Annotated in this window: 265 protein-coding genes, 2 tRNA genes, 1 pseudogene and 2 riboswitches; of the genes and pseudogenes, 180 read left to right on the forward strand and 88 right to left on the reverse strand. The window is 56.4% G+C overall.

Going from position 1 to position 346,216, the window contains the following annotated elements:
* Positions 1–83 precede the first annotated feature (83 nt).
* From NP603_RS01920 to NP603_RS01940, 5 genes are all read right to left on the reverse strand, one after another.
* Positions 84–2,177, reverse strand: a complete 2,094-nt coding sequence (locus NP603_RS01920) for a sulfatase (RefSeq protein WP_256609238.1) — start codon at positions 2,175–2,177, stop codon at positions 84–86.
* A 281-nt stretch (positions 2,178–2,458) separates the two neighbouring features.
* Positions 2,459–2,632, reverse strand: a complete 174-nt coding sequence (locus tag NP603_RS01925; protein WP_256609239.1) for a hypothetical protein — start codon at positions 2,630–2,632, stop codon at positions 2,459–2,461.
* A 256-nt stretch (positions 2,633–2,888) separates the two neighbouring features.
* Positions 2,889–4,172, reverse strand: a complete 1,284-nt coding sequence (locus NP603_RS01930; RefSeq protein ID WP_256609240.1) for a putative O-glycosylation ligase, exosortase A system-associated — start codon at positions 4,170–4,172, stop codon at positions 2,889–2,891.
* A gap of 21 nt (positions 4,173–4,193) precedes the next feature.
* A complete protein-coding gene (locus tag NP603_RS01935; RefSeq protein ID WP_256609241.1) occupies positions 4,194–5,168 on the reverse strand; it encodes a glycosyltransferase in 975 nt (324 codons plus the stop codon).
* A gap of 147 nt (positions 5,169–5,315) precedes the next feature.
* Positions 5,316–6,092, reverse strand: coding sequence for a polysaccharide deacetylase family protein (locus NP603_RS01940; RefSeq protein WP_256609242.1), 777 nt, complete (start codon positions 6,090–6,092; stop codon positions 5,316–5,318).
* 214 nt (positions 6,093–6,306) lie between these two features.
* Between NP603_RS01940 and NP603_RS01945 the strand changes: the two genes are divergently transcribed.
* The 5 genes from NP603_RS01945 (at position 6,307) to sufD (ending at position 11,586) form a co-directional block, all read left to right on the forward strand.
* Positions 6,307–6,756 carry an SUF system Fe-S cluster assembly regulator gene (locus NP603_RS01945; RefSeq protein ID WP_256609243.1) on the forward strand — a complete coding sequence of 150 codons (450 nt, stop codon included), beginning with the start codon at positions 6,307–6,309 and terminating at the stop codon, positions 6,754–6,756.
* 14 nt (positions 6,757–6,770) lie between these two features.
* Complete coding sequence (gene sufB / locus NP603_RS01950; protein ID WP_256609244.1) at positions 6,771–8,219, forward strand: Fe-S cluster assembly protein SufB; 1,449 nt, start codon at positions 6,771–6,773, stop codon at positions 8,217–8,219.
* A 663-nt stretch (positions 8,220–8,882) separates the two neighbouring features.
* Complete coding sequence (locus tag NP603_RS01955) at positions 8,883–9,134, forward strand: hypothetical protein (protein WP_256609245.1); 252 nt, start codon at positions 8,883–8,885, stop codon at positions 9,132–9,134.
* Between the two features lie 401 nt (positions 9,135–9,535).
* Positions 9,536–10,285: a Fe-S cluster assembly ATPase SufC gene (sufC, locus tag NP603_RS01960; protein ID WP_256609246.1), complete on the forward strand. Its 750-nt coding sequence runs from the start codon at positions 9,536–9,538 to the stop codon at positions 10,283–10,285.
* Positions 10,282–11,586: a Fe-S cluster assembly protein SufD gene (gene sufD / locus NP603_RS01965; RefSeq protein ID WP_256609247.1), complete on the forward strand. Its 1,305-nt coding sequence runs from the start codon at positions 10,282–10,284 to the stop codon at positions 11,584–11,586. Before sufC ends, sufD begins: the two co-directional genes overlap by 4 nt.
* A gap of 10 nt (positions 11,587–11,596) precedes the next feature.
* On the opposite strand, the gene NP603_RS01970 is transcribed toward sufD, so the two are convergent.
* Positions 11,597–12,157 (reverse strand): Uma2 family endonuclease, encoded by a 561-nt coding sequence (locus NP603_RS01970; RefSeq protein ID WP_256609248.1) that lies wholly within the window; start codon positions 12,155–12,157, stop codon positions 11,597–11,599.
* 80 nt (positions 12,158–12,237) lie between these two features.
* Here NP603_RS01970 and NP603_RS01975 point away from each other — a divergent pair, with 80 nt between their 5' ends.
* From NP603_RS01975 to NP603_RS01990, 4 genes are read left to right on the forward strand one after another with little or no spacing between them, the layout of a single operon-like run.
* Positions 12,238–13,461 carry a cysteine desulfurase gene (locus NP603_RS01975; RefSeq protein ID WP_256609249.1) on the forward strand — a complete coding sequence of 408 codons (1,224 nt, stop codon included), beginning with the start codon at positions 12,238–12,240 and terminating at the stop codon, positions 13,459–13,461.
* The gene (gene sufU, locus NP603_RS01980) at positions 13,461–13,916 is read left to right on the forward strand and encodes a Fe-S cluster assembly sulfur transfer protein SufU (protein WP_256609250.1); all 456 of its coding nucleotides are present in this window, start codon (positions 13,461–13,463) and stop codon (positions 13,914–13,916) included. Before NP603_RS01975 ends, sufU begins: the two co-directional genes overlap by 1 nt.
* Entirely contained in the window at positions 13,916–14,668 is a 753-nt protein-coding gene (locus NP603_RS01985) for a class I SAM-dependent methyltransferase (RefSeq protein WP_371928722.1), read from the forward strand. Before sufU ends, NP603_RS01985 begins: the two co-directional genes overlap by 1 nt.
* Before the next feature lie 34 nt (positions 14,669–14,702).
* Positions 14,703–15,017 (forward strand): non-heme iron oxygenase ferredoxin subunit, encoded by a 315-nt coding sequence (locus tag NP603_RS01990; RefSeq protein WP_256609251.1) that lies wholly within the window; start codon positions 14,703–14,705, stop codon positions 15,015–15,017.
* 24 nt (positions 15,018–15,041) lie between these two features.
* On the opposite strand, the gene NP603_RS01995 is transcribed toward NP603_RS01990, so the two are convergent.
* From NP603_RS01995 to ppc, 5 genes are read right to left on the reverse strand one after another with little or no spacing between them, the layout of a single operon-like run.
* Positions 15,042–15,482 carry a hypothetical protein gene (locus NP603_RS01995; RefSeq protein ID WP_256609252.1) on the reverse strand — a complete coding sequence of 147 codons (441 nt, stop codon included), beginning with the start codon at positions 15,480–15,482 and terminating at the stop codon, positions 15,042–15,044.
* A gap of 10 nt (positions 15,483–15,492) precedes the next feature.
* Complete coding sequence (locus tag NP603_RS02000) at positions 15,493–16,905, reverse strand: TolC family protein (RefSeq protein ID WP_256609253.1); 1,413 nt, start codon at positions 16,903–16,905, stop codon at positions 15,493–15,495.
* Positions 16,902–18,257, reverse strand: a complete 1,356-nt coding sequence (locus NP603_RS02005) for an HlyD family secretion protein (protein WP_256609254.1) — start codon at positions 18,255–18,257, stop codon at positions 16,902–16,904. The genes NP603_RS02000 and NP603_RS02005 overlap by 4 nt, the downstream gene beginning before the upstream one ends.
* Before the next feature lie 2 nt (positions 18,258–18,259).
* The gene (locus NP603_RS02010; RefSeq protein ID WP_256609255.1) at positions 18,260–19,918 is read right to left on the reverse strand and encodes an ATP-binding cassette domain-containing protein; all 1,659 of its coding nucleotides are present in this window, start codon (positions 19,916–19,918) and stop codon (positions 18,260–18,262) included.
* A gap of 21 nt (positions 19,919–19,939) precedes the next feature.
* Positions 19,940–22,738, reverse strand: coding sequence for a phosphoenolpyruvate carboxylase (gene ppc / locus NP603_RS02015; protein WP_256609256.1), 2,799 nt, complete (start codon positions 22,736–22,738; stop codon positions 19,940–19,942).
* A gap of 107 nt (positions 22,739–22,845) precedes the next feature.
* Here ppc and NP603_RS02020 point away from each other — a divergent pair, with 107 nt between their 5' ends.
* The 11 genes from NP603_RS02020 (at position 22,846) to NP603_RS02070 (ending at position 31,919) form a co-directional block, all read left to right on the forward strand.
* Positions 22,846–23,790 (forward strand): LysR family transcriptional regulator, encoded by a 945-nt coding sequence (locus NP603_RS02020; protein WP_256609257.1) that lies wholly within the window; start codon positions 22,846–22,848, stop codon positions 23,788–23,790.
* A 96-nt stretch (positions 23,791–23,886) separates the two neighbouring features.
* Positions 23,887–24,675, forward strand: a complete 789-nt coding sequence (gene lgt / locus NP603_RS02025) for a prolipoprotein diacylglyceryl transferase (protein WP_256609259.1) — start codon at positions 23,887–23,889, stop codon at positions 24,673–24,675.
* Positions 24,676–24,744: 69 nt separating this feature from the next.
* Positions 24,745–25,842: a peptide chain release factor 2 gene (prfB, locus tag NP603_RS02030; protein WP_256609260.1), complete on the forward strand. Its 1,098-nt coding sequence runs from the start codon at positions 24,745–24,747 to the stop codon at positions 25,840–25,842.
* Between the two features lie 29 nt (positions 25,843–25,871).
* On the forward strand, positions 25,872–26,102 hold the full coding sequence (locus NP603_RS02035; protein WP_256609261.1) for a DUF433 domain-containing protein: 231 nt from the start codon (positions 25,872–25,874) through the stop codon (positions 26,100–26,102).
* Positions 26,099–26,380: a DUF5615 family PIN-like protein gene (locus NP603_RS02040; protein ID WP_256609262.1), complete on the forward strand. Its 282-nt coding sequence runs from the start codon at positions 26,099–26,101 to the stop codon at positions 26,378–26,380. Before NP603_RS02035 ends, NP603_RS02040 begins: the two co-directional genes overlap by 4 nt.
* A 33-nt stretch (positions 26,381–26,413) precedes the next feature.
* Positions 26,414–27,910: a lysine--tRNA ligase gene (gene lysS, locus NP603_RS02045; protein WP_256609263.1), complete on the forward strand. Its 1,497-nt coding sequence runs from the start codon at positions 26,414–26,416 to the stop codon at positions 27,908–27,910.
* 104 nt (positions 27,911–28,014) lie between these two features.
* Positions 28,015–28,503 carry a flavin reductase family protein gene (locus NP603_RS02050; protein ID WP_256609264.1) on the forward strand — a complete coding sequence of 163 codons (489 nt, stop codon included), beginning with the start codon at positions 28,015–28,017 and terminating at the stop codon, positions 28,501–28,503.
* A gap of 136 nt (positions 28,504–28,639) precedes the next feature.
* Positions 28,640–28,924, forward strand: coding sequence for a Nif11-like leader peptide family natural product precursor (locus tag NP603_RS02055; RefSeq protein ID WP_256609265.1), 285 nt, complete (start codon positions 28,640–28,642; stop codon positions 28,922–28,924).
* A 122-nt stretch (positions 28,925–29,046) separates the two neighbouring features.
* Positions 29,047–29,865 carry a dihydropteroate synthase gene (gene folP, locus NP603_RS02060; protein WP_256609266.1) on the forward strand — a complete coding sequence of 273 codons (819 nt, stop codon included), beginning with the start codon at positions 29,047–29,049 and terminating at the stop codon, positions 29,863–29,865.
* On the forward strand, positions 29,862–30,785 hold the full coding sequence (locus NP603_RS02065) for a 1-aminocyclopropane-1-carboxylate deaminase/D-cysteine desulfhydrase (RefSeq protein WP_256609267.1): 924 nt from the start codon (positions 29,862–29,864) through the stop codon (positions 30,783–30,785). The genes folP and NP603_RS02065 overlap by 4 nt, the downstream gene beginning before the upstream one ends.
* An 84-nt stretch (positions 30,786–30,869) precedes the next feature.
* Complete coding sequence (locus NP603_RS02070) at positions 30,870–31,919, forward strand: hypothetical protein (RefSeq protein WP_504137603.1); 1,050 nt, start codon at positions 30,870–30,872, stop codon at positions 31,917–31,919.
* Between the two features lie 386 nt (positions 31,920–32,305).
* Here the strand turns inward: NP603_RS02070 and NP603_RS02075 are convergent, their stop codons facing one another.
* From NP603_RS02075 to lexA, 5 genes are all read right to left on the reverse strand, one after another.
* On the reverse strand, positions 32,306–33,061 hold the full coding sequence (locus NP603_RS02075; RefSeq protein ID WP_256609268.1) for a class I SAM-dependent methyltransferase: 756 nt from the start codon (positions 33,059–33,061) through the stop codon (positions 32,306–32,308).
* A 222-nt stretch (positions 33,062–33,283) separates the two neighbouring features.
* Positions 33,284–36,409: an error-prone DNA polymerase gene (locus tag NP603_RS02080; RefSeq protein WP_305891297.1), complete on the reverse strand. Its 3,126-nt coding sequence runs from the start codon at positions 36,407–36,409 to the stop codon at positions 33,284–33,286.
* Positions 36,393–37,883 (reverse strand): Y-family DNA polymerase, encoded by a 1,491-nt coding sequence (locus tag NP603_RS02085; protein WP_256609269.1) that lies wholly within the window; start codon positions 37,881–37,883, stop codon positions 36,393–36,395. The genes NP603_RS02080 and NP603_RS02085 overlap by 17 nt, the downstream gene beginning before the upstream one ends.
* Before the next feature lie 7 nt (positions 37,884–37,890).
* A complete protein-coding gene (imuA, locus tag NP603_RS02090; RefSeq protein WP_256609270.1) occupies positions 37,891–38,502 on the reverse strand; it encodes a translesion DNA synthesis-associated protein ImuA in 612 nt (203 codons plus the stop codon).
* Positions 38,499–39,107, reverse strand: coding sequence for a transcriptional repressor LexA (gene lexA, locus NP603_RS02095; protein WP_256609271.1), 609 nt, complete (start codon positions 39,105–39,107; stop codon positions 38,499–38,501). The genes imuA and lexA overlap by 4 nt, the downstream gene beginning before the upstream one ends.
* A gap of 240 nt (positions 39,108–39,347) precedes the next feature.
* Between lexA and NP603_RS02100 the strand changes: the two genes are divergently transcribed.
* From NP603_RS02100 to NP603_RS02110, 3 genes are read left to right on the forward strand one after another with little or no spacing between them, the layout of a single operon-like run.
* Positions 39,348–40,898: an MBOAT family O-acyltransferase gene (locus NP603_RS02100; RefSeq protein WP_256609272.1), complete on the forward strand. Its 1,551-nt coding sequence runs from the start codon at positions 39,348–39,350 to the stop codon at positions 40,896–40,898.
* Between the two features lie 3 nt (positions 40,899–40,901).
* The gene (locus tag NP603_RS02105) at positions 40,902–42,152 is read left to right on the forward strand and encodes a hypothetical protein (protein WP_256609273.1); all 1,251 of its coding nucleotides are present in this window, start codon (positions 40,902–40,904) and stop codon (positions 42,150–42,152) included.
* A gap of 5 nt (positions 42,153–42,157) precedes the next feature.
* A complete protein-coding gene (locus tag NP603_RS02110; RefSeq protein WP_256609274.1) occupies positions 42,158–43,147 on the forward strand; it encodes an alpha/beta hydrolase family protein in 990 nt (329 codons plus the stop codon).
* Positions 43,148–43,222: 75 nt separating this feature from the next.
* On the opposite strand, the gene NP603_RS02115 is transcribed toward NP603_RS02110, so the two are convergent.
* Positions 43,223–44,032, reverse strand: a complete 810-nt coding sequence (locus tag NP603_RS02115) for a response regulator (protein WP_256609275.1) — start codon at positions 44,030–44,032, stop codon at positions 43,223–43,225.
* Between the two features lie 139 nt (positions 44,033–44,171).
* Here NP603_RS02115 and NP603_RS02120 point away from each other — a divergent pair, with 139 nt between their 5' ends.
* Positions 44,172–44,735 carry a DUF447 domain-containing protein gene (locus NP603_RS02120; RefSeq protein WP_256609276.1) on the forward strand — a complete coding sequence of 188 codons (564 nt, stop codon included), beginning with the start codon at positions 44,172–44,174 and terminating at the stop codon, positions 44,733–44,735.
* On the forward strand, positions 44,732–45,427 hold the full coding sequence (locus tag NP603_RS02125; RefSeq protein ID WP_256609277.1) for a (5-formylfuran-3-yl)methyl phosphate synthase: 696 nt from the start codon (positions 44,732–44,734) through the stop codon (positions 45,425–45,427). The genes NP603_RS02120 and NP603_RS02125 overlap by 4 nt, the downstream gene beginning before the upstream one ends.
* Positions 45,428–45,435: 8 nt before the next feature.
* On the opposite strand, the gene NP603_RS02130 is transcribed toward NP603_RS02125, so the two are convergent.
* The 3 genes from NP603_RS02130 to NP603_RS02140 form a co-directional block, all read right to left on the reverse strand.
* Entirely contained in the window at positions 45,436–45,708 is a 273-nt protein-coding gene (locus NP603_RS02130; protein ID WP_256609278.1) for a hypothetical protein, read from the reverse strand.
* Positions 45,709–45,904: 196 nt separating this feature from the next.
* Positions 45,905–46,501: a chemotaxis protein CheD gene (locus NP603_RS02135; protein ID WP_256609279.1), complete on the reverse strand. Its 597-nt coding sequence runs from the start codon at positions 46,499–46,501 to the stop codon at positions 45,905–45,907.
* Complete coding sequence (locus NP603_RS02140) at positions 46,498–47,289, reverse strand: CheR family methyltransferase (protein ID WP_256609280.1); 792 nt, start codon at positions 47,287–47,289, stop codon at positions 46,498–46,500. Before NP603_RS02140 ends, NP603_RS02135 begins: the two co-directional genes overlap by 4 nt.
* Positions 47,290–47,851: 562 nt before the next feature.
* Between NP603_RS02140 and NP603_RS02145 the strand changes: the two genes are divergently transcribed.
* From NP603_RS02145 to NP603_RS02170, 6 genes are read left to right on the forward strand one after another with little or no spacing between them, the layout of a single operon-like run.
* Positions 47,852–48,676, forward strand: coding sequence for a methyl-accepting chemotaxis protein (locus NP603_RS02145; RefSeq protein ID WP_371928725.1), 825 nt, complete (start codon positions 47,852–47,854; stop codon positions 48,674–48,676).
* Between the two features lie 20 nt (positions 48,677–48,696).
* On the forward strand, positions 48,697–49,065 hold the full coding sequence (locus NP603_RS02150) for a response regulator (RefSeq protein ID WP_256609282.1): 369 nt from the start codon (positions 48,697–48,699) through the stop codon (positions 49,063–49,065).
* Positions 49,066–49,099: 34 nt separating this feature from the next.
* Positions 49,100–49,432 (forward strand): STAS domain-containing protein, encoded by a 333-nt coding sequence (locus NP603_RS02155; protein ID WP_256609283.1) that lies wholly within the window; start codon positions 49,100–49,102, stop codon positions 49,430–49,432.
* Positions 49,429–51,639: a chemotaxis protein CheA gene (locus NP603_RS02160; protein ID WP_256609284.1), complete on the forward strand. Its 2,211-nt coding sequence runs from the start codon at positions 49,429–49,431 to the stop codon at positions 51,637–51,639. The genes NP603_RS02155 and NP603_RS02160 overlap by 4 nt, the downstream gene beginning before the upstream one ends.
* Positions 51,640–51,680: 41 nt before the next feature.
* On the forward strand, positions 51,681–53,714 hold the full coding sequence (locus tag NP603_RS02165; RefSeq protein ID WP_256609285.1) for a methyl-accepting chemotaxis protein: 2,034 nt from the start codon (positions 51,681–51,683) through the stop codon (positions 53,712–53,714).
* A gap of 20 nt (positions 53,715–53,734) precedes the next feature.
* Positions 53,735–54,280, forward strand: coding sequence for a chemotaxis protein CheW (locus NP603_RS02170; protein WP_256609286.1), 546 nt, complete (start codon positions 53,735–53,737; stop codon positions 54,278–54,280).
* A gap of 403 nt (positions 54,281–54,683) precedes the next feature.
* Here NP603_RS02170 and NP603_RS02175 read toward each other — a convergent pair whose 3' ends face one another.
* The 5 genes from NP603_RS02175 to rpiA all read right to left on the reverse strand — a co-directional run bounded on the left by NP603_RS02175 (position 54,684) and on the right by rpiA (position 59,697).
* Positions 54,684–54,950 (reverse strand): bacteriohemerythrin, encoded by a 267-nt coding sequence (locus NP603_RS02175; protein WP_256609287.1) that lies wholly within the window; start codon positions 54,948–54,950, stop codon positions 54,684–54,686.
* Entirely contained in the window at positions 54,889–55,083 is a 195-nt protein-coding gene (locus NP603_RS02180; protein ID WP_256609288.1) for a hemerythrin domain-containing protein, read from the reverse strand. The genes NP603_RS02175 and NP603_RS02180 overlap by 62 nt, the downstream gene beginning before the upstream one ends.
* A gap of 27 nt (positions 55,084–55,110) precedes the next feature.
* The gene (locus NP603_RS02185; protein ID WP_256609289.1) at positions 55,111–56,985 is read right to left on the reverse strand and encodes a methyl-accepting chemotaxis protein; all 1,875 of its coding nucleotides are present in this window, start codon (positions 56,983–56,985) and stop codon (positions 55,111–55,113) included.
* 138 nt (positions 56,986–57,123) lie between these two features.
* Complete coding sequence (locus NP603_RS02190; protein ID WP_256609290.1) at positions 57,124–58,797, reverse strand: formate--tetrahydrofolate ligase; 1,674 nt, start codon at positions 58,795–58,797, stop codon at positions 57,124–57,126.
* 222 nt (positions 58,798–59,019) lie between these two features.
* Positions 59,020–59,697 (reverse strand): ribose-5-phosphate isomerase RpiA, encoded by a 678-nt coding sequence (gene rpiA, locus NP603_RS02195; protein WP_064021482.1) that lies wholly within the window; start codon positions 59,695–59,697, stop codon positions 59,020–59,022.
* A gap of 152 nt (positions 59,698–59,849) precedes the next feature.
* On the opposite strand from rpiA, the gene ilvA reads away from it, so the two are divergent.
* Positions 59,850–61,373: a threonine ammonia-lyase, biosynthetic gene (gene ilvA, locus NP603_RS02200; protein WP_256609291.1), complete on the forward strand. Its 1,524-nt coding sequence runs from the start codon at positions 59,850–59,852 to the stop codon at positions 61,371–61,373.
* A 71-nt stretch (positions 61,374–61,444) separates the two neighbouring features.
* Positions 61,445–62,227, forward strand: coding sequence for a polyphosphate kinase 2 (gene ppk2, locus NP603_RS02205; RefSeq protein ID WP_256609292.1), 783 nt, complete (start codon positions 61,445–61,447; stop codon positions 62,225–62,227).
* A 153-nt stretch (positions 62,228–62,380) separates the two neighbouring features.
* Here ppk2 and NP603_RS02210 read toward each other — a convergent pair whose 3' ends face one another.
* Together NP603_RS02210 and NP603_RS02215 are read right to left on the reverse strand one after the other, a co-directional pair.
* Positions 62,381–64,621, reverse strand: a complete 2,241-nt coding sequence (locus NP603_RS02210) for a hypothetical protein (RefSeq protein WP_256609293.1) — start codon at positions 64,619–64,621, stop codon at positions 62,381–62,383.
* A 54-nt stretch (positions 64,622–64,675) separates the two neighbouring features.
* Positions 64,676–65,806 (reverse strand): hypothetical protein, encoded by a 1,131-nt coding sequence (locus tag NP603_RS02215; RefSeq protein WP_256609294.1) that lies wholly within the window; start codon positions 65,804–65,806, stop codon positions 64,676–64,678.
* Between the two features lie 444 nt (positions 65,807–66,250).
* Positions 66,251–66,332, forward strand: a riboswitch (cyclic di-GMP riboswitch).
* Between the two features lie 37 nt (positions 66,333–66,369).
* Here NP603_RS02215 and NP603_RS02220 point away from each other — a divergent pair.
* The 10 genes from NP603_RS02220 to NP603_RS02265 all read left to right on the forward strand — a co-directional run bounded on the left by NP603_RS02220 (position 66,370) and on the right by NP603_RS02265 (position 89,900).
* Entirely contained in the window at positions 66,370–67,143 is a 774-nt protein-coding gene (locus NP603_RS02220) for a hypothetical protein (protein WP_256609295.1), read from the forward strand.
* Between the two features lie 66 nt (positions 67,144–67,209).
* On the forward strand, positions 67,210–68,814 hold the full coding sequence (locus NP603_RS02225) for a hypothetical protein (RefSeq protein ID WP_256609296.1): 1,605 nt from the start codon (positions 67,210–67,212) through the stop codon (positions 68,812–68,814).
* A gap of 220 nt (positions 68,815–69,034) precedes the next feature.
* Positions 69,035–70,687, forward strand: coding sequence for a ShlB/FhaC/HecB family hemolysin secretion/activation protein (locus NP603_RS02230; RefSeq protein ID WP_256609297.1), 1,653 nt, complete (start codon positions 69,035–69,037; stop codon positions 70,685–70,687).
* A 795-nt stretch (positions 70,688–71,482) separates the two neighbouring features.
* Positions 71,483–71,560: riboswitch (cyclic di-GMP riboswitch) on the forward strand.
* Positions 71,561–71,599: 39 nt separating this feature from the next.
* Positions 71,600–81,706: a filamentous hemagglutinin family protein gene (locus NP603_RS02235; RefSeq protein WP_256609298.1), complete on the forward strand. Its 10,107-nt coding sequence runs from the start codon at positions 71,600–71,602 to the stop codon at positions 81,704–81,706.
* A gap of 165 nt (positions 81,707–81,871) precedes the next feature.
* A complete protein-coding gene (locus NP603_RS02240) occupies positions 81,872–83,659 on the forward strand; it encodes a DUF2341 domain-containing protein (RefSeq protein ID WP_256609299.1) in 1,788 nt (595 codons plus the stop codon).
* A gap of 88 nt (positions 83,660–83,747) precedes the next feature.
* Positions 83,748–84,152 carry an ExbD/TolR family protein gene (locus NP603_RS02245; RefSeq protein WP_054760949.1) on the forward strand — a complete coding sequence of 135 codons (405 nt, stop codon included), beginning with the start codon at positions 83,748–83,750 and terminating at the stop codon, positions 84,150–84,152.
* Between the two features lie 10 nt (positions 84,153–84,162).
* On the forward strand, positions 84,163–84,825 hold the full coding sequence (locus NP603_RS02250; RefSeq protein WP_256609300.1) for an energy transducer TonB family protein: 663 nt from the start codon (positions 84,163–84,165) through the stop codon (positions 84,823–84,825).
* Between the two features lie 21 nt (positions 84,826–84,846).
* A complete protein-coding gene (locus tag NP603_RS02255) occupies positions 84,847–86,541 on the forward strand; it encodes a putative porin (protein WP_256609301.1) in 1,695 nt (564 codons plus the stop codon).
* A 13-nt stretch (positions 86,542–86,554) separates the two neighbouring features.
* On the forward strand, positions 86,555–87,226 hold the full coding sequence (locus tag NP603_RS02260; RefSeq protein ID WP_256609302.1) for a hypothetical protein: 672 nt from the start codon (positions 86,555–86,557) through the stop codon (positions 87,224–87,226).
* A 289-nt stretch (positions 87,227–87,515) separates the two neighbouring features.
* Positions 87,516–89,900 (forward strand): tetratricopeptide repeat protein, encoded by a 2,385-nt coding sequence (locus NP603_RS02265; RefSeq protein WP_256609303.1) that lies wholly within the window; start codon positions 87,516–87,518, stop codon positions 89,898–89,900.
* A gap of 303 nt (positions 89,901–90,203) precedes the next feature.
* Here the strand turns inward: NP603_RS02265 and NP603_RS02270 are convergent, their stop codons facing one another.
* Positions 90,204–91,013, reverse strand: coding sequence for a rhodanese-like domain-containing protein (locus tag NP603_RS02270; RefSeq protein ID WP_256609304.1), 810 nt, complete (start codon positions 91,011–91,013; stop codon positions 90,204–90,206).
* Between the two features lie 681 nt (positions 91,014–91,694).
* Between NP603_RS02270 and NP603_RS02275 the strand changes: the two genes are divergently transcribed.
* From NP603_RS02275 to NP603_RS02380, 22 genes are all read left to right on the forward strand, one after another.
* On the forward strand, positions 91,695–92,630 hold the full coding sequence (locus NP603_RS02275) for a hypothetical protein (protein WP_256609305.1): 936 nt from the start codon (positions 91,695–91,697) through the stop codon (positions 92,628–92,630).
* A 65-nt stretch (positions 92,631–92,695) separates the two neighbouring features.
* Positions 92,696–94,408 carry a hypothetical protein gene (locus NP603_RS02280; RefSeq protein ID WP_256609306.1) on the forward strand — a complete coding sequence of 571 codons (1,713 nt, stop codon included), beginning with the start codon at positions 92,696–92,698 and terminating at the stop codon, positions 94,406–94,408.
* A 397-nt stretch (positions 94,409–94,805) separates the two neighbouring features.
* Complete coding sequence (locus NP603_RS02285; protein ID WP_256609307.1) at positions 94,806–105,179, forward strand: filamentous hemagglutinin family protein; 10,374 nt, start codon at positions 94,806–94,808, stop codon at positions 105,177–105,179.
* A gap of 344 nt (positions 105,180–105,523) precedes the next feature.
* Complete coding sequence (locus NP603_RS02290) at positions 105,524–107,365, forward strand: DUF2341 domain-containing protein (protein ID WP_256609308.1); 1,842 nt, start codon at positions 105,524–105,526, stop codon at positions 107,363–107,365.
* A 3-nt stretch (positions 107,366–107,368) separates the two neighbouring features.
* Positions 107,369–107,773, forward strand: a complete 405-nt coding sequence (locus NP603_RS02295) for an ExbD/TolR family protein (protein WP_064021505.1) — start codon at positions 107,369–107,371, stop codon at positions 107,771–107,773.
* Between the two features lie 495 nt (positions 107,774–108,268).
* Positions 108,269–108,943, forward strand: coding sequence for a TonB C-terminal domain-containing protein (locus NP603_RS02300; protein WP_256609309.1), 675 nt, complete (start codon positions 108,269–108,271; stop codon positions 108,941–108,943).
* A gap of 77 nt (positions 108,944–109,020) precedes the next feature.
* Positions 109,021–109,218 (forward strand): hypothetical protein, encoded by a 198-nt coding sequence (locus tag NP603_RS02305; RefSeq protein WP_256609310.1) that lies wholly within the window; start codon positions 109,021–109,023, stop codon positions 109,216–109,218.
* A gap of 25 nt (positions 109,219–109,243) precedes the next feature.
* Entirely contained in the window at positions 109,244–111,115 is a 1,872-nt protein-coding gene (locus NP603_RS02310) for a putative porin (protein ID WP_256609312.1), read from the forward strand.
* A gap of 11 nt (positions 111,116–111,126) precedes the next feature.
* Entirely contained in the window at positions 111,127–111,933 is an 807-nt protein-coding gene (locus NP603_RS02315; protein WP_256609313.1) for a hypothetical protein, read from the forward strand.
* The gene (locus NP603_RS02320; protein WP_256609314.1) at positions 111,930–113,570 is read left to right on the forward strand and encodes a ShlB/FhaC/HecB family hemolysin secretion/activation protein; all 1,641 of its coding nucleotides are present in this window, start codon (positions 111,930–111,932) and stop codon (positions 113,568–113,570) included. Before NP603_RS02315 ends, NP603_RS02320 begins: the two co-directional genes overlap by 4 nt.
* A gap of 372 nt (positions 113,571–113,942) precedes the next feature.
* Positions 113,943–115,064 (forward strand): sigma-54 interaction domain-containing protein, encoded by a 1,122-nt coding sequence (locus tag NP603_RS02325; RefSeq protein ID WP_256609315.1) that lies wholly within the window; start codon positions 113,943–113,945, stop codon positions 115,062–115,064.
* 282 nt (positions 115,065–115,346) lie between these two features.
* Positions 115,347–115,532 (forward strand): YezD family protein, encoded by a 186-nt coding sequence (locus tag NP603_RS02330; protein WP_256609316.1) that lies wholly within the window; start codon positions 115,347–115,349, stop codon positions 115,530–115,532.
* Between the two features lie 119 nt (positions 115,533–115,651).
* Complete coding sequence (locus tag NP603_RS02335) at positions 115,652–117,157, forward strand: alginate export family protein (protein WP_256609317.1); 1,506 nt, start codon at positions 115,652–115,654, stop codon at positions 117,155–117,157.
* 203 nt (positions 117,158–117,360) lie between these two features.
* The gene (locus NP603_RS02340; RefSeq protein ID WP_256609318.1) at positions 117,361–118,365 is read left to right on the forward strand and encodes a sulfate ABC transporter substrate-binding protein; all 1,005 of its coding nucleotides are present in this window, start codon (positions 117,361–117,363) and stop codon (positions 118,363–118,365) included.
* Between the two features lie 126 nt (positions 118,366–118,491).
* Positions 118,492–119,319: a sulfate ABC transporter permease subunit CysT gene (gene cysT, locus NP603_RS02345; RefSeq protein WP_256609319.1), complete on the forward strand. Its 828-nt coding sequence runs from the start codon at positions 118,492–118,494 to the stop codon at positions 119,317–119,319.
* Positions 119,320–119,329: 10 nt separating this feature from the next.
* On the forward strand, positions 119,330–120,202 hold the full coding sequence (gene cysW, locus NP603_RS02350; protein ID WP_256609320.1) for a sulfate ABC transporter permease subunit CysW: 873 nt from the start codon (positions 119,330–119,332) through the stop codon (positions 120,200–120,202).
* 157 nt (positions 120,203–120,359) lie between these two features.
* A complete protein-coding gene (locus NP603_RS02355) occupies positions 120,360–121,403 on the forward strand; it encodes a sulfate/molybdate ABC transporter ATP-binding protein (RefSeq protein WP_256609321.1) in 1,044 nt (347 codons plus the stop codon).
* Positions 121,404–121,437: 34 nt separating this feature from the next.
* The gene (locus NP603_RS02360) at positions 121,438–122,340 is read left to right on the forward strand and encodes a LysR substrate-binding domain-containing protein (RefSeq protein WP_256609322.1); all 903 of its coding nucleotides are present in this window, start codon (positions 121,438–121,440) and stop codon (positions 122,338–122,340) included.
* Between the two features lie 79 nt (positions 122,341–122,419).
* A complete protein-coding gene (gene cysK / locus NP603_RS02365; RefSeq protein ID WP_256609323.1) occupies positions 122,420–123,397 on the forward strand; it encodes a cysteine synthase A in 978 nt (325 codons plus the stop codon).
* Positions 123,394–124,323 carry a serine O-acetyltransferase EpsC gene (epsC, locus tag NP603_RS02370; protein ID WP_256609324.1) on the forward strand — a complete coding sequence of 310 codons (930 nt, stop codon included), beginning with the start codon at positions 123,394–123,396 and terminating at the stop codon, positions 124,321–124,323. The genes cysK (NP603_RS02365) and epsC overlap by 4 nt, the downstream gene beginning before the upstream one ends.
* Before the next feature lie 425 nt (positions 124,324–124,748).
* Positions 124,749–125,666 (forward strand): family 2A encapsulin nanocompartment shell protein, encoded by a 918-nt coding sequence (locus tag NP603_RS02375; RefSeq protein WP_256609325.1) that lies wholly within the window; start codon positions 124,749–124,751, stop codon positions 125,664–125,666.
* Entirely contained in the window at positions 125,653–127,458 is a 1,806-nt protein-coding gene (locus tag NP603_RS02380) for a family 2A encapsulin nanocompartment cargo protein cysteine desulfurase (RefSeq protein WP_256609326.1), read from the forward strand. Before NP603_RS02375 ends, NP603_RS02380 begins: the two co-directional genes overlap by 14 nt.
* A 42-nt stretch (positions 127,459–127,500) precedes the next feature.
* Here the strand turns inward: NP603_RS02380 and NP603_RS02385 are convergent, their stop codons facing one another.
* Entirely contained in the window at positions 127,501–128,400 is a 900-nt protein-coding gene (locus NP603_RS02385) for a hypothetical protein (RefSeq protein ID WP_256609327.1), read from the reverse strand.
* A gap of 236 nt (positions 128,401–128,636) precedes the next feature.
* On the opposite strand from NP603_RS02385, the gene atpD reads away from it, so the two are divergent.
* Genes atpD through NP603_RS02425 form a run of 8 tightly spaced genes read left to right on the forward strand, consistent with a single transcriptional unit; the run spans position 128,637 to position 134,738 of the window.
* Complete coding sequence (atpD, locus tag NP603_RS02390; protein WP_256609328.1) at positions 128,637–130,070, forward strand: F0F1 ATP synthase subunit beta; 1,434 nt, start codon at positions 128,637–128,639, stop codon at positions 130,068–130,070.
* The gene (locus tag NP603_RS02395) at positions 130,067–130,477 is read left to right on the forward strand and encodes a FoF1 ATP synthase subunit delta/epsilon (protein WP_256609329.1); all 411 of its coding nucleotides are present in this window, start codon (positions 130,067–130,069) and stop codon (positions 130,475–130,477) included. The genes atpD and NP603_RS02395 overlap by 4 nt, the downstream gene beginning before the upstream one ends.
* Positions 130,478–130,479: 2 nt before the next feature.
* A complete protein-coding gene (locus NP603_RS02400; protein WP_256609330.1) occupies positions 130,480–130,758 on the forward strand; it encodes an AtpZ/AtpI family protein in 279 nt (92 codons plus the stop codon).
* On the forward strand, positions 130,755–131,441 hold the full coding sequence (locus NP603_RS02405; protein ID WP_256609331.1) for a F0F1 ATP synthase subunit A: 687 nt from the start codon (positions 130,755–130,757) through the stop codon (positions 131,439–131,441). Before NP603_RS02400 ends, NP603_RS02405 begins: the two co-directional genes overlap by 4 nt.
* Entirely contained in the window at positions 131,438–131,704 is a 267-nt protein-coding gene (gene atpE, locus NP603_RS02410) for an ATP synthase F0 subunit C (protein ID WP_054762023.1), read from the forward strand. The genes NP603_RS02405 and atpE overlap by 4 nt, the downstream gene beginning before the upstream one ends.
* A 46-nt stretch (positions 131,705–131,750) precedes the next feature.
* The gene (locus NP603_RS02415; RefSeq protein WP_256609332.1) at positions 131,751–132,506 is read left to right on the forward strand and encodes a F0F1 ATP synthase subunit delta; all 756 of its coding nucleotides are present in this window, start codon (positions 131,751–131,753) and stop codon (positions 132,504–132,506) included.
* A complete protein-coding gene (locus NP603_RS02420; protein WP_256609333.1) occupies positions 132,499–133,938 on the forward strand; it encodes a F0F1 ATP synthase subunit alpha in 1,440 nt (479 codons plus the stop codon). Before NP603_RS02415 ends, NP603_RS02420 begins: the two co-directional genes overlap by 8 nt.
* Positions 133,935–134,738 carry a F0F1 ATP synthase subunit gamma gene (locus NP603_RS02425; RefSeq protein WP_256609334.1) on the forward strand — a complete coding sequence of 268 codons (804 nt, stop codon included), beginning with the start codon at positions 133,935–133,937 and terminating at the stop codon, positions 134,736–134,738. Before NP603_RS02420 ends, NP603_RS02425 begins: the two co-directional genes overlap by 4 nt.
* 100 nt (positions 134,739–134,838) lie before the next feature.
* On the opposite strand, the gene NP603_RS02430 is transcribed toward NP603_RS02425, so the two are convergent.
* Both NP603_RS02430 and NP603_RS02435 read right to left on the reverse strand, forming a co-directional pair.
* The gene (locus tag NP603_RS02430; RefSeq protein WP_256609335.1) at positions 134,839–135,969 is read right to left on the reverse strand and encodes a hypothetical protein; all 1,131 of its coding nucleotides are present in this window, start codon (positions 135,967–135,969) and stop codon (positions 134,839–134,841) included.
* A 99-nt stretch (positions 135,970–136,068) separates the two neighbouring features.
* Complete coding sequence (locus NP603_RS02435; RefSeq protein WP_256609336.1) at positions 136,069–136,716, reverse strand: cytochrome b/b6 domain-containing protein; 648 nt, start codon at positions 136,714–136,716, stop codon at positions 136,069–136,071.
* Between the two features lie 134 nt (positions 136,717–136,850).
* Between NP603_RS02435 and NP603_RS02440 the strand changes: the two genes are divergently transcribed.
* From NP603_RS02440 to NP603_RS02520, 17 genes are all read left to right on the forward strand, one after another.
* Entirely contained in the window at positions 136,851–137,516 is a 666-nt protein-coding gene (locus NP603_RS02440) for a response regulator transcription factor (RefSeq protein WP_256609337.1), read from the forward strand.
* Positions 137,516–138,835 (forward strand): sensor histidine kinase, encoded by a 1,320-nt coding sequence (locus NP603_RS02445; RefSeq protein ID WP_256609338.1) that lies wholly within the window; start codon positions 137,516–137,518, stop codon positions 138,833–138,835. Before NP603_RS02440 ends, NP603_RS02445 begins: the two co-directional genes overlap by 1 nt.
* A 57-nt stretch (positions 138,836–138,892) precedes the next feature.
* Positions 138,893–140,284, forward strand: a complete 1,392-nt coding sequence (gene argH, locus NP603_RS02450; protein ID WP_256609339.1) for an argininosuccinate lyase — start codon at positions 138,893–138,895, stop codon at positions 140,282–140,284.
* 63 nt (positions 140,285–140,347) lie between these two features.
* Positions 140,348–141,052 (forward strand): type IV pilus assembly protein FimV, encoded by a 705-nt coding sequence (locus NP603_RS02455; RefSeq protein ID WP_256609340.1) that lies wholly within the window; start codon positions 140,348–140,350, stop codon positions 141,050–141,052.
* Positions 141,049–142,272: a hypothetical protein gene (locus NP603_RS02460; protein ID WP_256609341.1), complete on the forward strand. Its 1,224-nt coding sequence runs from the start codon at positions 141,049–141,051 to the stop codon at positions 142,270–142,272. The genes NP603_RS02455 and NP603_RS02460 overlap by 4 nt, the downstream gene beginning before the upstream one ends.
* 21 nt (positions 142,273–142,293) lie before the next feature.
* The gene (locus tag NP603_RS02465) at positions 142,294–142,830 is read left to right on the forward strand and encodes a GTP-binding protein (RefSeq protein ID WP_256609342.1); all 537 of its coding nucleotides are present in this window, start codon (positions 142,294–142,296) and stop codon (positions 142,828–142,830) included.
* 4 nt (positions 142,831–142,834) lie between these two features.
* On the forward strand, positions 142,835–143,479 hold the full coding sequence (locus NP603_RS02470; RefSeq protein ID WP_256609343.1) for a hypothetical protein: 645 nt from the start codon (positions 142,835–142,837) through the stop codon (positions 143,477–143,479).
* A 46-nt stretch (positions 143,480–143,525) separates the two neighbouring features.
* On the forward strand, positions 143,526–143,888 hold the full coding sequence (locus tag NP603_RS02475; protein ID WP_054762039.1) for a roadblock/LC7 domain-containing protein: 363 nt from the start codon (positions 143,526–143,528) through the stop codon (positions 143,886–143,888).
* Positions 143,889–143,915: 27 nt separating this feature from the next.
* Positions 143,916–144,392: a PAS domain-containing protein gene (locus NP603_RS02480; RefSeq protein WP_256609344.1), complete on the forward strand. Its 477-nt coding sequence runs from the start codon at positions 143,916–143,918 to the stop codon at positions 144,390–144,392.
* Positions 144,393–144,403: 11 nt separating this feature from the next.
* Complete coding sequence (locus tag NP603_RS02485; RefSeq protein ID WP_256609345.1) at positions 144,404–145,150, forward strand: phosphate/phosphite/phosphonate ABC transporter substrate-binding protein; 747 nt, start codon at positions 144,404–144,406, stop codon at positions 145,148–145,150.
* Positions 145,151–145,179: 29 nt separating this feature from the next.
* Positions 145,180–145,779: a histidine phosphatase family protein gene (locus NP603_RS02490; RefSeq protein WP_256609346.1), complete on the forward strand. Its 600-nt coding sequence runs from the start codon at positions 145,180–145,182 to the stop codon at positions 145,777–145,779.
* 43 nt (positions 145,780–145,822) lie between these two features.
* Entirely contained in the window at positions 145,823–148,621 is a 2,799-nt protein-coding gene (locus tag NP603_RS02495; RefSeq protein ID WP_256609347.1) for a class I adenylate cyclase domain-containing protein, read from the forward strand.
* Positions 148,622–148,678: 57 nt separating this feature from the next.
* Positions 148,679–149,758, forward strand: a complete 1,080-nt coding sequence (locus NP603_RS02500) for an SPM autocatalytic domain-containing protein (protein ID WP_256609348.1) — start codon at positions 148,679–148,681, stop codon at positions 149,756–149,758.
* 281 nt (positions 149,759–150,039) lie between these two features.
* Positions 150,040–152,025, forward strand: coding sequence for a TonB-dependent receptor plug domain-containing protein (locus NP603_RS02505; RefSeq protein WP_256609349.1), 1,986 nt, complete (start codon positions 150,040–150,042; stop codon positions 152,023–152,025).
* 93 nt (positions 152,026–152,118) lie between these two features.
* Positions 152,119–152,631, forward strand: coding sequence for a YfiR family protein (locus tag NP603_RS02510; RefSeq protein ID WP_256609350.1), 513 nt, complete (start codon positions 152,119–152,121; stop codon positions 152,629–152,631).
* 10 nt (positions 152,632–152,641) lie between these two features.
* Positions 152,642–157,735, forward strand: coding sequence for a response regulator (locus NP603_RS22145; protein ID WP_256609351.1), 5,094 nt, complete (start codon positions 152,642–152,644; stop codon positions 157,733–157,735).
* Positions 157,736–157,737: 2 nt separating this feature from the next.
* Positions 157,738–158,604, forward strand: coding sequence for an HDOD domain-containing protein (locus tag NP603_RS02520; RefSeq protein ID WP_256609352.1), 867 nt, complete (start codon positions 157,738–157,740; stop codon positions 158,602–158,604).
* 189 nt (positions 158,605–158,793) lie between these two features.
* Here NP603_RS02520 and asnB read toward each other — a convergent pair whose 3' ends face one another.
* The 12 genes from asnB to NP603_RS02580 all read right to left on the reverse strand — a co-directional run bounded on the left by asnB (position 158,794) and on the right by NP603_RS02580 (position 173,210).
* Positions 158,794–160,647, reverse strand: coding sequence for an asparagine synthase (glutamine-hydrolyzing) (gene asnB / locus NP603_RS02525; protein ID WP_256609353.1), 1,854 nt, complete (start codon positions 160,645–160,647; stop codon positions 158,794–158,796).
* A 2-nt stretch (positions 160,648–160,649) separates the two neighbouring features.
* Complete coding sequence (locus NP603_RS02530; RefSeq protein WP_256609354.1) at positions 160,650–161,840, reverse strand: glycosyltransferase family 4 protein; 1,191 nt, start codon at positions 161,838–161,840, stop codon at positions 160,650–160,652.
* A gap of 70 nt (positions 161,841–161,910) precedes the next feature.
* Complete coding sequence (locus NP603_RS02535; RefSeq protein WP_256609355.1) at positions 161,911–163,317, reverse strand: glycosyltransferase family 4 protein; 1,407 nt, start codon at positions 163,315–163,317, stop codon at positions 161,911–161,913.
* A 60-nt stretch (positions 163,318–163,377) separates the two neighbouring features.
* Positions 163,378–164,538 (reverse strand): glycosyltransferase family protein, encoded by a 1,161-nt coding sequence (locus NP603_RS02540; RefSeq protein WP_256609356.1) that lies wholly within the window; start codon positions 164,536–164,538, stop codon positions 163,378–163,380.
* Positions 164,539–164,636: 98 nt separating this feature from the next.
* Positions 164,637–165,773, reverse strand: a complete 1,137-nt coding sequence (locus tag NP603_RS02545) for a glycosyltransferase (RefSeq protein ID WP_256609357.1) — start codon at positions 165,771–165,773, stop codon at positions 164,637–164,639.
* Positions 165,760–166,794, reverse strand: coding sequence for a class I SAM-dependent methyltransferase (locus NP603_RS02550; protein ID WP_256609358.1), 1,035 nt, complete (start codon positions 166,792–166,794; stop codon positions 165,760–165,762). The genes NP603_RS02545 and NP603_RS02550 overlap by 14 nt, the downstream gene beginning before the upstream one ends.
* Positions 166,795–166,821: 27 nt before the next feature.
* Positions 166,822–168,054, reverse strand: coding sequence for an ABC transporter ATP-binding protein (locus tag NP603_RS02555; RefSeq protein WP_256609359.1), 1,233 nt, complete (start codon positions 168,052–168,054; stop codon positions 166,822–166,824).
* Positions 168,055–168,104: 50 nt separating this feature from the next.
* Positions 168,105–168,923 (reverse strand): ABC transporter permease, encoded by an 819-nt coding sequence (locus tag NP603_RS02560; RefSeq protein WP_256609360.1) that lies wholly within the window; start codon positions 168,921–168,923, stop codon positions 168,105–168,107.
* Between the two features lie 41 nt (positions 168,924–168,964).
* Positions 168,965–169,558: a tetratricopeptide repeat protein gene (locus tag NP603_RS02565; protein ID WP_256609361.1), complete on the reverse strand. Its 594-nt coding sequence runs from the start codon at positions 169,556–169,558 to the stop codon at positions 168,965–168,967.
* Positions 169,559–169,705: 147 nt separating this feature from the next.
* Positions 169,706–170,953, reverse strand: coding sequence for a glycosyltransferase family 4 protein (locus NP603_RS02570; RefSeq protein ID WP_256609362.1), 1,248 nt, complete (start codon positions 170,951–170,953; stop codon positions 169,706–169,708).
* 49 nt (positions 170,954–171,002) lie between these two features.
* Positions 171,003–171,950: a glycosyltransferase family 2 protein gene (locus tag NP603_RS02575; protein WP_256609363.1), complete on the reverse strand. Its 948-nt coding sequence runs from the start codon at positions 171,948–171,950 to the stop codon at positions 171,003–171,005.
* Positions 171,951–171,962: 12 nt separating this feature from the next.
* The gene (locus tag NP603_RS02580) at positions 171,963–173,210 is read right to left on the reverse strand and encodes a hypothetical protein (RefSeq protein WP_256609364.1); all 1,248 of its coding nucleotides are present in this window, start codon (positions 173,208–173,210) and stop codon (positions 171,963–171,965) included.
* Positions 173,211–173,430: 220 nt separating this feature from the next.
* Here NP603_RS02580 and xrtA point away from each other — a divergent pair, with 220 nt between their 5' ends.
* The 3 genes from xrtA to corA all read left to right on the forward strand — a co-directional run bounded on the left by xrtA (position 173,431) and on the right by corA (position 177,860).
* Positions 173,431–174,945, forward strand: coding sequence for an exosortase A (gene xrtA, locus NP603_RS02585; RefSeq protein ID WP_256609365.1), 1,515 nt, complete (start codon positions 173,431–173,433; stop codon positions 174,943–174,945).
* Positions 174,946–175,069: 124 nt separating this feature from the next.
* On the forward strand, positions 175,070–176,470 hold the full coding sequence (locus tag NP603_RS02590; protein ID WP_256609366.1) for a mannose-1-phosphate guanylyltransferase/mannose-6-phosphate isomerase: 1,401 nt from the start codon (positions 175,070–175,072) through the stop codon (positions 176,468–176,470).
* A 112-nt stretch (positions 176,471–176,582) separates the two neighbouring features.
* Positions 176,583–177,860, forward strand: coding sequence for a magnesium/cobalt transporter CorA (gene corA / locus NP603_RS02595; protein ID WP_256609367.1), 1,278 nt, complete (start codon positions 176,583–176,585; stop codon positions 177,858–177,860).
* Positions 177,861–178,059: 199 nt separating this feature from the next.
* On the opposite strand, the gene NP603_RS02600 is transcribed toward corA, so the two are convergent.
* Complete coding sequence (locus NP603_RS02600; protein ID WP_256609368.1) at positions 178,060–179,310, reverse strand: HlyC/CorC family transporter; 1,251 nt, start codon at positions 179,308–179,310, stop codon at positions 178,060–178,062.
* A 238-nt stretch (positions 179,311–179,548) separates the two neighbouring features.
* On the opposite strand from NP603_RS02600, the gene NP603_RS02605 reads away from it, so the two are divergent.
* From NP603_RS02605 to NP603_RS02615, 3 genes are all read left to right on the forward strand, one after another.
* Positions 179,549–180,961 (forward strand): sigma-54 dependent transcriptional regulator, encoded by a 1,413-nt coding sequence (locus tag NP603_RS02605; protein WP_256609369.1) that lies wholly within the window; start codon positions 179,549–179,551, stop codon positions 180,959–180,961.
* 98 nt (positions 180,962–181,059) lie between these two features.
* Positions 181,060–182,301 (forward strand): M20 aminoacylase family protein, encoded by a 1,242-nt coding sequence (locus NP603_RS02610; protein WP_256609370.1) that lies wholly within the window; start codon positions 181,060–181,062, stop codon positions 182,299–182,301.
* A gap of 177 nt (positions 182,302–182,478) precedes the next feature.
* Positions 182,479–182,688 carry a hypothetical protein gene (locus NP603_RS02615; protein WP_256609371.1) on the forward strand — a complete coding sequence of 70 codons (210 nt, stop codon included), beginning with the start codon at positions 182,479–182,481 and terminating at the stop codon, positions 182,686–182,688.
* A 68-nt stretch (positions 182,689–182,756) separates the two neighbouring features.
* Here NP603_RS02615 and NP603_RS02620 read toward each other — a convergent pair whose 3' ends face one another.
* Genes NP603_RS02620 through NP603_RS02670 form a run of 11 tightly spaced genes read right to left on the reverse strand, consistent with a single transcriptional unit; the run spans position 182,757 to position 192,351 of the window.
* Positions 182,757–183,518 carry an MgtC/SapB family protein gene (locus tag NP603_RS02620; protein ID WP_256609372.1) on the reverse strand — a complete coding sequence of 254 codons (762 nt, stop codon included), beginning with the start codon at positions 183,516–183,518 and terminating at the stop codon, positions 182,757–182,759.
* 11 nt (positions 183,519–183,529) lie between these two features.
* Positions 183,530–185,818, reverse strand: coding sequence for a type II secretion system secretin GspD (gene gspD, locus NP603_RS02625; protein WP_256609373.1), 2,289 nt, complete (start codon positions 185,816–185,818; stop codon positions 183,530–183,532).
* A complete protein-coding gene (locus NP603_RS02630) occupies positions 185,808–186,419 on the reverse strand; it encodes a hypothetical protein (protein WP_256609374.1) in 612 nt (203 codons plus the stop codon). The genes gspD and NP603_RS02630 overlap by 11 nt, the downstream gene beginning before the upstream one ends.
* Positions 186,416–186,994 (reverse strand): type II secretion system protein GspM, encoded by a 579-nt coding sequence (gene gspM / locus NP603_RS02635; RefSeq protein WP_256609375.1) that lies wholly within the window; start codon positions 186,992–186,994, stop codon positions 186,416–186,418. Before gspM ends, NP603_RS02630 begins: the two co-directional genes overlap by 4 nt.
* Positions 186,987–188,150 carry a PilN domain-containing protein gene (locus NP603_RS02640; RefSeq protein WP_256609376.1) on the reverse strand — a complete coding sequence of 388 codons (1,164 nt, stop codon included), beginning with the start codon at positions 188,148–188,150 and terminating at the stop codon, positions 186,987–186,989. Before NP603_RS02640 ends, gspM begins: the two co-directional genes overlap by 8 nt.
* On the reverse strand, positions 188,128–189,099 hold the full coding sequence (locus NP603_RS02645) for a type II secretion system minor pseudopilin (protein ID WP_256609377.1): 972 nt from the start codon (positions 189,097–189,099) through the stop codon (positions 188,128–188,130). Before NP603_RS02645 ends, NP603_RS02640 begins: the two co-directional genes overlap by 23 nt.
* Positions 189,089–189,784, reverse strand: a complete 696-nt coding sequence (locus NP603_RS02650; protein WP_256609378.1) for a prepilin-type N-terminal cleavage/methylation domain-containing protein — start codon at positions 189,782–189,784, stop codon at positions 189,089–189,091. The genes NP603_RS02645 and NP603_RS02650 overlap by 11 nt, the downstream gene beginning before the upstream one ends.
* Positions 189,784–190,197: a type IV pilus modification PilV family protein gene (locus tag NP603_RS02655; RefSeq protein WP_256609379.1), complete on the reverse strand. Its 414-nt coding sequence runs from the start codon at positions 190,195–190,197 to the stop codon at positions 189,784–189,786. The genes NP603_RS02650 and NP603_RS02655 overlap by 1 nt, the downstream gene beginning before the upstream one ends.
* Positions 190,184–190,687 carry a GspH/FimT family pseudopilin gene (locus tag NP603_RS02660; RefSeq protein ID WP_256609380.1) on the reverse strand — a complete coding sequence of 168 codons (504 nt, stop codon included), beginning with the start codon at positions 190,685–190,687 and terminating at the stop codon, positions 190,184–190,186. The genes NP603_RS02655 and NP603_RS02660 overlap by 14 nt, the downstream gene beginning before the upstream one ends.
* Positions 190,688–191,113: a type II secretion system major pseudopilin GspG gene (gene gspG, locus NP603_RS02665; protein WP_054758778.1), complete on the reverse strand. Its 426-nt coding sequence runs from the start codon at positions 191,111–191,113 to the stop codon at positions 190,688–190,690. It lies immediately after the preceding gene.
* Between the two features lie 20 nt (positions 191,114–191,133).
* Positions 191,134–192,351 carry a type II secretion system F family protein gene (locus tag NP603_RS02670; protein ID WP_256609381.1) on the reverse strand — a complete coding sequence of 406 codons (1,218 nt, stop codon included), beginning with the start codon at positions 192,349–192,351 and terminating at the stop codon, positions 191,134–191,136.
* A 511-nt stretch (positions 192,352–192,862) separates the two neighbouring features.
* Between NP603_RS02670 and NP603_RS21960 the strand changes: the two are divergent.
* The 7 genes and pseudogenes from NP603_RS21960 to NP603_RS02705 all read left to right on the forward strand — a co-directional run.
* Positions 192,863–194,279, forward strand: a pseudogene (locus NP603_RS21960) (MASE3 domain-containing protein); the annotation flags it as partial.
* Between the two features lie 12 nt (positions 194,280–194,291).
* Complete coding sequence (locus NP603_RS21965; protein ID WP_371928728.1) at positions 194,292–195,977, forward strand: putative bifunctional diguanylate cyclase/phosphodiesterase; 1,686 nt, start codon at positions 194,292–194,294, stop codon at positions 195,975–195,977.
* 92 nt (positions 195,978–196,069) lie between these two features.
* Positions 196,070–196,984 carry an AEC family transporter gene (locus NP603_RS02685; RefSeq protein ID WP_256609382.1) on the forward strand — a complete coding sequence of 305 codons (915 nt, stop codon included), beginning with the start codon at positions 196,070–196,072 and terminating at the stop codon, positions 196,982–196,984.
* Positions 196,981–198,186, forward strand: a complete 1,206-nt coding sequence (locus NP603_RS02690; RefSeq protein ID WP_256609383.1) for a competence/damage-inducible protein A — start codon at positions 196,981–196,983, stop codon at positions 198,184–198,186. The genes NP603_RS02685 and NP603_RS02690 overlap by 4 nt, the downstream gene beginning before the upstream one ends.
* Entirely contained in the window at positions 198,177–200,069 is a 1,893-nt protein-coding gene (locus NP603_RS02695) for an ATP-binding cassette domain-containing protein (protein ID WP_256609384.1), read from the forward strand. Before NP603_RS02690 ends, NP603_RS02695 begins: the two co-directional genes overlap by 10 nt.
* A gap of 271 nt (positions 200,070–200,340) precedes the next feature.
* A complete protein-coding gene (locus tag NP603_RS02700; protein ID WP_256609385.1) occupies positions 200,341–202,530 on the forward strand; it encodes a glycoside hydrolase family 3 N-terminal domain-containing protein in 2,190 nt (729 codons plus the stop codon).
* A 20-nt stretch (positions 202,531–202,550) separates the two neighbouring features.
* Complete coding sequence (locus tag NP603_RS02705) at positions 202,551–203,828, forward strand: sugar MFS transporter (protein WP_256609386.1); 1,278 nt, start codon at positions 202,551–202,553, stop codon at positions 203,826–203,828.
* A 315-nt stretch (positions 203,829–204,143) separates the two neighbouring features.
* Here NP603_RS02705 and NP603_RS02710 read toward each other — a convergent pair whose 3' ends face one another.
* Both NP603_RS02710 and NP603_RS02715 read right to left on the reverse strand, forming a co-directional pair.
* Complete coding sequence (locus NP603_RS02710) at positions 204,144–205,442, reverse strand: hypothetical protein (protein WP_256609387.1); 1,299 nt, start codon at positions 205,440–205,442, stop codon at positions 204,144–204,146.
* Positions 205,439–206,353, reverse strand: coding sequence for an ABC transporter ATP-binding protein (locus tag NP603_RS02715; protein ID WP_256609388.1), 915 nt, complete (start codon positions 206,351–206,353; stop codon positions 205,439–205,441). The genes NP603_RS02710 and NP603_RS02715 overlap by 4 nt, the downstream gene beginning before the upstream one ends.
* Positions 206,354–206,605: 252 nt before the next feature.
* Here NP603_RS02715 and NP603_RS02720 point away from each other — a divergent pair, with 252 nt between their 5' ends.
* From NP603_RS02720 to acnB, 3 genes are read left to right on the forward strand one after another with little or no spacing between them, the layout of a single operon-like run.
* The gene (locus NP603_RS02720; RefSeq protein WP_256609389.1) at positions 206,606–207,616 is read left to right on the forward strand and encodes an isocitrate/isopropylmalate dehydrogenase family protein; all 1,011 of its coding nucleotides are present in this window, start codon (positions 206,606–206,608) and stop codon (positions 207,614–207,616) included.
* A 22-nt stretch (positions 207,617–207,638) separates the two neighbouring features.
* Entirely contained in the window at positions 207,639–208,265 is a 627-nt protein-coding gene (locus NP603_RS02725; protein WP_256609390.1) for a Uma2 family endonuclease, read from the forward strand.
* A gap of 21 nt (positions 208,266–208,286) precedes the next feature.
* Positions 208,287–210,845, forward strand: coding sequence for a bifunctional aconitate hydratase 2/2-methylisocitrate dehydratase (gene acnB / locus NP603_RS02730; protein ID WP_256609391.1), 2,559 nt, complete (start codon positions 208,287–208,289; stop codon positions 210,843–210,845).
* Positions 210,846–210,940: 95 nt separating this feature from the next.
* Here acnB and NP603_RS02735 read toward each other — a convergent pair whose 3' ends face one another.
* The 4 genes from NP603_RS02735 to NP603_RS02750 are packed head-to-tail and all read right to left on the reverse strand — an operon-like array spanning position 210,941 to position 215,414.
* Entirely contained in the window at positions 210,941–211,711 is a 771-nt protein-coding gene (locus NP603_RS02735) for a CpsD/CapB family tyrosine-protein kinase (RefSeq protein WP_256609392.1), read from the reverse strand.
* Positions 211,712–211,730: 19 nt separating this feature from the next.
* Positions 211,731–213,470: a lipopolysaccharide biosynthesis protein gene (locus tag NP603_RS02740; protein WP_256609393.1), complete on the reverse strand. Its 1,740-nt coding sequence runs from the start codon at positions 213,468–213,470 to the stop codon at positions 211,731–211,733.
* A 1-nt stretch (position 213,471) separates the two neighbouring features.
* The gene (locus tag NP603_RS02745; protein WP_256609394.1) at positions 213,472–214,749 is read right to left on the reverse strand and encodes a porin family protein; all 1,278 of its coding nucleotides are present in this window, start codon (positions 214,747–214,749) and stop codon (positions 213,472–213,474) included.
* A 26-nt stretch (positions 214,750–214,775) separates the two neighbouring features.
* Positions 214,776–215,414, reverse strand: coding sequence for a polysaccharide biosynthesis/export family protein (locus tag NP603_RS02750; protein ID WP_256609395.1), 639 nt, complete (start codon positions 215,412–215,414; stop codon positions 214,776–214,778).
* Between the two features lie 220 nt (positions 215,415–215,634).
* On the opposite strand from NP603_RS02750, the gene NP603_RS02755 reads away from it, so the two are divergent.
* Genes NP603_RS02755 through NP603_RS02775 form a run of 5 tightly spaced genes read left to right on the forward strand, consistent with a single transcriptional unit; the run spans position 215,635 to position 218,445 of the window.
* Positions 215,635–215,997: a HopJ type III effector protein gene (locus NP603_RS02755; RefSeq protein WP_256609396.1), complete on the forward strand. Its 363-nt coding sequence runs from the start codon at positions 215,635–215,637 to the stop codon at positions 215,995–215,997.
* 3 nt (positions 215,998–216,000) lie between these two features.
* A complete protein-coding gene (locus tag NP603_RS02760; RefSeq protein WP_256609397.1) occupies positions 216,001–217,056 on the forward strand; it encodes an NAD(P)/FAD-dependent oxidoreductase in 1,056 nt (351 codons plus the stop codon).
* A complete protein-coding gene (gene mnmM / locus NP603_RS02765) occupies positions 217,034–217,618 on the forward strand; it encodes a tRNA 5-(aminomethyl)-2-thiouridylate-methyltransferase MnmM (protein ID WP_256609398.1) in 585 nt (194 codons plus the stop codon). The genes NP603_RS02760 and mnmM overlap by 23 nt, the downstream gene beginning before the upstream one ends.
* A gap of 34 nt (positions 217,619–217,652) precedes the next feature.
* The gene (ppnP, locus tag NP603_RS02770) at positions 217,653–217,967 is read left to right on the forward strand and encodes a pyrimidine/purine nucleoside phosphorylase (protein ID WP_256609399.1); all 315 of its coding nucleotides are present in this window, start codon (positions 217,653–217,655) and stop codon (positions 217,965–217,967) included.
* 4 nt (positions 217,968–217,971) lie between these two features.
* Positions 217,972–218,445, forward strand: a complete 474-nt coding sequence (locus NP603_RS02775) for a LabA-like NYN domain-containing protein (RefSeq protein ID WP_256609400.1) — start codon at positions 217,972–217,974, stop codon at positions 218,443–218,445.
* Positions 218,446–218,465: 20 nt separating this feature from the next.
* Here the strand turns inward: NP603_RS02775 and NP603_RS02780 are convergent, their stop codons facing one another.
* Complete coding sequence (locus NP603_RS02780; protein WP_256609401.1) at positions 218,466–219,008, reverse strand: outer membrane protein assembly factor BamE; 543 nt, start codon at positions 219,006–219,008, stop codon at positions 218,466–218,468.
* A 114-nt stretch (positions 219,009–219,122) separates the two neighbouring features.
* Between NP603_RS02780 and fur the strand changes: the two genes are divergently transcribed.
* From fur to NP603_RS02820, 8 genes are all read left to right on the forward strand, one after another.
* On the forward strand, positions 219,123–219,539 hold the full coding sequence (fur, locus tag NP603_RS02785) for a ferric iron uptake transcriptional regulator (RefSeq protein WP_443192641.1): 417 nt from the start codon (positions 219,123–219,125) through the stop codon (positions 219,537–219,539).
* A gap of 9 nt (positions 219,540–219,548) precedes the next feature.
* The gene (locus tag NP603_RS02790; RefSeq protein ID WP_256609403.1) at positions 219,549–220,796 is read left to right on the forward strand and encodes a lipoprotein-releasing ABC transporter permease subunit; all 1,248 of its coding nucleotides are present in this window, start codon (positions 219,549–219,551) and stop codon (positions 220,794–220,796) included.
* Complete coding sequence (gene lolD, locus NP603_RS02795; protein WP_256609404.1) at positions 220,789–221,487, forward strand: lipoprotein-releasing ABC transporter ATP-binding protein LolD; 699 nt, start codon at positions 220,789–220,791, stop codon at positions 221,485–221,487. The genes NP603_RS02790 and lolD overlap by 8 nt, the downstream gene beginning before the upstream one ends.
* A gap of 1,190 nt (positions 221,488–222,677) precedes the next feature.
* Complete coding sequence (locus tag NP603_RS02800) at positions 222,678–224,690, forward strand: TonB-dependent receptor plug domain-containing protein (RefSeq protein WP_256609405.1); 2,013 nt, start codon at positions 222,678–222,680, stop codon at positions 224,688–224,690.
* Between the two features lie 13 nt (positions 224,691–224,703).
* A complete protein-coding gene (locus NP603_RS02805) occupies positions 224,704–225,261 on the forward strand; it encodes a YfiR family protein (RefSeq protein WP_256609406.1) in 558 nt (185 codons plus the stop codon).
* Complete coding sequence (locus tag NP603_RS02810; RefSeq protein ID WP_256609407.1) at positions 225,245–228,055, forward strand: bifunctional diguanylate cyclase/phosphodiesterase; 2,811 nt, start codon at positions 225,245–225,247, stop codon at positions 228,053–228,055. The genes NP603_RS02805 and NP603_RS02810 overlap by 17 nt, the downstream gene beginning before the upstream one ends.
* Positions 228,056–228,405: 350 nt before the next feature.
* A tRNA-Asp gene (locus tag NP603_RS02815) sits at positions 228,406–228,482 on the forward strand.
* A 122-nt stretch (positions 228,483–228,604) separates the two neighbouring features.
* Complete coding sequence (locus NP603_RS02820; RefSeq protein WP_064041833.1) at positions 228,605–229,033, forward strand: Hsp20/alpha crystallin family protein; 429 nt, start codon at positions 228,605–228,607, stop codon at positions 229,031–229,033.
* On the opposite strand, the gene NP603_RS02825 is transcribed toward NP603_RS02820, so the two are convergent.
* A complete protein-coding gene (locus NP603_RS02825) occupies positions 229,030–229,545 on the reverse strand; it encodes an NUDIX hydrolase (protein WP_256609408.1) in 516 nt (171 codons plus the stop codon). The two genes, NP603_RS02820 and NP603_RS02825, sit on opposite strands and share 4 nt — an antisense overlap.
* A gap of 67 nt (positions 229,546–229,612) precedes the next feature.
* On the opposite strand from NP603_RS02825, the gene NP603_RS02830 reads away from it, so the two are divergent.
* Positions 229,613–230,236: a TetR/AcrR family transcriptional regulator gene (locus NP603_RS02830; protein ID WP_256609409.1), complete on the forward strand. Its 624-nt coding sequence runs from the start codon at positions 229,613–229,615 to the stop codon at positions 230,234–230,236.
* Here the strand turns inward: NP603_RS02830 and lplT are convergent.
* Together lplT and NP603_RS02840 are read right to left on the reverse strand one after the other, a co-directional pair.
* Positions 230,181–231,353 carry a lysophospholipid transporter LplT gene (lplT, locus tag NP603_RS02835; protein ID WP_256609410.1) on the reverse strand — a complete coding sequence of 391 codons (1,173 nt, stop codon included), beginning with the start codon at positions 231,351–231,353 and terminating at the stop codon, positions 230,181–230,183. The two genes, NP603_RS02830 and lplT, sit on opposite strands and share 56 nt — an antisense overlap.
* A gap of 36 nt (positions 231,354–231,389) precedes the next feature.
* A complete protein-coding gene (locus tag NP603_RS02840; RefSeq protein ID WP_256609411.1) occupies positions 231,390–233,561 on the reverse strand; it encodes an AMP-binding protein in 2,172 nt (723 codons plus the stop codon).
* 216 nt (positions 233,562–233,777) lie between these two features.
* On the opposite strand from NP603_RS02840, the gene NP603_RS02845 reads away from it, so the two are divergent.
* Positions 233,778–235,208, forward strand: coding sequence for a glycoside hydrolase family 30 protein (locus tag NP603_RS02845; RefSeq protein WP_256609412.1), 1,431 nt, complete (start codon positions 233,778–233,780; stop codon positions 235,206–235,208).
* A 54-nt stretch (positions 235,209–235,262) separates the two neighbouring features.
* Positions 235,263–236,516: a glutamate-5-semialdehyde dehydrogenase gene (locus tag NP603_RS02850; protein ID WP_256609413.1), complete on the forward strand. Its 1,254-nt coding sequence runs from the start codon at positions 235,263–235,265 to the stop codon at positions 236,514–236,516.
* Between the two features lie 305 nt (positions 236,517–236,821).
* Here NP603_RS02850 and NP603_RS02855 read toward each other — a convergent pair whose 3' ends face one another.
* The gene (locus NP603_RS02855; RefSeq protein ID WP_256609414.1) at positions 236,822–237,403 is read right to left on the reverse strand and encodes an ANTAR domain-containing response regulator; all 582 of its coding nucleotides are present in this window, start codon (positions 237,401–237,403) and stop codon (positions 236,822–236,824) included.
* 2 nt (positions 237,404–237,405) lie between these two features.
* Entirely contained in the window at positions 237,406–238,884 is a 1,479-nt protein-coding gene (locus tag NP603_RS02860; RefSeq protein ID WP_256609415.1) for an MFS transporter, read from the reverse strand.
* A gap of 427 nt (positions 238,885–239,311) precedes the next feature.
* Between NP603_RS02860 and nirB the strand changes: the two genes are divergently transcribed.
* Genes nirB through NP603_RS02875 form a run of 3 tightly spaced genes read left to right on the forward strand, consistent with a single transcriptional unit; the run spans position 239,312 to position 243,106 of the window.
* Positions 239,312–241,852 (forward strand): nitrite reductase large subunit NirB, encoded by a 2,541-nt coding sequence (gene nirB, locus NP603_RS02865; protein WP_256609416.1) that lies wholly within the window; start codon positions 239,312–239,314, stop codon positions 241,850–241,852.
* Positions 241,852–242,184, forward strand: a complete 333-nt coding sequence (nirD, locus tag NP603_RS02870; protein WP_256609417.1) for a nitrite reductase small subunit NirD — start codon at positions 241,852–241,854, stop codon at positions 242,182–242,184. Before nirB ends, nirD begins: the two co-directional genes overlap by 1 nt.
* Before the next feature lie 4 nt (positions 242,185–242,188).
* Complete coding sequence (locus tag NP603_RS02875; RefSeq protein WP_256609418.1) at positions 242,189–243,106, forward strand: PhzF family phenazine biosynthesis protein; 918 nt, start codon at positions 242,189–242,191, stop codon at positions 243,104–243,106.
* Between the two features lie 51 nt (positions 243,107–243,157).
* On the opposite strand, the gene NP603_RS02880 is transcribed toward NP603_RS02875, so the two are convergent.
* From NP603_RS02880 to ygfZ, 4 genes are all read right to left on the reverse strand, one after another.
* Positions 243,158–244,888: a DEAD/DEAH box helicase gene (locus NP603_RS02880; RefSeq protein WP_256609419.1), complete on the reverse strand. Its 1,731-nt coding sequence runs from the start codon at positions 244,886–244,888 to the stop codon at positions 243,158–243,160.
* A gap of 121 nt (positions 244,889–245,009) precedes the next feature.
* Positions 245,010–245,984 carry a COX15/CtaA family protein gene (locus NP603_RS02885; protein ID WP_256609420.1) on the reverse strand — a complete coding sequence of 325 codons (975 nt, stop codon included), beginning with the start codon at positions 245,982–245,984 and terminating at the stop codon, positions 245,010–245,012.
* Between the two features lie 11 nt (positions 245,985–245,995).
* A complete protein-coding gene (locus NP603_RS02890) occupies positions 245,996–246,838 on the reverse strand; it encodes an HDOD domain-containing protein (RefSeq protein WP_256609421.1) in 843 nt (280 codons plus the stop codon).
* A gap of 13 nt (positions 246,839–246,851) precedes the next feature.
* Entirely contained in the window at positions 246,852–247,778 is a 927-nt protein-coding gene (ygfZ, locus tag NP603_RS02895) for a CAF17-like 4Fe-4S cluster assembly/insertion protein YgfZ (RefSeq protein ID WP_256609422.1), read from the reverse strand.
* Between the two features lie 78 nt (positions 247,779–247,856).
* Between ygfZ and NP603_RS02900 the strand changes: the two genes are divergently transcribed.
* The 7 genes from NP603_RS02900 (at position 247,857) to NP603_RS02930 (ending at position 252,950) form a co-directional block, all read left to right on the forward strand.
* The gene (locus NP603_RS02900) at positions 247,857–248,291 is read left to right on the forward strand and encodes a protein YgfX (protein WP_256609423.1); all 435 of its coding nucleotides are present in this window, start codon (positions 247,857–247,859) and stop codon (positions 248,289–248,291) included.
* Complete coding sequence (locus NP603_RS02905; protein WP_256609424.1) at positions 248,288–249,157, forward strand: HDOD domain-containing protein; 870 nt, start codon at positions 248,288–248,290, stop codon at positions 249,155–249,157. Before NP603_RS02900 ends, NP603_RS02905 begins: the two co-directional genes overlap by 4 nt.
* Entirely contained in the window at positions 249,154–250,344 is a 1,191-nt protein-coding gene (locus NP603_RS02910; RefSeq protein WP_256609425.1) for a sensor domain-containing diguanylate cyclase, read from the forward strand. Before NP603_RS02905 ends, NP603_RS02910 begins: the two co-directional genes overlap by 4 nt.
* A 112-nt stretch (positions 250,345–250,456) precedes the next feature.
* Positions 250,457–250,774: a hypothetical protein gene (locus NP603_RS02915; protein WP_256609426.1), complete on the forward strand. Its 318-nt coding sequence runs from the start codon at positions 250,457–250,459 to the stop codon at positions 250,772–250,774.
* Between the two features lie 41 nt (positions 250,775–250,815).
* On the forward strand, positions 250,816–251,577 hold the full coding sequence (locus tag NP603_RS02920; RefSeq protein ID WP_256609427.1) for a complement resistance protein TraT: 762 nt from the start codon (positions 250,816–250,818) through the stop codon (positions 251,575–251,577).
* Between the two features lie 150 nt (positions 251,578–251,727).
* The gene (ychF, locus tag NP603_RS02925) at positions 251,728–252,819 is read left to right on the forward strand and encodes a redox-regulated ATPase YchF (RefSeq protein ID WP_256609428.1); all 1,092 of its coding nucleotides are present in this window, start codon (positions 251,728–251,730) and stop codon (positions 252,817–252,819) included.
* A 54-nt stretch (positions 252,820–252,873) separates the two neighbouring features.
* A tRNA-Met gene (locus tag NP603_RS02930) sits at positions 252,874–252,950 on the forward strand.
* 332 nt (positions 252,951–253,282) lie between these two features.
* Here the strand turns inward: NP603_RS02930 and nadB are convergent.
* Complete coding sequence (gene nadB / locus NP603_RS02935; protein WP_256609429.1) at positions 253,283–254,935, reverse strand: L-aspartate oxidase; 1,653 nt, start codon at positions 254,933–254,935, stop codon at positions 253,283–253,285.
* A gap of 129 nt (positions 254,936–255,064) precedes the next feature.
* Between nadB and rpoE the strand changes: the two genes are divergently transcribed.
* From rpoE to NP603_RS02980, 9 genes are read left to right on the forward strand one after another with little or no spacing between them, the layout of a single operon-like run.
* Positions 255,065–255,655 carry an RNA polymerase sigma factor RpoE gene (gene rpoE / locus NP603_RS02940; RefSeq protein ID WP_256609430.1) on the forward strand — a complete coding sequence of 197 codons (591 nt, stop codon included), beginning with the start codon at positions 255,065–255,067 and terminating at the stop codon, positions 255,653–255,655.
* Between the two features lie 10 nt (positions 255,656–255,665).
* On the forward strand, positions 255,666–256,172 hold the full coding sequence (locus tag NP603_RS02945) for a sigma-E factor negative regulatory protein (protein WP_256609431.1): 507 nt from the start codon (positions 255,666–255,668) through the stop codon (positions 256,170–256,172).
* A gap of 4 nt (positions 256,173–256,176) precedes the next feature.
* Positions 256,177–257,118 (forward strand): MucB/RseB C-terminal domain-containing protein, encoded by a 942-nt coding sequence (locus NP603_RS02950; protein ID WP_256609432.1) that lies wholly within the window; start codon positions 256,177–256,179, stop codon positions 257,116–257,118.
* 38 nt (positions 257,119–257,156) lie between these two features.
* Positions 257,157–258,560 (forward strand): DegQ family serine endoprotease, encoded by a 1,404-nt coding sequence (locus NP603_RS02955; RefSeq protein ID WP_256609433.1) that lies wholly within the window; start codon positions 257,157–257,159, stop codon positions 258,558–258,560.
* Between the two features lie 13 nt (positions 258,561–258,573).
* The gene (cysK, locus tag NP603_RS02960) at positions 258,574–259,482 is read left to right on the forward strand and encodes a cysteine synthase A (protein WP_256609434.1); all 909 of its coding nucleotides are present in this window, start codon (positions 258,574–258,576) and stop codon (positions 259,480–259,482) included.
* A gap of 40 nt (positions 259,483–259,522) precedes the next feature.
* Positions 259,523–260,770, forward strand: coding sequence for a hypothetical protein (locus NP603_RS02965; protein ID WP_256609435.1), 1,248 nt, complete (start codon positions 259,523–259,525; stop codon positions 260,768–260,770).
* Entirely contained in the window at positions 260,763–261,824 is a 1,062-nt protein-coding gene (locus tag NP603_RS02970; protein WP_256609436.1) for a coiled-coil domain-containing protein, read from the forward strand. The genes NP603_RS02965 and NP603_RS02970 overlap by 8 nt, the downstream gene beginning before the upstream one ends.
* The gene (locus NP603_RS02975) at positions 261,811–262,530 is read left to right on the forward strand and encodes a hypothetical protein (protein ID WP_256609438.1); all 720 of its coding nucleotides are present in this window, start codon (positions 261,811–261,813) and stop codon (positions 262,528–262,530) included. Before NP603_RS02970 ends, NP603_RS02975 begins: the two co-directional genes overlap by 14 nt.
* Positions 262,531–262,559: 29 nt before the next feature.
* A complete protein-coding gene (locus NP603_RS02980) occupies positions 262,560–263,102 on the forward strand; it encodes a hypothetical protein (RefSeq protein WP_256609440.1) in 543 nt (180 codons plus the stop codon).
* Here the strand turns inward: NP603_RS02980 and NP603_RS02985 are convergent.
* Positions 263,099–264,013 (reverse strand): carbohydrate kinase family protein, encoded by a 915-nt coding sequence (locus tag NP603_RS02985; protein ID WP_256609441.1) that lies wholly within the window; start codon positions 264,011–264,013, stop codon positions 263,099–263,101. The two genes, NP603_RS02980 and NP603_RS02985, sit on opposite strands and share 4 nt — an antisense overlap.
* A gap of 21 nt (positions 264,014–264,034) precedes the next feature.
* Positions 264,035–265,510, reverse strand: coding sequence for a RimK family ATP-grasp domain-containing protein (locus NP603_RS02990; RefSeq protein ID WP_256609442.1), 1,476 nt, complete (start codon positions 265,508–265,510; stop codon positions 264,035–264,037).
* A 107-nt stretch (positions 265,511–265,617) separates the two neighbouring features.
* Here NP603_RS02990 and NP603_RS02995 point away from each other — a divergent pair, with 107 nt between their 5' ends.
* From NP603_RS02995 to purL, 12 genes are all read left to right on the forward strand, one after another.
* Positions 265,618–266,709 (forward strand): DUF2817 domain-containing protein, encoded by a 1,092-nt coding sequence (locus tag NP603_RS02995; RefSeq protein WP_256609443.1) that lies wholly within the window; start codon positions 265,618–265,620, stop codon positions 266,707–266,709.
* Positions 266,706–267,806 carry a GNAT family N-acetyltransferase/peptidase C39 family protein gene (locus tag NP603_RS03000; RefSeq protein ID WP_256609444.1) on the forward strand — a complete coding sequence of 367 codons (1,101 nt, stop codon included), beginning with the start codon at positions 266,706–266,708 and terminating at the stop codon, positions 267,804–267,806. The genes NP603_RS02995 and NP603_RS03000 overlap by 4 nt, the downstream gene beginning before the upstream one ends.
* A gap of 99 nt (positions 267,807–267,905) precedes the next feature.
* Entirely contained in the window at positions 267,906–268,070 is a 165-nt protein-coding gene (locus NP603_RS03005; RefSeq protein WP_256609445.1) for a hypothetical protein, read from the forward strand.
* Between the two features lie 111 nt (positions 268,071–268,181).
* Positions 268,182–269,366 carry an alanine transaminase gene (gene alaC / locus NP603_RS03010; protein ID WP_256609446.1) on the forward strand — a complete coding sequence of 395 codons (1,185 nt, stop codon included), beginning with the start codon at positions 268,182–268,184 and terminating at the stop codon, positions 269,364–269,366.
* 36 nt (positions 269,367–269,402) lie between these two features.
* On the forward strand, positions 269,403–270,713 hold the full coding sequence (locus NP603_RS03015) for a homoserine dehydrogenase (protein WP_256609447.1): 1,311 nt from the start codon (positions 269,403–269,405) through the stop codon (positions 270,711–270,713).
* Positions 270,714–270,716: 3 nt separating this feature from the next.
* Positions 270,717–271,811, forward strand: a complete 1,095-nt coding sequence (gene thrC, locus NP603_RS03020; RefSeq protein ID WP_256609448.1) for a threonine synthase — start codon at positions 270,717–270,719, stop codon at positions 271,809–271,811.
* Positions 271,812–271,865: 54 nt separating this feature from the next.
* Positions 271,866–273,611, forward strand: a complete 1,746-nt coding sequence (gene recJ / locus NP603_RS03025; RefSeq protein WP_256609497.1) for a single-stranded-DNA-specific exonuclease RecJ — start codon at positions 271,866–271,868, stop codon at positions 273,609–273,611.
* The gene (locus NP603_RS03030) at positions 273,608–275,161 is read left to right on the forward strand and encodes an ArnT family glycosyltransferase (RefSeq protein ID WP_256609449.1); all 1,554 of its coding nucleotides are present in this window, start codon (positions 273,608–273,610) and stop codon (positions 275,159–275,161) included. Before recJ ends, NP603_RS03030 begins: the two co-directional genes overlap by 4 nt.
* Positions 275,142–275,840, forward strand: a complete 699-nt coding sequence (locus tag NP603_RS03035; RefSeq protein WP_256609450.1) for a phosphatase PAP2 family protein — start codon at positions 275,142–275,144, stop codon at positions 275,838–275,840. Before NP603_RS03030 ends, NP603_RS03035 begins: the two co-directional genes overlap by 20 nt.
* Positions 275,841–275,982: 142 nt before the next feature.
* On the forward strand, positions 275,983–276,864 hold the full coding sequence (gene dapA, locus NP603_RS03040) for a 4-hydroxy-tetrahydrodipicolinate synthase (RefSeq protein WP_256609451.1): 882 nt from the start codon (positions 275,983–275,985) through the stop codon (positions 276,862–276,864).
* Entirely contained in the window at positions 276,861–277,598 is a 738-nt protein-coding gene (bamC, locus tag NP603_RS03045) for an NlpB/DapX family lipoprotein (protein ID WP_256609452.1), read from the forward strand. Before dapA ends, bamC begins: the two co-directional genes overlap by 4 nt.
* An 82-nt stretch (positions 277,599–277,680) precedes the next feature.
* Positions 277,681–281,571 carry a phosphoribosylformylglycinamidine synthase gene (purL, locus tag NP603_RS03050; protein WP_256609453.1) on the forward strand — a complete coding sequence of 1,297 codons (3,891 nt, stop codon included), beginning with the start codon at positions 277,681–277,683 and terminating at the stop codon, positions 281,569–281,571.
* Between the two features lie 19 nt (positions 281,572–281,590).
* Here purL and NP603_RS03055 read toward each other — a convergent pair whose 3' ends face one another.
* Positions 281,591–282,022: a GNAT family acetyltransferase gene (locus tag NP603_RS03055; RefSeq protein ID WP_256609454.1), complete on the reverse strand. Its 432-nt coding sequence runs from the start codon at positions 282,020–282,022 to the stop codon at positions 281,591–281,593.
* Between the two features lie 147 nt (positions 282,023–282,169).
* On the opposite strand from NP603_RS03055, the gene NP603_RS03060 reads away from it, so the two are divergent.
* Together NP603_RS03060 and NP603_RS03065 are read left to right on the forward strand one after the other, a co-directional pair.
* Positions 282,170–283,480 carry a sensor histidine kinase gene (locus NP603_RS03060; RefSeq protein ID WP_256609455.1) on the forward strand — a complete coding sequence of 437 codons (1,311 nt, stop codon included), beginning with the start codon at positions 282,170–282,172 and terminating at the stop codon, positions 283,478–283,480.
* Positions 283,480–284,127, forward strand: coding sequence for a response regulator transcription factor (locus tag NP603_RS03065; protein ID WP_256609456.1), 648 nt, complete (start codon positions 283,480–283,482; stop codon positions 284,125–284,127). Before NP603_RS03060 ends, NP603_RS03065 begins: the two co-directional genes overlap by 1 nt.
* Positions 284,128–284,151: 24 nt before the next feature.
* Here NP603_RS03065 and NP603_RS03070 read toward each other — a convergent pair whose 3' ends face one another.
* Both NP603_RS03070 and NP603_RS03075 read right to left on the reverse strand, forming a co-directional pair.
* On the reverse strand, positions 284,152–284,982 hold the full coding sequence (locus NP603_RS03070) for an HDOD domain-containing protein (RefSeq protein WP_256609457.1): 831 nt from the start codon (positions 284,980–284,982) through the stop codon (positions 284,152–284,154).
* Positions 284,983–285,106: 124 nt separating this feature from the next.
* Positions 285,107–286,849: a methyl-accepting chemotaxis protein gene (locus NP603_RS03075; protein WP_256609458.1), complete on the reverse strand. Its 1,743-nt coding sequence runs from the start codon at positions 286,847–286,849 to the stop codon at positions 285,107–285,109.
* A gap of 137 nt (positions 286,850–286,986) precedes the next feature.
* On the opposite strand from NP603_RS03075, the gene NP603_RS03080 reads away from it, so the two are divergent.
* The 13 genes from NP603_RS03080 to NP603_RS03140 all read left to right on the forward strand — a co-directional run bounded on the left by NP603_RS03080 (position 286,987) and on the right by NP603_RS03140 (position 301,052).
* The gene (locus NP603_RS03080) at positions 286,987–287,469 is read left to right on the forward strand and encodes a low molecular weight protein-tyrosine-phosphatase (protein ID WP_256609459.1); all 483 of its coding nucleotides are present in this window, start codon (positions 286,987–286,989) and stop codon (positions 287,467–287,469) included.
* A 27-nt stretch (positions 287,470–287,496) separates the two neighbouring features.
* Complete coding sequence (locus NP603_RS03085; protein ID WP_256609460.1) at positions 287,497–288,216, forward strand: dienelactone hydrolase family protein; 720 nt, start codon at positions 287,497–287,499, stop codon at positions 288,214–288,216.
* 126 nt (positions 288,217–288,342) lie between these two features.
* A complete protein-coding gene (gyrA, locus tag NP603_RS03090; protein ID WP_256609461.1) occupies positions 288,343–290,943 on the forward strand; it encodes a DNA gyrase subunit A in 2,601 nt (866 codons plus the stop codon).
* Complete coding sequence (gene serC, locus NP603_RS03095; protein ID WP_256609462.1) at positions 290,943–292,022, forward strand: 3-phosphoserine/phosphohydroxythreonine transaminase; 1,080 nt, start codon at positions 290,943–290,945, stop codon at positions 292,020–292,022. The genes gyrA and serC overlap by 1 nt, the downstream gene beginning before the upstream one ends.
* Positions 292,023–292,028: 6 nt before the next feature.
* Positions 292,029–293,114, forward strand: a complete 1,086-nt coding sequence (pheA, locus tag NP603_RS03100; RefSeq protein ID WP_256609463.1) for a prephenate dehydratase — start codon at positions 292,029–292,031, stop codon at positions 293,112–293,114.
* Positions 293,115–293,126: 12 nt separating this feature from the next.
* Positions 293,127–294,230, forward strand: a complete 1,104-nt coding sequence (gene hisC, locus NP603_RS03105; protein ID WP_256609464.1) for a histidinol-phosphate transaminase — start codon at positions 293,127–293,129, stop codon at positions 294,228–294,230.
* Positions 294,223–295,104 carry a prephenate dehydrogenase gene (locus NP603_RS03110; protein WP_256609465.1) on the forward strand — a complete coding sequence of 294 codons (882 nt, stop codon included), beginning with the start codon at positions 294,223–294,225 and terminating at the stop codon, positions 295,102–295,104. Before hisC ends, NP603_RS03110 begins: the two co-directional genes overlap by 8 nt.
* A gap of 5 nt (positions 295,105–295,109) precedes the next feature.
* Positions 295,110–296,429 carry a 3-phosphoshikimate 1-carboxyvinyltransferase gene (aroA, locus tag NP603_RS03115; protein WP_256609466.1) on the forward strand — a complete coding sequence of 440 codons (1,320 nt, stop codon included), beginning with the start codon at positions 295,110–295,112 and terminating at the stop codon, positions 296,427–296,429.
* A gap of 3 nt (positions 296,430–296,432) precedes the next feature.
* Positions 296,433–297,089, forward strand: coding sequence for a (d)CMP kinase (gene cmk / locus NP603_RS03120; protein ID WP_256609467.1), 657 nt, complete (start codon positions 296,433–296,435; stop codon positions 297,087–297,089).
* Between the two features lie 97 nt (positions 297,090–297,186).
* Positions 297,187–298,848 carry a 30S ribosomal protein S1 gene (gene rpsA / locus NP603_RS03125; protein ID WP_256609468.1) on the forward strand — a complete coding sequence of 554 codons (1,662 nt, stop codon included), beginning with the start codon at positions 297,187–297,189 and terminating at the stop codon, positions 298,846–298,848.
* A 68-nt stretch (positions 298,849–298,916) separates the two neighbouring features.
* Positions 298,917–299,222 carry an integration host factor subunit beta gene (locus tag NP603_RS03130; protein ID WP_054759678.1) on the forward strand — a complete coding sequence of 102 codons (306 nt, stop codon included), beginning with the start codon at positions 298,917–298,919 and terminating at the stop codon, positions 299,220–299,222.
* Positions 299,223–299,360: 138 nt separating this feature from the next.
* Positions 299,361–300,320, forward strand: a complete 960-nt coding sequence (locus tag NP603_RS03135) for an acetylxylan esterase (RefSeq protein WP_256609469.1) — start codon at positions 299,361–299,363, stop codon at positions 300,318–300,320.
* 3 nt (positions 300,321–300,323) lie between these two features.
* Positions 300,324–301,052, forward strand: a complete 729-nt coding sequence (locus tag NP603_RS03140) for an esterase family protein (protein ID WP_256609470.1) — start codon at positions 300,324–300,326, stop codon at positions 301,050–301,052.
* 114 nt (positions 301,053–301,166) lie between these two features.
* Here NP603_RS03140 and NP603_RS03145 read toward each other — a convergent pair whose 3' ends face one another.
* Positions 301,167–302,261 carry a 5-(carboxyamino)imidazole ribonucleotide synthase gene (locus NP603_RS03145; protein WP_256609471.1) on the reverse strand — a complete coding sequence of 365 codons (1,095 nt, stop codon included), beginning with the start codon at positions 302,259–302,261 and terminating at the stop codon, positions 301,167–301,169.
* Entirely contained in the window at positions 302,258–302,755 is a 498-nt protein-coding gene (purE, locus tag NP603_RS03150) for a 5-(carboxyamino)imidazole ribonucleotide mutase (RefSeq protein WP_256609472.1), read from the reverse strand. The genes NP603_RS03145 and purE overlap by 4 nt, the downstream gene beginning before the upstream one ends.
* Before the next feature lie 153 nt (positions 302,756–302,908).
* Here purE and ccmA point away from each other — a divergent pair, with 153 nt between their 5' ends.
* Genes ccmA through hemN form a run of 10 tightly spaced genes read left to right on the forward strand, consistent with a single transcriptional unit; the run spans position 302,909 to position 311,080 of the window.
* Positions 302,909–303,541: a cytochrome c biogenesis heme-transporting ATPase CcmA gene (ccmA, locus tag NP603_RS03155; protein ID WP_256609473.1), complete on the forward strand. Its 633-nt coding sequence runs from the start codon at positions 302,909–302,911 to the stop codon at positions 303,539–303,541.
* Positions 303,532–304,206, forward strand: a complete 675-nt coding sequence (gene ccmB, locus NP603_RS03160; protein ID WP_256609474.1) for a heme exporter protein CcmB — start codon at positions 303,532–303,534, stop codon at positions 304,204–304,206. Before ccmA ends, ccmB begins: the two co-directional genes overlap by 10 nt.
* Positions 304,206–304,967, forward strand: a complete 762-nt coding sequence (locus NP603_RS03165; RefSeq protein ID WP_256609475.1) for a heme ABC transporter permease — start codon at positions 304,206–304,208, stop codon at positions 304,965–304,967. Before ccmB ends, NP603_RS03165 begins: the two co-directional genes overlap by 1 nt.
* A complete protein-coding gene (ccmD, locus tag NP603_RS03170; RefSeq protein ID WP_256609476.1) occupies positions 304,964–305,131 on the forward strand; it encodes a heme exporter protein CcmD in 168 nt (55 codons plus the stop codon). The genes NP603_RS03165 and ccmD overlap by 4 nt, the downstream gene beginning before the upstream one ends.
* Positions 305,128–305,562 (forward strand): cytochrome c maturation protein CcmE, encoded by a 435-nt coding sequence (gene ccmE, locus NP603_RS03175; RefSeq protein ID WP_256609477.1) that lies wholly within the window; start codon positions 305,128–305,130, stop codon positions 305,560–305,562. Before ccmD ends, ccmE begins: the two co-directional genes overlap by 4 nt.
* Entirely contained in the window at positions 305,559–307,505 is a 1,947-nt protein-coding gene (locus NP603_RS03180; RefSeq protein WP_256609478.1) for a heme lyase CcmF/NrfE family subunit, read from the forward strand. Before ccmE ends, NP603_RS03180 begins: the two co-directional genes overlap by 4 nt.
* Entirely contained in the window at positions 307,502–308,032 is a 531-nt protein-coding gene (locus NP603_RS03185) for a DsbE family thiol:disulfide interchange protein (RefSeq protein WP_256609479.1), read from the forward strand. Before NP603_RS03180 ends, NP603_RS03185 begins: the two co-directional genes overlap by 4 nt.
* Complete coding sequence (locus NP603_RS03190; RefSeq protein ID WP_256609480.1) at positions 308,029–308,487, forward strand: cytochrome c-type biogenesis protein; 459 nt, start codon at positions 308,029–308,031, stop codon at positions 308,485–308,487. Before NP603_RS03185 ends, NP603_RS03190 begins: the two co-directional genes overlap by 4 nt.
* Positions 308,484–309,701, forward strand: a complete 1,218-nt coding sequence (gene ccmI, locus NP603_RS03195) for a c-type cytochrome biogenesis protein CcmI (protein ID WP_256609481.1) — start codon at positions 308,484–308,486, stop codon at positions 309,699–309,701. The genes NP603_RS03190 and ccmI overlap by 4 nt, the downstream gene beginning before the upstream one ends.
* Positions 309,701–311,080 (forward strand): oxygen-independent coproporphyrinogen III oxidase, encoded by a 1,380-nt coding sequence (gene hemN / locus NP603_RS03200; protein WP_256609482.1) that lies wholly within the window; start codon positions 309,701–309,703, stop codon positions 311,078–311,080. The genes ccmI and hemN overlap by 1 nt, the downstream gene beginning before the upstream one ends.
* Before the next feature lie 23 nt (positions 311,081–311,103).
* Here the strand turns inward: hemN and NP603_RS03205 are convergent, their stop codons facing one another.
* The 8 genes from NP603_RS03205 to NP603_RS03240 all read right to left on the reverse strand — a co-directional run bounded on the left by NP603_RS03205 (position 311,104) and on the right by NP603_RS03240 (position 322,139).
* On the reverse strand, positions 311,104–311,679 hold the full coding sequence (locus NP603_RS03205) for a DUF4276 family protein (RefSeq protein ID WP_256609483.1): 576 nt from the start codon (positions 311,677–311,679) through the stop codon (positions 311,104–311,106).
* 35 nt (positions 311,680–311,714) lie between these two features.
* Entirely contained in the window at positions 311,715–312,863 is a 1,149-nt protein-coding gene (locus NP603_RS03210) for an AAA family ATPase (RefSeq protein ID WP_256609484.1), read from the reverse strand.
* A gap of 51 nt (positions 312,864–312,914) precedes the next feature.
* A complete protein-coding gene (locus NP603_RS03215) occupies positions 312,915–314,996 on the reverse strand; it encodes a carbon starvation CstA family protein (protein WP_256609485.1) in 2,082 nt (693 codons plus the stop codon).
* 196 nt (positions 314,997–315,192) lie between these two features.
* Positions 315,193–316,575, reverse strand: a complete 1,383-nt coding sequence (locus tag NP603_RS03220; RefSeq protein WP_256609486.1) for a DUF3526 domain-containing protein — start codon at positions 316,573–316,575, stop codon at positions 315,193–315,195.
* The gene (locus tag NP603_RS03225; protein ID WP_256609487.1) at positions 316,572–317,984 is read right to left on the reverse strand and encodes a DUF3526 domain-containing protein; all 1,413 of its coding nucleotides are present in this window, start codon (positions 317,982–317,984) and stop codon (positions 316,572–316,574) included. The genes NP603_RS03220 and NP603_RS03225 overlap by 4 nt, the downstream gene beginning before the upstream one ends.
* Positions 317,981–318,703: an ABC transporter ATP-binding protein gene (locus tag NP603_RS03230; RefSeq protein WP_256609488.1), complete on the reverse strand. Its 723-nt coding sequence runs from the start codon at positions 318,701–318,703 to the stop codon at positions 317,981–317,983. The genes NP603_RS03225 and NP603_RS03230 overlap by 4 nt, the downstream gene beginning before the upstream one ends.
* 16 nt (positions 318,704–318,719) lie before the next feature.
* On the reverse strand, positions 318,720–321,143 hold the full coding sequence (locus NP603_RS03235) for a TonB-dependent receptor (protein WP_256609489.1): 2,424 nt from the start codon (positions 321,141–321,143) through the stop codon (positions 318,720–318,722).
* 45 nt (positions 321,144–321,188) lie between these two features.
* On the reverse strand, positions 321,189–322,139 hold the full coding sequence (locus tag NP603_RS03240) for a HupE/UreJ family protein (RefSeq protein ID WP_256609490.1): 951 nt from the start codon (positions 322,137–322,139) through the stop codon (positions 321,189–321,191).
* Positions 322,140–322,517: 378 nt separating this feature from the next.
* On the opposite strand from NP603_RS03240, the gene NP603_RS03245 reads away from it, so the two are divergent.
* Complete coding sequence (locus tag NP603_RS03245) at positions 322,518–323,009, forward strand: cytochrome P460 family protein (RefSeq protein ID WP_256609491.1); 492 nt, start codon at positions 322,518–322,520, stop codon at positions 323,007–323,009.
* Between the two features lie 21 nt (positions 323,010–323,030).
* Here NP603_RS03245 and NP603_RS03250 read toward each other — a convergent pair whose 3' ends face one another.
* On the reverse strand, positions 323,031–323,978 hold the full coding sequence (locus NP603_RS03250; RefSeq protein WP_256609492.1) for a histone deacetylase family protein: 948 nt from the start codon (positions 323,976–323,978) through the stop codon (positions 323,031–323,033).
* Between the two features lie 1,322 nt (positions 323,979–325,300).
* Here NP603_RS03250 and NP603_RS03255 point away from each other — a divergent pair.
* Positions 325,301–346,216: right-handed parallel beta-helix repeat-containing protein (locus tag NP603_RS03255; protein WP_256609493.1), on the forward strand; the 20,916-nt coding region annotated here is incomplete at its 3' end.

Raw genomic sequence — 346,216 nt, forward strand, 5'->3', positions numbered from 1 at the left:
CTTTTCAACGCCCTTTTCCCCAGGACCCTGGAAAGTTTTGCACGCCGGTTAACAGTTGCACTTCACTTTTGAATCAGCCCAGTTTAATAATCGGGAGTCACGGAGTTCTGAGTAGTATGCTCTGAATCGTTCGCGATATGCGCGTCCAATAGCTCTTTCAACTCGGCGAATATGCTGGGAAAGTGATCGATAACGTTTTTATATGGATCGCTATCTAAATCATATAGCTGATAAATCGGTCCATCGTATGTCGGTATATATACCAGCTTCCATTTTTGATTTTGTATGGATCTGTTTTTGGCACGTATAACGGTCGGATAAAATTTTTCATTAACGACCAATGTTCCAGTGTCTTTATTTGGAATATCCAGTAATTCGACTATGTTGGGATAGCATATTTGGCGTGGATGTAAGCCGGGGATTTTTCCTAGCCATATTCCGGTTTCTTGATACGCGAATAGGTTTGGAGATGTCTGATTCTTAACATAAGGTACCAAACTGATGCCGTCGATATTGGTTGGTATTGGAATACCCAAAAGTTCCAGTAAGGTTGGCATTATGTCGATCGAGCGTGTGAGTGGTTCGAAATCGAGGTCTTTCGGGACCCCTGGTCCCTTTATTATCAGCGGAATCTTGCCGCTCGGGTCGTTCCCGACGAGAGTGTTTCCCTGTCCCCAACATCCGGTTTCGAAGAAATCCGCACCATGATCACTGTAAATAACTATAATCGTATTGTCGGATAAACCGGATTTATCTAGATAGTCCAAAATTTTTCCAACCTCGTCATCGAATTGCTTTACGCAGCTGTCGTAGAGATTAATAATTTGTGGAACATCGAAAAACTCAGTGCTTTTTTCTTGTTTGTTGATGATTTCTTCAGGGGATGCCAGTCGAGTCATTATAAATCGCGATTCCCCTTTGTAGTCTTTGGGTGTGAATAAATTATAATAAGGATATTCGGAATTGAATGGGACGTGTGTGGTGGATGTAAATAAATTTATAAAAAAAGGTTGTGAGCCTTGTGCGCAATGAGCTAAATATTTTCTGAGCTCGCGGCCCATCTGACTGGTTAATGTTGCTCCCGCTAAATAATAAAATTCGGGAAGAAAACGTTTTCCTAATGGATTTTTTGTGAACAGTGATAAAACATTTCTAATTAGGGAGGGGCCCTGCCGCAGTAAAAGTTTGATGTTCCATTGATCTTCAGCCACCGAAGCTTCCGTAAAATTGAAATTAAGTTTGGCAAAATCAGCTCCGCACCAATCTGATACTGCCGCTGTGAGATATCCATGCTGATTTAGTATGTCTATCAAGGACGCTTGAGGTAAATGGCAATCCGACTCGGATGGGTAATTGTCTCGAATTCGATGATTCTGCGGCCAAAGTCCGGTAAATAGCGACGCAATGCTGGGGGCGGTCCTCGCTAGCGGCGTAATGCAAGTTTTTAACCTGACGCCTTGGGATCTCAGTTTGTCTATATTTGGGGTTAGATCGCGCGGGTAACCGTTTCCGCCAATCCGATCGCAACGTAAAGTATCTGCTCCTATCATGACAACGTTGGTTTTTTCTTGTTTGGTTGACTGAATTAATGGTGGTTCTCGTTCGCTTGCTGCATAGTAGATATACAGGTAAAAAACGGCCGACGCCGATGCGTAAAACAGAAACAACTGGTTTGCTTCTCGTATGGAAAAATAAAGTGTAGCTACCCAGCACGAAGTAAAGAGCAATAACAGCAAAAATTTCACCAATTCGATTGAACTGGGAGATAGAAGTTTCCATAAGAAAAATAGTCTTGAAAATCTATATTGGAAAGAAAGTTGAATGCTTCCTGGAGTGTATAGTAGTTGGTGTATAAAAAAATAAAATGTAACAGCGACACAGGACAAAAAACAGCCCGCCATATTGCTGTATAAACTGAAGCTTATGTAAGAGGACAGTTTTGAAATGGTATAAACGGCTATGCTGCCCGGTAATGAGGCTAAAGAAAAGATAATAAATAACCAGAAACTCAATCTCGCCAAGGCAAATACGAGGTAGTAGCCAAATTTATTTTCAATTTCTTTTTGAATTGCGGGGCCGGTTCTTGAGTAGTTGCATACTGCAAGTATAATAACGGTAATTGATAAACAGAGTGCGGTAATAGAGCAACTGTAAATAGATGTTAATATCTTGTCCATCTCTGTTGAGTGGTTCGAGTAAATATTCCCTGGCAGAGCCGGTGGGGGCTTTAAGCGCCTAGCAAAAAATTCACATGTATCCCGTGTTGTCAAGCCCTATGAAGACGCGGCTTGGAAAAGATCGCGCACTTGTCGACTTGTTGCTAAGCGCTTATGTTGTTAACCGCTGAATGTGGTAAATAGGGACGCTAATGCAGCCCCGTAACATTAGCCGCTAGTAGGCGCGACTTTTTGTTCATTTCGTTGGCCTTCGTGCTGTCGATGCGGGATAAGTTCCTGAATCATCGTTTAATCCCGACCCCAGGTCGATAAAAAAAATAACCTCGTGCCCAAAAACTGCCCCAAAAAATACCGTTTCTTGTATCCACAATACGAGCCAAATGAATAGTAATCTTACCTTTGACGTAGTAGATGGCTCCCGACGCTGCAAATTTATGAGATACCAATATCAGCATATGTACATGCCCAGGCAAAAAATGACTTTTCAAATAGCTCGCAAGTCTTCGAACAATGTCATCCAAAACGCCGATTCATCAACTTATACAACGTCCGGCGATATATTAGTATTGCGTGAGTTTACAATCCCATTTTGAGTGACTTAAATTCTCGTTACCGTTCATCAGGTTCTCCCTTCTTGCGTTTGCATAGCGATTCACGCTTTAGGTGCACATATTGCCAAGCTTCGCTTGCCTACCTGTCAGAGTTGGGGGCTCATTTTTGCTTAAAGGCCTGGACATTGATTGGTTTTGCCTTAGATGGGAATTGTTCAGATCTAAGTTCTTCTCTTTCCGAGAATTCCTTTGCTGCAAATTGTTTAATTAATACCGATATGAATATCAAATGATAAATCAGATCCCAGTAGGATAAACCGAGAAATGCAGTGCCTATCATATAACAGATAATTGAGGCTCTAACCATAGAGCTATAGTGGATCACCCATTCCATGCCGTCAATCCGTTTGGCTTTTCTTTTCAATCCGGTCAAACTAAAAACACTGCCTACCAACAAGGATATCCAAAGTCCGAACGCGATGAAACCGTGTTCGGCTAGCATTTCAATGTATGAGCTGTGCCAATCCCGCATCGTGACATGTATCCACCCGTCGAATCCAGCACCAGTGAAAGGATGGCTTAGTGCATAATTCCAACCGTCTACCCATGCTTCGATTCGCGACATCGCCGATAGGTCTTCTTCGTAGGTCTCGAGAGTATGCATGCGTCCGAACCATTCCTCGGGCATGGCGGGAATTAAGATGAATGCTCCCGCAATGATAACGGGTATCATTAAATGCTTGCGCTTGCTGTCTGAAATTAGCATGAAAGTCAGTGCTATCATGGTTAGCAGCGCTCCGCGGGACCAAGATGACAACGAGGCTGCATATATAACTGGAATAGTTAACATTATGCCGGTTTTAAGCCATTTTTTGGTTAATTCTTTCTCCAAAACCAGTAAAAGTGGGATGGCCATGAGCATGGCTACTGCAAATAAGTTATTGTCTTCGAATTGGGTGTTAGGCGGGCCGTAAACGCGGTATCCGAAAGCGGTGATAATTGCGAAAACGCCGCCTTTGACGGCTACTATTCCAATTGAGGCGCCTATTGTTGAAATCAGATAGTAAAGCTTTTCTCTTGTATTAATAAGTACCCAGGTAAAGTAAAATGGCGCGAATATTTTGCAAATAAATATAAACTTGGCCCATGCGATTTCCTGTAATGGGGCCAAGGCGGTTGTGAAAATAAAATATATCCAAAGCGATATAAAAACAGGGATACGCCAATCCTTTGGAATTGGTTGTTTATCGTCTGTTGCAAATGTGCTGACTGCCAACACTAAAAATAGTACATAGTATGCCGGCAGAGATCTCACGAATCCCCATGCGTACGCGTGGGGATTTAAGTAGCTGAATACAGCTAGCGAAAGCACGCCCCACCATGGCTTTTTTGTCGCTGCGATAATGCAAGCCGTTAAAAATATAAGAACAACGATGTCGCGCACAAATACTTTTTTGGTATGATGTTAATTAGACTGAATATTGTTCGGATTTAATGTGCTGTTTTTGCGCCGCAAGAAGCAACCGATTATTTGGCCGACAGTGTGGCTGATGTTCATCGCTTGTCTTAAGCCGTATCCTGTCTGTAATAATTGGATTATCCACTTTTGGGTTTGATTTAAACCTTGTGTTATTAAAAACGGCGGTATGCCAAAAATGGTGCGTTTATATTCGGGGAAATCATTTAGCGCGCCACGAAATCCGGCCAGATAATGTATTTTTATAAAGTATGCTTTTTTAAGGCGCCATGCTTCTATCGCGTGAATAATAGCCATATCCGGTCTGTAACGGATTTTATGTTTCGATTTTAGCAGCTGGTGGAACATCATCACATCTTCACCGCCACCTATGGTTTTACCTTTTCGATCGAATCTTTTGTCGAATCTTAATTCAGGGGTGTTGCGGAATAGGTTCATATCGTAAGCGATATTCCCAGCCCAGACAGGGGTGCTAGTGTCTTCGATCCAAAAAGCTTTGTCTCCATGGTTCAGTGCGCCTAAAAAACCCAGTAGTTCGTCGCTTAGCCAATTCGGGCGCGCCAAGGTTCTAAAGTCGATTTCGATGCGTCCGCCCACGCATTGCGCACCTTCATTGATAATTGCATCTACCGCAGCTTGCAACAGTCCGGGTTGGGGGAGTTCGTCGTCATCGATAAAAACCAGAACATCCGAGTCGAGTGCTTCGGCAATAGCTCTATTACGCGCCGCAACGATACCTTGATTCGGCTCATGTACGTACCTGAGCTTGGGTCCCGGAAGTTTCGATATTCCGTCCAAAACACTACGCGTATCGTCGTCGCTGTTGTTATCGATGGCGAGTATTTCGAACGGAATTGGGCATGTTTGTAAGCGCATTGACGCCACTAAATCCGGCAATCGCTCTGCGCGGTTGAATGTGCAAAATGCAAAAGCAAGTTTCCGGGTCGAGCGGTTCTTATTCATTTAAATTAGATTGCGGTCGAGAATAATAGTGTATGTTCGGCGCGAATCGGGAGTGCTAACTTTGATAAATCGCTTGCCCGGCAACGGCTGCCGCAGACAAAAAGAGTTTCTTGTTCTCGTCTATCAAGCAATTCCCAGTCACTATTGTCAATCGATGCCAACCTTGGCGTGTAGTTTGTTCAGGACGCGGCCAGTATAGTAACTAACGATTTTTTTCCAAGAAACGTCATTATCGGCATAGGCCAGTTTTCGCGCCAATATGCCGGGGCTGTCGCCGGAAAATATTGCGATTCGGCGAACTAGAAAAGGGTTGTTTTCGCTTCCGAACCAGCCAGGGCGGGTTGTGCAGGCTAGCGAGTATCCAGCGTGTTCAGCAGCAGGTAACGAATTGGCGTTGAATCGGCCAAAGGGATAGGCCAGGCTTGTCACTGGTGCGGACAATAAATTCTCCAGGATTTTTTTGGCGCTGTTGAATTCGGCAAATTGTTGGTCATAGCTTAGGCGCGACAGGTCGGGATGCGAGCATGTATGAGAAGCGATTTCCATTCCTGCCGAATGCATTTCGAGCAGTTGCGTGGCGTCAAGCATTTGGCTTTGTTGGGAAATTTTACCTAGCCATTGCGCGTGGCCGCCGATACAGTCGGTAGTGATAAACCAAGATGCCTTCATGTTGTGCTCCAGTAAAGGTAAAAATGCACCTTGGAAGTTGTCCTTGTAACCGTCATCGAAGGTCAAAACAATGCTTTTTTCTGGCAACGAGTGCGGTGTGGCCAAGTCCTTGAACAGGATGGTAGTCCAGTCATTCTTTTGTAGGTATCTTAAATGCTGAGCGAATAAATTTGACTTGATCGAATACACCGATTCAGGTGTTTCGCTCGGGGTGCCGTGGTACATCAGAACAATCGGGCTGCGTATGTGGGACATGGTTTGGCTGCGCTTGATTTGTGTCGATTTGCGGTTGAGTCAAAGTGTATTGCAAAAAACCAAATGTTTCACTGAAAGTTGGATACGTGTTTTTGCGCACCGTTTTGGCCGGGCGAGGCTGGTCTCTCTATGAAGGTGTCAAAAAGTTAAAAACCAAGCGCTTTACTCGGTAATTAAATAAGACTAAAATAGTCCTAATTCTGGAGGGTGGCGAGTGTTGCGGCTAAGTAAACTGACTGATTATGCAACGGTAATTCTGAGCTATATGGCTCGAGAAACAGATCGTTTGCACGGTGCTTTCGAGCTCGCTGAAGTTACCGGGATTGCCCAGCCGACGGTTAGTAAGATTTTGAAAATTTTGACCAAGGCGCGTGTTGTTGTATCTGTGCGAGGGGCGAAAGGCGGATATGCATTGGCGCGCGATCCCGGCAGAATTACGGTGGCTACCGTCATTACCGCCCTCGAGGGGCCCATAGCCTTGACCGAGTGCAGTGCTTCGCACAAAGGCTGCGATCAGGCTAGTGGCTGCCGAATCCAGGGTAATTGGGATCTGATAAACCGGAAGATTGCGAATGCACTGGAGTCGATAACTTTGGCGGACATGGTCTCGCCGTTTAAACAGCCGGATGAGGTATACATTCCGGTCAACCAATTGTTTCGATAATTTAGTAAATGCTTATGTCCACATCCGCCCAAGAAATCGAAAACCTGATCAGCCAGGAATACAAGCAAGGTTTCGTTACCGAACTCGAAGCCGACACTTTTCCGCCTGGTCTGGATGAAGATGTGATTCGCAGGTTGTCGAAAGTTAAAAACGAACCGGAATTCATGCTCGAATACAGGCTCAAGGCGTTTCGTCATTGGCAGACCATGAACGAGCCGGATTGGGCCCAGTTGAAAATCGATCCCATCGACTACCAAGCCATTAGCTATTATTCGGCACCCAAGTCAAAAAAGGATAAACCTAAAAGCCTGGACGAAGTCGATCCGGAGTTGCTGGAAACTTACAAAAAGCTGGGCATACCTTTGGACGAGCAAGAGCGACTGGCCGGCATCGCCGTCGATGCGGTGTTCGACAGCGTATCGGTCGCCACCACCTTTAAAGGCAAGCTCAAAGAGGCAGGGGTGATTTTTTGTCCGATTTCCGAAGCGTTACAGGAACACCCTGAACTGGTCAAACAATACCTTGGTAGCGTCGTACCGGTTGGCGATAACTTTTTCGCCGCGTTGAACTCGGCAGTGTTTACCGACGGTTCCTTCGTTTACATCCCCAAAGGTGTGCGTTGCCCGATGGAGTTGTCCACCTATTTTAGAATCAACGCTGCCAACACAGGTCAGTTTGAACGGACCTTAATCATTGCCGACGAAGGCTCGCACGTGTCCTATCTGGAAGGCTGCACCGCGCCGATGCGCGACGAAAACCAGTTGCATGCGGCAGTCGTTGAATTGGTCGCTTTGGAAAACGCTCAGATCAAATACTCGACGGTACAGAACTGGTATCCCGGCGACAAAGACGGTGTCGGCGGGATCTACAACTTCGTCACCAAGCGCGCCGAATGCCGTGGCCGTAATTCCAAGGTTTCGTGGACGCAAGTCGAAACCGGTTCGGCGATCACCTGGAAATACCCCAGTTGCGTGTTGTTGGGCGACGACTCGGTCGGCGAGTTTTACTCGGTGGCCTTAACCAACAATTTGCAACAAGCCGACACCGGCACCAAGATGATCCACATCGGCAAAAATACCCGCAGCACCATCGTGTCGAAAGGTATTTCCGCCGGCAAAGCGCAGAACACTTATCGCGGCTTGGTCAAAGTCGCCAAATCCGCCGAGAACGCCCGCAACCATACTCAGTGCGATTCGCTATTGGTAGGCGATAAATGCGGCGCGCATACCTTTCCGTATGTCGAGGTGAAGCAACCGTCGGCGCAAGTCGAACATGAAGCCACCACATCGAAGATCAGCGAAGACCAATTGTTCTTCTGTCAGCAGCGGGGCTTGTCGGCCGAAGATGCGGTGTCGATGATTGTGAATGGGTTTTGTAAGGAAGTATTTAAGGAATTGCCGATGGAGTTTGCGGTGGAGGCGCAGGCGTTGTTGGGGATTAGTTTGGAAGGGGCGGTTGGCTAAATGGTGTTTTGTAGGTTGGGTTAGGCGATAGCCGTAACCCAACACAGCGGCTTTTGAATTGTTTGGTAGCTTTTGTTTTCGTTGCGTCGTTATCGCGACGGATGGTTTTAAAGTCGGGTCTCGGCCCGACAGCCGAGATACTTTCTTTTGCTTGGCCAAAAGAAAGTATCCAAAGAAAAGGCCACCCGGAATTCCGCCAATTTCCTGCGCTTCTCGCTTTTGGCGAGGGTTTTCGGAAGGGGCTTCCCAGCCCCTCCGAAAACGAGCGGCATCCCTGCCGCTCCCCTGCGGGCTGATCTAGCCAAAAGCTGCGATGCTCGGGGCGGAATAACGGGAAAAACCCCGTCGCGGGATTGGAACTTTTTGTCAGCTATTACTCGTAGGAAGAGTTTTAGGATGCAACTGACCAGATAAGGCGAAATTATTCGCGGCCTATACGATTTTTTATTTCAAGGCTTAATTTTAGTATAGATAAAACTCAACACTTGGATGTTTTAATATGTCAATAGATTGATTAATAAGTTTATTGCTTGGGATTCCCATAGGGCTAGTTAGTGGGTTATATACAGGTTTGATTGTTACAAGATACTCCAGGTTTTCTGATCTAAGAAATGAAGTATTAAGGATTGTTAGGGCTATTGACTATATGGGGAGCAAGGGTGCGTGAAAGTATCTAATAATGAAAAAGTCCCTTCATTAATTAATATTGCAAGTGATTTATATTTTCTGAAACATAGAGAAGCAGGTGATTCTGTTTCTAGTATTTTAAGTAATATTAATTCCTCAACTGACAGTGCGCAGAGAGGGCAAATTGATAATGCTGAGTTTGGTAAGCGACATGCTTTGTGGCAAAAAGAAGCCAGAGAATTAACACCTAGTAAAAAGGTTTTATGGGCCTTTTGGGGAAATATTTAAATCCCGCGTATGCCCCGTTATGTCGTAATAATCAGACTTGCCTTTTCTGGATTTATTTTGAAGTTGTGATGGTTTTCCTCCCGTTTGTCGCGCCGAGCACCGGAGCTTTTGAACGGATCAGCCCGAAGGGGGCGGCAGGGATGCCGCACGTTGCCGAAAGGGGCAGGAAGCCCCTTTCGGCAACCCCGTTCAAAAGCTTCGGAGCGCAGGGAACAAGCGGCATCCAGGTGTCTTTTCTTTTGGATACTTTTCTTTGGACAAGCAAAGAAAAGTGTCTCGCCTGTCGGTGCGAGAACCGACTTACAAAACACCGTCGCGTCAGCGACACAAATTAAAGATTTAATGCTGGGTTTCACTTCGTTCTACCCAGCCTACATTTTAAAAACTTAGGTAAAAAACGTATGCTCAGCATAAAAAATCTCCACGTAACCATCAACGACAAACCCATATTAAAGGGTCTAACCCTGGACATAAACCCAGGCGAAGTTCACGCCATCATGGGCCCTAACGGCGCCGGCAAGAGCACTTTGTCGCACGTGCTGTCCGGCAAACCCGGTTACACCGTCACTGAAGGCAGCGTGACTTACGACGGCAAGGATTTGCTGGAAATGGACCCGGAAGTCCGCGCCCGCGAAGGGGTGTTTCTGGCGTTTCAATATCCAGTCGAGATTCCGGGTGTCAGCAACATCTATTTGCTGAAAGCGGCCCTGAATGCGATGCGCAAGCACAAGGGCCTGCCGGAAGTCGATGCGATGGATTTTCTGACCATCGTCAAAAGCAAGGTCAAGTTGTTGCAGATGGACGAGAAATTTTTGTACCGCGCGGTCAACGAAGGTTTTTCCGGCGGCGAGAAGAAACGTAACGAGATTTTGCAGGCAGCGGTGCTGGAGCCGAAGTTGTGCATCCTCGACGAGACCGATTCCGGCCTGGACATTGACGCGTTGCGGATTGTGTCCGACGGCGTCAATTCGCTGCGTGCCGCCGAGCGCTCGTTCTTGATGATCACCCATTATCAACGCCTGCTGGATTACATCAAACCCGACGTAGTGCACGTGTTGGCGGACGGCAAAATCGTCAAGTCCGGCGGGCCGGAGCTGGCGTTGGAGCTGGAAGAAAAAGGTTACAGCTGGCTGGAAGGGCAAGCCGCATGATCGCCGCCGAACAATCAGCTTATTCATATCTGTCTGCCTACCAAGACTTGGCACCGTCGTTGCCGGGTGTCGATCAGCCATGGTTGCAGCAACTCCGTGCCGAAGGCTTGGCTGCCTTTGCCGAGCGCGGCTTTCCCAATATCCGCGAAGAAGAATGGCGTTACACCAATCTGTCGGCGTTGAACAAAACCGTGTTCGCGCCGGTTGCGGAACAGGGCATTGACGCGGCGTGGTTACAGTCATACCGCCTGGAAGACGCTTATAGCGTGGTGCTGGTTAACGGTCGCTATGTTGCCGGTTTGTCGGCTTTGTCCGGTTTGAACGACGGCGTCAGCGTGCGCAGTTTGGCCGAGGTACTGGCGCAAAATCCCGCAGCGCTTGCCGGTAAATTGGGCCAAGCGGTCGCCAGTAGCGAACACAATCTGGTTGCGTTCAACACTGCCTGGTTCGCCGATGGTGTCGTGATCGAGGTTGCCGCCAAGCAGCAATTGGATAAACCGTTGCAGATTCTGCACGTGGTGACCGAGGCCAACGCGCTGGTCGTCAGCCGCAATCTGTTCCTCGTCAACGACCAGGCCGAAGCGGAAATCATCGAGACTTACGTCGGCAGTGCCGACAGCTATTTCACGGTGTCGGTCAACGAATGTCTGTTGGGCCGCAACGCCGGTTTGACTTTCTACAAAGCGCAATTGGAAGCCGCCAAGGCGCAGCACTTTGGCGGTACTTACGTCAAGCAAGCGCCGGATAGCCGTTTTGCTCACCACAATTTTGCGCTCGGCAGTTTGCTTGCGCGTAGCGATATTCATAGCGATCTGGACAAAGCGTCGGCATGCACCCTGAACGGCTTGTTCGTCGCCAGCGGCCGCCAGCATCTGGACAATCACACCCGCATCAACCATTTGCAGCCTTACGCTATCAGCCGCGAGTTTTATAAAGGTGTGCTGGATAAAAAGGCGCGTGGCGTGTTTCAGGGCCGGGTGGTGGTCGCCGAGGGCGCGCAACATACCGATTCGGAAATGAACAACCGCAATTTGTTGCTATCGGCCGATGCCGAGGTCGATACCAAACCGCAGCTGGAAATTTATAACGACGACGTCAAATGCTCGCATGGCGTCACCGTCGGCCAGTTGGAAGAAAAGTCGGTGTTTTACCTGCAGTCGCGCGGTGTCGATGCGGAAACGGCACGAAACATTTTGACCTTCGCTTTTGCCAATGAAATGGCGGATAAGGTGGAGAATGCCGAGTTGAAGGGCTTGTTATTGCAGGAGTTATTGGCGCGGTTTCCGGCGATGAATTTGTAGGAGCCAACGTCTACAGGATGTCGGCGACTCGAACCTGAATCTCCGGCAGGGCAACCAGACTGACAGTGTCGGCCTTCGCTAACGTTGTTTGCTCCTGGTAATCGCCATCGTCGGGTTGCCGGTAGATTTCCAGGCAGTTGTCGATCAGATTGACGATCCAATACTCGGGGATTTGGTGGGTGGCATACAAACGGCGTTTTTGCTCGCGGTCGAAACGTAGCGTGCTGTCGGAAACTTCGATCAGCAATAGCACGTCGCCAGCCTTGGGGTGTCGGGTGGTGTAAAAATCGGGGTTGGGTTTTAGCAATAAAAAATCCGGTTCCGGTTCGGACAGGTCGCCAAGTTGAACGGGATTTTGCGAATTGACAATGGCTCGGCCTTGAACGCGCAGCGTTAAGGCATGAATGAGTCGGGCAACATGCCCGGCATGATTAAAGCCAATCGGTGCCATATGCAAAATTTCTCCTTCGATCAGTTCCAGGCGCGCTTCAGGCGGAAAAATCCCGGCCTCGCCCATGCGATGCCACTCGGCGATGTCGGTGAGGTGTTTTTGCGGGAAAACGGCGACCATAGTTTTATCCAATGAACGAATCGACTGAATCGATTCTAGTGTTTAGAAAAGACGAAATCAATTAAACCAAACAGTTAGCGATGAGCACATTTCCAATCGAACACATCCGCGCCGACTTCCCTATCCTCGGTGAAAAGATCCGCAATAAACCCTTGGTTTATTTGGACAACGCCGCCAGTTGCCAAAAGCCGCAAGCGGTGATCGATGCCATCGTGCGCACCTATAGCCACGAATATGCCAACATCCATCGCGGTGTGCATACGCTCAGCGTCAAGGCCACGGATCGCTTCGAGGCGGCGCGGGAAAAGGTCAGGGCGTTTATTAATGCCAGCAGCGAAAAAGAAATCATCTTCGTGCGCGGTGCCACCGAAGCGATCAACCTGGTTGCGCAGAGTTACGGCAAGTCGCAGTTTAAAGCCGGCGATGAAATTGTGATTAGTGCGATGGAGCATCACGCCAACATTGTGCCGTGGCAGATGCTGTGCCAGCAGATCGGTACAGTCTTAAGAGTCGCGCCGATTAATCAACAAGGCGAATTGCTGTTTGACGAGTTCGAAAAGCTACTAAACAGTAACACCAAATTGGTCGCCATCACCCACATGTCCAACGCGCTGGGTAGTATCAATCCGGTCGAGAAAATCATCGCAGCCGCCCACGCTAAAAATATCCCAGTGCTGCTGGACGGCGCTCAGGCGATTCCGCATATGCCGGTCGATGTCCAGGCGCTGGATTGCGATTTTTACGTATTTTCCGGCCATAAACTCTACGGCCCGTCCGGCACCGGCGTGTTGTACGGCAAGCAAGCCCTGCTGGAAGCAATGCCGCCGTATCAAGGCGGTGGCGACATGATTCGGCAAGTGACCTTCGAAAAAACCACCTACGCCGGTTTACCACATAAATTCGAGGCCGGTACCCCGGCGATTGCCGAGGTCATTGGGCTGGGTGCCGCGATTGATTACGTCAGTGCGATTGGCATGGATAACGTTGCCGCTTACGAAGCTGAATTGCTGGACTACGCCACCGACCAAGCGCAGCAAATCAAAGGCCTGAACATCATCGGCCAAGCCGAGCATAAGGGCGGCATCCTGTCGTTCACGCTGGACCATATCCACCCGCACGACATCGGCACCATGCTGGACAGCTTGGGTATCGCCGTGCGTGCCGGGCATCATTGCGCGATGCCGGTCATGGACTTTTACGGCGTACCGGCCACGGCGCGCGCGTCATTTGCCATGTACAATACCCGGCAAGAAATCGATATTTTGATGCAAGGCATCAAGTCCCTAATTGAGGTGTTTGGCTAATGTTTGACGAATTACGCGACCTATACCAAGAGGTCATCTTCGACCACAACCGCAACCCGCGCAATTTCCGCATCATGGATGACGCGAACAGGCGGGTGGATGGTTTTAATCCGCTGTGCGGCGACAAACTCACCTTGTTTTTGAAAATCGGCGGCGACCATGTGATTCAGGATGCCAGCTTTCAGGGTTCCGGCTGCGCGATTTCCACCGCCTCGGTGTCGCTGATGACCGAAATCATCAAGGGCATGACTGAAAACGACGCGGAAGCCTTATTCAAACAATTCCACGAAATGACCACCGGCAAGACCGAGGACATCAACCTGGAAGCGATCGGCAAACTGGCGGTACTGGCCGGAGTGCGCGAATATCCTGCGCGGGTCAAATGCGCGACCTTGGCTTGGCATACGCTGGATGCGGCGTTGAAGAATCAACAGGAAGCGGTTTCCACCGAATAGTGTCCGCGCACAAACTGGCCGTGCTGCGCGGCGGCGACTTTCGCGACGCCAGGCTAGCGCAGCATTTGGTTGCCGATCTGGTGGACTTGGAGCAAGCCTTAGTTGGCGACGGCGAGCTTTTTCTCGCCTACCGTGATGGTTGTCTGAAACTGTTGGACCGACAAAACCTGAAAAAGGGCGGTTTGGCGGTCGAAGTCGATCCGCGCCCCGGCGAACAGCATTCCTATCCGGCCCCGAAAAAAGATTTGCTGGCGCAGGCGGTGGGCAAGAAAACGTACTCTGTTGTTGACGCCACCTGCGGTTGGGCGCAAGACAGTCTGGCTTTGTTTCGGATGGGTTATCAAGTAACTTGCATCGAGCGCTCGCCGGTAATGGCGGCGTTGATTGCAGACGGTTTCGAACGTTTGGCGCAAAAAGACTGGGTTCAGCGGCGCGAACTCAAACCACCAACCTTACTGGTGGGTAACGCCATCGAGTTGTTGGCTAATTTGCCGGAGGCGCCGGACTGCATTTATCTCGATCCGATGTTTCCCGCCAAGCGCAAGCAATCGGCGGCGACCCGCAAGTCGATGGCCATCCTGCGCGATATTCTCGGCGACGATCTCGATCGGCAGCAATTGTTCGACGTCGCCTGGGCGGCAACCGGCAGGCGGGTGGTCGTCAAAAGCCCGGATTATGCCGAACCGCTGGGCGGCAAGCCCAGTGAGAGTTTGCAGGGCAAACTGCTCCGTTACGATGTGTATTTGAAATAGACGAAAGTCCTGTTACCAAACAAGCGAGAACAGCATGGCAGAGTGGATTGACGTAGTGGCTGCCTCGGCCTTGGCCGACGGCGAACATATAGTGGTGGATGTTGACGGCGACGACGTTGCCGTGTTCAACATCGGCGGTGAGTTTTACGCCATTGCCGATGTCTGCACCCACGACGGCGCCGAGATCGCCAGCGGCGAACTGGACGGCGACGAAATCGTCTGTCCGCGCCACGGCGCCCGGTTTTGCGTCAAGACTGGCCAAGTCAAATGCGCGCCCGCCTACGAAGATGTGGCCACTTTTCCGGTGAGGGTCGAAGCCGGCAGACTTCAGGTCGCTGCCCCGGCCTGAGGCAGGCCTGAAAGTGGCCGGTTATCAAACCAACATATAGCCAACGCTACCGGCCAAAAAGGCGAATTCGACCAACAACAACTGCATCTTCTGCAAGACCGGCAACATCTCCCAATAGCTTTGCCACCGTTCCCGCAAGCGGACACAGCTTTCGATGCAGTAGCGTTTCGCCCGCTGCAACCAGATCGGCAAGTGTCGGACGATCCGGTACAAAACGCCGGCACCGATGGCGCAACTGCTATAAAACACGATCATTTGCGCCTGGAACTTGCTGAAACCGAAAACGTGCGTCAATAACTCTTCCACGGCAAAGGCTACGCTTTCGTAGACCGTATGAACTGCCACGGCAATAAAGTGCAAAGTCTCGACAGGGAATTTTACGCAAACGATCAGCAAACCGACCAACACCAAAGTCTTGATTATCGTGGTTCGAGAAAATTGGCTTTTATCAAACTTTCTAATCATACTCATCACCTCATTGTGCGTAATCCAAAGGTGCGGCGACCGCGGCCTGAAAGTCGGCATGGGCCTTGAATAGGCTGGCCGCCGCATCAGCAGCTTGCAACGTCGCGTCGCCGCTGGCTATTTCGCGTAAGTTAACAAATAACAAAGTCGTTTCACCCCATTCGAAGCGAGTGCGTTCCCCTTCCTCCAACTGGCGGGCCGCCTGCTGCTGCTGTTCGCTTAGCCTCAGCCGCTGGCGGGCGGCGTTCAAGGCCGACAGCACATCCTTCACTTCAGCATTGATCCGGTCCTCCGTGCCGGTGCGCTCCCAGCGCAGACGCCTTAAATTGGCTGCCGCCGTTTGTGCACGACCGCCGGCGACCCGCTGTTGTAGCGGTATATCGACATTCAAACCAAGATAGAGTTCGTCGCGGTTCAACTTATCTTTGGCATAGCCGATGTCGCTGGCCCCCATCACCGAGAAATCAACGGCCGGGTTACGCTGGTTGTTTTGCAAAGCCAGTTCGGTCTCGGTCTGCTGGCTCTGCAATTCCAAACGCTTCAATTCCGGCCGTTGGCTGCGCGCCAGTTGAGCGGCGTTTTCGAAATCCGCTTCGATTTTGGGCTCACGTTCCGGAAAGCCGTTCGGCAATAATTCGTCGGTGGGCAATTGCGGTTGGCCGTCGGCGTCGCGCCAGTACAACGATAACTGAATCGCGCTTTGTTCCAGCATACGTTTGGCGGCGACCAGCCGTTCGCGGCGCTCGATGATCGCCCGCTGGTTGTCCAGCGCTTCGAAATCCGGAATGTCGCCGGCGGCGACCCGCTGCAGAATGCCGTCGTTACGTTGTTCGGCAATTTGCAGCAGTTGCGCCGCGGTGCGGGCGCGCAGGCCGGCCAAGACCCAGTCCCAATAGCGGTGGCTGGCTTGGCGCCGCACTTCCAACAAGACTTGATCGAACTCGTGGTTGGCGATCAATTTGCCGAGTTCGGCTTGTTGCAAACTGGCGCGGCGACGGTCGATCTCGCGGTTACGCCATAACGGGATGTTGACACCGATTCGCGCCTCACCATCGTCGGCAGTCTGGCTTTTGCCTTCATAGATCGGATATTGGCCGCTGCCGCGCCGCCACCCGCCGAAAAACGTCGCGCCCCACAGACTGGTCGGTTGTTCGACCACCACATCGTAATTGCGGTTTTCGTACATGCCGGCTACCGACCAGCGGTTTTGAGATTTCAATAGAGTATCGAAGCCGCCCTCCGCGGTTTGCAGCTCGCCTTCGGCGACTTGCTTACGCTGCTCCGCCGCCAGTAAACCCGGAAACGCCCGCAAGGCCGCATCCAACACTTCTGCCAAAGCCAGTGGCCGCGGCGCGGGCGCGGGTTCGGCCGAGGCCAGCAGCGGCAGCCAGGCTAAAATCAGAATCGCTGCCTTGGTTTTCATTCTTTTTTCTCGCCGCTGTCGGCTTTCTTGTCGTCGCCTTTACTGGCATCCTTGACTTCGGGCTCCGGCAAGACTAACGGCGGGAAGCCGTTGAAGATCCGCCACAATTCGTAGCCCAGCGTGACTTGGCCGAGCAGTACCCAACCGTTGACGCGGACGCCTTGGCGTAGAAAACGCACTTCCGGCCAGGGAATGTCGTCCGGATCGGGTTGCACCAGGATCCGAAAATGGCCCTTGCCGTCGTCGGTGGCATCGATCAGCACCACTCGGCCGCCGAACGAACCGATCGAAAATTCGGGCCAACCGCCGAACTGGATGGCGGGATAACCTTCGAATTGCAGGCGCACCTTGCTGCCGGAGACGATCAGCGGCAGGTCGTTGCCGTCGACCCATAGCTCCACCGCGCGCTGGTCGGTGTCCGGCACCAGCATCGCTAGAGGTTGGCCGGCCTTGACCATTTCCGCATTCGGATTGACCAACAAGCGCAATACCGTACCGTCGCGCGGCGCAGTGATGGTTTGGGTTTGCTGGCGGGCCAGACGGGTTTCGACCTTAAGCAAATCCGCACGCAAATAATTCTGGTCTTCGATGGCCTTGTTCAACTCGGCGCGGGCTTTTTCGACGCTGGCGGTGGTGTCAGCGGTCAATTTGCGCAGATCGGCGCCCACCGCGTCGACTTCGCTCCTGGCCGCCGCCAGTGCCGCGTGGGCGCGGTCGAGATCGGCGCTACGTTGCGCCATTTCCAGTTGCGCCAATTCCAGCGTGCGCCGCGAGGCCAAGCCTTTCTCTTGTAAGGTTTGTTGCCGGGTCAAATTCAAGGACGAGGTCAAGCGGGCGGCGCTGGCGGCTTCGGCGCCTTGCACGGCTTGGCGTTGGCGTTGGCGGGCCATCTCCAGCCGGGATTCGGCCGCGGCCAGCGCTTGCGGTCGGGCCTGTTCGGCCATGCGCAATTGTTCGCGGAAGGTTTCCACCCGGTTGTCGATCGCGGTTTGCCGGCCGAGCAAGGCTTGGCGTTCGCTTTCCAGCCGTTGCAGCAGCAGCGGGTCATTGTCGCGCAATTCGGCGATCACTTCGCCGGCCCTGACCCGGCTGCCTTCCTTGACCAGCCAGCGCGAGATGCGGCCTTCCACCGGCGCGCCGACGGTTTGTTGGCGGTCGCCGGGGATATAGGCCACGACGCGGCCGATACCGCGTACGTTCTGCTGCCATGGTGTCAATAACAACAAGAACAACAGCACTGTCAGCAGCAGCAGTAAAGAGCGGGCGATCTTACCCGCAATCGGGGCTGTGACCGCATCGCTTAACAGTCTCAGGTGGTTGCCCGGCAGCCAATCGTCGGTTTCGCTATGCATCGTTATGCTCCCTCAATCAACGTTTCCAGCAAACGGCCTTCCACCAACACGGCTTGGCGTCGGAACCGGGCCAGAACCAACGGCTCGTGGCTGATCACGAGCAAGGTCCATGGCGCATCGGCGGCGGTCAGGCATTCGAGTATACCGGGTAAGTAGCGGGCGTCGATCCGGTCCAGCGCCTTGTCGATCAACAATAGCTGGGGCTTGACGGCGATGGCCCGGGCCAAGGTCAAGCGCAGGGCTTGTTCTTCGCTGAGCGGTGCCCCGTGCGGGCACAAAGCGGTATTCAAGCCGTCGGGCAGGGCCGAAATGGCGTCGAGTAGTCCGACTTGAGCGAGTGCTTTGCGCATTTCGAACAGTGCCAAATCGCTGCCTAAGTTCAGGTTTTCGGCAACGGTTGCTTCCACCAATTCGGCATGGCGCACCAAACCTATGGTGTCGCGCAGACGGCCCAGACTCAAGTCGCGCAGATCCTGACCGTTTAGCAGAATTTGACCGGCACTTGGCGTGCGTAAACCGAAAATCGCATCGAGCAGCGTGCCGCGATCGGCACCGGTGCTGATGGCTATGCGTTCCCCTGGTTCCAGCGTTAAATCGAGCCGATTGGCCTGATCGGAGTAAGGCGTGCCCGGCAGGCAGAGTTGTTTGATTTCGACCCGGCAGCCGCGTTCGGCAGGCTCCGGTTGCCCGCCTTGGCCGGCTTCCTGCGGCAAATCCAGCAGGTAGCCGATTTTGTCGACGCTGGCGACCAGTTCGTAAAAATTATCCAGGGTTTTGCCGAGCCGGGTCAGGCCGTAGACCATGGCGTTGACCACCAGTTCGGCGGCGATCAACTGGCCCAGGCTGAGCTGGCGCTCGATCACCATCCAGCCGCCCATGCCCAACAGGGCTGTGTTGGCCAGGGTATGCAGTACCAATGCGCCGATGTTCTGCCGGGACAATATCCGGAAGTGGTTGACGCAAGCGGCGAGATAATGCTGAGCGATGCGTTCGGTTTGTAGGTTAACGAAATCCTCGCCGCGCCGGCTTTTGCCGAGCAAGGGATTGGCGGCGATGTTTTCCAGCCAAGCCGCCGCCGTATATTTGGCTCGGGATTGTTCGATCACGGTCGGGATGCCTTGTTTGCCCATCACAAACAGGATCAGGTACAGCGCAACCACCAGAAACAAGTCGAACGCCAGCAACAAGGGGTGGTAAAACGCCAGCAGCAACATGCCGATCAGGGTTTGTAGCAGATAGCCCAGCGTTTCCAGCAATAGCGATGCGGCGGTCTTTTGCAGCGACACCACGTCGAAGAAGCGGTTGGCCAGCTCCGGCAGGTACTGTTGGTCGCGTACCGTCATCGCCGCATTGCGCAGCCGTTCGGCGGCTTCGCCGAACAACCTGACGAACAACCGGCGTTGCAGCATTTCGACCACGTAGAACTGCAGCGCGACCAGACTGTTGCTGAACGACAGCAGCACTAGCAGGATCAGCGTCAACACGACCAGCGGTTGCAGCAACGCGCCGAAGGCGATGGTATTGACCAACGCCTGTACCGCGACCGGCGTCGCCAGCGACATTAGGCCGATACCGACGCCATAAGCCACTAACGAGCCGATATCTTCCCGTTCGATCAGGATCAGCCGTTTCAAGCGTTGTAACGGATCGTGCGATGCCATGCTCAGCTCCTTGTGAAGTTCCTAACCGGTGTTGCGCATCCCGGCCGCAATCGCATTGATCGTGCGTAGTAAGGGTTGCATTGCCGGGATTTCGCCATCGTTCTCTTCAGCCTGGCGTACCGCGCGCAGCAAGTCCGCCTGCAAAAAGTTCAGCGGGCCGAGATAGTCGTTGCGACGGTGCAGCGAAGCGGCCAGTTCCGGATTGTCGGCCAATAATTTTTCGCTTTCGGCGATTTCCAGAATCCAGTCTACACAGCGGCGATGCTCGGCGGCGATCAAACCGTGGATGCGTTTGCCGACTTCCGTGTCGGCGCACAAGGCGGCGTATTCGCGGGCGATGTCCATGTCGGACTTGCTCAATGCCATTTGCGCGTTGCTGAGCAGATTGCGGAAGAACGGCCAGGTGCAGTATAGCTCGCGTAGCGTTTTCAGTCGCTCCGGCTTGCCGGCGCACCAATTTTCCAGACTGGAGCCGATGCCATACCAAGCCGGGAAGGTCTGCCGCGATTGGGCCCAGGCGAAGACCCAGGCAATGGCCCGCACCGATTTTTTCGAACGATCCTGCTTTTTTCGGTGTGATGGCCGGGAGCCGATGTTGAGTTGGCCGATTTCAGTGACCGGAGTGGTTTCGTAAAAATAATCCAGAAAACCGGGCGTATGTTCGGTCAATTGCCGATAGCCGCGCTCGCCCAGGGCCGCCAATTCGCTCATGATCGCCAGCGATTCGGCACGATCCTCGGCGACCGGTTGCACCAGGCTGACGCTGGCTTTCATCAAGCCGGTGATGCCCATGGTCAATTCGTAGACCGCAGTCTCCATGTTGTTGTAGCGGTAGAACAGCACTTCGCCTTGCTCGGTGAATTTGATCTGGCCGCGCACTGTAGCCGGCGGTTGCGCCAGAATCGCTTGATGGGTCGGGCCGCCGCCGCGGCCGATGGTACCGCCACGGCCGTGGAACAAGCGGCAGGGGATGCTTTCGCTGTCGCTGATTTCCATGACCAGTTGTTGAGCCCGGTACAGGCCCCAGGCCGAGGCCAGAATGCCGCCGTCCTTGCAGGAATCGGAATAACCCAACATAACTTCCTGGCGTTGGCCGTAAGCCTGCTGCAAGGCGCGGTAGACCGGTTGCGCCAGCAAGGTACGCAAAACCGTGTCGATATGGCTTAAATCTTCGATGGTCTCGAATAACGGCGACACGCCGACATGGCAATACCAGCGGCCGCCGATGCGGCCGGCCAGGCCGGTTTGCGCGGCCAGTAGTAGCACCTCCATGATATGGCTGGCCGAGTGAGTCATCGAAATCACATAGCGGCTGAAGCAGTCGGCACCGATTTCCCGGCGCATGTCGGCCATGACTTGAAACACTTCCAGCGTTTCCTGCGTCGCGTCGCTCAACAGCTGGTTGTCGTAGCTCAAGCTGCCGGGGGCCGCGATCGCTTCGCCCAGTAACTGCAAACGTCCGGGTTCGTCGAGGCTGTGGTAGTCGATTTGCAGCGCGAGCGTAAAGATCTCTGCCACCGCGTCGCTGTGGCGGGTCGATTCCTGGCGCACGTCAAGCTGCATCAGATGAAAGCCAAAGGTCTCGACCAGCCGGATCAGGTCCAGCAGCTCCAGGTCCGCTACCGCTTGATCGCCGTGGCTGATCAACGACTCGCGGATCAGCCGCAAATCGGCCAAAAAATGCGGAGCGCCGGCGTAGGCATGAATGTCGCTGGCACCCGATGTTTGTTCGATACGCTGTTCGACCCGGTTCAACGCGGCTTCCAGCCGGTATTTCATCAGGCTCAATTTATGCCGGTAAGGCTCCTGGCGGCAGCTGCGCTCCAACGGGATGGCGACATCGCCCAGTAACTCGCGCTCATGTTGCAGGCTTTGCAAAAATGCAGCTGTGGGTTGGCACAAGCCGTACGAATAGGACAGTTGCTCGCGTAGCGCGGCGACGCGGGCAATGTAGGCTTGTAACACGGTGCGGGTCTGCATGCGCAAAGCCAGCGCGGTGGTTTCCGGTTTGACGTTAGGGTTGCCGTCGCGGTCGCCGCCGATCCAGGAACCGAAACTGAGGAAATTGGGGACTTTGACCGCGGCCGCGTCGGCGCCGTAAACATCATGCAGCGCGCGCTGGAAATTGCGGTAAACCCGGGCGGTAGCTTCGAACAACGACAACGGGAAGTAATACAAGCCGGCGTCGATCTCGTCGACTACGCCCATACCGCGGGCGCGCACCTCGTCGGTTTTCCAGAGCAATTGGATCTGGCCGTGCAGCCGCTCCAGCACTTCGGCCCGGAAATAGCCTTTTAGCCGTGGGTCGTCGAGTTTCTCGTGGCTCAGAAAAATGTTGCGCAATGCGCCGCGTACAGCCCGGCGCTTGGCTTCGGTCGGATGCGCGGTCATGACCGGCATGTAGCTCAGGTTATCGAGCAAACACTGTAATTGTCCGGCATCGACGCCAGCCTGGCGTAAGTTCAGCAGCGTATCGTGGAACGAACCCGGCCAAAAGTGCTTATCGTTTTCGGCTAGCCGCCTCCGCTGGTGCAAGTTGGCCGATTCCTCGGCGATGTTGAGCAGGCTGAAGAACATGCTGAAGGCGCGGATCACTTCGGTTTGCGCCTCGGGCGCCAGCTTGTTCAGCGTGTCGGACAACTGTCGGCGGCGGTTGGCGCTGTTGTCGCGCTGCAACGCGGCGAATTGGCGTTGCAGTTGCTCGACCATGCCCGAAACGTTCGGGCCGGCTTCGGTTTTGAGCACTTGCGCCAAGATTTGTTTTAGCAAGCGGAAGTTGCTGCGCAGGGCTTTGTCATCGTATGTCTGGGCGTTGGTCATGGCCGATCTCGGAAAATTTGTGTTGGCCAAAAGATATGTCTTGTTAGAAAAATAGTAAAATTGAATAAATAAATTTATTTCATAGAAAATTCCGATGTATTGAGGCCATGGATCGAATCAATTACCAGCATCTTTACTATTTTTGGGTCGTTGCCAAACATGGCAGCATCAGTGCCGCCTGCGAGGTATTGCATTTGGCCCAGCCCACCATCAGCGGCCAATTGGCGATATTCGAACAGGCCGTGGGCTGCCAATTGTTCGTTAAGCAGGGACGGAAATTGCTGCTGAGCGATACCGGTCGTGCGGTATTTCACTATGCGGAGGAAATATTCAGTCTGGGGCGCGAGTTGACGCACATGTTGAAGGGCGGCGGCGGCCGCGGCATGCGCCTGAATTTGGGTATCAGCGATGCATTGCCGAAATTATTGTCGTACCGTTTGGTCGAGCCGTTGCTGCGTATGGCGGAGCCGGTTCAGATCCATTGTTTGGAAGACAAGACCGAGCGCTTGCTGGCGGAACTGGCTCTGCACGGCGTGGATCTGGTGTTGTGCGACGTGCCGGCGACGCCGGCCAGCGGAGCCCGGGTGTTCAACCATTTTCTGGGCGAGTCGCAGGTCGCGATTTTTGCTGCTCCGGCACTGGCGGAGCGCTACCGAAGCGACTTTCCGCGTTGTCTGAACGGCGCGCCGTTTCTGTTGCCGACCGCGAATACCGCGTTGCGCCGCTCGTTGGACCAATGGTTCGATGTCAATCAAATCAGTCCGACGGTGCAGGTCGAGGTCGAAGACAGCGGGTTGCTGAAAACCTTCGGCGCCGGCGGCAGCGGCTTGTTTTTCTCGCCGCTGGCGGTGGCGGAGGCGATCGAGAGCCAGTACGGAGTATGTACGTTGGGCATCGCCGACGGCGTGGTCGAGCGGTTTTATGCGGTGACCGCGCAGCGGCGGTTAAAGCATCCATTGGTGAACACGATTCTGGAGCAGGCGCAAAAAGGCTTGTTCGGCTTGTTATCCAACGCGCCAGCTACGGAAGTGGTCGCGGTTGGCCAGGTTTAGTCTATCCGGCAAAGGGGCCGGGCTTGGGTTGGTGGATTTGCTCCGATTTTTGTAACCTAGTAACCTTTACCGATCTTAGCCTCGCTTGCCACTATCATGGAACACTTGATCTGGAACATCGATCCGATTCTGGTCGATTTCGGTTTTTTAAAAATTCGCTGGTACGGTTTGTTGTTTGCCTGCGGTTTCGTCGGCAGCTTTCTGACCATGCAATGGATTTACCAGCGCGAAGGCAAGAACGTCGAGGAACTGGATACCTTGCTCTGGTATATGGTGATCGCTACCATCCTCGGCGCCCGGCTCGGGCACACGCTGATTTACGATCCGGGTTATTACCTGTCGCACCCGCTGAAAATCCTGGCGGTATGGGAGGGCGGCTTGGCCAGTCACGGCGCCACCCTGGGCATCATTCTGGCGTTGTACCTATACCGGCGCAAATACGGCGATAGCTATTTCTGGTTGCTGGATCGGGTCAGCATTCCGACCGCATTGGCCGGCGCCTTGATTCGAATCGGCAATTTTTTCAATTCCGAAATCCTCGGAATCCCGACCGCGCAACCGTGGGGTGTGGTGTTTTCTCGTGTCGACCACTTGCCGCGCCATCCGGTGCAGCTTTACGAGGCGCTTTGCTATCTGCTGGTTTACGCCGTGTCGCTGCGGATTTATACCAAGCGCGGCGACCAGCCCGGCTTCGTATTCGGCAGCTTTATCGCCATGTTGTTCAGCGTCCGTTTCGTACTGGAATACTTCAAAACCGAGCAAGCCATGTACGACAACGGCCTGGCGATCACCACCGGCCAGTTATTGAGCGTGCCCTTTGTGTTGGCCGGAATCGGTTGTATCGTCTGGTCGTTCCGCACGCGGGAATCCAAACCGGCCGGCTAATCGTTTATAATCGCCGGTTTTTTATCTGCGCCGGGTTCTTTGCCCGGCGTTTTGTTTGAGCATAGGTTCATGCAAGAAATTAATCCGATTAAATACAAGATTGCCGATCTGCGCGAGCGTAGCGCCGGGTTGAAGAACTATCTCGATTTCGACAGCAAAAGCGAACGGCTGGTGGAAGTTTTGCGCGAACTGGAAGATCCGGCGATCTGGAACAAGCCGGAACAGGCGCAGGCGATGGGTAAGGAGCGGGCGATGCTGGAAGGTATTGTCAATACCATCAAGGATCTGGAGCAAGGCCTGAACGATGCCGAGGAATTGTTGGCGATGGCGGTGGAGGAAAACGACGCTGACACGGTCGACACCGTCGCCAGCGACCTGGAGGGTTACGAAAAGCAAGTCGCCAATCTGGAATTCCAGCGCATGTTCAGCGGCGAAATGGACGCCAACAATGCGTTTCTGGATATTCAGGCCGGTTCCGGCGGCACCGAGGCGCAGGATTGGGCATCGATGATAGAACGCATGTATTTGCGCTGGGGCGAGGCCAAGGGCTTCAAAACCGAACTGATCGAAGAATCGCCGGGCGACGTAGCCGGCATCAAAAGTGCGACGATCAAGTTCGAAGGCCCGTATGCTTTCGGTTGGTTGCGTACCGAAACCGGCGTGCACCGGCTGGTGCGCAAATCGCCGTTCGATTCCGGCAACCGCCGCCATACTTCGTTCGCGTCCGTTTTCGTCTCGCCGGAAATCGACGATGACATCGAAATCGACATCAATCCGGCCGATTTGCGCATAGATGTCTATCGCGCCAGCGGTGCCGGTGGCCAGCACGTCAATAGGACCGAATCGGCGGTGCGGATTACCCACGCGCCCAGCGGCATCGTCACCCAATGCCAAAGCGACCGTTCGCAGCATAAAAACAAAGACACGGCGATGAAACAACTCAAAGCCAAGCTGTACGAGATGGAAATGCTGAAACGTAGCGAAGGCTTGCAGGCGATTGAAGACTCCAAATCCGACATCGGCTGGGGTAGCCAGATTCGTTCATACGTGCTGGACCAATCGCGGATCAAGGACCTGCGCACCAATGTCGAAACCGGCAATACTCAGGCGGTATTGGACGGGGCGTTGGACCAGTTTATTGAGGCGAGTTTGAAGAGCGGGTTGTAAAACGAACCTTACCTGAACCGGAGGGCGTGATGAAAAATTTTCAACGGATTACTTTCGACCCGAATCTAATGGGAGGTAAACCTTGCATACGCAGCCTTAGGGTCACCGTTGGTACGGTGGTCGGTTTGGTTGCCAGCGGTTATTCGGTTCAGCAGATTCTCGATTTATACCCTTATTTGGAGGCTGACGATATCACCGAGGCGTTGCGCTTTGCGGCTTGGCGAGCAGAGGAAATCGAATTGCCTTTGCACGCGGCGTGAAACTATTGCTGGATATGAACTTGTCGCCGGGTTGGTTGCCGGTGTTGGTTGGCGCCGTGGTTTTTACCCATGATCTGGACTTCGGGACTTTGTTGACGCTGACGGGTGCTGAATCGCCCAGTGTGTTTCAAATTCGCACTCAAAACATCGCACCGCAAGCGTTGGGACCGCGGGCAATCGGGTTGTTGCGCCGTTTTCATACCGAACTCGAGAACGGCGCTCTGGTCGTTGCCGACGAGTTACGCGAATGGGTGCGCTTGCTGCCTCTGGACCGATAGTTAATTTTTATTTTTGCTTTAGTTTTTAAAAACATGTCAGAACTCGAACACGACGAACAGGAACAAATTAAACAACGCCGGGAAAAACTGAATGCCATCCGCGAGGAAGGCATTGCGTTTCCGACCGATTTTCGCCGCAACGTGGTGGCCGGTGAATTGCTCGCGGAATATGGCGACAAGTCCGAAGATGAATTGTTGGCCGAACCGGTACGGGTCAAAATTGCCGGGCGGATGATGACCCGCCGCATCATGGGCAAGGCCAGTTTTTGCCATTTGCAGGACATGTCCGGTCAAATTCAGGTCTACGTCGCGCGCGACAATCTGCCGGAAGGCATCTATAACGACCAGTTCAAGAAGTGGGACATCGGCGACATTCTTGGCGCCGAAGGCACGTTGTTCAAGACCAAGGTCGGCGAGCTCAGCGTCAAGGTCGACGACATTCGCCTGCTGACCAAAGCCCTGCGGCCGCTGCCGGAAAAATTCCACGGTATCGCCGACCAGGAGATCAAATACCGCCAGCGTTATCTGGATTTGATCATGAGCGACGATGCCCGCAAGACCTTCGTCATGCGCTCGAAAATCGTCAATTACATTCGCGACTTTCTGGTGGCCCGTGACTTCCTGGAAGTGGAAACGCCGATGATGCAGGTCATTCCGGGCGGCGCCACCGCGCGGCCGTTCACGACCTTTCACAATGCGCTGGACATGGAGTTGTATCTGCGCATCGCGCCTGAGCTGTATCTCAAACGCTTGGTAGTCGGCGGTTTCGAGCGCGTGTTCGAAATCAACCGCAACTTCCGCAACGAAGGCCTGTCGACCCGGCACAATCCGGAGTTCACGATGCTGGAGTTCTATCAGGCCTACGCCGAATACGGCGACTTGATGGACTTGACCGAAGCCATGCTGCGCGGCATTGCTGAAGATATCGTCGGTAACACTCAAATCGAATACCAGGGCGAAACTTACGACTTCGGTAAGCCGTTCGCGCGGATGACGGTGCTGGAGTCGATTCTGCATTTCAATCCGGAATTGACGCTGGCCGATTTGACCAGCCGCGAAGCGGCGGTCAAGGTTGCCGAAAATCTGAAAATCCCGGTCAAGGACAGTTACGGCTTGGGCAAGGTGCAGATCGAGATTTTCGAGAAAACCGTCGAACACCGTTTGATGAATCCGACGTTTATCACCGCCTATCCGGTAGAAGTGTCGCCGCTAGCGCGCCGTAACGACAACGATCCGCACGTCACCGACCGTTTTGAGTTTTTCGTCGGCGGCCGCGAGATTGCCAACGGCTTTACCGAGTTGAACGACGCCGAAGACCAGGCCGAGCGTTTCAGAAAACAGGTCGAGGAAAAAGAGGCCGGCGACAACGAAGCCATGCATTACGACGCCGATTACATTACCGCGCTGGAACACGGCATGCCGCCGACGGCGGGCGAGGGCATCGGCATCGACCGGCTGGTGATGTTGTTCACCAACTCGCCGAGCATTCGCGATGTTCTGTTGTTCCCACATATGCGGCCTAAACATTGATGGAATGATCGGCTTGACACCGGCAAATACGTTGCCGGTGTCTTTTTATGCTGTCGCCAATCGCGAAACTGCGTGAATCTTAATCTTACGGGAAGTGAATTATCATGGGTGTCGAAGCCAAACAATTCAAAAATGCTCTGAAATTATGGGCCAGCGGCGTAACGGTGGTAACCACCCAGGGCCGCGAAAACCAGCCCAAGGGCATGACCGCGACCGCTTTCAGCAGCGTTTCGCTGGAGCCGCCGCAAATTCTGGTGTGTCTGAACCAGGCGACCGATACCGGCGCTGCGCTGTTGGAGAGCCGCCGCTTTGCGGTCAATATCCTCGCCGAAAGCCAGGAAGACGTCTCCAACCAGTTTGCCGGCAGTACCACGCAGGAGCAGCGGTTCGCTGCCGTACCCTGGCAAGCCGGAGAGAACGGCGCGCCGGTCTTGAGCGAAGCGCTGGCGGCTCTGGAATGCCGGGTGGTGCAACAAATCCAGGCTGGCAGCCATTGGGTGGTGATCGGCGAAGTCGACCGCGTCGTTTGCCGCGATGGCGATCCGTTGCTTTACTACCATTCCGCGTATCGGCGCGTGGCCGCGGCCGACTAATTGGCTGGCGGTTTGCCGATTTGTCGCATTGTTGGGTTTGCGACAAATTTACTAATTTTTGTAAGGGAAAACGTTGATTCCGGTTAACAGGTCCCGTTGAATCGCCGCGAAAGCAGTGGTATTCCCGGGTTCGTAATTGGCAGAAATTTTGCTTGCGTGGAAATGGATTTTATCCATTTTCAGTGTTACCACGGAGTTAACAATGTCAGTAAAGGTTATCAAAGAATTTTCCGAAAAAGCCAAAGCCGATGAGGCTTTAAAAGAAAAGCTCAAAGCTTGCTTGAAAATCAAGGAGTTGATTTTATTGGGCAAGGAATACGGTTTTGAGATCGATGAGGTCTCGTTATATCCGCCAAATGAACCGCAATTCGTTGAGGAGCAACTGTCGGAAAAACTGGTTAAAGCCTTACTCAGGGCTTAAGCAAGCCCGGCCGCCTCTCGCCGTTTGGCGCGGGGCGGTTTCCCACCGGCTGTTGCGGCCGGTCACCCAAAAACGACTCCTAGGCGGTAAACTATCCGGCTGTCTTCGAGGAGTTTTTCTGCATGTTCAATCCCACCGCTAGGCCCCAGTTGATGGGGATTCTCAATGTGACTCCGGATAGTTTTTCCGACGGCGGCAAGTTTACCGGTCTGGCGGCAGCCTTGAGCCAAGCCGAGAAAATGATCGCCGAGGGCGCCGATATCATCGACGTCGGCGGCGAGTCGACCCGGCCCGGCTCCGATCCGGTTACCGCAGAAGAGCAAATTCGCCGGGTAGTACCGGCGATTAGCGCAATTCGCCAACTCGATCCGACGCTCAGAATCAGTATCGACACCATGTCCAGCCAAGTGGCTGCGGCCGCTCGCGATGCCGGCGCCGATATCATCAACGACGTATCGGCCGGGCGGGGCGACAGCAATATGTTGGCTTTCGCCGCCCGCAGCGGTATGCCCATCATTCTGATGCACATGCAAGGCGAGCCGAAAACCATGCAGGATCGTCCCAATTACGAGGATGTCGTGGAGGAGGTGGCGGCAGCGTTGCAGCAACGCATCGATGCGGCCTTGAATGCCGGGATTGCGGCGCGGAATATCGCCATCGATCCCGGTATCGGTTTCGGCAAGCGTAAGCAGGATAATTTGCAGCTATTGGCGCATCTGCAGCGGTTTGTTGCAATGGGGTATCCGGTGCTGTTGGGCGCCAGCCGCAAGCGCTTCATGGGCAATATCTGCAATGTCGAACAACCCGCCGAGCTAGTCACCGCCACGGCGGTAACCACGGCCCTGGGCGTGATGGCCGGCGTGCGGATGTTTAGAGTGCACGACGTCAAAGCCAATCGCCAAGCCATCGATGTGGCCTGGGCGATCAAAACGGCGCAGTGAGCGGTTTACATTCGCGGCTGCAAGCGTTTCAAACTCAATTGCAGCCGTCGCCGTTGACCCGGGTCGACGATCCGATCGTATCCGGGCGCGGTATCCAGCTTTGGCTGAAACGCGACGATCTGCTGCACCCCGTCGTGTCCGGCAATAAATGGCGCAAGCTTAAATACATCCTGAACGATGCCTTATATCGGGGCGCCGATACCGTACTCAGCATGGGCGGAGCCTATTCCAACCATTTGCATGCATTGGCCTTCGCCGGCCGTGCTTTGGGCTTAAACACGGTAGGCTACATTCGCGGCGAGCGGCCGCCGGAACTGAATCCAACGTTGCGGGATTTGGTCGCCTGGGGCATGGAGCTGCGTTTTCTGTCGCGCCAGCACTATCGGCAATTGCGCGCCTTTAGAGCGTCCGGCAGCCTGCCCGGCCTTAAACCGGGCGAATATTGGCTGCCGGAAGGCGGGGCAATGGCGACGGCGTTGCAGGGCGTCGCCGAATCGGTCGCCGAAATCGATATCGGCTTCGATACTCTGGCCGTTGCCTGCGGCACCGGTACCACGTTGGCAGGTTTGATCGGCGCTGCGCCGCCTGGCACCGAATTGATCGGCGTCGCCGCGCTGAAAGGCGGCGAATTCCTGATCGAAGATATCCAGTCGTTGTTGGATTCTAGTGGCGCTGCCAACGATGCCGCATGGCGGATTGTGACCGAATACCATTGCGGTGGCTTCGCCAAGACCACCCCGCACTTGCTCGATTTCATTGCAGATTTTCAACGCCGGCACGCTATCGAGCTGGAGCCGGTCTACACCGGTAAATTGCTGTATGCGCTATACGACTTGATCGCGCGCGGCCATTTTCCGGCCGGACATCGCATCGTCGCTGTGCACAGCGGCGGCTTGCAAGGCAAGCGCGGTAACGGTTAACCGTCGGAAAAATCAAGCGTATTGAGTCGCGGGGTAAAATGGCGATAATAGTGGCTGCCGAAAATAATAACGATAGGTGGCACCGTGGCGACAGTAAGCCTGACCAATTCTCAACCCGACATAGCCCGGCCGATGGCGGTGTCGTTTCGTTTTCTGCTGAGTTTATACGCCATCGTACCGTTGAGTTTGGTGCTGGTTTGGTTGGACAGCAACGGATTCGACCACGCCTTGCGCGAAGCCTTGCCGACCAGTCCCAGCCACTTCCTGTTGTTCCAGGTCTTGTTCGGCACGCCGCATATCGTCGCCAGCAATCTACTGCTGGCCAGCCACACCGATTATCTGGCGGCTTACAAAAGCAAATTGATCGGCATGACCGTATTTATCGCGCTGTTTTTCGGTGTCGGCAGCCTGTTTATTCCGTACCGGGTGTTGTATTTGATCAGCGCTTGCTGGACGGTTTACCACGTGTTGAAACAGCAGCACGGCGTCGCCAAGGCCGTGTGCCGTTTGCCGAACCGGGCGTTTTATCTGCAATTGTGGCTCAGCGTCAGCGCCGGGATCTTCACCTATATCGGCATCTTCATGCATAACAGCCTCGAGCCGGAACAAGCCGCCTGGGTGTTGCAGGCTGCAGTGTTGCTGACCGCGGCTTTGTGTATTTCCAGCTTGGTGTGCCAACGCTATGTGCAGAACCGGCTGGGCTGGTATTTTTTGTGGGCCAATACCTTGTTGGTGGTCGCCAGTTGTTACGTCTACAGCCAGCAGTATTATTTTTTGGCGATTTTGATGCCGCGCCTGGTGCACGACATCACCGCCTATAGTTTTTACGTGACTCACGACGTCAATCGCCATGGCAGTCGCCCGGAAAACGCACTGTTCCGGTTGGCCGCAAACTGTCGGATTCCGGCGGCGGTGGTATTGCCGCTGTTATCGTTTTTGTTGACTTACCTGTTGCAGGCCTACGGCGACGACTTGGTGAACTTATTGTTGCAAACGCTGTTCGCGACCCAGGTCTACAAGGCGGTTACCTTGGGGTTGATCGGTTATCTGGCCTTAATGCACTACTACACCGAAGCCTTCGTTTGGACTGCCGGTTCGCCGTTGCGGCGTTACATTCGTTTCAGCGGTGTCTAGCTCGTTGCCGAGAATCTGGCGGAACGGCGGCCAAACACCGATCGCCTTGAGATATTTAGCTTCATAGCGCGGGATGAACTGATCGAAGGCGCGCTAGGCGTTTGCTTTGTTGTAGACCTGCTGCATTCGTACAGCGACTGTTTCGTCGGGGGTGTTGTGTCCGCTTCATGCACCGGGTAATCGAAAACCCGATTCATCCTTCCGCCGGTCCGGAGGCGGATTTTTGAAATCCCAACTGTTTTAAGGGAGCCTCTAAAAATTATCCGTTCGTGCTTCGACAAACTCGGCACGAACGGATAATGCTCTGATTTATAAAGGCTGCCGTTCGCACTGAGTTAATCGAAGTGCAATTTTTAGAGGTTTCCTTAAGTGCAACCGTTAGCCTGCTAACGGTTAGCTTGATCGATTACCGGTTTGCGAAAGCGTAAGGTCATGCGGTCGCTTTCGCCGATGGCGGCGTATTTCGCCCGGTTTTTCGCGCCGAGGCTGAAGCTTGGCGGCAAATTCCAGACCCCACTTTCATGGTCTTTCGTATCTGCCGGATTGGCGTTGATTTCGCTGGCGGCTTCCAACATAAATCCGGCTTGTTCGGCCCAGGCAATCACTTGGCTTTGCGTGGTGTAACCGGCGCTGCCACCGTTGGCTGCACCGGCATTAGCCCGATGTTCGACGAGGCCCAGAACGCCGCCGGGCTTCAACACGTCGAAAAAGCCGCGAAACATCGGTTCTGAGGTGCCGTTTTCCCGCCAATTATGCACGTTGCGAAAGGTCAGCACTCTGTCGGCCGAGCCGGGCTGGCCGAATATGGGTTTGCCTTCGTCGAAGCGGCGGAGTTCCGGTCTGCCGTAAATTCGGGGTAAACGCGCCAGTTTGATTTTCAGAGTTTGGATTTGCCGCTGGTAATAGTGCCGTGAGCTTGGGTTGACGGCACTATCCGGTTCGATCACGGCGGCGATGTAATGGCCGTTGTCCCGTAGCAAAGGCGCCAGGATTTCGGTGTACCAACCGCTGCCGGGGATGATTTCAATCACGGTCTGGTTGGGACTCACCTCGAAAAAGCTTAAAGTCTGCGCCGGATGCCGCCAAATGTCGCGGGCGACATTGGCGGGCTCGCGCCAGTGGCCGGCAATGGCGGCTTCCAACGGGGATTTTGCCGGCGGGGGATTTTCGGTGGGCGGAGTGCATGTCACCAAAGCAGTGACAAAGAATAACGTATGAGCGATTCTAGCCATGGATTTCAAACGTTATTTCTGGGATGAAAAGGGCCGATGCGGCGGAAGCTTGACTAACTATAACCTGGTCGGCATCACCAGCAAAACAGGGAAAGCGATGGCCGGGCCGGAGTTTTAGAGTAATCGGCCGTGTCAATGAAAATCCCGCGACCGACTGGCCAAGTCGCCGATCCAATCGCTCCAGTCTTCCAACTTGCCGGCAATCAAATGTAATACGCCGTCTTCCTGCTGGATCGTGCCGGTCACCGACAGCAGGCGGGCTTTGAGTAAGGGTTTGCGCTGGGCCATTGCCGTCGCCGGCCAAACCACCAGATTGACTTGGCCGGTCTCGTCTTCCAGGGTTACGAACGTCACGCCGGACGCGGTCATCGGCCGTTGTCGGCAGATCACCAGGCCGGCGACCTGGGCGATGCTGCCGTTGCGGCGTTGCCATAGTGACGCCGCCGTCGTTACGCCCCGGCGGCGCAAGCGGGCCCGCAACAAGGCTAGCGGATGGCTGCGTAATGTCAGCCGGGTGCTGGCGTAATCGGCGGTGACGTCCTGGCCGAGGCTGGGCGGTTTCAATAGCGGCGTGGCTTCGGCAATGGCCGGTACGCCAAATACCGAGGTTGGCGGTTCGATGCCGCCGGCCGCCCAAAAGGCTTGGTGGCGGTTGCCGGCCAGGGCCTGCAAGGCATCGGCGGCAGCCAGAAATTCCAAATCCTGCCGCTTGAGGCCGGCGCGCGCCGCGAGATCGGCGACGTTGGCAAACCGGCCGTGCAGCCGGGCCTGGACGATGGCACTTGCTGCATCTGGCGCCAGGCCTTTGACCTGGTTAAAGCCCAGCCGCAAGGCCGGCGCCACATCGGGTGCAAATTCCAAGTTACATTCAAACACACTGGTCTGCACGTCTATCGGCCGTACCTCGACGCCGTGGCGCCGGGCGTCCTGCACCAGTTGCGACGGGCCGTAAAAGCCCATCGGCTGGCTGTTCAGTAGTGCGCAACAAAACGCCGCCGGATGGTGGCATTTCAACCAGGCCGAGACATAAGCCAGCAAGGCAAAGCTGGCGGAATGCGATTCCGGGAAGCCGTAGTCGCCGAAACCTTTGATTTGCTGGAATATGCGCTGGGCAAATTCGGCGCTGTAGCCGCGTGCGCGCATGCCTTCCAACAGTTTGCGCTCAAATGGCTCCAAGCCGCCCTTGCGTTTCCAGGCCGCCATCGCCCGCCGCAACTGGTCGGCTTCGTCGGCGCTAAAGCCGGCTGCCACCATGGATAGTTGCATCACTTGTTCCTGAAAAATCGGGATACCCAGGGTACGTTCCAGCACCGCTTTCACTTCCGGACTGGGATAAACGACCGGTTCCAGCCCCTGGCGGCGGGCCAGATAGGGATGCACCATTTCGCCCTGAATCGGCCCGGGCCGGACGATGGCGATTTCGATGACCAGATCGTAAAAATTCGCCGGTTGCAAACGCGGCAGCATCGTCATTTGCGCGCGCGACTCGATTTGGAATACGCCGATGCTGTCGGCTTGTTGCAGCATGCGGTAAACCGCCGGGTCTTCGGCCGGGATGTCGGCCAAGGTCCAGGCTGCGCCGGTTTGCGAACCGGGCGGACGACTATAGTGGTCCAGATAACTCAGGGCACGGCGGATCGCGCTGAGCATGCCCAGCGCCAGAATGTCGACTTTCAGCAGCCCCATCGCTTCCAGGTCGTCCTTTTCCCACTGAATCACGGTGCGGTCGGCCATGCTGGCGTTTTCCACCGGCACCAGCCGCGACAGGTCGTCGCGAGCGATGACGAAGCCGCCGACGTGTTGCGACAAATGCCGCGGAAAGCCTTTGATTTGTTCGACCAGGGCAACCAAACGTTGCACGGTCGGGCTGGTGGGATCGAAGCCGCATTCTTGCAACGCTTCCGGCATCAATTTATAGCCGTCCCAGCGGTCCACCGAGCCGGCCAGGCGTTCGATCTGCGCCACATTCAAACCCAGAGCCTTGCCGACGTCGCGCACCGCGCTACGGGAGCGGTAGGTGATCACCGTCGCTGCCAGCGCCGCGCGGTGGCGGCCGTATTTTTGGTAGATGTATTGAATGACTTGCTCGCGGCGCTCGTGTTCGAAATCGACGTCGATATCCGGCGGCTCGTTGCGCTCCCGCGACAGAAAGCGCTCGAATAACAGATTCATCCGGCTAGGGTCGACCTCGGTAATCCCCAGGCAAAAACATACCGCCGAATTGGCGGCCGAACCGCGGCCCTGGCAGAGGATGCCTTGCTCGCGGGCGAAGCGGACGATGTCGTGTACGGTCAGAAAATAGGGCTCGTAGGCCAAATCGGCGATCAACGCCAATTCGTGTTCGATTTGCTGGCGGACTTTGTAGGGTTCGCCAGTCGGCCAACGTTTGCGAATCCCTGTCTCGGTCAAATGTCGCAGCCAGGTTGTCGGCGTATAACCGTTAGGTACCAGTTCGCGCGGATATTCGTAGCGCAATTCGGCCAGCGAGAACTTGCAACGTGCGGCGATTGCCAGCGATTGTTGCAGCCATTCCTCCGGATAAAGTTGGGCCAGTCGCGGTAAAGAGCGCAGATGGCGTTCGCCGTTGGCGAACAAGGTGTAACCCAAGTCCGGCAGCGGCCGGCCGAGGCGGATCGCGGTCAAAGTGTCCTGTAACGCTTGCTGCGAGCGGCGATGCATATGCACGTCGTTGCAAGCCACGACCGGGATGCCGACGTTGTCCGCCAATTGCCGGCATTCGGCCAGCCAGACCTCATCGTTGCCGGTCAGGAAACGGCCGGCGCCCAGCCATAGGTCGCTGCCGAACAACTGTTTCAGCCAAGCGCCGTCGGCCGCCGGAGAACCGGTGCCGGGCAGCCAGATCGCCAGACAACCATGTGGTAAATGAGCAGCGAGATCGGCCCGGCTCAAGCGATAGCGGCCTTTGTCGGCCTGGCGCCGGGCCAGCGTAATTAAAGCCGACAGGTTGCCGTAGCTGTCACGGTCGGTGGCGAGCAGCAATAGCTTCAAGCCGTCGTCCAGACGGAATTCGCTGCCGACGATCAACTGGATGTTGTGTTTGAGTGCGGCCAGATGGGCGCGCACTACGCCGGCCAGCGAGCATTCGTCGGTCAGTGCCAATGCTTGGTAGCCCAGCGCGGCGGCGGTTGCGACCAGTTCTTCCGGATGCGAGGCGCCACGCAGAAAACTGAAATTAGATAAACAATGCAGTTCGGCGAAGCCGATGGCCGCCGCGTTGCCGTCAGCCGAACAAACCATGCAGATACCAGTCCCGGTTGCCGGAGAGTTCGCGGAACAGCCATAGTTTGCGGCCCAGACGGTCCTGGCCGATAAAGTAGTCGCGGCGTAGCGCTTGATTGTCCCACCAGCCGGATTCGATGCGTTCGGCCGCCGACAGTAGCGTGAAACTGTCGGCGGATAACGGTTCGGGCGCGTCAAGCAGCCAAAGCGGGCGGGGCGAGGCCACGGTCAGCATTGCCGCTTGGGTTGTATCGTGATGGTGCGCGCGTTCTGGCCGGTGGTCGGCGGCGACGCCGAAACGGCGCAAGGCGCGATGGCCGAGCCGGTTCTGCACTTGGTCCAGCATCGCTTGCCAGTCGCTGTTGGCTTCCGTGGTCGGCTCTTCAGCGAACAGCGAACTGATGGCCGGCTGAAATGGGGCGATTTCGCTACAGAGTAGCTCGACGCCGAGGACCGGCGCCGGTAGCGGGCTGCGTTCCAGTTTTTCCCGCAGCAAGGCCAGACAATGGCCGGCATCGCGGTTGCCGTGGCGAAAACGTAATTCCAGCCGGGTCGACGGCCGGCGGTGGTGGTGCAGGTCTAGCGCTACCGCCAGCGCCATCGCGTCGCGCTGCCTCAGGAAGTCCGCCCACGATTCGGCCAATTGTGCGACGGCCGGGAAAAAATGTTCCAGCCGGGTCAAACCGATCGGCAATTCCCGGCGAGCGGCAAAGGCCGGTGGGCTGTGAAAGGTGTTGAGAGCAGTGGGTTGCAGACCGAGCAAACTATCCAGGCGTTGCAATAAACCGTTGCCGTAACGCCGCGCCAGGCCGTCGCGCGGTAAGCGCCACAAGTCGACCAAGCGGCGGATGCCGACATTGCCCAGGCGGGCCAAGGTTTTGCCATCCAATGCCAAGGCTGCGATCGGTAACGGACCCAGAGCAGAACGCAGCTGGGCGGGCTCGGCGATTTGAGTTTCCAAACCCAGGCCGGCCAACAATTCCGCAGCGGCGGCGGTTGGAGCAATCGCTATGGCTGGGGTGTGGCCGGCAGCCAGACAAGCCTCGCGTAGTTGTTGCCTGAAACGGTCGGCGCCGCCGAACAAAGTTAGACAACTGCCGATTTCGAGTAGCAGGCAATCGGGCCGGTCCAGGCTGACCCATGGGCTGAAATGTAAGCCGATTTCGGCCAGTCGTTTGAGAGCCGCCTTTTCGGCCGCCGGGTCACGCGGCAGCAGAGTCAGTGCCGGACATAAGGCTTGGGCGGCGTTTTGGGTCATACCCGGTTCCACGCCGGTCTGGCGCGCTGCCGCCGAAACGGCGTAAAGGCCAGGCCGGCCGTTGAGGGTGGCAATGGCGGCGATCGCTTGCGTGGTATCGATTTTGAGTGCTTCCAAAGCCAATGCCGGAAAATGCGCGCACAGCCAGAGCTTGGCGGGCGTAGCCGGGGCTTTGGCAATAGATGTCGGCGGCGGTAGCGATTGCGGCGAGTGGGCGAGAGCGGTGGCGGCCATTGGCGGTTCAAAACCTTATGGTCAGCCTGCTGCGGCGCAAACTGCCGCGGGCCTTGATGATGTTTAAATTCAGACCGGGTTTGCTTGGGCATACGCCGATGCGCAAGGCTGCGCCGGGGTAGCTTTGGCCGGGCAGCACGAACAGGACGGCCAAGGCCGATCCGGTTTCCGCAGCCAATTGCAGCCGGCGGATTTGCCGGTTGTCGAGCCGGCGCGGCCACAGCAGCACCATGCCGCAGCCGCCGCTACGCAGCAGTTTTTCCGCACTCCATGGTATATCGTCCTCGGTATCGACGTTGACGGCCAGTAGTTGCGGCAAGGCCAAGCCAGCCTGGAGTAGTCCCGGTGCATAAGGTTGATAGGGCGGCGCAATCCAGACGATGTGGCGCCCGGCCCGACTCAAGTCGGCCATCGCCGGCAACAGCAGGCGCAATTCGCCGCAGCCCACGGCAGGGATGGCGATTTCCGCTAGCGTACCCAGCGGCCAACCGCCGCCGGGTAATACCGTATCCAGTTCCGGAAAACCGCTGCCGACCACGGGCCAGGCGGCGTGGTCGCTGTGCAGGCCGCGCCAGATCCCGGCCCGGCTACGCAGCAAATCTTCCAAGGCCTGATTCATAATGGTTCCCGGCGAATCACGCCGACTACGATACCCTCGATGGCTAATGCCTCCTGGCGTAAATCGATGCGGATGGTTTTGAAATCCGGATTGGCCGGTTCCAGATAAGCGATGTCGCCCTCCAGCCGCAGCCGTTTCACGGTAGCTTCGTCGCCGATCCGCGCCACCACCAGCTGCCCGCTGCGCGCGTCGGGCCGGCGTTGCACGGCCAGCAAATCGCCGTCCAGGATGCCGGCATCGCGCATGCTCAGGCCGTGTACGCGCAGTAAATAATCGGCCCGCTGCTGGAATAATTCGGGGCCGAGCTGGCAATAGCCTTCGATATGTTGTTCAGCCAGGATCGGCTGGCCGGCCGCGACCCGGCCGATCAGCGGTAAGCCTGGATCGGTGCCGGGTCTAAGCAAGCGAATGCCACGCGAGGCGCCCGGCGTCAGTTGAATCGCACCTTTCTTGGCCAGTGCTTGCAAGTGGCCGCGAATAGCGTTGCCGGAACCCATGCCGAAAGCCGCAGCAATTTCGGCGATGGTCGGCGGAAAGCCTTCCCGAACCAGGGTTTGCTCGATGAAGTCCAGAATTTGCTGCTGGCGATGGGTGAGGGATTTCATGCTGTTTTTATAAATACTGTTTTTATAAGCAGTATATTTAGATTGGGGGAAGGATTCAAGGAAAACCCAAGCCAGCATGGCGCGGCCGCCAAGTAGGTTCATTAGAGTGGATGATCTTTTAAATCAATCGCTTATAAATATGGCGCCGGTTGGGTGCTTGTATAGTTTGGCATTTAGTGTAGTTTTTAGGCGTCGATCATTTTATAAACCCGCGCTAACCCAGGACAAAAGCCCGAATTTATGCTTTTCAACTCCTACACCTTCATCCTGGCTTTTTTGCCAATAACATTAGGCCTGTTTTTTTTCTTGGGCCGTTATGCCGGCCGGAGAGTGGCGATTAGCTGGCTGGTTGCCGCCTCGCTGTTTTTTTATGGCTGGTGGAATCCGGCTTACCTGGGCCTGATTATCGCGTCGATCTTTTTCAATTATGCCATCGGCACGCTGCTGGGCGACGAACGTCGCGCTCTATCTACCCGGCAGCGAATCTTTGCCCTGGCCGTCTCGGCCAATCTGGGGGTACTGGGTTATTACAAATACGCCAATTTTTTTCTGGAAAACCTCAATGCGGCCCTGGGTACCGGCTACGCGCACGCCGAAATCATTTTGCCGCTGGGTATTTCATTTTTTACCTTCACGCAGATTGCCTTTTTGGTCGACGCCTATCGCGGTGAGGTGAGGGAATACAATTTTCTGCACTATGCGCTGTTCGTGACCTACTTCCCGCACCTGATTGCCGGCCCGGTCTTGCATCACCGGGAAATGATGCCCCAGTTTGGCAGACCCAGCATATTTCGCTTCGATTCGCTGAATTTTGCCGCCGGCCTGAGTTATTTTGTCCTGGGCTTATTCAAAAAGGTTGTGATCGCCGACAGTCTCGCCGGTTTGGGTGCGCCGATATTTGCCGCTGCGGCCAAAGGCCAGCAATTGATGCATTTAGATGCCTGGGGCGGGGCTTTGTCTTATACCTTTCAACTCTATTTCGATTTTTCGGGCTATTCGGATATGGCCATCGGCTTGGCGTTGATGATGGGGGTGCGGCTGCCGTTGAATTTCAATTCACCGTATAAAGCCGTCAATATCATCGAATTCTGGCGGCGTTGGCATATGACGCTGTCGCGCTTTTTACGCGACTATCTGTACATTGCGCTCGGCGGAAACAAAAAGGGTCCGCTTCGCCGCTACGCCAACCTGTTGATTACCATGTTACTTGGCGGATTGTGGCATGGCGCCGGCTGGACTTTTATCATCTGGGGGGCTCTGCACGGCTGCTACCTGATCGTCAATCACGGTTGGCACGCCGTGCGCCGTTCTCTGGGGCACGATCTGGCATCGTCAAGCCGATTGGGTCGGCTATCGGGCAATTTGCTGACATTTCTGGCTGTGGTCGTCGGCTGGGTGTATTTCCGCGCTAACGATGTCGATACCGCGCATCGGATTTTAGCCAGCATGCTAGCGTTGCCGCAGCTTCAGTTGTCGCCGTTTTACTCGGCCGTGGTGCAACAGTCGGCGTTGGGAGCCTGGGTGGCCGTTACCGGTGTTAGCGTCAGTGCGGAAGCCATTTTGCTGGCGGTATTATCGGTTGCTGTGAGCATTACTTTTCTCGCACCGAATACCCAGCAAATCATGGGGCGTTTTTATTTAGCGCCGCGCGGAGCCGAGGAGTCGGCTGTTTTAATCGATAACGGGATCTGGTCGCCAAACCTGTGCTGGGCCGGTCTGATCGGTTTGGCCGCGGTTTGGGCCTTACTGGGCCTGACCCAAATCAGCGAATTTTTGTATTTTCAGTTTTAACCGATGACTATCACGAAACAAGCGAACAAGTATCTGTTGTGCTGGGCGAGTTGCGTCTTGGGAACCCTGGCGCTGATTGCTTTGTTGAATGGGTTTGTTGATCCGTTCAGTATCTTCGGAGCGCCTTCAATTGCCGGCGTCAACGCCAATAAACCCAATTTTGTAGGTCATCTCCGGCTCACGCATGCCTACCGGGTCGAAAAACGGGAACCGGAATGCACGATTTTCGGTACTTCGCGCGCCGGACGGGGATTGTCGCCAGACCAACCTGCGCTGGCCGCTTTGGGCTGTTACAACATGGCAGTGCCGTCGATGAGCATGTATGAGATCAGGCGCTATTTTCAACATGTTCAAGCGATCAAGCCGCAGAAATTGGCGATTTTGTCTCTGGATTTAAGGGTATTTCACCCGGAGCCGGATACCAGTGGCGCTTTTTCCGAATCACGTTTAGCGGTAACAGCCGATGGCCAACGGCAATTCAATTTATTTTCGGCCAAACTACCCGATGTAGCGTCATCGCTGCTTTCGGTATCCGGGTTACAAGCCAGTTTGAGTACGGTTCGCAAGCAGTCCTGGGGCAAAGACACCTTGGCCGCCAATGGCTTCTGGCAACCGTTGACCGATGACTTCGACCATATCAAAACATTCCGTTATTACACCCGTAACTACGTTCAGCAATTTAAAGAAATGCGGCAGAACGAGGCGGGGTTCCGAAAAAGTCTCGACGATTTCCGTCGCCTGTTGCGAGACGCCTATGCCGCCGGCGTTGAGATGAAACTCTTGATTCATCCTGCACACGCCTGGTATTGGCAGACGCTTTGGTTGTCGGATTTATGGCCGCGTTTTGAGGTACTGCAACGAGAGATTGTGGCGATTAACGCCGATGAGGCCTTACGTGCCGGGCATCAGGCTTATCCGATTTGGGACTTCAGCGGCAGTTACGGGCCGACCTTGGAACAAGTGCCCACTCAGCAAGGCCAGCGCATGCATTGGTTTTGGGAGCCGGCGCATTACAAACAAACTTTGGGTTATTGGTTGCTGGATAGATTGCTGGGCTCGCAGCCAGGTACTGCCGGATTCAACGACTTCGGTGTCCGCTTGGATATCGTCGACATCGAAGCGTATCAAGCTAAATTACGCGGTTTGCAAGTATCTTACGCAGCCCATTATCCCGACGATGCAGCGCTGATCCAAGCCATCGTTAACGAAGCCATCGCGGACAGCAAGTCAGTGGCACTTACCCCTAATTTTTAACGGGCATGAAGCCAAGATCGATTTTACTGCTAGCCCTAGTTGTCGCCTGTTCCTATCTGACAGGTGCAAAAACCTATCCGCTGGTTTACCAATGGCTGCATGCATCCGGTACCGAGGCTCCGTTCAAATGGCCGGATGGCTTTGAGGTCCGAAACATCCAGAGTAGCGTTGATGGCAGCATGCAAAACGCTTACTTTTACGCGGTTCCACCGACAACTGGCAAGCGGCCATTGTTGGTCAGCCTGCATTTTTGGGCGGGCAACTACGCCACCCCCGATGCCTTGGCTGCCTTAGCCAAGCGGAATAACTGGAACTACATTCATCCCGACTTCCGCGGACCGGCGGTTGCTACCGACAATTGTCTGAGTGACAAGGTGATCGCCGATTTGGAAGATGCCATCAGTTTTGCGCAAGCCAATGGCAACGTCGATAATCACAACATCTTTGTAGTCGGTTTTTCGGGGGGCGCCTATACCGCCTTGGGGTGGTACGCCAAAACCCGCCATCCGGTCAAAGCCTGGTTGGCCTGGGCACCAATCAGCGATTTGGCGGCATGGCAACTGGAAACCTTGCGCAACGGCAAAGCCGACCTGAGTGAATACGTGTTGGGCTGTACCGGCAGTGGTGCTGAAATCAATACCGAGTCGGCCAGGGCGCGCTCGCCGTTATACTGGCCGCTACCCGACAGCCCTCGCGGGCGTCTCGAGCTGTATGCCGGGATTAAGGATGGCCATAAGGGGACAGTGCCCATTGCCCATTCGCTTGCCTACTTTAATCATCTGGTGGAAGGGTATGCTAAACCGGAGGCCAGTGTCGAATCGTCTGTAGCAATGCGTTTGTTGACGCAAGGCGAGCCGGCAACTGCAAATCGTATCGGCGACAGAGCCGTTTTTTTTCAGAGAGACGTCGGGTTTGCATCCTTGACCGTCTACGACGGCGGTCATGAATTACTGGCCGAATATTGTTTCGATCGGCTGCTGGATCTTTCAAAATGAAATATTTAGTGGCCAAAAATCTGCTGCAGAGAAGCCTTGGCATGCTCGAAAGACATGAAGCAGCAAGAGTTATTGCTAATCTTCCGGCTCCAATACTCGATACAACATTTCCTTGACGGTCTGTGGATTGAAGGGTTTGTCGCAGATGCCGGATACGCCGGCTTTATGGACGTTGGCGAGCCGGGTTTGGTTGTCTTCGCTGGTAACCATCAGGATCGGGATGATCGAGTTGCCCAAATCCTGGCGGATGGCACGGATCAATTGCTGGCCGTCCATGACTGGCATGTTGTAGTCCGTGACGATCAAATCGAAGCCGTTTTGGTCGAGGCTGAACAAATCCAACCCTTCCTTGCCGTCCTGGGCTTCGGTGATTTTCTCGATTCCCATGTTGTTCAGCACCCGGCCGATATGCTTGCGGGCCAGTTTGCTATCGTCCACCACCAGCACCCGTACGTTCTCGATATCGTAATGTTCCAGACTGATTTCTTGCGGATCGATGAATTCGATCGTCGAGCGTAACGCATGTTTCAAATCCTCGTGGGCGAAGGGCTTAGGCAGTATCGCCACAACGCCGGCCTGGCGGATGCTATCCAGCACTTCGAAGCTGGACTCGCTGGAAATGAGCATGAACGGGATGTGGCTAAGCACTTCGTCTTCTCTGAGTTGTTCGATCAATGCGGTCGCCATCATATCCGGCAGATACAGGCTGCTGATGATCAAATCCGGCCGGTGGCTGTGTAAACTCTCCAATGCCGCCGCACCGCTCGATACGCCTTCGATATTGGCGATGCCTTCGCCGCGAAGGTGTTGCAGGATGACTTTGAGTTGTGTCGGTGACGGTTCTATCAGCAGAATCGACAGGTCGGCAATATGGATGGCATGCATAGTATGTCGCTCAGTTTCATACCGGCGGTGGCGGCCGCGGGCAAAAAAATGACCCGATCGGTGCCGGCAATATTAAAATTATCTGTTGCTCCGCCTGATCTCAGGCGAAATTCACGACTCAGGATAGACCTAAACCCTCATGATTCAAGAAACCCTGATAACCACTGCCAATGCACAAGGCGAGGTTCACATCGCACCGATGGGCGTGCATGTTGACGGCGATTGGCGGATTATCCTGCCGTTTCGGCCGTCCGCGACGCTGGAAAACCTGTTGCTAAGCCGCACCGCAGTCGTCAATTTTTGCGATGACGTCCGGATTTTTGCCGGTTGCCTGACCGGGCGCCGGGACTGGCCGTTGCGGCCGGCCGAGCGAGTCGCCGGATTTTATCTGGCCGACACTTTGGCTCATGCCGAATTGCAGTTAGTGCGGATCGAGGAGGATGAACTGCGGCCCAAATTATTTTGTAAGGTGGTTCACACGGTCAACCACCGCCCGTTCCAAGGGTTCAACCGGGCTCAATTCTCGGTATTGGAAGCGGCGATTCTGGTCAGCCGGCTCGACATGTTGCCTGCGGAGAAAATTCAGGCCGAGTTGGATTATTTGCGGATCGGCATGGAAAAAACCGCAGGCGACAATGAACGGCAGGCCTGGGCCTGGCTGATGGATGCCATCGAACGCCATCGCTGCGGAGGCCTAGAATGACCGGGTTGTTGGCTAGCGTAAATAGTTTGACGGAGGCATTGCAGGTGCAACGTGCAGCGGTCGATATCATCGACTTGAAACAACCTGCGCAAGGCGCGTTGGGAGCCTTGCCCATCGCTAGCGTGGCCGAAATCGTTGCTGCATTACCCGACTCGGCCCGGATCAGTGCGACGGTTGGCGATCTGCCAATGTTGCCCGAACGGCTGTTGCCGGCGGTTCGGGATATGGCTGCCACTGGAGTCGATTATGTCAAGATCGGGTTTTTCCCGGGCGGCGATTGGCCGGCGTGTCTCGACGCGCTGCAAGCCGCTGCCGGCCAGGGTATTGCGCTTATTGCGGTATTGTTTGCCGATACTCGGCCCGATTTCGGTGTAATTGCCGAATTGCGTCGTGCCGGTTTTCGCGGAGTGATGCTGGATACGATGGACAAGAGCCGCGGTTCTCTGACCGAGTGGATGGAGGCGTCTGAATTACGCTCTTTCGTTCTGGCGGCACGCGGGCAGGGCATGTTGACCGGTCTGGCCGGTTCGTTGCGTTGCGAGGATGTTCCCGCTTTGCTGGCGTTGGCCCCCGATTATCTTGGCTTCAGAGGCGCGTTGTGCCGCGAGCATAACCGGACTGCGCAGTTGGATCTGGACCGCATCCGCCACATTCGCGCCCAGTGGCCGGCACAGGTCGGCGGCACTGTCTGAGATCCGTTTCAATCGGCCGCATACACCGCCGCCGGGTTGATCGGGATTGCTGCTGCGCTGCGGCGTTTGCAGGGAGTGTGGTCGATGCCGGGCTGCCTGTTGCAATCGTAGAGGCGGTAGCGGTAACAGATCGCGCAACGGTTCAGCCGGCGCTGGTAGCGGGCGTAAGCCGTAATCAGCATTTGGTCCAGCCGCCGGTTTGGTTGGATTTCGCTGTGGCGCTTGATCAGCAACCGGGCGTAGAGCCGGCGGGCCTGATCGATCAAAGTATCGTTGTCCATGATGTTCGCCTGCCGGATGGAAGGGAAGGAATTGTCCGGGGCCGGCATAGCCAAATTTCCGAATGAAGGTGGCCCTTATAAAGCCGGTGCGGAATTCATTGTCCACTGTCCGGATGCCCCGCGCAATCGGAGCTTTGTAATTGGGGGATGTGGTTTCGCCGCTTAAGTTCTGCCATGTCCTGCCCAAGCCGCCCCGTCACCAAAATTCGGCCGGGCGATGCTGGCGTTCGCGTTCTTCCAAGTTTTTGCGCCAATAGCGCTGTTCGGCGCGTTGTAGCCATTGCTGTTGCGCGGTATCGATTTTTTTGACGTACACAGAATAATCGTCGCCGACGAAATGCACGTTTCGGCCGATATTGCCGCCCAAACCGGAGCCGACCAGCGGAATATGTTCGTTTTGCAGAAATTGTTTGATGAAAAGCACGTTGACGTCGCCGACCGATTTTTGCTCCTGGTTGTTTTCGCGTAGCTGTAACACGTTACCGCCACCGAAACATTTCGCCTTGAGCTTGTGTCGCTCGGCGCCCAATTTCATCATTTGGTTGATCAGCAGTTCCATCGCGAAGATGCCGTAACGGCCTTCCTCGGATTGCAGCAGCGGCAGGTGTTCTGGGTTGCGCCGGTAAGCCAACAGGAAATGGTTCATGCCGAACACGCCGTTATCGGGATCGTACAGGCAGGCGGCGACGCAAGAACCGAGCAAGGTCGAAATAATCTCCGCTTGCCTAGAGGCATAATATTCGCCGGGGTCGAGAATGATACGGCGGGTATTTTTGTAGGGGAGGATTTTCACGGCTTGCGGTATATCGAAGGACTTATCTGCTGCAGCGGTCCGCTGATCCCGTGCAGGCTCTCGGAATGGCTGATGAAAAAATATCCACCCGGCTTCAACGCCGCAAGCAACCGCTCCACGACCTTTTTTTTGGTATCGTGGTCAAAATAGATCAATACGTTGCGTAAGAAAATCAGGTCGAATTTGCCTAGGCTGGTCGGCGGCGGTTTCATCAAATTGACTTGTTCGAAACTGACGCGGCCTCGTAATTTAGCGTCCACTCTAAAATAGCCCTGTTGGCTGCGTACGCCTTTCAGGCAGTATTTCCGCAACAGGCGGGCGTCCATCTGTTCCAGCCGGTCCATTGAATAAATCCCGTGGCGGGCGGTTTCCAATACCCGGCTGCTCAAATCGGAGCCGAGGACTTCCCAGGTCTGGGCGCCCAAGGTTTCGGCGCAAACCATCGCCAGCGAATACACTTCCTCGCCGCTTGAACAGGCCGCACTCCAGGCCCGAAAAGGGCTACCGCGCCACTGCCGTAGGATTCGCTCGCGGACGAAGTCGAAGTGCTTGGGTTCACGAAAGAAATAGGTTTCGTTGGTGGTCAGGATGTCGACCAAAGTTTGAAACTCGTGGGGATGCTCATCGCCCAACGCCAGATCGTAATAATCGCCGTAATTGTCCAGATTGTAATAATCCAGGCGTTTGGCCAAGCGGCTGGCAACCATGGTTTTCTTTTCCGGACTCAGGGAAATGCCGGCATGGTGGTAGATTAATGCGCGGAATCGTTCGAACTCCGCTGCACTCATGATGGATGTGCCGATAATTAAAGTCTCCGAGGCCAATTTTTACGCGCTTTCAGATATTTTTTCCGAAATGCAGGAAATTTAACAATACTGAAATTCCAAATGTGCTGCTAGGTTGAACGCTGCCCTAAAACTCTCTACTATCTCAACCCTAGATCAATAATTTAATGGAAATTTCATGTCTGGTACAACTGGCAGCCCAACTGTCAACACTATCGATACGCGCGCTTACTACGGGTTAACGGTAGGCTTGGGATTGGCTGGCGGCTTATTGGCATCGGTATTGGCCGGATTCAGTCTTTTCAGCGTGCTAGGCGCGCTGGTTTTGGTGCTGGCCGGAGCTTTGGCCGGTTCAGCCTTAGCCAATCGTCAGCAAGCAATTTTAAACGAAGTGAACCGGGCGTGGCGCGGTGACGAAGAGGTAAAACTAAAAGATCTCGAATCTTACGTGGTTGAATTGGAGCGTTTATTTTTGCAGGTGGTTCCGATTCTGCTGCGCCAAGTACAGACCTCGCGTACCCACACCGAGCAGGAAATCACTGTGCTGACCGACCGTTTCGCGGCGATGGTCAGCCAACTGGAGCGTTTGATTGCCGGTGGCAGCCGACACCGCCAAGACCGGGGTGTCGACGTGTTATTCAACGAAACCCGGGAAGCGCTGACTACGGTTTTGCGAGTGTTGAGCCAAATTCAAGACGTCGAGCACGCCGTGGTCGATGAGGTCAGGAAATTGTCGACCCATACCAAGCAACTGGATTCGATGGCCCAGGAGGTGCGCAAGGTCGCCGAACAGATCAACTTGCTGGCCTTGAACGCCGCGATCGAAGCCGCGCGCGCCGGCGAAAACGGCCGCGGATTTGCCGTAGTGGCCGATGAAGTGCGGAAATTGGCCGGCTTCTCGTCGGCAACCGGCGAAAAGATCAGCCGTGCGATCGAAGGTATCAATTTGGCGATGGCTTCCACGCTGAAAATGTCAGAGGCGTCCGGTACTTCCGACGACAAAGCCATTCGCGACGCCGAACAGGCGATTCGCACCGCGCTCGACGATCTGCACAAAGCGCTGGATATGTTCAAGGACGATGCCGACAATCTCCGTGGCAACAGCGCGCAGATTCGCGACGAGATTTACAGCGTGCTTACTGCTTTTCAGTTTCAGGATCGCGTCAGCCAGATGCTGTCCCACGTCGAACATAACTTGAACAGTTTACAGCGAACGGTGGATGGAATCAGAACCGCCGGAACCCGCCACGCCGATAGCCTGGATGTTAGTGAGACTTTGTCCAGAATGGAGCTGACCTACACGATGCCGGAGGAGTTATTGAACCACTCAGCTTCCGCGGCGGTTAACCACCAAAGTTCCTCGGGCAGCGAAGAGATAACCTTTTTCTAAGAACTGTTAAGGAAGAAACAATGGCCAAAACCATCATGATTGTTGACGATTCAGCGTCGATCCGCCAAGTGGTCGGTATAGCCCTGAAGGGAGCCGGCTACGATGTAATCGAGGCTTGCGACGGCAAAGACGCGTTGACTAAATTGACCGGACAAAAAATCAATCTGATTATTTCCGACGTCAACATGCCCAACATGGACGGCATTACCTTGGTCCAGGAAATCAAAAAATTGGCGGCCTACAAGTTCACCCCGATCATGATGCTGACCACGGAAGCGGCGGACGATAAGAAGCAAGCCGGTAAAGCCGCCGGTGCCAAGGCTTGGCTGACCAAGCCGTTTCAGGCGCCTACCTTGCTGGATGCGGTCTCCAAATTGGTGTTGCCTTAATCCGATTCTCGCCCGGCCCCAGGAGGCAACCACCATGGCGATCGAAGTCAAACAACAGCAACCGGATAGCGTCCACCTCGTTATCGACGGCGAGGTGTCTATCTACAACGTATCCGAATTGAAACAGGCGTTATCGAACTATCTGGATACGGTCAAGGAGATGCAGATCGATCTGGCCGGCGTCGCCGAAATTGACGGCGCCGGAGTACAGTTGTTAATGTTTTTAAAGCAGGAAGCCGCAGCAAAAAGGGTCGAGTTGAGTTTGGCCCGACACAGCGAAGCGGTCGTCGAGGTTTTGGAATTGCTCAATCTGAGCACGCATTTCGGCGATCCGATAGTCATCTCCGCCGATTGGAAGTCGTTATGAACGAACTGGATACCGCGCTAGCCATCTTCGCTCAGGAAGCCGAAGAATTATTGGCCGATATGGAAGATGCGCTGCTGAGTCTGGACCAGGATCCGGACAACAGCGAAACCGTCAATTCCCTGTTTCGGGCGATGCATACCATCAAAGGCTCTTCCGGACTGTTCGGTTTCGAGCCTATCGTCGCGTTCACCCACGAAGCCGAGACCCTGCTGGATAAGGTGCGCCAGGGCGAACGGGCTATCGATTCGAATTTGATCGCGGTGTTGCTGGAAAGCAAAGACCACGTCGCCAAATTGATCGAGCATTGCCTGAACGCCAACGGTCCGGCTTTGCCAGCAGAATTGGCTGCAACCGGATTGCGTCTGATCTCGCAATTGAACGGCGGGGTACAAACCGCGATTCAGCAAGGAACCGGCAGTGCTGACGAAAAGATATTCAGCGAGGGCGGCGGCGAGATTTCGGTCGACGAACATTGGCTGATATCGCTGGAATTCAAGCAAGATTCGTTTCGCGACGGTATCGACCCGTTATCGTTTTTACGCTACTTGAAAACCCTAGGCGATATCAAACAGATTTTGACCGCCGCCAACGGTATGCCGAGCGGCGAAGCAATGGACCCGGAAAGTTGTTATCTGCACTTCAAAATCGCCTTTCAGAGCGAGGCTACCAAGGAAACCATCGAACGAGTTTTCGAATTCGCCGCAGACGACTGCGAGATCAAGATTCTGCCGCCCAACGCCAAAATCGGCGAATATTTGGCTTTATTGGACGCTCAGGACGAAACCCAAGTGCGTCGGATAGGCGACATGCTGGTCCAGGTAGGAGCATTGACCGAGCATGATGTCGAGCACGCCCTTCAGGCGCAAACAGCGAGTGTCGAAAGCCAAACCGTAGATGGCGCAAAACCGAAACCGCTGGGCGAAATTCTGGTAGAACAGCATGTTGTGCAACAGCCGTTGATCGACCAAGCGCTAAAGAAGCAGGAACAAACCAAGCAAAAAATAGCCAGCGAGGCCAACTACATCCGGGTCGATGCGACCAAGTTAGGCCATCTGATCAATCTGGTCGGCGAATTGGTGATTTCCAGCGCAGCGATGAATTTGATCGTCGAAAAGCACGGCTTGTCCGACGCCAGCGATATTGCCGCCGGCATGAACGCATTGGTCAATAGTATTCGCGACACCGCCCTGGAATTGCGCATGGTGCAAATCGGCGATACTTTTTCGCGTTTCCGCCGGGTGGTACACGACGTCAGTAAGGAATTGAATAAGGATATCCAACTGTTGATCAGCGGCGGGGAAACCGAGTTGGATAAAACCGTAGTGGAGAAAATTCAGGATCCGTTGACCCATTTGATTCGCAATGCCTTGGATCACGGTATCGAACATCCCGAACAGCGGCTAGCGGCAGGAAAACCAGCTCAAGGCACCGTGCAGCTCAATGCTTACCACGAGTCCGGCCACATCGTGATTCAAATCGCCGACGACGGCGCCGGCTTGAACAGCGAAAAAATCCTGGAAAAAGCCCTGGCGAACGGCTTGGTCAAGAAAGACCACGGCTTGTCGCGGCGGGAGATTTACAACTTGATCTTTGCCGCCGGTCTCAGTACCAAAGACCAGGCTACCAGCCTCTCCGGGCGCGGCGTCGGCATGGATGTGGTCAAGAAAAACATCGAGGCTTTGCGTGGTTCGGTCGAAATCGACAGCGAGGAAGGCCAAGGCACCACTATTTCGATTCGCCTACCGCTGACCTTGGCGATCATCGACGGCTTCATGGTAGGGACTGCGTCCGAGCGCTACATCATTCCGTTGAGCATGGTCGACGAATGTATCGAAATGTCGGCCAACGAATGCGAGATCGACGAGATTCAACATTACATCAACCTGCGCGGCAGGGTACTGCCGTATTTGCGGCTGGGCGATTATTTCGGCAACACCACTGCCAACGCCAATCAGCGCGAGAGCGTGGTCGTCGTCAAATTCGGCCAGACCGAAGCGGGTTTGGTGGTCGACGAATTGCACGGCGAACACCAGACGGTCATCAAGCCGTTGGGCAAGGTCTTCGAACGCTTAAAAGGCATCACCGGCGCCACGGTCCTGGGTGACGGCACCGTCGCGTTGATACTGGACGTGCAAGGTCTGATCCAAGCCGCTATCGACCATAAACCCAAGGCGTTGGCCCATAAGCCGGCGCTACGCAGGGTCTGATTTTGGCGGAGCGCCAAAAAATAACAACAGGGGAAGAGCAGATGAACATCAACGATTTGAAAATAAAAACCAAGATCCTGACCGGTGCGATGTTGTTGGTGACTATCACCATCGCTTTCGGCGTGCTGTCGAAAATTTATATTGGTGACGTGGCGGGAGCCTTGTTCAATATCACTGACAATAACGGCAAATCGGTGGAATACGCCACCGGAGTGGAAAGGATGGCGTTGCAGACCATTATGGCGCAGCGGGCCTATCGGATTTCACAGAGCGACGAAGACGCGCAGAAAGTCGAAGACAACATGAAGACCTTGCTGGAGTATCTGGACAAGGTCGACCAAGTCGCCAAAAAATACAACAATACCGAGTTATTGGGCCAGTCCAAGGCGGCGCGCGAAGGAACCCTGAAATTCGGCCAGAAGTTCAAAGATGTAGTAACGGCGGTTCGCGACAACAAAGCGGCGGTGGATGCCATGGTCAACGAAGGTCAGGATGTGGCTAAGGCAGCAGACGATTTTCTTGATCGGCAAGTAAGGCTTTATCAGGAAGCGCAGAAGAAAGGGGCAACCGGTCAGGAGTTGGATGCCTACGTACAGCGCTATATTGGTGCTACCAACATCTACATCAAAGCCATGGAAATCATGCGCGCGGAAAAGGAGGAAGTGAATTACAAGAATCGGGTGGCCTGGAAAAAGATGCAGACCCTGTTGCCCGAGTTGATGAAATACTATGACGATTTGCAGAAGATAGTAAACAGCGAAGAGGCTCTGCGCCTGATCGAAACCGCGCGTAGCAGTACCCGCAGCTATCGGGAGGCTGCCGAAAAATGGATAGAGAATGATGACAAACTGAACGTAGTGCGTAAGGAAATGCTGGAAGCCGGCGATAATGTGATCAAACTGGCTCAAACTGCTGAAGAAGCCGGATACGCCCAATTGGAAGTAGCCCGCGAGCAGGCCGATGTTCTGGTCAGTGAAGCTAACAAAATCATCATCGGCACCATCGTAGTGGCATTGGTCCTGGGCATTATCATTGCCATGTTCCTGGCTAATTTGATCACGGTGCCGATCATCGTCGGCGTCCAATTTGCCAAATCGCTGGCCGAGGGCGATCTTACGGCAAAACTGGATGTGAACGGCAAGGACGAGATCGGCCAATTGGCGCAGGCCTTGCGCGATATGCGCGACCAGTTGAGTAGCGTGGTGAGCCAAGTGCGCGCGAATTCCGATACTTTGTCCAGCGCATCCGAGCAAGTCAGCGCCACCGCCCAAGCCATGAGTCAGATGGCGACCGAACAGGCGGCTAGTGTGGAAGAAACCACAACATCGATCGAACAGCTCAACGCGTCGGTGCAACAAAACACCGAAAATGCCCATGTCACCGAGCAAATGGCCACCAAATCCGCCAACGAAGCCCGCCAGGGCGGCGACGCGGTGACCGAAACCGTTAACGCGATGAAAAATATCGCCAAAAAAATCGGTTTGATCGAAGACATCGCTTACAAAACCAATTTGTTGTCGTTGAACGCGGCCATCGAGGCCGCTTCCGCCGGCGAACACGGCAAGGGGTTTGCCGTAGTTGCGGCCGAGGTACGCAAGCTGGCCGAAAGCAGCCGGATTACCGCCGAGGAAATCAACGAACTGGCCACTAACAGCGTCGCTATCGCCGAAAAAGCCGGTAATTTGATTACGGCGGTGGTACCCAACATCGTTAAAACCTCCGATTTGGTGCAGGAAATCAATGCCGCGTCGGTCGAACAATCCGGCGGCATCAACCAAATCAACGACGCCATGCGCCAATTGGATAAAGCCACTCAGCAGAACGCGGCTAGCGCCGAAGAGTTGGCGGCCACCGCCGAAGAGTTGAACGGTCAGGCCGCACAGTTGCAGCAAGTGGTTGCGTTTTTCAAACTGGACGGTAATGCCAAAAAAAGCCAGGGAGCCGGTCGCGGCAATAGCGCCGGCCGCTCACCCCGCTCGGTCGCCAAGCCGGCGCGTGCGCCGAAGCCCAACGTCTCGGCCGGTGGCGCCGAGAATTCATTGGACTTCAACGAAGCGGATTTCGAACGTTTCTAACGCTGCCGGAGCATCATGAGATGAGTAGTCTGATTCGGAAAGAAACCGCGACCGCGGTGGCAGCACAGGAGCAGGTTGGTCAGTACCTGACCTTTTTGGTCGGTGGCGAAACGTTTGCGGTCAGTATCCTCGACGTCAAGGAGATCATCGAAATTGCCAGCGTTACCCGCGTCCCGCTGACGCCGGACTATATCCACGGCGTGATCAATTTGCGCGGTAACGTCGTCGCCGTAATCGACCTGTCGGCACGATTGAGCCGTTCGCCGTCTCAAGTCAGCAAGCGCAGTTGCATCGTGCTGGTAGCGATGGAGATCAACGAAACTCTGCAGTTGGTCGGGATGCTGGTCGACGAAGTCCGGGAAATCCTGGAAATTCCGGCGGCGAATATTCAACCTGCACCCGATTTCGGAGCCGATATTCGTACCGATTTTATCGAAGCCATGGCACGGATAGACGACGTGTTTATCATCCTGCTGGCTTTGGATCGAGTGTTGTCTTTGGAGGAACTGTCCATGCTCGGCGAATTGACCGAGGCAGAAGCGCTACGTTCGGCGCCGGCAGAGTGAGGAGGGCTTGCCGCTAGGTCATTGTGGTGTGTGACGGGCATTGACCTAACGACCAAGACGCAAGGGAAGCTTTAAAAATTGAACTTAGATAAACTCAGTGCTAACGGTATCCCTATATATGTCGGAGCATTATCCCTTCGTGCTGAGCTTTTCGAAGCAAGAACGGATAAATTTTAGAGGCTCCTCCAACTGCGATTGCCCCCCACCGATTGAACTGTGCGGGGTAGAGGGCTCACTCGACTAAGCGCTGAAGTAAAGTGCGTGTCGATAGGCGCGACTAAGGCAATCCCAGACAAGCCAATCGCTTTTTATCGACAGCCGCCGCCGCATGTTGCGGCGTATCTTCGTTCAAAAAGGATCGTTTGCGCTCCTCCCCTGCTCAGCGCGAACGATTCTGATCCTATCAAGCTTCAAGTTCCTGGCCTTTATTGCGGAAATATTCGCCGATTGCCCTGTCTTCATTCTGAACGTGCTGAATCCATTCGCGCATAAAGGTCAAGGTATCGTTCTGGCGCCAATCTCCGTGCTGGATCTTCCGGCTGGCCTCGACCAGTTTGTCCAGCATCAGATTATGCGACGCGGTATGGGCTTGGGCGGACGGGTAGGCGTTATTCTTCATGAAGGATTCCTCGGCCTCGAAATGTTCCCGGCAATGCCGGTACAACCGCATTACATTCTCCTGAAGTTGGGCTTGGTTTTTCGGATTGGATCAAATCGTTGGCCAGCGCAAACAGTTGCCGGTGTTGCCCATCGATGGCTTCTTCGGCCACCAGATAATCGTCGCTCCATTCAAATTGCTTCATAGCGAATTCCACCTCGATTTTGGTTAATTAGCGGATCTTAAAAAATCCGATTTGTGCCACCAGGTTTTGGCTTTGCTCGTTGAGCGCTTCGGCCGTGGCTGCCAGTTGTTCTGAAGCGGCGGCATTGTGCTGGATAGCTGTATTTAGTTGTGCCATCGCTTGGTTAATTTGATGCACACCTACCGCCTGTTGTTCCGAGGCCGTTACGATTTCCTGTACTAAATTTGCGGTATTTGCGATGCTGGGCAGCATTTCCGCGAAAATGTCGCCGGCTTTTTGGGCGATTTGCAAACCGTACTGCGCCAATTCGCCGATTTCGGTGGCGGTGGACTGGCTACGGTTTGCCAATTTACGGACTTCTCCGGCCACTACCGAGAATCCGGCTCCATGCTGGCCAGCCTTGGCGGCGACGATGGATGCGTTCAACGACAATAGATTGGTTTGGTAGGCGATGCCTTCGATCAAACCGATTTTTTCGGCAATTTTTTGCATCGCCGCGACGGTTTGCCCTATTACCTTGGCGCCGTTTTGCGCCGATTCAGCCGCCGATTGCGCAATTTGCTCGGTCGAGCTGGCGTTTTGTTGGTTGTGTGCGACCGAGCCGCTCAACTGTTCCAGCGCGGCACTGGTTTGCTCGATGCCGGCCGCTTGTTGGCAACTGCTTTGGCTCAGGGTTTGCGCGGCGCGGCTGACTTCGTCGGCCGCCTGCGAGATTTGCTCCGAGCAATCGCGTAGCGCGGTCACCACATCGGTCAAGCGCTGCTGCATACTCAGCATCGCCGCCAAGATCCCGCTGTAGTTTGCCGCCTGCCGGTTGCTTTGCGCCGCGAGTTCCCCGGTAGCGACTTTAACCGCTAAGGCTTTGACTTGAGCCGGTTCGCCGCCCAATTGTTCGGTAATGTCTTGGCGCAGGAACCAGAATAATCCGAGCGACAGACCAAGTACCGTCATCACCAAAAGGCAGTTGAGCAGCAGTTGCCATTGGGCGTCCTGTTTGATCGCGTTCGATGTTGCGGTAATGTCGCCGGCGATGTAGTCCTCGATTTCTTTTAACAGGTTGATTTTGCCGGTTTGCATTGCAAACCAGTGTGCCGGATCGACGCCGAAACCTTGGCCGCCGTTATCGGCCAACGCTTTGCGCCGCATCGCCGCGGTTTCGTCGACGAATTGGCCGCGCAAGGTTTTATCGGAAAATTCCAGATAATTGTCCGGAGCCGTCGCCGCGAACAAGTCGAGGTAGGCGTTTTGTAGTGCAATCAGTGCGATCAGCTTCTGGTACATGCCAGGACCGAACGCGTTTTTGGCAAACGTGTTGGCCAGCACCGCGCGTTCGATCCCGGCCTGTTCCTTGCCTTTCAGAAAGTTGGCATACGCGGCTAACTGCTGGCTGAGCCGCGGGTCCGCACTGAATTTCGGCAATTGGGCCAGAATCGCCAGATAAGCCGCATTCAGTTCCGAATAGTAGTTTACGGTGGCTTCGCCACCGGCGTTCAAGCCGTCCACTCCCGAGCGGGTTTGGCTTAACTGGGCGATACGCCGCTCGGCGTCCGCCAAACCCTCGGAAAAATAATCGGCGGTGCGTGCAGCGAAACTCTGCAGAAAACCGTCCAGCTTTGCCAGTTTTGCGTCGGTTGCCCGCCGCTGCTGTTCCAATTCGGTTTTGAATTTCCGCCCGCCGCTGCCGAGAAAACCGACCGACAAGCCGCGCTCTTTCTGCAATTCGTGGACCAGATCGCTGGCCAGCACCGAGAACCCGGCCAATGCCGCGACATTGTCGGCCGCATGCATCTGGTGCAACTGGTTGCGAACCACAAAGGAAGCCATTAGCAGCAAGCCGGCTAACGGCAATAACGAAAGTGCGGCGATTTTATGGCTGAATTTCAGCGAGCGCAGGTCGAACATGGCATCACCTCGGTGGATTTCGGATCAAATATCGGCTTCGCCATTCAACTCAATAGCGGCAGACACGCGATTGCATAAGCATAGCGGGATAGTGCGGAGCCGGCCTGCCGCCAGCTCGCTCGGTCCGATAAGTAGCGGCTAGAACAAACCGCTGATCACGCCGTTGTCGTCGATATCTATCCGTTCCGCTGCCGGAGTTTTCGGTAGGCCCGGCATTGTCATCATGTCGCCGGCGATGGCGACGATAAAGCCGGCACCGTTGGCCAGCCGCACTTCGCTGATTTCCACAGTATGGCCACTCGGTGCGCCTTTGGCGTTGGCGTTGGTCGAGAACGACATCTGGGTTTTGGCCATGCAGATCGGGAAATGGCCGTAGTTGGCCTGCAAGGCTTTGATTTCGCCCATTACTTTCGGGCTGGCGCTGACCTTGCCGGCGCCGTATAACTTGGTGGCGATGGCTTCGATCTTGTTCCACAACGGTAGTTCGTCGTCGTAGACGTAGTTGAAACCCGGTTCGCGGTTATCGACGATGTTCAATATTTCTTTCGCCAAGTCCTCGGCGCCGGCGCCGCCATGCGCCCAGTGTTTGGCGATCACGCATTTGGCGCCCAGAGCTTCGCACTTGCGTTTCAGCAATTCGATTTCGGCGTCGGTATCGAAGGTGAAGTGGTTGATGCTGACTACGCAGGGTAGGCCGTAGTGGTCTTGAATATTGCTCAAATGTCGTTCCAGGTTGGCGAAGCCTTGCTCAAGGGCGGCCAGATTTTCCTGGTTCAGTTCGTCCTTGGCTACGCCGCCGTGGAATTTCAACGCCCTTACCGTGGCCACCAGCACCACTGCCGACGGCTTCAGGCCGGACATCCGGCATTTGATGTCCAGAAATTTTTCGGCCCCCAAGTCGGCACCGAAGCCGGCTTCGGTAACTGCGTAATCGGCCAGCTTCAATGCGGTTTTGGTGGCGGTGACGGTGTTGCAGCCGTGGGCGATGTTGGCGAACGGGCCGCCGTGGATGATGGCCAGATTGTTTTCCAGAGTTTGCACCAGATTCGGTTTGATCGCGTCTTTCAAAATCGCCGCCATCGCGCCGTGGGCTTTCAGGTCGCTGGCATAAACCGGCGTGACCTTGTCGGATTTGTAGCCGATGACGATACGGCCCAGGCGTTCTTTCAAATCGGCGCGGCTGGTGGCGAGACACAGAATTGCCATCACTTCCGAGGCAACCACGATGTCGAAGCCATCTTCGCGCAAATAGCCGTTGGCCGGACCGCCTTGGCCGATGGTGATTTTCCGCAAGGCGCGGTCGTTCATGTCGATCACCCGCTTCCATTGGATGCGGCGCGGGTCGATGTCCAACTTGTTGCCATGGTTGATGTGGTTGTCGATCAAGGCCGACAACAGATTGTGCGCCACGCCGATCGCATGAAAATCGCCGGTGAAATGCAAGTTGATGTCTTCCATCGGCACCACTTGGGCATAGCCGCCGCCGGCCGCGCCGCCCTTCACGCCGAAGCAGGGCCCCAACGAAGGTTCGCGCAGGCAGATGATGGTTTTCTTGCCGATCCGGTTCAATGCATCGCCCAAGCCGACCGTGGTCGTAGTCTTGCCTTCGCCGGCCGGAGTCGGCGAAATGGCGGTGACCAGAATCAGTTTGCCGTCGGGTTTATCGGCCAGACTGTTGACGTATTCCAACGATATTTTCGCTTTGTAATGGCCGTAAGGATCGAGATGTTCGGCCGGGATGGCGAATTTTTCGCCGGCCAAATCGATAATAGGGCGCATTTTTGCCTGTTGGGCAATTTCGATGTCTGACATGTTTTCCGGTTCCTGAAATACTTTGGAGGGTGCAATGGTTAAACGGGTTGGAACGGCCGAGCGCGCCTGCCGTCGCAAATGGCGGATATTTTAGGGTTTAACGGCGGAAGCCGCCAAAAATATTGAGGTTAATCGGTTTTGCGGAGGCGGTTGGCTGGACGGTGAAATGGGCAGCGAACTCGACGCGCCGATGCGGCGGCGAGTTCGCGCCGAATGAAGCGCTTAGTAACTGATGACTTCGCTACCTTTACCGACCAACACCACATCGGCGTCGCGCATCGCGAACAGGCCGTTGGTGATGACGCCGGGGATGTTGTTGATGGCTTGCTCGGTGCCGATCGGGTCGACAATGCTCATATTGTGCACGTCCAGAATCTCGCAGCCGTTGTCGGTGATGTAGGGTTGGCCGGTTTCCTTGTTCATGCGCAAGATCGGTTGGCCGCCCAGTTTGACCAATTGGCGGGCGACGAAGCTGCGTGACAGCGGCAATACTTCCACCGGCAACGGGAACTTGCCCATCACGTCGACGCACTTGGTTTCGTCGACGATGCAGACGAATTTCTTGCTGGCGCCGGCGATGATCTTCTCGCGGGTCAGCGCGCCGCCGCCGCCTTTCAACATTTTGCGGTGCGGAGTGACTTCGTCGGCGCCGTCGACGTAAATGTCCAGGTCGCCGCTGTCGTTCAATTCAATGACTTTAATGCCGATCGATCTGAGGTGCTCGGTGGTTTTGATCGAACTGGACACGGCGGCTTCGATATCGTTTTTGAAGTTGCAGTCGGCCAATTGGTTGATCAAATGCGTCACCGTCGAGCCGGTGCCCATGCCGATGATCGGTACGTTTTTCAGGTATTGCAATGCGGCGGCGGCGACTTGTTTTTTTAATTCGTCTTGAGTCATGTGTGATGGTCCTGATGGTTATGCTCTTATGAATCCTGACACGGCTTTCAACCCGTCATTGTATGGGATAATAACCGATTAACGCTGATCGCTCAGCAGTTTTTAAGGCCAGGAATGCGGGGCGCAACAGGATGCTCGCGCCGAGGATAGCGATGCTGAATTACATAGAAAAAATATTGCGGGCCCGGGTTTACGACGTCGCCGAGGAAACCCCGCTGGACTATGCGCCAACCTTGTCCGAACGCGTCAACAACCGGGTTTATCTTAAACGCGAAGATCTGCAGCCGGTGTTTTCCTTCAAGCTGCGCGGAGCGTATAACAAGATCGCGTCGTTGACCCCGGAACAGACAGCCAGCGGCGTGATCGCCGCTTCGGCCGGCAACCATGCCCAGGGCGTCGCGTTGGCGGCGAAACGGCTCGGCATCAAGGCCTTGATCGTGATGCCGAAAACCACGCCGGAAATCAAAGTCAAATCGGTCAAGGCGCGCGGCGCCAAAGCCGTGTTGCACGGCGACTCCTACGACGACGCTTATGCCCACGCCATGGAATTGGCCGCCGAGAAAGGCATGACCTTCATTCACCCTTACGACGACCCGGAGGTGATTGCCGGCCAGGGTACGGTGGCGATGGAAATCTTGCGCCAGCGCAACGGCGAGATTCACGCCATCTTCGTGCCGGTCGGCGGCGGCGGTTTGATTGCCGGCATCGCTGCCTATGTCAAATTCGTGCGGCCGGAGATCAAAGTCGTTGCCGTCGAGCCCGACGACGCTGATTGCCTGAACCAGGCGTTACGCGCCGGCGAGCGGGTGGTGTTGGAGCAGGTCGGTCTATTCGCCGACGGTGTCGCGGTCAAGCAAATCGGCGCGGAGCCGTTTCGGATTGCGCGGCAGTTCGTCGACGAAGTGGTCACGGTCGGTACCGACGAAATCTGCGCGGCGATCAAGGACATTTTCGACGATACCCGTTCGGTGGCCGAGCCGGCCGGCGCTTTGGCCGTGGCCGGCTTGAAGAAATACGCCGAACGCCATGGTCTGCAGCAGCAGACCTTGATCGCGATCGACAGCGGCGCCAACATCAATTTCGACCGCTTGCGCTATGTCGCCGAACGGACTCAGGTCGGCGAGCATCGCGAGATTTTGCTGGCGGTTGCCATTCCTGAATCGCCCGGCAGTTTCCTGAAGTTCTGCAGAGCGCTCGGCAAACGCAACATCACCGAGTTCAATTACCGTTATTTCGACCCGACCATGGCCCAAGTCTTCGTCGGCATCAGCAGCAGCGGCGCCGAGACCGACCGGCAACAATTGCTAGAGCATCTGGCCGCAGAAAGCTTTGCCGTGACCGATATGACCGGTAACGAGTTGGCCAAGGACCATATCCGTTACATGGTCGGCGGCCATGCGCCATACGACGTCAAAGAACGGGTTTACAGCCTGCAATTTCCGGAGCGCCCCGGCGCATTGTTGAAGTTCTTGATGGCGTTGGGCAGTCAATGGAACATCAGCCTGTTTCATTACCGCAACCACGGCGCCGCGTTCGGCAAGGTGTTGATCGGTTTGCAGCTCGGCGACGCGGAATCGGTGCATTTCGAACAATGCCTGAACGCGTTGCAACTGGTTTACCGTCGGGAAACCGATAACCCGGCCTACCGCTTGTTTGCCGGCGGCGCTTCGGCTTAGCTCGGTTTCGGCAAGAATTCCGGGAGCGTGCTATTTTCCACTGAACACTAAACCCGGAACAGGCGGCGGACATGAGCAAAAAACACCCGGAAAAAGCGGAAAAACCCGATTACAAGGACGTGCTGCAACAACTGCAGGTGGAACTGGTCAAGCTGCAAAATCACATCATCAAGCACGGCGACAAGATTCTGATTTTGTTCGAAGGCCGCGACGCCGGCGGCAAGGACGGCACGATCAAACGCATCATCCAGCATCTCAGTCCGCGCGAAATCCGGGTGGTCGCGCTGGGCAAACCGTCCGACCGCGACAACAGTACCTGGTATTTTCAACGCTATACCGCACATCTGCCGGCGGCGCAGGAGTTGGTGCTGTTCAACCGCAGTTGGTACAACCGGGCCGGGGTGGAGCGGGTCATGGGCTTTTGTTCGGACAACGAATACCACGAGTTCATCGAAACGGTTTCACATTACGAGCAACTGTTGGTGCGTTCCGGCATCAAGTTGCTGAAGTATTACCTGGACATCAGCAAGGGCGAGCAGAAAAAGCGCTTGGCCCAACGCCAGAAAGACCCGTTAAAGCAATGGAAAATCAGCCCGATCGACAAAGAAGCGCAAAAGCATTGGCAGGCCTATAGCGAGGCGCGCAACATCATGTTCGCCAGAACCCACCATTTGTCGGCGCCGTGGACTATCGTCAAAGCCGACGATAAAAAACTGGCCAGAATCAATTTGATCAAGGATTTGCTGTTTCGGCTCGATTACAAAGGCAAGAACGAAGCTCTGGTGTTGCCGGATGCCAATATCGTGTTCAGTTACGAAGAAAGCTATTTGCACAACGGCATGATTGCGCCGTGACCGGTCGCTCCGGTTAAGGCGAACTGGCCGATCGACTTTTTGGGTTTGCTCTGGTTTTCTCTGGTTCCCACGGTCCTCCGTGGGAACCCATAGCGCGTGTCGAAGTGGGCTGCGATTCTCCCGCCGGAGCGTGGGAACGAAGTAGTGTGCGCGCTATTTTTTCGCCTCGGCCGGTTTGGCGGGGGCTGGCGGCGCGGGTTCGGCGGTTGCCGGTTCGGCTTTAGCCGCGGTTTCCGGCGCCTCCGGCTGCGGGCCGATATAGCCTTTATGCCAGGCAAATGCCGCACCGGCCAGCAAAACCAGCAACAGTATCAGGCTGGGCCAAGGGCTTTTTTTCTCGCCGAAGGGATCGGCCAGCTGCCGTTCCGCGTCTTTCGGCAGCTTGGCGACATCGGTCAGCAAATGGCCGAACGGAATGTTGATGTAGGCCTTGGCATTGACCGCCCAGCCGCACGCGTCCAGTAACGGCGCCAAGTTGCGTTGGCGCAGCTTCAGCCAGGCGATGAACATCGACGGGCCGGAGATGGCCAGCAGCACGCCGACGATCGCCAGCGGCATTTGCCACCACAGCAGTGCCATGAAACCGCTGACCACGGCGGCCAGCGCGGTACCGATCGCGCCGATCGCCAGGCCGATTGCGGCGAAGATACCGGCGAATTTGGCGACATCGAACGGCGCCGGCGGCGCCTTGCCTTGTTCGGCCTGGGTTCCGGCCTCGGCTACGCCTTTGAATGCGCCTTCGTGCGCCGCTTTGTCGCGGGCCGAGGCCGATTTTTCCAGCTGTTCGCCGACCATCCGGCCGACCCGTTTGTATGGCGCCCAGAAAGCTTCGCGGATACTGATCGGGTTTTCGACGATTTTGACGATGGTGGCGTCCCAATCCAGGCCGTCGCGGTCGTAAAACACGCCGTTGCGGCCGACGCGCAGATTGTCGCTGTCGCCGTCGGTGAAGGCGGCGACGATGGTCATGCTCCGGTTGTCGCCGGCGCGGCGGCATTCGCAGTAGGCCAGAAAGATTTTGCTCAATTCGGCCAGTTTGCTGTGCTGGGCGATGTCGTCGACTTTTACGCACAATTGGCAGCTTCTGCCGTCCAGGTACAGCGTGCCGGCCTGGAAAATGGCGCGCGGTTGCGGGCAATAAAAATCGCGGAACGAGACGAAATTGTTCAGCAGCGTGTAAAGGTCGCGGTAGTAATGCTGCAAGCGTACCACCGAATCGATAGCCTCGGCTTCAGCCTTGACCGCCAGGTCCTGTTCGACCAGCGCGGTCAGCGTTGCTTGGGCGCCGCTTTCTAGTAAAAACTTGATCCGCTCCGGCCCCAAACTGTCGACGACCGTGGCCGGTTTTTGTTGCAGCCAGGTGCGGTAATCGGCAAACAGGCCGTTGACGTCCTGCCATTGCGCGTAGCTCAAACTGTCCAGTTCGCCGAGTAAGGGCTGCAATACCTGGGTTTTGAACTGGGCGACGGCGTCGCGCCAGGCCGGGTTCAGGCCCGCGTTGAGCGGCAATGCAGCGCCGGCGACGATGGCCGCCAAAGGCAATTGGGCCAGCTCAGCGTTGGCCGCCGACAGATCGGTGCCGGCCAGTTGTTCGTAGCGGCTATCGGCCGGATTCAACAACGCGGCCGCACCGGCGTCGAATTCGGCCAGCTGGCAGCGGGTGAAATAATCGTCGATTTTCGGTTTCAGCTTGTCCAGCAAAGCCGCCGCCGCCTCGGTGTCGGCGATTTGTTTACGGATTTGCAAGGCTTCGGCATCGCAGTGCTGCCACCACTCGTGGTAACTGGCGGCATCCTTGAAAAACAGTTCGATTTTTTCCAGATCGATACCCGGATCGCCGCAACGGTCGGCCACTTCGCCGCAGCAGGCCATGACCTGCTCGATCAATTCGCTGCCGGCGGCGTCGGCTGCAGCTTTGGCCGGGATCACGCCGTCGCCGTTGAAGCGGGTGTCGGCGAAAATTTTGGCCATGTCGGCCAGATCGTCCTCGCCGATTTCGCTGGCATCGGCTTTGCCCAGGTTTTTCAGGATTTCCTTGGCCGAGGCCAGCAACTGTTTGCCTTCCGGATCCTGATCGTTGATCGCCGCCAACGGTAGCACCGGCTTTTGTTGCACCAGGTCGGCCGGGTTTTTCAGCACCCGGCAGGCCCAACTGACCGCTGCCGACACCTCGTGCGCCCGGATCCTGCCGTCATGGTCGCTGTCGAGCAAATCCAGGGTTTTTTGGTCGAAGAACAGGCCGTGAGTCGGGCAACTCAGCGCCGCCCATAATTTCTGGTCCAGTTCCGGTAATGCCAGCAAGTCGCTGGTGCGCTTCAACTCGACTTGATCGAAACCACCCAGTTGGGCGAAACGCCATTTGTCGGCGGTGGGACGGCTGGATACTTGGGGCATACGCTTCTCCTGCACTCGTTATTTTTGTTATGGGGTTCACGATTCCAGCTAGTTTTACAGGCTTAATTCGCCCGATGCAACTTGCTTTACCGGAATGCAGGCCGGGCAGGAGACCTGCAGCAATTCGCCGCTATGGCGGTGGCGGATCGGCCGGGCCCGGCCGTCGCTTTGGTTCATGGCTTGGAACAGGCGGTTTTCCTCGACTATCACTTCGTGCTCGTGTTCGAAAGGGTACAGTCCCGGCGCCAGGCCGCCGCCGGCGATGAAATGCGCGCTGTCCAGCAGCATCAATTTGGCGTGCAGCAATTCGTGCAACAAGGCATCGGCCGGGGCGATGCTGCAGGCCGGGGTGGCGTCGCAACCGGGATCGCCGAGCAATTGCGCACCGAGGCGGGTGTCGAAATGGATGGTTACGCTGCTTATGCCGAATTGGTTACCAAAAGCCACGGTTTGCCAGGTGCCAGCCTGGTAATTCAACTCGATTTTTTGGCCGCGCAATTCGTCGATCAACGCGGCGGCCTGCGGATAACGCGAAAAATAGTCGGCGATGGTTTGCAGGTCGGCGCTTAGTGTGGCCGGGTCGCCTGATTTTTTTTGGTAGAGCGAAATGAGGAATTCGGCGATATCGGCGGCTACAGTGGCGTCGGTTGCTAGGGTGGGTTGTTTTTGGCTGTAGGCGGCAAGGACTTCCTCGGCCGAGGGCGGACGCCGGTGGCGCAAACGAATGACGCCGTCGCCGCGGTGGTCGGTTACGCCGGTTTGAACGGCGGCGGCCGGGCCGGGCAACTGCTGGCTGCCGGCGACCACGTTGACCGGCAGCAATTCGTCGGCGCCGACGCTGCGCGACACGGCGCTGAGGCCGATACAAAAACTCAATACCAAACCCAATCCGCGCCGGCGGTTGCCGCCGGTCCAGGCTTGCTCGCCGCGGCGGGCGTCTTCCTTCAGAAACAGCGCATAACGTTCGGCGATGGCTTGCAATTCGGCGAAAGCCGCCGGATCGATCCGGCTCAGGTCGGCCTGGCACACCAGGGCCGGGCGGCCGCCGATTTGGCAGGGATGCAGAAAATTGCAATGCGGATGTTGCTGATACCAGCGGTTCAGCGCCGCCGCCAGGCCGGACAAATCGCCGGCCGGCGGCTGAGCGCCTAGAAAGGCTTGCTGTAAGAGGTCAATTTCGGTCATGCGGCAACAGCCTGGTTTGGATTTGGCGGCGCGCGGCAAACCGGCGCCCAGTCGATTCGCCACTGTAACAGCGGCGCAACTTGGCCGGCAAGCCGCCACTGTCCGGCCGAGTCGGCTGTGGCGGGACTAACCGATGCAGCCGATTCGGCAAGCAATACAACGGCATAGCTAGTGCCGCCGCGGCCGATTCCGGTGGCCGTGTAATACGTTTGTATTACGTTTCATCAAACTGTAACGGACGCGTAACGAAAAACGCCGATTTGAACTGGAATAATTTGCCGCAACTGGAACAGCGCCGAAGGGTGCGGTGGTTCATCAAGTTTACGGATCGGCTAGGGATCAGGGACGGCACGCAGACGGAGCGGCGAGGGAAGAGGTTAGGGAGTAGGCGGCGGTGGCAAAAGGAGAGCGGCGCCATTTCGGTGCAAAAGTTGGACTTAGGAAGCGTGTAAAAGCCAAACCCGTCGCGAGGCGGGGACGGAAAGCCACGGATGTTGCCGCCAGGCAAGATGGCCGGGTTGTCACCTTGTGTATTTATGGTTTTTTAAAACATGAGGCTAAAAATGAACAAATTCTCAAAAACTTTGGTTGCGGCCGCGCTGTTGGCCGGCGCCGGTGCGGCTAACGCGAGTATCTCGGTATTGGGTTCGACCGATGCGACCCGCGAGTTGTATTTCCAAGCCTACGACAGCGTTTCCAAGCTGACTTACAGCCTGGACTTGGGCATCACCCTGGCTCAGTTGATCCCTGAAGTCTCCAACGAGTCTTATACCGTGTTCCGCGATTTGAGCAGCGATGCCAACTGGACCGCAATGACTTCGGTAGCGACTTACAATCCGACCAACGTGCAATACGTGTTGGCAGTGGGACGTTCTTCGAAATTGTTCATCACCCAAAAAGAAGGTAATGCTCTACCTGCATACGACGCTCCGCTGACAACTAGTGGTGTGGCAACCGTAATTACCAATCATGCCAAGGAGATCAACGTCGGTTTGGCTAATGACGCATCGCTGAATGTCAGTAAATTGGTATCAGATACTGATGCACCTGGTAGCGGCCAATGGGCAACCGGTTTAGGCAATTTGCCTGACGATATTTGGGGTACTACCGGAGGTTCCGCTGCCGCAGTCGCCTTCGGCCAAAAAGCCGATTTCTGGTATGCGCAAGGTACCAACGTGACCAAAGCCGCCGGCCAATGGCTGCTGTCCGGCAATACCCTGGAATACAAAGTATTCCCGGTCAGCCAAGTGCCGCTGCCGGGCGCAGTCTGGATGTTCGGCGCCGGCCTGATGGGCCTGCTGCGTGCGACCCGCCGCAAATGGGCGGTTGCAGCGTAAACCGTTTTACGGGCGGCGGTTAAGCCGCCGCCCGCTTTCCAGTTTTAATCCACACGAGACACGACCATGAAAAAATTAGTATTAGGCGCGGCTATCTCCGCGGCAATGTTCGGCGCAGCGGCGCAAGCGGCGATCCCGACTATCGATCCGGCGACGACCCGCGTGCTGTACATTTCCGGCGCTACTGCTGCCGCGACCTTTATCGACCGCCTGGTAACTTCAACCGCTGTCGATCCGGTCGATCGTATTTGCGACCCAAGCAGCCAGGTTTACCGTTTCAGAGATCCCGGCAACACCGAGCAATTCGCGCTTTACTGCAAAGCCAACAACACCGGCGCGGTCGGCGTAAAAAATCCCAACCTGCCAACTGGTCCGGCCAACGCCAACTTGTTGATCTATAAAGTCAACACCGGCGGTTCCGGCACTGGTGTGACTCCGGTGGCCCAAGCCACGCCGCTGGCCTTTTTAAACATCTCCAGCGGTTGCACCGAAATCAGCGCCGGCAATTTGAGCACGCCAGCCGATATTCAGTGCAGCAACATCAACAACAACCAAATCCCGGACATGGGCTTGTCGGATGTCGATCCGATCCAGTTCAGAGGCAACAACGCGATTAACGGTGTCGATATCAGCGCCAACGACGTTGCCAAATTGACCGTCAAAGCCGCCTCCGCATTGAACTTCGGCGCGCCGGTAACCTGGGACTTGTACAGAACCCTGCAAGCCGCGCAAAAATTCACCAACGACCTGCCGGCATCCTGCTTGATCGGCGACCGCAGCGAAGCTTGTATGCCTAGCCTGACTTCGGCGCAAATTGCTTCGATCCATGCCGGTAAATGGGATGAATGGAATGCGTTGAAAGTCGGTAACAGTGCCACTGCGCCCGGCTTGCACGATTGGGCCTTGACCCAAACCACGCCAGTATCGGCCTTCGGTGGCGGCTCGGTCACCATCGCTGACTTGGCGCCGGTGGATGCGCCGTTCCTGCACACTTGCCGTCGCGACGTCGGTTCAGGTACCCAAGCCCAATCCAACATCATCTTCCTGGGTGACGGTTGCTCGACCGCGGCATCCGCTTTAACTCCGGCCGAAGCCACAGATGGCGATTTCGCTGAAGGCGACGGCGTTGCAATCATTCACTCCAACACCAGTGCCGGCCGTGTGGATTCCTGCTTGCGCGACTTGCAGAACGGCAACGATGCCGCTTCCGGTTTCACCAACCAGTGGGGCAAGCGTTGGGCGATCGGTATTCTGTCCTTGGAAAGAGCCAACGCGGCTTACGAGTTCGTCAAAATCGACGGCGTAGCGCCAACTTTGGCAAATGCTGTCGAAGGCAAATATAAGGATTGGGCGGAAAACACCTTCCAATACCGTAACAACACTTCGTCTCTGCCGTTGACCGGCGACAAGAAAACTCTGGCCGATGCGATCATCAAATCTGCCGGTTCGCCTTCGGTCATGGCCGATTTGAACGCCGGCTTCGTGCATACCTTCGGTAACGGCGCTTACTTGGCCGTTCCTTCCAACTTCGCTCCATCGAACGGCCGTTTCGACGCCGCCAGACCGGTGATCCCTTACAGCCACGCCGTCAAAACCGGCGCTACCACCTTCGCTCCGGCCAACGCTTGCCGCGTGCCGACCATCTGGGGCGGCGGCGCAAGCCAACTGTAATCGGATAGTCGGTTAGCCGGGGCAATCCCGGCCGGAGCCAGGGACGGCTCCAAACCTGTAAAACCAGTCGTTTTCGGACGGCTGGTTTTGCCTTTTTCAGGAGCCGTTATCGCGGGTGGCCGGTAACGGCGCTGTCATAAAGTTTTAACCTGGCCGCAATAGAATTTAGGGCTATCGGTTTTCAGCGGGAAAACCGGGCTTTGGGACACGATATCAACTTATGCAGGACACCGGAACGATAGCGCGCAGGCCATGGCTCAGGCTGGTTTGCGCCGCAGCAACCCTGATGGCGGTTGCACAGGCGAATGGGGCGGCGGCACAGGCAGTGCCGGAGCAAGCCGCAGCGGCGCAGGGTGCGGCGGAACCGCAAGCGCCGGCAACCTTCGATTTGCTGGAATTGCGGGTCAAGGGCAACACCTTGCTCGATAAAAAACAACTGGAACGCACGGTCTACCGTTTCCTCGGCCCCAACAAGAGCATCGACAACGTCGAAGCCGCTCGCGCCGCCTTGGAAGACCTGTACCGCAGCAACGGCTACCAGACCGTCGCGGTCGATATTCCGGAACAGGACGTCAAGAACGGCGTGGTCTATCTGCAAGTGTTAGAAGGCAAGGTCTCGCGCTTGCGGGTTAAAGACAGCCGCTATTTCTCGCTGGGCAAAATCAAGGCCGGCGTACCGGAACTGGCGGAAGGCAACGTGCCCAACTTCAAGAACATGCAACAGCAATTGACGCAATTGGCCGGGCAAAGCCCGGACCGGCAAATCGTGCCGGTGCTGCGCGCCGGGGAAACCCCCGGCACGCTGGAAGTGGATTTGAACGTCAAGGACGAACTGCCGGTTCACGGCAAGGTGGAATTGAACGGCCGCAATACCTCAAGCACCTCGCGCTTGCGGTTGGTGTCGTCGCTGCGTTACGACAACCTGTGGCAGGAGCTGCATAGCGCGTCGCTGATGTACCAGGTCTCGCCGGAAAACACCGCGGAAGTCGACGTCTGGGCCGGTACTTACGCGATGCCGCTGTTCGACGGCGACAGCCGGCTGGCCTTGTATGCGGTCAGCTCGTCTTCCAACGCGCAGATCGCCAATGCCGGCGCCTTATCGGTGATCGGTATCGGTAACATTTACGGCGCCCGGCTGGTCAAGCCGTTGAAACCGTTGGCGGATTATTTCCATACCGCGACCTTGGGCATGGACTACAAGGACTTTCAGGAAGATTTGAATCTGCTCAGCGCCGATTCGATCAAGACGCCGATCAGCTATGTGCCGTTTCTGGCGCAATACAGCGGCAGCCTGCGCGGCGCCGAATCGTTTACCAGTTTCGATATAGGTGCACATTTCTCCTTCCGTGGTTTGGGCAATAACCAGAAGGAATTCGAGAACAAACGTTATTTGGCCAAAGCCAACTACATGTATTTGACCGGCGATCTGAAATTCCAGCACGACCTGCCGCTGGGTATGGAACTGTACAGCCACGTCGCGGCGCAGGTGGCCGATACGCCGCTGATCAGTAACGAGCAATTCTCGTTGGGCGGCGACGAAAGCGTGCGCGGCTATTTCGAGACCCAGGCGCTGGCCGACGATGCCGTGTTCGGTTCGCTGGAATTGCGCTCGCCGCATCTGGGGCCGAGCGACTGGGAGTTTCTGAACAAATTCAAGCTGCTGGGTTTTCTGGACGTCGGCCGCGGCTGGATCAAGAACGCGTTGCCGGGCAACGTCCGCAGCAATTTCCTCAGCGGCGGCGGCTTCGGCGTGCGCTTCCAGATGTGGCGCAAACTCAGCGGTGCGCTGGATATCGGCATTCCGTTCACGACCCTGGCGCCGGTGCAAAGCGGCGATCCGCGCGTGCATTTTAATATCGCAACCGAGTTTTAAAATAGTATCCGCCGAGTTATTGTAATATTTTCGTAATTAATTATTAATGGTCTTATTTGGGTTTGTTTTTGTAGGTTAAACCTTGGTGGCTGTCATAATGTTGACATAATTGTTATTTAATACCTTGGTACAGTTATTAAATCGTACTGAGTATTTAAACTATAGCGGCGTGATATTTTCGAGTTACCGTATTTGCTTAGACGGCTATTTATAGGGTTGGTAAGGTTGAATTTGGTTTTGGCGTTAACGGCGCCATTATTTGGAAAATAGGGTTTAGATCGGGTGTTGAATAAATCCGCCTGTGTCACCTTTTTTCAAAGTTGGAAGCTTTATCCGGCGGACGTTGCGGTACCGGCAATGGCGCTAAATTAAGCCGTTCGTGGTGAGCATGTCGAGCCCTGATCGGCTCTTGGGTATAACCATTCACCCTTCGATACGCTCAGGGCGAACGGTTAAGCCTTTACCTAACGACATTGGTGTGAGGGGGTGTTAATAAATTATCTCGATACGCCAAAGTTTAAATCGGGATACGCCGGATGGGAGTTTTAATGTTAGAAGTTTCCTGCAGACAATCCGAATTATCGGGTTGGTAGGATTCAGTTCGGGCTGGCTCGTAATATTGAGTTAATAAAACTTGGTTTGGGATGGCTAGTACGCCAAAACCAAGCTTTTGCGGAAAACATTTTGCCGGCCCGAAAAATCGGCGCTAGGCGCAACGCCGTTCGCGAATCCGGCGCCGGCACGACGTCGCAAACAAAACCGAACCAACAAGTTTCAGGCAGGTTTTTTAGATTTTATTGTAAATGCCAAACCCGTTGCGAAGCGGGGACGGAAAGCCGCGGGTCTCGTTGCCGAGACAGCCGGGTTGCCGCCAGTACGCTGGTGAACTTAACCGATCGAGGCATCCGAGACATGGCCAAATCCGCGGCATTTCCACGGCAGACATCCTGCGAACCGTTCCGACTCAATCCTTTGGTGGCCTGCGTCCGCCTGGCGCTGGCCGGCGGCATGCTGGTGGGCGGCGCCCAGCCGGTCCGGGCCGAATTGCCGATTCCGGCGGCGGCCTGGGTTACCAGCGGCGCGGCGACCAGCCAGGTGATCGGCAATACCCTGCGTATCGACCAGACCACCGACAAAGCGATTCTGAACTGGGACCAGTTCAACGTCGGCCGGGAGAACACTGTGCAGTTCGTGCAGCCCAACAGCCAATCGATTGCGCTGAATCGGATCAACCAGCACGACCCAAGCCGGATCTTCGGCCAGATCATTGCCAACGGCCAGATTTACCTGTACAACAAAAACGGTTTCGTGTTCGGTAAGGATGCGGTGATCAACACCAACACCGTGGTCGCGACCACGTTGAACATCAGCGATGAGATCTTCAACCGCGGCATCACCCGAGTATTCGACGAAAACAACAGTGCCGCGCTGGCGATCGAGCCGATGGCGCCGGGCGATACGCTCGACCCGAAAACCGCGAAAATTCTGATCGAGGCCGGCGCCAAGATTTCCACCGATAACAACGGCCGGATCATCATCGTCGCACCGGAAATCGAAAACCGCGGTACGTTGACCAGCGGCAAGCAGGGCCAAATCATCCTGGCCGCCAGCCAGGACAAAGTCTATCTGCAAACCGCGAACAAGGACGATCCGTTCGCCGGCCTGGTCGTGGAAGTGGATACTGGCGGCAAGGTCACCAACGCCACGACCGGTAATATCGGCGTGCGCCAGGGCAACGTGACGATGGCCGGCTTCGTCGTCAACCAGCAAGGCCGGGTCAGTGCCACCACTTCGGTCAACGTCAACGGTTCGATCCGCTTGCAAGCCGCCGAACAGAGCGGCGTACTGGGTTCGCGTCTGGTGGCAACCCGCACCGACCGCAGCAGCGATGCCGGCGACGGTTTGGGGACCAAGGCGACTGCGACGTTCGGCGCCAACAGCAGCACCGAAATTCTGGCTGACGCAGAAGGCGGCAGCGCCGCCGACGGCCAGGTGCAACCCGATTCCTATCTGGCCGCGACTGCCAATACCATCGTGGTCGAGGGCGGCGCCAACGTCAAAGTCCCCGGCGGCAAGGTTAACCTGACTGCGACCGACAATCTGGCCAAACCCAATCTCGGCACCAAGGGCAGCATCCGCATCGACAGCGGCGCGGCTATCGACGTTTCCGGCTATAAAAACGTCGCGGTGGCGATGGAGCGCAACGTCGGCGAGGTTTCGGTGCAAAGTTTCGATTTGCGCGATGCGCCGCTGCAGAAGTCCGGCGTGTTGAAAGGGCAAACCGTGTATGTCGATTTGCGCGGCGATAGCCAAATCATCGACACCGCCGGCGCCAAGGACCGCATCAGCCGCAGTATCCAGGAACGGCTGGCCGAAGGCGGCAGCATCACCCTGACCTCGGGCGGCGACATTGCCGTGAACGGTAACGCGACGTTCGATATTTCCGGCGGTTCGGTCAACTATGCCGACGGTTACGTCAACACCACCAAATTGATGAACCAGTACGGCCAGATCGTCGATATCGGCGACGCCGACCCGAACGACCATTACATCGCGGTATTGGGCGTGGTTAACCAGACCCACAAAAAATGGGGTATCGAAAAGACCTATAACTTGTTGGGAGCCGGCTCTTTCGCTCAGTTCGAACGCGGCTACAGCGAGGGCAAGAACGCCGGCAGCCTGAACCTGCAGACGGCGCAACTGGCCTGGAACGGCGATCTGACGGCCGGCTCGCAGGCCGGCATCTACCAGCGCGATTTGGCGAAACTGCCCGGCGCCGGCGAATTCAACATCGATTTGGCGCTGTTTTTGTCGGCGCAGGATGTCAAGTTCCAAACCGCTCCCGGTACCGTCCATATCGCGTCCGGCCAGGATTTTCCATTGAAAGGCGACGGCCGGCCGGCCGATTTGCTGATCTCCACCGCCAAACTGCAACAATCCGGCGTCGGCAAAGTTTCGGTAAAAACATTGGGCAGTGCCACGGTCGGTGCGGACGTCAGTATCGCGATGCGGCCCACCGGCAGCCTGAGTCTGGATGCCGGTACGGTTAATTTCGCCGGCGATTTCAAAGCGGCCGGCGGCAGTATTACCTTGGCGGCGGCCAACAATGCCAAATTGCCCGGTTCGGGCGGCTTATCGTTAGCCGGCAGCGCCGATCTGGACGTCTCCGGATTGTGGGTCAACGATTTGCAAAAAGGTTTCGATGCGGCGCCGACCGACGCGTTGGCACTGGACGGCGGCCAAGTCACGCTTAAGTCGGAAGGCGATCTGACGGTCGCGGCCGGTTCCCGGATTCGGGCCGACGGCGGCGCCTGGCTGGCGTTGAACGGCGAGCTCGAAGCCGGCAAGGGCGGCGATATTACCTTGGCCGCCACGGCCAGCGGCCTGAGCTATCCGGTATTGCGCGTAGCCGGCGAAGTTTCGGCCTACGGCTTGGAACGCAACGGCAGTCTGACACTGGAGAGCGGCAAAATCGTGGTCGGTACGCCCGCGGCCGGCGAAGCCAATCAAGCTTTTGTGGTCGGTGCAGGCGGTTTCGACGCCTCCCGTTTCGCCGCTTTCAATACCGTCAATCTGGTTGCCAACACGGCCGGTGTTACCGTCAAATCTTCGACCGATCTGAACTTGCGCGCCAGGAATCTGGTTTTGGCCGGCGATTACCTGAACCGTGCCACCGGTTCCGCATTGCGCGATTTCAGCCAAGTCGTCGAGTTACCGGAACATTTGCGCCAGCCGATGGCGGTCAAACTGCAAGGTTTCACCGAAGTGGCACTGGAAACCGGCAGCGCGATCCGCGCCGATAAAGGTTCGACCGTCAGTCTGGTCAGTTCTGCCGGCAGCATTTACGTCGACGGCACTGTGCAAAGCGAGGGCGGCAAAATCAATCTGACCGCGACCTCGGTCAACGACCAGGAATACGACGACAAACAGGTGATCTGGTTGGGCTCGCACGCCAAATTGCTGGCGCAAGGCACCACCCGCTTGAATCCGGCCGACGTATTCGGCCGCCGTACCGGTGTGGTATTGGACGGCGGCGAAGTCGTGTTCGACGCATTGCGCGGTGCGGTAGTTCTGGAAAACGGCTCTTTGATCGACGTTTCCGGCACCAGTGCCGAACTGGACATCCAGCAAAAAGGCAATCCCTTGGCGAATAATTTCGTCCGGCAGCGGATCGCATCGAATGCCGGCAAGGTCAAGGTTACCGCCGCCGAGGGGGCGGTACTGGAAGCCGATTTCCGCGCCAACGCTGGTTCGCCGTTGGCGCACGCCGGCAAGTTGGAGCTGGCGCTGGACCGGTTCCGCCGCAACCCGCCGTCGCAGCCGGAAATCCCGTTTCCGAGCAATCCGTTGGTCATCAACGTGACGCAGTCTTCCCGGCGCTGGTCGAATCAGGATCCTGTCTACGGCGAACGCTTCCCGCTGGAATTGAACGGCAAAATGTCGCTCAGCATCGACCGCTTCGCCGCCGGCGGTTTCAGCGATTTGAGCCTGACTGCGGACCAGGTCGTGTTCAGCGGCGCCGTCGATCTGCACGCCGGCGAGCGGATCAAAATCGACGCCGCCAAAATCAACGCGGCGGACATCGACGGCCAGGCCGCCGACGTCGAATTGCATACGGTATTCCTGCAAATCGGCTCGTCGCTGAACCGGACGCTGGCCGATAGCGCCGATAGCGGTAGCGGCCGGTTTAGCGGCAATGCGCAATGGATACAGCTCAACGGCGCCACGCAATGGAACGGCTTCGAACGGATTGCCTTGAACAGCCAACACGACTTGCGCGCGGTCGGCATCCGCGAATCCGGCGACCAGCGCGACTTCATCGGCGGCTTGGTGACGGCGGCGGATTTACATCTGCAAGCCAGCCAGATTTATCCGACCACATTGAGCAATTTCACCTTCGCGGTCAAAAACAATGCCGACGGCAAGATCGTCATCACCGGTAACAATACCGACACCGATAACACGCCATTGTCGGCAGCCGGCCAATTGACCTTCGATGCGCCGGTGATTCGCCAAGCCGGCGCGATCAAGGCGCCGATGGGCACGATAACCCTGAAAGCCGGCCGCGAATTGACGCTCGAGCAAACCAGCCTGACCTCGGTTTCGGCTCGCAACATGAAATTCGACCCGGCCAGCCAAACCTGGGTGGCCGGCGCCGATTTGACGATTCCGTTCGGCGTGACTCAGGGCGGCCTGGATTGGCTCTATCCGTTGGACGACGCCGGCCGCAAACTGGTGTTCGATACCGCGCCGGAAAAACGCTTGGTACTGTCGGCGCCGGACATCGATATCAAAACCGGTAGCACGGTCGACGTGGCCGGCGGCGGCGATTTGTTGTCCTACGAGTTCCAACCCGGAGCCGGCGGTTCTTACGATTATTTGCAACCGGGCAGCCCGTCTTACCAAGGGGGCTTCGCGGTATTACCCGGTCTGGGTTCCGAGCTGGCGCCGTTCGACCATTACGAAAGCCAGTATTTGCCCTACGCCTTCGGCAGCAAGATTTACCTGGACGGCGGCTCCGGCCTGGCGGCCGGCGAGTACGTGATTTTGCCGGCCCGCTATGCGTTGTTGCCTGGGGCTTATCTGATTACGCCGCAGGCCGGGACCCAGGATTTACCCGCCAGCCAGGCCACGATAGACGGCCGGGCCATCGTGCCGGGTTATCTGGTGCAGGCCGGTACCGGGATCCGCGACGCCCGCAGCAACGGTTACTTGATCGAAACCGGCGCCGACGTGCGGATGCGCTCCAGCTACGACATTCACACCGCCAACGATTTTTACCGGGAGCGGGCGCTCAAGAACGAACAGGCCGTGCCGCTGTTGCCCATGGACAGCGGCCAGATTTCGTTGGTCGCGCAGAACCAGTTGGTCATGGACGGCAAGTTTCTGGTCGAAGCGGCCAACGGCGGCAGAGGGGCGAAGATGGATATCGCCGCCAACCGCATCAGCGTGGTCGAGCAACTCAGCCAGGCGCCTGCGGCCGGCGTGCTGGAGATCCTGGATAGCGATCTGAGCGCTCTGAACGTGGACAGCCTGTTGCTGGGCGGTGCCCGCAGCCGTAACCAAAGCAAAGCCGGCGAAACCGATATCCAGGTTACCGCCAGCGAGGTGGTATTCAGCGAGAACGTGGCGTTGAGCGGACCGGAAATCATGGCCACCGCGACCGGGTTGATCGATGTGCGCGCCGGCGCCGTGCTGGCGGCCGACAGAGCTGCCAACAGCGGCGACAGCGTGTTGAACATTGCCGGCGACGGCGCGATTCTGCGCGTGTCCGGCGACAAGCAAGTAGTATTCAACCGCAGCGAAACCTCGGCCGACGCCGCCGGCGGCGAACTGCGGGTCGCGGCCGGCGCCACGCTGAAATCGGCCAAATCGATGTTGTTGGGCGCGACCCGCTCCACCCAATTGCTGGGCGAACTGGAAATGGACGGCGGTTCGTTGAATCTGACCGCCAACACCATCAACCTCGGCGAAGTCGATGGCTTGAGCGGCAGCAACGCGCTGAACTGGTCCAACCGCAAATTGTCGGCGTTGGCGGTCGACGAGTTGGTGCTGACCGCACGCGATAGCGTCGGCGTCTACGGCAACTTGCATCGGGTCAAGGTCGACGGCTCGGCCGAGCTCGATCAAAACGGCGCCACCCGCGCCATCCATTTCGGCAGTTTGACCTTGAACGCGGCCGGTATTTCCGGATACGGCGCCGGCGGCGACCTCGCCCAATTGTCTGCCGATAGTCTGACGCTGCAAAACAGCGCCGGCGCGCAAAGTTCGCGCAGCGGTAGCGGCAGCGGCGTTTTGGCTTTATCCGCCGACAGCCTGAAAGTCGGCGACGGTACCTTTGCCATCGACGGTTTTTCCCGCGTCGACGCCAACGCGGCCAAGGAATTCAGAGCGGCCGGTCAAGGCACGTTGCAAGTCGCTGCCGACTTGAATCTGGCTGTCGGCATGCTGGCCGCCGACGGCGGCAGCCGGACCAAGCTCGATGCGACCGGCCACGACGCGGTGTTCGCGGCCCTGGCTAGCGACGCTAAGGTCGCCAGCGGCCTGGGCGGCGCGATTAGTGCCGTCGCCGATAGCATAGATTTCAACGCCAAAGCGGTACTGGCGTCCGGGGCGCTGGAATTGCAGGCCTTGACCGGTGACGTGGTCATTGGCGCCGAAGCCGATATCGATCTGGCCGGCCGTAGCGTGCGTTTCGCGGATCAGAATAAATACACTGCCGGCGGTAGTTTCAAAGCTATTGCCGACCAGCAGCGGGTGGTCGTGCAACAGGGCGCGGTAATCGATGCCGACAGTGGCGGCGGCAACGCCCAGGGCGGCGACATCGTGTTACGAGCGCCGAACCAGTCCTTGGTATTGCAAGGCCAAATCCGCGCCAACGGCGGAACTACAACGATAGAAGTAGACCGTTTCGACGCCGGCGCCGATTTCGATACGCTGATGGCCATCGTCAACAACGCCGGTATCGACCGCTCGATTTATTTCCGGGTGCACAACGCCGATATCGAACAACGGGCCGGCAACGTGATCGCCGCGCGTAAGGTTACTCTGGCCAGCGATAACGGCAGTGTCAGCCTGGCCGGCGCCATCGATGCCGATGCGGCCGACAACGGCGGCGAGATCAATATTTACGCCGGTGACGGCATCACGCTGCAAGGCGGCGCTGCGCTGTCGGCGGTCGGTATGGGCGAGGGCGCCAAGGGCGGCAAGGTATTGTTGTCCGCGACCGATTCGGATAACGACGGTGCGGCCGGAATCGCTATCCGGTCCGGCGCGAACGTCGACGTCTCCGGCAACGGCGCGGCGGGCGGCAAAGTGGCGTTACGCGCCAGACGCACCGCCGACGGTATCGATATGCAACCGGTGGCCGGCACGGTGGCCGGATATACCAAGTTTTACGCCGAGGGCGTCCAGGTCTACGGCAATTCGCAGCTGGGCGACGACGGCGAAATCAACGCCGCCGACATCGAACAGATCAAGCAGGATACGGCGGACTACATGACGGCGCAGACCATGCAAAAGGTCGCGGCGTTGGCGCCCGGCCTGCAGTTGTTGGCCGGCGTCGAAATCGATTACGACGGCAATCTGGCTTTGCAGGACCAATGGGATTTGGCCGATTGGCGCTACGGTAACCTTACCGACGGTAACGTCTGGAACGACACGCCGGGCCGGTTGGTGATCAAGGCCAGCGGCGATTTCAGCGTTAACCAGTCGCTGAGCGACGGCTTCAAAACCGAACTGTTCCGTTACCCGGCCGCGACCGGGACCGGCACCAATACCGCGCGGATCGTCGATAAATTGCAGGGCGGCTCGTCCTGGTCCTACAACATCGTGGCCGGCGCGGCCGGCGGTAGCGCCGATTTCAATGCCGTCGCCGACAGCGCTAGTTTGCATATTGCCGAAAATACCGTGATTCGCACCGGCAGCGGCGACATGTGGATCGGCGCAGCCGGCGACATCAATTTCGCCGCCGGTTCGGCTTCGGTTTACAACGCCGGCCGACCGACCGAAGCCAGCCCGTTCGGCAACTTTAAAGACCGTTTCGTCGGCACCGCGTTTTATACCGAGTATCCGGTGGACGGCGGCGACCTGACCCTGACGGCCGGCGGTAACATCAACGGTGCGGTAACCGACAACAACTTCAATAACTGGCTGCTGCGGATCGGCAACTGGACCGCGGACGGCAGCCATGCCAAGGAAATTCCCACGGCCTGGGGCGTGGCCTTGGGCTACATCACGACCGGCGGCGGCAACAATCCGGCCAAGGCCAGTGCGCCGTTCTTCCAGCAAAACGTCGGCTCGTTCGGCGGCGGTAACGTTAATGTGGTTGCCGGCGGTTCGATCAGCAATCTGGACGTGATGATGCCGACCACCGGTAAGCAGGTCGGGACGCCGAACCCTACCGACAACACCAATCCGAACCGGTTCTATACCAATCAGGTTCAGGTCAACGGCGGCGGCACGCTGCAGGTCAATGCCGGCGCCGACATCGTCGGCGGTAACTATTACCTGGGCAAAGGCAGCGGCGCTATCGCCGCCGGCGGCAAAATCGGCGCGGCGGACTCTTCCGCCAGCGGTCCGAAATTGTTGGTCGGCGATACCCGGATCGATGTCAGCGCCCGCGCCGGCGTGGATTTGTCCGGCGTATCCGACCCGATGATTTTGCATAGCGGCGACGTCAACTTTTTCAGTTACGGCGCCGATAGCGGCGTCAACGTCGAGTCGCTGGCCGGCGATGTGGTATTGCATGCCGACGGCAACGTGTTCGGCCCGCCGGATTCCATCGTCAGCAGCGCCCAAGCCGAGCTGGCCCGAATCTACCCGGCAACCTTGACCGCCGTAGCGGTGACCGGTAGCGTGCGCATTGCCGACAAGATCGTGCTGTTCCCGGCGCCGGCCGCGCAACTGGCGCTGTTAGCCGGCGACAGCATCACGGCGGAGCAGGGAACGCAATTGTTCATGTCCGATTTCGACGTCAGCTTGTTGCCGACGGCGGTGTTGCCGGTGAAAAAGGACGAGGACGTGATGGCCACTATCGGCGCCAACATCGCCGAATCGCACGCCACCGAACCGGTGCACGCCGGCGACTCGCAACCGGTGCGTCTGGTATCCGGGCTCGGCAATATCGAGAACATCATTTTCACGTTGCCGAAACACGTGTTGCTGAGTTCCGGCAAGGACTTGGTGGACGTTTCGCTGGCGGCGCAGCACGTCGCTGCCGATAGCGTATCGTTGATCGAAGCGGCCCGCGATATCCGTTACAGTTCGTTGCGCAGCCCGAATACCGGCATCCTCACTCCCAACGAGAACAAGATCGAAGTGGCCGGCGGCGGCGATGTCTTGATCAAAGCCGGCCGTAACATCGATTTGGGTGCCTCGGTCGGGGTCTCGACCACCGGCAATCTGTTCAACACCAGTCTGGCCGATCGCGGCGCCAATTTGCATCTCCTGACCGGCGCCAACGGCGAACTGGACTATGCCGGTTTCATCGAAAAGATCATGCTGGACAATCCGCAGTACGCGGCCGAATTCGATAAAGCCAGCGGCGTGATTTTGGCCTTCATGCGCCAGCGTTTGCAGGACGATACGCTGGATCGCGCCGCCGCGTTGGCCGCCTTCGCCGAGTTGAACAGCCGCGATTTCGTCGAGATCCAACCGCAATTGAACGCTGCGCTGTTGCCGGTGCTGTTCGATGAAATCAAAGCGTCCGGCACGGCAGCGGCGGGTAGCAGCGACCTCGGCAACCAGCGCGGCTTCGCTGCGATCGACAGCTTGTTTGCCGGCAGCAGCTGGCAGGGCGATTTGAGCATGTTCTTCAGCAAAATCCATACGCTGGACAACGGCAATATCAACATTCTGGCTCCGGGCGGCCAAGTCAACGTCGGTCTGGCGGTGTCGTTTGCCGGGGAGAAAGACGAATCCGAGCTGGGTATCGTGGCCTGGCGCGAGGGCGATATCAACGTCATGGTCCGCGACGACTTTTCGGTCAATACCTCACGGGCTTTCGTATTGGATGGCGGCGATATTCTGGTCTGGTCGTCCGAAGGCAACATCGATGCCGGCCGCGGTGCCAAAACCGCGCTTTCGATTCCGCCGGTCGAGCCGACCTACGACAAGAACGGCAATTTGACCAGCGAGCCGCCGGCGATCATTTCCGGCAGCGGTATCCGTACCGCGGCCAACTCGGCCGGCCGGACACCGGGCGACGTGTTCCTGTTCGCGCCCAAGGGCGTGGTCGACGCCGGCGAAGCCGGTATCGGCGGCAAGAACGTGTTCATCGCCGCGACGGCGGTACTCGGTGCGCAAAACATTCAGGTCAGCGGCGTCGGCACCGGCGTCCCGGTCGCGGCCACCGGCAGCGTCGCCGCCGGTTTGACCGGAACCAGCAACCTGAACGCCGGCGTCAGCCAGATGGCGGAAAGCTCGGTCAACAACAGCGTCGGCAAGGACAACGGCAACTCCATCGCCAAGGCGATTTTGGGCATGCTCAGCGTCGAACTGTTGGGCTTCGGCGACTAGCCGAAGCCGGCGAAATTGGCTGGTTTGACTGGTTCGAGCGGTCCCCCGTGGCAACCAGGGGAGTCCGGGCCGCAATTGGATCTGTCGGTAAATTTCAGGAAAATGTCATAAAAATGTAAAGAAAAGTCGGGATAATTCGCTAAGTACCTTGTTTTGAGAGAGAAAATGAAGCGGATTGCCCTGTTAATGTTGGCCCTGTCGTTGATGCCCGGATTGGCGCAAGCCTGGTGGAACGACGACTGGGGTTATCGCAAGAAAATCACGATCGACGCGCAGCAGTTGCAGCAAAGCGGCGTCAAGCCGGTGGCCGAAGGCTTGGTGCCGGTGCGGCTGCATACCGGCAATTTCGGTTTCTTTGCCGATCTGGCCGAGAACGGCAAGGATTTGCGGTTTTTGGCGGCCGACGACAAGACGCCGTTGAAGTACTTCATCGAGAAAATCGATACACTCAACGAGATGGCCCTGATCTGGGTCAAGCTGCCCAAAGATATCGCCTCGGCCGACGAGGCGATGTTCTGGATGTATTACGGTAACCCGAAGGCGGTCGACGCCCAGGACGGCGCCGGCATTTTCGACGTGGCCCAGGCCGTGGCTTACCACTTCGACGCCGATGCGGTCAAAGACGCCACGGCTTACGCCAACCAGCCGGCCGCTGCGACCTCGACCCGAATCGAAGGCGGTGCCGTCGGTGACGCCGGTGCGTTTAACGGCAGCCAGGCGGTGAAGATCGCCGCGACCCCGGCCTTGCCAATGGCGGTCGAGTTCGGTTGGACCGTGTCGGCCTGGGTCAAGATCGACCAAGCTCAAACCGATGGCGTGATCTTTCAGCGCGACGGCCTGACGCTGTCCGTTAGAGGCCAGACGCCGGTATTGGACGTTAACCGTAAGGAATTGGTCAGCCCGAACGATCTGAATCTGGCGACCTGGCAATTCCTGGCGGTTAGCGCCAGCAAGGAAGGTTTTACTTTGTTCGTCGACGGCAAGCCGATGGGCGTGTTGCCGGCCAGCGTGCCAACTCTACTCGGCGACAGCAGCATCGGCGCGGCGGTGGACGGTTCCCGCGGCTTTGCCGGCGCGATCGACGAATTCGGTATCGCCAAGGTCACCCGCGACCAAAATTATTTGCAATTCGCCGCGCTGATGCAGGGCCAGTCTTCGGCGTTGTTGAACTACGGCGAGGACAGCACGCCGGACAGCGAAGAGGGCGGCGAATCTTATCTGATGGCGACGCTGGACAACGTCACGGTGGACGGTTGGGTCATCATCGGCATTCTGGCGGTGATGTTCGCCATCAGTACCCTGGTGATGGTCAGCAAGGCTATCGTACTGAATCGGACCCGGCGCGAGAACCGCAAATTCGAGGAAGCCTTCAGCCGCTTGGGCGTCAGCAATATCGCCAATCTGGACCATCAGGACGAAGAAGGTCAGGAGGATTACGACGAATCGCCGCTGTTGTTATCGCTGACCGGAAACCACGCCGAGTTCGCCGGTTCGTCGATCTACCGCATCTACCATATCGGCGTCCAGGAAATGAATAAACGTCTGGCCAAGGGCGTCGGCGCTGACGCCCACGACCAAGCCTTGTCTGCGCAAGCCTTGAATGCGGTGAAGGCGTCGATGGACGGCGTGTTGGTGCGGGAACTGCAAAAGTTGAATTCGCAAATGGTGCTATTGACCATCGCCATTTCCGGCGGACCTTTCCTCGGGCTGCTGGGTACCGTGGTCGGGGTCATGATCACCTTCGCCGCGATTGCCGCCAGCGGCGAGGTCAACGTCAACGCGATTGCGCCCGGTATCGCCGCGGCGTTGGCTGCTACCGTCGCCGGTCTCGGCGTCGCGATTCCGGCGCTGTTCGGCTACAACTACTTGGGCAGCCAAATCAAAATGGTCACCGCCGACATGCAGGTGTTCGTCGACGAATTCATCGCCAAACTCGCCGAACAGCATAGCTGATACCGCCAATTCGTAGCATACGCAGCGCCTACCTGGCGGACATCTGCCGGTAAGTGCCGCGCAAGCTACGCAATCACGAGAATATTCAATGAAAGTTCAAGAAGAAAACGCCGCATACGACGAAATCAACGTCACGCCGATGCTGGACCTGGCTTACGTGTTATTGGTGGTGTTCATCCTGATGACCACTGCCGCGGTGCAGGGCGTCCAGGTCAATCTGCCCAAGGCCAGCAACACGCCGAGTTTGTCCAAACCGCAAACCAAGGCCATCACCGTCACTGCCGACGGCACCATTTTTCTGGATACGTTTCCGGTGACGATGGAGCAGCTGGAATCGACCCTGCTGCAATACAAGGCGGCGAATCCGGAATTGCCGGTGGTGGTCAAGGGCGATGCCACGGTGCAATACCAGAGCGTGGTCGACATTCTGGCCTTGCTGGGCCGATTGGAAATCACCCAGGTCGGTTTGGTGACGCAAAATCTGGTCAAGTAAAGCAAGTGCCATGTCCAGACCCAAACATTTCCGGGTGTACATCCCGCGCATCGTCGGCGCGCTCTTGGCCGGTTTGGCGATTTTTTACATCGTCAAAATCATAATGGATTTTATCGATAAAAAGCCGACGAAAACCGAAAAGAAAATCCAGCCGATCACGTTGCTGAAACCGCCGCCGCCACCTCCGCCGCCGCCGAAAGTGGAGAAGCCGCCCGAGCCGGAAATCAAGGAAAAAATCAAGGAACCGGAGCCGGAACCCGAGCCTGAACCGGAACCCGAGCCGGAACAGGCGCCGCCGCGCGATTTGGGGCTGGACGCCGAAGGCGCGGCCGGTTCCGACGGTTTCGGCTTGGCGGCGCGCAAGGGCGGTACCGGCCTGTTCGGCGGCGGCAGCGGCAATCCTTACGCTTGGTATGGCGGCCTGATCAAGAATGGCATTGCCAATCTGCTGGGCAACCACGAGGAACTGCGGCGCAAGGGCTATACCGCCATCGTCAAGGTCTGGTTGAAGGCCGACGGCGCCGTGGAGCGGATCGAATTGGCCAAGGGCAGCAACGACGCCGAAATCGACGAACTGTTGAGCCGTTTGCTGAACAAGTTCGACCGGGTCGCGGAACCGCCGCCGCCCGGCATGCAGCAACCGGTCAAATTGAAGATTTCATCGAGAATTTAAAACCATAGGTAGAACAAAACAATGGCGAACAAAACACGGCTGATGGCCTTGGCGCTGTCGGGGGTGATCGGCAGCGTCCAGGCCGGCGAGAAGGAAGAATTGCTGAAGCTGCGCAACACCACCACCAATTTGATCAAGCAATTGGTGAAGCAGGGCATTTTGACCGACAAGGCGGCCAACGAAATGATCAAGCAGGCCGAAGTCGAGGCCGGCCAGCAGGCCGCCGCCGCCAAAGCCGCCGGCGAGAAGGAGACCGTGCCGGCCGATGAAGTGCGGGTGGCTTACGTGCCGGATTTCGTCAAGGACGAAATTCGCCAGCAAGTGCGCAGCGAACTGCGCGAAGAAGTGGTCGGCGACGTGATGCAAAAAGCCAAGAACGAACAATGGGGCTTGCCGAATGCGTTGCCGGAATGGACCCGCAAGTTCAAATTGTCCGGCGATTTGCGCTTGCGCTCGCAGCACGATTACCAGGCGCCGGACAATATTCCTAACTCCTATCTGGATTACCAGGCCATCAACAATGCCGGCGGCGTGACCAATGCCGGTCTGGATGCGTTTTACAACACCACAGAAGACCGCCAGCGTTTCCGGGAAAGGTTGCGGATCGGCATCGATGCCAACGTCACCGACAACTTGAAAGCCGGCGTCAGGCTGGCGACCGGCAACCAGCGCGATCCGGTATCGACCAACCAGGATCTGGCCAACTACGGCAACCGTTACGATTTCACGGTCGACCGCGCCTATCTGCAATACGATGCGATCGACGACAACAAATTCAAATGGCTGACGCTAAGCGGCGGCCGGATCAAGAGTCCATGGTATACCGGCGGCGGCGAATTCACCGGCGGTAGCGAGTTGCTGTGGGATGTCGATTTGTCGTTCGAGGGTTTCGCGGCGACATGGCGCCACCACTTGGGCGATTCCGGCAGATTGATGGATGCGGGAGACCAGAGCCACCAGGCTTATCTGACGGTCGGCGCGTTTCCGTTACAGGAAAGCAGTTTCAGCAGCGACAAGTGGCTGATCGGCGGCCAGGCCGGCATGGATTGGGCCTTCACCAATCAGGATAATTTGAAGTTGGGTGTGGCCTATTACGATTACGTCAACCTGCAGGCCAAGCAAAATACCACCGCATCCGGCACCTGCGAAACCAACAATCGGGCCAATACCGCCTCGCGGCCGGAATTCATGCAGGGCGGCAATACTTTGGCGACTATCTGCAAGGAAGGTACCCGGCTGGCGCCCGGCACGTTGCCGGCCATGGTCGGGTTGGCGTCGGATTTCAACATCGTCAATATCAATGCCTCGTACGATATGGCCTTGTTCGCTCCGTACCATCTGCGCTTCAGCGGCGATTACGCCAAGAACATCGGCTTCGACGCACAGGAAGTCAGCCGCTTGTACGGCTCCCCGGTTGAAGCCAAGACCACGGCCTGGCAGTTCCGCGCCGATTTCGGTTGGCCCAAAGCCGAAGTGGCCGGCCACTGGAACGTATTCGCCGCCTATAAATACGTCGGCCGCGACGCGGTGCTGGATGCGTTTACCGATTCCGACTTTCATTTGGGCGGCACCAACTTTAAAGGCTGGTTCATCGGCGGCAACTACGGTTTGATGAAAAACGTCTGGTTGACCGGACGCTGGCTGACGGCCGATATGATCAGCGGCCCGACCTGGGGCGTCGACGTTTTGCAAATGGATATCAACACCCAGTTCTAGGCGAGGAGGCGACATGAAACGGCACCACATTGCCGGACGTATACCGGCAGGATTGTTGCTGGCCCTGGCGGTTTCGGCGGCGGTTTCGGCGGCGGTTTCGGCGGCGCCGCGCGAGGCCGGCAAGGACAGCGGCGCGGTATTGAAGTTGCAGGGCATGGTGAAAAGTCTGACCGCCGAGCGCGACGCGGCCAAGGCCGAAACCGCCAAACTGAACGAGCAGCTCAAGCAGTTCGAACAACTGAAGAAAGACCATGCCGCCGCCGTCGCGGCCAAGGAACAACTCGGCAGCGAATTGTCGGCCCAGCGCAACGCCGCCGGCGAAGTGCGCGAACGTCTGGAAAAATCCAACGCCCGCTTGCAGGAAGCCTTCGAAAAAAACCGGGAGGCCAATCAGGCCAAAACCGATTTGGCCGGGCAACTGGCGGCGTTGAAAAGCAAACAGCAAGCCACCGAGCAACAGCTAAGCGTTTGCGGCGACCATAACCTGAAGCTGTATGAAGCCGGAAAGGACTTGCTGCAGCGCTACCAGAACAAGGGCGCGCTGTCCGGTTTGCTGGAGCAGGAAGCGCTGTTGCAGTTCAATAGCGTGGAAATGGAAAACCTCGTCCAGGAATACGAAGATAAATTGCGTGCCGGCAAGCTGGCGGAACAATCCGCCGCCGAAACCGGCAATCCCGTCCAATAGCCCTACGCGGCGCCGGGGGTGCGGCGACATGTCGCACCTGTTTGCCGGCCAAATTCCCGAAGCGGGTACCAGTTTGGCCGCGCAAATAAGTTAAAATCGGCCAGGCAGCGTTTTTAAAGCAGCTAAGGAATCGCTGATCGAATGTCCGCGTCGCCTGCAGCACTGCGACATTGTCGATGTAAGATCTTGATTTATAAGATCCCGCGCAGGATTGCCGCGGCAGGTCTGCAATCGCCAGCTTCGACCGGCGCGTCCGAAACAACCACACGCAAGAATCATCGAGATACTCATGACAACACATAAATTTTTAAAGAATCTGGGCATTGTTGTTTTGACGACCGGATTGGTAGCCTGTAACGGCGCCGAGGAACGGAAAGCGAAATACATGGAAGAGGGTAAGCAGTTGTTTCAAGCGGGCGATTACGAGAAAGCCCAATTGGCCTTTAAAAACGTTCTGCAAATCGATCCGAAAGACGCCGAGAGCCGGTTCCAAATGGCCGAAGCGTTGAGCAAGCAAGGCAAAATCGAAGCGGCCTTCAAGGAGTACAGTTCCGTCGTTGCCAGCAACGAAAACCACGTTATGGCGCGGGTGCGGGTCGGCCAGTTGCTGCTGCTGAACCGGATGGTCGACGATGCCGAGAAAATGGCCGGCGAAGCGTTGGCGAAGGAACCCGACAACGTCGAGGCGCTGGTGTTGCTGGCCGGCGTGCAATCGGCCAAGAACAATAACGACGGCGCCATCGCCTCGGTCGAGCGCGCGTTGAAACAAAGCCCGGACGACGTGCCGGCCACGTTGATGATGGCGTCGATCCAAACCCGGCTGGATAAAACCGACCAGGCCATTGCCATGTTGCAACAGGCCATCGCCAAAAAAGCCGACAATGTGCCGCTGCGCAGCATGTTGGCCGGCCTCTATGCCAAATCCAAACAAGCGGCCGAAGCGGAAAGTACCTTGGCCGAGATCGTCAAGATCGAACCGCAGCAACTGCAGCATTACCGCAGCCTGGCGCTGTTCCAAATCAGTACCCAGCAAGTCGACAAGGCCGAGGCGACCTTACGCAACGCCGTCGCACAAATGCCGGACAACGATACTGCAAAAACCTATCTGATCGATTTTCTGATGGAAAAACGCAGTCCGGAAGTGGCAATTGCCGAGCTGTTGCCGATGATCGAGCAAAAACCGGATGCCTACGAATTGAAATTCAAACTGGCCAACATCCATCTGGCCAAGAAAGAATTCGATAAGACCGAAGCCACTTTGAAAGAGATTGTCGACCGCGACAAGTTGGGTCCGAACGGTATCACCGCCCGCAATAAACTGGCGGCCCTGTATGCCTTGACCAAACGCGGCGACGAAGCCAAAGGCCTGATCAAGGAAGTGCTGGAGAACAATCCGCGCGATGCCGAGGCATTGACCATGCGCGGCCAGTTCGCGTTGGCGGAAAACCGGATTCCGGACGCAATCGCCGATTTCCGCGCGGTGCTGGTCGACCAGCCCAACAACACCGGCGTGTTGAAAATGCTGGCGGCGGCGCACCTGCGTAACAACGAAGACGAACTGGCGCGCGAAAACATGGAAAAAGTCGTGTCGCTGGCCCCGGCCGACGAAACCGCGCAACTGGATTTGGTCGGCCTGTTCTTGAAAAGCAACAAGCCCGAGCAAGCCAAACAGCAGTTGGAAACCTTGCTGAAAGCCAATCCGAAAAGCCTGAAGGGTCTGGAAGCCTTGTTCAAGCTGGAAGTGACGCAAAAACATTGGGACAAGGCCCAAGCCGCGGCCAAGCAGGTTCAGGAGTTGAACGACAAGGACGCTACCGGTTTTTACATGTCCGGTTTGGCCTACCAAGCGGAAAACAAGCTGGCGGAAAGCGTGGAAGCCTTCCAAAAGGCGCTGGAACGTAAACCCGATGCGGTGGAACCGTTGACCGAAATGGTAAAAAGCTACTTGGTGCTGAAGCAATCGGACAAGGCCCTGGCCAAGTTGCAACAGGTGGTCAAACAACAGCCGGACCATTTCGTCGCCTACAACCTGATCGGCGGCGCCTATCTGAACGAGCAAAAGTTCGCCGAAGCCAAAGCCGCTTACCAAAAGGCGCAATCGATCAAACCCGACTGGTACAGCCCGTACCGCAACCTGGCCTTGATCGAACTGGCGCAAAAGAACAAAGCCGGAGCGATCGATATTTATAAAAAAGGTATCGAGAAAACCGGCGGCGCGATGGAGCTGGTCGACGATCTGGCCCGTTTGTACCACCGCGAAGGCCAGAACCAGGAAGTGTTGGCCCTGTACGAAGCCTCTTATAAACAGCATCCGGATTCGGCCGTTGCCGTTAACAATCTCGCCAGCTACCTGTCGGATTTTGCTGCGACGCCGGAAAATCTGGAACGGGCGGCGAAACTGGCCGAACCGCTGCTGAAAACCAACAACCCGAACATGCTGGATACCGTGGCCTGGATCGCTTACAAGCAGGGCAATTACGACAAGGCCAAGGAAATCATGACCAAAGCGATCGAACGCGACGCGCAATCGCCGATCAGCAACTACCACATGGGCATGATTTATTACAAACAAAACGACCCGGTCAAAGCCCGCGAGTATCTGCAAAAAGCGGTGGACAAAAAAGTCGAGTTCGACGGCTTGGCCGAAGCCAAGGAAGTGCTCGGCAAGTTATAACCTGAACCGCTTGCCGGAGCCGAAAAGCGCCGTCCCATTGGGGCGGCGTTTTTTTTTGCCCGTTGAATAATTGCTGTTACGTCGGGTTTTGGAAACGTCGATGCAGAAGCGAGGTAATAGTTGGACGAGGTGTCGCGTGCGCCGATAGCGCAAAACGTGCTGCCGGCATGTTGCGGCATTGGTCGATTCGAAACAGATAACCAGGCGCCGCCGCCAAGGTTTTGCCCACTCGGGCCCGGAAAAAAGATTCCCGCAACAGCGGGAATCCGTAGGCATATCGAAAAAGCGCCCGGTCGGTTTGGTTTAGTCGTCGGCGTCGCGTTTGGATTTGTGGCCCGGTTTGGCCTTGACCGGGTATAGCGACAACAAGGGCCGGTACAGCTTGTTTTTTTGCAGCTTGGTTTCGGTAGGCAGGCCCTGATAGAACGCCCAGCCGTCGCGGTCGTCGCCGTTGACCACGCCGTCGTTGTTCAAATCCAGCGCAACCAACGGTTGGGTCGGTGTGGCACCGGTATAAGCGTATTTGGGCTGGCCGTTATAACCTTCCCAGATGTTTCTGACATTGGTGTAGTTGCCGTATTTGGCCAATGCGTTCGCCGCCTGCACGCTGCGGTGGCCGGTCGCGCATAGGATGTAAAGCGGCTGGTCCTTGTCCGGGAACAGCGATTCGACATAGTCGACGAAGTTTTGAATCGGCAAGGTGCCGTCCTTGGCGGACTGGTCGAGCAGGAAGCCCACTTCCGGATCGACCGAAATATCGTAGCCGATGTAGTCGGTTTGATCGTTAGCCTGGCTCGGGCTGCCGGTCACATGCGGAAACGGAATGCTGTAAGCGCCCACCGGGTGGCCCGCTACATATTCTTCGATCCGGCGCACGTCCAGAATGACCGGTTTTTTCCGGCTGTGCTCGCTGTCGCCTATATCGTCGTCATGTTGTTTCGCTTCTTCGTTCCAGCGGTTCTGGCTGACGTCCAGCCAGGCGCGGGCCGAACTGATCTCGGAATGGTATAGCACCGGATAGCCGTAACGGTTGCCGGTGGTTTCCGCAGTTGCTGTAGCTGCGTAGCCGGTACCCAGTACCGACAGGATGGCGATGGTTAAGCTCTGTTTCATGATGGATCTTCCTTTTCGTTGAAATTTTAGCGTTGGGTGTCGTTTACTCCCACCAGTGCATTTGCAATACCGGTGCCAAGCGCTGAGCCCGGTTGCGGATCGGCAGAAAAATTGCTTGGCATATAAGGTAGAGCGGCTATCGCTGCGGAGTCCGGGCCGAGTCGGAGCGGGAAAAATTCGCTTTGTCAATCGGAGCGAGGTGGTTCGCTCTGGTGGATTTTCAGCACACCGGCAACAGCTGTTGTTGAAAGCTCAGCAGGGACAGGGCAGAACCGATTTTCCGGCGCACGCCGGTTTTTTTCGGTCACGCCTAAAAAAACAGAGGGAATAAGTATGCATAAAGCCATTGTACTTAGGTACAGGTGCTTGGTTTTGTTACGAAAATGTTTCCAGCACGTTGGCCGCCAATTTCCGGATTGCCGGCAAAATCCCCCATCAATCCCGCGTAATTTCTATTGCTGAGCTGCTTGTATAGCAACAGCCGATCAGCAGTGGTTGCTGAAATATCAGCAGAATCCCGTCTTCGCTTTTGCCGAAAACTGTTAAGTATCACGCATTTATCGTGTTGGCACGGTTGCTGCTGGTTCAGGTTGGCGAGAAATCGCGCTTTCTAAATCTTCAGCTTTACGGTTTTTGCCAATGACTGGCGGGCCTGTTTCTAATCTGACTTGAGGTAATCACATGAAGACAACGTACAAACTTGCGGCGGCGATATCGTTCGCGCTGTTTGCCGGTAACGCGGCGGCAGCGATCGACACCGGCTTCGGTTTTGCAACCGGCGACGCCAAACCAGGTTCCTTGGTGTTCAGCGCGGTGGACGATGCCACCAAACAAACGTTTATCCTGAACCTGGGCTTGGCGACCACGACCGGCGTCAGCGGCTTGAATTACGCCGATTTTGCCGGCAACAAGCCTGGTGCGGCAGGATTTTCGACGCTACTGAGCGATGCGTTGGCGGCTAACGGCGGCAAGCTGGTTTGGAATCTGAGCAGCTACAGCCAATTCGGCAGCTTCATCAGCAACGTGGCCAATTTGCGCTGGTCGGTATTGGCCGGTTACGAGAAGGACAACGTTGCCGGTTCCAACTACGACAAGTTGGGAGTCGAGCCAGGCTTCGAAGGCTTGTATGCAGATGCCTATAGCACGCAATGGGGGGCATTAGTTACCGCGCCGGGTGTTGGTTCACTGAATCCGTCTGGGACTGCCGCACTTGAGCTGAATCCCAGTGAAACCGGTACCACCGGAGCTTATCTGGCGGCGGTAAATGCCAAGATTGCCGCGGAAGGCGAAGACGCTGACGTGGCCTCTCTCGACCCGGTTAACGGCGTCGCCTTTTACGATACAAAAGTAGATGGGTGGCAAGGCGCATTGTTGTCCGGCGTGCCGACCAAAAATGGCGCCGGCGAGTACGACTTCATCTGGGCGACCAATCCGTTCGCCGACGGTAAAAACCAGTTCACCTCGCTGGGTAAATTCATCTTGGGCACCGACAACACGCTGACCTTTAGTTCTCCTGTCGCCGCGGTGCCGGTGCCGGGTGCGGTCTGGCTGTTCGGTTCGGCGCTGGCCGGCCTATTGGGGGTAACTCGCCGTAAAACCGGCGCGCTAGCGGTTTAAGCGTTTGGGCGGCAAGCCTGGCCTTGCCGCCTCACAAGGAAATCAATTTTTTGAGGATTCATGTAATGACACAAGCACACACCATAAAAACGCTGGCCGCGGCCGTCTCGTTGTTGGCGGTAGCGCAAAGCGCAAACGCGCTGACGCCTTGGGATAACGGCCCGGCCGAAGTCAAAATCTTTACTTCCGGCGGCGCCGCGCAGGACCGCGCCATCGAAGAAGCCATCAAATTCGGTTTGGCGGCGCCGGGCACCTTGGACGTGTTCCAGGATCTGCAAGGCACCAACAAAGGTCGCCGCTTCCAGGGCTTTTACTTTACCGGCGCCGCCAGTTTGCCGGCCGGATTGGCCGGTAAACGGATTTACGTCGAAAAACGCTCCTTGGGCGCGGCCGGTTACGGCGTCGTGCCACTGGCCGGTAACATCGGTCTGGACCATCTGGATATTTTCCTGCCCAACAAAGGCGACGGTACCTTCGGTTCCAGTCAGTCGGGCGCATGGCAGGCCGACGGCGCCAAATTCTGGAAAGCCGAGATCACCAATACCGGCGGTACCTCCGGCCAATCGGCCTGGAACAACTATCTGGTGCAAAACCAATTGTCCGACGGCGGTTTTACCGGCGTCGACGCGCCGGCCTTGTTGGCGCCCGGTACCGACAATTATCCGGAAGTGGTCAAGGAGCCCAGCACCAACGCCAATGCCGCCGGCTGGAACACCAGCCTGACGCCGGCGGCGTTAACCGCCAACAATATCGCCCGGATACCGACCGGCGGTCTGGTCTACGGCATCGGCGTCCCGTTGGATTTTTATAAGGTGTTGCAAGTCGCGCAATACAAAAGCGGCCAATTGCCGGCCGATACCCTGGCCAATATCGGCAAATACGACGACGAGAGTTACATCCCGTCTTTGAGCCGGGATTTTCTGGCTAGCCTGTTGGCCGGCAGTATCAAAAATTGGAGCGACGTCAAAATCGTCGACCGTAGCGTGGCCGGCCAACCGGTATTGGCTTTGACCGACGCTACTATCGTTGGTGCGGCTGGCGTTGCGTTGCCGCCTTCGACTAAGGTCGCGATCGGCCGGCGTAACAAGGGAGCGGCAATCAGTGCGGTGCCTTATGCCAAAATCCTGGGTTATCCCTATGTGCAGGGCGCTACGGCACCCAAGGCAGCGACTTTGAATACCGCGGCAATCGATAACGGTGCGACCGCGCCGATCGCAAAAAATCCGGGTGGCGCCAACGCTACCGACGCCTTGCTGGTCGATTGGCAAAACGGTACCAACACCAGCGGTTTCAATCCGGCTTTGAAGAAATTCTGGGGTTTTGCCGTTCACGGCGGCGATCGCAACGCCAACGTCAGCCAGCCTTGGCGTTACGTCCGTGTCGACGGCGCGGCGCCAACCATCGCCAACGTGGCTAACGGCAGTTACCCATTGTGGGCGGAAGGCGAAGTCCTGATTCGGCCGGCCAGTGCGATCGGCGCCGATAAAGTTGCCGCGCTGGAAGCCTTCGCCAGCGCCCTGGCCAACGTCTCGGTACTGAAAACCGTCAATACCAATGCGGTGTTGCCGTTCGGCCAATCCGGCGTGTTTGCCACCACCAAAACCGACAGCACCGCTGCGATATCGGTGCCGTTCGATGCGGAAAACCCGGTCGTACCGTTATCTCACGTGACACCTAATGGCTTCACCAGCCTGGGCGTGGCGCCGGTGGCGTTCAACAACGGCGTTGCCAACCCGGATTTCGCCGGCACCACCAATAGCGTCATCGAGCTGAAGTAAGCAGCAACTTTAACCATATGGAGTAAGAACGGCCAGGGAAGGCCAACCAGCCAGGGACGATGTGGGCGATAAGGAGCCGCCCGAAACGGATTTTTTCAGGAACGGCCACAAGGAAACCGGGAGGGCCGACAGGATAGGGATAGCGTATTGGGCTGCGTCGGCTTTGGCTTTTACAAGTTGCGGGCGGCGCGGCTTAATTTTTGCCGGCTACCGCCGATTGTTCCGCCACCGGTATCGGTTCGGCCAGACGGACGGCGTAAGGCCATGGAGTCCGCACACATCGCTTATTCGCCGGAGCCCATTGTTCCGCTGCCGGATAAACGATTTTTGTGGTTTCCCGAGTTCGAATGCGGTCCGGATTTAGCGGGCCGCCAGCCATTTCAGAATCCGATTTGTTATGAGACATCAGCCCTTGTTGAGTTCCGACCTTCCCCTCAGTCAGCCCAAACCCTTGGCCGTGGCGATACGCAGTCTGATCGCCGGCGGTTTGGTGTTCGGCGCCGGTGCGGCGCCGGCCGCGGCGGACTCGCCGCTGCCGGAAGCGTTAAATCCGGCGGCTTTGGCCAGCAGCGGCCAGGCCAGCGCCTCGGTGACCGGCACCGCGATGACGATCAACCAGGCCACCAACAAGGCCGTGCTGGATTGGAAATCGTTCAACATCGATAAAGGCTACAGCGTCGAATTCAAACAACCCAGTTCCACCTCGATTGCGCTGAACAACATCCACCAGCAGGACGCCAGCAAAATCTTCGGCTCGTTGACCGCGAACGGCCAGGTCTACCTGATCAACCAAAACGGCTTTTTGTTCGGCAAGGATTCCCAAGTCAACGTCAATGCGTTGGTGGCCAGTACCTTGAAGATCAGCCAGGCCGATTTCGAAGCCGGCATCACCAAGGTATTCGATTTAAACAAGAACACCAATAACTTTGCCAACAGTGCCGCGGCGTTGAAGGGCAACGGCGAATTGTTTTTGAAGAACGCCAACGGCGAATACGTCAAAGACGCGGCCGGCAACAAGGTCAAAATCGAGATTTTCGTGCAACAGGGTGCCAGCATCAAAACCCGTGGCGAAGGCGGCCGGGTGATACTGGCTGCGCCCAGCATCACCAACGCCGGCACCATCGAAACCCCGGACGGCCAGACCATCCTCGCCGCCGCGACCGATAAGGTGTACCTGCAGGAAGCCAGCGACGATCCGAATGTGCGCGGCCTGTTGGTCGAAGTCGGCACCGGCGGCGACGTCAACAACGTCGGCAAAATCATCGCCCAACGCGGCAATGCCAGCCTGATCGGTTTTGCGGTCAACCAGAAAGGGATTGCCTCGGCGACGACCTCGGTGCAATTGAACGGCTCGGTACGCTTGTTGGCGCGGGAAGGTATCCAAACCCCAAGTTCGGTCGGCGGCAAATTGCTCGGCAAGTCGACCAAGCGCAACAGCGTATTGCCCGGCCAGGAACAGTTGGGCACCAGCGCTACCGTCGATCTGGCGGAAAACAGCCGCACCAGCGTCGATCTCGATACCGACAAAACCCTGACCGCGATCGACGCTCAGGAACAGACGCCGTCGTACATCCAGGTCAGCGCCCACAAAGTCTACATGCGCAACGGTTCGCTGATCGAAGCCAAATCCGGCGATGTCGAGTTACAGGCGTTGGATAACCTGTCGAATCCGGCCGAAAAAGGCAGCGCCAGAATTTTCCTCGATAGCGGCGCCAAGATCGATGTCTCCGGCGTCAAAAACGTCGCGCAGTCGGCCGACAGCAACGTGGTCGAAGTCGAATTGCGCAAGAACGAATTGCGCGATGCGCCGCTGCAACGCGACGGCGTGTTGTACGGTAAAAAAGTCAAAGTCGACATCCGCGACGCGCATCTGGTCTACGACGCGGACGGCAAATTGGTCAGCGCCGCAATTCCGGTGGCCGATATCAAAGGCGCGGTCGATCGGGTCGCGAAAAACATCGACCAGCGCAGCACCTCGGGCGGCAGCATTAGCCTGCTCTCCAGCGGCGACGTTGTCGCCAAGGCCGGCAGCACGCTGGACGTGTCCGGCGGCTCGGTGGCCTACCAGGGCGGCAATATCGTCACCAGTAACCTGGCGGCGGGCAACCGGATATTCAATATCGCCGATGCCGATCCGGACTTGGCCTACGACAGTCTGTTCAATTACCAGCACTACAGTCCGGGCTACGTCGAAGGCAAGGCCGGCGGCCAACTGCAGATCAACGCCTACGAAGCCTTGCTGGAAGGTACACTGCAAGGCCGCACCGTCACCGGCGCCCTGCAGCGCCATCCCGAACAATGGGCGGCCGGTAGCAGTTTGCTGATCGATTTGATCAACGGCAACGATTTCAGCAAACAGAATGTGACCTTCGACAGCCGGGCCGTGGTGCAGTCGCTGGGACCGACCGATCCGATCCCGCGCCGCAACAGCGGTAATCCGGCGCCGGTGGCATTGAATATCAATTCCGATACCTTGCGCAACGCCGGCTTTCGCAATCTGACCGTGCGCGCCAACGGCGATCTGTTGCTGGCCGACGGCAACCGCATCGATCTGCCGGCCGGCGCCAGCCTGGATCTGACTGCGCGCAATTTCGAGCTGCGCGGCAGTATCGTCGCGCCGTCCGGCAGCGTCAATTTGCAACCGGTGGTGATGGGCCAGGTCATCCAGCCGGCCGCGATCAGATTGGCCGCCGGCGCCTCGATCGATGTCAGCGGTTTGTGGATCAACGATGGTTTGGACATGCAACAGGGGCGGGGCTTAAGCCCGATTGCGATCGATGCCGGCAGCGTCAATTTGCGCAGCGAACAGCGCGATCTGATCTTGGAAACCGGCAGCCGCATCGTTGCCGACGGCGGCGCCTGGCGCAAGGCCAATAGCCACGTGGAAGCCGGCCAGGCCGGCAGCATAGTCTTGCGCGCGCAAACCCATTTGGCCGGCGTGACACCGGCCAGCCTGATTTTGAACGGTAACCTGCAAGCCTGGGGTTTGGCCCAGGGCGGCAAACTGCATCTGGAAAGCAACGAAGTCGTGATCGGTTCCGCCGGCGATGCGCCGCCACGCGCCGGCACGGCAAAACCTCTGCTGCTGGCGCCGGGCTTTTTTCAGCAGGGCGGTTTCGCCGATTTCGATATCGTGGCCAACCGCTATGGGCTGAAAGTCGCCGATAACGTCCGGATCGAATTGCAGCCGCGCAACCGGCAATTGCTGGCCTCGTCCGGGGCCGCGGCGTCGGGCAGCAAGTTGGTGGATGTCAGCCGGGAGATCAGTCTGCCCGAACATTTGCGCAAACCGGTCAGTCTCAACTTGTCCTACGCCGAAATCGCCCAGCACAGCCCCGGCGAACATCTCAGCATCGGTAACGGCGCCTCGATTCGTACCGGCATCGGCGGCTCGGTGACGCTGAATTCTTCGACTTCGATTTTCCTGAACGGTGTGATCGATACGCCGGCCGGGGATATTGCGTTGAACATCGTCAATCCGCCGTTGGTCATCGGCTTCGACGACGCCCAGGGCATCTGGTTGGGTAGCGAAAGCCGCTTGAGCGCCAGAGGCGCGTTGCTACGCCAACCCAGCGCCGCCGGACTGTTGGCCGGCCAGGTGCTGGCCGGCGGCAGCGTGACGTTGGCCGCCAACCGCGGCTATATCGTCGGCAGAGCCGGTTCGCAGATCGATGTCTCCGGTAGCGCGGCGGAGCTGGATATTCCGCAACTGCGCAACGGCCGCCAGACTTACGTCAGACAGACTATCGCCTCGGCCGGCGGCAGCATCGATCTGACCGCCGGCGAAGGCATGCTGGCCGACACGGCGCTGCATGCCGCCAGTGGCGGCGCGGGTGCGGCCGGCGGCAGCCTGACGGTGGCGCTGGATCGCGGTTTGCGCGGCAAACCGGAGCTTCCGATCAACGGCAGCTTATTTCCGGACGACAGAAAACCGAATCAGCCGTACCGGATCGAAATCTCAGCGGCGGACGCCAACAGCGTTCCGGACGGTTTGGCGACCGGAGCCGCTATCGACCCGGCGCTATTCGGCGGCCGGGCCTTATTCAACAGCCGGCTGATCAATGCCGCCGGCTTCGATTCGTTGGCGTTCGAAGCCGACAGCACGCGAGTCGGCGGCCAATTGAATAGCGGCATCCTGTTCAAAGGCAATGTCGAATTGCGCAGCGGCCGCCAAATCGTATTGGATACGCCCAGCCTGCAAAGCGACGGCGGTACGGTGCAACTCAATAGCGTCTATCTGGCGCTGGGTTCGTCGCAGAGCCGGGTGGGCGCCAACACCGCGCCTGCGGCCAGCGCCGGTAGCGGCCGATTTACCGCTAACGCCAAAGCCGTCGATCTGGTCGGCGGCCTGGCCTTCAACGGTTTCGATGCGATACGGATCAATAGCAGCGGCGATATGCGCCTGCGCGGCCTGCTCGGCTCTACCCAAAAAGACTACATCGGCCGTTTGAACGTGGCCGGCGATTTGACCTTACAGGCCAACCAACTCTATCCGGGCACGCTGACCGCATACCTGATCGACGCCGGCAGCCGTTCCGTTACCTTTCTGAACAGTGTAGCTAGCCAAACGCCGGTGTATTCGGCCGGTGGCAGCCTGACCGTCAATGCCGCCAACATTTACCAGCGCGGCACGCTGAAAGCGCCGTTCGGCAGTTTGACTTTAAACGCGGCCAATACCCTGCAGTTGGCAGTCGGCAGCGTGACTTCGGTATCCGCGGACGGCTTGCTGGTGCCGTTCGGCCGCGGTTCCGGCGGTACCGACTGGCTGTATCCGCTGGATTCCGGCCAAACCGCCAATATCGTGGTCAATGCGCCGCCGGAGAAAAGCCTGCATTTGACCGGCACGGATGTCGACCTGCAACAGGGCGCGCTGATCGACCTGTCCGGCGGCGGCGATCTCTATGCCTACGAATTCATCCCCGGTCCGGGCGGCAGCAAAGACGCACTGGCGGCCGGCAACGGCAGCTTTGCAGTACTGCCCGGTTTCAATTCCAGCCTGACGCCGTACGATCCGCTGGAATCGGCGGGTTCCGGCCTGCACAACGGCGATAGTGTGTATCTGGCGGCCGGCAGCGGTCTGGCCGAGGGTTGGTATACCTTGTTGCCGGCGCGTTATGCCTTGTTGCCCGGCGCTTATCTGGTAACGCCGGTGGCCGGCAGCCAGGATGCGGTGGTCAATACCACCAATAACGCCGGCAGTCCGGTCGTGGTCGGCCGCTACGGCGTGGCCGGTACGGCGATTGCCGACAACCGCAGCAGCAGCTTTCTCGTCGAACCCGGCGCCATTGCCCGCACCCGCTCGCAATACATCGACTATTACGCCGGCAAATTCTTTTCCGACAAAGCCGCAGCCGCCGGCCAAGCGGCGCCGCAATTGCCGGGCGACGCCGGCAGCCTGGTGCTTTCCGCGCAACGCAGCTTGAAACTGGCGGCGGATTTGGCGGCGCAACCGGCCCTGCGCGGCGCCGGCGGCCAAGTCGATATTACCGGCAACCGTTTGGCCGTGGTCGGTAACAGCGCCGATCTGGCCGGTCTGGACAGCGGCACGGTGGGCCTGCTGGCTTCGGACTTGAATAAATTCAATGCGCCCAGCCTGTTGTTGGGCGGCCAGCGCAGCAAGGAGGCCAAAGGCCAACGCCTGACCGTCTCCACCAATAAACTGACGGTGGCCGGCAATGCCGTATTGCAGGGCCAGGAAATCCTGCTGGCCGCCACCGATTTGGTCCAGGTCGCCGCCGGCGCTCAATTGCTCGGCATAGGCTCGGACGGCCAGGGCGGCGGCCAATTGCTGGTTTCGAATGCGGCAGGCGGCAGCGACGGCGCGTTGTTGCGGGTCGCTGCCGGCGGCCAGGCCGAAGTCAGCCGCGATCAAACCGTCAGCGGCAACCGCGGCGAATTGGTCGTGGATGCCGGTGCGTTGATCAAGACCTCCGGTTCGGCGCTGCTGGATGCGACCAAAAACACCGTATTCGACGGTAGCATCGATATGGCGGGCGCTGCGTTGGCCCTGAACGCCGGCCGCATCAGCATCGGTGCCGCACCGGCCAACACGCCCGGCCTGGTGTTGGCCAACACCGCATTCGATCTGAAAGAGTTGCGCCTGAACAGCCGCGGCGATTTCGATATTTACGGCGGCGTCGATCTGGACGTCGACAACTTGCTGATCTCGGCCGCAGCGATCAACGGCTTTGCCAATCAGGGCGCCGCAGCGAATATCAACGCTGATTCGATCGTGCTGACCAACCTGGGCGCCAGCAGCAACCGCAGCGGCAGCGGTAACGGCACCTTGAATTTGAATGCGGACGACATTCGTTTGGGCGCCGGCAGTTACCGCATCAGCGGCTTCGATAATGTCAATTTCAAAGCCAACGCCGGTATCGGCGGCATCGGCCAGATCGTCGATCCGGCAACGGGTAACAGCCGGTTCGCCGATCCCGGCAAATTAAAGGTGGCCGGCAATCTGACGCTGGACGCGGCCTACATCGGCGGCGGTAACGGCGCGACGACCAGTATCGATGCCGGCGGTTACCGGGTCGATTTGCTGGCCGGCAGTGCGTTGCCTGCCCAGTTGACTCCGGGTTTGGGTGGGCAATGGTCCATCACCGGCGACAGTATCCAAGGCAGCGGCCGGTTTTTGCTGCCGTCCGGTAGCTTGAGCCTGCAAGCGCTGAACGGATCGGTCGCTCTCGAAAGCGGCAGCGTGGTCGATTTGTCCGGCCGGGCTCTGGCCTTCGCCGACGCGGTCAAATACTCCGCCGGCGGCAATTTGGCCCTGCAGGCCAGCAACGGCGACGTGGCGCTGAAATCCGGCACCCAAATCAATCTCGGCGGCGGCCAACGCAGCGTGAACGGTGCAACCTACCAGGCCGCCGACGCCGGCCGAATGCTCGTCAGCGCGGTTCAAGGCAAATTCGATTGGCAAGGCACTATCGACGGCAAAGCCACGCTGCATACCGATGCTAATTTCAAGCAGGCCAGCCTGGCGCTGGACGTTAAAGATCTGGGCGATATTTCCACGTTGAGCGCAAAACTGGCTCAGGCTGGCTTTGCCGAACAAGTGGCTTTGAAACAAAGCAGCGGCGATATCTTGCTGAATGACGGCAATACCTTGAGCGCTCGCCAATTGGTTTTAGAGGCCGATCAGGGCGCCGTAACGATTGCGGGTACTTTGAACGCTTCCGCCGCCAAGGCCGGCAGCATCGACGTTTATGGCCGCAATGGCATCAACCTGGCCGCGACCGGCCGCATCCTGGCCCAGGCCACGGCCAGCGGCGAAAGCGGCGGCCAAGTCGCGCTGGATACGCTGCACCGCGACGATGCCGGCAGCGGTTTGCTGGACTTGTCGGCGGCGGGCGGTTTGATAGACCTATCGGGCGCTGCCGGCGCTAGCGGCGGTGCGCTGCATTTGCGTAGCGGACGCAACGGCAACCAAGTCAACATTTCGGCTATCGATGCGACGATTACCGGTGCCGATCCGCTGCGCAGCGCAGTCGAAGCCGTGCGGGTTTATGCCGGCGTATCGACGATTACCAGCGACCTTATCGCTACCTGGCGCGACCAAACCGCCGAGTTCATGCAAAACCGGCCGGTATTGAGCGGTCTGTCGGCCGCCAATTTGGAGCTGCTGCCCGGTATTGAGGTGCGTAGCAGCGGAAATCTGGCGCTGGCTGACAATTGGGATTTCATGGCCGGCCAGTGGGCCGATAATGCCATCGACTGGCATTCGGACTGGCGCTACGGCGACCGGCAATTGCCCGGTTTCCTGACTTTGCGCGCCGCCGGACAATTGAACGTCAACGCTTCGCTGAGCGACGCCTTTGCCAATACGTCGTTGCCGGGCCAGGAACAACAGGATCTGGAAGCGGCGTTGGGCAGTAAACTGCTGAGCAAAGACTTGCTGCAACCCGGCCTGTCCTGGAGTTACAAGCTGATTGCCGGGCAGGACGTGAATCTGGCGGCCGCTCGCGGCGCTGAGCAGGTCAAAGTCAGAACCGGGACCGGATCGATCGACATCGACGCCGGCGGCAGTATCCGTTTCCTGCCGAAAACCGGCGATAGCCAGGCCGCGGCGGCGGTTTACACGATGGGTACCGCCGCGCTCTACAGTCGCAACCAGTTGTTGAAAGGCGAGATTCCGGGCATCCCGGCGCAAAATGCCGGCGAGAGCGTGCAAAATTATTTGGCCCGCCTCAGCCCGGAGCAATTGAACCGGGTATTGCGTTACGGTTTGCTGGATCAGGACAGCATCGTGCAGGGCATTGCCTTGTATGCCGAGTTTCCGACTCAAGGCGGCAACATCGGTTTGCGCGCCGGCGGCGATATCAGCGGCATCCAAACCGGCCAGAGCATCGGCGATTGGCTGGTGCGCGACGGCCAATGGCAGGCCGGCAGCGATACCAACCAAGCCACGGCCTGGGGCATCAATATCAGCGGCAACCGCGATTTCGAGCAACTGGAACCCGATGCCGACGGCAATATGCTGTTTGCCGGCGCCAACCGCTACTTCAATCAGAACGTTGGCGCCTTGGCCGGCGGTAACGTCAATGTCGTTGCCGGCGGCAATATCAATAATCTGTCGGTGATGATTCCCACCACCGGCAAACCGCTCGGCACGATAGACGCAAACGGCCGCTGGTTGCAGACCGGCACCTTTATCAACGGCGGCGGCGACCTCAGCGTGGTTGCCGGTAACGATATCGTCGCCGGCGAGTTTTACGCCGGCCGCGGCCGCGCCGAGCTGATCGCCGGCGGCAGCATTGCCAAAGGCGCCGTGCCGGGGTCGGCGCAAACCGTCGGCGTCATGCTGGATGTCGGCGACGCCGAGTTCCAGGTCAGGGCTCGCCGCGATATCGAATTGGCCGCCGCGTTGAGTCCGACCGCGCTGAAACAGAAGATTCCGAGTTTTCCCGGCGACGGCGTCGATAGCCGGTTCTTCAGCTATACCGCGCACAGCGCCGTAAACCTGACCTCAATCGCCGGCAATCTGTTTTTCCAAAACGACTACGACGCGATCAAAGCTGTAAAGAAATTGTCGTCTAACGATGGCAGCGGATTCGAGTATTTCGTATACCCGGCGACGCTAAGGGCAGCGGCGCTGAGCGGCGATGTCCGCATCAACGGTTCCATGACCCTGTTTCCCGATGCGGCCGGCGATCTGGAATTGCTGGCCAACGGTAACATCGGCTCGGATACGCCGCTGGCATTGGCGAAAAAGATCAGCGTCAACATGTCCGATACCGATCCGGCTTTATTGCCCGGCATTGCCAATCCGGCGCGGAATTTGGACGGCGATTACGTGTCCGGCAACATTCAGGCGCAACAGTTGCTGGATGCCAATTCGCCGAAGCCGGCGACGATACATGCGGCGGTGCCGGTGCATCTGCACGACCAGACTCGGCCGCTGATCGTGGCGAAAACCGGCAGCATCGGCTTTGCCGCCGGTCTGGAGGCGACTTTCCATATGCCGCAGGCGGCCAGTTTCATCGCCGGCCGCGACATCAACAACCTGTCGGTCAACGGCCAGAATTTATCGAGCAGCGATGCCACGTTGATTATGGCCGGCGGCAACATCAATTTCGATACCGTCACCGACAGCAACGGCAACGTGGTGTTCACCCGCAACAATCCGCAATTCTTCCGCCTGGGCGGACCCGGCCATTTGCAGGTGGTAGCTGGCGGCGACGTGGTGTTGGGCAGTTCCGGCGGGATTCAGACTGTCGGCAATTTATTGAATCCGGGCTTAGGCAACATCGGCGCCAGCATCGATTTGCTGGCCGGTACCGCCGGCGGCATCGATCTGGCCGGATTCGCCGATAAATACCGTGCGTTGTATCCCGAATGGTTAAACGGTCTGGACAACTTGACCTCATCGGAAAGTCAGCGTTATCTCGGTAACGTGCTGGCGGTACTGTTCACCGAAATCGACCAATCGGCCAAAGCGGCCGCCGCGGCAGGGGAGGGCCAACGGGCCGCGCAGTATAAACGCGGTTTCGATGCGATTCAGGCCTTGTTCCCGAATGCCGAATATAGCGGCGATGTCAGTCTGGTGTTCAGCGCCGTGAAAACGCTGGCCGGCGGTAGCATCAACATCGCGGTGCCGGGCGGCAAGCTCGACGTCGGCCTGACCGGGAAAAAAGCCGCCGACGAATTGGGTATCGTCGTGCAACAGGCCGGCAATCTCAATATCTTTACCCGCGACAACGTCAACGTCAACCAATCGCGGGTGTTTACCCTGGGCGGCGGCAACATCGTGGCCTGGTCTTCCAAAGGCGATATCGACGCCGGCAAGGGTGCCAAGTCAGCCTTGTCGGCGCCGAAGCCGATCACCTCGGTCGATGCCAACGGCAACATCGTCACGGTATTTCCGCCGATCATTTCCGGTAGCGGGATCCAGGCCATCGGCGGCGGCAACGTCACGCTGGCGGCGCCGCAAGGCGTGGTCGACGCCGGCGAGGCCGGCATCAGCGGCGGCGACATCACCATCGCCGCCACCGCCGTGATCGGCGCTTCCAACATTCAGGCCAGCGGTACCTCGACCGGCGTACCTACTGCCGTGGCTGCGCCGGTCGTGCCGACCGGCGCCGATAGCGCCGCCGCCGGTGCCGCCAGATCGGCCGGGGAAGCGCCGGCCGCCGGCAACAAGGATGCCGACGGCAAAAACGGCGGCGGCGACAAAAAAGCGCCGGTCGCAGTGCTGAGTACCGATATCGTCGGTTACGGCCAGTGCAGCGTCGGCGATATCCGCGACGGCAAGGCCGGTTGCGGCGGTTAAACCGCCATAGCGCCCGCCAAGGCAAATCCCGGCTCAGGCCGGGATTTTTTTTGCCGGAACACGGCGGCCTGTTGGGTGGAAGGCAAAGCGTGTTGCCGGGCCAGCAATGTTGCGGCGACTGTTGGAATATCAGCACATGATCAGCAACAAATGCTGTTAAATCAGCAGGACATAAGCAGTCTTAAGGGTAAGTCATTGATTATTGGAAAATTCTGATTGGCACGCTTACTGCAAAATCTAAAGCAAGCCGCTGTTACCAAGCGTTCATGAGCCGCTTAGGCAAATCCGATTAGCTTGCGACCGAGCGGCGATTCGCCTAGCCATAATTTCGATTGCAGAATTCAATGTTTAAAAAGTCATACCTGTTCGGCTGTGCCGTTTTGTGTTTTCCATTGCTCGCCCAAGCCTGGTGGAACGACGACTGGAACTCGCGCCGGCAAGTAGCGGTGGATGCATCGGCGACCGGAGCCGACATCCAGGAAACCTTGGCCGAGGTGCCGGTGCTGGTGCGGCTGCACGCCGGCAACTTCGGCTACTTTGCCGAGCTGGCCGAGAACGGCCGCGACTTGCGTGCATTGAAAGACGACCAAAACCCGTTGGCCTACCAGGTCGAGCAGGTCGACGCCTTGAGCGAAATCGGCCTGGTCTGGGTCAAGCTGCCGCAAGTGCGCGGCGGCGTCGCCACCGACGACTTCTGGCTGTACTACGGCAACGCCAATGCCGCGGACGGTTCGGACGGCAAGGGCTTGTACGATCTCGCCCAGGGCCTGGTGTACCACTTCAACGCCGCCGATACCCTGCCGCAGGATGCCACCGCCTACGCCTCCCATGCCAGCGATTCCAAAGCCAGCATTCAAGCCGCCGGCTGGATTGGCGCCGCCGCCCAATTCACGGGTAGCGGGCCGATTACGGTAAATCCCTTGCCGCAATTGGCTTTTGCCGCCGACAAAGGCTGGACTTTCTCCGCCTGGCTGAAGATCGACCAGGCCAACCCGGCCGCGACCCTGCTCAGTGCCCAAGCCCCCGGCTTCGATCTGCGCTTGAACCTGCAAGGCAATACGCTAACTGCCGTGGCCGGTAACGCCAGCACCCCGGCGGCATCGCTGACTTTAGGAAAGTGGCAGCACATCTCCCTGGTGCTGCGCCCGGAAAACCTGGCCGCCTACACCGGTGTCAAGGCCGCGCAAAACCCCGCCAGTTACGCGCCGCCGCAAATCCTGGAACTGTACCTCGACGGCGTTTCGGTCGGTACGGTCAAAACCCAATTGAGTGCCGGCCAACCCGCGATTCGCCTCGGTGACAACTATCAAGGCTGGCTGGACGAAGTGCAGATCGCCGCCACCGCCCGTAGCGCCGACTGGCTCAAATTCGCCTACCGCAGCCAAAGCCCGGATTTCGCCGTGCTCAGCCACGGCCAGGACGAGTCCAACAGCAGCGGCGACGGCGGCCACTTCATGGTCATCGTCCAAAACGTTACCGTCGACGGCTGGGTCGTGATCGGTTTAACCCTGATCATGCTGATTGTCGCCGTCATCGTCATGGTCAGCAAAACCCTGGTCATCAACCGGATCGGCAAGGACAACCGCGCTTTTCTCGACCAATACCGCCGGCTGGATCCGAACAGTCTGGGCTCTCTCGACCAGGACGAAACCGCCGAGGAACAGGAATTGGGCGAGTCGGATCTGCTGACCGCTCTGGTCGGCAAACATGACCACTTCCAGAGTTCGGTGCTGTACCACCTGTACCACACCGCGATCCAGGAACTGAACAAACTGCAAGGCAACGCCGACCAGGTGGTGACCCGCGAAGCTTGGGATTATCTGCGGGTCAAGCTCGACAGCCAGATCGTCCACGAAGGCCAACGCCTGAACCGGCATATGGTGCTGCTGACCATCGCCATCGCCGGCGGCCCGTTCCTGGGCCTGCTGGGCACCGTGGTCGGGGTGATGATCACCTTCGCCGCCATCGCCGCCTCGGGCGACGTCAACATCAATTCCATCGCCCCCGGTATCGCCGCCGCCTTGCTGGCGACCGTGGCCGGCCTGGCCGTCGCGATCCCGGCGCTGTTTGCCTACAACTACCTGTTGACCCAGATCAAAGACATTACCGCCAGCATGCGGGTTTTTGCCGATGAGTTTCTGGCCATTTTATCCATGCGCGCCGCCCGCCAGGCGGCAGGGAACTAAGCGATGAAAGTCGAAGAAGAAGGCAAGGTATACGACGACATCAACATCACGCCGATGCTGGACGTGGCCTACGTGCTATTGCTGATTTTCATCATCATGACCACCGCCACCGTGCAGGGCATCACCGTCAATTTACCCAAGGCCAGCAGCACGCCGAGCCTGTCCAAACCCAAGACCAAGGCGATTTCGATCACCCCGGACGGCAGCGTTTATCTCGACACCTACCCGGTGTCGTTGCAGGAACTGGAAACCCGGCTGGCGCAGTACAAGGCGGCGACGCCGGACCTGCCGGTGGTGGTCAAAGCCGATGCCAGCGTGCAGTACCAGAAGGTGATCGAGGTACTGGATATTGTCACCCGGTTGCAGATTAGTCAGTTGGGGTTGGTGACGCAGAAGTTGGTGAAGTGAGGGGAGATGGTGTCGCTGGCGCGACGGCGGGTTTGAATGCCGGTTCGCGGACCGGCGGCCGCGATACTTTCTTTTGCGTGGCCAAAAGAAAGTATCCAAAGAAAAGGCCACCCCGCTGCCGCTTGAGTCCTGCGCGCCGTCGGGTTTGAACGGGGTTTTCCGAAGGGGCTTCCCAGCCCCTGCGGAAAACGCGATGCATCCCTGCATCGCCCCTACGGGCTGATCCGTTCAAACCCGCCGGTGCTCGGCGCGGCAAAGGGGGAAGGAGACGCCCCGGTGTTTGAAGTCACCCGGCGTAACGTGGCCGCAGGCGTAGGGTGGGCACGGTTTTTGTGCCCACGCGGCATAAAGCTGAACCAAGCTGCGTAGTAGGCCGGAATAAGTGCAATGTTTCCGGCACCGCGTGCTGATGCGGAATCCCAGCGGCTTGCCTAGGCCAGGGTGAATAGAGAGCAGGCAACCTCGGGTGCTGTGACAACGAATGATTGAAGCGAGATGACAAACAAATACGCCTGGCTCCGGCGCTTGCCGGTGGTGTTGGGAATAGGGTTGAGCCTGTTGATCGGTTTGGGCGTGTGGTGGCTGGCGGATAAGTTCGAGAAGCCGCCGCAGACCAAAAAGCAGGTGCAACAGATCACGGTGATCCAGCCGCCGCCTCCGCCGCCCCCGCCGCCGGAGCAACCGCCGCCTCCCCCGGAGGAGATCAAGGAAGAGAAGATCGAAGAACCTGAGCCGGAACCGGAGCCGGAACCTGCGCCGGAGCCGGACGAAGCGCCGCCGGCCGAGGATTTGGGGGTGGATGCCGACGGTACTGCCGGCAGCGACGGCTTTGGTTTGCAAGCCCGCAAGGGCGGCCGCTCGATCCTCGGCGGCGGTGGCGGCAACGCCATCCTCTGGTACGGCGGCCAGATCCAGCGCCAGGTCGAGACCGGCCTGCAAAATCTGCTGGCCGACACGCCGGCAGCGCAAGCCGGCTACAGCGTGATCCTGGAAATCTGGGTCGGCCCGGACGGCCGCATCAGCCGCGGCGAACTGGCCAGCGGCAGCGGTAAAGTCGAAGTCGACCAGGCCCTGCGCACCGCGCTGCCGCGACTGCGCGCCAGCGTCGGCCGGCCGCCGCCGGAAAGCATGCCGCAACCGATTCGGATTCGGTTGAATTCGAGGGTTTAAGCGATATCGCTTCAGTCCTTCGAGTGGTGTTGCTGGCGCGACGCCTGATTTTAATGTCGGTTTCACGAAACACACCCATGTGTTTCGCCCTGTGGGTGCTGCGCATGCAAATCGGCGCTCCTGCCGATTTGTCGGCCCGACAGCCGAGTGACTTTTCTTTGCTTGGCCAAAGAAAAGTCACCAAAAGAAAGGCCACCCCACCGGTGCTCGGCGCGGCAAAGGGGATGGTGCTGCCGGCAACTTGGAAACGAAATCATTTAGCGGCTTTGGCCTGAATTTGAAGAACTTGTAATAGAACCTATGAACACCGTAAGCAAACCCCTGGCCCTTGTTTTGACCGGCAGTCTGGCCGCCGGCACCGGTCTGGCGCAGGCCGCCACCCCAGCCCCGGCCGACGCCGTGATTCCGGTCAAGAAGTCCACTTTGGTCAACCTGGTCGATCTGCTGGTACAGCGCGGCGTGATCAATCAAGCCGAAGGCCAGGGCCTGGTGCAGGCGGCCGAACAGGAAGCCGCCGCGGCGCAGGCCGAAACCGGCCATGCCAAGCCAACTGCCGCGACGGGATCAAGCGACGCCCAGACCGCTGCCGACTGGTCCGGCGAGCCGGCCAATGTCCCGGGTAAGTCCGGCAAGACCAAGCACGTCGGCTACGTGCCGGAGTTCGTCAAAAAAGAAATCCGCGACCAGGTGCGTGCCGAGCTGAAGGCCGAGGTGTTGCAGGACGTGAAACGCGATGCCAAGGACGAAGGCTGGGGCATTCCCGGCGCGCTGCCGGAGTGGGTGGCGGCGATTCATCCCAGCTTCGATGTGCGCATCCGTTTCGCCGACGAGTTTTACGGCAAGGACAATGTAGGCGGGGTCGAGAACGTCGGCCTCGATCCCGTCGGTAACTTCGTCGGCCCGTACAACTGGCTGGCGATCAACCGCGCCGCCACCGGCAATCAGGCCGGCTTGACCACCCAGGTTTCGTTGAATCCGAACGAGGCCATTCTCAACAATCAAAAAGACCGGCTGCGGCTGCGGGAACGCTTTCGCCTCGGTTTCGAAGCCAATCTGGCCGACGGTCTGAAAGCCGGAGTGCGCTTCGCCACCAGCAACATCAACAACCCGGTCTCGAACGACCAGACCCTGGGCAACACCGGGCAGTCCTACCAGTTCGCGATCGACCGCGCCTTCCTGCAGTACGACTTTCTGGACGAACGTAAGACTAACTGGTTCAGCTTGTATGCCGGCCGTATCATTAATCCCTTCGTCTCCACCGACGTGGTGTTCGATCCCGACCTCAGTTTCGAAGGGCTGGCCGGCAGCTTCCGGCTGCCGTTCAACCGCGGCAGCAACAAACTGGCCGGCTACAAGGCGCCGAACCCCACCGCCCGCTTCGGCTTGAACCAGGGCCAGCAGACGCCGGACAGTCTGTTCGTCACGCTGGGCGTGTTCCCGTTGCAGGACATTGACGTCTCGGTCAACGACAAATGGCTCTATGCCGGCCAGGTCGGCGCCGACTGGCTGGTCTGGCATGACTCGCGGTTGAATCTGGCGGCGTCGTATTACGAGTTCCAGAATGTCCAGGCCCGGCGCAATCCGGTCGGCAGCCATGCCTACGACTGGACCGCGCCGCAGTTCGTGCAAAAGGGTAATTCGATGGTGGCGATCAGCGACGCCAACACCTTGTTGCCGAACTGCACCGACACCGTGGGCTGCTTGTTCGGCCTGGCATCCGAGTTCAAGGTGTTCAACGCCACGGCGATGTTCGACTATGCCGGCTTCGGCGATACCCATGTCCTGTTCACCGCCGATTATGCTCAGAACCTGGGCTTCAACCGGCAGAAAATCCTGAGCGAGTTCGGCACCGCCTTCGCCAGTACCGACCTGCAGCCGCGCACCAAGGCCTACCAGGTGCGGGTCGACGTCGGTGCGCCGGAATTGCGGCGCTGGGCGGACTGGAACGTCAATCTGGCCTACCGCTACGTGCAGCGCGATGCGGTATTGGATGCCTTCACCGACTCGATCTTCCACCAGGGCGGCACCGACGCCAAGGGTTGGGTGATGGGCGTGCAATACGGCCTGGCCAAGAGCACTTGGCTCAACCTGCGCTGGTTCAGCACCGACGCCATCGACGGTCCCCGCTACAGCATCGACACCGTCAACGTCGATCTCAACGCACACTTCTAGGAGGGCGGGCGATGGCTAAGCAACAACCCTGGCGCCGGATTTATTTACCGCCCTTATGCTTGCTACTGTTGTTGGCGGGCATTGAAACCAGTGACGCCGAACCCAAAGCCGCCGCGCCGGGAGGCGACGCGCTCAGAAAGGCTCAGGGCCTGATCCGCCAGCTCAGCCAGGAAAAGCAGGCGCTGGAGACCGAGAAAACGGCCTGGCTGGGCGAGAAGGCCGCGCTGGAAGGGCAGTTGCAGACCCTGCAGCAGCAGGTTCGGCTACTGCCGGCGCTGCAAGAGCAGGTTGAACGTTATAAAGCAGGTCTGGAAGCGGTGCGCGGCAATCTGGAAGGCCAATTGGCGCAGCAGCGCCAGCGCGAACAGGCCCTGGTGCAAAAACACAACGAGGTGGTGGCGAAAGCCCGCGACATTCGCGACGACAACCAGTTGCTGGTGCAGGCGGTGCAGGAACGGGAACAATGGATTGCACAATGCGCCGGCCTGAACCAGCAGTTGCGTGAGCTGAACCAGAAAGTGGTCGACGGTTACGAACAGAAAGGCCTGTGGCAGCAACTGGCCGAACTGGAACCGATCACCGGCATCGCCAAGGTTGATACGCAAAACCGGGCGGAAGAATACCGTTACCAACTGAAGCAGTTGAAAGTGACGCCGTTCGAGGCCACCGTTTCCCGCGGTGGCGACAGCCAGCCCGTGGTCGAGCCAAGCCCCGCCCACGAATTGCAGGGGGGCGCGGAGCAAGCCGTTCCTGCCGGCACGTCCGTGGCTACGCAGCAGGCCGCTGAGCCGGTGCCGTCTGCGGAGGTCGAGCGATGAGGCGTTCCGCAGCGTTAACGCCGGTCTGGCTGGCTGTTTTCGGCGTGTTCCATGCCGCTGCCAACGCAGCTAGCGGTTCGGCCGGCCCGGCCGCAGCCGATGCAGCCGACACCGCCGCGCAATGGGCCGGCGAAGCGCAACCGCGCTTCGACGTGCTGGACTTTCAGATCGACGGCAACAGCCTGCTCGACGACGAAACCCTGGAAAAGGCGGTATATCCCTATTTGGGGCCGGAGAAAACCGTGGCCGACGTCGAACAGGCTCGGGCCGCATTGGAAGAAGCCTACCGCACGGCCGGTTACCCGACCGTGGTGGTGTCGATCCCGGAGCAGGACGTCAACGAAGCCAGCGTACGGCTGATGGTGGTGGAGGGCAGTATCGAGACTTTGCATATCAGTGGCTCGCGCTATTTCGATCTAGGCAAGATCCGCGCCGGCGTGCCGGCCTTAGCGGAAGGCCGGGCGCCGCATATGCCGCAGGTGCAGGAGCAGATCAACGCGCTGGCCAAACAATCCGGCGACCGTTCGATCACGCCGGTATTCCGTGCCGGTTCGACCCCGGGCAAGATGGAGGTGGAACTGAAGGTCAAGGACGAACTGCCGCTGCACGGCAGCCTGGAGCTGAACAGCCGCAATTCGGAACAGACCAGCTATACTCGGCTGCAAGGGGCACTGCGCTACGACAATCTGTGGCAGAAGTTCCACAGCGCTTCGCTGCAATACCAGGTCTCGCCGCAGAACGCCGAGGAGGTCGAAGTATGGTCCGGCACTTACGTGCTGCCGACCGGCTGGGCCGACACCCGGCTGGCGTTGTACGGCATCGGCATCAGTTCCAGCACCCAGCTCGGTGTCAACGTCGGCGGCCTGTCGGTGGTCGGTGCCGGTTCGATCTACGGCGCCCGCCTGGTGAAGCCGCTGGACAGCACCAGCGACGGCGTGCTGCACAGCCTGAGTTTCGGTGTGGATTACAAGAACTTCGGCCAGCAGATCGCCCAGTTTGCCGACAGCGCCAGCCCGATCAGTTACGCCGCTTTCGTCGCCGGCTACGACGGCGTGCGCCGCGGCGACGGCCATGCCAGTAGTCTGAATTTGACCGCTCACTTCAGCTTTCGCGGCCTGGTTAACGACGCCGAACAATTCGAAAGTAAACGTGCCGGCGCCACGCCCAATTTTCTTTACCTGACTGCCGATCTGAAACACCAGCAGCAGCTTCCGGCGGATTTTCGCTTACTGGCCCGGGCCGGCGGCCAGGCCAGCGCGGCGCGACTAATCAGCAACGAACAATTCTCGGCCGGCGGCCCGCTCAGCGTCAGGGGCTACCACCAGACCCAGCTGCTGGGGGACCACGGCGTCAATCTGTCGCTGGAGCTATACAGCCCGCACCTGCTGCCGGGCGAGTTCGAAGCGGCGCAAAACCTGCGCCTGCTCGGCTTCATCGACTGGGCCCATTTGTGGACCGATGCGCCGATCGCACCGACTCCCGCCCAGGATACCTTGGCTGCAGCCGGCGTCGGCCTGCGTCTGCAATTGCTGAAACGCCTCAGCGGCGAACTGGACTGGGCCTACCCGTTCCACGCCCACGGCGCCGTCGACATCGGTCAACAACGGCTCGATTTTAGGATGGCTTATGAGTTTTAACCATCAGATTGGGCATGTGGCCGCACAAAAGCAACAGTCAAGCAACAGCGACTGTTGGTATTTCAACTTTTGGCGCTGGGTTTTTGCTCCGATTCGGTCAGTTTGCTGCTTAGTCCGAACCGATAGGCTGACTCGCGAGCAGCGGATAAGCAATAACGTGCGCCGAATTGGCCTGGCGAGTACGCGTTGGGCCGCTCGGCAAGCCTGCTAGCCAATCGAGATGCGCCGTTTCGGCATAAATCGATACGGATATCGATTTTTTGGAATGGAATCTGCTATCCAGATCACGGTATTGCCCGGGCTTGCCCTTTTTTGCCGAACCCGGCCGGCGAGCGGCATTTGGTAACAACTTAGACGTTTACATGAACAGTTATGGATACAGTGCTTAACCGCGATTTCGACAACCCGGCGGCGGATACCGCCGCGCCGTTACTGGCATTCGACGAATCGCAATCCAGAAAGCTGGCGTTATCTACCCGCGCCACGGCAATGGTGTTCGAAGATCCGGTGTCCAGGCGTTTGTTGGAACAAATCGAAAGGATTGCGCCAAGCGATGCTACGGTACTGGTGATCGGCGAGACCGGTACCGGCAAGGAATTGGTGGCCCGCCATATTCATGCGTTGAGCAAACGCAGCAAATATATGTTCGGGGCTTTGAATTGCGCGGCGCTGAGCGAGAATTTGATCGAAAGCGAACTGTTCGGTCACGAGAAAGGTGCGTTTACCGGGGCATTGACATCGAAAGAAGGCTGGTTCGAAACCGCCGACAAAGGCAGCTTGTTTCTGGACGAAATCGGCGATTTGCCGCTGGGTCTGCAAGCCAAGTTGCTCCGGGTGTTGCAGGAACGCGAGGTGGTCAAAGTCGGTTCGCGCCAACCGAAACCGGTCGACGTGCGCATCATCGCCGCGACCAATATCAACCTGGAAGAGGCGGTGGCGGCCCAGCATTTTCGCGCCGATTTGTATTATCGCTTCAATGTCGCGACGATTCATTTGATGCCGCTGCGCGAACGCCCCGGCGATATTCTGCCTTTGGCGCGGCACTTTCTGAAAATCTACGGCGAACGCCTCGGCCACGACGACGTGAAATTGTCGCCCGGCGCGGAATTGGCGTTGCTGAATTACGATTGGCCCGGCAATATCCGCGAGCTGGAAAACGCAATCCACCGCACCTTGCTGGTTTGTCCCGGCAACCGGCTTGGACCGGAAGACTTCAAACTGTCCGGCGTGCGCACTCCCGAGCATGTGCCGTCGGTATCGGTCGATTCGCTGGAAACCGCGCTGGAACGGCTGTGCGAGCAAGCGCCGCCGAAATTGTTCGAAATTATCGAAGAAACCGTGATTCGCACCGCGTTCGGCTATTGCGAAAAGAACCAAGTGCAGACTGCGAAATTGTTGGATATCAGCCGCAACGTGCTGCGCCATAAGCTCGAGCTTTACGGCATGTTGCAGCAGGTCGGCAAGCGCGGGTCGCTGCTGCATCTGGAGCGGTAAACCGGTCCTGCGCGCGATCGGCGGGTAGGCTGCCGCCGGTCTTCGATCGATCCCTTCTTTATCTCGGCACGCACTGCGCCGTTGAAGGCATATCGTCATGCCAAGGCCGAATCATTCCCATCCTTCGCTGGTGCTTCAGCATCTTTTTCCGAATAGCCGATGCTTGTTTATCTGTTTTTTAGATGAATAAATCGATATTTACCGTTTCAAATGACCATTTGTTTTCCGTACCATGCTCCGCAACGGGACTTAACACAAGCATTTGAAACCTTCGGAGGCCAAATGGATATCCAGTTCGAAACCGAACACGCCAAGTCGGCGCAGCAGCAGGAATTGGTGCAGCAGATCGTATCGATTTTGCAAGGGCTGCGCTTCGGTTCAGTGGAAATCGTGGTTCACGACGGCCGGGTTGTGCAAATCGAAAAGCACGAAAAATTCAGAGTCAAAACTGGGGCAAGCGCTCACTAAATATCTACCGCACCGGCGGCGATTAAAATAAACGATTAACCGATAACCGACCGGATCGCCGGAAGTTACCGGGTCAGGAACCCTGTTTCCTTAACCGATACCACAACAACGGGTTAAACATGAAACGTAAACAAATCAGCGCGCTATCGGCGACCGGCGCGATCGGCTTACTGCTCAGCTTAACTGGGAGCGCCGGCGCAGAGGATTACTACCGGCCGACCAAAGGCTACCGCGTGGAGCCGGCACCCGATACGCCGGCTTATGTCAGAAACTTGAGCAAGACCCAATTCGAACAATTCCGCAATGTAGAGTGGCTCGACGTCGGTCTGGATTTTCGCAGCCGTTACGAATACCGGGAAAACGATTACCGGCCGGTGGGGGCAACCAACAGCGGAGTTTACCGGCCCGATCCCGACAATATCTGGTTATTGAGAACACGGGCTTTCCTAGGGGTAAAGGATATTCTCGATCCGCTGCGCTTTGTCCTGGAATTGGAGGACGCCCGCAGTTATAACGGCCTCTACAGCCGGACCGACGCCGACGTCAACGAATTCGAAATGATCCAGGGCTACGCCGAGTTGTATTTTGCCAATGCCTTGGGCCATAACCGGCCGATCAGCATTCGCGCCGGCCGCCAGCATCTGGAGCTACTGGACCGGCGCTTGGTCGGTAACAACGAATTCCGCAATACCACCAACAATTTCGAAGGTTACCGGGTACGCTTCGGCAAGCGCCAAAACAATTGGGACCTGGATACCTTCGTATTTCAACCGGTCGACCGCTTGAAATACGAATTCGACCAGCCCGACGAAGACACTTGGTTCTACGGCGCGGTATTCAGTTGGAAGCAATGGTCGGACTATGTGACGATCCAGCCGTATTTTCTGGGTAAGCACGTCGATGGCGATCCGCGCAATCCGATCAACGCCAACCGCAAGGCCGATGCCGATATTTATTCGCCGGGTTTACGGGTCTACGGTTTGTTTTGGGACAGCGGCTTCGATTTCGATGCCGATATCACCAAACAGTTCGGCCATCAGGGGCGCTTGACCGGAACCAACCGCAACAACTATTCGCAGATCGTCGAGCAGCACGACGCTTTGGCTTATTCGTTAGAGCTGGGTTACACCTTCGACCACGACTGGAAACCGCGCGCCAGCGTGTATTACGGTTACGGTACCGGCGATAAAACCGGCGGCGACCGCACCAATCAACGCTTCGACGCTTTTTACGGCTTTAACCAGCCTTGGTCGCGTAACGACTATTACTCGTGGGACAACATTCATGCCCCCAAGGCGCGGCTGGAATTTACGCCTTATACCGATGTGCGGATCGATACCGGTTACAACGCCTATTGGCTGGAGAGCGATGCCGGCGGTTGGCGGCGGGCCGGTTTGGGTAACGGCAACGGCAAGACCTTCATGGGCCACGAGTTCGACATCCGCTTGCGCCACAAGTTGAACGCTTTTGTGGATTGGAGCGTGAGTTACGCCCATTACACGCCCGGAGAGTATACGACTTCGTTGGCCAGAGCCAATGGGCCTTATACCAACGAGCCGAGCAACTTCTTTTATTTCGAAGTTTCGCTGAACGCATTCGGCGACGGCAAGCCCAAATATAAATAAGCGTTAAGTACCCGGCTGGGACGCTTGGCCGGCCAGTCGGCCAAACGGGGCGGAGCCATGGGTTTTTATATCCATAAATAAGATATGTATCTCTAAAACTATCATTTTAAATCAGATAAAAGGCCGCGTAACATATCGCCAAAGGTGTTAAAGCCGGGCGTTTCGGCGGCCGAGTACCGAATAAATCTCTTAGAGGAGTCATTATGAAGCTGAGTTATACCGTTAAATCTCTGCTGATCGCATTAGGCCTGCTGACTAGCGCTACTGCGGCGGCGGACCGAACCATCCTGAACGTGTCGTACGACCCGACCCGCGAGTTCTATCAGGATTTCAACAAGGAATTCATCAAGTATTGGAAAGAAAAAACCGGCGAGGACGTCAACGTCCAGCAATCGCACGGCGGCGGCGGCAAACAGACCAGGGCGGTGATCGACGGCCTGGAAGCGGACGTGGTGACCTTGGCGTTGTCCTACGACATCGACCAGATCGCCGAAAAAGCCAATTTGCTGCCGAAAGACTGGCAAAAACGCCTGCCGGAAAACAGCTTGCCTTACACCTCCACCATCGTGTTCCTGGTGCGTAAAGGCAACCCGAAAGGTATCAAGGACTGGGGCGATCTGACCAAGGAAGGTTTGCAAGTGATCACCCCCAACCCGAAAACCTCAGGCGGCGCCCGCTACAACTATCTGGCGGCCTGGGCTTACGGCGAGAAAAAATTCGGCAGCAAGGACGCCGCCAAGGATTTCGTCAAAAAACTGTTTAAAAACGTACCGGTGCTGGATTCCGGCGCGCGCGGTTCGACCACGACCTTTATTCAACGCGGCATCGGCGACGTGCTGATTACCTGGGAAAACGAAGCCTTCCTGGCCTTGAAGGAATTCGGCGCCAGCGAATATGAAATCGTCGTGCCGCCGACCAGCATCAAAGCCGAAACCCCGGTGACCGTGGTCGACAAAGTGGTCAAGAAAAACGGCACCCAGGACTTGGCCGAAGCGTACTTGAATTATCTGTACACTCCCATCGGCCAAAAATTGGTGGCCAAGCATTTCTATAGGCCGTCGCATCCCGAGCACGCCGACGCTGAAGATCTGAAACGCTTCCCGAAACTGGAATTGTTCACAGTCAGTGAGCGCTTCGGCAGCTGGGCGCAGGTGCAGAAAGAACACTTCGACGACGGCGCCAATTTCGACCAGATCTATACGCCTTGATACTACACGGCGGGGCATCGGAATGGCGGATGCCCCGCCGCGTTACCGGCTTAGCGCCGGCTCGCGAAAAACGGATGAGAGATATCACACCGCTGTTTTTTCCAACTAAAGCCTGATACCGAACTTATGCCACAAAGCCACATCATGCCCGGATTTCGTCCCGCGCTGGGATTCACCTTGCTCTACCTGACGCTGATCGTCTTGATTCCGCTCAGCGCGTTGCTGCTGAAATCGTTGAATCTGAGTCCGGAGCAGTATTGGGGGATTTTGACCAATAAACGGGTCATCGCCTCGTTTCAAGTCAGCTTCGGCGCGGCCTTAATCGCGGCCGCCGTGGCCGCCGCGTTGGGCTTTGTCATCGCCTGGACCCTGGTGCGTTATCCGTTTCCCGGCAAAAAACTGTTCGACGCGCTGATCGACTTGCCGTTTGCCTTGCCGACCGCCGTGGCCGGCATCGTGTTGGCGACGATTTACGAACCCAAAGGTTGGATCGGCAAATGGGTGATCGAAGCTACCGGTGTGCAGATTGCGTTCAAGCCGTTGGGCATTGTGTTCGCGTTGATTTTCATCGGCTTGCCGTTCGTGGTGCGTACCGTCGAGCCTGTATTGCAGGAATTCGATCTGGCCATGGAAGAGGCCGCCGCCAGCCTGGGCGCCAGCCGCTGGCAGGCTTTCATCAAAGTGATTTTTCCGAACATTCTACCGGCGACCATTACCGGTTTTGCCTTGGCTTTTGCCCGCGGCGTCGGCGAGTACGGCTCGGTGATTTTTATCGCCGGCAACATGCCCTACATCTCGGAAGTGGTGCCGCTGTTAATCATCACCAAGCTCGAACAATACGACTATGCCGGTGCCACGGCAATAGGCCTGACCATGCTGGTGATTTCGTTCCTGTTGTTGTTATTAATCAATAGCCTGCAATGGTGGGTGCGCCGCCGTAGCGGCCAACTTTAAGGAGACGGGGATGAGTGCGATTTCCTCAGCAGTAGGCCAACCCGCCAGGGCTTTAGCTTTGAAAGATGCCGACTGGGTGCGGTTGGCCTTGATCGGCATCAGTCTGGCGACTATCGGCCTGTTTTTGGTATTGCCGCTGGCGACGGTATTGATCAATGCCTTCAGCAAAGGCTGGACGGCATACAGCACCAGCTTGCATCATCCGGACGCCTTGGCGGCGATGCGTTTGACGTTACTGACCGCGGCCATCACGGTGCCGTTGACCACTGTGTTCGGGGTGTCGGCGGCCTGGGCCATCGCCCGTTTCGAGTTTCGCGGCAAAAGCCTGCTGATTACCTTGATCGATCTGCCGTTTTCGGTGTCGCCGGTGATCGCCGGGTTGATTTATGTACTGATCTTCGGCTCGCAAGGCTGGTTGGGGCCGCTTTTGGCGGAACATAACATCAAGATTATCTTCGCCGTGCCCGGCATCGTCCTGGCGACCTTGTTCGTGACTTTTCCATTCGTCGCCCGCGAATTGATCCCGCTGATGCAGGAAATCGGCCACGAAGAGGAAGAGGCGGCGTTGTCGCTGGGCGCCAGCGGCTGGCAGACCTTTTTCAAGATTACCTTGCCCAACATCAAATGGGGCTTGCTGTACGGCGTGCTGCTCTGTAATGCCAGAGCGATGGGCGAGTTCGGCGCAGTGTCGGTCGTATCCGGCCATATTCGCGGCCTGACCAATACGCTGCCGCTGCACGTCGAGGTTAGTTACAACGAATACGACTTCGTCGGCGCCTTTGCCAGCGCGTCGATCCTGGCCGGTTTGGCGATCGTGACCTTGATCTTCAAGACCCTGCTGGAATGGAAACAAAACGAAGAACGGAAGAAGGCGAAGGAATAAAAATCGAAACAACGTAGGTCGGGTTACGACTGCATGGATGCAGGAGGTAGGGCAACGCAGGAGCGGTTACCGAGCCGCTAGGCGCTTGTGCCCTATGGGTATAACCCGACCTTCGGCCTGCAAGTCTATGGCTAAGTTAGATTCACAGAGGCACAAAATGAGCATCACCCTACAAAACATCAGCAAACAGTTCGGCGATTTCAAAGCGCTGGACAACATCAACCTGGATATTCCGGAAGGCGAACTGGTGGCGCTGTTGGGGCCGTCCGGCTGCGGCAAAACCACCTTGCTGCGCATCATCGCCGGCCTGGAGCAGGCCGACCAGGGCGAGGTTTATTTAAAAGGCGACAACGTCACCCAGCAACCGGTCAAAAACCGGCAGATCGGTTTCGTGTTTCAACATTACGCTTTGTTCCGGCACATGACGGTGTTCGACAACATCGCCTTCGGCTTGCGCGTCAAATCGCACCGGGATAGGCCCAGCGAAGCGATCATCCGCAAGAAGGTTCACGATTTGCTGAATCTGGTGCAACTGGATTGGCTGCACGACCGCTTTCCGGACCAATTGTCCGGCGGCCAGCGCCAGCGCATCGCCTTGGCGCGAGCGTTGGCGGTCGAGCCGTCGGTCTTGTTGCTGGACGAGCCGTTCGGCGCGCTGGACGCCAGCGTGCGCAAGGATTTAAGGCTGTGGTTGCGGCATTTGCACCACGAATTGAACGTAACCAGCATCTTCGTCACCCACGACCAGGAAGAGGCGATGGAAGTCTCGAGCCAGATCGTGGTGTTGAACCATGGCAAGATCGAGCAGAAGGGCACGCCGAGCGAAATCTACGACCATCCGGCCAGCGATTTCGTTTCCCGTTTCATCGGCCAGACCAATGTGTTCAAACTCGACGAGGAAGAACATTTCTGGCTCAAGCAAAGCGGCGTGATCGTCGACGAGTCGCAAGGCATCGTCGCCCATGTCCGGCCGCACAATATCGGTATCGAGAAACCGGTCGACCAGGCCAAGGCCCCGGTTTATCTGAAAGATTGGCAGCATCTGGGCGGCACGATCCGGCTGGAATTGAACCGCGACGGCGCCAACGGTTCCGGTGCGACCATTTACGCCGAAATGCCGAACGAACAGTTCCGCGAGCTGGCGTTACAAAAGGGCGATCGGGTCGCGCTACGGATCAAACATGCGCATTGGTTCAACTGATGACTAGCCGGCTTCCGCAAAGGAGTGTGAATCGATGAATTTCAGCCAATTGGAATTGCTGCGGTTGTTGCCGGAAACCCAGTTCAACCTGTCCAAAGCCGCGGACAAGGTCAATATCGTCCAATCCGCCGCCAGTCGCCATATCCAGTTGTTGGAGGAGGAATTGGGCTCGCCGCTGCTGGAGCGCCACGGCAAGAAAATCCTGGGCTTTACGCCGCTGGGCGAACGGGTGATGAAGGAAATCGAAGGCATCGATCTGGCCAAACGCAACATCCAGACCATCGCCGACGACTACCAGGCCAACCGCAACGGTGCGTTGCACATCGCGACCACCCATACTCAGGCCAAGTACTTGTTGCCGGAGCCGATCCGCAAGTTTCGGGCGCAATTTCCCGGCGTGACGATTTACATGGTGCAGTCGTCGCCGGGCGAAATCATCGATTTGTTGTATCGGCACGAAGCCGATATCGCGATTTGTACCGAAAAAATGGAGGACAGCGAGAAGCTGGTGATCAAGCCGTGCTACGAATGGAACCACGTCGCGATCGTGCCGCAGGGACATGCGCTGGCTGCGGCCAAGGTGACGCTGGAGAAGCTGGCCTCGTATCCGTTATTGACCTATTCGCCCGGTTATACCGGCCGCTCCAACATCGAAAAAGCCTTTGCCAAGCACGGTTTGGAATTGGATATCACCTTGTCCGCGGCCGACTCGGATGTGATCAAAACCTACGTCAGGCTTGGTCTGGGGGTGGGCATCATTTCCGGTGCTTCGTACGAGCCGGGCAACGATAGCGATCTGGTCTGTATCGACTTGGCGCATTTGATTCCACGCTCGATGACCAAATTGGCGTATCTTAAGCAACTGTATCTGCCCACTTATTTACGTTGCTTTATCGATGAATTGCTAAATGCCGGCATCGGCCGGCCTGCTGCTTGAGAAAGCGCTGCGGACAATGAGAGGGGATTTTTTCAACGCGTTACAGGCATTCGCGCCGCTCCGGCGCAAGGACATCAACATGGCATATTGGTACCCCGACAATTCGCAATCGATCGGCAACACGCCGCTGGTCAGACTCAGCCGCATCACCGAAGGCGCGCCGGTGACCTTGCTGGCCAAAATCGAAGGTCGCAATCCCGGCTACTCGGTGAAATGCCGGATCGGCGCGGCGATGATCAACGACGCCCAACAGCGCGGTTTGCTGGGCCCGGGCAAGGAAATCATCGAACCGACCAGCGGCAACACCGGCATCGCCTTGGCTTTTGTCGCGGCCGCGCGCGGCATTCCGCTGACGTTGACGATGCCGGACACGATGAGCATCGAACGCCGCAAGTTGCTGGTGGCCTACGGCGCCAAACTGGTGTTGACCGAAGGTGCGAAAGGTATGAAAGGCGCGATCGCCAAAGCCGAGGAAATCGTCGCCTCCGATCCGGAACGCTATGTTTTGTTGCAACAATTCAAGAATCCGGCCAATCCGGCGATTCACGAACAAACCACCGGTCCGGAAATCTGGCGCGACTGCGACGGCGCGATCGACATCTTCGTCTCCGGCGTCGGCACCGGCGGCACGATTACCGGCGTATCGCGTTACATCAAATTGACTCAGGGTAAGCCTATCGTATCGATTGCGGTCGAGCCGGAAGCCAGTCCGATCCTGACCCAGTTCCGTAGCGGCCAGGAACTGCAACCGGCGCCGCATAAAATTCAAGGCATCGGTGCCGGCTTCGTGCCGGACATTCTGGATTTGTCGCTGGTGGACGAGATCGAGCGGGTCAGCAACGACGAAGCGATTGATTATGCCCGGCGCTTGGCACGGGAAGAGGGGATCCTGGCCGGGATATCCTGCGGTGCCGCGGTCGCCGCCGCGGTGCGGGTGGCGAAACGCGAAGAGAATGTCGGCAAGACCATCGTCGTGATTCTGCCGGACTCGGGCGAACGCTATTTGAGTTCGGCCTTGTTTGAAGGCTTGTTCGATGCCCAGGGAGTGGCGGTATGAATCTGAGCGATACCGCTTGCGGCTGGGGTATCGACGCGCTGGTCGCCGAGTTGCGCGATCTGCGCGTGAAATCGCTGGAACACCGCCAGCGCCGCGAGCATCCGCCGAAGTTGCCGTCGCGGCGCATCCTCGGGCCTATCGTCGACAATCTGGGCGCGGTGCTGTTTCCCAACCGTCTTGGCCAGGAGGATTTGAACGACGAAGGCATCGATTACTTCGTCGGCCATACCCTGGACAGCCTGTTGCGGCAATTGCACCGGCAAGTGGCGTTGGAGTTGCGTTTCGTCGCCGAACAAAATGGCAGCTCTACCGAAGTCAAACAGCAGGCCGCCGAAATTACCCGCGAGTTTGCCAAACAATTGCCGAAAATCCGGTTGTTGATCGATAGCGATATTCAGGCTGCGTACGAAGGCGATCCGGCCGCGCGGAGCTCGGACGAGGTGTTGGTGTGTTATCCGGGCATTACCGCGGCTATCCACCACCGGGTCGCGCACGAGTTATACCGCTTGGGCGCGCCGCTGGTGGCGCGGGTGATTGCCGAGCTGGCGCACTCGGCGACCGGTATCGACATCCATCCCGGCGCCCAGATCGCCGACAGTTTTTTTATCGACCACGGCACCGGCGTCGTGATCGGCGAGACCGCCGTGATCGGCAGCCGGGTGCGGGTCTACCAGGCCGTGACGCTGGGCGCGAAACGCTTCGAGAAAGACGACAACGGCATGCTGGTCAAGGGCAATGCCCGCCATCCTATCGTCGAGGATGATGTGGTGATTTATGCCGGCGCGACGATATTGGGCCGGATTACGATAGGCAAGGGCTCGATCATCGGCGGCAACGTCTGGTTGACCCACAGCGTGCCGCCGGGTAGCCATGTCAGCCAAGGCCAAACCCGCACCGAAATTTTCGCCGCCGGCGGCGGAATTTGAAGTTTTTTATAAAAAAATCGGTTTAACCGAAAACTTTTTTACCGAACGCATTTTCAATGCGCTGCCAACAAAATTTTACGAAAAAACAACGAGATAAAATGAATTGGCTGCGCGTAACGCGTTTTCTTAATTTCGCTAAACGTTATTTTTAGATAAGCATATTCAGTAACTCGATAACGGCCGCTGGTTCAGAGTCGGCGCGGCTTGACAGCCTTTCGAACCAGCCAGTATCTTGATATTAATCATCCGCTGACCGGACCACCGGAAGCCAATGAATCTTGACCGTTTTAATGACGGCCGAGGCTCATTGGCTTTTTTTTGGCCTGAAGAAAAGTAATGTTCCGGGCCGGTTTCCGCTGCGGCGGATGCAAAAAAGAATCGCCACGGCGATTTTCAATTACCACTACACCACTTAGGGAGTTGTTATGTCGGATATCCATGAAGCCCATACCGCGTTAGGCGACGTCGCCGCGCGCACTTTATCGAACGCCACCAAAACCGTGCCGATGATGGGCACGATTACGCCGCGCTGGCTGGTTCACCTGTTGCCTTGGGTACCGGTCGAAGCGGGTATTTATCGGGTCAACAAAGTTAAAAGCGAAACCAGCATTGCCGTCGATTGCTCCAGCCTGGACGAGAAAGTGCTGCCGCAAACCTTCGTCGATTACGAAGAGTGGGGCCGCGAATACCGCCTGAATGCGGTCAACACCGTATTGGACGTGCACACCCGCGTCGCCGACTTGTATAGCAGCCCGCACAACCAAATCCACGAGCAATTGCGGCTGACCATCGAAACCGTCAAAGAGCGCCAGGAGAGCGAACTGATCAACAACGCCGAATACGGTCTGTTGAATAACGTCGCCGAGTCGCAAAAGGTCAAAACCCGCAAGGGCTCGCCAACCCCGGACGATCTGGACGAACTGATCGCCCGGGTCTGGAAGGAACCGGCGTTTTTCCTGGCGCATCCGCGCGCCATAGCCGCCTTCGGCCGTGAAGCCACCCGTCGCGGCACGCCGCCGCCGACCGTGTCTTTGTTCGGTTCGCAGTTCCTGACTTGGCGGGGATTGCCGTTGATTCCGACCGACAAGCTGAAAATCACCAACGGTAAAACCAACATCCTGTTGCTGCGTACCGGCGAAAGCCGCCAAGGCGTAGTCGGTTTGTACCAACCGAATCTGACCGACGAACTGAGCATGGGCTTGTCGGTCCGCTTCATGGGCATCAACCACAAAGCGATTGCGTCCTATTTGGTGTCGCTGTATTGCTCGCTGGCGATTTTGACCGACGATGCGATCGGCGTGCTCGAAAACGTCGAAGTGGACAACTACTATGACTACGCCTAATCCGGATTTGGCCGCGTTGGCGCAACAAGCGTTGAATGGCGGCCCGGCGCCGGCCGGTCTGCCGGACGCGGCGGAACTGACCCGCTTGGCCAACCTGTACTTCAGCGCTACGCCGACGACCGACGGCGCAGCCATCGACAACGTGCCGCCATCAGCGGCGGCGGCAGCGCCGTCGTTTCATTCGGTACCGGCCGGCTTTAACCGCCGTCCGGGCATCGACGACGGTTTTGTGCCCACGGCGCCGAGTGCGGCCGCGTTTGGCGAGCACTACAGCGATGCGATCGACAATGTCCCGCATTCGGCAGCCACTTTGGCGCCGGCCGCAAACGTAGCCTCCGGTTTCGAGCGGCTGCCCGGTATCGACCAAAATGCGCTGTCGGGCTTGGTGTCGCGTAGCTTCGGTCTGCCCGGCGAAGCGGAACTGAAACAAGCCTTGGCCGCCAAGCCTGGCAACTTGGTGGGTTCCAAACCGCCGGCAGCGGCTTCGTCGTTTTATTTTTTGCACGATTTGGCGGCATTGGGCAGAAATGCCGATTTGACCTCGCTCGGTAACGCGCATCCGCCTTTCGACGTGCATGCAGTGCGCAAGGATTTTCCAATCCTCGCGGAACGCGTCAACGGCTATCCGCTGGCCTGGCTCGATAACGCCGCGACCACGCAAAAGCCGCAATGCGTGATCGACCGGATTTCCGAGTTTTATCGACACGAGAACTCGAATATCCACCGCGCCGCGCATGAACTGGCGGCGCGGGCCACCGACGCTTACGAGGGTGCTCGGGATACCGTGGCGCGTTTCATCAATGCGTCGTCGGCCGACGATATCGTGTTCGTGCGCGGTTCCACCGAGGCGATCAATCTGGTCGCGCAAAGCTGGGGCCGGCAATTTATCGGCCAAGGCGACGAGATTGTCATCAGCTGGCTGGAGCATCACGCCAACATTGTGCCGTGGCAGCAGCTATGCCAGGAAACCGGCGCGGTATTGCGGGTGATTCCGGTCGACGACGACGGTCAGGTGATTTTGGCCGAGTACCAAAAATTGCTGAACGCCAAAACCAAGCTGGTATCGTTCACCCAGGTTTCGAACGCCTTGGGTACCGTAACGCCGGCGGCGGAAATGATCGAACTGGCGCATCGGGCGGGCGCCAAGGTGTTGCTGGACGGCGCGCAATCGGTGTCGCATTTGCGGGTCGATGTGCAAAGTCTGGACTGCGATTGGTTCGTGTTTTCCGGCCACAAGATCTTCGGCCCGACCGGAATCGGCGTGTTGTACGGCAAGCCGGAATTGCTGGCAGCCACCCAGCCGTGGCAGGGCGGCGGCAACATGATCGAGGACGTCACCTTCGAGAAAACCGTCTACCAGCCGGCCCCGGCCAAATTCGAAGCCGGTACCGGCAACATCGCCGATGCGGTAGGTTTGGGCGCGGCGCTGGATTATTTGAGCCGAATCGGCATCGAGAACGTGGCCCGTTACGAGCACGAGTTGCTGGAATACGGCATGCACGCGCTACGCATGATTCCGGGTTTGCGCTTGATCGGCACCGCGCCGGACAAAACCAGCGTGCTGTCGTTCGTACTGGCCGGCCATAGTACGCAGGATGTCGGCAAAGCCTTGAATGAAGCCGGCATCGCCGTGCGTTCCGGTCACCACTGCGCCCAGCCGATTCTGCGCCGGTTTGGCTTGGAAGCGACGGTCAGGCCTTCGCTGGCGTTCTACAACACCTACGAAGAAATCGATCGCCTGGCGGCCGTGGTCAAACGCCTGCAGTGCTCTAAAACCCATTTCAGCGGTTAGTTAAGAGCGGGACCGGGCAATCGCCCCGGTTCCGCTTGCCATTCACGAAAATGCGCGTCGGCTTTGGTAAGTCTCGGCCTTGCCGGCCAGATAGTCAGAATCGCGTTTATTCGCCGACGTCACCGGCAGCTCGAAATAGCGGCCTTGCACCAAGCTGAAGCCGCTTTGTCTGGCCAACGCCGCGCTGCGCTTGTCGGCGACATCCAATAGCAGGCTGCGGCCATTGACCGATGCGACCAGGCTGTTCAGTTGCTGGATTTTGCCCAGCAACTGGTTGTCTCTGACTTGATCCAAATGCTCGGCGGATAAGCCGACAAAATCCGGCGATACCCTCGAGATTAATTCCAGCGCGGCTTTTTCCAGCGACTGGATGTCGAATTTCAACGCCAGCCGGTAACCGCGCCGTTGGTAATTTTCCAGACCTTTTTGCAAGGACGGAAAGAAGCGGGCGTAAGCGTTGCTGACGCTCAGCGCAATCGCCACGTTACTGGTTTGCAAGCCGCATTTGACGATGATTTCTTCGAAGTAAGCGCCGTGGTCCTCCTTCACGCCCAAAATATGCCGCGGATCGACGTAGAGAAATAGCAATTCGTCCAGATGCGACTGCGGCAGGTAATTCAGCATGTGCACGGTGCGGGTCAGCCGGTCGAAGTTGATCACCGAATCGCTGTTGTCGGGAGCTTGAGGCAGGCTGAGCAGACTGTCCAGCTCGTTACCCAACAGCGTCTGTACCGGATTCGCCGCGACCGTCAATTGCGCGATACGGCCGACGATATGCGATGTACGTAAGGTTTCCCGAATCGGCGCCAGGTTGCTGCCGACTTTTATGGGTCCAAACAAGCCGTGAACCTCGCCGTTTTCGAGTAAAAACGGCCGGTAACCTTCGTTATGTTCCTGCTCCAAACGGTCGTTAAAATATTCCACTAGTTGCTGCAAAGGCATGATCGCTTCCTCTCGAATAAAGTTGTAGAGCGGGCAAACAGCCGGATGGCACTATCCCGGCCGGCGCTATACCGAGCAATGTTAATGGCTGTTGTTTGTGAGATAAAACGATATTATTAGAATTGCTAATCTCAATTTTTGATAAATATGAGGCTGCAAGGCGCGCCGGTGCGGCGCTGGTGAAAAACCGGGCTTAGGAGTAGTATTTCGGCAGCTTTTATATGGAAATCGCGCTTATGGCAGACGCATCGATCGTCCGGCAGTCGGCAGCAACCTCAGGCTCGGCGCCGGCGGAAGGCCAACATTACCCGCAGCAACCGGTCGGCCGCATCGAAGCGGCACAGGGGCCGGTGGTGGACGTGCGCTGCGAGTATCTGCCGCCGATCGGCCAAGCCTTGGACGTGATCAACGGCGGATCGGCCTATGTGATGGTGGTGTTTCAACACCTGGAACCGACCTTGGTGCGGGCGATTGCCTTGCATCCGGTGTCCGGGCTGTATCGCGGCATGCCGGTTTACGACCGCGGCGACGCGTTGCACGTGCCGGTCGATCCGGCTTGTCTGGGGCGGATGTTGAATCTGTTCGGCGAACCGCTCGACGGCGGCGCGCCGCTGCCGAAGAAGGTGTTTCGTAACATCCTGGCCAAGCCGCCGCTGTTGGCGGATACCTTGCCGGCTTCGCAGATCCTGGAAACCGGTATCAAAGTCATCGATTTGCTGTGTCCGTTCGTGCGCGGCGGCAAAACCGGCCTGTTCGGCGGCGCCGGCGTCGGCAAGACGGTGTTGATGATGGAATTCATGCATGCGGTCAGCGCCGGCATGCAAGGCGTTTCGGTGTATGCCGGGGTCGGCGAACGCATGCGCGAAGGCCACGAACTGTGGCACGAAATGGCCGATGCCGGCGTATTGCCCAAGGCTTTGCTGGTCTACGGCCAGATGGACGAATCCCCCGGCGTCCGCTTTCATGTCGGTTACACCGCCTTGACCTATGCCGAGTATCTGCGCGACACGCTGCACGGCGAGGTGCTGTTTCTGATGGACAACATTTTCCGTTTCGTTCAGGCCGGCAGCGAGATTTCCGGCTTGTTGGGGCGGATGCCGGCCACGGTCGGCTACCAGCCTACCTTGCTGACCGAAGTTGCGTCGTTGCAGGAGCGCATCGTCTCCACCCGTTCCGGTTCGATCACCTCGGTGCAGGCGGTATACGTACCTGCCGACGACATGTCCGATCCCGCCGTGGCAACGATACTTGGCCATCTGGATAGCGTCGTTATCCTGTCGCGGCAGCAGGCGGCCAAGGGCATTTATCCGGCAATCGACCCACTGCGTTCCGGCAGCCGGATCATGGACCGCCACATCGTCGGCGAGCGCCATTATCAAGTGGCGCGGGCGGTACGCGAGCATTTGGCGCGTTACCGCGAGCTGGAGGACATCATCGCCATGCTCGGCATCGAGGAATTATCGGTCGAGGATCGGCGTATCGTCGAACGCGCCCGCCGCTTGCAACGTTATCTGACTCAACCCTTCGTTACCGTTGCCGACCATACCGGCTTGCCCGGCGTGCGGGTGCCGCTGCAACAGACCATCGCCGACTGCGAGGCCTTCATCGCCGGCAAGTACGACACGCTCAGCGAAGCCGACTGTTACATGAAGGGGGCGATGCCGGCATGAACGGGTTTGAATTGACTTTGCTCGACAGCTGCGGCGTCGAGCATTTTCCGCAAGTCGGCCAATTCGTCGGGGCCGACGCCGACGGCAGTTTCGGTATCTTGCCCGGCCACGTGCGGATGATTGCGTTATTGCGTTACGGGCTGGCGCGGTTTCGCGACCAAGCGGGTGTCTGGCGCTATCTGGCTCTGCCGGGCGGCGTGTTGCGCTTTGCCGATAATCGAATGACGCTGACCGCGGTGCGCTATTTTCTCGGCGACGATCCCGACGCCTTGTGTGAGCAATTGGCGGCGGAAATGGCGCGCACCGATTCGGAAGTACACCGGGCGCGAGCGACGCTGACCGAAATCGAACGCTCGCTGCTGCGGCGTTTGGCGGAGTTGAGTAACCGGGTTGCAGGGGGGCGATAGCCATGAGTTTTCGCAATAAATTGATCGAATTCACCCGGCGCGATGCGCGGCGCTTGCAGGAACAACGCCGGCAATCGGCGTCCTGGCTCGGTTTGTTGCTGTACGGTGGTACGCTGGGCCTGTTGTTTGTCGTGCCCATCGTCGCCGGCGCCTACCTGGGGCGTTGGCTGGATACGTTGGCGGACGGTTATTCGGTGCGCTGGACCGTCAGCCTGATCGTGTTGGGCATTGTGGTTGGTGCTTACAATGCGCTGCGGTTTTTACAGGAGCATTCGCGATGACCGAGCCCGACCTTGCCTTGCATCTCGGACCGTTGGCGATCAGCGGCACGGTGTTGACCACCTGGGGCGTGATGGCCGGATTTACCTTGCTGGCGTTACTGCTGCGCTTGCCGGCGAAGGGCGGATTGGCGCGGCTGCATACTGCGCTGGAGGCGGTGGTGGTGGCGATCGAAGGCGCAATCGGCGAGGTGCTGCCGGCAGCTGCGGTGCGACGGGTATTGCCGTTCGTCGCGACGCTGTGGCTGTTCGTGTTGGTCGCCAATCTGGTCGGCCTGATTCCGGGGTTGCATTCGCCAACCCGTGATTTATCGGCCACGGCCGCACTGGCGGTACTGGTGTTCGCCTCGACCCACTGGTTCGGCATTCGCGACCGCGGCCTGCGCAACCATCTGCGCCACTACATCGAACCCAGCGTGATCCTGCTACCGTTTCATATCATCAGCGAATTGACCAGGACGCTGGCCTTGGCGATTCGTTTGTTCGGCAACGTCATGAGTCTGGAAATGGCCGCGTTGCTGGTATTGCTGATCGCCGGCTTTTTGGTGCCGGTGCCGCTGTTAATGCTGCACGTGGTCGAAGCCGTGGTGCAGGCCTATATCTTCGGCATGCTGGCCTTGATTTACATCGCCGGCGCGCTGGAACCCAACGAATCCGACACTTCAGCCACGGAGACTCCGTCATGACCGATTTACACCTGTTCAGCATCATCTCCACCGGCGTGGCCGGCTTGGTCATCGCCCTGGGCACGATGCTGCCGGCCATCGCGATGGGCAAGGCCATTGCCAGCGCGTTGGAGGCGCTGGCGCGGCAGCCGGAAGCGGAAAAAACCATCACCCGCACCTTATTTATCGGTTTGGCGATGATCGAATCGCTGGCGATTTATTGTCTGGTGGTGGCGTTGATCGTGCTGTTCCGCAATCCATTGCTGGAATATTTTCTGAGTTAGTCCGCCGAGTGATCGGTATCGCCCTCCAATCCACCGGACTTCAGCCATGATGCAACTCGACTGGACCACGTTTATTTTGGAAATCCTCAATTTCCTGGTGCTGGTGTGGATACTGCAGCGTTTTCTGTACCGGCCGGTTTTGGCGTTACTGGACGCCCGCCAGCAACGCATCAACCAGCAAACCGAGCGCGCCGCGCAATTGCACGCCGAAGCCGAAGCCTTGCAAAGCCAGTACCAGGCGCGCCTGGCGGATTGGCAGCAACAACAGGATGCCGCGCGTCGGGCGTTGGAGGAAGAGTTGGCGCAACTGCGCAGCAGCGAATTGGACGCGCTGCGGAAAACTTTGGCCGACGAAGAAGCCAAGTTTCGGGTGCGCAATCAGGCGGCCACCGCGACCCGCGAAGCCGCCTTGATCCGCGAAGCGGCGGCCAAGGCCTACGCCCAGACCGCAGCCATGCTGCAGCGGATGGCCGGACCGGATTTGACCGGACGCATCGTCGAGATTTTCCTGGAAGATTTGCGGCAGTTGCCGGAAGCGGAGCTCGCGGCATTGCATAAAGCGGCGGCAGCTCTGATCCAGGCGTCGGCGGTGACGATAGCCAGCGCCCACCCGTTAACCGACGCCGATCAGAGCCGGCTCGGCCAAGCGTTGTCGGCGGCGGCCGGTCGCGAGCTGGCTTTCAACTTCTCCATCGACCCGGCCTTGATCGCCGGCGTCCGCGCCGTAGTCGGCGAATGCCAGTTGCACGCCAATTTGGCCGACGAATTGGCCTTTTTCCGCCGCCAAACCAACCATGACTGAGCCGAACACGTCCTATCGGTTCGGCTTACGCCTATCCGAACGCGGCTGCGTGGCCGGCATCGGCGACGGCATCGCCTGGATCCGCGGTCTGCCGTCGGCCCGGCTCGACGAATTGATCGGCTTCGACGACGGTAGTTCGGGTTTGGTATTCCAACTCGGCAAGGAAGTGTTGGGCGCGATCCTGCTGTCGCAGAGCCGCGGCGTCACCGCCGGCATGGCGGTACAGCACATCGGCCGTAAATTGGAGATCGGCGTCGGCGACGCCTTGCTCGGCCGGGTAGTCGATCCGCTGGGCAGTCCGCTGGACGGTTTGCCGGCGCCGCAAACCCGCCAGTTCCGGCCGTTGGAAGCGGCCGCACCGAGCATTATCGAACGCGATTTCGTCAGCGAGCCGTTTTATACCGGCAGCAAGATCGTCGATAGTCTGATCCCGATCGGCAAGGGCCAGCGCCAATTGATCATCGGCGACGATGGCGTCGGCAAAAGCGCCCTGGCCTTGGATGCGGTGTTGAACCAGCGCGGCCGCAATGTGTTGTGCGTCATGGTGTTGATCGGCCAACCGCGCTCGTCGGTGGCCGGCACCTTGGAAGCCTTGCGCGCCGGCGGCGCACTGGATTACACCGTGCTGGTGGTGGCCGAAGCCAACGCCTTGCCGGGCTTTCGTTATCTGGCGCCGTTTGCCGGCTGCGCGATCGCCGAGCACTGGATGCGGCTGGGCCGCGATACCCTGGTGGTCTACGACGATCTGACCCGTCACGCCCAATCCTACCGCGAGCTGTCGCTACTATTGCAGCGGCCGCCGGGCCGCGAAGCCTATCCGGGCGACATTTTTTATCTGCATTCGCGTTTGCTGGAACGCTCGACGGTGTTGAGCCTGCAACACGGCGGCGGCAGCATGACCGCGCTACCGATCATCGAAACCCGACAAGGCGAGTTGTCGGCTTACATCCCGACCAATCTGATTTCGATTACCGACGGCCAGATTTATTTCGAGAGCAAACTGTTTGCCGCCGGCATCCTGCCGGCGATCGATATCGGCCGCTCGGTGTCGCGGATCGGCGGCAAGGCCCAGCATCCGGCCATCAAAAACGCCGCTGCCCATATCCGGCTGGACTATCTGCAATTTCTGGAGCTGGAGCTATTTGCCCGCTTCGGCACCCGTCTGGAAGCCAGCGTCGAGGAAAAACTACAGCGCGGCCGGCTGTTGCGGGAAATTCTGAAGCAGGACCGCTTGCAGCCCTGGTCCGAACCGGCACATCTGGCTTGGTTGCTGGCTTACGGCGAAGGTATGCTGGCCGATCTCGCGCCGGAACAAGCGGCAGGAGTGTTGGCCTATCTGCAGCAACAACTGGCGGAGACCCGCTTGAGCTTGGATTCGCCGAAGCAGCAATGGCTGGCGGCGCTCAGGCAATGGCTGGCGGCTAAGCCATGAGCCAGCGCCGCGAAGTCGAAGCCCGGCTGGCCTTGTTCGACGAATTGTCCGGCATCCTCGGCGCGATGCGCAGTTTCGCGTTGGCCGAATTGCGCAAGGTCGGCAAGCGCGAAGCCGGCCAGCAGTTGGTCGTAGAGTCGTTGCTGGCCGCTTTGCACGATTTGTCCGGCGCCTTGCCGGAAGCGTTTTATGCCGATACCGCCAAATCCCGCGCCGATATCTGGTTGTTGTTCGGCTCGGTGCGCGGCTTTTGCGGCAGTTTCAACGAAGACGTGCTGCGTTTTTGGCAGGGTGCGGCCGAGCTTGAAGCGCCGTTGATTTTGGTGGGCGAACGCCTGCATTGCCTATTCGACGGTCATGAATCCGCCGTTTTTCTGGACGGCGCCGAGGGCGGGCTGGATGCGCCGGCGGCGATTGACCGGATTTTGGCGGCGCTCGCCGAACTGCGCGGCGATGGCGATTATGGTTTGATGGTCTGCATCCGCGACGAGCAGGGCGCTCGCAGCCAGCGCTTGTGGCCGTTGCCACCCACTGCCTGCGGGAGTGTTCCGCTAGAACTGCCGTTGACTTATCAGCGTCCTGCCGCAGTTGCGATGGGCGTTGCCGAACAGTATTTGTTCCATATGCTGCTGGCGCTGATGTTGCGTGCGATTCGGGTCGAAAATCACATGCGCTTGATGCAGATGGAAACTGCACTGCGCCATCTCGAGCGCGGCGGCGAGGATTTGCAACGCCAGCGCAACCGCCTGCGGCAGGAGGAAATCGTCGAGGAAATCGAGCTGATGGTCGGCCGGCGCTAGTCTGGCGATGCGCCGACTTGCCTATTTTTGCAGGTTGGTCGAGGAAACGGCGGCGGCAAACCCTCTGGTTGCCGATCCGCCGCCTAGTCTGCCTTGCGAATTACGCCTGATGGGCTTGCACTGCCGCAGTCGATTTTCTCCGCCGGTTTGCCAACAGGCCCAACAAACCCGAGCCCATCAACCAAAATGCCGGCGGTACCGGCACCGGCGCGACTGCATTCAGGTTAACCGCGCCGTTTTGTGCGCCGAGATAGGTGCCGATTTCGGCTTCGGTCGGATTCGAGTCGCTGCCGGCCTTGGCTTCGTGGTTTTCCGGATCGTACTCGCCGGCATACTTGTAAAACTCGTAGCGGAAGATGACCGATTCGGCATTCTGGCCCAAAACGTTCTGGTAACCGGCTTCAAGTTTGCCGGCGTCCGGATTGCCCGGATCGGTTTGCAATAACTGCCATTCGATTTCGGTTTCGGCTTGTTCGATCACTTGGTTGCCGCCGATCAGTTCTTCGAGTTCAACTTCGCGTTCCAATTCGGTGCGGAACACTTTTACCCAGATCGCTTCGCCGAATTGGCCTTCTTGCTCGGCTTGCGGGGCGCGAATATCGGCCACGACCACCGGCTGCGGTTGCGGCTGACCAACCGGCGCAGGCTCGGCAGGGATCACGTTCCAGTTCGGTGCCGGCAGCACGACTTGACCGTTGCTTTTGGCCAAGGTGCCGGAATTGGAGCCGTCATCGAAAAGCCAGCTATACGTGGTTTTGCTGGCGTTCTTGCTGGTGCCGACGCCGAAATGGTCGCACGGGGTGCCGGCGTTATAGCCGACGCCGCCGCCGGTCCAGCAGTTGTCGCCGGGGGTGACGAAGGCGCCGCTCGGCGTGCCGAATAACCAGGATTGGCTGGCTGCATCCCAGGCGCTGGCATAGGTCACCCGAGTGCCGAAGATGCTGCCGTTGGCGTACTCGGTAATGGTCGGTGCGCCATAACGCACGACCGCGTTGTTCGGGTCGAAACCGGTGCCGCTGGGAAAACCGCGACCGGCACCGCCGAAGGTGTCGGTAATGTCGCTACTGTGCAGGCCTTCGAGTTCGATTTCGAAGCCGTGGGCGGTATTGCCGGTATCGTTAACGACGTCGAAATTGCCTAGAAACCCGAGAACACTTGCCGAAGCAATATTGGGTAACAAGACTAAAGAAAAGGTAGTGGCATAAGCGCGGATTTTGAATTTTGTCGCCATTATTGCTCCTGGTTGGCTAGGGCTTAACTAAAGCTGATCGTCTGCGGGACGATGGGATGCCTTATAGCAAACCAAGATGAATTCAACATGAAAACTGTGTTAATCCTCACAGTTTGGCAATTTCGGTTTGCGTCCGGTGACCATGGCTTTCACCAAACCTTCCTTGTTTACTTTGCTGGAAATCACGACACCCAGTACATGGAGGGCGATCAATAGCAACATCAGATTGCTGGCGATCTCGTGAATTTCCTCCCAGAATTCCTCGGCCTCATCTTCAGCTTCAGCCGACTTGCCTTTGCCTTCTTCCTCCTCTTCGGCGTGGGCAGCGCTGATTACGCTGAGCATTCGACTGTCCTGCGCCAACGGGCCGCGGCCTTCTTCGATGGCATAGACTTTCAAACCGCTGATTGTCACGACGAACAACGTGCTCAGCAGCGCCAGAACCATCCAGCCGCCGAGCGGATTGTGGCCCAGATAGTGTTTGGCGCTACCTTGTCGCAGTTGGGATACATAGCGAAACACGGCGGCTGGGGAACGCACGAATTGGCTGAATCGGGCATAGCGGCCGCCCACGAATCCCCAGATCAATCGGAGGCTGATCAAGCCCAGCACGGTGTAGCCGGCATAGATGTGCCAGTAATTGTCTTCTTCGCTGGTAACGTAAGCGACCGCGAATGCAACGACCAGCGACCAATGGAACACGCGGACGAAAATATCCCAAACCGCTACCGCATTGTCGTTTTGCATGGTTCAAGCTCCAGAATAGTTGAGGTATGGCCGGCATTTTAGCCAGGCGAAATGAAACCAATCTTAAAAATCACCGTATCGGCGGATAAACCATTACACTCTGAACCATTTTCAAGGGGGATGGGCGCCGCGTTATGCGATTGTTGTTGGTGGAAGACGATCCGGGGCTGTCGAGATCGTTAAAACTCGAGCTGGAAAGTGCCGGTTTTGCCGTCGATTGCGCGATGGACGGCGAAAGTGCCGAGTTCCTGGGCTCCACCGAATCCTACGACATCGTGATTCTGGATCTGGGCTTGCCGAAAATGCCCGGCCTGGAGGTGTTGCGGCGTTGGCGGCAGGCGGAAAACCATGTGCCGGTGATCGTGTTGACCGCCCGTGACGCCTGGCACGAGAAAGTCGACGGCTTCAAAGCCGGCGCCGACGACTACCTGGGTAAGCCGTTTCATATCGAAGAACTGTTGGCTCGGGTGCAGGCGCTGTTGAAGCGCTTTCACGGCCGGATGCAGCCGCAACTGGCCGGTTGCGGTTTAACGCTGGACGAAGATGCGCAAACGGTCAGCGTTAACGGCGGTCGCCCGGAACAACTGACGGCGATCGAATTTCGCTTGCTGCGTTATTTCATGTTGCATCCCGGCAAAGTTTTGACCAGAACCCATTTGCTGGAACATATCTACCAATGCGACAGCGATCCGGCCAGCAACGTGATCGAGGTTTACGTCAACCGTTTGCGGCGCAAGTTGGGCAACGATCTGATCGCCACCCGCCGCGGCCAGGGTTACGTGTTCGGCGAGAAAGCCTGATGTCGTTGCAACGCCGTTTGAATCGCGGCTTGATGTTGATTTTGAGTGCGGTGTTCGTCGGTCATTGGCTGGCGGCGGACTGGGTGATCCGCGCCGTCGCCGAAAAGCAGATGACCACGCGCTTACAACACGACGCCGACTCGTTGTTGGACACGTTGAAGCCTGACGGAGATGGCCGGCTGGATTTCGACAGTTCCCACATCGGCACCGTTTACGGTCAGGCGTTTTCCGGCCATTATTTCGTGTTGCACATCGGCGACAAAACCTATTATTCCCAATCGTTGCAGGGCGAAACCTTGCCGATAGCCGCCTTGCCGGTCGACTCCGTGCAGTTGTTCCATTATAGCGATGGGCCGCAGCGGCAGCCGTTGCTGGTGTTGAACCGCGGCTTGCAGCGTTTGGGCTATCCGGTCAGTATCGCCATCGCCGAGGATCTGACCGACATCGGCCGCGACATCGATCATATCCGGCTGGCCTATTTGCTGTTGACGGTATTGGTGCTGCTACTTGCCATCGGTCTGCAAACCGCGGACGTACGGCGGGCATTGCATCCGATGCAGGCGGCGCGCGCCGAATTGGCGGAGATTGCCGGCGGCCGCAAACAGCAAATCCAGACCCGGGTGCCGCTGGAAATCAAACCCTTGGTCAGGGAAGTCAACCGCCTGTTGCTGTTGGTCGAGCGGCGCCTGCACCAGTCGCGGACCGCAATCGGCAATCTGGCGCACTCGTTGAAAACGCCGTTGGCGATGCTGTTCAGACTGGCGGAACACCCCGATCTGAACGCTCACCCCGAATTGCGGCAACAGTTGCAGCAGCAAGCGCAAAAAATGCATGAACGTATCGAGCGCGAATTGAAGCGGGCCCGATTGTCCGGCAACTTGCAATCGGCCAGCATGTTTAATCCGCAGGAAGAGCTGGATGTCTTGACCAAGCTGCTGCGCAACATTTATTCGGAAAAGCTGCTTGACTTTCAAATCAGTGCGCCGGATCGGCTGATCAATTTCGATAGGGAGGATATGTTGGAATTGATCGGCAATCTATTGGACAACGCTTGTAAGTGGGCCGCACGGCGTATCGTCGTCGAAATCGATTGCGCGCAGACCATGAGGATCAGCGTCGAGGACGACGGGCCGGGCTGCTCTGCAGCGGACATGCTGCAGCTCAGCCGGCGCGGCTTGCGCCTGGACGAAGCGGTGCAAGGCCATGGGCTGGGGCTGGCGATCGTGCGCGATATTGCCGAGTTTTACCGCGGAACCTTAGTCATCGAGCGCTCGCCGCGGCTCGGCGGTCTGCGCGTCAGCGTGCAATTCCCGAGCTGAACGCCGGCAGCGGCGGGTATAATTGGCCTTTTTTGTTCGATCAATCTGCCGAGTATCATGACCACCGTTAATTCCGAAAAACTCTCCAGCGCCCGTTTTGCCGAAGCCACCGACGCCTTCGTCGAGGAATTCACCGCATCGGTCAATTTCGACCAACGTATGGCGCAACAAGATATCCAAGGCTCGCTGGCGCATGCGGCGATGCTATGCAAGATCGGTATTCTGACCGAGCAGGAATTGGCGGATATCCGCAACGGTTTGGCCCAGATCAGCGGCGAGATCACGCGCGGCGAATTCGTTTGGTCGGTAAAGCAGGAAGACGTGCACATGAACATCGAAGCGCGTTTGACCGATCTGATCGGCATCGCCGGCAAGAAGCTGCATACCGGCCGTTCCCGCAACGACCAGGTGGCGACCGACATTCGTTTGTATCTGCGCGACGAAATCGGCAACATCCTCGGCCAATTGCAGCGCTTGCAGTTGGCATTGTTGGACAAGGCCGAGCAGGAAGCCGATACCATCATGCCCGGCTTCACCCATTTGCAGGTGGCGCAACCGGTCACTTTCGGCCACCACTTGATGGCCTGGTTCGAGATGCTGAGCCGCGACCGCGAGCGTTTTCTGGATTGCGCCAAGCGCCTGAACGTGATGCCGTTGGGCGCGGCCGCGTTGGCCGGTACCAGCTACCCGCTGGATCGTTTTATGACCGCCGAGTTGTTGGGCTTCAGCCGGCCGTCGAATAACTCGCTGGACTCGGTCAGCGACCGCGATTTCGCGATCGAATTCGCCGCCGCCGGCAGCGTGTTGATGATGCACTTATCGCGGTTTTCCGAGGAGTTGGTGTTGTGGGCCAGCGCCCAGTTCGATTTCATCGACATTCCGGATGCCTTCTGCACCGGCTCGTCGATCATGCCGCAAAAGAAAAATCCGGACGTGCCGGAATTGGTGCGCGGTAAATCCGGCCGGGTGGCCGGGCATTTGATTTCGTTGTTGATGCTGATGAAAAGCCAGCCTTTGGCTTACAACAAAGATAACCAGGAAGACAAGGAACCGCTGTTCGACACCGCCGATACTTTGGTCAATTGCCTGCGCGCCTTTGCCGACATGATGCCTCACGTTAAAGCCAAGCGCGAGAATATGTACCAATCCGCCAAGCGCGGTTTTGCGACGGCAACCGATTTGGCGGATTACTTGGTGCGCAAGGGCATGGCGTTTCGCGATGCGCACGAAGTGGTCGGCCAAGCCGTACGCTTGGGTTTGAACAGCGGCCGGGATTTGTCGGAATTGACCTTGGCCGAGTTGCAAGGGTTTTCCGCCGCTATCGGCGCCGATGTCTTCGATATTCTTTCCCTGGAAGGTTCGGTCGCCGCTCGTTCCCTGATCGGCGGCACGGCTCCGGAGACGGTACGTAAGGCAATCTGTGAAGCAAGACACCAAATAACCGGATAATTAGCCTGGAAATAAGCGGCCTAGCTGCTAACCTTCCGGCATCGTTTTTTACGGAAGGTGGCTATGGCCGTTTTTCACTCCATTTTGGTTACCGACAGCCAAGCCGAGACCGCGGCGAACCGCAGCCTCTGGCTGGACGGCGAACTGGCGAGTTTTGGCTACGTCCCCGATTCGGATGCGGCGCTGGCCGTGTTGTCGGTCAAAGTGCACCGCAAACCGCACGATCTGACGGCGCATTTGCGCCGCATCCATCATTGCTACCAACAACGCCACTCGGCGGCGCTGTATGCCGCTGTGCTGGATTTGTCGATCGTCTTGCAAGGCAAGGGCGAGGCGCTCAGGCGGCGGATGCTTAACGCCAGCCGGATTCGTTTGGAACCACGCGATTTCCAAATTTTGTCGGCTTTGGAGCGACACGATCCGCGCCAAATCGGCAACCGCTACTCGTTACTGGCCAGCGGAATCCAGGGCCGTAGCGATCTGCTCGCGCCGCTAGCAACGCAATCCGAATCGAACCACGATCCGTTGGCGTTGGCTAACGACTTTATCGAATACAGCCAATTGGATCAGGCCATGGATGTGCTGGAACACGCGGTCGGCCTCTATCCGCAGCGCGGCGAACTGCAAACGGCGTTATTGGAACTGTACCGCTCCACCGCCAGCCGCGAGCGCTTTCAAACCGCTTGGCGCACCTTCAACGAATTGGCCGTACCGTTGGTTGGCGACTGGCAATCGGTGGCAGACTATTTCGACCGGCAGGCGTCATGAATAAAACCGCAAAAACCGCCCATCCTTATCGGATTGCGTTGCACGGCATGGACAGCCGCACCAGCAAGACCATGGAAATGTATTTGAAGGGCCCGTGCCGCGGCGCGGCCGTGGTCGCCGCCGCCGATGAAGCCCAAATCGATATGATCGACGCCGACCACGCCAAGGCGCGGGAAATTTTGGACCAGCGTAAGGCTGCGGCGCCTGGCCGGCCGATCATCCTGCTGTCGCTGCAGACCCTGCAGATCGATAACACTTTCTTCATCAAAAAACCGGTCAGTGCCGAACAGATACTCGGCGTGCTGGACAAAATCGGGCCGTTATTGAAAGCGGCAGAGAACAAACCGGAGCCGGCACCGGCCACGCCTGCAAAACCGCAGTCGGCGCCAGCGTCTGCACCTGCGGCCAAAACCGTTCTCGACGTCTACGTCAAGCCGGCCAAACCGACCAAACCCATCGATAACGCCGAACGGCAAAAGACCGCCAAACACCAATCGGCGATGCAACTCAACGAAGGCGGTTTTACCGCGTTTTTGGGTACGGTCGGCGATATCGACTTTGACGACGAGGCGCAATTGCCCACCGCTTGTTACGATCCGCGCCAGTTTTTCCTGGGTTATGTGCAGTCGGCCGCCAAGACCGCCGGTCTGCAGGCAAGGCCGTTGCGGCTCAGCTCGATCTGGAAGCCGCTATATCTATTCCCCGAGCAGAATGAAGTCTGGCTCGATGCCGACGACAAACAATTGCGCGCCTTTGCCGGGGTTGCGTTCAAACCCGGCACGGCCAACAACATGAGTTTGTCGGCCCTGGACCCGGCAGCCGCCGCTGCGGAGCGGGCGCCGGAGAAGTATCAGGATTTGCAAGCCTTTATCTGGAAACTGGCGATCTGGACTTCGAAAGGGCGGTTCCCGATCGGATTGGATATCGAGCGGCCGGTGTTCCTGCAACGTTGGCCCAATTTCACCCGCTTGGTGATCACGCCGGATGCGATGCGGATCGCCGCGCTGCTGGTGAAGACCCCGACTGCGCCGAGCGCGGTTTGCCGGGTACTGAACGTCAAGCCGCAATACGTGTTCGTGTTTATCAGCGCTTGCCATGCCATAGGTATCTTGCGCCAGAGCGAGCGCGAAGCCGATGTGGTGATCGCCGCACCCGTGCCGGAAAAGCCGAAAAACGAAGGGTTGTTACGCAAAATTCTCAGTAAATTGCGCGGTGCCTAGCCGCTCTCAGCAGGAATTCCGATGAGCCAATATAAAATCATTTTCACCGGGCCGGTCGGCGCCGGAAAAACCACTGCGATCAACGCCATCAGCGACACGCCGCCCGTGAAAACCGACGCGGCGGCCAGCGACATGACCAAGAACCGCAAAGCCTCGACCACGGTGGCGATGGATTACGGCGTGATGAATCTGGCCGGCGGCGAAAAGATCCATTTGTACGGCACGCCGGGTCAGGAACGCTTCGATTTCATGTGGGACATTCTGGTCAACGGCGGTATCGGCTTGATTTTGCTGTTAGATAACACCCGCGCCGACCCGTTTCAGGATATGAAGTTCTTTCTAGATGCGTTCAGTAAATTTATCAACGACACCAGTCTGGCCATCGGCGTCACGCAAATGGATTTGAGCAACCGCCCGACCATCGACGATTACCACTCGCGCTTGCAGGAATTCGGCATCAAGCCGCCGGTATTTGCTGTGGATGCCCGCGAAAAGAACGACGTGTCGCTGCTGGTGCAGGCCTTGTTGTATTCGCTGGATCCCGGTTTGGCGGAGTAGTGCCATGGAGCGTTTCACACTGGTCGAAGGCCTGTTTTTATATCCGACGCCGGCCGGGGCTTATTACGCGGTAGCTTATCCGGATTCCGACAAACCCCGGCGTTTTTTGCTGCGCCTGTTGCAGCAGGCGCAGACGCCGGCGCTGGCGTTGCCACCGTTGCAAAGCCTGATGGAGATCGAAGACGAACAGAAAGCCTTGGAAATGTTGCTGCATTGCCAGAAGTTAGGCTGGGTGCAGGGTGTGGATACGCCGTTGCAGGCGCCGGCCGGTGCGCTGGAGGACGTATTGCCCGGCTTGCTGGCCGCGATATCCGAATCCGGCAAGGTGCTGCTGGCGGACGACCAGGGTTTTTATCTGGCCTGCAGCGGCTTTCCGCACGAGACGGCCGAAGAATTGTCGGCCTTGAGCGCCGAATTGGCCACCGTGCACAAACGCCGCTCCGGCTTATTGAGCAACAACATGGGCATCGCCAGCCACGCCTGGGCGATTGTCGATGCCTTCGGCGCCAGCCAGATCGGCTTCTGGCCGATTTTCGTCGGCGGCCGCCGTTTCGTGCTGGCCATTGCCGGCACGCCCCATTTCAATCAGGCCGAATTCGTCAGTTTGGCCTGGATTCTGACGACCCGGTACGTCAAAAAGGGCGATTAGTTTTGCCCGACTCCCTTGTCAATTTTACTTTTAGGAGATACCCATTATGAAAGCAGATATGCTGACCTCGGTGTTGACCGAGCTGAATGGCACTTCGGCTGATATTGAAGCATCGGGCGTGATATCTACGGACGGTTTAATGATGGCCTCGGTATTGCCGGCCGGCATGGATGAAGACCGCGTCGGCGCGATGAGTGCGGCGATGCTGTCCCTCGGCGACCGGACCGCGCAGGAACTGAGCCGGGGCAATCTGGAGCAGGTGTTGATCAAAGGCGCGCGCGGCTATGTGCTGATGACTTACGCCGGCAGCGAAGCCGTATTGACGGTGCTGGCCAAGCCCAACGCCAAATTGGGCCTGATCTTTCTCGACGTCAAGCGCGCGGCTGAAAGCATTTCCGAAATGCTGTGATCCCGAAACCATGCTACGGAGCCGATCATGATTAGCGATATGAAACCCGAGGATATCGTCGGAGACTACCGGGAGACCGTGTTGACGTTCTACGACGGAACTCGCCGCAAAGTGTTGTATACCGAACTGGAAACCCCGTATCCGGACGGCAAACTGATCGTTTCGACCACGACGCCGGAGGGGGTGATCCGCCAGGTGAACCGGGCATTCGTCGAGATGTCCGGCTACAGCGAAGCCGAACTGATCGGTGCGCCGCACAATATTCTGCGCCATCCGGACATGCCGGCGGCGGCGTTCAAGGATTTGTGGGAGACGGTCCAGCGCGGCGAAAAATGGCAGGGTTACGTCAAAAATCTGCGCAAGGACGGCGGTTATTACTGGGTCAAGGCCACGGTGATCCCCAACGTGCGCGGCGGCAAGGTGGTGGGTTATACCTCGGTCCGGCGCAAGCCGTCGCGGACCAGGGTCGACGAATGCGCCAAACTCTATCCGACCTTACGTTAACGGAGCCCGCCATGACATTCCTGTTTACCGTCAGTCCCGATTTCGCTCCGGACCGCCTGTCAGGCTGGTATATCTTCAACACCTGGCTGCAAAAACAAACCGGTACCGCGATCCATCTGGAAATGTACAACCATTACCAGCAACTGCATCAAGCCATCGAGGCCGATAAAATCGACCTGATTTACGCCAATCCTTACGACGCGGCGATGCTGGTCAGAAACAAAGGTTTTTTGCCGTTGGCCAAGGCTCAGGGCCAGGCGGACGAAGCCATCATCGCCGTCAATGCCGACAGTTCGGTACGAGACGTCGCCGATTTGCAAGCCAATAGCCGGGTGGCGTTTACCGACGATCCCGACGTGCGGCTGATGGGCATGATTATGTTGGAGCCGGCCGACCTCGATGCCGGCAACATTGTCCCGGTTTTGGCGGACACCCATGTGCTGGTGGCGAAACATTTGCTGAAAGGCGAAGCGGACGCCGGTATCATTCTGGCCGAAGCCTACGACAATTTGTCCGGCGTGATTCGCAAGCAGTTACGGGTGCTAGTCCGCAGCCAGATCAGCGTGATCCACCATGCGTTGATGGTCGGCCCGCGTTTGCAGGCAAAGCGCGGCGAATGGCGCCAGGTGCTGTTGGATATGGCGGCGGACGAGAAGGGCAGAGGCGTCCTGGCCGCGTTGGGCTTCGACGGCTGGCAAACGATAGACGACGAGGAAATGGAATTCATGATCGACTTGATGGATACGCTAAATACCTGACCTCAAATTCAGGAAGGAAAACGGCAACGATGACGACAGTGACCACAGTGGATATTTTGCGGCACGGCGAGGCCCGCGGCGGCTCCCGTTACCGCGGTATAACCGACGATGCGTTGACCGAGCGCGGCTGGCGGCAAATGTACCGGCAATGCGGCGAACTGCATTGGGACGTCGTGGTCAGCTCGCCGCTGCGCCGTTGCCGTTCATTCGCGGCGGCCTGGTGCGAACAGCAGCAGGCCGAGTTGCGCGTCGATCCGGCCTGGGCCGAATACGACTTCGGCGTCTGGGATGGTCTGAGTGCGGATCAGATCGAGAGCCAATGGCCCGGCGCCTTGTCGGCGTTTTACCGCGATCCCGAGCGCTACCCGCCGCCCAAGGCGGAAAATTTCCGCGACTTCAACCGCCGCGTCCAGGTCGCCTGGGATAAATTGCTGGCCGATGGTGCCGGCAAGAAGGTGTTGCTGGTCAGCCATGCCGGCATCGTGCGCAGCTTGTTCAGCCATTGTCTGCAACTGCCGGCAAGGAACGCCTTCCAAATCGAGATTCCGCAGGCCGGGTTGACCCGGTTTACGGCATTCGATAGCGAAGACGGCCGTTACCTACAGTTTAACTTCCACCGACCGGGTTGATTTCTTTTATACTGAAGAGCCATTCCGAATTTGGCGCGCCGCAGTGACGAACCGATTCCTTCCAATCCGCTTGGGCGCCCCCGGCGAAGAAATCAGTAAAAAAGATCTGCATGCGGTGACGCAGCGTTTCAAATATTTCAACCAACAGCGATTGCAGCACGTGCAGAGTCTGTTGCAGCCGCGGCAGCAGGATTTTCTGAAATTACTGCCGCTATTATTCCATCAAAACCATCCTTTATTGCCCGGCTTCGTCTCTTCGGAAACCCCGGCCGGAATTCCGGACTACGCGCCGAGCAAACAGACCGTCGACGTCGCCAAGCAATTTTCCAAGGGGTTTGCTTATAAGCGCAAGGCGTTGCGGCAATATCCGATTCACGCCATATTTCTGATGGGCAGCGTCGGCAGCATGGCTTTTTCCAAGGAAAGCGATATCGACATCTGGTTATGTCATGACGCTAATTTAATGGGCGACGAGTTGGAGGAGTTGCGGCAAAAAACCAGAGAGGTCGAAAAATGGGCGGCATCGTTGAAAATCGAAGCGCATTTTTTTCTGGTCGTTGCCGAGCAATTCATGCGCGGCGAGAATACGCCGATTTCCAAGGAAAGCAGCGGCGAAACCCAGCACTATCTGTTGTTGGAAGAATTTTACCGCACGTCGATTTACGTCGTCGGGCGCACGCCGGTCTGGTGGTTGGTACCGCCAGACCAGGAGCGTCACTACGGCCAATACGTGCAGCACTTGCTGGAGAACCGTTTCGTCGCCGAAGCCGATGTACTCGATTTTGGCGATCTGAACCAAATGCCGACAGCGGAATTCGTCAGCGCGACGCTGTGGCATATTTTTAAATCCCTGACCTCGCCGCATAAATCGCTGTTGAAGCTGTTATTGATGGAGAGCTATGCCAGCGAGTTTCCGCATCCGCAATGGCTGTGCCTGGCCCTTAAACAAGCCGTTTACCGCGGCGAGTTCAGCGTCGAAAGCCTGGATCCGTATTTGCTGATGTACAGCAAGGTCGACGCCTACTTGCGCCAAGGCGGCTTTGCCCAGCGCCTGGATCTGATCCGCGAGTGTTTTTACATGAAGATCATGGCCGGTTCCGGGCCGATCCTGGAAAACCGGGTGCGGCAAATGCGCGAAAACTTTATGCAACAAGTCGCCGAACAATGGCAGTGGCCGGACGACATGCTGGACGGCCTGGCCAGCCAACGTTACTGGGACATCAAGCGCGCCAACAGCGAGCACGCCGTGATTCGCGACCAGTTGCAACAGTGCTTGCGCATGATCATCAAATTCACCGGCTTGCCGGTCGACCAGGCCCAGCGCGAAAACCGGGATTTACGCCTGATCGGCCGCAAGCTGCGCGCCGCGCTGGACCAGCGCCCCGGCAAAATCGAAATATTGACGACGCGCGGTGCGGTCCACACCACGCCGGATTTGTTGGTGGCCAAGGAAGCCGTTGCCGAAGACGCTCCTCCGGTCTGGCGGTTATACAGCGACAGAAATGTCGCGCAGCAGGCAGCCGAACACAGCGCCATCAAGCAGGGCGACAGTTTGTTGGAAATACTGAGTTGGGCGGTGCTGAACGGTTTGTATAAAAAAACCTTGAATTTGCAGGTTGCGGCGGCAAACCTGAAATTGGCCGGCAACGATTTGTACCAGTTGTTCAACGAGTTGAACGCTTTTTTTCAGGCGCGTTTGCCGAGCGCCGACAGCGGCTTGGATGCCTTCGCCGCGCCGAACCGGCTGTCGGCCGCGCTGTTGCTGGTCAATCTCGGCGAAAGCCTGGCCATGGATACCAACAGCCAGCAATTGGTCATGAGCGAGCGTTCGGACCCGCTGAGTTACGGCGAGACCCGCCAATGCTTCGTACAATCGGTTTATAAGCTGTCGGTGTCGAGTTGGGGCGAGGCGACCTTGCAGTATTACGTCGGGCTGGAGGGCCTGCTCAACTGCTTGTTGGACATCTTGCATAATGGCGGACCGCAAATCGCGGCCGATTCGCTAAAGGTGTTATGTTACACGCCGGTGCGCGGCCGCAGTATCGTGTTGCGTACCGAGTCCTTGTTCAACAATCTGTTGAAGTGCTTTGTTGCCGCCGGTGCCGGCGCCCAGCGTTATATCATCCCGGCCGAGACCGGTTACAGTCTGTTTCAATACAATAACGGCCGTTTGGGCTATTTTCGTTTGGATAACGCCAACCAACTGATTCAGGAGCTTTCTAAGCCGCAGCCGCAGTTTTCCGCGGTGCTGTTTGATGCTTACGTGTTGGAACAAACTTACATCCCGGTGTTGTACCGCCACAACCTGGCCGACACGGTGCAGGTCTTTTACCACGCTACCAGCAAACATGTGGCGGTTTACGTGCTGGACGAAAAAGGCTCGTTGTTCGTCCGCCAGCATAATAATGCCAATCCGGAACACGTATTGAACCACTACTCGCTGTTTCTCGGCACCTTGCTGGCCCAAGCGCAGGTGCCGGAAGGCATCGGTGTGCGTTTTTACGAGATTCAAAAGAACTCGGCCGGGGTCGTGTCCTGCCAAGCCGTGCAGGTCAAGGTGGGCGCCAGCGTGTTCGACTTGCGCGTCAGGATCGTCGGCGAGGCGGGCGGCGGCATCGCGGTCTATTGCAACGAACGCCGGTTCGCGATCGACGGCGCGGAAAGCTTAAAGGCGGTGCGTAGCGAGATCCTAGGTTATCGCAACAGCCATGACGATTATCCGTTTCACATCACCGAAATAGACGCGCCTTGCCGGGTTCTGGGCGCCGAACATAGCGAAGAACTGCAGACGCTGCATTTTCTGCATTACAAGCAAAAAATGGAGGATAAGTTAAACATTTAACTTCCAGCGCATTGTGCCGATAACCGTGCGGTAACCATCCGGCCGGGGAGGCTCGCCATGATCATCGATAAATCCGCAATCAACTTGAGCAGCCAACACCTGCTGCATCAAGCCGTTAGTACCAAAACCTCGTTGCAGGTCTGGTCCGGCCGAGAGTCGGAGCCTGACGCAGTCAACGAGAAAAATCCGGTTTCGCCAGGCGCCGAGGTGTCGAGACGGGCGGTCGGCGACACCCTGCAACTCAGCAGTGCGGCGCGAACTGCCGCCAGCCGCACCCAGCCGATCGATCCGGAAAGTCGGCTGGATTCGCAACACAGTCTGACCTTGCAAATCATCAAGCGCATCTTTAAGGAAATCACCGGTCGCGATTTCGTTTTATTTTCGCCCGATCAATTACAGATCGACGGCCAAGCCACCGAGCCGCAACCCCCGGCGCCGGATTCGGCGGCAGTCGAATCGGCGTCCAGTCGGGGCGGTTTGGTTTACCGGCAAACTGTGGCCTATGCCGAGAGCGAGACGCTGAGTTTCGAGGCCGAGGGGACGATAAAAACCAAAGACGGCCAAAGCCTGAGTTTTAGCGTTTCGATGTCGATCAGTCGCAGTTTTTATCAGGAATCGAATCTGGAAATCCGAGCCGGCGATGCCGTCAAGACCGATCCGTTGGTGATCAATTTCGACGGCAACGCTGCCGAGTTGAGCAACACCCGGTTTCAATTCGATATCGATGCCGACGGTCGCCTGGAGCAAATTGCCGCTCTCAAATCCGGCAGCGGCATGTTGGCTTTGGATAGGAACGAAGATGGGGTGATCAACGACGGCTCCGAGCTGTTCGGACCGGCCAGCGGTAACGGCTTTACTGACCTTGCCGCCTACGACGAGGACGGTAACCAGTTTATCGATGCCGGCGATGCCGTTTACCAACGTTTGCGGATCTGGCAACGCTACGACGACGGCAGCCAGCAATTGCTGGCCCTGGGCGACAAGAATATCGGCGCGATTTACCTCGGTCATCTGGCTACACCGTTTGAATACAAAGACGAAGACAACCGCACTAAGGCGGAAGCGGCAGCCACCGGCCTTTACTTCACCGAGCAAGGTCGGGCCGGTACCGTGCAAGAACTGAATTTCGTGGTCTGAGCCGGCTGTTTCGATCCTACTATCCGCTAAACCGGCTCTGCTGGGCACGCTGCCGTTGCCGAATCGGAAATTGGACTAAACTTGGTTTGTGAGGAAATTCTGACGTACCGCATGCGGTTTTTCGTATGACGAGGAACGGCATATAGCTGATTCTTGGTTTGCCGTTTTCGGGAGCATGGCGATTCGGGAGGAAATTTCCCCGTTTCCGTCGTTGCCGTTCGGACTGAGAATGTTTCGGCCGGTGCGGGCAATTCAACGCCAAACCAATAGCCAGTTACCGTATGAAACAGCCAATAGTCGGATTGCTGCTAATCGTAATCAGCCAAACGGGTTCGGGAGCGCCAGACGTAAAGGATGCACTGGAACTGAATGTGGAGGACCTGCTTAGCGTCGAAGTCACTTCGGTTTCCAAGAAGGCGCAAGCGCTGAACGATTCGGCTGCCGCAGTATTCGTCATTACTCAGGAAGATATCAAGCGCTCCGGCGTGACCAGCATCCCCGAAGCGCTGCGCATGGCGCCGGGCATGGATGTCTCCAGAATCGATTCCAACAAATGGGCCGTCAGCACCCGCGGCTTCAACGGCCGCTTCGCCAATAAATTACTGGTGCTGATCGACGGCCGCAATACCTACACCCGCTCGTTTTCCGGCGTGTATTGGGAAAATCAGGACGTGATGCTGGAAGACGTCGAGCGTATCGAAGTCATACGCGGTCCGGGGGCTACGCTGTGGGGCGCGAATGCGGTGAACGGCGTCATCAACATCATCACCAAACATTCCGCCAAGACTCAGGGCGCATTGCTGGTGGCGGGCGGCGGCACCGAAGAACGCGGTTTCGGCGGCTTTCGTTACGGCGGACGGCTCAACGAAGACACTAGCGGTCGGGTCTACGTTAAAGGCTTTAACCGAGACGCCAACAGCCGCGCCGATGCCGAGCCGGCCGGCGACTCGTGGGATAAGGCTCAGGGCGGCTTCAGGCTGGATTCGCGCTTCTCGCTACAGGACGAGTTAACCGTCCAAGGCGATTTGTACCACAGCACCATCAACCAGACCTTGGCGATTCCGCAAATCGCCGCACCTTACCAAAACCGGTTCGGCGACCAGGGCGACGCTTACGGCGGTAACGTCTTGAGCCGCTGGCAGCATACAATTTCCACCCGTTCGGACTATTCGCTGCAACTCTATTACGACTACTACCGGCGCAACGAAGCCTGGTTCAGCGAGGGGCGCGATACGTTGGATTTGGATTTCCAGCACCGCTTTGGTCTATTCGACAGCCATGAGGTGATTTGGGGCTTCGGCTACCAGTACACCCACGACCACACCGAAGCCGGAAGCTTGTTGAGGTTAAGTCCCGCCAGCCGCAACGACCAATTGTTCAGCAGCTTTATCCAGGACGAAATCGAATTGATCGGCAATACTTTATGGCTGACCTTGGGCTCCAAATTCGAACACAACGACTACAGCGGATTCGAAGGCCAACCGACCGCGCGTTTGATGTGGGCGCCGCACTCGCAGCACCGGTTTTGGGCCGCGGTATCGCGTGCGGTCAGAACGCCGTCGCGCGCGGAACAAAACATGTCGATCTTGCAAACCGTGCAGCCGCCGCCAGGATTTTTTCCTGCTGTCGCGGTGTATCTGAACGGAGAGCGAAGCTACCGGGCCGAGGACGTCATCGCCTATGAATTAGGTTATCGAACTACGTTCATCAAAGCGTTATCGCTCGATGTTACGGCGTTTTATAACGATTACGATAATTTGCGCAACGCCTCGCAAGGCGCGGGCACGTTTGATCCGGTGAGTGGCGTCGTTGTAGTGCCGTTGGCGCTAAATAACAACTTTCAAGCCAAAACCTACGGCTACGAAATCGCGGCGGTCTGGCAAATGCTGGATTGGTGGCGGTGGGATGCCAATTACAGCCTGCTAAAATCCGATTTTGCCACCACAACCAACTTTATCGCGGCGGCCGGCCCGCAACAACGCCTCAGCCTGCGCAGCGCCTTGAGCTGGCGCAAAGATTTGGATTTCGATCTGTGGTTGCGCTATGTCGACAGCAACGCCGCCGTCGGCGTATTCGGCTTGCAGCAAATCGACGATTACGTGACGATGGATGTACGTTTGGCCTGGCGCCCGGCATTGAATTTGGAATTGTCTGTGGTCGGGCAGAATCTGCTTAGCGACAGCCATTTGCAGTTCAGGCAGGAGAACCAAACCTTACCCACGTTTATCGACCGCGGCATGTACGGGAAAGTGGCCTGGAACTTCTAGACTATTAATGCCACGAACCTTCGATTACTTTTGCGAACGGTTAATTACTTGTTATCGCTGCTAAATGTGGTGAACGCTATCCGAGTCTGTAGGTTGGCGCTGTTAGCTTCGGCGGCAAGCGTATGTTCGGCGGCACCGGCGGTCTTGGAACAATATTCGGTGTTTGCGGCTTTGACGCTGAATTTCGCCCGCTTTACCCAGTGGCCGGTGAACGCCTTTGCCGATTCGAGTTCCGGTCTGAACGTTTGTCTGGCGGGAGATAACGTTTTACTGCAATCGTTCGAGTCGATCGACGGCAAGAGCGTCGGCAACCGCTTAATTAATATCGTCAATTCCGAGAGGTTGCGTAATTTGAACCAATGCCAGATTTTGTTCATCGGGGAATTGTCCAATAACGTGCTGTTGCAGGTATTTCTCGATATTAAAAACCAGCCGGTTTTGACGATCGGCGAGGACGCGGATTTTGTCGCTAGCGGCGGCATGGTGGCCATGGTGAATGTCGACGGCAAAATCCAGTTGCATGTCAACTTGGCCGCCGTCAAGGCCTCGGATTTAAACATCAGTTCCAACCTGCTGCGGTTGGCGAAAATTGTCGGAGACCGTTAGGAGAGCGGGCATGGTCAGATGGTTTAATGATGCGCCGATCAAAATCAAGTTAGTGTCGATCATGGCGTTGATTGCGATGATGACGCTATTTCTGGCAACCACGGCGATCATCATCAACGAATATTTTGCGAAGAAGAAGGAAACCGAGCAGCAATTGGTTTTGGTGGCCAATATTATCGCCTCGAACATTTCTGCTGCGCTGGTATTCGGCGATATGACGGCGGCCAACACCATGCTGGAAAGTATGCGGACGCGGGAAAGCATCCTGAATGCCGAGTTGTACAACAAACAGGGCGAGCTGTTTGCCGACTACCATTCCGGCAAAGCCGGGATCAGCCACTGGGATGCGGAACGAACTCTGGCTTTATTGAAACAGGCCAAGAATCCGGACGCCGGCGGCAGCCTGTTCGATTCCGTCACCGGCGCCGTGGCGCATTGGTACGACAGGCTGTTTCCGTACAACCGCGACGCGGATGGCGCTGCTGCCGACAGAGACGTGTTCCGCTACGACGCCGATAACAATCTGCACTTCGTACGGCGGATCGAGCTGGATGGCGAAATGGTCGGCGTATTACATTTGGTGGACGACCAAAGCGGCTTTTACGCCATCCTGAAAACCTTTTATTTAATCATCGGCTTGATCGTGCTGTTCACAATGCTTTGTATCAGCGCATTGACTTCCAAGATGCAGCATATCTTTTTGGCACCGTTATTGAAGTTGATGGAAGCCATGCAGTCGGTCGGTCACGAAAAAAGCTTTTCCCACCGCATCAACAAGACCAGTTCCGACGAGTTCGGCGATCTAGCCGATGTCTACAACACCATGCTCGCCGAAATTCAGTTCCGCGACGACCAATTGGCGATGCACCGCGATTCGCTGGAGCAGCAAGTACTGGAGCGGACCCGGCAATTGGCCGAAAAAAACCGAGAACTGAACAGCAGCGTCGCCGAAGCCTTGGCTGCCAAGGAGCAGGCGGAGCAGGCCAGCAAGGCCAAGTCGCAGTTTTTGGCGACGATGAGCCACGAGATCAGAACACCGATGAACGGCGTGTTGGGGATGACCGAGCTGTTAATGGCGTCCGGATTGAACGAGCGGCAAAAACGTTTCGCCGAAACCGCGTATCGCTCGGCCAATTCGCTGCTCGGCATCATCAATAACATTCTGGATTTTTCCAAAATCGAAGCCGGTAAATTGCAACTGATTTTGCAGGAGTTCGATTTGCGGCCGATGCTGGAAGAAACCGTCGAGTTGTTGGCCGACCAGGCGCACCGCAAGGGTGTGGAATTGATTTTGAACATGCCCCACGATCTGAATTACATCGTGCAGGGCGACGCCGAGCGTTTGCGCCAGGTGCTGGTCAATTTGCTCAGCAATGCGATCAAGTTTACCGAGCGCGGAGATGTCCAGCTCAAGGTTGGCCGAGTTGAAGGTGGCGCTGCCGAAAACAGGGTTCGGCTATTGTTCGAGGTGATCGACACCGGCATCGGCGTGCCGGACGAACGCCAAATCGAGATCTTCGAAAGCTTCACTCAATCGGACGGCAGCATCACCCGACGTTATGGCGGCACCGGTTTGGGATTGACCATCTCCAAGCAATTGGTGGAACTGATGGCCGGCGAACTGCAACTGGAAAGCCGAGTCGGCGCCGGCTCGCGGTTTTACTTCAGCCTGGAATTCGGTCTGGGGATCCAAGCCGCCATCGCTCGGGCAGACACCGCGGATTTGCATGGCGTCAATATTCTGGTGGTCGACGATAACGCCACCAATCGCGATATTCTAACTTCGCAGTTGGCGTTGTGGGGCGCCAACGCCACTAGCGTCGACAGCGGGCCGCGGGCGTTGAAAATGCTGTTGGAAGCGGCCGCGGTGCAGCAACCGTTTCAGCTGGCCTTGCTGGATTGGCACCTGCCTATCATGGATGGCTTGTCGTTGGCCAAAGCGATTCAAACCGACCGGCGGATTCCCAAGCCCGCCATCATCATGCTCAGCTCGGAAAACGTCAGTTTCCAATCCGAACGCAGCTACGAATACGGCATCAGTTTTTTTCTGAACAAACCGGTGTTTCAGCAACGGCTATTGAACTGTCTGCGCGTGACTTTGGCGCAGGACAAGGTGGTCGAGCCGGAGCTGTCGCAAACCGGCAAACCGGTTTGCGCCACCCGCTTGCGCGGGCGGATTCTGGTTGCCGAAGACAATTTAGTGAACCAGGAAGTCGTAAAAAGCTTCCTGGAGCACATGGGGTGCCGCGCGGATGTGGTAGACAACGGTGAAGCGGCCGTAATCGCCGCTGGCCGCTGCGATTACGACTTGATTTTGATGGATTGCCACATGCCGGTCATGGACGGGTTCAGCGCCACGCTCAAACTGCGCGAACACGAAACCGCAGCCGGCAAGCGCCGGGTTCCGGTGATCGCATTGACCGCCGACGTGCAGAAAGGCATTCAAGGTCAATGCCTGGCGGCGGGGATGGACGGCTATCTGAGCAAGCCTTTCAGCAAAGACCAGTTGCGCACGCTGTTGCTGGCTTGGTTAGCTGCAGGCGGAACGCCGCGAGTCGATAGCCCGGTCGCACCGGGAGCACTTCCGGCGCCGACGGAGCTGAGCCCTATCTGCCATGCCGATACTGCCGAATTGCGAGAAATCGTCGATGCCCAAGGTGTCAGTTTGTTCGATAAAGCGGTGGCTTTGTACCTGCAAACCGCGGCGGAACAGGCCGAAAAACTGCGCCAGGCGATCGCGGCGGCCGACCTTCAAACCGTGGCGAATACTGCGCATGCGTTGAAATCGGCCAGCGCCAATTTGGGGGCGCGGGAGTTCGCCAAAATCTGTCTGGCGCTTGAGACTGCCGGGCGCCAGGGCGCCGCGGATAAAGTTGGGGGATTGCTAGCCGCCTTCGAGCGGCAATTGCCGGAAGTCTTGGCCGAACTGCGCCATTTGGCCGCTACCGGTCCGACCGAATCGGCGGCTGCAGATGGCAAGAGGGACGCCGCCGGGTCGGCCAGTGCCGCAGTGCGCTTGCTACTGGTAGACGATGATCCTAACTTCCGGCTGATTACCGGCGAGCAATTGAGATCGGCCGGCTTTCGGGTCGAGGAGGCGTGCAGCGGCGAACAGGCCTTGGAGATGTTGCAACGCGAGATTCCGGACCTGGTGATTCTGGACGCGATCATGGGCGGCATCGACGGATTCGAAACCTGCGCCCGGATGTCGGCCTTAGCCGAGATGACCGACGTGCCGATCATCATGTCCACCGGTCTGGACGATATCGAATCGATCAACCGCGCCTTCAAAGCTGGGGCAGCGGATTTCGTCATCAAGCCGCTGAATCACGTGGTGTTGATCCACCACATCAAGTTTTTGCTGCGTTCGTATCGGGATACCGCCGAGTTACGTAACAGCAAGCAGCAGTTGTCCGCAGCCCAGCGCATTGCCGGCTTGGGTTACTGGACCTGGGATGCCAAACAGGACAAATTCGAGATTTCGCCTTATCTAGCCGAATTGTGCCGCGCCAGCCCGGGCTATTTTCAGGGCCAATTGGGCAAGTACCTGGATTTGATCGACGTTGCCGATCGGGACAAAGTGGAGGAGGTGGTTAATGCCGCCGTCGAAGGTAAGGGGGCCTGTATCGAATACCGGCTGCTGAGCGAAAGCGAAGACCCTATCACTGTGCGCCAGGATACGGCGTTGATCAATAGCGGCGCGCAAAGTTATGTTACCGGTACGGTTCAGGATATATCCAAACAGAAGGAATCGGAAAAAATCATTCACCAATTGGCATATTTCGACGAGCTGACCGGCTTGGCCAGCAGGGTGCATTACCACTCCCGGATGCAGCAAACCATCAAAGCCGCGGCGCGGGCGCAACAGGAGTTTGCGTTCCTGTTTTTGGACTTGGACGAATTTAAATACGTCAACGACAGCTTCGGCCATAACGTCGGCGACCAGTTTCTGAAAGCCATCGCCCAGCGGATCCAGAGCGTGGTGCGCGAGGAAGACTTTGCCGCACGGCTGGGCGGCGACGAATTTTGCATCATCGTCAACGCTATTACCGACGAATTCCAGGCCATGGACATTGCCGAACGTTGCTTGCAGGAAATCAACCGGCCGTTGATTTTGAGCGGCCACCACCTGAAGCCAAGGGTCAGCATCGGTATCGCCATTTATCCGAAAGACGGCGACAACGAGCACGATCTGATGAAGGCGGCCGATACGGCGATGTATTCGGCCAAAACCGCCGGCAAACAGCGTTACGCCTATTACCGGCCGGAAATGACCGGTTTAGCGATCAAGCGTCTGCAGGACGAACAAATGTTGCGCGATGCTTTGGAACTGGGCCAGTTCGAATTGCATTATCAGCCCCAGGTGGGCATGTTGGACGGCCGCATGGTCGGTATCGAAGCCTTGGCTCGTTGGCGCCACCCGCAGCGGGGCATGATCGGACCAAGCGAATTCATTCCGCTGGCCGAGACGCTGGGATTGATCGGCAAGATCGACGAATGGGCGATCCGTAGCGCCTGTTTGCAGTTGTTGAATTGGCGTAGCCAAGGTCTGCCGATGTTGACGATGGCCGTCAACGTCGCCGCCAGCCATTTCCGCGATCCCCAGTTTATCGGTTCGCTACGCGATATCTTGCAACAGACCGGTATGCCCGCCGAGTACCTGCAACTGGAAGTTACCGAAAGTGCGATGCAAAACCCGGCCGATATGGACGTATTCCGCAGAGTTAAGGAAATCGGCGTGAAAATCGCCATCGACGATTTCGGTACCGGTTATTCGTCGCTGGTGGCGTTAAAGCAAATGCCGGTCGACTGCTTGAAAATCGACCGCATATTCGTGCAGGACGTATTGATCAATCCGCAAACCCCGATTCTGCTCGGAACCATCATCGGTATGGCGCATGCGATGCAATTCTGCCTGGTCGCCGAAGGGGTGGAAACCATAGACCAGGCGCTGGTTATGAGCGGTTTGGGCTGCCAGATCGTACAAGGTTTTCTGTTCAGCGCTCCGCAGCCGGCCGCGGCATTACCAGCCTTGTTTCGAAAGGACTTTCGTTTGGAATTCGTCGACGCCAGACCTGGCACGTATATTTCACCCGACAACTGACTATGCCCAGAATCGAATTGCCGGCTTGCTTTGCCGATGCGAGACAATTGCCGGCCTTGCCCCACGACGTTCACCATCTGATCAAAGCCCTGGCCAACGATGGTCTGGATTATGCCGGCCTGGCGCAAGTGCTGGAGGCGCATCCCACGATCTGCTCGCGACTGATCGCACTGGCCAATTCGGCCTGGATCAACAACAACGGCGAGCCGGTGACCTCAATCGAGCGCACCTGCTTCAAACTGGGTTTGAATATCGTCCGTGGCGTAAGTATAGGCTTGGCGGTGATGAAGCCGTTCAACGTCAACCAATGCCGCGGCTTCGACATCCGGCGTTACTGGGTCAGCAGTATGCTGGCGGCGCAAGCGGCCGGCGATTTGGCGCGGGCGTTGGCACTGCAGGATGCCGAGGTTAACGAGACTTTCGTGCAAACTGCGCATACCGCCGGTATTTTGCATAATTTGGGGCTATTGTGCCTGGCGGATACGATGGCCTTGCAGACTCAGGAAGCATTGCAACTGAAACGGGCCAATCCACAATTGCATCTGAACCAGGTTTTGCGCAAAACCGCCGGCACCGACTATTGCGAGATCGGCGCCTATCTGGCCCAGTACTGGGGCATCCCGGAGGTTCTGGCCACGGCTATCGAACACCACCGCCACTCCGGTTACCGCGGCGATCATTGGAAGCTGGCGCAGATGGTCGGTGCCGCCACGCGGATGGTAGGTGCGTTATTCAAGGACGAGGAAATGCCGTCATTGGGCATGCTGGAGGCGCTGGCAATCTCGGAAAATGCCGCACAGCGTTGCTTCGCCAATTTACAAACCGAATATGCCAAGACCAAAGAATTGGCCAGGGTTTTGTTCGGGTAGGCTACCGTTCCGGGTTATCCGTAAATATCTGAGAAAGCGCCGGAACAGATCGATCAACGGCTCGGTGTCCTGTTTCCGACTCGACTGGGCGATTACATGACCCCTGTTTCAGCGGGGGGCGTGTTCTGTGGTCAGATATGATTGACTAGATATGGAACGGCTGAACACAATATTTCATTGTAGCTCGCTTTATTTTAAATGGTTGCGTACCGCTGGAAATTGTTCGAGCACGCAATAAGCCCAGCGTTTATTCGGTATGATATTTTCGTTGGTTAAATATTTGTTTTTTTTCCAGGAAGAAAAGGCGGGGGACTGGTTCAGCCAACGCCAAATAGGAATGGTGAATCCGGTTTTAGGGCGGTTTACGATGTGATCTTCCAATTTAACGGCCAGTGATTGAGGCAATATTTCTTTTTTGTTCCCCAACTTGCCGGTTGCCGCGAAGCCAACCAGATTGGAAAGCAAAATGTGATCCACCAGCGGCACGCGAATTTCCAAAGAGTGAGCCATTCCTATCCAGTCGGTATCGCGCAACAATTGATTCCGCATGTATTTCTTTGATTCCAGAGCTACGATTTTTCCGAAATCGGATTCAATGTCGTCTATTGACTCGAAGCTACTGGCTTCCGAAAGTTTAGCTAAGCCGGCCTTTAATATATCCCTGTCAATAATATTTGAAATTTCCCAGGGCATAAATAACCCTTTATGAATCTGGTAAGCAGACGTAATATTTCTGCTCATGTTCAAATAATCGGAGTTGTTCGGATTTAATTTTTTAAAGTTTTTAGCAATAAAAGAATGGATATGAAAGAATAAACCATTAATTGCTGGGCTTGAATTGTATGGCGATAATTTATTTAGAGTTTGCGGAATTGTTTCGAATGTGTTGTAGCCGCCCAGCATCTCATCTCCGCCCAAACCGGATAGAACGACCTTCAACCCGTTAGCTTTAGCAGCTTTGCTGACTAGCCAAGTGTTGATGCCGTCGATAGTCGGTTGATCCATCGCTTCCAGAAACATTGCTAATTCGGCTTCGACTTCGGACATGCTAGAGGTGACGACTTGGTGATTTACGCCCAGTCTTGACGCTATTTCCCTGGCAACGGGCGCTTCGTCTAACGACCTCCCGTTGAATTCTTCGAAAGCGAGCGTTATAGCGCTTACGGACTCTGAAGCAAGTTCTTGCGCCAGGCCGGTAATCGTTGCGGAGTCGAGCCCCGCCGACAAAAAAGTGCCGACAGGAACGTCGGCAACCATGTGCGCTTTGACGGAGTCGATAATGGCCGACTTAGCCAATCCCTTGGCTTGATCCGGATGAATAGCAGAGGCCGCCGCATAAGATGAGTTTATGGAGTTATTGATGTTCCAATATTGATGTAGGCGTTGACGGCCTAAATAATCGATTTCGAGTACGTGTCCTGCAGGCAACACCTTTATGTCTTCATAAAAAGTAAGGGGCTCGGATATGCTGCCCCAAAGTAGAAAACTTACTAATGCAGCCGGATTGATTGACAAATCGATAGCGTTCCCCGCTAATAGAGCTTGTACCTGACTCGCAAAACGAAATACACCATTCCTATTTGAATAATAAACCGGCTTTATACCGTAAGGATCACGTGCAACTATAAGCTTCTTGTTACGGTTATCCCATAGCGCAAATGCGAACATCCCACGTAATTGGTTAACCATTTCGACGCCGATATGCTGGTATAAACGAAGCAGAACTTCTGTATCGCTATGGCTTCGAAAAACAAAGCCTTTTGATTCTAAATCCTTTCTTAATTCGTTGTGATTGTATATTTCACCATTGAATGTAATCGATAAGTCACCCTCCGACGTGTGCATGGGCTGAGCTCCCAATTCGGAAAGTTCGATTATCGCCAAACGCCGATGTCCAAATCCGACATTACCGCAGTCCGATATCCAAAGGCCGGCACCGTCAGGCCCTCTGTTATACATAGAATCGCGAGTCAGGAGTATTTCGTTGGCGTTAATTCCGTGATTATTGCCACCGTGGAGAAAAATACCGTTAATTCCGCACATGGTTAAGAATCAATTTGAATTTTGTTTCTATAAATTTCGAGAATTCTATTTGCAATATTCGACCATTTGTAAGCGGCAGGAGATTGCTTTATGGTTGAGTCGTCAAATTCAATCTGATGGGTTAGATAACGTTCAAGCGCATCCTTAATGCCATAGGCATCGACATCATTAACATAAAATCCGTTTTCGCCTTCTTTAACGTAGTCAGACATCCCACCTTGTTTAGAGGTGAGGACGGGCGTCCCGCAGGCATTCGCTTCAAGAAAGACAATGCCGAAACCTTCAAAATTTTTCGGCTCAGCATAGGACACTAAAATAAATAGCCCGGCTTTTCTGTAATATTCCAGTAATTCGTCCAAAGTCTTCCTGCCTTCTATAAAAACTCTGTCTTCAAGGCGATTTAGCTTAATTAGAGAATCAAGCTCATCTTTATAGTTTCCTGTATTGTTGCCGCTGATAATAACGTATTTAAAGTGAAATCTATCTTTAAGCAAAGCAAACGCTTTGATTACATTATGAATATTCTTGATGCGGTCATGTTCGTCAATTCTGGAAACTGTTAAAAATAGATGGGTGTCTTTTTTAACGTTGTGCTCTGCGAAGAAGTTTTCAGAAACACCGGGGGGCACCACGCTGACATTTGAGGATGCGGATGGAAATTTTTGAGCGAACATCGTTCTAGTAAACTGGCTTACTGTAATTACTTGTTTTGCCTTTTTTAAAGCAAAAGAAAAAATAATTTTATTGAATAACAGCTCGGTGTGCTCCCAATAAAAATTTAGCCTATTTTTTACCGAATCTGGTAATCGCCATAAGAGATGTTGATCGAGAAGTTTTTTGCCCGGTAAATTATATCGAATGCTAAAACTAAAAATATCGTCACCATGAGTTGTGACAAAAACGTTTTTTTTATGGAACGATAAAGGTGCGTAATATAAAAAAAGCGAGTGCCATAAGTCCATGTCAAAATTGTTTAAGAGCGCCAGATCTTTCTTTAAATCATGGGTTAGTATTGGATGAAGAATGTAGCTATCATCATTCAATGCCCCTTCTACAGAAAAGACGTGCACTTCGAATCCTTTTTCGGCATAGGCCTTAGCTAATTCGTAGCAGTAAATGTTTGCGCCACCTATCACTGGCAGAAAGTATGGAGCTATGAGCCCAATTTTTTTAAAAGGATAATTGTGTTGCATATTCTGAGCAAAGTCCTATGTTAGCAGATATTATTGATAGCGTTATTCCAAGTGAATAACCTTGAAAAGATCATTGCCGATTTTGTGATAAAAGGTGACCTATTTTGTGAGCTAACTTTCTGAGAATTCGGTAGGCAAGGCTATTAAGTATCTTGTTGGCCAGATTTTCGACACGATTAAATCGATCATAAAGCTCTTCTAGTCGGAGGCCTAGATATGCATGCTCTTCTATGGCATTCCTAAGTAATACGATTAAATAGTTAGGTCTTGATTTTGCAGGTCTGCTCAGTACCTTGTCATAAACATCCATCAACTTGTCAATTGACTGTTTTGCTTCATAGTTTCCATCGACAATTTTGTATGCGTTTTCACAAATATTTTGTGCTAATGAAGAGTCGCTTAAAAGTACTAAAATATTTCTGGCTAGTGCCTCAAAATCTCCGACTTCAATTAATAAGCCGGATACATGGTCCTTGATCACATTTTCTACAATACCGCCACATTTTGTAGCTACTGCCGCACAACGGCAAGCCATGGCTTCTAACAAGACATACGGTCCACCCTCGGAAAAAGAAGTTAAAGCAAAAACGTTAGATTGACGAAGTATTTCAGGTATGTCGGAACGGAAGCCAAGAAAATGCAAATTATTTTCAATTTTTAACTGGTCAATTCGTGAAATAAGGCGCTGGTAATAATGTGGTTCATCAATTGAGCCAACTATTATAAAATGCGTGTTCTGTCTCGCTTGTAGTACGATATAAGCAGCTTCGAGTAGGATATCAAAACCTTTGTCGGGATCTATCCGTCCTATGGAAACAACTATTGAGCAATCTTCGGGTAAGCCTAGTTCTTTACGAATGTCTGATTTTATACTTGATGATTTTTCGTAAATATCTAATTCCAGGCCGACATTAATGACGCTTAAATTAGAATCGGGAATGCAGGGGGTTAGCGTATTTGCTGTAGCCTCGGAAACAGCAATTACATGATCGGAGATGTCATTAATTAAACATGCAAAATTATTCGCCGATAGGTTTAGGCGTTGAAATAGCGGTTGCGCATCAGAGAAAGGTATATGGACTACTAAAATATGGTGAATACCTTTTTCTAGCGCGGCTAGGGCGCCGTCGAAAAAAATATTTGAATTGGTATGTACTAAACTGATGTTATATTTGTCAATAATATCCTTTATGGCATTAATTCTTGTGGCGGTTTCTGACAAAAAAACATGCCAAGATTTGCTAGGCATCAGCCAACCATATTTCAGTTTGACAACGACAGAAACCACATTAATTTTATCTAGGGCAAGCCTAAAGTCTCCGTCATCGGGCAGTAATACTATTGGGTTATATAGGTTTCTATCTAAGTGACGCATTACGCTTAATAGGTAAACCTCTCCCCCACCTATACTGCTGCTGCTAGAAATGTAAAGTATATTGATAGGGTGTTTGATTTTTGAGACTTTTGCGATGTTCATTATATTATGCGTTCACTATACATTTTAGTTTATCAGCGAGTTTGATGTATATTGCCCAATCTACACAGTTTTTTTGCCAAAGCGCCAAGTAATATTTTTTTCGATAAAATATCTGAAATTATCTAATAGCATAAGGTGCAGTATTGCAGTTTGGGAGAATCTATTAAAATTGTGCTTTTGTTGTATATGTCTCGTAAAAACAGACATATATCCTGGCAATTTTGTCTCAATTGAGTGTTGTTCTTTTACTTCTTGCTGAGCATTTTCTATTAGCTTGGACGTGGCTTGGCGGTTTTCCAGCAATTGGGTCATCGCCTTAACCCATGAGCATGGATTGTCAGACGCAAGGAGGCCGTTGTGTTGGTCAATAACGGATAAATTATATGGAAGACGATCGCTGTATATACCCGGAATGCCAGCGGCGGAGTATTCCAGCCATTTAATATTGCTTTTACAGTTATTATAGTTTGTTTCGACCAGAGGTATTAATGCTGCATGTGCTTCTATTTTTTTTAGCTGAGTCGCATAATTTGTGTAGTTTGGCTGGAATTCAATAATCTCAATGGATGGATTGCCGCGCAGTTTTTCGGGTGTGTCACCAAAAAAGATAAACTTTACTTTTTCTTTGTATAGGTTAATTATATCTAAAATAGGCCCTTCTATAATTGCCCAGTCTCTTTGATGGCTTGGGGTTCCTGATATTAAAAAATTAAAATGGCTAGAGCGTTCTCTTGGTTTCGAATAAAACAAGTCAAAATTAATAATATTCTGGTTGACGAAAATAGGTCTTCCGGTATGCTTTGCGAGCTCGATTTTCAACTGATCGGTTGAGACTGTAATGGCATCTGCTTCTTTTAAAATCCATTTTATATAAGGGGAGAATTGTTTGTATTCCGGGCGATGTTCTTTGGAGACATTAAGAAACAAGTCATCCAAGTCATAAATTATGGGTTTTCCCGAGTTTATTAGGAACCTAAGGGTGCTCTCGGTATATTTAGAAGGAAACATTCTGTGTATAACGATCAAGTCCGCTTTATATGCGACTTCATGGTTAAATACATATCCTTTTTTTTTCTTGATGCCCGCCCATACAACATTCCAATTGTTCGCTCGTATTGGATCGACTATTCTTATCATCGAGCATGAGAAAACATCAGGCTCATATGAATAAACCGCTACAGTTGGTGTTTTAATTGTGTGATTATTTGTGCCTACTGTCATGTTTTTCAATGGCTTAATGGATCAATTAATATGGTTGCGACTTTTTGCTTTGTATGCTTGGTGCTGCTTTAGAGCGAATGCAAAACTTGGTTTTCAGATTATTTAAATCGCCAAGTTACATTTCGTTCAATCCAACGGTTCACGTTATTCTTTATGTGGTTTTGATAAACGGGCAACATCGAAAATCTACTAGGCTTATGGCTTTTTCCAACAACGCTGCCGATGGTGGAGGAGAAATCTTTTGCCGAGCTTTCAACAGAATATTGTGTTCTGACCAACTCTTGTGCATTTTCTGCCATCATATTTGCTTGAACTGGATTTTCAATAAGTTTCACCATAGCGTTAAACCAAGAGGTTGAATCATTTTTAACCAATAAACCGGTTTGTTCATGGCTGATGCATGTGTTGTAAGGAGTTATATCGCTGTATGCTCCGGGAATTCCTGCTGCAGAATACTCTAGCCACTTAATATTGCTTTTCTTTTGATTGAAGCTCGTGTTTTCCAAAGGTGTCAAGGCTGCATCAATACCGAGCCCCTTTAGCTGTGAGGCGTAGTCTACGTAATTAGGTTGAAAGGGTATTACATTAACCGAATCGTGATGTGCTAAATTTTTAGGCGTGTCGCCAAAAAATACAATATTTACTTGTTCCTTATATTTATTCAGCAGCATAATTAATGCTTCTTCTATAATAGCCCAATCTTTTTGATGTGTTGATGTTCCAGATACCAGAAACTTGAAGCTCTCGTTTCGAGGTTTTGGGCGCTGCATAAACAAATCAAAATTTATGAGATTTGGCTTTACTTGTATTGGTTTGCTAGTATATTTCGAGATGGCTTCCTTTAGTGGCTTGGTTGAGACAGTAATTATATCCGCTTCCTTTAATATCCATTTGATGAAAGGATCGTGTCTTTTGAAGCTGTAATGGCTCGGGTGGTTTCTAGGGAGTTCAAGCAGCAAATCATCTAGTTCATAAACTATAGGTTTTTGTAGCTCTAAAATGGATTTGAGGATTTTTTCTGTTGACTCGGAAGGAAATTGTCTCTGGATTATTATTACATCGGCCTGCCTTGCAAGTTCAATATCGAATGATTCCTTTTTGTTAATCTGTTTTCCCCATAGTAAATTCCAGTTATCTGCTCGCAGCGGATCCAAAATCCTGATAGTTGCGCATGCGCCTGTTTCATGGTCCCCGGAATATACAGTTGCAGTTGGGCGGTTACTATGTGTTGACATCGGACACTCTTCGTAAAAATATCGCTGCTCTTCCTGCTTGTTCTGTTTTGTTCACATAGTCAGATAATACCTTGAACTTATGCATTTCATCTTCGCTAAATAAAGAACTATTTATATTGACTAAAGGTGAATTTTTATCATTTAAAGGGATTCCTCGAGCATACATTTCGCTACCATAAAATTCGAATGCAGTAGTATCGTATTGGATATCAAATATTTCTAACCCAACTTTACTTGCAAGAAATTTAAAGCTTTTTATAGAATGGAGATAGAGATGTCTTGGTGGATCAAGCTCAACCCAGTTGGTTTTGTACTGGTTCCATACATAAGATGAAACTAACGGAATTCTAATTAAGCAAACGCCATCCAATGTAAGGTGATTTTTGATCTCGGCTAGCGTTTCTTCTTGATTAGGAATATGTTCCAATGAATGATGCAGTGTTATAAAGGTAAATTTACCTGGTACATCGCATAATTCTTTTTTTATGATTTTAATGTCTCCGTATTCTTGATCTTTTGGAATAAGTGGATCTATACCAAGCAGTCTGCTGAAGCCCAATTCCCTGAGGTGCGTTAGCCAGTGTGAATAAATTCCGCATCCTACATCTAGGATAGGGTCTTTAAAGCTTTTCAACCCAGCTGTTGTGAGAATTCGACCAACAGAAGATACATCGTTTGGCGTTCCATGCAATGCATCCGGTAGGTTAACGAAATGTTTTATTAGGTTATTTAATTTAAAGTTACGTTGGAAAATTGCAGTTTCTATTCTTTTTTTTTGTAGAATATGAGTAATCCAGCTGCTACCATTGGATGCGGTTGCCGGGGGAATATGTGGCGTATAATTCGACGGATAATACTTTTCGATATTATTTGGAATTGTCTTGATTTGAAGGCATTCGCAAGCAGCGCATTGAAAATATTCAAATTCTTCGCCAGTGCCAAACATCATTTCATGACAAGTGTATGTAGTATGGGTGTCGATACTATCGCAGATACGGCATTTATTTAAGAAGGTCGTCATTATTTTACTGTTGTTCAACTAGATAAATCAAATTGCAGCGGTGTTAGCATCCGTTTGCTCCCATTTAGCATCCAGAGCAAAAAAACCATCGCGAATAGTAATGGGTATCTTGCCAATTACCTGAAAATGCTTCATGTTTTCACCATAAAATATTGTTCTTGCCGATTTTCCACTTGTTATTCCGAAACGGATCGAATATATGCCAGGCAAAAGCGGTAATTGTTTAATATTACACGTGATTTCTGTGATTCCTCGGGGGATGCGTTCAATGTTTATTTGTTCTTCACTGTTATGGGTTGTTAGGTATAAGAAATCTGTCGTATGAAATCCAAAACCAAAAGTCAGGTCTTCAATTTCATGTATTACATTTATTTTGAAATGGATTGAGCAATCTTTCTTATATGTAAGGTCTTCGGTTCTTTTTCCGAATTCGTTACAAAAATACAATTCCATTAAATCTATTTCACCTGAGCCTATGGATTTAGAGCTGGAAAGTTCCATGGTGTCCTTTATTTTTTTGTCACTTTGTTCGTAGAAGCGATCACAAACTTTCTGAGGATCGCCTTCCATGTGAATTACACCATGATCAAGCAATATTACTCGATTACAAAGGCGCTGAATTTGACGTATATTATGACTCACCAATAGTACGGTTCTGCCTTGTCTTTTTATTAAGTCTTCCATTCGATCAAAGCATTTTCTTTGAAAGGATAGGTCACCAACTGCTAATACCTCGTCGACAATCAAAATGTCCGCTTCCATGCTAGTAGCAATAGAAAATCCCAGCTTGACTGTCATTCCGGAGCTGTATCGCTTAACCGGTGTGTCGATAAACTGCTCCAATTCTGAAAAGTCGATTATTTCATCCAGTTTTTGTTGAATAACTCTTTTTGGGATACCTAAGATTGCTCCATTTAAGAATATATTTTCTCTCCCTGTTAGTTCAGGGTTGACGCCTGCGCCGACCTCAATTAATGGTGCGACACTGCCTCGTACAATAACTTCGCCCTTTGTCGGCTTGCTGATGTTGGCCAAGTGTTTGAGCAAGGTGCTTTTGCCGGCGCCATTATGTCCGATAATGCCTACCACTTCGCCTTCTTCGATTTGGAAGCTGACATCGTCCAAAGCTTTGAATCGTTCGCGCTCGAGCGTGGGCTGAAAGGTTAGGCGTCTGAGGGCGTTTAATGCTGTTTCCTTGGCACTGGTCAAATGGCCCAGTTGATATTCCTTAGTGAGGTGGTTGACTTCTATGATGGCCATAAACTGAAATTAGTGTGATTTTATACGACGAATGCTTTCTGACTTCTCTGCTAGATAACGTCAGCAAACCAGCTTTCGGCTCGCTTAAAGAACCAATAACTGATAGGCAAAAATGCCAGCGTTAGAATCAATCCGGGATAAAGTGCGCCAAAATCGGGTTCGGTAGCTTTGATCAATACGCGTTGGAATCCGTCAATAATCCCAACCAAAGGATTAAGGGTGTAGAGCATATATAACCTATCGGACCATTCGCCGGCGGCTTGCTCAATCAATAATTTTTTTTGAACGAGACTCAAAGGGTAAATGACCGGCGAACCATACATCAGTAAAGATAACGCTATGGGTATAGCTTGCGCTACGTCGCGATAGTACACGTTCATAGCGGCGCCAAAAAAGCTTATGGTAAGAGCCACAACCATCGTATACAGGATAAAAGCCGGTACCCACCATATGTAAGCGCTGGGAATTATTCGGTAGTAAACCATCATTCCGGCCAATATGCCAAAGCTGATAGCGAGTTCTACCAACTTAGTTACCATAGCGGTTAACGGAAATATTTCGCGAGGGAAATATATCTTTTTGATTAATGCCGCATTTGAGGTGACGCTATTGACACCTTCCGAAACCGATTCCTGAAAAAAGACCCAGGGTATTAGTGCCGCAAAAGTAATCAACGGGTAAGGAATGCTACCGGTTTCAATGCCTATAAAGCCCTTCATTAATGTGAATACTAACATTAACATCACCGGCTTTAATACCGCCCACAAAATTCCAAGATAAGCTTGTTTGTAACGAATGACTATATTTTTGTAGGTGAGAGCTGCAATCAGCTCTCTGTATAAGTATAAATTATAAGCTATTCGAAGCATACGGCAATTGAATATAAAAGGTCTTGTTTTGATTGAAAAGGTTATTTCTGAATTTTATCGAGGCGCTTTAATAATGGTTTAGAATTTGGTTTGAATTTTAGTCCGTTTTTTAGAGTTTCTATTGCTTCTTTTTTAAGGTTTAATTTAACTTGTATGTCGCTTAATGCCGCATGTGGAAGCCAAACGTTGGGATTTAAATCAATGCTTTTCTTATAATAATCGATTGCCGATTTGTAGTCTTCCTGTGCCTCGCTTGCTTTACCTATATCGTAAAGTAACTTAGGGCTGAGAGGGTGTTTGGGATTGAAGTGGTGGTTAAGAGGATAGCTCATTTCATTGATCGCGCCCTTGAGTAAACTACTTCTTTCTGTTTTGTCGAATGTTTTCCATGCCTTGTTATATTTATTAAGGCCAAAGCAATAATGATGAATTCCGTCGAACCCCGATAAAAGTTTGTCCCACCGCTGTGCCTTGGCTGTTCCTTCTAAGTCTGGTTTTATAAATTTTGCACAATAATCAGGTAATGCCATGATATCCATATCAATTGTATTGGTATCGGCGCTAGCTGTCTTTGATGCTAAAAAAATAGCTGCAAAAGAAAATAATTTAGCGATGCGGGATATATGTGATTTCATTAAAGAAAATGCCTTCTGTCAAATTGCTATATTGATTATTTTTTTTAACTTGGCTGACAATTATTTCCTGTTTTTGGTATTTGCCGGATTACATATTCTTTATCTGATTGGTTAATTGCTGAAAGAATACCTTTTCAATGATGTGAATTAAAATGTGGATGGCATTTGCTTTTTAAGAATTTTATCATATAAGGTTTGTACTTTTTCTTTATGGGCGTATACTGAAAATATTCTAAAGGCCTTCTTGTTTGCGTTATCTCCTAGCCGGTGAGCTAAATCAGGCTTGGCGTGCAACTCTTGAATTACAGATGCCAGCTCCATATTGTCCCCCGGTTTGAAAAGCATGCCCGTTTCATAGTGTGCTAACATTTCGGCGGCACCGCCATGATTTGGACCGACTATAGGACGTTTAATGGCCATCGCTTCTATTACTACCGTGCCTAACGGCTCCGGATTGGTTGATGCTGATACTACAATATCAAGTCCGTTATAAACCGTCTCCATCTTGTCTATATGGCCGGTAAAAACGACGATATTTTCCAGGCCTTCGGTTGTTACACGTTGCCTCAATTTATTTTCATATTCTATACAGTCTACCGGAGTGCCACCGATAATCGGCATTTTTAGGTTTGGGATTTTTTCCTTCAGGTTTTTTGCTGCATCGATAAAAAGATCCTGCCCTTTCCAAGGAATCAATAAGCCAACCAAGCCGACAACATAGGCGTCTTCCGGGATATCGTATTGCTGTCTGAACAACCGTCCATCTGCTGTTAAGTCGAGTTTGTCCAGGTTTATCCCGTCATATACGACCTGCATTTTTTGATCGGGAACGAATAATAAATCCCGCATCCGTTCAGCAACCCAATTTGAAACAGGAATAAAGAAATCCGGTAATCGGTAAAAGAATTTCGCGGCCTCGAAAGGTACGGGGTTACCCCTAATATGGCAGATACTGGGGATGCCAAGCATTTTCGCAACTAATAATGCGGCTCGATTACAAACCGGATCGTTGTTGGCGTGGATTAAATCGGCATCAAAACGCCACGCGGTCCATAGTAACGATATGAAAAATGGAAGAAAATTAAAAATATCGTCGGCCCTGGCAATAATCTGAGTGGCTATGAAGTTTAATGCCGGATTTTGATTGATAACCTTAGCCGTTTCAAGTTTAGTACGCCACGCTACCGTATCAAAATGTCGATCGGGTATATGTTTCCAAAGGGCGTCTTGGCCGATTTCTTCATATTGCGGTCCGGTTCTGCCGGTAATGACCATCGGCAGATACAGGGAACGGTCCAAGTGTCGGACCAAATGGCGTAGACAGATTATGGCGCCACCGTAACCGATGCCATTTTCGACATACAAAATCCGTTTTGGATTAGGTCCGTTGTTCATACTGCTTATGTTGTCCAGCGACAAAAAATGAATAATACATAATGTGGTTCTAACTAATTCTTTGTTTAAATTTTCGTATTCGAAGGACGAGGAGTCGCGGTAAGCTTGATGCAATCAAATAGGCAAATGAGCGCCATGTTAATTGTTGTTTTAAGCTTGATACGAATGCGTTTCTCGCCAAATTGGATTTGTAGGTGGCGAAATACCAATATCCTAAATTCCAAAACGCGTCCGCAACCAACTGATTTGGGTCAAGGCCTTGGTGTTTTAGTTGTTGTTCTGAAAACGTGCGAATCGAATCCATTACTTTGGTCAGATCTAGGAGCATGCTTTCGTTGGCAGAGGTTGCGTTCTTCCCGTGTTGCCGGCGTAGCATTAAGCGTTGCGGCAAACAACCGATGGGGTGATAGGTAGCTATTTTTGCCCACAACTCCAAATCTTCGCCAAAGCGGATATCGGCATTGAATCCGCCCGCGGCAATCAAGATATCCCGCTTTGCCAATACGGTCCCGGTCGGTATGAAGTTTTTGGTAACCAATCTGGCTAGGGCATTAGGTATCGCTTGACCTGCTAAATCCTGGAAGCCCTCCAACATGCCGTGCTTTGCTAACACCGATTCCGTGATTATATGGTCGTTATTATCGATCTCCGCCATGTCTCCGGCCACTAATACGAGTTCCGGATATTTTTCCAATATTGCTTTTTGTAAGGCGATTTTGTCTGCGGTCCATTGGTCGTCGGCATCCAAGAATGCGATCCAATCTCCCGTCGCCAGTTCTATGCCTTTGTTGCGGGCCGCGGAGGGGCCTTGATTGGCTTGCTTGTAATAGACAATATTTCCAGGCAATGCGCGTACGACTGCTTCGGTTTCGTCGGTTGAACCATCGTCGACAATGATGATTTCCGCGACGGGTTTTGTCTGGGCCTGAATACTGGCAACGGCGGCATTGACGAACTTGGCGCTGTTGTAAGCTGGAATGACGGCGCTGATTTTCATTACCTTTCTTCGCTACCTTTGTTTAAGGCCGGTTCTGCAGATTATCCAAGCAGGAAAACATAAGCCCGTCGCATACCCAAGCAAGGCTAATTTTCGATGGCGATAGTATAGCCTATATAAGAACGCGCCCAGTTTTCGGTGGACACCAGCCATTGTTAAGCCGGGCCAATGTTTTTCATTAAAGCGATTGATAACTTCAGGAGATCGATCCAATAACGATTCCGCGAGTTCGGCCGATGATAAAAAACGGATTCGTGGGAATCTATCAATAATGTTCGATATGAGCTGATCCAGGCCGGCAATCGCATCGTTGCATTCCGTTTCGGAACGGGTGAAGTTGTAACGATGAGTCGAGATACTGATCGGCGCTGCTTGCAGATAAGCGATTTCAGCCTCTGCCAAGGCGCCGGCTACGGTGTTTTTACCGTCAACGGGTTCGTACATAACATTGCGGACCAAATAAACTTGGCCGACGCGGTTCTTGGTACCGACGCGGATAATTGGGGGATCCTGCAGATAGCGGCCAGATCGGTCGCGGCCGGTGCAACGGTAGCCTGCCGTTTGAATTGCGCTGATATGCTGAGTGTTCCAGTGTTCTTCGATATTGTCGTTCCATAGATAGCAGGGCGCGACAGTACTGACGCTTGGCGCGCCGAACATGCTTTGGAAACTGGCGGTCGCTAGTTCGACGATGTTTTGCGCTTCGGCGGAATCGAGTTGTGAGGTCGGCAATGTGCTACCGTCGACGTAATGGCCTTGCAGCGGCGAATCCAACGATTCCCAATCCCACCAGTCGGAGCTGGATTTGGCCGCGGCTAAGCGCGGGTCGTTTTGCCGTAATAATCGGGCGAAACCGGCACCGTTCAGATGTTCCAGTCCGTGCAGTTGGGGAGTCAGCAGATCCCGGGCGATGCCGTCTTTCAACGTTTGGTAGATTACTGGAAAATCGGCATCCAGCATTTTTCGGCGATATTCGCCGTCCACGGCAGTTTTTTCTAAATCGGGTACGGCCAACACCATGTCGGCAGTCAGGACTGCGTTGCGGCCCACGGCGTCTCTATGCCGTGCCAACATACCTAGCAACTGTTTAAGTCGGTCGGCATGAAACTCGCCGCCGGGGCCCCAATCGTCGCTCTCAATCAGTAGCGGAGTGTCGGCAAAATAGGCCTCGTTCCAGGTCGCAATGAATAGTTCCTTTTTCCAAAACCACAAGCAGGCGATGCAGGCCGACCAGAAAACCAAAATAAACAGAATTGCCATATTTTCAATCGATAATTAAAGTGCCGTAGCAGCAACCTGTAACGCGCTACACTTTCATCCTAGCAGAGATTCCCGGTCTCGCCGAGCGGCGACGGCCTCGGCAGCGGGTGCGGAGCGCATTGTGCGGCCAATTTGGGTGTTATGAATCGTCTATTTGTTCAATCCGGGGTGGTGATGCAAAAAATAAGTGGTTTAGATAATAGAACGGCGGAGAGATTTTATGACCGATAGGATTGGTTTACCGCAACATTGGCGTAAGCCGCTGGCCGGTGTGTTGGTGGTTACGATGTTTTCGCTAGCGGTGTTCGTGGAAACATGGACGTCAATCGTTGCAATTTGGTCGCGTTCTGAGACCTTTACCCATGGTTATTTGGTCGCACCGACCAGCTTATGGCTGATTTGGTTGCACCGGCAGCAATATCGTAATTTGCAGGCGGATTTCAGTTGGGTTGGCCTGCTTTTCTCGGTAGCGGGTGGCTTTCTGTGGTTGGTGGCGGATTTAGTCCACGTCTTGGTGGTGCAGCAATGGGCGGTGGTTGCAATCCTGGCCAGCAGCCTGTGGGCGGTGCTGGGGACCGGCGTGGTATCGAGCATGTTGTTTCCGATTCTGTTTTTATTTCTGATGGTGCCATTCGGCGAAGCTTTTATTCCGCCGCTGATGGACTATACCGCGACCTTTGTCGTCACGTTACTGCGATTGACCGGGATCAGCGTTTACCGGGAAGGCTTATTCTTTACGTTGACCTCAGGGAATTGGTCGGTGGTAGAGGGCTGCAGCGGATTACGCTATCTGATTGCGTCGTTTACCTTGGGAACGGTTTACGCTTACCTGAATTACACCAGCTATAAAAAACGCGCAGTTTTTATCGCTGTTTCCTTTCTGGCGCCGATCATCGCAAACGGATTTCGAGCCTATATGATCGTAATGATTGGCCATTTAAGTAGCATGAAACTCGCGACCGGCGTGGATCACATCGTCTATGGCTGGGTATTTTTCGGGATCGTCATGTTTGCACTGTTTTATATCGGCTCGTTTTGGCACGACGCGCCAGACAGTCCGGAAACCAGCGTGCAGGAAGAAGCGCAGGCCGACGCCGAAATCGCTTCCGAGCCTCGTTATCACTGGTTCGGTTTAGCGGTGATCTTGTTTTGCCTGTCGGTATGGCCGCCGATTTCTCATGGTCTGTCCGGATTGCAAAATAGCAATGTGATGGTGCCGGAGCGATTCAGTCAACCGCGCCTCGATACTTGGCAGCCGGCGGAAGCTCCGGACTGGGGGTGGGAGCCCAACTTCCAAGGAGTGGTCGCCGAAGCGAGGACCTTTCTGAAAAACGGGCAAGCCGTCGTCGGCCTCTACTTCGCCAATTTTGGCGACGAAAGCCAAGGCGGAGAATTGGTAAACTCGCAGAACTATTTGGTCCCGCAAAAACATAAGGTTTGGCGGATACTGCGCGACAGCGATCATCCGTTCGCACCGGCATCCGGTCACTTCGCCGTTGTCGAGGAGGCGGTATTGAACAGTAGCCAGCGCGATTTATTGGTATGGCGCTGGTACCGAATTGGCGATAAAACTACCAACAATGCTTATCTGGCCAAATGGTGGCAATTGGTCAAGCGTCTGAGCGGCGATTCGGCTCCGGAATTACTAGTCGTGATCTATACCGAAGTCGTAAATCAAGATTTCGATACGGCGCGGGATAATTTAGGCCAAATAGCCCAGGCCTGCTGCAGTTGAGTTTTGGCAATCCGGCAGCCGCTGTCCGAGCCGTCTTGGCCCGCTGGGCGTCAGCGCTTGACGGTGTTAGCGGCGCGGATGTTAGACTAGCAATACCCTTGTTTAAATTTGTGAAGGAAAACTTATGATACCGGTAATTTTGTCAGGCGGTTCCGGAACCCGGCTTTGGCCATTGTCGCGCGGCCAATACCCCAAACAATTTTTGCCTTTGGTTTCCGGTGCGACAATGATTCAGGAAACCATGCTCAGGCTGGACGGATTGGCCGGTTTGCAACCGCCCATCGCGGTGTGTAACGAAGACCATCGTTTTATGATGGCCGAACAAATGCGGGAGATCGGTATCAAGCCGGCGGCCATCATCCTGGAGCCGGTCGGCAAAAATACCGCGCCGGCTGTGGCGATGGCTGCGTTGAGCGCAGGTTCCGAGGACGATATTTTGCTGATTTTGCCGGCGGACCATGTCGTCGCCGATCGGCAGTCGTTTCATCGCGCGGTCGTTCAGGCCGAACAACTGGCGAAGCAGGATTTGTTAGTCACCTTCGGCATTGTCGCCAACGAGCCCGAGACCGGTTACGGCTATATCAAACGCGGCACCGTGCGTTACGGCGAGGCTTTTAAAGTCGATGCCTTTGTCGAGAAACCGGATCTGCAGACTGCGCAACGCTATCTGGAGAGCGGCGAATATTTTTGGAACAGCGGTATGTTCGCGTTCAAGGCTGGTTGTTTCTTGCGCGAATTGGAAAAATTCAATCCGCAAATGCTGGCAGTATGTCGGGAAGCATTGAAAGCAGCCAAACCTGACCTGGACTTCGTGCGGTTGGACAAAGAGATTTTTGCAACATGCCCGTCCGATTCTATTGATTATGCCGTAATGGAAAAAACCGACAAAGCGGCGGTTATTCCGTTAGACGCTGGCTGGAACGATGTCGGTTCGTGGTCGGCACTGTGGGACGTCACCGCCAAGGACGACACCGGCAATGCCATCAAAGGCGACGTATTGACGGTGGATACGCGTAATTCCTACATTCATTCCGGCAACAAATTGGTGGCCGTGATCGGCGTCGACAATCTGATCGTGGTCGAGACCGACGATGCGGTGATGATTGCTGCCAAAGACCGGGTGCAAGACGTCAAGGATATCGTTGACCAACTGAAAAAAGCCAAACGTAGCGAAGCCAACGTCCACCGCAAGGTTTACCGGCCTTGGGGACATTACGACTTGGTCGATAGCGGCGACCGGCACCAAACCAAACGCATCGTGGTCAAGCCCGGCGCGAAATTGTCGGTGCAGAAACATCACCATCGTGCCGAACACTGGGTTGTGGTGAAAGGTACCGCCTGGGTCGAAAAGAACGGCGAAAAAATTTTGGTGTCGGAAAACGAATCGATCTATATCCCGCTCGGTGTGGTTCACAGCTTGGAGAACCCGGGAGTGATCCCTCTGGAAATGGTCGAAGTCCAGTCCGGCAGCTATCTGGGCGAAGACGATATCGTGCGCTACGAAGACCAGTACGGGCGAATATAGCGCCGTTAAGCCACATTCTCGATTAAAAATTCCCATCGACGCCGCGCCGGTCTGGCGCGGTGACCTGCCTAACATCCGATAACGTTCGGTATTCGTTTTCCCGGAGTTGCCCTTGTCCCTGCAAACGGTCAACGACCTTTTGAAAAAACACAAGCTCGTCGAAGGCATGCTGCAAAACCAGCCGATGCCGCGGCGCAAGTTGATTACTGCTCTGGTGCAAAAACAACACATGGTCGAGTTGCGCAGCCTGTTGGCGCGACTGACTGCCATCGAAATAGGCCAAATTTTGCATGCCTTGGAGTTGGACGATGCGCGTTTGGTGTGGGAGCAGGTAGAGGAAAACCGGCAGGACGACGTACTGTGGGAGCTTTCCGATACCTTGCGCGAACAATTGGTCGGCGATCGCGAGCCGCATTGCGGCGTCGGCCAAATGAGTGCATTCGAATTGGTCGAGGGCCGTTTATCCAAAGTAGCCATTACCTGCCGCCACGATTTGTACGAAATCAAACCGATCTGGATTGACCTATTGGCGCCAACCAAGGCCCAGCGCCAATTGATCGGCCAGCATTTCGGCTTGGAATTGCCCGACCCGCTGGATCTGACCGACCTTGAGGCTAGCGCCCGTTTCTATGTCGAAGACCAGCATGAAATCCACATCCATTCGGATTTTCTGTTGGACAGGGAAGGGAAATCGCGCAGCGTGCCGGTGGCCTTTGTTTTGTCGGGCGACATGCTGTTCTCAGTGCGTAACGAGGAGTTGCCGGTATTTCGGCTACAGCGCTTAAGGGCGCGAACCCAGCCTGGATTCGTGACTGATTCCAAGGATATGCTATTAGATTTATACGGTGCCGAAGCGGAATATTCCGCCGACGCGCTGGAAAATATTTACGCACAACTGGAAAGCGTCAGTAAAAAAGTACTGAGCCAGGATATCAGCGACGAAGAAGCGGCCGAGATATTGACCGATATTGCCGAAGAAGAGGATTTGAACGGCCGAATTCGGAGGAATATGTTGGATACGCAACGCGCCGTGTCGTTTTTAATCCGGCGTAAATTGTTGAATCCGACGCAGTTGGAAGACGCTCAGCAGATTTTGCGCGATATAGAATCCTTGAATAGCCATACCGCATTTCTGTTCGACAAAATCAATTTCTTGATGGATGCCACGGTTGGTTTTATTAATATCAATCAGAACAAGGTCATAAAAATCTTTTCGGTCGCATCGGTAGCGATGCTGCCGCCTACCTTGATCGCCAGCATTTACGGTATGAATTTCGAATATATGCCGGAATTGAAATGGATGCTGGGCTATCCGTTTGCGTTGGGGCTGATGACGATTTCCGTACTCTTGCCCTATCTATATTTCAGGCGTAAAGGCTGGCTTCGATAAGAATTTCGGGTTACATCACAATTTGTGGGCTGAAAACCACAAACTGCGACAAAATGCCACATTTAAAATCGACAATTCGCCAACTATGATTTACCTAACTTTTTCGGTTTGGTTTGACAGCTAAAAGTTGCGTTATATTTCTTCCTATTGCTCTGAGGCGATTATCCTGTGGTAATCGCCTTTTTTTTGGCCGAAGAAATTAATCGACCGGTTTGAATTTAACCAATTTCACTGCGTTGTCGTCGCGTTTGACGATTTCCATCACGTGGCCATCCAGTTTGATGCTGGTACCGGGTTCGGGGATGGTTTCCATATATTCGATAATCAAGCCGTTCAAGGTTTTTGGGCCTTCGGTCGGCAAATCCCATTGGGTGACCCGGTTCAGTTCGCGGATGGTAACGCCGGCGTCGACCAAATAGCTGCCGTCTTTCTGCGCTTTTATGTCCGGCTCCTCCAGTACCAATTCCCCGACGATTTCCTGTAACAAATCATCAAGCGTAACCAGACCCAGTACGTCGCCGTATTCGTCGACCACCAGGCCAATGCGCAATTTTTCCGCCTTGAAAATCTGCATTTGTTTGTGAATCGAGGTGCTGGCCGGAATGAAAAACGGCTTGGCCAAACTGTTGACGATGCTTTGCTTGTCCAATGTCGAGTGGCTGATGCGGGACAGGGCGGTACGGATGTGCAAAAAACCGATGACCCGGTCGATATTCTTCTTGTAAACCGGCAACCTCGTATGCGGGCTGTCTTGCAGCTGGCGGATAATGTCCTCTATCGATTCTTCCAAATCGATGCCGACAATATCGTTACGGTGCGTCATGATGTCGGTTACGCTAGCTGACTCAAGATCCAGAATACTCATCAGCATATTTCGGTAGCGGACCGGCAGTTGGTGGTTGGCTTGCGACACCAAGCTTTTCAATTCGTCTTTGTTCAAAGGTTCGGCTGTCGCCTCCATCATATTGGCTTTGATACCGAAAATCCGCAGCAAGCCATTCGATATCAAGTTGATGGCCCATACCACCGGGTAAAACAGTTTTAGCAAAGGGAGGTAGACCCAGGATGAGCAGAAAGCCAACAATTCCGGTTTCAGCGTGCCCAGGGTTTTCGGCGTTACCTCGGAAAACACCAGAATGGCCAGCGTTAACAAAGCCATGGCGGCCGGGATGGCCTGGTTACCTCCGACACGGATCGCAATCACGGTGGTCAGCGCGGCGGCAAGGATGTTGACGAAATTGTTGCCGATCAGGATCAGGCCAAGCAGACGCTCCGGCCTCTTAAGAAGTTGATGTGTTTTAACGGCGCCTTTGTGCTTTTTTTTGACTAAATGCTGCAACCGGTAACGGTTTAGCGTCATCAACGCGGTTTCGGAGCCCGAGAAAAATGCGGATATTACCAATAATACCGCCAGTATACCGAATAGTATACTCAGGGAGATGTCGTTCAAAACAAACGTACTCAGATTTGTGCAACAAGACTTTAGTTTCTATGCTGGGTAAAATTTGTCAAGCCGAAAACTGCCAGCCTATCGGAAGCATTTGTCCGGGATTGAACTAAACTACATCAACTTGACGGTGCAATCGGCTGAAATTTTGCGATTTTGACAATCCCCAGGTTCGATGCTTAACTTAAAAATCGGTTGGCTCCTCCCTTCGTACATATAAGTAGTTTCAGAGAATATAAGCATGGCTTTGCCGGAAATTTTGCTGGTAGACGATAACCCTAACCGCGCGCAACAGGTGGAAACGGTGCTCCGGTTTTTGGAATACCGTGTGGTAACGGTTAGCGTCAGCGAATATGAAGCGGCATTCAACGAACGCGAAGCTTTCGCTGCGGTATTCGTCGGCAGCGGCGAACGCCAAGCCAGCCTGATCAAGGCAATTGCCGATTCCTTCGGCGAGACGCCGCTGATCTTGTTGGCAGAACAAGGTAGTAGCCAGCCTTTGCTGAGCAGCATTCAGCAATTGGTCAGCAAAGTGGTCGAATGGCCGACCGTGTATCCGGTTCTGATCGATATACTGGACGAACTACCGCGCTCGGAATCCTCTCCTAAAAAACCGCAAGCCAACAAAGGACTGGCCGGTATCAGTAAGGCAGTACAAAAAACTCGCGAATTGATTGATCAAGTGGCCAAATCCGACGCCACGGTGTTGATCCTGGGTGAATCCGGCACCGGTAAGGAGGTAGTGGCCCAAGCCCTGCACCGGGCGTCACCGCGCCGGGACCGGCCGTTTGTGCCGGTCAATTGCGGCGCAATTCCGGGCGAATTGCTGGAAAGCGAATTGTTCGGCCATGAGAAAGGGGCATTTACCGGAGCTCTGACCTCTCGCCAGGGTCGGTTCGAAATGGCCGAAGGCGGCACATTATTTCTGGACGAGATCGGCGATATGCCGATGCCGATGCAGGTCAAACTGCTTCGCGTACTTCAGGAACGCACCTTCGAGCGGGTAGGCAGCAACAAAACCATTCACTGCGACGTGCGGATCATCGCTGCGACCCATCGCCATCTCGAACAGGAAATAGCGGAAAAACGCTTTCGTGAGGATTTGTTTTACCGCTTGAATGTGTTTCCGATCGAAGTGCCGGCATTACGCGAGCGGGCCGAAGACATCCCGTATTTGATCAACGATTTGATCGCCAGAATGGAAGCGGCAAACCGCGGTAGCGTCACTTTAACGCCCCGTGCCATTGCCGTTCTGATGCAGCATAATTGGCCCGGCAACGTGCGCGAACTGTCCAACCTCATCGAGCGTTTGGCGATCATTAGCCCCGATTCGCCGGTGGACGTCGCCGATTTGCCGGAAAAATTCCAGGCTTACGAGGTGCCCGATACCGTGCTACTTCAGCTTCCTGAGCCCGAAATCCACGTAGTTCGTCCGGCGACGCGAGAGGCCTTGGCCAAGCCAATTCCCGGGGCGCCCAGTGTGCAACTGCCGGAGCAGGGCATCGATTTAAAAGAATATTTGACCGACTTGGAAAACGAGCTCATTCGCCAGGCCTTAGAAGAGTGCAACGGCGTGGTGGCGCATGCCGCCAAATTGCTGAACATGCGTAGAACTACGCTGGTGGAAAAATTGCGCAAAGTAGAGTCAGCTTGACCGGTTTTCGGGGGGCGCAGCTTAGGCTATTCGGTACCACGGTTGCCCCCGGTTGGATGGTAGACTAAGGTTTTACTATCCGATTTGCCCTGTTCACCATGCCCGACTCCAGCATACCGGTACCGCCATGTGCCGAATTCAACTCTAGCCGCGGGATTATTCCTGAGATATTGGACTACGCCGGTGAAATTCGCGCTTGGCGCCGGCGCATCCACGCTCAACCCGAGCTGTGCTACGAGGAATTCGCGACGGCCGATTTCGTTACCGAAAAACTGGCGGAATGGGGGATACCGCTGCATCGAGGATTAGGCAAAACCGGCGTGGTCGGTATTATCAAATCCGGTACCTCACCAAAAGCGATAGGTCTCAGGGCCGACATGGATGCGTTGCCGATCCATGAGCAAAATCGTTTTCCACACGCCTCTATTTATCCAGGCAAAATGCACGCATGCGGTCACGACGGCCATACCGCAATGCTGCTGGCCGCGGCTCGGTATTTGGCCAAGCAGCGGAATTTCGACGGTACCATTTATTTGATTTTTCAACCGGCGGAAGAGGGCGGCGGTGGCGGCGACGCCATGATTCGCGACGGCTTGTTCGACCGCTTCCCGATGCAGGCCGTGTTCGGCATGCATAATTGGCCGGGTTTGCCGACGGGCAGTTTTGCGGTCAGTCCGGGACCGGTCATGGCGTCATTGAATACGTTCCGTATCTTGGTAAACGGCAAAGGCTGCCACGCGGCGCTACCGCACTTGGGCCTGGACCCGACGCCGGTCGCCGCCCAAATCATTCTGGCGCTGCAGACCATTTTGACCCGAAATCTGAATCCGCTGGATGCGGGGTTGATATCTGTGACGATGATGCACATCGGCGAAGCCACTAATGTCATTGCCGAGTGCTGTGAACTGGCCGGTACGGTGCGAACGTTTTCCGGCGAACTGCTGGATATGATAGAAGCGCGGATGGCCGCAATTGTGCGCCATACCTGCCTCGCGCACGGCATGGAGGGCCATTTCGAATTGACCCGCAGCTATCCGCCCACGGTAAACCATGCGGAATCGGTCGCCGTGTCTCGGCAAGTCATGGCCGGCATTGTCGGCAACGAACAGGTGTTCGACCAGCAGCCGACCATGGGGGCGGAGGATTTCGCTTTCATGTTACAGCGCGTACCCGGCAGCTATTGTTTCATCGGCAACGGCGATGGCGGCCACCGCGTGCCGGACCACGGTGCCGGTCCCTGTACCCTGCACAACGCCAGTTACGACTTCAACGACGATATTTTGCCGTTGGGCGCCAGTTACTGGGTCAGATTGGCCGAAAACTGCCTGGCGCCGGCCTGACAGATGGATGACATATCCGCACAAACGCTTGACAATTCTGTCAGTGCCGGGTGAGTTCGGTCATTGCGCCGGCGCCTGAAGCCGGGTGCAAGCGTTTGATTGGCAATAACACTCAATCGAATGGCTCGGGCTATGCTGCGCCAAGGTTTGATTTCCTCAAACCCAATGGTGATCGCCATGCAAGCACTGAACGAAATGACCGAACTTGGCTACGCCCGGACCATGTTCATCGAAAACCTCAGCCACCAATTCATCGCCGTAACCGGTTGCGGCGTCTATGCCTACTTGGACCCGTTGGATGTCAACGACTTGTTCAACAATTACGTCAGCGATACGCTGCCAATCGACGCGTTTATCCGCCAATGCGTGAAGGACGTGTTGAAGTGAATTTTTGCTGTTACGTAGGCGAGGTATTCCGGCAGCCGTCCAGTCCGGTCTACCTCGATCCCCGCTGCTCAGTTGCGGGCAAAGGACAATTGGTATCCCGCCAGAAATACCTGCTTTTCCAGCGTCTCGCTGATCGTAGGAACCGACACCTTTCGGCTGCTGGTTGCGATCAATACCAGATGCCATTCCTCGCCTGAGTCGTTCTTAGCCATCGAAATCGAGCCTTCCGCTAAGCGGTAGCCCATGCTTTCGGCGAGCTGTTCCAAATCGGTTTGGCGGGGATGATGGCCGGCCTTAAAATGCAGCAGCACCGCAATTGCGTGGCGCGACGGAAGGACGGTTTCGATCCAGCCACCCCAGATCATCGTAGCCGAAGCAATCAAGGTCAACATTATCGCCGCTAAATAAAACCCGGCACCGCACAAAATACCGATCGCGGATGAGGCCCAAATCGACGCTGCCGTGGTTAGGCCGCTGATGTTGAGGCCTTCCTTCATGATGACGCCGGCGCCCAGAAAACCGATACCGGTGACGATGCCTTGAATCACCCGGGTCGGATCGGCCGTCGCCGTCAGCGGCAATAAGCCGCCGAACCAGAATTGCGGGTAACCGACGATGACCGTGACCGCCGCCGAGGCCATACATACCAAACCGTAGGTGCGCATGCCGGCGGCGCGCCCGTGGTAAGAGCGTTCGTAACCGACTAACATGCCCAACAACAACGCGCCGATGATGTTCATTAAAATGACGGCGCTGGCCTCGATTTGCGCGGTAGACCAATACGAGATCAGGCGGTCGGGGGAGATCGGATTCATAAACTGGTCAGCCATATGCGGCCGCGTTACTGTACGCTGGGTTCGACCTTCTCGACCTCGGCCTCGAAAGGTTCTTGGAAATAAATGCCGGACAATTTGCGTTTGAACTCCAGCGTAATATCTTGTGCGTCTTGGCGGCTTTTCATGACTCTGGGCGTCAACAAAACCACCAGCTCGGTTTTGTCTTTATTTCGGGTAGTGCCGCCGAATAACGGGCCTATCAGCGGAATTTCATGCAGTAACGGCACGCCGTCGCGCAGATAGTCGTTATTTTCCTTGATTAAACCGCCGAGCACGATGGTCTCGCCGCTTTGCACCGCAACGCTACTCTCTATTTCGCGTTTCTGGATAGTGGGCGAGTCTATTGTATCGCTGGTAGTGGTTTTGATGGCTTGATTAACGCTTTGCAAAATATCCATTAACACTAAGCCCCCAGCATTGACCCGCGGGCGAACCGACAGGTTGACACCTGTATCAATCATTTGTATCGAGCTGGTTTGAATAGGGGTGCTGTTAGCTCCGCCTGCGGTTAAATTGGTGGATACCGATGAACGGATTGGAACTGAATCACCGACTTTGATGGATGCTTCCTGGTTGTTTAGCACCATTAAAGATGGCGAGGAAATTACGTTGACGTTGTTGTTTTTTGCGCTGGCATTCAGTACTGCCTGAATATCTTTCGATCCGCTGGAAAAGGCATAAGTAAATCCGCCTGTCGAAAAAGCTTTTGCCGCTTCTTTTGTAAGATCCAGGACATCCAGGCCTTGGGCCGATCCACCGGTAATTTGATTTGTCCCGCCATTATTGTGGCTGAAATACCATTGAAGACCATATTTCAAGTCATCGTTCAGTGTTACCTCGACGATCGTCGCATCGATCAAGACCTGCAACGGTAACACATCCAACTGTTTCAACACCCGTTGAATCACCGCATATTCCTGCGCGGTAGCGACGACAATCAGCGCGTTATTGCCTTCGTCGGCGAGGATTTTGACGTTCGGCATTTCGTTATTGCCACCGCCGCTGCTACCGATCCCGCCGCTTAAACTGCCGCCGAGTGCGCCGGAACTGCGATTGGCGGAGCGGTCGGTACGGTCACTCAGGGTCCGTTCGCTAGCGGAATCCTGCTGCCGGTTGGTGCCGGTGCTGCCGCCCATGCTGCTGGTGCTCGACGAAGTGCCGCCGGAGCTTTTGTTGGTTGCGGACAGCGATTTGCGGCCCGAAGCGATCGAGGCCTTGCTGCTGCGTTGGACGCCGCTGCCGAAAATACCGCTCAAGGTATCGGCCAGATCAGCGGCGCTGACATGCTGGCAGCGGTAGACGTTGACGCCGCCCGCTGCAGCCGGATTGATCCGGTCCAGGCGCAACACCCAGTTTTCGATGTCTTTCAGATAATTGGCCTGGTGGGTGATGGCCAGCACCGCATTCAGGCGTTCGATTTCGATAAACCGAAAGAAACTGGCGTCGTCTTCCTTCGATGTCTTGTTATTGAAAATCTGTTCCAGTTCTTCGATGATTTTGCCGGCACTGACGTTGGCCGGAGTGAACAACGCAAACGAGCTGCCCTTCATGATATCGACGTCGAAAGTATTGACCACCTCCATCGCCCGCGCGATTTCGTTGCCGGAACCGGCCACCAGCAAAATATTGCGGTTAGGATCGACGTGCAGCACCGATTTTTCCGGCATCAGCGGCTTCAGTATCTCGGACAGTTCGGTGGCGGCGACGTTTTTGACCGGGATGATCCTGACCTGGTAACCGTTCGGCATCCTGGCGCTGGTCAGCGAGTTGATCGAACTGCTGTACAAGGCTTCGTTGGCCGGTTTGATCAGATACATCCCGCCTTGTTCGGTCAGCGCGGCGTTATTCAGGCCCAGCAGCATGTCCAGGGTCGGCAGCAGTTCTTCCTTGGTCAGCGGCTTGGACGTTTGCAAGGTGACTTTGCCGGTAACCTGCGGACTGATCGTGTAATTGCGGCCCATGATGTCGCTCAGAATCACTTTGGCGACTTCGCCGAGATCGGCATCGTCGAAATTCAGGCTGTATTCGCCTTTGGCGCCGGATTTGGCGGCGGTGCTGGGCGTATTGTGCGCGGTGATGCTGGCTTCGCCGTTCGGGAACAATTCGACCTTGGTGGTGCGGTTCTCGGCGGATTTATCCGCATTCGCCAGTTCCGGAATGGGTTGGTCGTCGCCGATCCTATGGTTGCCGGCAATCGGCAACTTCTGGTGCAACTGCGGGCCGATATACTCGCAGCCGGCCATGGACAGCGCCAACACCAACATCGGGGGAACGCCAATTTTGTTAGTTGTCATTGAGTGTCTCGGGTATTTCATTAGGTGCTTGTTCAATCGGTCTGGCATTGACGTTGGCCGGCACCGGGGGCCGGGGCGCGGGTTTACCGGGCGGCGGTTTGATTTGCGGCCGCGGTTTGCGCAGCAGTACCGGCTTTTCCTGGCCGGCTTGTTGCAGTATTACTCGGTCGGCCAGAATCTGTTTCAGTTGCCAGCCGGAAATGCTTTGTTCTTCGCCGATCTTCAGGAATTTCCTGGCTTCGTTGCGCTTGCTGAACAACGCGACCACTTTGCCGCCCTTGTCGTAAATGCCGATCAGCGACCAGTCGTCGATCTGGCTGGTATCGCTGTTTTGTAAGGCGTCGTTGGTTTTTGCCTCTGCGATCGGTCGCCGGCCCTCGATGAAGATCGGCCGCTCGACGATATCGTTGAAACTGTCGGCGCTGGCTGGCGCAGCGGCAATCGCCGGTAGTTGTTCGGCTTGGAACTCGACTTGTTCACGGGCGGCCAGTTGTTGTTCGAGCTGTTGCGCGGCATAGCGGCTGACCGCCAATTCGCCAATCAACCCGGCGCCGAGCGCGCCACAGGCAAATAACTGCAGGCGTAACAATTTCCGGTTCATGGTGCTTTGGCCCGCATGAAGCTGACGACTTGAAAGCTCACATTCAATTGCGAGCTCGGTTCCAGTTTGTTATTGCTGCGATTGCGAGTGCCGCGCACCGGCGAGATGTCAAGCTGGTCCACCAACAGCAACGGCACGTTGCTTTCCAGTGTGTGCAAAACCGCCCGTAGCGCTTCCATGCTGCAAGTCATCCGCACCTTGACCAGAATCCGCATGAAGCCGTCTTCGGCTTTGCCCGGCAGGCCCTGGGTACTGGTCAGTTGGCCGCCGGCATCCGTCACGGCGGTTTTGATGATGTTCTGCAATTCCGCCGACGCCAGCGATTCGGTATCGCTATCGCTCAAATAGCCTTGTTCTTGAAATTGCTGGTGCAAAAAATCGAGATTCTGGGCGACGCTGTCGCGGCGGGCGGCGATGGTTTGCTGGCGTTGCAGCCGGAACAGCAATTTGTCTTTTTGTTCGCGGTAGTCGAGCCAGCTATTGAATAGCGGCAACAACACGGCCAGCGTTATGACGAACACGACGGCCGCCAACAGCCCCAGGGCCAGCCAGCGCTGGTAGCGGGCGTCATTCATGCGGGGGCTCCCCGGCGCTGTCGCTGTTTTCCGCCTCCGGGTTTTCCGCCGCATCCGGCGCCGCGTCGACTGGCACGGCGGCGACGTCCATGCTGATCTGAAACCGTTCCCGTCCGGTGGCCTTGTCCTGGGTCAATGGCGAGACGAAGCTGACATTGCTGAAGTAGCGCGAGGCTTCCAGCACGCCGATCAATGACGATGCGGCCGGCGACTGGCCCTGAATCTGCAGGCGTTTTTCGGCGTATTGAAAATGGGTCAGCCAGGTATCGTCCTTCAGTAATATGCTGAGTTCGTTCAAGACCGCGACCAGCGACGGCGCATCGGATTTTATGCCGATCAGGCGCTGGGTTTGCTCGCGTAGCGCGTCGATTTCGCTTTGCTGGGCTTCGATCAGAGTGGTTTCTTTCTCCAGCGTTTTCAATTGCCGTTTCAAGGCGTCCACGGCTTCGCCTTCCTGCCAGACCGGCCAGACCAGGACGGCGGCCAGCAGAAGGAACAAAATGATATTCAGGCTCCAATGTATCGCCCGCACCCAAGTGTTCGGCCGAGGGCGGAATTGCTCAGGCAACAAAGTGTAGCGCGGAGCGCTCGCGGGATGGATGGTCGGTGCCTGAGAGAAATCCACAGCAGCGGGCTGCACGCCCAAGGCTTGCAGACGGGCCAGATAGTCGTCCAGCAGCGTTTCCGGGGTTAAAACCAGTAATACTTCAATTTGGCCGAATTCGGTTTTGCCCAAGACGCTTGCGGCGAAATAGGCTTGTTCGGCATTGAACGGGGTATAGCGGTCCAACTCGAAACCGACCACTTGTTGCAGATTTTCTTGGGCGGCGGCAGGGAGAAACAGGCGTCTTTGCAGAGCTTGTCCGGGGTTGAGACGTAATAGGCAATCGGCCTTTTCCAGTTCGGGATTTGCGTTTTTTAGCTGTCGGTAGGCATCGGCCGCGTTGGCGTCAAGTTGCCAGCTAGCGGTTTGCCCAGGGCCTGACTCACGGTGAAATGCTATCCGGAAGCCGTGGTCGTCCGGACTGAAGATGACGCAGCCGCTGCGGTCGCTGAGCAGCCGTTTCAGGCTGGGCGGCAGCAGAAAGGCCAGTTCGCCGCTCCACCACTGCCAGAATCGCTTCGGATCAAAATCAATAGTTGTTTGTAAACTCATCTTGCACAGTAATCAACTGGGGTTCCTTTTCCGGGTCGAATAACGACGATTCTTGTCGACCCTGCTGCCAATCCAGGATGCGGTAAGGCATCTGGCTGGTATCCTGGTTTTCAAACTTTACCACCGCCGACAGCGACGCCGTGGCCTGGTCCGCCAGTAGCGTTTCGCAAATAATAGTAAAGGTTTGCTCCTGATCCGCCAAGCCCGCATCCGCCTGGTCGCCGTCGAGCCGGCTATCGCCTGTTTGTTTCTCCAGACGCCGCTCCAAGTATACATCATGAATATTCTGTTTCTTGAGCCGGGCGTCGATGATGCTCAACAGCTCGGGCGGCGCCAGGTTTTTGTTCGGTTCGGCTTGGCCGGAATAGACCGTAATCCAGGGCCGTATCCGTTCGAATAATTCGTCGTCCATGCCCAGCACCAATTGCAATTCCTCCAAGCTCTGAAACGGGGCGTTGTTGGGTTGGTAAGGCTTGCCGGCCTGGCGGTATTGTTTCTTCTCGGCCCCTGCCGGGCGCGGTTCGTCGTCGGCATCGCGCCAGTCGATGATTGCATCCAGCAGGCGTTGCTGGCGGTTTTCGTCGGTGGTGGCGTATGCCAGCACCGCCGTCAGCAATTCTTCGCCGGCGGCGTTGATATCGACCTTGCCGGATTCGGCCATGATCCGAATCCTCAGTTCGGTATCGCTGCCGGCCAAACGGTAGATGCTGCCGTCAGCCAGCCAGCGCTGCTCCTGGTCCGGTTGGCGCAACATCAGCGCGGCCAGATTCAAGCCGGATTCGGCCAGCGCCAGTGCGCGGGCGTTGCCGGTCAGCGCCGCGCTGACGCTGGTTTCCCGGCGCATCGTCAGGGCGAAACTGCCGGCCATCACGCTGAGCAGGGTCAATATCCAGATGACGATGACCAGAGCCAGGCCGCTTTGGCGGCGGTGAGACGATTCAGTTGGCATCTTCGTTCGGCGGTATTTGTTGGCCGACAATGTCGCCGATGAGCGGCGTGGAATCGATTCGGAGCGGAAAGATCATATCCGGCCAAAAACTGCCGTCGTTCAGCGCAATGTGGATTTTGACCAGATTAGGCAAGCGTTCGGCATCCAGCCAGTCGTCCTGCCAACCTGCGGGGTCGCCGGCGTTCGGGTTTTTGGCGCCGAAATAGCTGATGCGGAAGCTACGCACTTCGTCCAGCAACACCACCGGCTCCGGCTCGGCATCCACTTGCTGCCGGTAGGGGGTCAACGTCACGGTAAGTGTCGACGGCCGGTCGCGGGCCGGTTCGATCGCAAACACCTGCAACCCCTTGCGCGTGGAAGCCGCCGGCAGCGCGGCGACGAAGCGCAGGCTTTGCGGCAGGCCTTGAAAACTGAGCTTGAGCGGTTCCTGCTCGGTATTGGTTTGAAGCGCGTCGTGGTCGGTAGCGGCAAATTCCGGCAGCGGCCGGGCCGCACTCAAATGGTGTTTGAAAAATTGGTAAACCACCGCTTTGCGGTTGACTTGGTCGATTTTGGTTTCGCCGCTATGCCAACTCTGCGCCGCAATGCGCAAACTGCCGAACAGTAAGGTCACCATCACGCCGAGCAGCGTGATCGCGATCAGCATTTCGATCAAGGTAAAGCCGTTAGGTTGGCGGGGAAGCACTATCCCTGGCCTTGCTGCAATTTCAATGTCGTTAATTCCACGCTGCGGCGTTGGTCGCCGTCGCCCCAACTGACGCCGACGCGCACCGAATACAATTGCGCCGCGTTCTGGCTGTTCGGGTCCGGCTCGCGCAAGCTGCGCTTTGCCGGTTGGTTTGCGGCCGGCGCCACGCTGACCAGCCAGTCGTATTTATCGCCCTCGCTGCCCTCGCTGTCGCCGACCGCTAGCGGGGTTTCCACGCCGGTTCGCGCCATCAACGATTCGGCGATCTGCACCGCGATAGTGTATTCCTCGGAGATGACGGCGTTGTTAACGCCGGCGCCGAATACGCGCAACAATACGCTCAGCGCAATGGCCATGATCGAAAACGCCACCAGGATTTCCAGCAGTGAAAAGCCTTTATGCCGCCGCATCCGATATCCTGACTTCACCAGTGATCCAGTTGACGTCGATCCGGCGCAATTGGTTACCCCATTCCAGCGTGATGCGGCCGCCGGTCGACGAACCGTCGCCGAAAAAGCGGATGCTGCCGATCTGGTCGGCGCCGAATTCCTCTTCGGCGATGACCAACGACACGTCAACCTCTTCGGCGAAGGTATAGACTTTGTCGCGGTTGCTGATTTGGTAGCTGTTATTGCGCAAGTCGATGGCGACGCTGGTTTGCTGTTGCGTCGCCAGCGCCTGGCCGTGGGCGTAGCGTAAAGCGCTGGCCAGATCTCTGGCCAGCGCTTGCAACTGAGTGGTTTTATTGCCGGAGCCGATGCTGCCGCCCAGCGCCGCGAAGCCGAGCACGGCGACCAGCAACACTACCACCAGTTCGATCAGCGTGAATCCGGCGCAAGCCCGCCGCGGATGCCGGAACGCGAAGGATGGAGCCGTATCCTGGGCGGGCAGGGCAGCCATTTATTCCCAGCTGTTGATGTCCTGGTCTTCGCCTTCGCCGCCTTCCTTCTCGTCGGCGCCAAGGCTGAACAGGTCAAATTTGCCGTGTTGACCGGGGAAAACGTAGTGGTATTCCTGGTTCCACGGATCCAGCGGAATCTTGTCCTTGCGCAGGTAAGGGCCGTTCCAGCGTTTGGCTTCGGCCGGTTTTTCCACCAACGCGGCCAGGCCTTGTTGCGTGGTCGGGTAACGGCCCTCGTCGAGTTTGTACATGTCCAGCGCTGCGGCGAGGTCTTCGATTTGTACTCTGGCCGCCTTGGTCTTGGATGCGCCCATATGTTTCATGACTTGCGGGCCGACGATGCCGGCCAGCATGGCGATAATGCCCAACACCACCAGCAGTTCAAGCAGAGTGAAACCGCGGTGGCGGCGCAAGGTTAATTTCATGTTGTCGCTCCTTATTATTTTTAAAATGCCAGATCGTTTACGCTCAGGATAGCCAGCAGTATCGAAACGATGATGCCGCCTATCATCAGCCCCAGCGAAATAATCAAGGCCGGCTCCAGCAGAGCCAGCATCCGTTGAATCGTGGTTTTTAACTGTTTATCGTAAATCACGGCAACCCGCATCAGCATTTCCTCCAGCCGGCCGGTTTCCTCGCCCATTTTAATCATTTGCACCGCCAGTTTGGGAAACAGGTTTTGCTGGGCCAGCGCTTCCGACATGGTCCGCCCCTGCTTCAATTGCGCCTCGGCCTGTTCCAGCAGGTCGGCTAGCACCGTGTTGCCGACCGTTTCCCGGACGATGCCGAGCGATTTCAAGATCGACACGCCGTTACCTAACAAAGTGCCGAAGGTCCGGCTGAAATTGGCGACTTCCATGTTCAGTACGATCTGGCCGAACAGCGGCATTTTCAGAAAACGGCCGTCCCAGGCTTTTTTACCGGCCGGATCGGCCAGTTGGCTTTTCAGGGTTTGCACCACGACCAGGACGGCCAGCAGCATGGCCCACCAATAATTTTGCAGAAATTCGGCCAATCCGACCACGATTTGGGTCGGCACCGGCAACGCCTGGCCGGCGCTGTCGAACATTTCCTTGAATTGCGGTACGACGAAGGTCAGCATCACGAACAGTGAGGCCAGCGACATGACCAACAGGATTGCCGGATAAATCAGCGCGGTGCTGACCGTGTCCTTCAACTCCTGCGACCGCTCCAGGTACTCGGCCAGCCGTTGCAACACGCCGCCCAGATTGCCGCCCAGTTCGCCGGCCCGGATCATGTTCAAATAAAATTTGGAAAACACGCCGCTCTGGCTTTCCAGGGCGTCGGCCAGCGCTTTGCCGGCTTTGACTTTTTCCAGTACTTCGCCGACCAGTTTGTTCAGTTTCGGGTTTTCCTCGGTCAGTTGCATCAGGATCGTCAACGAGCGGTCCAGCGGCAAGCCCGACTCCAGCAAGGTCGCCAGTTCGCCGGTCAGCATGCCGATTTCCTTTTGCGACAGCCTGACCGCGGCCGACTTCAGTTTGAAGCCCAGAAAAGTCTTGTCTCGCGCTGGTTCGATGCGGATCGGCACCAGACCTTGTTTCTGCAATTCCAGCAGCAGAGCCTTTGCGTCGGCGGCATCGCGCACGCCTTCTTCGGTGACGCCTTGGTTGTTGACAACTTTGTAAGAGAATAAAGCCATGGCCGCTTGCTGAAGGGAACAGGATACTGGTGGAAAGCCGATACCGGCCGGACATTGTGGACCAATCGCCGGACGAATACAAAAAACCGCAAACTCGGCGGCAGGCGGAATGCCGGCAGCGCTTGTGCGGCGGCTAATCCGCAATTTTTGCCGATTAGCCGCCGACAGGCAAATGACAGTTGTCTTACGCCGCAACCGCTGCCGTTACTCGGCGCTCGGCAAAAATAGCCAAGGCAACTGGTTTTACGGTTAAAATCTCGCAGTCGGGCAGCGTTGCCGCCCAGCGTAGCGTTCGCATTCCGTTAACCGCCGCATAACCGCCGATTCAGTTCCCGCCATACCCCACTTAGGACTGCCGATGACCGAAGCTCCCAGCAACGAACCGCAGCGCACCGGCCATTTGCTGGCGGCGGTCATCGTTCTGCTGCTGATCCAGCTTGCTAGTTTGATGTTGCCGGTCGCCGAGTTGGCGCGCCAGATCCAGCCGCATTCGCTATCCGCGCACAACTTCATGGAAGGCATTTCCATCGTGATTTCGGCATTGGGATTCGCGGTGGGCTGGAGCGTGTACCAAAAAGAAAATTCGGTCGGTTTCATGCTGCTGGCCTGCTGTTTTCTCGGTGTGGCTGTACTGGACTTTTTTCATACCTTATCGTTCAAGGGTATGCCGGCATTCGTCAGCGACAGCGACCCGGAAAAAGCCATCGCATTCTGGCTATTGGCCAGAGCATTCGCGGCACTGGGCTTGATTGCCGCCGCGGTGCCCTACAATTGGCAGTTGGGTCCGGCGTTTCGCTGGTTCGTGCTGGCCAGCGTTTTGGGTTTGTGCGGTTTTGCCGGCTGGCTGGTGTTCTTTCACCAGGATTGGTTGCCGGCCACGTTCGACGACTCCGCCGGACTGACGCCGTTCAAGAAAAACAGCGAATATCTGTTGGCCGCAGTATACGGCTGGTGCGCGCTGATATTCGTCTGGCAAACCGGCCGCCGCCGCGGTGATGGCGATGAGCGAGTTGTTCGTTGCGCTTTACTCCAGTATTTCCGACCTGTATATCATGCTCGGCCATGTCTACAAGGTCGTGGCCTACGCCTTCATTTACCGTTCGGTATTTATCAACAGTATTCAGCGGCCTTACCAACGCCTGTACGCGGCCCACCAGGCCTTGTCGGCCAGTGAGGCCAAGTTTCATGCCATCATCGACGAATCGCCGGTGGCTTACGTGGTCTACGATAGCCAAGGCCGGATCGAATATTTGAATCCGGCCTTCGTCAAAACCTTCGGTTACGATCGGAGCGATATTCCCAGTCTGGCCGAGTGGTGGTGGTTGGCGCATCCCGACGCCGAGTACCGTCAGCAAGTGATCGGTCGTTGGCACGAGTACCGGCGCTTGTTCGACGAATCGGGCGAATTGTCGCCGCCGCAGGAGTTGGATGTCCGTGCCAAGGATGGTAGCCGGCACACGGTATTGATCAATAACGTGGTATTGGATAACACGCCGGCCGCCACCAATTTTCTGATATTGCACGACGTTTCCGACCGGGTGGAAGCGATGCGGCGGCTGGCGGAATCGGTCGATATGCTGCAAACCGTGATCGATATCATTCCCAGTCGGGTATTTTGGAAAGATCTCGATTCGCGCTATTTGGGCGCCAATATCGCCTTTAGCCGCGATGCGGGATTGGCCCGGCCGGAGCAATTGATCGGCAAACTCGACAGCGACTTGGCCTGGCACGATGTGTCCGACAAATACCGCAGCGACGACCTGCAGGTCATCGAGAGCAATACACCGAAACTGGATTACGAGGAAGTCCAAATCGACCCCAACGGCAATACCGTTTGGTTGCGAACCTCGAAAGTGCCGCTGCGGGACGGGCAACGGCGGCCGATCGGCGTGCTGGGTGTTTACGACGACATCACGGCGCGCAAATTGGCGGAGCAGGAAATGCAGTTGGCCTCGCTGGTGTATCTGAACAGCAGCGAGGCGATGCTGGTCACCGACGGCAGCGGATTGATCATTACCGTGAATCCGGCCTTTACCAAGGTAACCGGTTACACGGCCGAGGAAGTCGTCGGCCGCTCGTTCAACGGCTTGAGCCCGGAGCAGCACGACCAGGCTTTTTTCAAAACCGTGCTGAGAGTGACCAACACTCAGGGACATTGGGCAGGAGAGATCGGCGGCCGCCGCAAAAACGGCGAGGACTGCATCCACTGGGTCACGGTGAACTGCATCTACAACGAAACCGGCGGCGTGCACCGGCGGGTAGCCTTGATTACCGATATTACCGAACGCAAAAAATCGGAACAGTTGATCTGGCGCCAGGCCAATTTCGATCCGCTGACCAATTTGCCCAACCGCAACATGTTTTTGGATCGGCTGGATCGGGAAATCAAGAAAGCCTTCCGCCGCGGGCAGAAAGTGGCGCTGATGTTTCTCGATCTGGACCGCTTCAAGGACGTCAACGACAGCCTGGGCCATTTCATGGGCGACGTGCTGCTAAGAGAAGCCGCGCGCCGGCTGGGCGAAAGCGTGCGCGATTCCGACAGCATCGCCCGGCTAGGCGGAGACGAGTTCACGATTATTCTCGGCGAATTGGAGCAGACTGAAAAAGTAGACCGGATAGCCGAAGGCATTTTGCAACGCTTGGCCCAGCCGTTCATGCTAGGCAGCGAAGTCGCTTATATCTCCGCCAGTATCGGCATTGCCGTCTACCCCGAGGACGGTATGGACTCCGAGGCGTTGCTGAAGAATGCCGACCAGGCCATGTATGTAGCCAAAAACCAGGGACGGGATCGTTTCCAGTACTTCACCGTGCAAATGCAACAGCAATCGCGGCAACGTCTGCGCTTGGCAAACGATCTGCATGCGGCGCTGAGCAAACGCCAATTAACGGTGTTTTACCAACCGATCGTCGAGTTCGGCGGCGGTACGCTGGCCAAAGCCGAAGCGCTGTTGCGCTGGCGGCATCCGGATTTGGGCATGGTCAGTCCGGCCGAATTCATTCCGATTGCCGAAGATACCGGCAGTATCGTCGATATCGGCGATTGGGTATTCGCCGTTGCCGCGCGTCAGGTCAAGCACTGGCGGCAACGCTTCCACCCATGTTTTCAAGTCAGCGTCAACAAATCGCCGGTGCAGTTCCGCAAGCAGGCCATCGAAGGCAACGGCTGGTTGGCGTTGCTGCGGGAACTGGAATTACCCGGCGACTCAGTGGTGGTCGAAATCACCGAAGGCGCCTTGTTGGAAGCCAGCAGCGCCAGCCGCGAGCAATTGCTGGTGTTCCGCGACGCCGGCATTCAAGTGGCGCTGGACGATTTCGGTACCGGCTATTCGTCGTTGGCTTATTTGAAAAAATTCGATATCGATTACATCAAAATCGACCAGTCGTTCGTGCGCAACATGGTGGCGGAATCCAGCGACATGGCTTTGTGCGAAGCGATCGTGGTGATGGCGCATAAATTGGGGATCAAGGTCGTCGCCGAAGGCATCGAAACCGCCGAGCAATACCAATTGCTGAAGCGGATAGGTTGCGATTACGGCCAGGGCTATTTGATTTCGAAACCGGTGCCGGCCGAGCAATTCGAACTGTTGTTCGCAACCGGCATCGCGCTGCCGGTGGTGGTCGGCTAACCCGGATGGCGGGCAGTCTGGCTGAAAGGACCTATCGAGTTTGGCGCGGGTTTCGGCCGCTGCTTGAGCCGGCCGCCTGTTAAAATGCCGGCATGACTGCCACTTTGATGCAAATGACCGTGCTGATGCTGTGCGGCGCCGGCTGGCGTATCCTGACGCCGAACCGGCTTTCCGCCGAGCAGACCCGGCTGGTATTGACCAGCGTGGTCTATTATTTTTTCCTGCCGGCGATGGTGCTGGACGTACTCTGGCGGGCGGATATCGGTTGGCAATCGCTAAGTTTCAGCCTGTTGGGTTGCGCCAGTATCCTGGCGAGCGCCGCTCTGAGTTGGGCGATCTGCAAGTTGTGCCGGTTCCGCAATCCGCAAACCGGCGCGGTGATCCTGGCCGCCGCATTCCCGAACGTGACCTACCTGGGCTTGCCGGTATTGGAACAGGCCTTTGGCCACTGGTCGCGCTCGGTCGTGATTCAAATCGATCTGTTCGCCGCAGCGCCCTTGGTGTTTACGCTCGGTATCGGTTTGGCCCGCCACTACGGCGAGTCTGCCGCAGACAAACCCAAATCGCCGCTGGCGTTTTTCAACGCGCCGCCGTTTTGGGCGGCTTTTCTTGCTGTCGCGCTAAACCTGAATCAAATCGCTACCCCCGACTGGCTGGCCGGTCTGTTGCATACCTGTTCCGGCGCGGTGGCGCCGTTGATGATCTTTTCGTTGGGACTGGCCTTAAGTTGGCGCGACGTGCATTTGCGCAATCTGCCTTTCGTCGTGCCGATTTTGCTGGTCAAGCTGTTGCTGATGCCTTTGTTCGCATTATGGTTGGCCGGCTATCTGGCATTGGCCGGCCAGTTCAAAGCCGCCGCGGTGCTTGATATCGCCATGCCGAGCATGGTACTCGGCATCGTGCTGTGCGACCGTTACCGGCTTGACAGCGGTCTGTATGCGATGGCTGTGACGCTGACCACGGCGTGTAGCTTGTTCAGCCTACCTTTTTGGTTCCATTCCTTATGAACTTGATCGCCGAAATCTTTTCCCAGGGTGCCGAAATCGTTACCGGCCAGACGGTCGATTCCAACGCCGCCTGGCTGTCGCAGCAGTTGACGGAGCTGGGTTTCAGCTTGAAGCGACATACCGCGGTGGGCGACGATTTGCCGGACTTGGTCGATCTGTTCGGCGAAATTGCCCGCCGCGCCGATTGTTGTATCTGCACCGGCGGTTTGGGGCCGACCTGCGACGATTTGACGGCCGAAGCCGTCAGTGCCGCCAGCGGCGTGCCTCTTGAATTCGACGCCGCAGCCTTCGCCGCGATCCAGGCTTATTACGCCAGGCGGCAGCGCACGATGCCGGAGGCCAATCGCAAACAGGCGTTGCTGCCGGCCGGTGCGCTGCGCATCGACAACCGCTTCGGTACCGCGCCCGGCTTCGCGTTGCAATTTGAGCGTTGCTGGTTCGTGTTTCTACCCGGCGTGCCGTTCGAGATGAAACAAATGTTCGACGATTGGGTGCGCGCCGATTTATTGCAGCGCTTTGCGCTGCGGCCGGATCATTTGGTGACCTTGCGCTGCATCGGCTTGGGCGAATCGGCGATTCAGGAGAAGCTGGAGCCTTTGGCTTTGCCGCCCGGCGCAGTGTTGGGATTTCGCGCCGCCCCCGACGAAGTTCAGGTCAAACTGCTGTTTCCAGCGGAGGTTCCGGAAGCGGAACGGCGGCGGGTGGCTGCCGAAGCCGCGGCCCGCATCGGCGATTACGTGTTCGCAGTGGACGGCTTGCCGGACGTGCAAGGCGACTTGCTGGCCGTCGTCGACGCAGCGCTCAACGCCGGCCAGTATTCGCTGGCGGTACTGGAAACCGCCAGCCATGGCTTGCTGGCGGCCAAATGCCTGGGCCGACCGTGGTTGCAGCATGCTGAGTTGCGGCTGAACAGCGCTGTTGCCGGCGCGGCCGATGCTGGCGAAATCCGCGCCGAAGCCTTGGCGAACGACCTGCGGGCCGAGCAGCAGACCGATTTCGCATTGGTCCAGCTCTACGCAATCGATTCCGGCAGTTTCTACGATAAGGATAGCGGCATCGTCCTTTATAATGCGCTGGCTACGCCGCAAGGCGTGGTTTCCCGGCGGTTAACCGCGCACGGTGCCGGCATCCATAAACAAAACCAGGCCGCTTTGTTGGCGCTGGACCTTCTCAGACGCTATTTTCAAAACTCATGCCTTTAATTCGGTTAAACAACGTTTCCATCGCCTTCGGCGTGCATGCACTGCTGGACAACGCCTCATTCCAACTCGATCCCGGTGAGCGGGTCGGATTGCTGGGCCGCAACGGCGAAGGCAAATCCACGCTGATGAAAATCATCGCCGGCGAGATTCCGCCCGACCACGGCGAAATCTGGAAGCAACCCGAGCTGCGCTTGGCCTGGTTGGAGCAGGCGCCGACGCTGGACGGCGAGGAAACCATTTACGAAGCGGTAGCCGGCGGCTTGGGCGAACTGGGGCGCCTGATCGCCCGTTACCACGAATTGTTGACCCAGATGGACGGCAGCGAACAGTCTTTGCAGGCGCTGGGCGAGGTGCAACATAAACTCGAAGCCGACAACGGTTGGGAGTTTCAAACCCGGGTCGAAGCGATACTGAGCCGGCTGCAATTGCCGGCCGATGTCAAGGTCGGCAGCCTGTCCGGCGGCTGGAAACGGCGGGTGGCGTTGGCGCGGGCGCTGGTGATCGATCCGGAAGTGTTGCTGCTGGACGAACCGACCAACCATCTGGATTTCGAGAGTATCGCCTGGCTGGAAGAACAGATTCTGGCGTTTCCGGGCGCAGTGATGTTCGTCACCCACGACCGGGCGTTCCTGCAAAAGTTGGCGACGCGGATCATCGATCTGGACCGCGGCCAATTGACCTCCTGGGCCGGCAATTACCAGGATTACCTGGTGCGCAAGGCCGCGGCGCTGGAAGATGAAGCCAACCAGAATGCCGAATTCGACAAGAAATTGGCCAAGGAAGAAGCCTGGATCCGGCAAGGCATCAAGGCCCGCCGTACCCGTAACGAAGGCCGGGTCAGGGCCTTGAAGAAATTGCGCGCCGAGCGCGCCGAGCGCCGCACAGCCCAAGGTTCGGCCAAATTGGCGTTGAATAAGGGCGAGAGCTCGGGCAAGAAAGTGATCGAGGCGGTTAACGTCAGCTTCGGATATCAGGATAAAACCATCATCAGGGATTTTTCCTTGCTGATCGAGCGCGGCGACAAAATCGGCCTGCTCGGCAACAACGGCGCCGGTAAATCGACCTTGCTGAAGCTGTTATTAGGCCAGTTGCAGCCGACTACCGGCAGCGTCGAGTTGGGCACCAATCTGCAAATCGCCTATTTCGACCAGTTGCGCGAACAGCTCGATCCGGAACTGTCGGTGGCCGACAGCGTGCTGGATGGCGGCGAGTTCGTCGATACTCCGGACGGCAAGCGCCACGTCATGTCCTATCTGGCCGACTTTTTATTCGCGCCGGCGCGGGCGCGTTCGCCGGTGCGGAGTTTGTCCGGCGGCGAGAAAAACCGGTTGTTGCTGGCACGGCTGTTCACCAAACCGGCCAACTTGATCGTGATGGACGAACCGACCAACGATCTGGATCTGGAAACCCTGGAAATTCTGGAAGAAAAGCTGGTGCAGTACCAGGGCACCTTGCTGTTGGTCAGCCACGACCGCGAGTTTTTGGATAACGTCGTCACCAGCGTGCTGGTGTTCGAAGGCGAGGGCAGGGTCGAAGAGTACATCGGCGGCTATGCCGATTGGTTCGCCTTATCGGAGCGCAACAAACAGCAGCAAGTGGAAACGGCGAAAAGCGCCGAAATGTCTGTAAAAAAGGAAAAGCCCAAACCCGCTGCCGGCAAAAAACTCAGCTACAAGGAGCAACGCGAACTGGAACAGATGCCGGAGCGTATCGAACAACTGGAGATGCGCCAGGCCGAGTTGACTGCGACGATGAGCAACGCCGAATTCTATAAGCAAGGCCAAGACGCCGTGGCCGGCACCATGGCCGAGTTGCAGGCGGTCGAAACCGAACTGGCAGCGGCTTACAGCCGCTGGGACGAGCTGGATGCGTTACAGGGCTAATGCGCTTGCTGCCAAAGCCTTGGCCGGCCGAGCGTGGCATCTTTTGATCGGATGGTGTAGGACCAGCCGCCGTTCGTGCGATGCGCATCTGTCGATATCGAGCTAAAATCCCACTCGCGCGCTGACGGTTTTGGCGTCGGTGCAGACTTGTTTCAACCTGCCGCCGGTTGGCGTTCTTTGCGTGTCCGGTCGGCGTTAATGAGTATTTAAGGCCTTGAAAATAAAAAACTATATCACCCTTTTAATTCTGTCAGCCGTAATGGAGTCCGCTGTGAGTGCACAAGAAGCAAACCAGGCCGTCGAAGACCAAGTCCGCGCGCTGCTGGAGCAAATGACCTTGGAAGAGAAGGTCGGGCAGATGACGCAAATCGACTTCAGCGTGATTTCTGTCGCCGACGGCCAGGACGCCGAAAATCCGATCGACCCGGCCAAGCTGGAAGAGGCCGTGATGCAGTATCACGTCGGCTCGATTCTGAATGCGCCGAGTACGCCGAACAACAAGGCGCAGCCGATCGACAAATGGCGCCGGCTGACTCAGCAGATCCGCGATGCGGCGGCCCGCACCCGGCTGAAAATTCCGGTGATGTACGGTATCGATGCGATTCACGGCGCCACCTACACTAAAAACGCGGTGTTGTTCCCGCAAGCGATCAGTATGGCGGCGACCTTCAATACGGAATTGTCTTACAAAGAAGGCGAAATTACGGCCCGCGAAGTCAAAGCGTCGGGCTTGGACTGGAATTTTGCGCCGGTCATGGATATCGGCCGCCAGCCGCTGTGGCCGCGGTTGTGGGAAACCTACGGCGAGGACGTGCATCTGGCCAGCGCGATGGGTAGTGCGTACATCCGCGGCCACCAGGGCCAGGATATGGCTGCGGCCGATAAGGCGCCGACCTGCTTGAAGCACTACCTCGGTTATAGCTACCCGTTAAACGGTAAGGACCGCACGCCGGCCTGGATCGGCGAACGCGCGTTGCGCGAGTGGTTTCTACCGCCGTTCGAAGCCGGGATTTTGGCCGGCGCACCGACGGTCATGGTCAATTCGGCGGAAGTCGACGGCGTGCCGGGGCATGCCAATCGTCATTACCTGACCGACATTCTGCGCGGCGAAATGGGCTTCGACGGTTTTACCGTATCGGATTGGGAAGACATCATCCGCTTGTACAGCCGCGACAAACTGGCCGATTCGCCGCGGGAAGCGGTGAAAATCGCCGTGATGGCCGGTGTCGACATGAGCATGGTGCCGTTCGATTATTCGTTCTATTACCTGTTGCTGGATTTGGCTCAAGCCGGCGAATTGCCGATGGCACGGATCGACGAAGCGGTCGCCCGTATTCTGCGCGTCAAATACCGCAGCGGGCTGTTCGAGCGGCGCGAGCCGGCATTGCCGGCGGACGGCAATTTTGCCACCGTAGAGGCGGCCGCGGTCAACCGCCAGGCGGCAAGCGAGGCTATCGTGTTGGCCAAGAACGATGCAGGTATGCTGCCTTTGAGCAAACATGCCAGCGTCTTGGTAACCGGCCCGACTGCAAACCTGCTTAGCGTGATGAACGGCGGCTGGACCATTACCTGGCAAGGCAATAAGGAAGAACTTTATCCGCAAGACAAGCTGACCTTGCTGGCGGCGATTCGGCAAAAAACCGACGGTAAGGTGACTTATGTCGGCGGCAAGCAGTTCAGCGACGAGATCAACATCGAACATGCCGTCAGCGAAGCCCGGCACCACGATGTCGTGGTGTTGGCGCTAGGCGAAAAAACCTACACCGAAACCGAAGGCAACATCGACTCGTTGCAACTGGACCCGGTGCAATTGCAATTGGCGCGGGCGATCTTCCAGACCGGCAAACCGGTGGTGTTGGTTACCTTCGGCGGGCGGCCGCGTATCATCACCGAAATCGCCAACCAGTCCCGAGCGGTTGTGCTCGGCTTTTTGCCGGGAATGGAAGGCGGCGCGGCCGCAGCCGACATCCTGTTCGGCGATGTCAATCCCAGCGGTAAATTGCCGATTTCCTATCCGCGCGATACCAACGACATCACGCCTTACGACCATAAACCGATCGAAGCCTACGAGAGTAACCAATACCGGCCCTTGTATCCGTTCGGCCACGGCCTGAGCTATACCAGCTTCGAAACCAGCGGCTTGCGACTGGTGACGCCGGCGATCACGGCCGGGGAAAATCTGCAGTTGAGCGTCAACGTCAAAAACACCGGCGGTCTGGCCGGCAAGGAAACCGTGATGGTGTACCTGCACGACGTTGCCGCCTCAGTCACCCGCCCGGTCAAGCAACTGAAAGCGTTCAAGAAAGTGGAATTGCAGCCGGGCGAGCAGCGCACTCTGCAGTTCGAATTGACGCCGCGCGACCTGTCATTCATCGGCCTCGACATGAAACGGGTAGTGGAGCCGGGCGAATTTCACGTCACGGTCGGTAACGAAACGGCTTCGTTTCAATTGCTGAACTAGCAACTGCTGCGGAGCGAACCATGGCCGATCAGCATAACAAGTACACCGGCGCTTTGGCGGTACTGACCTCGTTGTTCTTCATCTGGGGGTTCTTGACCAGCCTGAACGATATCCTGATTCCGCATTTGAAAGCCGTCTTCACGCTGAATTACACCCAGGCCATGCTGGTGCAGTTTTGCTTCTTTGCGGCCTATTTCGTGATGTCGGTGCCTTGCGGTTTTCTGGTGGACAGAGTCGGTTACAAGCCCGGGATCATCGTCGGCCTGGCGGTGGCAGGCGGCGGTTGTCTGATGTTTTATCCGGCAGCCGGCTTGCATTCCTACCCTTTGTTTTTGACCGCGTTTTTTGTATTGGCGTCCGGCATCACCTTGCTGCAGGTTGCCGCCAATCCGTATGTTACGGTATTGGGCAATCCGGACACGGCCGCGAGCCGGCTGACTTTGACCCAGGCCTTCAATTCCTTGGGCACGACCATCGGGCCCTATTTCGGCTCCCTGCTGATTCTAGCGACGGCGGTGAAAACCTCCGACGAGCTGGCATTATTGAACGCCGAACAATTGTCGGTTTACCAGGCGGCCGAAGCAGCGGCGGTGCAACAGCCGTATTTGTGGCTGGCGGCCGTGTTGTTCGGCTTGGCGGCCGTGTTTGCGTTTCTGAAATTACCAACCGTAACGGCAACGGCGGCTGCCGCTTCACCAGGCGCTATGCCTGAGCCGCAGGCCGCAGCCAGCGCCTGGCAGTTTCCGTTGCTGGTGTTGGGTGCGCTGGCGATTTTCGTGTACGTCGGCGGCGAAGTCGCCATCGGCAGCTTTCTGGTTAACTTTCTGGGGCAGCCTCATATCGCCGGCATAGCCGAACAGGACGCCGGCAAACTGGTGTCGTTCTATTGGGGCGGGGCGATGGTGGGGCGTTTTATCGGCGCGGTGGCGATGCGCAAGGTTCACCCTGGCAAGGCATTAATCTTTAACGCTTTGTGCGCGGCGGGATTGGTCGGTCTGGCGATGTTTGCCGGCGGTCGCGTCGCGGCGGTCGCCATTCTCGCGGTCGGCTTGTGCAATTCGATCATGTTTCCGACCATCTTTTCCCTGGCCTTAACCGGCCTCGGGCCTCACACCGGCCAAGGCTCCGGTATCCTGTGCTCGGCCATCGTCGGCGGCGCGTTGATTCCGTTGTTGCAGGGCCTGTTTGCCGACCGTATTGGCATCCAGCACGCGTTTTTCGTGCCTTTGCTATGCTACCTGTACATCGCCTATTACGGCAGCCGCTGCGCCCGCCAGGTGCGGCTAAAAATCGATTGAACCGGGCTGGCCTTAAGGAAACAGGGCTGGCGCCGAAAAATCGAACGACCGATTTAGCGGCAAACTTAGCAGCTTTGAAAATCCGCTAGGAAACAGAAGCGGAGCGGAAGAACTCAAAAAAACGGTCAAATTAAAGCGTTGGCTCCTGGGACCAGCGGCCATTTCAGCGGCAACAACCAACATGGGGTAACGTTCGCGGCAAATTTTCCGTTTCGTGTCGGCAGCGGCGTAGCTCTGATGTGTTGGATAGGCGTGTTTTTCAGGACTCTTTAAGAGGCTGGGCGCGTTAGTAACTACCTGATATAGCGAGCCTTTTTAGCAAATCGCGTTTTGCCAACGCCGGTATAGTAATCGCAAAACGGCGGCGCATTGCAGGACGGCGTAGAGTACGGCGCCTGAGGCGGAATCGGCCCAGAGCGGAAAAAATAATGCCGACAGGCCGCTCAAGCCCAGGGCGCCGAACAGGCCGGGTAGCACGCCGTACAACAGTACGGCGGCCAACAGACTCAAATTCAACGCCCGTTGCGGGTTTTTGCCGTAGCAGAAGTACACGTAAATCGCGCAGTCGCGCAAGATCAGCAGTAGTGCCGCCAACGGGTAGCTGTGCAAGGACAACTCGAACCAGGCGATATGGGCTCGATTGGCGCTGAGGTATAGCGCAAACGGCACGGCCAGTGCGAAGCTCAGCCAGCTTAGCGGGAACTCTTCTATTACCCGGCGCCAGTTGTGTTGCCGGTAATAATCCAGCAAGCGCTTGATTTGCATCGGTTGCTGGGGTTCGGCGACGACACTTAGGTATGTCAAGCCGCCGCAAACGCCGAATCCGGCCATCGCCAAGGCAAAATTGCCGGACGGTATCAGTCCGCCCAGATAAACCACCAAAAATACGATGAAGCCGAGCCAGGCCGTTGGCGGCTTGCGTAGTCCTAACGCTTGCGCCAGCAGACGGTAATTGGCGACCATGCACCAGAACACGGCGCATAACAGGCTGAATCGGTGGAAATCCTGTTGGGCAAATTGCCAACCGTACCACGGTTGCCAGCGAAATCCGGCGGAACCCAGGCCGGCGATTTCCGATAAGTCGCCGAGTTGCGGTGCGACCACGGCAAAGCCGATCAGTGCCGGCAGCAGAATCGAGCCGGTCTTGGTTTGGCCGCGCCCAACCGCCAATAATCCCAATAACAACGCCGCACTTTGCACCAGCAAGCCGCCGGCGATGGCATAAAAGTAAAAGCGGAGCAGGTCGGTGCTCTGGCCGGCGGCGAGGGTGTACACCAACAGGCAAAAACCGGCGCAGTACCAGACCATGCTGGTGCTTCCCAGCAATTTGCCCCAGGCCATTTGCCAAGGGTCCAACGCCGATAAGCGTTGCGTGTCCCACGTGCGGTCGCGGTATTCGTCGACGATGCTGTCCAGGCTTTGGCGGGCGCCCCACAGCAGCGTAATCAGCCAGAACAGGCCCAGCGCGGCGGCGCTGCTGATCGAGCCGAAGCGGTAGTCGTCCAGAAAATAGCAAAACGCGAAAACGGTGCCGAGCACCGCAGTGGCCGAGCTGAGGCGGGCCGGCGGGCATTCCAGCAGCAATTGGCGTTCGAATTCGGGATTGGTGGTCATGGCTGTTTATGCAGGGTTTGCAGATAGGCGTCTTGCAGATTGACCGTTGCAGGGCCGAATTCGCACACCGGCATGCCGGTATCGAGCAATGCTTTCAGCACCTGATGTTGGCGGTCGCCGTCGTTTTCCAGATTGACGATCGCCATGCGGTCCTGATCGGTGCGTACCAGCTCCACTCCCTGCAGTTTTTGCAGGGTCTCGGCCAATTGCGGGTATGCGCCAGCTAATACCAGGCGGAACGGTTTGCGTAGCGCCGGCGCGTTGATCACGGCATGCTCGACGATTCGGCCCTGGCGTAGTACCAACATGTCGGTGCTGTATGCCTCCAGTTCGGCCAGGATATGCGACGACACCATCAAGGTCATGCCTTGGCGCTGCAACTGCAGGAACAGCTCGGCCAGTTGATGGCGGGCTTCCGGATCCAGGCCAGAGGCCGGTTCGTCCAACAGCACCACCGCCGGTTTGTGGATGATGGCCTGGGCGATGGCAACCCGCTGCCGCAGACCGCGCGACAATGCGCTGGGGTATTGGTCCAGCCGATCTTTGATTTGCAGGCCGTGCGACACATCGGCGATTGCTGCGGCGCAATCGGCTGCGGCGATGCCCTGGGCGCGGGCCACGTAGTGCAGGCATTGGCGCACAGTGAGGCGTTGGTAAAGCCCGAAAAAATCGGACAAGTAGCCGATGATGCGGTGGCAGGCGCGCGGTTGTTCCAGTACGTCGATCCCGCCGATTTCAACGCGGCCGCTGACGGGCTGTTCCAGCGCCGCCATACAGCGCATTAAGGTGGTCTTGCCGGCGCCGTTCGGGCCGACCAAAGCCGCGATACGGCCTTGCGGGATGGTAAAACTCGCCCGGTCCAACGCGCGCACGCCGGGATATTCGAAAATCAGATCATCGACTGTAATCATCGGCAAGACCTTGCGTGGAGTTAAACCGGATAATACCGGTAATTTCGGCTAAAAGCTTGGCCGGAACAGTGTGCAGGCCAAAATGGTTGTCGGTACAAGATTTGCTTGGAGAAAATTTGAGGACGGCTAAGTATAGGGTTTCGATCTGCAACCCAGCGCAGCCGGCCCTTGGCAGGCGCGCCGCCCACATGGGCCGGCGCACCGAAACGGTGTATCATGAGCACCATTTTTAAACAAAAGCAGGAGATATGAATGCACAACGTCACGTTGATCAAAGGTGATGGTATCGGTCCTTCGATTATGGAAGCCGCAGTCGCGGTGATTAACGCCTCCGGTGCGAAAATCCACTGGCACGAAGCCGACGCCGGCATGTCGGCTTACGAGCGAACCGGTACGCCATTGCCCGATGCGACGATGGAATCGATCGCCCAGACCCGAGTGGCGTTCAAGGGTCCGTTGACCACGATGGTCGGCGAGGGCTTCAGAAGTATCAACGTGGAACTGCGCAAGCAATACGATCTTTATGCCAACGTGCGTCCGGCGAAAAGCTGGAACGGCGTGAAAACCCGTTACGACGATGTCGACATTGTCATCGTCCGCGAGAACACGGAAGGTTTGTACGTCGGTCTGGAACACTATTTAACCCCGGCCAAGGATATTGCCGAAAGCTTGGCGGTTGTGACCAAGGCCGGTTCCGAGCGCATCGTCGATTATGCCTTCAAATACGCGATCGACAACGGCCGTAAAAAAGTCACGGTTTGCCATAAGGCCAATATCCTGAAATACACTCAGGGCCTGTTCCTGAAAACCGCTCGCGAAGTCGCCGCCAAATATCCGGATATCGAATTTGACGAGAAAATCGTCGATGCCGCCTGCATGCACATGGTGATGAAACCGGAGCAATTCGATGTGGTCGTTACCACCAACATGTTTGGCGACATTTTGTCCGATCTGACCGCCGGTCTGGTGGGCGGTTTGGGTTTGATACCTGGCGCGAACATCGGCGCCGATGCGGCATTGTTCGAAGCAGTACACGGCAGCGCACCGGACATCGCCGGTAAAAACATCGCCAATCCAACAGCGGTGATGATGGCCGGCGTGATGATGCTGAACCACTTGGGCGAACATGAAGCGGCAACTCGGATGCTGAATGCTATCCAGAAGGTGGTCAACGCAGGCGTTTATGTGACGCCGGATTTGAATCCGGCCAGCCAATACGGCACTAAAGAAATGGGGCAGGCCATCGTCGATGCGATGGAGTGATTGATCAGCGGCGGAGGCGGGTATGAGTGCGCAACCAAGTTTTGAAAAGCCATGGGTATCCATCGAGGATTATCTGGCGGCGGAATTGCTGAGCGATACCAAGCATGAGTATGACGGCGGAGACGTCGTAGCGATGTCAGGTGCCAGCAGAAATCACGAGCGCATCAAAGGCAATATTGCGGCGGCTTTGCACGTACATTTGCGAGGCAAGCCCTGCGAAGCGTTCTCCTCAGATTTGAAAATCAAAATTGGCCAATACCTGTTCTATCCCGATACGATGGTGGTTTGCGAGGACACTTCGACGCACGAATATTATGTCGAAACCCCGGCACTCGTTGTTGAAGTGTTGTCAAAATCCACCCGCCGCCGTGACGAAACCCTCAAGCGCCGCCTATATCAAACCGTTCCTACGTTGCAGGAATACGTGCTGATCGAACAAGACATCGTTGATGTCGAAGTCTGTCGCCGTAGCGAGGGTTGGGTTTCCGATCATTATTTCCTCGGCGACGACGTGACGTTCGAATCGGTCGGATTGACTCTCGGTGTCGCCGACATTTATGCCCGCGTCGACAACGAAGACATGCGGACGTACATCGCCGAGCAAGCGGTCGCGCAGACCGCCGTCGAAGCAGGGACGCCCCAAACCTAATATTTTTCACCGGAAGCCATCATGCTAGAACAATACCGAAATCACGTTGCCGAACGCGCTGCCGAGGGCATCGTTCCCAAACCGCTGGACGCCGAGCAAGTCGCGGCGCTGGTCGAACTGTTGAAAAACCCGCCTGCCGGGGAAGAAGCGTTTTTGGTCGATTTGCTGGAAAACCGAATTCCGGCCGGCGTCGATGAAGCGGCTTATGTCAAGGCCGGCTTTTTGACTGCGATCGCCAAAGGCGAAGCGTCGTCCCCGCTGATTACCGCGGAAAAAGCCACCGAATTGCTCGGCACCATGCTCGGCGGATACAACGTCGCACCGCTGATCGACTTGCTTGAACACGCCGCGCTGGCGCCGATTGCCGCCAAATCCTTGTCGCAAATTTTGCTGATTTTCGACGCCTTCCACGACGTCCAGGAAAAAGCCGAGAGCGGCAACGTCTACGCCAAGCAGGTACTGCAGTCCTGGGCCGACGCCGAATGGTTTACCAGCCGGCCGGAGGTTCCGCAGAAATTGACCGTTACCGTGTTCAAAGTCACCGGCGAAACCAACACCGACGATTTGTCGCCGGCGCCGGACGCCTGGTCGCGACCGGATATCCCGTTGCACGCCAAGGCTATGCTGAAAATGCCGCGCGACGGCATCACCAATGCCGAGCAGCAAATTACCGAACTGAAAGCCAAAGGATTTCCGGTGGCTTACGTTGGCGACGTGGTCGGTACCGGCTCTTCGCGCAAATCGGCGACCAACTCGGTGTTGTGGTTTATGGGCGAGGACATCCCGTTCATTCCTAACAAGCGTGCCGGCGGGGTCTGCATCGGCGGCAAGATTGCGCCGATTTTCTTCAATACCATGGAAGATTCCGGCGCGTTGCCGATCGAATGCGATGTGACCGGCATGGCGATGGGCGACGTGATCGATATTTATCCTTATCAGGGCGTCGTCAAGCGTCACGGCACCAATGACGTGGTGTGCGAGTTTAAACTGAAAACCGATGTGATTCTCGACGAAGTCCGCGCCGGCGGCCGGATTCCGTTGATTATCGGCCGTGGTTTGACCGACAAAGCCAGACAGGCTTTGGGCTTGCCGGCTTCAATGGTATTCCGCCGCTTGGGCGCCGCTGCCGATACCGGCAAAGGCTATACGCTGGCGCAAAAAATTGTCGGCAAAGCGTGCGGCGTGGCCGGTGTGAGGCCGGGCAGCTACTGCGAACCGAAAATGACCACGGTCGGCTCACAAGACACCACCGGACCGATGACCCGCGACGAATTGAAAGACCTGGCTTGCCTGGGTTTCTCGGCCGATTTGGTGATGCAGTCGTTCTGCCACACCGCCGCGTATCCAAAGCCGGTCGATGTGCAAATGCAGCACACTCTGCCGGATTTCATCATGACCCGCGGTGGCGTGTCGTTGCGTCCCGGCGATGGCGTGATTCACTCCTGGCTGAACCGCATGCTGTTGCCGGATACCGTCGGTACCGGTGGCGACTCGCACACCCGTTTCCCGATCGGTATTTCCTTTCCGGCCGGTTCCGGCTTAGTGGCGTTTGCCGCCGCCACCGGTGTGATGCCGCTGGACATGCCGGAATCGGTGCTGGTGCGCTTTAAAGGCACCATGCAGCCCGGCATTACTTTGCGCGATTTGGTCAACGCGATTCCGTACGCGGCGATTCAGCGCGGCTTGCTGACCGTGGCCAAGCAGGGCAAGAAGAACGTGTTTTCCGGGCGGATTCTGGAAATCGAAGGTTTGCCGGATCTGAAAGTTGAGCAGGCCTTTGAATTGTCCGACGCTTCGGCGGAACGGTCGGCGGGTGGTTGCACCATCAAGCTCAATGAAGCACCAATCCGCGAATATCTGAACTCCAACATCACCCTGCTGAAATGGATGATCGCCGAAGGTTACGGCGATACCAGGACCATTCAGCGCCGGATCAAGGCGATGCAGGATTGGCTGGATAATCCGGTGTTGATGGAGGCGGACCAGGATGCCGAATATGCCGAAATCATTGAAATCGACATGAACCAAATCACCGAGCCGTTGCTGGCTTGCCCGAACGACCCGGACGACATCAAGCCGTTGTCCGCGGTGGCCGGCACCAAGATCGATGAGGTGTTTATCGGTTCTTGCATGACCAACATCGGCCACTTCCGCGCTGCCGGTAAATTGCTGGAAAAAGCCGCTGCGCTGCCGACCCGCTTATGGGTGGCGCCGCCCACCAAAATGGACCAAAACCAATTGGTGGAAGAGGGCTACTACGGCACTTTCGGCAAGGCCGGTGCTCGCACCGAAATGCCGGGCTGCTCGCTGTGCATGGGCAACCAGGCGCGGGTGGCGGATGGGGCGACGGTGGTATCGACTTCGACGCGTAACTTCCCCAATCGGCTGGGCAATAACACCAATGTGTTCCTGTCGTCGGCGGAGCTGGCAGCAGTCTGCTCTTTGTTGGGTAGAATTCCGACCGTAGATGAATATATGCAGTATGCGGCGACAATCGAACAATCCAGTGCCGATACCTACCGCTACCTGAACTTCGACCAAATCGACAGTTATCAAGATAAGGCCAAACAAGTCGCTTGATGAGCCAATAAAAAGCCGGACTGCCCCTGTTGCAGGCAGTCCGGCTTTTATGTTTATTACGGGCAGGGAAACTTTACGGCAAGGTCAAACGGCCTTCAGATCGCTTCGTCAAAGCCGATTTTATTGTCGGTGGCTTTGTTGAATACCGCCCCCAAAACGTTGGTGTCTTTCAATAACGACGCGGCGTTTTTCAATTCGTCGGTTTTGGTGTGGCCTTCTTCCACTACTAACAGTACGCAGTCTACGTAAGGCGAGAATCCCAGCGTGTCGTCGTGCGACAGGATCGGCGGCATATCGAAAATGATAATCCGCGACGGATAACGGCTTTTCAATTCGTTGACCAGCCGGACCATTTTCGGCGAGCGCAACATCTCGGTGGCATTGAACAGCGGCTTGCCGGCGGGGAGTAGCACCAGTCGCTCCACGCCGGGGTTGACCAGCATCGAGCTGATTTCCTTGTCGTTCAACAAATAGTCGCTGAGGCCGGCATCGGTTTTGATGCCGAATAACCGGTCTATGCTCGGATTGCGCAGATTGGCGTCGACCAATAAAGCGGTCCTGTCAAGTTCCATTGCTACGCTGATCGCCAAGTTGACGGCGGTCAAACTGTTGCCGGAGCCGCCGCTGGTGCTGGTGATGGCAACGGTTTTCCATTCCATAGCATCCATTTGCTGCAGGCAGCGGGTACGCAACATCCGGTAAGATTCCAGCCATTTGCTTGGCGAATCGGCACAAAGGATCCGGTTTTGCTTAAGCAAACTTTGATCGGGTTTATGGACACGGGTTTGGGTATAGGCGACGTTAACTTTGTCGTCGTATCTGACGTTTCCGGCAGCGTTTTCCACAGTATTTTGGATTGAGTTCATAGCTAGTTCCTTGGCCCTTTTAGTTGCCTATCACGCGCAATAGTTTGTACCAGAATACGTCCAGCGGCATGACGATGAAGTGGAACAAAGCCATACCCAGGAGTAGGGCGGCCACAAGTCCACCGAACAATGCTTTTCGTTCATTAGCACGTTTTTGAAATTCAATTTGGCTCTCCAAATAAGGGATGGCGGCTAACGGTTCGAATCCCAGGACCAATCCAACCGCTCTGGTGCTGTTAATAGTCGGGTCCAGCATCTCCGCCAACGCCACCGAACCGAATCCGCTAGCGGTCGCCAGTACTACTCCCAGCAGCAAGATAGCCACTCGATTAGGGCTGACGGGTTCCAGAGGTTCTTGCGGAGGGTCGATCAGAGTAAAGCGTTCGCCTTTTCTCTCGATTTCCAGTTGTTGGGAAATTTGGGCTTCCATTTCGCGCGCACTTACTTCTCGGTAGCGCAGATTGGTATTGTCCAGGTCCTGTATCAGGTCGGAATACTCTTTCTCTACCAATGGCGACTGGCGCAGGTTATTGCGCAATTCTTCCATTTTGCTTTGGATGCGGCCGCGGGTGTAGTTTAATGATTCTATTTCAGTATTGACAGAATCGAGTTGCGATTTCAGTGTTATGTAGGCCGGATTGTCGGGTTTTATCGACGAATTGGTATATTCGTTGGTTTTTGCATCAACCAGGCTTTTTTGCAGAGCGGTAATTTGTTTTTGTAGTTTGACGACGTCTGGATGTTTTTCGGAATATTGTTTTAACAAAAGAGCTAATTCGGCTTTTTTCTGGGTAAGTTCGGCATTCAAATTATTGATGTCCGCATTCGAACCAATCTCTTTTTGTAGTGATTCGATCTCGCGTTTTACTTTTATAACATCGGGATGGCTTGCGGAGAAACTGGCAATTAAAGAGGGGTATTGCGACTGCAGTTCCTTTAAACGGTCTTTCATGTCGAATACCCGATTGCCTACGGCGTTGGTTGCCATAGCGTTCGGATCGATTTGCGCCAATTCACCTTCTAAGTAGAAGCGCCTATCCTGTAGCGAGCGTTCCTGACTGTCTAGCGATAATAGCTGGTTACTTAATGAGGTCAACTCCTGTTGATTAAGAGCGCTGATTTGAGGTAATTGGTTGAGGTTTTTTTCTTTGAAAGTGGCGAGTTTGTCCTGAATTTCCTGTATTTTGGCTTTCAAACGTTTGGATTCTTCGCTTAAAAATAGCGCGGCGTTTTCGGCCGACTCAGTGCGCGATTTAATATTTTCTTTCAGAAAAAGCGATGTTAACTCGTTGGCGACTTTTTGGGCTAAACTGGGTGATTTATCGTCGAATGTCAGAGTAAATGCGATTGTGGCTTGATTAGCTTTATTTTTCTGGTCGGCCACATCGGCACTAATGGTTTCAACTTTAATAAGCTGTCGCATTTTTTCCAATATTACTTCTTCCGATTTTTTCTGTCTATCGTCGGCATATAAGTTATATTTTTTAATTATTTCGGTTAGATTTGGACGGGTCATGATCCTCTGACTGATCATCTGGATGCGTTGGTCGGCAAATGTAGTGACCGTGGAATGAACCAAGTCTGCTGGGATTTCTTGCGCTTCGATCAAGATAGTGGCAGTTGATCTATATTTGGCTGGCAACAGTACAGCTAACAAAATACTCACCAGCGAAATTGTCAAAAATGGGAATAATAAAAATCTTTTCCGCCGTTTGATGATTTTGAGATAATCTTTAATATCAATTGCTTGATTTTCCACGCTATTTCACCTGACGATTGATTTGCGGTTGATATGAAAACTGTAATTGCACGCTGTTCCCGATTGCAATTTGATTAGATTGATAATCTTGCTCTCGGTACGAGTAAGATAGGTCGAAATTGGCTTCCGGACTCCAGAACCATCGGATATTTGGCGATAGGGTAATGTATGTTCTGTTATTTGACGTATTGTTATTGTTAAAGGTCGATATCGATTCGGAAAGTAAGTAGCTAGCGCTAAATCCTGCACTCCATCTCTCGTCGAGGTTATAGAGTGCGCGTGCAGAGAATGTCGTTGATGTTTGTTGGTTACCGGTACTGGCAGGATTGAGTTGTTGTCCTGCGTTAATGCTAAAGTTACCCCATTGTTGTTTTCGATTTAGGCTTGCTGAAAATATGTGACCAAAATTATTCGAGGAATTTGTGAAATCGGATAAGTACAGGCCTAAATTGTTATGTTTTAAATATTGCCTAGCCTGTGTCTCAGTGTCGCGAATACCCGCTGAAACCGATACCTGAGTCTGTTCGTCGAATAGGTATTGTAAGCCGGCCTGGTAATTCAGAGTTTTCGAGTTTTGTTGAAAGCCCCGAGTAAATGAGACTGTTTCGGCCCTCTCGTTTGCTGAATCGTATACCGAATAAGCACCAGACAGATTAAATGAAAGTTTCTCTGTGTATGTATGAGTGGCAGTGGCAGAAATTTGCTGAAAGTTGTAATCCGAATAGTTTAGTGGAGCGGTTTGACTCGTGTTCCGGTCGAAGGAAACATCGGTATAATTGTAGCCAAATTGCAATGAGTTTCTTTCGCTTAAAATAAATGTTACCGACGGAGAGATTGATTTGGTGTAACGTGGAATCAATCTTTGTATTCCACCGGACTCAGTAATTAATGTTGGATCATTAGCTAAATCAAGTTGATTATTGATTGACGATTCTTCCGCATACTTTCCTGATATTTCGGTTTTAAAAAAATCAGTTCGGAACACATGATTGGAGTTTAGAATTTTTTCTGAAAAATCCAGATCGGCATCTTTGGAATAAAATATTTCATTCCACTTGAAATTTGTTTTAAATTCGTTGTCGTCGGCCAGATACCCAAACATTAAACCCGGCGAGATAGTGCTGACCAAGTTGCTACCTGTGGAACGGATCTGCATTCTAACATTATCGTCGTAACGTTCTTTGAGTGCGAAATCCGGCTCTAGTAAAAAATCCAGCGCGAAAATGTCCTGGCTGGCAAAGGCCAATGCCGTTAACCAAAAATCCGTTTTAATCTTCATAGATAGTAACGCCTATCTAGTTCCATTTAGGGTACGGTTACCGTATCCCCTGGCTCCAGAAGAATATTCTGCTCTAAGTCCTCTCCATTAATCACATCGTCGTAATCGAACGGAAAGACTTTAACCTGGTCACCGGTGCGGCGGATGATATTGATCGATCCTTCATTGGCGAAGACCGTCAAGCCGCCGGCCAAACTCAGGGCTTGCAATACGTCGAGCCGCCGGCCGGAAAATACTTGGCCGGGTTTGTTGACCTTGCCGATCACGAATACGGAGTTGCCTTGGTTGTTGAGTAACTTAACGCTGACCGATGGATCGGCGATGTAGTCGGACAGCCGGGTAGTCAGATTGTCTTTTAGTTCGGTGATGGTTTTACCGGCCGCGCCAACTGTGCCGATCAGTGGGAAGATGATGGTGCCGTCCGGCGAGATCAAAATCTGCAACTGTTGCAGGCCTTCTTCCTTCCAAACCGTGATTTCCAATGCGTCGCCCGGCGACAACTGGTACGAGGCGTAATTGGTTTGTTCGATGGTGACGCCCGGTGCCGGGAAGGTGGGCGATTGGTTAGGTTCCGCTTGCGGGGGCTGGGATATTGGATCGGGCTCGGCTAGCGTAGCGACCGGGAAAAACAGGCAGAAAGATAAAAGCGTAATTATCTGTTTCAAAATGTATCCCTTTATGATGTTATTGAGGTTGAAATCCGTACGGGTCGATCGGTTGTTCAGACTGGCCAGATGGTAGGCACGGAATATAACAATAATAAGACAATCCTGACTGTTGCTTAAGGATGGTGCCGAGCAACAAGGCCTCGATTCGAATTATAACCTCTAATTGAGTCGTTTTGTGCGGTTTTGGCTGTAACAGGGCGAATAATATGGGAATTTTATGAATAAACCAATATTGTTGAATTATTTCCTCGAAAAGTTGAAAAATAACCAAACCATTGATTTTAAAGAGGCGATATCCGTGATTGCCGAGCATTACGATTATCGGCCAACCCGGTTCAGAAATGGCTTGGAACCCTGTCTGATAAACGAGGCCGGGCAGAATGAAGGCTCCTGCCGAATATTCGCATTTGCCAGGATACACAACCTGTCTGCGGAACAAACTTTAGCTTTGTTTGGCGACTATTACCGGAAAGACGTGCTTGGCAATCCGGACGGCAGCGACCATCAAAACATCCGCAATTTCATCCGCGACGGCTGGGCCGGCATTCAGTTCGACGGGGAAGCGTTGCAAGCCAAATAGTCGATGGTAGTCGATGTTCTAATCATCGGCCAAGGCCTTGCCGGCAGTCTGCTGGCTTGGGAGTTGGCTAGCAGAGGCTTGGCTGTGTCTGTGGTCGACAACGGGCAATGCAATGCGTCGCGGGTTGCGGCGGGCTTGGTCAATCCGGTCAGCGGTCGGCGACTGGTGTTGCAACTCAACATCGCCGAATTGTTGCCGTTAGCCAAGGCTCGCTACTGTCAATTGGCCCGTTTCTTCGGCAACGATTTTTTTGTCGAACTGCCGATGTGGAAAATTTTGTCCGGCCCGACGCAGATGCATCAAGCCGAACGCCGGCTGCGGCAAACCGAATATGCTGGATACTTGCAGGCGACCAGTGCCGGCGGCCCAGGGATATTGGCTCCGTTCGGTATACTGCGTCAGTTGCAGACCGGGTATGTTAAAACCGAATCCTTGCTGGATGCCATGCGGACTTGGTTGATCGCACGCGGCAGTTACCGGCAGGCTGAGTTCGACTACGCCGATATTCAACTGGCGCCGGATTTGCGCTGGCGCGACCTCCAGCCCAGGCATATCGTATTCTGCGAAGGCCATTTGGCGCGCGCCAATCCCTGGTTCGGCCGCTTGCCGTTTCAGCCCGCGAAAGGGGTGATTCTGAGTTGTAGCAGTCAAACGCCATTGCCCAGCCAGATCTTGAATTACGGACATTGGTTGTTGCCGCTGACCAACGATACCTTCAAAACCGGAGCAACCTTCGATCCGCTAAATTTGAATCCGGAGCCGGAGCCTGCCTCCGAAGTGGCCTTATTGGCAGATTTGCAGGCAGTTGTGCCGGAGATTGCCGGAATTCGGGTGATCCGCCACCAAGTAGGGATACGGCCGGCGACGCTGGACAAGGAGCCGCTGATAGGTCGGCATCCGCAGCATTCCTGTCTGCACATCTTCAACGGCTTCGGCGCCAAGGGCGGTTTGTTGATCCCCTGGTACGCGGAACGTTTCGCCGATTTTTTGCAGCAATGCTTACCGTTGCCGCCGACTTGCGACATAAAACGATACTATGCCTCGCATTTCTCTGGTTGATGCAGCCAAAGTTGCCGTCAAAGCTCATTTGCGGCAGGGCGATATCGCGATCGATGCCACGCTGGGCAATGGCTACGATACGCTGTTTTTGGCCGAAGCGGTCGGTCCCACCGGTCATGTTTTCGGTTTCGACGTACAGCGGCAGGCTTTGGCCAGTAGTTACCAAAAGTTGCTGGCTCGCGACTTGCAACGGCGGGTGACGTTGTTTTTGTCCAGTCACGCCGAACTGCTCGAGGTATTGCCCGAACGTGTTCTGGGCAAGGTGGCAGCGGTCATGTTCAACCTGGGTTATTTACCCGGCGGCGACAAAACTTTAATCACTCGGACGGATTCCACCCTGAAAGCATTGGCTGCTGCCTGCCGGTTGCTCGCCAAATCCGGAATCATTACGGTATTGGCCTATCCTGGCCATGCCGGCGGCGATGATGAAACCGAGCGGTTGGCGGAATGGATGCGTAGACTCGATCCGGATCAGTTCAAAACGGAGCTGGTGCTGAGCCGGGTCGACAAGCCCGGCGCCCCCCGGCTTTTTATTCTGCGCAAACTGGCCGATCTGCTATGATTGCGCTCCTTTTTTAACCAGTCAAAGCAGGAAAATGTCAGAGTTCAATAACGTCACCATCGTCAAACATGCCAACGTATACTTCGACGGCAAGGTCAATAGCCGTACCATTCGCTTTGCCGATGGTTCGACAAAAACCCTGGGTTTCATGCAGCCCGGCGAGTATACCTTTAATACCGCCGACCCCGAGTTGATGGAGATACTGTCCGGCGAGTTGGACGTGAAATTGCCTGGAAGCGACGCTTGGCAAGCGGTGAAAGGTGGCGAATCGTTCAATGTACCGGGCAATGCCGCATTCACGATGAAAGTCAAAACCGCCAGCGACTATTGCTGTTCGTTTTTGAAATAAGCCGATGGAGCGGGTGGCGATTTTTGCCGACGTGCAAAATATCTATTACACGACGCGAGAGCGCTACCAAAAACATTTCGACTACACCGCTTTTTGGCGCCATGCCACTGCCAACAGACAGGTAGTGGCGGCTTTCGCCTATGCGATAGATCGCGGCGACAGCAAGCAGCAAGGTTTTCAGAATATTCTGAAAACGATTGGTTTCACGGTAAAGTTGAAGCCCTACATCCAGCGCCGCGACGGCAGCGCCAAAGGCGATTGGGATGTTGGCATTACCATAGACGTGCTGGATGTTGTGCGCCAGGTAGATAGAGTGGTGTTGGTATCCGGCGACGGCGATTTCGCCATTTTGCTACGGAAAGTGAAACAGGACTTCGGCGTGGCCTGCGATGTATATGGTGTGCGCAGCCTGACAGCGCCGACTTTGATCGATGCTGCCGACAATTTTGTCGCAATCGCCGAGGCGCTTTTGCTCTAGATTCTTGTATAGGCCGGCGCTTATTTCTGTTCGTTGCCTTCTTCGACCAATTCCTTGCCTTTCTCGGCCGAGGAACTGGGATCTTTGTTATTTTTGCCCGTCCGCTGCGCCAGCGGATCGGGCTCGTCTCCAAACAGGCCGGTAATTTTTTCCCACATCGAGCGGTCCAAATCGCGTTTCGGTACGTCGACGCTGGTTTCGGTGGATTCCTTGACCACCGGCAACGAACTGGGCCGGAAATCGCCCTGTACGCCGATCAAGTTGTCGCCTTCGAAAAATAACGAGATCCGTTTTTGCATCCGGCTGTCGCCACCGGGCTGTTCCGAATAAAGATAATCCCAGCGCTTTTCGTGAAAGGCATCGGTCAGCATTGGCGAACCCATAATGTACAGCACTTGGCGTTTGGTCATGTTCGGTCTGAGCTGGTTCACCATGCTTTGGTCGATGATATTGCCTTGCTCGATGTCCAATGTGTAAACGCCCGGCAGATTATTCAGGATAGTGCTGCAGCCGCATAAGCCCAATCCGGTGGCAGCCGCGAGCAGAAAAGACGATTTTTTCATGACGATTGTTGGAGGTCCTGCGACAAACGGACGAGCATTATCCCACAATTCTGCCTGCGGCTCGGCGCAAAAAACGATACAATGGCCCGATGGTCGGATTTAAGGGGAATGGTGATGGAAACTCAGGATTTGCGTAACGCTGGCTTAAAAGTCACTTTGCCCAGGGTCAAAATCTTGGAGATTCTGGAAAAACAACAGGACGACAGGCACCTGTCTGCGGAAAAGGTCTACAAAATCCTGTTGGCCGAAGGCGAGGAAATCGGCTTGGCGACCGTGTACCGTGTTCTGACCCAATTCGAAGCTGCAGGTCTGGTCAATCGCCACCACTTCGAAGGCGGTAACTCGATTTTCGAGCTGAACAGCGGTGGCCATCACGACCACGTGGTATGCATGAAGTGCGGCAGGGTGGACGAATTCACCGACGAAATCATCGAAAAGCGCCAAGCGGAAATCGCCAACCGGTTGGGTTACACCTTGACCGATCACAGCTTGTATCTATACGGCTACTGCGCCGCCTGTAAAAGTCCCTAAATCTCCAGCATGTTCAAACCTCTCATCCTGTATATCGGGTTGCGCTATACCCGTGCCAAAAAGCGCACCCAATTCATATCTTTTATCACACTAACTTCAGTGCTGGGGATTGCCCTTGGCGTTACCGCCTTAATCACCGTGTTATCGGTCATGAACGGTTTCGAGGCCGAACTTCGAGAGCGGATTTTGGGCATGACAGCGCACAGTACCGTGACCGGCCGCTACGGCCAGTTGGACGACTGGCGGGCGTTGGAACAACGCACTCGAGAGATGTCGCACGTGCTGGGCGGGGCGCCCTTCATCCACGGCCAGGTCATGATCAATGCCGATCGCCAGGTCAGCGGCACGCTGTTGCAGGGTATCCTGCCGGAGCAGGAAGCGAAAGTCTCGGAAGTCGCGGAAAAAATGGTATTCGGTAGTCTCAACGATCTGGTACCGGGCGAGTTTGGCATCGTGTTGGGTGCTGAATTGGCCAGTTATCTGGGGGTGATGATCGGCGATAAGGTCACGATCATCACCCCGCAAATCAACTCCACGCCGGCCGGCATCTTGCCCCGCATGAAACGCTTTACCGTGGTGGGTGTGTTTAAGGTAGGTATGTACGAATACGATCGCAACATGGCGCTGATGCACCTCGACGATGCCGCTAAGCTGTTCCGTCTGGAGCAGGCGGTATCCGGCTTGCGGCTTAAACTGGACGACTTGTTCAATGCGCCGATGATCACGCAAAGCCTGGCCGACGCCTTGGGCGATGATTACCGCGTCAGCGACTGGACCAAAGCCCACAGCAATTTCTTCCGCGCAGTTCAAACCGAAAAACGGGCGATGTTCATCATTTTGTTGCTGATCGTCGCCGTGGCGGCGTTCAATATCGTCTCGACGCTGGTGATGGTGGTTACCGACAAACGCGGCGACATCGCGATCCTGAAAACCCAGGGGCTGACTAACGGTTCGGTGATGGGTATTTTCATCGTTTTGGGCTGTATCATCGGTAGCATCGGTACCTTATTGGGTACAGTTGGTGGGGTGTTGTTGGCGCTGAATGTGGAAACCATCGTTCCGGCCATCGAAAAGGCTTTTGGCGTACAGTTCATGTCTGCCGACGTCTATTACATCAGCGAAGTGCCGTCCAAATTGATTTGGAACGACGTCTACTGGATTGCCGGCGTGGCTTTCCTGTTGTCTCTGTTGGCTACGCTGTATCCTGCTTGGCAAGCGGCAAGAGTCAATCCGGCCGAGGTGCTGCGCTATGAATAATCCCGTCGTGCTGCAATGCCAACGGCTGACCAAGCGTTACGAACAAGGCGATTTGAATGTCGAAGTTTTGAAAGGCGTCGATTTAACAATTCACGCCGGTCAGCGCGTCGCCATCATGGGCGCTTCCGGCTCAGGCAAAAGTACCTTGTTGCACCTCTTGGGAGGTCTGGATAAGCCCAGTTCCGGTACGGTGCTGTTGGACGGGGCGGATTTAAACCAAATTGGGGCCGCAAAATTAAGCCAATTGCGTAATCGTTCGCTCGGCTTCATTTACCAGTTCCATCATTTGCTCGGCGAATTCACGATCCTGGAAAACGTGGCGATGCCACTATTGATCGGTAACCAGTCGGTTAAATCCGCGCAACAACAAGCTGCCGAATTACTGAAACGGGTCGGTTTGGGTCACAGAATGCAGCATAAACCCGGCGAACTGTCTGGCGGCGAGCGCCAGCGCGCCGCAGTGGCTCGTGCTTTGATCAACAAACCCAAATGCGTTCTGGCCGACGAACCGACCGGCAACCTGGACAGTAAAACCGCCGAGCAGATTTACCAACTGATGCTGGAGTTGAATCGGGAGTTACAGGTCAGTTTTCTGGTGGTTACCCACGATCCTGACTTGGCGGCGCGGATGGATCATGTGTTGTATATGGAGGATGGGATGATTGTGCCGGAAAGGATTCATCACAGTTAATCGGCGCTTTTTCCTTCGCTGATTCGGGATGCCCTTAATTCCTCAGATCGCCAAGGCTCGCTGCGATAAGGCTTTGTTGGTAGCGTCCGATGCGGCTGGCAAGCCCGGTTGCGACCGGTACCGGAATTTACGGACACCGTCTGGCGTCCGTGCGACTACCCGCTTGCCAAGCGGCGAGATGCCCTGATTGCAGAATGGCAGGTTCGGAAAGCTGCGGCTAAGTCAGGTATTGGCCTTGGTCCGGCTTTTGCGGGGCGCCGCTGCCAGTCATCTGTTAGGGGTTTTACAGCGATAAGCAACAAACTAAAGCGAAGTGGCGCCGGCCATCGGACGGCGTTATCGGCTACGGCGAATTTACCGGACTTGCTTTTAGCGATGTCTTCGCGACCCCGCGCCGAAAAAAATTCAGCTTCCCAGAACAGCGCGGCGCCCCTCGACTGTCGCCTTGGCCTGCCATCGCACGAATACATACTGAGCCATCCCCACACTTACCCTTGGTTTCAAGTTCAAGCCGGGACCATCTGGTTAAGCGTGTGTCCAAGGCTGAGCGCAACGTCTTGGTATGGCAAATTTCGGTATCGAAGTTTCAGCTATCACGTGTGGCGAATCTTTCACTCCAGAGTCTTAGAATGGTGCGACGCAGGCATCGGTGTTTCGAGCAGAAAACCGAGCAAAGACCCGCTCTGCCGAGAAAGTGAAAGGCTGGTTTCATTGCCCACGAGAATCAAAAACCGGCGGCGACTGAGAGTGATCGAGGCGGGCTGCCAGCTTAGAGGCTGTGGGCACTAAGGGCTGAACTTCCCGTTGGTTGGCTCGCCACGCAGGCTCGTAACCGGGTAACGCGCTGCCGTCATCCAATCTCTGGTTCTGCACCGCCGAGTACAGTGGCATTGAATCGATCGCCTGGTTGAAATATACCGTTGAAAAACGCCCCACTTGCCATCAGTCAGTGTCATCGACGAGTGGTTGCCGCTCTGTGCCGTTGACCCTACCGAGTTGCTGAGGACCTGGCGAAAAGGTGCTTACTTCCAAGAAAGGGGCATAGAAGCCGTTAGAAGAACTGTGACATGTTCGCATTCCGTCGCGCGTTCGGAATCGATATTTGTACGATTTACGCTAGACTGGTCGTATCCAGATCAAGCCCGCTTTTCGGCGGCCCAGGCACCAGGGCACCGGTAACAACCGATTTTATGCAAAGACTGAATTTACACACTCTCTCGATCGCGTTGGCGTTTAGTTGCTGTCGCACTGTTGCCGCCCATCAGGCCGCGGGCGATATCGAACTATTGAAAAAGATGTCGCTCGAGGACATTTTGAATGTAGAAGTGGTATCGAAGAAAACCGAAAGCCAATATTCGGCAGCCGGCATCGTTAGCATTGTCACCCGCGACGACATCGAACGCTACGGCGCCAATACCCTGGCCGACGTACTGAACCGGGTCACCAGCGTTTACATGCTCAGCACCTACATTTGGTCCAACAGTACCGCGGCGGTGCGCGGCGACGCGCTGACCCACGTCAACAACCATACCCTGGTGCTGGTCAACGGCCGGCCGTTTCGCGACAGCGCGTACGGCGGCTTGAACGAGACCATGTTCCGCGACTTTCCAATCCACCATATCGAACAAATCGAAGTCGTGCGCGGCTCCGGTTCGGTCTTGTACGGCAGCAATGCCTTTACCGGCGTGATCAATATCGTCACCAAAAAGAAACAGGACAACAGGCTTACCGTGCGCGGCCGCTACGGCAGCTACAATACCGGCCAGGCCGAAACCGAGTTCGGCTGGAACAACGGCGACGCGGCGATCAGCGGCGCGGTGAGATATCGGGCCAGCGACGGCTGGACGGCGTCGGCGGTCGATGAAACCCGGCAAAACGTCAATTTCCGCAACGACGACGGCGATGTCAGCGCCAGCATCTGGGGCGGCTGGAAAGAATTCGATTTCAATTTGTACATCGTCAACAGCCAGAAACAGCATTGGGGAGCGGTGCCGATCGGCTTCGGCCAACAAGTCGAGAACAACCGCCTGTTTTTCGATGCCGGTTATAACCACCAAATCAATGATTTTTGGCGTAGCAAATGGAATCTGACACTGAACAAGTTCTCGCAAAACTACAATCTTCCGGTTTCCGGTGTGCCCTACATGACCGATTTGTGGGAAAACAACCTGTTGCTGGAACAAAGCCATTTTTTATCGTTTTTCGACGACAAATTGAATCTGTTGTTCGGCGGATTGGTGGAGTGGCAACAGGGGCAGGTGACTCAGGTGTCACAGCCGAATACGCTGGCCCCTTACGAGCAGTTGAAGTCGAGTATCTATGCCAATGTTGGCTATGCCTTGCTGGATAATCTGAAACTGAATCTGGGCGGGCAGTGGCACCGCTTCGACCATCTGAAAGCGGCGCCGAGCGGCGTCGCGGAAAGCGACAGCGCAATCGACGGCCTGGTCGGGCGCGCCGGCCTGGTTTACGAAATGACGGCCAACTGGGGCGCCAAGTTGTTATTCGCCCAGGCTTATCGGGCGCCGAGTGCCGGCGAACTGGGCGCCAATTCGGCGGTAGTACTGGGAAACCGTAGCGTAGAGCCGGAAAAAGTCGAAACGGCAGACGCCCAGGTTTTTTATCACGATGCCGATTACCAAGTATCGTTGACTGCGTTCGAAAGTCGGGTCACCAACTTGATCGTGCGCAGTCCGATCCCGAACACGGTGCCGACCCGGTTGCTATACGTCAACGGTGGCAGCGCCACCTTCGAAGGCCTGGAGCTGGAAACCGAGGCCAAACTGTTGCCCGGCTTGTCCTGGAAAGGTTCTTACACTTTTCAAACCAATCGCGACGAAAACCAACGGAACAACAAGACCTTATTGCCCAATCACATGGCGAAATTGGGCTTGAGTTACGAGTTCAGCCCCAGTCTGCAAATCGGTGCGTTCGACACCTATTTCAGCGCCGCCAAAACCGCGCCGAATGCGCTTTTGGTTAATCCGCCTGCCGGCGGCTACCACAACGTCAGCGTCAACGCCAATTACAAATTGAACAATTGGTTGGGCGTTGCCAAGAACAAGCACATGACCTTTACCTTGTATCTGGATAATTTGCTCGACGAGAATTTTTATTATCCGGAGTTCAACCGTAAAAACATCAACACCATTCCGGCTGCTCCGGGCCGCATGCTGTTTGGCGAAATCGCACTCGAATTCTAAGGTTGTGTCCGCAATGGGATTCCGAAACAAACGCTGGCGGATTTATGCGCGGATAGTGCTGCTGTTGCCGGCGTTATTCGGCCCGACCTTTGCCGGCGCGAACGCTGCGCGGGCAGTCGAGGCCAGCGAGTTGATCCGGGCGTCGATAATCGAAAAGATTGCCCGCTTCATTACTTGGCCGGAATGGAGCGGAGAACAGTTCACTTTGTGCGTATCGGCCAAAGCGCCATTGCTTCCCGCTATCCAAAATTATTACGCCAATGAAACCTTGGCGAATAAGCCTGTCAAACTGTCGATTTTCGAGAAGGCCGCTGAAGTTACCGGTTGCCAGATCGTTTACGTCAACGTCGAGTTGAAAGACCAGTTGGCCGCTATCGTCGAGACCGTGCAGAACCAACCGGTACTGCTGGTCGTGGAAAACAAGAACGCCGCCGAGCAGGGAGCCCACATCGACTTTTTCATCGACAACAATAAAATCAATTTGGAAGTCAACCGCACCGCGCTGAACAACAGCGGCCTCAGCGCCAGTTACCATTTATTGAAGGTGGCAAACCTTGTTGGCCCTAATTAAACGCCGGCTGAGCAGGCAACCGTTACGGCGCCGATTGCTGTGGGTGGTCATGTTTGTGGTATTGACCACGATTACCAGCACCTTGTTGTTTTTGTACTGGAAAAAAAATATCCAACAGCGAGAGGATTTCGTTCATGCCAATTTGGCGTTAGCCAAGCTGGTATCGGAGTTTACAGTTTTTCCGCTGGTTTTCGACGATAAGTCCGGCGTCGAGGAACAATTGAGCCCGTTGTTCAAAGACCCCCGCGTCGTCTATTTGCGCCTGCAGAAAGGCAACGAGGTGGTCTCCAAGTACGACCCGTTTGCATTGGATGAAACTCTACCGGCCGGATTGGAAAATCGGGAATGGGTCTGGGGTGCCCGACATTTTTATTTCAAAGTGCCGATCATGCAAAACGACCGGCAACTGGGGATTTTACAAGGTGCCTTTCGCCTCGACGAACTGATAACACAGCAATTGCAGGAATTGCGCTTTATGCTGCTGGTGCTGGGCATTGCTATGGTTTGCAGTTACAGTCTGGCCTTAAGTTTGCGCCGCTTCATCATGGCGCCGATTACACGGTTGGAACAGCACACTCGGCAGAGTGCCGATAAAGCTCACTGCGGCGACCTTCTACTACCGGGACCGCAAACCAACGACGAAATCAGCCGATTGTACGAAGCATTCAATTTGCTAATGCAACGGGTACAACAACGGGAAGCCGAGATTCTGCGTTTCAATAGTGAGCTTGAAATCAAAATAGGCCAACGTACCGAGCAACTACGGGCAAAATCGGAAGAGTTGGACAATTATTTCAATTACGCCCTGGATTTATTTTTGATTGCCGATTTCGGCGGCATTATCCGCAAGATCAATCCGCAGTGGCAGGAGCTCCTGGGATATGCGACGGCCGAAATGGAAGGTCGGCCGTTTATGCAGTTTGTGCATCCGGACGATTGGGGCAAAACGCAGGAAGCGATGCGATTTCTAACCGAACACAACCCGCTGAGAGATTTTGTCAACCGCTATCGGCATCTGGACGGATCTTTCCGTTGGATCGAGTGGTCCTGTATCCCCAAGGATGGTGTGATATATGCGGCGGCGCGCGATATCACCGATCACAAACGGGCGGAGGAGCATTTGCGCCTAGCCAGTTCGGTGTACCAGAACAGCAGCGAGGCGATGGTCGTCGCCGATCCGGAAAACAATATTCTGTCCGTGAATCCGGCGTTTTCCACCATTACCGGTTACGGCCCGGACGAGGTCGTCGGAAAAAGCCCGAACTTGTTGGATTCCGGCAAGCACGATGCCGAGTTCTACCAAAACGTCTGGCTGCAACTGGAGCGCACCGGCTATTGGCAAGGCGAGGTTCAGATACGCCATAAAAATGGCGAAACCTATGTGCAGTGGCTGACTTTGAACAACGTCTACGACGACGACGGCCGCGTCATTCGCCGCGTCGCGCTGTTCTACGATATTACCGAAAAGAAGAAAACCGAGGAACAGATCTGGTTTCAGGCCAATTACGACCCATTGACCAACCTGCCTAACCGGCGCCTGTTCGCCGACCGCTTGCAGCATGAAATCCGCAAGGTTAAGCGGGAAAAACAGTATCTGGTGCTGTTTTTTCTGGATTTGGACCGGTTCAAGGAAGTCAACGACACCTTCGGCCACCGGATGGGCGACGCCTTGCTGGTCGATGCCGCCAAGCGTATCCGCGGTTGCATCCGCGAGACCGATACCGTCGCTCGTTTGGGCGGCGACGAATTCACCGTGATCGTCAGTGAATTGGCTGACGTCGGCGACGTCGACCGTATCGCCCAGGCTGTCATCGATGTGCTCAGCCAGCCGTATTTTTTCGATAACCGCCACGTTTACGTGTCGGCGAGCATCGGTATTGCCGTCTACCCGTCCGATGCCGAGGACGCCGACGATCTGGTGCGTTATGCCGATCAGGCCATGTATGCAGCCAAAAACAAGGGCCGCAATGGATTTTGTTATTTCACGCCCAGCATGCAGGAAGCTTCGCAAAAACGCATGCTGATTTTGACCGACCTGCATTCGGCGATTCAGCGCGGCGAGCTGCAGGTCTACTATCAGCCCATCCTCAATCTGCAAACCGGCCGCATCTACAAGGCGGAAGCGCTGATCCGCTGGCGGCACCCGCAGCGCGGTCTGATCAACCCCGCCGAATTCATTCCGATCGCCGAGGAACACGGCCTGATCCAGGAGATCGGCGAATGGGTATTCCGCCAGGTGGCCAGCCAACTCCAGTCGCTACAGGCCGAACACCAAACCCGGTTCCAGATCTCGGTAAACGTGTCGCCACTGCAATTCCAGGGCCTGGACAATTATTTGGCGCATTGGCCGGTTTATTTGGAGAAAAACGGCGTTTGCCAAGACAACGTCATCATCGAGATTACCGAAGGCCTGCTGCTGGAAGCCAACGACAAGGTGGCGGAACAATTGCTGCATTTCGCCAGAAATAACATGCAGATTGCGATAGACGATTTCGGTACCGGCTACTCCTCCTTGTCCTATCTGAAGAAGTTCGATATCGACTATCTGAAAGTCGACAAGTCTTTCATCTTCCATTTGGCGGCCGATTCCGACGATCTGGCCTTGACCAAAGCCATCGTGATCATGGCCCACCAGTTGGGGCTGAAAGTCATTGCCGAGGGCGTCGAAACCGAACAACAACGGCAATTGCTGATGGAAATGGACTGCGACTACGCCCAAGGCTATTTGATCGCAAAACCGATGCCGGCTGACCAATTCGCCGGTTTTTTGCGGGCAAACGTCGTTTGCGATTGACGATCAAGCTTTCTGCGTCCAACGGCTGAAATACGTTCGGTCCGCTTAGCTATTTTTTTGCAGCTGGAAGTGCAAACAACTCAATAATGGGGGCTTGACATACAGGATGGGGCAAAACTGACTGCGGTCGATCATCCGGCTTGTTATTAGGATCGCCGTTTTTTCGAATTCCAACGGAGGTTTTATAAAAAAGCCGCCGGAAACCGGCGTTCGGCCAATTCATATTTGACCATCAAACAAATCAAGCATTCGCCTTGTTCGCAAGCGCATTTAGGGGTCAGCGCTTTGGCGTATACCTAATTTACTTGACCAAGTTTAATCTCCTTGTATAATGGGCGGCTCACCAACGCGGAGCGGTAGTTCAGTTGGTTAGAATACCGGCCTGTCACGCCGGGGGTCGCGGGTTCGAGCCCCGTCCGCTCCGCCAATCTTTTTTTTCTCTCCTTTCATCCTCGAAGCCACAAGAATTCCCTGGAATTTTCCTGGGTTGAAATGCTGGCCCAATTTTGTATCATCGCATTTCCCGCAGAAACTATAAGGAGAAATGTCATGAGCAGCTTGAGTCCATTTGTCGGCGGTAATCTGTTCGACGAGTTGTTTCGGGATATCAGTCCGGGCTATTTGGTCCGCCCTTTACACGGCGATCCGTTGCCGGCGCAAATTAAAGTCGATATCAAAGAAAATCCGAACGAATATGTCGTTCACGCCGAATTGCCCGGCGCCGGTAAGGAAAACATCCACGTGCAGATCGAAGGCAATGTGGTCAGTATCCGCGCCGAAATCAGCCAGATCGACACCCAGAACAAGGACGACAAACCGTTACGCAGCGAGCGCTATTTTGGTCAGGTCTCGCGCAGTTTTCAGTTGCCGGTAGACATCGATCAAGGCGCTAGCAAAGCCCGCTACGACAACGGCATCCTGACCTTGAATCTGGTCAAAGCGCAAAGCAAAGGCGGCCAGCGTTTGAGCATCGATTAACCGCTTGCCGGCGGCACAATCTGGCGGTAACGCCGCCAAATTATCTTGAAAGTTTCGGTCATGATCGGGTCGTCTTTGGCGACCCGATCGTCGATCACATCTTGCTCGAACCAGCCGCCTTCGTCTATTTCGTCGGCTGCCAATTGGAACGGCCCGTTATGTTGGGCTTGGTAGACTTGAATAAACTCCATGCCCAATTCCGGGCAAGCCTGCAGTTTAAATAGACTTCTCAAGTCCGTCGCGGCTATTCTCAACTCTTCTTCCAACTCGCGCGGTGCGGAAGCATCGTAAGTCTCGCCGGCGTCGACATGGCCGGCGGCAGACGTGTCCCACAGGCCTTTGTTCAGATCTTTCAGCATCGAGCGTTTTTGCAGGAACAACTGGCCGCGGTCGTTAAACACTAGTATATGCACTGCGCGGTGACGCAGGCCGGTAGCGTGGATTTCGCGGCGCGGGCGCTGTTCCAGGATGCAGTCGAGTTCGTCGACTACGTCGAGCAGTTCGTTTGGCATGTCAGCTATCGATTCCTATGGCAAGGTCGTGTATCGTAGCTGTATTTTTGCGGTTTATCGAACGAATATGGCAAGAAGAAGCGAGCATAGTCAGGAGCAGATCCGGGAAATGGTGCTGAAGGCGGCGGAAACCATTGTCATAGAGGACGGTTTCAACGCTTTGACGGTCAGAAAGATCGCATTGGAGATCGGTTACACGGTCGGCAGCATCTACATGGTGTTCGCCAATATGAGCGACCTGGCAACCCACGTTAAGGCGCGGACTTTGGATCAACTTGCCGAACACCTGCAACAAAGCGTCTGCGACGGCGGCGCCGAACGGCAATTGATGGCGCTGGCTGATACCTACTTGCAATTCGCGGCCCGCCATTTCAACCGCTGGCGGATGATTTTCGATGCTCAGAGCGACGCGCCGTTGCCTGATTGGTACCAAGCCAAGGTCGAACAAATGTTCGCGATTGCCGAAGCCTTGTTCGGACAATTAGGCCAGGACGTCTCCGCCGAGCGGAGCCGGCTGGCATCGCGTGCGTTGTGGAGCGGCGTACACGGCATCTGCATCCTGTCCCTGACCGGCGAGCAGCAAGCCGGCGAAGTCGAAGCCGCGAAAAAGGCGGTGGAGTTGTTGGTCTGGACTTTTATTCAGGGCTGGAAGATTGCGCCGAATCGGGCAAATGCCATACCACCAGAGTAGTTGCCGTAAACAATATCACGCCCAATCCGACCAGGGCGGCGACCGGAGTCACCTGTTCCGCTGCGGCCAGGGTATAGCAACCGACCGCCAGCAACATTGCCGCATTCTGAAAGAAGTTCTGCATCGCCACCGCACCGCCGCTACCTATGCTTTGCTGGCCGATTTCCTGCAAGGCGGCGTTGATCGGCACGATAAATAATCCGCCGGCGGTTCCCATCAAAAACAATACGCCGCGCGCCGGCCAAATCGCGTCGGTAAAGCTTAATGAAACAATCAGCGCGCTCATTGCATAGGCCGGTATCCGTGCCCGGCGCAAGTGTTCCAGCGGAATCAAATGCGGTGCCAGTGCAGAGCCGGCGATGATGCCCAATGCCAGGAATAGCGTTAGGTTGGCGATGTCGCTGGCATTGTGCAGCATTAACACCAACGGCGCCCAAGCGATGATGATGACCCGGACGCTAGCCGCCGCCGCCCAAAACAGGGAAGCGCCCAACACCGCGAAACGCGAGCGCGGCACCGACAGAAAATCTTTGACCTCGCGGTAGAACAGCAGGATTTTCGAACCGCCGCCGATCGTTTTGCGCATTCCCGTCGGCAAAAACAGCGTTGTGGCGGCAGACACCGAGTACAGGCCGATCGTGGCCAGCAATGCCCAAGTCACAGATTGGTCGGCCAGTTTGGCGCCGACCAGCATGCCGGTCAGGATCGCTAAAATCGTCGAGCCCTCGACCCAGCTATTGGCTTTGACTAAGGCATCATGTCCGGCCAATTCCGGCAATATGCCATATTTGGCCGGGCTGTAGAGCGTGGCGCCGACGCCGACCAGGCAATAAGCCAGCAAAGGTTCGACTTTGATCAGCAATAACCCGGCGCCGCCGGCTTTGATCAGATTCGCGATGATCAATACCCGCGACTTAGGTTGGCTGTCGGCAAAGCCGCCCGCCCAAGGCGCCAAAGCTACGAAAGCCACCAAAAACACACTCTGCAATGCCGGCACGTACCAACTGGCCGGCTCCGCTTGTTGCATCACCATTGCAATGACCGTGAACAAAATGGCGTTATCGGCAAAGGCCGAGAGAAATTGCGCAACCAGCAACGGGTAAATGGATTTGTTCATGGCAGGGGCATCGGTCTGAATCGGTTGCGGAATGGATTATTGGTTTTCGTCTGCACTATGGGTTTGGGTCAGCTTTTCCGCCAACGCTGTCGAACCCGGATAGTCGGTTTTACCGGTCGCCAACACCGGCAGTTTTTCCAGCACGAACAATTTTTTCGGCAGATTGATGGCCGCGACGCCCGGTGCGGCCTCGGCTAGGTGCTTCAACGTTGCGTTGCGCTGCGTCGTCAGCAGGATGATTTGCTCGCCCTTGCGCGGGTCGGGCAGGCTGACCGCGGCGTGTTGCGCCTCCGGCCAGGCCTGGATTGCCAATTGCTCGACCGCCGTCAGCGATACCATTTCGCCGCCGACCTTGGCAAAGCGCTTGCTGCGGCCGCGGATATGGATGAAGCCCTCCTCGTCGACGTGGACAATGTCGCCGGTATCGTACCAACCCTCGCCGTAGAGGGGCGAACTGGGCGGTGTCAACACGCCGGGATTGTCCGGCAACAAATAGCCTTTCATGATGTTGGGGCCGGCGACGTGCAGTCGGCCGGCGCCTTCGATGCCCGGTACCGGCTCCAGGTGGTGCAGCATGTCGGGCATGAAGCGGCCGACGCTGCCGGCTTTGTAATCCATCGGCGTGTTGACCGACGTGACCGGAGCCGTTTCGGTCGCGCCGTAACCTTCCAGAATCCGGATGCCGAATTTGTTCAGCCACAGGGCGCGGGTGGTTTCCTGCAATTTTTCGGCGCCGGCCACGACATAACGCATCTTGTAAAAATCGTAAGGGTGGGCTTTTTTTGCGTATGCCGCCAGGAAGGTGTTGGTACCGAACATGATCGTGGCGCCGACCTCGTAGGCCATTTCCGGAATCACCGCGTAATGCAGCGGGGAAGGGTAGAAAAAGCTGACCATGCCGTTCAACACCGACATCATCGTGCCGACGGTGAAACCGAAGGAATGGAACATCGGCAGGAAATTCAACACCACGTCGCCCGGGCCGAAATCGATGCGGGCGCGAATCTGTTTATGGTTGGCCAGAATGTTGGCATGCGACAGCACGACACCTTTCGGCAATCCCTCAGAGCCGGAAGTGAACAGTACTACGGCCGCGTCGTCGGCATCGTATTCCCGGCTTTTGTACCAGAGTCGGGCGGTCTTGCCCTGCAGCCACGCCGCCGCTTTGTCGAAGCCGGTCAGCGCCGCCGCCAGGTCCTCCAGATAGACCAAGTTCACTTGCTCAGCCAGCGCATCCGCTTCGGTTTGCAAATGCGCGGCTTCGATGAATTTGCGCGAGGTCAGTACGGTTTTGACCCGGCCGGTACGGCAGGCTGCAGCCATCCCGGCCGCGCCCAGCGAGTAATTCAGCATGGCCGGCGTGCACCGGTAAAGTTGCAGGCCCAATATCACATTCAAGGTTTTGCAACTATTCGGCAGCAACACGCCGACGTTTTCGCCGGATTTGCTAATCGATTTCACCAATTTGCCGACCGCAATGCTGCGCGCGATCAAGGCGTCGTAACTGACCGGTTTGCGTTCCAGATCTTCGGCAATGGCATAGTTGCCGCCGAAAATGGTGCGGGCTTCCAGTAACGCGGCAAAAATGGTTTGTCGGTAATGACTGGTGGCAAACATCATTTCCGTCATGATGTCGGACAAAATATGGCCGCTATGTTTGCGGCGGGCTTTGCCGGTCACGTCGCCGTGGGTTTCGATTCGGGTTGGGGGCAGGATGTGGATGGTGATGCGCGGAAACCAACGTTGTCTGACTTTGTCGCCCAATTTGGAGAAGCGACTGAACTCGGCGCCGTCAATCCGCACTGGCAATAACGTGGCACCGGATTTGTCGGCGACCATGCCCGTGCCATCGTATATCTTCATCAAACTGCCGGTGGTCGTGATTCGCCCTTCCGGAAAAATCACGGTTTTGGTGTCCTGTTGCATGTGATGGATCAGGGCTTTCAATGACAACGGATGGGTTGGGTCCATCGGGAACACTTTCGACAGCTTCAAGAACGGTTTCAGCCACCAGCGTTCGGAGATGTGGGTATTGATCGCGAACGTGATATCGTCCGGTAAAAACACACCCAATAGCAACGGATCGAGAAACGAGGTGTGGTTGGCGACGATCAGCACCCGGTTGCCGGCTGCGGCGTAATTCTCCAGACCGTTGACCTTAACCCGGTACAACAGGCTTAACAGCCAGCGCAATACGATTTTCAACATAAATTTCCTCCCCGGCGCAGTTTAGCAGACAGTAGCGATAAAGACCGCGGCTACTATAAAATCAAATTAAACAATGTTCAATTCAATTTTACAGCCTAGATTTTGCATTGCCAAATCCGACCGTCGTTAGCGGACAGTAGCCGTAGCCACGCATTTCGCATTTTTTCGGCGGATTTCATTATCATGTTGCTGCGTCGAGCAGCGGGGCATGAGCGAATGAAGCCTAAAGCACCTGCCAAGACCGCCGCCGAATTCCCGTTCAACGATCATTCGAGATCCATCATGACCCAGATTTCCAGTCCCGAGCCGACCCAGGCCATCTCAGTTTGGCTGACCAGCGCCGACCGCAGCCGCTTGTTCGAAAAGTCGCAGGATGTGCTGTTTTTTCAAGCGGGCGAAGGCGACGGCCCTGCAATTACGCTGGACCCGGAACAAGTCCGGCAAACGATCGAGGGATTCGGTTTTTCGTTGACCGGCGGTAGCGCCATGCTGATCAGCCGCTTGCCGACAGCCACCAAACAAAACTTGTTGAATGAATTGTTTTTGGCCGACGCCGACGGTATCGGCGTCAGTTTTTTGCGGTTGAGTATCGGCGCGTCGGATTTGAGCGAGCGCAGTTACTCCTACGACGACTTGCCGGCAGGGCAAACCGACTTCGAGTTGGCCCATTTCGACCTAGATGCCGGCGACCGGGAGGTGGTGCCGTTGCTGCGGGAAATCCTGGCATTGAATCCTGAAATCAAAATCATCGCCACGCCCTGGTCGGCGCCGCGCTGGATGAAAACCAACCAAGCTGCCGTCGGCGGCAAGTTAAGGCCGGAGTGTTACTCTGTTTACGCTCAATATTTCGTCAAATACCTGTTGGCAATGCGCGAACGGGGTATCGCGATTCACGCCATCACGCCGCAAAACGAGCCGCAAAACTTCAAAAACGACCCGAGCATGGTGATGGATGCGGCCGAGCAAGCCGAGTTCGTGAAAACTTACCTGGGTCCGGCGTTGGCGGAGGCGGGTTTGGCCGAAGTCGAAATCTTTTGTTGGGACCACAATTGCGACGTCAAACAATATCCGTTGGCGGTGTTTGCCGACGCCGGCGCCCGCAAATATTTGCGCGGCTCCGCTTGGCATCTATATGGCGGCGATATTTCGGTACTGTCGGAAATGCACGCCGCCTATCCGGACATGAAGTTGTATTTCACCGAACAATGGGTCGGATCGGACGGCGAATTCGGCGGCGATCTGATGTGGCACATCCGCCATGTGTTGATCGGCGCCTGCCGCAATTGGAGTAATGCGGTACTGGAGTGGAATCTGGCCGCCGACCCGTTCTGCTGCCCGCACACGCCGGGCGGCGAGGCGCGCTGTGTCGGCGCTTTGACCATCGACGGCGATCGGGTCGAGCGTAACGTGGCGTACTACATCATCGGCCATGCCGCGAAAACGGTAAGGCCCGGCTCGGTAACAATCCATTCCAGCGACGATGCGTTACCGAATGTAGCGTTTTCGACTCCGGAAGGCAATCTGGTGCTGATCGTGTTGAACGACGGCGACGCGGCCGTCGGCTTCGACATCCGCTACCGGGCGCTTACGGCCCGCGTCGAAATCCCGGCCAAGAGCGTCGCCACTTATCTTTGGCCGGCAAATTAATCCGCGCCGGCTTATTTCTTGGACATCCTTTAACCGAAAGTCATTCTTTAGCTCATGAATTCATCTTCCATAACCGAGATCGCCCGGCAAAGCCGTTTGGCTGCGCGCCAACTGGCGCCGGCTTCGGATGCGCAACGTAATTTGGCTCTGGCAAAAATGGCCGAAGCGCTGCAGGCCGTTAGAGCGCAGGTGCTGGCAACCAACGCCGAAGAAGTCGCGAAAGCCCGCGCGGCCGGCCAGACCGAGGCGATGGTCAAACGGCTGACCATCGACGACAAAATGTTCGATTACATGCTGTCGCGCTTGAAAAAAGTCGCGCAATTGCCCGATCCGCTGAACCGTATCCTGACCGGCCATACCAATCCGGCCGGGTTGCGGGTGTATAAGAAGTCGGTACCGCTCGGCGTGATCGGCATGATTTACGAATCGCGGCCCAACGTCACCACCGACGCCGCCGGCGTCTGCATCAAAAGCGGCAACGCCGTGATTCTGCGCGGCGGCTCGGAGGCGTTGCAAACCAACGCGGTATTGACCGATGCGATGGTAGCTGGCGCGGTGGTCGCCGGCTTGCCGCAACACGCCATCCAGATCGTTCGCAGGCCAGGCCACGAAGCGGTCGGCGAATTATTGCAACAAGACCAGTACATCGACGTACTGATCCCGCGCGGCGGCAAAAGCCTGATCAAACGTATCGCCGAAGGCACGCGGATTCCGGTGATCAAACATTACGACGGCATTTGCCATTTGTATCTGGCCGCCGACGCCGAACCGGACAAAGCCGTGGCGCTGGCAGTCAATTCCAAATGCCAGAGCGTGCAGGTCTGCAACGCGTTGGAGACCTTGCTGGTTGATGCCGAATGTGCCGAACGTTTGTTGCCGTTATTGGACGAAGCCTTTACTGAAAATGGCATCGAACTGCGCGGCTGTGAGGAAACCCTGAAAATATTGCCCGGCATTGCCGCAGCCACCGAAGAGGACTGGTCCAGCGAATACCTGGCGCCGATTCTGTCGGTGAAAATCGTCGCCGGCATCCAGCAAGCCATCGATCACATCAACCACTACGGCTCCGGCCACACCGACGGCATCGTCACCCAAAGCCTGAGCCTGGTAAGGCAATTCGAAGAACAAGTCGATTCGGCCTCGGTGATGGTCAACGCCTCGACCCGGCTATCCGGCGGCGGCGATTATGGACTGGGCTCGGTAGTCGGCATCAGCACCGATAAACTCCACGTCCGCGGTCCGGTCGGGCCGGAGGGGCTCACTACCTACAAATGGGTAGCTGTGGGGGACGGCCATCTGCGGGATTAGGGAGCGAACGTCTCACCTGGGTACCGCGCGGGCGGAAAAAAGCCCAGCCACATTGAATTCGGTGATCGACTTGCCGGCCGCTCGCGCAACGGAGCCATGCACATGACTACGTTATAGATCCTACGATGTGGGAAACAAGATTAGCGTTGACCGAATATGGCCAATCGCTAACCCGGCAAGCGTCCGGTTCTCAATCGATTTCAACGGCGTTTTACCGGGGGCGTTAAGGCGTCAGTTGGCATCGGCACAATTGTATTGGGCGGTGCGGTCCGCGCGGGTCGCAAATTCGCGATCAGCCCGGGCGTCTATTTGCTGAACAACTCCGCCATCGAGATCACGTTTTTCGCCATTTCGCCGATCGGCATGTTGCGGTCCATCGCCAATTTGCGCAGGGCGTGGTAGGCCTGATCCTCGGTATAGCCTTGCGATTTGATCAAAATGGCTTTGGCCCTGTCCACCAATTTGCGGTCTTCGAGTTGGGTTTTGGTTTTTTTCAGTTCTTCTTTCAAGGCATGCTGCTCCTTGAAGCGGGCGATGGCGATATCGACTATGGCCTTGATCCGTTTCGGCTCCAGGCCGTCGACGATATAGGCGCTGACGCCGGCTTTGATGACTTTGTTGATGGTTTCGGTTTGCTGGTCTTCGGCGAACATCACCACCGGCAGCGAAAAACTCTGGTTGATTTCGACGATGGTTTGCAACACCGCGTCGGTCGGTGTGTACAGGTTCAGCACGACTACGTCGGGATGCAGGGTTTGCACGATCTGCAGCATGTTCAGCTCTTTCAGCCGGAGCGTCACTACCTCGCAGCCGTGTTGGCGTAAAGCCGCTTCGAGCAGGCGCTCGCTATCGAATTCGTCGACTACCAAAACATTCAATCCGGCCATGGTCAATCCAATGCGATTTTCAACAGCGAGCCGTCAGGCATGATTTCGGTAATGTAGTTTTTCGGTTCTTCCAGGTAATAGATCAGCCCCAGCAGTAGCAGGCAACAGGCGCTCAAAATCAGGAAGAAGGCGGTCGCGGAGACGAAGGTCAGCAAAATCAAGAACACGATGGCGCCGGCATTGCCGTAGGCGCCGACGATGCCCGCCACCTCGCCGGTAATGGCGCGTTTCACCAGCGGCACGAAGGCGAAAATGGCGCCTTCGGCGGCCTGCATGAAGATCGAGCAGACCAAGGTCACGACCACGGTCAGCACAATCGACCATTGCGGCGAAATCAAAGCCATCAGCAAATAGCCGCCGGCCAAGCCGGCCGAAAACAGCGTTAACGACAGTTTGCGGCCGATCTTGTCGCTGAGCCAACCGCCGGCCGGCCGGGCGATGACATTGGTCACGACGAAACTGGAAGCCAGCAGGCCGGCATCCAGCATGCCCAAACCTTGGGTTTGGTTGAAAGTTTTGTAAAAAAATATCGGCAGCATCGACAGTACCGCCAGTTTGGAGCCGAAGGTCACCAAATAGGCGATGGCGAGGATGAAGACCTGCTTGTAGCGGTAGTGGTGAATGCTGGCGATGGGTTGGCTCAGGCGGTCGGCGTTGCTGGTGACCAGTTGGTAACAGTGGATCAGAAACAGCAACCAGACCACGCTGTGCAACAGCAAAGTACAACCGGGGCTGAGGACCATGGTTTCCGGAGTCGACAATTTCCAGGCCAACAGTGACATCGTCGCATACAGCGGCGCCAGGCTCAGCATATACAGGAACAGGTCGCGAATGCTGGTGACTTCCATCGTCGCCGGGCGCCGGCTTTTCAGTGCGGCGATTTCCGGCGGAAAGTTCTCGACACTGAAGTAATAAACCACCGAATAGGCCAGTGCGATGCAGCCGGTCAAGGCGATGGCGGAGCGCCAGCCGTGTTCGGCACCGAAGTAAAAGGCCAGGCCGGGCAGGAATATCGCCGCGAAGGCCGAACCGAAATTGCCCCAGCCGGCGTAGATACCCTCGGCGGTACCGACCTGGCTGGCCGGAAACCAGTCGCCGATGATCCGCACCCCGACCACGAAGCCGGCGCCGATGAAGCCGAGCAAGAAGCGCGACCAAGCCAACTCGGCGAAATTTTCGGCGCTGGCGAACATGAAGCAGGGGATGCTGCACACCGCCAGTAACACGCTATAGCTGATCTTGGCGCCGAAGCGGTCCACCAGCATGCCGGTTATGACCCGGGCCGGTATGGTCAGAGCCACGTTCAACAACAACAGAATGTCGACCTCGGCCTCGCTGATGCCCAGATCCTGCTGGATCAGTACCAATAAAGACGCATGGTTGAACCAGATGACGAAACTGATGAAAAAAGCGATCCAGCTCATATGCAGTACTTTGGCTTTGCCTTGCATGCTGAGCAACTTAAACGGGGTAAATGACATGCGGATTCCGGAGTTATCGATTCGGCATTTGCCAAGCAGCTTGTATGCCATCGCGATTCGTTCGGCTGGCCGGGGCTGGTGCCGAATTGCTGCATCAATCTGGTGCAAAACGCCGCGGAAATTGCATTATTTGAGTGCGCGGTGGCGCCGGATTCGCGGCCCGGCTGGCGCTAATGCCTATTTATCAATATTTTAAGAATTGGCATGTATTTTGTTTGGCATAATCCAAGTCTTGTCTGCAGACTTACCCCCCGTGTTGAATTGGACAAAGGCGTCCTGCTTGAATGAGTGTGCTCATTCGATCAGGACGCCTTTTTTTTTGGCCGAAAAAAGGGTGGCCGGACAAGCTTGGAATCATTTGCCTTCGCCGGCGCATTGCGGGCCGGGTCGGCGTTTGCGGATTAATCTGAATCGACAGAGGCTTGATATGAGTAACAAACAAACCCTGGTTGTGATTGGCAACGGCATGGTTGGCCAGCATTTTTTGAGCAGTTTGGCGGGCAGTGCGGCAATGGCCGACTACCGGGTGGTCACGTTTTGCGAAGAGCCGCGCCCTGCATATGACCGCGTGCATTTATCGGAATATTTCGCCGGCAAAACCGCGGCGGATCTGTCTCTGGTCGAGGCCGGCTTTTTTGCCGAGCATGGCATCGAAATCCATCTGGGAGACAAAGCGGTTGCGATCGATCGTGCCGCCAAGCAAGTCACGTCGGCTAAAGGCTTGACAATTGCCTACGACAAACTGGTGTTGGCGACCGGTTCCTACCCGTTCGTGCCGCCGGTTCCCGGCCACGAGCGGCCGCAGTGTCTGGTATACCGCACCATAGAAGATCTGGAAGCGATACAAGCGGCGGCGGCGCAATCCACGGTCGGTGCCGTGGTCGGCGGCGGCTTGCTGGGGTTGGAAGCCGCTAAAGCCTTGAAAGACTTGGGATTGGAAACTCACGTGGTCGAATTCGCACCGCGCTTGATGGCGGTGCAGTTGGACGAAGGCGGCGGCGCGATGCTGAAACATAAAATCGAAGCGCTGGGCGTCAACGTTCATTTGAACAAGAACACCACATTGATAGACGACGGCATGCAGTGCCGGCACAAAATGAATTTCGCCGACGGCCAGGTCTTGGAAACCGACATCGTGTTGTTCTCGGCCGGCATTCGCCCGCGCGACGAGATCGCCCGCCAATCAGGTTTGGAAGTCGGCCCACGCGGCGGCATTGTCATCGACAACCAATGCCGGACATCCGATCCGGACATTTACGCCATCGGTGAATGTGCACTGTGGAATGGCCAGATCTTCGGTCTGGTCGCGCCGGGTTACACGATGGCCAGAACCGTCGTCGCCGGATTGAGCGGCGAGGCGGCCAGCTTTACCGGCGCCGACATGAGCACCAAACTGAAGCTGATGGGCGTCGATGTCGCCAGCATCGGCGACGCGCACGCCAGAACGCCGGGGGCATTGGTTTACACCTACCAGAACGGTTCGGCCGAAATCTACAAACGCTTGGTGGTCAGCCAGGATCAAAAACACCTGCTCGGCGCAGTATTGGTCGGCGATGCCGCCGGCTACGGCACCTTGTTGCAATATTGCCTGAACGGTATCGAGTTGCCGGAAAATCCGGATTCGTTGATTTTGCCGCAGCGCTCCGACCAATCGGTGGGCCTGGGGCCCGACGCGCTGCCGGCGTCTGCGCAAATCTGCTCATGCCACGATGTCAGCAAAGGCCAGGTCTGCGGGGCGATCGAAGCCGGTTGCCTGACGCTGGGCGATTTAAAGGCGCAGACCAAGGCTGCCACCGGTTGCGGCGGTTGTTCGGCGCTGTTGAAGTCGGTATTGGACTGCGAATTGAGCAAGATGGGCGTCGCGGTCAGCACCGACCTGTGCGAACACTTTGCCTACACCCGCCAGGATTTGTACAACCTGGTCATGGTCGGCCAAATCAAAACGTTCGACGAATTGCTGGACAAACACGGCAAAGGTTTGGGCTGCGATGTCTGTAAGCAAGCCGTAGGCTCGATTCTGGCCTCTTACTGGAACGACTACATCTTGGAAAAACCGCATATCGGCCTGCAGGATACCAACGACACCTTTCTGGCCAATATGCAGAAAGACGGCACTTATTCGGTGGTGCCGCGGATCGCCGGCGGCGAAATCACGCCGGATATGTTGATCGTACTGGGACAGGTCGGCAAAAAATACAATCTGTACACCAAAATCACCGGCGGTCAGCGCGTCGACTTTTTCGGCGCCCGGCTGGAGCAATTGCCGGCGATCTGGAAAGAACTGACCGATGCCGGCTTCGAATCCGGCCACGCTTACGGCAAGTCGCTGCGCACGGTCAAATCCTGCGTCGGCAGCACCTGGTGCCGCTACGGCGTCGACGATAGCGTCGGCCTGGCGATCGAACTGGAAAACCGCTACAAAGGTTTGCGGGCGCCGCACAAAATCAAATTCGCCGTGTCGGGTTGCACCCGGGAATGCGCCGAGGCCCAGGGCAAGGATATCGGCGTCATCGCCACCGAGAACGGCTGGAATCTATATGTTTGCGGCAACGGCGGCATGAAACCGCGTCACGCCGATTTGTTCGCCACCAACCTGGACAAGGAAACCCTGATCAAATACATCGACCGGGTATTGATCTTTTACGTGCGCACTGCGGCCCGCCTGCAACGCACTTCGGTCTGGATGGAAAACATGGAAGGCGGCCTGGAGTATTTGAAGTCGGTGGTGATCGACGACAAGCTCGGGATTGGCGCCGATCTGGAGCAGCAAATGCAGCATGTCATCGACACCTATCAATGCGAATGGAAAACCACCTTGCAGGACGAACAACGCCTGAAACGGTTCCGCCATTTCGTCAATAGCGACCAAGCCGACGACAACGTGGTGTTCGTCGAGGAGCGCGGCCAAATTCGGCCGGCCAACGACTTCGAACGCAAACATTTTAAATTGGTAGAGGAGGCCGCCTAATGAGCAGTTGGATCGATGTCTGCAGTGTCGACGATTTGCAACCGGATTCCGGTATTTGCGCGCTGGTTGGCGGGCGGCAGGTGGCGATATTTTTCCTGCCGCGGCGGCAAGCGGTTTATGCGCTCGGCAATTTCGACCCGTTCAGTCGCGCAAACGTGTTGTCGCGTGGCATGATAGGCGACATCGGCGGTGAGCCGATGGTGGCGTCGCCGATGTATAAGCAGCATTTTCATTTACATACCGGCGTGTGTTTCGAAGATCCCAGCGTCGCAACGCCTGCATACCGGGTCCGAATCGACCGCGGCAGGGTAGCGGTGCAATTGCCGGAGTAAAAAAATGAAATTCCGCTATTACATTGCCGACGTGTTCACCCGGCAAATCTTCAATGGCGCCCAGATTGCCGTGCTACCGCAGAGCAACGGCCTCAATAGCGAAACGATGGCGGCCATCGCCAAGGAATTGAACTTGCCGGAAACGGTATTTCTGTTTCCGAATCTGGGTAGCGCAAACGGCCGGCGCATGCGGATTTTTTCGCCGTTGGGCGAGATCCAGTTCGGCGGCCATGCCATCGTCGCCGCGGCGTACGTGTTGGCCGAGTGCGGCGATATCGCGCTGGCCGACCCGGTGACGCCGTTGTTGTTGGAGCAAAACGTCGGCGTGATCGAAGCCAATGTTTCCAGCGTCGGCGGCAAACCGACCTTGGTGCAATTCAGCCGCCGGGTCAGCGCCGTGGTCGACCGTTTCGCGCCGCGCGATGAGGAACTGGCGCAGTTCCTCGGACTGCAGATCGCCGATCTGGACCACAAGAAATATACGCCTCGCCTGGTTTCCTGCGGATTTCCGTATCTGGTAGTACCGGTGTGGAATTACGAATCGGTACGCAAGGCCCGTTTCAATTACGCGGCCTGGAGCCAGTCCAGCGCGCCGCAAACCGCGGCACAGGAAATTTTATTGTTTGCGCCGAAATCGCCGAATCCGGAAGCCGATTTCACGTTGCGGCTGTTAGGCCCGAACATCGGCATGCATGAAGATCCGCCGGTCGGCAGTGCAACGCCGGCATTTTGCAGTTACCTGTGTTCCTTTGAGCACACGCGCAAAGGTACCCATGTGTTCGCGGTCGAGCGCGGCCACCATGCCGGCCGCCGCAGTTTGATTCAATTGGAAATGGATAACAAGCAGCAGGAATATCTGACGGTCCGGGTCGGCGGCCAGGCGGCGATATTTGCCGAAGGTATTATCGATCTGCCGGATTGAACCGGCGCATTACAGGCCGGCGCGATGCGCGCGCCGGCTGCATTTGCCGGCTTATTCCCGGGTTTTACTGCGTTTCGAGGTTGAGCCGACACGCTTTTTGCTTTTGTCTTTCTTGACCAAAGCCGCGTCGAAACGGGAAATGTTCAACGGCTTGCCGGCGACGCGCACTTTCTTCAGCGCCTGAAACAAATCCTTGGGCATGCCGGCAGGCAGTTCCACGGTACTGTAGTTTTCCTCGATTTTAATCCGGGCGATATGGTCGCCGTCGATGCCGGTCTCGTTGGCGATCGCACCGACGATGTTGCCGGGTTTGACGCCGTCGGCGCGGCCGACTTCGATGCGGAACATTTCCATTTCCACCGCGCCGACGCGGCCTTTTTCCCGGCGCGGGCCACGTTCGCCGCGCTCGGTTTGCGGTTTGTTGTCGGCATCTTTGCGCGGTTTTTTGCCGCTGTCTTTCAACAATAACGGCGTGTCGCCTTGCAACAGTCTGGCCAGTGCCGCGGCGATGTCCATCGCCGGGACGTTATGTTCCACCTGGTATTGGTTGATCAATTGCGTATAAAAACTCAGCTCTTCGCCGGCCAGCGTGTCGGTGATGCGCTGTTTGAACTTGTTGATCCTGGCGTTGTTGATGAACTCGGTCGACGGCAGCTGCATCTCCTCGACTTTCTGTTTGGTGGCCTGTTCGATATTGGCCAACAGGCGTTTTTCCCGCGGCGACACGAACAGGATGGCGTCGCCGGTACGGCCGGCACGGCCGGTACGTCCGATACGGTGGATATAGGATTCGGTATCGTAAGGAATGTCGTAGTTGACGACGTGGGTGATGCGGTCCACATCCAGGCCGCGGGCGGCGACATCGGTCGCGATCAGAATATCCAGCTTGCCGCTTTTCAGGTTGTCGATCGCGCGTTCGCGCAGCGCTTGCGACATGTCGCCGTTGATCGCCGACGCGGAAAAGCCGCGTGCTTCCAGTTTCTCGGCCACTTCGATGGTCGCGGTTTTGGTGCGGACGAAAATGATCATGCCGTCGAAATTTTCCGCTTCCAGGATCCGGGTCAAAGCGTCCATTTTATGCAGGCCGCTGACGAACCAGTAACGCTGGCGAATATTGGCCGCCGTGGCGGTTTTGACCTTGATCGTGACCTGTTCCGGGTTGTTCAGATATTGCTGGGCGATTTTGCGGATCTCGCTTGGCATCGTCGCCGAGAACAGCGCGGTTTGCCGGGTCGGCGGAGTTTGTTCCAGAATCCATTCCACGTCGTCGATGAAGCCCATCCGCAGCATTTCGTCGGCTTCGTCCAGCACTAAGGTTTGCAATTGGTCCAACTTCAAGGTGCCGCGGCGCATGTGATCCATGACCCGGCCCGGTGTGCCGACGATGACATGCGCGCCCCGGTTCAGTTGGCGCAATTGGCTGGTGTAATCCTGGCCGCCGTATATCGGCAGGACGTGAAAGCCTTTGATGTGGGCGGCGTAGCATTGAAAGGCCTCGGCCACCTGGATGGCCAACTCGCGGGTTGGTGCCAGCACCAGCGCTTGCGGGTCTTTTTGCTTGATGTCGATGCGGTTCAGGATGGGCAGGGCGAAGGCGGCGGTTTTCCCGGTGCCGGTTTGGGCCTGGCCCAACACGTCGCGGCCGGCCATTACGAACGGGATGATTTGAGCTTGAATCGGCGAGGGGGTTTCGTAACCGACGCTTTCCAGCGCTTTTAGTATCGGATCGGCAAGATTGAGATCTTTAAAGCTAGGCGTGGTTACGGTGGGCGTATCGGACATTAAAAATACCTGTAGATGAAAAGAGATCGGCCGGCCGGTAAGCGAGCCATGGCCGGCATTGTAACGCAGTTCGGTCGAATATTGCTTAACTTATTGATAATTACAGAAAAAAATCGGTGCGCTATGTAGCCCGGTTTGCCGAATAAGTCAGGCAGATAAACAGGAAAAATTGGGCGCCGAAAATTAGGTTGGCCATCAATAAATGCACCGGTTGGGCGAAGGCCGGAAAACCTAAGCGATCCAGGCTGACTCCGGCCAGGATGGCCGTCACGATCAAACCGGCCAGGACATAGCCCAGTCGCAACAACAGGCTGCCGGCGGCGGCTTGCTCGCGGATTTTCCAAACCAGCCACAGGTTGGTAAACAGAATGATCGACGAAAACGAGCGGTGGACGTAGAAGATGATCGGAAAACTGTCGCGCCAGTATTGGCGTTCGATATAGCTGTGCTCGTGAGCGATGTAGTCGACCGCTTCCCGCACCTGGGTACCCATCGCAATTTGCAGTAAGGTCATGCCCATCGCCACTTTCAAAACTGTCGCAAAACGCGGCGTCAGCCAATATGTGTCTATCGCCTGAAGCAGGGGTTTCTGCGAGCGGGCGATGGCATAAATCAGCAGCGCGACGATGCCCAGGGCCAGCAGCATGTGTAGCGTAATCATCAGCGGTTTCAAGTTGCTGGCTACGACGGCCGAGCCGAGCCAGCCTTGAAAACCGACCAAAAAGAACACCGACAGCGCCAGATAAAAAATAGTCTTGTCGGCCTGCAAATAGATGCGCGAAGACCAGGCCGTCAGGAAAATCAAGAAACCGATCGTCACGCCGACCAGTCGGTTGGTATATTCGGTCCAGGTTTTCACCGGATTGAAGGCGGTATTTTCGTAACCGCGCGCGGCATAAATTTCGTGGTAATTGGCCGGTAGTTGCGATTCGTCGGTGGGCGGCACCCATTGGCCGAAGCAGGTTGGCCAGTCCGGACAACCCATGCCGGCGCCGGAGGCGCGGACGATGCCACCGACCAGAATCACAAAATAAACGGCAAAGATTGTCAGCGCACCTAAGCGGCGAAAACGGGCGGCAGCCTGATCGTCTATCATAGCGGTAAAACTTATAGAAACATGGATTGAGCGAGTTCGATTTCTTCGGATACGCCTTCGATTTCCAATATCTCGGCATCGGTTTGCAGGCCCAGTTTGGCAAAGGCCGGGACCGTGCTCCAATCGACTCGGCAGGCGGGGTGGTCGGTGCCGGCGATACTTTGCAGAAAGGCAACCTGCACCAGATCCACATAATCGGCTTGCGGACCGGCGTCGCGTTGAAAATTTACGTATTCCGAGGGAACCAATTTCAATTCTTCCGGAAAATTCCAGGTATTCATGATGATTTTGCCAACGTGCGGGTGGGCTTTTTCCAACAATTTGTCTAGACGGGAAGGGCTGTCGCGGAACTCGGGAATCTTTTCGACCAAGGTCAATATGGGCAGTTTGCCGATTTGGTGGATAAGACCCGCCAGCATTGCTTCGTCGGCATTCAGGTGCGGTACAAAGGCGCTCAACGCCCGCGCAATTGCAGAAACGTTGACCCCTTGTTCCCAAGTACTGCGAAAGTAGGCTTCCAGTAATGCGCTGGTTGGTTTGAACATTTGCTGCATGATCAAACTGGTGATCAAAGTACGGATGGTATTGTTACCGAGCCGGGTCACCGCCATGTGAATGTTTTTGATTTCAACCGCGCCGCGATATAACGGGCTGTTGGAAACCTGAATCAAACGCGCAGAGATTGCCGCATCGGTGGCGATGATTTCTGCCAGGCTCTGTGCAGTGGCGTCACCCTTGCTGACCGCGTCTCTGACTTTAATTGCCACATCCGGCAGCGTAGGCAATACCAGGCGATTGGCGTCCAATTCCTCTTGTACGTGAACCAGAAAGTCTTGAACCGATTTGAATTGCATGAATGAATTTCCGTTATTGAGCTGAAACCAGCGTCAATTGCGCGTGGTTATCGCCGTCAAGTATAAGGTTTTTTGGCATGCCATCAACTATTTGCAGGACTAGCAAAAGACGTGTTTCGCCGTCATAGGACGCTGCGGTTAGCACGGAGCCGAGGGTTCGGTTGCTGTCGTCAACTACTGCCGAGCCCGGTTGCGGAAGGTCGGTGCCCGAGAAGCCGGCGAGAAATAACGCGCGTTTCACTTTGCCCAGGTAGTGGGTGCGGGCGACAATTTCCTGGCCGGTATAGCAACCTTTGCTAAAACTGATGCCGCCAAGTTGGTCAATGTTCAACATCTGCGGAATATGCTGTTCCGACTGTTCCGGACCGAACCAAGGTAAACCGGAGGTGATGTCGTGGTAGCGCCATTCGTCCGAAGAACCGAATACAACCCCCGGTTTCGCGGTCAATTCCGCGATTCTTTCCGTTGCCCGGTTTTCCGGTAAAAGCCATAAAAACCGGCTGTTTGCGGGTAGTTTGACCAGTGGCTCGGGAGACAACGTTACGGCAAAATCGGTTTCAGGCGGGTTGAGGCCGGCCGCTAGGCTCGCAGCCCCTGACATTCCGTAAATCGTCAACCGGTTATCCCGCTCCAATTGCACTTTAGCGCGCAATACATACCGGTGCAATTTAGTGAAAACGGTGTCGCGCAGTCCGGCCGGGAGCACTAACACAAAACCTTGCGGTGTTTTTACGACCAACAATGTACTGATTACTCGGCCTTTGGCGTTGCAAAAAGCGGCTATGCTGGCTCGACACTCGGTGAGCTCATGAATGTCGCAGGTCAGTTGGCCTTGCAAAAAGCCGGCAGCGTCGGCGCCGGCGACTTCGATGGCGGTGAGTCCGGTGTCGCCATATATTTTTTGGGGAATTGTCGCTTGTTCTGCTGCCGATGCCGGCATAGGGTCTACAATCATGTCACTGTCTAAATCATTATCGGTCCGGCTAGTTTACCCCAGGCGGAACAAGGCGACGGGATTGTGTACAAAAATATCGAGCAGAGCGTAGATTTTCGTTTAGGCGTTTCCAGGCAACGCCGATTGTGTGTTAGTTTCTCGCACCTTGCGGCGCTGGCTGCATGCTGGCTGAATTCGCTCCCACTGGTTTGCCGGCTCGGATTGACCGTTGTGGTTTTTTTGAGTTGGTTTGCGGCGGTCTGGGCCGAAAACAGGTCTAACATGGTTTTACGTTACAGTCAGCAGCGCGGATGGTCGGTTCAAGAAGGCCGCCACGATTCTCAGCCGATTCGTTTGCGGAATACGTGCGTAGTTACCCGGATGCTGGTGGCACTTCATTGGATCGGCGAAAGCGATATCCGGGGCGCGCGGGTAGTGTTCCCAGATATGCTGAAGCCCGACGAATTTCGCAGATTGTTGGTTTGTTTGAAAATTACTGATATTGGCTACGACGCATGAATGGAAACGCCCAGAGCATCCCTTTGCAGGTTGGTTCATTGAAGAATCTGCCGGCGCTACCCGAGGCGAGTATGCGGATACTGGCCGCCGTCAATACCCCCGACATATCGATCGACAAATTGACCTCCATTCTGGCGCTATCGCCGGGTTTGGTTGCTAGGCTACTGGGTTTGGCAAATTCCGCTTATTTTGCCCGCGGCGCCGTTGTCAGCGATTTGCGTACGGCCATTTTCCAGGTGCTGGGTTTGGATTTGGTCAAATCTCTGGCGTTGGGTATCGTGCTTAACGTGCAGTTCGACACTAGCAAATGCCAGCAATTCGATAGCGAACGGTTTTGGAGCGAATCCTTGTTGACCGCCGTTTCCGCACAAAAACTGGCGGTTGGCCGCCGGCAACTGCAAGGTTTCTCCTCATCCACGGTTTACACTGGCGGCCTGTTGTTGAATATCGGCATGTTGGCTCTGGCGTTTCTGTTGCCAGACCAACTAAATAGCATACTGGTCAAGTGCAGTGCCTCGGGCTTAGCGGTCGGCGAGGAGATAGCCCGGCAACTCGGGCATAGCCATCACCAGCTTGGTTATGTCCTGTTGAACAAGTGGCAACTGCCGACGGTGTACCAATCGTTACTGTTTAATTACGGACAGCTCGATTTTGTCGGCCACGAGCGAGCTCTGTTGGTTTTGCTCAGATTATCGCGCCAATTGAGCAGTAATATCTGTTCCGGAACGGCGATTGGCCAAGACGTTGTCGATGTGGCTTGCCATGAGTTGGAATTGTCCACAGAAGCCATTGAGAAAGTGATCGAATGGCTGGGGCAAAACAAACAAGCTGTGGACAGTTTGGCCGGCATCATGGGGGAGCGATGAGCCCGCAAGCCGCCGATACAAGCGCCGAACAACCCGGCGGCGTGCATGATCTGGTAATCGACTTGTTCAATGCCTTGTCGGCGATAAAACAATTGTCGGAACTCGATTGCCAGATTGACGACGAGACAAAATTGGTAAAACAGGCACTGGCCAGTTTGATTCAATACCAAGATATGGAGCGTTGTTCGTTTTTCATGTTGGATGATGCCGGGATGTTGACCAATTTGACCGGAATTAGCGTGGAAGAATCGCTGCAAGCGCCTGCGGTCCGCGGTAAGCCGTTGACGTTCAAAGTCGGAGAGGGGGTGATCGGTATGGCGGCTGCCAGCGGCGAGTTGCAGCATTGCCGCAATTGCGCGGAAGATGCGCGTTTTGAAAAATCGTCGGCTGTGGCTTTGCCCGGATCGCTGATCAGCGTGCCGGTTTTTACCCTAAACCGGCATCTGATCGGTGTATTGAACGTATCGCACCCGCAACCGTTTTACTTCACCGATTGGCATATCCGGTTGCTGGAAGTCTATAAAAACATCCTCGGCCAACTGATCACCACGCGACGGTTGGTACGGCAAATGGAGCGACAAATCGCCTCGCGGACGGCGGAGCTGGAAACGCTGGTGGCCGAAACCAACCAGCTCAAAGAGCATTTCGCCAGCATGTCGATGCACGATCAATTGACAGGCTTGCACAACCGGCGTTTTTTCTACGACCAAGTCGAAATTGCGATTGCCCAGCACACACGGTACCGTACCAGCCTCTGCTTACTGGTGCTTGATATCGATCATTTCAAAGTCATCAACGACCGTTTCGGCCATTTGTTCGGCGACCAGGTTTTGGTCGGCGTCGCTTCGGCGTTGAAGCGGCAAGTCAGAAGCACCGACATTTTGGTGCGTTTCGGCGGCGAGGAGTTTGTGTTGATTTTTACCAATACCTCATGCAGCAACGGTAAAGCGTTCGGAGAGCGGATTCGGCAGGAAATCGGTAAACTCGAATGGAGCCTAGGTGGCGAAACGGTCAACGTGACTTTGAGTATCGGCCTTTTTTGTCTGAGTGCAGACTGCTATCCAGATAATCGGGCTCCTGACATCGACGAAATGATCAATTGTGCCGACGCGGCGCTTTATCAAGCCAAAGCGAATGGCCGCGACCAATTGGTCGTCTTCGAGGACTTGAGAGTGCGCAGCGATTAACGTTGTCGGCTTAAAGCGGTTGTTCTGGGAAATTATCGATTCTAAAATCGGCAAGACTGTCATCAAAACAAGGAACGGCGTTACGTTCCGTTGGTTTCTGGGAGAAGATCGAATGAAACAAGTGTTACCGCATTGCGTTTTTTCGTTGGCATTGGTCTTGGCAAGTTGGATGGCGCAAGCCGACCAGGCCAGCGATATGCAAAAAATGCTCAACGATCAGGTTATGGCCAAGCCGTTTAGCGTCGAGGACGAAGCGAAACTGAACAGCTACATCGAAGAAGCGACGAAGAGGGGAACGCCGCCCAGATCAGAGCCCAGTAAGTACTGGCGACGCGGTTACACCTGCAACGATTTGCGGCGTTACTCCTGGAACGATTATAGGGATTGCAGCTATTACTACCGCTATTACGGCTATTATTGGCCTTACTGATTTGCAGTTTTATTTTTGGATCATTTCATTTGGAGATATAGATGGCTATTGCTCGAAACACATTCCTGAAACTTGCCGGTGCGGCGGCTGTGGCCGCAATGTTGGGCGGGTGTGCTGCCGTACACACGTCGATTGCCAAAAAGGACCTGGACGTCCAAACTAAGATGAGCGACACGATATTTCTCGACCCGGTCGGGCCGGAACAGCGCACTATTTTTCTCGATGTGCGCAATACCTCGGACAAAGCCAATTTCGACGTGATGTTGCCGGTAAAACAGGCATTGCAGTCTAAAGGCTACATCATCTCCAGCGATCCGGAAGCCTCGCATTATTGGCTGAGAGCCAACGTGCTCAGCGTCGATAAAGCCAGCCCGACGGCGGCGGAATCCGCGCTGCATTCCGGATATGGCGGCTCGTTGGCCGGCGCGGCAGCCGGCGCCGCGATCGGCGGCGGCTTGGGTGGTTGGTCCGGCGCAGGAATCGGCGGTTTGGCCGGCGCGGCGGTCGGCGGTGCAATCGAAACTATTGCCGATGCCGCCGTCAAAGACGTGACTTATATGGTGGTCACCGACATCGAAATCGCCGAAAAAGCCAAAAGCGGTGTCGTCATCAGACAGGACAGCCAACAGGACGCCAAGCAAGGTATCGGTGGTTCGCGCCGGCAGACATCGTCAGAGGTCAGCGATCGGAAAAAATACCGCACGCGTATCGTCAGTACCGCCAACCAGGCCAATTTGGAATATGAAGAGGCGGCTCCTAGCTTGACTTCCGGTCTGGTCAGATCGATCTCCGGTTTGTTCTAAACCGTTTTTGCGTTATCCGATGCCTTTGCTGCGGCAACTGCCGAGGCGAGGGTATCGGTTCTCAATTCTTAAAATCGCTGTATAATCCGGCGCCTCTTCAACCCGGCCGCCTTGTGCCGGACGTCCCTGTCAAATTTCGAAACTATTGCTATGGCACTTCATTGCGGAATCGTCGGCCTGCCCAACGTCGGCAAATCAACCCTGTTCAACGCGCTGACCAAAGCGACTATCGCCGCCGAGAACTATCCTTTTTGCACCATCGACCCCAATGTCGGGGTGGTGCCGGTACCCGATCCGCGGATGGATAAATTGGCCGAAATCGTCAACCCGGAGCGGGTTTTGCCCACCACCATCGAGTTTGTCGACATTGCCGGCCTGGTCGCCGGCGCATCTAAAGGCGAAGGTTTGGGAAACCAGTTTCTCGGTAATATCAGAGAGACCGATGCCATCGTGCATGTGGTGCGCTGTTTTCACGACGATAACGTGATTCACGTTGCCGGCAAGGTCGATCCGATCAACGATATCGAAGTCATCAATACCGAATTGGCTCTGGCCGACATGGCGTCGGTGGAAAAGGCGTTGCAGAAATCGGCTAAAGCTTCCAAATCGGGCAATAAAGACGAGTTGGCCAGAAAGCAGGTATTGGAACGGGTCCTGGAACACCTGAATGCCGGCGAGCCGGTCCGCACCTTGGGGCTGAGCGAAGACGAAGCCAAATTGATCAAGGAATTGTGTTTGATCACGATCAAGCCTACCTTGTATGTGGCCAACGTGCAGGACGACGGGTTTGAAAATAATCCGTTGCTGGACAATGTCAAAAGTTTTGCCGAACGCGAAGGCTCTAAAGTGGTGCCGGTATGCGCCGCGATAGAGGCGGAAATCGTGCAATTGGACGACGCCGAGAAGGTTGAATTTCTCGCGGATTTGGGGTTGGAAGAGCCCGGGTTGAACAGGGTGGTTCGAGCGGCTTACCAGTTATTGAATCTGTCGACCTATTTCACGGCAGGGGTCAAAGAAGTCAGAGCTTGGACGATCCCGGTCAATGCATTGGCTCCTCAGGCTGCCGGCGTGATTCATTCCGATTTCGAAAAGGGATTCATACGTGCCGAAGTGGTTTCTTACCAGGACTTTGTCAACTACAAAGGCGAGCAAGGTGCGAAAGACGCTGGCAAATGGCGTCTGGAAGGCAAGGAATATAAAGTGCAGGACGGCGATGTCATGCATTTTAGGTTCAACGTTTGACAAGGTTTTGGCGCGCCGTTATAATGGCGTCTTGTTTTGTTACGCAAGATTTGTGGCGACATAGCTCAACCGGTTAGAGCGCGGGATTCATAACCCCGAGGTTCCAGGTTCGATTCCCGGTGTCGCCACCATTTAAAACAAGCACTTAGGCCAAAAGCCAAGTGCTTTTTTTATGTCCGTTGGGCGCTTCAAAAAAAGTTTAACCAGTCAATTTTGTCGACGAGATGGCCAGGCAATGGGGGCGGTGGGTATGTGCGAATCCGGTTTCTAAGCCGCCTCGCATAACGCTACAAGGTTCGGCATGTGGGAATCTCTAAAAAATCATGATTACTCATCCGGCACTGGAATCGGAAAAAATCGTTCCTTAAAAACAACGACTCTGCAATTTACAGCTTGCAATCCGGTGACGACTCTATCTATGGCGCCGACCGTTCTAAACAGCGATCAGCGGATAATTGCTCAGTCATCGATTGGCGATAAAGTGCTCAGGGATTAGAACGGTATTGGTCGGCGTGTGGCTGTTGTCCGGTTCGGGATAATCTTTCGTGTAGTGCAGGCCACGGCTTTCCTTGCGCTGTTGGGCGCAACGAATGATGAGTTCGGCGACGATTACCAGATTACGTAGTTCCAATAGATCGCTGGTGATGCGAAACTGACCGTAATATTCCGCGATTTCCTCTTTCAGCAGTACCAGCCGATTCATGGCTCGCTCCAGGCGCTTGTTGGTGCGGACGATGCCCACATAGTCCCACATGAAGCGGCGCAATTCGTCCCAGTTGTGGGCTATCACCACTTCCTCGTCCGAGTCGCTGACTTTGGATTCATCCCAGCCGGGCAGCGCCATCGGTTCCGGCAGTTGGTCGAAAATCCGGCGGATGTCTCGGTTGGCTTGTTCGGCGAAAACCAAGCATTCCAACAACGAGTTGCTGGCCATGCGGTTGGCGCCGTGCAGGCCGGTGCAGGCGACTTCGCCGATGGCGTATAAGCCCGGAATATCGGTGCGGGCGTTGGCGTCGGTAACGACGCCGCCGCAAGTGTAATGGGCGGCAGGAACCACCGGAATCGGTTGTTGGCTGATGTCGATGTCCAGTTCCAGACACTGCATGTAGATGGTCGGGAAGTGCTTTTGTATGAATTCCCGAGATTTATGGCTGATATCCAGATACACGCATTCGATACCGTGTTTCTTGATTTCGCTGTCTATAGCGCGGGCGACGATGTCGCGGGGTGCCAGCTCCATGCGGGCGTCGTAGCGGCGCATGAAGCGCTCCCCATCGGGTAAAATCAGATGGCCACCCTCGCCGCGTACCGCTTCGCTTATCAAAAACGAGCGGGCGGTGGGATGGTACAGGCAAGTCGGATGAAATTGCATGAATTCCATGTTCGCTACTTTGCATCCTGCTCGCCAAGCTAAGGCGATACCGTCGCCGGTGGAAATATGCGGATTGGTTGAATATAGGTAGACTTTGTTCGCGCCTCCCGTGGCCAGTACCACAACTTTGGCAGCGATCGTCTTGATTTTTCCGGATATGTTATCCAAAACATAGGCGCCGCATATGCGTTGCCGGTCGGCGCCCAATTTGGCTGCCGTGATCAGTTCCACTACATTATGGTGCTCCAGCAGACTGATATTGGGGTGGGTCTGGGCGCGTTCGATCAGCGATAGCGATACGGCTTTGCCGGTAGCATCGTCGCTGTGTACGATACGCCGGTGGGAATGGCCGCCTTCTCGATTCAGATGTAACTGTTTGACGCCGTGGGCGTCGCGTTCTTCGGTAAAGTTGACGCCCTGGGAGCGCAGCCATTCGATGCTTCTTCGACCTTGAGCGACGGTCAGGCGAACAATGTCCGGATCGCACAAACCGGCGCCCGCAATTAAGGTGTCTTCGATATGTGATTCGATCGAATCGTAGCGGTCGTCGAACACTGCCGAAATCCCACCTTGGGCATAATAGGTGCTGCATTCGGTCAAAGCGAATTTGGCAAGTACTCCGACCTTGTACCGGTCTGCCAAGTGCAGTGCCAAGCTGAGTCCGGCGCCACCGCTACCTGCAATCAGCACGTCGTAATAGGGGTTGGTGTTTAAGGCGGTTTCGCTGTTAGTCAAGGTGGTCAAGTCGGTCGGCGAGAGTGAAAGTTTAACCCGGCCGCGAATAATATCTCGTTTTACCGGCCCGGTAATTTTTTTTGTATTGCCAGAACTAATAAGGTTTAATTCTGTCCACTTCAGTAGAAAAATAGAGCAGTGAACGAACAAATAAGCACCACCGAAGATGTCGATCAAAGCCTTGTGCAGAGGGTACAGCAAGGTGATAAAGCAGCCTTCGATCTGCTGGTTTTAAAGTACCAGCATAAGATCGTCCACTTGGTGAACCGATATGTCAAAGATCCCAGTGAAGCGCAGGACGTGGCGCAGGATACTTTCATAAAGGCATATCGGGCTTTGGGCGATTTCCGCGGTGAAAGCGCGTTTTATACTTGGTTGTACCGGATCGCGATCAATACCGCGAAGAACTACCTTTTATCGCGTTCCCGCCGCCACTTTGATTACGAGATCGACGTTCAGGATGCGGAGCAAGTGGAAAACGCTCCGCAGCTAAAAGATATTGAAACGCCCGAGCATCAGTTGATGAACGAGCAAATCGTTGCGGTGATTAAATCCGCAATCGAAAATTTACCGGAAGAAATGCGGATTGCAATCACGCTCCGAGAATTCGAAGGGATGAGCTATGAAGAAATTGCGGAGGCGATGGATTGCCCCATCGGCACCGTGCGTTCGCGGATTTTCAGAGCGCGCGAAGCCATTGACCAAAAATTAAACCCGTTGCTCGACTAAAGGTGTATCGATGCAGGAACAAATTAACCAAAAACTATCGCAATTCATAGACGACGAATTAGATGCTGCGCAGTCTCTGGAGTTATTGGCAGCGATTCGCGAAGACGAAGCACTGCAGGATAAACTGAGGCGCTACCAAATCGTCAGCCAAGTATTGAAGAGTAACGAATACTCGGCAGTAAACCCCGAATTTGCCGATAAAATCCATCAACAACTCCGTCAGGAGCCGATTTATTTCATGCCGCGGCCGAAAACGCATCCGGTCAATTGGCAGAAGGCCGGGCTCGCGGTTGCGGCTTCCATCGTGCTTGCAGTGGTCTGGCTGGCCAGTAAAGTCGAGCCGAGACAAAACAATCCTTTCAACTCGGTCGGTGTCGTAGCTCACAGCGGTGCCTCGGCCAACGACATACACGCCCGTTTCAAGGACTATCTGCAAGCTCACGACAATACGCTGTATGTAAACACAGTGCAGGCGGCGCAACCTTATGCGCGGGTGGTCGGTTATCCGCAGGAATAGGGACGTGAGAGTATTACTGGCAATTTTTATCGGCTTGATCAGCGAAGCCGCTGCGGCCGAAAGTCTTACCGCGGTGCAATGGTTGGACAAGATGAATCTGGCGATGAAGACCCTCAATTACCAGGGTACCGTGATTTTCATGAAGAACGGCCAGATAGAAACCATGAAATACCGTCATAGCGTCGACCATGGTGTCGAGCAGGAGCGCTTATCTTCCTTAAACTCGCCGATGCGGGAAGTCACGCGCAAATCCAACGAAGTGACGTGCGTATTTAAGGAAACCAGCGAAAAGGTGATCAACCACCATCCGCTGGACAGTTCGTTCATTATCAACATGCCGAATAACCCGGCATCTTTGGAAAAGTCTTACAACTTGGAACTGGCCGGACAAGAATCTGTAGCGATGTTGCCGGCGCAAATCGTCGCGGCGCAACCTAGAGACGGACTGCGCTACCCCAGAAAAATCTGGATAAACACGCAAAACTTTCTGCCGTTGAAAATAGAAGTTTACGCTCTGGAAGGGCATGCCCTCGAACAGGTGATGTTCACCGAACTAAGCACGCAAACCGTTGCCGACGCGTCGGCGGGCAACGACGCCAGCGATAAGTTCCACACCAAACATATCCATAGCGCTCAGGCCGAGCCTTTGGACCGAGCCACTTTTTTAGTGAAGCGCTGGCCGGAAGGCTTCGAGCCGGTGTTTTTTATCAAAAACTCGATCCAGCAATCGCAAAAAGCCGTAGATCACCTGCTCATGAGCGATGGCTTTTCAACCGTTTCGGTGTATCTGGAGTCCAAAGAGTCGGAAGGCATCGAGGGTCTGCACAGCCTGGGATCGGTAAATTCTTTCAGCAAAGTGATAGACGACACGCAAATCACCGTGCTCGGCGAAGTGCCGGCGAAAACTGTCGAATTAATAGCCGACGGCATCGCTTTGCGCCATTAACTGTTTTTTAAATTTCAATTCGTTTGTTTGGAGATTACATGCTTAACAGGCTGTTTTATGGATTTTTTCTCGTGTTGTTGGCAGTCAACCCGGGTTATGCCCAATTGCCCGATTTTACCGAAATGGTAAAAACCAACGGCGATGCCGTGGTAAATATCAGCACCACGCAAAAATCGCCCGATCCGCAAGCCGGTGCCGATCCGCAGCAAATGCCGCAAGACATGCCGCCGGAGATGGAGGAATTCTTCCGCCATTTTTTCCAGGGGCCGGGCCGAGGCTTTACGCCGCGGGAAACCAACTCGCTGGGTTCGGGGTTCGTCATCTCCCGCGACGGCTATATTCTGACCAACCATCATGTCGTCAACAATGCGTCTGAGATCGTGGTCAAGCTGAAAGACCGCCGCGAATTGATCGCCAAATTGATCGGTTCCGACGAAAGTACCGATGTGGCTTTATTGAAAGTCGAAGCTAAAGACCTGCCGGTGGTGGAAATCGGCGTGCCGGACCAACTACAAGTCGGCGAATGGGTGCTGGCGATCGGGACGCCGTTCGGTTTCGACCAGTCGGTCACCGCCGGTATCGTCAGTGCCAAGGGCCGCAGCTTGCCGGACGGCAACTATGTGCCGTTCATCCAGACCGATGTCGCGATTAACCCCGGCAACTCGGGCGGCCCGCTGTTCAACATGCAGGGCAAAGTGGTCGGCATCAACTCGCAGATTTATAGCCGCTCCGGCGGCTACATGGGATTGTCGTTTGCCATCCCGATAGACGTGGCAATGAACGTCGTCGAACAAATCAAAACCAAGGGCAAAGTCTCGCGCGGCTGGCTCGGCGTACAAATTCAGGACGTCACCCGGCAATTGGCAGAGTCGTTTGGCATGGACCGTCCGCACGGCGCGTTGGTATCGAAAGTGATTCCCGGCGGGCCGGCCGAGAAAGCAGGCATCCAGATCGGCGACATCATCGTCGAATTCAACGGCCAAGTCATCGAAACTTCAGGCGAATTGCCGCCGCGGGTGGGCATGACGCCGGTCGACGAGAAAGCCAAAGTCAAAATCATTCGCCAGGGCGATAAACAAGACGTAACGGTAAAAATCGGCTTGTTGCCGGCGCAGCAGAACATTGCGGCTGCGGGACCCTCAACTGCTTCGGAAACTGCCGTTAACCGTCTTGGGTTGGCCGTTGCCGACCTGACTGCTGAGCAACGCCAGCAATTACAGGTCGAAAAAAATGGCGTTTTGGTGCAGAAAGTCGGCAAAGGCATCGCGTTGGATGCCGGTATTCAGCCGGGCGATGTGATTTTGCGGATTCAAAATACCGTGGTACGCGATGCCGCTGAATTCAACAGCATCGTTGCCAAATTACCGGTTGAAAAATCCATTGCGGTTTTGGTACAACGTAACGGCAGCCCGGTGTTTTTGGCTTTCAAAATCGAAAAATGATTGAGGTGACTCAATGCCTGCCGCCAGTAATGTAACCCAATTGATCGGCAACACCCCATTGGTTAAATTGCATAAAGTCGTGGAGGAAAACTCGGCGACGGTATTGGTCAAATTGGAGTCACGCAACCCTGGCGGTTCGGTCAAGGACCGTATCGGCCTGGCGATGGTGCAGGCAGCGGAAAAAAGCGGGCAGTTGCGCGGCGGTGGCATCATCGTCGAGCCGACGTCGGGTAACACCGGTATTGCCTTGGCGATGGTGGCCGCAGCGCGCGGCTACCGTTGTATTTTGACGATGCCGGAAACCATGTCGGTCGAACGGCGCCAACTATTGGCGTTGTACGGAGCGGAAATCGTGCTGACTCCGGGAGCGGACGGTATGAAGGGAGCAATTGCCAAGGCCCAGGAAATCGTCGCCAATCATCCCGGTTCTTACATGCCGCACCAGTTCGAAAATCCGGCCAATCCCGAGGTGCACCGGCAAACCACGGCGCAGGAAATTTGGTCTTCTACTGATGGTCAAGTCGATGCTTTCGTCTGCGGAGTCGGTACCGGCGGCACCATTTCCGGCGTGGCCGACGTGATTAAAAACCGCAATCCGCAGTTCAAGGCTATTGCAGTGGAACCGGCCGAGTCGCCGGTCATTTCCGGCGGCAACCATTCGCCGCATAAGATTCAAGGTATCGGAGCCGGTTTCGTGCCGAAGAACTTGGAAGTGGATTTGTTGGACGGCATCGAACTGGTCAGTACCGATCAGGCCTTTGCGATGCGCAAGCGCCTGATCGAGGAGGAGGGTATCATGGCCGGCATCTCTTCAGGCGCCAGCGTCTGCGGTGCCGTCAGAGTGGCGGCGCAACTGGGCCCCGGGAAAACCGTTGTCACCATCGTCCACGACACCGGCGAACGTTATCTCAGCATGGGTTAAACCCTCATTTCGTTCCTCGCTGGGCATTAGAACAATAATTATGAACGACACCAGCAGCAAACACCCGCCCGGCGGGCCCGGCTATTTTCTGAATCGGATTCAGACCCTATTCGTCAGCATGCTGCGCATCTGGACGATACCCATCGTTCTGATGCTGAGCGTTTCCTCCGGTTTTACCACCTATTACGGTCTGTCGCATTTCATCACACCATGGATTGCGCTGGTGATTACCGTGGCGATCCAATCCATCATTGTGATTTGTTCGCTGGAAATGGCCGGTATCCACTGGAAAGCCAACCGGGTCCGTTACTTTTCGGTAGTGGCTTCGTTGGCCGTGGCGATTGCCGCTTCGATCACGTTTTCCTATTTCAAGTTTTACGAAATATCCGAGCGAGAAACCCTGCATATAAACCGGCTGAACCAACTGCGTCAGCAGAGCAAAGGATATCTAGACGCCGTGCTGCAGATCAAGAGTCGAGTCTCGCTGCAGCAAAAGCAGGATTTGGACAAGGCCTCGCTCGACGCCAGTCAAGCCTATTTCGGTACCCATAACCAGATCGCCCCAGGCTACAAGAACCAGGTCGGCGAAGGCCCGTTCTGGCGGCATTACAATCAGATTTATCAGGAAAAAAAGCAGGCGGTGCAACAGCAAGAGCAAGCGTTCCGCGAGTTGGACGAGCATATACGACAGTTGCAGATTAATTTGAATCAGTTGGATGTCAGCAGCGACGAAGCTAGCTACGCTCAATTTTTGAAACATTACCAGGATATCCAACTGGGAGTGAACCAGTTGGCCAGCAGTATGGGAGTGAGCCCGCCGGATGCGCCGTTGCCGATGACCTACAAGCAATTCGTCGAGGACGTGAAACCGTCTTTTGCAATGTGGCGCGGCTTTTCCTGGTTCGCCTTCGTCTGCGCGGCCATGGTGGATTTTTTTACCGTGTTGCTGTCGTACCGGCTGGAGTTCACCGCGCCCGGGCCGTTGACGGTGCAGGAGGAAGAATTGGTGTTCGAATGTCTGCGCCAGTTTACCGAATTCCGCATCAACCAAAACGATGAGCTGGAAATGGTGATCGAGAAGTCTGATCTGGAAAAAGCCCGGCGCTATTCGGATTGGTCGCGAATGTTTGTGGTCGGCCTGTTATTGAGCCGGGGATTTTTGCGCAAGGTGGACCACCGCACCGTTGAATTCGCGCCAAATCTATATCCGTTGGTCGCCGAAAAAATGTCCGATAAAATCGCGGCTCTGAAACAAAAGGCGCTCGCCGCGCCGGCCGGCCATGAATAACCCGCTGTCGGAACTGGACGCCTGGCTCACCGGCAGCGATCTGCAGGATGATGTAGGTGCCGATGACAGTTACTGGTTGGCCGGCTTCGATGCCGACCGCCAGGTGGTGCTGGTTAAGTTGGGGCCCTACCAAAAGCTGTATTTGCGGCCCAAGCAATTCACCAAGCGCTTTTACCACACCGTTTATCCACTGCCGGTCGAGTCCTGGCCCTACCGCCGGCAGATAACGCTGTTCGAAGGATTTTGCACGCTGGACTTGGCGCTGGATTTGCGGTTTCAGGCAACATTTGATTACGCGCTGAAAAACTCCGAATTGTTGCCGGATATCAACGCCCATATCCGCAATGTCTACACCGCCTTAGTCGACGATGCCGTCAATCTGGAATTGCAGGACCTGGCCGACGGTGCCTGGGTCAATACCGGTCTGGCTGAGGCCGAAAAACGCATTGCCCAGCGCATCAACGAGTTGCTGGCGCAACAGCAGATCCAGTCTTTGGCGGTTTGCACGTTGAGCGCCAGTTTTGCTGAGTTTCCCGATGTCCAGTTGGGCCGCGACGCCGTTTACGTTAACGTGCTGAAAAAAACCTTCGAATTGAACCAGACCAAAAATCTGGAATTGTCGCGTCAACAACGTTTGATCGAAGAAGAGGAAATTCACGAAAAACGCCAGCAATTGGAACATTTGCGGCGGATGATCGATCTGGAACAACAGATGCAGGCGCTCGAGGCCGAAAAGCAGCGGCGTTTGGCGGAGGACAAATTCGAGCAGTTGACTCAGCAACTGGCAATCGAAAAACGGCTGCATGCCGAACAACTGCGGCACGATACCGAGTTACAGGAAATGCGCTTCGAAGCCGAACTGCTCAGCCAGGAAAAACGCCAGGCCCGGCAACGTAGCGCAGAGAGCCGGCAATTGACCGACCAATTGGCACACCGGGCGGTATTGCATGAGCAAGAAGTCTTGGCCGAACTTCGTATGCAGCAGCGGGCGCAAATTTTGATGCAGGAACACGATTTGGCAGAGCCAACAGGAGGCGAGCATGGAGAAGCTTAATTCGACGCTATTGATCGTCGTATTCGGCGTATTGATGGCAATGTTGAGTGGTTGTAGTGTTAATTCGACGCTACAGTTCCGTACCGAAATCGATGCGATTGCCGCGCCCGGCGCAACGATCGGCAACCGTTTTCTAGTATTGCCCGGCAATCCGGGCGGTAACGAGCAGGATTTGCAATTCATCGAATTCAAAGGCTATATCGAAAAGGTACTGGCCAATCGCGGCTTCGTCAAAGCGGCGACTGCTCAGGATAGCGATCTGGTGGTTTTTCTCGGCTACGGCGTCGGCCTGCCGGAAGTACACCAATATGCTTATGACGTGCCGGTCTGGAACGATTGGGGCTACTATTACCCGTATAGAAGATCCTTTTATAACCGTGGATTTTATCCGGGGTTTGCCGGCGCCGGATATACCCAACGTATCGACACATACACCACTTTTCGCCGCTATCTGACCTTGGAAGCCTGCGAAACCGGGCCTTATTTGACGCAGCAGCAACGCAAACAATTGTGGAAAACCAGCGTGCAGAGCAGCGGCGCCAGTAACGATTTGCGCTTGGTGTTTCCTTACATGGCTGCCGCGATGCAAGGCTATATTGGCGCCAATACGGGCCATATGGTGACGGTGGATATCGACGAAACCGATCCGTTGGCGCACAGTATATTGGGGCCGCTCCCGGCCGCCGCACCGCTGCCGCCGCGGTAAAACACAATAATCACAGTCAGGAGCTCGCCATGAACAGATCGAACCTTTGCCGATACGGATTGGCCGTCGCTATCGGCCTGCTGAGCGAAACCGCTTTTGCCGCCAAATACAATTTGGAACCGGGCGATGCGGTGCTGACCAATTGCCGCGACATTTACACCAAAGGCGAAATCAAGGCCAAAGTCGACGACGGCTACACCGTGCATTTTCCGAAGAACAGCGGACCTATCCATTGCCCGCCGTTTCGCTGGCATGCGGAATTTGTATTGCCGTTCCAGTCGGTACCGGAGTACCGGCTGCAATTTCTGGGCGGGTTGAAACGCGATATCGTGTTCAAGGTCGGTGAGCCGGTGACGTTTCGGGTGGAAACCGACAAGCGCGTCGTCAAAAACAGGAATTCGATCGATATCGACGCCCAAATCACCGATATCAGCGGCAACGGCGCGATTGCGGTCAAATTGCTCAGTACCGACCCGGAAGCGGCCGCGACCTTTTGGCAATGGATAGGCGGCAATTACGTCGACTTACGCCACAAATACCTGGAACCGGAGCGGGACAAGCGCTCGCGCTAAGGCATCGGTTCGCTTTGCCACCGTTGCAACAGCGCGCGGTGGGCTGCCTTATCGGGTAAGCCGGGGCGGGCGCCCAAGCGGGTGCAACATAACGCGCCGGCGGCACTGGCATAACGCAGCAACTCGGGCCAGGCCAGACCGGCCGCCAAACCGGCGGCGAAGGCGCCGTGAAACGCGTCTCCGGCTCCGGTGGTATCGATCGCCGTGACTGGCGGCGCGTTCAAGCGGCCCGTTTCCTGGCCTGTACGCCAAACCAAGCCGCGTTCGCCCAGCGTGATTACTACCCATGGCGCGATTGCGGCCAATGCCGACAGCGCCGCGTCAACGCCTCCGGAATGCTGAAGCGCAAATTTTTCCGAACACACCAAGTAGTCCATTTTGTCCAGCAAGGCTTCGGTGCCGGAGTGTAACGATCCGGCATCCAGAACGGTCGGAATCTTTGCCGCGGCGCGGCGTTCCAGCAAACGCGCTGAAATATGCGGCTCGTGGCCGTCGCACAATACCACTCTGGGCCGAACCGCGCCGAAGTCCAAGCTGTCTGCCGGCAGCGCCCGCGTGTCGCCTTTGTAGTTGATCAACGCGCGCTTGCCGTCGGGCTTGACCAGTACCGCCGACAACGGCGTCGGCGATTCGCCGCGGACGATGCAGCGGGTATCGATCCCAAAGCGATGCAATTCGCTTAAATGGCTGTCGCCGTAGACGTCGTTGCCCAAATAGCCGCTGAATCCGGCGCGGTAGCCCAGTTTCGCCACGGTAACCGCGGCGTTTGCCGCCGGGCCGCCGCCGCAGCCGAGCAAAGCGTCGGCCACGGTTTTTTCGTCGGCTGCGGGATGGTGCGGCACGCTGAACACCAAGTCGTAGCTGGCATGGCCGACGCAGAGTACATCCAAATGAATCGCTGTGTTTTCCATATTGAATTTTGGTTATCGATGTCAATCCAGGCCTTTGCTGCGGTTCTCCATGCGCCGCAACAATTCGCCGATGATGGCTCGGTACAATTCTTCGCCCAAATATTTGTCTTCGACGCCGCTGTCGATGCTGGGGTTGTCGTTGACTTCGATCACGTAGCCCTTGCCGTTGATTTCCTTGACGTCGACGCCGTACAGGCCGTTGCCGATCGGCTGGGTGGCTTTCAATGCCGCGTCCAGCACCGGCTTCGGTACTTCGAAGGTCGGCAGCGTGGCGAAATTGCCGCTGTCGGTGCGATTGGCGCCGTGGCGGTAAATCTGCCAATGGTTTTTCACCATGAAATAGCGACAGGCATACAGGGCTTTATGGTTGAAGATGCCGATCCGCCAATCGAAATCGGTGTAGAGAAACTCCTGTGCCAGCAATAAAGCCGATTGTTCGAACAATTCGGCGACCTTGGTTTCCAGTTCGGCCCGGTTATTGACTTTGACGATGCCGCGCGAAAAAGAGCCGTCCGGGACTTTGATGACGACCGGAAAGCCGGCAATGGCTTCCAGCTTGTCCAGGTGTTCGGTGTTGCCTTTATGCAGAATCCAGGTTTTCGGCGACGGCACTTTATGGGTACGGAATAGATCGGCCAGATACACCTTGTTGGCGCAGCGCAGAATCGAGGTCGGATCGTCGATCACCACCAAGCCCTCCGCTTCGGCCTTTTTTGCGAAACGGTAGGTATGGTGGTCGATCGCCGTGGTTTCGCGGATGAACAGGCCATCGAACTCGGGCAGGCGGCCGTAATGATTCTGGGTGATCAATTCCACATCGACGCCCATTTGCCGGCCCACCGCAATGAACTTCTTTAGCGCGCCGCGGTTGCTGGGCGGCAGGGCCTCCGCCGGATTGATCAAGATCGCCAGATCGAAACGCGCATTCTTGCGGGCCCGGCTTTTGCGCCAGACTTTCTTGCTGAAGCGGTCCAGAGCCTCGGCAAACAGGGTTTGCATGGCGTCGTCCAGTTGTCCGGGCGAAACCGCTTTCAGATCGGTGATTTGCCACTGCTGCTCCAAGCGCAACGTGATTTCCAGAATCGGGCAGGCGAAACGTTCGAACAGCAAGCGGGCCAGTTCCTGAAACGCCGGTTCCGGCGTCGTGCCGAAATAACTGTACAGCCGGTATTCGCCGTCCTTGTGCTGGTGTTTGAAGGCGCGGGCCAACGGCTGGTTCAAATCTTCCAACTGCAGCCGATACAGCGCATTTTTGCCCAGGTCGTTGATGATCTTCACCGAAGGAATCACGTGGTGGCTACGGGCTTCCGCCAGCAGCGAACAGTAGTAACCGTCGGACAGATAGCTGTAACTGCTGCACAGATTGATGACCCGCACCCGCTGGTCGGGGTCGGTCTGTTCCATGGCGAGGTAGGTTTCGAAACTGACGACTTGCTCGCTGGGGTAATAAGGGTTCCAGTCGGAAAGATTGTCGACGACCAGCAGCGTACTTGCCATGTTGCTCAAACTCGGTGGGTTGGGGAGGCTGAATTTTGAAACCAGACAGGTTTTTAAACAAGGAGTAATATTTCTTCATTTACCCGATCGAGGCTGCTTGCTGCGAAATGCCCTATTCCTACGCCGATATCGATGCCAGCGTTTTTCCCGCCAACTACGCCGAAGCCAGGCAACAGTGGTTGCAACGCGTGGCGGCACTCGATTGCCCGATGCAATTGCAAGCGTTTCCGTGTTCCGGCTTTGGGCCGGACGGCGAGGCGCTGGTAACCGATAGCGTCTGGTTGGGCGATGCCGATGCCGCCAACCTCGTGGTGGTACTGGGTGCCACTCACGGTATCGAAGGTTTCGTCGGTAGTGCCGGCCAAATCGATTTGCTCGAATCGTTGCGGGCCGGTCGGGTAGTCATGCCGCAGACAAGCGCGGTTTTATTGGTACACGCATTGACGCCCTGGGGTTACGCTTGGTTGCGGCGTTGCGACCGGGACGGCGTGGATTTGAATCGGAACGCGCTGGACTTTTCGGCGCCGTTGCCGGAAAACCCTGATTACAACCGGCTTCGAGAAGCCATATTTCAACCAGATGCCGAGCAACGCCGTCAGGCCTTCGCCGAATACGAGGCCCAACATGGCCGAGTGGCGTTGGAGCAGGGCATCAGCGGCGGTCAATACGCCGATCCGGAAGGCCCGTTCTACGGCGGCCGAGCTCCGGCACATGGCCACCTGGTGTGCGAAGCGTTGATCAATAAATATGCCCTGCAGCAGCGGCGGTTGGCGGTCATCGATCTGCACAGCGGATTGGGGCCCTACGGTTACGGCGAAATCATTTGCGACCACGCGCCGGACAGTCCCGGTGCGGCAGTGGCCAAGCGCTGGTATGGCGATTCGGTGACCTTGCCGCTGGCCGGCACCTCGAGTTCGGTGCCGAAGCTGGGCCTGTTGGATTATCTGTGGCACGCGGCGATGACACCGGAGAGCTGCTATGTCACTTTGGAGTTCGGCACCTTCAGCACCGACCGTTTGTTCGAAACCCTGCTGCGCGACCACCTGATCTGGGCCCAGGGCGGGAACAGCACCGAACGGCAGGCGCACGCCCAAATCATGCTGGCGCATTTTTGCCCGGCGGCAACGGCCTGGAGAGAAATGGTGTTGTTCCGCATCCGTCAAGTGATAGGTCAGGCTTTGCAGGGAGTATCGGTTTGAACATCCTATTGCGGCCGGCGCAAAACTCCGATTTGGCGGCCTTGGTTGCACTGGAAAACGCCAGTTTCAATACCGATAAATTGAGCCGGCGCAGCTTCAAGCACTGGTTGGTCAGCGATCACCGGGCATTGTTGCTGGCCGAATTCGAGGGTCGGGTGGCCGGCTATATCCTGATCATTTACCATCCAGGTACCCGGTTGGCGCGGATTTATTCGTTGGCGGTCGCGCCGCAGTTGCGCGGTAACGGCATTGCCAAGGCATTGATGCAGGCCGGCGAGCAAGCGGCCGAAGCCGACGGCCGCCTTTATTTACGGCTGGAAGTCAGCGTCGATAATTTACCGGCAATCGGACTTTACGAAACCTTGGGATACAAAAAATTCGGCCTGTACCGCGACTATTACCAGGATCACAAAGACGCCTTGCGCTACCAAAAGCGCATTCGCCGTTACCACGACCAGCCGCAGCAGCGGCCGGTACACTGGCTTCGGCAAACCACGCCGTTTACTTGCGGACCGGCCTCGCTGATGATGGCGTTGCACGCGTTGAACAAGCAGTATTTGCCGTCGCGGGAAGAGGAAATCGAAATCTGGCGCGAAGCGACGACGATCTTCATGACCTCCGGCCACGGCGGCTGCCATCCGCTGGGTTTGGCGTTGGCCGCAAAACGCCGGCAATTCGCCGTCGAGGTTTGGATTAACCAAAGCGGCCCGTTGTTTATCGACAGCGTGCGCAGCGAGGATAAGAAACAGGTCGTCGAATTGGTCGACAACCGTTTCAAACAACTGGCGGCCGAGCAGGGGGTCGCCGTGGTTTACGCCAATATCACCCAGAACGATTTGACCGCCGCCTTCGAGGCCGGAGCGATTCCGTTGATTTTGATCAGCACCTTCGCGATGGATCGTAAGAAAACCCCGCATTGGGTGGTCATGAGCGGTTTCGATAAAGACTGCCTGTACATGCACGATCCCGACCCGGAAGAAGGTCGGCAAAGCGAGCTGGACTGCCAATTCATTCCGGTCGCGCGCGAGGATTTCGACCGGATGTGCTGTTTCGGCAAGAGCCGTTTGCGCACGGCGGTAATTGTCAAAGCCCGCTGAAAGGCGTTGATTTGCGAGGCAAGCGATTTGCAGCGCATTCTCTTCCGGCGCGGCAAAGGCTAAAATAGCCGATTTTCAGCTAGTGGAGCCGACACCGAAATGAATCCCTCCGATCGAGACGAACAGAAAAAAGTGAAGAACATTGCCGCCATTGTTTATCTGTTGGTGCTAGGGTTTCTGGTCGGCGGTTCCTATCTGCAACAGCAACGCACGGAAACGGCGGACGCTAGTCCGGAACTTGCGGCGAAACCTCAGCCGCAATAAACCCTGAATCCCGGATATTGCCCGGCGAATTGACATCGCCAGGCAACAACAGTAACTTAGCCGGCTTTCTCAAAAAAGCCGTTCGCAAAATCTGACCAACAAGAGCCGTTAATGGAAGAATTTCACCGCATCAGCCGTCTGCCGCCTTACGTATTCAACATCGTCAACGAACTGAAAGCCAAAGCGCGCGCCGCGGGCGACGACATCATCGACTTCGGCATGGGCAATCCCGACCAACCGACGCCGAAGCACATCCTGGACAAGATGGTGGAGGTGGCGCAACGCGGAGACACCCACCGTTACTCGGTCTCGAAGGGCATTCCGCGCTTACGCAAGGCCATTTGCGGCTGGTACAAAAAGCGTTTCGACGTCGATCTGGACCACAACAGCGAAGCCATCGTCACGATCGGCTCGAAAGAAGGTTTGTCGCATCTGGCCTTGGCAACCCTGGGGCCCGGCGACGTGGTATTGGTGCCGAATCCGGCCTATCCGATCCATCCCTACGGTGTGGTGATCGCCGGTGCCGACATTCGTCACGTGCCGCTGACCCCCGGTGTCGATTTCTTCGCCGAATTGCAAAAAGGCATCGACGAGTGCTGGCCGAAGCCGAAGATGCTGATTCTGAATTTTCCGGGCAACCCGACCTGCCAATGCGTGGAATTGGACTTTTTCGAAAAAGTCGTCGCGATCTGTAAGGAACACAATATCTGGATCGTACACGACATCGCCTATGCCGATATCGTGTTCGACGGCTATGTCGCGCCGTCGATCCTGCAGGTGCCGGGTGCGAAGGATATTGCCGTCGAGTTTTTCACCTTGTCCAAAAGCTACAACATGCCGGGCTGGCGAATCGGTTTCATGTGCGGCAATCCGACCCTGGTCGCGGCATTGACCCGGATCAAGTCGTATATGGATTACGGCGCATTCACGCCGATTCAGGTCGCGGCGATCACCGCGCTGGAAGGCCCGCAGGATTGCGTGCAGGAAATCTGCGACATGTACAAATCCCGCCGTGACGTGCTGTGCGACGGCCTGAATGCGATGGGCTGGCAGGTCGACAAACCAAAAGCAACCATGTTCGTCTGGGCCAAGATCCCGGAAGCTTACCGCGAGATGGGCTCGATCGAATTTGCCAAAAAGCTGATCATCGACGCCAAGGTCGCGGTATCGCCAGGCGTCGGCTTCGGCCAATTCGGCGACGACCACATCCGTTTCAGCCTGATCGAAAACGAGCAACGCACCCGCCAGGCGTTGCGCAGCATCCGCAATATGCTGAAAAAAGACAACGTTGTATAATCGCCCGCCGTTTTGGGTAAACAAAAGGAGTCGGATTTGAAGCCGGTTAGAGTTGGAGTATTGGGGCTGGGCACCGTCGGCGGCGGTACCGTCAACGTGTTGAAACGCAATGCCGAAGAAATCGCCCGCCGCGCCGGCCGCGAAATCGTCGTGACGCGGGCGTCGGCGCGCGACTTGAATCGTGCCCGCATCTGCGACACCCAGGGCATTGCCTTGACGGACGATCCGTTCGAAATCGTCAACGACCCGGATATCGACATCGTCGTCGAGTTGATCGGCGGCTACGACCTGGCGAAACAACTGGTTTTGACCGCGATCGCCAACGGCAAACACGTCGTCACTGCTAACAAGGCGCTGATCGCGTTGCACGGCAACGAGGTGTTCGCCGAAGCCAGCAAAAAAGGCGTGATGGTGTTGTTCGAAGCGGCCGTGGCCGGCGGTATCCCGATCATCAAAGCCATCCGCGAAGGCTTGGCCGGCAACCGGATAAAATGGCTGGCGGGCATCATCAACGGCACCGGCAACTTCATCCTCACCGAAATGCGCGACAAAGGCCGCGATTTCGACGACGTATTGAGAGAGGCGCAAGCCCTGGGTTACGCCGAAGCCGACCCGACTTTCGACGTCGAAGGCATCGACGCCGGCCACAAGCTAACGATTCTGGCCTCGATTGCGTTCGGCATTCCGCTGCAATTCGACAAAGTCTTCACCGAAGGCATTACCAAGATCACCCGGCTCGACGTGGAATATGCCGAGGCGCTGGGCTACCGGATCAAAAACCTGGGTATCGCCCGCAAAACCGACGACGGCATCGAGTTGCGCGTGCATCCGACCCTGATTCCGAAGCGGCGCCTGATCGCCAATGTCGACGGCGTCATGAACGCCGTGCTGGTTTGTGGCGATGCGGTCGGCCCGACTTTGTATTACGGTGCCGGCGCCGGCGCAGAACCGACCGCCTCGGCAGTCGTCGCCGACCTGGTCGACGTAGTCAGAGCGATGACCAGCGACCCGGAAAACCGGGTGCCGCATCTGGCATTTCAAGCGGACGCGATCGCAGACATTCCGGTGTTGCCGGCCGACGCGATCAAAACCGCCTACTACCTGCGGTTGACCGCCGAGGATAAACCCGGCGTTCTGGCCGACGTCAGCCGCATTCTGGCGGCGCACAACATCAGCATCGAAGCCCTGATACAAAAGGAGCCGCCCGCAGGCGAAACTTCGGTCCCGATCATCATGCTGACCCAACAGACTCTGGAACAAGAAATGAACGCGGCGATCGCCGACATCGAAGCCCTGGCCACCGTCAGCGGCAAAGTCGCGCGCATTCGCCTGGAAACCTTAGGATAAATAATGGCAAATCCCACACGCTACACCGGCCTGATTGATCGTTACCGCGACCGTTTGCCGGTCTCGGACGATACCCGGATCATTAGTCTTTGCGAAGGCGACACTCCGCTGATCCAACTGCAAAACATTCCGCGCCTGATAGGCAAGGATGTCGACATTTACGTCAAGTTCGAAGGCCTAAATCCGACCGGCTCCTTCAAGGACCGCGGCATGACCATGGCCGTGACCAAAGCGGTGGAAGAGGGGAGCCAAGCCATTATCTGCGCCTCGACCGGCAATACCTCGGCCGCCGCCGCGGCCTATGCCGTGCGCGCCGGTATCCGCGCCTTTGTTCTGATTCCGGAAGGCAAGATTGCGTTGGGCAAATTGGCGCAGACCATGATGTACGGCGCCAAGATCATTCAGATCAAAGGTAACTTCGACGCCGGCATGGCGATAGTCAAGGAAATTGCCGACCACGCGCCGGTGACGATCGTCAATTCGATTAATCCTTATCGGCTGGAAGGCCAAAAAACCGCGGCGTTCGAAATCGTCGACGCCTTGGGCGATGCGCCGGATTTCCATTGCCTACCGGTGGGTAACGCCGGTAACATCACCGCGTATTGGAAGGGTTACAAGGAATATTCTAGCGATAGCGCGACGCATAAAGCCGTGACCAAAAAACGGCCGGTAATGTGCGGTTATCAAGCCGCCGGCGCCGCACCGTTTCTGGCCGGCCACCCGATCGAACACCCCGAGACCATCGCCACCGCGATCCGGATCGGCAATCCGCAATCCTGGGATGGCGCCTGGACCGCACAGAAACAATCCGGCGGCTGGTTTGCCTCTTTCAGCGACGAACAAATCCTGGCAGCGCAAAAAATGCTGTCCGCTTACGAAGGCATCTTCTGTGAACCGGCTTCGGCGACTTCGCTGGCCGGGGCTTTGTTCGACATCGGCAACGGCAACATCCCGGAAGGTAGCACGATCGTCTGCACCCTGACCGGCAACGGCATCAAGGACCCTGATACTGCGATCGCGCAATGCCGGGACGACCAGCCGGTCACGGTCGAAGCCTCTCTGGATGCGGTGAAAAGAGCCATTCTGGATAATATGTGATCCTGGCATTGTTCCCGCTAAAGCCGGCTGCCGCCGGCTTTTTTATTGGCTGATATGTATCTGCAAAGCGTTAAAAAAGTCATCGTTCCCCGTCCGGAGCTGGTGAAAAATCCGCATTTCGGTGAGATGGACCCGGTGTTGCAACGGATTTTCAACAGTCGCGGCATTCAAAATGCCGAACAACTCGACCGCGGCTTGGCGCGTTTGCCGTCGCCGTGGTTGTTGTCAGGGATGAAAGCCATGGCCGAACACTTGCTTGCGGCCTTGGAGCGGCAAAGTAAAATCACTGTGGTAGCCGACTTTGATGCCGACGGCGCCACCAGTTGCGCATTGGCACTGAAAGGCTTGGCCTTGTTGGGGGCGGAAAATATCGATTTCGTGGTCCCCAACCGCTTCGAGTACGGTTACGGTTTGACTCCGGAAATCGTCGAGCTGGTAAAACGGCAGAATCCGGAAGTCATACTTACCGTCGATAACGGCATTTCCAGCATCGACGGCGTCAAAGCCGCGAAAGCCGCCGGTTTCACGGTACTGATCACCGACCACCATTTGCCCGGCGCGGAGCTGCCGGCGGCCGATGCCATCGTCAATCCGAATCTGCCTGACGACAAGTTTCCGAGCCGGAATATCGCCGGCGTCGGCGTTATGTTTTATATTCTAATGGCGTTGCGCATCCGCCTGCGCGAGACCCACTGGTTCGAAAAGCGCCGAATCGCCGAACCCAATTTGGCCCAGTTATTGGATTACGCAGCCTTGGGTACGGTGGCCGACGTGGTTGCGCTGGATCAGGTCAACCGGATACTGGTGCACCAAGGCCTTTTGCGGATTCGTTCCGGCCAATGCCAGCCCGGTATCAAGGCCTTAGTGGAAGTGGCCGGCAAGACGCTGTCAGCCATACACGCCAGCGATTTGGGTTTTGCCGTCGCGCCGCGCCTCAACGCAGCCGGGCGGATGGACGACATGACCCTGGGTATCCAGTGCCTGTTGACCAACGACGCCGGCTTGGCGCGGGATATCGCCGAGCAATTGCATGCGTTGAATCAGGACCGCAAGGAAGTGGAAGGCCAGATGAAAACCGAAGCGATGGCGTTATTGGCCGAAATGAAGGCTTTGGACGAGCAGCATGTTCCGGCCGGCGTTTGCCTGTTCGACGCCAATTGGCACCAGGGTGTGATCGGTATTCTGGCGGCGCGGATCAAGGACCGCGTACACCGGCCGGTCATCGCGTTCGCTCCGGCGGAGAACGGCGATATCAAAGGCTCGGCCCGGTCGATTGCCGGCGTACATGTGCGGGATGTACTCAGCGATATCGCCGCCCGGCACCCGCAGATTTTGACCAAATTCGGCGGCCACGCGATGGCGGCCGGCTTGACCATAAAACTGCATGATTATCCGCATTTTGCGTTGGCCTTTGCCGAAACGGTTGCGGGCAAGCTGGCAAACGTCGACTTGCAGCAGAAAGTTTATTCCGACGGCGAGCTCGACGAACGCCATTTGACGTTGGAATTCGCCGAAACCTTGCGCCAGGCCGCAGTGTGGGGCCAGGCGTTTCCCGAGCCCGAATTCAACGGCGTGTTCGACGTCATCCAATGCCGCATCGTCGGCCAGCAACACCTGAAATTTGTGCTGCGGTTACCGTTCAGCGGGCAATTGCTGGATGCGATTGCCTTTTTCGCCGATCATCCGGAAAAATGGCTCGGTTGCCGCAAAATCAATGCGGCGTATAAGCTGGACATCAACGAGTTTCGCGGCCAGCGCAGCCTGCAATTGTTGTTGCATTACTTGGAGAAATTGGAGTGAATCGGCCGTTGGCGGAGAAAGTTCTGGGTTGGATCGAGACCTATCCGGTTGCCGTGATGCTGGCGGCTATGGCGTTGCGCGGAGGATTTTTACTGACAAACGGTCTGGATCTGATCGGCGACGAAGCTTACTATTGGGAGTGGTCGCGGCGGCCGGATTGGTGTTACTACAGCAAGCCGCCAATGGTGGCCTGGCTGATCGGCCTCTCCACTTGGTTACTGGGCGATTACACGGTTGCCGTGCGAATGCCGACTCTGGTGTTGGGGACGGTATTTCTCTGGTTTTTTTATACGACGGCACGTGCTTTCTACGGTGCTCGCGGCGGGGCCTTGGCGCTGTTGTTGATTTTGGCGACGCCGATCAATGTGCTGGCCAATTTTCTGATGACGATCGATCCGCCGCTGTACTGCTTTTGGATCATCGCGATTTACTATCTGCGCCGCGCACTGTTCGATGGTCAAGCGCGGGCCTGGTTATGGGCCGGATGCGCCAGCGCTGCGGCTTTGCTCAGTAAGCAGGCGGCACTGGCCTTGCCGGCGATGTTGCTGATCTTTCTCGTCACCGATAGCCAGCGCCGCCATCTGTTGAAAAAAGAATTTCCGCTGTATTTGTTGCCGATTTTAATCGCTGCGGTGCCGATTCTGTGGTGGAACCAGCAACACGATTGGGTGATGTTCGGCCACAGCCGCAGCCATTTCGGCAATCATGAGCCAGTCACAATTGGTAAGCACCTGCAATGGGCGCGGGATTTTCTGCTTTATCAAATCCTGTTGATATCTCCGGGGGGTTTCGCTTTGCTGCTGCTCAGCAGCCTGCGGGCCGCATTCAAGTTCGGCAAACTTGGCGCCGAGCAGCGCTTTCTGTTGCTGATGGGGCCGGCCTTGCTATTAGGAGTGTTGCTGTTGAGTTTCCTGCAGAAAGCTCAGGGCAATTGGCCGATGCCGTTTTACTTTACCGGTCTGATATTATTAGCCGGCGATCGTGTCGCCGGTTACTGGAGACGCAGTTTCAAATATGCGCTGGCTTTCGGCTTTTTGATGGTCGTTACGACCTATGCCTTACCGATCCTGCTACAGGCGTTCAATCTGCAAAACACGGCGCTGGATCCGACCAAACGCTTCAAAAGCTGGCGAGAATTGGCGATCGATGTCCATTTCGAGCGGTTGATTAGTGTGCCGAATGTTGATGACACGTTTTTGCTAGCTCTAGGCCACCGTTACCTTGCGAGCGAACTAGCGTTTTATTTGCCGGACCATCCGCGCACTTTCCGTTACGAAACCAGCGGCGAGGTGAGTAGCCAATATGAAGTCTGGCCGGGACCGCTGGAATACGTCGGGAAGAATGGCTTTGTTATTGCCGAGCAGACTGCAGACGCATTGCCGGTCGCGTTGACGACGGCTTTCGAACGCTTTCGGTTTTTGGCGGAAATCGCCAATCCCGAACGGCAGGGAGCCAAATATTATTTGTATCTGGGCGAAAACCTGAAATACTGGCCCGACCCAATTAAGCGGAGAGCGAACAAGGAAGGCTATGTTGCATCGGACAATTAGGCGCGCCAAACGCGAGTTGGCGATATGGTTGATCCTGGCCAGCCTGACTACGCTGCCGTTTTGGGTTAGTGATCTGGACTTGCGCCTGGCCGCCTTGTTTTACCGTCCCGACTGTGCCGGCGACGTCTGGCCTTACCAGCATTGGGGTGTGTGGCAATTTCTTTACGATTACGCTTTTCCGTTTACCGTCTGGTCAGGTATCGTTGCGCTGGCAGTCTATATAATCGGCCATTTTCATGCCTATACCCGGCGCTTTCGTTTGCGAGCGCTATACATCCTGCTGGTGATTGCCATTGGTCCGGGCTTGGTGGTCAATTTGATTGTCAAAGACCATTGGGGCCGCGCCCGACCGGTGCATGTCACCCAATTCGGCGGTGAACACCAATATACCCCGCCGTTGCAACTCGGCCATACCCCAGACAAATCCTTTGTCTGCGGCCATTGTTCGGTCGGCTATACCTTTTTTGTGCTCTATTTTTTATCGCAAAGCCATAAACTGTTTTATTTCGGGTTGACCTTGACGCTGGCCTGGACCATGGGCTTTACCCGAATGACCTCGGGTGGCCACTTTGTTTCGGATATCTTATGGTCCGGTTACTTGGTGTTTCTGGTGGCTTACCTACTGTATTACGGCTGGTACGTGCGGGCGGCGAAGTTGCATTTCGGTTCCAAGCATTGAGGCCGGTTGCATTTAGCCCGCGTCGGTTTCCGCCTGGCGCTGGCCGCTGCGCTTGGCCGAGCGGCCTGTATTAACAGGCTGAGTTTTCGAGGCCGGCTTGGTATAATGGATAGGTTTTAACTCATCTTAACGAGAGATTTGCATGATTCAAGGTAGTATCGTTGCGCTGATTACCCCGATGATGGAAGACGGTGCGGTGGACGAAGCCAGCTTAAAAAAACTGGTGGAATTTCATATAGAACAGGGCAGCGACGCACTGGTGGCTGTCGGCACCACCGGCGAATCGGCAACTCTCGACGAAGACGAACATTGCGCCGTGATCAAATCCGTCGTCGATTGCGTAGCGGGCCGGATACCGGTTATCGCCGGCACCGGCGCCAACTGCACCCGCGAAGCGATCCATTTGACCGAGCGCGCCAAACAAGCGGGTGCCGACGCCTGTCTTTTGGTCACGCCTTATTACAACAAGCCGACTCAGGAAGGCTTGTACCTGCATTACAAGGCTGTCGCCGAGGCGGTCGATATTCCGCAAATTCTGTACAACGTCCCCGGCCGCACCGGTTGCGATTTGTTGCCGGAAACAGTAGGTCGGCTAGCCAAGATCGACAATATCGTTGGCGTAAAAGAGGCCACCGGCAAACTGGAAAGGGTCAAGCAAATCCGAGATTTAACGGACGAATCGTTTGCGCTTTACACCGGAGACGATGCCACCAGTTGCGAATTTTGCTTGATGGGCGGCAACGGCAGTATCACCGTGACCGGCAACGTGGCACCGCGACTTGTGCATCAGATGTTGGCTGCCGCGCTGCGCGGCGATCGCGCCGAAGCCGAAGCGATAGACGCCCGCCTGGCCGGTTTGCATAGCGCTTTGTTCGTCCAATCCAATCCGATTCCGGTGAAATGGGCCGTCGCGGAAATGGGCTTGATCGGCAAGGGAATCCGCCTGCCGCTGACTTGGCTCAGCGAAGAGTGTTTCGATAACGTGCGGGCGGCAATGCGGCAAGCCGGCGTTTTGCCCTCATGAAATCAGCGAAATTTCCGCGGTTGGCGTTGGCAGGCGCCTTGGCCTGCGGTTTGCCCGCGTGCAGTTACGTTAAAAGCTGGTTTCCGGACAAAGAACGAGATTACCAATTTACTAACGAAATCCCGGAATTGGTAATCCCCGAAGATCTGAAACAAAAGACACTGGCAACACGACCGGCGGCTAAGTCGGCTCCGACTACTACGGCCGAAGCGGCGGCCGCGGCAAATGTGGAACCGGCCCCTGCCAAAACCGAGGATCAAGTTAGCCAAAGCCGTAGTTCGTCAAATGCGGTAGCTTCTGCTGAAGCCGCGGCTCCGGCTCCGAATCAACGCCCGGCCGGTACTCCTGGCGTCAGCAGTCTGCAAATCGATCAATCCGCGCAACAAGCTTGGTGGTTGGTCGGCAAGGCCTTGAGTCGGCAAAAATTGGAGGTGGTCGAGCGCAACGTCGACAAACGCTATTTCTTCGTTAAATACGATCCGAACGCGATGAAACCCGAAGATGGATCGTTTTTGGACGAAATCAATTTCCTGTTCGGCGACGACCCCAGCCGCGAACTAGAATACAGAATAAGCGTCAGCGAGCTGGATGCCCAGTCGGCGGAAGTTACCGTCCAAGACGAAGCAGGCACCACCCTGTCCAACGACGTTGCCACCTCTTTGCTCAGATTAATCACCGACGGCATCAAACAGGATTTGTCGGCGGAACCCACGGAAGCGCCGGCGGAGAAATAACCGTCTGCGTTAAGCTCGTGGCCGACGATCAAGTCGACACGGCAAGCACATCCCTTTTGCGTTACAGACCTTCGAATTTACTATGTTGATCCTCCCCGGCACCTCCGCACTGTCCCGTTTCCGTATCGAAAAATTGCTCGGCGATTTACAGGCTATCGACGCCGGCATCGTCGGCTTCGATGCCCGCTTTCAACATTTCGTGCAGGTCGAAGGCGACCTGAGTGCGGCGGAACAGGCCATGCTGACACGCTTACTCGGCTACGGCGACGCCGCCGACCACCACGCGGCAACTACCGGCGTCGGCCAGCACTCGGCCGGAACGCTGTGGGTGGTGCCGCGTCTGGGCACCATTTCTCCATGGTCGAGCAAGGCGTCGGAAATCGCCGAACGTTGCGGCTTGACTGCGGTGAAGCGGATTGAGCGTGGCATCGAATACCGTTTCTTTTCGGAAGCTGATCTGACTGATGCGGTTAAACAACGGTTGGCAACCGTTCTGCACGATCGGATGACACAGCAGGTGGTGTTCGATCAGTCCGAACTGGATTTGTTCGTCAGCCACGCACCGAAACCGTTACAGACCGTTGCCATCATCGAACGCGGCCGCGTCGCGCTAGAGCAAGCCAACGGTGAACTGGGCCTGGCCTTGTCCGGCGACGAAATCGACTACCTGACCGACAACTTTACTCAACTGGGCCGCAACCCGACCGACGTCGAATTGATGATGTTCGCCCAGGCCAACTCGGAGCATTGCCGCCACAAAATCTTCAACGCCAGTTGGACCATCGACGGCGAGGAACAGGCCAAATCGCTGTTCGCGATGATCCGCAACACCCACAGCCTGCATCCCGACGGCGTGCTGTCGGCTTACAAGGACAACGCCTCGGTACTGCAAGGTCCGACCGCACAGGTGTTCATCCGCGACGCCGATAGCCACCGATACGGCTACGTCGAGGAAGCCGCGCATATCTTGATGAAGGTGGAAACCCACAATCATCCGACCGCGATTTCGCCGCACCCCGGCGCGGCGACCGGCTCCGGCGGCGAGATTCGCGACGAAGGCGCCACCGGTCGCGGCTCGCAGACCAAGGCCGGCCTGACCGGTTTCAGCGTGTCGCATCTGAGAGTTCCCGGTTTCGAACAACCCTGGGAGGCCGACAACGGCAAGCCGGAACGTATCGCCTCGGCGTTGGACATCATGCTGGAAGGGCCGATCGGCGGCGCGGCCTTCAACAACGAATTCGGCCGGCCCAATCTGGCCGGCTATTTCCGCAGCTTCGAACAACCGGCGGAAAACGGCGAGGCCAACCAGTACCGCGGCTACCACAAGCCGATCATGATCGCCGGCGGCATGGGCAACATCCGGCCAATGCTGGTGGAAAAACAGCCGATACCGGCCGGGGCGTTGATTGTGATTTTGGGCGGGCCGGCCATGCTGATCGGTCTGGGCGGCGGCGCGGCCTCGTCGCAAACTTCCGGCGCCAGCGCGGCGGAGCTCGATTTCGCTTCGGTGCAAAGGGAAAATCCGGAAATGCAGCGCCGCTGTCAGGAAGTGATCAACCACTGCAACTCGCTAGGCGAAAACTCGCCGATCGTGTCGATCCACGACATCGGCGCCGGCGGCTTGTCCAACGCGGTGCCGGAAATCATTCACGACGCCGGCAAAGGCGGCCGCTTCGAACTGCGCAGGGTGCAGAACGCCGACAAAAGCATGTCGCCGATGCAAATCTGGTGCAACGAGGCCCAGGAGCGCTACGTGGTGGCGATCAAGCCCGAGTCGCTGGAATTGTTCCAAAGCTTTTGCGAGCGCGAGCACTGCCTGTACGCGGTGATTGGCCACGCCACCGATGAAGAGCATTTGACCCTGAGCGACGAATGGTTCGGCCACTCGGCGCCCATCGATTTACCGATGTCGGTGTTGTTCGGCAAGCCGCCGAAAATGCACCGCGACGTGCAACGACTGCACAAAGCCTTGCCGGATTTGGCTTTAGATCAAGTCGAGCTGGCCGAAGCAATTAAGCGGGTATTGGCGTTTCCGGCCGTCGCCGACAAGAGTTTCTTGATCCACATCGGCGACCGTTCCGTCACCGGTCTGGTCGCCCGTGATCAGATGGTCGGCCCTTGGCAAGTGCCGGTGGCCGACGTCGCGGTCACCGCGTCCGGCTTTTACGCCTACACCGGCGAAGCGATGGCGATGGGCGAGCGCACGCCGCTGGCGTTGATCGACGCGCCGGCCTCGGGGCGGATGGCTATCGGCGAGGCTTTGACTAATTTGGCCGCCGCCCGCATCGGCAAGTTGAACGACGTCAAGCTGTCCGCCAACTGGATGGCGGCCTGCGGCAGCCCCGGCGAAGACGCGGCCTTGTTCGATACCGTCAAAGCGGTTGGTATGGAACTCTGCCCGGAATTGGGCATCGCGATACCGGTCGGCAAGGACTCGTTGTCGATGAAAACGGTGTGGCAGGATGGCGACAAGCACAAGGTGATGACCTCGCCGCTGTCGTTGATCATCACCGCCTTCGCGCCGGTGCACGATGTGCGTAAAACATTGACGCCGGAATTGCGCGATGAGGACAGCGTCTTGTTGCTGATCGACTTGGGACTAGGCAAAAACCGCCTCGGCGGTTCGGTACTGGCTCAGGTTTATAACCAACTCGGCAGCCAGGCGCCCGACCTGGACGATGCCGGCCTGTTCAAACGTTTCTTCGACACTGTCCAAGCCCTGAACCGGCAAGGTCTGATTCTGGCTTACCACGACCGCGCCGACGGCGGCTTGCTGGCAACGGTTGCGGAAATGCTGTTCGCCGGCCGTAAGGGCGTCGATCTGGATTTGTCAGATTTACCCGGCGATACGCTTTCGGCCCTGTTCAACGAGGAATTGGGAGCGGTGTTGCAGATCAAAAACAGCGACTTGAATCGAGTCGCCCGGCTGTTGGATCAGGTCGGCCTGGACGATGACAGCTATGTCATCGGTCGCGTAGTGGAGGGCCAGCAACTGCGTATCTTCAAGGCAGGGCAGCAGCTCTATAGCGCCTCGCGCACCGAATTGCAGCAAACCTGGTCGGAGGTCAGTTACCGGATGCAGGCCTTGCGCGACAATCCCGATTGCGCCAAACAGCAATTCGAACGCATCGCCGACGATAACGATCCCGGTCTTACGGCGCAGCCGACTTTTGATCCGAACGACGACATCGCCGCCGGTTTTGCCGGGCTGGTAAGGCCGAAAGTCGCCATTCTGCGCGAGCAGGGCGTCAACGGCCACGTCGAAATGGCGGCGGCTTTCGACCGTGCCGGCTTCGACGCCATCGACGTGCATATGACCGACATCATCGCCGGCCGGGTCAGCTTGAGCGCATTCAAGGGCCTGGTGGCCTGTGGCGGTTTTTCCTACGGCGACGTGCTGGGCGCCGGCGGCGGCTGGGCCAAGTCGATATTGTTCAATGCCAAGGCCCGCGACGAGTTCGCCGCCTTTTTCGCCCGCCCGGATACCTTCGGTCTGGGCGTTTGCAACGGTTGTCAGATGATGTCCGGCTTGAAGGAAATCATTCCAGGCGCCGAACACTGGCCGGCATTCAAACGCAACCTGTCCGAGCAGTTCGAGGCGCGGGTGGCGATGGTCAAAATACAGGCCTCGCCGTCTATTTTCTTTACCGGTATGGAGGGCTCGCTGCTGCCGGTGGTGGTCGCCCATGGCGAGGGCCGGGCGGAATTCGGCTCGGCCATTCCGGTGCAGGCGCAGGTGGCGGTCAGTTATGTAGACAATTACGGCCAGGAAACCGAAGTTTTTCCCGCCAATCCCAACGGTTCGCCAAACGGCATTACCGGCTTGACCACTGTCGATGGTCGTTTCACGATTATGATGCCGCATCCGGAACGCTGTTTCAGGACGGTGCAAAACTCCTGGCATCCGGCGGAATGGCAGGAAGACGGCGCCTGGCTGCGGATGTTCAGAAATGCTAGAGCCTGGGTAGGCTAAGGCTTCGCGGGAAGCGCGCTTATTTTGGATCGAAGTCCGAAATGAGCCTTTTCCCCAGACTGACCACATCGTCTTGCACATAACCTAGGCTTTGGTAAAACGCCAGGGCGGCATCGTTACCGAAGCGAACTTGCAGATTCAGTTTGGGGCAGCCGCGTTTTGTCAGTTCGGCTTCTGCGGCGTGCACCAACTGCCTGCCCAATGACGAACGACGCCTGTCCGGCGTAACGGCAAGGTAGTTGACCCAGCCGCGGTGGCCATCGTACCCGGCCATTACACTGCCGATCAGGCTGTCCTCGGCATCGATGCCCACCAGAAACAATTCCGGCTGCACCGTTAGTTTGCGTTCGATATCCAGGTACGGGTCGTTCCACGGGCGCAGCAGTCCGCATGCCTGCCATAAACTTATGACAGCCGCTTGATCTTCAGGGCGGTAAGCGCGGATGTTCATGTCGATTTTGCCTCCGGTTGCCGATTATTGGCGAACCGGCGAATGGCGAATAGGTCGCTTGCCAGATGCGATCTAGAAAGTGAAATTTTCCTGTGGCTGCAACTCCAGCCACGCCGGATAATATCCTGTTTTGAGCGTTACGGTGCAATGAGTCTTCGCTACCAGATTATCTTTCGCGTGTTGTTGTCGTCGATCTGCATTTTACTGTTGGGTGGGGCGATTGCGATATGGCAGGCTCGGCAGGCAGTGGCAAAAGAAGTCGACGCTTCGATACATTTGGCGCTACAACTGATCACTTTGGGGATTGCCGACACACCGGTATTACAACAAAGCAATGCTTTATCGCGCTTCAGTGCATTACGCGAAACCCGCCATTTGACGATCCAATTGCAAAAACCGGACGGGCAATTGATCCACTTTGCCGGCGAAACCGTGCCCAGCAATCCGGAGGAAATGCCGCCGGCCTGGTTCATCGGTCTCGTGAAAAGCGATTATCCGCAAGTCGAGCACCAGTTGAAAACCGAAGACGGCCAGCTGTTGAAGCTCATCATTCAAGCCCAACCTTTGGACGAGATTACAGAAGTATGGGGCGAAAGTGTGGGGTTTTTAGCGTCGATTTCGTTACTGACCTTGTTGACTTTTTTGGCCGTTAATCTGGTATTCAACAAATCACTGCAGTCGATTGCAGTCATAGTCGACGCCTTGCGCGTCATAGAAACGGGCCAATACCGTAACAAGCTGCCGCCGTTTTCCACCCAGGAATTCGACGATATCGCCAATGCGATCAATCATATGACCACCGAGTTGGAAAAAGCCCGCCAGGAAAACCGGGCGCTGACCCAGCATTCGTTGGCAATCCAGGAAGAAGAGCGCCGGCGCTTGTCCCAGGAACTGCACGACGAATTCGGCCAGTCGTTGACGGCAATCAAAGTAATGGCGGTAACCGCCAGTCACCAGAAAGCTGATACCGGCAAGATCAGCGCATCGATCAGCGAAATTTGCGATCATTTGATGACCGTAGTGCGCTCGATGATGCAGCAACTGCATCCTTTGGTGCTGAGCGAGTTAGGACTGAAAGCGACATTGGAAGAAATGGTGAATCACTGGTCCGAGCGGAACGCTAACTTACAGTTGAACATCCGTTGTAGCGACGAGGTCGACGGTCTGGATAAAAATTTAACGGTTCAGATATTCAGAGTGATTCAAGAATGCCTGACCAATGTGGTTCGCCATGCCGGCGCCCACCGGGTCGTCATCGATCTTGAGCGTTCGGAAGCGCCGACATCCTGTTTGCATCTTCGAGTTCAGGATGACGGTCAAGGCTGCGACTTGCAGGCAGTAAAGCGGGGGTTCGGATTGTTGGGGATAAAAGAGCGTATCAAATCGTTGGATGGTGAACTCAAGGTCATATCCAGTCCAGGTGCCGGTATGATCGTAGATGCCAGGATTCCGTTGTGATGAATACTAAAATCAAGATATTGTTGGTCGATGACCATTTGGTGGTGCGAGCGGGATTCAAGATGCTTTTGGCCGCCGGCGACGCGATCGAAGTGATAGGCGAAGCCGAACGCGGCGAGCAGGCGATTCAGCTTTACCAGGAACTGAAACCCGATATGTTGGTAATGGATTTGTCGATGCCGGGCATTGGCGGCCTGGAAACCATCCGCCGAATTTGCCAGCGCGATCCAACTGCAAAAATTCTGGTATTCAGCGTTCACCACGAACAGGTCTACGTTGGCCGGGCGCTGAATGCCGGTGCGCAAGGCTACATTACTAAAAACAGTGCACCCGGCATCCTCGCGGAGGCGATTGCCGTGATTATGGAAGGGGGCTGTTACGTCGAACAGGGTTTAATCAAAAGCCAGCATCTGAACGATTCCCCGCGTACGGATCACCAGACGGCAATTGCCGGTTTTTCGCCGCGGGAGTTCGATGTTTTCAGTTTGTTAGCTCAGGGCATGACGGTGCATAAAATTGCCGACCAACTCTGTCTCGGCCATAAAACCGTTGCGAACTACGCCACGCAAATCAAGAAAAAATTGCAGGTCGATACCACGACGGAATTGGCGCATATTGCCGTCAATCTGGGCTTGACTCTGCGCTAAGGCCTCAGCCGAGCCCGGAGCATTTCAATCCAGCAGTCCGTCGAGTTCCGATTTTTGCGCCATAACGGCGGGCATTTTGTCGGCGAGTAGACCGGGGTCTAATCCCAGTAGGGCAGTGACGTTGGCAGGCAGGCCGGAAAGTATCTCTTCATGGACCATGCCTCGATCTTGCAGGCCGCTGATCCAGCCAGCCAGATATACCGCACCGCTCAATTTGTTCGGCGGTTCCGCCAGCCAGGGTTCGCCGGATTGTTCAAGCGTCTCGATCAAAATATCGGCGAATCGCCAGCGCCGGCAGAGTTCGGCGCAAACCTGCTGGCTGGTAAAACCCAGGCGATTTTTCTCGATGTCCGGGCGGGAAGCGCCGGCTTTGACGTGTTGATCGATTTCGTTGGCTTCGCTCGGACAACCGATATGTATCAAAACGTTGCCCAAATTGGCGAGCAGGCCTGCGGTATAAGCGATATCGCCGGCTACTCCGGCTTGCTCCGCCAGCCATTTGCTATAGGCGGCGGTACGAAAGCTGTTTTGCCAACTGCGTTTTATGTCGAAATTTTTTATCTCGGGCGTGGCGCCGACGATTCCGGATGCAATGACCAAGGTTTTCAGTTGGTTGAGTCCCAGCATTGCCACGGCTTCGCTGATCGAGCCGATTTTTCGCGACAAACCGAAGTGCGCCGAATTGACCAAGCGCAGAATTCTCAGAGCGATGACCTGTTCTTTCTCGACATCCTTGGCGATGTTGAGCATATCCGCATGCGGATCGTTGAGTTGGTTGATGATGGATCTGACGACCTCGGGAACCTGAGGTATCTTGTGAAGTTGATCGAACAACTGGTTTATCGAAGTGGGCATGTCCTAAATCCTTAGAGTGCTTTAATGGAATGTGCACTCTAAAGTATAGCCCGCAGTTGCCGGATTTTTCGGGTTCCGTAAGCCGGGTTTGAGGCGAACCCGGCGTAGGGAAACCAGGCCGGGGCTAGGTTTTGAAGTTGCCCACCATGGAACGCAATTGGTCGGCCAGGGCCAGCAATTCGTGACAGGCTTCGGCAGTATTTTTCGCGCCGATCGAGGTTTCCTCGGAAACCCGGCTGATATTGCTGATGTTGCGGTTGATCTCTTCCGCGACTGCGGTCTGTTCCTCGGCGGCGCTGGCGATCTGGTTGTTCATGTCGTTGATCGTGTCGATGCGTTCGCTGATTGAGGTAATCGAGCCGCCGGCCGACGCGGCTTGTTCGACACTGGAGGTGGCGCGGCTTCTGCCGTTTTCCATTACGGCCACCGCTTGTTTGGCTCGGTCTTGCAAGCGTTCTATGGTTTTTTGGATTTCCAGTGTGGAGTTTTGGGTACGGCTCGCCAGGGTCCTGACTTCGTCGGCGACCACTGCGAAACCGCGGCCTTGTTCCCCGGCTCGGGCCGCTTCGATCGCGGCATTCAGCGCCAACAGATTGGTTTGTTCGGCGATACCTTGAATCACGCCCAATACCTCGCCGATGCTATTGCTGTCGTTTTCCAGTTCGTGAATCACGTTAGCGGCGTTTTCCACTTCCGACGCCAAATTGTTGATGCCGTTTACGGCGTTTTTGACGATGTTTTTCCCGGAAGATGCCTCTTTGTCGGCGATTTCCGCGGCCTCGGAAGCGCGTACAGCGTTGCGGGCAACTTCCTGAACCGTGGCCGTCATTTGTTTCATCGCGTTGGCTACCAGCGTGGTTTCGTGCAATTGGCGCTTGACGCCGGATTGGGTGGATTGGGTGATATTGGCGAATTTGTGCGAAGCGCTGGCGAGTTTTTCGCTGGTCACGCTGATTTGGTCGATAGTTTTGGCTATCTTACGGACGAAGGAGTTGAAGCTGGAGGCGATCCAGGCGAATTCGGACTTACCGCTGGCGTCCAAGCGGGCACGTAAATCGCCGTCCCCGCTACCGATGTCTTGCAGTTTCAGAGCCAGTGCCGTCAACGGCGCAATGATGATTTTATTCATCATGAAATAACCGGTGGAGCCGATGATGACCAAAGTGATGAACAAAAAGCCGATGGCGTAATAGACGTGCTGTTTCAACTCGTTCAACGCGATGCTGAACGGCGTGATTATTTCGAATGCGCCGTGTAATTCGCCGGCGCGACGGTTTTCCATCGGATAACCGAGTAAATCGACGCCTTTGTCGTTTCTCCATAACGCTTGCGATGTTTTCGGGTCGCCGTGGCACAACTCGCATTGTTTAACCATTTTTACCGGGCGCAGATAGCGAATTTCTTCTTTCTCTTCATCGATATAGCTGTAATCGCTGGCGCTCGGGTTGGTTCTGAAATAATCCAGGGCTTTGCGTTCGATCTCGTCAGCGGTATTGCGTGGATTGCGCGGATTCAGGCTCGGCGCTTTGAAACGGAAGCCGTGGTCTTTGGCTTCAGATTCGACCACGTCCCAAGCGTTTGCGGTAGGTACGGTCGCAACCACCAATTCCCGGGCTTTGGCTTGGCCGTGCTGTTCGATCAGACTCATCAACAGTTCCGGCGAGTAGACGCCGGTTTCCCATTTTTTGACGACGTTGTCGCGAATGGATTCGGATAGCATCAATAGCTGGCGGGAAGAGGCTATCTCTCGATCGATCAGTTTTTGTTTTTCGGCACTCGAATACACGATCAATATTGCCACGCCGACGAGTGTGAGTACGGACATCGTGATCGATACCACTTTTACCCCCACAGAATGCCAGTTCATCATTAACATCCTAAAGCTCCTAAAACATGTTGTATTTTTTATTAAGTTAGCTTGTATATGGTGGCTTGGCCTACAAGACAGAAGCGGTGAGTATAGCTTACAATTTAGCGTCTACGACTCGGAAAACTTTATAACTTATGCGGAAAATCAAGGTTTTGTTTGTTTGCATGGGCAATATTTGCAGATCTCCGACAGCTGAAGGGGTTTTTTCCAATATGGTGGCGGAAAGGAACCTGGCGGAGCGCTTTCATATCGATTCGGCCGGCACCCATGCGTACCATGTCGGCGATGCGCCGGACCTGCGCGCCCAAAAGGCTGCCAGGGAACGTGGTATCGAGCTGAAACATATTCGGGCGCGCAAAGTGGTGGCCGAGGACTTCGAGAATTTCGACCATATTTTGGCGATGGATGACGATAACCATGCAATATTGAGCGAAGTATGCCCGGAAGATCATGCGCATAAGATCCGGCGCTTTCTTGAGTACGCTCCTCATTTGAACCAGCGCGAAGTTCCGGACCCTTACTACGGCGGCAGCTACGGCTTCGAGCGGGTCTTGGATCTGGTCGAACAGGCCTCGGAAGGTTTTTTGCAGGCATTGCAAACCAGAGGCGATTTGTAACTCGGAATTTGGAAGGCGTTGATTAGTATGGCAATAGTTTCGAACACGGTCGGTTATTTGGACGGCGACGTGGCTCTGGAGGGCTTATTCGCGTATGACGATGCGATTGACGGTCCGCGCCCGCTGGTTTTGATTCACCATGCTTGGGGCGGTCGTGACGGTTTTGTCGCCGAAAAGGCAAAGTGTTTGGCCGAATTGGGTTATTTGGGTTTTGCTGCCGACACATACGGTCGTGGCGTTCTTGGTAAGACTCCGGAAGAAAATGCCGGCCTGATGCAACCTTTTATGGCCGACCGGGCGCAATTGCAGCAACGCTTACATGCCGCATTAGCCGCCGCGAAATTGCTGCCTTGGGCCGATAATGGCAAAATCGCTGCGATCGGCTTTTGTTTCGGCGGATTATGCGCGCTGGATTTGGCCCGTTCCGGAGCCGATCTTCGTGGCGTGGTGTCGTTTCACGGCTTGCTGGTGCCGCCGGGCAATATTTCGAATCCGCAGATCAAAGCCAAAGTATTGGTGTTGCACGGTCACGACGATCCGATGGCGCCGCCGGCTCAGGTGCAGGCATTGCAAGCCGAATTGACCCGAGCCGGTGCCGATTGGCAAGTCCATAGTTACGGCAACACGATGCACGCGTTTACCAATCCGGTTGCCAACAATCCAGGCTTCGGCACGGTTTACCAACCGTTGGCCGATCATCGCTCCTGGCAGGCTATGCAAAACTTTTTGGCCGAGATTTTTGCCTGACGGTAAAGGGCGGCGTTTGCTATAATCCGCCGCTTTATAATCCGGCCAGCACCGAGTAAATGGAATTGATGCATCGGGCTGACCTGTCAACGGGTAAACCGTCGACTGCACCAGAATCACGGATCCATGTCAGACTTCGCTAAAGAAATTATCCCTGTCAATCTCGAAGACGAGATGAAACAATCCTACCTCGATTACGCCATGAGCGTGATTGTCGGTAGAGCGCTTCCCGACGTGCGGGACGGTCTGAAACCGGTTCATCGCCGCGTGTTGTACGCGATGAGCGAACTCGGTAACGATTGGAATAAACCCTACAAAAAATCGGCCCGCGTGGTCGGTGACGTGATCGGTAAATACCACCCGCACGGCGATACTGCGGTTTACGATACCATCGTCCGGATGGCGCAGCCGTTCTCGTTACGCTACATGCTGATCGACGGTCAGGGCAACTTCGGTTCAGTCGACGGCGATTCGCCGGCGGCGATGCGCTACACCGAAGTCCGTATGGCCAAAATCGCCCATGAACTTCTGGCCGATCTGGACAAGGAAACCGTCGATTTCGTCCCCAACTACGACGAATCCGAATCCGAACCCAGAGTGCTGCCGACCCGGGTGCCGAACCTGCTGGTCAACGGCTCCGCCGGCATTGCGGTCGGTATGGCCACTAATATTCCGCCGCATAACCTGGGTGAAATCGTCAGCGCCTGTCTAGCCTTAATCGAAAATTCCGATTTATCGATTTCCGAATTAATGCAAATCGTGCCCGGTCCGGATTTTCCGACTGCCGGCATCATTAACGGCGCATCCGGTATTTACGAGGCCTATGCCACCGGTCGCGGCCGGATCTATCTGCGCGCGCGCTGCCATTTCGAAGATATTGGCGACAGCGGTCGTCAGGCCATCATCGCCACCGAATTGCCTTACCAAGTCAACAAAGCGCGGCTGTTGGAAAAAATCGCCGAGTTGGTCAAGGAAGGCAAGTTGGAAGGCATCTCGGGACTGCGCGACGAGTCCGATAAGGACGGCATGCGCATGGTCATCGAATTGCGCCGCGGCGAAGTGCCGGATGTAGTCCTGAACAACCTGTACAAACAGACCCAACTGCAAACTGTGTTCGGCATCAATATGGTGGCGTTGTACGACGGTCGGCCGCATTGCATGAACTTGAAGGACATTTTGCTGGCCTTCATCGACCACCGGCGCGAGATTGTTACCCGCAGAACCATTTACAACCTGCGCAAGGCGCGCGAACGGGCGCATATCTTGGAAGGCTTGGCGGTAGCTCTGGCCAACATCGACGAGATGATCGAACTGATCAAAACCTCGCCGAATCCGCAGGAAGCCAAAGCCGGCTTGTTAGCCAGGACCTGGAATGCCGGGCTGGTAGCCTCGTTGCTGGACCGGGCCGATGCCGACCGTTCTCGTCCTGAGGATTTAGGCGCCGAATTCGGTTTGGCGGACGGCGTTTACCGCTTGTCTGAGAACCAAGCCCAAGCGATTCTGGATTTGCGCCTGCACCGCTTGACCGGATTGGAACAGGAAAAAATCGTCAATGAGTACCGGGAATTGCTGGCACTGATCGACGAGTATCTGCATATCCTCGGCAGCGACGTGCGCTTGATGGAAGTGATCCGCGAGGAATTGGAAGAGATCCGTAACCAGTATGCCGACCAACGTCGCACCGAAATCGTGCAGGATTACTCCGACCTGTCGGCAGAGGATCTGATCACCGAAGAAGATATGGTGGTGACGATGTCGCACGAAGGCTACGTCAAGACCCAACCGCTCAACGATTACAAGGCTCAGCGCCGCGGCGGCCGCGGCAAATCGGCGACCGCGACCAAGGAAAACGACTTCGTCGAGAAATTGATCATCGCTAATACCCACGACACGATTCTGTGTTTCTCGTCGGCCGGTAAAGTCTACTGGCTGCGGGTATTCAACTTGCCGGTCGCCAGCCGGGCCTCGCGCGGCAAACCCTTCGTCAATCTATTGCCATTGGAAGAAGGCGAAAAAATCAACGCGATGTTGCCTGTGCGCGAATACAGTGCCGATAAATACATTTTCATGGCTACTTCGTCCGGTACCGTCAAGAAGACGCCGTTACCCGAATTCGAACGCCAACGCAGCAACGGCAAGATTGCGATCGACTTGAGCGAAAACGATACTTTAGTCGGCGTCGCGATTACCGACGGCCAGCAGAACGTGCTGTTATTCAGCAGCGACGGCAAGGCGGTTTGTTTCAACGAAACCGACGTGCGCTCTATGGGTAGAACCGCGGCCGGCGTGCGCGGCATTCGGTTGCAGGACGGCCAAAAAGTCATTTCGTTGATCGTCGCCAGCGAAGGTACGGTCCTGAACATCACCGAAAACGGCTACGGCAAGCGCACCCGCCTAGAAGAATTCACTCAACATCGGCGCGGCGGCCAGGGCTTGATCGCAATTCAAACCTCGGAACGTAACGGCGCAGTAGTGGGTGCGGTCTTGGTCAACGATAGCGACGAAATCATGCTGATCACCGACGGCGGTACGCTGGTGCGGACCCGGGTCAAAGAGATTTCGGTCGTTGGCAGGAATACCCAGGGTGTGACCGTGATTCGACTGGACAAGGGTGAGAAAGTGGTAGGAGTAGATCGCATAGAGGGTTTGGGCGACGAAGACGGCGACGAAATCGGCGACCAGGAATTGGAGGACGGCACCCCGTCCGCTGCGGGAGAGGAAGAATAATGGCAAGAATTTACAACTTTAGCGCCGGCCCGTCGATGTTGCCGGAAGCGGTGCTGTTGCAAGCCCAGCGGGAAATGCTGGATTGGCAGGGTAGCGGCATGTCGGTGATGGAGATGAGCCATCGCGGCAAACATTTCATGGCGATTGCTGAGCAAATGAAGGCCGACCTGATCGAATTGCTCGCGGTTCCTGCCGGTTACCAGGTGTTGTTTCTGCAAGGCGGCGCCACCGCCCAGTTTGCGATGATTCCGCAAAACATACTGAACGGAAAAACCAAGGCCTGTTACGTCAATACCGGCGCTTGGTCTACTGCTGCGATCAAGGAAGCCGGCAAGTATTGCGAAGTGCAAATCGCCGCCAGCGCCGAAGCGGCCTCCTTTACCACGATTCCGGCTTACGCCGATTGGCAGATCGATTCCGGCGCCGCCTATTTGCATTACACCTCGAACGAAACCATACACGGCGTCGAATTCAACGATGTGCCCCAGGTAGGTGAGCTGCCGCTGGTTTGCGACATGTCGTCGAATATTTTGTCGCGGCCGGTAGACGTTAGCCGTTATGGCATCATTTACGCCGGCACTCAGAAAAACATGGGGCCGTCCGGCGTAACCGTCGTTATCGTTCGCGACGACCTGGTCGGGCTGGAAACGAAAAATACGCCGGCGGTATTCAGCTACGCGCAACAGGCCAAAGCCGATTCGATGCTGAACACGCCCGCCACCTACAACTGGTACTTGTTGGGCTTGACTCTGCAATGGCTGAAAGGCGAGGGCGGCGTCGGCGCGATCGAGCAACGCAACATCCGCAAAGCCGGGAAACTGTATGATGCGATCGACAATTCCAGCTTATATCGAAACCCGGTGGACAAGGCCTACCGTTCGCGGATGAATGTGCCGTTCGTGTTGAGCGACCCGGCGCTGGACAAAGAGTTTTTGGCACTTGCCGAGCGCAACGGTTTGAGCACTTTGGCCGGCCACCGGTCGGTCGGCGGCATGCGCGCCAGCATTTACAATGCGATGCCGGAAGCCGGCGTCGATGCGTTGATAGCCTTCATGGCCGAATTCGAGCGTACCCACTAAGGCTTTATGACACCGATCATTCCCTTGTCCGAACTGCGCGATCGTATCGACGCGATAGACCAACAGATTCTGGAACTGGTGAACCGGCGCGCGGAATGCGCGATTGAAGTCGCGCGTACCAAGCAGGCTGAAGGCGAGACCGGCAGTTTTTACCGTCCGGATCGGGAAGCGCAGGTATTGCGGCGGATCAAGGAACTCAATCCCGGACCATTAGGCGACGCCGCCGCCGCGCATTTGTTTCGCGAGCTGATGTCGGCTTGCCTGGCTTTGGAAAAACCGCTGGAAGTGGCGTTTCTAGGCCCTGCCGGCACCTTTTCCCAACAGGCGACGTTCAAGCATTTCGGTCACGCGGTCAAAGATATTCCGGTACCGACCATTCACGAAATCTTTCAGGCGGTCGAGACCGGCCATTGCCAGTTTGGCGTGGTGCCGGTGGAAAATTCCACCGAAGGCGTGATTGCCCACACTCTCGACCGCTTCATGGATAGCCCGCTACAGATTTGCGGCGAAGTCGAGATTCGGGTACACCAAAATCTGCTGGGCAAGATGGATAGCTTGGTCGGCATTAGCGAAGTGTTCTCGCATCAGCAATCGTTGGCCCAGTGCCGGCAATGGCTGACCGCGAATCTGCCCGGCGTGCCCTGTACTGCGGTGAGCAGCAACGCCGAGGCCGCCCGCTTGGCTTCGCTGGACCACAGTAAAGCGGCGATTGCCGGTCTAACCGCCGCCGAATTGTACGATTTGAACGTCATCGAAAAGCATATCGAGGACGAAGCCAACAACACCACCCGTTTCATTGTAATCGGCCGCTTGCAACCGGTTTCGACTGGTCTGGACAAGACTTCCATTCTGGTTTCCACCGGCAACCAGCCAGGCGCCTTGCACCGTATTCTGCAGCCGTTCGCCCAGTACGGCATCAGCATGACCCACATCGAGTCGCGACCGTCGCGGCAAGGCTTGTGGGAATACGTGTTTTTTATCGACATCGAAGGCCATCGCGAAGACGAAGATGTGGCCAAGGCGCTAAAAACATTGGAACAAAACGTCAAGATGCTGAAAGTACTGGGTTCCTATCCTAAAGCCGTCATTTAAACCGTTTGCTTCATGAATCAATTTTTACAACTTGCCTTGGAAGGCGTTCAGCAATTGATGCCTTACGTGCCGGGTAAACCGGCTGAAGAATTGCAGCGCGAGCTGGGTTTGAGCGAAGTCATCAAATTGGCGTCTAACGAAAACCCGCTCGGTACCGGCCGCAAGGTAGCCGAAGCGATCCAAAATACCTTGCCGGAAATTGCCCGTTATCCTGACGGTAGCGGATACAACTTGAAAACCGCGATTTCAGCCCGCTGGGGTGTGGATTTAGCACAGATCACGCTGGGTAACGGTTCCAGTGAGATTCTGGAACTGGTCATGCGCACCTTCGTCGCACCAGAACACGAAGTCGTATTTGCCCAACATGCTTTTGCCTTATATCCGATTCTGACCCAAGCGGTTGGGGCCAAGGCCGTGGTGGTGCCAGCCAAGAATTACAGCCATGATCTGGACGCAATGCGCGCAGCGGTTACCGATAAAACTCGAGTGGTATTCATCGCCAATCCGAACAATCCGACCGGTACTTTGCTGGCTTCGCAAGCCGTGGAAGATTTTATCGCCTCGTTGCCCAAATCCGTGTTGTGCGTGCTGGACGAAGCCTATTACGAGTTCGTCGATCCGGCCGTTCGCACCGAGTCGATGCAATGGCCGATCCAATATCCGAATCTGGTGATTGCCCGCACTTTTTCCAAGGCTTACGGCTTGGCCGGCTTGCGGATCGGCTTCGGTGTGTCGTCGCCGGAAGTGGCGGATTTGCTGAATCGGGTGCGGCAACCGTTCAACGGCAATATGTTGGCCTTGGCGGCGGCGGAAGCGGCGATGACCGACGCTGAATACTTGGCCGAGACCGTTTCAGTCAACAACGCCGGCATGGCGCAATTGACGGCAGCGTTCACAGCCCTGGATTTGCCTTGGATCCCTTCGTCCGGCAATTTCGTGTCGGTCGATATGAAACAACCGGCGTTGCCGGTTTACCAAGCCCTGCTGCAAAAAGGCGTCATCGTTCGCCCGGTCGCCAATTACGAAATGCCTAATCACTTGCGGGTCAGTATCGGTACCGAGCGGGAAAACCAAATTTTCATCGATGCATTAGCCCAGGTGCTGCAAAGTGTTTGAACGCCTGTGCATCATCGGCATCGGTCTGATCGGCGGGTCGATCGCCAAGGCTGCCCGTGCCGAAGGTTTGTGCCAGCAGGTGGTGGCATTGGGTCGGGAAAAGAATCTACCCAATATGCAACGCGCTCTGGAATTGGGTGTGGTCGATGCGGTTTATACCGACACCGCGCGGGCCATGGCCGGAACGGATTGTGTGATTATTTGCACGCCGGTCGGCAGCATGCAGGCCATCTTTACGCAACTGAAACCCTACTGGAATCCGCAAACCCTGTATAGCGATGCCGGCAGCACCAAGGGCAGTGTGGTCGAGGCGGCGCGGGCAGTGTTCGGCGATGTACCGAGCAATTTCGTACCGGCACATCCGATTGCCGGTGCCGAGCGTAGCGGCGTCGAAGCGGCGAAAGTGGATTTATACAAGAATCGCCGCTTGATTATGACACCTTTGTCTTCAACCGACGCCGGAGCCGTCGATAAACTTGGTGAGTTCTGGCGGCGTATCGGTTCCAGCGTATCGGTGATGACGGTCGAGCATCACGATACCGTGTTGGCGGCGACCAGCCATTTGCCCCACATCCTGGCTTTTGCGTTGGTCGGTATGCTCGGGCGCAAGGACGAGCAGCGCGAAATCTTCAAATATGCCGCCGGCGGCTTCAAGGACTTTAGCCGAATCGCTTCCAGCGACCCGACCATGTGGCAGGATATTTGTCTGGCCAACAAGCAGGAAATCATTCCGCTGATTCAACAATTTCAAGCCGAACTTGGCCGTATCGAACAATTGCTGCTGCGCGACAACGCGTCAGGATTGTTCGACGCCTTCAGTTACGCCAAGCAAGCCCGGCAACGTTTTCTCGAAACTTTTGACGATCCAACTTAACCACTATGTCTTCATCCATTAACGTCATTTTCCAAGTCCAACCCGGCGGCAGCCTGAACGGCGAAATCCGCGTACCCGGCGATAAATCCATGTCGCACCGCTCGATCATGCTCGGTTCGCTGGCCGAGGGCGTCACCCACGTCACCGGTTTTTTGAACGCCGAAGACGCGATTTCCACTTTGGAAGCGTTTCGGGCCATGGGCGTTAAGATCGAAGGTCCGGTCAACGGCGAAGTGACGATCCACGGCGTCGGCAAACACGGTCTGAAAGCGCCGGACAAGCCGCTGTATCTGGGTAATTCCGGTACCTCGATGCGATTGTTGTCCGGCTTACTGGCCGGCCAAGCGTTTGACACCGTGTTGACCGGCGATAAGTCGCTGGAGTCGCGGCCGATGAAACGCGTCACCGTGCCGCTGGCTGAAATGGGGGCGGAAATTGAAACCCAACCCAACGGTACTGCACCGCTGCACATCAAAGGTAAGGCTGGCAAGCTGAAAGGCATGCATTATGACATGCCGATTGCCAGCGCTCAGGTAAAATCCTGTTTGTTACTGGCTGGTATGTACGCCGAAGGCGAAACCAGCGTCACCGAACCGGCGCCGACCCGCGACCATACCGAGCGCATGCTGGCGGGTTTCGGTTATCCGGTCACCCGCGACGGCGCTACGGCGAAAATCAGCAGCGAAGGCAAGTTGACCGCGACCAATATCGACGTACCGAGCGACATTTCCTCGGCGGCATTTTTTCTGGTCGGCGCCAGCATTGCGCCGAATTCCGACGTGACTTTGAAGCACGTCGGCATCAATCCGACCCGCACTGGGGTGATTGACATTCTGCGTTTGATGGGCGCCAACATTGAAGTCTTGAATGAGCGCGAAGTCGGCGGCGAGCCGGTCGCCGATTTGCGTGTGCGATCAGCGCAACTGAAAGGCATCAACATTCCGGAACATCTGGTGCCGCTGGCGATAGACGAGTTTCCGGTGTTGTTCGTCGCCGCATCCTGTGCCGAGGGCCAAACTGTGTTGACCGGTGCCGAAGAATTGCGCGTCAAGGAATCCGACCGCATCCAAGTCATGGCGGACGGCTTGCAAATTTTGGGCATAGACGCGCAACCGACCAAAGACGGCATGGTCATCAATGGCGGCCAATTGGGTAGCGGCGAAGTCGATTCTCACGGCGATCACCGCATCGCCATGTCGTTTTCGATTGCCGGCCTGCGCGCCAGCGGCCCGATCACAATTAACGATTGCGCCAACGTCAATACCTCGTTTAAAGAGTTTCCGGCTCTGGCGACGCAATTGGGTTTGAAATTAGCCACTCTGTAACTTATGTCGATTCCGGTTTTAACGATAGACGGTCCTAGCGGGGCCGGTAAAGGCACTGTCAGCCGAGCGGTTTCCAAAATTTTGGGTTGGCATTATCTGGATAGCGGATCGATATACCGTTCGCTGGCGGTTGCGGTTTTGGACGCTGGTCTGGACTTGAACGACGTTACCAAGATTTGCGCTGTCGCTGAAGCGATGTCGTTAGAATTCGAGTGCGGCGACGAATTGGTTGTTCGGCTCAACGGCGGCGACATTTCCGGCCGTTTGGCGACCGAAACCACCGGCAATGCCGCCTCGATTGTCGCGGCTTATCCGGAAGTTAGAGCAGTCTTGCTGCAAAAACAAAAGGATTTTCAACAACTTCCGGGGCTGGTCGCGGACGGGCGCGACATGGGTAGCGTGGTGTTTCCGGACGCCCAGTTCAAGGTTTACTTAACCGCCAGTGCCGAAGAAAGGGCGTTGCGCAGATATAAACAGTTGATTGAAAAGGGAATTGATGCTAACCTTCCGCAAATCACTCGGGAGATAGAGGAGCGCGATCGTCGCGATACTCAGCGGGCTTCAGCGCCGCTCACCGTGCCGGAAGGTGCGCATTTTATCGATTCGTCGAGCTTGTCTATTCAACAGGTGATTGATCAGGTAGTAAATCTAGTCGAATGAGACTTTTGGCAGTTATCGGCGCTAGCCGGTAGCTTTTATTAATTTTTTGATAATTGTTAAAACTTGCTGGTGTTTGGGCAAGTTTGGGAAAGTAAAGATGGGCGAAAGCTTTGCAGAGTTGTTTGAAGAGAGTTATGCCAAGACCGAAATGCGTCCTGGCGCGATGTTGATTGGTACCGTTGTCGACATCGAAAACGAATTTGTCATCGTCAGTACACAGGCGAAATCAGAAGGTGTCATTCCGAAATGGCAATTCCTGAATGCCGACGGCGACTTGGAAGTCAATATCGGTGACGAGATCGAAGTTGCTCTCGATCTGTTTGAAGACGGCCTGGGCGCCACGCTTCTTTCCCGTGACAAAGCCAAGAAAAGCAAGGCGTGGGCTGAACTGGAAAAAGCCTTCGAAACTCAAGAAACTGTTATCGGCCGTATCAACGGCAAAGTTCGCGGCGGCTTCACTGTGGCGGTTGGCGCATTGCGCGCGTTCCTGCCGGGTTCACTCGTTGACGTGCGTCCGATTCGTGATACCGCATTCCTGGAAAACCGCGACCTGGAATTCAAAGTCATCAAAATCGACCAAAAACGTAACAACGTCGTCTTGTCACGCCGCGCTGTCGTCGAAAGCGAATACAGTGCAGAGCGCGAAGAGTTGGTCAAAACCTTGCAAGATGGCGCGATCGTTACCGGTATCGTTAAAAACCTCACCGATTACGGTGCGTTTATCGACCTGGGCGGCGTTGACGGCCTGTTGCACATCACCGATATGGCATGGCGCCGCGTGCGTCACCCGTCCGAGTGCGTAGAGATCGGTCAGGAAGTCAAAGTTAAAGTCCTGAAATTCGACAAAGACAAAACCCGCGTCTCGTTGGGCATGAAACAAATGGATGAAGATCCATGGCAAAACATTGCTCGCCGCTACCCAGCCGGCACCCGCGTGTTCGGTAAAGTCAACAACCTGACCGACTACGGTTGCTTCGTGGAAATCGAAGAAGGCGTCGAAGGTTTGGTGCACGTTTCCGAAATGGATTGGACCAACAAAAACGTCAACCCTTCCAAAGTAGTTCAGTTGGGCGACGAAGTCGAAGTCATGGTTCTGGAGATCGACGAAGAACGCCGTCGTATTTCGCTGGGCATGAAACAATGCAAATCCAACCCCTGGGACGAATTTGCAGCGACTCATAACAAAGGCGACAAAATCACCGGCAAAATCAAATCGATCACCGATTTCGGTATTTTCATCGGCCTGGAAGGCGGCATCGACGGTTTGGTGCATATGTCCGACATTTCCTGGAACGAGAACGACGAAGAAGCGATTCGCAACTACAAGAAAGGCGACGAAGTCGAAACCGTTATCTTGGCAGTGGATTCCGAGCGCGAGCGTATCTCTCTCGGCATCAAACAGCTGGAACAAGACCCTTTCCAAAACTACATCGCGCTGCATGAAAAAGGTAGCTTGGTCAAAGGCACGGTCAAGGAAGTCGATGCCAAAGGCGCTGTCGTCACCTTGGCGGACAATGTCGAAGGCTACTTGCGTGCTTCCGAAATCCAGCGCGACCGCGTCGAAGATGCCAGCAAATTGCTGAAAGCAGGCGACGAGATCGAAGCTAAATTCGTCGGTGTCGATAAGAAAACCAAGTCTATTTCTTTGTCCATCAAAGCGAAGGATGCTGAAGAAGAGTCCAACGCGATTAAAGATTACTCGCAACAAAATGCAGGCACTGCAACATTGGGCGATATCTTCAAACAAATGGATAAGTAATAAAACCATCTACAAGGGTGGCATGGGCTTAACCCATGCCACCCTTTTTTGATTATTCAGGGCTGGATGTGACGAAATCAGAATTGATAGAGATGCTGGCGAGAAAACAGCCGCATCTCGCGCTTAAAGATGTGGAATTGGCGGTCAGATGTGTTGTCGATCACTTGAGCGATACATTGGCCAGTGGCGAACGAATCGAAATTAGAGGTTTTGGCAGTTTTTCATTGCACCACCGCTCCGCCCGCTTGGGCCGGAATCCGAAAACCGGAGACTCGGTCTCGTTGACGGAGAAGCACGTACCCCATTTCAAACCCGGAAAGGAATTGCGGGACATGGTCGATGCTTCCAGGGAAAAATACAAAATCGTCGATTAATCCTTTATCCGGAACGGGGCGCTTGGCTTCGTTCCTCCCACACCAGGGCTTATGCACAACGCAAGGCAATACCACCGGCACTGCATCGCCTGAACTGATCCCGGTCTTGGGTCGCCAATCCGTTTACAGATATCGTCAGTGAGTTTATTCCACCATAACTACAACTACGATCCTGGATACGGCTGTAGCCTCAGCGATTTGTTGGCAATTCCGGCACCGGAAGAAATTCCGGATTTTTGCCGGTTCTGGCGCGACAAATACCAACAAGCCGTTAAAAGCTCAGCGGATTATTCGCTGGCCTACCAGTGCTCGCGGGCCGGTTACCGGGTCTACGATCTGAGTTACCGCTCCACCGGGGATTTCGCGATTGGCGGTTGGCTGTTGGAGCCTGAGAATCAAGCCGTAACGCAGGCCATCGTCGTCGGCCACGGTTATGGCGGCAGAGACCAACCGGATTACCATCTGCAAATTGGCGGAGCCGCTTTGTTGTTTCCGTGCATGCGCGGTATCTCGCGCAGCCGCAACGGCCGTTTGCCGGAACAGCCGAACCAGCACGTATTGCATGCGATAGACGATCCGCACCAGTACGTGATCGGCGGTTGCGTCGAGGATATCTGGCTGGCCGTGACAGTTTTGGCCGCTATTTACCCGCAATGCGCGGAAAGTATCGGCTATATGGGAATCAGCTTCGGCGGCGGGCTCGGCGCGTTGGCCGCGCCGTGGGATCAAAGAATCAAACGGCTGCATTTGAACGTACCCACGTTCGGCAACCAGCCTTTGCGCCTGAGCCTGCCCAGCAGCGGCAGCGCCGCCGCGCTGAAGGCGCATAGCCAATATCACCCTCGCATTTTTGACACATTAGCCTATTACGATGCCGCGATTGCGGCGCGCCATGCCGTGCAGCCGTTACACGCGGCAGTCGCATTATTCGATCCGGTCGTCGCCCCCCCCGGACAATTTGCAATTTACAACGCCTGGTCCGGCGAGAAGCAATTGTTCGTACTTGAAGCCGGGCATTTCGAATACCCGCGTCAACACGAACAGGATCGGCAACTGGTTGCCGAATTGCAGCAGTTTTTCGGAGTATTGCCCGAATAGGTTATGAACCGCGAATACCACCACTGGTACAGCCCGCGATTGGGCAGAGACATGGAGTTTCTGGTATTCGGCCACGCCGGTGCCAAAGTGCTGATTTTCCCGACTCGCGACGGCCGTTTCTTCGAATACGAAAATCTCGGTATCGTCGAGCGGCTGCGCAATAAGATAGAAGCTGGTTACCTGCAACTTTACTGTATCGACAGTATCGACCACGAAACCTTTTACTGTTTTTGGCGGAAACCGGAGGACCGGATTCAACGGCACATGTATTTCGAAGATTATGTGCTGAATGAAATCATGCCTTTTATGGCGCTGAAAAACCCGCATCCTTGCGTGATCGCCCACGGTTGCAGTTTGGGAGCTTTTCATGCCGCCAACATCGCCTTTCGCCATCCGCATTTGTTCAGAAAATTGGTGGCGTTTTCCGGCCGCTTCGATTTGACCCTGGAAGTCGAATGTTTCAAAAATCTGTTTGACGGCTATTACGACGAAAACATCTATTTCCATACGCCGAGCCATTTTTTGCCGAATCTGGTCTGCGAGGCGCAATTGTCGGCCATCCGGCGCATGGATATTACGTTGGTAATCGGCAAACAGGACCCGTTTCTGGCGAACAATCACGCATTGAGCCGTGTTTTGGCCGACAAAGGCGTGCCGCATGCGTTATACGAGTGGGAAGGACGGGCACACCAAGGGCACTATTGGCGGCGCATGGCGCCGCTATATCTGTGATCTTCGGGCGGCTCTCGTTCCGAAATTTCGACTCAAATGGCGCCATCGCCGCCAATTCGGTTGCCAAAGGTACCCGTTTCGGCTAACGGCCGAGCGGTGTCGCGGGCGCCAAAATTAGGAATCGTCGGCGGCAGCGGCCAGATGGGCTAACTGTTGCAAGCCGGCAAGATAAGCTGCTTCCGAGTCGGTGCGTATGGTTGCGTGCGCCACTTTGCGGCCCTTGCGCGGCGCCTTGTCGTACAAATGCAGATGAGCGTTGGCAATGCCCAGCAATTCGGCGTTGTCGGCAAGGCCGCCGATGAAATTCACCATGGCGGCGTAACCGCGCGGTGCAGTCGAGCCCAGCGGCAGGTTTAAAATCGCGCGCAAGTGGTTTTCGAACTGGCTGGTTTCGCTGCCTTCGATGGTCCAATGGCCGGAATTGTGCACCCTGGGTGCGAATTCGTTAGCCAGCAATGCGCCGCCGGTATCGAACAACTCCAACGCGACGACGCCGACATAATCGAGTTTCTCCAGCAGGCGCCTGACGTAGTCTTCAGCGAGGGTTTGTGACGGATCCTTGTCGCGGCATTCGGCGATGCGCAGAATCCCGCCGCGGTGCTGGTTTTCAGAAATAGGATAATAGGCGATTTCGCCGGAGGGGCTGCGGGCGGCGATAATCGATATTTCGCGGCTGAAATTGACGAAGCCTTCGACGATAGCAGCCGCGCCTTGCATGCTGTCCCAGGCAGCGGCCAGATCGGCTTCCGACCGCAACACGGCCTGGCCTTTGCCGTCGTAGCCCATGCGCCGGCTTTTCAAAATAGCGGGGTAGCCGATATCCGCCATCGCCGCTTGCAAATCGGTTAGGCTATCGATCGCGGCAAACGGCGCGGTACCGATACCCAATTCGCGGAAGAAGTTTTTTTCCAGCAAACGGTCTTGCGCCACCGCCAAGGCGCCGGCCGGTGGATAGACTAGCGTGTGGCTGGATAAAAATTCGGCAACGTGGGCCGGCACGTTCTCGAATTCGTAGGTCACCACATCGGCTTTTTCGGCCAATTCGGCCAACAGGGCAGGGTCGTCGTAAGCGCCAAGCAAATGCTCGCTTAAGCCGCCGGCGCCGGCGTTGGTATCCGGGTCGAGGACGATGAACTTCAGGCCTAGCGGATATCCCGCCAGTGCGATCATTCTGGCGAGTTGGCCGCCACCCAGAATACCGACCTTCATCCGGCCACCTGCCGCGGGTCGGGAGTAGCGATAACGCTGTCGGTTTGTTGTTGGCGGTAGGCATCCAACGCGGCCCGGTATTGCGGGTGCTTGTTGCTGATAATGGCAGCGGCCAGCAACGCGGCATTGATGGCGCCGGCTTTGCCGATTGCCAGGGTACCGACCGGAATCCCGGCTGGCATCTGCACGATGGACAACAGCGAATCCATGCCGTTCAAGGCTTTCGATTGGACCGGGACGCCCAGCACCGGCAATGCCGTTTTTGCCGCGGTCATGCCCGGCAAATGTGCGGCGCCGCCGGCGCCGGCGATGATGACTTCGAGGCCTTTGCTTTCGGCTGCTTCGGCGTAGCGGAACAGTTTGTCGGGAGTCCGGTGCGCCGATACCACTTCCACTTCATGCGGAATATCCAGATGTTCCAGGGTCTGCGCAGCATGCTGCATGGTTTCCCAGTCGGACGTGGAACCCATGATGATGCCTATCAATGCGGTCATGCAAAATCTCCGGTGTTTGCCATAAATCGTATCCGGGCGATTATCGCATAATTAGCGGGATTTTCTCGGTCGCCAAGTTGGGAAGCCGGCCGTTGTTAGTGTTAAGATAGCGCCCCTCTTATGACTCGAACCACCGAACCTAGGGACAGTAGAATGGAAAACGTGCAACATGCGACGCTGGAAGTCAGGGATTTATCCTGCTTTCGCGACGAACGCTTGTTGTTTTCGGCATTGAACTTCGAGGTAGAGGCCGGGCAATCGTTGTTACTGGAAGGTGCCAACGGCAGCGGCAAGACCACGCTGCTGCGCATCCTGTGCGGATTGCGCGAAGCCGATTCCGGCCGGATCATCTGGTGTGGCCAGCCGGCCGAGGCTAGCAATTATTACCGGGATATGGCCTACGTCGGTCATGCCGACGGCACCAAAAAGGAATTGACGGTATTGGAAAATCTAAAATTCGCCCTGGCCCTGGGCGTACCGGGCAAGTATCAAATCGACCAGGCCTTGGACAAGGTCAAACTGGCCGGTTTCGACGACAATCCGGTGCACACGCTGTCCGCCGGGCAAAAACGGCGCCTGTCTTTGGCTCGCTTGTTGATCACCCAAAACGTGTTATGGATACTCGACGAACCTTTCACTTCGCTGGATAAACAGGGTATCGCCTTGATCGAGTCGCTGATCACCGACCACATCAGCCACGGCGGCATGGCGGTACTGACCTCGCACCACGATCTGCGCATGGCGGACCTGAATCTGAAACGTATCCATCTGCAAGCATGCCACTGATACGCGCCTTTCTGGCCATCATTCGCCGCGATTTGCTGCTGGCGTTCCGGCGCCGCGCCGAAATGGCCAATCCGTTGTTTTTCTTTGTGCTGGTGGTCACCTTGTTTCCGCTGGCAATCGGTGCCCAACCCAATCTGTTGCAAGCCATGGCGCCGGGCGTAATCTGGGTGTCGGCGTTACTCGCGACCTTGCTGTCGCTGGATAGCCTGTTCCGCAGCGATTTCGAAGACGGCTCGTTGGAGCAAATGCTGCTTAGCCCGCATGCCTTGTCGGTGTTGGTGTTGGGCAAAATCGTCGCCCATTGGCTGGTCAGCGGGCTGCCGCTGTTGCTGGTCGCGCCGCTGCTGGCCTTGTTCTTGGGGCTTCCCGAGCAGGCGATGGGAACTTTATGGCTGACATTGATCTTAGCTACTCCGTTATTGAGCCTGATCGGTGCTATCGGCGTGGCCTTGACGGTCGGTCTGCGCCGCGGCGGTATGTTGTTGTCTTTGCTGGTGTTGCCGTTATACGTGCCGGTGCTGATTTTCGCCAGCGGCGCGGTCGATCGTGCCGCCGGCGGATTGCCGGTCGGCGCCCAATTGAATATTTTGTTGGCGATGTTGCTGGCGGCGCTGGCCCTGGCGCCGTTGCCGACCTCCATTGCGTTAAAAATGAGTGTTAATTGATGTCCTGGATACCCGCGCCGGTCAGCCGGTTTTTTCACCGTACTTCCTCGCCGCCGCATTTTTATGCGCTGGCCGACCGTTTCATCCCTTGGCTGACGGCCATTTTTCTGCTGTTGCTCGGCGCCGGCCTTTACGGCGGCTTGTATCTGGCGCCCACCGACTACCAACAGGGCGACAGCTACCGGATCATTTATATCCATGTGCCGGCGGCCTGGATGTCATTGTTCGTCTACGTGATGATGGCAATAATGGGCGGCATTGCCCTGGTTTGGCGGATGAAACTGGCCGAGGTAATGCTGATCAGCAGCGCCCCGATCGGCGCCGGCTTTACCTTCGTCGCGCTGGTCACCGGATCGCTGTGGGGCAAGCCGATGTGGGGCACCTGGTGGGTTTGGGATGCCCGTCTGACCTCGGAGCTGATTCTGCTATTCCTGTATCTGGGCGTGATCAGTTTGTACGGCGCGATCGAGGACAAACGCAGCGCCGCCCGAGCGGTGTCTATCCTGGCTTTGGTCGGCGTGGTCAATATTCCGATCATCCACTATTCGGTGGAATGGTGGAATACGCTGCACCAGCCGGCGACGGTCAGCAAACTGGATAAACCGTCGATTCACATTACGATGCTGGTGCCGCTGTTGCTGATGGCGATCGCGTTCAAGTTTTACTACCTGATTGCCGTATTGCAGGCGGCCAAGCTGGAATTGCTGAAACGGGAAACGTCGTCGCAATGGGTGAAAAACATGTTGGAGAAACAGGCATGAGTTGGGAAAGCTTTTGGTACATGGGCGGTTACGCCGCTTATGTCTGGCCGGCATACGGCGTCACGGCGCTGGTGTTGGCAGCGAATTTGGTGTGGCCGGTCTGGCAACGCAAACAACTATTCCGGCAACTGGCCATCAAACAAAAACGCGCGCAGTCCAAATGAAACCGATCCGCAAACAGCGCCTGCTGTTAATCCTGTTAATGTTGGCCGGCCTGAGCTTGGCGGCTTTTTTTGCGTTGAAGGCATTCAACGAAAATCTGATGTATTTCTTCTCGACCAGCGACGTCGTCGCCGGTAAGGCGCCAAACAATACGGTATTCCGGCTGGGCGGCATGGTCGTCAAAGGTAGCGTGCAGCGGCCCAACGCCGACTTGCTGGTGCGTTTCAAACTGAGCGATTTCAGCCAGGAGGTCGCGGTGGAATATTCCGGCATCTTGCCGGACTTGTTCCGCGAGGGGCAGGGCATCGTCGCCAAAGGCCGGCTGGATGGCCGCGGCGTATTCGTCGCCGAGGAAGTCCTGGCCAAACACGACGAGAATTACATGCCGCCGGAAGTGGCCGGTAGTCTGAAAAAACCGGCGGAGCAGCCATGATCCCGGAAATCGGCCATTTCGCGCTGATCCTGGCGCTATGCATGGCGTTGGTTCAAGGCACGCTGCCCATCGTCGGGGCCGGCAAGGCGGTTAGCGGCTGGGTCCACGTCGCCCGGCCGGCCGCATTCGGCCAGTTGGCGTTCATGGCGCTGGCCTACGGCTGTCTGACCTATGCCTTCATCAGCCACGACTTTTCGGTGGCCTATGTCGCCCAAAACTCCAATACCGAACTGCCGTTTTTGTACCTGATCTCCGGCGTATGGGGCGCACACGAAGGCTCCTTGCTGCTGTGGGCATTGGCCTTGTCGATCTGGACCGGCTTGGTCGCCGCCTTCAGCGCCCGGATTCCCGATCCGACCCGGGCCCGGGTGCTGGGCGTGATGGGCTTGGTCAGCGTCGGCTTCATTTTGTTTTTGCTGTTGACTTCCAATCCGTTCGAACGCCTGTTTCCGGCACCGGCCGAAGGTCGCGACCTGAATCCGTTGTTGCAGGATCCCGGCTTGGCGATTCATCCGCCGATGCTCTACATGGGCTATGTCGGCTTTTCGGTAGCCTTCGCTTTTTCCATTGCCGCGCTGCTGGAGGGACGCCTGGATTCGGCCTGGGCGCGCTGGTCGCGGCCCTGGACCAATGTGGCATGGATGTTTTTGACGCTGGGTATCACGCTAGGCAGTTGGTGGGCTTACTACGAACTGGGCTGGGGCGGCTGGTGGTTTTGGGATCCGGTCGAGAACGCCTCGTTCATGCCCTGGTTGGTCGGTACTGCATTGATCCATTCCTTGGCCGCCACTGAAAAACGCGGAGCATTTAAGACCTGGACCGTGCTGCTGGCGATTTTCGCCTTCTCGTTGAGTCTGCTCGGTACCTTTTTGGTACGCTCCGGCGTGTTGACCTCGGTGCATGCCTTCGCCAGCGATCCTGCCCGCGGTTTGTTCATCCTGATTTTTCTGGGCGTGGTGGTCGGCGGTTCGTTGCTGTTGTACGCGATCCGCGCGCCGCAAGTGAAAAGCTACGCCCGCTTCGAACTGGTTTCGAAAGAGTCGGTATTGCTGGTCAATAACGTTTTGCTGGTCGTAACCGCCGCCAGCATTCTGCTCGGCACGCTGTATCCGCTGGTGGTCGATGCCTTGGGTCTGGGTAAATTGTCGGTCGGTCCGCCGTATTTCAATGCGGTGTTCATCCCGTTGATGGCGCCGCTGGCGTTGGTGGTCGGGATCGGCGTGTTGCTACGCTGGAAGAGCGACGATATCAAAACGTTGGGCGCGCGCCTGCGCGGTTTGATTGCCGGCTGCATCGGCATCGCGTTGCTGGCACCGTTGGCGATGCCGTTTTATTCGTGGGGCGCCGCGTTGGGTGTGGCCTTGGCCTTGTGGACTCTGGCGGTCAGTGCTTTTGCCTTTAAACAACGCCTGCAAAGCTGGTCCTGGCAACGCTTGAAGCAAATTCCGGCCGGTTTTTACGGCATGACCTTGGCGCATATCGGGATTGCGGTGTTCGTAATCGGCATCAGCTTCACGTCGGTCTACAGCATCGAACGCGACGTGCGTCTGGCGCCGGAGGAAACGCTGGATCTATTCGGTTACGTGTTCCAGTTTCACGGCGTCACCGCGAGCGACGGCCCGAACTACCGCGCCGAACAAGGCCATTTGAGCGTCAGCCATAACGGAGAAACCGTCGCCGAGTTGGCGCCGCAAAAACGCGTGTACCGGGTGCAAACCATGCCGATGACCGAAGCGGCGATCGACGCCGGCCTGTTTCGGGATTTGTTCGTGGCCCTCGGCGAACCGTTGGGCGAGCAGGGCGCCTGGAGTTTGCGAGTCTATTATAAAGCCTTCATCCGCTGGATCTGGCTGGGCGGCGTGTTGATGGCATTGGGCGGGTTGCTGGCTGCCTGCGATCGCCGCTATCGGTTGCCGAGTAAACAAACCGCTGAAAATCGATGAAATATTTATTGCCGTTACTACTGTTTATCGCCTTGTCGGTATTTCTGGCGATCGGTTTGAAATTGAACCCGCGCGAAATCCCGTCGCCGTTGATCGACAAACCGGCGCCGGCTTTCACGTTGCCGATTCTGGCAACGCCGGACAGGAGTCTGAGCCAAACCGACATGAAAGGCAAAGTCTGGCTGCTCAACGTCTGGGCCTCCTGGTGCGTGTCGTGCCGGGAAGAACATCCGCTGTTGAACCAGTTGGCCAGACTGAACAAGGTCACGCTGGTCGGTCTGAATTATAAAGACCAGGCCGACGCTGCCCAGGGCTGGCTGGCAAAGCAGGGCAACCCGTACACCGTCAGCGTCATGGATAGCGAAGGTCGTACCGGCATCGATTACGGCGTTTACGGCGTGCCGGAGACTTTTGTTATCGATAAGCGCGGTGTGGTGCGTTACAAACATACCGGACCGATTCAACCCGGCGATCTGGAAAAACTGTTTTTACCGCTGATTCAACAGTTGGAGGCGGAAAGCGCATGAAATATTGGTTTATCCTGATGTTGTTGTCGTTGCACCTGGTCCAGGCCAGGGCCGAAATCGAATACCGCGACTTTAAGCAACCGGAACAGGAGCAGGCCTACCAGAGCCTGATCAACGAGCTGCGCTGCCTGGTCTGCCAAAACCAGACCATCGCCGACTCCAACGCCGACCTGGCCAAGGATCTGCGCCGTCAAGTCTACGAAATGCTGCAACAAGGCAAATCGCGCCAGGACGTGGTCAATTTCATGACCGAGCGTTACGGCGATTTCGTCATGTATAAACCGGCGTTCAAACTGAAAACATTTTTGCTCTGGCTGGGGCCGGTGCTGTTCCTGTTCGTCGGTCTGGCCGTGGTTTGGACCTTGCGCGCCAAAGGCGCCAGTGCGGATAAGGAATTGTCGGCCGCGGAGCGGGAGAAATTGAAAAAAATTCTGGAACAGGGTGACGACGCGTGACTATCGAGTTTTGGCTGGCGATAGCCGGATTAGTGGCCGTGGCTTTGGCCATTTTGTTGCCGCCCTTATTTAAAACTGCGCCCTTGCATGACGCCGACGGCGAAACCCGCAATAAAGCCATCGCCCGGCAACAATTGGCCGAACTGAAACAGCAACTGCAAGACGGCGTACTGACCCAAAGCCAGTTCGATGCTCAGTACCAGGAATTGCAACTGGCTTTATTGGATGAAATCCAGCAAGACGCACCGGCTCAGGCTGCGCTCAGGCCCGGAACCGGGCGCTGGGTGATTCCGCTGCTTGGCCTGGCGGTGCCTGTATTGAGCTTGTTTCTCTACCTGACGCTGGGCGAGCCGCAAGCCCTTGCCAAGGCTGAACTGGCGCAAAATCAGGCTAAAGCAGCCGATAATGTGCAGAATCTGGTCGCCGCGTTGGCGCAGCGCCTGCAACAACAACCGGACGATCTTGAGGGCTGGATGATGTTGGGTCGGGCCTATTTGTACATGCAACAATACGATAGCGCCGCGCAAGCGTTTGCCGAATTGAACCGGCGTAAACCGAACGATCCGGCAGTAATGCTGCACTATGCCGACGCGTTGTCGATGGCGCGTAACGGCCAGATGCGCGGCGAACCGGCCGCACTGGTCTATCAGGCATTGAAACTGGTGCCGGAAGACCACACCGCGCTATGGCTGGGCGGTATGGCCAAGGCCGAGGAAGGCGACTTTGCCCAAGCCATCGCCTATTGGCAAAAACTGTCGGCCATGTTGCCGGAGCAAGACGAAACCCGGCAGCAATTGCAGAAAATGATTGCGATGGCGGAAGCCGAAAGCCAGCAAGGCACTTCCAGTACGTCTGCCGCGGCTCCGGTCGAAATCAAAGTCGATGCCGCCCTCGCTGACGAGCTGAAAACCAAGGCAAAACCGGACGACACGCTATTCGTTTATGCCCAAGCGTTGACCGGTCCGAAAATGCCGTTAGCCATCGTCAAGCAACAGGTAAAAGACCTACCGCTGCAAGCCGTACTCAACGACAGCATGGCCATGCAGCCGCAAACCCATCTGGCCGATTTCAAACAGCTGCGTATCGTCGCCCGCATATCCAAATCCGGTAACGCGATGCCGCAACCGGGCGATCTGCTCGGCAGTGCCGAAGTCAATCTGGACGGATCGCAGACGGCGGCCGTAAGCGTGACCATCGATCAGGAACTGAAATGATGGATCAATCGATAAAATTCGATCTGGACTTGATCAAACGCTACGACAAGTCAGGCCCGCGCTATACCTCGTATCCGACCGCGTTGGAGTTGCACGAAGGCTTCGGCGAGGCCGAGTACCGTCGGCACATCGAAAAATCCAATGCCGCCGGCGGGCCGCTGTCGCTGTACTTCCATATTCCGTTCTGCGACACCGTCTGTTTCTATTGCGCCTGCAACAAGATCGTCACCAAGAACCGCGCCCATGCCGTGCCGTATCTGGACAATCTGTGCCGGGAGATCGAGATGCAGGGGGCTCTGTTCGACCGGAGCCGGCCGGTCAACCAATTGCATTGGGGCGGCGGTACGCCGACCTTTTTGAACGCCGAGCAAATGCGGCGGCTGATGGACACGACTCGGGCCAATTTCAATCTGCACAGCGACGACAGCGGCGAGTATTCGATCGAAGTCGACCCGCGCGAAACCGACGACCGCACCATTGCCGAGCTAAGAGCCTTGGGGTTCAATCGCATCAGCCTCGGTTTGCAGGACTTCGATCCGGACGTGCAAAAAGCCGTCAACCGGCTGCAGAGCAAGGAACAAACCTTCGCGGTGCTTGAAGCGGCGCGCAAGGAAGGCTTCCGCTCCACCAATATCGATTTGATTTACGGCTTGCCGTTACAAACCGTGCACAGCTTTGCCGATACCCTGGATCAGGTGTTGGCCTATGCCCCGGCCCGGTTTTCGATTTTCAATTACGCCCACATGCCCAGCCGTTTCAAAACGCAGCGCCAAATCGACGAAGCGGCCTTGCCGTCGCCGGCGGCGAAACTGGAGATTTTGCAAATGGTCGGCCAAAAGCTGACCGATGCCGGTTATGTCTACATCGGCATGGACCATTTCGCCAAGCCGGACGACGAATTGGCCGTGGCCCAACGCGAGGGCAAGCTGTACCGCAACTTCCAGGGTTACTCCACCCATTCCGACTGCGATTTGGTCGGCTTGGGCGTGACCTCGATCGGCCGGGTCGGCGACGCCTACATGCAAAATTACAAGGAACTGGACGAATACGACGCAGCCATCGCGCAAGGTAAATTGCCGGTGTTTCGCGGCGTGGATCTGGACGACGACGACAAACTGCGCCGGGCCGTGATTACCCAACTGATTTGCCATTTCGAACTGAGCTTCGAACACATCGAACGGGAATTCGGTATCGTCTTTAACGACTATTTCGCCGCGGAATTGGCAAACCTGCAGCCGATGAAAACGGACGGTTTGTTGGATTTAACAGCCGCCGGCATTCAAGTATCCAGCGCCGGCCGCCTGCTGATCCGCAACATCTGCATGGTATTCGATAAATACCTGGCGCAAAAACAGCAGCAGTTTTCAAAGGTGATATAAACATCGCCGCGGATTTTCCAGCGTTAATTATTCTGCCGCAAACGAATACCAAGTTGATTTAGGCGGCACCTGGCTTTCCTCAAACTGGGTGAAAGTTGCGCTGCTCGTTCAGGGCTCCAATCATTAGCTACCATTTCCGTCAGACGGGCGTTGTAACCGATACCTTGGCTCGCCACTGATCCGGTTTTTTTGACTAAATCTGCGCGGATATCGCGCTTGGCGGATAAGGCCAGCTTTAACAATTGCTGTTTGGGGTCGAACAAAGTGTCGGGTTCCGCAGGTAGCTTGCCTTTTTCGCCGAGCAGGTTACGCATGGCTTTATGGTCAGCGAGTAGCCACGACTCGACTTCTCGGACCGCGATTCGTATGATCAAATTTTCGGGTCTGGCTAGTTTGCCGTACCATGCATCGAGTAATGTTTTTGGACATGCCAGTTTATCAAGGTCCGTAATAATTACGACTGGTTGTTGTTGGGCTAACTGACACCAATTCGACATTTTCGACTGTAAATAGCCGAAACCATTTTTGCGGAGTAATGGTTCAATTTGAACGGGCAACGACAGTTCATTGATAAGCCGTTGGCCCACGGCTTCACTCAAAGCATCTTCGGTTGCAAGTGCTATGGGGCGGAGTATTACCATAAGCCAAGTTGATTAACTGACGCTGGCCGAGTTTTGGGTAACACGACTTCGGCAACTGAAAATCCCGAATCAAGAGCATTCATTTCTGTGTCTTGCAGCGTTCTGGCCTTTGTGCCTTCCGCACTGCTCTCCAGTAACAAAACTCCCCGCCCATCGATACCCGGATTACTCAATAATGCTTCGCTATGTGTACTTAAAATAATTTGCCGTTTTACTTTTTTATTTCGCTGGAGGCGGTGCAGAATTAACGGTATTTCTTTTACTATCGCATCGTTCAACGAGATTTCCGGCTCCTCTAGCAATAGTAAGGAATTGCCGTCCAACAAAGCCCATAACAGACCTAGTAACCGCAATGTCCCGTCCGAAAAATGTTCTTCGGATTGCCAGCCGGCGTTCGGCCTATGGTGCGCATATAGCGCATGAAGATGTGGATGCCCAAGGTCATCCTTTTCAAACCGAAGTTCTTTAAATTGTGGTACGGCTTGAGTAAGCGCAACATTAATTTTGGCGAGGCGGGAGTTACGCGTCTTTTCGTTGGTTCTGGCGAGACGTTCCAAAAAGCCTTGACCGAACGGATCGTCTTCCAGACGTTGCCCGCCGATCTTGTCAGCATATTTGAGAAGTTGGGGCACCAGATGCAGGTAAGTCGTTGCCCCAAAGAAATCAACCAATTCTCGGAAACTGCCGTTTGCCTGAATTTGTTCTAAATGGGTTTGAGTCAACAGCATGCTGTCTTTTCTATCATCGGAGTTTGGACGGCTCAAAATTAATTCATTGCCTTTCCAAACCTGCTCCTGAGAAATTAATAGCCTTTGAGCCCCTTTGCCTTCCGGTTTAAATGCCAGAATGTAACGCCAATTTGCCGACATATCGGCACTGTCCGCCAGCTCCACATCGATTTTAACTTCCGGGTCTCGACGAGCATGTAGGCAACGTAATTTACTGATACCACCGCGGTCGGCGACGGCGGTCTGCAATCCACCGCCTTTAGATTTACTGATGTCTCTTAAAAACCGGAATGTATCAAGTAAATTGGATTTGCCGGATGCATTCGGTCCCAGCAAATAGGCTGTATCGCGCAATGGAACATCGAGCGTTTGAAAATTACGCCAGTTTTTTAATCTAAGATGGGTAATCAGCATCAGGTATTCGTGAAATTTTGGAATGGTTAGTCTAAAGTTCGCCGCGCTTTGCTAATCCCTAACCCAATTCTCCACCAACCGGCTCGGTATATGCGGCGATTCGCTGGATTGCGGGTAGGGCTGGCCGCTGGTCACCCGGTAGATCACGCGCAGCATGTCGGCCAGCAGCAGCCAGGTGATCAGCATGAACAGGCAGGTCAGGCCGGCGTTCAGGTAGTCGTTGAAAATCAATTGCGGCGCGCTTTTCAGTTGCGCGGCCGGCAGCGAACCGCTGGCGATTTTCGCCGACAAATCGGCGGCGTGCGCCAGAAAACCGATGCGTAAATCCTCGGCGAACAATTTCTGCCAGGCCGCGCTGCTGGTGACGATAATCAGCCAGGACAGCGGCAGGGCGGTCACCCAGGCGTACTTCAGCTTGCCGGATTTGACCAGAATCGTCGTCGCCACGCACAGCGCTATCGCCGCCAGCATTTGGTTGGCGATGCCGAACAGGGGCCACAGGCTGTTGATGCCGCCTAACGGATCGATCGCCCCCATATACAGGAAATAGCCCCAGGCGCCGACCACGGCGGCGCTGGTCAGTAAGATGCTGGCGTAACCGCCGCTGCTGCCGCGGCCGATATTGAAGTTGCCGAGGATGTCCTGCAGCATGAAGCGGGCGACGCGGGTGCCGGCGTCCAGCGTGGTCAGGATGAACAAGGCTTCGAACATGATCGCGAAATGGTACCAGGCGGCCAGCAGATGTTGGCCGAACACTTGGGCGAACAAACTGGCCATGCCGACCGCCAGCGACGGCGCGCCGCCGGTGCGGGCGAACAAGGTCGATTCGCCCATGGTCTGCGCCAGTTGCTGCATTTGCTCGACGGCCACCGGAAAGCCCCAACTGCTGATTTTCGCCACCGCTTCCGCCGCTTCCTTGCCGACCACGCCGGCCGGGCTGTTGATGGCGAAATAAACTCCCGGCTCCAACACCGACGCCGCGATCATCGCCATGATCGCGACAAAGGATTCCATCATCATCGCGCCGTAGCCGATAAAACGGGCGTCGGTTTCGTTAGCCAGCAACTTGGGCGTGGTGCCCGACGAAATCAGCGCATGAAAACCGGATATCGCGCCGCAGGCGATGGTGATGAACACGAACGGAAACAATTTGCCGCCGAAGATCGGGCCGCTGCCGTCGATAAACTGGGTCAAGGCCGGCATTTTCAGCTCGGGTCGCAAGATCAGAATCGCCACGGCCAGCGCGGCAATCGTGCCCAGTTTCATGAAGGTTGACAGGTAGTCGCGCGGCGCCAGCAGCAGCCAGACCGGCAACACCGCGGCGGCGAAGCCGTAACCGATCACCATCAACGCCAGTTCCGGCGCGTCGTAATCGAACCAGCCGCGGATGGCGGGATTTTCGTCGATCCAGCCGCCGCCGACCACGGCAAATACCAGTAAGGACACGCCAATCAGCGTCGCTTCCAGCACCCGCCCCGGCCGCAAATGGTTCAGATACATGCCCATCAACATCGCGATCGGTATCGTCGCGGCGACGGTGGCGGTCGCCCAGGGGCTGTGTTTCATCGCATTGACCACGACCAGGCCCAGTACCGCGATCAGGATCACCATAATCGTCATCACGCCCAGCATCGCGGCGCCGCCGCCAATGTTGCCCAATTCGTCCTTGGCCATCTGCCCCAGCGAGCGGCCGTCGCGCCTGACCGAGAAAAACAGGGTCACGAAGTCCTGCACGCAGCCGCCCAGCACCGCGCCGATCAGGATCCACAAGGTGCCCGGCAGATAGCCGAACTGCGCGGCCAGCGTCGGCCCGATCAACGGGCCGGGACCGGCGATGGCAGCGAAATGGTGGCCGAACACCACCCATTTGTGAGTGGGCATGAAGTCGCGGCCATCGTCGAAGCGTTCGGCCGGCGTGGCCCGGCTGGCATCAAGCACCAGAACTTTGGCGGCGACGAAGGCGCTGTAAAAGCGGTAGCCGAGCGCGTAAACGCAGACCGCGGCGACGATCAGCCACATGCTGCTGATGGTTTCGCCGCGCTGCAAGGCAATACCGGCGATGGCCCCGGCCGCGGCCAGAGCGACGAGGCCCCAGAATAGGTTGATGGGAAGCGAGTGCTTGTTGCCTGACATGACGATTCCTGTCTGAAAGTCGGATTGGGATGCGATGGATTTCGCAAAATGGTAGCACGCCGCCGGCGTTCGCGGCAGGCGCTTTATCCCTAAGACCCTGCCGTTCGCTACCAAGTGCAGCCGGTCCGGCCGCATCGCGCTTGCCGGTCGGCAAGATCGCGGTGTTGTGTATCGACCGGGACCGGAGCCGCCAACGCTAAAATTGCGAGAAGCGCCGCCGTAGCGCGAGCAGAACGGCCAGCATCGATGCCGCCGAGAGCGCCTGCAAGCCGATAAGGCCGTTGAGTTCGGCAACGTCGAAGGACTGATCGAAATCGAATTGCGGCAACGCCGCTTGCTGCGCTTCGTTCCAGGCGGCGCGGGCCATGATGGACGGCACGAAGTACGCTCGCCAGCGGTCTTCGAAATCGTTGACGGCGGCGACGAAGCTGGCGTGCCGGGGCGCGTCCAGCCCGGATAAACGATCCGCCATCAACGCCACGGCCAAGGCCGGCGAAGTCCAGGACCAGCGCTGCATGAATCCGAATTGCTCGGCGCGGTGGGTTTCGAATTGCAGCATCAGCGGGCGAATCTGGCTGTCCAGTTGCAGGGCGGCCGGCAAGCCGGCGACTTCCCGCGGCAGTTTGGCAAGCGGCGTGTCGCCCAGCAGCTCGGGATGGGCCTTGAACCAGTCCGCCAGCAAATTTTGCCGCTGCTGGTTGGAGAGTTCCTGCAACCGGCGGATTTCGATAATGGCGGCCATGCGCGACGGCTTGGGTCGGGTCTGGTCGGCGGCCCAATGCAGCGCCGCCGGCACGCCGAAGGTCAAGATCAGCCAACTGCCGAGCAAGCCTATCGCCGCCGCACCCGAAGAAATCGGCAGCAACAGGAACAAGCCGGCCAGACTGAACCAGAACAGCACGTAGCTCAGGCTGATCAAGCACCAGTAAGCCAGCGCCGACAGCGCCGAGCCGCTATCCAGCAAAAACGCCAGCAGCGAACTGGCGCAGGCGACCAGTGCCACCAACAGCAAACGCCAGCCCAGGCTGCACAACACCAATTGCCACGGCCGCGCGGTTTGGGTGCAGACCAGGCGCCAGACCCCGCTTTCGCGTTCCTCCTGCACCAAGCCGTAGCTCAAAGCGATGACGACCAGCGGCGTCAACAGGGCGAACACGCTGGCAAAGTCCAGCAACCCGAATTCGTAACTCAACGGATTGAATAATTGGTCGCTGTTGCGGCCGTCGGTATGGCGGCTGCGACTGGAGACTTTAATGGACGTGCCGACCAAATCGGCTTGGCTGACGTTCAGCACCAAACCGCCCAGCAGCGGCAATTGCAGTGGCGCCCGGTCATTGCTGGCGGCATAGGCCCCATCGCCGCCGTCATGCGCGTCCGCCTTCGGCGCGTCGTGCATCTCCGCGGCATTGGCGGCCGACGCCGCAATTTGCGGCGCCGCCGCGGCAGCGCGAATCTCGCTGGCCCTGAGTCCGGACCAGACGGCACTCAGCCCCATCAAGACCGCAAAAATCAGCAATATCGCCGCGTTCAGCGGATTGCGCCGGATTCTGATCCATTCTACTTTGACGATAGCCATCATGGCGCCAACCTCCGTGCTGAATGAGCCAACAGCCACAGTGCCGCCCCCAACCAGGCGCCGAGCACCGCTAGCGGCAGCAGGCTGGCTTTTAGCGAAAATCCGACCGTGGGAACGGTGTAAGCAAAGTCTCGCACGCTGCGCCAATCGGTTTCCGCGCCTTTGGCGGAGCGTTCGGTGCCGTGGCTGCGTTCGCGGTCCCAGTCTTCGGTCAAATCGATGAAATAACGCCGATATTCCTCCGCGGCGTCTTCGAAATCGCGTTGGTGCGCCAAATCGGTGCCGGCTATGGCCATCGACAACGAACGCAGCGCCAGACTAGGCCCCAGCCAACCGGCCAGATGCGCCAGTTGCTGTTGGGTGGCGAAGTTGGCGCGCAGGCGATCGAAATGCAACTGGTGGACTTTGCTGGAGTAAACGTCGTTATATTGCCGATTCAGCGAGACAAAACCCACCGGTAGCTGCTCTTTGCTGGCAACGCCGTATTGGGCTAGCACTTGGGCTTCGAAGGCCGTTTCGCGTTGTTGCTTGGAGCCGTCGCCGGGCAGACCTTGGGCGATATCGGTCTTGATCGCATCCCAAAATTGGCTGGCACTGGGGTTGGGCGCAAGCACATCGCCGATCGCGGCGCCCAGCCGTGGGGCGACGAACACGCTGCCCATCCAGAACCCCAGCAGGCAAAACAAGGTGTTGCGGCTGGTGCGAAAGTAGGCGGAGGCGCCAATCGATAAGGCGGCGAACACCGTGTAATACGCCAGCAGGCCGGCCAGTAGCAGGCTCAAGCGCAGCAGGTCGTCGATCGCCAGCTCGAATTGGCCGGCCAGCGTCAGCGCCGCCAGTAACACGGCGGGCGACATCACCAGCCAGAACGCCGTCAGCAGCCCGAGCAACTTGCCGAACAACAACGCCCGCGGCGCCACTCCTAAACTATGCAACATGCGCAAGGTGCCGCGTTCGCGCTCTTGCGACACCGAATTGAAACTGAGCGCGACGATCAACAGCGGCAACAAGGCATAAAGCACGAAGCTGCTGCTGGCCTGTCCGAAGCGATTGGCCAATACGTCGTCGGCACTCGGATTGAAACGGGTCAAGTTACGTTTGTGCGGCTCCAGCCACAGCGACTGGCCGGTAAACGGCGTCAAGCCCGGATCTATCGCCGCGCTGGGCAAATCCGGCTTGAACACGTAAATACCGTAGTGCGCGGCGGCATGGGGATTCTTGACGCTCTGCGAATTCCACTGTTCCTTGGCCGTCGCGCCGACGCGCTGTTTTTCCAGGCGCTGTGCCTGCAACTGGTAACTGGAAAACAGAAAAAAGCCGGCGAACAAAACAAACAGCGACAGGCCCAGCACCAGCAAGCGGCCGTCGCGCAACGTGGTGGCCAGTTCCTTGCGCATGACAATGGCGATCATGCCAACCCCCGGGCATGCGCCAGATATTTGCTTTCCAGTTCGTCGTGTTGCACGCTGTGGGCATCGAACTCCTCGACCAGCCGGCCTTGCTTCATGATGCCGATGCGGTCCGCGACTTGCTTGGCGTTGAACAAATCGTGGGTCGCCATCAATACCGCCATGCCGCCGTCCGCCGCGGCGCGGATGCGTTGGGCAAAATCGTTGGCCGCGCTCGGGTCCAGGCCGGAGGTGGGTTCGTCCAGCAACATGGCTTTGGCGTGCTTGGCGCTGGCGATCGCCAGACCGACTTTTTGCCGCATGCCTTTGGAATACTGGCCGACCCGCTTGTCGTGAGCATCCGCCTGCAAGCCGCTGTCGCTCAACAAGCGGCCGGTCTGCTCCCGGCCCAATTCGATTCCGGCCAGCGCACAGAAAAACCGCAGGTTTTCCGCGCCGCTGAGCAGGTCGTACAAGGCCACGTTTTCCGGCAGATAGGCCAGCTCGGACTTGACCAGCTCCGGTTGGTCCTGCAGCGAGCGGCCGCCGATCAAGACCTGGCCGCTGCTGGGACGGTTAAATCCCAAAAAGGTGCTGATGGTAGTGGTTTTGCCGGCACCGTTGCCGCCCAGCAAGGCGTAAACGCAGCCGGCGGGTACCGCTAAATTCAGTTGGTCGATCGCCCGGTGTTGTTGGTATTCCACCACCAAATTGCGGGTTTCGAGAATGTGGGTTGTCGTCATGGGTGAACAGTTGGGGTTAGTACTTAACGGATAAGCTGACATAGTAGGTGCGTTGCGCCAGCGGATTATTTTCGTAGACATCCTGGTCCAGAATATTATCGATACCGGCCGACATTGTGCTTTTCAGATTGTGGTATGTCGGCAGCCTGTAGTTGGTTTTGAAGTCCACCAGCGTGTATTCGTCGGAGCCGTTAAATACGTTGGCTTCCGTATCGACGTTGGTAATTTGGTGGAACATGTCGCTACGGTAGCGGACCGATGGCGTGACATCCCATTCCGGCAGTATATGGTAAGTCGCTTGAACATTGGCCTGCAAACGAGGCGTCCGCGGCCACTCGTTACCGGCCAGCCCCGGCGCCTGAGGATTCTTGACGATTTGCTTGTTCAGGAAAATGGTATTGGCTGCAAAATCCAGCGGCAGGCCGAACAAACCGTATTGCTGATACGTCAAGTCGACACCGATCGATTCGGTTTGCCCGATCGCCAGATAGGTGTTCGGCCCGTTGCCGCCGGCCAGTAGCGGATTATAGGAAAATATTTCATCGTTGATTTGGTCGTAAAAAAAGTTGGCCCTGACCAAGCCCTGATGCAGGTCGTACTGAACCATGAAGTTATGAAAATAACCATTTTCCGGCCCCAGGTTAGGATCGGCGAATGTGGTTCCGGCGACGGTATTCTTGCTGGCAAATAATTCTTCAGCCACCGGAAAACGATAGGCTTTGGAGAACGAATAACGCAAAGTCCAATTATCCGGCGAATACTCGATCGCGGCTTTAGGCGAAATGCGGTCCTGGCTGCGGTCCTCGTAGTTCTGGATGCGCCTGGCGTCGGTAGCGCTACGGTTGTAGTTGTAAAAATGGCCGCCTATCGTCTGAAAATGATCATAGCGCAAGCCCGCCATTACGCTCCAATCCGGCAGGAAACGCCATTCGAGCTGCGAAAACAAGCTGTTGGTCTGGGTTTGCCCGCCCGAGTCGCTGATTTCGTTACCGCGCATGCCGCTCGCGTAAACGCTGCTGTCATAGACCCGATTATTATTGTTGCCGTGTACCAACTGGTAGCCGCCCATAAAGGATAAATCGTCGCGGCCGAATAACTGGTCGGTGGCGAGTTTCAGGTCGTAAGTCGCCCACCAGTTACTGACATCGGTAATTTGTCCGGGCAGTTGGCCGTTGACCAGGGCGTTGGGGTCCAGTTGAGCGCCCCTGGATTGCAGGCTGGTATCCTTAAAGGCGTCGTAAAAGCTGGCCGTGGTGTCGATGTGCCAACGCTCGCTGATCTTGCCTTTGAGGCTCAAGCCGTAATTCAAGGCTTGGCGGTTCTGTTCCTGCAAACGGAAGCCATTCAACGGCACCGTGAAGTTGTAGCCGTCTTGCGTATAGTAATTGGTAAAACGCCCGGCGTTATTGGTGCTATTGCTAAACAAGGTTTGCCCGCTGGCAGGATTTTTGGACAGGGCCAGCGGATCGTTGTTGTATTTGTTGCGCTCTTCGTAGGCGATAGTAAATCGGGCCTGCAAGTCATCCGTCAGGTCGTAAGAGGTTTTCAGTTTAAACAAATCGGTTTCGGCCCGATCGATGCCCGAGTCGCCGAAAATAAAATTCCGGCCGCCGGTCGGGCTCGGAATCAGTTGTGCCCCGGTGACCGGGATGGCTGTGGCGCCGACGGCCAGATTGCTCGGTAAACCGCGCGAGGCGACTGATGTGCCGATCGGGTCCATCGGTTGGCCTTGGTTTTCCATGTGGTTGTATGAGAGGTACACCCGAAATTTATCGATACGGTCGCCGCCGGAAACGAAGGTACGAAACCCCTGCAATACCTGATCGCGGCCGCCGCGGCGCATGTCCTGAAAGATGCCGGTGGCGCTCATTTCCGCTTCGAATTTATCCGGCATGCGGGTGTTGAAATTGACCACGCCGCCGAACGAGTGGCCGTCGTACTGGCTGGAAAATGGCCCGAACAGCACGTCGACCGATTCGATTTCGTTCGGCGCGACCATCGACCAGCGCGGTGCGGCGGTGTGGCCGGCGTTAACCATGTTGTAAATCGGCATGCCGTCCGCGAATACCATGGTATGGGCAGACTGGGTGATATTCGAACCGCGCATCGCGATCGGTGCGTTCGCATCCCCCGGGTAGCGACGACGGACGTTGACGCCGGGAAGGTAGCGCAAAGCATCCTCGATGGTAACTTCGTTGACTTTAGTTTCGATGTCCGCCCGGTTTACCGTCAAACTTGGCGTGGCTTTGGTGGTGTTGGGAAACTTGGGTTTGCCTGTTTCGGAATCGACGACCACTTCGCTCAACGTTTGCGCCGAATCCTGGGCTTTGTCTTTAGCGGGCGCGGTAGTAGCGCGCGGGTCTGCTTTAACGCTCGGTCCGACGACGGAAGCGATGGTAAACGCCAATACGGTTTTGGCGAGTTGCACTGGAATTTTCATGGGTATGCGAGCCTTGATTGCTGAATAAAATCGGGAAAGTACCCACTAGCGGCGGGTAGCGTTGGCGATATCGCCGGAAGTTGCCGTTGCGCGGCAGCGGAGAAACTGGTGCAAACGCACTGAAAGCCGGGAAGGCTGAAAGCGGGAGATGAAGCAGGGGGCCCATGCCGTCGAGGGCTGGGGCGCGAGCGGTATGGCGGACGAGGCTGGCGATACGGTAATGGCAGGCAATCGCGGTGGCGAGGTGCGACCGACGCCGTTACTGGCCATGCTCAAACCCGGCGAGTGGTTAATCTCAGGAAATAGCCGTCTGAATCGGTAAGCAACCGCGGCCGGCGGCGCCGATTCGATTTGGGGCGGGAAGCATCCGGCGTCGGCAGGGGGCGTTTGCCTGAACCGCGCTTGAACCCGCTCCACGGCTTCGGTCTGCATCCGCTTGGAAACGGCGAGCAGCGCGTCCGGAATATTCACCTTTACCGCACCGATTGCAGGTTGTTGCGCCAGCGTCATCGAAAAAAAACAGCCGACCGCCAATATCACGCCTTTGGTGAAGACGATCCCGACGCCGTGCAATAGCAAGGTTGCCGATACGAAACCGCACACGTACGAAATCAAACCGGCGGAGGCCGAAATCTCCTGGCCGTGGGCAAAGCCGTGGCAAAAACCGAACAATGCAACGATCGCTAAGTTGGTATTGGTGCTGAAACGCAGGTTGCGCACGATCAATACGCCGAATACGGCGCATGACAGCAGAACAATAGTTTCGATCTGCGGCAGGTAGCAGCCGAGCGCTCCGGCCAGACCGCCCAGGCTCATCACGCCGACGAATGTGACCGGCAGCATCCAAATCGCATGCCCGCGCAATTGTGCGGCCCAGATGCCGACCGCCAACATCGTGACCAAATGATCGTTGCCGGCAAACGGATGGGCGAAACCGCTGCTCAAACCGCCGCGTTCGACATTCGCCAATAAAAACCAGCCAGCCAGCCAGCGCAATCAGCAGGACCAGCACCCATAGCCGACGTTTATTGGCTTGCGAAAACGCCGGGCTTGAGGAAAGGAAAAAATCGCGCATGGTCGAGATTATGAAGTTTGAGATAAACTTCACATTCTAAACAGCCGTTAAGGAATGGCGCAAGTTGCATAAGCCAACAAAACCATTCCTGCGGGCCAATTGGGGGCGACAGGTAGCGACGATGCCTTTGAATTAGCCGATCGCTGGGGCAGGCATTGCCGCAGCGCTTGAGCGCGTAGCGAATCCGGAATCACGTTGGTGAAATATCAGGCTGGGCTCAGCGGTTTTGTATTGGTTGCCGCCCTATGGAGCCGTTACAATCCGTGCCGCTGTTTTATATGACTATTAACGGAGGGTGTATGTACAAAACGATTTCCGGCGGCCGGCTGCTCGCCGCCGCTTTGATTTTGGTTGCCAACGGCGTTGCCGCCGAAACCGTGCCGGCCGCGAAACCGGAGCACGGCGAATATCGGGATTGGCGGCTGTTGGGCGTGTCGCTGCGCCACGAAAAGAACAGCATGCGGGCGATCGTCGGCAACGACGTTGCCATCAATGCCGCGCGGGCCGGCAAGACCAAGCCTTGGCCGGATGGCAGCATCATCGCCAAGATCAAATGGGCCGAGCGCAAGCATCCGAATTGGGAACAAGCCTCGGTGCCCGGCGAATTCACCGCCGCCGAAGCGATGGTCAAAGACAGCAAGAAATACGCGGAGACCGGCGGTTGGGGCTTCGGTATCTGGGAAGGCAAGACTTTAAAAATGTACGACAAGGAGCAATCAGCGCCTTGCTTCGCTTGCCACGCGCCGATGAAGGACGCCGATTACGTCTACACCCTGCCGAATCTGCAATAACAACGGATCGAAGGAGGGCGGTCAACCGCCCTCGTTGACCAAGCCCATCAAAGCCGCCACATGCGCGGCGGCGCTGTTTGCCAGCGCCCGCAAATTGTAGCCGCCTTCCAGCACCGAAATCAGGCGCCCTTGACAATACTCCTCGGCAATCGCTCGCAATTGTGCGGTCAGCCAATGGTAATCCGCCTCCGTCAAGCGCAACGAGGCGAGTGGGTCGTCTTTGTGCGCGTCGAATCCGGCCGAAACCAAAACCAACTGCGGTGCGAATTTGCGCAAGGCCGGAAATACCGTATCGCAATATTTTGCCCGAATTACTTCGCCGTCGCTGCCGGTCGCCAGCGCCAGATTGAGAATATTGCCGGCGCCGTGTTCCGCAGGATGGCCGCTGCCGGGGTAATGCGGCCATTGGTGGCTGGATATGTAGAGCACTTGCGGCTGGTCGTAAAACGCGGCCTGGGTGCCGTTGCCGTGGTGGACGTCGAAATCGACGATCGCGATCCGCTCCAGGCCGTAGCCCTTGCGCGCATACTCGGCAGCTATCGCTACGTTGTTGAACAGACAAAAACCCATCGGATAGTCGGGCATGGCATGGTGTCCGGGCGGGCGCACCGCACAGAAGGCGTTGTCGGCTGCGCCGCCGCAGACCTTATCCACTGCATCGCATACCGCCGCGACGGCCAGCAGCGCCGCCTGGCGCGAGCCGGGAGAAACCACTGTGTCGGCATCCAGGTTGGCCAGGCCGTGTTCCGGAATATCGGCCAGCAGTTTGGCGATCATGGCCCGACCGTGAACCAACGCGATTTTGTCTTGAATGTCGTCCGGCAATGCCGCTTGCACGTGCGCCAGTGCGGCGAATTTCGGCGCCGCGAGCGCTTCGGCGATGGCTCGCAACCGCTCGGGACATTCCGGATGGGCCAGCCCGGTATCGTGGGCCAGAAAATCCGGATGGCTGTAATACAGTGTGCGCATAAACATACTCCCGCGAAACGTGCTTCAAGGTATTCGGTTCCGGTTTGGGTTCGCCTGGCTGCAGTTTATCTTAAAGTCGCACGAAAACTCTATGGATATTAATTATTTACACTGTCCTAACCGGCCGGTGCCGCCATCGGCGCGGAATCGGCCGGATCGTGCCTCAGAAATTCGGATTTTCTCTGCCGCCAATATCCCTGGGCCGATATTTCCGTGCAAAAAAATGATAAATCTATTCATATCAATATGTTGTGAAATATTATTAAAGTGGGTTACGGGATAAACTTAATGTTGGCTAAAGTGCTTTGTTACGAGTTTCCCGTGAAACTTAAACCCATCAAAACGGCTTAGCTAGCGTACGGGTTTTGTCCCGATACGCGGTTACTGTTGATGCCGGCATGCGTTGCCAATCGCAATCTCCGGCCAGACCATCGTCGGCGAAATGTGCCAGGCCAAGGCGGGCAGCGTCGCCAAATCGCTGCCAACAGTGCCGAGCTGGCGTCAAATCTTGCCAGGGCCTCGGCGGCGGACCTTTCATGCGTTACAGTTAAAGTAATTTATTAGTAATATATTTCAATATATTGTTTATTAGATACATTTAATGGCGGCCGACGATTTCCCGTCAAGCTTGCCTTGCGCGGGTGTCGGCACCGCGTCTTCAGTCAGCTGCAACACCGGAGCGCTGGGAAATTGATGACGTTTATTCGATACAGATAACAAACCTGGCGCCGCACTACGCCTACAAAGTTCGCCTGAGATTCCTGCGTACAATCAGTAGGTTCTAAATAACAATAAGTTATCGGATATTCTTCATGTTCAGCCGGCGCGCCGCGGTCCTGATTCGCTGCTGTTTGCCTAGCCGCCGTAGCCGATTGGGAAATCGAATGCGGCACAACCCGCCGATAAAGCGCCGAACCAAGTTAATAAGCGGGATAGCGGCAACCCGTTCGGTAATAGCTTCGGAATCGGAAAGTCGCGGGCCGAGGCTGCGCGCTTGCTCCCGGTCCGCCGATCTCGCACAGGTGTTGCTGTGCATCAATCCACAAGCCTTTGTTGTAATGCTTCACTTGACTGTTCAAGCCTGAATCCGGCTGTAATTCCAGCCGTGCCGCTGCCGGCGATCGCGTTATTCCGGACAATTGTAAATGGCAAAAAATTGAGATAGCCTTGGCAAACTATTAGAAGGGAATGTGAACTTTATCCGAGTTTTTAACGTTGTACTGTGACACTCCGCGGAAACGGAATTGCTGAGCATCGTTGGCATCAGAAAGTATCGGGATTGAAATCTATTAAAAGCGGGAATTGAAGGTTGAGGTGGAGCGATGGCCAAAAAAACGAAAAAAAAACCTAGCAACCAGGTTGATCAGCAACCTCCCGTCAACAATCCGCAGCAACCCGATCAATTGGCGGCGTCGCCTCTGGCGCGCTTGTTGAATTATTTCCGGCCTGCGCCAGCGGACACGCTGCCTCGCAAACGCCCCGTCGTCGAAACCTTGGAACAGCGCCTGTTGCTGTCGACCTCGCCGCTACCGCAACCCGCTTTCAACACCACACTCAGTTACACCGCGTTACCGACCGGCCCCACCGATGCGGTTCTGCAAATCGTCGATACCGGCGGGCCGAATCTGACCTTGCAACTTTTGAACGGCGGTTCGGTGGTCGGCCAGGAGTTACTGGACGAAAATATTCGCGTCGCTTTTACCGGCTCGGCCTTCAACGACAAACTCACCGTCAACCTGAACTACACCGACAGCGACGGCAATCCGGCTTTCAGCCCGTTTGCGATCAAGATCGACTTCGACGGCGGTACCGATATTCCGGCGCTGAGCGACGACCAACTGCTGATTCAGTCATCCGGGCCGCATACCTACCAAAGCGGCGGTTTGTTCGTTAGCAGTACCGACGATATTCAGGTCGGCGGCGTACTGCGCTCGGTCGGCGACATCGATTTGCAATCTGCGGAAAAAATCGACGTATTGGCCGGAGCCAATTTGAACGCGCGCGACCTGCGCCTGGCAGCAGTCGCCAGCAGCACCGGCGGCATACTCGGCACCGATATCCAGGCCAACGCCAATACCGGCGTCAATCTGTTCGGCGCCACGCTCTCCGGCCGCAATATCGGCATCGACGCGCAGTCCACCGTCACGCTCGACAGCGAAGATACCGAACTGTTCGGCGGCCAGGTCAAGATCGGCGCGGTCGATGCCAACGCCAGCGCCGGTATCGCCTTTTCCGGCGCCAATACCCTGACCGCCACCGGCACGCTGAACTTGGACGCATCCAGCAGCGTTACCAGCAAATTGGCCGCGGCACCGGACAGCAGCAGCAACCAGTCGGACAAAGACGCCGCCGTCGCTATTAGCCACGTCAACAGCAGCGCCAGCATCAGAATCGGCGGCAGCTCGGTGTTGACCGCGACCGGCGCGTTGAATATCGCCGCCAATAACAGCGTCAATGCGCTTACCCATGCCGACGGCGGCGCCGGCGGTTCCTCCGGTACCGCACTGGGCGGTACCGTCGCGGTAGCCGTGATCGGCGGCGACACCAAAGCCGACATCGCCGACAGCGCCTCGTTGAGCGGCAGCAGCCTCAATTTGACCGCCAACGCATTGCGCACGATAGACACCCAGGCCAAATCGACCCAGGGCGGCGCTACCAGCGGTTCGACGCAAACCACCGGCCAACAAACCTTGCAACAGCAAGACGCCAAAACCAGCGACGGCTCGTTGGGTCTGGCGGCCGCGGTAGCGGTGACCAACGTCACCGGCGACAGTTCGATCGAGATTTCCACCAGCGGGACGTTGAGCGCCGGTTCGGCGATGGCTTTCAATGCCGGCTCGACGCTGGCCGCACCGAACGGCGGCATCACCACATTGGCCGACGGCTCCAACACGTCGGATAACGGTACCGGCATCGGAGCTGCCGCGGCGATCAATACCGCCAACGTTACCAGCCGGGTACGGTTCTCCGGCGCGACGACGCTGAATGCGCCGGGCGGAGTAAACGCCCAAGCCACCCTGGTCAGCAGCGGTTTCGGTGCCCAAGCCACGGCCGGCGCCGGCGCTTCCGGCGTCGGCGTAGCCGGCGCGCTGGCGATCAATGTCGGCGTCACCAAAGCGGAGGCCGTACTGGGCGCAACGGCTAATTTGACCTTGAGCGGCAACACCTCGCTGTCATTGAAATCGCAAACCACGACCACCGACATCGCCAAGGCCTATTCCAAAACCGACGCCGGCGACAATAGCGTCGGTGTCGGCGCCTCGGTCGCGATCAACGTCTCCGATACGATTTCCCGCTCCATCGCCGACACCTCATCGCGGCTGGCCGGGGCCGGTAACCTGGTTTTCGATGCCAAATCCAACAATACCGTCACGACCGAAGTCAAGGGCGGTGCTGCCGGCGGTAACGCTATTTCCCCGGCCGCCGCGATTACCGTGGCGACCAGCGACACGCTTGCCGAAGTGCGCAGCGCCAGCCAAAACCTGGCCGCGCAAAGTCTGATTATCAACGCCGACCATACCGGTAACGCCACGACCACGGCGGAAGGCGCCGCCAAAGGCAGCAACGTTGGCGTCGGCATGGCCTTGTCTTTCGCCTCGGCGGTCGATACCACCCGCGCCTTGCTGGATCGCTCGGCCACGCTGGGCGGCGCGGTGACCGTCAGCGCCAAGAGCAAACAGGCCTCGACCTCCACCGCCAAGGCCAGCGTCAAGGGTGGTAAGGAAGACGACGGCACCCAGGACGGCAAAGTCGACCAACAAACCGGCGCCCAGCGCGGCGTCGGCGATAGCGTCGCCGCCGGCAAAGGTGCGCGCAACAGTAGCAGCGCCGCCGCCAATCCGAAAGCCGAAACCGCCAACACCGATTCCACCGGTCAATCCAGCTCCGATTCCATTTCAGTGGCCGGCGCGGTAGCGCTGAATATCGCCGGCAGCACCGTGCAAGCCAGCACTGGCGTCAATCGCATCATCAATGCCACGGGCTCGGTCGCGATCACCGCCACGGCCAATCTGGATGCCGGCGCCATAGCCGACGGTTCGGCGGTTTCCGACAGCGGCAGTGTCGGCGTCGGCGCGGCGGTGGCAATTAACGTCGGCACCGTCAACAACGAAGCCCGCATCGGCTCCGGCGGCAATATCACAGCCGGCGGTCTGACGCTGGAGGCTAAAACCGGCGGCAACGAAGCAACGCCGGAACACACATTAACCGCCAAGGCTACTTCCGGCGCCGGTTCCGATAAAGTCGGCGTCGCCGGTTCGTTCGCATTGAACGTGGCGAATATCAATACCGTCGCCCACATGCCCGGTTTCGCCTCGGCTACGCTGAACGGTGGCGAGTTGCGGGTGCGCGCAGAAAACACCACACGCACTGACGGCCAAGCGCTACCCGAAAATAATGGCGCCCAGGGCGGCAGCGTCGGTGTCGGCGCCTCGGTGGCGTTGAACGTGGTCAACACCAAAACCGAAGCCAGCATCGCCGACGGCGCCGGTTTGAACGGCACCGCCGGCAACGTGCTGATCGAAGCCGTCGGCGCCCATAACGTCAAAACGGTCGGTAAAAACGGCGCAGGTGCCGGCGCTTCCGGCAGCGGCGATGGCGTCGGTGTCGGCGCCGGCGTGGCCTTGGCTATCGTCGACCACGATAAGATAGCTTATCTGGGGGCCGGCAATCTGACTACCGACACACTCAACGCCAACGGCAGTGTAACGATTCGCAGCGCGCACGCCTCGGCGGCCCAAACCGAAGCCGGCGGCGACGGTGCCGGCGGCAGCGTCGGCGTCGGCGCCTCGGTGGGTATCAACATCCTGTCCGACGACATCCGGGCCCAGGCGTTGCGTTCGGTTGCTGCCGGCGGCGCGATCAGCGTGGAAAGCCAGATCGCGGCCGGCAACGTCAATACCGTCACCGCCAGCGCCCAGGGCAACAAATCCGAAGGCCGCAAAGCCGACGACGAAGCCAACCACCAGGTCAATAACAACCCGAACAACGGCGGCGACAAGTCGGTGCCGAAAGCCCAGGACGGGGTCAGCGAAGGCAACCAGAAAAGCGACAGCGAATCCAGCAACAAATCGGCCGATGTCGGCGTGGCCGCGGCAATTGGGGTGTCCTATGCGGTGGTCGACAACCTGGCCGAAGTCGGCAGCGGCGTATCGCTGGTTTCCAGCGGCGGTGCGGTAAGGGTTTCGGCGTTTGCCGACGTCGACGGCACGGTATTGGCGACCGGCACCGCGGTGGACCTGCAAACCCAGACCAACGTCGGCGCCGCGGTCGGCGTCAACGTCGCCGACGTGGAAAGCCGTGCCCGCACCGGCAGCAATGCCGTACTGTCCGGCAGCAACGTTACCGTCGAAGCGCGCCACGCCGACGGCCAGCGCGCGGAATTCAAGACCTGGGCCCTGGCCGCCGGCGGCGGTAAAGACTACGGTGTGGCCGGCTCTGTGGCCGTGAACCGGGTCAGTTACGTCACCGAGGCGGCGGTCGGTGCCGGCGCCACGCTCACCGCCAGCAATAACGCCAATGTGCTGGCCTACAACGAAATCGGCCTGCAAGGCTTGGCCGGCAGCGCCGGCTACGGCAAGAAAGCCGGCGTCGGCATCAGCGTCGCCGTGTCTATTGTCAATCCGACCACGACGGCCAGCGTCGGCGACGGCGCGCACATAGACGCCGCCGGCGACACCACGATCCGCGCCCGCGGCGCGATCAATCCGTTGGCGATTCCGCTGGGCGAGGATATTCCGCTGTTACCGGACTCGATCGACGCCACTTCGGTAGCCGCCGGCGTCGGCGGCAGCGACAGCGGGCCGGGTGTCGCCGGCTCGATTGTGGTCAACGTGTTTACCGACAACACCACCGCCAGCGTCGGCCGTAACGTGCTGATCAATCAAAACGTCGCCGCACCGCAGGCCGGCCAGGACATTACCGTCGAAGCTCAGGATTTGACCCGCATCGTTTCGGTTGCCGGCGGTCTGGCGGCCTCATTCGATTCCAGCAGCGCCGCGGTCGGCGCCGGCGTCGATGTCGGCGTATTGACCAAAACCACCCGCGCCACGGTAGGTCGGGGTTCCCAGCTCAAGGCGCGCAACGACATCACCGTGCATGCCAACGACGGCGAAGACATCATTTCCGTCGCCGCTTCGGTCGCGGTCAGCAGTAACGTCGCCGCTTCGCCGTCGGTGTCGGTCTATGTGGTCAACACCACGACCCGAGCCGAGACCGAGAACGGCGCCAGCATTCTGCAACCCGGCACCACGCTGGACGCCGGCGGCAAAGTTGCCGTCCGCGCCGAGGGTACGCTGGATTTCGTGCCGGTCGCCGGCACCTTGGCGATAGGCACCGGTAGCGCCGGGGTCGGTATCTCCAACACCACGGTCGTGCACAACGATACGGTCGAAGCCAGAATCGGCGATCGGGCAACGTTGCGCGCCGGCGGTGGCGCCGAAGTGGTAGCCAATTCGTACGAAGACTTGGTGACGATAGCGGCCGCCGGTTCCGGCGGCAGTAGCGCCGGCATCGCCGGTTCGGTCGCCGTCAACGTGCTGACCGAAAACACCTTTGCCCGCATCGGCAACGGCGTCGTGTTCGACGTGACGCCGCCCGGTTTATCGCTGGCTACGCCGGATGTGCGGGTGGAAGCCGACGCCAATACCGACATCGTTGCGGTCGGCGGCGCGGCCGGTTACGGCGGTTCGGCCGGCGTTACCGCCGGCGTCGTCGTCAATAAACTGGCGAAGAACACCGAAGCCTTGATCGGCTCGGCGGCCAGCGGCGACGTGCGCGGCGATATTCAGGTTTTGTCCGACAGTGCCGAGAATCTGGTCTCGGTGGCGGCGTCGATGGGCGTCGGCAGCGGCGCCGGCATCGGCGGTTCGGTCGGTGTCTTGGTCGCCAACGTCACGACCCGGGCCTTCATCGGCGACGATCCGGACGACGCGGTCGCCAGCTTCGGCGCCGGCAATCTGCACGCGCGCGGCAGCATCCAGGTTGCCGCCAACGATATTCTGGACAATATCAATGTCGCCGGCGCGTTGAGCGCCGGCGGTTCGGCCGGTATCGGCGCTGCGGTCGGCGTGCCGGTGGTCAGCAAACGGGTCGAAGCCTTCATCGGCGCCGGTGCCAATGTCACCGGCGACGGCCAAAGCGCACTGACCGTCGATACCGGCGGCTTCGCCATCGGCTACGAAACCGGATTGGGCGACAAGCCCGGCAACGTCGACGTGCAGGGCGGCCGTAAACCGACCCGCAACGATGCCCGCTTTGCGCCGCCCGATTTGGGCAACATGGTCGACGCCAATCAGGACGACAATCCGGACGGCATGCTGGACAGCAACGGCGACGGTGTCGACGACCGCGCCGGCGATCCGATGTACAGCGGTTTGCGGGTAGCCGGTCTGGAAAAACAGAGCGGTTTCAGCGGCGTATCGGTGACGGCCACCAACCGCGACAGCGTCAGTAACTTCGTCATGGTCGGCGGCATTTCCGGCGGCGTGTCGGTGGCGGTCGGCGCCGCGGTCAACGTATTCGATTCGACGGCGCGGGCCTATATCGGCAACGGTGCCGCGGTCAATGCCGACCAAAGCGGCGCCGTTGCCGGCCAACAAGTCAAAGTCGGCGCCGGCAACGATTTCTACCATCTGCAAGTGGCCGGGGCTTTGGCGATTGCGCCGTACGCCGGCATTGCGCCGGCGGTCGGCGTCTCGGTCAACAACTTGACCACCGAAGCCTTCATCGGCGCCGGCGCCACGGTCAAAGCCGCTGACGACGTGCTGGTGGATGCCCGCGCGGCCGAGAATTATCTGCTGATCGGCGTCGCGGTTGGCGGCGGCATCGCCGGCATCGGCGGTGCGGTAACGGTGCCGGTGATCAACGATACCACCAACGCCTATATAGGCAACGGTGCGACGGTCGTTGCCGGCGGCGATGTTGCGGTCACTTCCCGCGACGATACCAAGATTCTGGCCGTGTCCGGAGCCGGCGGCTTCGGTTTGGCCGGGGTCGGCGCGTCGGTCGGCGTGATGTCGATGACTAAATCCACCAATGCCTGGATCGGCAACGGCGCTGACGTCCAGGCCAACGCCTTCGGCAGCGGCGTGTCCGGTATCCTGGACGGCAGCGCCAACGGTACCGCAAGCTTCAATACCGGCACCGCCCGCGGCGTGGTGGTGCAAGCCTTATCCAACGAAAACGTCACCCATATCGCGATCGCCGCCGGCGGCGGCGTGGTCGGCGTGGCCGGCGGCGTCGCCGTGACGCTGATCGACAGCGATACCCGAGCCTGGATCGACAATAATGCGCTGGTCAACGGCCACAACAACCCGTTAACCACGTCCTCGGCACAAGGCGTTACGGTCAGAGCCGGCAACCGGGTCGATACCTTCTCGTTTGCCGGCGGTTTGGCCGGCGGTCTGGTAGGGATCGCCGGTGCGGTCGACGTCGGCAGCATCAAGAACGATACGGCGGCCTTTATCCGCGGCGGCGCCCAGGTCAATGCCCGCAACCACGTCGTGGTCGGCGCCCACCATCTGGACGAAAACGACGGTTTTACCATTTCGGCGGCCGGCGGCTTCGTCGGCGGTGCGGCTGCAGTCTCGGTCTGGTCGTTGGGCACCCCGCTCTCGGCCAACTACCAAAACAGCCAGGGCCAGACCGGCAGCGCCTTCAGCGCCAATGGCAGCAATCCGCAAAACCAGGCCGCGGACCAGGGCGGCGCCCGGACCGGCGATGTCGGCAATACCGTCGGCGGTTTCTCGCAAGGCAACGTCAACGACGGCCGCACCAGCGCCAACGAACGCATGGCCGGCATCGGCAAATCGGCGCAGACTACCTTGTCCAGCCGCGGACCCAGCGGGACTTCGCTGCGCAATCTAATCGCCAGCAACGCCGTACCGTCCGGCACCCAGGCCTACATCGAGAACGGTGCCGCGGTGACTGCCGACGGCAATATCGTCGTCGAAGCCAAAGACGTTACCGACGCCAGTTTCCTGGTCGGCGGCGGCGGCGGCGGTTTCGTCGGTATCGGCGCGGCGATCGGCGTGTTGAATATCGCCAACAACGCCCGTGCTTCGGCCGGCGGTACGCTCCGCGCCGGCGGCCAGATTCGGGTCAACGGCGAGTTGGTCGAAGACGTGGGCCAGACTTCGTTCGCGTTCGGCGGCGGTTTCGTCGGTCTGGGCGCGTCGGTCTCGGTGATCACCGACAAGAGCACCAACCACGCCTTCATCGCCGACGGCGCCACGGTCGACAACGCTGCCGCGATCAACATCCTGGCTTCGACCAACCAAAGTTTCGATATCGATACCGACGGCGCCACGGTCGGCGCGGTCGCGGTCGGCGCTTCGTTCAGCAAGGTCGCGGTCGGTAACGACAACGCCACCGACACCTATGCCGGCATCGGCGCCAATACGCGCATCGGCCAGGGTAGCGGCAGCGTCGGCGCAATCAACGTCCAGGCCGCCTCGCGGATACACGTCACCCAGAATACCTTTGCCATGTCCGGTGGCGTGGTCGGCCTGACCTTCAACTTCGCCTTTGCCGACGTCACGCCCGACGTGCGCGCAACGATAGGCGACGGCAGCAAGATCAACAGCAACGCCGGCATTAAAGTGCTGGCCGGCACCGACCACAACGCCAAAGTCGAAGTGTTCGGCCTCAGCGTCGGCGGATTGGCCGGCGGCCTGAGCCTAGCTCGGGCCAATCTGGACGCCAGCGTTGCCGCCCGCGCCAGCGGCGAGATCACGGCCGACAGCCTGGCGGTCGGTGCCGGCCACAACGTCGATCCGGCTTCGATGCAAGCCATACACCAAGTAGCGGGCGGCGGCGTGCGCGGCGCCTATGCCACCGCCGAAGCGCCGGCCGTGGGTATCGCTACCGCCCAGGCTTCGTTGGCCAATGCTTTGGCCACCGCCGACGTCAGCGCCGCAATCGGCGCCGGTGCGGTGTTCAATATCGCCGGTTCGGTCAGCGTCCGCGCCGACGGCGTCAACCAGGCCAAAGCCAAAGGCCGTTCCATTAGCGTCAGTTTGGTCGGTATGGGTTTGTTGAACGCCACCGCAACTGCGTCCGGCGACGACAAGGCTACGGTCGGCGGCGGCGCCCGGATCAAGGCCGGCAGCCTGGCGCTGCAGGCCAACGGCATCGACCATGCCGACGCCGATAACGATTCGACCGACATTTCCGGATTGGGCAACATCGGTTTCAGTATCGCCAGCGCCACGGTCGATCCGTCGGTCGGCGCCCGGGTCGGCGAGGGCGCCAATCTCGATATTACCGGCAATTTGACGCTGCGCGCCGCGGCAGTGACCGACGGCGACGCCACCGCGCGCCGTACCGGTTTGTCGTTCGGCGGCGATTTCGGCATGATCAAAGGTAACGCAACCGTCACGCCGGATGTGGCGGCGATGATCGATTCCAGCGCTGCCAATCCGACCCTGGTCAAGGCCGGAGCGGTCGACATTCAAGCCACCCACGGTTCGCCGGTGGCGATGTCCGACGGCACGCTGGCTAGCGTCGACACCAACGCGGATTTGCTGACCACCTCGGCACCGCACGGCCTGAAAACCGGCGACCGCATCACCTACACCACCAACGGCAATCCGGCCATCGGCGGCTTGGTCGCCGACCGCAGTTACGGCGTGATCGTGTTGAACGATACCGTCGTCAAACTCGGTAATCCGTTCGTCGCGGAAAACGTCAACGACGCCTTCGATACGATCCGTTTCAGCACCCAGCACGGCCTGCAAACCGGCGACCGGCTGGAATACGGCCATTTGTTCGGCGGCGGCGCCACTGCGATCGGCGGTCTGAACAACGGCAGCAGCTATTACGTACGGGTGATCGACTCGCTGACGGTCAAATTGGGCACATCGTTAGCCCAGGTCACTCAGGGCCTGAAATCGTTCCAGGTTTCGGCGGTGGATGCGGCCAGCAACGTCTTCGCGCTGGCCAACCACGGTTTCAGCAACAACCAGGCGGTAACCTACCGCGCGCCGCGCACGGCCAGCTTCAACGGTTACGCAGTCGACGACGCGGCCGAGAAAATCGCCATCGGGCCGGCGCCGAACGGTAACGACTTCCAGACCGGCGACCGCGTGACTTACACGGTGTCCGGCGTCGACGGCCGCGCTCCGGTGGCAATCGGCGGGCTCGGCAACGGCGGCAGCTATTACGTATACCGGGTCGATGCCGAGACGGTGAAGTTGTCGGCAGCGGCGATCAAAAACGACGGCACCGACGTATTTATCAATTTGACCCGCAGTAGCGGCGCCGACCAATCCTTGCACAAATTGACCCGGTTCGGCGAGAAAGCCATTACCGGCCTGGAGGACGGCCGTACCTACTACGTCAAAACCATAGACGCCAACCAATTCCAATTGGCCGCTTCGGCCGGCGGCGCGGCCATCGATGTCAATACCACTGGCGTCGCCGGCGTGCAGTATATCGGTGTCGAGGGTATCGACCTGTCCGGCGGCGGTGTGCAAGGCCAGCACTATCTGGCGATCGATTTGAGCGGCGGTTTGAGCGGCAACCAACGCCTGGCCGGCGCCGGCGGCTTGATCGCGACGCCGGATCAATACGGTATCAACGGTATTTCCTACGCCAACGGCATAGGTCCGTCGTTCGCGCTGTTGATTTCCGGCGTCGGCGCCCACGCCGGCGTGGACGTGAAACCGGATGTCGATGCCGGTACCGGCGACGGTGCGCGCATCACCGCCAGCGGCGACGTCAATATCAAAGGCTTGGCCTACGGCAACACCGAGAGTTATGCCGGCGCCACCACCGGCGCCTTCCTCGGCAGCCTCGGTTTCTCCGGGGTGCGGATGAATCTGCAGCAAAACACGCTGGCCAACGTCGGCGCCGGATCGGCGATCGAAGCTGGCGGCAACATCGCGGTCTGGGCCGAGAACCAGCATACCGCGTTCGGTACCTCGTTCGCCGGCGGCGGCGCGGCCGGTATCTCGGTGACCGGCGCCAAGGCGGTGGTCGAAGCCTTGCCGGTGACGCTGGCCAATATCGGCAGCGGCGCCAATCTGCACGCCAAAGGCAATATCGACATCAGCTCGCGGATGGGCGCGAAAGGCGCGATCAAGGCCGACTCCTATGCCTATGCCGGACTGGGTTCCGGCGGTTCGGCCGAATCGTTCTGGTCCATCGGCGGCGCGGCCAACGATTTCAGTTCGGCGCCGATCAACACCACGGTCAATCTGGACCCCAATTCCAATATCCGTGCCGATAAAGATTTGACTTTGTACGCGCTGGTGGCCGACGTCGATATCGCCACCCGTACCGAATCATCGGCGGGATCGATATTTTACTCCGACCCGGATGCCGAATCGCGCACTCTGATCAATTCGATCGCGTTGATCACGGCCAAGGCCGGCGCCCAGGCCATCGGCGTCAATAATTTCGACGCCGTGGCCCGCCACCACAACGTCGGCATGTATACCCGCGCCTATGCCGAAGGCGGTAGCGCCTTCGGTGCGCCGGATGCCGACGCCTGGGGTATCCAGCGCAACCTGTCGCGTATCATCACCGACGCCGGCTCGGCTTTCGGCAGCAAGGACCTCAAGGTCGAGGCCAGCATTTACAGCCCGCGCAACCAGGTCTACCAAGCGGCGCCGGGTTTCTCGTTGAACGTATTCGACGACCGCGGCGATGTACATCCGGAATACAGCTTCAACCGCCACATCACCTTTAACGGCGACGTGATCCTGTTGTCGGCGCCGACGCCGGAACTGCTGGTCGACGCCAACGGCAATATCGCCGTGGCCGAGGGCGTCAATGCGGTAGACGAGGGCAGCCGCATCGTCGTCAATAATTTGAGCAACAACGGTAACGCCGGCAAAGCCGTGTTCGACGTGGCGCCGATGAATGTCAACGGTAACCCGATCTTCGGCACCATCGACGGTAACCAAGGCACCGTGCGCGTGCGCCATACCTGGGAAACGGTACAACTGACCAATCTGTCGTCCAAGGATTTGTGGGTCAACGCGATCGACCCGGTCGACCGCAGCGGCCGCGCCAAAGTCGCGATCAACGCCGACGACAACCAGTACCGCTTCGACATCGCCCACGAATTCGCACCGACCGTGATCGACATCGCCAACCTGGGCCTGGCCGGGGCGCCGGCTATCGTATTGAACGGTCTGATCGACAACCCGATCGGCGTCACGCGCGTGGTCAATACCCGCGGCGACGTGTTGGGCAGCAATACCGGCAAAATTCGCAGCAATAAAACCGAGCTCCAGGCCGCCGGCAACATCGGCCAAAATCCGCCGGTCGTGCTGGGTTCGACCTCGTTCGGCCGATTGGATCTGGAACTGGTGCAAAGCGCGGGCCGCGCCACCGATTTGAACACTCAAAGCGGCGGCTACCAAAGCCTGCGCCTGCGCGGCCTGGACCGCGATCCGGCCGGCGGCTTGTTCGAATTGAACCTGGGTACGCTGCAAGCCGGGTCCGATATCGATCTGTTGGTACTGCCGACCTTGGAACAACTGGTCGTCGCCAACGCGCCTGCGGGTTATTTGGTCGACGTTTCCGAGTACCAGCCGACTTACGACCAGGTTTACGGTAATTCCGATCCGGATACCGCGCCGTTCGCCACGACGACCACCGCCTACGTCGACCACTACAAACCCGACGGCAGCGGCCCGGATTTCGTCGCGCCGGTCAATATCTTCGGCACCGGCAATACCCAAGTCGATACCCATCTGCGCGTAGGCCTGATGAAAGCCGGCGGCAACATCAACGTCGTCGCCAATTACGGCGCCACCCGCATCGACATTACCGCCAATACCAATCTGACCGGCCTGGGCCGGATCGACGTCTTTACCAACGGTAACGTGATTTTGACCGAAACCGAGGGCAATCTGCGCGCCGGTACGATCACTTCGACCCAACACGACGTGGTATTGACCGCTGCCGCGGGCATCGTCGACGCCCAGGGCGATGCCGGCGCCGACGTGCTCGGCAACAACATCACGCTGACCGCGCAAGCCGGTGCGATCGGTTCGTTCCTGAACGATCTGGAACTGGATACCGCCTATTCGGCCGCCGGCGAACTGACCGCCCACGCCACATCCGATGTCTACATTCAGGAAATGAGCGGCAGTTTGGTAGTCAACCAAGCGGTCGCGACGGCGGGCGATCTGCGCCTGACCACCAAGGACGGTGCTGCGACCGGCGAAGACATCATCGTCGCCGCCGGCAAGCTGGTGTCGGCGCTGGCGGGCTCGGTTACGCTGCAATCCGGCGATTCGCTGTTACTGAACGGCGGCGTGTTGGCGCTGACCAATCTGTTGTTCAACGTCGATCACCGCAACGCCGACCGCGGCGTGGGCGGCAACGTCAGCCTGCGCAACGCCACTTTGGCCGGCAGCGCATTGCGCTTGCGCGGCGACGAAGACGACGATCTGCTCGATGCCGACGGCGTCGCGATCGCAGTCGTGGCTTACGGTTACGCCGGCGCCGACCAAATCTACGGCGGCGTGCTGGCCGACGATTTATATGGCGGCGACGGAGCCGATTACATCAGCGGCGGCAACGGCGACGATTTGATCGTGGCCGGCGGCGGTATCGGCGACGTATTGCTCGGCGGCAGCGGCGACGATTTGATTTACGGTTCTCCTGACGGCTCCGACAGCGACCCTAATTTCGCCGACGCGGTGCGCTTCGGCGACTACATCGACGGTGGCGCCGGTGCCGACCGCATTTATGCTCTAGGCGGCGCCGACGACATTCTGGGCGGCGACGGCGCAGATTGGATCGATGCCGGCGCCGGCGGCGACCGGGTACAGGGCGGCGCGGGTGCCGACCTGATCTACGGCCATCTCGGCAACGACCTGATTTACGGCTTCGCCACGGTCAGCGACGGCGACGATAACGCGCTGGACCAACTCTACGGCGAATGGGGCGACGACCAAGTCGTCGGCGGCGGCGGCGACGATTACATCGACGGCGGCTACGGTAACGATGTCTTAACCGGCAATGCCGGCAACGACCGGCTGTTGGCCGGCTACGGCTTGAATACGCTGAACGGCGGCGACGGCAACGATTTGTTGTACGGTTCCGATGACGGCGCCGACAACTTGAACGGTAACGCCGGCGACGACCGGATCTGGGGCTATGCCGGCAACGACACTATCGACGCCGGCAGCGGCGAAGACATGGTCGACGGCGGCGACGGCGACGACTTGATCTTTGGCGGTGCCGGCAGCGACGTGTTGCTGGGCGGTGCCGACCACGACACCTTGTACGGCCATAGCCTGAGCGGTGCCGGCGACGACAATGCGGTCGACTGGCTGTACGGCGATTTCGGCACCGGCGGCAACGAGGCCGGCTCCGGCCGCGATCGTTTGTTCGGCCAGGGCGGCAACGACCTGTTGTACGGGGAGGGCAACGACGACCTGATCGAAGGGTCGGCCGGATTCAACCAAAGCGAAACCTCCGGCGGCGCCGGCAACCTGATCGATTTCGGCAACGCCGGCGACAACGCCGGCTTCGCGGCCCCCGCGACAACGGCGGCGCCGGTCTTGAAAACAGTCGATTACAGCAATATCCGGGCGGCGGCCAGCCTGCCGGATTACGCCGTACAACGCGGCCGCTGGGCCGACCTGGCCGGCGCGGCCGGCGAAGACGGTCTGTCCGGCAGCGGCGGATTGTCTACCGATCCGGCGATTGCGGTAGCGGCGTCCGGTGCGCAGTTCATCGCCTGGACCGACACCCGCAGCGGCAATCCGCAAATCCTGGTCGCGCAATTGGTCGGCGGCGCCTGGGTCCAACTGGGCGGCAGCGCCAGCGGCGACGCCCTCGGCGCCGGCGTTTCCAAAACCGTCGCCGAGGCGGCGCGACCCAGCATTGCCATCGATGGCAGCGGCGCGCCCGTCGTGGCCTGGACCGCCGAGCACAACGGCCAGCGCGATATTCGCGTCGCCCGTTGGAATTCGGCCAGCGGCGCCTGGGAAGCCTTGGGCAACTCGCTGGCAGAGGCCGGTATTTCCGCGACCGGCAGCGCCGGCGCGGCCAAACTGGTCTCTACGGCGAACGGCCCCGTGGTGGCCTGGCTGGACGGCAGCCCCGGCGCTCAGCGCCTGTATGCGCGCACTTTTGTCGGTGGCGTCTGGCAGGAGAGCGCGGCGGGTTCCGCCAGCGGCAACGGCATCGCCGGCGGCACGCTGAGTGCCGATGTGCGCGATCTGGCCCTGGCCAGCGACGGTACCCGCGTGGCTGTGGCCTGGAGCGAGATGGTGTCCGGCGTGCGCCAAATTTATCTGCGCGAACTGAGCGGCGGTGCCTGGAATGCGTTGTCCGGTTCGGCCAGCGGCAGCGGCGTCAGCGGCATCGCCGATCCGGACCTGGCCGGCAGCATCAGCCACAACGCGATGCCGAGCCTGAGCTATTTCAATGGCCAATTGTTCGCTGCCTGGCAGACCCATTCCGATCAAGGCGCAGCCGTTGCGGTGGCGGCGTTTGCTACCACCCCGGCCCGCACTCTGGCAATAGTCGACACCATTGCTGCGCCGGAATTGCCGACCTCGCCGTCGCTCAGCGCCGGCGGCGACGCCTTGCGCTTGTTGTGGGTGCGGCAACCGCTGGATAATCAGCCGACCGATTTGTATGCGATGCGCTATAACGGCAGCCATTTCGTCGCCGAGTTGCCGGGCGAAGCCAGCCCCGGCGGTATCAGCCGCAGCGGCGGTATCGCGACGCAACTGGCGGCCGCGACCGATGCGCTCGGCCGCACCAGCGTGGCCTGGCTGGATGCCAGCAGCGGCCAACCGGAAATTCATGCCCGCGGCATGAGCGCGACGGTAAACCGCACCTTCTATGCCAACAGCGTCAGCGGTATCCAGGCGATTCTGGACGGCAACGCTTTGGGCGCCGGCGATTTCATCGTCGTCAACGGCGTCGTGACCGGCGACGTGGCGATTGCTGCTGCCGATGCCGGCGTCGCGATCGTCGGCGCGCCCGGTTCGCGCATCGTCGGTGCGGTGACGGTCGCGGCGGGAGCCAATAACGTCTTGCTGCAAGGTTTGGACATTTCCGGCGCGGTGACGGTACAAGGCGCCAACGGCTTTACCTTGACCGAATCCAAAGCCGGCGCGGTGACGCTGCAAGGCGGCGCCAATGCCCAAATCACCGCCAACCAAATCGGCGGTAACCTGACATTGCAAGGCGCGGTCAACAATGCGTTGATCGATTCCAACCGGGTCAATGCCAGCGTCGGCTTGGATATCCAGGCCGGCGCCACAGTTTCTAACCTGGCGGTCAGCCGCAATAGCTTCCAAGGTACCACCGGCATCGCGTTGAACGCCGCCGCCAGCGGCCGCATCCGCGACAACAGCATCAGCGCCAGCGCGACCGGCCTGAATATCGCTGCGACGTTCAGCGGCCTGATCGACGGCAACCGTATCGCCAATGCCGGCGTCGGCGTGCGCTACGATGCCGCCGCAGCATTGGCCGGCAATACCATCAGCAACAACACGGTCGGCATCAGGACCACGGTGGCCGGAACCGCCGAGGGCTTGGGCTTTGTCGCCGGTTCCGGCGTCAACGACTTGCTTGGCAACGCCACCGGCATTCAGGCCGTGGCCGCCCAGTTCCAGCAACAGCACGTGCGCGGCGGCAACGTCGGCGTGACCGGTTCCGGCATTATCGGCGGCACCTCGCTGGATTTGGCTAACCTGATCGAAGGCGCAACCACCGGCATCGCCAATTTCAACGGTACCGTGCAGTACAGCCGGATCAGCGGCAACGGCGTCGGTATCGACGTCACCGCAACGATGAGCGGTTTGAAAGTCTGGCACAACCTGATCTACCGTAATGCCACCGCGGCATTGCGGATCACCGGCGCCAACGACATCCGCATTTACCACAACACCTTCTATGCGCCCAGCGGCGACAATATCCGCATCCAGGGTGCCAGCGCCAACATAGAGATTCAGGGCAATATCCTGTGGGCCGAGTCCGGTTACGACATTTACGTCGCCAACGATTCGCAAGCCGGTTTCTACAGCGATTACAACAATCTGTATAAAACCGGCACCGGCAAGCTGGTGTATTGGACCAAGGATTTCAGCGACGTGCTGGATTGGCAGGCCGACGTGGCCCGCTACGACCTGCATTCGATCGGCGCCACCGTGGTCAATCCGAAATGGGCCGAACCGCGTTTCGTCGACCGGGCGGCCGACGATTACCGCTTATACGACGTGGTGGCCGGCTTGCGCTTCACCAGCCCCGACGTCGACGCCTCCAACGTGCTGATCGACCAGGCCGTGCCGCCGCACTACCTGAACCTGATCAACAACAGCGGCTTCGAAGCCGGGTTGACCGGCTGGACCGTCAACAACGGCGGTGCTGTCAAAACCGGCTCGCCGGCAGCCTACGAAGGCAACCAGTACTTTAATGCCGGCAATATCGAGCAAGGTTTTGCCGAACAAAGCATCAATTTGCTCAATGCAGGCTTCACGGTGCAACAGATCGATTCCGGATTGCTGGATCTGGCCTTCGGCGGCCGGGTCCGAGCCGCGGCCGAGGCGCCGCGCGACGCCGGCAGCGTGTCCTTGATCTTCCTCGACGCCGCCGGCAACGAACTGCGCCGGCAGGATGTCGAGGCGCAAAACACCGCCGATCGCTGGGAATTGGTCGGCGCCCGCGTCACGGCGCCGGTCGGTGCCCGGTTCGCGGTGTTACGTTTCGCCGCCGATCGCAACAGCGGCAGTAGCGCCGACGTCTGGTTCGATACCGGCTTCGTTTACCGGGTGGCGGACAGCTATGTCGCCAATCTCGGCGCATACGGCGCCGGCACCCACGAAGCGGCGACCACGACGGCGCCGCGCATCGAATTGCGCTTCCCGGATATGTACACCGATTGGGAGAAAAACGAGCCGGTGGCGATCCGTTGGGAAACCCTGAACAATCTGGCCAACTCGTCGGTGCGGATCGACTTGTTGCAAGATACCGCGGACGGTCCGCGTTTGCTGACCAACATCATCGCTTCGACTCCGGACGACGGCAATTTCATCTGGATTCCGGCCAACAGTGGTATCGATTTCGGCACCAAAGGCCTGCGGATTCAGGTCTCGCTGGTCAATGCGCCGGCGGTGATCGACCGTAGCCAGGAAACCTTCAGCGTACCGGAAGACGGCCAAAATTATTACGTCGACGACCAAAGCAACGTCGGCGACGCCTATACGCCGGGCGCAGTCGGCGACAACCGCAACACCGGCAAGACCGCCGCCACACCTAAGCCGAACCCGGTCAACGTGTTCCGCGCTTACGATCTGAAAGCCGGCGACACGCTGTATATCGACACCGGCGATTATCCGATGATCGATCCGATCGCCGTGTCCGGCACCGCCGACGTCAGTCTGGTGGCGGGCCCGGGCATGGGCCGCGATGAGGGCTTTACCATCACCGGTCCGGCCGATACCAGCCTGATCGCCAAATTGTTCCCGGCGATTCCGGGCGACCGCAGCCGGGCGTTGATCGACCTGAACGATGCCGACTTCGTCAGCGTCAACCATCTGACCTTGCAGAATGCCCAGCGCGGCCTGTACGTCCACGACGGGTCCGACAGCTTCAGCGCCAGTTACCTGACCGCCAGCGGCCACGCCCAGCAGGGTATCTCGATCGCGACCGCCTCGCAGTTCGGCGATCTGGACCATCTGACCAGCTTCAATAATCAGGCTGGCGGCGTCGTGGTCAGCGGCAACATCCGCTCGCTGACCAATTCGGTGGCTTACGCCAATACCGGCGACGGTTTTAACGTCAGCGGCGGCATCGAACTGGCCAGAGACAACGTGGCCTACAACAACAGCGATTGGGGCTTCGAGTTCAGCCAACCCGGTGCGGCGGCGATCATACGCAACCAGTCCTACAATAACCGGGCCGGTATCTACGTCAGCAACAGCAGCGCCGGCATCGCCCGGATCGGCGACGACGATCTGGCGGCCGGTAACGGCAACCTGGTCTACAGCAACCGCGACGGCGGTATCTATGCCTACTACGGCGCCTTGGTGGCCGGCAATACCGTCTACGGCCATCTGACCAGCAGCGCCTGGGGCATTTATGGCTATAGCAACGTCACCAGCCGCTCGAACGTGGTCTACGGCAATACCCAGGGTATTTACGCCTGGTTCGGTAGCGTAGAAACCAACCGAGTCTATGCCAACAACGCCGACGGCGTCCGGACCGAAAATTCCGATGTGGTCGGCAACGTGATTTATTCGAACGCGGTCGGGCTGCGCGTCAGCCAGAACTACAACACGCCGCGCAGCGGACGCAACAACCTGATTTACGCCAATACCCAGGCCGGGGCCTTGCTCAGCGGCGACCGCTTTACCTTCATCAACAACACTGTGGTGCAACCTTTGGGCGATGCCGTGCGGGTCAGTGACGCCAGCAATACCGGTTTGTTCAACAACATCATCGGTGCGGACACCGGTTACACGATCAGCGTGGCTTCCAACAGCCAGGTCGGTTTCCAGGCCGATTACAACCTGTTCCTGCCGCGCAGTTCCGGCGTATTCGGCCAATGGCAGGGCATAGACCGGGCCAACCTGACCGCTTGGCGTTCCGCCTCGTTCACCGACGCCAATAGCCTGGTGGCCGATCCTGATTTCGCCGACGCCAACGGTGCCGACAACCAGTTGGGTTACGTCGATCCGGTTCAGGACGGTCGCGACGACGATTTCCACGAAAGCAGTGCCTACGGCGGGTTTGCCGGCGGCAGCGGTTTGGCGCCGGTGCGCAGCACCACGACCAATCTGCCGGTCATGGTCGGCGCCTCGGCGTTCACGGCGGCGGTACAGTCGCCGGCCATAGACCGCGGCCGCGCCGGCGATGCTTACGCCAACGAACCGGCGCCGAACGGCGGTTACATCAACATCGGCGCCTACGGCAATACCGCCCAAGCCGGCCGCAGCCCGGCGCAATACGTCACGGTATTGTCGCCGAACGGCGGCGAACGCGTCGGCCAGGACAGCACGGTCGAGATCCGCTGGCGCTCCTTCGGCTTCGGCGGTAACGTCAACATCGAATACCGCGGCGGCAGTGCCACCGCTTTCACCACCCTGGCCAGCGGCGAAGCCAACGACGGCAGCTTCAATTGGGCGGTCACCGCCGGAATGTTCAGTGCCGGTAACGATTACCAAATTCGGATCACGTCTGTCGATGTACCGGCCATTGCCGATAGCAGCGACAGTTTGTTCTCGGTGATTGCGCCGATCACTTACTACTACGTCAACGACAACTCGCTGGCCGGTGACGAATACACCAGCGCAATCGGTAACGATGCCAATGACGGCTTGTCACCGGATCAACCGAAGGCGTCGATCCGGGCGATTCTGGATACCTACGATTTGAAACCGGGCGATGTGGTGTTGGTCGATGCCGGCCTGTACACGCTGGGTACCAATATTTTCGTCACCGCCCAAGACAGCGGGGTAACGATTCGAGGAGCGGAGAACCACGAGACGCGTTTGGACCGTGGCAACAAAAACACCGGTGCCTATGTATTTGAGCTGCAAGGTGCGGACGATGTGAGTCTGGAGCAGTTATCGATCACGGGCGGTTACGGCGGCATCCAAGCGGCCAACGGCCAGGACAGCGACCACCTCAGCGTGATCGACAGCCGGATCTGGAACAACAACTACGCGATCAGCGTCGACACCAGCAACGACTTCTTCGTGCTGAGCGGCAGCGTGGTCGAATACAGCAACAACCGCGGCGTCTATATCAACGGCAGCGATGCCTTGATCGAAGGCAACGAAATCGCCCGCAACAGCGGCTGGGGCGTCGACATCAGCGGCGCCCGCGGCCGGGTATTGAACAACAGCGTCTACGCCAACAGCAGCGGCGGCATCAACGCCAGCGTCAACAACGGCTGGGGCAACCGCATCGTGGTCCAGGGCAACCGCGCCTTCGACAACGGCAACGGCACCAACATCGCCGGCTACTACACGACCGAAGTGCGCGGCAACGAAGTCTGGGGCGCCAACTACGGCATCACCGTCTACTACGGCGCGCAAGCCATGGACAACCGGGCCTGGGGTAACACTACCGGCCTGTATGCCTACAGCGGCAGCCTGCTGCAAGACAACCGGACTTGGGCCAACGGCACCGGCATCACGCTGTACTACAGCAGCACTGCCCAAGGTAACCGGGTCTACGGCAACAGCGGCGCCGGCGTCTACGTCGCCACCTACGACAACCTGGTGGCCAACAACGTCATCGAAGCCAACGGT

It is taken from the genome of Methylomonas aurea, from assembly GCF_024505045.1.
Classification (GTDB): Bacteria; Pseudomonadota; Gammaproteobacteria; order Methylococcales; family Methylomonadaceae; genus Methylomonas; species Methylomonas aurea.

Coding starts and splice junctions, on each gene's coding strand:
- NP603_RS01920 (WP_256609238.1), bottom strand. CDS start 2,177: ATGGACAAGATATTAACATCTATTTACAGTTGCTCTATTACCGCACTC.
- NP603_RS01925 (WP_256609239.1), bottom strand. CDS start 2,632: ATGCTGATATTGGTATCTCATAAATTTGCAGCGTCGGGAGCCATCTAC.
- NP603_RS01935 (WP_256609241.1), bottom strand. CDS start 5,168: ATGAATAAGAACCGCTCGACCCGGAAACTTGCTTTTGCATTTTGCACA.
- NP603_RS01940 (WP_256609242.1), bottom strand. CDS start 6,092: ATGTCCCACATACGCAGCCCGATTGTTCTGATGTACCACGGCACCCCG.
- sufB (WP_256609244.1), top strand. CDS start 6,771: ATGTCCACATCCGCCCAAGAAATCGAAAACCTGATCAGCCAGGAATAC.
- sufC (WP_256609246.1), top strand. CDS start 9,536: ATGCTCAGCATAAAAAATCTCCACGTAACCATCAACGACAAACCCATA.
- sufD (WP_256609247.1), top strand. CDS start 10,282: ATGATCGCCGCCGAACAATCAGCTTATTCATATCTGTCTGCCTACCAA.
- NP603_RS01970 (WP_256609248.1), bottom strand. CDS start 12,157: ATGGTCGCCGTTTTCCCGCAAAAACACCTCACCGACATCGCCGAGTGG.
- NP603_RS01975 (WP_256609249.1), top strand. CDS start 12,238: ATGAGCACATTTCCAATCGAACACATCCGCGCCGACTTCCCTATCCTC.
- sufU (WP_256609250.1), top strand. CDS start 13,461: ATGTTTGACGAATTACGCGACCTATACCAAGAGGTCATCTTCGACCAC.
- NP603_RS01990 (WP_256609251.1), top strand. CDS start 14,703: ATGGCAGAGTGGATTGACGTAGTGGCTGCCTCGGCCTTGGCCGACGGC.
- NP603_RS01995 (WP_256609252.1), bottom strand. CDS start 15,482: ATGATTAGAAAGTTTGATAAAAGCCAATTTTCTCGAACCACGATAATC.
- NP603_RS02000 (WP_256609253.1), bottom strand. CDS start 16,905: ATGAAAACCAAGGCAGCGATTCTGATTTTAGCCTGGCTGCCGCTGCTG.
- NP603_RS02005 (WP_256609254.1), bottom strand. CDS start 18,257: ATGCATAGCGAAACCGACGATTGGCTGCCGGGCAACCACCTGAGACTG.
- NP603_RS02010 (WP_256609255.1), bottom strand. CDS start 19,918: ATGGCATCGCACGATCCGTTACAACGCTTGAAACGGCTGATCCTGATC.
- ppc (WP_256609256.1), bottom strand. CDS start 22,738: ATGACCAACGCCCAGACATACGATGACAAAGCCCTGCGCAGCAACTTC.
- NP603_RS02020 (WP_256609257.1), top strand. CDS start 22,846: ATGGATCGAATCAATTACCAGCATCTTTACTATTTTTGGGTCGTTGCC.
- lgt (WP_256609259.1), top strand. CDS start 23,887: ATGGAACACTTGATCTGGAACATCGATCCGATTCTGGTCGATTTCGGT.
- prfB (WP_256609260.1), top strand. CDS start 24,745: ATGCAAGAAATTAATCCGATTAAATACAAGATTGCCGATCTGCGCGAG.
- NP603_RS02035 (WP_256609261.1), top strand. CDS start 25,872: ATGAAAAATTTTCAACGGATTACTTTCGACCCGAATCTAATGGGAGGT.
- lysS (WP_256609263.1), top strand. CDS start 26,414: ATGTCAGAACTCGAACACGACGAACAGGAACAAATTAAACAACGCCGG.
- NP603_RS02050 (WP_256609264.1), top strand. CDS start 28,015: ATGGGTGTCGAAGCCAAACAATTCAAAAATGCTCTGAAATTATGGGCC.
- folP (WP_256609266.1), top strand. CDS start 29,047: ATGTTCAATCCCACCGCTAGGCCCCAGTTGATGGGGATTCTCAATGTG.
- NP603_RS02080 (WP_305891297.1), bottom strand. CDS start 36,409: ATGGTTTGTTCGGCTGACGGCAACGCGGCGGCCATCGGCTTCGCCGAA.
- NP603_RS02085 (WP_256609269.1), bottom strand. CDS start 37,883: ATGGCCGCCACCGCTCTCGCCCACTCGCCGCAATCGCTACCGCCGCCG.
- imuA (WP_256609270.1), bottom strand. CDS start 38,502: ATGAATCAGGCCTTGGAAGATTTGCTGCGTAGCCGGGCCGGGATCTGG.
- lexA (WP_256609271.1), bottom strand. CDS start 39,107: ATGAAATCCCTCACCCATCGCCAGCAGCAAATTCTGGACTTCATCGAG.
- NP603_RS02100 (WP_256609272.1), top strand. CDS start 39,348: ATGCTTTTCAACTCCTACACCTTCATCCTGGCTTTTTTGCCAATAACA.
- NP603_RS02105 (WP_256609273.1), top strand. CDS start 40,902: ATGACTATCACGAAACAAGCGAACAAGTATCTGTTGTGCTGGGCGAGT.
- NP603_RS02110 (WP_256609274.1), top strand. CDS start 42,158: ATGAAGCCAAGATCGATTTTACTGCTAGCCCTAGTTGTCGCCTGTTCC.
- NP603_RS02115 (WP_256609275.1), bottom strand. CDS start 44,032: ATGCATGCCATCCATATTGCCGACCTGTCGATTCTGCTGATAGAACCG.
- NP603_RS02120 (WP_256609276.1), top strand. CDS start 44,172: ATGATTCAAGAAACCCTGATAACCACTGCCAATGCACAAGGCGAGGTT.
- NP603_RS02125 (WP_256609277.1), top strand. CDS start 44,732: ATGACCGGGTTGTTGGCTAGCGTAAATAGTTTGACGGAGGCATTGCAG.
- NP603_RS02130 (WP_256609278.1), bottom strand. CDS start 45,708: ATGGACAACGATACTTTGATCGATCAGGCCCGCCGGCTCTACGCCCGG.
- NP603_RS02140 (WP_256609280.1), bottom strand. CDS start 47,289: ATGAGTGCAGCGGAGTTCGAACGATTCCGCGCATTAATCTACCACCAT.
- NP603_RS02145 (WP_371928725.1), top strand. CDS start 47,852: ATGGTCAGCCAACTGGAGCGTTTGATTGCCGGTGGCAGCCGACACCGC.
- NP603_RS02150 (WP_256609282.1), top strand. CDS start 48,697: ATGGCCAAAACCATCATGATTGTTGACGATTCAGCGTCGATCCGCCAA.
- NP603_RS02155 (WP_256609283.1), top strand. CDS start 49,100: ATGGCGATCGAAGTCAAACAACAGCAACCGGATAGCGTCCACCTCGTT.
- NP603_RS02160 (WP_256609284.1), top strand. CDS start 49,429: ATGAACGAACTGGATACCGCGCTAGCCATCTTCGCTCAGGAAGCCGAA.
- NP603_RS02165 (WP_256609285.1), top strand. CDS start 51,681: ATGAACATCAACGATTTGAAAATAAAAACCAAGATCCTGACCGGTGCG.
- NP603_RS02170 (WP_256609286.1), top strand. CDS start 53,735: ATGAGTAGTCTGATTCGGAAAGAAACCGCGACCGCGGTGGCAGCACAG.
- NP603_RS02175 (WP_256609287.1), bottom strand. CDS start 54,950: ATGCGGTTGTACCGGCATTGCCGGGAACATTTCGAGGCCGAGGAATCC.
- NP603_RS02180 (WP_256609288.1), bottom strand. CDS start 55,083: ATGAAGCAATTTGAATGGAGCGACGATTATCTGGTGGCCGAAGAAGCC.
- NP603_RS02185 (WP_256609289.1), bottom strand. CDS start 56,985: ATGTTCGACCTGCGCTCGCTGAAATTCAGCCATAAAATCGCCGCACTT.
- NP603_RS02190 (WP_256609290.1), bottom strand. CDS start 58,797: ATGTCAGACATCGAAATTGCCCAACAGGCAAAAATGCGCCCTATTATC.
- rpiA (WP_064021482.1), bottom strand. CDS start 59,697: ATGACTCAAGACGAATTAAAAAAACAAGTCGCCGCCGCCGCATTGCAA.
- ilvA (WP_256609291.1), top strand. CDS start 59,850: ATGCTGAATTACATAGAAAAAATATTGCGGGCCCGGGTTTACGACGTC.
- ppk2 (WP_256609292.1), top strand. CDS start 61,445: ATGAGCAAAAAACACCCGGAAAAAGCGGAAAAACCCGATTACAAGGAC.
- NP603_RS02210 (WP_256609293.1), bottom strand. CDS start 64,621: ATGCCCCAAGTATCCAGCCGTCCCACCGCCGACAAATGGCGTTTCGCC.
- NP603_RS02215 (WP_256609294.1), bottom strand. CDS start 65,806: ATGACCGAAATTGACCTCTTACAGCAAGCCTTTCTAGGCGCTCAGCCG.
- NP603_RS02220 (WP_256609295.1), top strand. CDS start 66,370: ATGAACAAATTCTCAAAAACTTTGGTTGCGGCCGCGCTGTTGGCCGGC.
- NP603_RS02225 (WP_256609296.1), top strand. CDS start 67,210: ATGAAAAAATTAGTATTAGGCGCGGCTATCTCCGCGGCAATGTTCGGC.
- NP603_RS02230 (WP_256609297.1), top strand. CDS start 69,035: ATGCAGGACACCGGAACGATAGCGCGCAGGCCATGGCTCAGGCTGGTT.
- NP603_RS02235 (WP_256609298.1), top strand. CDS start 71,600: ATGGCCAAATCCGCGGCATTTCCACGGCAGACATCCTGCGAACCGTTC.
- NP603_RS02240 (WP_256609299.1), top strand. CDS start 81,872: ATGAAGCGGATTGCCCTGTTAATGTTGGCCCTGTCGTTGATGCCCGGA.
- NP603_RS02245 (WP_054760949.1), top strand. CDS start 83,748: ATGAAAGTTCAAGAAGAAAACGCCGCATACGACGAAATCAACGTCACG.
- NP603_RS02250 (WP_256609300.1), top strand. CDS start 84,163: ATGTCCAGACCCAAACATTTCCGGGTGTACATCCCGCGCATCGTCGGC.
- NP603_RS02255 (WP_256609301.1), top strand. CDS start 84,847: ATGGCGAACAAAACACGGCTGATGGCCTTGGCGCTGTCGGGGGTGATC.
- NP603_RS02260 (WP_256609302.1), top strand. CDS start 86,555: ATGAAACGGCACCACATTGCCGGACGTATACCGGCAGGATTGTTGCTG.
- NP603_RS02265 (WP_256609303.1), top strand. CDS start 87,516: ATGACAACACATAAATTTTTAAAGAATCTGGGCATTGTTGTTTTGACG.
- NP603_RS02270 (WP_256609304.1), bottom strand. CDS start 91,013: ATGAAACAGAGCTTAACCATCGCCATCCTGTCGGTACTGGGTACCGGC.
- NP603_RS02275 (WP_256609305.1), top strand. CDS start 91,695: ATGAAGACAACGTACAAACTTGCGGCGGCGATATCGTTCGCGCTGTTT.
- NP603_RS02280 (WP_256609306.1), top strand. CDS start 92,696: ATGACACAAGCACACACCATAAAAACGCTGGCCGCGGCCGTCTCGTTG.
- NP603_RS02285 (WP_256609307.1), top strand. CDS start 94,806: ATGAGACATCAGCCCTTGTTGAGTTCCGACCTTCCCCTCAGTCAGCCC.
- NP603_RS02290 (WP_256609308.1), top strand. CDS start 105,524: ATGTTTAAAAAGTCATACCTGTTCGGCTGTGCCGTTTTGTGTTTTCCA.
- NP603_RS02295 (WP_064021505.1), top strand. CDS start 107,369: ATGAAAGTCGAAGAAGAAGGCAAGGTATACGACGACATCAACATCACG.
- NP603_RS02300 (WP_256609309.1), top strand. CDS start 108,269: ATGACAAACAAATACGCCTGGCTCCGGCGCTTGCCGGTGGTGTTGGGA.
- NP603_RS02305 (WP_256609310.1), top strand. CDS start 109,021: ATGTGTTTCGCCCTGTGGGTGCTGCGCATGCAAATCGGCGCTCCTGCC.
- NP603_RS02310 (WP_256609312.1), top strand. CDS start 109,244: ATGAACACCGTAAGCAAACCCCTGGCCCTTGTTTTGACCGGCAGTCTG.
- NP603_RS02315 (WP_256609313.1), top strand. CDS start 111,127: ATGGCTAAGCAACAACCCTGGCGCCGGATTTATTTACCGCCCTTATGC.
- NP603_RS02320 (WP_256609314.1), top strand. CDS start 111,930: ATGAGGCGTTCCGCAGCGTTAACGCCGGTCTGGCTGGCTGTTTTCGGC.
- NP603_RS02325 (WP_256609315.1), top strand. CDS start 113,943: ATGGATACAGTGCTTAACCGCGATTTCGACAACCCGGCGGCGGATACC.
- NP603_RS02330 (WP_256609316.1), top strand. CDS start 115,347: ATGGATATCCAGTTCGAAACCGAACACGCCAAGTCGGCGCAGCAGCAG.
- NP603_RS02335 (WP_256609317.1), top strand. CDS start 115,652: ATGAAACGTAAACAAATCAGCGCGCTATCGGCGACCGGCGCGATCGGC.
- NP603_RS02340 (WP_256609318.1), top strand. CDS start 117,361: ATGAAGCTGAGTTATACCGTTAAATCTCTGCTGATCGCATTAGGCCTG.
- cysT (WP_256609319.1), top strand. CDS start 118,492: ATGCCACAAAGCCACATCATGCCCGGATTTCGTCCCGCGCTGGGATTC.
- cysW (WP_256609320.1), top strand. CDS start 119,330: ATGAGTGCGATTTCCTCAGCAGTAGGCCAACCCGCCAGGGCTTTAGCT.
- NP603_RS02355 (WP_256609321.1), top strand. CDS start 120,360: ATGAGCATCACCCTACAAAACATCAGCAAACAGTTCGGCGATTTCAAA.
- NP603_RS02360 (WP_256609322.1), top strand. CDS start 121,438: ATGAATTTCAGCCAATTGGAATTGCTGCGGTTGTTGCCGGAAACCCAG.
- cysK (WP_256609323.1), top strand. CDS start 122,420: ATGGCATATTGGTACCCCGACAATTCGCAATCGATCGGCAACACGCCG.
- epsC (WP_256609324.1), top strand. CDS start 123,394: ATGAATCTGAGCGATACCGCTTGCGGCTGGGGTATCGACGCGCTGGTC.
- NP603_RS02375 (WP_256609325.1), top strand. CDS start 124,749: ATGTCGGATATCCATGAAGCCCATACCGCGTTAGGCGACGTCGCCGCG.
- NP603_RS02380 (WP_256609326.1), top strand. CDS start 125,653: ATGACTACGCCTAATCCGGATTTGGCCGCGTTGGCGCAACAAGCGTTG.
- NP603_RS02385 (WP_256609327.1), bottom strand. CDS start 128,400: ATGCCTTTGCAGCAACTAGTGGAATATTTTAACGACCGTTTGGAGCAG.
- atpD (WP_256609328.1), top strand. CDS start 128,637: ATGGCAGACGCATCGATCGTCCGGCAGTCGGCAGCAACCTCAGGCTCG.
- NP603_RS02395 (WP_256609329.1), top strand. CDS start 130,067: ATGAACGGGTTTGAATTGACTTTGCTCGACAGCTGCGGCGTCGAGCAT.
- NP603_RS02400 (WP_256609330.1), top strand. CDS start 130,480: ATGAGTTTTCGCAATAAATTGATCGAATTCACCCGGCGCGATGCGCGG.
- NP603_RS02405 (WP_256609331.1), top strand. CDS start 130,755: ATGACCGAGCCCGACCTTGCCTTGCATCTCGGACCGTTGGCGATCAGC.
- atpE (WP_054762023.1), top strand. CDS start 131,438: ATGACCGATTTACACCTGTTCAGCATCATCTCCACCGGCGTGGCCGGC.
- NP603_RS02415 (WP_256609332.1), top strand. CDS start 131,751: ATGATGCAACTCGACTGGACCACGTTTATTTTGGAAATCCTCAATTTC.
- NP603_RS02420 (WP_256609333.1), top strand. CDS start 132,499: ATGACTGAGCCGAACACGTCCTATCGGTTCGGCTTACGCCTATCCGAA.
- NP603_RS02425 (WP_256609334.1), top strand. CDS start 133,935: ATGAGCCAGCGCCGCGAAGTCGAAGCCCGGCTGGCCTTGTTCGACGAA.
- NP603_RS02430 (WP_256609335.1), bottom strand. CDS start 135,969: ATGGCGACAAAATTCAAAATCCGCGCTTATGCCACTACCTTTTCTTTA.
- NP603_RS02435 (WP_256609336.1), bottom strand. CDS start 136,716: ATGCAAAACGACAATGCGGTAGCGGTTTGGGATATTTTCGTCCGCGTG.
- NP603_RS02440 (WP_256609337.1), top strand. CDS start 136,851: ATGCGATTGTTGTTGGTGGAAGACGATCCGGGGCTGTCGAGATCGTTA.
- NP603_RS02445 (WP_256609338.1), top strand. CDS start 137,516: ATGTCGTTGCAACGCCGTTTGAATCGCGGCTTGATGTTGATTTTGAGT.
- argH (WP_256609339.1), top strand. CDS start 138,893: ATGACCACCGTTAATTCCGAAAAACTCTCCAGCGCCCGTTTTGCCGAA.
- NP603_RS02455 (WP_256609340.1), top strand. CDS start 140,348: ATGGCCGTTTTTCACTCCATTTTGGTTACCGACAGCCAAGCCGAGACC.
- NP603_RS02460 (WP_256609341.1), top strand. CDS start 141,049: ATGAATAAAACCGCAAAAACCGCCCATCCTTATCGGATTGCGTTGCAC.
- NP603_RS02465 (WP_256609342.1), top strand. CDS start 142,294: ATGAGCCAATATAAAATCATTTTCACCGGGCCGGTCGGCGCCGGAAAA.
- NP603_RS02470 (WP_256609343.1), top strand. CDS start 142,835: ATGGAGCGTTTCACACTGGTCGAAGGCCTGTTTTTATATCCGACGCCG.
- NP603_RS02475 (WP_054762039.1), top strand. CDS start 143,526: ATGAAAGCAGATATGCTGACCTCGGTGTTGACCGAGCTGAATGGCACT.
- NP603_RS02480 (WP_256609344.1), top strand. CDS start 143,916: ATGATTAGCGATATGAAACCCGAGGATATCGTCGGAGACTACCGGGAG.
- NP603_RS02485 (WP_256609345.1), top strand. CDS start 144,404: ATGACATTCCTGTTTACCGTCAGTCCCGATTTCGCTCCGGACCGCCTG.
- NP603_RS02490 (WP_256609346.1), top strand. CDS start 145,180: ATGACGACAGTGACCACAGTGGATATTTTGCGGCACGGCGAGGCCCGC.
- NP603_RS02500 (WP_256609348.1), top strand. CDS start 148,679: ATGATCATCGATAAATCCGCAATCAACTTGAGCAGCCAACACCTGCTG.
- NP603_RS02505 (WP_256609349.1), top strand. CDS start 150,040: ATGAAACAGCCAATAGTCGGATTGCTGCTAATCGTAATCAGCCAAACG.
- NP603_RS22145 (WP_256609351.1), top strand. CDS start 152,642: ATGGTCAGATGGTTTAATGATGCGCCGATCAAAATCAAGTTAGTGTCG.
- NP603_RS02520 (WP_256609352.1), top strand. CDS start 157,738: ATGCCCAGAATCGAATTGCCGGCTTGCTTTGCCGATGCGAGACAATTG.
- asnB (WP_256609353.1), bottom strand. CDS start 160,647: ATGTGCGGAATTAACGGTATTTTTCTCCACGGTGGCAATAATCACGGA.
- NP603_RS02530 (WP_256609354.1), bottom strand. CDS start 161,840: ATGCAACACAATTATCCTTTTAAAAAAATTGGGCTCATAGCTCCATAC.
- NP603_RS02535 (WP_256609355.1), bottom strand. CDS start 163,317: ATGAACATCGCAAAAGTCTCAAAAATCAAACACCCTATCAATATACTT.
- NP603_RS02540 (WP_256609356.1), bottom strand. CDS start 164,538: ATGACAGTAGGCACAAATAATCACACAATTAAAACACCAACTGTAGCG.
- NP603_RS02545 (WP_256609357.1), bottom strand. CDS start 165,773: ATGTCAACACATAGTAACCGCCCAACTGCAACTGTATATTCCGGGGAC.
- NP603_RS02550 (WP_256609358.1), bottom strand. CDS start 166,794: ATGACGACCTTCTTAAATAAATGCCGTATCTGCGATAGTATCGACACC.
- NP603_RS02555 (WP_256609359.1), bottom strand. CDS start 168,054: ATGGCCATCATAGAAGTCAACCACCTCACTAAGGAATATCAACTGGGC.
- NP603_RS02560 (WP_256609360.1), bottom strand. CDS start 168,923: ATGCTTCGAATAGCTTATAATTTATACTTATACAGAGAGCTGATTGCA.
- NP603_RS02565 (WP_256609361.1), bottom strand. CDS start 169,558: ATGAAATCACATATATCCCGCATCGCTAAATTATTTTCTTTTGCAGCT.
- NP603_RS02570 (WP_256609362.1), bottom strand. CDS start 170,953: ATGAACAACGGACCTAATCCAAAACGGATTTTGTATGTCGAAAATGGC.
- NP603_RS02575 (WP_256609363.1), bottom strand. CDS start 171,950: ATGAAAATCAGCGCCGTCATTCCAGCTTACAACAGCGCCAAGTTCGTC.
- NP603_RS02580 (WP_256609364.1), bottom strand. CDS start 173,210: ATGGCAATTCTGTTTATTTTGGTTTTCTGGTCGGCCTGCATCGCCTGC.
- xrtA (WP_256609365.1), top strand. CDS start 173,431: ATGACCGATAGGATTGGTTTACCGCAACATTGGCGTAAGCCGCTGGCC.
- NP603_RS02590 (WP_256609366.1), top strand. CDS start 175,070: ATGATACCGGTAATTTTGTCAGGCGGTTCCGGAACCCGGCTTTGGCCA.
- NP603_RS02605 (WP_256609369.1), top strand. CDS start 179,549: ATGGCTTTGCCGGAAATTTTGCTGGTAGACGATAACCCTAACCGCGCG.
- NP603_RS02610 (WP_256609370.1), top strand. CDS start 181,060: ATGCCCGACTCCAGCATACCGGTACCGCCATGTGCCGAATTCAACTCT.
- NP603_RS02615 (WP_256609371.1), top strand. CDS start 182,479: ATGCAAGCACTGAACGAAATGACCGAACTTGGCTACGCCCGGACCATG.
- NP603_RS02620 (WP_256609372.1), bottom strand. CDS start 183,518: ATGGCTGACCAGTTTATGAATCCGATCTCCCCCGACCGCCTGATCTCG.
- gspD (WP_256609373.1), bottom strand. CDS start 185,818: ATGACAACTAACAAAATTGGCGTTCCCCCGATGTTGGTGTTGGCGCTG.
- NP603_RS02630 (WP_256609374.1), bottom strand. CDS start 186,419: ATGAACCGGAAATTGTTACGCCTGCAGTTATTTGCCTGTGGCGCGCTC.
- gspM (WP_256609375.1), bottom strand. CDS start 186,994: ATGAATGACGCCCGCTACCAGCGCTGGCTGGCCCTGGGGCTGTTGGCG.
- NP603_RS02640 (WP_256609376.1), bottom strand. CDS start 188,150: ATGAGTTTACAAACAACTATTGATTTTGATCCGAAGCGATTCTGGCAG.
- NP603_RS02645 (WP_256609377.1), bottom strand. CDS start 189,099: ATGCCAACTGAATCGTCTCACCGCCGCCAAAGCGGCCTGGCTCTGGTC.
- NP603_RS02655 (WP_256609379.1), bottom strand. CDS start 190,197: ATGCGGCGGCATAAAGGCTTTTCACTGCTGGAAATCCTGGTGGCGTTT.
- NP603_RS02660 (WP_256609380.1), bottom strand. CDS start 190,687: ATGGCTGCCCTGCCCGCCCAGGATACGGCTCCATCCTTCGCGTTCCGG.
- gspG (WP_054758778.1), bottom strand. CDS start 191,113: ATGAAATTAACCTTGCGCCGCCACCGCGGTTTCACTCTGCTTGAACTG.
- NP603_RS02670 (WP_256609381.1), bottom strand. CDS start 192,351: ATGGCTTTATTCTCTTACAAAGTTGTCAACAACCAAGGCGTCACCGAA.
- NP603_RS21965 (WP_371928728.1), top strand. CDS start 194,292: ATGCAGTTGGCCTCGCTGGTGTATCTGAACAGCAGCGAGGCGATGCTG.
- NP603_RS02685 (WP_256609382.1), top strand. CDS start 196,070: ATGACTGCCACTTTGATGCAAATGACCGTGCTGATGCTGTGCGGCGCC.
- NP603_RS02690 (WP_256609383.1), top strand. CDS start 196,981: ATGAACTTGATCGCCGAAATCTTTTCCCAGGGTGCCGAAATCGTTACC.
- NP603_RS02695 (WP_256609384.1), top strand. CDS start 198,177: ATGCCTTTAATTCGGTTAAACAACGTTTCCATCGCCTTCGGCGTGCAT.
- NP603_RS02705 (WP_256609386.1), top strand. CDS start 202,551: ATGGCCGATCAGCATAACAAGTACACCGGCGCTTTGGCGGTACTGACC.
- NP603_RS02710 (WP_256609387.1), bottom strand. CDS start 205,442: ATGACCACCAATCCCGAATTCGAACGCCAATTGCTGCTGGAATGCCCG.
- NP603_RS02715 (WP_256609388.1), bottom strand. CDS start 206,353: ATGATTACAGTCGATGATCTGATTTTCGAATATCCCGGCGTGCGCGCG.
- NP603_RS02720 (WP_256609389.1), top strand. CDS start 206,606: ATGCACAACGTCACGTTGATCAAAGGTGATGGTATCGGTCCTTCGATT.
- NP603_RS02725 (WP_256609390.1), top strand. CDS start 207,639: ATGAGTGCGCAACCAAGTTTTGAAAAGCCATGGGTATCCATCGAGGAT.
- acnB (WP_256609391.1), top strand. CDS start 208,287: ATGCTAGAACAATACCGAAATCACGTTGCCGAACGCGCTGCCGAGGGC.
- NP603_RS02735 (WP_256609392.1), bottom strand. CDS start 211,711: ATGAACTCAATCCAAAATACTGTGGAAAACGCTGCCGGAAACGTCAGA.
- NP603_RS02745 (WP_256609394.1), bottom strand. CDS start 214,749: ATGAAGATTAAAACGGATTTTTGGTTAACGGCATTGGCCTTTGCCAGC.
- NP603_RS02755 (WP_256609396.1), top strand. CDS start 215,635: ATGAATAAACCAATATTGTTGAATTATTTCCTCGAAAAGTTGAAAAAT.
- NP603_RS02760 (WP_256609397.1), top strand. CDS start 216,001: ATGGTAGTCGATGTTCTAATCATCGGCCAAGGCCTTGCCGGCAGTCTG.
- mnmM (WP_256609398.1), top strand. CDS start 217,034: ATGCCTCGCATTTCTCTGGTTGATGCAGCCAAAGTTGCCGTCAAAGCT.
- ppnP (WP_256609399.1), top strand. CDS start 217,653: ATGTCAGAGTTCAATAACGTCACCATCGTCAAACATGCCAACGTATAC.
- NP603_RS02775 (WP_256609400.1), top strand. CDS start 217,972: ATGGAGCGGGTGGCGATTTTTGCCGACGTGCAAAATATCTATTACACG.
- NP603_RS02780 (WP_256609401.1), bottom strand. CDS start 219,008: ATGAAAAAATCGTCTTTTCTGCTCGCGGCTGCCACCGGATTGGGCTTA.
- fur (WP_443192641.1), top strand. CDS start 219,123: ATGGAAACTCAGGATTTGCGTAACGCTGGCTTAAAAGTCACTTTGCCC.
- NP603_RS02790 (WP_256609403.1), top strand. CDS start 219,549: ATGTTCAAACCTCTCATCCTGTATATCGGGTTGCGCTATACCCGTGCC.
- lolD (WP_256609404.1), top strand. CDS start 220,789: ATGAATAATCCCGTCGTGCTGCAATGCCAACGGCTGACCAAGCGTTAC.
- NP603_RS02800 (WP_256609405.1), top strand. CDS start 222,678: ATGCAAAGACTGAATTTACACACTCTCTCGATCGCGTTGGCGTTTAGT.
- NP603_RS02805 (WP_256609406.1), top strand. CDS start 224,704: ATGGGATTCCGAAACAAACGCTGGCGGATTTATGCGCGGATAGTGCTG.
- NP603_RS02820 (WP_064041833.1), top strand. CDS start 228,605: ATGAGCAGCTTGAGTCCATTTGTCGGCGGTAATCTGTTCGACGAGTTG.
- NP603_RS02825 (WP_256609408.1), bottom strand. CDS start 229,545: ATGCCAAACGAACTGCTCGACGTAGTCGACGAACTCGACTGCATCCTG.
- NP603_RS02830 (WP_256609409.1), top strand. CDS start 229,613: ATGGCAAGAAGAAGCGAGCATAGTCAGGAGCAGATCCGGGAAATGGTG.
- lplT (WP_256609410.1), bottom strand. CDS start 231,353: ATGAACAAATCCATTTACCCGTTGCTGGTTGCGCAATTTCTCTCGGCC.
- NP603_RS02840 (WP_256609411.1), bottom strand. CDS start 233,561: ATGTTGAAAATCGTATTGCGCTGGCTGTTAAGCCTGTTGTACCGGGTT.
- NP603_RS02845 (WP_256609412.1), top strand. CDS start 233,778: ATGAAGCCTAAAGCACCTGCCAAGACCGCCGCCGAATTCCCGTTCAAC.
- NP603_RS02850 (WP_256609413.1), top strand. CDS start 235,263: ATGAATTCATCTTCCATAACCGAGATCGCCCGGCAAAGCCGTTTGGCT.
- NP603_RS02855 (WP_256609414.1), bottom strand. CDS start 237,403: ATGGCCGGATTGAATGTTTTGGTAGTCGACGAATTCGATAGCGAGCGC.
- NP603_RS02860 (WP_256609415.1), bottom strand. CDS start 238,884: ATGTCATTTACCCCGTTTAAGTTGCTCAGCATGCAAGGCAAAGCCAAA.
- nirB (WP_256609416.1), top strand. CDS start 239,312: ATGAGTAACAAACAAACCCTGGTTGTGATTGGCAACGGCATGGTTGGC.
- nirD (WP_256609417.1), top strand. CDS start 241,852: ATGAGCAGTTGGATCGATGTCTGCAGTGTCGACGATTTGCAACCGGAT.
- NP603_RS02875 (WP_256609418.1), top strand. CDS start 242,189: ATGAAATTCCGCTATTACATTGCCGACGTGTTCACCCGGCAAATCTTC.
- NP603_RS02880 (WP_256609419.1), bottom strand. CDS start 244,888: ATGTCCGATACGCCCACCGTAACCACGCCTAGCTTTAAAGATCTCAAT.
- NP603_RS02885 (WP_256609420.1), bottom strand. CDS start 245,984: ATGATAGACGATCAGGCTGCCGCCCGTTTTCGCCGCTTAGGTGCGCTG.
- NP603_RS02890 (WP_256609421.1), bottom strand. CDS start 246,838: ATGCAATTCAAATCGGTTCAAGACTTTCTGGTTCACGTACAAGAGGAA.
- ygfZ (WP_256609422.1), bottom strand. CDS start 247,778: ATGCCGGCATCGGCAGCAGAACAAGCGACAATTCCCCAAAAAATATAT.
- NP603_RS02905 (WP_256609424.1), top strand. CDS start 248,288: ATGAATGGAAACGCCCAGAGCATCCCTTTGCAGGTTGGTTCATTGAAG.
- NP603_RS02910 (WP_256609425.1), top strand. CDS start 249,154: ATGAGCCCGCAAGCCGCCGATACAAGCGCCGAACAACCCGGCGGCGTG.
- NP603_RS02915 (WP_256609426.1), top strand. CDS start 250,457: ATGAAACAAGTGTTACCGCATTGCGTTTTTTCGTTGGCATTGGTCTTG.
- NP603_RS02920 (WP_256609427.1), top strand. CDS start 250,816: ATGGCTATTGCTCGAAACACATTCCTGAAACTTGCCGGTGCGGCGGCT.
- ychF (WP_256609428.1), top strand. CDS start 251,728: ATGGCACTTCATTGCGGAATCGTCGGCCTGCCCAACGTCGGCAAATCA.
- NP603_RS02945 (WP_256609431.1), top strand. CDS start 255,666: ATGCAGGAACAAATTAACCAAAAACTATCGCAATTCATAGACGACGAA.
- NP603_RS02955 (WP_256609433.1), top strand. CDS start 257,157: ATGCTTAACAGGCTGTTTTATGGATTTTTTCTCGTGTTGTTGGCAGTC.
- cysK (WP_256609434.1), top strand. CDS start 258,574: ATGCCTGCCGCCAGTAATGTAACCCAATTGATCGGCAACACCCCATTG.
- NP603_RS02965 (WP_256609435.1), top strand. CDS start 259,523: ATGAACGACACCAGCAGCAAACACCCGCCCGGCGGGCCCGGCTATTTT.
- NP603_RS02970 (WP_256609436.1), top strand. CDS start 260,763: ATGAATAACCCGCTGTCGGAACTGGACGCCTGGCTCACCGGCAGCGAT.
- NP603_RS02975 (WP_256609438.1), top strand. CDS start 261,811: ATGGAGAAGCTTAATTCGACGCTATTGATCGTCGTATTCGGCGTATTG.
- NP603_RS02980 (WP_256609440.1), top strand. CDS start 262,560: ATGAACAGATCGAACCTTTGCCGATACGGATTGGCCGTCGCTATCGGC.
- NP603_RS02985 (WP_256609441.1), bottom strand. CDS start 264,013: ATGGAAAACACAGCGATTCATTTGGATGTACTCTGCGTCGGCCATGCC.
- NP603_RS02990 (WP_256609442.1), bottom strand. CDS start 265,510: ATGGCAAGTACGCTGCTGGTCGTCGACAATCTTTCCGACTGGAACCCT.
- NP603_RS02995 (WP_256609443.1), top strand. CDS start 265,618: ATGCCCTATTCCTACGCCGATATCGATGCCAGCGTTTTTCCCGCCAAC.
- NP603_RS03005 (WP_256609445.1), top strand. CDS start 267,906: ATGAATCCCTCCGATCGAGACGAACAGAAAAAAGTGAAGAACATTGCC.
- alaC (WP_256609446.1), top strand. CDS start 268,182: ATGGAAGAATTTCACCGCATCAGCCGTCTGCCGCCTTACGTATTCAAC.
- thrC (WP_256609448.1), top strand. CDS start 270,717: ATGGCAAATCCCACACGCTACACCGGCCTGATTGATCGTTACCGCGAC.
- recJ (WP_256609497.1), top strand. CDS start 271,866: ATGTATCTGCAAAGCGTTAAAAAAGTCATCGTTCCCCGTCCGGAGCTG.
- NP603_RS03035 (WP_256609450.1), top strand. CDS start 275,142: ATGTTGCATCGGACAATTAGGCGCGCCAAACGCGAGTTGGCGATATGG.
- dapA (WP_256609451.1), top strand. CDS start 275,983: ATGATTCAAGGTAGTATCGTTGCGCTGATTACCCCGATGATGGAAGAC.
- bamC (WP_256609452.1), top strand. CDS start 276,861: ATGAAATCAGCGAAATTTCCGCGGTTGGCGTTGGCAGGCGCCTTGGCC.
- purL (WP_256609453.1), top strand. CDS start 277,681: ATGTTGATCCTCCCCGGCACCTCCGCACTGTCCCGTTTCCGTATCGAA.
- NP603_RS03055 (WP_256609454.1), bottom strand. CDS start 282,022: ATGAACATCCGCGCTTACCGCCCTGAAGATCAAGCGGCTGTCATAAGT.
- NP603_RS03060 (WP_256609455.1), top strand. CDS start 282,170: ATGAGTCTTCGCTACCAGATTATCTTTCGCGTGTTGTTGTCGTCGATC.
- NP603_RS03065 (WP_256609456.1), top strand. CDS start 283,480: ATGAATACTAAAATCAAGATATTGTTGGTCGATGACCATTTGGTGGTG.
- NP603_RS03070 (WP_256609457.1), bottom strand. CDS start 284,982: ATGCCCACTTCGATAAACCAGTTGTTCGATCAACTTCACAAGATACCT.
- NP603_RS03075 (WP_256609458.1), bottom strand. CDS start 286,849: ATGAACTGGCATTCTGTGGGGGTAAAAGTGGTATCGATCACGATGTCC.
- NP603_RS03080 (WP_256609459.1), top strand. CDS start 286,987: ATGCGGAAAATCAAGGTTTTGTTTGTTTGCATGGGCAATATTTGCAGA.
- NP603_RS03085 (WP_256609460.1), top strand. CDS start 287,497: ATGGCAATAGTTTCGAACACGGTCGGTTATTTGGACGGCGACGTGGCT.
- gyrA (WP_256609461.1), top strand. CDS start 288,343: ATGTCAGACTTCGCTAAAGAAATTATCCCTGTCAATCTCGAAGACGAG.
- serC (WP_256609462.1), top strand. CDS start 290,943: ATGGCAAGAATTTACAACTTTAGCGCCGGCCCGTCGATGTTGCCGGAA.
- pheA (WP_256609463.1), top strand. CDS start 292,029: ATGACACCGATCATTCCCTTGTCCGAACTGCGCGATCGTATCGACGCG.
- hisC (WP_256609464.1), top strand. CDS start 293,127: ATGAATCAATTTTTACAACTTGCCTTGGAAGGCGTTCAGCAATTGATG.
- aroA (WP_256609466.1), top strand. CDS start 295,110: ATGTCTTCATCCATTAACGTCATTTTCCAAGTCCAACCCGGCGGCAGC.
- cmk (WP_256609467.1), top strand. CDS start 296,433: ATGTCGATTCCGGTTTTAACGATAGACGGTCCTAGCGGGGCCGGTAAA.
- rpsA (WP_256609468.1), top strand. CDS start 297,187: ATGGGCGAAAGCTTTGCAGAGTTGTTTGAAGAGAGTTATGCCAAGACC.
- NP603_RS03140 (WP_256609470.1), top strand. CDS start 300,324: ATGAACCGCGAATACCACCACTGGTACAGCCCGCGATTGGGCAGAGAC.
- NP603_RS03145 (WP_256609471.1), bottom strand. CDS start 302,261: ATGAAGGTCGGTATTCTGGGTGGCGGCCAACTCGCCAGAATGATCGCA.
- purE (WP_256609472.1), bottom strand. CDS start 302,755: ATGACCGCATTGATAGGCATCATCATGGGTTCCACGTCCGACTGGGAA.
- ccmA (WP_256609473.1), top strand. CDS start 302,909: ATGGAAAACGTGCAACATGCGACGCTGGAAGTCAGGGATTTATCCTGC.
- ccmB (WP_256609474.1), top strand. CDS start 303,532: ATGCCACTGATACGCGCCTTTCTGGCCATCATTCGCCGCGATTTGCTG.
- NP603_RS03165 (WP_256609475.1), top strand. CDS start 304,206: ATGTCCTGGATACCCGCGCCGGTCAGCCGGTTTTTTCACCGTACTTCC.
- ccmD (WP_256609476.1), top strand. CDS start 304,964: ATGAGTTGGGAAAGCTTTTGGTACATGGGCGGTTACGCCGCTTATGTC.
- ccmE (WP_256609477.1), top strand. CDS start 305,128: ATGAAACCGATCCGCAAACAGCGCCTGCTGTTAATCCTGTTAATGTTG.
- NP603_RS03180 (WP_256609478.1), top strand. CDS start 305,559: ATGATCCCGGAAATCGGCCATTTCGCGCTGATCCTGGCGCTATGCATG.
- NP603_RS03185 (WP_256609479.1), top strand. CDS start 307,502: ATGAAATATTTATTGCCGTTACTACTGTTTATCGCCTTGTCGGTATTT.
- NP603_RS03190 (WP_256609480.1), top strand. CDS start 308,029: ATGAAATATTGGTTTATCCTGATGTTGTTGTCGTTGCACCTGGTCCAG.
- hemN (WP_256609482.1), top strand. CDS start 309,701: ATGGATCAATCGATAAAATTCGATCTGGACTTGATCAAACGCTACGAC.
- NP603_RS03210 (WP_256609484.1), bottom strand. CDS start 312,863: ATGCTGATTACCCATCTTAGATTAAAAAACTGGCGTAATTTTCAAACG.
- NP603_RS03215 (WP_256609485.1), bottom strand. CDS start 314,996: ATGTCAGGCAACAAGCACTCGCTTCCCATCAACCTATTCTGGGGCCTC.
- NP603_RS03220 (WP_256609486.1), bottom strand. CDS start 316,575: ATGATGGCTATCGTCAAAGTAGAATGGATCAGAATCCGGCGCAATCCG.
- NP603_RS03225 (WP_256609487.1), bottom strand. CDS start 317,984: ATGATCGCCATTGTCATGCGCAAGGAACTGGCCACCACGTTGCGCGAC.
- NP603_RS03230 (WP_256609488.1), bottom strand. CDS start 318,703: ATGACGACAACCCACATTCTCGAAACCCGCAATTTGGTGGTGGAATAC.
- NP603_RS03235 (WP_256609489.1), bottom strand. CDS start 321,143: ATGAAAATTCCAGTGCAACTCGCCAAAACCGTATTGGCGTTTACCATC.
- NP603_RS03245 (WP_256609491.1), top strand. CDS start 322,518: ATGTACAAAACGATTTCCGGCGGCCGGCTGCTCGCCGCCGCTTTGATT.
- NP603_RS03250 (WP_256609492.1), bottom strand. CDS start 323,978: ATGCGCACACTGTATTACAGCCATCCGGATTTTCTGGCCCACGATACC.